The following is a 349,784-nucleotide window of genomic DNA, read 5'->3' on the forward strand; positions in this document are numbered from 1 at the left end:
CCACATTATTCCCCATTGCTTTTAGAACAGATTTTACATTTTCAAAATTTGCCGAATTTCCTCCGACCATAATAGCAAGTGTTCCATCAACTGCTCCTGTCTCTCCGCCACTTACCGGAGCATCTAAGAAGGCCACGCCTTGTTCTTTTGCATCAAGAGCTAATTGCTTGGACTCTGTTGGTAATACAGAGCTCATATCCACGATAACAGTATCTTCATTAGCACCTTCGATAACACCATTCAGACCAAAAATAGCTGCTCGGACATGATCTCCTTTTGGAAGCATGGTAATAACTACATCACTATTTTCAGCTACTTCTTTTCCAGTTGCTGCAGGTATTGCCCCTTCTGCCGCAACTGCTTTCACAGCCTCTGGATTCAAATCAAAAGCAGTCACTCTGAAGCCAGCTTTTAATAAATTCTTTGTCATTGGCATTCCCATAATTCCTAATCCAATAAATCCAACACTTTGTTTCATTTTTTCTCCACCTTTTCTTCGTATAGATTAAATATGTAAGGGGTATTGAACAACCCCTCTTATTTCTTATTATTAAAGACCTGGCAAGAAACCAGAAATAGCGTTCAATAGGTGTACCATTACCAGTGCTGTCACGCCAGCTGCAAATCCTCCTAAACTCCATATACGAATCGTTTCCGTTACAGATAATCGCCCGAATTTATTTACCACCCAGAACCCAGAATCATTTGGCAAGGATAGTCCAATACCACCTGCCGCTATTGCAAGTCCTAATAGAACTGGAGATGCACCTAAGTCTGCGGCTAGTGGCCCTAAAATCGTAGAAGTTGTAACTAGAGCTACTGTTGCACTTCCTAAAGAAGCCCTTAAAATTTGCGCAAAAACAAAGCCTAAAATCAACGCTGGCATATTAAACCCTGTCATCAAATTTACAAGTAAATCTCCTAGACCAGTTTGCTGAACAACTTGTCCAAAAGCTCCGCCAGCACCAGTAATTAACAATACCATCCCTGAAGATTCAAATGCTTCTTTCATGACCACTTCTGTTTTTTCTTTAATATATGGCTTTAATACGAACATTGCAACAATTACACTGATAAGCAATGCACTATTTTTATCTCCAACAACTGCAAAAATTTTACCAAGTATTGTTTCGGAAGAGTCTTGCAAAATAACATTATTAACGACTGTATTTGATAGAATTAATACAATTGGTAAAGCAAGCATAGCGTAGGCCAGCCATGTTGGCATTTCTTTGCGATTGGGACCTCTTTCCGCTTGCTCAACTGTTTGTAATTCCTCTTTCACATCTTCTAAACGGTTACCATTAGGAATACGTTTCCCAATTATTTTCCCATAAATCACTCCTCCAACTAATGTGGCAGGAATAGCTACGAGTAATCCATATATGAAGAAAACACCAATATCCACACCCATCTGGTCCGCTACTACTAACGGTCCTGGCGTAGGGATGATTAAGCTATGTGAAACAATCAATCCAATCGCAAGAATAGCTACAAATGTTGCTAAAGAAATTTTCGTACGCAACGACAAACTATAAATCAACTTATGTAAGATGATAAAAGCGGCATCAAAAAATACTGGAATAGCAACTGTTGTCGATGTAGCAGCTATAGCATATGGTGAATTTTTCACTCCAAACGTCTTCAACATTGAACTTGCAATCTTTTCTATTGCACCTGAAGCAGCTAAAAATTGTCCAAATATAATTCCTAAACCAATCAGAATTCCCACACCGGCCAGTGTATTACCAAAGCCTTCAGCAATCACCGCGGGTACTTCATTTGCCGGAATAGCAGAGACAATCCCAATACCAATTGCCACCACTAATAATGCAATAAAAGCATCCCATTTAAAACGTATAATAAGTACAAAAAGAATAATTAAAGCAACAACAAAACCAATAATTAATCCATTACCTGTTAACATAATTTATCTTCCCCTTTATGGTTTGCCCATGTACTTCTCCATCCTTGTCACAACTGAACAAAATTACTTTATTATAACTGCATTTGAAACGCTTTCATTAAAATATGTTCTTTCTTTTTGAAATCAATCTGCCCATTGTTTCAAAAACTAAATTTTTATCATTGTATTCCTGTTCCTCATTTTTACCCTGGTTCCTTTTGCTCCTTACCAGATAGCAAGAAATACTTCTCATCCAGCTTTCTAATGTTAAGGATTTTTTTAGTAAGCGATTTCTTTTTGTCAATTAAATATTTTTATCATCTGTACCCCCTCTCCAGTTTCATTACGGCAGTGATATGGTCACAACATAATGTCATATTTTTATTACTTTAAAGTCCTGCCCCATGAAAAATATTCTTTAAAGAACATGATCTTCGCAAATCACTTAAAAATTATTCTAGCATGATAATTAGCCATTGACAACAAATTGTATACAATTTATCATTTTTAGTATACATTATTGGAAAGCGATTACAAAATGGTTCTCTAAAATTTATAAATAAAAATATAGAAGGAGATTGATACAAATACACATTCATTCCAATATATACAGGAAAATAAGTTACTAATCAGAAAGTCTATTCACTTTACTTATGTCTTTTTTAAAAGGAGCATTTACATGAAAAATATTTCGAATTATAAAATTATTATGCCGGTGTTAGTTATACTCGTTGCCCTCATTGTGGTACTAATTACAAATAACCAAAATGACGAAACCATTGACAGTGATTCAGAAATTTCTACAGTGAATTTACAAGATGCCCCTGCATTTGATGAACAAAAGATTGATGATATTTCTTACCTTTTATCCCTTCCGGACACTGTTGATGAAGAACTCGTTCCACTAATAATTATTTCCAGCAATAACCAACAGCAAGTTTTAAATGCGTTAGCGGACTCTTCTATTCAGACGGAGAAAAAAGCTGTACTTATCAATATCAGTACCTCCATTAGCAAAGATGATCTTAAAACGGTTGTTGATGAAATAAGAAGCACTTATTCTATAGAAGACTCAAAAGTATTTGGTATCAACATGGGAGATTCTTCAGCAATAACAGATCTAGAAGCTGATTTTAAAAAACTTTTCACCAACGTCATTACCATCTCTCCAGATAATATAGAAACAGAAAAAATTATTGCAGAAGTAGATAACCTGTTAGAACAAAGCAGAGGTATTATTTATAACAGTACTGTAAAACATCAGCATGTCTCAACAAACAGTAATACACCTGTTGTAGATGCCCTGGACGAGTCTCCTGATACAGTATGGGTCCCGGAAGAAAATGGAGAAAAGGAAGTTATTATTGCATTTGATAATGAAATAGTAGTTAGCCGATGGCAAGTAGAAGCCAATCAGCCAATTACATCCATGACTCTGCAAACGAGTTTAGATGGAGAAAAGTGGACAGACATCGACGTAATTCAAAGCAATAATCACAACAGAGTTGATCGAATATTACCTGCAACAAACGCACAATATGTGCGATTTACAACAGATGAAGATGATATTGAAATAGCTGAATTGGAAATATACGCAGAATATGCTGTTGCTGCATCATTTTCCTTTGAAGAATATACGAATGCAGCAGGAAATACCATGCCTTACCGTCTCTTTGTTCCCGATAATATTGACCAGCTAACAGATATACCCGTTATTTTGTCTCTTCATGGAAGTGGACAACGAGGTACTGATAACAATCAGCATTTAGGTATTACAAAAGGGGAGGGCACTATTTTATGGACATTGCCAGAAATTCAAAAAGAACATCCGGCTCTCGTAGTTGCGCCTCAAATTAGTCCTGATCAATTATGGCGTGATGAAGAAGTGATGAACTCCATAGAACATATATTAGAAAGCCTCAAGAAAACATACCCTGATATAGACACAAATAGAATTTACGCTACAGGGGTGTCTATCGGGGCAGAAGGCATCTATAATCTAGCTATTAAAAATCCCGATTTATACGCTGCCTTGCTTCCTGTGGCAGGCGGACCGAATAATCCGGTAGGTGATGCTCCACCAGTAGAAGAAACTGTCATCCCTAATATTTCAAAGTATGCTGACATCCCTGCCTGGCTTATGCAATCTTATGATGATAGTGTAAGAGCTCACACACTTACTAACGAATTAGTAAACGCCTACAGAGAACTAGGCTATAACCCAAAATATACAGTTTATTTACCAGGTGAAACAGAAAAAGTAGCCACAAGCACGCATAGCTCCTGGATATACGCTTATCAAGATGAACGAATTATTGATTGGTTATTCTCTCAATATAAAACAGATCGTGTTGTTCCGGAAAATAAAGCTTATCAGCCTGTAGAAGAATATTCCGAAGAAGAAATCACCCAGTTGGAAACAGACAGAAGACACTATATTGATCTTGACGAATTTACCGAACTTGTGGAATGAAATGATATATTATTCTCTTAGAGAGTTATCTATATCTAAACGAAAGTTAATTAAAAAATAACTTTAATGCAATACACTTAAGTTTGTAAATAGGATGTAGAAAGTATGTGCTTTAAAACCTCTTTTGATATAATTATGAAAAGAGGTTTTTTTATTATAGATAAAGTTTCCTCTTTTTATAATTTACAAAGGATAAATGAACCTATACATAACAACACATTTTATTTGATTTAATAAGGAGAACGCGAAATGACAAACAAGAAAGCCAAAACTGCACAAATTTATGCTTATGAAACAGTTAGAGATCGTATCTTACAAGGTAAATACGAAGGACAGACAAAATTAATAGAAGATAAGTTGGCGAAAGAACTACAGATTAGTCGTACACCTGTCAGAGAGGCTATTCGTCGATTGGAGCAAGAAGGATTAATAAAAAATAAACGTATTATCAAACCTTCTCCAACAGATATTCGCCATATGTTTGAAATGCGTATCGTTATTGAGGGTTATGCTGCTTCAAAAGCTGCGAAATTCATGATACCTGATAATATTGCTATCATACGTTCAGCTATTGAAAAAGCAAAGCAATCCGAAGATCCTGAAGAAATTATTAACTTCAATAAACAATTTCATGACTATATCGTCAAAGAATCGCGTAATCCAATTATGATTGAGACAGTCGACCGGATGCAAGCCATTATCTATATGCTCAGCCATGCAGTCGTTTTTTATAACAGACCTTTTTTATTGGATGAACACAGCAACATTTGTGATGCTATTGAAAAACATGATCCAGTAGAAGCAAATAGGCTGATGCAGGAGCATTTACAGGCTGATTTGGAGTTTGTATTGAATATAACCGACTGACCAGCAATACAAACTTGATAATTTTTTGTAAGGACATTGTCTATATAAAAGAAATCTCTTCTTCCCGCTTGAATCCAGGTTGAAGAGTCTTCTTTTCTCGCTTATGATTCATCTACATCGGCTACAACAGTTTGCTGATAATCAATTAAGATTACAGAACGTACACCAGCTTCGTCACCGTCGCCTTTTTCAATAGGGCTGACATAATGCGAAACTGCCGAATCCGCTACACCATAGGATTCTAATGGCTTTGTGATTTCAAAAATCTCTTTCACATCTTCCTGATCAACCGTATCAAAATTCTCTCCTGCTGCTTTTGGAACACCAATGGCGTTGGTACCGCCTTTCACATTCTCTCTTTTAATTAAATGAGCAAAAGTAAACGGCTCTCCATCCTGATGAAAGCAGTTTGGTGAAGAAACAGCTTTATCTGTATCATTTTCCACATAGAGCTTTACAAAATGCACACCAACATGAATCGGCATAATGCGGTCTTCTTCCTTCCAAAATGTTTCATGATAATCAAACAGGATAATTTTTTCTAATAATTTATTTGCTTGTATTTCTTTATCAATACAAGCAAATTCACGATAAGATCCTGGATACTCTGGATTAAATTTACCTTGGAAGTACGCAGAGTACTCCTCTCCGTCTTTTGTCAGTGTTGGAAGCCATTCAATCTGACTAGAGGATGGCAGTACAAGTGCACGTGAATATCTTCTGTAGCGATTTAATCCTTTAGCATATTCGTCGGCAGGAAGGTCCTCAAAATAATTTAATAATGTCTGGTAGTCTGCTTCTATACCTTCATAGTTTAATTGCTGCATTAAATCATACCGCGCATAGCCATTGTTTTTTAAATTGCTCATCTATATTACTCCTTTATTGTGTAAACTTCTTGTTATTCAGGTAAGTTGGGTCTAAAAAATTATAGTCCCAACTTATAATTTTAGATGATTAGAACTGAAAAAACAAATGGGATAGTAGCTAAGTTAAGCAATATAATGATAGCAAATAAAAAGGTCTAAAAGCTATTCACGAATTAAAACACATGCTTACTAAAAAAGAGATAGTACTTTCATTTTTCAAGTAATAAACCGAATGAAATTAACTTACAAACTGATTTCATTCGGTCTATTTTTACCCACTCACATACGTTTTAAACCCTTCTAAAGCATTATCTAAATCCTGTTCAGTCAGAGGGTTCACGCTATTTAACGTGTAACTTCCATATGCCAGCAGCGCAACTTCCTCAATTACTTCTGCTCTACGATATGCATCCTTCAAATTACTTCCAACGGCTACTACACCATGATTAGCCAACAGGACTCCTTGATTATCTCCTAACGTCTCCACTGCATAGTTTGCCAGCTGCTCCGACCCATAAGTAGCATATGGAGCTACCGGAATTTCTCTTCCAATATCAGCAATCATATAATGAACTGGCGGTATCGGCTTATGCGCGCAGGCAAACATCGTAGCATATGTTGAATGTGTGTGGACAATTGCTTTAATCTCTGGACTTTTCGCATAAATATGGCTATGCATTGGTGTTTCTGATGATGGCTTTCGATGGCCATGTACGACTTCACCGCTTCGCAAATCCACCTCAAGTACATCCTCTTCTTTCATCTCATCATACGGTAATGCAGAAGGAGTGATATACATCATATCCCCATGTCTAATACTTACATTTCCCGATGTACCAACTGTCAGCCCGCTATTGGAACACATTTTTGCGTATTTAACTACTTCCTGTTTCATATTCAAGAGATATTCCTCCATTCTATTTTTAAATTACAATAACACCGCATTTTTTATAACTTTTCCTTCCTTATGGTTAATAATCGCCTGCTCCACTTCATCCAGTCCATATTCCCCATTCACAAAAATATCAGCTGTAATTGTTCCTTGTGTAATCAGATCAAAAGCTGCTTTTACATGCCGGGGTGTTGTATGGAATATCCCTTTTAAGGTCAACTGAGAGTAATGCAGTAAATTCGTTTGTGTTGTAATCGTTGTATTCGATTTTGGTCCGCCAAATAAATTAACCAGTCCCCCTTTTCGTGCCATAAGGATGGTATTTTCCCACACTTCAGGCATCCCTACTGCCTCAATGGCCACATCTACACCACGATTATTTTCTGTAAGACTTTTTACTGCTTCTACAATATCCTCTACCTTACTTATATTAATAGTTGCAGATGCCCCCAGCTCCTTTGCAACTTCTAATCTTTCGGAGTTCATATCCGTTGCTATGACATATGCTCCTTTTAAAGATGCTAATTTAATAAAAAACAATCCAATCGGTCCTGCTCCATTAACTACCACTCTATCTCCCAGTTTAATATTCGACTCTTCGATGCCATATACCGCGCATGATAAAGGTTCTGTTAATGCAGCACTTTTAAATGAAACTGAATCAGGTATTAAAAATGTGTTTTGATCTACGATTCGTTTAGGTATTCGTTGATATTCTGCATAAGCACCCCAGTTAATTAGTAAATCCTCACACATTGAATGCTGCCCTTGTTTACAGTAATAGCATTGATTACAAGGTGCAGAATTATGGGCTACTACTCTATCTCCTACTTTGAACTTAATTACATTTTCTCCAACAGCTTCTACCACTCCTGCTGCCTCATGCCCAAATAGTATAGGCGGCTCTAAAAGCGGATACCCTCTCACATACGTTTTTACATCTGTTCCACAGGTAAGAGCTACCTTATTTCTAACAATAATTTCTCCTTCATTTGGAGATGGTTTATCTACTTCTTCAATTCTTATATCCTCTGGTCCGTAAAAAGATGCTGCCTTCATTATATCTCTCCTCATTAATTTTAAGTTATTGGGTTGTTGGGTCAAGTTATGATGAACTTTCACCCTGTTTTCTTCTCTTGTGACTTATTATCCTCATTTTTTTCAAATTCTTTTTTTCGTAACTTCGGTATAAAGAAGTAAATATAAGAAAAGATGGATACTGCTACTAAGATGACGATTCCAATCACAATTCCTAAAGTCCACTCTGAGCCACTGATAAATGGAAGCATCAATAGCCATGGAAGTAAAAATGAGCCGCCTCCCAGACTCGATATTAGAGAAGCATTTTCAGGTATATTAAAGCTTGCCGCCTCTGCCAATTGTGTTTGCAACGGTGCAATAAATGTAGCAATTAATAAAATCCCTGCCATAAAGAATGAGCCGATGAGCACACCCCTAATTAAATTCCCTCTGCTCCAGACTACTGCCCAAACAGCAAAGAATGGCAGTACAGCTAAATCTGTAAAAGGCAAAAGCTGATTAATTCCGGAAAAGCTTAATACTACAGCAAGTATTAGAGTAATAGGGACTAATAATAATCCGGTTGCTACTACACTGGGATTCCCTACAACAGTAGCTACATCCAGGCCAATAAGAAGCTCTCTTCCTGGAAATTTCTTATTCAGAAACTTCTTTGCTCCATCAGATATAGGGAGCAGCCCCTCCATAAGTAACCGGACCATCCTTGGAAAAATCATCATTACTGCACCTAAAGTTATAGCAGTGGTCAGTAATTGACTAATGCCACTTTCTAATTCTCCCGCCATAATTTGTGGAAAAAAGGCAAGTGCTCCAATTAATGCCCCCAGAACCGTTCCAATAAACAAAGGCTCTCCTAAAATTCCGTATTTCTTTTGAATCTTATCTGGATCAGCATTTAATTTATTTAATCCCGGTATTTTATCTAAAACTTTATCTAGGACCATCCCTACAGGTGCCCAGGCCATTGTTTGCATATGTGGCAATGAAACTCCAGGCAGTCCGAAAAATTCCTGTACCTTTGGTGCTGTCATGTCTGCCAGCTTTAATGTAATGACTAAAGCTACCAATCCAATGACAATTGATAAAATAAAATTATTCGTAGCTGCGTAGATAAATGCAGCTCCAAAAATAAACTGCCAATAATTCCACATATCGATATTTAATGTTTTAGTGAACTTAGTAATAATCAGTAAAATATTTAACAGGATGCCTAAACCAAAAATCCACGGAAGTATCGTAGTGGCTGAAAATGCTGCCGCAGCAGCGGTCGGCCAGCCTGTATCAAGTATTGTTAAATTTATATTCAAATTACTTACCATTGCTTCAGCTGCCGGTCCCAGCGTTTCCACCATCAAACCAATCACCAGGTTAATCCCTATAAAACCTATACCTACCGTCAATCCCGCTCTTATTGCCTTCCCAATTGGTACTTGAAAAATCATTGCCATAATAAAAATAATAAACGGCATAATAATGCTTGGTCCAAGATTTAAAATAAAATCGATAACCTCGCGAACAGCTCCCATAATTGTTTACCCCCTTTGGAGATAGCTTTTTATTTCTTCATTTACTTCTTCTACACCAAGCCCTGTTAAAAAAGGTACCCCGCGGAGCACTGGAATATCGGTATCTAAATTTACTTCTGCTGTACTGACAATTACATCTGGATTCACCGATTGAATTTGTGAAGCTATTTCAGAAGTGCGGCACTGATAAAATTCAGCCTGATATCCATTAGACTCTAAATATTCTCTTATCTGTTCTATCACCGATGTAGACGTTGCAACTCCTGTACCACAAGCTACGATAATCTTATTCATGATTTTTCTCCCCTTTTCTATTAATTCCATGTGTCTATCAGTGAAACAATTTCTTTTGCCGACTGCGCCTTTAACACCAAATTTTTCTTTTGATTATCCCTGAAAAGCTCCATCACCCCTTTCAATACATTCAAATGTGCTGAACTATCTTTTAAAGCTAATACAAAAACGATATCAGGATATATTGACTTTTGTTTATTTTCCATTAGTTGAAACGTAATATCACTATTTAACTTAATCACGCTAATAATAGAATGATTGATATGTTCTGTTTCTGTATGCGGTATAGCGATAGAACAATCTTCCATCAATAATCCCGTTGGATGTTCCTGCTCTCTTTCTATTAAAGCTTGTTTAAAGGAATCTTTGACATATCCCCCTAGTATCAGTTCATTACTAATACATTCAAATAATTCCTGTTGACTTGAAGCCCCCTCAATATTGCTGGCTATAAATTTATAACTCAGGCCTAGGCTGCTCATTACAATACCACCCCTCAAAATGATTGCGCTTTCATTTCTTTTGTTAAGTATATAGTCAATGGGTTGTTGGGTCAAGTTATTTTTTTATTTAATTAATTCCGTATAAAATCTGCATCTGTCTCCTCGTACAATCGAACGCAGATAGCTTACCGGACGCTTGTCCAAGTCATAATCCACTCTATCCAGTAATAATCCTGGCATTCCTGGCTTAACATCCAAATGCTTACTTTCATAATCACGAATCAGGACTGGTTCAAATACCTCTTTCGATGAAACGACACTTATATTATACTTCTGCTCCATGAAAGTAAATAACGTATTCTTTTCTACATCCTCTTTTGTTAAATGAGGTACAATTTTTTTAGGCAGGAAAGTAGTTTCAAAAATTAAAGGCTCATTATTAGCACATCTGACACGAACTAGTTGAATCACTTTTTCCTCCGTATCAATCTGTAATTGCTTTGCCACACTTTTTTTAGGGGTGACTTCATCAATATCCAAAATAATATCATATGGATTCAGCCCTTTATCCTTCATCACCTTGCTGAAGATATAAAAACTGGTTAAAGACTGTTCCACTTTAGGCTGAGCCACAAAAGTACCCCGTCCCTGCTGACGATAAATCAAGCCTTCATGAACCAAATCGTCAACTGCCTTTTGTACAGTATTTCTGCTGACTTGATATTTTTCCATGAACTGATGCTCCGATGGGATTTTATCATTCGGTCTCCAATTCCCGGAATCTATTTCTTCGCGAATCGTTTCTTTCAGCTGATGATAAAGAGGTACAAATTCTTTATTTAAATCTGGATTATTTTTCATCACATTCACTCCCCAATAAATTATTTGTATAATTTATTATAGAATACTTATTCCAAATAGGAAAATATTACTCTTTTAAAGCAGGTTGTTTTCATCCTTATCTAATAAGTTTATATTATCTTTTTTTTAATAGTGGGCAGGGAATATTATTTAAGTGGTTAAAAAATCCCCGCAAGCCGCAGTCCTTCCTGCTCGCTTACGGGCATCTTATTTTAAAAATATCTCTTACTTCTCAATCCTAATTGTACTACCTGGCTTCACATCAGCCATCTCTTTCTCTTCTAAATAAAGGGAACCAGATTGTCCTGCCGTAGTACTTCCATCAAATTTCAATGTGATATGACCTAAGTCGTTTAAGTTCTTTCTTACTGCATCACCAACACTTGTGATCTGATAAGAAACATCATCTAATTTTAATGTGTCCCCTGCTGCAATGTCCTCATCCACAGATACTAAATCAATCACGTAGCAGAAATCCGCTAATTCACTTGGTGCATTATCTCCGAATAAAATCATCATTTTTTCTGCTTCAAATGCTTTTGCATCTTTTCCGATACTTTTAATTGTTGTTTGATACATGTTAAAACACTCCTAAATTTATTAATCTCTTTTCTTTTCCTCTATTATTTGTACAGCCCAAAGCTTGCCAGCCAGGCGACAAATACCCTTGGCACACCATTTAAGAATCTGGAATACAGAACAGATGGCACACCGACTTCAATTGTTTTTGTTTCTGCTTCTGCAAGACCTAAACCTACAGGGATAAAGTCCGCAGCATTTTGAGTATTAATTGCAAATAATGCTGGTAATGCCAGATTTGGCGGGATGTTCCCTTTACCAATCTCTACACCAATTAATGTTCCTAATACTTGTCCAATAACTCCGCCAGGTCCGAGTAACGGGCTTAAGAATGGTAAAGAACATACAAAACCGATAACCATTAGTCCCCAAATATTTCCTGCCAGCGGAGACATGATATTAGCAAATAAATCGCCGATTCCAGAACCTTGGATAATACCAATTAACAGGGCAACAAACCCCATAAAAGGGATCACAGTATGCAGCATGGTTTCTACAGCATCACGGGAAGCCTGATAGAAAGTGTTAATTACCTTCCCTGCTCCTAAACCAATTTTAGTAAGTAAGCTTTTATTTTCTTGCTCTGCTCTGGTTTCCATTATCTTCTTATCTTTAGAATAGGTTGCTTCGGACTCTGTCTTTTCTTTCTTTTCTGTTTCTTCAGAAGAAGCCTGCTGAACTGTCTCAGAAGCTTGTTCAGCTCCTTCATCTTCACCAGCAACACTTACTTGATCCACATCTACATTCGATACATAAATTTCTTCTGTAATATACTGTCTTAATGGACCACTTTTCCCTGTCGCCATAATATTAATTGTCGGGATACCTTTTTGAGGATAGATACCACAGCGTAATGTCCCTCCACAATCAATAACAGCAGCCATAATTTCATCTTCTGGAACGGATGTTTCAAAGCCGTTTACCGCGGAGGCGCCGGTAATTTCACAAATTTTATCTACAATGGCAGGCTTATGACCGCCTGTCACATACATTACTTTATCTTTTTTACCATTTATACCGATTACTAAAGGACCACCGAAACCGCCAGAGCCTTTAACTATTTTAACTTTTTTACTCATGGTCTCCACCTACCCTTCTATGTTAACTTTTTTACTTAATTTTACTTTTTGCTGTTTTTCTACATAGCTTGTTGTAAAGTCAGTTACCCAGCCGCCAACAAAGTTCATTACTAAACCAACTAGTAAATAACGAATTGCTAAATCTGTCATAGGTAATCCTAATTGTTGAATCCCGCTTGCAATACCTAAGAAAATAAATAATTCCGCCGGGTTAATATGAGGGAAGATACCATTACTTGTATGTGCGAACTGCCCTGCAGCTGCAAAATAACTTGGCTTGTACTTTTCCGGTAAGAATCTGCCTAATGAATGGAGCATTGGATTTGCCAGCATAAATGATCCTAAGAAAGGTAACACCATATATCTTAATAATGGGTTCCCTGCTGATTTTTGGGCAATTTTATTAATACGATTTTCCCCAATTAATTGAATTAAGGTATTCATTGCAATAAGTAACATAAGAACTAATGGTACAATGGATCCCATCCAGTCAATAAACGTATCTGCACCTGTTTGGAATAGGTTGATAAACCCTTCTGCTAATTTAACTATGAAGTCCATGTTTCTTGACCCCTTTCTTTGTGAACATTTTATTTACTTTATTTACAGCCTTCATCATTGGTGAAGGGATTCGTTCGATCTCTCCGCCTGCCTGCACCACATTAAATGTATGCTGTGCATCGATAATGGCCCGTGTTAAAAGCTTATTATAACCTGTGAAATCTTCTTCCTTGAGCTTATTCATCTTCTTGCCTTCTAAGCCCTTCAGCTGCTTAAATCTGGAAAACACGGTTACCCCTTGCATATAACGTGCTTCCTCGATTTCGTTTTTATTATTTAATTGAAATAAGACAAGTGTTCCTGATCTGATAATTGCCGGACGTCTTCCAATAGCTACACGGCCCTTTTCCCTGAGCTCTGTGTAATGCTTTGTGAAATGCTTGATTTGTACAAAGCCAAATAAATATTGGACAATAAAACCTACAGCTAAAATAATAATCAGCATGATAAAAAACATAAGCTATTTCCTCATTTCTTGATTCAAAGTATATGCAAACGAAGTATAATCCGTATCCTTTGTTAATTTATTCAGCAGATAACCATTGGTCGTCATTGCCAACACTTCTTCGTACACTCTGATTAAAATGGCTTCATTTCCAGCCTGATCAGGTGTAGCCAGCATAATAACGATATGAACATCCTGATAATCGCGTAACGGTTTATCTAATAAAGCAATCTTCATAAAGATTCCGTTCTGATGATGGCTCACATGAGGAAAGGCTAATTTCCCCGTAACGGTTGACTTCATTTGTTCCCGAGCAATAATACGTTCTGTGAAATCCTCGTCAACTTCTCCCTCCTCGATCAGCTCATCAGATAAAAAGCGAATAACATCTTCGTAGTAATCAAATGTATCGACATGATAAAAATCTTTCTCCTCAATAAAATCTACAAGGACACTTTGATTGAATAGCTTTTTATTCTTCACATCTTTATAAACCAAGAATTGCTCGATTTTTAATTTCAGCAATTGTGTATCCAGTATATTCTCGATATAGACTACCTTATTAAATAGACGGTTTGTCCAAACAGTAGAGACAATCAAATCAAATTGTTTAATATCCTCTGTTTCGAGCACCTCTTCATTAAATACCTCAATGTCAATTTGATTACTAAAGATCTTCTGTAAATTTGTTGTTAACAGCTTCGATGCACTTAAGCCCTGGTTAGTAATAATAGCAACTGATTTAATATCCCGGATTTTCTGTTCTAACTGCTCCAGGTACACGCTAAAATATAATGAAAGAAAACCAAGCTCATTAATTGGCACTTTCAAATTTATTTCTTTTTTTATATTTTCAGCTAAAACATTCGATAGCTCATAGGCGAACGGAAAACGCTGCTGCACATCCTCCATCAAGTTGTTATTTACCTTCACACCGAAAATCAAACGATTAATTAAATGTTTGATGTGAAGCTGAATATCTTTACTAAACATTGATTCATCAATTTTAATTGTGTAGTAATAATTGATATCTTTAATCGTATTCTTTATAATACGTTCAAGCATTGAATGCTCATTTTCATTAATTATTTCATCTATAATGGAAGCTCTGCGTCCAAGGAGCTGCAGAACAATAACGAAAATTTCCTCATTCGGCTTTTCTAAAGCATACTTATCGGTAATTGCTTTTTTTAATGCTGCAAAGCTTGTAAAATCTTCTGATTCAAATACCTGCTGATCCATATCTAAATCTGTCTCAATAAAGTATCCTTTTTCAAGCCTTCCCAGTGTCACTTGAACAGCTAATTTTAATCTGTCATAAGAAGACTCATCTAACCTGTATTTCTTTTTCAAATCTAATAAATGCTGTTCGATTTGGTCAGAAATCTGCTGCTCCTGATAACTATCAGGAAACTGTTCAATAATCACCTTGCGAATGGCAATTTCATTACCTTCCAGCTTTAACCCGACATTTTGCGTTCCTTTAATATCCACTGGATAAGATTGCAGTTTGTCTTTTAATTCTGTCACAATATTATTGACAACACTTTTGCTTAAGAATAGCTCTTCAGCAATCTCATCAATTGTGCTCTTCTCATGATCTAATAAATGATGAAAAACAGCGCCAAGTCTATCCTTCAATTCATTCTCATTGCTGCTTATTTCCTGTCGCAAAATTGCCAGCCGGTCAAAAAATTGATTTTCATCGCGGATAAGCATCGACAGAATATTATGCTCTTTCATAATTTGAGAAGTGCCTTCAAAATAATCATTAACTTGCGCTACATAATTGGACAACGTTCGTTGTGATATATTCATTAGATGGGAAAGTTTTTCAGCTGAAATATGATCCGATATAAGCACTTCTACGATTTTCAGATGCTTCTTATTAAGCTCCATAACCTCTCCCCTATTCTAATTTGGGGATTAACCTCTTGATTTACCCCCAGAGATATTGATTGTTGTTCCAGTAATATAGCTTGACTTCTCAGAACCTAAGTAGCATACCAAATCAGCAACCTCTGTTAATTGACCAACACGGCGGATTGGAATTGACTTAGAATAATCTCCATTTAGTTGATCTACTGTGGTATTTCTTGTATAAGCAAGCGCCTCTTCATATTGCTGCGTTCTTAATCCTGTTTCTTCCAAGATTCCTGGTGCAATCGCAACAACACGGATATTGTGTTTCCCTAATTCTTTTGCCCAGCTTCTTGTAAAGCCGATTAATGCTGCCTTCGTTGCTGAATAGATACTTTGTCCCTCAGATCCTTCTTGTCCAGCTTCACTGGCGATGTTGATAATAACACCTTTTTGTGCTTGGATAAAATAACGTGAAACCTCCTGACTAAAAAGGACAGGCCCTTTCAGGTTAACCCCAAGCATAAGATCGAGATCCTTCATATTAATTTCATACTCAGGCTTCTCTCCTTTTGCATCCACTAATAGTCTTGGTAAATTAATACCTGCATTATTCACCAATACATCAATTTGAGACCGCTCTTTCAAAATAGAATCGACCGTTCCGCGAACTGCTTTTTCATCTGCTACATTTGTTTCTTTAAAATGATAGTTCGGATGATCAATCGGATTGTCACGTAAATCCGTGTTGTATACAATAGCATCATTATCCAGGAATGACTGAACAATTTGTCTGCCGATGCCAGATGACCCGCCTGTTACAATGACTACTTTATTCTCTATATCTAACCAATTATTTGCCATTATTATGCCTCCTCTTGTTCTTCTCATTTCATTATATTGCTAACCGTTTTCAAAATTAATTTGTTGTTTTGTGCAGATTGGGGAAAAAGGGAAAATAATTATACGGGAAATGGAGAAACTACAAGCTGACGTTATATTTAAACACTGCAGGAATAAGAACAAGATGAGGTGACAACATGGATAAAGCAAAAATATCAGAAGAAATTCAAAAGATTTTAGATGTTTCAAAAGTCGGTGTCTTATCAACTTCACATAATAACGTGCCCAATAGCCGTTATATGGTTTTTTATCATGATGAAGCAATATTGTACACAAAAACAGACGAGGACTCCCCGAAAGTAGAGGAAGTGGAGAGTAATCCGCAAGCGCATATTTTACTAGGATATGAAGAAACAAAAAATAAAAGCTTCGTGGAAATCAGAGCAAAGGCAGAGATTATCGATGATCAGGAAATTATTAACTGGTTATGGGAAACACAGGATAAGACCTACTTTGACTCAAAAAAAGATCCGGATTTAACTGTCCTCAAACTGACTCCAGTCCAAATTAAAATTATGAATAGCGATAAACTTGATACACCTATGACGATTGAAATGAAGGATATTTTAGAATAAGACAACAAAAATCCGGGCAACCTCACTTTGGTCAAGAAAGGGTTGTCCGGATTTTCATCTACCAGCTTATCATGGTTGAAAGTTAACTCAACACACCTTTTGCTGTATCATTTTTTACAATCAGAAATACTTTTCCTTCATCCATATCTTCTTCATATTCATGCGCATCTGCATCAGCTATTCCCAGTTCCCGCAATTTTTCTCTTAATTCATCACCTGGTTTTTCAAAGTTCTGTCCAATATCTTTCTTATTATAATCAATACCAGAGGCTTCCGTATTCTTCACAATACGTGCAGTCCGGTCATCATCATGTGAAAGGATAAAAATATCATTTGAACTGATATTATTATCTTTCAACAGGTTAACATCTTTTTCTAACATTTCATCGTTTGTATAAGATTTTACAAAAGTCATCTCTTATTACCTCCTTAAAATGTTACATTAATTGTTTTCCCGGTTCACATAAAACAAAACTTCCTTTAACGAAAGATTAATATCATAAGGTCATGCGCCTAAAAATATGACTAAAAAACTGCCTCCCTCCGGGGCTCTCCTGGATAAATCAAAACAAAATTTAAAAGCTAAATAATATCCAATGGTTTCTTTTGTTTTGGTGCAGGAAATTCTTTTTCAATCAGCTGCAGTTCTTCTTCTGAAAGTTGGATCGTTTGAGCATCTATATTTTCCTGAATATGCTTTTTATCACTGGATTGCGGGATAGCCAGTACATCATGATGCCGAATTGTCCATGCTAGCATAACCTGAAATACCGTTACATTATGCAGCTCTGCAATTTTTTGAAGTACTTTGTTACCTTTGATGTTATCTCCTCTTGTATCCCCTTGGGCAATTGGAGAATAAGCAATAGTTGGAAGTGCGTTCTCTCTCTGCAATGGCAGTAAATCATATTCAATACCTCTGCTGGCTATATTATATAATACTTGATTCGCAGTACAATTCTCTCCACCTTGCAGCTTCCACATTCCTTTCACATCTGCAATATCAAAATTGGAAACACCCCAATTTCGAATCCTGCCACCCTTCACATACTTTTCTAATGATTCAATGGTTTCTTCCAGTGGTATACTGCTTTTCCAATGCAGCAAGTACAGGTCCAGATAATCTGTACCTAATCGTTCCAGAGAATTCTCAAGCGAACGTTCCAGCTCTGGCTCCTGTGCATGGAACGGATAGAATTTGGAGATCAAGTAAATATCTTCCCTTTTTATATCCTGGATAGCCTCACCGATGAGATTTTCTGAATTTCCTTCTCCGTACATTTCAGCAGTATCAATCACTTCAATCCCATTTTCCAGTCCGTACCTCAGAGCTTCTATTTCCTTATTTCGTTTTGAAGGGTCCTCCCCCATATGCCAGGTTCCCATACCAATCGGGAATAGATTTCTCCCGCCTAATTGAACCATTCTGCAGCACCTCTTTCAAATTTCGTTTATTTTTTACTATTCCCTTGAGAGAATGTAGATAAACGATTGGCTTGAGAGCTTCTAACTGTCTGTTTATTGGAACAGTCATCACAGACTTTAAGACATCAAAAAGTATTATTGACAGTTTACGAATCCATGGTGTTGACGTAATTACTGTTGAATAAATAATATTCCTTCTGCTTCCCTTATAATAGAATGGTAAATTCATCCTTCTGGTATCAAAATGGATTTGCCATTCTCTTTTTATTCACTTAAAAATCACCAATTATCTTCTTACGGATTTACAGTATATCCCTTAATTAATTCCTTCAAATGACATTTTTGCCTCCTGTCCTAAATTTCTATCGAGAACACTACCAAAATAAAAATATTTCAGATACTATAAGTTTAAACTCCTGTTAAATAGTTTGTAACTCTTAATATACAAACGCTCCCACAAAATGTAAGCCCTTCAGCGTGGGGCAATAACTCCTAAGATTGAAGCAGAAAGGCGGTCATCGTATATGCGCAGAATAGATAGAGTGGCTAGAGAGCTTAAAAGAATGTCAAAAAGTATATCCAAAAGTGAATTAATAGAAGGATCCTTTTCAGGATTCACAGCAAAAGAACTTAGTGAAAGCTTGCAAATTGCCAGAAACTCTGTCAGTGAAGATTTAAATGAACTGGTTAAAGAAGGACGGGCAATCAAAATAAAGAGCCGCCCTGTATACTTTTTTGACCTTCAAATATTAGAGTATCGATCCGGGCAGAAAATAGAGGTTCCATCTGATCAGTATTTAAAAATAAAAGACTACTTTAAGTCATCGGAAAATCAGGTAGATACAGTGAAATATTCTCTAGGTGATAATAGTAATCATATTTTCAATGAAATTATTGGCAGTAATGAAAGTATGGAGAAGGTTATTGCCAAGCTCAAAGCAGCGATGCTCTATCCGCCGTTTGGCTTAAATGTATTACTCACAGGTGAAGCCGGTGTGGGGAAAAATAAAGTTGCAGAAACTGTTCATAAATATATGGAAAGCTATCAGCAGCAATCGATCCCTTTTATCTATTTTAATTGCTCCGAATACCATAGCAATCCAGAGCTGCTTACTTCTCATTTATTTGGCCATGTAAAGGGAGCTTTTACTGGAGCTGACGCTGATAAAGCAGGATTGATTGAGAAGGCAAATAATGGATTCCTTTTTCTGGATGAAGTACATCGATTAACATCTGAAGGGCAGGAGAAATTGTTTACTGTTTTAGATCGCAGAAGCTACTCACGAATGGGCGAATCTCTCTATCATCCAGTAAATATACGCATTATCTGCGCAACAACGGAAGATGTCCAATCTGCTCTGCTGCAGACTTTTTTGCGCAGGATCCAAGTAGTTGCACAGATTCCTTCTCTTGCTGAACGGACAGAAAAAGAAAGGTTGGAATTAGCACTGTCCTTCTTCCAGCAAGAAAGTAATCAAATAAAGAAGTCATTAAAGGTTTCTGAAGAAATCTTAAAATTTATTGCCAATCAGAATTACCCGGGGAATGTCGGTCAGATGAAAAGTGATATTCAATTGATTTGTGCAGAAGGGTACCTGCACAGTATGACCAAAAATCTAAAAACCATCTCTATTGATTATAATTTAATAGAAGATAAAAAACTTCTCCCTGCATCAGCAGATGCTGACGAACAACGGGAAGAAATCTTTTTTATTCCCGGGGACCCTTCTATTCCGGCAGACTCATTATTACAGCTGCCGAAATCAAGCAAGCAATTAGACCCTTTCTACTCATTATTGCTCAAGGAATATAAAGAATTACAAAGCAGTAACCTGTCTCATCAGGATATTTCAGCATTTTTACGGGAGAAAATTCAATCTCATTTTGACTATACGTTTCAACAGAAAAACGTAGCCAGAATCCTAGAGTACGACAACCCGATGCATTATAAAATAGATAATGTTGTCTCACATATTGAAAAGTCATTGCAGCTGTCTTTTACAAAGCTAAAGAAAAATATCTTAATCAACCATATTTATTCTCTTATTTCTATTGTAAAGAATACACCGGCAGACAGCTTATTCTTGTTTGATAAAGGGCTCGTTATTAATAAGCTTGATTATTTTGAGGAGGTAAAAAATATATGTACACATATAGAGGAAACCTTTCAACTAAACTGTCCACCGGTGGAATTATCATTTATGTCTTTATTTTTACAAAGGTTATTACATGAAGACAATACGACTGAAAGGAAATATGATAATGACATTATTATTATCGCTCATGGCGAATCCACAGCCTCCAGTTTAGCTGGTTATACAAATAAACTGTTCCAGAAAAATGTTATCCAGGCAATTGATATTCCTTTTGAACAGCCTGTAAATGAAACACTGAATCTTCTTAAGCAATTAGTGGATAAACAAAACATAAAAAAACTGGTGCTTCTCGTTGACGTCGGTTCTCCGATGTATTTTGGCAATATTATATCCAAAGAATTTCAAATCGATGTTTTGATGATTAAAGACATTAATCTATTGTCTATCATTGAGCTGATGAATGTCATCATGTATGAATCTACTGATTTTAATTATCTGCTCTCAGCCATGCATGACAGGGATTTAAAGGTCGTTCTCTATCAAAAAGAGCTGTCCTACGATAGTCAGGTCATTATCATAACCTGTGCCACAGGCATTGGGGCAGCAATAAAAATTAGAAATTTATTACAGGGTACCTTTGGAGATTATTTGCCTTCAAATCTGCGATTACTGACCTTAAGCTATGAAGAAACAAAAAGCATTGATAAACTATCCAGTTATTTGGAAGAGCATGAATACCCATTGGCAATGATCGGTACCTTTGAAACAGATCTTCTCGATGTGCCTTTTATTCCATTGGATATCCTTTTTTCCGAAAAAGGAATTGAAAATTTAATGGTTGTACTTGGATATAATATGGATAGTAAGTCGAGCAAAGTTATTCAGGAAGAAATTTCATCTAATTATATCCAAAATGTATCCTTAGAGGCTATCGCTAATTACATCGATGTTCTAAATCCTCAAAAACTGTTAATAGAAATGAAATCAGTGTATGAACACATTTGCAGGCAATTGGATATACAGCCTTCCATGCTTATTATGCTGCGTTTCTTAATTCATTGCTGTTGTACAGTAGAAAGACTCGTATCAGATGATAGTACTATTCTTAAATCGAAAAACTTCGATCCAGGTTCTTTGGATAACCAAAAAGAAATAAGTGTCATCAAACTGTCACTGCGTCCAATTGAACTGTCATATGATATAAAATTTCCTGCTATTGAAATAAAATATATCTATGAGGTTTTATTTTATTAACTCTATAAAATCTATGCTGCCAGCTATTATCTGGCAGTTTTTTTATGGAATTTAAAAATACGACAGATTATTGGCATGATTTTTGCTAATAAATTGGCAAGGAGGTGAAATGAATGGTAGAAAGGCCAAAAACATACGAGATTTTACTATTAACACATGGCGGCTGGGGAATGACGCTGAAGGAAAAACTGACCATGATCATTGGAGAAATACACGGCGTCAGTGAGGTAGCTTTAGAACCATCTGATACTACAGAAACCTTTCTCCAAAAGGTAAAAGAAAAGGTAACGAAAATGCCTGCTGATTCGCTTATTCTTACTGATATTGCTGGAGGGACAACCTCTAATATCGCATTAACATTCAGTAAAGACTATCAAATAAATATTTTATCCGGATTGAACTCCATGATGTTAATGGAAGCTATTATGCGGCAAAAGCAGCCCTTTACAGCAGAAAGCGTGGCACAAATAAGAGAAGCTGCTTTATTAAGCTGCCAGCACTTGCGGCTGCCTGACCTTAAAAATTAAAAGAAACTTTTTTACCTTTAATTGTAATCGCTTACTTAAATGCAGAAAATAATATTTTTTAAATTACTTAGGATTGCCAATCAAAAATAAACTTTAGGGGGAAATAAAAATGGCAGAAATTCAATTAGTGCGTGTTGATTTCAGATTAATTCATGGGCAGGTAATTACGAAATGGCTCAGACAAACATCTGCAAACCGTATAGTAATCATCAATGATGTTTTAGCTGCAGACGACTTTATGAAAAATATTTATGTAATGGCAGCACCGCCAAGCATTGCAGTAGATGTCTTTTCTGTAGACACTGCTATCGATTTATGGAACAAGGACCAAATGGGCAGCGGTAACTTATTTGTCCTTTTCAAGGATATTGAAACAGTCTACCGTTCTATCCAGAAAGGCCTGCCTATTAAGGATATCCAAATTGGTGGATTGGGAGCAGGACCTGGAAGGGTTGCAGTTTTTGGTCCTATCACATTAAATGAAGAGGATTCCGTTATGTTAAAGGAATTAGACGAGGAAGGCTGTAACATTTACCTGCATCAAGTACCCGATGAACCGAAAATGGAAATTAAAAAGGCTTTAGAAAAATTTCAATCTATTAAAAAATAGACATCCTATAAGAAAGGAGCTGTCCAAATGAATTTATTGGTTTCTATATTATGCGGTTTTTTATACTTTATCGGTACAAGCCGAATCGGATATGGCTTATCAACTGCAACAGGATCTCCACTTTTTTATGGATTGATTCTGGGTCTGGTATATGGAAAGCTGACAGAAGGATTAATTATCGGGGCTACGATACAGTTGATTTATATCGGTATTATCAATACAGGCGGAAATATGCCTGCTGACCAGTCACTTGCAGGAATTATCGCTATTCCAATTGCATTACAGACCGACTTATCGACAGAACTTGCTGTTGGACTTGCAGTTCCCTTTGGTGTACTCGGCGTGTTTTTAGACCAGATAAGAAGGATTTCAAACTCTTACTGGATTTCTCAAGCCGAAAAACATGCTGAAAATTTAAATCAGAGAGGAATTTTCAACTGTGCGATTACTTATCCAACAATCTTGCTCTTTTTTATTACTTTTATACCTGTATTTATTATCACACTGGTCGGCGCAGATACGGTTACCTTTATCATGGACGCTATGCCACAGGGAATCATTGATGGATTTAGTGTAGCAGGCGGTATTCTTCCTGCACTCGGGTTTGCCATTATCCTCTTAATTATTGGAAAAAGAGAGCTTATGCCCTACTTTTTCATCGGCTTTTTTGCGGTAGCTTATCTGGGAATAAATACAATGGCAGCCGCTGTATTCGGTACCTGTGTAGCAGCTATCGTTCTCTTTAATTCTATCAATCAAAAAAAGGAGTTGAGCTAGAATGACTTCAAAGCCTGCAGATCCAATTAAGGAAGCTGAAAAAAGAGCTTTATCGAATAAAGATTTATTTAAAACATTTGCACGCTGGTATTCGGCGGTTGAAGTAAGTAACTCTTATGAACGATTACAAGCCTTATCCTTTTGCTTTGCTTTATCCGGCAGCCTCCGGAAATTATACAAAGGAGATGATGAAGGCTATCGGGAAGCTCTAAAAAGACATATACAGTTTTATAATTCAGAAGGAACATTCGGCTCTATGATTCATGGTGTTACTTTATCTATGGAAGAAGAAAAAGCAAAAGGAAACGAAATTACAGAAGAAGTTGTAACAGGCTTCAAAACGGGTTTAATGGGTCCTATTGCAGGTATTGGCGATACATTAATCTGGGGGACGCTGAAACCTATTATTCTGGCATTAGCCTGTTCCCTTGCGTTAAATGGCGTTTTTGTCGGGGGACTCATTCCTTTCCTCTTTCCGATGGCGATTGTTCTTATTGGATTTGGAATGTTGAAATCAGGATATCTATTAGGTAAAGAATCTGTTATGAAGCTGATGCAAACAGGTTTAATTAATAATATTATTACGAGTGCCAGTATTCTGGGACTGTTCATGATGGGAGCATTATCATCAACCTATATCAAAATTTCTACTCCTATCCAATTTTCCGTTATGGATTCCGATCCAATTGTCTTACAGGATATTTTAGATCAAATTCTAGCAGGGGTATTACCGCTCTGTGCAGTTTTCTCAATTTATTTCTACTTTAAATATAAAGGGCAAAATTATAATAAATTAATTATTATGCTGATTGTTATTTCATTGGTTACTGGGTTCTTCGGGATACTTTCAAGCTCATAAACTATCTATATAAAGGAGTTTTTACATGGTTATTGATAAAAAAAGCTACGATTCTTATTTAGATTCCAGATTAGAAGAGCTCTGGGATATGGCTCAATATATACATGCACGTCCAGAGCTTGCATTTGAAGAAAAAGAAGCTTGTCGTGTACAATGTGAATTTTTGGAGGAAAATGGTTTTGAAGTAGAAAGAAATCTGGGCGGCCTGGAAACTGCTTATAAAGCTACTTTTCAACATAAGCCTGGTGATTTAACTCTGGCTGTTGTGTCAGAATATGATGCCTTGCCAGAAATCGGCCATGCATGCGGCCACAACTTAATTTGCACCTCTGCTTTAGGTACTGCATTAGAAACAAAAAAATTTATGGAAGACAATGAAATTGCCGGTACATTTATCGTCATGGGTACGCCTGCAGAAGAATCCGGCGGTGGGAAAATAAAACTGCTGGAGCAAAATGCTTTTGATGGTATTGATGCAATCGTGTTTATGCACCCCACCAGCGATACAACCAGATTAGCGGGAGAATGCATGTCCTCCAATTCTATCCGGATTGAGTTTGAAGGGAAGTCAGCTCATGCTTCTTCCCATCCTGCTAAAGGGATTAATGCTTTGAACGCGGCCAACTTATATTTTGTAGCGACCGGACTGATGAGACAGCATTGTAATTCTGATCTCCGCTTATCAGGCATTATTGAAGATGGCGGAAAGAGCACTGGTCAAATTCCTGACTTTGTTTCTATTAAAGCATCATTGAGCTGTTTTAAAGCAAAGGATTTAGAGGATTATACAGAAAGAGTCCGTAATTGCGCAGAAGGAGCAGCACTTGCTACTGGGTGTAAAGTAAATATCAAGATTAAACCAGGCTACTTAGGCAGAGTTCCTAATGAAATATTGTCCGAAGTTTGCAGAAAAGAACTCATTGATATTGATGAACCTGTCATGGATGGAATGCCTTTTGATTATGGCGGTGAGGATCTTGGAAACGTATCAAGGGTTATCCCTATTTGTAATCCTTATGTGACCATTTTTCCTGACTATAAAATCTCAAACCATACAGAACAGTTTAGAGATTTAGCTGATTCTCCTGCCGGGAAACGCTGTATACAGGTAAGCAGTAAAGCAATGGCAAGAACGGCAATGGAGTTATTTATGAACCCTGAAATTGTGAACAAGGCAAAAAAAGAATTAAAAGAACGGATGAAGGATGAGTAATGGATTAACCCTATAATTATCTCTTCAGTTAAAATAGCCACCCTCATTCTTAAGGGTGGCTAAAAAAGTATTATTAAGTCAAAATAACTATCACCACAACTATAAGAACACCGGCTACAATGATAGAAAGCCAATCATCCATACAAAAACCTCCGTTTAAGGAATCTCTATCTGAATACGCTCCCGTCCTTCACCATCTGCATTAATCACCCAATAGCTGTAGTCCGGCTCAGAAGTAGCAAACGCCTTATCTACTGTGACAATCAGTTTATCCTGATGATTAAAAAAGACTGGTTTTGTAACATGCTCACCAAATGATGTAATCTGCTCTGCCTGCTTCGACTCTAAGTCCATTCGATATCCTTCGTAAATATAGGTGCCATTTTCACTTGTTCTGGCTACGTCAGAGAAAGCGATATAATTCCCGTCCGATGACAACACAGGGGAATATATCATGGGTACACCGGTAGCAAAATCCCCTATTGGTGTAACAGTTGTTTCGTATCCATCTTCAAGATTATAAAACACTAGCTGATCTCCCCCATCATAGCTTCGATACATTAATGCTTCTCCATCTGGCGTTGAATCTAAGTCAGACATATCATAAGCCGCTTCGTCTGTGATCTGCTCAATCTCTTCTGTATTCAAATCAATGCGGTGAATATCGAAATCATGAGGCTGCTCTGACGCAATTGGCGAGTAATTTGTGTACACACCTGCTTTTAAAAAATATAAAGACTGCCCATCTGGTGAAAAAGCTGCCTCTGTCACTAATCCTTCCTCATCTGTCAGTTCTTTTACCTCTCCATTTGCACGATTGAGGAGCATTAGTTTTCCAAGCGGGTGTTCCTCCTCTGTTTCCCATTGCTCTACATAGGCAATTTCCTCACCATCCGGGGAGAACGTTGGATTAAGAAGGTAGTTCCCTTCATCCGCTTTCGTTACCAGATCTGCATTTCCACCGCTGACAGGTGCTGTATAAATTGCGGATTCACCTTTATGTGCATAAACGAAGGTAATCTCTTCATCATCCGATGAAATATCTGCAGACTCACCGAAACCGGTGTAACCTTCCGGACCCCCTGCTAAATATCCCGTCCCCCATAAAATGAGAAATAACAGGATTATAACAGCGATGAAGCTTATATTTTTTATTGTTAGTGACATTATTTCACCCTCCGTTAGAAAATCTCAGAATGATAAAGGCCAATACAAGAGCCGCTACAGAAACCAATAAACCTGTCGCCAGAGATAAAGCCGGCTTTTTTGCGATAAAATTCATTTGGAATTTATAAAAAATCAACCAGATAAGAATTGGAATCAGCGTAATAAAGGCATCTATACCTATGCCGCCGAAGAAAAGAAATGACCATAGAAAGAACAAGCTCAAAATAATAACAATAACTCCATACAACAGATTCATAATATAACTAAACTTCACAAGCCCCTGTTTTTGGTGTTTACCATCTATCCGGCTGGTGGAATAATAAGAATTTCGAAAAACAAAGACGAAACCCATCCCAACCAGAATAAGCAAATAAGCACTGAAAAGTATAGCCTGCCACTGTGATAAACCTTGCATTGACACTATATTGATGCCATTCCAGATAATATTGATTAAAAGCAGAGCATTAAGTAAATAAAAATAGCGCCCGACAATTGAAATATTAATGGCTGCCAACGTAACGATAGTGCCTGACAGCAATTGAACAACCAGCCAGACTGGAGATGGTTCATGAATAACAAAGGAAAGATGCAAATAAAAAAGAACTCCGAATACAATAGTGCAGATACCTATTAAGTACAATAATCCCCGTTGAAATGGATACATCGATTCCTGCAGCTCTTGTCCTATCCGATTCGATTCCCCAAACGCTGCTATTACTTTTTTCTCTGCCTGCTTTTCAGAGAGGCCCTCGCTGATATAATCACTTTTCGCCTCGTGTAAATGACTGAGCAGCTCTTCCCTTATTTCCTCACGTTCGCATTCTGTGCTTTGCATTTGTATCAAGACCTCTTCTACGTACTTTTCAATCCGGTTCATGATAAATCTCCAGACGTTTTCGTGATTAATTTATGAATACTATTCCATTCCTCCAGTTTTTTTTCTAAAATAGCGCTGCCTTCATCTGTTATCTGGTAATACTTCCTTCTGCCCTGCTCCACTTCTGACCAATAAGAATGAAGCCACTGCTTTTTCTCCATTCGCTTTAAAGCAGGATAAAGTGTACCTTCTCCCATGTTGTACAGCTGATCACTTTTATCTTTCAGTACCTTTACCATTTCGTAACCGTACATATCCTTTTCGGATAGCAGGTTTAACAACAAAATATCAATACTGCCCTTCATTATTTCCCGGTCCATTTTGATATCACCTCTTTCCATCATTGTAATACGATGTACATCGTAATGCAATGTAAGAGAGTGAAATATTTGGAAGGAGGAGACTATTACAATTTCCATGAGATCCGTTAGATCGGCTACCTTCAGCATTTTCACTTAATTTCTTTGAACAAAAAAAACCGGACAGAGTTTGTCCGGTTTCTTTTCACGATACACCAATTACCTTCAATACAAATTCTATAAAGAACAGCATAGATACAGTAAGCAGCGGTATAGATATTTCTTTTCGTTTTCCCAAAGCTATTTTAACAATGGGATATGCAATAAATCCAAATGCCATACCGTCGCCGATGCTATATGTAAATGGAATCATTACAATAATCAACAGTGCAGGTATACATTCAGCAAATTGCTCCCAGGGCAAGTATTTAATATTTTGGGCCATTAGAAAACCAACGATGATTAATATCGGACTGATTGCAGTTGCCGGAACCATTGATATCCAAGGAATAATAAAAATAGTAGCTAAGAATAATATTCCTGCTGTTATGGCCGCTTTGCCCGTACGTCCGCCAGAAGCAATAACCGCAGCGTTTTCTGCTCCTGATACAGTAGGTGATGTCCCGAATATACCGGATAACAGAGCGGATGTTGCTGTGATACGATAAGACCTGCTATAAGCCTCTGTTTTCTTCAGCATATCTAACTGGCTCGATAAAATACCCATATTCTCAAATATCAGAATCAATGCCAGTGAAAACACAGAAACCCAAAAGGATATTTCAGCAGCGGCTGAAAATGATGGCATAAACAGCATTTCACTAAACTTGAAATGAACCGAAGCTGCTTCTTCTGTCGATACTCCGAACAACACGGCAATAACAGTCCCAATAATCATGGTAAGAAGGAAATTCGCGGGCACCCCTTTTACAAATAAGTAAATGGCAATAAATAAAGTGATTATCCCGGCGATAACGCTTGGTGAGGTAAAATCCCCTATAGCAATGACAGATTGCTCACCTGCAGTTATAATCCCGCTTTTTTCTACACCGATCAGGATGAGAAAAAAGCCTAGCCCGATTGTTATCCCATGTTTTAAGGATTCTGGAATAGCTTCTCTTAAAACGACTCCCATTTTTGTAAATGCTGTCAGCATAAATAAAATTCCTGCCATCCAAACTACAGCCAGACCCTCATTAAAGCTGAACCCATTATTTCCAATAATGGAATAGGCGAATAAAGCATTTATCCCCATACCAGGTATCAGGATAAGAGGAAGTTTCCCAAAAAACCCCATAAGCATTGTTCCTGCAAAGCTCGCCAATATCGTCGCAATCATACCAGCTTCCAAAGAAAGACCTGCCTCATTTAAAATAGAACCGTTCACGACAACAATATAAACCATTGTCAGATAGCCGATTATCCCTGCAACAATGTCTTTTTTTAATTCATTATTTTGCTGCATTACAAACCTCTATAATTTCTTATCCCTCTCCCACCCGACAAAGCATAACACTTTATCCACAAACTTCATTATTTAGTATACCCTGAAAAACCACCAATAATAAACTGTTTGAGCAGTTTATTATTGGTGGTTTACAGTTTGATATCAGGACTTTGCATCTGTTTCAGCCATGCTCTCCAACTCTTTTTTCGTAAGCTGACGATCATACGCTTTCACAAATGGGTAGTAGAGAAGTGCATCAACAATAATAAGTAAAATAACCAAGACAAAGGCTTTCCAATCTAATGTTGAAAAGAAAACACCTAAGAAGGGTGGCATATTCCACGATAACATTGAAAAAGTCTTCTCTATCAGCCCTATAGACATACAAATATAACTAATTGCAGCATTCAATGTAGAGGTTAATAAGAAAGGAATAAGAAACATTGGATTCAACATCAACGGTATTCCAAAAATCAATGGTTCAGAAATCCCAAAAAATGCTGGTACAATTCCAACCTTGCCTACATTTTTTAATTGTTTTGATTTAGCTAAAAATAGCAATAAAATTGCTAATCCGATAACAGAACCGCAACCTCCAATCACAGTAAAGTATGTCCAAAAGGAGGTCGTAAATATATTTGGCAGCTGTTCTCCCGCCATCTGTGCAGCAGCGTTGATAGATAAATTCCCGTCACGAATCGGCCCCATGACCCCAGCAAGTGCGGCATCATGAATACCAAAAAACCAAAATAAATGCGTTAATGCCGTTATAAAAATAACAAAACCTAGACTATCCGCCGACTTAAAAGTTGGTGATAATACATCAAACAAAGCTCTTCCTAAAGTAGTATCAAAAGAATGAAACACACTAAAAACAACCAGAAAACATGCAATAATAATCATTCCTGGAATCAAAGATGCAAATACATCGCTTAAACTGGCTGGGACACTTGGAGGCATTTTGATTTTACCGAATTCTTTTTGCTTCATAATCCGATATAACTCTGTCGTTCCAATTGCTATCAGGATGGCAGGTAACAGCCCTTTCCCATCGATAAAGCTGAACTCTAAAGTTTTTGTTTCCCAGCCCAATTCCTGGGGTTGTGTAACTAATAGGAAAAAGCCCATGGTCGAGAATAAAATAGGGATAAAAGAATTAATTTTATAGAAACGGCAAAGAAAATGAGTAATCCCTATACAAACGTATAAAGCCATCGCACCCAATGTGAATGAAAACACCCAATTCAGAACAGTTGCATTGTTTAATGCAAAGTTTTCCCATGCAAGCAGGAAGCCATTCGTTGTTTCCTCCGTCACTGGAGGAGAACTTACGATTGCTACAAGCCCTCCTGCCAGTGTAATAGGAAGAAGACTGATAAAAGCATCACGGATTGAGGACAAATGCCGTTGCTGTCCTAATCTATTAGCAACGGGCATTACTTTATTTTCCATCAACGCTGTCACAGAGTTAAATTTACTCATGATGATTTCTCTCCTTCATAAAATTGCAGCGCATCTCTTAATATTCCTTCCGCATCCATGATACCGTATTTTGCTAAATCAATTGTCATAGCAGGCAGTTCTGCATTTTCCTGAATTTCGTTTAATTGAAATCGAATTTGCGGTCCAACCAGAATAACATCCACATTTTCCAATTTATCCTGATATTCACTAACTCCGACAGCTTTTACAACCGCTTCTCCTTTAGAAGAGTCTTCCATTTTACGTGCCAATATTCCTGAAGACATCCCCGCATTACAAACGATTAATATATTTAACATTGTATTAACTCCTCTCGATAGCAGCCCCATTGGACTCACAAACTTTTTTATACCAGTAGTAGGATGATTTAGGCTTTCTTTCAAAGTTGTTTTCAAAATCTACTCCAACTAATCCGTAGCGTTTTTCATGGCCATTCTTCCAGGAATAAAGATCCATCGTTGACCAGATAAAATACCCCAATACCTCTGCTCCGTCATCAATAGCATTTAGAATAGCGTTAATATGTGCATTTAAGAAATGTATACGGCCTTGATCATCAACGGATTTCTCATTTGGCACATCTTCATAGAAAGCAACACCATTTTCCGTAATAAAGATTGGCACCTTGTATTTTTCATATGCCCGCATAATTCCATGATATAAGCCTTGCGGATAAATTTCTGTATCCCATTCGGTATAAGTGGAATCCGGGTTGTCAAACACCTGTTCAAACCAGCCTTTTACAACCACTTTGCTGGATCCTTTTGCTTCTGATCCTTTATTATTAATGCGTAAGATACTCTCTCCGCCGGTATATGGCTTGATAAGCGCTCTTGCATAATAGTTCAACCCGGCAAAATCAACGGTATTATGCTTTATAGCTTCAAAATCCGCTTCTTTCATAAAGCTTAAATCATACTTTTCATTCAGCATACCCAGCATATCAATCGGAATCTCACCTTTAATGGCCGTGTCTAAAATCCAATTATTAAAATAGTTATCTGCTTTCCGCATCGCAATTTTTGTTTCCAGACTGTCATCCACACCAAAAATAGGAGCATAGCTGTGAACGATTCCAATTTGACCTTTCATTTTCATCTCTCTAAATAATTTTACTGTTAAAGCATTGGCAAGCATCATATAGAAAGAAGCCTGAATCGTTTTTTGCGTATCGTCTATCCCAGGAGGATAATTCCCTATTTTATAGCCGCTGAAGACATAGTATCTCGGTTCATTAAAGGTAGACCAGTAGGTTACTTTGTCTCCATATTCCTCGAAGCAGACCTTCGCATATTCTACATAAGCATCACAGATTTCACGTTCAGCCCATCCGCCTTTGTCTTCCAGATATTGAGGCAGATCCCAGTGAAATAGTGTTACAAACGGCTCAATCCCATTTTTCAAACATTCATCAATAATATTATGATAAAACTGAACCCCTTCCGGATTCACTTCACCCTGATCATTTTTGATGATTCTGGGCCAGGCAATCGAAAAACGGTAAGCTTTATGCCCGCCTTCCTTCATTAAGCGAATATCTTCTTTGTATTTATGGTAATGATCAGACGCATCATTTCCATTCTCCAAATTATTTTCATGCAAGTATACGTCCCATAAGGAAGGTACTCGTCCTCCTTCATTCCATCCTCCTTCGCATTGATAGGATGCCGTCGCTGTTCCCCATAAAAAATCTTTATTAATCATTTTTTTACCTCACCTTCTAATTTTTTATAGATATCTATGACCTCATTAGCCAAATCAATTGTAAGTTGTCCCATCATAAAATGATCTTCACTGTGCATTAATAACAGGGACATTTCTGTTTTGTCCCCTCCTGCTTCCTTTTGAATCATGTCTGCATGTGTTTTTTGGGCAAGGAGTAACTCCTCTTTTCCCTTTTCAACGCATTCTTCTGCTTTATCCCATTCTCCAGATTTCGCAAACGAAATCGCTTCCATTCCATAACTGCGAGCATTGCCGCTGTGCAGGATCAATCCAAAAGAAACTGCTTCTGTTCCTTCTCTTAAACTCATCGTGATGACACCTCTCTATCTGTTCTCTACGTAGTCTATCATAGCTCCAATAGGTATTCGCAGTGAAATAATTATTTGCCTATCCAGTTAGGAAAAGCATGACACACCCGGATAGGAAACCGGATGCCGGTTAAGCCATAGATACGTTTTCCATGACAGTTTCCTCAGCTGAATGATAATTAATTAAATGGATGATTCTCTTTTAAAGAGGAATTATAAGACTAGATTGATTAATGTATTGATTTTCAAAATAAGAGTGATTATGATTAAATATAAGAAATGTAAATACAAAAGACTCCTCTCTCTATAGTCAATATTCTCTACAAATAATTGGTGTATAAATCATTTTTTAATGATAAGGGAGGACACTATGAACAAGCGGCAAACGAAACTGGTACAATATCTTATCAATCACAATGATTGGGTAAAAGGAAATCAATTAGCAGCTTACTTAAATGTAAGCTCACGTACTATACGTAATGATATTCAAACCCTGCAGTTGACTGGGTTTAAAATAAGTTCTTCTAAAACTTACGGGTACCGTGTAGAGGAATTATCCGAAGCAGTGCAGAATTTAGAAAAAAAGAATGAATTTCCTGAAAGCGCATATGATCGCATGGTATATATTTTAAAAAGACTCCTTCATGTCTCTGAACAGCAAAATATATTTGATTTAGCGGATGAATTATTTGTAAGCGAGTCCACAATTGAAAAAGACTTATATCGGCTAAAAGATTTTATTACAAATACAGAAAGTAAAGTAAAACTGGTAAGAGTAGAAAATGGCATTTTACTTGAAGGAAGCACACGGGCTAAAAGAACACTCTGGTCGAAACTGATATTCAATGAAATAAAAGAAGATTTATTTGATATTTATGAGCTTGAAAATCATTTTAACGAAATAAATCTAAAAGATATTAAGCATATCCTCTCTGAGGTGCTCTCTGAATACAAAATATATTTAAATGACTTATCCATGATTAACATGGTTATTCATGTTGCAATTATACTCGATACCATCATCCGGAATGAACAGACAATCCCTTCAACAGAAGTTGATTATATCAGTTCCAAAGAAGAGTTGGCCGCCTCTAAAAAAATTTGCAATAAACTGGGGGATTTATACGGCATAATCGTCCCTCTGCCGGAGGTTAAATATATTGCCATATTAATTGGCGGAAAGAAAAGCTATTATAACGATACTTTAAAAGAGCATAAAAGAAAGATAGACAGCCGCTTTACAGAGCTGGCAAAGGAATTAATTGAATCTCTCAGTAATAAATTCTTAATCGATTTAAGTGAGGACGAAAAATTACACATTGATCTTTCCATGCATTTGAAATCACTTTACAACCGTAATCAACGCGGAGTTGAAATCCATAATCCTGTTTTAATGGAAACGCAAAGAAAATTTCCGTTAATTTATGATATGGGTATATTTATGGGGCTGCAATATGAATTAAAAACAAAACAAAAATTAAATGAAGATGAAATTGGTTTGTTGACATTGCACCTGTGTATTGCCTTTGAACGTCTGGCAAAGGAAAGACAAACGAGTAACAGGATTGCCATTATTTGTCCAACAGGCTTTACAACCAGCCGATTATTGAAGGCAAAACTGGAAAATATTTATGGGGAAAAAATTGGCCAATTGGAATTATTCTCTCTTTCCGACAGCTGGGATGCGATTGCCCAATTCAACCCTGACCTTGTTCTTACAACAGCAAGGGTTCCTGAAGATTTTCCTTTTTCTACGTTGGAAGTGACACCATTTCTGTCTGAAAAAGAAATAGAAAAAATTGACGCGTATCTTCAGCCAAAAGAAGAAAATTTAAATAACCAGAATGTCGCATCATACTTTAGTGAAAATTTATTCTTTCCAGACATAACAAAACAAACATCGGATGAAGTGATTGCATTTCTCTCATCTGAACTAGAGGAACAAGGAATCGTGCCGCCAAAATATAACGAACTAATTTTAGCCCGGGAAGCAATCTCATCCACTGCTTATGGAAATTTAATTGCATTGCCGCATCCTATTGAGAAAGTGGCCAGTAAAACAATTATTGCGGTTTGTACACTAAGTCAGCCGATTCAGTGGAATAATCAAAAAGTGCAGCTGGTTCTGTTATTTGCTCTCGCAAATGATAAGAGAGAACTGATGGACAGTTTGTTTAGAGAGATTATTGATATGCTGGACAATCCTAAAAAGGTGAAAAAAATATTACAAGCCAGGGACTTTGAATCCTTTGCTGAGCTAATCAGGTAATATAATTACTGCTTATAAGTAAATGATTAATTAGCGAAGTAATTTCTTAAAGTATGAACAAACAGCTATTACTAAACGAAAAGGAGCTAGGACTAGCCCCTTTTTTGTTATAGCAGCTATACTGTACAAATATTTCCCCCAAAAAAATAAACAGACTCATTTAAGTATCCAAGCTATCTTTATACTCCTAATTTTTAATCTGTAATATATAATTTGAAAAAGGAAGTGTCACTTTGCTGCTTCATAAAATGAAATTTAAATTCATTAAATAGCTTCTTTTTAAGTAATGATGAAAATGATTACCAAAAACTCAAAAATCTATTCTCCATTAAAAGAGAATTTCAGAAATAACCGATTATAAAATTTTGTATAAGATGCTGTACGACAGTATCAGGAACGATACAGACAACCCCATTAAAGATGATGAAGTGCTAACCGTGATGGAAATTTTAAGTAATAGTATTGAAGAAGCTTCCAAAAGCAAGTAATTTAACGAGGAGGGTTACAAAATGAAAATAGGAACAATTGGTTCAGGGTTCATTGTAGACTGGTTTTTAACCGCATTAAATGATATAGAAGGGGCAAGCTGTGAGGCAGTCTATTCCCGCAAAGAGGAGACGGCAAAACCTTTAGCAGATAAATATCAAATAGAAAAAATTTACACCGATTTAAATCAAATGTTTGCCGATCCAAGCATTGAATTTATTTATATTGCTTCCCCAAATAGTCTGCATTTTGAACATGCTTTTCAAGCGTTAAATCATGGGAAACATGTTATTTGTGAGAAGCCTTTTACTTCCACTGCAAAAGAAGCAAAGACATTGATTGAATTAGCGAAACAAAACCAGTTAATGCTCTTTGAAGCTATTTCAAACATTCATTTACCTAATTATCAAGCCATAAAAGAAGAAGTGAAAAAGCTCGGAAAACTAAAATTCGTGCAGTGTAACTACAGTCAATATTCAAGCCGTTATAATAAACTGTTAGATGGGGAAAATCCAAATGTCTTTAATCCCGCTTTTTCCGGTGGAGCGCTGGCTGATATTAATATTTATAATTTACATTTTGTGATGAACTTATTTGGTGTTCCGGATGCTGTAAGCTATACAGCCAATATACATGAAAACGGCATCGACACATCCGGTGTATTAGTGATGAAATACCCTGATTTCATAGCAGAGTGTGTCGGAGCAAAGGATTCGAACAGTATGAATTTTGGGTTAATTCAAGGGGAAAATGGGTACGTTCATGTGCAGGACGGTGCAAATGTATGTAAAAAAGTGATTTCCCATATAGATGATGAAGTAACTGAAATAAACAGCCAGACCAAGAGTAACTGGTTAATCTACGAATTAGCAGTTTTTAAAGATATATTTAACAGCAGCAACCTCGCCCGGTGCTATGAATTATTAGATTATTCTTATGAGGTGATGAAGGTCTTCGAACAAGCTAGAAAAAATGGCGGAATTTATTATCCAGCAGATCAGAAATAGCTGATTTATATAATTCTACTCTCCTCGGCTCCTCTCTCATAGAGGAGCCTTTACCTTTAATAAAATATCATAATCAAAGTTTCTTCAGGGCGAGGAAAGTATCGCTAAATATTGACAATCTCCGAAAAACATTAGTAGACCCAGACAAAAAAGTGTTTAGTCTAGAAGCCGGCAATTCGTTAATAGAGCGTAGAAAATAAATGAGCTTATTTCGTTACTCCCAATGCTCCCCTGGCCATCTGTTCATATTCTTCCATACCGGAAATCATCGCAAATTCTGCAATAGCTACAGCATATGCGGCATCCAGTTCAATAATATGTTCCTTCATCTTCGGCCAATAAATTCCACCGGCTTGTTTATAATAATGAATAAGCTTATCAAGCGCCTCTTCACCAAAAGCTTTATATTGGAAGACAAAATCATTGGAAACATCCGTTACCTTTGCTTCTGTCCAATCAATTAACCCGATAACTTTTGTATCGTCATCAATCATCATATGACCGGCGTGCACGTCTCCATGCATCACCCCTGTTTCCTTTGGCCATAATGCTTCATTATTTAGCCAGTTTTGCCAGCGATTCCAAAGGTCATCCGCAACACCAAAACGTTTCTTTACCTTCTCCATCCGTTCTTTCATCGATACATGTGCTTCTTTTGCTGTATATGCAGGAATACCTGCTTTTTCAGCTTCTTTTTTCGGCACATTGTGCAAAGATGCCAAAACCTCTCCCTGGCTCTGGTGAAATTGTTCTGGTATGTTTTCTATATCCATTTCCCATACATAATTTTGAATTTCCGGATCAATTGTACCAGCAGGAACACCCTTCAGTTTTTTATATGCAATTAAATCGTTTTCGTAAATAGACCAGACAGGAACTTGAAAAGATGCATGCTGATGAACAACTTTTAATACCTTCTGTTCATCAATTGTCCTGTCCATTACATCATCACGTCTCGGTATTCTTAATACCCATTCCTCTCCGTCTGTATCCTTCGCAAAAGCAACCAGAAAATCCAATCCGGATTCATTAAAACGGATAGCGTCTCCCTCCAAATTCAGTCCATATTTACGAGCTAATTCTGACACAGTTTGTTTATCCAAATCTGCCACATCCTTCTTTATTTATTCTGCTTTTATACGCGCAGCCAGTAAAGGATACGTTTAGGATTAAAAAGCAGAGACAAATAAACTCCCCCTCCGCTTATACTTTTCAACCGTATAGGGATTCAAAAATGATAGACCAATCCTTTATCTGGGCACATATCGTGTCTGAAACGTCCGCATTAACGCAAAGATTGGTTATCGATCAACAGAATCCCTCCTCCCTTATAATTACACTCATCCTAGCATAATGGTATTTTATTCGCAACATCACCTTTGTTCCCGTATTTTTTACTTGAAGTGATCAACCGTGTATAATAATAATTAACAGAAATGGGGGTAGATAAAATGGTACAATCAATCAATACCAAAGTTGATTTAGTTATTGATGGAACCTCACATATAAGAATTTCGGATTATGGCAAGATTATGATTGGAGATAAAGGGTTTGAATTTTATAATAAACGAGATGTCCACAAATATATTCAAATTCCTTGGGAGGAAGTTGACTACGTGATTGCTTCTGTCTTGTTCAAGGGGAAATGGATTCCCCGTTATGCTATCCAGACCAAGAAGAATGGAACATATACGTTTTCTTCCAAAGATCCTAAAAAGGTTTTTCGGGCAATTCGTGAATATGTTGATCCGGATCGGATGGTAAAATCATTAACTGTCTTTGATGTAATGAAACGCAATTTGAAGAAGAAATCTAGAAAAGGATAGTTTTTATATACAAGCCAGGGTTAGGACCTTCCTTTTCCTCTTGTAAGGGAAAAATTGGTGTGCTATAATATCTTATGGAAGCTCATTAAAGTAAGCTGATTAATAACTGGTTTAGTAAGTAAAGCGGTTTCATACCAAATTTAAATAACTATTGCAATTATTTTTTACGTGTTACTGATTCGATCAGGCATGAGTGAAAAGTAGTGATTAAAACGAAGTATATGGGTTCATCTATACTCTGCCTTCATTTTACCTACTTTTTTCTCATGCCTTTTTTTATTGTTTTCACCAGGGGGAAAACGCTTTCCATAAACAAAAAACACTTTAGGAGCTTACCATGTTTATCTAAGCCTTACCAATAAAATAAGAGGAGGTAAAAAGATGGTAGGAATTATCATTGCCAGCCACGGTGAATTTGCTACCGGCATCTTGCAATCTGGAGCAATGATCTTCGGAGAACAGGAGAATGTTAAAGCTGTTACATTGATGCCGAGTGAAGGACCTGAGGATATCAGGGCAAAAATGGAAGAAGCCATTGCTTCTTTTGACAATCAAGATGAAGTATTATTCTTAGTCGATCTTTGGGGCGGAACTCCTTTCAATCAGGCGAGCGGCTTGATGGAAGGCCATGAAGATAAATGGGCTATCGTTGCCGGGTTAAACTTAGCAATGGTGATTGAATCTTATGCTTCACGCATGTCCATGAACACGGCGCATGAAATAGCTGCTCATATTATCGATACAGCGAAAGAAGCGGTTAAAGTAAAACCGGAAGAATTAGATCCGGCTGATGCTGATACTGCTGAAGTTTCTTCTGGAGCCAGCGCAGGCGCTCCTGGTTCATTTGAATACGTGTTAGCACGAATCGATTCTCGTTTACTGCACGGGCAAGTTGCAACTTCCTGGACAAGAAGTACATCACCTACACGCATCATCGTTGTATCTGACACAGTAGCAAAGGATGAACTTCGTAAAAGGTTGATTCAACAGGCTGCTCCTTCAGGTATCAAGGCACATACGGTCCCTGTTCAGAAAATGATTGAGCTTGCAAAAGATGATCAACACTTCGGCGGACAGCGGGCATTACTTCTTTTTGAGAACCCGCAAGATGCACTCAGAGCCGTTGAAGGCGGTGTTCCACTGGATACCATTAACGTTGGGTCCATGTCACATTCAACTGGTAAAGTTCAGCCAAATAAAGTATTGGCCTTTGACCAGAACGATATTGATACGTTCAAAAAATTAAAAGACTTTGGCGTCGATTTTGACGTACGTAAGGTTCCAGCTGATTCATATGGGAATATGGACGAGATTTTGAGAAGAGCTCAAATGGAATTAGACAGACAGAAAAAATCCTGATCATTAGATAAAAAAGGAGGTTTAATAATCATGGATTTGACGATTATTCAAATAATATTAGTTATTATTGTGGCATTTATAGCTGGTATGGAAGGCATCCTGGATCAATTCCAGTTTCACCAGCCAATTATTGCTTGTACGTTAATCGGCTTAGTTACCGGAGAATTAACGGCATGTCTTATCTTAGGCGGTACCTTGCAGCTGATTGCTTTAGGCTGGGCAAATATTGGTGCAGCTGTAGCGCCGGATGCAGCCTTGGCCTCTGTCGCATCAGCAATTATTCTCGTTTTAGGCGGACAGGGCGCCTCAGGTGTATCCTCAGCTATCGCAATTGCAATTCCATTGGCAGTTGCTGGTTTATTATTAACAATCATTGTACGAACCCTCGCTACAGGGATTGTCCATTTAATGGACGCTGCAGCGAAGGAAGGGAATATTAGAAAAATTGAAATATGGCATGTTATTGCTATCTGCATGCAGGGTTTACGTATTGCAATCCCGGCTGCATTAATTATCGCTATTGGTGCAACTCCAGTTAGGGAAATGCTTCAGGCTATGCCGGACTGGCTGACAGATGGTTTGGCAGTCGGCGGTGGAATGGTAGTAGCTGTCGGTTATGCAATGGTTATTAACATGATGGCTACCAAAGAAGTATGGCCATTCTTTGCAATTGGATTCGTACTAGCGACAATCCCGGACATTACACTTGTAGGCCTTGGTGGTATCGGTGTGGCTCTTGCGCTTATTTATTTAGCACTTACGAAACAAGGCGGCTCTGGTGGCGGCGGTGGAAACACTGGTGATCCGCTGGGCGATATTATAGAAGATTATTAGAAAGAAGGAGGCTATGAAGATGGCACAAGAAGTGAAATTATCAAAAAGAGATCGTATTTCTATTTGGTGGCGCTCTACTTTCATTCAAGGTTCCTGGAACTATGAACGGATGCAAAATGGCGGCTGGGCATTTTCCATGATTCCCGCAATCAAAAGATTATACCAGACTAAAGAAGATCGTGCTGCAGCACTTCAGCGTCACTTAGAATTCTTTAATACGCACCCTTATGTTGCTTCTCCAATTATTGGTGTAACACTAGCCCTTGAAGAAGAACGTGCAAATGGTGCTCCGGTTGACAATAAAGCAATCCAAGGGGTTAAGGTCGGAATGATGGGACCTTTAGCAGGGATTGGGGATCCTATTTTCTGGTTCACAGTCAGACCAATTCTCGGTGCACTAGCGGCTTCCCTTGCAATGACTGGTAACATACTCGGGCCAATTATTTTCTTTTTAGCATGGAATGCTATCAGGATGGGATTCTTATGGTACACACAGGAACTTGGTTACAAAGCTGGGGAAAAAATCACGGATGACTTGTCAGGCGGATTGCTTCAGGATATTACGAAGGGCGCATCCATACTCGGTATGTTCATCCTTGGAGCACTGGTGAACCGTTGGGTGAATGTGGCCTTTACCCCGACCGTTTCAGAAGTTGAGCTCGGCGAAGGTGCTTATATTGATTGGGATAACTTGCCTGAGGGGTCTGAAGGAATCCAGACCGCGTTGCAACAACAGGCGGAAGGCAGGGCATTAAGTCAAACGGATGTCACAACCTTACAAGACAACTTAGACAGTTTGATTCCTGGTCTGGCCGGATTACTCTTAACACTACTTTGTATGTGGCTGCTCAGGAAGAAGGTTTCACCAATTGTAATGATTCTTGGATTGTTCGTAGTTGGTGTTGTATTCCACGTAATTCATTTAATGTAATAAATACATTTATCAAAAGACCACCACTAATTGGTGGTCTTTCTTTCTAAGTATGCGATACAATCATCTCCGCATTGCCTTGCAAAGAAAAATCCTTCATCGTATTTGGAATAATAAAATGCACTCCTTTTTCGAGAGGGAACGTTTTATTATCTATCACAATTTCGGCTTTCCCCTTTATAACACTCACCTGCAGGAAATCTCCTTTTCTTTCCAAAATAGCGTTCCCTCGCAAGTCCCAATGATAGACCGTAAAATAAGCTTCTTCAACCAATTTGCGGATAGTCAAATCCTCTATTGTTTCTTGAACAATTTCCTCTTTCGGAGCTTCATGAGGTATATTGGTCACTTCAGCAGCTTGCCTCAGGTGCAAATCTCTTGGATTCCCATTTACATCGGTCCGGTTATAATCATATACACGATAGGTAATGTCTGAGCTCTGCTGTGTCTCTAAAATCACGATTCCTGCCCCAATAGCATGAATCGTTCCGCTTGGCACATAGACAAAATCTCCTGCTGTTACAGGTACACGCTTTAATAAGCTGTCCCATTCTCCGTTCTCCATTGCTTTTTGCAATTCTTTACGGTTCTTGGCATGATGACCTAAAATTAACTCAGCGCCTTCTTCTGCATCCAGCACATACCAGCACTCTGTCTTTCCATAAGGAACACCTTCTTTTTCTTGTGCATAGCTATCATCAGGATGAACCTGTACAGACAAATTTTCATTCGCATCCAAGATCTTTACAAGCAGCGGGTAACTCTCGCTGGCAGCTCCTGCCCGATTAAATAATTTGCCATGTTTTTCCCATGCGTCTTGGAGTGTATTACCTTCCAACGGTCCGTTTTTGATTTTACTTGGACCATTTGGATGAGCAGAAATAACCCATGCTTCTCCTGTGTGCTCATAAGGGGTCTGGTACCCAAATTCCGTAGACAGCTTATTTCCTCCCCAAATCCTTTCCTGCAATACCGGCTCTAAAAAAATAGGTTCATTATACATACAGATCCTCCTAAGAAAACATTCTCTTTCCCTCCATTAACTTTACTACAAATATATAAAGTAATAAAAGAAGAACCTCTATTATCAAAATTTATTTGTCAGAGTAACTTCTCTCCATGAAAAACTCCTCTCTCCCCCTGTCTTGCGCACTTTATTTCCACCATAAAAACAGACTGCCAAATTTGCATGACAGCCCGCTTTTATAGTTAAATGATTTTATCAATTAACCCATATTCTTTTGCCTCTTCTGCACTTAAAAAATAATCACGCTCCGTATCTTCCGCCACCTTTTCAACAGGCTGACCTGAATGCTCCGCAATAATATGATTAATTTTTTCCCGAAGCTTGATAATTCTCTTCGCTGAAATATCAATTTCTGTCGCCTGCCCGCGGGCTCCTCCCAGCGGCTGATGAAGCATAATCTCACTATTTGGAAGCGAAAAACGTTTCCCTTTCGTTCCAGAAAGCAATAGCATGGCTCCAAACGAAGCTGCCAAGCCAGTGCATATAGTACAAACATCAGGTTTAATAAATTGTATCGTATCAAAAATGGCGAAGCCTGCAGAAGTCGAGCCTCCAGGGCTGTTGATATAAATAGAGATATCCTTCTTCTCATCCTCCGCAGCCAAAAATAACAACTGGGCAACAATGCTATTCGCCATCTGATCATTAATTTCATCACTAACCATAATAATCCGGTCTTTTAACAATCTGGAAAAAATATCATAAGACCGCTCTCCGCGATCTGACTGCTCAATAACATAAGGAACTGTATTCATATGCATCCTCCTTGTAAACGCATGAATTTTGACAGTCTATGCTGCCATCGAGAGAGCGTAAGGAAAAGAACGATATATTTGCTGACATAACCTTTATCCCGTTTATTTTGTGACAAGAAAAGCAATAATGCAAAGCTGACTGTAAGTCGTTCGGAAGGTCGTATCTTCTTTATTTTTATTCGTGCCAGGCCCAGCACACATGTCATTCCTTCCTTTTACGCTTCTCTATCACATAAACGATTACTGATCCCAAAAAGATACGGGAGTTTGAAAATTTTAAATCACCTCTTAAATCCAGCGGTTCTATTTCTTATATTATTGTTTCATTATGACAATTCCCGCAAAAAAACCTTTGACATTCTTATAATATTGATGTAAGTTACTAATACACGAACATTTAAATTAAAAAACAATTTAATATTCGTATTTTGATTATCTATATAAATTTGGAAATATGGTCCAAAAGTTTCTACCAAACTACCGTAAATGGTTTGACTATAGAAAATCACAAATGATCAATAGAATAAGATAGAATAACATGTATCTATTTCATCTTTCGGGTGGATGTATCGCTGTTTTTTTGTGACTGAACAATAGATAGCTGTTCAGTTATTTTCACAGCGTATTTAATGGACGCTTCAGCTGAAGTGATATACAAGCGAATGTCGCCCCGTTTACATTGGTCTTTTTTGTGTTTTTCATATGCCAAGCTTGAAACTCTAGTAAAGGAAACTTACTGGAGTTTTTTTATTTGCATCTGACCATTGACTTGGCAATACATCTAAGGAGGAAAAACACAACATGGAAAAAGCACCACAAAAAACAACTATTATTGGACATTTAAAAGAGAATTACCGTCTGTATGCTATCGCATTTGGGATTGTTATTATTGCTGAGCTTATCGGGACAATCCAATTCAGCGTCGGCTCCGCACTAATTGTGCTTTACCCAATGTTATTCGCTATTATTATCAGTATTCTATTCGGAAAAGATGTACTTGGATTTCTAAAAAAGAAGGAAGCCAAAAAAGCATCACAGCTCGTTCTTGTTGCTATCTCCCCATTCATGGCAAAAATAGGCGTTATGGCAGGATCTAACCTTCCTGAGCTTGTCAATGTCGGTCCAGCACTGGTTTTTCAGGAATTTGGAACAATTGGTACGATGCTGTTTGCTCTTCCTATCGCTCTACTGCTCGGTCTTAAACGAGAAGCAATCGGTGCAACCAGCTCTACCAACCGCGATAAAGATTATGGACTAATCTGCAGCAAATACGGAGCAAACTCTCCTGAAGCCCGCGGCTCCCTTTCTATTTATATCATTGGATTTCTGATTGGGACAACTTATCTCGGTTTATTAGCAAGTATTGTTGCATCGTTTGATTTCTTTCATCCGCTGGCTCTGGCAATGGCAAGCGGCATCGGAAGCGGTGTTATGATGGCGGCCGCCTCAAGTACGCTGGCAACAATTTATCCGGCCTATGCAGATCAGATCGTTATGCTTGCCGGAATGAGTGATATGTTATCAGCGATTACCGGTATTTACTTTACACTATTTATTTCACTGCCGCTTGTAAATAAAATGTATACCTGGTTAGAGCCTAAAATCGGACGACGAGGAAAAAACATTTCTCATAATAAATCAACAGAAAGCAGGATTTCACAATGAATATGAGTATGAAAGACTGGACAATCTCTCTTTTATTTACCTCTGTCCTTACAGCGATTATTGCAAACTTTTTTCAAAATGATGTTTCAATTATAGAGTCTATCCCTGGTGTATTAATTTTATCCAGTATTGCATTTATCGGGATATTCATAGCGAAGCTCGTTCCTTTTAAAATACCTGCTGTTGTGTATGTTGCTTTAACTGGCTTACTTTTAGCCAGCCCGATTTCACCAATCTCTGATCCAATTATTTACTATACATCTTTGATTTCTTTTACAGCACCACTCACTGTCGTTGGTACTCTGGCAGGAATAGGATTGGATTTTAAAGCCTTTATGAGCCAAAGCTGGAAAATGATTATTATTGCTGTATTTGTATTTACAGGAACATTCCTGCTTCAGGCAGTCTTTGCACAAGTATTTTTAACAGTGACGAATGCTTTTTAAATAAGAATAAAACTATGTTGAAAAAGGCTGATAATACAGTCTTTTTCAACGTGTTCTAAAAGGAGAAATACGATGAATGCAGATTTAATAATTAAAAATTGTTCTATACTAACCCCTGACTTTGAAATTATTCATGATCAAAATATTGTCATCAAGGAACAAACAATCATAGCAATCGAGAAAGAACGCACAGAAACATATGATGTAAAAGAATCTCTGGATGGAAAAGGCAAGCTTGTGATGCCAGGCTTCATTGATGCGCATACACATACCAACCAGCAGCTTTTGCGCGGCAGGATTTCAGATGAATATCCGATGATTTGGACTCGTATAATGGTTCCATTTGAAAGCAATCTCAAGGAAGAAGATGTAGCAATCAGTGCAGAGCTGAGCTGTCTGGAAATGCTGAAGGCTGGAACCACCGGCTTTATTGATGCAGGCGGGAGCTATATGCACAAGGTCGCAGAAGCTGTAGAGACTTCTGGTTTACGCGGTGTGCTTACCTGTTCCACAATGGATACAGGAGCTGCTATACCAGAATCGATGAAAACAACGATTGAAAATAATATCGAGAGAAATAAAGACCTGTTTAATGCTTATCACGGAAAAGCAGATGGACGAATCAAGGTGTGGTATTCCTTACGATCACTGATTACATGTACACCTGAACTCATTCAAAAGGTCTATGAAACAGCAAATGCTGCTGGAACAGGTATGCAGACACATATGAATGAGTATACAAATGAAATCAGCTATTGTCTGGAAAACTTCCAAATGCGCCCATACGAATACCTGGAGTCCTTAGGCGTGCTGGACGAAAATTTCTTAGGTGCTCACAGTATCCTCTTATCCGAGAATGAGATGGATCTCATTCAGAAATACGATAGCAAGGTAGCTCACAGCCCTATCAGCAATGCGGGAAAAGGGGTTACCAAAACTCCCGGTCTGATGCAAAAAGGCATAAGTATCGGTTTAGGGACAGACGGCTCTGCCCACTCAGGCCTAAGCTTGTTTGATCAAATGAAGGTCTTCAAATCCTTAATGCGTGCCTTCTGGGGAGTACCGATTTTTGATCCTGTTGTAATGCCTTCGAAGAACATCTTAGAAATGGCGACACTTGGCGGGGCAAAAGCTATGCTGCAGGATGAACAGCTTGGAACGATCGAAGTTGGTAAGAAAGCGGATATGATTTTAATAAACACGGATCAGCCGCATATTGCACCGACTCATCAGCTGACAAATACCTTAATTGAATCTGCAAACAGCAATGACGTTTCGGATGTGATTGTTAATGGACGTATTTTGATGAAGGATAGAGAAGTACTTACCTTGGATGAAGAAAGAATTAAATATGAAAGTAAAAAAGCTATGGACGCCCTCATTATTCGTGCTAAAATTTAGATATTGAACAAAGTATACGAGCGATTTAACGCAATGTTGAAGCGCTCTTCTCTTTGTTCAGGACAAATTAACAAACATAGTATTCAGGAAAAAGCACTTAGAAAGTTGAGGTCACTTAGATGTTAACGTTTTTTATTGTATTTATCGCAAATTTAATTATCGGGATATTAGTAGGATTATCAGGCGTCTCAGGCTTTTTGCTACCAATTATTTATGTCGGCTTTCTTGGGCTGCCCATACACGATTCTCTGGCTCTCAGCTTCCTCGCTTTTTTGGTTGCCGGTATCATTGGTGCTTATTCTTATTGGAAGCTGAAATTTATGGATTTAAAATTAGCACTTTATTTAAGCATCGGCAGTCTTCCAGGAGCTTTTCTCGGTGTACAAATTAATGTGCTTATTTCCGAAACATTGGCGAAGCTGCTGCTTTATTTATTTGTTTTGTTCGCGGGACTTTCCATTATACTGAAGAAAAATAAAGCTCCAGCTGATAATGAAACAGAAACTGACCAGTCCATTATTTTAAAAAAGCCTATATGGATTATGGTTCTCGGGCTGTTTACCGCAGCTATCTGTGCTCTGACTGGTGCAGGAGGTCCAATTTTAATTGTGCCATTACTTGCAGCTCTTGGTGTAAATATCCGGACAGCAGTGGGTGTCGGGCTGTTAAACTCGATTATCATTGCTCTTCCATCTATATTCGGATATTTCACATATGCAAGCATCGACAATATGCATCTGTTTATTCTCTTTAGTTTAATTGGTACAACGATAGGAATCTTAACAGGTTCCCGAGTTGCCAATAAGGTTCCTGTGGAACAATTAAAGATTTTTATTGCAGTGATTACTATTATTTCTTCCATTTACATGCTTATCAGTCTAGCATTAGGAAATTAGAAAAGCGCAGCATGCGGCTGCGCTTTTTCTTTATCTATTAAAGGTTACTCTTTCTTCCGTATCATTTAACAAAATGGACGCCTCACTTGGTTTTGTGTGAGCAATCATTTTTCCATTTCTGAAGGAGTGTGTCACAACAGCCTGCTTACGGATTGCATCGTATTCATTATCAGCGGACAAAACGATGAAATTCGCAGGCTTGCCTGCTTCAATGCCGTAATTCTCTTCAATATGCAGTGTTTTGGCACTGTTTTTTGTAATTAAGTCGATGGAGTTAACAATCTGCTCATAGCCCATCAATTGGGAAGCATGAATACCCATATGCAGCACCTGCAGCATATTGCCCGTTCCCAGCGGATACCAAGGGTCAAAAATATCATCATGGCCAAAGCAGATATTCATCCCTGCTTCCTGAATCTCTTTCACACGGGTTAAGCCGCGGCGTTTTGGATACGTATCAAATCTGCCCTGAAGATGAATATTTACAAGCGGGTTCGATACAAAATTAATGTTAGACATCTTCAGCAACCGGAACAGCTTCGATGTATACGCATCATTATAAGATCCCATTGCTGTCGTATGGCTGGCTGTCGTACGCTCGCCCCAGCCGCGTTCATAGGCTTCTTTTGCAACTACTTCAACAAAGCGGGACTGTTCATCATCAATTTCATCACAATGAATATCCACTAATTTATCGTATTTCTCCGCAAGATCGAACGCGACTCTCATAGAATCTACGCCGTATTCTCTTGTGAATTCGAAATGCGGGATGCCTCCTACAACATCAGCACCCATTTTCAATGCTTCCTCCAAAAGCTCCTTGCCATTTGGATAAGAATGAATTCCCTCTTGCGGGAAAGCTACCAGCTGAATATCTACATAAGGAGCCATCTCTTCCTTAACTTCCAGCATTGCTTTTAAAGCCGTCAGCTCTGGATCAGTTACGTCTACATGTGTACGGACATTCTGGATTCCCTGAGCAATTTGCCATTTCAATGCTGTTTTGGATCTTTTTTTCACATCTTCCATCGTTAACGTTTCTTTTCTTTCCGACCAGCGCTGAATCCCTTCAAATAAAGTTCCGCTTTGATTCCAGGCAGGTTCTCCTGCTGTTAAAGTCGTATCTAAATGGATATGTGGTTCAATAAAAGGTGGGAGAACCAGCGCGCCATTTACATCCATAATCTCTTTATCTTCAGATGATGGCAACTCCTCTGTTACCGCACTAAACTTACCATTTTCTATAACAATATTCCAAAGGCCATTTTTTCCTCTTAGCTTTGCATTTTTAATAATCACTGACTATCTCATCCTTCTCTTTTAATGGTACGGTGACCGTTTCTTTTTGAGACATTATTTTCATTCCGGCAACATAAATGATAGATGTTCCTACTAATGCATTAATCGGCGGAATTCCCGGCGCAAAGTTTGCAGCTGCTACCCCTCCGGCCCAGGCAATAATTGCTACCCAGTTTACAGCCTTAAACTTCATTGTTTTAAAAGGCTCATACTTTCTGCGGCGGACCAGGAAGTAATCTGCCAGGATAATCGCTCCAATAGACGGCAATGCAGACCCCAGAATGTTTAAGAATCCAACAAAGTTATTGTACAGCCATATCGCGGCAAGTGTCCCGACAATTCCATTGAACACCACAATTTTTTTCTTCGGTAATTTTGTAATATTAGCAAACCCTAAACCGGATGCATATAGAGCACTATCATTCGTTGTCCAAATATTTAAGCCTAACACAATAATAGCAGGAATCATCAGTCCTTGTAAAAACATCACGTCCGAAATATCTGCGATTCCAAAAGCCATCGCACCGACTGCCCCGAATAAAAACATCAATGAATTCCCTAGGAAGAAAGCAATAATATTTGCCCACACTGCTGATTTCGCTGACTTTGCAAAGCGGGCAAAATCAGGAGTCAGTGTTCCCGCACTGATAAATGATCCCACACAAATAGTTAATGCCAATCCCACACTCATTATCTGTGTTGGTTCATAAGCGAATAACCCTTGCAGCCCTCCAATTTCCTGCGCCGAGTTAGACATGGAATAGCTTCCAAAAATAGCAATCGCCGGTACCGCAATAAATCCTAATATGGTTAAAGTTTTCATTCCAAAAATCGCTGAAACAGTCATCAGCAGGCCAAAAACTGCGATAAGCAAGTAGACGTTCCACCCTGTTGCTGTGGCAACTGGAATAGCAAACATCGCCAGCCCTACTCCAAACCAGCACACTTGTGTAGAAGCAAGTAAAAAGGAAGTCAGGTAAGATCCTTTTTCTCCAAATGCATAACGTGCTAATAAATGTGTAGATAATCCGGTTTTGGAAGCAATATAAGCCAGGGAACCTGTATAAAGTCCAAGGATAAGGTTACCGGCCAGTACAATCCAGATAAATTTAGAAAAGTTTAATCCTGTCCCCAATGTTCCTCCAGACATCATACTGGCTGAGAAAAAGCTGAGCGACAGCATTACCGCTAAAATCTTCCAAAACCCGTTTCGATGTGATTGCGGCACTGCCTGTAATGAAAACTCTTTATCTATTTGTGACATACCAATTCCTCCAGTGTTTTAATATAAGAAACTGGCACCGAAAAACTTATTCTTTCGAGATTATAGACAAGAAAAAAGCTCCCTGTCCAATCCCTGACAAGAAGCTTTTCCCTATATAATGCACACCTGAAGACACCTCACTCACATGGTATCCACAGGTATTCATTATGTTCGCGCTGTCCTTGTCAGCCTCTCTGGACTGATTTAAAGGTACCAGTATGTTTATCAAAATATATTATGGCACAAAATTCTTGATTTGTCATCCTGGAAATTTCAGGTTTGAAGTTATTATTTACAGACTTTAAAATAATTAAAGGCTACGGCTAACCAGATATATTTATCAACCCATTCTATTCCCTTCAAAAAAAGCTTAAAGTCTTCTATTTCTTCATAAAAGAATTGACCTACTCTCTTCCTTACTAATATGCTAAAATAACAAGGTAACAACGAATTATTGAAAAATTTGATTGGGGTAGAACAATGGAAAAGAAATTTGTTTCTGCAAAGGACGTAGCTAAATTAGCAAATGTGTCACAATCCACTGTTTCAAGAGTCTTTACTCCTGGAGCCAGTGTTTCTGAAAAAGTAAGAAGAAAAGTGTTAGAAGTAGCAGAAGAATTAAATTACCGGCCAAACGCCCTTGCAAGAGGATTAATTAACAAAAAAACCAATATTGTCGGTCTAGCAATGAAAGACATTCAAAATCCTTTTTACCATGAAGTGCTTGGGATGTTTTCAATGAAATTAAGAGAAAAAGGATATAATGTATTATTTGTATATACGAAAAATGAGGAAATCCAGCAGGAAGAAATCAATCATTTTCTGGAATACAATGTAGAAGGAATTATTATTACTGATGCGCTTCTTTCTTCTAATGTTGTAGCCAAAATTCATGACAACAATATCCCTATAACTCTATTTAACCGATACCATAAAGATATTCCGTGTAACTCTGTTTCCAGTGATAATATAAACGCCTCAAAAGAAATTGCATCCTATTTCTATGAACAGGGATATCGAGATATTGTCTACATCACAGGAAAAATAAATACATCTACGAATAAGGATAGGCAAAAAGGGTTTACAGAGTATCTAAAAGAAAAAAAAATTGAGGTTACTATTTTAGAAGGGAACTATACTTACGAAAAATCTTATTACCTCACTAAAAAAATGATTGAAAATGGACATCGTCCGGAAGCAATCTTCGGCGCAAATGATATTACTGCTATTGGGGCTTTAGATGCTTTACGTGAAAAAAATATTTCTGTACCAGAGGAAACATCTGTTATTGGGTTCGATAATATAAAAATGGCCTCCTGGCCTTCATATATGCTATCCACTTGGGTTCAGCCAATAGAAGAAATGGTGGATGAAGCTATTCACTTGCTCTTAAATAATGACAGGGTTAATTCTCCAAAAGCGGTGAAATTAAAAGGAAAATTCATTCATAGGAATACAACAAAATAATAAATATTAAATTCCTCTTGACATTTGAAACCGTTTTCGTTTATTATCTTTTTAAAGCTATTAGCCGTAGCTTTTTTATTTTAATATTACTGCATACGTATTCAATATGATGCATTTTGCATACGTATGCAAATAAAGGAGAGGAATTATATGTCAATATATTTAAAAGAAGGAAAAATTACTGCAGATATTCAGCAGGATGACGCTAAGGTTGCTGATATTGTTCGTTCTACTATTAAGGAAATTGAAGATAAAGGGGATAAAGCAATTCGTGAGCTTTCCGAAAAATTTGATAATTGGAGTCCAAAAAGCTTTCAATTAACTAAAAATGAGATCGAAGAAATTTGCGAATCAATTCCTGAACAAACTGTAAAAGATATTGAATTTGCACAAAATAATATCCGTAACTTTGCTGAACATCAAAGAAACTCCATGAAAGATATCGAAGTTGAAACAATGCCTGGTGTGATTCTTGGTCATAAAAATATTCCCGTAGATAGTGTAGGCTGTTATATTCCCGGAGGACGTTATCCAATGGTCGCTTCGGCACATATGAGTGTTTTAACCGCTAAAGTAGCCGGAGTGAAACGCGTGATTGCTTGTACTCCTCCGATAAATGGAGAAATCCCGACAACAACTGTTTATGCTATGCACAAGGCTGGAGCTGATGAAATTTATATTCTAGGCGGGATTCAGGCAATGGCTGGAATGGCAATTGGAACAGAAACAATAGAAGCTGTAGATATGATTGTAGGACCAGGAAATGCTTTTGTTGCAGAAGCTAAACGCCAATTATATGGACGAGTTGGAATAGATTTATTCGCCGGCCCAACTGAAACACTTGTGGTTGCAGATGAGACAAGTGACCCAGAAATGATTGCTACAGATATCCTGGGTCAGGGAGAACATGGCCCTACATCGCCGGGAGCTTTAATTACTACTTCTAAAGCGATTGCAGAGGAGACTGTCAAAGAAATTGAGAGACAACTGAAAATCTTGCCTACTGCTGATGTAGCACGTGTTTCCTGGGAGGATTACGGACAAATTATTCTGGTTGACGATGAACAAGAGGCTTTAGAAGAAGCGAATCGATTAGCTTTCGAGCATGTTGAAATCTTGACAAAAAATCCTGATTTCTTCTTAGAAAACATGACGAATTATGGCAGTTTATTCCTTGGACCAGAAACAAATGTTGCTTACGGAGATAAAGTAATTGGAACAAATCATACCCTGCCGACAAAAGGAGCAGCAAGATACACTGGAGGACTTTGGGTCGGCAAATTCCTAAAAACAGTAACTTATCAAAAGGTTACCTCTAAAGAACAAAGTGCTTACCTTGGAGAATATGCTGCACGGCTTTGTCAATTAGAAAACTTTGCCGGTCATGCAGAACAAGCCTTATTGCGTGTTCGGAAATACGGTAAAAAGTCATGATTTATTCATACCTCAATATAGGCGGGTGAAGATATGATAAGTATGATTGGATTAATTGGCGGGCTGGCACTATTAACCTTTTTAGTGATGAGAGGAATGAATCTGTTAGTTGTTGCTCCACTTTCAGCCCTTTTTGTTGCAGTACTAAATGGATTACCTTTGTTCCCTCAGCTTGCTGCTGAGGGACAAGCAGACTTTGTTACTGGCTATATGGATGGATTTGCCGGGTTTATTACGTCCTGGTATCTTATGTTCTTAGCAGGCGCAATTTTTGGTAAAGTCATGGAAGATAGCGGTGCAGCAGAAAGTGTTTCGAACTGGATTGTATCAAAAATAGGTATGAAGCATGCTGTTCTAGCAGTTGTTCTTGCCTGTGCAGTATTAACCTATGGCGGAGTCAGCCTGTTTGTTGTTGCTTTTGCAGTCTACCCAATGGCTATCAGCTTGTTTAAAGAAGCAAATTTGCCAAGAAGATTTATCCCGGCTGCATTAGCCTTTGGCTCAACTACATTTACGATGACATCAGCTGGTTCACCGGAAATTCAAAACTGGATTCCCATTCCTTATTTAGGGACGAGCCCTTACGCGGGCTGGCAGGTCAGCTTAATTGTAGCAATTTTCATATTAATCTTGGGCCAATGGCTGCTAATGAAAATGATTCGCAAAGCCGTTGCAAAAGGAGAACATTTTGTTGAAAGAGAGACGGATAATAAAGAAAAAAAAAACCGTTTACCGCATCCCTTGTTGAGTTTAATTCCTTTGCTGGCAGTTCTTGTTGTATCATTTATTTTCCATGATTCTTTAGAACAATCAGCACTTATTATCGCCTTGCTTAGTGGTATTATCACAACTTGGTTATTAAACCGAAAATATTTCAGAGATTTTTGGTCAGCGGTTGGGGACGGAACAATGGGAGCTTTAATTGCTATTGGAAATACTGCTGCAGTTGTTGGGTTTGGCGGCGTCGCAAAAGTCACACCAGCATTTGAAACAGCTGTTAATTTTATGACAGATATTCCAGGAAGCCCTTTAATTGGCGGTGCTATAGCAGTAATGGTTATCGCCGGCTTAACAGGATCTTCTTCCGGAGGTCAGACGATTGCATTACCTATCTTAGCCCCCCACTATTTAGATATGGGTGTAGATGCTGAAGCGCTTCACCGGACTGTCTCACTTTCATCAGGAACATTGGATTCTCTGCCTCACGGTGGATATGCAGTCACAACGATACGCTCTATTTGTGGTGAAACACATAAAAGCGCCTACCCATCTTTTGGTGTAGTAACTGTGCTCGTTCCACTCATTGGAGTAATTCTGGCAGTTATCCTATTTTCATTAGGGGTGGGTAATTAATGTATATCCATTATTAATTTTACTGAAAAGCCGGTCAATAAAAAACCATCCTTATTACTCCATTTCACATGAGCAACAGGATGGTTTTTTTATTTATTCATATTTCGGCGCTAACTCATATGCAGATCGAATTGCTGCAATCATACTTTTCTCATCAGCAATATTTTTACCTGCAATATCAAATGCTGTACCGTGATCGACAGAGGTACGAACGATACCCCCTTTTAAGCCTACTGTTATATTTACGCCTTCTTCAATTCCCATTACTTTAATCGGAGCATGTCCTTGATCATGGTAGCAGGCAACAACCATATCGAAATCTCCGCGGCCAGCTCTGAAAAATAGCGTATCTGCCGGAAGAGGACCAGTCACGTCGATTCCCTCTTTTTGCGCACGCTGAATACCTGGCTCCAGCTTTTCTTCCTCTTCTCCATTACCAAATAAGCCGTTCTCACCTGCATGCGGGTTAATGCCACATACGGCAATTCGTGGATTTTCCATTCCAGCATTACGCAATGTATCGTATGCCAGCTTGACTACCTTATAAGTTCTTTCAGGTGTAATACTTTCAATTGCTTTAATTAAGCCCATATGGGTTGTTAAATGAATCACCCGTAAATTAGGCGTAGTCAGCATCATAGAGAAATCTTCTGTATCTGTTAACTCAGCTAAAATTTCAGTGTGCCCTGGATACATATGACCTCCCTTGTGTAAGGCTTCCTTATTCAATGGAGCCGTGCAAATAGAATTAATGCGTTTTTCCTTTGCAAGCTCAACTGCTTTCGCTAAATATTGATAAGCAGCATTTCCAGCATCTGCTGATACTTTTCCGAAAGGCAGGTCAGCGGATAATAAGTTTAAATCAATTACATCGATTGTTCCATAGCTGAAAATGGCTTGCTCTGGTCCTTCTACGCTATGAATTTTCTGCTTAGATTCAACAATTGGTAAAACTCTTTCAAGAATTTCCTTATCTCCAATTACAATAGGACGACAATTCTTATAAATTTCTTCATGATTTAATGCTTTCACAATAATTTCCGGTCCGACGCCCGCAGCATCCCCCATTGTGATTCCAATAATCGGTTTTTGTTTCATTTTTTACTCTCCTCTCAATTTCTTACTAGCATCAATTAAAACATTATCTTGACCGAATCCACCAGCCTTCGTTATTGCAAATAAATTTTCTATTCCAATAAAGCTTGAAATTGGTACCCCAGCCTCCAACTCATCGTACAGAGTAAACCCTGTAATATCCCAATGCTCACAAATTTTCTTGGCAGTATCTCCGCCGGTCATAATAATTCCTTGAAAAATACCTTCTTTTAATAGTTGAGCAGCAACTGCACCAATCATCTTCACAATCTCCCGGCTTGTTTCAGTAAAATTGTAACCATTACTTTCGCCAATTTTTCGTGCATAATCGATGTCGTCACGTTCACCGGAAGAGTATAAAACAATATCATGTCCACTTGCCACTTGTTTTTTCACTTCATTATAAACACGTTGCTCTTCTTCTTTTCTCTCACCCAAAGAAGAAACAGCTTTATACGAATCAATTTCTATCGCATACGCACTCTTATCAGCAAGCAGCTTGTTTAACTGATTTCGAGAATTAACATTGACACTGCCTACGACTGTTAAGATTGGCTTATTTTGATTAACTATTTGATAGGTCTGTTCTTTCGCTTCTAACCCAAAATAAGCAGGTAAGTAATTAGCCAATCCTGCTGATCCTACTAACCCGGCAGCTGCAGATAATTTTTTTACTTCTGATAGAAATAATTGCAAATCTTCCTCTTTTTCGGAATCAACGATGATATACGTAATCCCCTGCTCTTTTAATACATTTAGCTTCTGAATAAACTTCTCAGAAGAGCGCAATTCTGCAAGACTGATTAAACCTGTCTCTTCACCAATTTGGCTCTCCAATAATGCAGGCAGGTAAGATTCTGCAACAGGAGTTACTGGATCAAGTGAGATTTCTGTTTCTCCCAAAAGCTTTCCATTCAAATAGTGATAGCCGTCGATTACTTTGCGGTTATTTGATGGATATCCTGGAGCAATAAAAATAAAATCGGCTTGGAGCTCCTGCTGCATCCCTGCTAATTCTGCACCAATACTGCCTCTCATTGTTGAATCAATCTTTTTATAAATATTATTAATTCCTTCATCTAATAAGAAACGAGTAACCTTAGCTACTAATTTCTTCGCCTCAGCTGGAGCCATTGCTCTGCTATCTGTGTCGAATACAATGGCCTCATTACTCTGTACATTACCTTTATCCATTTTAAAAAACACAGATGTCTGTAATCCATATTTCGCCAGCTGCACACCACTATCATTCGCACCTGTCAAATCATCTGCGATTATTGCTAAATTCATCATACCTCTCCTTCCATCATTAAAAAAGCCATAAGTATATGGCTTTTTTAATTGTTTACATCGTCGGATTTATCTCTTTAATCGGCTTACCCGTTTTCTTCTCTAAACGCTTTGCCAGTATCCCGATAAATATTGGTAATAATATCGCAGTTGTTACAACACTTGCCGCTACTTGTACTGTTGCTAATTCTGCAACTGGCATAAAGGAGGCATTCGCAGCTGCAATAGCCATTGGTGTTCCAACAGCATTTCCCGCCGTTGATCCTTCTGAGGCTCCAACAATTGGATTCCAGCCAATCCATTTAAAGAGAAGATACCCGACTCCTCCGGTGATTAATACCGTTATTACTCCTAATAATACACCGCTCAATCCACCTTTAATAATCGCAGTAAAATTAATACTCATTCCCAATGAAAATGCAAAGAATGGAACTAATTTGTCACTTCCTTTATAAAGAAAGTCCCCCATTTCCTTATCCAGGTTCCCAATAGCAATACCTACTGCCAACGGAAGTAATACTGCAATAAAATCTGTCGGCGAGAACATTCCTTCAGCATATCCCATCGTACCAAAAATAGCTAAGGCAACCATGGTTAAGAACGGCCCATCACTTAAAGCTAAAAACGGATAAGCTGCTTTATCATCCTCTTTCCCGTATTGACCTGCAAAGGCAATATAAAGACCTCCATTTGAGTTCGTCATAGCTGCCACAATAGCAATTGGAGCAAGCCCCAAAAATAAACCATTGGAATCAGCTAGCATAATAGCAATTAGACCAATTACTGCTCCAATGCCCCATTTAAACGCTAATAACGTCAAACCTTTTTTAACTGATGTTCCTGCCGTTTTAAACGTGATCTGAGTACCGGCAATTAAAAGAAATAAAGAAATAAGCGCACTGGAGCTATCAACAAATAGCGCCTCTGTAAAACCGCCAATTCTTAATATATTTGGAAAAAATGTATTAATAGTTGCAGCCAATAATAATGGCACAACCATCATTCCACCAGGAATACGATCTAAAGTTGCTTTAATTTTCATTACTATCTCCCCCACATTTTTATAAAGCGTTTTCAGCAACCGCCCTATCATTAGATTAGACCAAATCGATTTATAATGCAACACTTAAATTTAAATTAAATAAAATTGTTTAATATTGCAACAAAAATAATTTCTATTCCTCTTTTGATAAAAAAAGCCTATCAATACCTTATATGATGGCATTAATAGGCTTCTTGTATTCACTCTTTTAATTTTCTCCATAATGTAGCACGATTAATTCCTAATCGTTTCGCCGCTTTCGTTTGATTATTGTCCTCTTCTCGTAAAACTTGTGCAATAATTGCCGCTTCCATTTCTTTCAGAGTTCCGTTAATTGGAAAGATCTGAGGTAATTGATTTTGTTCTGATATGGCTTCGAGTGTTTTTTTATGAAGAATGTAGTCCTTTTCATTTAACGTAGCTTGTTTAATTAAATCTCTAAGGCTGTCTACATGATTTTGATAGGATAATCCTTTTAAATAGGTGAGAGCCTCCTCTGAAATTTTCATCGCAGTAGTCCCGTATTTTTGATGGTAGTCAGCTAAAAAGTAAATAACCAGCTCTTGTAAATCATCTATTCGTTCAACAAGCTTGGGAAGATGAATCTGATGGAGCTTTTCCTGTTCAACAGTCTCATGCGACCAGCTATGCTCCGAGGTAATAAACAGCTGTACATCATTCTGTTCACATAGATTTTTTATATCTCTTATCCACCCCAGCGTTTCCTGGTTAGGAATCACATTGTACAAAATCAAACATTCTGGTTTTAAGAAAAATAAATCATTCGCTTTTTTCATATTACATAAAGCAGCGTCAATTTCCATTACTAAATCATTTGGTGCGATATCTATATGAACCTGTGTCGCTAAAAACTTTTTTCCCGTGCCCTTTTCTCCCGTTATTAAAATTGGTTTATTCTTTTTATATAAAGCAATCATCGTTTTCATATGTTTTTTTATTTGTTCAGATTGACTGGCAACAGGTTCCTTCTGAAGTTCTGATTTCAGTCTAATCCCCTGCTCTTGAAGCCTGTTTAGAGAGTATTTTTCTAAGAAGTACAGCTTAAATTGCTCTTTTCCCTGATAGCCTGTAATCCGTATCTGCTCCTCACCAAATGGATAATACTTCGTTAACTGATAGTTTTCTGATTGAATCGAGCTATGCAACACATACCAATCCTGCTGAGATAAAGGATTATCAGTGAAATCTTCAAAATGCTTATATACCATTTCATTATACTGGTTAAATACAATGATATTGCGATGCTCTTTAACTAGTATATCTTCAAATAGGTTTTTAAAATGTGTTTGTTTTTGCAGCTGTTCTGCTAAAAAGGCAGCTTCTTCGATTGCCCGGATGATAGACTCTTTCCCTGATTGCAGCAGCATTCCTCTTAATCCAATCGCTTCAGAGGTCTTAACTGTAATGACATCTCCAAGAATATGGTAATACCCCTCTTCCTTTAAACGTAGTAATAAGGGAGCTACTTCTTCTGACCTGGTAACAGTAAAAACCTTTAATGGCAGGTTCAACAATTCAATAATAGAGCTGGCACCTGTTGTAATATTAGAAAAGCCGACCACAGCTGTTTTCTCATGAATTTGACTAGCTAATGTTAGAGAGCGTGTTAAGTCATAACCAGATAAGTGGATGTCTACAACCGGAAGCGTCATGTGCTCCTTTAATATTCTTGCCGTCCCTCCACGGCTGATAAATATATCGACATCTTCCTTTTCTTTTTGTGCTGCTACCTTTACACCCTCCTGTAAATCTCCAACAGAATAGGTAATTTTAATATTTGAAAACATTTGCTGACATTCTTCTATAATAGGAATCATTGCTTGATAAGGGGCAATAATATGAAAATGTAACATAATCTTCTCCCTTCATGAATCGATTCATGTCATTATTGAATCATATTCCGCAGAAAAAAGGTAGTCGTATAGATTGCTTTAATAACTATTTGAAGTAAGTATCTCTCAAAAAACTTTCACTCCTCTGTAATCTTAATCCTTTTAAACCGCTGCTTGATAATGGTATTTCTTCCGTATTTTAAAGCCCAATGGTTATACATTTTAGATACATTTTTATCCTAAAATATTTCTTATCCCGTCTACTTTATCTCTATCGATATTTTCTTCAAAAGACTGTTTCCTCCTGACTCCGCTGCCAAAATGATATTCATCTGCTTGGATTGTATTATGTAACGTTTGTATATTATCTACATTCAATCCACTTCCAGGCAAGATACCCGGCCCTTGTAATTTATGCTGTAATTGAACTAGCATACGCAGAGAATCCACTCCTGCCGCACAATTATCCTCACCGCCAGAGGTTAAGATTCTTTTAATATTTTTCCGATAAGCCGCTAAAGTCTGATAGGCCTCTGTCTGATCCCTAACCTCATCAAAAGCACGATGAAAAGTAACATTCAATTTAGGAAATTCCCTGAATAAATCATCCAGAAAAGCTGTATCTATCGTTTTATTTTCATTCAACGCTCCAATAACAATTCGATTATGTCTCATTTCGGATAGTAAAGAAATATCCTTCTTCATAACCTCTTTATCATCCTGATTATATATAAATCCATAATCATGAGGTCTGATCATTACCTGCACGGGGATTTGAACACTGTCAATGACACTTTTGAAGGTTCCATAAGTTGGCGTTAAGCCGCCTAATTCGATTGCTGAAACCAATTCTAATCTTGTAACTCCTAATTTTTCAGCATCCTTTGCATCTCTTGCATTTTGTACAATACATTCAATCATTCCAAAGTTCCTCCTGTTGAACAACGAATTCATAAAGCAGTTTCGTTTTGCTTTCACGTTAACCCTATAAGATAATTTTTGTTTCTCCTACTACCTCCCCAGCATCACTCAATATCTTTGTAGAACGCAGCTTATATAGATTATCAATTGTTTGCTTATTTTTATAATTTATTTTCTTTAAAATTTCAGCAACAACTAATGGCCATAGCAATTCGGTTCCACTTTGAACCTTTAAAGCAATACTGATTTTTTCTTCTTTCAGAGCAAGACAATATACTCCCTGCGCTCCGCCCTTTGCAATAATGTTCTCATCCTCCAGCAATACCGTACATATAAAATCATGAGAGGCAATAATCTCTGGATAAGCCTGCATTGTATCAGAAATTCTCTTCAGTACCTTCTCTTTTTTCTTATCATTAATCATTTCCGGCTTCACAAACTTAAGATAAGATAGAGCCATGTTTCTTAATGGAATGCCGTACACCGGCACTCCACAACCATCTTTTCCTGCATTCATTTTTTCTTTGGGGTATTCACTTAAAACCTCTATTTCCTCTCTAATTCGTTCTTGAATTGGGTGATTAAACTCTCCATAGTCTGCGATGCTATATCCCAGTTCTCTTGAATAAGCCAGGAATCCAAGATGTTTACCCGCACAATTATGCAGCAATTTCCGTTTTTCATGCCCTTTACAAATATAATCAATTTTTGGAGATTCATTTAAAGGATAACTCTCATTGCATATAAGTGATTCTTCACTTAAATCTAATTTTTCTATTAAAGATTTCAAACTTTTCTGATGATAGCTTTCTCCTCGCTGAGAGGCGCAAAACAATGCCATTTCATCAGTCGCAAGGTTATATTTTCTTTCAATACCTGTGTCAAATACAGGTATTGCCTGGATCGGCTTCATGGCAGATCGGTAAAAGACAGGTGTATGCTCCACATCTCCCTTTGAATAAATCACTTCTTTCTGTTCATTTAGCACGCATATTATTCCATTATGCTCATTTTCTAAACCTCCGCCACGGTATTCTTCTGCAATAATCGTACTTTTACTCATTAAAAAGACTCCTCCTTATTCTTCTCTCTATACTGACGCTCCCTTTCTGTCACTACCGTATAATGGTACTCCTCATGAATCCTTAAAAGTTTCACCACCTGTACAACATTCGGATATTTAGGTACAGGGTCCGGATACCTTATCCAGTAGCATTGTTCTTTCGTAAGAGGCTCTACACAGAATTTCATCTTTTCTGTCTCCTCCTCCAGTAAATCCCTTAGCTCCTCAAGCGTATATTCCCGCTTCATCTTCGGTTTTAAAATAAAGGGAGCCTTCATTGTCTTTCCACGATATATATTCTCCATATTATCTATATACCGTTTTATTTCGGGCCGGCGAAGCTGCATATAAAAACAAGCTATAGGCAAATAACAGGCTGACGTAATTCGGGTAAGCTTCAATAATAAATAACAGTGGTAGATTGACTCTGCAACACTCCATTTATCAGGTACTGATCTTGTATGAATCGCTGATTTGAAAATAGCTGTATTAAAATATTTATCTCTCATTATCTGGATTTCTTCAAAAAGAGGGGAAAGACCTTTGTACATTATGATCACCTGGCCAGAATTATTTTTGTTCAGAAAACTGTTTCTTCTACTCTATCACAGAGACGGAGCGGGAAGCTTCTTTTTCTGTTTAATGTTTACTAAATAAATCTATAAAAAAAGAAGGTTTTCTGCATCGTAACTCACCTGATACAGGAAACCTTCTGACATTTTTCGTTGTTTGATATAAGATTATTCAATATCTATTTAATCCAGAAACATAGCAGGGCTTATTTTAACATCTGGCCTCTACAATTAACGCTTTACATCCTCCCTAGCTCCTGAAACAGCAGCTAAAATCTCCGCCTCCGTTGACATTGGCGTATCCCCTGAAACCGTACACGCCAGCATACCTGCTGCAGCTGCAAATTCAACAGTTTTATCAGGTTCATAACCTGATAATTCACCATGCAGAATTCCACTTGTATACGCATCACCCGCACCAATACGATCATATACAGAAAAGGTAATCCTTTTGGAAAATACAAAGCTATCTTTTTTATACATATAGCCTTCTAAAGAATGCGCGTTACCCTCATTAATATTTCGATGTGTACCCGCAATCGTTTGAATGTTGTACTTCTCAGCAACCTGAGGGATTAACTCCTGAAGCTGTTCTTTTCTTTCCAGCTTCTCTGTTTCCATCCCCAATATATACATGGCATCTTTTTCATTCATCATTACGATATCAGCCAATGAAAACATACCCTCATAATGCGGCTTTGCTTTCTCGTAGTCTCCATCCCATAAAGAAGGGCGGTAATTACAATCAAAGCAGACTATTCCACCGTTCTCCTTTACCTTTTCAGCAACGGCTTTCATATTTGCACGAACTTTATCTGTCATTGCAAGGCTGATTCCGCAAAAATGACTAACATCCGTTGTTGCTGCAATCGATGCCAGATCATAATCGGAAATATCGGCCGTATTAAATGTACTTTCTAAGCGATTTGTATATGTGACCCGGCTTGAACGCTGCCCAAAACCATTTTCTAAAAAATACATCCCGATATATTTACCGTTCCTTACAATAAAATTGCGTTCTATCCCCAAGCGCTGCAGGAAGGACATTGCTGCATCCCCCAGCGGATTGTCCGGCAATTTTGTAATCAGATAACCGTTGTGCCCAAGTTTTGTCATGGCCGAAGCAACATTTACCCCTGTCCCCGAAAAGGAATACTGTAAATTGCTTGCCTGAGTGAGTAATTCATATCCAGGCACCTGCAATCGCATCATTACTTCTCCAAACGCAACAATATTCTTAGGCATATTTATCAACCAGATCTTTACTGATAGTGAGAAGCTTTTTAACATCTTCCTCATTGGTTTTTCCAGTCTGCTTGTTAATAATCGAAGAATACACATGAGGAATCACTTTTGGCACTTTTGCTTCTAATGCTATTTCTAAGATAGTCGCGAAATTGTCCAAATCAATACCGCCTGTTGGTTCTAATGCAAAGCCTTCCTCCCCACAGGCTTTGGCAACTGCACGAAATTCTTTTTCTGTTTGTAACCCTTTCATCGGAAAATATTTCAATGCGTTTCCTCCCATATCACGAACAAGTGCAATGGCAGCCTTAACGGGAACAATAGCCATCTCACCCGCTTCTGCGCTAATTGGACCAGTAGAAATATTAACATATCCCACTTTACCGGCAGGCGATACAAGTGCGTTAATCCAGCTATCTTTTTCTCTCAGATTAGCCCGTGTTGCTCCCACAGCAGGAAAAACCTGATTAATATGAGATCCAGGATAATACTTTGCGATTTCTGCAACAACTGCTGCCTGTCTGTTATCACCTGCACCTAACCCTATGGAAACAGCTTCTTCAATTGCCCCTCCATATTCCTTCATAGCTGTGACAGCTGTATCAACCGTCGGGTAGTCCTTGGAAAGTACACCTACCAGTACATGACCCTCCGCTGCATCAAAAACTTCCTTTGCATTTTCAATACTATTGGCTAACACATTTAACGCGATTCTATTTTTATAAAAACGCTGATCCATATTCATTATCTATTTCCTCCTAAAATGGATTTTAATTCTGATTCAATAATATGAATGTCGTCACCCTGTAATGGGCGAGGATCAATATCAAAGAAACCCTGGCGGATTCCGTAATCACGTGTATAAATTGCTATTTCACCATTGCGGAGTTTGTCATTTACCTCTTTGGCAGTTATCCCTGCTGCTTCAGAATCAATTTGAATCCGGGCTCTGAAAATAGCACGCCCTGCTTCATCCTGCACAACGGTTACAGTTACTCCTTGGAATACATTTAGTGATTCCAACACTTCTAAGCTTCTCTTTTCAGCTTCACTATGATCTGTTTTCACAAAATACTCATCCAATGCCTGCAGCAGGCCAAATGTATTTTCCTTTCCTACCTTCATGCTTCTTCCAATATAGTGCAGCTGTGTTTTTACCCACTCCACATAATCTTTCTTTCCAGCTACTATTCCAGATGTTGGCCCTTCAATGGCCTTCGCTCCACTATAGATGGCTAAATCGGAAACCCTTACATATTTTTTCAAATCCTCTTCCGCCGCTGCATCAACAATTAACGGAACATTTTTTGCCTGCGCGACTTCCCAGACCTCTTCCACAGAAATCATATTTTTTTGGACAGCGTGATGGGATTTTACAAATAAAATTGCTGCGGTATTTTCATTAATAGCATCTGCAATATGCTCTTTTCTTCCTTCATTGGCATAGCCTGTTTCCACAAGCTTTCCTCCGCCAAGAGCAACCATTGTTTCTACTGGAGCGCCATATTGCACATTATGGCCCTTCAGCATCACAATCTCATTTTTGGAGATGCCTTCCTGATGCAGTTTTTCACTTTTTCTCCGGTTTCCTCCTGTTACAACCGCTGCAACAGAAAGTGCGATACCACTCGAAGCAGAATTGACGACTACAGCAGCTTCTGATTGAAGCAGTCCGGCAATATGTTCTCCTGCTTTATCTACCAGATCTGATATTTCCACATAATTCTGTCCGCCGTATTTCATCGCTTCCATAACGGTATTTGTTGGAGCGGAAACCCCTAAAATACTCATTCTTCCACTGGCATTAATAACCCGCTTCAACCCATACTTAGCATTCATTGTATTCGCCATTAACAACCACTCCTTTTACTTCAATTCTCTGATCAGCCTTCCGCTTCTCGCCGTCTGAGTCAATTAAATCTATTGTCTCATCTTCCACAGAAAATAGGGTAAGATTTGCAATATCTCCTTTGGCAATTCGTCCAAGCTCTGGTTTATTTAACCACGCAGCAGCGTCAGCTGTTACAGCAGAAATAACTTCCTTCAGGGAATAACCTAAACATAAAAATTTATTTAAAACATTTGCCATATTATACACCGGTCCATGCAGCCGATTTTTCCGGTAAATATCTGTGCTGATGGTATTAAAATGGATACCATACTTCTTGGCTTGCTCAGCTGTTTTAAAAGAAAAGCTTGCATTACCATGACCAACATCTAAATGGATACCGCGCTCCATTACTTTTAAAAACTTAGGAAGCGGTTTTCCCTGATTATCAAATAAATTATTCGCCTTTCCGTTCAAAAAGTGTGTAATCACATCATTTTTCTCCAATAAATCCAATACATCATTAATATCTGGAGGCCCGGATCCAATATGAACCATTAACGGTAATCCCGTCTCTCTGGAAAACGCACGTGCCATTTTTAAAGGCTCTATATCGTTCGCTCCTACTACACTATTGCTGATTCTCGCTTTTAAACCAACGATAAAGTCTCTATTCTCCCTGACAGCACGCTTTACTTCCTCTTTATTCAACAAAGACAAGTCCGATAATTCATCCACTCTCTTTAATCCGATTCGTGAGATATTCAAGAAAGCGAATACATTTGTCTTAGAATTCCGGGAATTTTCAACCAGATCGTGAATCCGGTCAGCCCCCGTGCTTCCCGCATCAACAATTGTCGTTACCCCTGTTTTAAAACCAATCTCATCGATATCATCTCCATATGGATCGAACTCTGGAAAGGCATGTACATGCATATCAATCCAGCCGCTGGAAACATACACTTTATTTTGATAATCAATTATTCTCTCACCAATTGCTGTTCCTGGTGAAGCAATGTCCACAATTCTCCTATTCTTTATCACAATATCCGCAGAAGTACTCCCCAGCATTTTTATATTCTGCAAAACTACATTGTTTGCCATTCCCATCATCCTTTTTGGTCAGCTCTAGTCATTAAAGTAATAGCTTTAAATATAACAGTATAAAAGTTCCATCACGCTCATACTTTTTTTAATCCTATATGAAATAGATTAACATTAATTTTTCACGCAGTCAAAATAACGTTATAATGTTTAAAGTTGATAGAACAATAAACTATATAAATTGATACGGATGGATTCACAGAATCTTTTCTTCACAAAAAAACTGCATCTAATGATACAGTCCATTAACTTTCCTTAATTTCTTTAATCTGTTTATTTATTTTCTTAATTTCATCCTCTTTTTTCTTCTTCTTCATATCTTTAGATTCAATTTCTTCTTTTTTCAGCTCCAAACTGTTAATTTGCATATCCTTATTATTAAGCTCTTCTCCAAGCTTCAGAGCTTCTTTGTGATTATCAAGCTCCAGATAACTGCTTCCAGCGAGATATTTAGCTCGATCATTCTCAGAAAGATCACCATAAATATCTATAACACGCTCAAAATCTTCGTTAATCCATGCTTGTTCAATCGTGACCTCCGGGGCCTCGGATTCAATATCGAGAATAGCTTGTTGTGCTTCCTCTCCTTCTATTGATCTCAACTCATTAACCACCTTAACATTATAGGCAGGGTCCAATTTACTAGCCTTGATTAAGCTGTCGACAGTTCCTAATTTGATATATTGCTCTATTAAGGTATGCTGCGCCTCTTCATCTAACTTCTCTATACCTTCAAAGCTGGCAATGGCTTCTTCTACCCGACCTGTTACTGCTAAATGATAACTTTCGATTAATTTATCATTTTCCGCAATTTCCGCTTCTAATGCTTCTTTTACTTCCGTGAGCTCTTTTTGTTGATCCGCTTCTGCGGTAGAGGCTTCTGTCATCGGTACAACTTTAATCATATAAAGCAGAAGCATTCCTAAAACCATCCCAAGCACTAATCCAGCTGGCACAACTATTTTCGACTTATTATATTTTTGGAAACTTTTCTTTAGTAGGCCATCAGTTTTGATAGTATTAGTCACTGTTGCAAACTGACTAATCACATTTCTTAACTCTTTTATCGTAACAGCTTCCTGTATTTCTCTGATAAGCGGCTGTTCTTGTGCCAATTCATCAATGTTAATCTTGTTTATGTCTGCATAGTTCACTGCGCTAAAAAGTCCGATTATTATCGGCTTTACTTCATGTATTACTTGTCGTCTCGTAAACTCGTCAGCTGATAATACAAAACGAATACCACGTTGTGCAAATTTTATGTCCCCTTGTTCATTGACATAGATATTATCTGGATGAATAAGTGTCGTATATTGCGTACCAACTAATTTTTCTACAGCTAATATATTTAACGCTGCATTAACTTTCAAATCATTACTCTTAGCCTTAAAACTGGATAACGACCTATATCCTTGAGGCTTTTGATAATAAATACGGACAACATCACCTTCTAATGAATACCGCTTAAAATCGAAGAAAAGATCGTCTCTTCTATTCAGCTCTTCCAATTGTTCTGCGTCCATTAAATTGGTTTTGGATTTTGGAATTTCATAAATGACTTGATCAGCTACTTCTTTAATTGATCCGTATTTCTCCTCATTCAATCCTGCTCACCTCCATGACATATTATTTGTTTTGGGAATAGATAAACTCTTTCATTCTCTCCCGGTAGGGTCTGTTTACTTTGGCAAAAGCGGAAATCACTTTTTCAATATTAGTAAAGCGTTTATCTGGATTGGTAGCTGTCAGTTTCCTTATTACATTGGCAAAAGTCTTGGGAAGACGATTATAAAGAATCTTCTCATGGTCACTCGTATAAATATTCTTACCATTACTCGCTAGATAAAATAAGACTGCACCTAATGAAAATAAATCCGAGCGCAGATCCACTACACCATTCTCAAACTGCTCTGGAGCAGCGTAACCAATTGTGCCTAACGCATTCACCTGCCCTGCCTGTTCAACAGTGGCGGATATACCAAAATCAACCAAATATACCCTCTGATCCTCCGTGAGCATTATATTAGATGGTTTAATATCTCTAATCACGATTGCCGGTTTATTCTGATGAAAGGCCCGGATGGTATCAGCCAACTGTTTTGCAATATCCAATATTTCCTCCCAAGTAAATTCCTTTCCTTTCTCTATCATGCTAGAAAGGTCATTCGCCGTTAATTTCTCTATTACAATAGCATTATAATATTGATTTACCGTCAATTTATCATATAGTTTCGGGATTCGGTCATGATTTAATGAAGCAAGAATGGCTGCTTCATTATTTACTTGGTTGTTCAACAAAGTGTCTGGACTCTTTACCACCTTCAGCAAAGCATGTTCACCATGATTCAATTTCACCTCATATAATAAAGATGTCCCTCCTTCTGCTACATAGTCGATAATTTCATATTTATGCTGAACTATCTCATGCTTCTTCCACATAGCTATTCCTCAGTTCTTTGGTTAAAATTAACCGCTAAGACCGACGCATCATCCGTACGTTTCTTTGCTTTTGTTAATGCATAAAAGTGAGAAATAATCGCCTGCAGCGACTGCTTTTTCTCTATCTGTGCTGTCCACTCCTTATTTAACTCATTATTTGTAAATAAAGTATGAAATCCATCCGTACACAACAAAAATGAATCTGAAACGGTAAAAGTACCAGAGGCTGTATATGGTTCCACTTCACCTTTCACTCCCATACATTGTGTTAAATAGTGGGCCTTGTTATGAGATTCAGCTTCTTCCACCGTCATCAAGCCTTCCTCCACTTGCATGGAAGCAAATGAATGATCAACCGTTAACTGGAGAAACACCTTTTCTTTATTCAAATCAATCGTGTCACCATTTGACTCTTCCAGCTCGATAATATTCTCCCGATAACGATATATCCGGCTATCGCCGATGTGGCAAATAAAGTATTGATTCTCGATAAATAAGAGAACACTTAAGGTAGTACCTATTTCTGTCTGTTCTAATCTACTAATCTCAATCAAACGGTCATTAATCTCATGGAAAAGGGTAATTAATTGCTCTTTGCAAGTCGATAGAAAAGATGCTGGTTCTTCATTCATCCAAATGGTGCTACGCCACCATTTCAACACATAATCAACAGCAAAACGGCTGGCAACATCGCCTAAAGAGTGCCCCCCCATCCCATCTGCAATAACTGCCAGATGCACTTCCTGTTCAGACGACAGCCTATTACTGGAGTAACCAAATGCATCTTGATTCGATTTCTCCAGAGAAGGTGTTAAACTGAATTTCTCCATCTGTATGACGTTGCTAAGCTTTGCGTTATTCATTCAGACACCTTATAAGTGTAGACTGTTTTTCCAATTTGGATGGTATCCTCACTTGATAGCTCATAAATTTTATAAGGAATAATTTTTTCATTATTAATATAAGTTCCGTTTTTTGCTCCTAAATCTTTAATACCATAAGTATCCGATAATTTGACCAGCTCCACATGTAATCGGGAAATACCTACAGCCTTTTCGATAAGGTCGGTTCCCTTTTCTGCCCGTCCGATGATAAAGTTATCCTTCTCCAGTTGAATTTCTTCCTCTGCTCCATCACGATCAATCACTAAATAATTTCTAATCTTCTTCCTGCTTTTCTCTGGTATCATTTCGGTTTCATCTAATAACATCGTTTGGTCATTTGTTTCTTCCTGAATGTCATCATCTGTGGAAGTTATTGGCTCAACCTCCGCAGCATCCTGGCTCTGCACCTGCTGATTAGTAATGATTTCCGTAGCTGATATTTCTTCTACTGTTTGTTGCTCTTCTATATTTGTTTCTTTATTATTTTTATAGGAAATCATCTGTTTGGCTGGCTTACTTTTTACCTTGACCTCTTTTTCCGTAATAATCGGTTTGACACCCGGCCTCCAAACAAACCAATACACATACACTCCGCAAATAATGATTAGGGATAATATAATGGAAACAATCAGCATAGGAGTGTTGCCTGCATCCATATATAATCGCCATACTCCTGCTAATAATAATAGCCCAATCAAAATAGAGTATGTCTTTACCTTACTGGCAAGAGGCGGCATTTTGCGTACCTTTTTTATCTTTATGATTTCTTTAGGCTGGGAAGCTTCTTTTTGATAGTCTGATTCCTCGTCTTCCCCCTGACGGCTCTGTTTTTGCAATTGGCTCAACAACTGCTTAATACCATGCAAGCTAAAACCCGGGTCTTTGATATAGTTTAGAATCGTTTTAAATTGCACACCATTCAACCCTTTAACTTCACTCGCCATATTTAGTAATAATTTCTTCAGGCTCTCGTAAAGAGCTGAATTAGCCACTCCCTCTTTTAATGGGACATACATTAAATACACCTGATGATATCCGTCGCCAATATAGATATACTCCTCATCGAGAACAAAATGATCTTCACTTAGCATATTATTATTTGAATCTTGTAACGCTTGAATAATATTAATAAACAACGCATAATAGTTTTGCATCGAGAGAGGACGTTCCTTAGCAAAAGGACGTAATTTGCGCAATCCCTCCGTCTTATAAAATACAGTGATTTCTTCATTCATTTCTTCCAAGCTTATTGGTAATAATCTTGGGATATCATTAGATTGAATCATTTTTAATTGCAATTCTTGAAAATCATCCGCGGTGAAACCTTTTTCGCTTGTTTGCTTAAGTTTCATATAACCGCCATTTGATGTTATTTGGTCTATATGGTATAGCTCCAATGGATTAGACACGAGCTATTCCTCCTTTGTTTGATGCTGTTTCTATTCTTTAAGAGATATACATATAATAAAATGCAGTAATTACGCCAGGTACAACTGCATATATAAATGGAAAACGATTAGACACATTTTTTTTAAAAGCTTCTAGTGGCGTTAGTGACCGCTTCTGGATACTCTCTTTGATATGTATAAAAGCCAACAACATGTTAATAAAGATCGTTTTGGTAAACAATAAAATAATAATCCCAATAATACCGGCAAAAACAATGGAATACATCGTCGCATATAAGGTAAATAACACTCCTGTAATCGCACCAATCGCTGCAAACAATTTTACATCTCCCGCGCCGATTGCTTTAAATATATATAATACAAGCATAATTCCGCCGCCAGCTAATACTCCAAACACAGACTGCAATAAACCATCGATTTGATGTACAAACAAGTGATATAAAATGCCCGCCAGAACCCCTGTTACATTAAGCCAATTGGGAATCCGCTGTTTACTGATATCGAAATAAGCTACAACAGACAGAAAGATAATTAATAGAATAAAATTTCCCTGCAATGTTCAGATCACCTTCCTTCCTAATTTCCAACCCAGCCACGCTCCACTGCCACTTTTTTAATTTTAATCTCTTTCTCAAAGAAGGGGAGTACCATTTGCATCGTATTCTCTGCCTCAATCTTGACATCTGCGGCATCCCCGCTTGTACCATGCGGGAAGGAAGAATTGGTTACACGGATATTCTCAGGGCTGAAAAAGCTTGAAGAGGGCACATTTTCTTGGTACATTCCTTTTACAATATCTTGATATACACTATCAGAGAAATGGTTAAGTGCTTCTCCAGATGTAGGAATTACATCTTTTCCCACTTCACCTAATTTGTTTAAAATATATTCAGCTACTTCATCATTTCCAAGCTTACCAGCAGCATTATCTGTCAATGAATCAACAAATCCATCTGTCTGACTCTGAATCTGATTTTGTGCCAGCATCGCTAGATAAGAATAATGTGCTACCGACTGTGCTGTCTCATTTACAGCTTCTTGTAAGGCCATCTCAGCGATCGATATTTTCACTAATGAAGTCAGAAATAGTATAAAAGTTAGCAAAAGAGGGATGATTAATGCTGCTTCCACTGTAATGCTTCCATTATCCTTTTTTAGAAATCTCAACATAACTCCCTCCACTTCATCTTTTGGGGCTTGCCTTAGTTAATGTTCATACATTGATTGGGAATCCTCTCATAATTAACTATTTCTTCTATTTCATGTTAATCATTGATTAAAAAGTGCTCCTTGTGATTTCCATCACTTGTTTCAAAAAATGTAATAAATCCCCCTGTAAAACTATTGCTTTTCTAGTCTATATGTAATGCTTCACAGACCTCTATATTAACGATATAATTTGCTTGATACGTTCCTTTTGCGAAATTCATGTTCAGTGCTTCTTCTATAATTGCTTCCTTAACCTTTGCCTAATCTAAATCTTCTATAAACATTTGTGGTTCGCTGTGACCCTCTGATTTTGTCTCACTCTCTCCTATTCGGCAAGTAATAAAAAGCAAGCATCTAATATCATGAATGTTTTCTTGAATCCAAGCAAATCCTATTTTTGAAACAAAATGATTATGCAAACCTGAATATAATGGAGATTATTTGTGAGGAGAAGTAATTTCTCCTCACCTGATTTATCATTTATTTTTCTGGGTTTGGTAATTCAAAATGTGTTTCTGTATCTGATGTAAACTCATATTTCAATAAAAATGCATCAGCATAATCTGTTGTTGTTGTATAAACCAGATGTCCTTTCACTTCATCACCTGGAGCTAACTCTTCATCTCCTTCAGGGAAGAATTCATCATAGGATGTGTGCCCACCATCTTCATCAATACCTGAAAAATTGGCAGAAAACATTTGGTTAGGAACATAGCTCTCATCACTAATATTTTTAATTGTAATATCCACAACAGCAAATACATCTTCCTCACGAGCTCCCGAAAGATAATCATCAATCGTACTGCCATCAACCTCTTTCGTTAACTGAAAATCGTTTACCGTTACTTCATAATCAAATTCATATAAATCACTTGTAATTACTGCTGTTTCCCCGATTTGATAGACTTTTTTCTGCTCCGCTTCTTCAGAAGTATCTGCGTCAGTTTCATTTTCTGTTGTGTTATCTGTATTTTCTTCCCCAGTATTTTCCGTTGCTTCTCCCTCATCACTACAAGCCGCTAATAACAAGATGGCAAATAATAAAATAAATATTTTCTTCATTTGAAATTCCTCCTAGTTAATACGAATATACTTTTCGTCTATCAAAAATATAATAGCTCCCCTCTACATTGCCTGGCAAGACTTCTGCTAATTGAGGTATAAACCATAGCTTTACTCTGCCTTGTACATTCCCTTCAATATAAGATGGGCTATTATTTAAATGAACACCAGTTTCTTTCGTTATCACTGCCTGCAGCCTTCTCGCTTTTTCGTTATTATATGTTTCATTCGTTGACTTCATTGCCATTATAATACGCAGGAACATCGGCATATTGATTGGAACACCTTTTCCGCCAAACGTTTTAAATGGGTTCCATTGTAAAGTATATTTACCAGTAGTAAGAGTGTTCACGTCCTGCAAAGTGGTTATAAGCGCTCCTGACAGTGCTTTAAAGAAACCTAATGGTCCGGCAAATCCTCCCTGTAAACCTTGACCAATCAAATTTCCCACAAATAAAATCAACGCAATGTCCTTCATAAACATAAAATAATTCATTCCAGCTACATTATAGCCATAGGTGATATATTGTGCTTTTTTGGTAGAAAATGCATAAGATTCCGCACTGGCTAACTCATAAGGTGCTTTAGATCCATAGTTCGCCATAATATATTCATTAATATACAACTCGTTACGAACCGATGTCGGAAAACCTTGCATAAATTCAACAAATTCTTTAAACCGCTCGAATGCGTCTTTGATAAATTGCAGGCGGCTGGATTCTTCATCATCTCCACCTTGACCTGTCACTCCATCATACTCTGCAATAATACTATCCAGTTCGGCATACAATTGATTATCACCTGATATTTGATTTTTAATATCATTGTACTTGTTCAATTCCGCCCATAAACTGCCAAAGCTTTCATCAGCTTTTTCTTCTTCTGCCTGAATATCCACATTCTCTAATGCTTTTTTTACTTTATCATATTTTTGCATTTGATCTTCTATTTTTTTCACTTGCCCTTTTTTCAGATTACCTAATTTATTTTCTATCGACTGAACGATCGCATCAGCAAGCGCTTTGTCACCATCTTCTATCGCTACATAAAAAGCTAAAAATAATTGGCCTACACTGAAATTCCCCAAGTTCCCTTGTTCCGGACTGCCTTCCAAAGACTTGTCAAACCGGATATTTTCATAGATTTGATCCTCATTATCCAGAATATCAGTAAAAAATTCATCGTTTAATGTAAATTCCTCTAATTCTTCTAAGGATTCACTACCTCCCATTAATTCATTAATCTGGTCATTATAATCTTTGGCTGAACCACTTGCCGGATTATTCACATCTCGATTGGAACCAACCAGATGCTTCGGTATGTCCGTATGGTATATTTCCATATCGATAACACTTTTATATGGTTTTTCTTTTACTCCATCTTCATAGCTTGTAATTTCCTTTTCCTCATCAGAGGTCAATTCTTCTTCATTTTCTTTTTTTTCCTTTAATTCTTGATATCTATCAAGATAGAAAACAAGCTGTTGAAATGTTTCAATACCTTCAGGGATGGTTTCCTCATCTGAAGTTACTTTTTTACCAATAACTTCAGCACCTATGTCCTCTTTAATCAGTTTATTATAAGGGGTTAACTGTTCAATTGCCTTATCAATTTCTGCATTTCGTTTTTTCATTAAATCCAGAATCTCTTCATAGTTTTCTACTAGTTCTTCTGCTTTTTCTACATCTTCTACCGAAATATCATTATTTGTCAGTAAATCAAATAAATCTGTACCCATTTGTACCGGTGCCTGATACTTCATACTTTCTACAACCTGATGCCTAAAAACACTATAATCAACCAGGTTTCTTGACGTATCAAAGCTGGCTGTTGCACTTGTAATCATTGGTCTGGATAAGTTCTGCGTACCACTTAGTTCAGAGGAAGAATAAAACTGATTATTCATATATGTAGTAAAGTCAGTTCCTGCATCCTCACCACCGTATGCAAACAAGCCAACATCTGCCAAGTCAGAACTAAAATGCGACATAGTCGAACGTAATGCAGTCTCCATTGCACTATCTATTTGACGCTCAGCACTGAGGATACGCAGTGTATCGATTAGTAGTGCGTTTAGCACAAAGATGGGCAAGATAATTATAATGGCATAAATCGAAACGGATCCTTTATCCTTTAAAAACAACCGTTTTATTTTCTTTTTCAAATTATTCACCACCAAAGAACTTCTTAATGGAGTTCACTGCATCACCTACTGCCCCATCTTTGCCAAACTCACTCCATAAATACTTGGCAAAATTAGCTGTTCTGACTAATTCCGTTGTCTCGGTAACTACATGACTGGATGTTGCTTGTACCTTGCTGCCAATCATATTTTTTAGAAAAGAAGGGATAAATAAGCTCGATTCAGCGCTCACTTCTACCTCACTGTAAATCAGCGTATTATTGTAATCTACACTGAGTGTTATCGCACCATTGTATATGTCTGCTTTTCTTTTTTTGTCACCAACAATATCATCTTGAGTAAAACCGCTTAAATTAAAAAAGCCCAAAATATCATTATCGGTAATTCGCCAATATAATCCATCACCGTCCGGTAAACCGGTGTATTCTTGTACAGCTATATCACCTGTTTTAATATCTTTTTTTGTACTGTTCCATGTATAAGCAAGTTCATCAGATACTTTGTGTGCCATATAGCTTGCTGTACCCATTTGGAAGATAACAATACAAAAGAATACGCCGACTAAGGTAAACATTAGAAGAGCAGGAAAAACCAAGGTAGATTCAAGTGTAAAACTTCCACGATCCTCTTTTAGAAAGGTCTTCATATTAGTTGCTCCTTCTTCTTATGCTGTTGTTTATTGTATTTCATCTTCGCTAAATTCCCATTCCGCTCTCGTCTTAATTTGATCCCCGGCATGACCAAAAGCAAGGTTATATTGCTTTGCTTGTGCTACATCAAATACAAACGTACCCTCAACGGAATCTCCAGGGGCTAACTCACCCTCCACTAATGTTATTTCTGACGTGTTTCCCAAATAATCAGGGCTGATTGCCGGTGTATATTTATTAGAATCCAATTCACCAAGGGCAGGTGTAAAAATATCAGCAGCATTAAATGCCTTTTCATCCACATTTTTTACAGTCACATCAGCTAGGACAAAGGTATCTTCATATAAAGTAACATTTTCAAGTTCATCACGATAGCTCACTTCATTCACTGTCACTTCATACTTATAGTCCTCCTCTGAGCTAACAACGATTGCTGTGTCACCGATACTCAATCCCAATTGATGCTCGATATACTCATCATTACTTGATGATTCATCCTCTTCTTCTGTAGAAGCTTCATCAGCTGATTCTGATTCAGTACCTTCCTCCTGGATATCTGTTTCGGTTTGCTCTGTTTCAGCCGGCTCTGACTCTTCAGGTTGTTCATTGTCATTCGAACAAGCTGCCAGCAGCAAACCTGTGATTAACAATAATAGAATAGCTATTTGTTTATTTTTAATCATTATGGTCCGGTCCTCCTCAGAAATTCACACGTAGCTTATTAAAGTTTTTTCAGCTAACCCAATCTCTTTATTTTCCTTTTATTATGTTTTCAACTCATCATTTTGAATATTTATAATGAGATCTTTCTTCATTGACACTTTTAGAAAAGCTTATGGTATTGGTAAATTGATTTATCTTATGGAATGATGTTCCTCATGGAGAATACATAGCTTGATTGAAAAACTTGTTCAACCAAGCTATTTTCCATTTAAATTAGTTCATAATTTCGGTATCAATATCGTTAAATAATTTATTTGCCCATTCCATAATTTTATCTTTAAACATAATTGCAATAACAATAAGTACAGATAAAATCAATAGAATTTCAATGGTTTCCAATCCTTCTTCGTCATTCCAGAAATTTTTAAAAAATGTTGTTAACTGTTCCATTATAAATCTCTCCTTCTTTTTTCTTAAAATACTGCTATTGCAGGATATATAACAATCAGAAGAACTGCGGCAAATATAAAAATAATCGGAAATACCAACTTAGACGATGCTTCCTCACCTTTTATCCTTGTAACAGTTTTTCGTTTGTCCCATAGTGATACAGATAATTCATTTAATGATTGCACTAATAGTGCCCCGCCTTTGCGGTAATTCATCATTACTGTGGTCGTAAAAATCGATACTTCCTGAATACCGCAGCGGTAATTAAGATCCTTCATAACCTCTTGGAAAGAAGTATTCGCAGACATCTTATTTACAGCCTCATTCAGCTCAAAATATAATGGAGAATCATAAATCTGATTCTTCTTCTGATCGACACTTTTTTTCATAGCTCCCTGAACAGTTTCACCAGCATTTACCAATAAAATAATTTTATTGACAAATTCCGGAAGTTCAATAATAATCGAATCCTTCCTTTGCTTCACTTTTTTTTCCAAATCCTTCACTAGAAAGACGCTTACTACTATCATCAATAGAAATCCATAAATCAGATTACTATTTCCCTCGTCGCTGACCTCTACTAAGACAAAGGTAAAAAAGAGCATCAAGTTAATTAAGGTAATCATTTTTGCTAAATATATTTTCGTATAATCCCCAGATAGTTTACTTCCTCGCAGAATAATCATTTTCTGATGGATAGCATTGATTAATTTCGGCATCCGCTTATAAAGGTTCAATCGATCTATAATGCCAAAAGCAAACGGCGCTAAAGCTGGTAAGGTAATTTCATCTTTATATTGCTCAATAAAAGCAGCATAGACCCTTTTATTCCTTAAAACGCCTAATAATGTTACTATTACAATGCTGAGAATAATGATTTTCAATGTCATAATCGCTGCTCCTTTCTTATCTGCTTACTGCTATACCTTGATATCCATGATTTTCTGACTGATTAACAAACTACAGCCTACACAAATCAATACGACAGTCATAATAATAGGACCAGGTGTGCCAAATTCATATAATGGAGCTACAAAATCTGGCGATGACATTTTCAGAAATAAGGTAATGCCTAAAGGGGCTATCGCCATTATTTTCGACTCAAACTTTTTCTGAGAAACCAAAACTTTGATGTCCTGCTGTATCTCAATTTTATCGGTAATGATATCAGCCGTTCGTTTAATAATCTCTACTAAGTCTCCCCCTGTACGTTTACAGGTAATAAATACATCAGAGAAATTCTTAATATCATCAATATCTGAACGGTTGGCAAAATCTGCAATAGCTCGTTCGACAATCTCTCCATTTTCAATTCTCCGATTAATCAGCTGAAATTCCTTAATGATGTAGGTGTTTTCATCTGGGTAAAGAAGCTTCAAGTCTCTCAACACATCACGGAAGGCATTCTCAATTGACTGCCCCGCCGCTAAAGAAGAGGCAAGAGAGGAAATAGCCTCTTTAAACTGTAAACTTAGTTCATCTTTACGTTTATTTTTTAAATCATTCTTCTTAAATTTCGGATAGATTATCCCCAAACACGCAACTATGAACGAAAGAATGAGATGATCGTAGAATAGATAAGAAATACCGAAAATTACGATACCTGCGATAAGGGAATACTTCACCTTCTCTTGAAAGCTCATCTCATAAACAGCATAGTCAATCAGTGTCTCTCCGCCGATGTTTCTCTTTCGGATCGCTGCTATGCTCTTCTCTCTTATTTCTCCTTCTCTTTTCTCCAGTTCCCGTTCCAACTGTCTGGCCTTTCTTCCCTTGATTACACGACGCCCTACTAATACACCTATCAAGATAACAATTACAACAGAGCCAATTATTTGTTCAACATTCATCCTTTGACCCACTTTCCATTACGCTTTGGTAAACTGTTCTACCACATCATTCTTGCCTGCTAACTTCAATTTGTTAATAGACTGCAAAGAATGCTCTGTTTTTTTCAGTTTACCGATAATTTTACCGCGGTAATCCTCACCGTCCTCTTCAAACACGTAAAGGGGAGCGGTAATAATTTCACCATCCTCCATCCCTAATACTTCGGAGATCTGTACTACTCTTCTGGAATGATCGCGAAATCTTGTTAAATGGACCATGATATCAATCGCAGAACTGATTTGTTTACGAATCACATCAATCGGTAATTCGGCACCACTGAGCACCATTGTCTCTAAACGGCTTAACATATCATTAATTGAGTTCGCATGACCAGTAGATAAAGACCCATCATGACCAGTATTCATGGCCTGCAGCATATCTAACGCCTCTGCTCCACGAACCTCCCCGACAATAATACGTGATGGTCTCATCCGCAATGAGGCCTTGATTAAGTCACGAATTGTAACTTCTCCTTTTCCTTCCGTGTTTTTATTCCTTGTCTCTAAACTAACAAGATTGGGAATATTGACAATTTGTAATTCAGCGGAATCCTCAATAGAGATCAACCGCTCATCTTTCGGGATAAAATTCGATAGGACATTCAAAAATGTTGTTTTTCCTGAACCAGTCCCTCCGCCAATGAAAATATTATACTTGGCTTCTACTAACTGTTGCAGAAAACTGGCAACCTCTTCATCGAGTGCACCAAACCGGATTAAGTCCTCAATCATCAATGGTCGTTCTGGAAACTTTCGGATTGTCATAGCTGGCCCTTTCAATGCAATTGGGGGTAAGACGACATTTACACGAGATCCGTCCTCCAGCCTTGCGTCCACAATAGGGCTTGACTCATTTACCACCCGATTTACCTTTGATACAATGGTCTGAATGGTATCCTCAAGCTTTTGGCGGCTTTCAAATTTAACTTTTGCATTCAAAACTTGGCCATCGCGCTCAATAAAAATTTCTTCATGATTATTGATCATAATTTCTGTAATTGTAGGGTCATCCAAGATGGGTTGCAGTACGCCCAACCCTCGAAAGGCATGATACATTCTATCGACAATACGCTTAATCATTTGCGAAGTCATTTTATGCTCCTTCGCATACTCTATTACAGTATCCTCCACCATTTCCAAAAGCTCTTCATTCGTAGTGGAATGCATAAAATCTAAAACCTCACGCAATTTTTCAATTAATAAAGCCGTTATCTCATCCTCTGTCTGCGCAGTAACTTCTTCTATTTGTTGATTATTCTTCTGTTCTTTATCACTAACCTTCAACAAGGGACACCTCCATATTGATGTCTATCTCCTCTGCAACAGATTGAAATAACTTCTCACCGATAATGGTATCTTCTAACATCTTGGTCTGTTCATTTTCCAATAACCAGTGAGAATGAAATGGAATATGTATTTCAATACTGAAGTTATAGTTATTAAACCCTGCAAAAGGCCTCGCTCCGACTTTATTCAATACAAAATGAAGCTTATTGTTATCAATATGCTTGTCCAGGATACTTTGATTTAGTTTATATTGCGATCTGGCAAAGCTATTCTGATCAGAGCTTAATAGCCATACAACCTCATCACTAACCCGCATTGCCGCCTGGTTTCGCTCATGCAAGGAATCATCCAGATCGACAATTATATAGTCGTAACTTTGCGAATCTTTTAAAGCTTGAATCAACAATTCTACTTCCTCACCCGTGATATGTTCCATTTCCTCCGGTAAGACGGGCAAAGAGAAGTAATCAATATTTGTTAAGCTGTCGGTAGATTTTAAGGATTCAACTTTTGCAACTAATTTATTAATATTATTTTTTAAATAGTAGAATACTTCAACAGAAGACGCCTTTTCTTCTTGAAAAAATAAATAGGTGCTATGTAATTGTTCTAAATTAAGATAGAAGGTTCGTTTACCCTGTTGTGTCAAATATTTCGCCAGACAAAGAGAAGCTAGTGTCTTCCCTGATCCAGCACTACCGCTATAGAAGCTGACTACTTTTTCTTTCTGTTTCTTATTCATTAACGTACTAATCTTGTCATTTGCTTCGAAGTATATCGCCATCACTTGAGACAATGATTCCTTCAATGGTTGATATTTAAAAATGCCCGCCTCTTCCTGGGTCATCTCCTGCCCCTCTGATAGGCGAATAACCATATCGAAATTAGCACCATCCTCTTCCGTCACCTGCATATCTGTTAATAAAATGTGCTGCTTTTGATTACGGATATGCTTATGAAACGCCTCGGAATCTGTGTATATCTTCGCTGAAAATCTCATCCCATTCTCTGGGTTTCTAATATAGTTGGAAAAATAATCAGCATACGATTGATCAGAAGTATAAAGTACGAGATTAATTTTGTGCATCTTGCTCACCTTTTTTCTGCTAATCTTTATTTTTTATAAGAATACTAAATATATGATATATTGTTAACCTTTTAAGAGAAAAACAGTTAATTTCGCCTATTTTTAGGATATGCCTTCATTTTTAATACAAGTTATCCTACTTATGCCTCTCTTCTATACCTTTCATATGAACATTATTAAAAACATTTGGGAAAGACTGAGCTATTTTTTGAAGAAGCATAGATAGCAGGTTTTATTGATAAGACAATACATTCTCGCAGGAAATAAAGCATATAAAAATAAAAAGCAGCTTTTTAAAAAGGTCTGGTAAAATGGGCAGGCCTGAGGAAGTAGATTCTACTAAAATTGTCTTGTCTTTTGATAAATTTATTGAAAAACAGTCTATACAGATACAAATAATAAAAAAGCGATAAGGGTATTTAGCATAGTTGAATACTTCCTTATTACTGGTTTAATATTCCATAAATGGTTCATATTAGATTAAAAATCATACTAAAATTATTTCTTTCACTCTTTCTATAAAAATATCTAAGAGCCGAAGTTTACCCTTGACTTAAGTTCCTCTTTATACATATCTATCTTATATACCAACCTAAAAAGCCGATTTCTACCGCAAATGCAGTAAAAACCGACTATTTTCATCCTAACAATCTAACTTCCTATCATTAATCCTGATATACTTTCAAAATAGCTTTTGTTAAAATATCTACACCCGTTTGAAGCGCATCCTTATCAAAGGCCATATCTGGGTGATGTAATCCAGGCCCTAAATCACATCCTAATCCGAGCATCGTTGCCTTTAATTCTGGTTTTTTCACAGTATAGAAATGGAAATCATCTCCGCCCGGAGTGAGAAGCGGCTCTACAATATTTTCCTCGCCCAGCACATCCTTCACTGCTGCACGCATAAAGCTTGTTGCTTCCTCATTTGTTTCAGCTGCCGGCACACCATGAAAATAGGAGATATCAATATCAACATCATAAAGATTTCGGACAGAATCTAGAATACCATCTACTTTCTTCACCAGCAGGTCCATCACTTCATTCGTCTGCGCACGTAAATCTAAACTGAACGATGCGTTTCCCGGAATAATATTAGAGCTCTTAGCACCTGCCTGAAATTTCGTCATTTTCGCTGAATGCGGGACTCTTGGGTCCATATGGATCTGCCCCAGCATATTGACAATCTGCATGCCGACTTCAATCGCATTATCATTCAAATGCGGGCGTGCGCCATGTGCATCTTCCCCTTTAATGACCGCTTCATATGTTTTCGTTGCACCATGAACAATAACTGGAGCAGCCTGTCCTGCAGCGGCTTCCTGCTTAGGTCTGAGATGAACGCCAAACAGGTAATCCACGTCTTCTACAACCTTCTCCTCTACCATTTTCAGCGCACCGCCGCCAGCTTCTTCAGCAGGCTGATAAATAAACTTAATTGCAACTTTATCCTGGATCCCCGGGATTTGCTGTAATGTCCATAGCACACCTAATACAATTGACATATGTGCATCATGCCCACAGGAATGGTTTGGCTGAAATTTCCCGTTCACTTCCTGCCATAATGCATCCATATCTGCACGGACACCTATTACTGGCAAACCTTCATCAAAATTTCCAAGCTTTCCAATGACGCCGGTGTGGTCTGGAAAGGTAATTGTTTCACAGCCTGCTTCTTCTAATCTTTCTTTTATGTATTTGGTAGTCTCTACTTCTTCCCAGCTGATTTCTGCATGTGTATGCAGGTACTGAAAAGTTTCTAACACGCTTTTTTCTATGTTTTCTCCCATTTGTCTTCCCATCCTTCTTGGTATTGAAAGTAAATAAATTACATTTTTTAAGTATTCTTATTATTTCGTATTGATTTGAAGTATAAACGCTACTATCGGCAATTTCAAGTTATTGAAATTCCAAAGAGAGTGCTTTTATCGTACAAATCTTGATGGGGAATTACTTTTTGGTAAAGGGAAAGCAGTTATAAAAAGAAACTATCTTCCGTGAGGACTCATTATAATGGATAAAACATCCTTGTTGTTGCAGTCATAGATCAAAAAAAAAAGCAAAGTCAGGATGAAGAAAAATCCTGACTTTGCCTCTTTTTATATTACTCTGATAAACCTTCTTGTAACAGGCTCTGCGCCTGCTCAGGATCTGCTTTCAGCTCCAGCCCGGTATCTACTAATGAACTAAGAGTAGAAACAGCCGGTAATTTATTGCCTTCATAGAAGGAGATAAATTCTTCCTGATTAATAGAATATAGTACCGCTTGGCGTAATGCTACATTATCAGCAAGCTCGCTATCTTCCAAATTAAAGCTCAGATAGGAAACACCGTTACTCTCGTTTTGCTGTAAGGTTAAACTATCATCCTCTTCCACTGTGTCATAACGGTTTTCAGCCACACCATTCAGGATGTGAATCTCATTATTACGGAGCGCAGATAATGCACTTTCCGGGTCCTGAATGAATTTCACTACTACTTCGCTGATTTTAGGCTCATATTCTGATCCAGGCATATACCCGGGATTCTTCACGAAATCTGCTTCATAGTCATTTTTAGAAACCATAATGTACGGTCCACTTGCATAAAGCGTGTTTTCTTCATTACTATCTTCCAGCACAGTCCGCTGGTCACCATAAGCAACATCTTCATTGACATCATAGTCTTCTACATCAAACGTATTGATGCTTTCCACCTGATCCTTTGATACAATACCGGCTGACTGATGTGCAAGATAGTTTAGTACCTGCGGGAACGGATCTGCTGTTGTAATTTTTACAACCTGATAGGTTCCTGCATCATTATCCGCCTCTGTTTTATCCGTCGTTAATGAATCAATCTCTGTATCAAGTCCTTCTTCTAATGCCTGTTTAATTGTATTTCCGTCTATGGAAGCAGTATCCTCTAATTCAGAAAGATCATCTACAATTTCAATCGTTTCCATACTTTCATGCAGACTGTAAGTACGATGATCCGGAACAGAATTTGGATCTTTCGCCCGTTCTAAACTGAATTGAACATCCTCTGCACCTACACGGTCACCTGTATCAACTGCTGTATCGCCGTCTACCTCTGCAAAATTAATATCGTCACGAAGTAAGAAATAAAAATCCTGGCTGCCATCCGCAATCACGTGATTTAAAGAAAGCGAACCATCGGAAACGACTTCATCATCATCTGTTAAATTGACTAAACGAACATACATATTTGTATTTAACGTATTAATAGAACCGTCATTTCCTTTAATTGGATCTAATGAAGTTAAATCACTAATTGCCTGGTGAACAAGTAAAGGCTCACTATCACGTAAGGATGTATCATTATAGTCTACATTTTCCCATACTGCCGCACGTGATTTTGGCAGACGGACTGTTTCTTCATTAATAATATCTTGATTTACACCCTGCGCTTTTAAAGAAATATAAAGCGGTGCAATATACGCCTGATCAAAAACAATTTGTTCCTCTAATTCTTTATATGTTTCTTCATATTCGCCCGGCAATTCGGTACTTGCTTTATCTACAAGCTCATCTGCTTTTTCATCTGCGAATAACGAATTATCACCATCTGAGGTGAACAGAGAACGGACAGCATAATCCGGGTTTCCAGTAACTGTTGTCCAGCTGTTCAGGGCAATATCATAATTCCCTGCATCACGCTGTGTTGTAAAGCTGCCGTAATCCGGCTGAATATTTAATTCTACGTTAAAGCCTGTATTTGTTAATTGATCACGCAGAATATTTACGTCATTTTCCTGCGTACTTGTTGCTAATATCTCAATTGTCGGCTGGTCTGCATCTGCACCACCACCGCCTGAACCTTCTTCCTGAACATCAGATTCTGTACTCACACACCCTGCTAACAGCAGAGCAAGTACGAGTAAAAAAGAAAAACTCCATTTCTTCATTTTCTGTATTCCCCCTTATAAGTGTGTGTTCAAAAAGTCCGATAAATAGAATCAAGAAGTTCAAGGCGGCTAGCGTTTCCGAACGGACTTCCACAGGATGTGGTGACTTCTGTATTGTCCACAGGACGTGGACGGTCTTAACAGAAGTTCCTCCATGCTCTTATATACGTGAGTAACGCTTTTGGCGGGGCGAGTAATCGCAGTCCCAGTCCCATCGGAAAACGCTAGTCAACGCAGAAATTCGCCATGTCATCTTTATTGGACTTTTTGAATATCCTCTATAATATAAAATTAATTTATTTTTGGATCTAACGCATCACGCAGGCCATCCCCTAAAAAGTTAAAGGCTAAAACCAGCAAAATAATCGCTATCCCCGGAAAAATCGCTAAATATGGTTCGGTTTCTAAATAAGAACTCCCGATCCGGAGGACATTCCCCCACTCTGGAACATGAGGCTCTACACCGAGTCCCAAAAAGCTTAAACTGCTTGTTGCAATAACTGCTCCGCCAATTGTTAAGGTAGCTTTGACAATCATCGGAGCAAAAGCATTTGGAATAGCATGCTTGGTCAGGATCTTCCAATCCGATTCTCCCAATGCTTTGGCTGCTTCAATATATTCTAAATTCGATACCATTAAAATATTGGCCCGCATCGTTCTTGCATAAATCGGAATCGACCCGATACTTAAGGCAATAATCAAATTGATTGTACTGGATCCAAATGCTGCGATAATAGCAATAGCCAATAAAATCCCCGGAATGGCATACAAAGCATCCATCACACGCATAATCACCTGATCGGTAGCTTTATAATAATAGCCTGCCAGCGCCCCCAGTAACCCGCCGATAATCATTGGAATAATTGTTGTCAATAAACCAATGACCAGGGAAATCCTTGCTCCAAAAATAATTCTGGAAAATACGTCACGGCCGAAGTTATCCGTTCCGAAGGGGTGCACGAAGCTCGGCTCCTGCAGCAGGGAGCTGTAATCATTTGCCGTTGCAAAGCTGGTTACAAACGTACCAAAGCTGGTAATGGATATTGAAAAGGTAAAGATAACAAATAATAAACCAATCATTGCTGTAAAGCTTTTACCCAGCTTTATCCAGAAAAACTGCCATTTATCAATCACGGACTGGTCTTTCTTAGAGATTTTTAACAGGATACTGTAAGCAAGAATAAATCGGAATATATTTCCTGTTAAAGTGGCAATAAATAAAAACACTGCTAGCAATGGCAATGACTTTTTCCCGGCCAATGAGGTATCATATTGCCGATGAAAGAAAATTACCAAAGCTATATCAATAATTAATAATGCCAGTAAAATACCCATAGATAACATGAAATTATTAGATACATAGGCTTTAAATAAATTCAATGATGTAACCGCGATAATAAGAAAATCTGTAATGAGCATATAATATGCAAATGTATATTCAATAGATGTGTTCTTCTTTAAAAGCCGAAAGGCAAATGTTGCTGTAAAAACATTTCCGCAGGCTAACGACAGAACCTGTACTGCAGCCAGCATACGTGTACGATTCCCGATTTCTCCTGTTTTCAATAAATCTTTACGTAATAAAAGCACGATAAAAAGCTGATATAAGCTGTTTATCAAAAAGATAACAGTAAAAATGCTGAAAACGGTATGAAATGTATTCGTGCCAAAATCATAGCTATTGAATAAAAAAATCAACGTTAATACGAGCGATATAACAAATGCAAAGTGACCGTGCTTATACAGATCGGATCGCTTTAAAGACTGTAGATTAGCATGATTCATGTAAGCCTCTCACCCTCCTAACTATTCTTCATTTGCGAACGGATACGCGGATTCAGCATCGCATAAACAAGATCTACAATTAAATTAACAATTGAAATGGTAATAGCGATATAAACGACACCTGCCAAAATTGCCGGCGTGTCGGGAATAAATTGTTTATCTACAATATAGCTTCCTAAACCGCTGATATTAAAAACTTTTTCCGTTACGGCAGCTCCGCCGAGCATACCGCCAAACTGCAGCCCGATAACCGTTAAAATAGGAATCCAGGCATTTCTCAGCGCATGACCAATAAATGTCTCTCTTCCAGTCAGCCCTTTGGCTTTTGCAGTAATCATATAATCCTCATTCATGACCTCCAGCATAGATGAGCGTGTCATTCTGGCAATCGCTGCAGCCAGCCCTGTTCCTAGTACCACAATTGGCATAATCAGCGATAAAAAGTTTCCTGGTGAATAACTCGACGGCAGGAGATCTCCCTGAATCGAAAAGGTAAGAATGAAAATAAGACCTTGCCAAAAGCTCGGGATAGACAAGCCAATCAAGGCAATGAACATAAACGTATAATCCCAAAAAGAATTAACACGTGCTGCCGAAATCATCCCTACCGGCACAGCGATAATAACTGCCAGAATAAGAGAAGAAATCGCTAAAATCAGTGTCACAGGAAAACGATTTGAAATACTATTCATAATCACTTCATTGCCTGTATAAGAATGCCCTAAATCAAACGTCAGAATGCCGCTTAACGCATGCCATAACTGAACGAAATAAGACTGATCCAAGCCATACTGAATATTAAAAGCATCACGCTGCGCCTGTGTAGCAGACTCACCCAATATATTGGCAGCTGCATCAGACGGCGAAATATACAGAATGGTAAATACAATCACGATAACAGAAATAATTACAAAGAACGTCATAACGACCCGTTCAAATACAAAACGCCGAAAAGCACCTTGATAAATAAAGTACATACTGTAAGCTAAAATTCCAGGAATAAATGTAGGTATGAGGAAACGCTTATCCAGCAAAAGACCATGGAAAAATTCCATATAGTTCATCGGCTTTCTTGTCTCTAATCCCAGTTCTTCCTCCAAAATTGCTTCGGAGCGCTTCTTGAGCTGCTGCTGAACAAATTTTTCTTTTTCTGTCTCTTTTATCGGGCGCTGGAAGTATGCCTGCTTTTTATCATATTGCTTTTCATAATCACTTTTTAAAGCTGCATATGCTTCTGATTGTATAAAAGTATGCATTTTTTCCTTAAACAAAGCATCATATGTATTAGACTTTCTTTTACTGAAATAGATACAGAGAGCAATAATATGAATTGGAAACCCGATTAAAAATTGAATCCACCTCAGGAAAACCTGACGATAAACAATCAAAAACCCGCGGGATAACACATTCTCGGATGATGAATTTTGCAATAAGTTTCTTACTCCCTTCTTAAAATCTTGATAATTCCTACCTTTTTAGTATAGAATATGCTTATTAGGAATTATAGAAAGGAATGATGTAATTGTCAAATTAATTTTACTGACTTTGAGTTCCTTACCGTTTTAGATTTCACAGAGTAAGAGTTTACTATATTTTAAAGTCTTAAAATTAATTGTAATAACATTACACACTTCCTGTTATATATATGTATATATTCAGAGTCTTGTTTATTCACCCTGAAAAAATTTATTCTTATATATTTTATTGAAATGACAATTTGTCTTACATTTTTATCAGGTTAAATGTTCTGCTGCTCTGGTGTACAGGAATATATAATAAGTCAAATATATAATTAAATGGAGATATGATAATGAAAGACATATTAAGTGTTAAAAATTTATCTGTTCATTTTCAGACTACGGAGCAGAAGGTTCAGTCCGTTAACCAAATTTCTTTCTCCGTCAAAAAAGGAGAAACCTTAGGGATTGTTGGTGAGTCTGGGTCAGGAAAAAGCGTTACAGCAAAAGCAATTATGCAGCTGCTTCCCGGCCAGTCCGCACATATCCAAGCGGAAACAATAGAATATGAAGGAAATAATCTGGCAAATTATTCTGACCATGATATGCAGAAAATTCGCGGTCAGGAAATCAGTATGATATTTCAGGACCCAATGAGCTCTTTTAACCCGACAATGAAAATCGGTAAGCAAATTGATGAAGTAGTCAGCAAACACCGTAGGATTTCTGCACATAAAGCGAAAGAAGAAACGATTGAAATGCTGAAGCTGGTCGGGATAACCTCACCTGAAGAACGGTATCATCAATATCCACATGAATTCTCAGGTGGTATGCTGCAGCGTGCAATGATAGCAATGGCCTTAATCTGCCGGCCAAAGCTATTAATTGCTGATGAACCGACGACTGCATTAGATGTACGTATTCAGGCACAAATTCTGCAATTAATGAAAAACCTGCAGGAGAAATTTAATATGAGCATCATTTTGATTACTCATGATTTTGGGGTTGTTGCAGGTATGTGCGACCGGATTGTTGTCATGAAGGATGGAAAAATTGTTGAACAAAACGACACAGCATCCATTTTCACTCATCCTGAGCACCCTTATACACAACGGCTGCTTCATGCCTTGCCGCGAATTGATCAAAAGAAAGCAAACAGATACACGAAATCATTTCAAGATACTGAGGCCTTAATTAACGTGAAGGATTTGAAAAAGATTTTCCCGTTAAAATTAGGCGGCCTTGTGCATGCAGTTGATGATATTGACTTTCACATCAGACCTGGTGAAACATTAGGATTAGTAGGAGAATCCGGCTCTGGAAAATCAACGACTGGACGCCTTATTCTGCAATTACAGCAGGCAACAGAAGGAGAAATTCTTTTCGGTGGAATGGGAATCCATGACTTTAATCGCAAAGAACTCAAAAAGCTCCGCAGAGACGTTCAAATTATTTTCCAGGATCCTCAAGCCTCGTTAAATCCGAGAATGAAGGTGCTTGATATTATCGGTCAGCCGCTGGATATTCATAAGCTATGCAAAACAAAAGCTGAGAGGCGAGCCCGGGTCGAGGAGCTATTAGAGCTGGTAGGTCTGACAAAGGAACACGCCAACAGGTATCCGCATGAATTTTCAGGAGGACAGCAGCAGCGTATTGGTATCGCCCGGGCGCTGGCTGTAAAACCGAAATTTATTGTTTGCGACGAGCCGTTATCCGCTCTGGACGTTTCCATTCAATCACAGATTGTGGATTTATTAGAGGAATTACAGGAAAAGCTTGGTTTAACCTATCTATTTATTGCACATGACCTGGCAATGGTAAAGCATATATGTGACCGGATTGCAGTAATGTATTCCGGCAAAATTATTGAGGTGGCAGAAAGCGAGGAGCTTTATGAAAATCCACTTCACCCCTATACTAAATCACTGCTGGATGCGGTGCCTATTCCAGATCCGGGAATTGAAGCGAAAAAGATTCGGGAACATAATATCAAGACAGAAACCTATCATTTTGAAAAAAATTGGTTAGAAGAAGTAAGACCGGAGCATTGGATGCTTGTATAAAGACAGATAATCATAAAAAATCTCCAGCTATTCTGCACAGAATAGCTGGAGATTTTTTTGTTTTCATGGATTTATAAAGCTGATCATGATTTTTTGTGAAGTATTTTTTAATATCATTCAACTTTTTTAGAAAAACAGGCATAAAAAGCATTAACAAAAAATAAAAATTACTATCACGGTACAAAACACCTCATGTTCCTGCCATAAAAAATCATAAACAATCAAATGAAATCATACATTAAACAAGGAGTGGATGGAGATTTTACCAGCAGAAAGATTAGAGTCATTACTGGAGTTTATAGATGATAAAGGAACAGTAAATATCATCGATTTAACAAATAAATTTAATGTTTCCAAACCAACTATCTTACGCGATTTAAAAGAATTAGAGAAACAGAATCTTATTATCCGGATTCATGGAGGAGCTAAAAGTAAAAAATTGAAAGGAACCCGATTTGAGCCCCGTCATGTTATCAAAGAGCAGGAAGCCATCCAGGAGAAAGAAGAAATTGCGGAACTGGCTTTCAAACATATCCAGCCTGGGGAAACCGTTCTTCTGGATTCCGGTACAACAACCTTGCTGCTCGCTAAAAAACTAGCATCACACTGCACTGAAAATATAACAGCCATTACGAATGACATTAAAAACGCCATGGTTCTCAGTGAAAATGACCTCATAGACATCGTTGTTATCGGCGGACAAAAGAGAAAGGGGGTGTATAGCTTAAATGGACCATTTGCAGAAGATATGCTGCGTCAGCTCAATGTAGATAAAGTATTTTTAGGAACAGATGCTATTAACGCGGATAAAGGATTAACCAATTCCAACATTGATGAAACCAACATAAAAAAAACAATGATAGACATTGCCAATGAAATTATCTTACTGGCAGATGACAGAAAGTTCAACCAGGTAGCATTTTCATCCGTCGCCGGAATAGATGCACTAGATAGAATTATAACAAATAAACCTTTATCCGATACAGAAATGAAAGATTACAAAAAAGCGGGGATCTCAATAGATACCCCTAAAGCAAAAAACTGAAGAGAAAGGAAGTTATTGATGACTTGGTTAAAAGAAGTAATTGGAACAGAAAAAGCAATTATCGCAATGTGTCACCTGCAGCCCTTACCCGGAGATCCATCCTATGACTATAAAAAAGGAATGGATTATGTCATTGAAGAAGCACGCAAAGATTTAAAGGCATTACAGGATGGCGGTGTAGATGCTGTTATGTTTTCCAATGAATTCAGTCTTCCTTATTTAACAGAAGTAAAAACCGAAACAGTTTCTGCGATGGCCAGAGTAATCGGAGAACTGATGAATGATATAAGAATACCTTATGGCGTTAACGTATTATGGGATGCAAAACGTTCCCTTGATTTAGCCGCTGCCACCGGGGCTCAATTTGTCCGTGAAATATTTACCGGCGTATATGCCAGTGACTTTGGATTATGGGACACAAATGTCGGTGAAACCATCAGACATCAGTATCACCTGCATGCCCAGGATGTAAAACTGCTGTTTAATATTCTGCCTGAAGCAGCAAAATATGTTGCTGACCGAGATATCAAAGATATTGCCAAATCTACTGTATTTAACAACCGCCCCGATGCACTTTGTGTTTCCGGATTAACTGCTGGAGAACAGACAGATTCTCAAATCTTGAAAAAAGTAAAGGAAACTGTCCCTGATTGCGTGATACTGGCAAATACGGGAGTACGTATTGAGAACTTAGAGCAGCAGCTGGCAATTGCGGATGGTGCAGTAGTTGGAACAGCATTCAAATATGATGGGAAATTTGAAAACAGGGTTGATCAAAAGCGTGTAGAAGAATTTATGAATAGAGTAAAAGCCTTTCGGGAGACAGCTATTCAAGCTTAACAGTAGAGAATAAGAAATCAATCTTAATTAAAGGAGAGGTCAATATATGAAAAAAGTAATCGTAGCATGCGGCGGCGGAATTGCAACTTCAACATTAATAGCGGATAAAGTCCGCCAGACATTGGACGAAGCAGGAATTGATTATCAACTCACACAGACTACCTTATCTGAATTAGTTTATGAGAATAGCGATGCAGACCTAATCGTGACAAGCATGAGGGTAGAATCCGACTTTGGGGTTCCTGCCCTTTCTGGAGCCGGTTTCTTAACCGGGATTAACGAGGAGGCTATTAAAGAGCAAATTATAAGCGCTTTATCCGACTAAAGCATAAAGGAGAGCTTAACATGCAAAGTGTTGTCGATTATATATTATCCTTAGGAGCAACTATTTTTGTCCCTATTGTTCTTTTTATAGTTGGTTTAGCATTCCGTTTAAGCATACTGAGAGCGATGAAAGCTTCTGTAACTGTCGGTGTCGGATTTTTAGGTCTCAATTTAGTCGTCAGCTTAATAGGTGATTATCTTTCACCATCTGTACAAACCATGGTTGAGCGGTTCGGCTTAAATTTATCTGTTATTGATTTAGGATCAGGAACCTCTGCCGGGATTGCTTTTTCAACAACTGTAGGAGCTTTTATCATCCCGATTATTTTTGGCCTGAACGTACTTCTATTAATCAGCAAGCTGACCAAAACGATGAATATTGATATTTTCAACTACTCTCATTATGCACTGACGGGATCTGTAGTTGCTCTCATTACCTCAAACTTATTTTACGGTATTATGGCTGCAATTTCTCACGCTATCTTCTCACTTATCGTTGCTGATTTAACAGCAAAAAAAGTTCAAAAGGTTATTGGTATTGAAGGGATATCCATCAGTCAAGGGTTCGCTACTTCTACCGTCCCCTTCTATGCTTTGATGGATAAGATATTCGATAAAATACCAGCTCTAAACAACAGGAAAATGGATACGAACTTTATTCAAAAGAAGTTTGGAATGTTTGGAGATCCAGTGATTATCGGAGTTATCCTGGGCGTAATTATTGCTATATTGGCAGGCACAAGCTTCGTGGATGGCAGTCAGCTGGTCATTGTAATCACAGGTATTATGATCCTTTTCCCGCGTGTTATCCGGATTATTGTAGAAGGGCTGATGCCCATTTCAGATGCTGCGAAAAAATTCTTTCAAACAAAATTTAAAGGCAAAGAATTCTTTATAGGACTAGACTCAGCAGTTACATTAGGCCATCCGACAACCATTACAGTAGGAATCTTAATTATTCCTATTACACTCGTCTTAGCCGCCATCCTGCCGGGCAATAAAGTGCTTCCTCTCGCAGATTTAGCTTTTGCTCCTTTTTTTATCTGTATGGCAACGATCATGCATAAGGGGGATGTTATCAGAACGCTGATCAGCTCTACCTTCAATATGGTATTAGTGCTTTATATAGCTACCTTCTTTTCTTCTTATTATACAGACTTAGCCAGCGCTGGCGGATTTATCGAATCTGTGGGCGGAACAGAAGTATCTGCATTATATATTGGAAATGTGTTTAACTTTATTATTACCATTTTAATGAGAATGGAAGTATTAGGATTTATTATCCTGGCACTATTTATTATCGTGTTGTACTACTTCGTATTTAAAAAGATAAATAGAAAAGAAGAGCCCGAAGAGACATCATAAATATTATTATCTAAAAGCACTACTGGAGGTTCTGGAATGAATCACAATAAAAACGGAGATAAATTAAAATTTGATAAAGATATGATTATGCTGAATATCCGTGCCAGTTCATCGGATGAATTACTGAAGGAAATAAGTCAATTATTCTATGACAAAGATTACGTCCATGATTCTTTTAAACAAGCAATTATAAAACGTGAAGAACAATATCCGACCGGGCTGAAGACAACTTCCATAGGTGTTGCTATTCCACATGCAGATCCAGTCCATGTGAAGCAGGAAAGCTTAGCTGTAGGAATCTTAAAGGATGCAGTTACCTTTAATGAAATGACTTCAGGTGAACCTCTAAACGTGGAAATCGTTTTTATGTTAGGAATTACTGATTCGGGTCAACATTTAATCATGCTGAAGGCAATTTCTGAAATATTGAGAGATAAAGAAAAATTATCGAACATTCGATATGCAGCTACAAAAGAGGAAGTCTATCAATGTATCCTTCCTTATATAAGCGAATTATTAGAATAAACAAGCAGGAGGCTTGAATAAAGTTGAAAAAACAAATCCTGGCTCCGTCCATTTTAAACGCTGATTTTTTACATTTAAGCAGTGAAATTGATATTGCTGAAAAAGGCGGAGCGGAATTTTTACACTTGGATGTGATTGATGGTATATTTGCGCCCAGTATTTCATTTGGAGCTAATATAATCTACTCGATAAGAACCTATACTGATCTGTTTTTGGATGTTCATTTAATGATTAAAAATCCAAGTCAATATATAGCTGATTTTGTCCATGCTGGTGCTGACAGCATTACTGTTCATGCAGAGGGAGCCATTCATCTGCACCGGCTAATCTATCAAATAAAAGAGCACGGTATAAAAGCAGGCGTTGCTTTAAACCCGGCGACACCCATTTCTTTGATAGAACCCATCTTATCAGATATTGATATGGTACTTCTAATGACCGTAAATCCCGGTTTCGGAGGACAGCCCTTTATTAAAGAAGTTTTATCAAAAATAACAATGCTGAGCCATTTAAAATCCAGCAGAGCGTATTCCTTTGCTATCGAAGTTGATGGCGGGATTACACCGCAAGAAGCATTATGGTGCTCTCAACGAGGAGCAAATATCTTTGTTGTCGGATCATATATCTATTATAAAGCAACCGAAACAGAAAAATTACAGGCAATGAAAAATATAAAAAAGTCTTTAGAAACAGGTGATTCAAAATGAATATGAACGAACATCTGAAGGCATTATCCATGATAAATGCTGTCAGTTCACAAGAAGATGCAGTGATTGATTATATGTATCATTATTTTTCTAAACAAATGGAGTACGTTGAAGTGGATACAATAGGCAATGTGATCGGGTTCTTACCTTCTAACAAGCCAAACAGCAAAAGAATAATGATTTTTGCCCACATGGATGAAGTAGGGTTTATAGTAAGACATATTGATGAAAATGGTTTCTTATTTTTCGAACGAATCGGCGGTGCTAATGTGAATGTTCTTCCAGGTAATCAGCTTCAAGTACTGGGGGATAAAGGAACGGTCACCGGAGTTGTTGGAACAAAAGCATATCACTTCTTAAAACCCGAAGAAAAAGGGAAGTTTCCCGCACAAGATCAGCTATATATTGATATTGGAGCAGTCTCTAAAGAGGAAGCATATCAAAAAGGAATACGGGTTGGAAGCACTATCTGCTTTCAAGCAAGCTATCTGGAAAGAGAGAATGGCCGGGTGACAGGAAAAGCGATGGATAACCGGGTTGCCTGCACAGTCTTATTAGAATTAGCAGAACAATTAAGTTCAGCTCAAGCATCCTTAGAGTGGGATATATATCTGGTTGCATGTGTCCAGGAGGAATTTAATATCAGAGGTGTCCTGCCAGCAGTCAGGAAGATAAAACCCCATGTCTCTATCGGCTTAGATGTGACACCAGCATGTGATACACCCGAACTGACAAATTATTCTGATGTTGGCTTAGATAAAGGCCCTGCACTTACATTTCTTAACTATCATGGAAAAGGAACACTTGCTGGTGTTTTGCCAGATTCCAAATTAATACAATCTCTAATAAAAACATGCCAAGCAAATAAAATTAACTATCAGAGAGAGGTAGCAGTAGGCGTCATCACAGAAAATGCTTTTATTGTTTTTGAAGAAGCAGGCATCGCTACTGCCAATATTTCCATCCCGACACGCTATACACATACACCAGTAGAAACAGTCAGTCTTCGGGACGTCAAACAAACCATTCACTTATTATATGAATTTTTGACAAGCTTAACAGAAAAAAGTACTTTCGGAAAAGCAAGGTAGGTTATAAATATGCAGACAAAGAACCGTGATTATAAAGTTTGTTTTTTGGATATTGATGGCACACTGGTTGATAACAATAAGCAAATTTCTAACCAAACCAAGAAATCTCTGGATCAAATAAGAAATAGAGGCGTAGAAGTGATTATCGCTACCGGGCGTCCTCCCTACCACTTTTCCAGCATTGCAGAGGAACTAAAGATTAATTCATTTGTCAGTTTTAACGGTGCTTATTCTGTTTATAAAGGAGAAGTCGTTCATAAGCACGGAATGGATACATCCGCTCTGCAAGAACTTATTGAATATGCCGGCATGAAACAACATCCATTAGTTTTTTCAAGTGAAAAGAAGTCTGTCAGTAATACACTTAATCATCGTGAAATTATACAAACCTTTAAAGACTTACATTTGAATTATACACCAGAATTTCATCCTGATTTTTGGAAACAAGCAACCTTGTTTCAAGCAATGGTATATTGTAAAAACAGAGAAGAAATTGATTATATTCAAAAATTTCCGGAGTTATCTTTTGTCAGATGGCATGAATTCGCTATTGATGTCATGCCCCAATCTATTTCAAAAGCATCTGGCATTAAAGAAATGCTTTCGTTTTTAAATGTAGCTCCCGACGAGGCTATAGCTTTTGGAGACGGACTGAATGATAAAGAAATGCTAGATTTTGTAGGTGTAGGGATTGCTATGGAGAATGCACATGAAGAACTCTATCCTTATGCAGATATCATTACAAAATCAAATGAAAATGAAGGAATCACACATGGTTTAAAGCTGTTAAAATTAATATAGATAAATATAAAATAATCCCAAATACACATGGCAGATAGGGATTATTTTATATTTTTTCCATTTACGTTAGATACTAATTGCATCACTTTACCTAATTTATCTATGCTTAGCTTAAAGGCTTTATGTTAGCACAGGCCCTCCAAGACTCGCTATGAACGAATGACTAATTTTTTCTCTACGAGTACGTTGCGTTATTTGGCATGCTATCTTCCAAAATATTTTCGGGAAAATCTAATTTAAACGCTTGTGCTCTCTTTATGTAAGCTTTTAAATATCGGAGCTGATGGAATTCCGTCCAAGTTTACATCCTTCATATACAATGCTGACAAATAACCAACTATATGTCCTGATTTTTTCAGAGCTAAGCTCGTATACAACAAGCAGCAATTTTTAATGAAGTGAATAATCACAGTTTCATTAAAAAATTGCTGCTTGTAAATGTTTGTCCTTTATATCTGTTTTTAAAATTTGTTTGTCTTCCCTTAGTTACTAGTATACGTTTTAAAACCTTCTAACGCTTCATCCAACTCTTCTTCCGTTAATGGATTGACACTATTCAATACATGACTTCCATAGGAAAGTAATGCCAGCTCTTCAATTGCTTCCGCCCTTCTATAAGCATCCGCTAATGTATCTCCGACAGCTACAACTCCATGATTAGCTAACAATACACCGTTTGCATCTCCTAATGTCTCTACAGCATACCCGGCAAGCGATTCAGATCCATACCTGGCATATGGCGCAACAGAAACTTCTCTGCCAATATCTGCAATGACATAATGGACCGGAGGAATAGCTTTATGTGCACAAGCAAAAATAGTTGCATAAGTAGAATGCGTGTGGACAATCGCTTTTATTTCTTCTTTTTGTAAATAGATATTGGTATGCATTGGTGTTTCAGAGGATGGTTTACGATTGCCCTCTATGACTTTTCCTGTTGTAAGATCTACTTTCAATACATCCTCTTCTGTCATTTCATTATAAGGAAGTGCAGAAGGTGTAATGTACATCATATCTTCTTCTCTCACACTTACATTTCCAGCTGTCCCCACTACCAGTCCTGTTTCATAGCACTGCTTTGCTATTTTTACTATTTCATTTTGAATAGACATAATTTCTCTCACTTCCTTCGCTTTTGTTTTATTCATCCAAATTATAATGATAATCCTTCTGAAAATCGATATTCTCGCCAACTTTTGAAAGAAGATACATTTTGTAGGCAACATAAGCATTGTATTCTATTCTTTCAACCATATCGTATGCTTTTTCCAATGACTTATCTGCCACCACCAGACCATGTCTTTCTAATAATAGTCCGGCAGGTATTTTATCTGCATCCCGTTCTGCAATTGTTTCTCTGACTAAAGCTGCTAATTCCGGAGAAGTTGCCGGTCGATAGTCTAAACATGGGATATCACCGATTTTTTGAGTAGCTTCTGTAATATTTGGCATATCTTTCCCCATGCTCGCCCAAACCATAGATTCTTTTGCATGCGCATGAATAACACAGTTAATAGCAGGATTCTCTTCATAACAAGCCATGTGCATATTGATTTCTCTTGTTAGTCTCCCTTCACCCTCGATAATATTTAATTCCTTATCTACTACTAAAATTTGAAACGGACTTAAATCACAGCGGTAGTTTTGAGACATTAAAGTAGGTGTCATAATAAAATGTTCATCACTAACCTTTAAACTGAGATTTCCACCGGCTGCATTCGTTTGAAATCTATCAAACATGGTCTTTACAATCTCACACATTTTCTTTCTCTCTTCTGAATATAGCATTATATCACCTCATGTATTTTTAAATTATTTTCAATAAAATCAAAGTCTTCCTTATTAATTTGACAGCTGCTGTAATGCTGTACTTTGCTGGTAGAACAGAGAATTCCCCACTTAACCCTGTCTGAAATATCATATCCATTGGCAACACCATAAATATAACCGGTCACAAATGCGTCCCCTGCTCCTGTATCACTCTGAACCTCGACTTTAGGAGGGACAGCCTGATAGAATGTGTTCTCGACTTTATACAATGCACCTTCAGAGCCTAAACTGCATACCGCATTTGGCACTTTTTCGCAAATACGGTTAAACTTTTGATGGATCGGCTCATCTCCAGGAAATAAATCATTCATCTCGTGCTTATTTGGTTTAATAAAATCTATCTTTTCCTCGATAGCTACAGCCAAGTACTCACCTGCCACATCACATGCAACATAAGCATTTTGCTCTTTCAACAGGCGAATAAGATACCTGAAATCCTCAACAGAAAATCCTTGTGCCGGTTTTCCAACAACAGCAATATCCTCCGAATGAATGTTTTCTTTGATATATGAATACAGTTTTGCTTTATCGCTATCTGAAACCTTTAATCCTCTTTCTGTTATCATATAGCTGCCGCCGCTGTTATTAATCACAATAATACTTTCCCTGGTTCGTTGATCAGGTATGTTGATAAATTCATGATTCATGTGGTATTTATCAAAGATGGATACTAACTCTGCTTTGTTTAGCTCTCCTGAAAATCCGGTGGCCCTATTAGGTGTATCTCCAAGCTGTTCCAATATAGCTGATACATGCGTTGGCTTTCCGCCAAGATCAACATATCTTTCTTTGGTTATATTGTTTTTTTCAGGAGTCAGATCACCCTCAAGGTAAACAATTCTGTCTATTGCCGGATTTGGTGTAATTGTATAAATCAAATTATCCCTCCTTTCTTGCCAGCTTTTCTCTCATCTTCCCTAATCTATTTTTATATGCTGAGAATAAAATATCCTCTGCATATAACTTCACTAGAATGCTAATAATAAAAGCCGTAACCCACATACTTAAATCTTTTGTGAAGAAACCAATTACCATTAGCAGAAACGCTAAGACAACCATAAAGGACCAAAACAGTTTCGATTTTAAAATAAAATTCAATGGTCTCACTCTTTCATGTTTATATTATGGGTTCAAAAAGTCGGTAAATTAGAAGCAAGAAGATCAAGGCGACGTGGTTTTTACGAACGGAGCGTATGCTTCCAAATACGTGAGTATCGGAAAGAACACGTCAACGCAGAGATTCGCCGCTTATCATTTGGTGACTTTTTGAACATCCTCTTATATTATTTTTCTGCTTCATTAAAATATTTTTCATTATCTCTCTTTCTTCCAAAATAGAATATGATGAACAGTCCAAGCCAGACGATGGCCCCTAAGATTCCCCACCATTCTCCAGCCATTGCATTCGCAAACACTAATTTAAATTCACCATTTTCAATTGTGCTCCATGTCAACATACTTCCGGCTTCTACATTTACCGAACCCGTTTCATTTGCCAGCCTCGTTATATAAGGGGCAAAGTATGTGGAAATATATAAGAAAACAGGCGCTGTAATGACCCCGTATATAATGGATCTCACAAGGTTTCCTCTAGTCAGCAGGACTACTGCAACACATACTGAAAGGTTAACGATACCCCCAAACGGCAATACAGCATTTCCCGGTAATATGACGGAGAACAACAGCATTACAGGGATAATAACGATTGCAGATACCCAAATTTCGTTCCTGCCCGCTAGAATCGGCCAATCTAAACCAATAAATATCTCTCTATCACCAAAACGCCTCTTCATAAACTCTGAAATTGCGTCGGAAATAGGTGACAACGCTTGCATAAACAACTTAGAAACCATTGGAAATAAAGTTAAAGCTGTGGCAGCTTGAATACCTAAAACAAGTGAATCCTGTATTCCATAGTTTGCTGCCAGCCCCAATAAGAAGCCTATGAGACCACCCATAATGTGGTTTTCCGCAAATACGCCAAGCTTATCTCTTAATGCCTCTGCATCCATCTTTTTATTTAAGAAAGGTACTTTGTCCATTAATTTATCGATTGGATAAAGTAACGAAGCAATAATTGTCATATGGTGTGGTACAGTAACTCCTGGTATTCCAGTAAGATCTTCTATTTCCTTTCCCCAGATGTCGCCGATCTTCAGCTCGATAATAACCTGGATGCTGGCAACAACGAAACCTAAAACCACGCTGCCGGAAAGAAACATAACCAAAATGGCAGTGAATATTTTTCCCCATACATTCCACATATCTACATTAAGTGTTTTAGTCAGTTTGAAGGCCAGCATAACAATATTAATCCCTACCGTAATTGGGAACATAAGAAATGCTAAAGGCCACGACCAAGTAATGGCTGCAGCTGTCGTCCATCCACCGTCAACGGCATTTAAATTAATACCTGTATTTTCAGCAAATGATTGCGCAGCAGGACTGATGGAAGCCAGCATAAAATCAACAACTAATGACATACCTGAAAAGGCTACTCCAAAAATGATTGCTGCGCTTAATGCATCTTTAAACTTCATCCGTGCAATGAGTCCGATAACTAGCATAATTAAAGGGACAAACACGGGAGCACCCATGTCTAAAATATATTCAACAATATTTTGCAAAAAGTCCATCTGTCTTCTCCTTCCTTTACATTTTAATTTTTAAGGATTTGAATCAGCTTTTCTGTCTCTTCCTGAATCCCCATACCAGTCAGGAAAGCAATCCCGTTTAACATTGGAATATCATATTCTTTACCACCCTTTGTAATAGAAATATAGACATCCGCCGATTTAATATAGCTGTTTAGAGACTTAATATCGACTGCCTCAACATTTGCTTTGATTTTATTTTCATCTAAAATTCTTTTTACCTTTGAAGCTACTGTCTGACTTGTTGCTACACCACTTCCGCAAGCTACGATAACATTTTTCATTTTAATTTCCTCCTGTTAAAAAAGTATTTAGTTTTTTCTCAAGCTGTTTTGTATCTTTTTCCTCGAAAATTATTTTGGAGAACTCCTCTGTCTGGAAAAGCTCCATTAATGTTGAAAGCAATATCGTCTGGTTCTTTGGTTCTGTAATTCCAAGGAAGAAAATAAGCTTTACACTTAATTCCTCACTGGCATTTCCCATGTTTTGAAATTCAAGCTCATCCCGCAGTTGAACAAGGTAAATAAAAGGAGTTTTTACATGAACAGCATCCGTATGCGGGATAGCAATATTACAGTAATTTGTTCTTAAACCGGTAGGAAAACTACGCTCTCTTTGAATCAGGGCATCCTGATAAGAACCTTTTACATATCCCTGTGACACTAGGTCCTGAGCTACCTCTTCAAAAAGCTTTTCCCTGCTTGGATAAGGGTGATTCAATTTCATTAATCTGGAGCTAAATAAGCTCTTGAATTCCATCTTTGCATCTCCTTTCGATGAGCTTAAATGCGTCTTTATCGGTAGAATTATATAAAGTATCCATAAACTCAATATCCATAAAAAGACTATTTAACTGTAATAATTTTTTCACATGAGAGTTATCTTTATTAGGAGATAAACATAAAACACAAGTCTTTATCCTGGGATTGACCACAAGCTGAAAGTCTTCACAATATGCACCATCGTTATGATGTGCATGAGGCAAGTAGACTTCCGGACCAATCAGCATAGATTCATATTTCTGTTTGAAGATGTGCAAGGCTGCACCTGTATACGCAGGTGCAATGGATTCTCGTTCCTGCATTTTCTCCAAGCCAATTTGCGCCATTTCAAAAATATTATTCACGTGGACAATGCTGACCTGTTCCTGTCTTAAAATTGAATAGCTTGTATCTGTATTTTCTTTGTCATCCTGAAAGAAACGATGTGCTTTCTCCTTGATATCCTCAAACTTTTCTTCTGGTATGACGTCACGCAGAAAATTCATTAATTGTTTTGTTTTAATACTTGGATTGGCAACAATATGGTTCTCTACCTTATTGATAAATTCTTTTCGCTTTTTTTCATCGAAAAGATTGACCATAACAAAAATTTTCTTATCTGTCTGAAGCGGAGCGGTAGTAAAAACAATATCGATATCTGGATTCTCCTGATAAAATCGCCGCTCGCTATATGTTCCCAGGAAATTGATATTTGGGAACATATCCTTCAGCTGTACATTCATTAATTCAGATATGGAGTGACCACTCTGACATACGACAATTGCTGTGACTTCTTTATTATTCTGATAAGCATCATTGTTGACCTGATACATATGTCCAAGCACAATCATAGAAAGGTAAACAATTTCAGCTTCACTAAGAGTTATCTTTTTATACTCATCTACAATTTCCTTAATTACTTCATAGACGGGATAATATCGATTAATAAAGTCCTTTTGTATAGGATTTTCAAGGGTTAAACCCAATCGTTTCCTGATTAAAGCAGGGCTTAGATGCTGCATTAATTTTTTCTTAAATTGATTATCCTGGAAGTTGAATGCCAGCCTGTCCTCCAGCTTTTTAATAATAAAGAAAACAAATTCTTCTACTTCCGTTTCACTTGCCAGACTTGAATCCAGGTCAATTCGATTAGCTCCCAGGAAGATTAAAGATAAATAGGTCAAATCCTGCATTGATAAATTGGGATATTCCCAAAATAATTCTTGAATTTTTTTGAACTCACTCGTCTGATTCAATTCTTGATACTTAATAGACAGGCTCCATTCTTCTTTTATAACGCTTGCCCGTTTAATCATGATCAGAATAATATAGGGCAGCTTTGAAAGATATTCATCACTGAGCGTAATGTTTATCTTTCTTTCGAGCTTTCTGATTCTCTCCGTGAGCAGAAAATATTCACCTTTGGCATGAATTGCTTTATCTTCTAAAAGACTCCTTCCGTTTGGATATAAAAATAATCTGTCTATAATATTAATCAGCTCAGCTCGGATTCTGACTTCATCTCCCGCTAAATAAAAACCATCTTTTCTTGTGTATTGAATAGAAATTCCATCATCTTTTATATCACTGTTAATTGCTTTGATATCATTCGTTAGAGTATTTTTGCTGGCCAAGCAATGATCTGATAGCTCTAATAAAGATAAATATTCACTGTCATCCAGCGCAATCTTTAAAAATGCTATATCTCTCCTTACTTCTGGTTTGAATATTGGAGTCATTTCATCAATGGGAATATGATAATGACTGGCAATATTTTTACTGTGTTTGTGGGGAATATAGATAATTTCATCATTGCTTAAAATAATATCTTGATGGAACTGTGAATTGATTTTACTTTTCAGCTGCTTCAATTCTTCATAGGTTAAATTATAAGAAGTTAAAAGCTGTCGGATGCTGAGATGGTTCTCTTTTAACAAGTCACTTATAATTTGTTTCTCTGAGTACTTCATTCCGCCACCTCCCATTTGTGCACAACCTCATTATAAGACAGAATATTTCGCCATACGTGACTATTCATCACAACTTTGATTTTGGCTGTTTTATTTTTGTGATGAAGTCTGGACTTTTGTTTCTTCATAGAGAATAGCTTATTAGCTTCTGGTGCCCTGTAATTATGCCAACTGAACTAGCAGATTGATAGCAAAGATTTTTTTCAATCCATCAGGTTTCCATTCATGACTATAGCTCAGGTAAAGTAGTTCCCCACAAATATACAGGTTAGAAGAAAGCTCTACTTTCTTCTCTACACAAAAGAAAAACCGGGCAGCCCGCCCGGTTTATTTCTAGTAATAATTTAATTGATAGTCTCATAGAAACCATAATGACTTATTCGGTATTTACTTTAACCTAGTACTATATAAAAATGATAAAGTAACGGAGCAGCAAGCAATTGCTTTAGAAGGAATTAGACACTTTGAGAAGTTCTTAAGTGAAATTGGTATGCCGACAAATCTGTCACAATTAGATATTCCTGATGATAGATTTAACGAAATGGCAAAGAAATGTGTTGAATTTAGCCCAGTTGGCATCCTGTAATCTGCCTATTTTTTATCTTCCTTTCTAGTAGAAGAATTATTTTTTACAAATAAGCTGCATCTGAAGTTGTATATTGTAATTATACCAGTAAATAATGCGCTTACATAAAATTGTGCTTCTAGTAACATTGTGTAATACAGATACTTGCAAAAACATTCTACTTTTCATTGCCAATGTTTTTTCTGTTAAACAACTCTTATCATTATTAATGTATAAAGTTATTCTTCATATTAACTTAGCATTACCTTGGATTATGATTGACACTTTTCTCATTTTTAGTATAGACCAGCATCTCTAGCTTAAATAATACATTCCAAACTTAAAAATATATTAACTTCAACTTCTATATAGCAATAAAAGTGCTATAAAATACAATTTTTATTCGTTTTACATTATTAATTTTAATATTATGATTAATAGTATGAATAATCTTTCATTTAGTAATCAGCTGAGCAACTTAAAGAAAGCGTTATCATTTAAATGGATATCTTATCAACTATTTGTTTCAGACAGAAGGAGATGAAGAAATGACAGAGACTAAGAAAATAAATAATACTCTGGAAAAGAAAAGTATTTTCCATGAGGAAATCTATGGGATTAAATTTCCATTATTCTTGATTATATTATTACCAGCTTTTACAGCTCTTTATATGGACCTCATACCGATAAATATTGTTACATCCTTAATGATTATGATGGGGTTAGGCGGATTATTGATTTGGATAGGTAATGTCATCCCTATTTTTTCTGACTTTGGCGGCGGTACTATTCTCTGTATCCTGCTTCCTGCCGTCTTAGTATATGCAGGTATTCTGCCAGAAAATACGTCGGAGCTGGCAGAAAGCTTTTACAGCCAATTTGGTTTCTCAGATTTCATTGTAGCTGGCTTAATCGTAGGGAGTATATTAGGAATTAAGAAGGAAGTTCTGATTACTGTAGCGGTTAAAATGCTCATTCCTTTATTAGCAACTATATTACTGGGAGCATTAGTTGCAGGTATTTTAGGACAAGTATTCGGATTTGGATTTAAATACACTATTCTGATGATGGTTGCGCCGATTATGGCCAGTGGTATAACAACAGGTGCTATCCCATTATCAGAGATATATGCCAGTAACTTAGGCGGAACTCCAGCAGATTATTTTGATATTTTGGCTCCAGCTGTGATGGTCTCTAATATTATTTGTATCCTTCTTGCTGCAGTATTAAATTATTTAGGAAAAAGAAATAAAAATATGTTCGTAAAAGGTTTTTCCGGGGAAGGAAATCCACTACGAAAAAGCGCAAATAATTTCCAGCATAACAAAGAAAAAAATCTGATAGAATCTCTCCGTAATGTCGGCATAGGGATGATGATAGCTGGGGGATTATATGTATCAGGCTCTCTTTTAAGTGAATTAATCCCTACATTCCATACTTTTGTTTGGATTATTATCATAGCTGCCATCCTAAAAGTAACGAACATTCTTCCGGAATATATTAATATCGGGGCAGAAGTCTGGTTTAACTTCATCACTAAACTTTGGGTACCAGCTATACTTGTAGCAATAAGCGCAAGTTTAATAGATATTAATCGTGTTATTTCTTTGATACTGAATCCATCTCATATGTTCTTAGTTACTATCATTGTTATTGTTTTAGCTACTATTGCCGGATTTGCCGGCTGGCTAATTGGCTTTTACTTTATTGAATCCTCCATTATTTCCGGGCTTGCTCTAGCCGATATGGGAGGAACCGGAGATATAGCTGTATTAAAAGCAAGTGATCGAATTCAGCTATATCCATTTTTACAAGTAACGACTCGTATCGGGGGTGTACTAACGCTTATTGTGATGGGGATTGTAGCTTCTATTTAGTAGAAAAGAGATGCTGCAGGAACAGCATCTCCCTTTATTTCACATTTTGAAAATAGGTATGAAAATGATCGATAGCAGAACGTTTGGATGAGCTTGGATTTTTATGAGTAAGCTCATAGCAAGTATACGGTGGAGGAGATTCAGAAAAATGTTGAATAGATACATCATGATTGCGGCTGGATGTTTTGGCAATCCATTCAGGTACAATAGCCCAATAAACTGGATTCTTTAAAATATCTAACAGCAAATGAATATCGTCTATTCTGATTTTTTGAATACTTAAAGGGTCCCACCAATAATTATGCCATCCTTTAAATTCTTCGCCCCATGGCATAAATAATTCATATTGCGGATCTAACTCTAAAGGATGTACTGTTGCATTTTTAATAGAACCAGAACGAATAAGTACCAAATCAGATTCAAAGCATTTCTTTACATGTACATTTTCAAAGTTTCTATGAATCAAAGCATAACCGATATCCAATGTTTTATTATCAACACCAGCATAAATTTCACTGGAATGGAGGGTATGACAATTAAGATATATGGAAGGCGTATTATTAATCTCTTTATAGATATTATGCAAAAAGAATGTATTAAAGCTATCTATAGATCCTATATTGAGATCTAACTTTGGACCATCTTTTTTCAATATTTGCAGGTCATTATAAATGTTTTCCCATTGTTCAGCTAACCTTAAAAACTCTTCACCGGCAGGAGTCAAAACAATATTCTTCACTCCTTTGCCGCGTTCGATTAATTTAAAGCCCAGCTCTTTTTCGGCAACATTTAATCGTTGACTTACAGTTGTCTGAGCAACATACATATGCTCAGCTGCTGCACTGATAGACTTTTTTCGAACAATGGTCAAGAACGTCGGGATAAAATTCAAATTCATTTTTAATGCCTCCTTAATATCAAAAAAAATGCTATTTAATAATCTATATATCTATTTTACATTATAAATATAATATTTACACTAATCTTATGATTCGAATAATTAGATATAACAACTAACATGATGGAAGGGAAGTGTGTCTATTGGCAAAATATAAGGTCTTTCTTAATGAATATATTGATGAAGAAGCTATAGAACTTCTAGAAAAACACGCTGATATTACAAATAATTTAGAGAAAATAAGTGAGGTTGATGCAATTATTCTGCGTACCTTCCCTGTTTCTCGCAAGCTTATTGAAAACGCTCCAAAATTAAAGGTAATCGGAAAACACGGGGTCGGCTATGATTCCATAGATATAGAAGCCGCTAAAGAACACGGGGTCAAAGTAGTCTATACTCCGGAAGCGAATATTCAATCCGTATCTGAATTAATTATTGCATTGATGACAAATGCAGCACGCCGAATTAGTTTAAGTTTTGAAAAAGGAAAAAATAATCAATTAACATCGATTGGTCCCAAAAATCTTATAGGCTATCAATTAAACAAAAAAATATTAGGATTAGTTGGTGCTGGAAAAATTGGATTAAATACAGCGAGAATAGCTAAAAATGGTTTTAACATGAAAATTATTGCATTCGATCCACTCATCAGTAGAGAACAATGCGAGGAGCTAGGCATTGAGAAAATAGATAATCTGAATGATCTCTTAAAATTATCAGATTTTGTATCTATCAGTGTCCCATTAAACAAAGGTACAAAGCATTTAATAAATAAAGATAATCTCAGTTATATGAAATCAAATGCCATTTTAATAAATACTTCCAGAGGAGGAGTTGTTGACGAGACAGCTCTATACGATGCGCTGAAAGAGAATAAAATCTTTGCTGCTGCCAGCGATGTTTTTGTAAATGAACCCCCAACGGGTGTCAATCCTCTACTTCATTTAGAAAATTTTATTGGTACCCCCCATATTGGAGCAAACACTAAAGAAGCGGCAAAATTAGTAGGGTTAACTATTGTTCAAGAAGTACTGTTAGTTTTAGAAAATAAAGAACCGAAATATAGAGTAATTTAAGCCAAAGAAAGGAAGCATATTATGACAATTGGAAAACGTATCATAAATCATAAGCAAAGAAAGGAAGAAAGTTTAATAGAAGCATTCCGACATTGTAATAGCGCAAATGTATCTGATTGCATGGAGCGCTTATACAGTATGAACGCTTATATCAGACCAATAGGTACAGGGAGAAAAATAGTTGGACAGGCTGTAACTATCAAGGCAGCCCTTGCCGATAATCTATTATTCCACCAAGCCCTGTTAATGGCTGAGCCAGGTGATGTGATTGTGGTAGATTCCGGCAGAGATATGAATTATAGTGTCTGTGGAGAAATTATGTATTCCTATGCCAAAAGCAAAAAAATAGCCGGATTTATTGTGGATGGTTGTGTACGTGATGTGGATTATCTGTTAGCAGAAGATTTCCCTGTATTTGCAGCTGGAATTACAGGTAGAGGTCCCTACAAAAAAGGGCCTGGTGAGATCAATGTTGATATTTCATGCGGAGGCCAAGTCGTACATCCAGGCGATATTATATTAGGTGATGAGGACGGGATAGTTGTAATTCCTCCAAATGAAGCTGGTCAGATTCTTGAAAAGGTAGCCATTTTAAAAACTAATGAAGAGAATTCTTTAGCCCAAATAAAAAATGGTCAATGGGAGAGCAGTAAGCTGGCTACGCAAGTTGGTGAACAATTAAGAAAGGATGGATACTTGTTTTTATAATTTTGTAAGATTCTCTCTCCTTTTCTTTTAAAACTATACGGTATATTGTGTGATGATATCTGTATTTTCTTCAATAATAAGGAACGGGGCTATTTATATTATCTACAGCCTCATTCCTTATTTTTTGTTAGGAGTGAAGAGCATAAATAGGATTTTTCCTATACAGCTTATTAAACTTAAATCTCGATAGTTGTGATAAAAAAAGACAAGGGCTTTTTTTATAGAATATGCGTTTATAACACGCAATTACAGACGAAAACAATCTTCTACATCGTTGCTTTCCATCTCTCTATCAATATTTAAGATATTACATGGTAAATCCAAAAATTATTCATTTGCTTGAATGCACCCCGAAATCCTTGAAAACAATCCTTCATAATCAATATCCGCAAAATCAGTAACATCCATCTCATATAAATATCCAAGAGAGAAACAATCATATCCTCTCGTTTTACATCTTTCTACAAACTCGCTATACTCCAGCAAATTCTCTCTTCGCAGACCCTCAGAAAGCACATCTCCTTTATGGTATACCGTCAGTAAATGCCCCGGGTGCCTGTCATCCTCCAGATCTCTTTTTTTCTGTCTGTCGAATAAAACATTTAAATCCGCTGTCAGACGAATGGTCATTACTTGGTAATTATAATGTTGAACCAGATATTCCAAACGGTTCTTTTGCTTTTTACTGAACGGATAATCTGATAACACATAATCCCTCTGTTGAAAATGTTCCTCCATTTTTGTGTAATAGTCATCAACACTTTTTTTATTAAGTACTTCTTTTTCCTCCAGGTTATTAAACCCGAACAAATCCCAATTCTCCTCCTTCATTTCATCCAATGATAACATTTGAAAAATAGGAAACCTCTGTTGTATTTTTTTTGATAAATAGGTCTTCCCTGTTCCAGGATAACCGCCTATTAAAATAAGTTGACTCATTTTATCTATCCTTTACTCATATAGATAGCTCGATTTCTAGGTGATGCCTGTCTGCTCTGTAAAATGTGGAAACAAATTCTCTGGGCACATTATTAATATCATAGGAGACACGTTTTATTTGAATGATAGGGCTGCCTATATCTACCTGAAGAAGATCGGCCAGCTTCTCTTCAGCCAGAATAGAATAAATTTCCTGTTGAGCATAGGACCATTGTATATTATAAAAGTTTTTCAAGAATGCTCTCAATGACTCTTTTGAAAAGTCCCGATTATATACTTCTGGAACAAAGTTATACTCGTAATAATTTAATTCCAGATAGGACGGTTCTTTGTCTGCGCACCGTAACCTCTTCAAGCAAATTAAAGGAGTATTTACCTCAACCTTCAGTCTTAATGCAAGTTCATCATCTGCCGGCTGAATATTCACATCAATCGTATGCTTACTTACTATTGTTGAATCCGCCTGATTCTTCTTACTGTAGCTGATTACTCTGTTCAAATCATTTTTAGGTTTCAAAGCTGTAACAAATGTTCCTATTCCTCTTCTTTTTTTGACTAATCCGTCGTTTGCCAGCATCTCCATTGCTTTTCTGGCAGTTGCTCTGCTCACATGGTAGCTTTCCATCAGTTCACTTTCAGCAGGAATCATATCACCGACACGATATTTCCCATTCATGATATCCTGAAATAATAAACTGTATATTTGATAATATAATTGTTCTCTTCCACTGAAATCTAATTTATTCATATTCCAACCTCCCTGGCCATCTACTAATCCATCCATTCACCACCTGCCAGATTAATAGATTGACCAGTTAAATAACTTGAATTATCCGTTAAAAGAAATATGGCAGCGTTTATTACATCTTTTATTTCTACCAGTCGATGCATCGGAATATTTTTCTTAAAATAATCCATTACTTCATCTGGTTCAATATCCCTTTTTTTTGCATAATCATATTTTAATTTTTCCCACATCTCTGTATGAACAATACCTGGACAGAGGGAATTTATACGAATGCCTTTGTCGGCGAATTCTTTTGCAATAGACTGTGTTAATCCTATGACTCCAAATTTACTTGCGCAATATACCGTCTGCCAGGAGCTGGCTTTTTTCCCGGACAGGGAAGCCATATTCAGGATTTCCCCGCCCCCGTTTTCCAACATTTTTTCTACTGCAACCTGGCAGCATAAAAATGTCGCTTTCAGATTTACATTTAAGGTTAAGTCCCAAAATTCCTCTTCACTTTCAAGAAATGGTTTCATTTGAGAGACTCCAGCAGAGTTAATCCACGAAGTAATCAATCCCAGTTTCTCCTCCACTTCATTCGCCCGCTCATGAATCTGCTTTTTACTTGTCACATCGCACGGAAAAAACTCGGCACTTCCTCCTGAAGCTCTTATCTCTTCAACGACTTCTGTTCCTTTTGCTTCATCTAGATCAAAGATTGCTGCCTTTGCACCTCTATTACAAAAATCTTTAGCCAGTGCTGCTCCCATGCCACTGCTTCCACCAGTGATTACAAATACTTTTCCGTCTAATCTCTCTGTATTCATATGCTCACACTGCCTATCTCAAGTACTCGGAAATACTGACAGGATTATCCTGCGGCATCACCTGTATATATACATTTACCTTTTTGTCCAGGAGCTCATTAAATTGTTCCATTTCTTCACCGTTTGTTGAAATATTTTTATATAAAACGGTCCTATCCTTTCTTGCTCCCATTCCTCCTACGTCTATTTCATCAATATTAATACCGTTATCCACTAAATAATTTAATACTTTCGGGCCTTTTACCAGCAGGATAGTGGGTGCATCTAAACCCTGCTCAAAAAATCGGACGCCATCCTCTTTTGTAAAAATGCCGATTGCTATTTCTTCCGGCACAGCCATTTCAAGCACTTCAATCATGTATTCATCATTAGCCGTGTCATCGTCTACAATAACTACCTGATCTGCTCCTCTGTTTTTTATCCAGGCTGTCATAACCTGCCCATGGATAAGCCTATCATCGATTCTTGTCAACACTAAGTTTTTCACGTTTACTTTTCTCCCCTTCTTTAAATAATTTCGCCTGAACACCTAATGAGCTTTCACTTGTTACTTTATTAACCAATTCTTCTAAGCTTTTATCTCGTGATTTTTCAAAACACAGCGTCAGCAGCATCGGTAAATTCATCCCTGAAATTAAACCGATCTTATACTGCTTCGCCAAATATGCCGCACTTTGAAAAGGAGTGCCTCCTGGAATATCAGATAATATAATTGTTTCTTGTTCACTATCTGTATGATTCTCTTTGATGGCCTCCGCCAGCTTTATCCTAAACTCTTCCGGCGCTTCTCCTTCATTTAAAGAGACCGCTTTAACGCCAAAGTCCTCTCCTGCCACCATTTTTAAGCTTTGTAATAAACCTTGGCAAAAAGCTCCATGACTGATTAATATAACATTGACCATACATTCACCTCATTGTTATCCGTTATATCCTAAAATTCCTAAATAATAGCCGGCAATCCCCAGTACGAATATTGCCAGTATAATCCAGCCAGTATTGACTTTTCTTTTCAACATCCACCAGACAAATAGTGTAATTCCTAATGGGATCAATCCCGGTGCAAGGGAATCTAAAACACTTTGAAAGGTGGTCGTTCCTTCTCCAATATCTATTGATAAAGGTGTCATCACTTTGACCAGACTGGCTGCTAAAGCTCCGACTACCATTAATCCCACTATGCTGAAGGAATTAATGATACGATCAATCGTCCCGCTTTTCAGTATTTTAAGCAATGATGTCTTTCCTTGCTTATATCCAGTGAAGAACATCATGTAACCGCATCCATAAATGAGTAATTCAAAAATTAACACTGCCAGAATTGGACCTAGATAACTTCCTTCCAAGGCCAGCGAAACGCCAATCCCGAAGATAACAGGGAAAAGAATTCCTTGCATCACCGTGTCTCCAATACCAGCTACAGGTCCCATTAGTCCTGTCCGCACTGAATTAATATCATTTTCACCTATATCCTGCCCGTTGGCACGTGCTTCCTCCATCGAACAAGCTATACCGTTAATAATCGGGCCAATTGTATGAGGCTCCGTATTATAAAAGATCATATACTTTTTCAGCTCTTCTACTTGCTCATCCTTGGTATCATATAATTTTCGTATCGGTGTTAACATGAGATTGGCAGATCCCAAGGCTTGTAATCTCTCATAATTATAACAAGATTCTGCAGAGGTAGACCATAACCATGTTTTAACCAGGGTCGCTTTCGATAACCTCTTCGTATATTCCTCTGCCGGCTGTATCGCATTTGCATCGCCAGTAACGGTAACTGGATTGATTTTTTTATCTACAGTCAGCCGTTTTACTGTTTTTCCTTTCTTTTCTTCTGCAGGCTTGCTGCTATTATAATATAAGATAATAGCTATAACCGCTGCGAATATTGAGACTCCCGTTATTCCCAGGCCGGAGTATACAGTAAGGAAGAAACCGCCGATAAACCATGGAAGAAGCTTTTTCTTTCCTAAATAATTCAAAAGCATGGCAATACCAAGAGCTGGCATGATTCCCCCGACAACCTCTAAAGCACTGATAACACTTTCGGGAACAGTTTCTATTAAATTCTGTGCCCAGCCGCTTCCTGAAACAACCAATAAGTATGCCGGCACACCATATAATATAAAAGCTACAAAAAACGAAGGTACATAATTCATCAGCCGCACTCCACGCAGATTACCTTTTTCCAGCAATTTATCTGCCCGATGAATCCATGCAGCATTTACAGTCATATACACCTGGTTTAACAATAAGCCAAACATACTGAATGGTATAGCAAATGTAATAGCCAGTGTAGGTTCTGCTCCAGATAATAATGTCATAGCTGTACCGAATACACCAGCAACGATTGTATTGCTGGGCATTGTCCCGCCTGCGGAAATCCAGCCCAGATAAATCAATTGTATATTTGCTCCGGCTAACATTCCCATCATCGGATCGCCCATAAATACTCCGACAAGCGTCCCTGTTACTAATGGATATACCAGACATTTTGTGATAGGCCCGAAAAACCACCATTGTCCTAATGTTGCCAATAAAGCTATCAATATCCCCGATAAAACCATTTGATTCACCCCTCTAATGGATTAATTTAATATTCTCCGCTCAGATAAACCATTACTTTACCTTTTTTTGAATGTGTCAGGTTCTGTAATTCGGTTCCAATTTCATCTAAGTTAAGCTCGGCACTAATAATTTTCTTTGTATCAATTTTTCCTTCTTCCAATAAATTAATTGCTCTTTGCGAGGTATGAGGATTTAAATAGGAAGTATAAATACTTACCTCTTTTTTATAAGCTTCAAATTGATTAAAACTTACGAATTCATCTGGATTACCTAATCCAAATAGGAGTACCTTCCCTTTCTTACCTGCTATTCTTATCGCCTGCTCCATTGTCTTTTTTAAGCCGATACATTCAATGACATAATCAACATTTATCTCTTGACTGATATCTTCAATTTCCATATCACTTACTGCTTCTGAAGCTCCTAACTCGATTGCCAGCTTTCGCTTCTCTGCTTCTTTCTCCACTACAATAATTTTTGCTGCCCCAGAAAGGGAGAGCAACTGCAGCATTAAAGAGCCTATTGCGCCCATACCATACATGACAACTGTTTTCCCGCTTTCCATTTCTATTAGATCCAGTCCATGGACAGCGCATGATAGCGGCTCTGTAAAAGCAGCACTTTTCAAATCAAGCGAATCTGATATAAGGTAGACATTTTTCTCAGGAGGGTATACATACTCACAAAACCCCTTTGCTACCCCGTGCCGTTCATGGCAAAAGTTAGGGAATCCCTGCTTGCACCAATTACATTTTCCACATCCATAGCTAGGATCACAGGCTACACGATCTCCCGGTTTAAATAAAGTACAATCAGGTCCAACTGCTTCAACGACGCCTGAGCATTCGTGCCCCAGGATAATGGGAGGGATGACCACACTTGCACCGTTCATCCCCTGGAATTTATGAATATCCGTGCCACAGAGTCCGCACCAGGCGACTTTGATTTTCACCTCGGACTCTTTTGGTTCCCGATTTGGAATATCTCTTACTTCATATTTATAATCTCCAATATAAAATCCAGCCTTCACGATGTATTACCTCAACCTTCTATATTTTTGAATAGCTGTATCTTCCTCTCAACAATTTCTTCAATCACTTCTAATCCGGGAATAATATTATTTCTGCTCGATACATTTTCTTTGTTCTTATCGTACAATTCCTTTGATTTTTGATTCCATCCAACTAATAATTCGGTTCCTACATTAAATTTTCTAATACCTAAATCGATGACTTTTTTAACGTCTTCATCTTTAACTCCTGTTCCTCCATGAATAACTAATGGGATACTTACTGCATCTTTTATCATCTCAAGCTGCTCAAAATCGATAGATGTTTTTGATTTGTATTGCCCGTGATTGGTGCCGATAGCGACAGCAAGTGCATCAATCCCTGTCAGTTCGACAAAGTCAGCTGCGTCCTTAGGATTCGTTAATTGCACCTCATCCTGATTAACGATAATCCCCTCCTCTGCGCCACCAATCGTTCCTAATTCGGCTTCCACACTTACGCCAAATCTTTTAGCATACTCTACCACGCGCTTTGTCCCCAGAATATTTTCTTTTAAGGGAAAGGAAGAACCATCATACATTACAGAGCTGAATCCCGAATCAATTGCCTTACGAATATCATCAAATTCTTTAGCATGATCCAGATGCAATACTGCATCGACACCATATTCTTCTGTCATCGATTTACATACAGCCACCAAATTTTGATAGCCGATATAATTGGCAGTTCCGCTGCTGACTTGAACAATGACTGGTGATTTCTGTCTATATGCAGCCTTGATAATTGATGGAAACATTTCTAAATTATGCGTATTAAAAGCCCCTATTGCCATATTTAAGTCATCAGCTTCTTGTAAAACTTCTTTTAATGTGACATACATGATTTATAATCCTCCAACCTGCTTATTTACTTCTGATACTCTCTAAATCCCGGATAGACCTAAACGTCCGGATGTTATAATATTTAAATATACGTATATTTATTAATTTCATTATATAGTAATAAAAACGCTTTCAGTCGCTGATTAAGTGAAAATGTTTCCCGAAAAATCAGCTAAAACAGGTAATTTTGAAAACTTATTCATCATATAGCATCTTTGTTTTTCATAGATTGCTGATTACAGAATTAGGAGGATTTAAGATGATTATCCAGCTGGATAAAGAAATTTACGAAAGACTTTCTGAATCTGAAGCTCTTGTAATAGATTATATAAATCAAAATGAAGATAAAATTCCTGTAATGTCGATTACCAGTATTGCTGAAAAATCGTTCACCTCTTCAGCTACCGTTTCCAGGACCATACAAAAATGCGGCTTTTCAGGAATTTCAGAGTTAAAGTTCAAAATTTCAGAACAAAAACAAAAAAAAGGAGAAAACCATTCTCCTTATGAAGTCAATAAAATTTTGGCAAAGTCTTTTCGTGAATGTACTTATACGATAGACAATATAAGCACCACTGCCATACTCGATACGATTAAATTCATAGAAAACGCCAATCGTGTATATATTTTTTCAAGAGGATTTACAGCTCTGGTAGCAGAAGAGTTCCAAATGTATTTACAGCTGGTAGGATTTAATACGGTAATTGTCAAGGATGTTATGTGGATGCTTAATGCAGGGAAAATTGTCAAAGAAGGAGATTTAGCCATTTTTATTACGATTCAAAGTACCACTCCTGAATTAGCACGTGCTGCAAAGGCTATTAAGACTAATAATGCCAAAATAGTTACTATCTGTTGTAAACCGGGAACAAAATTAGAGGAACTATCAGATATAACCATTCTTGGACATACCGAAAATATTATGAAGATTAAAGGATTGGATGTTTATTCCAGAATCCCTTTAAACATCATTACCCGGACAATTATAGAATATATCAGTAAATGAATAGATTTTCATAATGCTTTCTTATTCCTTCTATTTATGGAACCATTTACATTGCAAAATTGAGTACAATTATATTAGTAATGAAATTCTCAATATGAATGGCAAGGAGGTAATCAAATGAGTATTCTTTCTATCGGCCAGGCAGTTTACGATATAACATTCCCTGCCGATACACCGATTGTTGAAAATCAAAAATACCGTATTCCGCAAAGAATAGAATGTATGGGAGGACCTGCTGCAAATGCAGCTTATCTGTGCGCACTGTGGGGAAGCAGGACTTCACTTATAGCACGTATTGGAGAGGATTTATTCGGCCAGAAAATAATGGGGCAATTAAGGACTGCCGGAGTTGATACTGGCTCATTAAAAATGGATAATCAGCTGGCTACCAGTATCAGCTGTATCATTGTTAATCAGCAAAATGGTCACCGGACCATTCTAAATAATCCTTTGCCTCAGGAAAATTTTGAGATAAAATGGCCGGATCACTCACCAGACGTCATTCTCATTGACGGGCATGAAAAAGAAAGTATTCTTAAAGCAGTCGAAAGATACCCGCAGGCAATTACGCTAATGGACGCCGGAACTTTTAAACCGGAACTTTTAGATATTATTAAAGCTGTTGATTATCTGGTCTGTTCCAAAGACTTCGCCTATCAATATTCCGGAGTAACTATCGATATGAATGATGATCAAACCTGGAAGGACACCTTTTCCAGACTGGAGGAAATAAACGCAAATACGATCGTAATTACCCTTGGGAGTTATGGGTCTATCTACAAAAAGGGAGAAAATATTTATCATATTCCCCCTTTTACCACAGAGGCTGTTGATACTACGGGGGCAGGAGATATATTCCATGGGGCTTTTGCCTATTGCTTAGATAATAATTATTCTTTAGAAGATACTATACTGATTTCTTCACTAACCTCTTCCATTTCTGTGGAATCGCTTGGGGGACAGCTCTCCATTCCAACTTTAGAGAACGTTCGGAATCGAAAAAGAGAAAGGGGAATAGAAATAAATATTTGATAAACTTCCATTTATCAAGGTAAAATGTTGAAAGGGTTATATTGACCAAGAATTACAATAAAAACTGCATGAGCAAGAAAGTGTTTATATTTAGTAGAAATGGCTATTTTTTATAATGAAAATTATTAGTATAGAAACTCAAAGTTCAAACGCCCTCATAAAAATCACAGAAAAACAATGAAAATACACTGTTTTCCTGTGATTTTCCATTTATCCATCTACTAATTCTTATCCAACACTGCTAAGGCCTCTATCAGCAAATCTACAAACTTATCTCTATCTACTTCGTCCAATACCAAAGTGTTTTTTGTTTTATCGGAAACGAATCTTTTATCAGCAAAGGTCAAACCTCTTGCGGTTCCATCTGTCACAACATCAACTGAATAGAAGCATCCAGAAAATATGTCCGGATTTAATATATATGCGATAGCACATAGATCATGTATCGGACTGTTAGTAAAGCCAAATTGTCTCCCAGATTGATTATAGAAATGGAGCAGTTCATAGGCCAGATGACTCACTCTGCCTTTATGCTGCAATGATTCAATTTCATCTACTGTTATTTCTGCTTTCTCGGTAACATCCAATCCAGACATGACAATGGGAAGATCTGATTGAAATATAATCTTCGCTGCTTCCGGATCTACATAGATATTAAATTCAGCAAGGGGGGTTATATTACCATGATCCAGCCCTCCCCCCATAATGCTGATATATTCTATTTTATTTTTTATCTGAGGAAACACTTTTAGCAGCAATGCTATATTTGTCAAAGGACCTAACCCGACTAAAATCACCTTGTGATCACATTCCATAATTTTATTGTACATAAATAGAACAGCATTGTCGGAAGCAATCGGGTATTTTTCACCATGAAAGTAAGGGCCATCCATTCCGCTGTCTCCATGTGCTTCCGGAGCAATACGTAAACTTTTCGTTAGAGGTTCTGCTTGCCCGGTCGCTAAAGGGATACTAGAATCAACATACTCCAATATATTTTTTGCATTAGCAGTGACTTTTTCTAATGTCTGATTTCCACCAATGGTTGTCACACCTAGAATATTTATTTTCTTTTTATTAGCAATCGCAGTTATGATGGCTAATGCGTCATCGTGTCCCGGGTCGCAATCAATTATAATATGTTTCATTTTTATCCCTTTCCAGCAGTTCTTCTATCGTGAGAATTCCTTTATATCCCAAGGTATCTGCTAATTGACATATAAACGGTTGTTTTAAATCACTTAATTTCAGAAGTTCTTTATCCCAGAAAATTTCTCTTGGCGAAGCATCTCTTCTTTTTTGCTTATTTGCCAAAACAATAACTCGCTTAAATTCACGAACAACAAATTCCATATCATGTGTAATTGTAATAACTGTCTTGTTTTGATTTGCTAAATGACTAATCAGCTTGCCTAAGCGTTCTATTGATTCTCTATCCTGCCCTGCCGTGGGTTCATCTAAAATAATTACATTTGGATCAGTAGCCAACACTGCTGCAATGGTAATAAATTTCCTTTTAGAATATGGCAGATTATATGGATGTTCATTTAAGGATTCTTTCAATCCGCAAATTTCGGCTGCAGCCTCCACTTTGTTCTTCATCACAGCTGATTCCAGCTTTTGATTTTTCAGGCCATACGCAATTTCTTTATAAATAGTATCTTGAAAAATTTGATCATCCGGGTTTTGGAATACATAACCGATCATTTTAGAAATCTCTGCTGTTGTCGCTTTTTTTGTAGAAAGGTTATTGACGAATACCTCGCCTTCTGTTGGTATCAGCAGCCTGTTCATTAATTTAACTGCTGTTGTTTTACCAGCACCATTCTGTCCGATAATAGCGGCTGATTCACCTAAATCAAAATCTAAATTCATATTTTGGACAGCTTCATACCCATTCGCATAAGAATACGATACATTTTTTAGAGAAAGGTAGGACATTTATGCTTCACCATCCTTATTTAAATGATCATAAACTTCTTGAACCGTTAATGGTACCTGACTTGCTGATGAACCATTCGCCTCTGCTTTTTTGATAAAATATAAAGCCACTTGAGGTAATTGTCCCCCATACTCTACTACTTTGGGATCCGATAGTATCTCTTTCACCGGCCCCTGCATAACAAGTTCTCCACAACTAATTAATAAAATTTCATCACAATATGCAGCCAGTAAATCTACCTTATGTTCTACCAGTAAGATTGTTTTACCTTGTTTTTTTAATAACTGAATGATTTCAAAAATATCTTCGGTACTTTTAGGATCCAATTGTGAAGTTGGTTCATCTAAAATAATTATTTCTGGATCAAGTGCAACAACTGATGCAATAGCTACCCTTTGTTTCTGTCCTCCGGATAGTTCAAAAGGGTTTTTATCTATTAAGTCTTCTAATTGGAACATTTTCAAAATCTCATTAACTTTCTGGATCATCTTGTCACGTGAGACACCTATATTCTCCATGCCATAGGCGATTTCTTCATAGACAGTATCTTTTACTCCGGATAATTGTGTGAAAGGGTTTTGGAATGAATAACCAATAATAGTTGCCAGATCACCAATGTTATAATCATTGATATTTTTCCCCTTTATCATAACCTCTCCAGTCAATTCCCCTTTATATAACTCAGGTATAAACCCTCTGATGATATTGCATATTGTTGTTTTTCCGGATTCATTTGCCCCTGTTAAACCGTAAACACATCCTTTTTCCAAGTCCAGAGAAAAGGAATGGATGGTCTGTTTTTCTTCTAAGGGATAAGTGTAGTTAATATTTTTTAATGATATAATACTCATAATTTTATCCTCCAAACAATATACACGATGAGAACAAGTATACAAAATATCATGATAATATAATCGAATTTTTGTTTTTTCAACTCATAAATCGATGTCTTTTTGGCTTTTGAAGAAAATGCACGTGACTCTAAAGCAAGTACTCTTTCTTCGATTTGCTGAATAGAAGACAGAACTAGAGGGCCAATCATAGGAATAAATGCCTTCGCTCTGACGAACAGGTTTCCTTCCGTTTCAATTCCCCGTGATTTCTGAGCATCTGCAATGGTTCTAGATAAGTTCAGCATCTGAGGAATAAGTTGAATCGTAGAAGCAATCACAAAGGTTACCTTTTGCGAAACACCTGATTGCTCTAAAGCATAAACGATATCTTTAACTCGTGTGACCTGGAAAAACCAAATGATGCTTGAACTGATGGCAACGATTTTGGATGTCATCGTTAAACTTGTCATTAAGCCTATTTGAGAGAAATGGATAAATGCCCATATTTGTTGAGAATCCTCATTCACAATAAGAAAAACCTGAAAGATAAAAATAAATATTATAAGAATTGGAATAGATTTCATAAACGTTGCTAAAAATTTTATCGCTGTCCCTGAAAAGAGACTTATTAGAAAGATGAATAGAAAAATCATATACTGAAATATAAATCCGGGTACAAACATGCTCAACAGAATAATCAGTATTATAAAAGTAAATTTGGAAGAAGGATACAAATTCCCTATGCGGCTATCCATTTACGTTCACCTCTTTCTTAATATAAGGTGCACCGTAATTTAATTTAATTAAAAATCTGTCTGGTACTTTTCTGATAATCAGCCAGCTGATTCCAAAATTAATAATGGTATTGACTGCTCCTGAAATGAGATTTGTAGATACAACGGAATTCCATAATTCCCTGCCTGTTGCAAGAAATGTTGCTGTAATTAAATCTGTTCCCGCACCGGTCACACCACCAAAAAGAAAAACAGTTACAATAGCTGCAGAAAATGCCTGTACAATGGTCAAAAGAACACAGGCTATAATGATTCCGAAAATATTTGTATAGAATCTCCATTTGGAAAAGTATCCTGATACAAGGCCAACACTTACTGACACAATGCTAAAGCCTATTGCAATTGGATTCAGCATTCCATTAACAACATTCCCTAAAAGTCCCGCTAAAAGTCCAATCCATGGACCTGCAATCATTGATACCATGATGGTTCCGATTTGATCAATAAACACAGGCAGCTTAAGAATGGTTGATAGTTGATACCCTACCACATTCAATGAAACACCTACTGGAATTAATAACAGTGCCAGTAACGAGAAATCATGCTTTATCCCTCTTTTCATCATCCTGCTCCTTTTTTATTAGATTTTATAATGTATATCCATCAATGGCATCCAGGATAATCTCCTTGCCAAAGATTTGTAATTGAATATACTTAAAGCGCTCTCATTTCCTGGAAGGTTCTCTATGTTTAACCCCAGTATATCCTCCTATAGAAAAAAACTGAAAGGTCAAATGTCCTTTCAGATGTAACTTTTATCTTCACTATTCAAGTAAAATGGCATTGGGATAAGCAGGAAATATGCCCTGCCAATTTGTGAATCGTCTGTATTTAATCCTGATATAAGTATTTGTTAATGTTATAACTTATCTTCGCTAACCCAAATATGCTGTTTCATCTTAATATACTGCTGTTTTGTCATCATTAATTTTCTATTTAAACCAGTTATCTCATCAAGTGCTTTTAATTTTTGTATACTTCTCCCCACAGTGCGAAGACTTATCCCTGTTTGGCTGGCAATATCTTTATAATAATCACCGATATAAATGCTATCCGTTGCTTGTTTCATCGCTTTATCTTCATAATATCGGGTTAAATAATACCGGACTCGATCAATCCCCTGATAATGATAAAACAGACCATCATTTCCAGATCTGCTATATAAATCTTCCGCCAGCAGGACAGAACACCTTCGCAATAGTGAAATATCAGACATTATTAATTGATAGACCATTGCAGAATCAACCTTGATTAATGTAACTTTGGTTAAACATGTAATGGTAGCAATATACTTTTCCCTCCTGGAAATGACTTCAAGCAATCCTATATTCCCGTTCGTCTGGTCCACCTGAAAATAATTATAGTCCTTTCCATCCTCATAATCTCTTAAACCGGTAGCTACTCCCTCTTTAATAAAGTAAACATGTGTCGGGAAATCACCCCTGGAGACAATGACAGTATCTGGTTTCAAAACCATCTCCTTGCCAAACTCATCAAGGAATTCCGAGATAATTGAAAAATTAAACTTGGTTTCGTCTGCGTACTTATCCCACACTCTCTTTAATTTCATTCGATATCTCTCCTGTACTCTATACTAAATGGTTTTATGTTTATATCAGTGGGTCAACACTAATAAATGAATAATTATATTACAAGAGTATACGCTTGATGGAACATTGGCCAATTTCGATCCAGAAAAAAATACACTAAGATGCGTATACCTATCTTAGGATATATATCGCATATTAATTTTAGTTTTTTATTTTATCATACTCTTTTTTGGTTGTACTGCAATTTTCCTGGTAAAGTGGGCTTTTATTCAATGGGATTTTTTCTCTTTATCCTCCTGTGAATGGGCCTGAAACTACGATTACCTGTCCTCTAAAATATACGTGTAATCCTTCTCAAAAAGGGTATCAAGATACTATAGCACTTTAGAAAATTTCCATATTCATTAACATCTTTATCTTTTTAGCAAAGCAAGTAAAGGAGGTATTCAACATGGAATTTTCTTCTCTGATATTTATTCTGCTTTCTTTAGCCGTTTTGGTTTTTGCTATTATTTTTGTTCCAATCGTCTTATTTATCTACATATACTGGAAGGATCGAAAGCAAAAACAACATGCCATTTTGCGCAATTTCCCGCTGCTTGGCAAGATACGATATGTACTGGAAAAAGCAGGTCCAGAGCTCAGACAGTATTTATTTGATGCGGACACCTCTGGTAAACCATTCTCCCGTGATGATTATCGCGATATTATTATGCCTGCCAAATATCATAAAAATATGATCGGCTTTGGTTCCCGGCGTGATTTTGAGAAGGCGGATTTTTATGTAAAAAATGCTGTGTTTCCTAAACAGCAGGAGGAATTAGATGTAGATAATACAAAACAGATTGATTCAAAAATTTACGCCGTACAAGAAGATAATTTATTAAGCCGCAAAGAAAAATTAGAGAATAAACAAATTCAGCCCTGGCTTTTAAACGACAAACATGCAGTAGTTATTGGCCCACACTGTAGAGAACCTTTTCGTGTAAAGGGACTGATTGGTATGTCTGCGATGAGCTATGGCGCATTAGGTGAAAATGCAATTTCTGCCTTGTCTAAAGGGATTGGAATGGCTGGGGGCTCCTGGATGAATACTGGTGAAGGGGGTTTGTCTGATTATCATTTAGCCGGTAATACAGATATCATTGCCCAAATTGGTCCCGGGCTTTTTGGTGTCCGTACAAGAGCAGGCGATTTCAGCTGGGATTTACTAAAGGAAAAGAGCGAAATCACGCAGGTCAAAGCTTTTGAGCTTAAGCTTGCGCAAGGAGCAAAAACCCGTGGAGGGCATGTCGATGCAGAAAAAGTAACAGAAAAAATTGCTGCTATACGTAATGTTGCGCCCTATCAGGAGATAAACAGTCCGAATCGCTTCCATGAATTTGATGATGTTCCGTCTATGTTCTCTTTTATCGAGCAGATTCGTAATCATACTGGGTTACCCGTTGGCATTAAATTAGTTATCGGCAGCCCGGACGCATTAGAAGACATTGCCAGTTATATGAGAGAATCCGGTACAGGTCCCGATTTTATTACGGTAGATGGTTCAGAAGGAGGAACAGGTGCAACCTTTCAGGAACTGGCAGACCGGGTTGGTCTTCCCATTAAATCAGCGGTTATCATTGCAGACCAGACATTGAAAAAGTACGGGATTCGCGACCGCGTTAAATTAATCGCTTCCGGAAAGCTTTTTACGGCAGATCGGATCGCCGTCATTCTTGGTATGGGCGCAGATCTCGTTCAGATTGCGCGTGCATTCATGATTACAGTCGGCTGTATTATGGCGCAAATCTGTCATACCAATCGCTGTCCTGTCGGTGTAGCCACCACAGACCCAAAGCTACAAAAAGCACTTGTTGTCGATGAAAAGGCTTACCGGGCATTGAACTATCTCGTTACTCTCCGTGAAAGCCTGTTTCGTATATCGGCAGCTGCGGGTGTCACTTCACCAATACTGATTCAATCATCACATATTCAATATAAAGATGACTATCAGCGCGTTTGTTCATTGGATGATTTGATTGCGAAGGATTTTCCCGTTTCGGTTTCTAGTTAGTCAGGCTTTTTTCATGTAGAGCTTTTAGCGCAGCCTTCTTTTATTATTATAAAACGAAAATTCCTTTTTGTAGGAATGATTGCTTTTCTCTCACAAAGTCTCGTGATTTTTTCACTCCATTAAGGTTTTTGTTAGTTGAAAGGCTCATAGGATTAGTGTTCAATATCTCCCGGCTTCATAAATTTATTATCAGTCACTCTTTTTAGCCGGGAGAGTTTCAAATAATTCTCTATGAAAAAAGAACTTCGAATACATTCAAATCCCCATAATATTTCTTTAAAACTGCGGTTCAAACTGCAAAGTATACAAACCATTCCAACCGGTAATCTTCACCTTCTGTCCTTCCTTCAATTCCACATCAATATCCGGCTCCAGCGGATCAATCAAAACTTCAAAAACCTGCGGCTGCTCTCCTTCTTCAAAAATCTCCAGGTAGCCCATTCCATACTCCGAGTCTGTTACAACAGAATAATTTCCAGGTTCAACATCTTTCCCGACTTCCGAAATACCCGCTGTTAATTCATTGGAACTATTTGTCTCTTCTGGAATCAGGATAAGCTCGTCAATTCCATCTGCATAGACAGTATGAGAACCATTTAAATCTACAGTTATGCTGCTCACTCCATAATAACCATCCACCAACGCCTCTATCAGAAGCATATCCTCCTCATCATATACAAGCACGCGGCCAGATTGATAATAATCTTCGGGGCTTATACCAATGCTGTATCTGCCTTCCGGTGGAGTAATTTCTTCTCCCTCTCTTGGGAGTGGACCGATGACAATTTCTTCTGCTTCTGCATTACTGCGGTCAATAGATTCATACATCGTATCACTGATTTCTCCAATAATCTCTTCCTTTTCTTCTCCAATAATTTCACTATTTTCCTGATAGCTTAATACCTTCTTTGATTTAGGGGAGTTTTGACTGCATCCAGCCAGCACAAACAAACAAATTAGAACAATAATGAGGAAATACATCTGTTTCACTACATCCACGCTCCTTCCTCATAGCATTACGGCTTACTATCTTCATGATAGTATTTTTCGTAGTATTCAGCTGTTCCGAGCGGTCCAATTGTTAATTCTTTATCTTCATAAGAAGACAGTCTGGTAATCCAGGCATTCTTTTCAGCTTCATCCAATTTTGCAAGAGGAATACAGCATAGATGGTTCGCAATATAAAGATGGTCCTCCGGCAAAGATTCCTTTAATGCTCCATACTCCTCAGAGGATAGATCTATTTTGATAAATTTCTCATCTGCACGGCTGAAATCCTGCTGATGAATAATATTACCATCTTTTAAATAAAGAACACGATCTGCATATAAATCTAGGTTGGAAAGCAAATGCGATGCTACAAATATCAGCTTTCCTTCTTTTTTCATCTCCATCAGATACTCTGAAATAAGGGCAACATTCGCTACATCCAGCCCATTCATTAATTCATCCATCAGCATAACAGGTGTATCTGCAGCAGCAACCATAGCAAAACATAATCGCTGACGCATCCCCAGGGAATATGTTTTTACCTTCTTTTTTACGTACCCTTCCATATGGAGCTGTTTACAAATCTTCTGAACATTCCCCGTGCTTCCCTTCCACATATTTGCATACAGCTTCATATGATCTATACCGCTCAGCTCTTCAAATAAATCTCTCTGTTCCGGAAAGGTCGTCAGCTGCTTATGAATCGCTATTTCATTTCTTTCCGTTTTATATTGCAGCTTGTCATGAAAGATAACTGTACCATTATTGGGCTTTAAGAAGTTAGAAATCACATGAAATAAGGTTGTCTTCCCAGTTCCATTTGGAGCTACTAAACCGATGATTTCTCCGCTTTCTGCCGTAAGTGAAAGGTTATCTAATACTACTTTATCTTTATAGCTTACAGAAATATTTTTCAGCTTCAGCATGATAAACCTCTTTTCTCTTTGTTTATTTTAGAATGTTTTTTCCAGCGGCATATCCTTAGGCACTCTCTGGTAATTAATTTTATTAATAGCATAAATTACACCGATTAAGAGTAGACTGAGACCACCTAATACAGCCATTGCATTCCAATAATCAATAAAGCTGTTCTCCAGTTCAACAGCAAGTTCACCGGACAGGACCTTGCTCATATCAATAAATTTAACTGGATGCAAGAAGTTCCAATTGAACCCGGCAGCCATTGCAATATCAGGTAATAGATAAATACCGAGGCCGACCAGTATATTTGCAAAAGCATTCTTGAAAAGCATGTTTAACAAAATAGATAGCAATAATAAGAGAATGATAACCAGAGCCATCCCTAAAAAGAGATAAAGAAGGTACTGGCTGGCTGAAATCGCTGTATATTCCTCATTTTGATAGATAAGTATGGGAAAGGAGAATTCATTTCCTTCCATTTTCGACGATAGATACAGACTGCCTATCGAAAATCCGAGGAGAAGAAGCAAGTAAATAAATATGCCATAAACCATAATCTTGCTTGTTACCTTCCGCATAAATGCTAAAGGTAAGCCGCGCATCACTGACTGGTGCTTCAGCTCATAAACAAGTAATTCATTCCCGCTTATTAACATAATAACCAAAAACACCAGACCGGACACCATTGCAAAGGCATCTGCAAAATAATTGTTGGTCATAAATGATTCTGAATCAATTGGTAAATCGTTCTGTTTAATATACTCCAGCAATGCATTTTCCTTTAATATTTCTTCCTCTGGAATGATTAAATAATCTGGGATACCTTCATTTCCTAACTCATGCACCTTCAGTCTTAATTGATTAATCTCAAGCCCGTCTTCAACGTATTGCTCTCCATCTTTTCCGCTGCCAATATTCCACACCTGCATACCGAGCAGACTTTGAATTTGTGTATGATAATCATATACCTCCGCTACCTCTGGCATATCATGACGCTTTTGATCGAGATGATAAAAAATGGCATAGGAGGCCTGTGTTTCTGCTCTTTTCTGCTCTGTTAAGGTTTCCGGCTCCTCCTGACTATAGTACATAAAAAACAAAGGGAAGAAGAGCAGCAGAAATAGAGCGATAAAGGCGCTTTTCCGATTTCTCAATAATAGCTTGATTTCAAAAAGGCTAAATTTCCAAAACATATGAATTATCCTCTCCGGCTAGTGTGATCTCATCATTGTCCAATGAACATATCTTCCAATTATGCCGCTTTGCGGTAAAATTTACGTTTGTTTATCGCTCGGGAAATTACAAACAGAATGATTTCCAGTACGACAATGCTGCTTAACAAGACAATAATCCCCTGCTGATAGGTAATGGACTCTAAATGTATCAAGTAATATTTTTCACCGGAAATGACCCGTCCAAAATCAAAATAGGTCTGCGGGAAATAACTCAGATCGATTCCAAAAAGCTCTGTTGTTGTCCTGGAATAGTAGATTCTCTCCACAAACAGAAGAACTGTACTAACCATGATAACAATCCAGGGGTTCTTAAATAATAGACTGAAAATAGCATTTAACCGGATGAACAGGTAAATAAGAACCGGGATAATGCCCAGTGACAAAAGTAGAAATTTTGCAATCGTCATGTTATCAAATTCACTGAACCGGTAGCCCATATAATCATCCGGCTGTGAGCTCGGCAATGTAATCGGCACCGGCAGCTTGAACGAACCAAAGCCATTCTGGATAGCAATCAGAAGCATTGCCAGCAGGAATAATCCAAGCAAAATGACAAGTGTATACAGGAAAGCAACGAATGACTTCACATTAATCAGACGATACCAGCCAACCGGTACTCCCTGCAAGACACTGCGATGTTCTTTATTCCTCGTTATCATGTCACTGCTGAAATAAATTGCACAAAATAGTAGGATAGCAGCGGTCGTATCAAGGATAAATTTCACAGACGTCTGCAAGGCTGTTTTTTGTTCAATCATTTCATATGTAATTGATACGTCTGCATCTAAATAACCTTGATAACGAAGCTTTGTTAATTCAATATTACGTTCCATATCCAGACTTGGATAAGGCGCATCGGCAATCAAATTCCAATCCAGACTTGCTATACGCGTGTCATAATCGTTTTCTTTCATTTTCAATTGAATAAAACGGTGGAAATTCTGGTCTTTGAAAGCATGCACCAGCCGGCTTTTCACTTGAAATTCATATGTATTTTGGGCATATGGGGTTCCGGTCATACGATTGAAGCCGGTTCCTCCTCTATCAATCATCCCCTGCCGCATAGCTTCCAAGTTCTCCATTTCAGCCTCCTTCTCTTCTATATCAAAGGAATCAGCTGTTTCCATATTAGGTAAAATTAAAAAACAATAAGCAACGATAAGACTAATCAATGCGATAATAAATAAAACATTCTTTTTGCTTCGGAGCATCATTTTAAATTCATGTATTATTATGGATATAGTCATTCATAATTCCCCTTTTGATACAAATTAATGAATGCATTTTAATATGCGTTTAAAAAGTACTGAATGATAAATGGTGAGGTAATAGCTTTCTGTTAAAACCGCTCACGTCGTGGAGTGCAGCAACCTGGCAGTCACCACAATTTATGGAGTCTGGGTGGCAGGCTTTTTCTGGTAAGACTGGAGCTTGAATCATAATTACCCGCTTTGCTAAAAATCATTATAACTTCAACTAGCTGCTTCTAATTCGATCCTTTCTGCATACTATTTTTATGTAAAAATTTCAAATTATAGAAATTTTAATTATCTTCTATAGTGTAGCTTAATGCCTATTAATTGTAAATAGGATTGAAAAAACTCTAAATTTTTACATAATTTCCACGAGAAACTAAAGCGTATTTAACATTCCTTAGAAATAACATGTTTCCTTCATTTCTTGAAGCGGGAGTCTTACAAAAGCTCTTCGATGGGGCGAGTAATCGCAGTCCCAGTCCCAGCCAGTTACACTGCGATAAATAAAAGCAAAAACGGGGGAAGCCTATGGGAGCAACAGTCACAGCTTATATCGCTATTATGTCAGCTTCAGGTGTTTTTAATTTATATCTGGCTATATTCTCCTACGTCCGAAGACATTATTACAAACGCATCGCTCCCATATTTATTCTTTATACCGGCACGGTGACAGTTTATTGCTTCGCAGCTGCATTTGGTCTGCTTGCAACAAGCCTTGAACAAATAAAAATATGGACCGTTATTCAATATATCGGGATTGCTTTTGCCCCATTACTCGGACTTCTATTTATTCTGCGCTATTTTGGAATGGAGAAGGCTTTTAAGCGGACAAGTCTTTTACTTACTATCCCGGCTGTTACAGTTGCGATGGTAGCTACCAACGATTTTCATCATCTTCATTACCGTTCAATAGATACCCACCCTGTCTTAGGCGCACCCTATATTGAGCTGGTTATTGGTCCATGGTATATCATACATGGCATGTTCATCTTTGCCTGTATGTTCACGGCGCTTTGTCTGACTCTATTACAGCTTCGGTCTGCAGCTCCGATTTACCGTAAACAAATTATTATTTTAGCATTTGGTCAATGTATACCGATTTTGCTTGCTTTTTTCTATTTAACTGGGCTGTCTCCTGCAGGAATTGACTCCGTTCCACTATATTTATGGCTGACATCCATACTATATTTCTGGGCAATCAACAGTTCTTCTATGTTTACCCTTGTCCCCGTTGCCAAAGATGTTATTTTCCAAAGAATAGCAGATGCTGTTATTGTTCTGGATGACTCCCAGCGGTTAATCGAATTTAATCAGGCTGCTAAACACTTGTTTACGGATATTCATAAAAACATGTATGGACAGGACTTTTATTCTTTTTGGAAAGGACTTACAGATACAGATTTTTCATATGATCTTTCCAGCGCTCCGCTTACTGTGGAAATGACGCAAACACTTCATCAAAAAAACTATGTTTTTCATTTACGCATATCTAACCTATCTATCTCTCAGAAAAATAGTGGAAGTTTGCTTATCTTCACAGATATTACAGAGATGAAAAAGCTGCAAAATCAATTGGAGTATTTCGCTTACTATGATGAATTAACAAATATATTTAACCGCAGAGCATTTTTCAAGTATACGAAATCCGCTTTCATGGAAGAGAAAAAGCAGTTTACGGTGATTCTCTTTGATATTGATTATTTTAAATATGTTAATGATACGTATGGTCACTATAGCGGCGATTTGGTTTTAAGTGAACTAAGCCGGCAGATTCAGGAAATAACACCTGCACAATGTATTTTTGCCCGTTATGGCGGAGAAGAATTTATACTCGCTCTGCCTGGAAGAAGTGTGGAAGAAGGACTGCAATTAGCTGAAATGATTCGAAAAAAAATAGAAGTACATCTATTTTCCATTGAAGACGGGTCTATCACTATTACCATCAGCATGGGAGTAGCGGGAACTGACCTGCCGGCTGGAGAATTCACGCTGGAAGAACTCCTGAATAGAGCTGATAAAGAGTTGTATATCGCTAAAGAGAGCGGCCGCAATCAAGTACAGGTTGATAAAGATGTGTTTTAAAAGGCTGATGCTTAAAACAAATAAATAGCTGTACCTGATACTTTGTAAAAAGTACAGCACAGCTATTTTCATCATAAAATACAAATACATTATTTTGCAAAAAAAGAATGTACTTATTTCTCAAGCCGCTGGTCAATTTCCTCAATAATTCCAGGCAGCTCCCCAAGAGTCCGGATCGTAAAATCAGCTCCATGCTCTATAAAAGTCCTCTCTATTCCACTAATCAATTCCTCCTGCTCTGGTTCTGATAACGCATGAAATTCTTCTTCACTTAATCCCATTTCCGAGCTGCCGATAACGACCGCTACAGACCAGACTTCTGCGTTTAGTGCTTCATCTATATCTGGAACAGTATCTCCAATCTTAACCACATAGCGGGCAGCTGTGAGTTTCAAAGCTTCCATATTCCGATAAATCATATATGGATATGGCCGTCCCAATCCACTTGTTCCGTCAGCGGTAATATAAAAGTCCGGCCGATATCCTTTTTTCTCCGCTTCTGGAACAACCACTTCCATCATCTTTTGCGTATAGCCTGAGCTGGAGCCAATTTTCAAGCCTTGCTTCCTTAACTGCTCTATCGTTTCCAATACCTCTGGCTTTGGATCTGTATATGCTGCCAATGTTTCCAGGAGAGCAGTTTCAAAATCAGCATTTAAGTTCTCTACATCCTGCTCCGTAAACTCTCGTCCATATTCCTTTTTCCATAAAGCTGAAATTCTCGGCATAGACAGCATTGTCCGGATATGATCAATCTTCGTCAGTCCCATCGGCTCTCTTGCTTCTTCAATAGTTACTTCTATTCCTGCCTTTTTAAATACTGTAACAAATGCATTTACCGGGGCGAAACAGCCAAAATCAACTGTTGTTCCTGCCCAATCAAAGATGACGCCTTCTACTTTACTCATTTAACCACCACTCCTATATATTCTTGGATTACATTGCATAATCTTTCTATATCTTCTTCATAGACTTCTCCAATATTGCCGATCCGGAACGTATCGATTTCTGTCAGCTTGCCTGGGTAAAGAACAAAGCCTCTTTCCTTCACATAATGATAAAAATCTTCAAATACAAACGTGTCTTCCGGGAACAGGAATGTCGTAATAATCGGCGACTGTCTCTTATTCGTTATATAAGCTCGGAATCCCAGCTTTTCCAAGCCCTCCCGCAGCAGCTGATTATTACGCTGATAACGCTGAAATCTTGCCGGAATCCCTCCTTCTGCAATTAATTCATCAATTGCTTTAGAAAATGCTGCTACCACATGAGTCGGCGAAGTATAACGCCATTTCCCATCCTTATTCATTGTCTTCCACTGATCATATAAATCTAAGGAAAGACTGCTTGCATTTCCCTCACAAGCCTGCAGTTTGTTCAGCCTTGCAATGACAAAACCGAAGCCCGGCACCCCCTGGATGCATTTATTCGCACTGCTGATTAAATAATCGATGCCCAGATCTGGAATATCCATTTCTACACCGCCGAAACTGCTCATTGCATCAACAATCAGTGTCTTCTGATAGGCCTTAGCAAGTCGGGAAATCATTTCAACCGGGTTCAATATACCTGTGGTTGTTTCACAATGCACCATTACCAGGTGGGTAATCGCAGAATCATTTTCTAAAATATACCTTAATTCCAATTCATCAGGATAAGCATTATATGCCACACTGTAATGCTTATAATTTAAACCGATATAATCAGCCATTTCTACAATTCGTTCCCCATAGGTACCATTCGTGATAATTAATGCTTTTTCCTTCTTACTTATTGCAGTTGTCATGACAGATTCAACAGTAAATGTACCGCTTCCCTGCATCAGTACAGCTGTATAATCCTCTGGGGAAGCTTTCGCCAAATCAAGCAGCTGCGCCCGGATTTTCTGGGTAATCTTCTTGTAATCCTGATCCCATGTACAGCGATCAAAGAGCATTTCCTCCTTCACTGCGGCCGTTGTTGTTAATGGACCTGGTGTTAATAGTTTATATTGTTCCAAAATATATCGCTCCTTTTTATAAAATAGGAAGGTTTAAAGATTCCGATAAAAACATTTTAATAGCCTCATCCTGCCACTTATTTTGCTGAATGAAAGAATTCCTGGTGCTGTTCCAATAACTCTACATCTAGCGGCTGTTCAAATGTTTTGGAATGTGCGGGTTTATGTGCCTCGTCAACTGTTTCTCCTTCATAAAGAGCGACAGGATAGTAGGTTAACAGCTCTTCTCTTGCGTCTGTCGAGATAACCTCTGCCATATCCATTGCCTTCTGCGTTTTTTCATCATTATCCTTTTTCACTACTGCTACTGCTTCCATTAGTGAGAAGTTCCCTTCTGTCGGATCAACAAAGGCAATTGGTGCTCCTGATTCTTTTGCTACAACTGCCTGATGCCTAAGCCCGAAACCGGCAGCCGCTTCTCCGGCCTGCACCTTGCTGATTGGACCGGAACCAGAGCTCTCCAGATGCGGTCCTACATTCGCGATTAGCTTTTGGAAAATTTCTTTCCCTTCTTCTTCTCCATACTCACTGATTACTGCCTGTACCATCAGCCATGCTGTCGAAGAATCATCAATATTTGGAATCGATACAAGTCCTTCGTATTCAGGCTTTGCTAAGTCAGCAATGCTTTCTGGAGTTGCTAATCCATGCTGCTTCAGTACCTCGGTATTTACAAAAATGGCACCTGTATTTCCCAAAATCGGGGTATAATATGGAGGATGTTCTTCGAGTGCACTTGTTTCATAAGTTAAATCTTCAAACATATCATTCTGTTCCTGGGCACTGTCCAGGAAATAAGAGCTCATGGTTACTACATCTGCTTCAATTTTGTCTCCTTCTGCCAGCAGTTTACCTCCTAATTCAGATGTCCCTTGAGACTGCAAAATATATTCCCCTTCATAACCTGCATCATCTAATGCAGCCTCCATTGCTGACGTTGCTTCTTCATCTGCATTGGTATAAATGACGACATCATCACTGCTTTGAGTACCGCATCCTGCTAAGACAAACGCTAAACCAATTCCTGCTCCTATGATTGACTTTTTCATTGATTTCAACATGTTTTTCCCTCACTTTTTATAGATTGCAGCTCTTTTCTGAAGAGCATCACACACAGCTCTGACCAATAAATTGGTTAAGAAAATCAGTACGGACAAAACAAATATTTCATTGAACTTTGCAAAATGCTGCAGTTCATTAATTTTGCTTGCTACAACAGTGGTCTGGGCAGATACCAGGAAGATAACGCCGCTGATTGTTACCATCGCATTGATGAAATAGTAGCTGAACATCTCTAAAACCGTAGATACAGAGTTCGGTAAAATAACACGATAGACCGTTTTAATCCAGTTATCCCCCAGTAATTCTCCTGAAGTTTCCCAGCCCGGATTCATCTTTGTTAAAGCATTTTTTGCCATTAAATATGGTGTTGTAAAGTAATGCATGATATTACATAAAACAATAATGATAAAGGTTCCCTTTAAACTGCTGTCATTAAAAAGCAGTAGATAGGATAATCCCAGCACCATACCAGGAACTGTATTGGTAATCATCGAAAAAATATCTACAGTTTGTTTCCCTTTTATGGGTGTACGTGCATTAAGAAGCGCTGATACGTACGTAATAATCGTTCCTAACACAGCAGTTAATACCGCCACAATAAGTGAATTTCTGTAAACCGATACCAGATCATTCGATTGGAAGATACCTGTAATATGCTGCCATGTAAAGCTTAAATCGTAAGGGAAAGCCGTCACAAATGGCGCAATGAACATTACCACAAACACAGAAAGCATTGCCAGCAGAACAACAGCAGAGGTAACTCCAAAAAAACTGTCTCTGAATTTACTTGGTGTCAGTTCTGTTTCACTGAACTTATCATAATGAAAATTAAATCTTTCGAGATAGTTCAATAGAATAACACCTGCGACTGCCGGAAATAACATCATTACAGCAATCACAGCACCCTGACTGAAGTCCGGAATCGAACCAAGCATTGCCTGATAAAGCTGCGTTGCAACAACGTCATATGTCCCGCCTACGGATGCTGGTATCCCAAAATCTGTGAAGCTGAGGATAAAGGATAAAACAAATGCTCCTCCCAAAGCTCCTAATAATGGACGGACAACGGTGTTCAGAAAACTCCTTAATGTCCTGTCCCCCATCAGCTTAGACACAATGATAAATTTCTTATCAATATATTTGAAAGAATTATGGATTAGCAGGAACGCTGCAGGCAACGTATAGATAACATATCCAATCAGCAGTCCGTTAAATCCATAGATTTCAAATAAATTTCTCTCAAAAAGCTTTGTCAATAATCCCTGATTTCCAAAGGTGTACATAATTGCAAACCCGTAAGTAATTGTGGGAATCAGCATCGGGATGAGAATTCCAACTTTCACAGCACTTTTTAAAGGCTGATAAATTCTTGTAAAATTGACGGCATATGCTAAAGTAAATGCCAGCATCGTAGTAATAATGGCTGTAGCCCCTGAAACCTTGATGCTATTGCCTATTGCACTGATTAATGTGTTATTTGACAAAGCTTCCATATAATTTGAAAACCCTGCTCCTCCATCGTCGGTGACAAATGAGCGGAAAAATAAGACAAGCAGCGGAGCTATCAGAAAGGCAAAAAACAGTATTAAGATAATGATAAAGATAACCCGCATTTCCGGTTTTGCATTACGCATATTTTTCACCAAATAAATTATAGATATTTTGCCGTTTAATCTGCAGCTGTCTTAAAATAAATTCCTTTACAAAATCATTTTTTGGCTGATTAATAATTTCAAATGGTGTGCCAAACTGCGAAATATTTCCCTGATTAATAATCAAGATTTTATCCGATATGGTTAAAGCTTCCTCCGGGTCATGTGTCACAATAATCGTTGTCAGGTTAAACTCCTTGGCAATCGACTTAATTCTTTCTTTTATCGATTCCTTAATCACACCGTCTAACGCACTTAAAGGTTCATCCAAAAGCAGCAGCTTTGGTTTCGTAACTAAAGTTCTAGCCAAGGCAACCCGCTGCTTCTGTCCGCCTGACAACTCTCCAATTCTCTTTTTCAAATGCGGCTTTAGCTCCAGAAATTCAATATATTCCCTGACTTCCTCTGCCGATGCAGTATCTTTTTTATTTCGCAGTCCATAAACAATATTTTCATATGCATTTAAATGGGGAAACAGCGCATAATCTTGAAATACTATATTAAATCCACGATTTTTCATATCTACATTACTCAAATCCTCGTTATTAAAGATAACTTTTCCCTGGTCAATCCTGGTCAGTCCCAAGATAATATTCAATAAGGTTGTCTTCCCGCTTCCGCTGGGTCCAAGCAGCGATACAATTTCACCGCTGTTAATCTTAAGATCAATATTTTCTAAAACAACTTTCTGGTCGAATTGTTTACTAATATTTTGTAGCTCCAACAAACTGACCACCTCCTCCTGAATTACCTCCATCATATAAAACGAATATTAAGATAAATCACTTATCGTGTTAAGAATATGTAAATTATGAATATATTAAGCATAACTTATGCATAAAATATAATTTTATATACTTGCATTTATGCATGATTCATTCTAAATTTTATGTAAATAGATTGATTATACTGCAAATTGCCCGTAAACTTGGTATAAAGAATAATCCAATCAAAACGTTATATGAGGAGGATAAAATGCTTCCAGTTGAGAGACAGAAGAAAATGATTGATTTATTAACGATTAAAAAAGTGATGAAGATGCCAGAGCTTCGGGAAGAATTAGGTATCTCAATAGACACACTGCGCAGAGATATAAATGCTCTTGCTGAACAAGGAAAACTTAAAAAGATATATGGAGGCGTTAAATTGGTCGAGCCTAAGTTTGGCGAAGCATCCATGGAAGAGCGGATGATCACCCATTTGGACGAGAAAACTGCCATTGCAAAAAAATGTGATGCATTTATTGAGGATGGGGACTGCATTTATTTAGACAGTGGCTCGACGACTTATCAAATTGCAAAATATATTAAGGAAAAAAGGAATCTGACAGTCATTACAAACTCTGTTCCTGTCATCCTGGAATTAATGAACAGTGCTATTGAACTCATTGTAATAGGCGGAAAGGTCAGAAAAAAGGAGCGATCTGTTGTAACCTATGATTACTTATTTAACTTTCATCAATTAAACATCCAGAAAGCCTTTATCTGTGCAAGCGGAATTACGATGGATAAGGGGATTTCGGATTATAACGTGGAGGAGGCCCTTGCCCGCAAAAAGATTGTTGCGCTTTCCCATGAGGTCTATGTTGCTGCGGACAGCTCCAAATTTGGAAAGAATGTTACGGTGAATATTGCCGGGCTGGATGAGATTGATTATGTTGTAACAGATCAAAAGGTGGATCAAGAGGTTATCAAGCAATTTGATGAGGTGGAGACGGAGCTGGTTGTTTCAGAGGAATAATTGAGATTACATATCAGAATGCATATACAGATCATTCTGATATGTAATCCTCGATAACTATTCCATTTCATCAGCTTCAGATAAACAAGACTTAAGAGCATCTTTATCCAGCATATCAAGCTCGGATTGTTCCGCAGGAAATCCTTCGAAGCTTTCCATTATGATAAAATCGTCCTCCCCTAAAGAAAACCTGGCTAATATATTTGATTCTGTAAATAGGCTACCTTTCTGATCTTCCAATTCTTCTAACAAAGAAACATCTATTATTTGGAAAGGGGATTCTTCAAAAAGCATATCTGTTCTTTCACTTTGCAGACACGCCTCTAACGAATCCGCTTTCATTTTATTGTTACCACTTGTCAGCTCCTGTATCTTTCCCCCATCTGCATCCAGTTGCTCCGTTTTAGACAAAACCATGTTCTCAATTGGAAAAACGCCATTTTTCTCTGTCAAAACCATATAAAAACTGCTCGCTACCAAAATAAAACTAATGAATAATAAACTTGCTGTACCAAATGTAATTGCTTCTTTTTTTATAAAAAATAACCTGTTGACCACTACGAATAAATAAACAAGAAATGCCACCAGACCTGCCACGAGCAAAAATATTGGCCAAATCTCCATTCTTCTCTCCTTTCTCCCTATAAAAGCATAGGATAATTATTTATATCAGTTCATAAACTGAAACTAATGACCTGATACAATTATACTACAAAGCATGTAATTTATTTCATCATTTTTATAAATCGAGCCATTATAACTATACCGTTATCTAATAAACAAGTTATTAAAAACCACAAACGTTTTTTGGTCTATATCTGAAAATAAAAAATAATGACTCCCGCCTTAAACTGCATGCGGAAAACCATTATTTTTCATCCTCATCTATTCATTTCTGCGGCATCAGCTTCAATTCCAAACCTTCCGCATTATCCATCCTCGTTTCATGATAATTCCCATCAACCCAATCACTCATCTGGTCATGATACCACTCACTTCTGAAATGTCCGTCCTGCCCAGGCCCGACAATATGATATCCTGCATTCATATCTCCGGCATCTATCACAAAGCGCCAGGAAGCGCCGTGATCTACTACACCTGTTTTGGAATTATAACTGGCAGCCATTGGTGTCACACTACTTCCTCCAACTGGTATAGCATCTTCATTATTAAAGAAAAATGCTAAAAATGGGCTGACTCCTGATAATGGATGATTGAATTCAACCTGATGGTAGTCGCCCCATGTCCAGGCCGCCATATCCTCTCCATAATCTCCTGCCAGCTTTTCTAAGGCTGCTTGCAAAGATCCATGCAATACATTTTCTACCCCGCCATTTTCACCCAGCCAGATCGACTGCTCTCCATCTCTAGCCAATCGCAGCATATTATCTATCGATTGGGACTCTGTTGAAAATAAGCTTCTCATCGTATCAGGGATTTTCCCTTCATAGATTTCATTTTGAATCTCCTGCATCCAATGCTCAAAAATCAGCGGCTGCGGCTTATCTTTATCTGCTGTAAAGTTCCAATCTGCCAGCAGCTTTAGAGCTTCTTGTTCCTGTTCTGTCAATTCCGCATCATTCAAAGTTTCCTGAAAGAAAGGAACAAATTCCCGTGCTCTTAAATCCGTCTGATCCATTTGCAGATTCTGCATATCTTCCACTGTAAAATTATCTCCGGATTCCAGCACTTCCTCAATCCGTTCATAGCGATATGGCTGCGCCCACACATTGCTGATATGATAAGAGTAGCTATCCGGCGCAATTTTGTTATTGGCAGTTGCAATGAAGCCTTTCTCCGGGTTCACAACAGCAGGAAGCTCATCAAATGGGATAAAATCCTGCCAATCATTCTCTGCTTCCCAGCCGTTTAACGGTAATAGAGCATCTTTTCCATCCTCATAAATCGGGATTTTACCATTTGCTTTATAGGCAATGGTTCCATCCTGAGATGCAAACACGAAATTTTGTGCCGGAACTAGAAACTTCTCCAGACCTTCTTCAAATTCCTCCCAATCAGCTGCACGATTCATCTCCATAATTGCCTCTAATTCCGTACTCGCATCCAGCGCTGTCCATCTTAAAGAAAGTACCGTCTCTTTCCCGGTATCTTCAGCAAACTCTGAAATAACAGGTCCATGGCGCGTTTCTGTCACTTCATAATGAATCGTTTCTCCATCCTTTACTTTAATCGGCTCCTCAATGATTGCAGCCTCTTCCCACTCATCCTCATATAAAAACTCATTAGCATTATCCGGATTCCGCTTCTCAATATATAATTGCTGTACATCTGGACCCGTATTGGTTACGCCCCATGCTATCTGATCATTATGACCAAGAATAATCCCAGGCACACCGGCGAAAATAACCCCGCTCACATTCAGCCCATCCTCTGATTCCAAATGCATTTGCAGCCAAATGGATGGAGTAGCCAGTCCAAGATGCGGATCATCTGCCAAAAGAGGCATCCCTGACGCTGTTTTATCACCACTGACAACCCAGTTATTACTGCCATTAAAAGGATGAGGAATAATTGCATCCTCAAAGCTTGCCGCAATATCCAGCTCCTCCTCTTTAATAATTGCCGGTCTGTTTTCTGGGTATGCCGGGAATAATTCATATGCTTTTTCCTCATCATATTCATTGAGCAGATAATAATTAAAGGCCTGCTGTTCCCAATGTCCGCCAAGATCAAATGCCATAAATTTTCCTATCGTCAATGAATCCACCGGCGTCCATTCCTCCGGCTCAAACCCCATTAATTTAAATTCAATTGGTAAGCTGTTATTTGCCTTCGCTTCCTCTATATAAGCATTTACACCTGTAGCAAAGTCCTCCAGAACTTCTATGGATTCTTCAGAATAAACCTCATAGGATTCCTCTGCAGCACGTCTTAAACCGAGTGTCCGGAAATATTTATCCTGATTGACAGCATCCTCGCCAATCACTTCACTCAACATTCCCGAAGCCTGTCTTCGCGAGAGCTCCATTTGAAACATCCGCCGGTCTGCCTGGATGTATCCCTGCGCAATATACAAATCCCGGGCATTATCCGCCTGAATATGCGGTACTCCGTCTTCATCCGTTATAACCGTAACTTCATTCTCAAGTACAGAAAGCTCTACTGTTCCTTCTGTTATCGGAAGGGATTTATTTATGTACCCGTTTACAAACAAAAACGCAGCAAGTCCAAGAATAACAATAAATCCAAATATGCTGAGCAGGATTTTCTTTTTACTGAATCTATTTTTCTTAGGCGATGTTTCATAGACTTTCTTTCCCAATTACAAAATCCCCCTTAGTAACTCTCTTTTTAATGTCTGTCTCTAATGAGAAGCATAGCATGTTGGATTGGGATGTCAAGATTGCTATATTATGGAATATATGCTGCCTGATTCATTTTTATATCCCGGAAACTGGTTAAAAAGGTAAGAGACGCACAGCTTCATTTAAAGGTATATCTGGAAATCAAACAAACAGTGCAATATGAGCAGTTTCACCCATATTGCACTGTTTAAAAAATCTATTTCAGCTCCGGCCAGAATGCTTTATTCACCTCGATTAAGTCATCTAAAATATCTTTTGCTACTTTTGCACTCGGCACAGTTTTAGATAAAGTGATAGCCTGCCATAATTTTTGATAAGAGCCTTCTTCAAACGCTTCTACTACTAATTTTTCCACGCCAACCTGCTGTTCCATCAGGCTTTTTTGGAATCTCGGTATTTCACCTACAACCAGCTTTTCCGGCCCTTTGCTGCCGACGATACAAGGAACCTCCACCATTGCTGTCGGGTCAAAGTTAATAATTGCCCCATTGTTCTCTACAATCATCAGCATACGTTCTTTTGTATTAAAGGCAATCGCTTTTGCCAAGTCAACAATGTAAGAAGCATGCTCATCGATGGTCAGCTTTGTTTCCTCCGCTGAACCTTTCTCGATAATATCCCGGCACTCACCAAAAATAAATTTCTCACGGCCTGCCATTACTTCATTAGCACGTGTATATTCTTTATTGGAATGAGCAACTTCATAGTCTGGATACAGATAGTATTTTAAATACGTGTTTGGTACTGTTGAAGGATCAAGCACTTGAACATCCTTTGCTTTTTTAAGTGTACTGTTCCAGCTCTCCTGCTGTTCCAATTCAGACGTTCCATCCGTTGCGTAACCATGCTGACTCACATGCTCTGTCACTTTGGACATCAGGCTGTTTCCTTGCTTGTCACGGATATCTGTCCACCAGCCAAAGTGATTCAATCCATAGTAATCTACTTCCATCTCTTTACGTGATGATAACCCTAAGTTTTTCGCAATCAATTCTTCAATACCAATTGGCATATCACAAATATTTAAGATCTTAGAGTTTGGTCTTAATTTACGTGTTGCCTCTGCAACAATAGCTGCCGGGTTAGAATAATTTAACATCCAGGCTTCTGGGGAATACTTTTCCATGTAGTCTACCAATTCCAGCACTCCCGGGATGGAACGCATACCATAAGCAATTCCGCCTGGACCGCATGTTTCCTGCCCTACAACCCCATGCTTCAATGGGATTTTCTCATCCTGTTCACGCATGGCATATTTGCCGACACGAATATGTGCCATGACAAAGTCTACGTTAGTAAATGCTTCTTCAGGATTTGTGCTGGCCAGTAAGCTTATTTCCGGTGCACGTTCTTTTAATAAAATCTCACAAGCATCTGCAATCGTTTTTTGTCTGTCCCCATCATTATCATAGAGTTTAATCGTATCAATCGGGAACTCATCCAGATAATCCAACAGCATCAAAATAATTCCCGGTGTAAATGTACTTCCGCCTCCAGCAATGGTAATGTTAAACTTTTTCATAATAAAACTCCTCCTCATATATGTTTAAAGTTTCGCTTCAAAATAATCTCTTACTTGCGGTACACTCAGGCCAACAATCACCTGTATACTTTGACCGCTTTGAGCTATTCCGTGCGCCATTTGATTATTTGTAAAGTAATCATTTCCTTTGACCAAATCAGGGTCATTGACTGTCACACGCAGTCGTGTTGCACAGTTTGTAACATCTTTAATATTTTCTTTGCCGCCAAGTCCTTCTAAGTAATAGACCGCCTTCTCTTCATACTCAGAATCATATTTAGGAGCTTCCTCTGCATGATTACCATCATGTTTCGCATTTTGATAATCCTGTTTTGTGTATAATTTAACCTCCTTCTCGTTTTTACGGCCTGGCAATGGAATATCGAATTTAACAATAAGCCATCTGAATATGACAAAGTACAATGCTACAAAAATAAACCCTATAATAGCTTGGACTATATAAATTCCTCCATGATTGGAAGAGAGCGGAATCCAGTTCAATGCAGCTATCTCAATAAAGCCGGAGCCCATCATGCCAACGACACCAAACATGTTCATAATCGTCACCATTGTCGCTCCAAGAAGCGCATGGATAACAAATAGGTATGGCGCAATAAATAAGAATGTAAATTCAAGCGGTTCGGTAATGCCTGCAAATACTGCTGTTAATGTAGCCGGCAATATTAACGCAAGTACTTTCTTTCTGTTTTCTTTAGGTGTTGAATAGTACATGGCGAGGGCAATACCTAAACAGCCAAACATTTTAATGTTTCCATGCATTAAGAATCCATATGGATAGAGATCCTTTAAGGCTGCTGTTGAGTTAGCAAATTCATTTAAATGGGTAATCCAGTATGGCTTTAACCCTTCATTGACAGCTGCCGGTCCATATTCAAACGGTGTATAGATAAAATGATGCAGACCCGTTGGAATTAAAACTCGTTCCAGGAAATGAAATAGCCAGACACCGAGATAACCAGCCTGTGTAATGAATCCTTGTAATGAGCCGATTCCCTGCTGCACATACGGCCATACAAATGCAATAAGAAAAGCAAAAGGGATCATTACAAAAAAGCCAATAATGGTAACGAATACAAGGCCTTGGAAAATTCCCAGCATTTCAGGCAATTTTTTATCATAAAAATGATTGTGAATCCAAATGACAATGCCTGATATTGCAATAGCACCAATAATATTTGTATCCAAAGTCGGGATACCTGCAATCTCTTTTACACCTGTTAAGTTTTCAACTCCCTGGGATAAATCTACTCCAAAGGTAGATGGCCAAAGGGTTAAAATAGCATTGATATAATTGTTAAAAACCAGATAAACCATCAACGCCGCAAGTGTTGCACGTGCTTGCGCTTTCTTAGCAAGTGAAATGGGCAGCCCAATAACAAAAGCCAGCTCCATATGATCAAAAATTGTCCATCCTCCACTTTCAATAAGCGACCAGATGTTATACCACATCGTACCCTCTTCAGCGATGCTCCCCATGATAGCCGGATTTTTAAATAAAGTTGCAAGTCCGACAACAATACCAAAGAACGCAAATAAAAGAACAGGAACAATCATCGCACTGCCAAACCGCTTAATTGCATTCATAAACAAAAACTCCTTCGTCTTAATCTGTAATTCCAATATATAGGCAGCGCTTACAAATTCCAATAGGTTTGACGTGTTTAGAAATAGCATAGTAACATTAGATTATATTTTCATAGAACGAAAATATTTTCAGCAGAAGGGGTGAACGAGATGATTTTAGATAAACTGGTAAACCAATACTTTGATGATTTAAATGAGAACGACTTACATATTATTAAAACGATTCATGAACATATTGATGAAATGAAGACGATGAAAATTCAGGATCTGGCTAACTATGCTCATACTTCCATCTCTTCCATCCATCGCCTTACCAGAAAGATAGGTTTAGATGGCTATAGTGATTTAAAATCTTATATTAAATTAAATAGTTTCACCGAAGAGACAACTCAGGATTTAATGGAGCTGCTCAACCAGGATATACAGCAGACAATGAAGTACATGGAGCAGCTGGACTTTTACCAGCTAAATCAGCTGATTGATCGCGCTCCTTATATCTATATTTACGGCACAGGAACGGCACAGCTGGATTTAGCCAATGATGTACAGAGGCAATTATGGTCGCTCCATAAGAAATCCCAGGTAATGCGAAGTGAGCGGGACTTTACAGATGGACTTGGGGAAATTGATAAGGACGATCTGTTATTTATTATTTCTTTATCTGGAGAATCGAAAAACCTGGATGAAATCATTCATATGATTAAAACAAGAAATATTAAATATATCAGCGTAACAACATTGCGTAATAATTTACTTGCTCAAAACGCAATGTTTAATATCTATGTAAACAGCACACCATTTTATCTGTATAATAAAGTGGACAACTCGAGCTTTCTGCCGTTCTATATTGTTTTTGATATTATTCTCAGAAAGTTTAGTGAGTGGAAGATGGAACAGCTGAAGAAATAAAAATTAATTAACAAGCAGCGCTTAGGAGGAGCCCTGTATCCTCCTTATTTAAACCAAAGAACCTCCTGCATAATAAATTTGCACTGCTGATGTGCTCCATTATTATGCAGGAGGTCAATTATTAGAAAGAAATAGAAGAACAGCATGACAGAAAAGCTGTTCTTCCTTTTTATGTTAGTTGGTAAATGATTCTTTCTCCTTATTCTCCTCCTCTTCCTTCTCCCTTTCCTTTTTCAACCGCTCCTGGCGCTGACGCTGCCGATAGCCATAAGTCGCATTCAGCACAACATCTTCATCCTCTAACGCTGTACCCAGCGCACCAATAACTGTAGCCACACTGGCAGCAATCCAGGCAATATAGAAATAATTACTTAGCCCTGGGGTCCCCGTAAGCTGATCCTCCAGCATCCCCATTGGAATAAAAACAAATACACCGACAAGGAATAAACCAAACAGCATGACATAGTAAATACACACCGTAATCAATAAAGTAAAAAATGTCGTCGCATTATACAGCCTTCGCACATAGCTGATATTCTGATCCCGCTTCCTCTCCCATAACCGATGAATCAAAATAATCCATACTGTCATCGCCAATATAGAAAAGACAGTAAGCAAACACATTCTGAAAATCGTATAATGCTCGCTTAATAGCCACAGGGTTGGAAAAACAAGTGCATAAGAACCCGTAGCAAAAGCAATGATCAGGATTTTCATAAACGACGGAAACAGAGACCAGGGCCGATTGGCTCGTACCATTCCAGCCAATAAACGGATAGAAATACTTCCTCTGCGTCCGACTGTAAAACGCACATCCAGGTATTCCTCTTCCCCATCATTTGGTGTTTCACGCTTAAGCGGAGACAGCCAGCCAAGAAATCTGCTCGTCATTAGATTTTTCGAATCATCCACATCAATCCCTTTATGCTTGCTTCTCTTTGACTCAATACGCAATGCAGAACGCTCCCGGCTCTCCTCTGAGCTCCCATAGTACATTTCATTAACGAGCTGCATGATAGATTCCCGCAAACGCCTGATCATAAAGGTAGAGCCAAAGCTGGGCATGCTAATCAGCGCTATATTTTCATCCTCATTTGCCTCAGCCACAATCATTCGATTTTCTATAAACAATGGAATGTCCGTCAGACAGACCGCATAATCCCATTCCTTCTCCTCTTTCTTTTCCTTTGTTGCCTCCAGTATTTCTTTAGAATTTGCTCCCCCGCCGAGCAAGGGATCTTCTATATAATCAATTTTCCATTCTACTTCTTCTTTTACATAATAATCCAGCAATGATGGCAATTCATTTTGCAGCCTTGCTCCTATTTCTTTTGGATAACCAGGTGCAGTTATTAGACCGATATATTCTGTTGTTTCACTCAAATTAGTTTCACCTCTATTTTTTTGTCTGCTATCTTCTGGTATAACTATGTTCCTTTAACCGAAAAACGGAAAGATTAAACACTTCACTCCTAGAATTAAAATGAATCTGACTTCTGTCTAACCTTACCCATCATGTAATAAATATTAATTAACCTTGAAAAAATACATCTTTATTAAAAATAAAACTTCTACTAACCTGAATTTGCCCTTTTCCTCATAATTCATCAGCATCTGGATACGCTGTCATAATAATAACTCTATATTATTTTTTCTGAAAATTACTTGTTATCCCTCTATATTTATGTTAAAGTTTTAAAAAGTTTAAACTTCTTTTTCTTAAAAATGAAGGAGGGACTTCTTTTTGGAAAATGACCAACCAATTAAAGAATTAATTGAAATGCATTTTAATACCTTATCAAAAAAACAGCAAAAGGTAGCGAATTTCGTATTAAATAATCCAACCTTTGTTGGTACACATTCCGCAGCTGAGGTTGGAAAGAAGGCCGACACAAGTGAAACAACAGTTATTCGCTTCTGTTATGCACTTGGGCTTGAGGGCTACGCGCAGCTGCAAAAGAAAATCACCTTATTTGTTTTTAACCAAAATAGTGTCAGTACACTGGGGAATTATTTTTCAGCTAAAAGGAAGCTGTTTAATGATCACCATCTGATTGAGAAAGCAATGGAAAAAGATATAGCGCAAATTGACAGAATTGCTAAACAAATAGATAAAGAATTATTCTATAAAGCCACTCATCAATTACATCAAGCAAAAAAAATATATATTATCGGAGCCGGTGCATCACAGTTCCCTGTCCAGTGGCTCCATTTTACATTAAATATCCTGAGGCCAAATGTATCAATTATTCAAACAGATACACCGGAGCTTATTCGGACAATGCAGGAAATAGATGAGGACTCTGTCGTCATCGTTATTTCCTTACACCGCTACTTTAAAGAACCGATTCATATCGCGGAAGCCCTTCATAATCAGGGAGTAACTTTGCTTGCCATAACTGATTCCAAGCTGGCGCCGATTCAAAAACACTGTACCCATGCTTTTATATTGGAGCAAACCGAAAAATCAACAATTGATTTAATGCCATCACTTATTTCCTTCCTTAATTTAATGGTAACAGGAATGATGACATTTGATCCGGATTATTATGATAAGCAGCGCGTGAACTTCGATGATTTTAACAATAGTTTTATTTCTGACAGATGGAGTTGAGAGTAATGACAAATCAACAATTAGCAGAACGATTACAGCCAATCTTTGAGCATTTTCATAAGAACCCGGAAATAAGCTGGAACGAAGTAGAAACAACAGCATATCTGGTGCGTTTTTTGCGCCAGCAGGGTTTAGAACCGCATACATTTGATAATATGACAGGATTATATGTAGACATCGGGAAAGGGACTCCCAAGGTTGGGTTCAGAACCGATATAGATGCTTTATGGCAAGAGGTCGATGGAGCATTCCAGGCAAACCATTCATGCGGTCATGATGGTCATATGACCGTAGCTCTCGGTGCTGTCCTTTTATTAAAAGAGCTCGAGCCTACCTTGCCAGGAGCTGTTCGCATCCTTTTCCAACCGGCCGAAGAAAAGGCACAGGGGGCAAAGGCTTTTGTTGATCAGGGTGTTATCGATCCGCTCCAGTTTTTATTCGGTACACATGTCCGCCCTCTCATAGAATTAGAAGATGGAACCTACGCACCAGCACTGCATCATGGCGCAGCTAAGCTTTTCACTGGAGAGATCCATGGTGCAGAAGCACACGGTGCAAGACCGGAGCAGGGAGCAAATGCTATTGAGGCTGCAGCAGCGCTGATTGACGGCCTTAAGCGTATTTGGATCAGCCCTGCTGAATCTGCTTCTATCAAAATGACACAAATACAGGCAGGCGGAACATCAACAAATATCATTCCGGGCAGTGCAGCATTCAGTATTGATGCACGGGCACAAACAAATGAAACAATGGATGCTTTGACCGCAGGCTTTGAAAAGGCTGTTAAAGCTGTCAGTACACTGTATGATGTTTCCATTGATTACAAAGTAGATGCACATATTGCTGCAGCTCAAGTGGACGACACAGCCAAATCCATTATGAAGCAGGCAATTATCGATGTGGCAGGAGAAGAAAATTGCGCGCCGGAAGTCATTACACCAGGTGGAGAAGATTTTCATTTTTATACGTATTCCAAGCCGCAGCTGCAAACAACGATGCTTGGTCTCGGATGCGGGGTTACACCAGGACTCCATCATCCAAAAATGACATTTAATCGAAAACGCCTGCCGACCGGAGCTGAAATTATTACACGGGCACTTGTTCTGGCATTACAACAGACAAAGAAAGAAGCGATCCAAAATGATTCAATATAAAGAACTGAAAACAATGGCAGAAATGGAACAAATGCAAGAGCTTGAAGGAAGAGTGTGGGGAATGGCAACTCTCCCCACCCACCAGACGCTTACCGCAGTCAAAAACGGAGGCATCATTGTCGGAGCTTATGCAGACAGCAAACTAGTCGGCTTCAGCTATGGATTTGCAGGCTTCGATAACGGCAAAAGCTATCTATGCTCTCATATGCTTGGTATTGACTCGGCATACCGTTCCCAGGGTATCGGAGAAACGCTGAAGCAAAGACAACGGGAAATCGCCATCCAGAAAGGTTATGACATGATGAAGTGGACATATGATCCGCTGGAAACACGTAATGCCTATCTTAATCTCACCAAGCTGAACGGTATTTGCAACACCTATATTGAAAATTGTTACGGCGAAATGCAGGATGGCTTTAATAAAGGGCTTCCTTCAGACCGCTTTGAAATCCATTGGCATCTGAAAAGCCCATACGTGGTTGAAAAACAATTGGTAAACCCAGAAAACCCGATAGCTTTAAATACACTAACCTATAATCAGGCAGGCTTACCCGCCTTTCACAAAGAAAAACAACCACCTGAATTAACTGAATATTCCTATTCCATCAATATACCTAGGGATTTTCAAGGTCTAAAAGCAGCAAGTCAAGATTTAGCGATGGATTGGAGACTGCAGACAAGGGAATTGTTTCAGAAACTTTTTAAGGCTGGCTACGCAGCTGTACGACTGAAAGCCCTTGAAAACTACGGAAAATATATTTTTGTAAGGAAAGAAAACTTAGACCTTGGAGGAGATCAATCATGAAAATAAAAGAAATTACTATTCGTCATTTGCAAATGAAATTAAAAGCACCTTTCACTACAAGCTTTGGCACATTTACGAACCGGGACTTTTTATTACTGGAAGCAAAAGATGAGGATGGCACCATCGGCTGGGGGGAATCTGTTGCATTTCACGCACCTTGGTATAATGAGGAAACATTGCAAACCAACTGGCACATGCTGGAGGATTTTCTAATCCCGCTTATTTTAAATAAAGAATTAAAACACCCTGATGAAGTAAATGAAATCTTTTCAGCCATCCGGAAAAATAACATGGCAAAATCAACACTCGAAGGAGCCGTCTGGGACATTTATGCACAGCAGACCAACCAGCCTCTCGCAAAAGTATTAGGCGGAGCAAAAGAAAAAATTGAGGTCGGTATCAGTATCGGCATTCAAAAATCCATTAATGATCTCGTCAAATTAGTAGATGGCTACATTCAAGAAGGCTATAAACGCATGAAAGTAAAAATTAAGCCCGGCTGGGATGTAGATGTGATGCGTACATTACGTGAAAAATTCCCGGACACAGCCATTATGGCAGATGCTAATTCTGCCTATCGTTTAGCGGATATTGACCTGTTAAAACAGTTAGATGACTTTGACCTGACTATGATTGAACAGCCATTAGCATCCGACGATATTATTGATCATGCAAAATTGCAAAAGGAACTCAAAACACCAATCTGCCTAGACGAAAGCATTCACTCATTAGAAGATGCACGTAAAGCAGTCGAGCTCGGAAGCACAAAAATTATTAATATTAAAATCGGCCGGGTCGGCGGATTAACTGAAGCGAAGAAAATCCACGATTACTGTGCAGAAAACGGTATTCCAGTGTGGTGCGGCGGTATGCTGGAATCAGGAATCGGCCGTTCACATAATGTTGCCTTAACAACTCTGCCAAACTTTATTTTACCTGGTGATACTGCCGGATCCAGCCGCTACTGGGAAAAAGATATTATTACACCGGAAGTTGTTGCAGAAAATGGTTATATTACCGTTCCAACAGAAGCTGGAATTGGTTATGAAGTAGACCGGGAAGCTGTAGAGGCTTACACCGTAGCAAAGAAAGATTACAGATAAGGGAGATAGTCAGATGAAAAAGAGTTTTCAAATAGGAAGCGCCTTTGTTGGTCTTATTGTCGGAGCTGGATTTGCATCAGGGCAGGAAGTTATGCAATACTTTACCAGTTTTGGTATTTGGGGAACAGTCGGCGGAATTATCGCCACCCTTCTCTTCGTCTTTTTAGGCTACACCTTTGCCCAGCTGGGAACCGACCTGCAGGCAGCCTCCCATAAAGGCGTTATTTATTATATAGGCGGACGTTATATCGGAGCAATATTGGATATCTTGATTACCTTTTTCTTATTCGGTGTAGCCGTCGTTATGTTTGCTGGCTCCGGATCCACCTTTGAGCAAATGTTTGGAATTAATACAATGGCAGGAAGCATCATTATGGTGGCATTGACTATTCTGACATTACTATTAAATACACAAAAGATTATCGGCATCATCGCAGCCATTACACCTTATTTAATTGCGATTATCTTTATCATTTTAATCTATTCTATTTTCACAATGGATTTATCCCTTACTGAAGCAGATGCCATAGCAAAAGAACAAACTTCTGCAGCATCGAACTGGCTGTTAAGTGCTTTTCTCTATGTATCTTACAACCTGGCAGCAGGTGCAGCATTGCTAATCGTTATGAGCGGCGGCGAGAAAGACCGTAAAATTGCCGGTCTTGGAGGTATTTTAGGAGGCGTTATGCTTGGCGGTTTAATTATCCTGATTCACATCGGTATGTTCGTAAAAATAGATGTAGTTGCGGGAATGGACATGCCAACCCTTGCATTAGCGGAACAAATTCACCCTATTGTTGGTATTCTGATGGCCATTGCCCTGCTTGGTATGATGTATAATACGGCAGTTGGTATGTTTTACTCCTTTACCGTACGATTTATCGCACCTGATAGAAAAGCCTATAAGCCTGCTGTGGTTATTATTGGGTTACTTGGATTTGTGGCAAGTTTTGCCGGATTTACAACACTTGTCGGAAAGGTATATTCTACGATGGGTTATCTGGGATTTGCTTTGATTATTGCAGCGATTATTGCCTGGTTCAGAAGAGGTAAGGCCAAGGTATAAATATTTGAAGCGGCATTCTCAAAACAAAGCTATTTAAAATATCTTCTTTTAAAGTAATTATCAATTCTTATTGTCTTTATCATTTTATTGTGATAAATTTTATTCGTAATCAAAAAATAAATAGCACCCCGTATATTCCTGGTAATATGGTCCGGGAGTCTCTACAGAGTAACCGATAATTACTCTACTATGGACGGTTAATTATAATAGAACACACTGACTGAGCAAGTACACACGGAGTGTACTGATTTTTTGTTGTTGATTCTAGTTATCTGGTCGTCTATCTAAAATAGGCGGCTTTTTCTATATACAACCTGATTACATCTAATTGGCGGCTGGGATCATTCTATTATAATTACTGATAAAACCAACCTCTATTTAATTAATGCAGATATGCGGGTGCAAATGGAGGAAATGCATGGATATTTTAAAGGATATTCTGGCAGCATTAAGCGGTGTGCTGAATGGACTGCCTCAGGGCCTGTTAGCATTAGCATTCGGCTTTGCTTCAGTCCCTACTGCTTTAGCATTTATTGTCGGAGCTGTGGGAAATGCCTTTACTGGAACAGTAGCAGTCATTTCATTTCAAGCAGAGTCTATTACTGTTGCCGGTACGTTAGGGAAAAATATGAAGGAAAGGCTGTCTATGCTTTTCTTTGGAGCCTGTTTCATGGTGATCATTGGTGCCTTCCGTTTACTGGAGCGCATCGTGGAATGGATTGGCCCCGTTGTTACAACAGGTATGATGGCAGGAGTTGGTCTGATGCTGACAAAGGTAGCCTGGGATATGGCTAAGAAAGACAGACTGGCTGGAATTATCTCCTTTGCCAGTGCACTGGTTACTTATATTGCGACGCAGGATCTCGTTTATACCATCGCCGTTTCAGTGATTCTTTCCAGCTTGATTTACTATTTTGTTCACAAAAATGATACTGCCGGCGCAGCTCAATCTCTTCCTAAAGAGAAGATAGCACTCCAGCCCTTTGTTTTTAATCCAGCTGTTATCCGTGGAGCTCTGGCATTGGCCTGTTTAAACATTGGTGCTAATATCGCCTTTGGTAATATTAATAGTGCGATTGCTGAAAAAAGCTTAAATCTTGATGTTCTTACTGTCATCAGCGGTGTTGCTTCTATGGTCTCTGCTCTATTCGGCGGCGGTCCTGTTGAAGTTGTTATTTCTGCCACAGCCAGCGCTCCTCATGCCGTCTGGTCAGGCGTCTTAATGATGGTTATCATGGCAATTATTCTTCTTTTTGGCATCCTGCCGAAAATAGGGAAATACATACCGACCGCATCGATTGCAGGCTTCTTGTTTGTTCTGGGAGCAATCGTTACATTACCGGGTAATGCAATCGAATCTTTAACAGCAGATGGTTCTGGCGGCATCGTCGGAGCAACTACGGTTGTGGTAACATCCATCACCGATCCTTTTGTCGGTATGGTCGCAGGTGTCGTCATGCAGTTCTTAATTAATTTATTCGGATTCTAATAAAACGAGGTGGACAGAATGAAAACATTTGAGATTGATATAAAAGGCTTGAAAAGAGTATTGCCAATAGTTGCTGTAGCAGAGGATTTAAAGATTGCCAGTTTTGATATTCTGGGAGATACGGAATTAGTCACTTATCTTGCTCCATTATTAGCAGAAAAGCTGCCGGAAATTGACTATATCGTAACAGCTGAAGCAAAAGGTATCCCGTTAATTCATGAAATTTCAAAAGTGTTAAAAATGGATAAATACATTGTTGCGAGAAAAAGCATTAAACCTTATATGCAGAACCCGCTGATTAAAAAGGTAACCTCCATTACAACACAAAAGGAACAGACCTTGTGTCTTGATGGAAAAGATGCTGATTTACTTCATGGAAAAAGAGTTGCCATTATCGATGATGTAATCAGTACAGGTGAATCTGTACGTGCTCTGGAGGAGCTTTTGGAAGGAGCAGGTGCAAATGTTACAGCAAAAGCTGCTCTTTTAGCAGAGGGCAGTGCTGCCGAAAGGAAAGATATTATCTTTTTAGAGGAATTGCCTTTATTTTAGGTAAGAATATAAAAACATCCGAATCCTAAAACGAAATTTTGTTTTAGATCCGGATGTTTTTGATTAGAATGATAAGCCTGAATTATTTGCCGGCTTGCCTTTAGATACCTTTCCCGCTCTTTAAAATATCCATTGGTAAAGTAGAAGGCGTCTCAAAATTCGATTTCATATTATAATATTTCTGATCCTTGCTGGAAGTATATAATCCCTGCATTGCTTCTAATACATGAAGGCCAAGTAAACCATCTGCCCGATGCTGCCTTTGCCTGAGGATAGCATCAGCCATGTCTAAAACTCCTATTCCCCTGCTATTTCCTCTGAAGCTATGTGTAAGCGGTACTTCTTCAAAATCTAATTGGCCCTGTTTTTTCACGTAAACTGAACCAGAAAAATTATTAGGATCCGGAACGATAAGACTGCCGGTGGTACCATGAATTTCAATATTAGAGCTTCTCGTTCCCCACACATCAAAACTCGTAATAAGTGTACCTATCGCTCCGTTTTGGAAATCCAATAAACCTGCTACATGTGTCGGTACATCGACATCGATTTCTTCACCGTAGTTAATTTCTCCAGTAATTACCCGCTTAGGAGAGGATATCTTTGCCATACCTGCCACACTCTTTATCGGCCCTAACAAAGCAGCTAGTGCAGTTAAATAATAAGGTCCCATATCAAATAGCGGTCCCGCCCCTTGCTGATATAAAAATCCCGGGCTTGGATGAAAGCTTTCCGGTCCACGGTACATCATAAATGCAGTAGCAGCAAGGGGAGCGCCTATCCATCCGTCATCAATTAATTTACGTGCTGTTTGAATTCCGGCACCTAAAAAAGTATCTGGAGCTACCCCAACTAACAGATTCTTTTCTTTTGCCAAACGCATAATCTCTTCGCCATCTTTTAATTCTGTTGCTAAAGGTTTTTCACTATAGCTATGCTTGCCAGCATCAAGTGTTTTAAGATGAATTTCCGCATGTGAATTCGGATTGGTCAAATTAACTACTAATTCAATATCCGGATTAGCTAAGAGCTCTTCAACCGTACAAGCTGCCGGTATACTAAATTCCTGTGCTTTCTCCTCAGCTCTGGAAATATCTAAATCAGCACAAGCTAATACCTCTATGTTATAAAACGCTTTCAAATTCTCAAAATAAATAGAACTAATATTTCCACAACCGATAATTCCCACATTTATTTTTTGCATATTTAAGATCCTTTCTTTCTACTTTTAAAAAGCCTATTTTAAACTCTTCATAATCTAATTATTTTAGTCCCTGTTCCTTAAATCAGCAACAATAGAAGCGTGAAATTTATCCAATTTGTAAAAAAAGAGAGCTATAATTTGAGCAATAGTCAGGACAATCAAACCAGCATACATAATAACTCTTATCATATCCTGAGCAGAAGCAGTAATAGCGTCAGGGTTATATCCTGCCCACGCCAGAGCATATGCCACTGCAGCCGATCCAATGGCAATACCAAATTTAGTGGCAAAACTATAAGCAGAGTACAGTAATCCATCTGTTCTTTGCCCATATTTCCACTCCTGATAGTCGATAGAATCTGCTAATAAAGCAAAGTTTGCAGCACCATTAACACCAATAAAAGTAAATGCGATGAAAAAGACTGTTGTAAAAACAGTAAATGATCCATTTTCCAATAAGAGCATGGCAATAAATAACGGAACACAAAGTGTCAGTAAAATAATACTCCCATTTCTATTGCCCAATCGTTTAAGAATAAAAGGGGCAATGGCTCCTCCTACAAAATTCGCGACATTTGCCAGAGTTAAATATAGCGGAACCATTTGCGGCTGTTCTAATACATAAGTTACATAGTATATTAACACCCCAAAGAATAGACCGATACGCAGAAAATAAATCAAAGAATTGACTGCCACCATCAACCAGGGTTGGTTTTTAAACATGTTGACCGCAGCTTTTCTAAACACTATCGGATTATTTTTATCAACAGGTTCCGTAAAACGTTCCTTGCAAAACTTAAAAGTAAACATAAATAAAACAACGCCAACTACTGAATAAAGAGCCATCGTAATAGGGAACCCCAGCTGCTGGTTACCATTTCCCAATAAATCAACCAGCGGAAGTGTAAGAGCAGAGACCGCAATTGATCCGGCAGCGAGTCCCATCATTCGAAAACTGCCTAATTTGGACTTCTCAATGGAATCCCTGGTCATAAGAGGCAATAATGCTCCATAAGGCAAATTGATCCCTGTATAAATCATACCTAATAGAAAATAAGTAACATACGCATAAATTATTTTTCCTGTATTTGAAAAATCAGGAGTTATAAATGTCAGAACACTCAAAATCGCGAACGGAACTGCTAAGTATAATATATAGGGCCTGGCTTTTCCATGTTTTGAATTTGTTTTATCTACAATAATACCCATAATAGGGTCATTCACAGCATCCCAAATTCTTGTAATTAGAAAAAGCGTCCCAACCACTGCAGCTGATATCCCAAAAACGTCTGTATAAAAGAAGAGCAGATAACTTGTTGTCATTCCCCAAACAAAATTTGAAGCTAAATCGCCAAAACCATAACTGACTTTTTCCAGCATTCCTAATTTTTCCGGTTTTCCTTTTTTTATTTCCGGCACTGCAGGACTAACATTTAATTCTGCCAATACGTCTCTCCACCTCTCCTAAAATTATTTTTCCATCTGAAATTTATCTGCTTAAGAACAAGTTTTTCATATAAAATGCGTGTTTAAAAAGTAGTCAAATTAGAAGCAAGAAGATCCAGGCGACGTGACTTTTCCGAACGGAGCGTATGCTTTTAAATACGTGAGTAACGGAAAAGTCACGTCAACGCAGAGATTCGCCGCTTATCATTTGGGAACTTTTTGAACATCCTCATAAAGATAGCCCGAGTAACGATTAAATGAACCTTTTCTCGGGCTGCCCTCTGCTTCGTTTCTTCTTTTTCTACGTACAGTTATCACAATACATTCTTGGGTACAATAAATAATGTTTAATTTAATTCAACAACTTGTCCAGTCTCTGCAGACTTATAAATTGCTTCTAAAATTTGTGTAACAACGAAAGCTTCTTCTGGTTTTACCAAAGGCTCCGTATCATTTAAAATACTATCAATCCATTGGGTTGCTTCTGCATCTCTCTGCTCAAGAGTCTCCCCTGAAAAACCGTATATTCCTCCAGCTCCCGACGGCGTTGTCTCCACTAATTGATTATGAGCAACATGATTAAATACAACGTAACCTTTATCTAAAAATGCTTCACCAAACATTTCTGCACCGCCTTTTGTACCACAAAGGGTTACTTGCGCTTCTTTTGTATTTACCATATTGAGAGCCCATGCAGATTCCAGAAAGATTGTTGCACCATTTTCCATTTTTATAAAACCAAAAGCCGAATCTTCAGTCTCAAATGACTCTGGGTCCCAATGACCAAACATGTTTCCTTCAGGTCTATCTTTCAGTTTCTGATAAGTCGAACCAAATACACTTTTAGGCTTATAATTGTTCATACACCATAGTGCTAGATCTAATGCATGTGTTCCAATATCGATCAGCGGCCCTCCTCCCTGTTTTTCCTTATCAGGGAAAACGCCCCATGTCGGTACACCTCTTCTTCTTACCGCATGTGCTTTTGTTAAATATATATCACCCAGTTCATCATTCTTACACGCCTCATGCAGCATAATGGAGTCCTGACGGAAACGATTTTGATAACCTATGGTTAGTTTTTTACCTGTCCGCCGTGCCGTTTCCAGCATTTGTTCCGCTTCTTTAGAATTAATAGCCATGGGTTTTTCGCACATAACATGCTTTCCGGCTTCCAATGAATAAATTGTAATTTCTGCATGAGATATATTAGGTGTACACACATGAACTACATCAATATCTATTTCTTCCAGCATGTTCTTGTAATCTGTGTATGCTTTTGCTTCACTACTTCCATATTCCTTTAATGCTTGTTCAGCTCTTTCTTTTATGACATCACAAAAACCAACCAGTTCTGTTTTATCCGTAAGCTTTACAAGAGCAGGAAGATGCTTCTGCAGAGCGATACCTCCACATCCAATAATGGCTATTTTCAACTTATTATCTATATTCAAATGTATCAGCCTCCAAAATAACTATTCATTTAGCATGTTTTTTAAATTTTTGTAACTGATTTCAATACTCTCCAGTTGATTTCTAGTTGTTAAATCCTGTTCTACTAAGATATATTCTGCACTTCCAATATCCTCCGCCGTTTTAATAATTTCTGGAATTTCCATCATTCCATCTCCAATTTCTGTGAAATACTCTGGCTGGGAGAATGGAATGAAAGCGTCAAAATCAATGACCGCATTCTCATCTATGCTTTCAAAAGCGTTCACCGGATTCGTTGATGACGGCATATCCTTCTGATGAATAATTTTACATCTCTCTTTTACTTTTTTAAGATAGTCTACAGGGTCTACGCCGCCCCTTAATGTCCAATAAGTATCAAATTCCAGTTTAACCAGCTCAGGATCGGTGTTTTTCAGTATAATATCAAGAACGTATTCTCCATCGAATTTTTGAAACTCTTGAAAATGGTTATGGTAATAAAAGTCAAGACCCTTCTCCTTACACTTTTGTCCATATTTGTTTAGTGTTTTACTGAACTCTAAAACCTCTTGTTTATTACTGAAAAATGCAATTGAACAGCCTATGCCTCCACTTCCCAGCTCTAAATTATAAGTTATTGCCTCTTCTATAATTTCATCAGTAAGAGGTGATACATGCATAGAAATCGCCTTAAGTCCCAGCTCTTCTAATCTATTTTTTAAATCTTTCGCTTCCAGGCCTTCTATCTTCATCTCTTTATCAGCATCATGGATAAAAAATTCTAAATTCCGATAGCCAATATCAGCAATCTTTTTTAATGTAGAGAAATAATCTTTTGCCAACTCATCACGTACTGAAAACAACTGCAATCCCATAGATAATGTCATATGCATCCCCTTTTCCTTTTTTGTAATCGATTACATTTTATTTTTAATTAATCGCAACCATCCAGGCTATACTACCTTTTTTCAAAGATTGATATTAGTATTCTTAAACATTAAAGATAGTTTACACTCAAATTTCAGCAAATGTAATCGATTACTTAAAAGTCTATAGCTCCTCAAAAATAATGTCAAGCGAAAATTCAAATTTGTCAGTTTTTTCATTATTTACCAATATTTATTATTAATAAGTCCCTTCAGGTGGTCTCACGAATTATTAAATGGTGGTCCAAAACTAGGCTTTCTACTTCTTCTCCTCTAATCTTACTCATAAGCATCTGAACTGAAATACTGCCCATATCATACATTGGTTGTGCTACCGTAGTTAAGGGAGGATATACTACATTCGAAAATTCAATATTATCAAAGCCAAACAAAGCCATCTCTTCCGGTACCCTCAACTGATTAATATGTAACTCTTTCAACGCTCCTACTGCTAATACGTCTGAAACAGCAAAAACAGCAGTTGGCCGATCGGCCTGGTTCAACAGGACTCTCATTGCCTGCTGTCCCGACTCAAAATTTAGATGCTTTGTATTATAAATCCAATTATCTTTAATTTCCAAGTCAAATTCCTTTAGCGCTTTTTCATATCCTCTGTATCGTTCTGATGCATAAAGAAATTTTTTATCAAAATTGATAAGCCCTATTTTTTTATGTCCCAGCTTGATTAAATGCTTAACAGCTTGATATGCTGCCCGCTCACTGTCAATCGTTACATAAGACAGGGTATTATCTTTAGCATATTCACTACACTGCACAATTGGATATTTAGTGGAAAGCTCAATTAATCTCTCCTTATTCACTGTAGGATCCATTGAAATTATGCCGTCAGCCAGTTTATTTTTAATCATATTAAAGAATATAACTTCTCTAGCAGGATCTGAGTCTGTTTCACACAAAAGAATATTATATCCAGATTCGATTGCTTTATTTTGAATACCATTTATTATTTGCGCGTAAAACGGGTTGGAAATACTGGGTAAAAGCACCAAGAAAAGCCTGGTTTGAGATGTTCTTAAGCTTCTTCCCAAAACACTGGGTTCATAATTTAACTCTCTGATTGCATTTTGAACTTTAAACTGCGTATGTTTTCTAACTTTATCCGGGGTATTAATCACACGTGAAACTGTAGCAACAGAAACACCTGCATATTTGGCAACCTCCTGTATAGTAGCCATTAGTATCTCCTCCATTCTTAAAAGTAATCGATTACATAATATTTTTCATCTGCCATTGAAATTTTTGAATATAGTTGATTTTTCTTATCTTTATTATCATACAATCAATTTTATATAATTGAAAGAGCATCTGTTCAATATAGCCTGAGACATTAAACATTTTTCATTTTAGTTTTTTTGTTGTACATATAAAGAACTTGGATAATCCCATCAAGTATGAAAAAAGTACCTCCTTCCATAGATAGATTTATCCTGTCGGCAGAGGTACTTCTTCATTTGTATATTGATTCGTTGAAAAATCTCAGAACATAATAGCTTTAAATGTATGAAAATAACAATATTTTTTTACTCTAAATAAAGGTAGTTAACAATGTCCCCCAAACCAGTGTAATCAGGGCTGCAAAAATCATGGCTAACGAAGAAAAAACGGATTCCTGTTTTCCATATTCCAACGCTTTACTCGTACCGACACCATGTGCCCCCATTCCTAAAGCCAGTCCCTTCGCAATCGGTGTCTTGATGGATAGCCACTTCAGCACTTTAGGGCCAACAATCCCTCCTGCTATCCCAGTTATAATAACAAAAACTGTTGTCAATGCCGGCAGCCCTCCAATTTCTTTAGATACCTCCATTGCAATAGGGGTTGTAATTGATCTCGGAAGAATAGATACAATAAAATCATCACTCAAATGAATTAACTTTGATAACAAAAAAGTCGAAATCATAGCCACAAGCGTACCAACCGTAATGCTGACAGCAATTGTTCCGATATATTTTTTTATTATAGCTAAATTCTTATAAATTGGAACGGCAAATGCAACTGTAGCTGGTGCCAGCATATGCGACAATAATTTCGAGCCCTGCAAATATTGATTGGCAGACACATGTGTGATAGTAATTAACACAATCAATAGGATTGGCGCCAGCAGCAATGGATGAAAGGCAGCTATGGTTATTTTTTTATAAATCTTTTTGGAAAGTAAATAAATCAAATACGTTACAATAGTAAATACCACAATGATCAATGCCCTTCCTCCTTTCTTTTAGCAGATACTTTTTCTGCAGTTAAGGCCGTGACACCCATGACAATCATCGTACTGATAAGAATCAAAAATACAATTCCTATCCCCTGCAAACTGAAAATCTGTTGGTAATTCACAATTCCTACTGCCGAAGGGATGAAGAAGAGCAGCAGCTCGGCCATTAGCCATTTAGCACCCTGCTCTACCCATTCCAGCTTGATTATATTGCAGCACAACGCCACAAACAATAGAAACAATCCAAGCATAGAAGACGGGATTGGCAAAGGAATAAAGTATTTTAATGCTATTCCTAAGAAGAGAAAAACATGTAAAAAGCCTATTTGTAAAATAACCCCTATTATTTTCATCCACTTCCCCTTCTTTTCCTTCTTTTCCTTCATTTCAAATTAACTAATAACCATATTACGCTGCTTTACTCTATTCGTAAAATACATATTAATCATACTTTTCATAACTTAAAGTTATAATGAATCGGTTAAAATAAAATCAATGAATTTCCTTCCTGCATTGGAAATGTATTTCCCTTTTTTTGTAATGACAGCCAGTTTCCACAGGATAGTCGGTTTAAGACTGATAATATTAATATCCTTCGTAAACAGACGGTTACAGATTGATTGCGGTAAAATGGCTATTCCCAAATTAGCTGCTACCATCTCAGACATTAGATCCCACTGCATACTCTTAAATAAAATTTTAGGTTCAAAACCTGCCGTAATAAAGAAATGATTTCGTACAATTTGGTTTAAGGCAAAGTCCTCATGGTAAAAAATAAATTCTTCATCCCTTAGATCCTTTACATCCACTTCTTTAAAAGAAGCCAGTGGATGATTTTTATGGACAATCAGCTTCATTTCTTCCTCCACGATGGGATAAACATCGAAAATCTGCTCATCTATAGGAAGTACTGCCACACCAAGCTCAAACTCTCCCTCTTCTACACTTTTTACAACCCTCGCTCCCCCATATTCGGTAATATCTAATTTGATGTTGGGATAACTGCGATGAAAATTCTTCATAACCTTCGGGAAAAACAGACTCCCGATAAACGGAGGCAGTCCAATATTGAGCTGACCCACCGAAAAATTAGTTAAATCGTTTAACGTCAATTTCATTTCATCTACTAATCCTGTTATTTCCTTTGTGTATTCTAACACCATATTTCCCGCATCTGTTAAGTCTATCGTCTTGTTAGTCCGGATAATCAGAATCGCCTCAAGCTCCTCCTCCAAAGCCTTGATAGACTTGCTTAGTGCCGGTTGAGAAATATGTATTTGCTGTGCAGCTTTTGTAATGCTTTTATGCTTCGCCACTTCCTTGAAATAAAGTAATTGTTTTAATTCCAAAATCATCACCTCCGTTTTTTTACTATAACCAATATATCATTTTTCAAAAAACCATTAATGCCATACTTATCCTGTCCTCAATTAAATGAAATATTTCATTAATCCTTCCAGCAAATATCCACTCACGTTATAATGATAACTAAAGCATTTTACGCATCTGTTGAAAGGAGACAACCATGGATATTTTAATGAAGATTCAAGAAGACTATCTGAACTTTTCCAAACAAGAAAAGAAAATTGCTGATTATATACTGCGCTGCAGCCATGAGATTAACAATATGAAAATTGGAGAACTGGCAAACAGAACAGGTACTTCTAATGCATCCATTACAAGATTTGTAAAAAGAATTGGCTGTAATAATTATTCGGATATGAAATTTCTTATCAATGCTAAAGCAGATCCTGAAGAGAATCAGGAAACACATGGAATCGCTGACGAAGTGCTTGTATACTACCAAAATGTCATAAAAAATACACAGCGGTTAATTGACATAAATAAGATTAAAGAGTTCCTGAGCTTAATAAAAAAGGCAGCCAATATTAATATCATCGGCATTAGCAGCTCTGGTGTTACCGCAGACCTTTTCAGCATCCGATTAATGCGGATGGGGTTAACGGCCAAAAGTTATTCAGACCCTTTATGGATGCTTATGCAGGCAAGTATAGCCAAGCCGGGAGACTTATATATAGCTATTTCAAACAGCGGTACTACCCATTCCATTGTAGAAACTCTTACGGAAGCCAAAAAAAATGGAGCAACCATTGTCTCTATCACCGGTTATTTCGAAAACCCCGTTTCTAAATTAAGTGATCTGGTATTTTATGTATATAACACCCGTTTTGTCCATGATGAAAAATTTTCTAACTCGCAATTTTCCATGGTTTATTTAATGGATGTTATTACCACCTTTCTTCTGGAGGATGAAGAATTTAAAGATAAAACACTCAAAACAAGAGAAATTGTTGGAGATTTATAAAAAAATATTAAAAAATTTTGCGCGGGAACTTGAGAAAAGGAAAATTATTTTCAAGTTCTTTTTTTATCGCAGTGTAACTGGCTGTAAGACTCCCACTTCATGAATAGAGTAAAATTAAATACTCTATATAGGAGGTCAACAGCCAGTAACGGCCCGATTGGTTCGAGCCTATAGGACGTAGGTCATAAAGGCGTTGCGACACGACGTCGCGAATTTAGCCTTTGTTCCTTATGTCAAGTGGAGGATGAAAAGAAAACCTCCACTGAATGAAGTTTCACTTTATATTTCTTAAATAAATAGGAGCCTCTTTTGCAAAAAGAATTGTAAAAACGCTAATTCCACGCACATTTTTGATAATTATTATCACAAATTACATATTGAAATAATAATTATCATCGTTTATGATATGTATAAATTCAAGAGCAGCACTAAAGGAGGTATTTTGTGGGGGAATACAAACAACCATACACAATTTCAAATATAGAAATACAGAGGAACGATAACCAGCTAACAATACGATTAGCAAACGCATCAAAATCAGAGTATCAATTATATGTCGGCAGAGAACCGGAAGCAGAAAAAATCAATAAATTACTCGTTACCAGCTCAACAGGCGAGTTTACAGTTTCGTTACCTGTAGCGGAAGGACCGTATTATTTTTTAATTAAATCCGGTGAGTTTAAGACTAATATCTTTTCAGAGCGTGTCATCCAATTACATGGAGCGATTAACATCCGGGATATGGGCGGCTATGAAACGAATGATGGCAAAGTTACAAAATGGGGACTGCTATTTCGGGGCGATCAATTATCAAAATTAGATACAGATGATGTAAAGCTGCTGGAACGAATGAATTTGAAAACCATTGTCGATTATCGTTCGGATCATGAACGCAACATAAATCCAAATGTAGAAATACCAAGTGTAGCAAACACTTATCATTGCGATCCACATTCAAGCTTCTCGGAAGCAGCAGCCAATGCGATCGATTTGCATAGCGAAAACGTTAAACTTGTAAGCGCTTTAGAAAAAGGGGAAATTGATCCTGAATATATTAATGGCAATGGTGAAAATGTCATTGAAGATTACCGTAAATTAATTGATTCCGACGAAGCCAAAAATGCTTACGGAAAATTTCTTCGTATCTGTGCAGACAGTGAAAATATCCCGCTGGTTCATCATTGCAGAGGAGGAAAAGACCGGACAGGCTTAGGCTCTATGTTCTTACTACTGCTGTTAAATGTGAAAGAAGAAGAAATCATACGAGATTATGTTCTTACAGGAATTATCAGAAGAGAAAGAAATCAGCTGAAATATCAGCACTACAGTGCACTAACATCGAATCAAAACTATTTAGATTATCTCATGGCGATGATTGAAACTAGAGAAGAATATGTGAAGGCCAGTATTGATAGATTGAAAGAGCTTTATGAATCAGTAGATGCCTATATGATTCAACATTTTGGACTGACAGAGGAACAAATAGAAAGAATGAGAGAGATATATCTGGAGGAGAGTGTTGCAAAATGAGTCAAGTAGCAGTACTTGTTGCGAGTCACGGAGAGTTTGCCAAGCATGCATTGAAAAGCGCAGAAATGATTGTTGGAGAGCAGGATAATTGTGGTGTTGTCATAGTAAGTATGGACTTAACATTGGCAGATGCTGAAAAGGAGCTTGCGGAAGAATTAAATAAATTAGACCGCAGCGCAGGAACCGTTATTTTAGTAGATATTTTTGGAGGGACTCCCTCTAATATGAGCGGGAGAATCGTGCTTTCTGAAGAGAATGTCTTAGCTGTCAGCGGTTTAAACCTGCCAATGCTGCTTGATTTATTTAGTAACAGGGACAGAAGCCTGGATGAAATTGCAGAATCCTTGAAAAGCACCTATCAGGATGGTTTTACAAATATAACAGAACAATTAAATAAAGGAGAAGATGAAGATGAGTGTGAAATTTTGTAGAATTGATGACCGGTTAATTCATGGCCAAGTCGTAACCACATGGGTGAATGTTCACAGTATTGAACAGGTAATTATTTTAAACGAAACCGTTGCACAGGATAAAATTCAATCAAATGTGTTGAAAATGAGTGCACCGAGCAATATTAAACTGCATATTTTTTCACCTGAAAAATTCCTGGAGGTTATTCAAAAAAACCCGCTTTCCCGGAACACCATGCTGCTGTTTTCTTCACCATTTGATGTAGAGAAGCTGGTTAATGCAGGCTATGAGATTCCAAGCCTGAATGTTGGCGGAATGCGTGGAAACGCAGAACGTACCCAATATACAAAAGCAGTATCACTGACTCCGGAAGAAAAAGCTTCCTTTGAAAGATTACTTGCGAAGGATATAGATATTACGATTCAAATGGTACCTAGTGAAGCACGTGTAAAAATGAATGAGGTGATTTAGTCATGACCATGACTATTATTGTAATTACCTTAATAGCTTTTATTCTCGGAATTGATGATGTAAGTACAAAAATGTTTCGAAGACCATTATTAATTGCACCAATTATCGGGTTTATTTTAGGAGATGTTCAAGCTGGGCTGGCAATCGGCGCGACTCTTGAAATAATGTGGATGGGTATTGGAAATGTAGGCGCATATATGGCACCTGACCTGATTACAGGGACAATTATCAGTACTTCATTAGCTATTATGAGTACAAATGGAAGTATCGAAACAGCGGTTGCAACTGCGATTACTCTAGCTATCCCGACTTCTATTTTAGCTCAGCAATTACTGGTATTAATACAGACAATCAACGTTTCATTAAATAGCTGGGCAAAACGGCTGGCCGATAACGCCGATGTGAAAGGGACCTTCTGGTTAATCTATCCACCAGCATTATTAACTGGTGCAGCTCGTGCTGTCCCTACATTTATAGCTCTTTATTTCGGCGCTGGGGCAATTCAGTCTGCTGTAGATGCTTTGCCAACCTTTGTCATTAACGGATTGGAAACCGCCGGCAGTATCATTCCGGCTGTAGGTATTGCCTTATTAATGCTTGCAATGCTTAAAAAGTTTGAGCTTTGGATGTTCTTAATTCTCGGATTTGTTTTTTCTTCCTACTTAGGATTAGATATTCTTCCAATGACTTTAATCGCAATTGTGTTTGCATATTTCTATGAAATGATTACACGCAAAACGGCAGCAGGCGCAAATGGAGCGAATGAATCATCCAAAAATACAGGAGAAGAGGAGTATGATCTGTAATGGAACAAAAACTGACTAAAAGAGATTTATGGAAGTTGTTCATGCGATTAAACACCATGCGAATCACATTGAACTATGAAACATTACAGGGTGTCGGATTTATGCGTGCCATTGCTCCTGTATTAGAAAAAACATATACCGATAAAGAAGAATTATCCGATGCAATGAGACGACACGCTCAATTTTATAATTCTCATGTAAACGGTGATGCAGTAATCTTAGCAGTTACGGCTGCTATGGAGGAATCAACAGGACCAGATGAAAAAGAAGGAATTAATTCATTGAAAACTGGTCTCATGGGTCCATTGGCGGGACTGGGTGACAGTCTAATTAAATTCACATGGGTACCAATCATCGGCAGTATCGGAGCATCCTTAGCTTTCAGCGGAAGTATTATCGGACCTATTCTGATGTTTATTCTTTATAATATCGTGAACATTGGCCTTAGATATTATGCTATTGTATATGGATACAAAAAGGGTATTGGCTTTTTGAATGACAACCAGGAAAGCAATTTAATTCAAAGAATTTCCACGATGGCTAATGTCGTTGGACTGATGGTCGTCGGCGCACTTATTTCAACGATAATCAAGGTGCAGACCCCCTTAGAAATATCAACGGGGTCCAGTGTTACCGGTGAAGTTGGAGAGAACGTCATTGCTATCCAGGAAATGCTTGATCAAATTATGCCATCTGTTTTAAGTCTGGCAGTTACGATTACTGTTTACCATGTTCTCAAGAAAACAAAAGGCTCTCACGCGGCCATGATTATTGTCATTATGATGCTTCTGACAATAGCCTTAACTTATTTTGGAATCTTATAGAGGATGGCTTACAGATAATTGGATAAAATATGGCGTCATTAACATTTTAAAAATATTAGTGAAGCTCAAAGTCTGAAACGTTGGAAAATCTTCGTTTCAGGCTTTTTTTACTGTCATCGCGGTTCCTTGCTAAGAATCGCACGGTTATATGTTTTACACATCCAAAAACCTGGATAAACAATTTAGTTTGTTCACCCAGGTTCTATCAGTCTGCATTACCCCATCATTCTTCTTTTTTACTTTAAATTTTTTACCCCGGTTTCTAACATTTCCATCTGCAGCAGCGTCTGCTCATCTGTAATATTTTTATCCTTCCCATTTATCACAGCTTCGTACACATCATCGTATACTCTTCCGTAATCTCCATTGACGGATGGCACCTTTTCTTCATGAATGGTCCCTTCTTCATCAATATAAGTCAGTACACCGTAATGATGAATGGTATCTATACCAAAATCCTTATTATCAGGCATATAAAATAGCTTTAAGTGCTCTTCCTGACGATCCTTTGTTTCTTTGATAAAGCACCCTTTGTTACCATGGACAACAAAGCTCGGTCTTTCCTTCAGCCTGAAATAACTGGATTTCACAGATACTTTCAACCTGCCGTAATATAGATCGAGATCGAAATAGTCATTCATTCTTCCCTGCCCCAGCAATTGTTTCACATCATAACGGATATCATCCGGCTTGCCGAAATAGCTGATAACCTGATCCAGCGTATGACAGCCATGTCCATATAGAAATGATGAATTGGGGTCAAAGGAATCGGCAGACTCCGGCACTTCAGGGCGGTAATAGTCATAGTGCATTTCCACCTCCAGCAAGTCCCCGATTTTCCCTTCTTCTATCACTTTTTGAACAGTTAAAAAATCACTATCAAAACGTCTGTTTTGATATGCCTGTACAATTAACCCTTTCTCTTTTGCCAACGCAAATATTTCTTTTGCCTGTCCGGAGGTTTCCATAAAAGGCTTTTCGACCAGACAGTGCTTATTATGTTCTAACACAAGTTTTGCGTATTCATAGTGGCTGTCGTGTTTTGTGCAAATCACAATGAGTTGAATTTCCTCATCCTGTAATAGTTCATTTAAATCAGAAGTATAATGAACCCCTTTAATCTTATCCCAGTTATCATGGTCAGGGTTTCTCCGATAAATTGTTTTCACCTTTATATTCTCTCTTTGCAGTACGAATGGCAAATGGTATCTGTTTGTGCTTTTTCCATTTCCTATATAACCGATTGTAAGCATAGTGGCCTCCTAAAATAGATTTATATGCATTTTCTTCTATTATTACTTATAACCGGGTTTGGGTCAAAGACTTCATACAGCATGACAAAAAGTACCTCCTTCAATTGATAGATTATCTTGAAAGCAGGCACTTCTTTTATTGCATATCAATTTGTTAAAAAAGCCTGGATAAATATCTTTTCTCAATCATGTTTATTAACTGTTCCGCTTCGATATACCATCAGCTCATGATTGATCTGCTTGGTATTTGCATAGATAGATTGGTAGAGTGTAAATAATTTGCTGTACATTGTTACATTATCTCTGATTGGCTTTACTATTTGTTTTTCTTCTAAAAATTCATTTGCACAGCTCGCCAATGAAGGAAACCATCCTAGCCCATAAGCTGCCAGCATTGCTGCTCCTAATCCAGGACCTTGTTCACTGTTTAACTTAATTACATCTACACCAAAAATATCTGCTTGAATTTGCAGCCATAGATTGCTTTTCGCTCCACCACCAACAGATACAACAGTATCTATTTTCTTACCTTCCTGTCTAAACAGCTCCAGAGATTCATTCAAAGAGAATGTAATTCCTTCTATGACTGCTCTGGTAAAATTACTGCGTTCATGTGACCGGTCTATGCCAATAAAACTGCCGCGTATCGTTGAATCTACATGCGGAGTGCGCTCCCCTACTATATATGGTGTAAAAAGTAGTCCATTTGCTCCTATCGGCACATCTTCCGCTTCTTGTAACAGTTTTTCAAAAGCCGTTTCTGCTGCAAATTCATTTCTAAACCAAGATAAGCTATCACCTGCTCCCAATGTCACGCCCATTGTGTAATATGCATTGTCTGCAGCATGATTAAAATAATGTACAGCTCCATTAAAATTTTTGTCTCCAGACCCTTCATACGATAAAACAACGCCAGATGTCCCGATACTCACCATTGTCCTGTTCCCGGATAGAATACCAGATCCTACTGCACCGCAGGCATTATCTGCTCCTCCTGCAAAAACCTTTGTTTCTACACGCAAGCCTGTTCGTTCCGAAACTGTTTCATGGATCATCCCCACCATCTCATGCGAGGATACAAGAGATGGACATAAATTTATATTTACATTCAATAGTTCACAGATTTCTCTGCTCCAAGATCTGTTCTCTACGTCTAATAAAAGGGTTCCCGCAGCATCTGAATAGTCTGTATGTAACTTCCCCGTTAACCGAAAGCGCAAATAATCCTTTGGAAGTAAAAACAAGCTGGAGTTCTGATAATTTTCAGGCTCATTCTTTTTTACCCATAACAATTTCGGCAAAGTAAATCCTTCCAGTGCTATGTTTTTCGTTGCCTTGAGAAGTCTGCTTTTACCTAGTTTCTCCGTTATTTCCTGACATTCTGCCGTTGTCCGCGTATCATTCCATAGAATAGCTGGGCGGACTACCTCATGATTTGAGTTAAGTAAGATAAGCCCGTGCATCTGTCCTGAGAAACTTATCCCTTCAATATCCTCTACGTCACCGGAGAAATCAGCAACAAGCTCTGATAAACCAGCTATTGTTTGTTCAACCCAATCTTCCGGATTCTGTTCACTATAGCCGGGTTTTTCCTGTAATAACGGATATTCTTTAGATACTACCTGTTCTATCTCCCCTTGCTGGTTCACTAAAAGAAGCTTTACAGCACTTGTTCCCAAATCCACTCCAATGGCATATTTCACTTTTTCCACGCTCCCTGCCGATCCTGATAATTATTTGATAACAGTAAAGAAGCTAAGATAGAACCGTATTGCACATATGCCGTTTGCATTGATTTCCATTCTATATGCATACACGTTTCCTAACCTTAGCATCTCTCTCTTGACCGAAATTGCTGCTCATGTCTAATCCTATCTTTCACAAAAAGGGGAATCTCCTTCTATCTTAGCTGCTATGACTACCGTTTTTAACTATACTCTTTGAACAGAAGGGTCAGAAAAGATATCACTGGCATCATCACTGGTTGTCGAAAACTCACTGATTACCGCTCCCTTTGCCCCTGCCTGAAACCAATGCAAAACATTAGGAGAAATCGTGAACTGATCGCCTGGATAGAGGATATGTTCTTCCCGCGCTGTATAAAAATCTTCTTTTCCTTCAGGTACAGTTGCCTGAATAGCAGAAGATTTATCTCCTTCTACATAGAGATAGACTTTTCCATAACGGCATCGAAATGTCTCCAATTTCCCTTTCCTACCTTTAACAGGTGGATGACGATGCTCAGGACATGTCTGATTTGGCAACAGGACCATTTCTTTTGCGCAATAATGTGCATTGTTTTCATATACAACAAGATTCAGCGCTTCTTCTCGCAAATTTCTCAACCCAAAATCCGCTATCTCTAAATTTTTTACTTCCAGCGGGGTCAGAACGATACCCGCTTTTTGAAAATATTCCAAGACCTGTCTTTGATAATCTTTCATTTCCATTATTACACCCACTCTTAAGAAATTCTCAAATCGGATATATCTATATCTGCTTCTTCATGTTCTTTCACTTTATTTTCCTGAGCATCTGTAACCGGCTTTTTCAGAATGATTAGTGCAATCGCAGTTGCCAATGATCCAATGAGTAATGCAGCAATAAAACCAATTGGATTTTCCATTGTCGGCAATGCAAACATTCCTCCTGCAGGAATGCGTGAATCTGCTGCCCAAAGCATACTCAGACCACCACCGATGCCGCCACCAATTCCTGTAGCGACCACACAGCGGATAATATCATTCATAACAATCGGGAAACATCCCTCTGTAATTTGACAAATCCCCATTGGAAAAGCCGTTTTAAGTGTTTCCACTTCCAGTTTTGTATATATTTTTTTCCGAAATAGCTTAGAAATAAAATATGCCATCGTCATTCCAAATGGTGTTACCATAGATGCCAGAATTAAAACGGTAATAGGTTCATAGATTCCTTCACTGAATAAGGTAAACACGAATGAAAAGACAATTTTATTAATAGGTCCACCATAATCAATCGATGACAAGACACCTATAATCACTCCATAAAGAAATAGAGAAGATGTGTTCAAGTTACCAAGATAAGCAGTTAAATACTCTGTAAAAACAGAAATAGGTGTACCTATGATATAAAACATTATCAGTCCCGCAAGCGCTGCTCCCAGAAACGGTATGATCAATGTAGGCATCAAGCCTTCCATCCATTTCGGTACTTTCACATATTTCTTGATAAATTGAACAAGATACCCTGCAATATAACCACCCAGCAATCCTCCTAAAAATCCAGCTCCAATACTGCTGGATACCATTCCTACAATAATCCCAGGAGCAATCCCCGGTTTATCCGCGATAGAGAAGGATATCGCCGTAGCTGCAACCATCGGCAGCAGACCTAAGCCCAAATTCCCCATAGTAGTTAATGTATCAGCAAAAGTAAATCCCGCACTAAAGTCTTCTATATTTTGTCCGCCTAATATATTTCCTATTGCCAACAGGAAACCTGCTCCCACAACGACAGGTAAGAAAAAAGAAATCGCTGTCATCATATGTTTTTTCAATTCCATTTTTTTTAACATCGACATAAAGCTAACCTCTCTTCTTTTTGAAGCTAGTGAAGTTGTGTGGCACCTTAAGCAGGAGCCACAACTTCTTCTACTTTTTTGATAAATTTATTTGGAGATTTAATAACTAAGTCTGTCGGTACTTCAATGGTTTTCTTTCCTTTAAAACGATTTTTACCGTTAATTTTGACATCTGCAGCGATAACCACTACGTCAGCCTCTTTAATTTGCTCTTCTGTCAAATTATCCTGTGTTCCAATCGTCCCCTGTGTTTCTACAAAAATAGAATGTCCGGCTTCTTGTGCTGCTTTCATTAACTTTTCTTTCGCAATATACGTATGAGCAATTCCAGCTGTACAAGCTGCTACACCTACAATATTCATACAAGTACCCCCTTTATGGCAGCTTCAGACTGATAAAACGGAACGGTATTTTCTGCCTTAAATAATTTAATTTTTTGTTCTGCCACTTTCTTTGTTTCTTCCATGCAAGGCGGGAATAATACATTAGGTTCACGAATCTCATTGTTACCACTATTCAAAATTTCCCGCAGCTTATTTGCAAATACAATTTTTATATCACTGGAGATATTTATCTTGCAAATCCCCATTTCAACTGAACGAACAAGCTCCTGGTCTGGATTACTGGAGCCACCATGCAACACGAGAGGAATATCTACACGTTTGGCTGTCTCTTCTAAAATATCTAAACGAAGCTTAGGGTCCACATTTTTCGGATAGATTCCATGGGCAGTACCTATTGCAATGGCCAAGGAATCCACCCCTGTACGTTCAACAAATTCTTTGGCAGTTTCAGGATCTGTATAAACAACTTCTGAGACTCCACCTTCTACTGTATTTCCAGTGTCACCAATCGTTCCTAATTCTGCCTCTACTGCCACACCAGCTGCATGCGCTGCCTCTACTACCTTTTGTGTGATTTCGATATTTTCTTCAAAAGGCAGGTGGGAAGCGTCAATCATGACAGAGGTAAAACCTAATCGAATCGCTTTCATGACTTGTTCAAAAGAAGCCCCATGATCCAGATGGATACAAACTGGAATAGTTGTCTTATTGGCAGCCGCTTTCACCTGACCAATAAAACTGTCTGTTAAAAAGGCTAATTCATCTGGATGTATTGCCATCATTAGTGGTGCATTCAGTTTTTCACAGCTTTCCAGAGTTGCATTAAAAAGTTGACCTGATCCTGCGTTAAAAGCTGGTACTGCGAAATGATGTTTTTGCGCTACCTCTAATAGTTCTTTTCCATTGATTAACATATTCAATACTCCCCATTTCTTTTTTTATTTTTTGTAAACAGTTCAATAACTTCTTCTTCAGACCTTGCATTTTTTAAGCGTTCTAAAAAGTCTTCATCTGCCAAGAAAATAGCTACTTGCTGCAACAGCAAAATATGTGTTGTGTTTGCATCGCTGTCTTGAACGGCGAATAAAATTATCGCGTTCACCGGTTTATCATCAAGTGATTCCCACGAGATATTATTTTTACTAATTCCAACTGCAATTCGTGTTTTGAGAACACTGCCAGATTTGCCATGCGGAATCGCAATGCCATTTCCCAGCCCAGTTGCTCCCTCTTTTTCTCTTAGAAATACATCCTTTATAAATGCCTCTTGATCCGTTAAACACCCCCCTTCATATAAAAGATCTGTTAGCTCATAAATTACACCTTCCTTTGTCGTTGCCTCTAAATCTACTGTAATAAGCTCTTTCTTTATTACTTTTTGCAAGTCGATGGTTTCTAATTGTTCCATTACGACATCTCTCCTAACATTTGTTTGACTCTTCCCTCATCCTGTTTGGTAAATACAGCATTAACTAAAATGGACGGCGTTGGCAACTCCTCATTTAAATGAATGGTCGTCAGAATCAGATCAATATTTTTATACTTATCGATATTTTTTACGAATTGCCGCTGTGATAGCACCGCTACAATTTCCAGGTCCGGGAAGGCTTTATTTACTTTGACCTTCAGTAATTCTGAGGTTCCGACCCCGCTGCTGCACATAATCAGTACTCTACGTTTCACTTCTAATAACTCTTTATATTTCACAAAGTAAACAGTTAGAAATCCTATTTCATCTTCCGAAATTTTGTTTAGGTGAAACTTTCTGCAAGCTTTTTGCGCAGCCTCCTTAACCTTCTGAAATGTATCTGTATACTCTACTTTGATATCCTCTAACAAATCATTCTGAATCATGATTTCATTCTTCAAACGATATAATAACGGTCCCATATGCTTGTATAAATCCTTCTTATTAATTTCTCCAAGCTGCTGAATACCTATATTTCTTCCGGCTTCCAGCGAAAAAAAACCTGTCACTTCTTTTATAAGATCTCCACTGATTGGTGTACGGATAGATTGTCCAGCTATACGGGATGAAATCAGATATTGAAATAAATAAAATATCTCTATATCTGGCAGACTCGTACACAGATAGTTTTCTATTTTTTGAATGAACTTTTTAGAAATATGATAGAACTCTTTATAATCCTCCGTTAATTTCTGCTCTTCCTCATCCAGGAATCCATCCTCACTTTCCCGCGGCCTCCCTCCATCTCGAAAGCGTTTCACAAGAATATAAATATGTGACAGTATGTTCATTTTATATGGATAAGGGATTCCTCCTTCAAAGCACGCCTCCAGCTTTTCTAACAGTGACGTAATAAAGTTGATATCTACTGGACTGATTTGGTGTTCGACAGTAGTAAATTGATCATCTATCAAATCATTACTGCTGATAAGCATATTCACTACTTTGCGTATTGTTTTTTCATGGCCTTCAATAGAAATATATTTACCGTTTCTAATCAGATTCAGATCGTTTTGCTTTAAAAAGCTTTCTATTCTGGATAAATCATTACTAATTACGGAATCGCTTACAAAATAAGCACCAAAAGCTTCATCTATCCTGATTCGCTTCGGTGATCTAAACAGTAAAGATACAATAATATTATTTCTTCGGCTCAAAGGTTCACTAGCAGCTGTTCTTATTCCATTATTCTCTACAACCTGCTCTAAATATCTATCATAAATTAAGTCGAAACCTTTTCCGGAGCTGGATATAATAATATCTCCTTCTAAAGATGCTTCATTAATCTTTCGAATCGTCCGGTAAACAGTCTTCGTTGAGATATCACAAAATCCAGCTATTTCTTGAGCTGTCAGCGTTGTTCCTTGCTTAATAAAAACTTCTATTAATTGGCGCTCTCTTTTGCTTAGCTGCATATTTGTTAACCTCCTTGATTAATACTATATCTTAAATTAAAGAGCATGCATTTCATTAGGTGTCCATTATGACAGACATTTTTAAAACGCTTGCAAAATATAGCTTTAAACCAATGAAGTACAGAAATCCTCTTTGAAATGTATTCTATCTTTCACTTATAAAAATAAAAAATGCCATTCAATTCTCAGCTCGAACCGAACAGCATTTTCATAGCCCTATATTACACATATAATTATCTTTAACTTAAACCTGGATCTCTTTCTCATTCTCCAATACATAATCTTCCGCTTCTTTCGACCAGAGACCATCATATTTTTTCACAATCTCATGAAGCGGCTTAATTGTATCCTCCATTATTCTATTCAATGACTTAATTGGCATCTCTTTATGCACACAGTTCAATTTCTTTCCTCTAGATTATATTGTTTTTACTTTCTTATTCCAAAAAATATCCCCCGGCTCCCATCAGCTCAATCAAACGGTCAATAAATACTTCTCGATTTTTAGCCCCGGCCAGGTAATTCACATGATAAGATTCGGCAACCAGCTCAATAATGCGCGGAAAGATTTGATTAAACATATGGGTGTCCTGTTTATTCACAGCCATCCCAATAATTAATTTTACTTCATTGCTGTCCCAATCAACTGGTGCATCTGGTATCAATATAATTAAACCTGTCTTATCCGCTTCATACTTCATTGTATGTGGAATAGCCACCCCACTTGGATAAGAAGTAGCAGAAATTTTTTCTCTCTGATTTAATTTCTCAAGATAATCTGCCGGCACATAGCTATTTTGCTGAAATACATCTGAGATTGTCTGCATGATTTGTTTCTTTGATAACTTTTCATGTAAATGGATTAAAAATTCCTCTTTAATAAGCTCCGGAATTTTCTTTTTTATAAAGCGGACATATTTGTAATGCTTGATTTCTTCGATTTTTCTTCGGATTAATGTGATATCATGCTTTGTGATAAATTCATGTATGCTTACAATTTCTGCATGAATCGTGGCAAAAGCGTTCTCTACTTGGTTAGCATCCAGTGTTGTAATAATGAATTCTGGCGAAAGGAGTGCATTTATCTCACTGACATCTTCATAGACTCCCGCCACTTCTAAATCCTCATCAAAATTTCTTTCAATAACCTGTTTAATATCTGACTGCTGCGACAGATAGGAAGGAGTAATAATAATCGTTTTAATTTTTTGTTCTTCCTCCGGCTGGCTATTCAGGTAAGAGCCGATATGCAGCGCGAGAAAAGCAATCTCATCATCATTGATTTCAACATCCAGATCATTGGACAAGACGGATGCCAGATAGACTGCAATATCAAAGATAATCGGATACTTGATACGTATATTCAGAACACTTAAGTTTCTCGTATATTTATTTTGTAATAAACGATTATAGAGATTTTGAATATGAATCAGCAGCCGATTTCTAAATGAATCATTATCAAAATCAACCATATAAACACCACTTATTTCCTGAATAGCATGATCTAAAGCTTTAGCGATATCATTACTGGTATAGTTATTTACCAGTGTCTTATCCGGGTTAGATTGTCCGTCAAATAAGATAGAGAGTTCGTCTTTATCTGCTTGAGAAAGGCGAATCTGATGATTTTTATACAACCGCTCCGCTATTTCTTCCACTACCTGAAAGCTGACAGCAGTTCGGTTTTCAACTTGATAAGAGCTCCTCTCTAATTGCTCATCGTCCGAAGCACGGTCTACAGCTATCGCTAAATGCAGAATAAAATTTTTGAAAAAATACGTATTTGGATGCACATCATATTTTTCAAAGCTTTCTTTACTCAATTTCATTAACATTTGCAGGGATATATCTCCTAAAAACATCTGGATTTCCTGTTCTAAAGAGGTACTGGTCGGCTTCGAATAATCAATTAAATCAATCATCAGCTTTCTCCGGCTCTTTTCATTTCCTTTCAACAAATACCGATGATGCTGTTGAGTAATCTGCAACCCATGCTTATTTACTAACTGATTAAGCTGAGCCATATCCGAACGTATCGTTGCATCAGAAACATATAACGTATCTGCTAAATCAAATAAATCCAAACCGCGTTCAGACCTTTTAATCAGGCGCCTCAATATATAAAAACGTCTGCTCTCCGCATGACTTGTAGTGTTTGTACCTTTATGAACCTGCTTGTTTTCTTCTCCGATGCGATAGCCTGCTCTGCTGGATTCAATCAGGTTGGGATGCTTTTCATTGATTGCTTTCACATAATTCCGAACCGTACGATCACTTACACTTAAAGCCTCTGCCAACGTTTTGGAAGATACATAATGTTCTCCTGCCTGTTTTCTTAAATAATCTAAGAGCATTTCTGTGTTGTTCATAATAATCATTCCTTATAGAGAAAAAAGGGGTGCCTGCCACCCCTTTTTTCTATTACTGCTTATATTTCAGAACCATTTGTTGCGATAACCTGTTTGTACCAATCAAAGCTGTCCTTTTTAATTCGTTTTCCAGTTCCATTTCCTTCATCATCCAAATCGACATAGATAAAACCGTAGCGCTTGGACATTTGCTGGGAAGAGCAGCTGACGATATCAATTGGTCCCCATGCACAATAGCCGATAACATTTGCCCCATTTTGAATGGCACGTCCAATCTGTTCAATATGATCTCCTAAATAGGCAATACGATAGTCATCATGAACTTTGCCATCTACTAACTCATCATACATGCCAAAACCATTTTCAGCGATAACAATAGGTTTTTCATAACGGTCCCAATATTGGGAAAGCGAATTGTATAAGCCTTGTGGATCGACATTCCAGCCCCATGGGTTCGCATCTAAATGTGGATTTGGCGTAATAGAATCTGCTTTGTTCACATTCTTTTCTGCATCCACCATTTGTGAAAAATAATAGGAAATACCAAGATAATCCATTGTGTTTTCTTTTAGTAATGCCCGCTCTTCATCTGTGATATCCAAATGAATATTATTTTCTGTAAAATACCTTTCTGCGTAAACTGGAATATCGCCTCGGAACTGTACATCCGTAAAGAAATACTGCATACGGTTATGCTCCATAGCAAGAATAATATCACTAGGCTTGCAAGAATATGGATAAACTGTACAATCAGCTACCATCGTGCCAATTTGCAAATCATACGGCAAGGTTTTTGCGTATTTCCGAATCTTCGCTGAAGCTACCAATTGATTGTAGACACCCTGGTATTCCGCTTCTTCCTTGCGTTTATATTGATCACTGCATACGCCAAGCGAAAGAAATGGCTCAATCTGCACCATATTGACCTGATTAATGACAATCCAATATTTCACCCGATCGCCGAAACGTTCTAATAACACTTTTCCATATCGTTCAAACATCTCAATAACAGCTTTATTCGTCCAGCCTCCATACTCCAATGTGATATGAATCGGCGTTTCATAATGAAGCATGGTGATAATTGGCTCGATACCTAAAGACTTCATCTTATCAATCATTTTTCCATAATGAGCTAGTGCTACTTCGTTTGGCTCCTTCTCATCTCCGTTTGGAAATACTCTTGCCCAATCTATTGACGTACGGAAGGTTTTAAAGCCCATCTCTGCTAAGAGTTCCAGATCTGATTCATACGTATGATAGAAATCAATTCCAAAACGTTTCGGAAAATACTGCCCGGTATCTGCTACATTTTTCTTTACTTCTTCCAACGTCATCCCAAGTTTTTCTAATTGTTGAATTTCATCATTTGATTTTCCTTTTAAATAAGGCTGCACATCTGAGCTGTTTAGCTTTTTGCCATCAGCTTGCCAGGCACCATCTGCCTGACTTGCAGCAATTGCACCTCCCCAAAGAAAATCTTCTGGAAAGCTTGCGTAGTTATTTTTTCTCAATTTAATCATTCCCCTTCCTCTAATAATTCTTTATCTTGCTCTATAGCTTGTTTATCGTAAATTTTGAAAAATGGATAGTAAATAACCCATGAAGCTGCAAAAATCACAAAGAAGTAAATCAACCCAGTAATCGATGCTGTCACAAGCCAGTTTAAAATCGGTCCAGGTAAATACCAGAGCTGGAACGGTTCATGCGGAATTGGAACCAGACCAACCTTCAAAACAATCCAGGTTAATATTGGACCTACCAGTCCATTAATCCACATAGGTATCATTAAAACCGGGTTAAATGCAATTGGTGCACCAAATACAATTGGTTCATTAATATTGAAAATAGATGGAATAAGCGATGCCTTCCCAATCATTTTTAACCGCTGTGACTTAGCCATAAAGGCAAGCATAATACATAGCGCTAAAGTAGCTCCGCCCCCGCCGATCAAAAATAATTGACCAGCCTCAGCTGTGAAAATATTCGTTACTTCTTGGCCAGCTGCAAAATTAGCCTGGTTCTCTGCAATAGCCGGTAAAGCAATAGCCGATTGAACAGGATAAATAACCCATGTTGAAATCCCAAAAGTGTACAAAAAGGCAAAACCGATAAAGAAAATAATCACAAATCCCCAAAAGCTTTGTCCCAGATTAACTAATGGTAAAAAGATGGAATTAACCACACTGTATAAGCTGATTTCTAATTGGAAAGTAAATAGCCATCCAATTAATAGAATCACGATAATCGGGATTAACGTATTGAACCAGACAGCAACAAAATCCGGAATAGCTGAATCCTCACCGATGAATTTCCATTTGGAAAACAGATTCATAATAAACCCTACGAATATCCCCGAAACCAGCGCTGCAATCATTCCACCAGTTCCCAACGTATTAAAATCAAATTGAATCATACCCTCCGCTGTAAACTGCGGAAATACGAGTAATAGGAAAAAAGCGATACCAGCGAGTCCAGCCTGCTTCGAAACCTCTGCATGACCTTTACGCTTCATGATAGCTTCCGGAATAAGATAAGCTAAAAATAGAGAAAACAATCCGAAAGAAAAAGAGCTGATCATCGAGAAATCTGGAAACCCTTCCCAAAAGTCTTTTACAATCGATAGAATCGTTGCAAAGGACCCGATAAATACCATTGGCATGGCAGCTAGAATAGAATCCTGAATTGCTGCGACCCACGGATTCTTTGCAATTTTATTAACCTTTGGTGAAAAACTGTCCGTCATCCAAGCTGTAAAACGTTCCATTTGTTTCACCCCTTCAGTTCTTTATAAAGCTTAATTATTTCCTGCATCATATTTATTTCTGTTTTCACCGTCATTAACGTATCCTGCGCATGTCCAAATAATGGGGAGTAAGGAATATCAATACCTTCCGCCTCTTTTTGCAGCATATTTGTCTGTGCCTGATGAGCAGTTCCTACTTCGTCATTTGCCTCTTTTATTAATCGATCTGCTTCTTCAAATTTAGCTTCTGAAGCTTTATTCACCGCCTGAAATACCAATTCGCGCGCATTTCCTGCATGCAGAATCACCTGCATAGAAATGGATACTAATTCATCTTTGCTTACTTCTTCCATAATTACTCGCCGCCTTCAAGATAATCTTTTGCTACTTTAACCAATCCCTTGCCATCCAGGGCACCGTAAACCCGCTGTGGAATAATTCCTGCTTTAACTCCTGCTTCCTCACAGGCTCCCTGCACTTCTTCAATCATATATTTTAAATGTGGTGCCACTAATAATAAGTCAATTTCATTTAAGTGGTTATGCACCTCAGATTCACTTTTTGCTTTAAATTCAATATCTGCTTTCTCTTTCTTCGCAGCTTTTCTTGCTGCCGCAGCCATAAATCCTGAAGATGCTCCTGCACCGCAGATTAATAATACTTTTTTAGTCATAATCAACTTCCCCTTTCTTTTATAATTCAAGTTTATCAACGAGAGGAAGCGATTACATTTAAATCTATTTCCTCGTATTAGGAAGAGTGGTTAAACCGAAAAGCAGGTACATATACAAACATGTTTGCACCACCTTCAAAAAACCAAATAAGGCACATTCTGCTTCGTTAATAAGCAGAATGTGCCTCATTGTATTTTTTTATAAATAATTATCTTTTCAATCTACCTTATTTTTTCGTCTCTTCATCCAACAAGGATGCTGCTTCCTCATCAATAATAACAATGACATTATCCTTATCCCTGAGCGCAGTTGCAGGGCAGTCTGCAGTAACTTCCCCTTCCAGAAGGTTTTTCACTGCTTCACTTTTACGTTTTCCAGAAACAAGCAGGATGACTTTCTCTGCTTCTAAAATTTCCGTGAATCCCAATGTTATCATTTCTGTCGGGGCTTCTTCTCTTTCAATATTATATTCTCTCATGGTGCTTTCAATGGTAGAGTCATCATGCTCTGCCAGGAAAATAGTCGAATCAAAAGGCGTCCCGGGTTCATTGGCTCCAATATGCCCATTGGTTCCTAATCCAAGCACCTGAACATCTCTCGGATAAGCATTTAACACTTCTTTATATCTGTTGATTTCTTCCTCTTTATTATCGGCTTCTCCATTGATTAAAAAGATTTCTTTCGGCTGCGTATTAATTTTGTTATAAAAATTTTCATACATAAAGGTGTTTACTGTATAAACGGCATTCTTCGGACCAATATATTCATCCAGATTCATCATCACCGTATTACTTATATCCAGCCCGTTATTTACTCCTTCTACAAGCAAAGTAAATAGCCCTCTTGGTGAACCGCCAGTTGTCATTGATATTACCGGCTGTTCCTTTGTTTCAATCACATCTTTAATAATTTCATACCCTTTTTCCGACATTTCCTCATAGTTTTTCACAAAAATAGTTTTCATCTTTTTTATCATTAAAACAATTCTGTTTTAATGAATGTCCCTCCTTTATTACAATCCTTTTTTACATCGATTATTTCTTTACTTCCTGCTTCAAGGCTCGAGCAGCCTGTTCAACTTTGCCGCCATAAACAACCTGAATATTTTTTTGATCAATTTTTACAATTCCCATAGATCCTGTTTCTTTTAATAAGGCTTCATTAACTACAGAGGTATCATTTAGTATCAATCGTAACCTGGAAATACAATTATCGATCTCAACAATATTTTCTTTTCCTCCAAGTGCAGTCATAATTTGTGCACCTAAATTATCTCCTTCCTTTGTTGAAGCCCCCAGCTTTGTATCTTCAATTGTTTCCTCAGAATCTGATGTTCTGCCTGGAGTCTTGACATCCATCTTTTCAATAACGAATTTGAATACAAAGTAATAAGCAACAGCGTAGAAAATACCGACAAGTACAATTAAATACCATCTCGTATAGGTACCTTGTAAAATACCGAAAATCGTTAAATCAATCAAGCCGCCGCCAGCATTCCCAACTGCTACACCCATTACTGTCATCAAGAAGAATGAGAGGCCGGCCATAAATGCATGAAACACCCATAAAATTGGTGAAATAAAGATAAAAGCAAACTCAATCGGCTCTGTAATACCTGTCAGAAAAGCTGTTAATGCTGCAGCAAGAAGCATTCCTTTTACTTTTGGACGATTTTTTAAATAAGCCGTTTTATACATCGCATAACATGCAGCTGGGAGACCAAATACCATAAAAGCATGTGTCCCTTGTGTTAAGAAGCGCGTTGCTGCTCTTAATGTTTCCATGTCCGGCTGTGCAGAAGCAAGCGATGCGTTAAATATAGATAATGCTCCGGATACAGTCTGGCCGTCTACAACCGCCGTACCACCTATTGGAGTGAAACGGATTAATTGGTTTAATACATGATGCAGCCCCGTAGGAATAAGCAATCTCTCGGAAAAGCCGTATAAAAATGTCCCAATTGCACCCGACCGCCCGATTAATCCGCCTAAACCATTGATAGCTGTATTAAAGTATGGCCAGATTAAATAAGCAGCAAATGAAACAAATGGGATCGTTACAATAATCATAATCGGAACAAAACGGTTCCCGCTAAAAAAGCTGAAAGCAGTAGGCAATTGTTTCGTATGGTATCGATTATGAATAAAGGCAGTCCATAATCCTACAAGAATACCTCCAAAAACACCCATCCGATAGGTAAATACACCAAGCATTAATTCATAGGCATTGGATATTTCCACTGCCCGGACCTGATTCATGCCTTCTTGTAACAGATACTCCACAGATGTTGTTTCTGCGGTTATACCATTCAGCTTCAGGAAATAACCGATAACTACATGAAAGATAACAAATGCAATGACTACAGAAAAACCGGCTATCTCTTTATCTTCTCTTGCCATTCCGGTAGCTACCGAAATAGCAAATAGAATTGGCAGCAGTGCAAACATCATGGAAACAATCGCCTGTACCCCGCCAATAATATTTTGAATGATGACAGCATTAGCAAACGTTTCACCAACAAGTGATGGATTTTGCAAAATGGAAACAATACCTAGTAATAATCCTGAAGCAATAATAATGGATAATGGACCCATTAATGTCTTACCAAACTTTTGAATTTTTGTTCTCACATTACACACCTCCGTTTATCTGGCTGGCACTTGCAAAATCATATTATCTATTTTAATTGATTTAACGTAATTAACCGCCTCCAAATAAGTAATTAATTTGTATAATATCTTCTCTAGAGAAACTGCGCTTACAGAAAGCCTTTTCATCGCGATTTAAGAGGATTGTATCACCGTCGAATGACCTGAACAATATCCTTTCCCTTTTTTAAATTCATAACCTGTTTCTGATTTTTCATTCAAATTCGGATTAAATATTCAGGCAGCCTTAAAAATTGGATTTATGATGTTAAAAAGTCCGGCTGAATACAGATTGAGAAGGATATAGTGAAAAATTTCATCCGATCAACAATATGTAACCCTGATAAATTTCTGTGAGATCAGAATTTGAAATAAATCTGTAAATCAGCTTTATCGAGCAGGAATTAATCTTAAAAAATACTGTTATATCAATGCTTAAGCTCTCCGTATTATTTTTCCAGACCTAAATGATTATTCAAAATGTGATTATTCCATCTTCTTCGCTTCCAAATATTGTACTGCCTATTTTCAAGTGATACGATTAGCGCGAATATAGCTCAATAATTTTAAGGGAGAAGATACAATGAAAGTAAACCTAGATAGAATCATTAGAGATATTGAGACATTAGCTGCTTTTACATCTACACCGGGTCAAGGGGTTACCCGCTCCTCCTATTCAAAGGAAGATAAGCTGGCAAAAGCGTATATAAAAAACGAAATGGAGAAGATTGGCTTAAACGTATGGGAGGATGGATTTTCCACACTTTTCGGACGCAGAGAAGGAAAAAATCCAGACGCTCCAGTCATTATGATCGGTTCCCACTACGATTCTGTTGTTAACGGAGGAGCATTCGATGGAACAGCAGGCACCATCGCTGCATTAGAGGTTTTACGTGTTTTCCATGAAAACAATATTGAAAATGAATTTCCGATTGAAATGATTGCCATGAATGCTGAAGAAGGAGAAACATTCGGACCGAGCACCGGTGTATCCAACTCAAGAGCACTTGTCGGCACGCTAACGGAAGAGGAACTGGATAAAGTAAAAAACAGGCATGGTCTAACGAAAAGAGAAGCCATGAAGGAATACGGCTTGATTCCAGATTTAAAAAGCGCAAAGAGGGACAAAGAATCCATCAGAAATTTTATTGAACTGCATATTGAACAAGGACCTATTCTCGACAGTACGGATACACCTGTCGGACTTATTGAATATATTCCAGGGATAGGAAGATACAAAGTCAATTTTCATGGAGAGCTGGCTGATTCCACTGCACCAATGGCCAATCGGAAGGATGCCCTGCTTGCAGCATCACAGTTTGTTTCAGCTGTAAATCAGATTATCGACGGACTGGGAGAAGGCATTACTGGAATGGTCGGGGAATTGGATATTTCACCTAATTCGCATCAATTTGTTCCGGATTTTGTACAGGCAAAGGTGGAGGTTAGAACCTTTGATGCGGAAATGCTTCAGGGGATTAACTTACATGATCAATTGACAGAAGTATTAAACGAAATTACTAAACGGACAAACGTAAAAACTGAATTAATTGAAATGGCCAGGATTGGCTATAGTAATCCTACACCGCCAAGTGTTATGTTAAAAGAAAATGTAGATATCATGAAGGAAATATGTGAAAAACTGAATTACAAATATGCGATTATTAATAACGGCACCGGGCATGATGCTATGATTACGGCCGATTTTATTCCAACAAATATGATTTATGTTCCAAGCAAGGATGGAGTCTCTCATCATCCAGATGAATGGACAGATTATGAGGATTTAGAAAAAGGCATTAATGTAATGCTCCATTTAGTAATGGAAATATGTAAATAGCCCTGTCAAAACAGGGTGAATGATGCTTATACAGGGGTGAATACTTTTCCTGCATAAGCATCTCTTTTTTATATGGAAGAAGATTGAAATTATGATACATGCGTTTTCTTATAATTTGTAAATCCTTCGTACAGCAGACTGAGAATTAGATTTAATGTACAGAAGGATGAATCATTCAATTGATTGACTTTATTGATATTCGAGACCTGATAATACAAATTATAGTCAGCAATATAGGCTAATTCATTCCGTGAAAATACGGTAACAGAAATCATCGGCACATTTTTTACTGCTATATTTTTAATCATGGAATCAATTGACTTCATATTTCCGGAAAGGGATACAACCAGGATTAAGTCATCTGAATTGATTGTATGAGAAAGTAATTCAAGCTCCGTTTTACTTGGAATTATATTAAGATAAATGTTGTGATTCCACAGACATCTCGAGAATTCTTTTAACATTAAATCCTGTCCATAACCTGTTCCATAAGCAAAAATGCGTTTTGCATTTAATAAACGATGATAAATCTCCTCTAAGCTCTTATCTTCCTCAAAAAGCTTAATTGTTTCTGTCACATCCTTCAGCAAATTAGAGCTGTTAAAATAGTGGCTGTTACTTTGCAGATTTGCCTTGCTCATTCGTTCAGCCTCTTCTTTTAAGAAGTAACGAAATTCGCTGTAGCCATGAAATCCAAGCTTTTTAGTTGTACGTATAACCGTCGAAGAGGAAACATTGCAGTACTTCGCGACTTCCGTGACAGTTTTATCCTTGCACACGTCAATATTCTGACTGATAAAGCTGACAACATGTAAATCATTATCATTTAATTCTTCATAATGCTTATTAATCAGTGCCTCCAGATTCATTTGCTGTCTCTCCTTAAAGTATGTTTTTATTAAAATCTCAGCACTATCTATCCTATGGAATTGCATCCTGTTTCTTTTGAATAGTATAACACAATCTTTTTGTGTAAAAAGCGGCTAATAAATACCATGTCTCCTACAGCTAAGGACGAGGATTTCCTAGTAAATTCTTAGTAATAAGAAAAGCACTTAGAAAGGTTATTCACCCGTCTAAGTGCTTTACTCATCTATTTATTCTCAGCCATATAATCTAACACCGCTGTACCCAATACCTTAGCTGCAATAAGCAATCCTCTTTCATCAATATCAAATTTCGGATGATGATGCGGATACGTCGGCTTGCCGGTAACCTCAGCACCTGTAAAGAAAAATGTACCCTTCACATGTTGGAGATAATAAGAAAAGTCCTCTCCACCCATGATTTTCGGTGATTCTGTTACCTCTTTAACTCCAGGCACTTCTTTTGCCAGTTCAGCAACAAAGGCTGTTTCCTCTGCATGATTGACAAGAGCCGGATAGCCTCTCTGATAATTTAAAACACCTTCTGCACCAGATAATGCACAGGTAGAAGCAACAATTGTCTCCATCTCGTTTTCAATCAAATCTTGTACTTTTTTATCAAAAGTACGGACAGTTCCTTTTAAGAGTGCTGTATCAGCAATCACATTATTCGCATTTTTTGCTTCAAAGGATCCTACAGAAACAACCGCCAGATCTAATGGGTCTACCTTTCTGCTGACTATTTGCTGTAAATTCGTTACAAGCTGGCTCCCTATTAAAATACTATCCTTTGTCTGATGAGGTGATGCTCCATGACCGCCTTTTCCCTGAATATGAATATCAAAGAAATCTGCTGCAGCCTGGAGAGGACCTACCCGGTAACGAATTTCACCAAGAGGAACCTGAGCTTGCAGATGTGTACCAAAAATCACGTCGACTCCATCTAAGCAGCCATCCTCAATCATTGGTTTTGCACCGCCTGGAATCATTTCTTCTGCATGCTGATGAATAAACACAACAGTTCCTGCTAAATCTTCTTTCATTCCATTTAATACTTTCGCTAAACCAAGCAGTGTTGCTGTATGCCCATCATGTCCACAAGCATGCATTACCCCTGGATTTTCAGATTGAAAAGGGAGATCCGTTTCTTCCTGAATAGGTAAGGCATCAAAATCAGCACGCAGCGCTATAGTAGGTCCTGGATTTGCTCCCTCTAAATAGGCTACAACTCCGTTTCCTCCTACATTGGTTCGTACGCGATGGCCCAGCTTTTCATGAAATGCTGCGATATATTCCGGTGTCTCCTTCTCTTGAAACGACAATTCTGGATGCCGATGCAGATGCCTTCTAATAGCTGCAATTTCTTCATAAGTATCATCTAAATTCCCATACAATAAGTCCTTTTCCTTCATGCTCCCTTACCTCCGCGTTTTAAATTTTATAACATAAATACTATTCTAACAAATTAATGAATTTAAGTCTCTTGGGTAGTAGGTGAGCATTTCTATGCCATTTTCCGTTATCAAAACAGTATCCGAATGTCTGAATCCGCCTAACCCCGGTACATAAACTCCCGGTTCAACTGTAACAACCATTCCCGGTTTCATTTCCCGATGATCTCCTAAATCAAAGAAAGGAGCTTCATGTCCAAGTATACCAATATTATGCCCTGTATGGTGTCTGGTCAGTTCCGTAATACCTTCCTGTTTAAAGAATTCCTGTACCTGCTCCTCTACAAAGGAGAAAGGTTTTCCTGGCTGAATAGCTTTAAAAGCAACCTCTTGTGCTCTATACATATAATCAAAATGCTTTTCCTGCTCTGGAGAAAATTCTTCCACAAACATAACTCTTTCCAGCTCACTGTTATAGCCAAAAACACTTGCTCCCGCTCCTGTTACTAAGGTATCCCTTTTTGATAGAATAATATTTTGTGTCACAGCATGCGGGAAAGCAGATTCAGGTCCAATCTGGCCTCTAAAAATGGCATGTGCTGTTCCGCCGTGCGGCTTATATTCTGGACCTAAGGTTTCAATCATAGCCAAAGTGGCTTCGTTAGACGCTTTTGTTGTAATTTCGATTTCACTTACTCCGGCTTTCGTGTACTTTTGCAATAAACGATGCGCTAAATTCCCCCAGCGGCAAGACTCTTTAATAAGCTCTATTTCATTTCGTGATTTTACAAATCGCAATTCTTCTATAACTCCTCGCAGAGATTGAAACGATTTTGCTGTAATAAGCTGATCAATACTCGGTCCTTCATATCCCATGGAAGACCCGTAGCCGATAGAATCATACCCAACTGTTTTCCCTTCAAATCCATTATCAATAAGGACTTCTTTAAAATATTCCATAGAATGCTTGATACCTGGGTATTCAGGATATGAATGAACATGGTCGACAACAGAATACTCTTCTGCATGCTCATGCTCCAATTGAGGTACAAACAAATGGAATTGATGGTTGGAATCAACGGCTAGCCCAATCGGTCTTTCCGTGGGATGAAAATGGAAACCTGTTAAATAAAAAATATCGGCAACTGCAAATATAACAGCCACATCACAGCTTCTCCCTTCCACCTTTTCAATGAATTTCTGCTGGCGTTCTTTAAATTCAGACTTAGGAATTTCTAATAACATCTTTTATTTCCTCCTTTGAATTTGTATATAGATGACAAGTCGCCTTATGTCCATCCGTAAAGAAAACTTCCTCAGGAGCTTTTTCACTGCAAATGTCCATAGCAAAAGGACACCTTGTATGGAACGGACAACCTTTGGGGGGATTGGCGGGACTTGGGACATCACCTTTTAAAATAATTCTTTTCCTCTCTTCTCGTGGATGAGCAACTGGAACTGCAGAAATTAACGCCTGGGTATAAGGGTGCTTGGGATTTTCAAATAGCTCCTCAGTCTCCGCTACCTCCACAATTTTCCCTAAATACATGACTGCTACTCTATCTGTCATGTGCTCAATAACACTTAAATCATGAGAAATAAATAGATACGTTAATCCGAATTCCTTCTGTAAATCAAGCATTAGATTGATGACCTGAGATTGTACAGAGACATCCAATGCAGAAACTGGCTCATCGGCAATAATAAAGTCCGGCTGTAAAATGACAGCTCTGGCTATGCCGATTCTCTGCCGCTGTCCTCCAGAAAATTCATGAGGATATCTATGCAAATGAGATTTAGATAGTCCCACAATTTCTAAAATCTCATGTATTTTCTTTTCACGCTCCTTTCCTTCAAACTTTTTGTGGATTCGCAGAGGCTCCATTAAGATTTCCCGCACAGTCTTCTTAGGATTCAAGGAAGCATACGGATCCTGAAAAATCATTTGAAAATCTTTTCTGAGCTTCCTCATATCGCTGTAGCTGATCTTTGTAATGTCTTTTCCCTGGAAATAAATTTCCCCGGCAGTTGCATCCGTTAAACCTAAAATTGTCTTCCCTGTTGTTGACTTTCCGCATCCCGATTCACCAACTAAAGCGTATGTTTCTCCACGCTTAATCGAAAAACTCACATCATCAACAGCTCGAATGATTGTTTTTTGTTTAAACATTCCCTTAGAAACCTCATAATATTTCTTCAGGTTTTGGACTTTTACTAGATAATCCTCTGCCATTTACCTCACCACACCTTCATCAGAGCTTTGTAACCAGCACTTACTAAGATGTCCATCTTCCTGAAATGCAGGCGGCGATTCTTGAAAACACTTTTCCATTGCTAACGGACAACGGTTAGCGAAAATGCATCCCTGTTTTACCTGCTCCGGCTTGGGAACCTGCCCTTGAATAGCGTATAGCTTACTTTTCCGCTCATTATTTGAAGGCAGTGATTGAATCAGTCCTCTAGTGTAAGGATGCAAAGGACGATCAAATAATTCATTGACTTCTGCCGATTCTACGATTTCTCCTGCATACATGACAACCACCCAGTCACACATTTCCGCAACAACACCTAAGTCATGCGTAATTAACATTAAGCTCCTATCCTTCTTACTCGTTATCTTTTTCAACAGCGATAAGATTTGTGCCTGTATCGTTACATCCAGTGCCGTTGTCGGCTCATCAGCAATCATAAGCTTCGGTTCGCATAATAATGCCATAGATATCATTACACGCTGTCTCATTCCTCCAGACAGCTGATGCGGATATTCATGAATAATTTGTTCCGGACGAGGAATGCCGACCTGTTTCAGTACTTTTATAATCGCTGCTTTTTGTTCTTTATTTGATAATTGGCGATGCCTTTTTAGCGGTTCACTTAATTGCTGTCCAATTGTAAATACAGGATTCAATGATGTCATCGGTTCTTGAAAAATCATTGAAATTTCATTCCCGCGTATTTTACGCCATTCTTTTTCCTTCAACTTTGTTAATTCTTTTCCATCAAATAATATTTCTCCTGAAGGAATACTGCTTATTCTGTCCGGAAGTAACCCCATCACCGCCAGGGAGGTAACACTTTTTCCACTTCCAGACTCACCTACAATCCCAACTGTTTGTCCTGCCTTGATTTGAAAGCTCACTTCTCGAATCGGCTGCACAATGTGCTTCCCATTTTGAAACTGAATCTTTAAGTCCTTAATTTCTAAAATGGATTCTGCCACTGGTAAAACACCTCCCTGCTATTTCCCTTTGATCTTCGGATCTAACGTATCTCTCAGCCAATCCCCAAACAAATTAATGCCAAGTGCAGTGATAATAATAGCTAACCCGGGAAATGTAATTAACCACCAGGCACTAAATATAAAATCTTTCCCTTCGCTTAACATATTCCCCCAAGCAGGCGTCGGAGGCTGCACGCCGAATCCTAGAAAGCTGACAGAAGCTTCCGCAATAATAAACGAACTTATCTGCAAAGAAGCAAGAATAATCATTGGTGTAAATAGATTCGGAACAATATGCTTTATCAGGATTTCAAATCGGGAAACGCCGGTTGCTACAGCAGCCTGGATAAAATCCTTCTCACGCAAAGCAAGAACTTCACTTCTAATTACCCGTGCAAAAATGACCCAGCCTCCAATAGCAAGCGAGATAATGATATTCTTTAGACCCGCTCCCAGAACAGCATTAATAATAAGCACCAGTAAAATAAACGGAAAGCTCAGCTGTACATCGACCAGACGCATCAACACAATATCAATCCAGCCCCGGAAAAAGCCGGATATAATTCCGATAACCGTACCAATCAATCCTGCAATTAAAACCGTAGATAAACCAATAATCACAGATATTCGTGCTCCTAAAATAATTCTGGAAAGCAAATCCCGGCCTAAATGATCTGTCCCTAACAAATGTCCATCTGTTAAAGGAGGTAGAAGCTTTGCAGTCAATTCCGTTTTGACAGGATCATATGGCGCAATCCAATGTCCAAAAATACTTAGAAAGAGTAAGATGAAAATAATCGCAACTCCCAGCAGTCCCGTCCAGCTGTGCAACAGGCTGGTAAAGCATTCTGCTGCCTTTGTCTTTTGGGAAAATGCCAGCGAATCGTCTTCTGGAATCAGTGGTTCATTTGGTATACTAGAAGCCATAGAAACGCTCACCTACTTTACTCGAATTTGCGGATTAACATACGCATAGATTACATCTGCCAGGAAATTAATCACTGTATAAATTAATGCAATAATAAATACACCAGCTAACACTACCGGAAAATCCCTTGTCATCAGCGCTTGTTCAATCAATCGGCCAACTCCCGGCCACGAAAAGACAATTTCTGTAATGACCGCTCCGCCAAGCAGCTCGCCAAGATCTAGAGCCACCAGTGTAATAATTGGAATCAATGAATTTTTTAAAGCATATTTCATTATCAGCGGAAACGTCGGCGTACCGGAAGCTTTTGCAGTACGAATAAAATCCTGCTGAAGAACATCGAGCATCGCTGACCTTGTAAACCTGGTGAATCTGGCCGTACTATAGAAAGCTAAGGTAAGCATGGGCAGAATCATATGTATTGATGTTCCTGCTCCGCCAGACGGTAATATTTTCAACTGCGCGGCAAATAAAAATATCAGAAGCAGTCCCATCCAGAATGTTGGAATAGCCTGACCGATAACCGTTAATCCAACTGCAACCCGGTCAAAAATAGAATTGCGGTAATAAGCAGACAAAACTCCTAATGGAATAGCTATAACTAAAGCAAGAATTAGTGCTGCCGCTGCTAATTGAAAGGTAGCCGGCAAACGATCCAGCACACTTTGCAATGCATCCTGTTGCGTTCTTAATGATTCACCAAAATCTCCCTGAACGGCATTACCCATAAATTCCCCATACTGCACATAGAGCGGCCTGTCTAACCCCATTTGGTGCTGAAATGCCTCAATCTGTTCTCTGGAAGCATCCTGAGGCAGGAAAAGTGTTGTTGGATCTCCAGACAAACGCATTAAAAAGAAAACTGCCGTAAGGACTAAAAATACAACTAGTATTCCTTGAAAAAAACGCTTCACAATGAAATCTAGCATGGTTGTCCCCCTTTACTGGTTTCTATGCAATATCTTTGTATTAAAAAGGCGGAAAGAAACCTGTATTTCCTTCCACCCTCGCATCATTCCTACTCCCAGGACATATCGTATATCACAATTCTTTCATCCACTCTTGGCTCAAAGTCCAAATCTGATCTGACTGCATATAAATCAGCCTGCTGCCATAATGGAACCCAAACCGCCTGCTCAACTAACTTACGCTGAAGCTCTGCATAGGCATCGAAGCGATCGTCCGGATCGAAAGTGCCGTTAGCATCATAGATTTCCTGATCAATCTCTTCATCATGAAAACTGCTATAAGGAGCATCTTCCGTAAATAAGTTTCCGATTGTTCCCTGCTGTTCAAAAGCAGGTCCCCATCCAAGAATAAACATATCTCCCATTTCTCTGTTTTGAATTCTCTCTAAATGATTTCCCCATTCATTTACAGAAACATCTACTTGAATACCAATCTCTCCAAGCTGTGCAGCAATCGCTTGTGCTACCTGATTATCCATAGGATAACGTCCGCTTGGTGTTTCTAAAGTCAAACTAATCTCTTCGGGTGTGTACCCTGCTTCTTCAATCAGTTCAACAGCTTTATCCGGGTCATAACCATAATCCTCTGTTTCTACATAGCCGGAGTTAACAGGTGATAATGGGCCGGTAATCTTTGTGCCGTACCCGTTTAAAACATTTTCCAGCAAAGAATCTACATCGACAGCATAGTTAATCGCCTGACGTACCTTTTGATCCTGAAGAGGTCCATCATGGAATGTATTCAAAGCAACATAATTGATTCTTGATGAAGAAGCCTCTCCTATTTTAGAGTTATCATCATTTTCAATTTCTGCTACGGAGTCTACCGGGATATTTTTAAATAAATCAACTTCTCCACTTAAGAAGGCTGATAATCGGGAGCTGAACTCCGGAATATAACGAAATTCAACATTCTTAATCTCCGGCTCTCCTTTCCAATAATCATCATAAGCTGCTAATTTCAGATGATTATCGCGTGACCATTCCACGAATTGATAAGGACCTGTCCCCACTGGCTCATTGGCAGCTGTATCGTTCCCAACGTCCTCAACATACCCCGGCTCCATAATCAGCAAATCCTCTGTGATTCTCTCCATTAAATCCGGGAAGGGTCTGGATGTTGTTATTTCTATTTCATAAGGAGATATAACAGTTACTTCCTCAATGTCCACCCAGCGTGAACGATAAAAAGATTGATTGGATTCATCTAAAATATAATCAATACTGAACTTCACAGCATCTGCATTAAATTCAGCGCCATTATGAAAGGTTACCCCTTCCTTCAGCTGAAAGCGCCATGTTAATTCATCGATATTTTCCCATGATTCTGCTAAATTAGGGACATAATCCTTTGTTTCTATATCACGCTCAATAAGAGGTTCATAGATATTCCTTATCTGTGCATCTGTGACGTAATTTACATCCGTGTTAGCCATCAGAGTTGCTGCATCGGATTCAAATCCAATGACAATTGAGTCCTTTGAGTCTCCTCCATCTCCGCTTCCCTCTCCTCCACTATCCTCTCCACCAGCAGTTTCTTCTGTACAAGCTGCTAAAACAAAAAACATCATTGAAAGTAATGCTAAGAAAAACATTTTTTTCATTTCAATCTCTCCTATTCTTTGTTTCTAGTAAAGCTTCTATCTTATTCATAGACTCAATCAACACCCCGACATCCTGTTCAGAAATATCTTTAATCATTTCTTCTACTTTTTCATTTGCTCTGTCCTGAAGCTTCTTTAATTCCTCCCTTCCCTTTGACGTCAAATAAATATATTGCACTCTTCGATCCTTGCTGGAAGTAACTCTTTCTATGAGCTCTCTCTTCTCAAATTTTCGAAGAATCTTACTAATATATCCCTTATCCAGCACGAAATAATTGGAAAGATATTTGGCTGTGCAATCTTTCTTGTTGCTGGTTTCATACAGAATCATTGCCTCTGTGGCAGAAAAAGAACTGCCATCCGCATATAGTGATAAAATCCCCATTATTTTTATATAAAACCTATTAAATCGTTTTATTTCTTGAATCTGTTCTTCCATACCTTTTCTGACACCGCCTATTGATAACTTAAGATTCTCTTAATAATAAATTTTCTAATAATTATTTTAATAATATGGATATTAGTTGCATTTGTCAACTATTATTTTATAGTAAATACCGAATGCTGATATTGATAATTACAATACTTCAATGAAAAAATCAGATATAGTAGTACTAATTTGTTTTGACTATGAGATGGAGGTTGCTTTTAACCTTGAGAAATATACACAGCCTATACTACATAATATAAAAAAAGAGCACCCAGCTAAAAAATTCACTGGGTGCCCTGCTTTTACATACTACGTAATGCTCTTTGCGGATTTGAAATTAAGAGAGCCTGTATTTCATCATCAGAAACTCCTTTACTTTTCAACCTCGGCACAAAGTTTTCAATGATATGTGAATAACCATACCCTCCATATTCTTTTAAAAACATTTTAAGAAAAATATCCTGAGAAACCAATAGCTGATCTAACAACCCTTTATCTAAGAGTCTTACAATTGCATTTGCATTATCTTCATCAGAAGGAGATTGTCCTTCTGGAAACATCACTTCAATACCTATCATGTCATATTCCAGATAGCACCCTCTCTCAGCTAAACTAAGCTGATAATCCAATTCATTCATACTGGGATTCATATGATCTAAAATAGTTTGTTCAAGGTTGCCGCCTTCTTCTTCCACTATGTCTAATATCTTATGACAATGTCTCTCCCAACCCGGTGTATGAATAGTCAGCGGCTTTCCTGTTTCCTTCTGAGCTCGGGCAGCCCCTCTTAAACTCTTTATTTCTAAATCTGTCATATTTGTTCCAACACCAATTTCACCGATAATTCCTGCTTTTATGTTTGTATGATCAACACCTACTATCAAATCTTTAACAATGGATTCTTTTATTTCCTCTATAGAGCAGTGTTCAACATATTCTGGAATCGTATCATGTAAGTAATAGCCAGACCCCATAATGATATGGACATTTGTCCTTCTTGAAACTTCTTTTAAAGCAATTGGATCTCGTCCAATACCAACTGGAGTTACATCTACTATCGCAGACCCTCCAGCATTATAAAAATACTGAACTTCTTGAACTGCCAAATCCTTATCAATCATAATACAATTATCATAATTACTATATGGTCTCATCCGTAATTCACCCAGGATGTCCATGCTTACTGGTTTATTTGCAAATTGCTTTTCTGGCCCAATAGGATCCTTCCATAAGCGTGAGCGATCTGTAAATAGGTGTTCATGCATTAAAGTGATGCCTAATTCATTTATGTTTTTTGAACCATTCACAGTTTCTACAAGTCCCAAATAAAGCCCTCCTGTACATGTTTTATTTCTTATTTCTGAATACTCTGACATTTAGTATTACAGCAAATAGTAGAACTAAGCCTTCTGTTATCTGAATAATGTATGGAGACACATGCATTAGAGTCAACCCGTTTTTGATTATGCCAATTAAAGCTACACCTATCACACTTCCGACGACTGTTCCAGCACCTCCAAATAGCGCTGTTCCTCCCAGTACCACAGCCGCTATAATATCGAGTTCAAACATGTTACCAATATTAGATGATCCTGAACCTAACCGGGTAGCAATAATTATACCAGCTAATGCTGCAGAAGCACCGCTCAGCATATAAGTCATTATCTTAACTTTAACTGTATTTACACCTGTTCTTCTTATCGCTTCTTCATTAATTCCAATACCTGTTACATAATTCCCGTATTTAGTACTTCTTAATAACAAGATCCCCAAAGCTACAAAAATGGCTGCAAATATGACGGCAATTGGTACACCTAACACTCGCCCCTGACCTAATTGGGAGATAGAATACTCACTTAAGATGGCAATGGAATAACCACCAGTTATCAATAAAGCTAATCCTCTAATATAAATCATGCTGGCTAATGTCACTATAAGTGGTGGTATTTTGAATTGGGCTATAGCAAACCCATTAATCAACCCAACTGCTATACCAGCAATTAATACGATTATTAATGTTGCCAGACTGCCGAATCCATTGGATAGTAAAACAGCCGTCAGTGCACTTGCTAAAGCTAGTACAGAGCCTACTGATAAATCAATACCTCCAGTAGTAATAACGAACGTCATGACTACTGCTACAATAATATTTGGTGCCACTTGAACAATAATGTTTAAACTATTATTAACCGTTAAAAATGAGTTAGTCATAATTGAGAAAAATATGCTGATTGCCAGTAAAATACCAAAAATACTTAATGTAGACATGTTCTGTCTAACAAAGGCCCTTGATTTACTTTCTTTTACAATTCTATCCTGTGAAATTTGTTCTAAATTCATAAGGCAGGAACTCCTTCTGGTACACCCATGATGGATTTGATTAGTGTTTCCAGTGTGAACTCATCTATCGGACGATCATCAATACATTTTCCTTCATAGAGGACGGTAATTCGATCACAGACTTCAAATAAATCCTGTAATCTGTGCGTGATAAGAATAACACTCACACCCTGTTTCTTAACTGTATTAATAAGCTCTAACACCATATTTACTTCTTTGACGCCTAACGCAGCCGTAGGTTCATCCATAATCAGTACTTTGGGGTTAAACAGCATTGCTCTTGCGATCGCAACAGCCTGCCTTTGACCACCCGACATATTTTGTACATTTAACTTTGTTGAAGTAATATTAATCCCCAATCGGTTCAATGCTTCTCTTGATTTTTCATGTAATTTTTGTTTATCGATTAGCGTGCCCATAGACTTTACTGGTTCCCTTCCAAGGAACATATTACTGGCAACATCTAACGTATCACAAAGAGATAAATCCTGAAAAACGGTCTCTATATTCAGTTCTTTTGCTGTTTTAGGACTGTCTATTTTAACTTTTTTACCTTCAAACAAAAACTCCCCGGAATCTGGGACAACAACCCCGCTCAGCGTCTTCATTAATGTAGACTTGCCGGCTCCGTTATCTCCAACCAGCCCCAGTACTTCTCCTTCTTTTAATTTAAGGTCAACACCTTGTAATGACTTTATTTCTCCAAATGATTTTTGTATATTTTTCATTTCAATTCTGTAATTCGATGACAATGAAACCCCCACCTTCTTATTCATTTACTCAAACAAATCACGAAATTCATCAATATTATCTTCTGTAACAATGGTAGCTGGCACATCCAGCGGTGAACTTACTTCATTTCCCTGAAAAATTTCATAGGCAGCATTCACAGCCTCTGACCCATATTCGTCCGGATGCTGTTGAATGACAGCTTCTACAAATCCTTCATCAATTCCCTGCACTACCTGCGGACTCAAATCCCATCCAAAAAGTTTAACACCATCCTGTACACCCTGTGATTTTATCGCAGAAACAGCTCCAATATAGCCAGGTTCTCCCGTAATGTATACAGCATCTAAATTTTCATTGGAGATAAATAAGTTTTCAGCTGCAGACAATGCTTTTTCCTGAACGTTTTCTCCGTCCAAAATATCAACAATCTCTGCATTTTCAATGGAATCTATAAAACTATCCTGACGGTTGACTTGAATAGGTGCATTTAGTGCAGTTATCACACCCAGATTAACTTCTTCATCTCCCCAATAATCATTAAAATACGCTGCTAAATTTACGCTCTCTTCCGCATTATCTACGCCGATTTGCACATCGACCGCATCGCTTTCAATAATCGTGTCAACGGAAATGATAATAATTCCTTCTTCTTTCGCTTTCTCAATAACCGGATTTAAAGAGCCTGGATCATATGCATTAATAACTATGGCGTTTACTCCCTCGGCTATATAGTTCTCTACCGTATTATTTTGTTCTACCTGGTCATTGTTTGCGTTATGGACATTTAGCGTAATGCCTAATTCTTCCGCTTTCTCTTTCGCACCTTTTACCATTTCAGTAAAGAATAGTGCTTCTTGGTTAATGACGGACATTCCGACTACAAAATCTCCATCACCTTCAACAGCTGTTTCTGCTGCCCCTTGTCCCTCTTCCGTACAAGCTGTCAAAATCAAAATAAGACTAACAAATATCATTAAGAACCACTTTTTGTGCACAATTAACCCTCCTCAGCTTTTTTATTGGTAAAAAAGGTATTTACCTCTTCTAAATACGGCATAGACTCGACTGCACCATGTTTGGTTACTGACAATGCTGATGCGTAGACAGCATATTCCACTGCCTCTGAAAAAGAATGATTCAGCCATCTTGCTGCGAAGCTCCCACAAAAACAATCACCAGCACCCGTTGTATTTATAACTTCTACTCGCGGTGCTGAAATATGTTCTATTTGCTCACCATCTGCAAAAACACATCCTTGCGAACCCAGCGTTACAATAACTTTTTGATCATATCTTCGTTTTAAAGCCTTAATATGCTTCGTTACGTCCTCTTTTGTTTTCATATTTTTCCCTAGCATCTGCCTAGCTTCTACTTCGTTTACAATCAGGACATCAATCATTGACAGACTCTGATTAGACATTTCAACTACAGGAGCTGCGTTCAGTATCGTTCTAACACGCGCATCGTATAATTTTTTAATAATCTCCTCTCGTGCTTTCACAGGCATTTCCAACTGTAATGATGCTATCTCTACATATTTCAAATCAGTTAAAACGCTTTCAATTTCATCCATTGATAAAGATTGATTTGCATTTAGATTTGTAATGATCGTATTGTCACCAGAACCATTAACAATAATAAATGACGTGCCCGTTTCCAACCGGGAATCTTCTATTAAATCACACAGGTTAATATTTTCTTTCATTAGAATTTCTTTTAAATTTGTTCCAAAAAAATCCTCACCTATTTTACCTATAAATCTGGTATTAGCATTTAATCTTGATGCAGCAATTGCCTGATTTAAGGCTTTTCCACCTGCAGTGCTCATTGTGAAACGAGAAGCAAGTGTCTCCCCTATGCTGGGCATTCTATCCACATATGCAAACAAATCCATGTTTATCGTGCCGCAAACTAGTAATTCTTGATTAGCAGAGGAAATATTCAATGTTAATTATCCTTTCCGTTCCTTACTTTATGAACCATATTCATAAACTTTTTTGTCCTTTCTTCACTTACATTTTTCCACCATTCTCCGTTTTCTTTAATGGAGCTTCCTATAATGCATCCATCTGCAATACGCAATATTTCTTCAGCATTTTCCTCACTCATCCCCGAACCTACAATTACAGGCAAAGTACTATTATTTTTAATGCCGGTAAGTTCATTAAGATCTGCAGCATTGCCCGTCCTTGTTCCAGTAGCAATCAATACGTCAGCATCAAAGAATATATTGTCATGCGTCTGATCCTGTATGGATCGATCAGCTACGATGGAATGACTCCCATGCTTTACATGGACATCCGTAAATATTTTAATGTTCTCTCCTTTTATTTGAGAGCGATATCTCATTGCTTCAGCTGAAGCCCCCTCAACAAAGCCTTCATTAGCTATATAAGCATTCACCCACTGGTTAACTCTGATAAAAGGTAGATCAACTGCTTGTGCTATAGACAGTGCCTGCAAAGCCCCATTCGCCAAGACATTCATACCAATAGCCAAATCAGTCTGTACTTTTATTCGTTGAGCAATAGCAGTCATACTGGCAACTGTTTCATAACCAATATTATCAGGCTTTCTAAACGGGATATCCCAAGCATTTTCAATGATAACTCCATCTACACCCGCTCTTTCCAGCGCTTCTAAATCCTTCATAGCAAAATCATAAATAGGATCTAAATTCCCGCCTGAGAATCTAGGTGATCCGGGTAATGGCTTTAAATGGATCATCCCTATTACGGCTGTGTTTGTATGAAAGATTTCACGGATATAGTCAGGCTTATTTTCAAATATAGTCTCACTCACGAACATCTCTCCTTATCTGCAAATATGGTTAAGAATTCTTTTCCAAACAGGTTTATAATATGACCAGTCCATAAACTCCTCCGATCCCCAATGTGGCGCACAATCACTTGCAAAACAAGCCGTCTTCCCTTTCCCATACTTTCCTGTTACTAGAAATGGATCCTCACCTGTCATCACAAGAACCTCAGCATCGGCTTTAGCTTTAAATCTGTTATATCCTAAGAATGCCGGCCAATCTGTGATGCCTGCTGTGATTTCATGCTCTTTAATTGTTTTTGGATGGATACCTTCCGGATATTCAGCTCGATCATCATAATCTTTCATTTCAACAGGAAATACTTCATTCAGTATCGTATTTTTGTAATTTGCTTTTCCTTCAATGCCCATAAACGAAAGATAGCCTCCTATCATTAAAAATCCTCCACCATTTTGTACATATTCTTTAATAAGAGATAACGCATTTGGGATTTTTTCCAGATTATAAAAAGTTGCGTTTTGTAACAGAAATGTATTACTGCCAATATCACTCAGAACAATCGCATCATATTTATTCAATTCCTCCAGTGTTTTAGGAAACCTTACTTGTACCTCATGTGAAGGCATATAGGTTATATCAAAACCTTCTTCTTTTAGACTGTCCAATAAATACGTTGCACCCTCAACATATTCCGTTGATTTAAAAGTGTCGAATCCTTTTGCATGAATCATGTGGATTGTCCATGATTCTCCGACAAATAATATTTTCATTTAAATTCTCCTTTCTGTAACCGGTTACATATAACTTAAAAAATAAAAAAACATTGCATTGACCCTTCATCTGCTTTAATAGCTAACCATTTATACTTTGACTCACCACCTATCTCATTAATTATTGAAAAACAGCTCCTCCTAAAATTATTAGAATTTACCGTTTTTTCTATTATCAATAATAATAACGCATATAAATATAATGTCAATATTTTTAATAGATATTTACGTTATTATTTTTTGTTTTTACTGATTTTATTCATTTTATACCCCTTATAATAGGGGTAATAGGAGGTGCAGCAGTATGGAGATTGGAAAGAGAATTCGAAATCTCAGATTAGCAAAAGATCTAAGCGTTAATGGCTTGGCAAAAAAAGCATATATTTCACAATCTTATTTAAGTGACATTGAAAATGGAAGAACTGCTCCTTCTTTGGATAAATTGACTTTGATTTGTGAAGCATTGGATATTTCATTGAGTGAATTTTTCGGGTCTGTGCCGGAATTACCGGCGGAGATTATAAAATTGATTGAGAGTGCAAGGAAGTTGACGGATGAGGAGATTAAGATTTTGACTAGTTTTTTGGAAGTGATTGGGGAGAGGAAGTCGGGGATTTAGACACTTAATTAAATTTTTATTGCTTTAAGGTGTAGCGCTTCACATCAAACTAAAAATAATAACCTATATAAAAAGGGAAGCTCTCTAATTATTGTGCAAATCAGAGAGCTTCCCTTTTTATTTTATATTAGGTTGGATCGTACTAAGAATAATTGAGGCTCCTTAAAGCTTTATTGTTTTCCTTGTTATCGAACGCAAACCATTGTCAATTATTGATCTTAGTTAAATCTCTGTACATTTTTTTATCTACATTATACTAAAGTCATCTAATAATTAATTCTGACAGTTCCTTAAAAACCTTCGACGGCACCTCCATTAATTCCTTTGAAGGGTGCGAATATAGTAATTCACCGTTTCTCTTCACAAATAGTGTTTGATTCCATATCGATAATTTTAAATCCTTCACATAAAAGCTATCCACACGGCTAGCTTTATCTAGAATCTTATTATCCAGCTCATAAGTCACCCTATCAGAAAAACGACTCAATATTCGCCAAAGAGTTTCTTCTTCACTTGACTTCATAAATAGTTCAACCAATTCATTTGCATTTAATAAGCTATTATAGCTGGTTAACACATAGCTAGCTATTTCATAACCAGATGATTGAATCATATTGGTAAGCTTCATCCATTTATCCAATATAAAATGAACCTCTTCTTCAACCACTTTTACTTCTTCAATTTTTGCGTATGAAAACACACCTTTTTCTCCTGACTCATCATTTGTGATATAAAGAGATAAGTACTTTGCTTCTTGCCAATTTTTGCTTAACCGATTAGTAGCAATTTTAACATAGTTGTCCTGCATGAGCTGGTGATATCGCTTCCTATTAGATCCGTTTATTACCATCACTTTTTCATCTATGGAAGACTTCCATTCACTAATAGTTCCCCTCGGCAGTATTCCTTCTTTCTGAATTTCTTCTGGAGTTTTATCAATTAGTTGCTCTATAAACCGTTCTACTAAAGACGTAGCATTTGGTAAAAATGGTAACCCACCAATATTTACTTCATCAATACTCTTATACAATTTATGATCCTGATAAAGGTCCTCGTTATCCCAGGGGAATAAAACATAGGCACCAAAGGCTTTTCTTTCAAAAGGTCCATCGTCATTCACAACTATTGAATCACGGTAGCGATGCATGGTATTAATATCTTCTTCCATCGGTCCTGGAATCCCACCATAATTGCGACCATATCTTGTGCCCTTCAAAGCAAAATCTATGCGATATTTTGCATCAAAAACATATTGATACTCATAATCTTTTCCTTTCTTCTCAATGCTCAGCATAGTATCAGGAATTTGTGTAATTGTCGGAAGTTTTTTCTCCCTCTTTTGATAAATGAGTGTAATTTTTTCTTGTGTTTTTGGATGACGGAATACTCTCTTAGCTGAAGTATCTGGTTTTAGATTGACAAATAATCCTCCCTGATTGACCTCAACCACAGATTGTTCAATCATTTCATATTTTCTTCCTAGTAATTGTCCTAGTTTTAGATAGGTCCAATATTCATAAAGAGTAGCCACGTCCTTGACTGACATATTATAAATATCTCCTTGGAGTGCTAAACCTCTAGACAACAGTAAATAAATTTGGAATGAATCTCTATAACCAGGGGCCATTTGTAAAACGAGGCTCATCACAGACCGATCTAATTCTCCAATTCCCCTCCAAAAATAGTTGCTAACCTTGTCCCGCAGCTTTTTCCTCATCTGAATTAAATCTGTATTTACCGTTTCATACTTTGTAGAGTGAGGTTTCTTATTTAAAAGCATAATTAAATGATCAAGCTTCTCTATCAAACGGACCATCATCCATTTTATAAATCTATTCTCATATGTATCATAGATTATTTCTTTCCTAATATTCAATCCATGAGTAGGCATGACACTTTGACCACCAATGTTAATTCCATTATCTACTTGAGTTAATAGATGAGGTCTTTTTCTTAAATATTTACGTGCTTTATGATCTTGTCTACCTAACTGATCCCCTCTTACTTTCTTATGCATCGTATTAAACCGATGATGTGGTTGTTTTTCAATCTGGTGAATTGATTGGACTAATTTATCAAAATGAGCCTGAATCAGGCGATAAAATTCACTTTTTGTAGGCTTTCCTTCCAGCTTAGCTTTAGCTCCAAGATACGTTTTCTTTATAAAATGATAAGCAAGGTTATAAATTTCATCATTTACTTCTTCCAGCAATTGCTTATAATCATTTCTGTAGTCTAATTTAGTAGGGAATATTTCCAGCGTTACAGTGATTAGCGTCCTATCCTCATCTCTAATTTCAAATGTAGAAAGACCAACCTCATTTTGGAATTGAAGATTTCCCATTAAAATATAGCTATCTCCAATTGAAACCTTATCTACCGCATTTCTTAGCCCCTGATGTTCATGATAAAAGCTCAGTCTATTTTGATCTTTAGGCGAAACAATTAATTGATAAATTCCATTTTCAAAGAAAATCGGTCGATGTGAGTATTTTGCCATCAATTTACTGGTATCTATATCAAATACTTGAATAGACTCTATATTCTCCCCATCTATTGTCAAGTTCATAGGATCATGGTAATCCATCTTACGGTATTGAGAGAGGCCTTCATATTTTTCATGATAGGGCTTTCCTTTTATCACAATCGTCATGTCTTTTGTATCAATATGAAGTAGTTCTACATCGTCTTTAGCTGATCCAGAATGAAGTGAAGCCATCCACTAACCTCTCTTTCATTTCTGTCAATTTAGCAGCACTTTTGTGATACTTTTCATAAGGTTGTTGAGTTGGAGTTTCATATGAACAAAATTGAATTAGTTGATCAAGCACGTCACGTACACGATTATCACTTCCAGCAATTCTCGGTAATATTTTTTGAAGTAGACAATGATCGAAAGCTTGCCTATCTTCCATCAATTCATTTTTTTGATTATAGCTCATATACATACAAATTTCGTCACGCACGCGGTAACCAATTTGTGCATGAATAGGTTCAAGTATTTGATTGATAGTAACTAAATCATCTGTAACCTGCTTAACCAATTCTCGATTATCACGAAAAACTTCTTTAAGATGTAAATAATTCGTCTCTAATGATTCTTGTTGCACACTGATAGGAGCCCTTTCCTCTAACTCTTCTAAAAAGTTTAAATTTCCAAGTTCCACACGATTAAATTCAATCGTATTAGCTCTATCCAAAACTTTTTTGCTAAATGGGTGAGTTGTTTCATCCATATTAACCGTTCCTACTATATATACATTTGGTGGAAGCGGGATATTTTCACCATAGTTTTCTTCTGTTAGTAAAGGATAAGTAGTTATTTTACCATCCTCCCACTTTCTACTTTCCATCACACTTAACAGATCGCTTAAGTAGTATTCTACCCGAGCTAGATTCATTTCATCTAATAACACAATATAAGGCTTCTTAGGATTGTTATAAGCATCCTTAACCACCTTTGTTAATGGACCTTCTTTAAAATCGCCTTTAATATCAATATAACCTATTAAATCTGAGCTATCATTCCAATCCGGCTGAACAGGGATAAGAGTAAACTGATTATTATCCTTTGTAGCACCGATTGCTTCTGCAAACCATTCTATAATTTTTGTTTTCCCTGTTCCTGATATACCAGAGAGAATAACAAACGGTTTTGTTTTCAGTGATAGAAATAGGTTGGTAACTTCTTCTTCTCTGTAATAGAAACCTTTGCTTCTAATATATTGATAGATATGATCGACTATTTCTTTAATAGTGTGCGAAGTAAGCTTTTCTTCACTTTTCGGTAATTCACTTCCTATTATATTTGTTGCCTCTTGTTTTATATGTACATACTCCTCATAGTAATCGATCATCCTCTTTAAATCTACTTGTAATGTTTGTTCTGATGGGAGTTCTTTTTCATATTCAATATAAGCAGCTGATGACAATTCATATTTTTTTGCTAACGTGCTTTCGCCAATTTTCATATTAGTATCTTTCAAAATATCGTTATCCATTTGTATTGATTGACGTATGTCTTCATTAACTCTTGCCATTTCTGATTTTGTTGAATCAGTAACGCCTTGAGCAAAAGTTAGATAAAGTCTTTCCATATCTTCACTAAATAAGTACACAACATAATATCCTCTTTTAGTAGAAGTAGTTACACTTTTATTCATAATAGCCAACCATGGCACTGTTGCCCAATTTCCTTGGCCTACAGAACCTTTAACTATATATTTGTCGTTATTTATGAATTCTAAGTCTTTAATAGCTTTCACTAGTTTTTTTCTTACGAGGTCCCCCATTGCATGGTTTGCAAATGGTTCTTGTTTTGCCGCTAAATACTCGTTGAGAACTTTTTGTAGTAATGGTTTTATTTCTGCCGCCATTGTATAGTTTCACCCCTTAATTATTAACTGTTCATTGTAAAATGATATGTAATATGTAGATAGAGAGGCACCGTGAAAATTCATATAATTAAATTCTATCAAAGTAAAACAATATAGAGAAATCACGATGATTCAAATTCATTTTACCATGGAAGAGTGAACGTTTACACATTTCCCAAATAGAAACATGATTTCATAAGAAGTATAGCCTCTTTGGGAAATAAAAGTAACCGAATATTAGAACTCCCTTATTATATTTAATAATATATTTCTCTCTGTAAAATAGAGAGAACTTCTTCTTAAGAATTAAGACTCTTTACCAAAAGTAATACCTAGTAAAAGAATGTCCCTCACTTGGGACATTTTTAGTTATTCTACTCCAAAAATGTAAGTGCTATCATATGACTAAGTTGGTGATAAAGATGAATTTTTCTGAAATTGAACAAAAAATACTAAAGCTTTTAAGTGAGAAGGGAGAGTATGTGAGAGCTCAAGAAATTTCTAACTATATTGGTATTTCCACAAAAACAGTTTATAGGAAGATTAAAAATTTAAGAGAAATATGTGATGAGGATATTATAGAAAGCCATAGAAGCAAAGGATACAGATTAAATTATGAAAAATATCTAACAGCATTTAATGATTATTATTTACCTAATAACCAATATATGTCGGTAGAGAACCGGAGAACATCCATATTTTTAAATTTATTAACCCATTCTCCTCGGGAGGTAAGTATTAATAACCTATCTCTGCAATACTTTGTAAGCCCGTCGTCAATAGTAAAGGATTTAGACTATATTGAAAAAGAACTCAAAGACACTAACTTATCATTGTCTAAATCGAATAGCGGAACCTCTATTGTAGGAGCAGAAAAATATATTAGAAAAGAGTTAATGCATATATTCAATAGATTTTTAGTGAATCTTAGTACGCCAACTATAAGTGCTTTAACTTCTAAAGATGGATCAACGGAATACCTGCAACAGCAATTTGATAAAGATGAAGTTAATAAAATAGAAACCATATTAGAGTCAGCAAATAAGCTATTAGGTTTTGTTATTGAAAATCCATATTATATAAATTTACTGACACACTTATTAATACTTTTAAAAAGAAATAAAAGTAATATTGAAGTCTCTGATACAAAGTATGATATCGAAAATATCGATAAACATAAATATAAAGTAGCCCAATATATCACCAATAAGATGGAGGACGAATTCAAAATTGAATTGGATTCTATAGAAACCAATTATGTATGCGCTTTCCTTATTTCTACCAGGAATGATGTGAGTGCAGCCAAGAATCGACAAATAGATGAAATGGAAATAAAAAGCAGCAATGAAGTGGAGTTACTTGTTAATCAGATAATTGATGAAATGGAAAAAGAATTAAATATCAGCTTTTCAAAGGATTCAAGATTAAAGAAATCACTTTTACAGCATGTACAGCCGATGTTAAACAGAATCAAATATAACGTCATCATTGTTAACCCAATCATTGAAGATATTAAAGATGAGTTTTTTAATACATTTCACACTTTGAAAAAAATTATATTAAGAATTACCCAAAAATACAATTTAAAAGAAATATCAGATGATGAGATTGGATATCTAACCGTTTATTTTCAAAATACCATTGAAAAAATAATTAAGCGGCTTAATGTTTTGATTGTATGTACCACTGGGATTGGGACTTCTCATTTATTGAAAACGAGAATAAAAAAGAATTTCCCAATACTAAACATCAAAGGGGTAATATCAACCAGTGAGATTGATAAATATGAGCAGCTTGATATTGATTTCATTCTCACTACAGTCAATTTACCTCCGACCAGACAAAAGCAGTTATTGATCAGTGCTTTACTGGATAAAGGAGATATCAATATCATCAAACAATTTATAAAAAATAATTATGGGAGATTAATTTAATGGAAATGAAAGAATTTTTATCTGAATATTTAGTGGACTTGAATTTAAATGCCAAGACAAAAGAAGAAGCTATTACGAAGCTTTGTCAAAGATTATATGACAATGGCTGTATTACAAGTGTTAAAGATTTTGTAGCTGATGTGTATGAACGAGAGGAAGAGGGAGAAACAGGAATCGGACAGGATGTCGCCATACCGCATGGCAAATCCGAAAATGTTATCAAAACAAGCCTGGCAATCGGGAGAACAGAAACAATTGATTGGGAAGGAGAAAAGCATCAGCCAGTCGAAATCATTATCCTATTTGCTGTCAGATTAGTTGATAATACTTCTGTTCATCTAAAATTGCTGTCGCAGGTGGCGTCAAAATTAGGAAATGATGATGTTTTAGAGCAGTTGAAATCTGCAAAATTACCAAGTGAGGTTATAGATTTATTTATTAATTAATTGAAAGCGAGAGTGATATTTAATGAAGTTAGTAGCGGTTGTAGCTTGTACATCGGGTATTGCCCACACATATATAGCAAGAGAAAAATTGATTAACGCTGCAGAAAAAAGAGGCCATTCCATTAAGGTAGAAACACAAGGAACGATTGGTGTAGAGGGAAAATTAACTAAAAAAGATATTGAAGAAGCAGATCTGGTTATCATGGCGACGGATATTCAAACAACTGGAAACGAAAGGTTTGACGGAAAAAGGAAGATCAAAGTTGCTACGAATATTGCGGTAAAGGCTGCGGGACAACTCATTGAAAAAATCGAAAAAGAGATCTAGAAAAATAGTAGCAAGAGGAGGAGACGAAGGAGATGAAAAAATCTCTGAATGAATTAAAACGACATGCCTTAACAGCTATTAGTTATATGCTGCCGCTTGTTGTTGCCTCAGGACTGTTAATTGCTATAGGTAACTTAATGGGAGGAGAGGTTATAGAGGACTATACTCAACCTTTCACAGTTGCCAGTGCATTAACAAGTTTAGGGGTAATGGGGATGGGTTTATTAGCTCCATTTATTTCTGGATATATTGCCTATTCTATTGCAGAACGGCCGGGAATTGCACCAGGCTTTTTAATGGGATTAATCGCTAATGCTTTAGGGGCAGGATTTCTAGGCGGGATGATAGGCGGCTATATTATAGGCTACTTTATCCGATGGATGAGGAGAACCTGGAAAGTACCAAAATGGGCCGATGGATTAATGCCAATGATGATTATTCCGACGGTTTCTTCTATCGTTGTTGGCTTGTTTATGTACTTCGTAGTAGGATTTCCGATTGCATGGTTAACAGAGCAGCTCATATCCTTCCTGGAAAATTTAGATGAATCGTCCAGAGTTGTTTATGGATTTATTTTCGGAGTACTGGGACATATCGATTATGGAGGACCGATTAGTAAAGTACCGAATTTATTTGCTGATGGGCTCTTATTAGAAGGTGTACTTGAACCAGAAGCAATTAAAGTAATCGGAGGAGTTGTTCCCCCTGTAGGAGTAACCCTCGGCTGGCTATTTTCCAAAATGGTTAATAAACGAATTTTTACTAAGGTCGAAGAAGACGCGATTAAAGTAGCTTTTCCTATGGGATTAACTATGATCACAGAAGGTGTTATCCCTATCGCAATGAACGATTTACTGCGGACGTTATTTGCTACTGGAATGGGGACTGGGGTTGCCGGAGCAATTAATTTCTTCTTCCAAAATGGATCGCCGGTGCCATCAGGAGGGATATTCGTTATTCCTGCCATGACCAAGCCGTTTGTAGCGTTAACCGCTTTATTAGCTGGATCAATAGTGACCGGTTTAATACTGGTGTTAATCAAGAAAAGAATTACCGAGGAAGAATATGAATCACTTCAAAATGTAGATGAAGAGGAAACGGATTTATCAGGATTTCGTATTGAAGGTTAAAAATATAAATTAATTAAAGGGTGACTAAAATGTTAATAACAATGTCTGAAATGCTAAAAATCGCAAAAGAAAATAACTTTGCTGTGGGTGCGTACAATATTTCTGATGCGAATATATTTAAAGCGGTTGTTGAAAAAGCAGAAGAATTAAAAGCGCCAGCTATTATAGCTATACACCCTGACGAGCTTAGTTTTATTTCAGAGGAGTTCATCGCATATATCAAGGAAAGAACCATCAAAAGCCGTATACCATTTGTTCTTCATTTAGATCATGGAGCAACGGTGAAGGATGTTGTAACTGCGATTAATAATGGATTTACATCTGTCATGATAGATGGTTCCCATTTACCGTTTGATGAGAATGCGAAATTGACGAAGGAAGTTGTAGACATAGCTCATACAGTAGGCGTTTCTGTTGAAGGTGAATTAGGAACGATTGGTGATACAGGCACCTCCATTGAAGGAGGAGTTACTGAAATAACCTACACCAAACCAGAGGAAGCGGATGAATTTATCAGGAGAACGGGGATTGACTCATTAGCTATTGCAATTGGAACAGCACATGGCATTTATCCCGAAAATTTTGTGCCAAAACTTAAATTAGACATATTAGATGAAGTAGCAAGTACCGTGGATATACCCTTAGTACTGCATGGCGGTTCCTCCAATTCAGATGAAGAGATTCACAAAGCGGTTGGAAAAGGGATTCAAAAAATAAATATATCCAGTGACACGAAAAAAGCGTTCTTTCATAAATTACAAGAACTAATAGATTCTGATGTCATGTGGGAGCCAAACGTCATATTCCCGCCTTGCATTGAAGCTGCTAAAGAAATCGTTGAATATAAAATGAATTTATTCAACTCAGTTGATAAAGAAAAACTTTATTACAGTCAGGAGTTTTAATTATGCCACTTGTATCTTTAGATGAACTGCTGCCAAAAGCACGTCAGAATAACTATGCTGTCCCGGCTTTTAATGTTATAAGCTTAGAAATGATTATATCTGCAGTTAAAGCCGCAGAAAAAGAAAACTCGCCTATTATCATTGAGTATACAGAAGGCGATGACACGAGAATTCCATTAGAATATATCGGGCGTTTTGCAAGCGATTTAGCCAGAAAATCTGATGTACCTATCTGTGTTCACTTAGACCACGGAAATACACTAAAAGCTATCCTGCGAGCTATTAAAAGCGGTTACTCCTCTGTTATGTATGATGGATCAGCCTTAAGTTATCAGGATAATGCAGCCAACACGAAAAAAATTGTTGAGATAGCCAAAAGTATAGGAGTAAGTGTTGAGGCTGAATTAGGAACAATTGGACCAGGCGAAGATAACTTCACAGACCCAGGTCTAGTCAATGATTTTACTAAAAGCACCGGTATCAGTGCTCTTGCAGTTGCTATAGGAACTGAACATGGAGTATATAAAGGGAAGCCTGAAGTAGATTTAAAAAGGCTTAAAGACATAAGCCAAGAGACCGATACACCTCTGGTTATGCATGGCGGCTCTGGTTTAGATGAAGAGATTTACGCTAAGGTTATCGATAATGGTGTTTCTAAAATAAATTATTACTCTGCGATGTCTAATAAAATCACTAACCGGATTATGAATGAATTACAAGATGCAAGTGAAAATGAACCAGTATATCTTCAGGATGCAATTGATTTAGAACTGAAATATTTTGAAGAAGGGATGAGGAAGGTTATAAGGTTGTTTCGGAAACAGGCGTAGTTAAGGAATATAAATTACAATAAAAAATGCTAACGGGAGATTAGACGATTTAACTTTCCGTTAGCAGCTTTTATTTTTTGGCTATCTCATAAGCTCGTAATAAGTAATGACTTCATTAGAACATACAAGAGGAATATTTTTGCTGAATCATTAGGTGATAAATAATATGTCAGACGTGATACACTTCAATAGCGGTAGCCAACCAATTACTGCAAAAGATTGATTATTCCTTCAATATTAACAATTTTCCAACTCCCACCATCAACTAGCCGATTTTGCAATTCCCCATTTACCTCATAAATTAGACGTAAAATTATTGTTTTTTGCTTTTTAAATTTGTTCAATTTGTAAGACAAATCTATTTTTACCTCACTTAAAGCAGATCCCTTGTCCTCTACCCAGATAACTACATAGTTTAATAACTCAATCTTTGAAAATTCTTTCTTAAACTCACCAGCTTTTTTATTGACTGAAACTTCTCCTAAAATACTGTTTGGATACAGTTGTACAGGACTTCCATAATTCCTTTTTGAGATGTACTCAAAAAAAGCAATTGCAGCATGTTCAGGTGTTCCAGATAGAGGCATTTCTACATTTATATTTTTTCTGGGAGACCATTTCTTGTGCAGCCTATCCATTTCCCTATTTCTTTCTTTAATTTCTTGATATCTATCAATTATATCCAGTATAGTTGTATTTTCAATTTCTTCTCTTTCTTTATTATACTGAGATTTTCTTTCTGTTTCACTCTGAATACTTTGAATCCAATCACTGATATAAACGAGCAGAACCATGGACTTAATTGCTACAAGCTTATTATTATAGTTTAAGTCTCTGCCATGCAAGATACCATTTCTATATGGTAATTTTATCTTCTCATTAGTAGTCTTCATTCTATTTTTTTTGATTATTAATATTAAATTAGACAAACCAGATGAATGTCCTGCAATACTGTCCCAGACATCAAGTTCTGTATTATCTGCAAATAACCCTGTAGCTTTAATATCATTAACAATTCCATCAACCTGCATTAAAAATATAGGTACACATGAATGATACCTACCATCAAAATAGTCTTCCATAGCGAGTTTAAGCAAATGGATTCTATCCCTAAACAATGGTCTGTAAGCTATTCTCTCTAAGAGTTGTGGAGCCACTTCTTCATAATACTCTGTAAGATACCGCTCAGCTGCTTCTAACGAATCTCGGTCAAAGATGTTTATAGCTCTCTTCATAATGTTAATTTTCATTTCCTCGTGCGCAATCCATCCATATTCAATGAAATAATTATTAAATCTATCTGGAAGATTTTTTAACGTTTCATATTCTTTTTTTATAGTTTCAATTTCATCTCTAATATCTGCTTCAAAGAATCTACTTATTTTACTTAAATCTTCAATTCCTTTTATTGCTTCACCCAAAGTTTTAATCGATTCATTATCCTCAATATTACTCATAATTCCCTCCTTTTCAGAGTTACATAATTTATTATTGGGTTGTTTTAGTCCTAGCATATAACAACATTGTCATTAATCTTCTCATCATTAAATTTAACGTTATATTACATTTTAACATTCATAAGATCGAGAAATTAACCTTTACAAAAGTCTCCTAGTTAAATCAATCATTCTTAAATTCAGCAAGATTTTATTTTCAAGCCTTATCACTAAGAATCTGCTTAGCTTCCTTCAGATCAATTTTAGCCCTATGCCCATGCTTTTGTAATAAATGCAGAAGATTATTCCCATTTAATAATGTCAACGGTTTTCCTTTTGAAAACTCATATGCATCTGGACCATAATCTGCTGTTGAGACTAAAATTCCTTTAGTTGCCCCTTCATTTAGCACTGTACCATACAAATCTCTTACAGCAGATACACCAACCACATTTGTATACCTTTTGGCTTGAATAACAATTTTCCCTCCCCGAATTGGATCGGGATCAAATGCTACTGCATCCACACCGCCATCTCTACTTGCTCTTGTTATTTTAACTTCGCCACCAGATTGATTGAATTCTTTCTCAAATAGTTCGCGGATAAGATGCTCAAAATCCTGCCAATCCATTGCTGCTAAATTTTCTGTATCATCTAGTGTATCTGCAATATCATATACGGAAACAAATCTTGGGTCATTGCGATCTAATTTAATTATAGGAGCTATAGGTGAAAGGCTAGATAATTTACTACTACCCACACCTTTCAAATTCTTAAAACACATTTTAGGATCAACTTTAGATAAATCAAATTCCATAAATTCTGACTTCATTGCTTGTACTGATAAAATACAAGCGCTAATATCTTTTCCAGTTGCTTTATCAATAGAGTTTACCCATCCATTAAATACGATTGATTCTATAGCATCAACCTCGTCTGCTTCATATAATTCATGGATGGAACGGAGTGTTATTTGGTAAAGTAGCTTGTCATACATCTTATTAAATACAGCTTGAGACAGATACATTTCTTTAAATTCATCTCTTGATTGAATATATTTAACTTCTTTTAAATTTGGAACATCATTAGGAGTAGGCAATACATAATCTACAATTAAAATTTTAGTTTCATTATTAAATTCAATATCAAACTCCTGCGGGAAAGTATCAGGATAAACTGAATTCGAAAGTACCATATCACAATAATCAACTATAGTTGCTGGAACCTTCTTAAAATACATCTCTTTTTCTAAATCAATAGCATCATTTTTCTCTTTTTGTTGGGTTAAAAATTCTTTTCTTTCTTTTTCCCACCCGTGCATAAGCTCTTCATATTTTTCCATTCTCTCTTTATTCTTTAATTCTATCTCTTTCTTCTCATCTTCCCATTTTTTATAGTCTGATTGAAATAGCTCTTTCATTTTTTCAATTTTTTTCTCTTTTAAAGAACTAAACATCTTGTCCAATATATTAAATTTGGGTTGATATAATAAATGACTCTCTCTTGGTTCCTTTGACACTTCTATTACATGTGGTTTTATAGGCTCCATTACATCATACTCCGAGATGTCCTTTAAATCTTCCCAGTTAATTTTATCATCAACTTTAAGCGTGTAAGTTAATGTGCTATCTATTACTTCCAATTGTTCCGCCGATTCCACGGTCAATTGTATAGCTAGACTCTTCTTCTCCTCTTTCTCTAGTGCAACTTTTTCACGTTCAGCTCTTTTGGCTTCTATCTCTTGCTTCTTTCTCCATTTTTCTTTCCAGTCCAACTCTTGCATAACTGCCTTTTGTTGGACTACATGAAAGTCCTTACCTTTTATCTCTCTATATTTGTTCAAACCTTCATGCTTTATTTCGATTCGATACATTAAAATAACCCTCCTTCTTCATCTTAAAAAGCTTTACATTTTTATTAAAATTATTTATTACCTATGTATATTTTATCAATTATAAGTGATATTATCTATATTTTTGCAATTTAAGGAAAATTAAACGTAAGTAGGAAATAATATTGCACCATAACAAATAGCCATAAAGAAGAGATAAAACTTTCCATAATCGTTAGATGCAGAGAATGCAAGAAACTTCCGCTACAGCATTTACAATGCAGAAGAAGATAGTCTTTCTTGGAGCTGTTAAAGAAACAATAGGGTTTTCTTTTGTGAAAAAACTACCTCTTGTTCTTGATAACATCAGTACAGAGGTAGTTTTTTCATAATAGAGTACAGTCTATTATTTTTCATTTTCGATTGAAGAATATATCTATTAATATAGCCATAAAATATCAAAAAATTAGCTGAACTGAGTCAAGTTAGATACTGTACTCAATCGAGTCGAATAGATGCGCAATATACCTCTCAACTCAGGAATATATATAGGGACTCGTACTCTTTAATTAACAAGCGCTTGAATTTCAATAACTATTTAATACCTGAGCTTTTAAATATATAAGTCTAGGATGTTTCATTCCTGAACCTTTCTTAAAGACCACTTATGTCGTTTCTCATCATACTCAATAATAGCTGTTCGTAACTCTTCACCCTCAGTCACGTGTTCATTTATATCATCTATATAACTATCTGTAATATTACTAATATGAATATAAGCAAGATATGACTTCCCATAGTAATCTATTAATCCATTGATGAATGATTTTGATATACTCTTAACTTCAAAATAAACTACATCCCCTGTTTGTGGAGTTTCAAAACGTTTCATACTATAGTCATGCTTCTTACCCACAGATAAAGCGCTCTGTAATGCTTGATGAACCATAATTCTCCATTCATCTGAAATAATAAGCGTAGCATCTCCCTTATGTTGCCATCTATACATTTGAGAAGCCGGAAAAAAGTTACCTATAAATCCAAGTCTATACAAATCATTTAAAACAGTATTAAAATTAGTATCCATAACACTGTTAACAAAGAATCTGTTTACTCTTAATTTTAATTGGTGGACAGAGAATATAGACTTGAATCCCGTAAAGATATTGATTATTTCTTCTATTTGTTCAGAAGTATATAAAGCTCTCATTTCTTCTCTAATTTCACTCAAACTATCTAAAGAATATTGTTTATGTAAACTAGAAAAAACCGTTTGGGAAAAAGACTGACTATCACTATTGATACTGTTCTGGGCAGAGATAATAAATCTTACAATATCTCGTGGTTTATGCCAACTATTATTGAGAACATAATTTGATGGTTCAATTTCATGAATTTTTTCTGGAAACCATTGTGAAATAATCTTTTTATCACTTCTATATCGTTCATCATCTTCACTCTCACTTATAGCTATTCTCCTTAATAGAATTTGCATTATTGGGTGACTGAATGAATTAGTATTATTATAATTCCACTTCAAAGGCACCTCAAATCCTGAGATAACTTTATTTAATTCTTTAGTTACAATAAATCTAGATATAGCATTTACGATTTCAGATCTAATAGAACATATTACTTTGATATTATTCATATTAGATGAAGAAAAAATCGCGTTAAACCGTTTAATAGTAAAAATTAAATCTCTAATTAAGTATAAATCTCTCTTGAACACTTCTTCATCCCCATAATATGCTTCTAATTCGTCCACGAAAATATGATAAGGAATATCAGTTTTAGTTACTTTAGACAAAGCAACTTCTGCATCATCAACTAATTGAATAAAGCTTGTATAATTATTCTCTGGAGAATTCCTACTAAGGTCTACTTCCATCTCTGGTGCAATTGACGTCCCTACTGAATCAGTGTAAGGAATTGATAATTTAAGTTTATTAGGAATTACACTTTTTTTAATATTTAATGGTCCTTTGATTTTAGAAACGATCTTAATAAAATTAGACCAATGTTCATTATCTACAAATAATCCATCATTAAACTCTTCATTATCTGCTACTATTCTCTTAAGAAACAACCATCTCCAAATGTATTCAAATTCGGAATTATTTAGTAATGTATCCTTATCAATTGTAATAGACGATAGTCCTCTTTTTGAAAATTTATCAAACTCTTCTTTTTTTAATTCAGCAAACTCTTCTTTAAAGAAAACAAATGATGCACAAGCACTGTTATCTCTTTCTCTAATTAAGTTATCTAAGTAGAATAACAAAGCTGTTTTTCCGGTTCCTTTATATCCTGAAATAAAACAATGGTTCCCTTTCAATAACGAATCTAAATCAATGTTCTGAGGTATTATAAATGTTTTGATGAATCCAGATAATCCATCAAAGTTTATCTCATCTTTTGCATCGGGTTTTCCTGAATAAATATCTTTTATTGTTATTTTCTTCATATTATTCCTCTTCTTTCTTTGTTTTCATTCTTTACTGTTTTATTTATTTCATTTGTTTATTTCATTTGTTTACAACAAAAAATTAAATAGGCATTAAATATCAGTAACAAGTTTTTCAATTATTTAAAGCACGGTCCCCCTCAATTAATCTCAAACCCATGATAAATTTGCCTCAACAAAACCAACCTCACTTCTCAAACCCTAAACCGCCTAACCAACCCATTCAACTCCTCAGCAAGCCTCGACAACTGCTCCGAACTCCCTGCAACCTCTTCCATAGAACTATTTGTCTGCTGAACTGATGCCGAAGTTTGTTCAACACCGGCAGCTGCTTCTTGAGAAATAGAAGCAATCTCTTCAATAGACCCCTTCATTTCCTCACTGCTTGTAGTGATATCCACTAAGTTTTCAACAACAATAGTAATATTTCCTGCCATATTAGAGATAGACTGATTGATCTCCTTAAAAGTTTTTCCAGTTGTAACAATCTGGTCTGTTCCCTGCTCTACTTCCGCATATCCATCTTTTAATGATTGAACAACAGTACTTGTTTCATTCTGGATATTCGTTACGATATCTGTAATATCTGTGACTGAGACAGCTACCTGCTCGGCAAGCTTTCTCACTTCATCAGCTACTACGGTAAATCCTTTTCCATGTTCGCCTGCTCTTGCCGCTTCTATCGCAGCATTTAATGCCAGCAGGTTAGTCTGGTCTGCAATATCCTTAATGACCGCAACAAGATGGGATATTTTTTGGGAATGTGTATCTAATGCTTCCACTTTGACAACTGCTCCCTGCACAATTTGGTCAATCCTGCCCATTTGTTCTGTGGAGGAGGTCATTAGCTCGCTTCCGTTCGTAGTCATTTCCAGTACTTTATCGGAATATTGCTGAACACGTTCGCCATTATCATTTACTTCCTGTACTTTTGTAGTAAAGTTGCCGGTAATATCCGCCAGATCGCTGGCACTGTTTGCCTGTTTTTCAGAGCCTGCAGCCAACTCCTGCATTGTAATAGCTACCTGTTCAGAGCCAGATTTGACCTCGTTTGCTGCCTGGGTTAATTCTTCACTTTGATTTGTAACAGTCTCGGATACCTCGTTGATCTGTCTGATCAGGTTACGTGTATTGTTCGCCATCTCATTGGTAGCATCGACTAATTGTCCGACTTCATCTCTGCTCTGATTCTGCAGGTCATCCTGGTTCAGGTCTCCGCTGGCAATCAGCTTCATCCGCTGCATTACTGCTTTAATTGGTTTTGAAATAACATTTCCGGTAACAAGTGCTGCGGTGACACTGAGAATAAGAATTAAAATCGAAACTGTAACAACAATGATTACAGTGTTTTTTCCGTGATCAATGATTTTTTTCCCGCCCTTATTAATGGCTGCTTCTGAATCTGCTGCCATCTCCTCATATTCTGCAGTAATACTATCAACCATAAATGACAGGCCGTTCAGATTCGATATCGCCTGCTCTTCATCGCCACGGTCATATACTTCAAAAACATCGCCGACGATAGCGGTCTGCCACACGTTAGTCGTACGAATTAAATTCTCCAATTCTTGTGAGACACCAACACTATTTGCTAATTCTTCAAATTCGGCTCCCTGTTCTGTATACGCTTCAAAATCTTCCCTGAAATTGGTATTTCCGGTTAATACATATCCGCGGGCTGCTGCTATCCGGTGGGCCATAGCGGTTTCCAATCCCGTGTTTGCGATTAACATCTGAAGATTGTCTTCAATCATTTTGGTTGTTTCATCATTCATTCTTTTAATCGTGATGGAATTGTAAGCGCCTAAAAAAAGAACTAATAAAATAACAATGGAAAATGCAAAGATAATCTTGCTTTTAATGCTTTTCAGATTAAAAATAGGTTTGATTTTCTTCCTCTTTCTATTTTTGAACATGCTGCTTCTTCCTTCCAATTTGATTTACAGTAGATTTTCACTGTTTCTATTCTTAAAAAGACTTTCCTTTTTGAAGACTGCTTCTCCTGAATGAATTTTATATCTCTAGTAAAAAAACAGGTAATTTGTCTTGCTATGTAGGTTAATAGATCCACCTTATATATCGGTATATTTAACTATTTATAAAGGGAATTTTAATAAAAAACGACAAAATTTATGAAATAGATGCATTATTTCCCATTAAATCAAGAATCTGATTCCAGACAAAACACTGCTTTTAAGGTAAGTTGGGTAATGCAAAAAAAGAATCCATTTGATATGAAATAATCAAAATGAATTCCTTTTCCGATGGAGACTCGTATTTGTTTAATGTTCTTTTACTACAGCACCAGATTGTAAAATAAATTTTAAAACCTATAAATTCTTATAAGCAATATATCTATTATCATAAAAGTCTTTATACTCTACACTTTCCACCTCACCCAACGATGCATAATGGAAAATAAGCTGCCGATACACTCGACAGCTTTTTGTTTGTTTATAGTGATCCTCTTATAATTATAAGGTTTTATCAAACATTATTTTTTTGATTTCTTCCATCGGCATGTCTTCCCCTGTAAATAATTTGTATGCCAAAGCGCCTTGCCATAAAACCATTCCTAAACCATTGATCGCTGTAGCGCCAGCTGCTTCAGCCTGTGCCAACAATTTTGTTTTTTCCGGGTTATAAACCACATCCGTTACCACCAAATCCTCGCGCAGTGCATCTGTAACACCATCCAGAATACTCATTTCATCCATTGGTTTCATCCCTAGGCTTGTAGCATTTGCCAGAACAGCACTTTCAGATATTTCTTTGCGGAAAGCTTCCTTATCCTCTAAAGGAAAGATATTTGCTTTGACTCCGAAATGATTCATCTCATTGTTGATATAGGCAACATTTTCTTCTGCTTTCGGGAAGAATTTGTCATCTCTGGCAAGGATACTAATTTCTTTGATACCGGATTGTACTAACTGAATAGCTATTGGAGTGGAAACACCGCCGGAACCAACCAAGGTGATTTTTTTGCCTTCGATCTGCACACCGTGTTCCTCCAGGTTTTTCACATATCCTAAGCCATCTGTGTTATAGCCAATCAGTTTACCGTCTCTGTTCACGACTGTATTGCTGGCATGTGCGTATTTTGCGCTATCGTCCAATTCATCTAGATACTGGATGACATCGATTTTATTCGGCATAGATATATTGAATCCTGCTGCTCCCATTGCTTTCATGCCTTCTACTGCTTCCTTAAGGTTTTCTGGACCTACATCAAAGCCTAAGTATGCATAATTCAACCCGTTGATTGTATATCCCAAATTATGCATTTCAGGCGAAACGCTATGACCAACTGGTGTGGCCAGCAGTCCTACAAGTGTTGTCTTCGCATCTATTTTGGCAAGGTTTTTATCAGTTATCATCATATTTATATCTCCTTTAGATTAAATTTAATTCCCTTAATTGAGTACTTTCTTCCCTCGGAAAAGTACAAATACAGCAAGCAAAATGCCGACTAACGCAATGACCATATCAAATACTAATGTCATGGAAATACCAATTCCTCCAACCAAAGAGCTTGTGATGATTGGAACGAGTATGAAAGCGGCGCTTCCTGCTATATTGACGTAAGATGTAGTAGTTCCTTTGTTCGCTACAAAGAATTGTGTCATCACACTGATTGCCAATTGGAAGATACCAGAAGTCGACAATCCTAGGATAAATGTACATACAACAACAACCGGATAAGATTGAACAAAGAAAAGCATCAGCATAGATATAAAAGCAACTGCCGGGTATATAATCATAATCGTTATTGGTTTAACAAACTTGTCCAATATGACAGCCAGCAGGAGAACAGATACCAATGCACCTATACTGAAATAACTTAATAGCTGTACAGCGACATTTGCATCTAAGCCTATGAAATGTGTCCCCAGTTCCGGCAGCCATGTCTGCCAAACAACAAACAATGCTGTAGACGTAAACCCGATAAGGATGATCGCCAGTCCTTCACCCCAAAACTTCGGTTTCTCTTTAAAGCGATTATTCAGGTCTTCGCTTGCTTCCTCATTCTTTTCATTTGTTTCAATCGCAGGGAATGGCATAAAGATTAAATAAATACCACTGATTAAGAACAAGATTCCCAAGGAGTAGAATGACCAGCCCCATGAAAGATCATGAGCCAGTAGAAACGCCAGGATAAATGGTAATAAGGTCGCTCCAATAGACATCATTGCTTTAATCAAGACAGTAGCTGAACTTGATTTCTTTGGAAATGATTCGATCAAAGCTGGATATGTTCCTGAATCTAATAAGGAATTCGCAATCCCTGCAGTTATTGCTAAGACAAATGCTACTGGGTAGCTTGACAGCAATGGAATTCCGATTAAAAACAGCAGGTATAAAAAGCTTCCAGTAATAATAATCGGCTTACGTCCCAGCTTATCTGAGAGCCGGCCGGCAAAGAATAAAGCAACCAGCTTCCCAATACCAATTGCAGATACCAGCAAACTAATACGTTCAACTGGCTGACTATAGTTTTCTGATAAGTTACTCATGTTGGAAGCTATGATAATATTGATCATTCCTAACATGAAGTAATTCAAGTACATCCCAAACGATGTTTTAATATATGGATTTTTCATTTTTTCTCACCTCTAAAATCTTTACATAGTTTTCAATTTATATTTTTTATCTCTTTGGTAAATTTTCGAGAACAGCTTGATTTTTCTGGATAGGTAGATTGCCAAAACTGTACTCACAATGGTTATAGCCAATTCTAGATAAAATACGGAGAATATCCCGATATGCTTTATCAGCAATCCTGTTATATAAGGTATAACCATAAAAGCCACGCTGGCAGCAGCACTAACATAGGAAACACTGACTCCCTTGTTATTCGGAAACATTTGCATCATAACCGCCATGGCCAGCTGATAAATTCCAGATGTAGATAACCCGAGAAAGAACGCAATAAACGGTACGAGCGACGCGTCACGGGCAAACAGCAGCGAAATAACAAATATGGCAGCAGCAATTGGTGTGATTACCATTGCTGTGATAGGTTTTATAATTCTTTTCAGTAACCAGGCAAGCAGTAAAACAGAAATAAGCCCGCCCACACTGTAAAAGCTGAGCAATTTGACTGCATTATTTTCATTTAGATGAATAATTTCTTGGCCAAACGTAGGTAACCAGGTCTGAATGACAACTGTCATGGAAACTGCAGAAAATCCAATGAATACGATAGCTGTACCTTCTTTCCAGCTATGCGGATTGGATTCTTGTTTCTCGACGTTCTCCTTATCTATTTCTTCATTACGTTCCTCACCATTAACAGCCGGAAACCTGACAGGAATAAAGTAAATCCCCAGGACAATAAATAATATCGCCGGCAGGAAGAATGCATAGCCGAAAAACATGTCTTGGGATATTAAAAATGCGATTAATACAGGAAGAATTGCAGCTCCTATTGACATAAATGCTTTTATCAAAACCGTTGCTGTACCTGCTGCCTCTTTAAATCCTTCATTAAGCGCTGGGTAGGAAGAAGCGTCCAATAATGAATTACTTACGCCTGCAAATAAAGCAAAAAACATAGCTAATGTGAAATGAGTAGTCGTTGGCATCCCTATAAGGAATACAGTATAAAGTATTGCAGCCGATATGAGTAATGGCTTCCTTCCGTAGCGATCCGATAACTTACCTGCAATATTGATTGTAAGTAAGTGGCCGATACCAACAATAGAAATCAGCAGGCTGATATCTGTTCGGATAACGCCCATACGTTCCGATAAAAAGCTCATATTTGATGCCAATATGATATTGACCATTCCCAAAAGCAAATAACTTAGATAAATCCCTACTCCCATATTTAAGTATGGATGTTTCATGACTTTTCCCCTTTGCAACGTGCCCTCTTATAGAAAGTTCCTCTCACCCTCCTATATGGTTGGTACTATAATTACCAAATTCATTATAATTATCATAGGTATATCGATATACTAAATAAAAATTAAAACAAACCTAATATAAAAATAAAATTCAAGTTGTTTTTGGTATAACGATATACTAAAAACAACGAAATCTACTATACTCCTGCAGTTTTTTTGTGTCAACATTGTGACATACTTCACTTACTTCCTCTTAAATTCTTTTTATTTCTCCTTATCACAAAATAAAGAGAGGACTATTTCCTATAGGGTCAGGAAGGTCCTCTCTTTATGTACCTCTTATTTAGATGTTTCTCTGACAACTAGCTGCGGCTTAAGTATAATACGATGCATTTCCTCATTCTCACGCTTTATTTTACTATGCAGCAGCTTTGCCGATTGATTACCAATAGATTTCGGATAGGAAGAAACAGTCGTTAATGGCGGATGATATATTTCTGCTTCGGGAATATTATCAAACCCTACAATATCTATGTCACGTCCAATCACGATACCTTGTTTAGTTAACATCTTCATCACGCCAAAAGCGATTAAGTCACTAAAACAAAAAATAGCAGTAGGGCTATCCGGTAAATCCAGCAGCTTTAAAGCTGCTTCTTCTCCCCCTTTACTGGTTGGTTCACTGTCAATGACGAGTGATTCATCAAGTGGAAGATTGGCGTTTTCATGCGCCAGCCGATAGCCATCCATTCTTTCTATCCAAGTGGAAGATTTTTTTACCCCGCCTAAAAAAGCTATTTTCTCGTGCCCTTTGCTGACTAAGTGACTCACTGCTTTATAAGCTCCTTCTTGATAATCAATTCCTACATAATCTGCATTCACATTGGTTAGTTCCCGATTAGCAAGCACTAAAGGAATCTTCAGATTATTTAACTGTTTAGCTGTTTTACCAACACTTCTCGATGCAGGATTAAGAATCAAGCCATCTACTCTATGCTCTACCATTGTGGATATTAATTTTTCTTGTTTTTCAACAGAATCAAAGGTTGTCCCAAGCAATACCGTATAACCGAAGCCCTCCAGCGTATTTTGTACACCTATCAAAAATTCTGAAATAAATTTATTTGCGATATCCGTAACGATGACACCAATTATATTGGAATTCTGAGATCTCATATTTGCAGCTACTCTGTCATAAATGTATCCCAATTCTTCCATAGATGCTAATACTTTATCCCGTGTAGCTTGCGATATTCTCGGGTTATTTCTAACGACTAAAGAAGCGGTAGTTGTTGATACGCCAGCATGATCTGCAACCTCTTGTAACGTAACACGCACATTTTTTTTGGATTTTTTCAACTTTAATCACCTCTTCCATATAAATCAAAGAATGAATGCTGCATGCAAGCCTGCTTCCTTATTATGTTTGTTTACTATATTAAAAAATTTTTCTGTAATAAACCAGCTTAAACATATATGTAAGGTTCTATTTACTATTCTATTTGGGAAGCATATGTATCTAATATAACACTTTTTTATTCAAATTGAGTTTCGTCATTTATAATTACCTGGTATCGAATCGGTTACCTAACTCAAGTTTTCCTTTTTGATAAGGCTATTCTAATCATTTAAGCGGGAAAAATCGATAACTATATGAGGAGAAAAATAGTCTGTGATTTTGTTCGCTTATGGTTTGCTTCACCTTCATTTTTGGGGAAATCCGTTTTTGGATTCGTTTTAATGCGTTACTATAATTAGATTATAACCCTGGTTATGCAGAAATATCATTGGTTTTTTACTCCTTTTAGAATTCGCAGCGATTTTAAAAACATAATACTCCCATTATCTTATTGACAATCCACAAACAAATCGTTAGAATTTACTTAACAATTAAAAGATTCGAGTGATCATTATGTTAAAGCATACATCCCGACAATTAAATCGTTTCTTTTTTAGCTATTTTTAGATAGCGTCTATAGGCCCTCACGGATATAGATGCCCTATATCTAAGATGGCTGATTGACATGTAAAAATGTTTAACCAGTCCCAGGAGAAATCGAAGCGGCTGGTTTTTTATATTTTCTAGACCATTTACGTTTCTCTCCTTTTTCAGGGCTGAAGCATAAATGGTCTTTTTTATCATCATCGGAGGAGTGAGTATATTGTTAATTGGTTATCAAGGTGTGGAAGGCAGTTACAGTACGATCGCATGCCAAAGGTTTAGCGGGGAAAATAATTATCAGACGAAAGGGTTTCTTACCTTTCGATCATTAGTGGATGCATTGCTCCATGATGAGGTCGACTATATTGCATTGCCAGTAGAAAATTCGACAAGCGGCCCTATTACAAGAACAATTGATTTAATGAAGTATTTAGATGTCACAGTGACGGATGAAATCTATGTGAAAATTGACCATGCACTCATTACAAAGCATCCAATCGAGCTGTCGGAAATCACAAAAGTGTATTCTCATCCAGAAGCACTGGAACAATGCTACACCTATTTAAGTCAGTATCCGCATATCGAGGTCCTTGAACATATGGATACAGCTGGTGCAGTGGAAATGGTTAAACATGCAGAGGATGATACTATCGCTGCCATAGCAGGAAGTCATGCTGCAGAATTATATGGCATGACAGTGCTTCAGGAAAATATCAGCGACAATCCATTTAATACGACACGTTTTTTATTTTTTAAAAAGGAAGAGGATCCAGTTAATCAGGTACAAGGTAAAACATCTATTTATATCGAAGTAAATCATAGCACTGGCTCACTCAGCGATATTTTAAACATTTTTAAAAAGCATGATACTAATTTGCTCTACTTAATGTCCCGCCCAATTCAAACGAAGCCGTTCGAATATGGATTCTTTATCGATATTGACAACGGCCTTGGTAACGAAGCACTTCATATGGCATTAAAAGAGTTAAAAGGTATTTGTACATATATAAATATTTTAGGCAGTTACCGTAAAGGTAAAATCCCGGCATACAAAGGAGTCTTACAAAATGAAACAACTTTTAACAGCTAAGAAACACTTATTCACCCGAATTGCAATTGGATTTGGACTCGGAATCCTATTTGGTATCCTTTTACCCGAATTATCTATTCAGGTAAAATTCATCGGTGATATCTACTTAAATTTAATCCAGATGATGATTATCCCAATTATTTTTGTAGCTGTCTCTACTGGTATTATTAATATTGGCAGTTCCAGTGATCTCGGCCGGATCGGCTTGAAGAGTATTGTCGTCTTTGTTGCTATGTTTATTACCACAGCAGCAATCAGTTTAGTCATTTCCTACCTGATTCGCCCTGGTCAGAGAATTAATATTGATGCTGTTGGATATGATGGGGAAGTCACCGATCCAAGTTTCGCAGATTTCTTTATGAATATCGTACCTAGTAATCTATTCCAGGCAATTTCGGAAGGGGATATTCTTGCAACCATTTTATTCACGCTTATTTTCTCCGTAGCTATTGTTGTTGTTGGGAAAGAGGCGGATCCAGTCAGAACGTTTATCAACAGCCTGTCCAAGGTCATCTTTAAAATTCTTGATTTCATCATGGAACTGACACCGATTGGGATTATTTCGCTGATGGCATTCGCTGTTGCTGAATATGGTGCCGGTATTTTCTCTGCACTTGGGTTATATATTTTCACAGCATATTTCGCATGTATTATCGTATTTATCCTTGTGATGCTAATTCCAGCTTGGTTGTATAGTAAACGCAGTCCGATTGATTTTATTAAAGGCATTTATAAAGTATGGCTTGTATCTCTATCGACCACAAGCTCTGCTGTTACGATGCCAACAACAATGAGAGTAACCAGAAATGATTTTAAAGTCTCCGAATCTATTACGAACTTTGTTGTACCATTGGGAACGACTATTAATATGGCAGGCGGAGCAGTGTCGTTTAGTCTGCTCGCTGTCTTTGTATCCGACTTTTATGATATTCCGCTCGGTGTCGGCCAAATTATTTACCTCGTCATTATTGCAACGATTTTAAACATGGCAGCACCCGGTATTCCAGGAGGCGGAATTGTGCTCGGAGCATCATTCCTTACACTTCTTAATCTGCCGATTGAATTGATGGGCCCTATCGCAGCCATCTATCGATTACTTGATATGGCTTATACGACTATGAACGTTACCGGTGATGCCGCCGCAGCAGTCCTGATTGATAAATCAGAAGAAAAACGGGCCTTGAAATTAAAAGCCAGGAAATCTTAAAATATGTAGAGGGCGGGGACTTAACAAGCCTAAAATAAAGAAAGAGGAATTTCACATCAAAACTCGATGTGAAATTCCTCTTTTTACTGGTTTTTGTCTTCGTCTCTTTACTGATTGCATCAAGCCTTATAATGTTTAACTACATATCATATTTTTGAAATTTCTCTCCAAGCAAAAAGGATCTGGAATCTTACTTTCAAATCCTTTCCATATTGATGCTTTGAATTCCTTTATTTTCACATCAAACCCTTATGAATTTTTCAGTGGTAACTAATTATTAATACGTTTGTTAACTTCAATCGTAATGAACTCCGGCAAATAATTAGGAGTACATCCTTTTGATACCGTTTCATCTTTGTAAAGACCTGTTTTCTCACCAAGTTTCATACAACGTGCACGATTTTTTTCATCATAAACGCCTATCCAGCCTGCGGTGAAATTCATAGCCCATTGAACTTCCGGTTCTTCCTGCGTAATATTAGCTTCTAATGCAGATAGTAAGTCTGCAGTGTTATCAGGCGGTGTTTTTCCAGTCCATCTCAATCGACCTTGATAATACCAGAAAGCTCGCCTTTGAAGAGCAGAAGGGCTATTTTCCCATGACTCCATCAGCGCAATTGTCTTCTTGGCTTTGGTGAGCTGATTAGCCATTATCCAATCCATTAAGTTATTTCGCTCATCAAACGGGTGAGTCTGCATATCCTTATCAAGCTTATTTAGTACATCTTGTGAAAGAAGTTTTTTGTCCATAATTAAGGTTGCCAATAGTCTGGGCAAAAAATCTCCGGTTGACCAAAGTTCCATAGCTAGTTCGTGATCTTTTTTAATGTCCTTCGCGATTTTTCTTAAGTCGCCCAGCTTCGTTTGACTATTGATCTGAGATAGAATGTTTTCTGCTTTTGCTGAGCGTTTTATTTCTGTGCTTTTATTTTTATGCATTTGAGACAACTCCTTATTCAAGCACTGTTTCATAATATATCATTGGCGGCATATATCTATAACTAAATTTTGTTAAAAGTCTTATTGCACACAATTGTACCATAACACTGTAAAAGGAGTGATTCATTTCGCCATTATTTATGATACGGTTATCCGTGGTATATCTAAATAAAAATTCTTTCACCGACTTTCAATCCTTGATTTTTATCTCATATTTTCTTCCATAATGTCAACAAACCTTTCTGCAGCTCTATTTAACGGAACATTTTTTAAATAACATATCCCAATACTTCTTTTCGGTATAGGCTCCGTTAAGGTCACTTCATGAAGCAGGCCTTCTCCCAAAAACTCTTCAGAGAATTCTTTTGTAACACAGGCAACACCAAGATTAATCTTTGCAAATTCTAACAAAAGTTCATGTGAGCCTAACTCAAATTCCGGCTGGATTGTAATTCCTTTTGTAAGAAAAAATTCTTCCACATATCTCCGGGAATTGGAATTGTCCAATAAAATAAGCGGAAACTTAACCAATTCTTCCAGATTGGTCGGATTAGATAATTCTTTTTGATATTTTTCGCCATATACAAACGTATCCTGAATTTCCAATAAAGGCTTAACTTCTAATGACTTGTCATCTACGGGGAGATTACAGACAGCGATATTGACTTCCCCTGCTTTTAAGGCAGCTATAATTTCCCACGTTGTTCCATTAACTATTTTGAATTTAAGATTTGGATATCGATTATGAAATGTTTCTAAATAAGGAAGCAGAAAAAATCGCGAAATAGTATCGCTGACCCCTATTTTAAACTCACCAATGATTAAATTTTTAAATTCTAAAAGCTTTTCTTCCCCAGCTTGTATAAATTGAAGTGCTGAACTGACATATTCAAACAATAAATTTCCTTCATCCGTCAGCGTTACACCTTTAGACAACCGATTAAAAAGCCTTGTATCTAATTCCTTCTCTAATTGTGCCATTGATTGACTTATTGCCGGCTGTGACATATATAGCTCTTTTGCCGCTTTGGAAAAGCTTTTGTTTTTGCCAACTATATAAAAAAGATAATATAAATCCAATTTACCTATCATATAACCCACCCTTATACCCCATATTAGATATATTGACTTTACTTATATCATTAAAAGCCGTATATTACAAGAGGAGACTATTTGGAATGTTAGTGTATTAGTACGATACTTTTTTAAAAAAGTGAACTTTTTATCAAATATAGCCAGATTGCAAAGAAGGAGCGAATTATTGTGGAAAGAGTTGTAGGAACGATTGCCAGAGGATTGCGTTGTCCCATCATTAATACAGGAGATCGTATCGAAGAAATCGTTGTGGATAGTGTATTAAAAGCATCAGAGATTGAGGGCTTTACCATTCAGGATAAAGATGTTGTAACTGTTACGGAGTCAGTTGTGGCTCGGGCACAAGGCAACTATGCCACCATTGACCACATTGCCAAAGATGTTGAAACCAAATTTGGGGATGATACAGTCGGTGTGATTTTCCCGATCCTTAGCCGTAACCGTTTTTCTGTTTGCCTCAGCGGTATCGCAAAAGGAGCCAAGAAAATAGTATTAATGCTAAGCTATCCTTCTGATGAAGTAGGGAATCATTTAGTAGATTTAGATACCCTTGATGAAAAAGGAATAAACCCTTGGACAGATGTTCTAACAGAAAAGCAATTTCGGGAGCATTTTGGCTACAACAAACATACCTTCACAGGCGTAGATTATATCGATTATTACAAGTCCCTGGTTGAAGAATATGGAATAGAATGCGAAGTAATCTTTTCAAATGATTCAAAGACAATTTTGGAATACACAAAGAGTGTACTTTGCTGTGATATTCATTCACGGGAAAGAACGAAGCGAATTTTAAAGGCGAATGGCGGCGAAAAAATTTATAGCCTCGATAATATCCTTTCTGAATCCATTGACGGAAGTGGCTTTAATGACGCTTATGGCTTACTGGGCTCGAATAAAGCGACAGAAATTAGTGTAAAGCTATTCCCGCACAATTGTCAGCCTGTCGTTGATAGCATTCAAGAAATCCTGAAGGAAAAGACAGGTAAAACAGTTGAGGTCATGATTTATGGGGATGGAGCCTTTAAAGATCCTGTAGGAAAGATATGGGAACTGGCAGATCCGGTTGTTTCCCCTGCTTACACAGCTGGATTAGAAGGAACGCCGAATGAAATTAAATTAAAATACTTGGCAGATAATCAATTTGCTGACTTAAAAGGTGAAGAACTCAAAAATGCCATCTCTAAGTACATTGATGAAAAAGAGGATGACTTAGTCGGAGCGATGGAAGCGCAAGGAACAACTCCACGGAGACTTACGGACCTTATCGGTTCACTGTCTGATTTAACTTCAGGCAGCGGTGATAAAGGGACGCCGATTGTTTTTATTCAAGGGTATTTTGATAATTATACGAAATAAGTGTTACTGGGAAAAATGTATAGGACGAGGGAGAGTATCTCCTTTGTCCTTTTTTATAGGTTGGGTAGAGGAACCCCCACAGCATTCGTAATAGTATATTTTAGAATTCAAAAGCTGTAATTAACTCTAACCCTTCATTTTCTTCTACATCAAATAACATATTTTTTTATGGTGAAAAGCCACATTATTCCATTAAAAAATGCGGCAGCCTTAAAATAAAGTTTAATTAAAAATACCAAAAAACCCAGGTTTTAAGATAAATAAAAAGAATCCATTTTGAAAAAGATTGATCAAAATGGATTCTTTCCCATATGTTTATTTTTTATAAAGTAAAGGTAAGCTTATTAAAAGCATAATAATCCCTAATGCTAAAAAATAAATTGGCATCGCAAGCACTGTCCCATTATGGAAAACACTCATACCATAGGTTGCAGCACTGACGAGTAAATAATAACCTAAGCTAAATATCGCACCCGCAGAACCAATGACATCTTGAAATTCAATGAGCGCTAAGCTTAAACAGTTTGGTAAAGCCGTTCCTGTGCCAAATAGAATAATAAATATACTAACAATCATGGTTGGCATTTGTAATGAAATCGGTAAAAAGTGTACTAATGTAGCAAGCACTGTACCAATGAACATAATGGCTAACCCGAAAACGATAATCTTCTCAGGTTTTGTGTGGCTGACGAGTCGTTTAGATAGCATCGCACCTGCGATAGAAGCGAGCGCAACGACAATACCTAAAAAACCATACATTGCACTTGTTAGTGTAAAGTATTGCGTGAAAATAAACGGTGCTTCAGTATAATAGCTAAATAATACACCGTTAATACCACCTATTATTACACCATAGCGCCATAGACGGGCATTTGTAACCATACGTTTTACTATTGGCAGCAGCGGCTTCATCTCGATATTAGCTAACGCTGTTTCAGGTAAGCGAAAAAACGTATAGCAAAATACAATAATACTCATAGTTACCAATACCAAAAATATCACTTTAAAGCCCAGATAATAATCGGTAAAGCCACCTATTAACGGGCCCACGGCAGGTGTGAAGGCCATAGCAGCTGAAATTTGAGCGAACAATTTGTGTCGTACAACACCTGAAAAGCTTTCGCGTAAAATTGTTTGTGTCACGATAGAACCAACACTTGCACCAAATGCTTGAATAAAGCGTGCAACTAATAAAACCACCATTTCACTTGCTATTAAACAAAGTACATTACCAACAAAATACAAAAACAGCCCATAAAGCATTGCCTTGCGCCGGCCGATTTTATCTGATAAACGCCCAAAGAAGAATACCCCGAAGGCAAAAGCAATAAAGTACACACTCATCGTAAGCTGTGCATCATTCATAGAAGTTTCAAATGCTTCTGCAATAGAAGGTAATGATGGGCTAAAAATAGTTTCACTAATTTGTGGAAAGCCTACTAATAAAATTAATAAGAATAAGCTGGGTGTTTTGTCCCCGATGTTTTTCTTCAATACAATCCTCTCCTAGATAATTATAGGTTTGAAAGAAAAACATCGCAGCTCGGGAATTGGCGGCTTCATGAGCTTAATTTTTTCTAATTCACTCATGAATTCACTTCCTTCTAATTTAAAATACAAAAAAATTGTACCATCAAAGACTAAAACAGTACAACTTTTTTTGAAACTGGTATAACTTTATTGTAAGGTGAGTCACCATGTTATTCTATGTCAATTTTACAGCCGTTATCAATCTGCATTTGTTTTTTCTTTTCCACAGAATAAGATATACTGGACTAAGCAATAACGCAGGTTTCTTGTCTTTTCATCATTGACAATTTCAGCAAGCCCATTGAAATATTAATATTACCTTTTTATCCTGTAATAGAAAAACCACATCCTCACTGTCTCCCTCATAGTAAAATAAAATATCCCTAATTCCAAATTAATAGAATTAAGGATTTACTGCTTGAATCAAGCAATTTTATATTTAACTACATATCACATTTCTGAAAAAACCTTATTTACTTATGATACGGTTCACCGTAACTCTTTAAAGGTAGCGAATGGCTCTTTATATGTAATTCTTTGTATGCCCACATGGATAATGCAATAAATTGCCACACTAAGCACATAGACAGATTCGACAATAAAAAAATAAATCACCCTGATATGCGACGGCTAGTAGGGTGATTTATTGTGGAAAATACTTTATTCTGTTCGGCCGCTCTTCATAAACCGGAAAACCAGCCTTAGGCGTTACCAGCACCTATAGTCAACTATTATGTTTTAAGCCGATAGATATATCAGCCGATAATTATTTAATACTTGAAGCCAAATAAAGCACCTGATCCGTCCTCAGTTTGTTCAAGCTCACATACAATATCTCGGCTATTTAATTTATCTTTAGAGACATCTGAATCTATTAAACTGATGATATATTGCACATTATTTTCATTACAATATTCTTCGATAAATTCAAGATAGGACTCTTTTCGGTTCTCATGCAATGCTTCAAAAGGTCCATCATGGTATAGGAATTTAAAGAAACTTTTATTAGAATAATAGCTTAAAATAGCTAAATCAAAACACATACACAGCATTTTTCGATATGAGAATCCTTCATCTTCATGTGTCAAGGCACCACTATCTGTTATGATACCAGCATTAAACTCAACATTTGATACGGTATTAGTTGAAATATTAATTATTCCATTCTTACTTGTTATAGCTTCAAAGTAGGTCTTAAATAGATACCTAATATCATTTAAAACTTGATTTCCACTTTCTATTTTCGAATCTATTATTTCGTTAATATTTTCAAGCTCCTTTTTCTTTTCATTTAACTCTTTTATATCTGTTCTTGTTTGTAAGATTATATCTTTTTGTGTCTCGAGACTTTGGATGCTCTTTTCTTTTTCAATTAAATTGCCTCTCAAATTTTTATACTTATTAATAACATCGGTATCTTGCAATACATTTAAAATATCTGATCGTTGTTTTCCTAAGTCTTTTAGCTTTTCATCAACTACTTTAAGCTCTGCTTTTCTATCAATAAGCAGCTTTGATAAGTGAACTCTTCTATCTTCAAGTAAAGACTTATTAAAATTAATTAACTCTTCATAAGATTTTTCAAGTTGATCATTAAAATAAATTTCGACTTCTTTAAAAAGATCTTTTATGTAATCAAAGTCAAGAAACTCTTTGGTTGCTAAAGAGTTTTCAATTAGCTCCATGTCAGACCTTAAATTATAGGCTTTATTTTGTAATAAAATCGACTTACTTTCAATCTCTTTAATTAATTCCTTACTTATTTGTTTTTCATTTAAATAAAAGTTGAATGAGTCGAGATCCTGTTCCAATATTTCCTTTTCCCTAGTCAGAATATCTATTTGTCCATTAATTCTATCTATATCTGAAGCACTATAATAATCTTCCATGTTTTTTATTTTTGTTTTTAAGGATTCAATTTCATTATTTAGTTGATATTTTTTAAAAAGCAAATCACTATCAAATCCTAGTAATTCATATACAAAGGGTTTCCATACTTGATCTGTAGAACTTGAGAACTTTTTTAATTGGAAAACATCGCTATAATCGTTTTGAGTCCTTATAAAATAACCTACTAGTTTACGATAATCATAATCACCTAATATATCGAAGTCTAATTTCTCATTTAGAATCGCTGTTGCTGGGATGACTTTTTCACTTGTAGTATTTAGAACTAAATTCGTGTAATCCCATTCTTCACATTCCAACAATTCTGTAGAGTAATCAAGTGTTTTCATGTCTACTCTTGTAACGTTGCTAAAAGATCTTCTTATTGTTAAATAATCACCATTATTTAATTTTAATTCCAAGAAAAACGTATGATCCTTAAAAACCTTTTTCTTGTTATAAAAATAGGTTCCCTTTTTTACTTCCTTAAGTAGCATAAAATCTATCAACTGAACAAGAGCACTTTTTCCAAGGTTGTGAGGATCGTTTACATTTTTATCATGGACATAACCAAAGATGATATTCAATCCATTTTTAAATTTAATATCTTTAAACCTTGAATCATCGCTATACAACCTTGATAATTTCATATATTCATCTCCAAGACGTCAGATTCGATATCATAGTCGACTCTGCCTAGTAAAAATAAAAAATCGATCGCCGGCAAAAACAAATATAAGGCATCGTCACCAATTTGCTTTTCTAATGCATTATAAAGCTGTTTGTAACTACACTTGTAATTATTTTCTTTGAACAGCTTTATTAACAGCGCTACTACATATATTAAGCTTCTGTTTAATTCTGTGAATTTATCCGGTCTCAGCATTACCATCACCGTTTTCCCCAATATGACATATGTAATACATAAAATGTATTACCACACTTACCATTTCCTCATTCTCTAAGATCTCAACATCATTAGAATTTAAAAATCTATCAATAACATTATTAATTACTTCGCTAAAATATTCCTTTTCTCTTTTTATTTCAGGTATCTTTCTATTAATGGTCTTCTTAATATTGTTGTATGATTTCTTTAAATTTTTATTGCGAGGATCAGATATTATATCTTTAATAGTTTTGAAATAAATACTACTTTCAATAATGACATTGTTGTAATCGTTACAACCTTCTTCTTCTAAATTATTTATAAAGTTTTTTTCTACAATGTTTATTCTCTTTAAACCATCATCATCTTCAATACCTTGATTAGGCTCTATGTCATCTTCAAGCTCTAATTCAAGAAAGTCTATTACCTTTTTTAAGTTATATGGATTGATTACGTCACTTCTCATATGTATAAAGTTGTGGTTATATACATTACCATGATTGCTATATACTGGGCTATGATCACCCTTTGTAGTATTTTTACTCCCCGTCATCTTCCATCACCGAAACGCCCTTTTACTTCACCATCATTATTAAAAATAGGACTATTTTTTCCTTTTGTTTTGTTAATGTTTCTTTGATTTATCCTTATAGATTTAAGAACATAGCCCCCTGTAGCTCCAAGTATAAGTGTCAGTATATGGGTTATAACTGTTGTCCAATCAATAGTCATTTCCGATCACCTTCTTCATAGTTTATTGGGATATATGGTGTAGTCTAAAACTATTATGTCAAAATATTACAATAGTTACAACCATGTTTTCAACAAATAAGAATCCAGAAACCTATATTTTTACTGTAAAGAGTCAATTTCATAATTGATCTTTTTAAAAATACAAAGACTTGCAGAATTTAAACATTGTAATTTTGAAAACAGAAATCATGCAGTTTTGTGTTGGTTTAATTGTGCATTAATACGGTCTGCAGCTAATTTTGAAGCATTGTAAATAAGCGTGATCATATCAAAATGAATCTTGGCACGTTTCCCAGTACGATAACGAACATTATTAAGTTGAAAGAATTCCTTAAGGTATGCGTTTACTCTCTCGACTGCTGTACGACGCCTAAAGATAGTCTTCCAGCTCTTAGATCCACGAGCTGGCGCTGTGTATCTTCTAAGGTCTTGCGTTATCTTTATTTTATATACCTTTTGGCAGATACCTTCGGTAGCTAAAGGACAGCTACTGCACTCCTTTGGCCTCGTGAATTTCAGCGTTTCATAGTTGGCATCAAAGCTATCGTAACGGTAGGAATGCTCACGAAAACAAGTTGGGGCAAAGTGTTTATCAAAGCCAATTGGTTCCCTTTCATTTTTCTTATTATAGGCAATGATAGACTGGTTTCCCATTCGATGTACTTATTCATAATTAGGTTCATAGTCGTAACCCGCATCCATTGTTTGGTAGCGCAAAGAAGAAAGAGGTAGTTCCTTCACACCTTTTAATAAGGGAATGGCGGCTTTTCCGTCATTCAAACTTCCTGACGAAAAGAGTGAATGTAAAATATATTGACTGGACGTTCCAACAGCTAAGTGGCCCTTGTAGCCGTACCAAAAAACATTTTTTCCTTCACTGTTCTTTTTTATGCCCCATTTTGGGGCTTGGGGGACTTCAGTCCGTAAGTCGGCTAAAGGCACGTCTAATTGCGCTTCTATTTTCTTTTCATAAAGAGGCAAGTTTGCTTCTATTTCAGCCTGTTCAAGTAACCATTGTTCCCGTTCTTCCTTGGGTTTGCGTCCACGTTTTTTAGGTTCTGTTTTGGGCTTATCTTCTTTGGGTGGTGCTTGATCACGTGCTTCGAAGTGAGTGGCATCAATGGCGACGGTGTTGTCACTAATAAAGCCTTCCGCAATGGCTTGTAGGACTACTTTTTTCTGTTCTTCTTCTAGAACGCTAGAGTCACTAAGTTTCGTCAGCAGGCGAGAATAGGCAGCTTCGGAAGGTGTCTCGTCAGACACAAGAAAGCCACAGTTTAACTTGAAAACAAAATCATCATTCAGGCGCTTAACCAAATCTTTAATCGTTGGAATCCGTTCTACAATGCGAATAAAACAGCTGATAATCATTGCTGCATAATTAAGCTCCACAGGAGCGCCAAGCCGTGATTTTTTTTTGACTTCATGGAAGATTCTATCCAAATCTATCGCGGATATAATCGCTTCATAACGTTGGGTAGGTTCCATTTCGTATAATTCTTGGATGCCAAATAAGCTTGTTTGTCGTATAATGGTCATAAGAAGTACTCCTTCAGTCTTTTTATGGTCGTTTAGTCAACTACCATTATACAAGATTTGGGGAGGTACTTCTTTTTTTTGTCTCTCAAAAGCGTTGGAATAGAAGGGTTAAGAATTATGAAATTCATTCTAAAGAATAAAAATTAAAAACAATCACCCTAATTGTTATTTGTGGATGATTGTTTCCCTCTTTATGTTACCTCGTCTTTAATTGTAATAACTTAAGCATTTTGTGGCCAATCTTTATACTGCTCTTTGGCTTCTTCCATAATTGCTTTTGTAATGAATATAAGTTGTTGTCCTTTAATTCCCTCGTTCATTAAAACTTTCTTAACCGCCATGTTAACCTTAGCATAGATATTCTTCCTGTGTTCACTAGTCCAGTCCTGACTCAAGTTCTTCTTCAATTCTTTCACTACCTTATGAATAAGGTCCGCTAGAAACTTATTATCAAAGGCTTCCATTTTTAGTGATGTAATGGCTTTATAAAATTCAACTTCTTCATCAGAAAGCCCTAGATCTTTACGAAAATCTGCTTCATCATCTACTTCATTTTTCATATCAGCCATCATTCGTACAACATCTGCTGCTTGTATAATGCGGTTATGATAGTCTTTTAAGGTCTTCTCAAGTAGTTCACGCATTTGCTTTTCTTTAGGGCTATTCCGTTTGAAATTGACTTGAATATGGTCTTCTAGTAGTTTTTTTAGTAATTTAAGGCGTAGATCTTCGTGGTCTTCTTTCTCCTGCATATCTTTTAGAAACTCTTCATCAAGAATACTGATATCAGGCTTCTCAATACCTGCAACCTTATAAATATCAACTGGTTCTTTCGATTCTAAGTGTTGGTCAATCAACGAATTTAGTCTTTCTTCAACCGTCTGGTTTGATTTGAAATCATTGTTTTGCGCTGAAAGGTATTTCCTCACTTGAATACGAACCATTTGATATAGAGTGACTTCATCTGAATTTGGAATTACCTTATCAATATGTTTGACCAACTTATATGCCTTCTCTAGTTTTACGCAATCCTCAACAAACGCTTCCGGATCTCCGTTTAATTGGTCATTAACAAGATCTGCAATTAAATCATCGCGACTTACTTTAGACAGAGAGCGCCAATCATCGCGATGTTCGATATCACCAAAATACTTACGCACTTCTTCTAACTTATTATTAAAGACACCGATTGCTTGGTCTACATCTATGTCCATATCATTAGTTGCATTATCACCTGTATATTGGTTAGTTGCTTCTTTAAGAGATGTTGCAATACCAATAAAGTCAACGATGAGTCCACCTTCTTTACCAGGGAAAACTCGGTTAACACGTGCAATCGCCTGTATTAAATTGTGACCCTTCATAGGTTTATCTACATATAGGAATGAAAGGTTCGGAACATCAAAACCAGTAAGCCACATTGAAACAACAATAACTAGTTTTAGAGGATCATCAGTTTTCTTTAAACGTCCTTTGACTTCCTCTTGCTCTTCTTTTGTTTTAATGTGAGCGTATTTGCTACCTGGATTTATCTCTCGCCACGAGTCGGGGTCTTTTGAAACATCACCTGTCATGATAATCTCTACTTCTGGACAGTTATCATGCTTCTTTAGTTCATCATACAAGCGAACGGCAACCTGACGACTCATACAGACAATCATACCCTTTTGAAATGGATCTGCAGCCTTGTTGAAATGGTCTAAAATACCTTTAGAAAGTCTTTGTAGACGTTTCGGTGTTCCAACAACTTTCTCTAAAGCCGCCCATTTCAATTTGTAAGATCGTGACTCCTCATCATCAAGTCCTACCTCGTTGACTAAATCAGTAAATTCTTCGTCTATATCAGCACCATCATAATCTAATGGAATCATCCGACTTTCATAATATAATGGTAATACTGCTTTATCTTGTACGGCTTGTGCCATATCATAACGGTGAATGACATGACCAAATATTTCTTCTGTATTATTACCAAGTAACTTAACTGGCGTTCCAGTAAAGCCAACAAATGAAGCATTCGGTAAAGCAAAACGTAGTTGTGCTGCATACCCTCCATCAAATCCACTTTGTGTTCGATGTGCCTCATCTGAAATCACGATAATGTTCCTTCGTTCCGATAAAACCGGGTGTTTAGCTTCGCCTTCTTTCAAACGGAATTTTTCAATCGTTGAAAAGACAATCTGCCCACCTTCACCTCTAAGGATATCCCGTAGTTGGTCAGCTTTCTTCGCATGATGAATATGTCCGATTAAACTCCGACCTTCTGAAAATGTGTCGTGGAGTTGCTCATCTAAATCATTACGATCCACCTGCACCACAACCGTAGGATTATCCAAATCCTTATGTGTAGACAAAATTGCTGAATAAAATAACATACTGATACTCTTACCAGATCCTGTTGTATGGTACATCACACCAATTTTGTTATCACCGTTTGGGCGAGTTGCACGAATGGTTTCTTCAACAGCAAAATTCACCCCAAAAAACTGGTGATACTTTGCACCAATTTTAACTTTAGAATCACCTTTATCCATATAAACTATAAAATTACGGATATAGGTTAATAATCTTTCCTTTTCAAACAAACCTTGAATTAACGTTCGCATGGTGTTGACAACATTATTGTCAACATTAATACCATCTATTGTTTTCCAAGAAGCAAAGAAATCATAAGGAGCAGATGGCATCCCATGTTTCGTTTCGATGCCATCTGATACAACCGTGAATGCATTGTACTCAAAAAGTTGGGAGATGTCATGGGTGTAATTACGGATTTGTGTATAGGCATCATAGACTGTCGCATTTTCTTTATTTGGGTTTTTAAGTTCAAATAAAATAATTGGAAGACCGTTTATGTAAACAATGATGTCTGGGCGGCGAGACATACGGCCTTCAATTGATAACTGATTAACAACTAAAAAATCATTATTTTCAGGAGTAGTCCAATCAATTGGGTAAACATGTTGGACTTTTTCTTCACCTTTATCCTCGTAAATATACTCAAGACCTTTTACGCACTTTTGGTGGAAAACAAAATTACGTTCTTCCCATCCAACCCCTTCGTTTAAAATAAACAAGTTTGCTAAGCTCCTAATTTCATTTTCGGGAATCATCGGATACGTATCACATAGGAAAGACTCAAGCCTCCCTTTTAGAGCAACTTCTTGTACCCTTTCACGTTCTCCTCTTTGAAAAAGTTCCTGACCATGCAGATATGTATAGTCAAGCCTTTTCAACCGCTCTATCGTCGTTTCTTCAAAATCCGATTCCATTAATCTACCCACGGTTATCCCCCCTTTATTGAATTATAAATCCAACACTTCTTTAACTTGCACTAAGTCAATTTCACCTGATAAAAGCTTAGGTAACAGATTGTCTCTTATCTTAGTTAATTGTTCTGTTTCTTTTAAATTTGAAAGAATAAGTTTATAATATTCATTTAAATCATCTTGTATTTCTTCAAATATCTCATGTGGTGGTAAAGCTACTTTTTCATTCACTATATGTTCTTTTGTAATATGTCCCATTGTTGTTGCTCTACTAGCAGCAATTTGAACAAATTTTTTTATGAGGCTCTTCAACATAAAATAAATGAAGGGCTTACCAATGTTCCCTTCTTTAGGTTGAACTTTAAATATATGTTGATTTAATAAAGCTTTATCTTTGCTCCATAGATAAACTCCAAGTGAAGCAGACCAAGCAAATAACACATCACCATTATTGATTTCATGTTTAACTTGATAACTTTCGCTATAATACTTTGTATTTGAAGAAAGTCCGGACTTTAGTTCAGCAATTTTTATAACTGGTAACTTACCTTGTTCATTTAAGTCTTTAGTTTTAAACGCCTTTCCGTTAATGTAATCTGCTAAATCATAAATAGAATGTATTTTCCAATCCTTTGGAATCAAGCCTAATTCTGTTTCCAAAAACTCACCTTCTTGGAATGGTCCAAAATCAATAAACCAGTGTTTATAAAGGATCATAGCCATTTCTTCAAGTTTTTGATTCATTAGAATATTGAGTTCTAGCTTTTCATCAATGGCTCCTAAAATTGATGAAATCTTTTTTTGTATCTGGATAGGAGGAAGGTTCACTTCATATTCACGAAATGCTTTAAGTATAACTCTAGGTATTGCTGATCCCGAAACTAATCTTTCTTTCATATCTTTGATAACTCTTTTATCAGAAAGATACAGACTCAAGTATTTTGGGTCAACCTTTGATGGATTAGGTCTTAGTATGGCTACAGAAGATAGTAAAACAACTTCCTGTTCCTCTCGTTGAACCATTACTGTTTCAAGACAACTATTCCCATCCTTTGCAATTAAAATATCATTAACTTCTGGTCGACATCCCTGCTGAACGAGTTTTGTATAGTCTTCAGAGGAAATTAAACGACAGGAATCAAGGTCTATACCAAAAGGAGTTAAGTCTTTAACAGATGCCATTGGGTAACCTTCATCTACACTCTTAGGACTTTGATGAGATCCGTCAGTGATTTTTTCGCATAAATCCTCTAACTTGTATGAATCAAATGTCAAAGTAACCCCTCCAAATCCTTTTGAATTTTCTCTTGGAGGCGATTCGATTCTTTAAAGTGCACAAGCAATTTCGTTGTTAAATCTTCCATTTTCTCTTGAAATGGTACACCATCATCTTCCACATCTTCTATTCCAACATAAATACCTGGTGTTAAAGTGTAATTATTATATTTAACTTCATTGACTGTAGCCACTTTACAAAAACCAGCAATATTTTCAACTTTTTCTTTACCGAATTTAAAGTTATGATACACTGTAGCAATTTCTTCAATCTCCTCTTCGGATAATGCTTTTTGTTTTCTACTAACTAAAGAACCTTTCATTCGAGCATCGATAAAGAGAATTTCATTTTTACGTTCACGATATTCCCCTTTTCCATCACGGTTCTTACTCAAGAAAAATAAGCAACAAGAAATACCAGTAGATAAAAATAACTTTTCAGGTAATGCAACGATACAATCAATGTAGCCATTTTCAACAAACCATTCACGAACAGGTTTTTCTCCTTTTTGATTTGTTGTCATCGCTCCATTAGCCATTACAAACCCTGCAGATCCATTATCATTTAAATGATGAAAGAAATGTTGCATCCACATGTAGTTCGCATTTGAATCAGTCACAGGCCCAACTAAACGTGGATCATCACTTGAGATTCGATCTGCCCCCCATCCATCTTGATTAAATGGAGGGTTAGCAATTACATAATCTGCTTTTAAATCAGGAAACTTATCATCTAATAAAGAATTACCGAGACGTATATCTGCATTTAAGCCATGTAATAAAACGTTCATCTTTCCTAATCGAGCTGTAGTTGTTACATTCTCTTGACCATAAAAAGAAAGTTCATGACGGCGTGGGGAGTATTCTTCTGACTGAATAAACATACCCCCAGAACCACTAGCCGGGTCAAAGACAGTACCCTTAATTGGTTCTAGCATACGAACAAGAAGGCTTACTACCGAATAAGGAGTGTAGAATTCTCCCCCTCTTTGCCCCTCTGTAGATGCAAATTCTGAGATAAAGTATTCATAAACACGTCCTAGTACATCAACGCTTCGCTCATCATTAGCGCTAAATACATCACGAGAAAAGATTTCAATTAACCCCGATACGTTTTCAGCAGGTAGGTTACTTCCTTGAAAGATTCGAGGTAACATTCCCTCTAAACCAGAGTTTTCTTCCTCAAGACGTTTCATTGCATTATCAAGTATTTCCTTTATATTTGGTTGTTTAGCATTCTTTAAAATATAAGACCAACGAGACTCTTCTGGTACAACATACACATTTTCAGACATATACATGTCTGGGTCTTCTTTAATTATTTGTTGGGTTTCTTCATCAGAAGCGTACCAGTCACTATTAGGATCCTTAACTAAATTGTCTATCTCTTCCTTACGCATATCGTAACGATTTGATAAATACCGTAAAAAGATTAGCGGTAAAACGTAATGTTTATAGTCAGACGGCGCCACACTTCCACGCATGTTAGTGGCTGCGTCGAACAAGTCTTTTTGAAAATTTATATCTGCTTTTGCTACCATTAGTAGACCTCCATAAAATTTCTGTTGTTTTAGGAACTATGTTGTATGTATTTGTATCCATTTTATCATATCTTATAGAAGATTAATTAAGTAACTCAACTTTCGCACCTATAAAAGTTCGATAAGTTCAGCCAGCAGTAGTTGCTGACGCCTTTAAAATACTAACATTGACACAAAAAATTGCATGAAAAAACACCCATCCGTTTGGTATAGTTGATTTGACTAGAATCACATAACCATACAGAAGAGGTGTCCTCTATATGATAGCGAATCATGACCAAACGAAGCAACTACCAAATGAATTAAAATCTACATTTAAAGAACTAAACGTCTTGAAACATCTTAGAAAAGCTGGGATTACCAAATCACTTGGCTTTACTTGTGCTTATTTATTTCAGCTTATTTTCTGTTTGATTTTCGAAAACAAAAACTGGTTTCGTACACTCGAAAGCAAGAAGTCGACGGATATTCCAGCTAAAGATGCGGTTTACCGTTTCTTAAATCGCTCCACTTATTCATGGAGAAGATTTCTCCTTCTCCTCAGCTCAGACTCCATTGAAAAAGTGAGTAACCTGACAAATCATGAGCGTATAAAAGTACTGATTATTGACGACTCTTCCTATGACAAAAATCGAAGTAAATCGGTTGAATTACTTGCGCGTTGCTTTGACCATGCGTCTCAAAAAATGCGTTTTTACAAGGGTTTTCGTATGCTTACAATGGGTTGGTCTGATGGTACAACGTTTATGCCTGTAGACTTTTCTTTATTGAGCTCAAAAAACAGTATCATAAATGGAATGTCAGACCAAATTGATAAACGCAGTTCTGGTTATAAGCGACGTCTAGAAGCTTTACAATCCGCACCTGAACAAATTCCAACGATGATTCAGCGTGCCATGAACACGGGGATTGAAGCCTCTTATGTGCTGATGGATACTTGGTTTACACATCAACCGCTTATGAAAGAGATCAAAGACCAAGGTCTAGATGTCATTGGCATGGTGAAAAACTTAAAGCAACGCTATCTTAACAATGATAAAAAGGTTAGTTTGAAAGAGCTTTATCAGTTAGCTTCACCTATTCAGGAAAAGAAAGGGATTCTTCGTTCTATCCAAACGACGCAAGCTAATGGAATTCCTGTCAAAATTGTCTTTGTACGTAATCGTAATAAAAAGAGCGAATGGTTAGCTATTTTAAGTACAGATTGCACATTAAGTGAACAAGATATCATTCGTATTTACGGAATTCGTTGGGACATTGAAGTCTTTTTCAAAACAACAAAGTCATTATTAAAGCTACAAAAGGAGTTTCAAGGTCGTTCTTATGACTCCTTGATTTGTCATACCACGATTGTCTTTACTAGATACATTGTACTCTCTTGGCAGAACCGTTGCAGCACAGATCAAAGAACATTAGGGGGTCTGTTCTATGAACTATGTGATGAAATCAGTGACCTCGATTGGGCTGTTGCACTTGGGCAGCTACTTGAGCTTCTTCAAGATGTCCTAAAAGAAAGCAACAAAAAAATTCAAAAGTTAATTCAAAGTCAACTACAACACTGGATTGCGGGCTTACCTAATTACATCAAGGTCTACCTGCCTATTTCAGTGTGCGAAAGTTGAGTAAGTAACTAATAGAAATTTCCATTACCTTTCTCACTCCCGTTTGCACCGACCGCAAACTGATTTCCATAAACTGCAAATGATGTCTAGAGGCTCCCATAGAGTTTGTTGACCCCATAAGATCGAGAGGCTCATAAAGGTTGGTCTTATCAGAAACGATTACTCCTTTGGCACCCTAAATAGAAAATTAAACCATCAAAAAATCCCCTATAGACAGTAGAAAATAATAAAAATTTCCTGCCCCTACTAGGTATTAGTTATTATTCTGTCTATAAATATTCGTGCCCAGGGTTTGTCAATCTTGATTAGTAAAAACATTATAAATCTGTCATCACGTTACACTAAACCCCTTCGGGTAATGAAAAACGTCCTTCTGACACAAATGCTGCAACCCTCTCCTCTATATCTGATTTGAAATAGCCTTTAAAAACCTCAAAACCTTCCCCTTCATACTTTCTTTTGAGATGAGTGGTATTTACTTATTACATTTTTCTTACTTTGTTCTACATTATTACGAAAGGAAAGATACGCATACTCATTTTAGATAACCAAAAAACACCCATATAACAATTGAAAGGATGAAGAATTGATGTATACTTGTCATTTTTGCCAAACTAGCATTACTGAAGCTTTTGTAGGTTCAAAAAATGAAGGAAAGATCTACTCTTGTTTTAAATGCTTCATTCAAACATTAAAACCTTTTAAGTTTGATGATGAGCTTGTTTACTACCCTTTGTTTGGCATGCGAAATATCCAGTTAGAGGATTCTATCGCTTTTTATAGTAAACATGGTGATGAACTTGCTAGAGTCTATTTGAATTCTTATGAGGAAGGGCTTTTAAGCTACTTAAGGGAAGAGATAGATAAAGAAACAAATTTAACAACTGAGGAGGTTAAGTTAGTGATTGAACCCTACGATTTACAGTTGAAAGAATAAAAAACGATAACGATTAGACGTACTCAACATTAGGGGAATATTATTCCCCTAATTCAAACAACCTTTGGAATATCGAAAGTTGGGATTATAGATAATTCCTTTGTTCAAAATTTATAGATTTGGATAAACACAGTTTTATAATTAGTTGACCACTCAATGGAAAGCGGGCAACGGATTGCCCACTTTCTTTGCACAAAATAAATATTAACCTTTATAAACCTTAATAGCTAGATGGCTATACATTCAGGTAACTTATATTCTAACCCTACTTTTATAACCTCATCATGGCTTAATATAATAAAGTTCCAACAATGAATTTCTAATAGTTCTTCTGTGGCATGACTAATAATATCTCTTAAATACTCACGTACAGTTACATTTAAATTATCGTCCTTTATTTCATCCTCTAAGACTTTCAAAAATCCTCCATCGGGACATCCCTCAATAGGATTATAATCAAAGTTCTCTCGGAACATTTCCTCTGTTGCCACATCAATAAAATGACACATCTCTTCGGAATTAACTGGCACTTCCAGACACTTATGTCCTTCATATGAGAGCTTTACAGCGTCATAACTTGATTTATTAGCATGTATACGCCCATATATTTCTTCTGCTTCTTTCCAAAGACAATTCTCGCATATAATACTCCCACCATAACATTCAGCAAAGTCACCCAGGACCTTTCTATCGCATTCAACACACTTTTTCATGTTATCAACTCCACCTTTTTAATAATTCAAATCAACTCGATTAATATGACAATCAGCAGTACACCTCTATTGGGCTAGGTTCTCAATTATGTACCTCTGATAAATCTAACGACCTTATAGGGTTAGGAATATAATAAATCCCCCAGTCTTTTGGGACGGTTACGGGATTAATTCCTATTTCCTCACAAGCCTTTACATATGCTCTAAAAGTATTCCTACTTCCTTTAACAACTGTTTCCGTACCAGCTAGCCGTTTCCCTTCATGGAATTGCATTTTTGCAATGGACATACTCTTGGTCTGTGCAATAAACTTCAAAAAGTTCTTGATTCTATTCTTTCTTTGCATAGCCCAATCAGTTGCTTCTATTCTTTTTAATGCCTGTGATAATGAATAATAATCCCCTTTTCCGATTACTTTCTCGTAATAAGACATAATGGCCCATAGAGCAATATCTGCACGTAAGTAGTCGAATAGATTACTTTTGTTAGGTAAGTTGAATTTTTTTCTAATACTTCTTAACTTAGCACTGCTCAAGCATTGTACTTCGATACGGAATATATTAGTTGCTTCTTCTAATAAAAACTTTTCAGAAGGATTCATAATAATTTTCTTAGAGATCTGATCCAACTTATCATAAAAGTTTAACGTCACACTCTTAGACTTCCTGTATGAGCTTCCAGGTTTATTTATAGTATCTCTATATCGATAAGGGTCATTTCCCTTCTTAGCAAGTTCTATACATTCTTTTACATAATCAGATGTTAGATTAATAGTAAAATCTATACGTGACACTTGCCATTTTGTTGAATTGGAAAGAACACTTGATATATTCAAAATGGCTTCATCTAAAGCTGTTCTCAATTCCCCTACCGAACGTTTAGAGCACTTAAATACGTCAATTGTTCTGCTACCTATAATAAGTGCTTGTAGATCCACTCTGAGATATATTCTGAAAAAGTCATTGTTCACAGGCTTAATAGAGCATATAATTATTCCTGGTATACTCACTTTAAGTTCAATTGATTCCCCCAACTTTTTCAACTTATCCATTACCTCTAGTATTTCACTTGCGTGGTAATGTTCTAGGAGAAGTTGAAAAACCTTCTTTTCATTTATTGTATTAACTAATTCCACTGTATGAATCATATACTCACTCCTATGGCTCAGAGAGACCCGGAGAAGAGTATTATTACTGTAACCCTTGATATCACAGTAATAATACCCACCTATCCAGTCATGAATTTGTGCAACTCTCTGTCATTCTTTTTTCTTTACCGCTTTTACATTGCTTATTTCAGTGTTTTTTAAAATTTTTTTCATTTTTATCGAAGCAAGTGGGAAATAACTCTTGTTCTACCTTTAATTTAGTTTCTTCATAATTTCCAATTATATTTGGTTGTTCCTGCAAAAACTCATACAACACTCGCATCTTTTCAGGAAGACATTCTACTTCAAACCTAATTGCTCGCAAACTATTACTGGTTTCAAAGAAGTAAATATACGGTTGATCAAAGAGCCTCATGAAGGTGATTAATTGTTCTGCTTTTACTTTTGTTTTACCTTTTTCCAATCGCCAATATGCTGCAAGATCCATGCCCATAACATTAGCCATCTCCTCTAATGTCCAATTCTTATTTAACCTTGCTTCCTTTAATTTTTTGTGATCAAAACGCATAAACTCAAATCCTTTCAAAAAGTTTCTAACACTCTATTACTCGGTATTTGAGCTATATAACATTTTTTCTTAAATAAGAATAAGCAACACATAAATGAATAATATTACCCTCTGATTTTGTCTATTTCCACATGTTCAGAAGTGTCATATTACTTACTTAGTAAGAATGTTGATTTATCAACACATGCTAATCCCCTGGTTTAACAGAATTTATCAATAAAGTACTCCTTTTAAAAAAAGGTTGATTTTATCACGTTACCTTCGTTTTTATAAATAGTTATGATTTTCTCTATTTGTACCTAGTAAGCATGTAATATGTGTTAATATGCCACAATAAATATGAAAGCACTAACCATCCTATAAGTGCATGATTAATACTTTCACACAACTTTCAAAAGATTCGTATTGGCCCTTCGGTTATGCTACTCTCCTAATCCAACATGTCTTATAAGATTCCCTAATACTTTTTTCATTTCTACTTTTTCAAGTGTTAGTTTGTACGCTTGCATAATGACCTGGGCATCTCTTACTGGCTCGCCCTCCTCTAATCGCTTCAACCTACTTTGGCCTACTTTTAACTCTCTCGCGACAAAGGCTCTAGATAAACCTATATTTTCCCTCCATCTAACCATTTCTTCCCCTTCCGTCTTCCACTTCTCTTTATGTTTTCTTTTTACTCCTTCCACACTTTTATAAATGGTTTTTGCTTGATTAATGCTCTGTAACCTTTGTAATACCAATACATTTTCCTCCTCAGATTTTTAATAATTACAAAAAAACACCCAGTTCGCCATGTATGATCGGTAGCATAATGTATCACTATTACTACGTATACTTGACGCCTGAGCGTTTTATCTGAAGTGTATTATTTTTATTTTTATCTATTTGTATAAATTTATCATACAAGGTGCTTCATTAAACGTCAATATATTTTCACTTATCAAATAAGCACTGAGATCCTTCGGTAATTTCCATTTTAAGTATTATTATAATTTCTTTCTGCTTTTATCAGCGCTTCATATGATGCTATAGCGACTTCCAAATGCTCTGTAGACGGTTTAGAAGTAAACAGTAAATACTGAAAAAGCCCTCCCAGCCAATAAAAAGGAGCTAAAATTCTTGATTGAATCAGAAATAATTCGAATCCTATAGAAACACTCCCTACAAATAGTACATTAAAATTTGAAATGAAAAAAGAAAGTATGAAATAAGTTACAAATAAAAATACCACAAAGTTAGTTCCACAACTTTTATGTATTCTCGATTGTTTAACAACATCTGATATAGCAAGACTAGACAATAAACTAAAAGAGGAATCTGTCATATGTTCAGCCCCGTGATACTTGCCCAGATTACTAAATTTGATTATAGCTGCATAAATAGCCAAGAAGAAAGCTATTAACAACCAAAAGTGAGCATCTATTATATTGGCCATTAGTGATAAGATTAAAATTGATGAGCTTTCTGAAACACCGTCTGAAGTACTTAATAAAAGTAAAATCAATAGTGGGAGGAAAACTATTAAATAGATCTTCCACACTATGATAATAGGCCTTACAAAGAGGATCAGTCCACGAATTAATGGAATTCGTTTAATCAACCTTTCAAACTTAGGAATAACCCTCCTCTTAGATAATTCTATGTTAATAGCTCCATCTTTTCTTCTGATCGCTTTAGAACTAAAATTCTCAGAATAAAAAACTACGCTATTAAAACCTGCTGAACCACCTATAATTGACATATTAACCTCCAATATTGTGATTAATATCAACTGGATTTTTTCAGAGAAGAGACCACTATTCTACTATAAAAGGCTCCATCACTTGCGGAAAGTATATGGCACATAAAGACTCTTTAATAACTGCATGGCCACGTTTCATCTGAAAAGTCAATATATCCTCGGCATTGTTGATTATCATCGGCAGGGTATAAATTTCGGTACATATGTTAAGAACTTTATTCACATCTACGCTCCGTGGCTCTCGTATCTCCTTTGGGGGCGTTTCATTAGTATAACCACTCCACTGACTCTGATACTTTAAAATAGCACTGCCATCCTTTTGGTCCTCATAGAAGATCCAATAATAATCTTCACCTCCTTCAACTTTTTCGTAAAACATCTCCTTATCCTCCCCGCCTGGATATACAACATTATTTGCTTCCGTAGGAATACACTCTTCTAACCCCAAAATATAATCAGTAGTTACTTTAAAATATCTAGCTAGTTGAATTAGGTTATCCGAGCTGGGTAAATGCTGGTCATTTTCATAACGACGAAGAGTTTTAGAATCGAACTTCAAATCACTAGCTACTTCATTTTGTGTTTTTTCAACGGCATTTCTCAACTCTTTTAATCTTCTTCCTATAGTTGCAACCATTAAATCCCCCCTACTTTTTTATTTCAGCATATTATACTACTGACTAATTTTAAAGGGACAAGTTTGTCCCTTTTTACATACTTATGTATTACATTTTGTTAGAATAGAACAGAACGCAAATAGCCTACATGCAATCACTGAACAATATTCTCTTTTTTCCATCTACTCGATTCTCGATTCATCTTTCTTTTAATATATTAACTATCAATAATAGTTAGATATATATTCATCTATTCATAACTTGACTACTAGAGTTCTATTAACCTATAGTATTACCCCCTCAATATACCTACAAGAGTTATCATGAAACTACAATCAAAAGTCCTACCTCAAGCACAACAGAGCAATAATTTTTCAGATGAAATTTTATTAATAGAATGAAATTCCGCATAACTCTCCTCTCTATAAATAAATTCAACGTGCCCCTCTGGAATCCACTTAGCATTGTTCATCAAACTGTGTGCATAACTTATTGACAACATTCTTCTACATTGTGTAAACTAACATTGATTATGTAGCTTGAGGCTATAAGTCATAGACTTGGCATAGTAGTCCTGTTGGTCCTACTCCCCTAGTTTGGAAAGAAAAACAACACTTTAGATAAAATGCATTTCGCACTAATATACATATCTTATAGAAACTAGTATTATTAACAATTGTTAGTTCGGCTATCATTGGCCTCCGGCACAACGAGAAAGAACCAATGAAATATACTATTTCTGAATAAAATACACTTACCAGATAAAACGTAACCATACGTATAAGACACTTTAGATTTAGATAAAACTGTCCTTTTATACGTGGTGGCGTTTTTTTTATTAGAGTATGCCAATCCTCATTCGTCTGGCTCCCTCATATGATAAAGCGCACCAGCCCGACAGTAAATTAATTTAATCAAATTGATTTCGGAGGGTTTAACATGAATAAAAACATCGATCATACTACTGAACATGAGGCTGCAAAAAATCTCAACATCATTTCAACACTCATTTACAAGGCTATTTCCAGTCAATTATCTCAAGACAAGAAGGGTGAAGAAGCATGAATGAAGGTAAAAAAACAGTTGGTTTATATATCAGAGTATCAACCAGCAAACAAGCAGAATTTGGTTTCTCTCTAGACGGACAAAAGGAAGAGGGCATTCAAGCCGCCTATAAACACTTCGGTAAAGATATCGAATTAAGATTTTACGTAGATGAAGGTATTAGTGGAAAATCTACTAACAATAGACATGAATTGAATCGAATGATGCAAGATGTAAGAAAAGGCAACTTGAATACTGTTATAACTTACAGAGTATCTCGTTTAAGTAGAAATTTAACTGACGCATTATCACTTGTTAAAGAAATAGACAATTCAAATACTGAATTCATTTCTATAGCAGAAGGGAAATATGGAACACCACAAGCAAACTTGCAATTTCACATTTTATCCTCAGTTGCAGAGTACCAAAGAGAAGAAATTGCTGATAATGTAAAAATGGGAATGACACAAAGAGCTAAAGAAGGAAAATTTAATGGAGGTAGAGTGCTGGGATATAGAAGTGTAAACAAAGAATTAAAAATAATTCCAGAAGAAGCAGAGACAATCAAGATTATCTTTGCCAAATATGTGAACGATAACTGGGGTACAAAGAAAATTGCCAATCACCTTAACCTAATTGGTAAAAAAACAAAAAATATTAAGGAATTTACTCAAGCCACAGTGAATGCAATATTAAAAAACCCTATCTACAAAGGTTATATTCGATTTAATCAGGTTGTAGACTGGGAGAAAAAGAGAAGAAAAGGTACAAACCCAAATCATATTGTTACCAAGGGAATCCACGAGCCAATTATTGATGAGGGTACTTGGGATTTAGCAAACACAAAGATGAAAAAACGATCAACAGGAACACCTAGACAATATACTGGAAACTTCCCACTAACATCTATAGCAAAATGCCCGGAATGCGGCTCATATATGACAAGTATGTATAGTTCGAAACGAAAGGATGGATCCAAAAGGCGCTACTATGTGTGTGGTAGATACCATAACGGAGGGAAAGCTGTTTGCAATCCAAACACAATAAATGCTGACAGACTAGAACAAGAAGTCTATGACAAACTTACCAAAGCATTACAATCCGAAGAAAGACTAACTACTATTACTCAAAACATTAATAACCAAATTGCACAGCAGAACAATACTAATGAAAATAGTAAAGAAACTAAAATCATTAAAAAACGAATAACCGAACTAGAGGCACAAAAGAAAATGATTCAAGATGATGTTATGAGAGGTTCAGGTTTTTATACGCATGAGGAAGCAAAAAAACGAATTGCGGAACTACGGGAGGAAGTATATGACTTAAAGAGTAAATTATCTAAACTAAAGAGCAACCAAAAATCTTCCAACAGTATGGTTAAAGAGGTAAGCAAAGACTTTATAAGTCAACAACTTAAAGAATTCCTTGATCTAAAGGAACGACTAGATATAATGGATTTCAGGCAACTTCTTGTTGTTTCTATCAAAAGGATCAACATAGAAAATAAAAAATTAAAGGATATTAAATTTTCCTTTATTGCTGACTTACCAGACGGTGGAGGACATAACCCTCCATTACATAATACGTTAACTAATCACTCTCCCCTCATACTGAGGGGATTATATTTTAAAGAAAACCGCTACCTATTTGTGGTAAGGTTCCCCCCTATTAATCCGAAAACTCCGATAAACCTGCTCCAACAGCACCAGCCGCATCAACTGATGAGGAAACGTCATCTTAGAAAACGACAAAGCCAAATCACTCCGCTTCCGCACACCCTCACTAATCCCCAGTGAACCGCCAATCACAAACACAACCTTGCTCTTCCCGTAAGTCGCCAGCTCATCCAGCTTTTTAGCCAGCTGCTCCGAGCTCAGCATTTTCCCTTCAATCTCCAGCGTAATCACAAAAGCATCCGGATGAACCTGCGCAAGAATACGCTCGCCTTCCTTACGCTTCACCTCTTCCATTTCCGCTTCACTCATCGTCTCCGGAGCTTTTTCATCTGCTACCTCGACTATATTCACTTTCGCATAAGCACCTAACCGCTTTTTATATTCATCGATACCCTGCTTCAAGTATTTTTCCTTTAGCTTTCCTACAGTGACAAGGGTTATATTCATTGAAATCTTCCTTTATAATTAAAATGGTATTTTTTCCGTTATATTGTCCTTCTATTTTACCATATACCCCAGAAAAAGTTGCCAATTCCCTGCATTTATCATTGATTCGTCCCTAAAAATGAATCTCTAACCTCTTTCTCGGGCCTCTCAGTCTTCACTATCCACACTATTGACTTCTCCCCGCTTCTCTGATAAATTAAAATTGTACAAAATGACAAACGCATACATAACATAAAGGAATGTTACCTTTATTGGGCATAACCTGACGAGATAGAGCACTTTTATCGTGCCTTATTTTGTCAGGTTTTTTTATTGGATATTTTCCTTTGCTGTTATTTTAAAATTTAAAACGAAAGGAAGTAGAAATGATGGCAAACTATACTTTTCCAGACGGTTTTTTATGGGGAGGCGCAACAGCTGCTAATCAGGTAGAAGGGGCTTATCTTGAGGGAGGCAAAGGATTAACAACCGTTGATTTAATGCCTACAGGCGAGAAACGTGGACCTGTGATGAAGGGATATGTACCTTCACTGGAGCCGTTAGAAGGGGAATTTTATCCTTCTCATGAAGCGATTGATTTCTATCATCATTATAAATCGGATATTGCTTTATTTGCGGAGATGGGTTTTAAAGCTTTGCGTATTTCCATTGCCTGGTCGCGTATTTTCCCTACAGGTGAAGAGGAAACCCCGAATGAAGAAGGACTGCGCTTCTATGACAGTTTGTTCGATGAGTTGAAAAAGCATGATATGGAGCCTGTTGTTACACTTGCGCATTTCGATGTTCCTGTTCATCTGGTTGAAAAATACGGCAGCTGGCGTTCCAGAGAGGTAGTCGGACTTTTTGAGCATTATGCGAAAACTGTTTTCCAGCGCTATCAGGGTAAGGTGAAATATTGGGTCACCTTCAATGAAATTAACATGCTGCTTCACCTTCCATTTATGGGTGCAGGCCTCACTTTCCAAGAAGGAGATAATGTCAAACAGATTCAGTATCAAGCTGCACATCATCAGCTTGTTGCCAGCGCATTGGCTGTAAAAGCATGCCATGAGATTATTCCAGATGCTCAAATCGGCTGTATGCTTGCTGCTGGAATGTTCTATCCTTATACCTGTGATCCTGCCGATGTAAAAAAAGCAATGGACCGGGATCGTGAATCCTTCTTCTTTATCGATGTGCAGGCGCGCGGATATTATCCAAGCTATGCGAAGCGTTTCTTTAAAGAAAATAATATTTCGCTTGTTACTGAACCACAGGATGAAGAAATTCTTGCTGCGCATACGGCAGATTATCTTGCCATGAGCTATTACTCCAGCAGAACAACAAGTACAGATCCGGAAATCACACGGAAATCTACCAGCGGAAATGTTTTTGGCTCTGTCCGCAATCCGTATGTTAAAAAATCAGAATGGGGCTGGACAATTGATCCGCTTGGTTTCCGTATTACGATAAATCAGCTGTATGACCGTTATCAAAAACCGATATTTGTTGTGGAAAACGGCTTAGGGGCGATTGATACACCGGATGAAAATGGGAATATTGAAGATGATTACCGCATCGAATACTTACGTGAACATATCTCCGCAATGGGAGAAGCCATTGAAGACGGTGTGCCAATCATCGGCTATACCAGCTGGGCTCCAATTGATATGGTCAGTGCATCCTCCGGTGAAATGAAAAAACGTTACGGTTATATTTATGTCGACCGTGATAATCAGGGGAATGGAACAAAGGCCCGCTCGAAAAAGAAAAGCTTTGACTGGTATAAAAAAGTGATCGCAACCAATGGGCAGGATTTAGATTAATGTAAGCGGGGCTTCATCCCCGCTTCCCTTCCTCCCCGTATGCCAAAAGGGCTCGGCCGGCTGCTGAAAATTATCTGATTTATACCATTTGAAAACGTTGACACAACGACAGATATAGGATTATAATACTAACTAGATTATAAATAAGACTGTTTAGGGATTGTTACTGGTAGGCAGGCAAAACCCAAGTCACAGCGAAGAACGATACATTACTGTCACCGTTCTTCCTTTGACTTGGGTTTTTCATTTTTCACCCTGTATACGTGTGGAGGAAGGATATTAACATGAAAATTCACAAGGTAATTAATAACAATGTTGTTAGTGCATTTGATGAAGCTGGTCAAGAGCTAGTTGTGATGGGAAGGGGTCTTGCCTTTCAAAAGAAGCCAGGTCAAGAAGTGGATGAGACTAAAATTGAAAAGATCTTCACTCTGAAGGATCCGCAGACTTTTGATAATTTCAAATTACTTTTACGGGAAATTCCTGCCGCACTGATGTCAGATGTGGAGGATATCATTCAGGATGCCAAAGAAACCCTCGACACAGAATTAAGTGAAAAAATTTACTTATCACTCCCTGATCATATTCATTTTGCGATTGAGCGTTACAATCAGGGTATTGAAATAAAGAATGGTATTCTGTGGGAAATCAAACAAATCTATAAAGATGAGTTTGCTGTTGGGCAGCGTGCTGTCGAACGGATTAATAAATCCTTTGATGTGCAGCTTCCAGAGGATGAAGCTGCATTTGTTGCCATTCATATTTTAGAAGCAAGTCTGAATGAAAATACGAATCAGACGGTTAATACAACGAAATTCATTCAGCATATTATTAACATCGTCAAATATCATTTTAATGTGGAGTTTGATGAGGACTCCTTGAACTATGGACGCTTTATTACGCACTTAAAGTATTTTGCACAGCGCGTTTTCCATGGGTCACACTATAAAAATGATGATGATTACCTGTACATTATGATCAAGCAGAAGCATAAGGAAGCATCAAAATGTACGGAAAAAATAAAAGATTTTATCAAGAAAGAATATGACCACGATTTAACAAATGAAGAAATGCTCTACCTGACCATTCATATCGAACGGGTCGTCAATCGTTAGTCTTGAAGAAATTTTTTCAACAAAATAGAGAATGGCATTTAGGATTGTTACTGATAATGCAGGCAAAACCTAAGTCATGGAAAGGACATACTGCGTATGTGCTTCTTTTCCAATGGCTTAGGTTTTTTCTATAGATAATTAACAAAAAATGAGGAGGTTCAAAGATGGATAATCAAAAATTAGCTAAAGAAATTATCAAACAGGTCGGCGGCGAAGAGAATGTTAACTCACTTATTCATTGCGCAACACGCCTGCGTTTTAAATTAAAAGATAATTCCAAAGCGAACAAAGATAAATTAGAAAACACAGAAGGTATTATTACCACAAAAGAAAGCGGCGGGCAATTCCAGGTTGTTATCGGAAATACGGTGCCTGAGGTTTACCAGGAGATTGGAAAGATTACCAATCTTTTAGATGATGATCGTAAACAGGACAGTCAGGAAAATGAGAAAAGCGGAAATTTACTAGGCAGGATTGTTGACGTCATTTCCAGTATTTTTGCTCCTTTGCTTGGAGTAATGGCGGGTGCCGGTATTTTAAAAGGACTGCTGCTAATCTCGGATAATTTTAACTGGCTCGATGCAGAGGGCACTACCTATACCATTCTTTATGCAGCTTCTGACAGTTTGTTTTACTTCCTGCCTCTCTTGCTGGCAGTAACAACAGCACGTAAATTTGGGGCAAACCTTTTTACTGCATTGACGGTTGCCGGCGCACTTGTTTATCCTTCCATTATTGATTTGGAAGCGGCGGGCGATCCGGTTGGATTTTTCGGTATTCCTGTAGTAATGATGCCATATTCATCTACTGTTATACCTATTATTCTGTCTGTTATTATGATGAGCTATGTTGAAAAATTTGCGAATCGGTTTATTCATCAAAGTGTTAAGAATTTCTTGACGCCATTAATTTCTTTAGTTGTGATGGTTCCTTTAACTTTAATTGTGTTTGGACCAATCGGTGTATCTATTGGTAACGGTATTGCCGATGCTTTACTTGCCGGATTCAACTTCAGTCCATTACTTGCCGGCGCAGTTCTTGGTGCAGGATGGCAAATATTCGTTATTTTCGGTGTTCACTGGGGACTTGTGCCTGTGTTCATTAACAACGTTGCTGTCTACGGACAAGATGGTATTAAACCCGCTGCAACAGCATCTGTATTCGCACAAACCGGTGCTGCATTCGGGGTATTCCTGAAAACAAAAAATAAGAAAATGAAAGCTTTGGCTGGTTCAGCTACGGTTACTGCTCTATTTGGAATTACGGAGCCAGCTGTATACGGGGTTACTTTACGCCTGAAAAAACCATTTATTGCCGGAATTATCGGTGGTGCTGTCGGTGGTGCAATCATTGGCTATGGCGGTACACAAGCATTTGCTTCCGGAGCACCGGGATTACTGACTTTACCTATTTTCTATGGACCAGGCGGCGAAGGGTTCCTGGCACTTATCATTGGTATCACTGCTTCCTTTATTATTTCAGCAGTCCTCACCTATATTTTAGGATTTGATGATCCTGTTGAAGATCCTGTACAGGAGCCTGGCGCAGTATCAAATGAAAAGGAAACAATCGAAACAGTAGACGAACAAATCATGAGTCCAATCGAAGGAACATCCAAACCTTTAACAGAAGTATCTGACCCAACCTTCTCTTCAGAAGCCATGGGACAAGGTATTGCTATTGAGCCAAGAGTCGGGCGCGTAGTTTCTCCGGTTGATGGAACAATTACCGTTGCTTTTAAAACGAAGCACGCTATTGGGATTGCTTCCGATAAAGGAGCAGAAATTTTAATTCACGTAGGCATGGATACTGTTCAACTGGACGGGGAACATTTCATCTCCCATATTAAAGAAGGAGATAAAATCAAAATCGGAGATGTACTTGTAGAATTTGATATGGATAAAATCAAAGAAGCAGGTTATGAAATAACAACGCCTGTTATAATTACGAATTCCAATCAATACAGTGTTATTGAACCTACTAATCGAAAAGATCTGAAAGAATCAGATACACTGCTCACGCTTGTTCCAAAAGAATAAATGAAAAAAGCTAGCTGCTATTATTGAAAAATAGCAGCTAGCTCTTATTTAATGAAGGATAATATTTATACGAGCGAGGAATAGAGATTGCTTCTCTCCAGCAAGAAGAGCCTATTTTTCACTCTCTTCTTGACCAATTAGCCCGCACATCTTCATCCCATCTGCAATTCCATCGTCATCATGCGATTTCGTAATATATGTCGCGGCTTCCTTAATTTCCTCTACCGAGTTTTCCATTGCCACCGATGTTTTTACAAACTGAAACATTTCTAAGTCATTCAATCCATCGCCGAAAGCATATGTATTCTCTTTAGGCAGGCCGGTAATTTCTAAGAATTCTTTTATCCCTGTTGCTTTGGAAATGCCTTTTGGAAAAACATCACAGTTGTAGGGTGAGTTACGGACAAATTGGAGCTCTGGGAATTTTTCCTGGTACTCTTCTTCACCTTCCTCAATGAATATTTCGACCTGGTAGACCGGTTTATTCATATAAATGTCATCATCGACAACCGGGATCTCTCTGTCGCAATACTCACAGTCCTTCTTTAACAGCTCAGATTGATCATTTGTTGTGTAAATCCGTTCAGCTGTGTGATAACAGATTGTTACACCTCTTTGCTCTGTATACTCCTCCAGCTTTTTTAATTGGACAGGATTAATCCTGTTCCGGTAGATAACCTCTCCTTCATGCACAATGAACTGCCCATTCATTAATACAGCTGACTGAATCCCTGTTTCTGCCTGCAGTTCCTTTGTTTCAAATACAGGTCTTCCAGTTGCGAGGACAGGTATGCCGTTATTTTCAATTAGTTTTTCGATTGCTTTTATGCTGCTCTCTGCTACTTTTTTTTCACTTGTTAGTAATGTTCCATCTAAATCAAAGAATACGATTGGTCTCTTTGTCATTTTTTTGACCTCCTCACATGTCCTGATGGAGTAATGTACCCTTATTCTAAAAGATAATGAGAGGAAAAGCTAGGCTTTCTATCTTTTTCTGAATTGTTTTCATTTCCAGTCTTTCCTATCCTTACAAGTTTCATGCTCTCCTAATTGTGGAATAGACAAACTAGGCAAAAAAGAAGCGTCCTATAAAGCCGCTTCATTAATATAAGAATTAAAATGCTCTTGATAAGGAGGCATATTTTATGTTTGATGATCGTGCAGGAAAAGTACTCGTTGAACAGCTCTCAGATTGGGGAGTGGACCATATTTATGGAATGCATGGTGACTCGATTAATAATCTGATGGAAGAGCTTCGAAAAGCCGAGGATAAAATAAAATTTATTCAGGTTCGTCATGAAGAAGCCGGGGCATTAGCTGCCTCTTCTTATGCAAAGTTGACTGGAAAGCTTGGCGTTTGCCTATCGATTGCAGGACCCGGGGCGATTCATTTATTAAATGGTTTGTATGATGCGAAGAAGGATCACGCACCTGTTCTTGTCCTTGCCGGGCAGGTTCCAACGGATCAGATTGGAACAGATGGCTTTCAGGAAGTAAATATGGAACGTATTTTTGATGATGTCGCTGTCTTCAATAAGCAGGTTGTCTCAAAAGAGCAGCTCCCTTCTATGGTTAATCAGGCCATTCGAACAGCTTATGCGAAAAAAGGGGTAGCTGTCTTAACTCTGCCAGATGATATTTCTGCAGAAAAAATCAAGAATAAGGTACAGAAAAATGCCGTGCTGTATGAAGCACCCGAGCTTACACCGGACACTGCTGCGATGCAGGAAGCTGTTTCTGTAATTGAAAAGGCGAAGAAGCCAATTATTTTAGCAGGAACGGGAGCGAAAAAAGCTAAGGAAGAGCTGGCGGCATTTTCTGACAGGATTGCAGCTCCTGTTGTTATTTCCCTTCCTGCTAAAGGAGTTATGGAGGATGAACATCCAAACTTTCTTGGCAACTTGGGAATGATAGGAACTAAACCGGCTTATGAAGCGATGGAGGGTGCCGATTTGCTGATTCTGCTTGGTACCTCTTATCCGTATACGGAATTTTTACCCGAGGATGTAACATGCATTCAGATCGACAGTAATCCGCTTCAAATTGGTAAAAGGTATCCAGTGGATATCGGCATCGCCGGAGATGCAAAAAAAACACTAGCTTGGCTAAATGAACAGCTGCCTCAGACCGACAAACGTGATTTCTTAGAAAAATATCAGGAGAAAATGGCAGCCTGGTGGGAAGAAATGAAAGCAGATGAAGAACAGGCCTCCACACCTATTAAACCGCAGCAGGTCATCCATGAAGTGCAGAAAATTACTGCGGACGATGCCATCCTGTCTGTTGATGTCGGTAATGTGACTGTATGGGCAGCACGCCATTTCCGGATGAAAACCACACAGGATTTCCTGACCTCCAGCTGGCTGGGCACCATGGGCTGTGGACTTCCTGGAGCCATTGCCAGTAAACTCGCTTTCCCTGATCGGCAGGTAATCGGTCTCTGCGGTGATGGCGGATTTACAATGAATATGCAGGATTTCCTGACTGCGGTGAAGTATAACCTGCCAATGATTATTGTCATTTTTAACAATGAACGGATTGGCATGATTAAATATGAGCAGGAGGCTGGTGGGAATCTGGATTATAAGACAGGTTTAGAGAGCTTTAACTTTGCCCGCTTTGCGGAAAATTGCGGCGGTAAAGGCTATCGCGTCGAAAAGCTTGAGGAGCTGAAGCCGTCTCTGGAGGCTGCTGCATCCTTTAATCAGCCGGCGATTATAGATGTCTGTATTGAAGACGAGCCGCCGATTCCGGGCAAGCTTTCTTATGATCAGGTAACCAGCTATTCGAAGCAGACAATTAAGAAGCTGTTTGAAAAGGGGAAACTGGAGCTTCCGCCGGTTCGTAAGGGATTGAAGCGGATGTAAGGATATATTCCTTTACCCCTAAAAAGAGGCATGATCAATTTATGTGTTTGATCATGCCTCTTTTTTCACTTCCCAAACATGCTGCACATACTTATAATCTTTCTAACGTTTCCATCATACTCATAAACGATGCTTTATCTGTCATTTGCATGAGCTTCTGCAGACTTTCCGGATGCTCGATCAGCTTGCTGATCATTTCATAAAGTGGCTGCAGGTCCTCAATGCTGTTCTTCTTCACACTGAGCAACAGCACAAATTGAACCGTCCTTTCAGTTGTCCATGGAATCGGCTCAGTTAAGGTAGCAATCGAAATAAATGTCTGCTGCGACTGCGGCGTTAATGGATGCGGAATTGCCACCAGGTTGCCAAAGGCAGTAGGGGCGATTTTTTCTCTTTCATAAATGGATTCGAGAAATCGGGCTCTTTTCAGATCATCTGATTCTATTTCGCTGACCATAAATGCTAGAACATCTTCTTTGGCTTGGAATGATTGATTTAAAAATAAATAGTCCTCTTGTAAAAAATCCCTGATGACGTTGGATGGGGTTCCGGCTATATAGGACGAAATATGCTGAAGATCATCCTTACTGATGATTGCATTCACCTTCACAACAGGAATACCTAAATCCTCATGAATCGGTATAGTCGTAATAATAAAATCTATATCATCTAATGGATAGGTGGATAACCGATAATATTCTGTCGTTCCTGCGATGTCCATTTTCCCATTAAATTTTGTCTTGAGCCGATAATAAATTAATTGAGACGTGCCCATTCCAGAAGCACAGACAATCAGGCAGCGTTTTGGTCCCTGCTTCAGCTTCTGCCTTTCCATTGCCGCACCAATGTGGAGTGCTAAATAGGCAATTTCGTTCTCATCAATGGTAACCTCTGTATATTTCTCAATCACGACTCCTGCATGTACGGCTGCCTGGAAAGCAAGCTGATAATTTTTCTTAATACTTTCCAGCATCGGATTTCTGATATTCATTCCATATTTATACCGGTTCATTGCCGGCTTCAAATGAAGTCCCAGGTTAATCATCAAATCCCTGTCGTGGCGAATATTTAAATGCATCTCCAGCTCAATACGATCTAATATCGCAATAACCAGTTCATAAATCGCCGGATCAAGGAGGCTTTCTATGTCCTGATTTTTCTCTATATCAGCAGTTGTCAATATCTTTGTACCTAATAAATGCAGCGCAACATAGGAGGTTTCCGTTGGAGGAAATATCACTCCTAACTCCTGCTCTGTATCCCCGACAATTTTTTCTGCAACCTTGTATTCTTTTGTATGGGTTATCTCCTGCTTGGGATTAGCGTCATTATCGACCGGATGTCCGTTCTGAATACGCAGTACCGCAATGGCAATATGAATAAACAAATTCTGTATGGCAATATCTGAAAGGGTCATATGCTGCTTTTCCAGATGCGCAATGATTGTCTGCTTAATAAAGTCTGTCTGTTCCTTTGGCAGCCTGATGAAGCCGTCATATATATTGCCGTTGGAGTCACTTCCCCTTTGAATCAGGTATTCTGCCATACAAAACCGTATTTTCATCTCTTCCCCGATTATTCTAATCCCATAATTCGGCTTCACACGAATATCCAGATAGAAATTAGATAAATGCTCTCTTACTAATTTCATATCGTTTTGAATGGTTGCTTTGCTGATGTACATCTCATCTGCCAAGTCTTCCAGCTTCAAATAGTCCATGGTTAAAAGTAATTTCTGAATAATATAACGTACACGCTGATCCGGTGTATTTGGGATTTGTTTCTGATCTTTATTTTCATATAATGCCGTGGTTAAGAAGTGGCGAAATAACTGCTCATCCTCGATATGCAAGTGATACCCGCGGCCTTTTATCGATTGAATCGATGCTCCGTGCGAAAGAAGCTGCTGATTCAATTTTTTTATATCTTCTTGCGTGGTACGCGGGGTTACTTGATTAATATTTGCTATAAATTTGCTTGTCAAAGCTTTCTTTGCCTGAATTAATTCCTTCAATATAGAACGAAGCCGCCTGTCCATCATGACACCCCTCGCGAAAGAGAAGACGTTTTAAAAACATCTTCTCCCTATCTTTGTAACGAATCTATCTATATTATACTTTTTTCTTCCATCTCGTAATTATTTTTCTTCGTCAAAGCCATTTTCTTCACTTATACGCTTAAACCAATGGGCACTTTTCTTTGGCGTACGCTCCTTCGTTTCCAGATTGACAGAGAAGAATCCATAACGATTTTTATAGGCATTCGCCCAGGACCAGTTGTCCATTGTCGTCCATAGATGATAGCCTCTTGCACGACAGCCTTCTTCCATCGCCTGGTGCAGCCATTTTAAATGATCTCTGATAAACGTAATCCGATAATCATCCTTAATTTGCCCATCTACTATAAAGCGCTCTTCGTTTTGCACACCCATCCCGTTTTCTGAAATAAATGAATCGATATTATGATAGTTATCTTTTAAATTTATCATAATATCATAGATTCCCTTCTCATAAATCTCCCAGCCGCGATATTCGTTCATCCGTCTTCCCGGCATTTCATAATTATCAAAGAACCAGTCCGGCATAAACGGCCCATGCGGATTCGGGAGATGTTCCTTTGCCTTCACTCTTCTTGGCTGGTAGTAGTTCACACCCAATAAATCAATCGTATTTTCTTTAATTAGGGCTGCGTCGCCATCCTTTGTGTGAGGGAGATGGCTGTATTCAGCCAGCAATTGAATCAGATCCTTGGGATAATGTCCTAACACAGCCGGGTCTAAAAAGCTTCGGTTAAAAAATAGATCGGCAATATGGGCTGCTTTTTTATCTGCGGGATGATCACTCCTTGGATAGGACGGTGTGAGATTAAGGATAATCCCGATTTTCCCGTCCTTTATATCAAGCTCTTTAAATGCCTTCACGGCCTTCGCATGAGCGATAATTGTGTGATAAGCCACCTGAAAGGCCCGTTTGGCATCGACAATATTCGGATAATGAAAATTATATAGATAACCGCCTTCCACAGGTACAATTGGTTCATTAAATGTAAACCACTTCTTGACACGATCACCGAAAAGCTCAAAGGCTGTTTTGGCATATTGCTGATACATATCGGTGACATCACGGTTTTCCCAACCGCCTATTTCCTGTAGTTCAAGCGGCATATCAAAGTGAAAAAGATTTACAAAGGGCTCAATCCCCTGCTTAATCAGTTCATCAATGACATGGTTATAAAAAGAAACAGCTTCCTGATTCACTTCACCTGTACCGCCTGGAATCAGCCTGGACCAGGAAATGGATAAGCGAAAAGAGTTGTGCCCATATTCCTTCATTAATGCAATATCCTCCTGATACCGATGATAAAAATCAGAAGTATACTCCGGACCCACTTGGTTATGAAACCGCTCCGGCTCTATCTTGTACCAGTAATCCCAGATGTTTTTTCCTCTTCCGCCTTCATCAGCCGCCCCTTCAATCTGTGTTGCAGAGGTAGCACTTCCCCACCAGAAATCTTTTGGAAATTGATATTGTTGCGTTGTCATATAGAAAACCCTCCATTATTTCATTCGATATAGCTCAATGATTTCAACAGCCAAATCGCGTGTCGTCATTGCATTCATTAAATGATCCTGCGAATGTACAAGCAACAGATTAATTTCCTGCTTATCCCCCTTCGCCTCATCTTGCAATAATGCAGTTTGATAGTGATGTGCATTCGTTAATTCGTTTCCTGCCGCTTGAATCAGCTTGTCTGCTTCCTCGAATTTTCCTTCTTTGGCAACCTGGATTGCTTCCATTGCATTTGATTTCCCATTACCGGCATAAAGGATAATTTGAAAGGCGGTTTCTGTCATTTTTGATTGATCCATATTTATCTCCCCTACCTGTACAAGATTGCTTCTTTGGTGTATCTTTTCGATCAGCTTGCTTTGGTTTCTTCTCCTGATTTTTCTGTTTCATAATAGTTTTTATCGAGAATTTTCAGGAACGGCCACCAAATAATCATCACAACGAAGAGATTAAATGCCTGCAGTACAGCGCCCTGCCATGCATTTCCTGTAGCCAGAAAACCGCTGAGTAATGGCGGTGTTGTCCATGGCACGATAATCCCCGCAGGTTTTGGAACGAGCCCCGTCGACATGCTTACATACGTAATGACAGTTACCACCACTGGTGCAATAAGCCATGGAATAAGCACTAAAGGATTCATAATAATTGGAAGCCCGAAAATAATTGGCTCATTCACATTAAAAACGCCTGGCGGACCGCCTAATTTCCCAATTTCTTTTAATTGTCTGCTTCGCCCGATAAGTATAATTAAAATAATGACAGCTAAAGTCATTCCCGAACCGCCCATTCCGACAAGAAAGGAATCAATAAATTGCTTGGTAATTATGTTAGGTAATTCTGCTCCAGCTTGAAAGGCAGATAAATTCTGTTCATTCAGGCTGTACCAGATAGGATCAAAAACAGAGTTTACGATAATTTGTCCATGCAATCCAAAGAACCAGAATACTTGGATAAGCAATACTGCAATAATTGTCGCCGGTAATCCGCTTCCCAATTGGGTCAACGGTTCCTGAACAACTGTGTAAATAAAGTTTTGGACCGTCTCAAACGGTGTAAAGCTCATCAGAATGCGCACGAGAAGAAAAACAGAAAGTGTGAACGCAATCGGCAGTAACGCACTAAATGACTTGGACACTGCTCCCGGTACACCGGCAGGCATTTTTATCATCCAATTCTTTTGGACAAAAAAACGATATAATTCCGCAGAAACAAAAGCAGTGAATATCCCTAAGAACATCCCTTGAGCTCCCAGTGCTGATGCAGGGATAACCCCGGCTACTCCCTCCAGCACCTGGGGAGTTAAAATAATAAATGCAGCAACTGCCACTACACCGCCATAAATCGCCTCTCCTTTGTAGTGCTCAATTAATTTATAACCGATACCAATAATGACAAACAGTCCCATAATACTTAACGTTGATGCTGAAGCAGGCCCCAGAGCCTCCTGATACCGAGTGAACGCATTCTCACTCATAACAGAATCCAGGAACGGGAAGTTGGCGATAACCACAAAGATCGAACCAAATATAATTAATGGCAGCGCAACCATAAAACCATCTCTTAACGCGGATAAATAGCGGTTATTATTTAATTTATCCGCAATTGGGAGCAGTATATTCTCTAGCATCTGCATAAATTTACTATTTTCCATCCGAATAAACCTCCTTTGTATTCAAAACATTTTTCCGCCCTATCAGGAAAATAAAGACAATGCTTTCTCTAATACAGCTGCTCCATCCACTCTCCCATATGCTACAGGATCAATCACGTCGACAGGGATGCCTTCCTCAGCAGCAGCTTTTTCAAATTTCTTTTTTAAGAATCGCATTTGTGGACCAATTAACAGAACGTCTGCCTTTCCCAATTCCGTAAAAGCTTTATCCTGTGCCACTGCCCAGATTTTTACATCTATTCCCTTTGCAGATGCCGCTTCTTCCATTTTTGATACTAGCAGGCTTGTTGACATTCCCGATGAACAAGCTAATAAAATGTGCTTCATTGTTATTCCCCTCCTTGAGTTTATCTTGTTTTTCTCTACATTCATTGTATTAAATAAGCGCTTACATTAAAATCGATTATTTTTCCGCTGCTTAACGGAAATGGTTATAAAATGAAATTTTTCCTTACTGACTCATCCCGCAAGCAATAAAATGCTTTCCCAATGTGAACGGGAAAGCATTTTCTACTTTTTCTCATGATACTGTAGGCTCGGATAAAGATCGATAATTTCAGATGTGTTCTTACGTTCTGCTTCTATATTTCTAATAAGATGCTTCACTAAACCTTCAGCAATTTGTTCGGCTGGTACACCGACGGAATAAATCGGCATCTCGATGGACTTAAATTGCTTGATATTATCGTAGGCAATAATGGTTTTCCGGGATTCCAGTCCATCGATATGATGTAAAGCTCCCATCGTAATATCATAACTCCCGCAAATAATACCGTCATGCAGTGTCTCCGTTTTTAAAAATTCTTTGACAGCCTGCTTTGTTGCCGTTTCGGTTAACCCGCCGGAATCAATGAGACGATAGTTTATCTGCTTCTCCCTGCAGTAATTTTCAATGGTTTCTTTCTTCACAATCTGCCGGATATCCTTTGTATGCAGCTCACCGATATAATCAATACTTTGATGCCCTTTTTCAATCAACAGGTCTACAGCCTGCTTCATGGCCCAATTATGATGGACGTTAATAATTGGATAAGGTAACTTCCGGGCAACCCCATAAGCAATGACAGGAATATTATTCGTGATTTTCTCTGGCAAGGTAGTAGCCTCTCCCTCATCAAAAACAATAACGCCATCAAAGCGTAATTCTAAAAACTTACTCGCTGCTGTAATTGGATTATCAATAGAGACAGCCATAAAGTATCCAGCCTGCTTTAATGCCTCATTTACCTGCGTTGCCAACGTTGTTATCGCTACTCTATCCACTGCCGGCCAAATCAAACCAATTGTATGACTCTTGTTTGATACGAGCGATCGGGCAGAGTTATTTGGAATATAATTCATCTCTTCTGCTTTTTCTTTAATTTTTCTTTTGGTTGCTTCTGTGACGAGCGGAGAATCCTTCAACGCCTTGCTCACTGTGGAATAACTCACCCCGCACTCGGTCGCAATATCCTTTAAAGTTACAGCCATTTGTTTACTCCTTAAAAATTATCTATTGATTTCTTCTTGATATAATTATATCATAAGGAATAGGAAGTTTGATTTTTTTTATACCCGAATAACAACGTTGTTATTTTAAGAGGAGGATAAATATGCGTATTTTTTTATTATGCATTGTAAGCGTTTTAACTTTATTGACAGGTTGCGCACAGGCGGATAGTTCAGGGGATACCAAGGAATTTGTTCTTGCTCATAACCAGCCTACCAACCATCCAATTCATGAATCACTGCTTGATTTCCAGAGGCTTTTAGATGAAAAATCAGATGGAAAGCTAAAGCTTAAAATTTATGCAAATGGACAGCTTGGCAGTGAACGGGAGGTTATTGAAATGACCCAGACCAACGCAGTACAGTTTACGAAAGTATCTGCAAGTGCATTAGAAAGTTTTTCAGAATCTTACTCTCTGTTTAGTATGCCATATCTATTTGATTCTCAGGAACAGTATCGTGATGTCATGAAAATGCCGGAAATTCAGGATGCTTTCTACAATAAAACAGAAGACAATGGATTTATCGGCATTACTTATTATGATGCAGGTGTACGGAATATGTATACCAAGGATCGAATGCTGGAAACCAATGAAGATATGCATGGCATAAAAACACGTGTTCAACCAAGTAAAACAAGTGTTCAAATGATTGAAGCGCTTGGTGGTACACCGACACCGATGGGATTTGGTGAAGTTTATACTGCTTTGCAGTCCGGGTTATTAGATGCAGCAGAAAATAATGAGTCTGCTCTGACTGATAATAAGCATGGTGAGGTTGCCAAGCATTATTTCTATACGGAGCACGCGATGGTTCCTGATATTTTAATTATGAATGTGGAAGCTTATAACCAGTTATCGGACGAGGAGCAGCAATGGGTTCGGGAAGCAGCAGAAGAATCCTCCGTTCTGCATGAGCCGCGTTGGGATGAGCGTATGCTGGAAGCTCGTGAAATTGCTGAGGATGAAATGGGAGTTACCTTCCACGAGATTGATAAAAGCAGCTTTATGGAAGCTGTAAAGCCATTACAGGATTCCTTCCAGGAAAATGAAGCTACGAAAGAACAATATGACTTAATTATGGGAGAGAAAGAGAATGAGTAATATTAAAAAGTATATTGATAAATGTCTTCTCGTCTTAACAGGAATTTTAATTGCTGTCATGTCCGTTCTATCTGTTTGGCAGGTTATCGCACGGTATATTCTTAACACACCCAGCACAGTCAGTGAAGAAGTCATCCGCATGCTTTTAATCTGGTTTGCTTTAACAAGCGCTGCGTATGTATTCGGCCAGCAAAAGCATATTGCAATTGTGTTTATCAAAGAAAAGCTGGCTCCGAAGGCACAGCTGGCGCTTCACCGTCTATCGAATGTTATTTTATTACTTGTTGCTGTTGTTCTTATGATTTGGGGAGGGATTCAGGTTATCAGTCTTACCTTGACCCAAACTGCTCCTTCTACAGGCATATCCATGGCATGGATGTATGGAGCCCTTCCAATTTCAGGACTCTTTATTATATTTTATGCTATCTATAACTTAGCAGTCGGGGATATGACATCATCTGAGGAAGGAAGTGAACAGCTATGACATTAATTGCAGGACTGGTATTATTTATTTCGTTTCTTGTAATGCTTATTTTGAGTATTCCGATTGCGATATCGATTATTTTAAGCTCCCTTTTGACAATGCTTTTGATTCTGCCCTTTGATGTAACTGTTGTTACTGCTGCACAAAGAATGGTTACAGGAATTGATAATTTTACAATGCTGTCCATTCCACTTTTTGTACTTGCGGGGATCTTGATGAATAATGGCGGGATTGCTTTCCGGCTGGTCAATTTCGCAAAGGTGTTAGTTGGAAAATTGCCTGGTTCCTTAGCTCATACAAACATTGTTGGGAACATGCTTTTCGGTTCTATTTCTGGATCAAGTGTAGCTGCCGCTGCCGCTATGGGTCGTATCATGACTCCTTTACAAGTAAAGCAAGGCTATCGGAAGGATTATTCTGCTGCTGCAAATATTGCTTCGGCACCGGCAGGGTTATTAATCCCGCCGAGTTCTTTATTAATCGTATACTCATTAGTTAGTGGCGGAACATCTATTGCAGCTTTATTTATGGCAGGATATATTCCAGGTATTTTATGGGGTATTACAGGAATGATTGTGGCTTATGTCTTAGCGAAAAAGCATAACTACCCTATATCTGAGAAAATCAGCTGGAAGGATCGTTTCTTTCTTATTCTTGATGCTATCCCAAGCTTGTTGCTGATTATTGTTGTTATTGGCGGTATTGTTGGAGGAATCTTCACTGCAACAGAAGGAGCTGCAGTTGCTGTTTTATACGCTTTTATTCTGTCTCTTATCTATAAGAGCTTTAAAATCGCTGATATCCCAACGATTATCAAAGAAACAGTTGAAATTACAGGTATGATTCTTTTATTGATTACCGCTTCCGCTCTATTCTCATTAGTAATGAGCTTTACAGGTCTGCCGGAAGCCATTTCAAATGGAATTCTATCACTGACAGAGAATCCGATTCTCTTATTACTTTTAATGAACCTTATTTTATTGCTTATCGGAACATTTATGGATATAACACCAGCAGTACTCATTTTCACACCAATTTTCCTGCCGATTGCAACATCTATTGGCTTAGATCCTGTTCATTTCGGTATCGTTATTGCATTCAACCTGTGTATCGGTAACATTACACCTCCTGTAGGAAGTGCATTATTTGTCGGAGCTAGTGTTGCCAATGTTAAAATTGAAAGTGTCATTAAGACACTTGTCCCTTATTTCATAGCGTTGATAGTGATGCTGCTCGCAATTACATTTATTCCGCAATTATCACTATTCTTACCGAATTTATTTGGACTATAAAGCAAGGAGAGTATATTTATGACACTCATTAATGAAAACTTTTTATTAACAACAACGAAAGCAAAAGAGCTCTATCAAGCTGTTAAAGATATTCCGATATATGATTTCCACTGCCACTTAAGCCCGCAGGAAATCTATGAGGATAAAAACTATGCCACAATTACGGATTTATGGCTCGGGCATGATCATTATAAATGGCGCCTGATGCGGGCTTACGGTATTGATGAAGCCCTGATTACCGGAGATGGCGACAGCTTTGAGAAATTTAAAGCGTTTATCGGTATGCTTCCAAAAGCCATCATGAATCCGATGTATCATTGGTGCTATTTGGAGCTTGCCCGTTACTTCAATCATTATGAAGGTGTACAGCATAGCGATGCCGGAGAGCTTTATAAGAAATTAAATGAAAAGCTCGGACAGCCAGATATGTCTCCGAGAAGTATCTTGCGGAAAAGCAATGTACAAGTAATATGCACCACAGATGATCCTTGCGATGACTTATACTATCATCAGCAGCTGGCAGCAGATAAATCCTTTGATATAGAGGTCCGTCCAACTTTTCGTCCGGACTTCTATGTTAGCCTGAAGCAGGAAACCATAGAGACAGCAATTCAGAAATTGCAGACAGCAACCGGTTCAGAAATTAATAGTTTATCTGATTATATCGGTGCTCTTGAAAACAGAGTAGATTACTTTAACAAACATGGTGCAAAAAGCGCTGATCAAAGCTTTGCTCAAGTAGTATTAACAGGATTATCTGAAGAAGCAGCTGCAGCATACTTTACTAATTTAAAAAATGGAAAAGCACTTGATAACCGGGAAACACGCGAACTGGCTGGCTGGCTGTTGTCCCGCCTGGCAAAATCATATAAAAAATATGGCTGGGTCATGCAGCTGCATCTCGGACCGCTTCGAAATAATAACACGCTTCAATATGAGAAAATTGGTGCGGATGCAGGCTTTGACAGTCTTGGAAATTCGCTGAATGCAGAAGAATTGAATCAATTATTAGATTATCTGCATCAAAAAGACTGCTTGACCAACACCATTATTTACCCGCATAATGCCAATGATCATTCCATGGTACAGGCTGCTGCCGGTAATTTCACTTCAAAAGATGTGAAGGTACAGCTTGGTGCTGCCTGGTGGTATAATGACACGAAAGACGGAATGCTTCAGCATTTAATAGACTATGCAAACATCAGCCTGCTGTCAGAATTTGCAGGGATGCTTACTGATTCTCGAAGCCTGTTATCCTATTCCCGGCATGAATACTTCCGGCGTATTCTCTGCCAGCTTATCGGGTCTCTTGTGGAAAAGGGAGAAATTGAAGATGATCCGGTATTGCTGGAAGGTATTTTAAAGGATATCTGCTTTAACAATGCAGCACGCTTATTTAAAGTTGAAAATATCAAGGAGGTTTACTGATGCAATTGTCGTTTAGATGGTATGGAGATACCGATCCTGTTACCTTAGACAAAATAAAACAGATTCCCGATATGAAGAACATCGTTTCTGCAATTTATGATGTTCCCGTCGGTGAGGTTTGGCCAAAAGAGCGGATTGAAGGCTTAAAGGCTTCGATAGAAAAGGAAGGACTCTCTCTGGCTGTGATTGAGAGTCTGCCTGTTCACGAATCTATCAAACTTGGTGAAGCTGATCGGGATAACTATATTGCCAATTACAAAGAATCTTTGAAGAATCTTGCTGAGGCAGGAATCAAAACTGTCTGCTATAATTTTATGCCGGTTTTTGACTGGACAAGAACAGATTTAGAGCATGAATTAGAGGATGGCTCTACTGCTTTATTATATGATCATGATTTTATTAAAGAAATTGATCCTGTTACGACAAACTTGAATTTGCCCGGCTGGGATGAAAGTTATACAAAAGAAGATATGGCAGCTCTGATTGAAAAGTACCGCCAGATGACGGATGAAGATTTATGGGATAACTTGACCTATTTCTTAAATGAAGTATTGCCGGTTGCTATTGAGCATGATGTTGACCTGACAATTCATCCAGATGACCCACCTTGGTCTATCTTTGGGATTCCTCGTATCATTAAAGGAAGAGAAAGCTATCAGCGGCTGATTTCCATTAATGATGCAAAAAATAACGGAATCTGCTTCTGTACCGGTTCTCTTGGCTGCTTAGAAGAAAATGATCTTCCTGGACTTATTCGTGAATTTGGGGAACACATTCATTTTGTTCATATGCGGAATATTAAGCGGCTAGAAAACCATTCTTTTGTAGAGACAGCACACCTGTCTAAACTGGGATCGGTTGATATGAAAGAAGTTACGCGTGCATTAAAGGATATTGATTACACAGGAACTATTCGCCCAGATCACGGCAGAATGATTTGGGGCGAAACAGGAAGAGCAGGCTACGGCCTCTTTGACCGTGCATTAGGTGCAGCCTATATTAATGGCCTGATTGAAGGAGTCGAATAAGCTATGAAGTTATCATTTGAAGGACGGAATATTGTTATTACCGGAGCAAGTGGTGTGATTGGCAGTACTTTTGTGAAAGCTCTTGTTCAAGAAGGAGCGCATGTCGGCTTGATCGGCCGCAGCCGAGAAAAGCTTGAGAAGTTGATGGGAGAGGTAGACACGAAGAGCACACACACGATTGCTTTAGAAGCCGATGTGTTAGATAAAGCTTCTCTTGAAAAAGCAAAGCAGGCCTTTAACGCAAAGTTCGGAACAGTGAACGCGTTGATTAACTGTGCCGGAGGAAATCATCCTGATGCGACAACTGATGATGAGCACTATGAGAAGGATATCAAGAAAAACTTGTTCGGATTAAGTGAGGAAGGTGTGGAAAGTGTCTTTCGTTTAAATTACACTGGAACCTTCCTCCCTATCCAGGTATTTGGAACAGATTTAACAGAGGGTGAAGGAAATTCAATTGTTAACATTTCCTCTATGAATGCTTTTCAGCCTTTAACAAAAATACCGGTATATAGTGGTGCCAAGGCAGCAATCAGTAATTTCACACAATGGCTCAGTACTTACTTTGAAGGGAAAGTTCGTGTTAATGCCATCGCACCAGGGTTCTTTGAAACAGCACAGAATAAAGGTCTTTTACGTAATGACGATGGCTCTTATTCCGAGCGTGCAGAGAAAATTTTAGGGCAAACACCGATGAAACGTTTTGGTGACCCGGAAGATTTAGTTGGAACATTGCTATGGCTACTTGATCCAAACGCAAGCCGATTTGTTACTGGAATTGTAGTACCTGTTGATGGCGGATTTTCTTCGTATTCAGGAGTGTAAAAATAAAGGGAGAGGACGTTAATTTAGCGTTCTCCCTTTTTAATTTAGTAATAAAGCTGATTCCCCAAAAAACCATCTGTATTCCAGTAAATAATACAGATGGTTTTTCCAGTTTATTAAAATGTCTTTGTTTCTACCTCTGTCAGCTCATCATTATACATCGGCAGGGAAGCTCCTTTTTTAACAAAGAAAGGAATATTAGCAAGCGAAACATCCAATGTAATCGTTCTTCCCCCTTCGTAAACATCGCCAGTATAATAATCGACCCAGCCTTCCGGATTTTTCGGCAGGTAGATTTGCCGTTCTGTTTGTCCTTCTTCTACAACAGGGCAGACAAGCAGTTTATCCCCCAGCATAAAATCATCACTATCTTTATACGTTTTCTCATCCTCTTCAAAAGCATAGAATGTCGGAAGAATAATTGGCTCATAATTATCGTGAGAATTTTCTACCAGACTTTGAATATAAGGATTCAGACGTTCATGAAGATGCATTGCTTCCTTCACTTCCTCCAACACCTCTTCATGCATCCACGCCTCGTTTACAGACCCATCATCATTCCATGAATGAATAGAGAATCTAGGATAAAATACACCGCATTGCACCCATCTCAAAAACAATTCAGGATCTGGCTTTGGTCCCGAAAAGCCGCCGATATCATGCCCAAAATTATAAATACCGGATAAGCTCAATCCAAGCGCTATTTTATTATTAAACTTCAGTGTATGCCAGCTTGTCCGATTATCTCCTGTCCAAGTCTGTACATACTTGGACATCCCCGCACAGCCTGAACGGCTGATAATATAAGGGTGCTCCTCTGTATTGTATGCAAGCTGCACCTCCCGGGATGCCTTCATCATCAAGAGTGGCATGATGGCACGATAATCCTGGAAGTTTCCGCCTTTTCCAAATCCATGCACCTGCGCTTTTTGATCCCAAATTTCAAACTCGTTATTATCATTCCATGTGCAATTAATATGATTATCTAACAGCTTGGTTTTAATCTGATGCTTCCACCAGTTGATTGTATCTGGATTGGTAAAGTCTAAATAATATCCTTCATCATCCCAGAACTGAACCAGCAAAGGCTTTCCGTGTTCATCTTTAATAAACCCGTCAAACGCTAAAACCTCATCAAGCAAAGGATGATTCAGCATAAGTGATGGTTTAATATTTGCTACAATTTCTACACCTTCATCAGTAAAATGCTTTCCAAATGCTTTGGGATCCGGGAACTTATCATAATTCCAGTTAAACACATAGCGTTTCCCGTCAATGGAAGTATAGCCGGAAGAAAGATGGAAAGAGCGCACTTTTATATCATGACGGTTACATTGCTCCAGAAACCCATTTAGTAACTCTTGTGAATCCGGCAAATCTGTATACTGCATCGTAGAGCCAGAATAGGAAATCGCCCATGCCGGCATTTTAGCCGGTCTTCCTGTCAGCCAGCTGAATCGCTTTGTTACATCCTTGATTTGCGGTCCGGCGATCACATAATAATCTAAGAAATTACTATTTGTCTCATAATAGCGGTAATAACCATGGTAATTATCCAACTCCTGGCCAAAATCAAACACCGAGTTCTGGTAATCATCATAGAAAATTCCGATAGATTGACGAATTTCCGGCTTATAAGTGATATAAAACGGAATATGCTTGTATAACGGATCTGTTGTTTCCGCATTATATCCCATTGCATCAATATTATTCATCCGAAATCTTCTTCCATGTCTATCAGCAGCACCGGATTTCTCTCCTAACCCGAAATACATCTCTTCTAAACCACGTTCAAGATAGTGGCATGTAGGCTGATTGGCACTAATATGATGCTGGTAGCTCTGCGTCTTGCGGTCTGTCATCACCTGTTCAAAGGATCCATCAGCATTTTTTTGAAACCAAGTTAAATAGAATCCTTCCTTTTGAATATCTAATTTTAATTCTTCTGTTGTAATGGTAATCGACTCATCCGACTCTGAAAAGCTGTATTCTGGCAAAGAGAACGGTTTCATATTTTGACGTGAAAGTCCTTCAAATGGCAATTCCGTATCTCCTGGCGTAATTGTCCAGGTTGGAAAGCTGATTTCTTCTTCCGTACTTACTCTTACATTAATAATCGACGGCTCCAGCACACGAATATGCGTATATATTGACTGCTCCTGATTATGCAAAGTAATCTGATTCTCTTTATGAGCGGTTACATCAAACCTTTTCATTCTATTCCTCCTAAAATAACAACGTTGTTATTTATAATATGACATAATTTTAGAGAAAAAGAAAGGGATAATACTTTCTTTCCAGAAAAAACATCTTCTTTTCATCCATAAAAATAAAGAGAGAGAAGAATCTTTTTTCTCCCCTCCCTTTTATTCGAAAGGAAACAATCAATCGTCTCCTTCCTCCCATTGCACACGCTGCATAAATTCTGCCGAAGCTTTATAGCCCTGCTGCTGCAGGTACCAGTTATTTGCAGCTGCTTCTACTAACCCAGCTACATCCCGCCCTGGCTGGAGCTGAATTTCGATTCTTGGAATTTTCACACCCATGTATTCCTCATGATCTGTTTTTAACTCCAAATCATTATTGAGTGCATCCTTCTCCCACTTTGTCAGTTCAATATCCAGAGAAATACGTGATTCGTCCTGGAATGCCTTTCTGCCGTACATACGGACAACATTTAAGAGACCGACACTGCGAAGAGCAAGAAATTCCCGGTTAATATCATTATGTGTCCCGAGAATTGTCTGATGGCTCACTTTTTTCAATATAACAATGTCGTCGGAAACAAGACGATGCCCCCGGCCAATTAAGGTATGCGCCAGCTCACTCTTCCCTACACCGGACTCCCCGCGGATTAAAACACCAATGCCGGAGACATTCAGACATACACCATGAACGGCAATTTCTGTTGCCAGCTGACGTGTTAAATAATTATCTACTTTGGCGATAAAATCAACTGCCGTATCCGCTGTGCGCAGAAGAGGAATGTTCTCCTCCTGACAGAATTTAGTTAAATAAGTAAGCCCCTCTTGATTCGAAGTAACAATAAAGCATGGAGGATGATAGCTCACCACATGGTCTATCCGTTCCTTCCGTTCTTCAATATTCTGCTGCTTCAAAAAGTTAATTTCTTTTTTCCCTAAAATCTGCACACGCTCCATCGGGAAAAAATCAAAATAACCAATAAACTCCAAACCTGGGCGATGTGTCCTGGCCTTTTTGATGGTACGATCTAATTTTTCTCCTCCAGCCAGCACTTCTAATTGAAATTCTTTTACTAAGTCATTTACACTGATAGATTTCAAAGCTCCGCACTCCTCTCTACCCTGCTAGTTTCCCTATATTATAACGAATTATAGGATAAAGAGACAGGCTCATGTAGGAAAAATCGCTATTTTACGCATTTTATACCGTCAAATTTTGGACACGATAAAAATATGCTTGAATTTTTTCACTTCATTAACAAAAAGGAGCAGGAAAGCTGTGCGAGATCATATCACCTTTCTACACACTCTATTTAATAATTTGAACACGTTTAATATAGCGTCCATCTACTTCTAAGATGCAAAAGGTTAAATTCTCGCGTTCAAGAACATCTCCTTCTTCCGGGAAGGTAGTGAAATTTCTCAATATATATGCTGCAAGTACATCATCTTCTTCCGGGAAGGTAGTGAAATTTCTCAATATATATGCTGCAAGTACATCATCTTCTTCTGGGATATCCGTATCAAATGTATTGTTTAACTGATGCAGCGTAATCTTCCCATCACAGATAATTTCCGTTTCTGTCTGTTTTTCAATCAAAGCATCCTCTTCTATGTCTGTCTCATCTTCAATTTCCTGTCCAATCATCACTTCAATAATATCCTCTTGTGTTACAATACCTTCTGTACCGCCATATTCATCCAAAACAATGGCCATATGCTTTTTTTCCTCCAGCATTTTATGAAATACCCATTCGGTATTATTAAATTCATACACACGAAGCGGATTCATATCACTATAATTTGCCAGCGTTTTTTCTTTGTCATCGCTCCAGGCAATTAAGTATTTGGAATGAAAAACCCCGACAATATCATCGACATCCTCTCCAAAAACCGGATATCGTGTAAACGGACTGGAAAGAACTAATTCTTTGACCTCCTGGTAGCTTGCTTCATGCTCCAGACCGACAATTTCGACACGGGGGGTTTTAAGAACATCCTTTACATTCAAATGATAAAAATCAAATACACCTCGAATCCGTGATGACTCCTCTTTTTGAAAAGCTCCTTCTGAGTCTGCAATATCAACAATTGCCCGCAGTTCTTCCTTGGAAACAGATTCAGCCTGTACTTCTCCTTTGGATAGTGCACTGGTAATCAAGCTTGTCAATCCATTTAATAAAAAGGTGACTGGTTTAAGGATAAATACAACCGCCTGGATAATTGGGTATACGATAAATGAAATACGGTTTGGAAAACTGGCTGCCACAGATTTTGGCAAAACCTCTGAGAATACAATAATGGTGACTGTAATAACAGCTGAAGCAATACCTATGTTCCAACCATAGTCTATTGCAATGATTGTAACCAGTGTAGGAAGGATAATATTTGCAATATTATTTCCAATTAAAATAGCTGTAATAAATTCACTGGGCTTAGAAATAAGATGAAGAATTTTTTCTGCTTTTTTATTTCCATCGTTTGCCTTTGCCTGCAACTTAACTTTGTTTGCCGCAGTTAAGGCTGTTTCACTTCCTGAAAAGAAAAAAGAGACAAATAATAAGAAAATGATCGCAATGATCACGAGTAAATTCCTCCTAAATAAGATAAAGTTTTTAGTGTGCTGATAATGCTTTCTAAGTAGAGATAAAAAGATAGCTTTCCTCGATTTGAAAACTATCTTTTCTATACTTGTCGGGTCTTAAAATTTATATTTATAATAAATTCTGAATGAACACCCGGATAACATCCGCTCCGCCGATAAGTGTTCCTAAGGAGCTTCCAATATTGGCAAATACGACAACAAGCAGAATGCGTGTTACTTTGTTATTCCAGAAGCCTTTTACAGAATGCACATCATCTGCTAATGAATCAAAATCTCCTACATTTGGCCGCTTAATATAAGCCTGAACGAATCCTGCAAACCACCCGGCTGCAAGTAATGGATTCAGCGAAGTAAATGGCGCTGCGACAAATGCTGTTAAAGCAGCTAATGGATGTGCCAACGCTACAAATGCTCCGATAGCTGAGAGCGAGCCATTCCATAGCACCCAGCTGATTGTTTGTTGCCAGCCTGCGGACGGGTTCATCATAAATGTATAAGCAATAACCCCAATAATTAGAATAGGGATTGTCCATCCGATTATTTTCGGCCACTTTGATTTTGGCGGGCGCTCCCGCAGCTTTTCTAAATCCTGGTCTTTTTCAATTTCTTTTGTAATACCTGGAACATGCGCAGCGCCAAGTATAGCTACAACCTTCTCACCCGGAGCTTCTTTAATTTTTTGTGATAAATACTGGTCCCGTTCATCAATTAATGGCTTCTTTAAGTCTGGAAAATGCTCGGTAAACTCCTGAAGCATCGCATTAATCGTATCCTGCTGCTTCATTTTTTCTAATTCTTCTTCAGAAATTTCCTCTCTGCTGAAAATACTTCCAAATACCTGCATTAGCAGCATTGCCTTTCCTTTAAAGCTGATGTTTCCCCAAATTCTTGAGAATGTAATTTGAATATCCCGATCAGCTAAAACAAGCTCTGCACCTGTTTCTTCTGCAGATTCTATACCTTGTATCATTTCTTCTCCCGGGCGAATGCCGAATTGCTTAGCCATCCGCTTCTGAAAGGAAGAAACCGCCAAGTTCATTAATAGCATCACTGCTTTTTTATCCCGGATGACTTGAAAGATATCTGTGTTTTTCCATTTATTATTATCCTTCACAGATTGAAAACGCTGGGCGTCCAGCTCAATACATACAGAATCTGGATGCTCTCTTTCAATGACTTCCTTAACCTGCTCCGCACTATTTTTCGAAACATGGGCTGTCCCAATTAAAATATATTCTTTCCCATTTAAATGGATTCTTGTGATATTCTCCTCACTCATGTACCATCCTTCTTCCTGCTATGATAAAATCCAAAGCATTGTTCCTTTTTAAAGTTTGTATAACCTATTGTAATACATTTTCAACAAATAATTAAACATCAGCTCACAAATAACGTATGATATAGGAAGTAAGATAATAAAATGATTAAAAGTGCATGTTCAAAAAGCTGCCAGAGGAAGTCTTACAGGTTCATGTGAAATGCCTTTTTGAACATCCTCTAAAAAAGACACAAATATGGAGGATTACTTATGTTTCACTATCAAATAAATGAAGATTTGGTGATACGGCAGCTGCAAATGTCCGATGCGAATGCCTTATTTAGAACGGTAGAAAAATCCAGAGGCGAACTTCGTGAATGGCTTCCCTGGATTGAGACGACAAAAAAACCGGCGGATTGCTTAGCCTTTATTGATTTATGTCTTCAGGGCGCCCAGCGCAGACAGTCGCTCAATCTTGGTATTTTTAATCAGGATAAGCTTATTGGCTGTGTGAATTATAATTTTATTGATTGGCAAAATGGCAGCACCTCCATCGGTTACTGGTTAGATCCCGACTATCAAGGAAAGGGTGTTATGACAGCAGCTGTTCAAGTGTTGATTGATTATGCTTTTTACACATTACAGCTAAATCGGGTTGAAATCCGGGCAGCAACACATAATAAAAAAAGCAGAGCCATTCCAGAACGGCTCCGTTTTCAAAAAGAGGGCATTATCCGGCAGGGAGAATGGTTATACGATCATTATGAAGATTTAGTTGTTTATGGGCTCTTGGCAAGGGAATGGACACATTAATACTTTAAAATACAACAATTTTTGACACTGCTTTATTTCTGCGTTTCTCTCATTTTCACTTCAATAATTTCTTTTGTACTGGTTTTAAAATAAATATCAATAATCACGCCAAATTCTTTTTCCTTACCGACCAGCCATAGCTTAAATGTTTCGACAGTTTGTTCTCCTTCTGTTTGTCTGCCTACATGCAAATAATCTACAATTTTATCTTGAGGATATTTCGCCTTGACTTCTTTCATGGCAAACTGTCCCCATTCTGCATATTCCGGTTCTTCTGCATTCACCCATGTCCCGATCAGCAAAGGAATGATAATAATACCGGCAAAAATAAGCGCTCGATACATTCGGTTCATCATGCCACCTCCTAATTAACATTAGCTTTTGTTATTTTTATGTTTTTATGCTAATCAGATGCTCGCATTTATTTCCCGGGAAATGGGCGCACTGCTTTTCTGTAAATAGTTATCCACAAGGCAATAACTCTATAATTTCTTGCAACGCTAAAAAAACAGGCTGTGCTTTACCACAGCCTGTTCGATTATTTCATCTGCACCCCATGCAGGTGAGCAAAGATACCTTTTTTCTGTAAGAGTTCCTCATGTGTTCCTTCTTCTTCAATGCCTTTTTTCGTCACAACCATAATGCGATCTGCCTCTTTAATTGTCGCAAGACGGTGGGCAATAACAAGTGTAGTACGGTCGGCTGCAAGCTCGTTCAATGCTTTTTGAATGATCATCTCTGTTTCTGTATCAAGTGCCGAGGTGGCTTCATCCAAAATTAGGATTGGTGGATTTTTCAAGAACATACGCGCAATCGCTATACGCTGTTTTTGACCTCCTGACAGCTTCAGTCCCCGCTCTCCGACCTGTGTTTCGTAACCGTCTGGAAGCTCATTGATAAAGTCTTCCATATGTGCACGTTTGGCCGCAAGCTCTATTTCCTCATTCGTTGCTTCTAAATTACCATAAGCAATATTCTCACGCAGCGTTCCAGTAAATAGAAATACATCCTGCTGAACAACACCTATATTGCTACGGAGGGATTCCTTTGTCATATCCCGGATATCCATTCCATCAATCGTAATCGATCCCTCATTCACATCATAAAATCTTGGGATTAACGCAGAGATAGTGGTTTTCCCTGCACCAGATGGTCCGACAAAAGCAACTGTTTCTCCTGGATTAATATGAAAGCTGATATCATTTAGAACAGGTTTTTTCGTTTTATCATAGCTGAAGCCGACTTGATTAAATCGGATATCTCCTTTTAAATCACTGACTACTGTGGCATCCGGCTTGTCCTCGACATCCGGATTCACTGCCATCATATCTGAAAAACGTTTGAAGCCTGCCATTCCTTTTGGATACAGCTCCAAGAGTGCTGTAATTTTATTAATCGGTGTTGTTAATACATTTACAAACAAGATAAAACTGACTAATTCTCCATAGCTGAGACGATCCGTATAAGTGAACCAGGCACCTACTACAAGTACAAGCAGTGTCATTAAACGCATAAGCAGGAAAATATTCGAATGAACAATTCCCATTATTTTATACGCTCCTACCTTCACAAGGCGGAACTTTTCATTATTCTCCTGGAAGCGTTCCTTCTCAAATTCTTCATTTGTAAAGGATTGTACAACGCGCACACCTGAAACAGCGTCTTCTATCCTCGCATTAACTCCCGCAATATTTGCATACATTTTCCTCCATGCCTTATTCATGCGAATGTTTCCAAACGTAATAAGGAAAATCAATAGAGGTACAGTAATAAGAACAATAAGTGCTAAAACTGGATTAATAGTGAACATAATAAAGAATGCACCCATAAATGTCATAATCGAGATAAAGAAATCCTCTGGACCATGATGAGCCAGCTCTCCTAAATCGAATAAATCATTGGTAATACGGCTCATAATATGACCTGTTTTCGTATTATCAAAGAAACGAAAAGATTGTCTCTGTACCTGATAGAATAAATCCCGGCGCATGTCTGTTTCTATATTAATACCGAGCTTATGCCCTAAATAGGAAACAACATATTGCAAGTAAGTACTGATAATATAAATAATCAACAGCAATACAGAGGTGACAACAATAGCATTCCAGTCCTGACCAGGCAACAGCTGATCGATAAACCACTGAACAGCTACCGGAAATGCCAATTCAAGCAGTGCTACAACTACTGCAGCTGAGAAATCTATAATAAATAACCGCTTATGTGGTTTATAATATGAAAAAAATTGACGCAGCATTCTTATCTCCCTTTCTTTTGTTTTTTTATAATGGTAAGCACATATTAATGAATTATATATTTAATCTCTTATGAAAACAATATACTTAACTTCATATTCGAATAAAAAACGCAGGCCACAGCCGATTTTAAAATGCAGAGACTTACTCGAAATCTTAATTTGCAGTCTAATTTAGCTGCCCTTGAATAAGAATAAATTTCCGCTAAAATGATACTTTTCCAATGTACTGAGAAAGTTTGTCCCAGTCCGTGCATACCATTAAAAAAGGGGGGCGTTTCACGTGAAACCAATGAAGCTTATTTGCTATCTGGTGGGGTTTGTTTTTCTCGTTTCCGGACTGATGAAATTTATAGACCTGTCGATGGTCAGCAGTTTTGAACAGATGGGGGTGCCTTTATCTAATTATGTTTATTTTTTTGTAGCTCTTTTCGAAGTGATGGCGGGGATGCTATTAATCGGCAGAATATTTATCCACATATCCATTATTCCGCTTATCTTTATTATGCTTGGTGCACTCTTTTTTACAAAGGTGCCTGTTCTGACTGGCGATGGAGTATTCGCATTTCTCTTTGCATCGCGATTAGATATTACGTTACTTATATTGCTCATCTTCCTTTGGACACAACGCAAGGAAAAAGAAGCCTTTACTTAACTTTCCCACAACCAGATTGTGGACAACATCTGTGTAATTCTAAAAACCTGTATATATCCTATGGATAAACCAACTTTACCCACAATTATATCCACATATGCACAAATGTTCGCCGTTATCTTGTATAGGAACATGTTTTCCACACTAAATATAGAAAAAAGAATAATATTTATCCACCGTTTGTGCATAATTCTTTATTTCTGTGGATAATTAACAAACACAAAAAGAATGGATGATTCTTCTTTTCATCCATTCTTCTCTCATTATTCTTGAACCTCCAGCACAATCTCCGTTTGATTAAGCTCCCCGTCCCGATAATAGTCTACTTTTATATGATCTCCAACGTCTTTCTGCTCGTAAAGGATTTTTCGCAAATCAATCGTGTTATACACAGGCTCGCCATCTAACGCTACAATGACATCATATTGTTCAATACCTGCTTTATCCGCTGGAGATGCGTTTTCCACACTCCATACATATACACCGCCATCTACTTCTAATGGCAGCTGCAAAGTATTTCTCCATTCATACTGAGGCAGCTCCTCAATTGAATAAATCTCTACACCTAAAAATGGACGGACGACTTCACCATGCTCCTCCAGCTCCTGCATAACAGGAAGAGCACTATCAATTGGAATCGCAAATCCTATCCCCTCTACTGCTTCTTCATTAATTTTCATGGAATTAATCCCAATTAATTGTCCATATAAGTTAATCAGTGCTCCGCCACTATTTCCCGGATTAATCGCTGCATCTGTCTGAACAACTTCTGCCTGCCAGTCAGGCTGCCCATCAAAATTAAAATCCATTGGAATTGTGCGCTCTGTTCCACTGATTACTCCTTGGGTAACTGTGCTCGATAAGTATGCTCCTAACGGGTTTCCAATAGCAATCGCGGGCTCTCCCACTTTTAAATTTGCTGAAGAGCCTACTTCCATTGCCTTATCTTTATTTCCACTCTCCATTTTAAGTACTGCTAAGTCTGTAAATAAATCACTTCCAATAATATCTGCTTCCATATGTGTATCATCATACATAATAACTTCCACTGCATCTGCATCTTCAATAACATGGTGGTTTGTTACAATATACGTTTCACCATTCTCTACTTTATAAATAACACCTGACCCAGTCCCTGCTTCAATACCATCTGCACCGGCTCCCCATGAAACATTCTGCTGAATATTGGTAATGCCGACTACAGCCGGGGTTACTTGTTCAATAATATCTGTCAGCTGCGTGGAGACATCTACCTGCATTGGCTGACCTGCTGAATCATCATTGCTGCCGGAAGTCTCATTGTTTTCTTCTTCAGCAAGATTTGCCTGCTCAGTATTCTCATTATTAAGAAAATCAGGGTTAATAAGCATCACAAGTATTCCACCAATGATAATACCTAATAATAGCGGGACAAGCCATTTATTTTTATTGCCTGGCGGCTGTGGTGGCTGTGGCTGATCCTGTTGATCATTATATTCCATATATCCTTCTCCTTATCAATTTATCTACCTAAGTATTCCCAAAATTCCTTTAGTACTAAACCCATAATTCCTACTTCTTTATTAAATAAAAAGGACTGCATTGGGCGGCTAATTTCAGTTTATGCATAAATGAAATTTTTATCCCAATACAGGCCTCTGTACCTTTTCCTTTGAGAAATTCTATCCCGTTCAGACACGCTCCGTTACAGTACTGACCTCGTAAAGCGGTGTTGGTGCTTCGGGGTCTGTATCATGCAGTTCTAATTCAATTCCCCGTTCAACTAGAATCTGATTGACAGACATGCGCGCCAGATCCTTCATATTATTGTCTAAGCTAAGGTGAGCTAAATAAATCCGCTTGGTGCGGTTAGAGATAATATCCGCCAGAGCGAGGCCGGAATCTTCATTTGAAACGTGCCCGGAGTCACCCAGAATACGTCGTTTTACATTCCATGGATAACGCCCCATCCGCAGCATCTCTACATCATGATTCGCCTCAAATATATAAGCATCTGCATCTTCGACAGTTTTCTTAATCCGTTCAGATACGTAGCCTAAATCTGTAACCAGTGCAACCTTTTGCCCGTTACTGCGGAAGGTATAAAACATTGGTTCTGCAGCATCATGAGATACACCAAAGGATTCGACTTCTATATCACCAAAGCTCCGGACCGATTCCATATCGAATTGAAACTTTTGGTCAATTGTCAGTTTGCCAAGGGAATTATCCATTGCCTGCCATGTTTTCTCATTTGCATAGATAGGCAGATTATACTTTCGGGCAAAGATACCCAGACCTTTAATATGGTCACTATGCTCATGTGTTACAAGAATTCCGTCAAGACGTGACGGATCAACATCAATCTCCCCAAAAAGTCCATCCATCTTTTTTCCGCTTAAGCCAGCGTCTACCAACAGGCGCTGCTGTTCTGATTCTATATAAAATGCGTTGCCTGTGCTCCCTGATGCAAGCACACTAAAACGTAAGGTCATTCTGACTCACTCCTAAAAGGCTCAATCTTATTCTCTATGACAGAAATAAGGTTATCAGCTAGAGAATCATCCTCATCCGCCATTAAATAGAGTTTTCTTAAATAATTATCCTCTAGCATTTTCACAAGATAATCTTTATAATTGCCAGAATACGTAGAGGATTCGGCTGCATTAACAAAATAATCACGCTCATCATCTACAGTTATTTTATAGGTCGGTGCGAATACTTGCGTTCCCTCTTCCGCTTCCGCAATTCTTGAGTAATAGCCATAGCTGACATCTGTTATATCATCTTCTGCATTTAAATAACGACTTTGAAGCAAGGAACTAATAGCAATCTTAGGAGTATTTAAGGTTGGGCTTCCCTGTGTATCTGTCTCCCCTAACATGGTTTGTGTATAATGTGTAATTTCATTATTATCATTAACATAAAAAGTAAGCATTGCATGTCGATTTAAGTAAATTGGATGCCCTTCCTTATTTTGAAAGAAAACAATAATATTTAAATCATCGTCCCATGCTCCAAAGGAAAAGTCGGATACATCTAGAATATAAGGGCTGACCAGACTGGAAAGCGTTTCTTCATCCGCATTGTCAGGAATCTTTAATGGAGAAGAAAACTCTACTATTAATAATTTACTGTCCAGGGTCTTCTCGGCCTTGATATCCTTGTTATCATTTAAATTACTGATTTCCGATCCTGTAAATTTCTTTTGTGCGGAGGAAATATAACTCAGTTCCGGGACCTCAAAATCAACATCAGCAGAAATAGTAATGTTTTCCTCTCTCAGCTCTTCGTCCAGGTCCATATTACTCGTATCCAGCTCTGGAATATTCATTTCATCCTGTTTGCTGATAAATTGATATAGTAAATACCCATTCAGGACAAGGAAGCTGAGGATAAACAGTGTTTTAATATGTGACCATCGCATCTCAGCTTCCTCCTTCAACGTTCTGTGTTCCTGTATTTTTTTCTGGTACTGCTGACCAGCTGTCATTCACACGCTGGTACCAATCCGGCTCTAATAATACATAGTCCTCACCATTAACATCCTTTTCAACCGTCAAACGATATCCAATCTGCACATCCTGAATATCTGCTATATTTTTACTCTGCTGAATGCTCGAAATGATTTCATCGCTGTCTCTTAATTTTTTGCTGGATGTATTAGCAACAGTATCCAATGTTATCAATGAACGGGTGTATTCACTCAATTGATCACTCTGCCATCTTTGATAAATTGTTGATAAATCCATATAAGAATTATTTATAACAGGATATTGAAACCGATACAAACGGTAAGTAACACTGTCATTCGTATAGCTGTCCAGACGATAATCATCTGTAAACCCTGCATGTTCATTAATATTTTCCAAGCTTTGCTGAAAGACACTTTTGTCTACCGGTTCTTTATTCCACTCAGCAACATTGATAAACTTCATCCCATGCCCTGTAATATTTAACTGTCTATCATCTGTCCGATACATAATTGATTCCGGAGCAGATTTCGATTCACTCACCAGATTGGGACGAGTGAACATGATATTTCTAACATCAGCAGAATTAGTCCTATCAAAGGTATACTTAAATGATTCCATTGATTTTTCTTCAACTGGAATATATATATTTCTGGCAGTCTCCGTCAATAAATAATTTTCTTCAAATTTTTTATCTGTCAGATTACTAAACATCGACAGCAATTGCTCATAGTTTGTCGTAGAATGGATAGTGCCTTCAACTGCTTCATCCCCATCCAAAGAAACAAAATAAACCTTTAATAACTGATCTTCTTCTTGTAATTGAATATAAAACCGATCTACATAAAAGTTCATATTTTTCGACAATGTACGGTCTATATTTAAAATATTTTCAAATAAAGATAATGGAACTCCTGTTGGAAATATAATTTCTACTTCTGCATCAGCAGTCTTTTCTTCTGCATCTGTACTTTGCAAATCGGTAATTTCCCATGTCTGGATATCTTCAAATAATTCGGCACTATCTTCTGGATCCACATAGCTGTAGAATTCTCCGTTTATTTTAAAAACAACGTCATTTGGTTTTATAACATCATTTTCTTGCTTTTGCTCGCCGCCCAGATCAGCTTTATCAACCGACTCATCGTCATTTAGCGGTTCATACTCTGCTCGATAATTCCACATTCCAAAAGTGAGAATTAAGCTCGTTCCTATTAATATAATCAGCAACAATGATTTTGCAGTCTCTAACTTCATTTGCCTTTCCCCCGCTTCGAACCCATGAGTGGCAAGGTAAATAGAATTGTCGTTCCACGCCCTTCTTTACTTTGCGCCCAGATTTTCCCGTGATGGGCTTCTACAAGCTCTTTCGTGATAGCCAGACCAAGACCGGTGCCTCCAAGCTTTCTTGTTCTGGCGCGATCGGCACGGTAGAAACGATCAAATATTTTATCAAGCTTATCATATGGAATACCCACACCTTCATCCAGAATACTAATAATAACAATATGACGTCTTACATCGAGATTTACACGAACCTTTCCGCCTTCCGGAGAGTATTTGAAAGCGTTGGTAATAATGTTGTCAAACACCTGGGTAATTTTATCTCTATCCATCCATACAAATGATTTTCCTTTTGGTATATTACGCTCTAACGTAATTGTTTCGGGCAGATTCATTTCGTACCGGTCCAAAACCTGATGCACATAGCTCATGAATTCGGTTCTTTCCTTGTGCATCGGCAATTCATCCGAATCCATTTTAGATAGCTGCAGCAGGTCGTTTACCATCCGGATCATACGGTCTGTTTCTTTCTGTGTGACCTCTAAAAATCGCGGCGCAATTTCTTTGTTTTCCCAAGCGCCATCAGATAACGCTTCTAGATAACTTTTCATTGTTGTCAGCGGCGTCCGGAGCTCATGTGACACATTCGACACAAAGTCTCTGCGTTCCTGATCAATTTTCTCCTGCTCAGTAACATCACTAATCACGGTGATAAAACCAGTCGTTTCTTCTTCCTCATCAACAACTGTAGAAAAATTAGCCCGTATAATAAACGGCGTTTCTTCATCACTGAAATCAATAATTATCGAACCGCTATCCGGCAGCTTACTGATATCGACAACTTTTTCTTCCAGCTTTAAAACATCAATTAAGTCCTCTCCAATGACATCATCCGGATTTAAACCAATCATTCTGGCTGCAGCATCATTCATCAATGTTACGGCCCCAGACTCGTCTGTAGCAATAACCCCGTCACTCATATAGGAAAGAACAGAGCTTAATTTCCTCCGCTCCTCTTCAATGGTGGCATAGGAGTGCTTCAGTCTGCTGTTTAAATCATTAAATGCCTCCGCCAGCTGTCCGATTTCATCCCGGCCATAGATCTCGAGCTGCTGTGTAAAGTCTCCATTCGACATAATCAATGCTTGTTCACGCATTTCCTGAATCGGTTTAGTAATTGTACGTGCTACCAGAATCCCAAGTATTGCCGAGATACTTATCGCTAAGATGGAGCCCTGGAGAAAGATATTATTAATTCCTTCAATCTGATCATAAACCTCCTCCATAGAGGCTTTAAATTGAATTGCGCCGACTGTATTTCCTTCATCTCCGACCAACGGTTCCACATGTACATAGACTCTGCTATCTGTCTCCCGGTCAAAATATGGTTTTTGCTGGGATTTATCGAAAAGTAAGGTATTCCTTACATCGATATCTGTGGTTTTTCTCCCGATTTCCGATCTCCCATCGATCCGGTTTGTCCCTAAAGTCCTTCTTTGATTATCATATACATGGATTGTCGTTGCCAGATTATCTGTGTTGACATCATCAATAATTGTCTGAATTTCCTGCTCTAAACTCGGATCTTCTTCAGAACGGTCTCTTATAAAGGCTTGTTCCAGATTATAGCTCAGCATTTCGACACGCTCATTAATTGATTGTTTAAAGGTCGTCGTCAAGTCATCTTCCAACCTGTTGGTAAAAAAAGACCCAATAACCTGTACAGCTAAGATTAGCAGCAGGATGTAAATAATAATAAACTTTAACTGGATCGATCTGAAAAAACCAACTTTATTCATCATGCCTTACTCCTGCTCAGGATTACGTAAATAATACCCGACACCTCTTCTTGTTACAATCCATAATGGGTTACTAGGGTTTTCTTCAATTTTTTCACGCAAACGGCGGACCGTAACATCTACAGTACGCACATCTCCAAAATAATCATAGCCCCACACAGTTTCTAACAGGTGCTCCCGTGTCATTACCTGTCCGATATGACGTGCCAAATAGTGTAAGAGTTCAAATTCACGATGGGTTAATTCAATTTCTACTCCTTTACGAGAAACAACATACGCATCCGGATGAACGGCTAAATCTCCGATGACAATATCCTTCGTTGTTTTTGCCGGCTCTTCTGTAACATTCTCACGACGCAGATTTGCTTTGACACGTGCAATTAATTCACGATTGCTGAATGGTTTGGTTACATAGTCATCTGCACCCAGTTCTAATCCAAGCACTTTATCAATTTCTGCATCCTTTGCAGTCAGCATAATAACCGGGATACTCTGTGTTTTACGCACTTCACGCAAGACCTCATTCCCGTCTTTTCCAGGCAGCATGATATCTAGTAAAATTAGATTAGGGCGCTCTGATTCTGCGAGTTCAATCGCTGTATCTCCATCATTTGCCACCACTACCTGATAGCCTTCTTTTTCTAAGTTAAATTGTAATATATCTGCAATTGGCTGTTCATCATCGACAACTAATATTTTTTGACTCATTGGTTGCACATCCTTTTTTAGTTAAATAATTTATAAAAATGTTATTAGATTGGAATTAAAATTTTGCCTTTATAGCCTTCGCTACTGAAAAACACTACGCTTTTCCACAGGATTTTCCGTGTTTTTCCTCCGCTAATTATAGTGCTTAACCGTGGAATAAATGATTTTTATACAAATATCAAAAGATTTATTAATTATACTTCTGGTATTTGTATAAAATAATTTAATTGGATTCACTAAAATATAAATCCATATTATGAACAATGCTATTTCTATAAAGTCTATAGAAATAGAGACTTACTCTCTCTATTTTAACGTAAAACAGCGCTTCTGTCTTGTTGGCTGAATATAAATATACATTAGAAAAAATTGGATACATTATTTTTCAAAACTTACTTCATTCTATTTTTACGGAGTGCCAGAAAAATAATCAGTCCAAAAGTAATATAGATTATAATTGCTGCTATCCCTAACCATGTATAGAGGCGGAAAAATTCAATTAGCTGATAGATAACACCAAAAACTATAAAGATATAAAAAATAAAATAACCAGGCTTCTGCTTGCCTCTTTTTAAGAAAGAATAGACAAGCGTCGCTGCCAAAAAGGTGAAAATGATTAACATAATAATCGATAATATTAGCATAAAAACATCGAACTCTGCCCCTGGCTGGACAAAATTCATCGCTATCTCTCCTTTATCACTTTCCCTCATTTTAACATAGATTAGAACGTTCATTTTTCTCCGCACAGGAAAAGGAGCTGATCGCAAAAATCAGCTCCTTTTCCTACATTCATTACTTTATTATGGACGATACACACTTCTTACTACGTTTGTCTGCGAACGATCTGGACCAACAGAGAAGATAGATAATGGAATTTCTGTCAGCTGAGAAATCCGCTCCAGGTAGTGACGCGCATTGGCTGGAAGTTCATCCAATGTCTTCACTCCAGTAATATCCTCTGTCCAGCCTGGCATTTCTTCATATACCGGCTCACATTCTGCTAATGCTTTTAAGCTTGCAGGAAATTCTTTAATAATTTCCCCTTTGTAGCGATACGCAACGCAGATTTTTAATGTTTCAATACCAGTCAGTACATCAATGGAATTTAGAGATAAATCCGTAATTCCGCTCACACGGCGTGCATGGCGGACAACGACACTGTCAAACCAGCCTACACGGCGCGCGCGTCCTGTTGTTGTACCATATTCACGCCCGACCTCACGAATTTGATTTCCCACTTCATCATGTAATTCTGTTGGGAAAGGACCATCACCAACACGTGTTGTATATGCTTTTGACACACCTACAACATGATTGATTTTTGTTGGGCCTACACCAGAACCAATCGTCACACCACCTGCAATCGGGTTAGAAGACGTTACAAACGGATACGTACCTTGGTCAATATCAAGCATAACACCTTGTGCACCTTCAAACAGGACACGTTTGCCCTCATCAATAGCGTCGTTTAAAACAACAGATGTATCTACCACATAAGGAGCCATTTGCTGCCCATATTCATAGTACTCGTCTAAAATATCCTCGACTTGAATGGAATCGGACTCATATACTTTTTCAAATAAACGATTCTTTTCTTTTAAATTCTGTTCTAATTTTTCACGGAAGGCTTCTTTATCCATTAAATCAGCAATGCGGATACCGACACGTGCTGCTTTATCCATATAAGCAGGGCCGATCCCTTTTTTCGTCGTACCGATTTTATTAGCACCTTTTTCTTCTTCTTGAAGAATATCCAGCTTCAAATGGTATGGAAGAATCACATGCGCGCGATTACTGATACGAAGATTATCTGTAGAAACATTACGCTCATGTAAATAAGCAATTTCTTCTACAAATGCTTTTGGATCGATAACCATTCCGTTTCCAAGAACACAGGTTTTTTCACTAAAGAAAATTCCTGATGGTATTAAATGTAACTTGTACGTTACATCATCAAATTTAATCGTATGGCCAGCGTTATTTCCGCCTTGATAACGAGCAACTACTTCTGCATTTTGAGATAGGAAATCGGTAATTTTACCTTTCCCTTCATCTCCCCATTGCGTACCTACAACTACTACTGAGGACATGGTGCACCTCCAAGATTGATTTTATATATGAAACTTTTTGTCCTGCCTATTTTTTGCCTTTTGATAATATACACAGCTGAACAATCATTTATCATTATTTGTATTTTACTCACTAGTTAATATTTTATCAGTTAAAAAAATAAACGTCAATGTAGAACACGAACGTTGTTTTTCATTTTAACTTTATCATACGCTTAATTCGTCTGTTTATATTTGTTGCAGCTTTAAAAACACGAACTAAATACAATAACAAAAATGGTAATGTTCGGATTTCATCTATAAATATAAAAAGGCAACCCCAATATAATTATTGGAGCCGCCTTTCAAAAGGACATCTCTATTTATTCAATACCTTCTGTCCATTCAGCTACTTTGTCCTGGTTAGCTTCTACCCAATCAGCAGCTGCGTCTTCTGGAGCAGCGCCTTCGTTAATAGCTAGCATAACCTCTTCCATATCATCTGTATCCCAATAGAAGTTATCTAATACTTGATATGCTTCCGGAGCGTCGTCTTCTAAGCCTTCACGAACCATTGTTTCAATAGATTCTGCTTCACCGAAAACACCTTCCGGGTCTTCAAGATATTTCAAATCATATTTTTGGAATTTCCAGTGTGGAGACCATCCAGTAACAACAATCTCATCTTCATTATTAATAGCACTGCCTAATTCTGTGGCCATTGCACCACTGGAAGAAGTTTGTACAGTCCAGCCATCCAGATTATCATATTCTTCCACTGCATTTTCAGCAGCATTTACAACACCAGCACCAGCTTCAATACCTGTAATGGTTTGACCTGCTTCATCGGTTAGATCTTCAATAGAATCTACATCCATATATTCCGGTACGACAAGACCAATTGCTGCTCCTTCTAAGTTAGGTCCAAGCTGTTCAACTTGGTCACCATAAGCTTCGAATTGCTCGGCATGTGTTCCTGGTAACCAGGCAGCTACCATTCCGTCTGCTTCACCGCTTGCAACTGCTTCCCACATAATGGCATTATCAAGTGGGGTTAATGTCACATCATAACCTAAATCCTCCAGTACTTTTCCGACAACATTTGTAGAGGCTACCTCTGTATCCCACTCTACATAGGCTAATTCGATTTTGCCATCTACTCCGCCTTCTGCAGAATCACTATCTCCGCCATCGCTGTCATTACTTCCACAACCAGCAACAACTAGTCCAAGTGCTAATGAACCAATAAGTCCTGCACGTTTCAGACTCCATTTAGACATAAATAAAACTCCCCTTTTCTTAAAATTATTTTTTCTATATTGACACTTTTCATATCAACAGAGGAATGAACCACTCTTAATTGAAAAGATTGTCATGCAGATTTATCTTTTTGCTTTATTCATATTTTGTGTAATACGGTCAATAATAATCGCCAGAATTACAATTCCGATACCAGCAACAAATCCGGTACCGACAGATGCACGTTGGAGAGAAGAAAGCACTTGACTTCCAAGTCCCGGCGCACCAATCATTGACGCAATTACAACCATTGAAAGTGCAAGCATTACCGTCTGGTTAATACCAGCCATAATCGTTCCTTTTGCCATAGGTAATTCTACTTTAAACAGCTTCTGTGACCCTGTAGCACCGAATGAATCAGATGCTTCAATTAAATCATTAGAAACCTGGCGGATACCTAAGTTTGTAAAACGAACAGTCGGCGGTGTCGCAAAAATAAGAGATGCGAATACACCCGGAACCATCCCGATTCCGAAGAATGCTACCGCCGGGATTAAATATACGAATGCCGGCATTGTCTGCATAAAGTCTAATACTGGTGTAAGAATCGAATTGGCAATTTTGCTTTTTGCCATTAATATTCCCACTGGTACACCAATAATGACAGACAATAAACTTGCTAAAATAACCAAAGTCACTGTAGACATTAACGCATCCCATAATCCCTGGTTATATACAAACCATAGACCAACGATAGAGAACACTGCTAATCCTAACTTCTTACCGGAAACAAAGAATGCAATCACGGCAACAATTAAGATAAACAGAATTGGCGGGATACCTGGTAGAAGATCTCCAGATACAAAGTCCATAAAATCGCCAAAATGGTCTTTAATTGGTTCGAAAAGAAATGCAAATGTATTTTGAATCCAGCTTGTCGCTGATTCAGTCCATTCTGCTAATGGTATTTTATCCATAAAATCAAGCATCTATATTCACCTCACCATCATTTGCAAGTGCGGCCAATACCGCTCCCCGGACAATAATTCCATTTAAACGATTATCATCGCCCACAACTGCAATCGGGATAGGAGTATCATAAATCATAGAGAAAATTTCTTGCATCGGTGTATCCGGTGCAACTTTTAATATATCTGTTTTTAAGATTTCTTTAATATCTGACACTTCCTTTTTACGAGCTTCGGAAGCATCGTCTGCTGTGACATAACCTTGTAATCGTCGTTTTTCATCAACAACAAGAATGCTTGAGATTCCTTCCTTGCGCATTCTTTCTAACGCTGCTCTAGGACCGTGCTTATCAATATTGATTGTCTCCGGACGCTTCATGATATGACTTGCAGTGAGGATTTTCGAGCGGTCTACATCTTCCACAAATTTCTCAACGTAGTCATTTGCCGGATTCATTAGAATTTCTTCCGGTGTTCCGATTTGTACAATAACTCCATCCTTCATTAACGCAATTCGATCTCCTAAACGAAGAGCTTCATCAAGGTCATGCGTAATAAAGATAATGGTTTTCTTCATCGTAGATTGTAAATCAATTAACTCATCCTGCATTTCTTTACGGATAAGCGGATCAAGTGCTGAGAAAGCTTCATCCATTAACAGTACTTTTGGATCGTTAGCCAAAGCACGGGCCAGTCCTACACGCTGCTGCATCCCGCCAGATAGCTGGCCAGGTTTCTGATGCATATAGTCACCTAATCCCACAAGCTTTAATGATTCTTCTGCACGTTTTTCCCGTTCAGCTTTATCAACGCCTTGTACTTCTAAACCGAATCCTGCATTTTGTAAGATGGTACGATGCGGAAAGAGCGCGAATTGCTGGAATACCATTCCTAATTTTTCACGACGTACTTGTCTTAATGCTTTTTTATCTAATGTCGCTAATTCTTTTCCATCAATAAGGATTGATCCTTCACTTGGATCAATTAAACGATTTACTAATCGGACTAAAGTAGACTTCCCACTACCTGACAGCCCCATTATGACGAATATTTCTCCTTCTTCTACAGAGAAACTGGCACGATTTACTCCGACAGTATTCCCTGTCTTTTTCAATATTTCTTCTTTGGTCATACCTTGATCTAACATTTTGATAGATTGGCCGATATTTTTACCAAAAATTTTAGACAGGTTTTTTGCTTCAACTACTGCCATATAATCACCTCTCTATTTTATTTTGATTGGTAGTACATCTGTTTGAAGGCAAATCAATCTATGGTGCTCCTGAACGGTTTATTCTGTAAACAAAAATAAATGAATCAACTATAGACTCATTTATTTTACGGCATCCATTTAGATGTGTTCACCTGTTTCTAGGCAACTCTATTTATTATAGGTATATTTATGGAAAATCTCAAACAGCCTATAACGCCGTTTCCCAAGAGTTTTAAGCAGTTTATCTCATCTGTTCCATACAATGTGATCTTTTCTGCCTTTTCCTGCGGTTTACTTTTAAATACTCTCTTATATTACAATTCGACATGTTTTATTACTCTAATATTTCCATCTTTTTTCATTGTTATTACGTGTTTTTCAAGTTATACCGTCTATACCTATTTAAAATATACAAAGCCAACACCAGGAGAAATGCAATTCCACCCATAATAATTCCTCCAAGCAAAATCATTTTTATCAGATCCCAGCCCACTTTTATATGTAAAATAAAGAAAATAATTAAAAAAATGCTTGAAAGAATTGTATATTTACCTAACAATCTTCCTTCCTGATTCAATTGCTCCAGCAGCTGTTCCTGGTTTCCTTCCATTGACAAGGCTTCCGGCGAGCCCTGAAAAACCGCCATATAATCGAGCGCATCGACCAGTTCCCAGCCCTCGTCTGTTTGAGGCATAGCTTCGTCTGTATTTTGAAAAGACTGAAAATCTATATGATACTGTACCTCCTTAGGTTCATCTTCTTTCAATTGAAAAAGCAGGCCGCCCAATCGTAACTTCTCTACACTCCAGCCTTCTTTTGCAAGAGTTTCTAATTTCTCTGTCCCCGTATTATGAAAGAAAATTCTAGCAGGATTCCAAACAAATTTCTTCTTCACGAAATTCCACCTCTTTATAATCACTTAATCATGATATATCTTAAATTATTATCATTATACTAGATTTTCGACAATCCTTCCTGCCTCTTATATAGGGAAGCATATAAATGCATTGTCGTCCTCTCATATTTTAGAGTGCTTTGAAATCAGGTCACATTCACAATGGCTGTCTTTTCTATTTTATAATTACATTATTATAGAAGAATTAAGTTCTTCAAGTCCGTTAGCATTCCTTAAATTAGATTTTAATAAATTAGAAAAGGGTGTCTTTTTTAATTAATACAAATTTTCGTATTTGAAATAGTATTACAAATTTAGTAGCATTCTCACATTATTCGTTTAAATAAACCCTTTTGTATCAAGGTTTTACGTTTTTCGACAATTTTAAAAAATATGTATCTTTTCATGATTTTAAAATCAAATATATTTCTACAAACTTTTTCATGATATAATCAAGACTGACCTATAACACGAGAGAAAGGATGAAAAAAACCGATGAGTCGTTCAAACGAACATATCGAAAAGCCGCAGACAGCTATCAAGCCGCCTAATCCCCGACTTAAAAGCTGGAAAAGCGTCTTTAATAAACTTAAGAAAAATAAGTCGGCTGTTGTCGGCGGTGTTTTAATCATTTTACTTATCATTATTGCTCTTGTCGGGCCTTACTTAACCCCCTACGATCCTCTATATGATCAAGATGTAACCAATAAACTGGCTACACCATCTTCTGATCATTGGTTTGGAACAGATAACTTTGGAAGAGATATATTCAGCAGGGTAATCCAAGGAACTGGATTAACTCTAATGATAGGCTTTTTCTCTATCTTACTCGGGGCAACTATCGGGATATTTCTCGGCATTATCGCAGGATATTATGGAAAACGGACAGACAGTATTATCATGCGTATTATGGATGTTTTATTAGCATTCCCTAGTATTCTATTAGCTTTAACTATTGTTACTGTTTTAGGTGGTAGTATGTTTAATGTAATTATTGCTGTTGCTATTTCATCTATACCTATTTTCGCCAGAATTGTCCGGGGCTCTACTTTATCTGTGAAAAAGCTGGAGTATATTGATGCTATGAGAGCGCTGGGAGCCAGCGATTCCAGAATTATTTTCAAACATATTTTACCTAATATCACCTCTCCAATTATCGTTCAAGCTACGTTAAGTATTGCTACAGCGATTCTATCAGCCAGTGGACTTTCCTTCTTAGGTTTGGGTGCACAGCCTCCTACACCGGAATGGGGAGCGATGCTGAGTGACGGAAGAAACTACTTATATAACGCACCCCATGTAGCATTATTCCCGGGGCTTGCTATTGTCGTAGCTGTTTTAGCATTTAACTTACTTGGAGATGGATTACGTGATGCATTTGATCCAAAAACGAGAGAATAGAAAGAGGTGAACCATTTTGTTTCAATTTATCATTCGACGTATTTTACAAACGATACCTGTATTAATCGGTGTATCTATTATCGTGTTTAGTATGATGCATTTGGTTCCCGGAGACCCTGCGCAAGTAATTGCCGGCGAAGGTGCTCCACAGGAACAAATTGATAATATCAGAGAGCGGCTGGGCTTAAATGACCCGCTGCCAAAACAGTACTTAGATTATGTAACCAATGCTGTTCAAGGTGATTTAGGAACCTCGATGCGAAGCGGACGGGATGTCTCGTCTGAAATCGGCGCCAGATTTTGGGTAACTGTCGAACTCGCCTTTTATAGTACAGTATTAGCTGTATTTGTAGGATTAATTGTCGGTATTATTTCTGCCACACGTAAATATTCTGCAATTGATACAACACTTATGCTGATAGCTTTATTCGGTTTATCTATGCCAAACTTCTGGCTTGGTTTAATGTTAATTCAATGGTTTGCGATTGGAATTGATTTACCATCCTGGGTACCTTTCTTTAGTAATACAGCTTGGTTCAGCCCTTCAGGCTGGGGCAGCTTCAGTCAAATTGTCTTGCCTGTTATCACATTAGGTACAAGCAGTGCAGCCATTATTGCACGTATGACCCGCTCCAGCATGCTGGATGTTATTGGCCAGGATTATATCCGGACTGCCCGTGCCAAAGGGGTAAAAGAACAAATCGTTATTTATCGTCATGCATTGAAAAATGCACTGATTCCTATTGTTACTGTAGTTGGCTTACAATTTGGCGGACTTCTTGGCGGAGCTGTGTTAACAGAGTCTGTATTCGCTGTTAATGGGATGGGTAAATTAATTATCGATTCTATTCAGGCTCGTGATTTCCCAGTTGTTCAAGGTACCATTTTAGTTGCGTCACTTCTTTTCGTTTTTGTAAACTTAGTTGTAGACGTTGCTTACCGTTTATTGAACAAGCGAATTGATTTAGACTAGTATTCTTTAATTACTAGATTTTAGAAAGGAGCTACTTACTATGACAGGTGCACCTGACACTTCATATGATAATATATTAGAAATTAAAAATTTACAGACTTCTTTCTTCACAAAAGATTTAGAAGTAAAGGCTGTAGATGGCGTTTCATTTAGTATTCCAAAAGGGAAAGTACTGGGTGTCGTTGGAGAATCTGGTTCCGGTAAAAGTATTACCTCATTATCTATTCTTCGCCTGATTGAAGAACCGGGAAAAGTCAAAGGGGGAGAAATTCTCTTCAAGGGAGAAAACCTCTTAGATAAAAGCGAAGCACAGATGCGTAAAATCCGTGGTAATGAAATATCAATGATTTTCCAGGAACCAATGACTTCTCTTAATCCAACCTTTACCGTTGGACAGCAAATTGGTGAATCATTCCGTATTCATCAGGGACTCAGTAAGAAAGAAGCAAAGAAAAAATCTGTTGATATGTTAAAGCTTGTAGGAATTCCTTCTCCAGAGAAGCGTGTCGATCAATATCCTTTTGAGCTATCGGGCGGAATGCGCCAACGTGTAATGATCGCAATTGCTCTTGCATGTAATCCTGATCTACTTATTGCCGACGAGCCGACAACAGCCCTGGACGTAACAATTCAGGCACAAATTTTGGATTTAATGAAAGAATTGCAGGAAAAATTAGATATGGGTATTTTATTAATTACGCATGACTTAGGCGTTGTTGCCGAGACCTGTGATTATGTTGCCGTTATGTATTGCGGTAAAGTGGTTGAATTTACCGATAAGAAAACATTATTCACGGAACCAAAACATCCATATACTGTCGGTTTAATGGAATCTATTCCTCAATACGATCAAGATATTGAAGGAGATTTAGCAGTTATTAAAGGGTCTGTTCCCAGTCCTGCTGATATGCCTAAGGGCTGCCGATTTGCACCAAGATGCCCATTCGCAACGGATTTATGCCGAAATAAATTACCTGATTTAGAAACAGATGAAGATGGTAACCAAATTCGTTGCTGGATTTATTCTGATGAATGGGATGGAGATCCGGAGGTGAACGTTTATGAGCGATCAGAAAGTACTTCTTAAAGTAAATGACTTAAAACAATATTTCCCGATTAAAGGCGGGATTTTTGGACGTACTATTAATCACGTAAAAGCAGTAGATGACGTATCCTTTGAAATTTTCGAGGGAGAAACACTTAGTATTGTAGGAGAATCCGGCTGCGGAAAATCAACAACTGGACGAGCCATTCTCCGCCTGGATGAGCCGACTGCCGGGGAAGTAGAATTCGATAATACTAACATTCTTGAGCTGAACAAAAAAGAAATGAATAAATTCCGTAAAGATATGCAAATTATCTTCCAGGATCCATATGCTTCGATTAATCCTCGTCACACTGTACGACAAATCTTAACAGAAGCAATGGAAATTCAAAATGCTGTACCGAAAAAAGAAAGAAATGATCGTGTCAAAGAATTAATGGATACAGTTGGTCTCGGACCGCATCAGGCAGACCGCTATCCGCATGAGTTCAGTGGCGGACAACGTCAACGTATTGGTATCGCCCGGGCCTTATCAGTAAACCCAAGGTTAATTATTGCAGATGAAGCTGTTTCTGCGCTTGATGTGTCCATTCAGGCTCAGGTAATCAACTTATTAAAAAAGCTGCAGCGCGAATTTAAATTAACGTACCTTTTCATTTCCCATGATTTAGGTGTTGTTCGTCATATTTCCGATCGAATCATTGTGATGTACTTAGGAAAAGTGGTCGAGATAGCAGATAAAAATTCATTATTCACCAATAATATGCACCCTTACACAAAGGCTCTGCTGTCAGCAATACCTAGTACAGACGTTGAGAAGGAAAAAGAACGCATTATGTTAAAAGGAGATGTGCCTTCTCCGATTGATCCTCCAGAGGGCTGCCGCTTCCATACCCGCTGTCCATTTGCAACGGATTTATGCCGTACAAAAGTACCTAAACTTCGGAACACAGAAGGTATGAAGGACGGCCATCGTGCAGCTTGTCACCATATGGAGGCAATACGCTCCGGTGAACATCAGCCACAGGTGAATGCTTAAGCAACTTACCTGGGCATACCGACTATAGAGAGATTTCATGTATGCTATGTAATATTATAAAACCAATTGTTCGTTCATAGAGCTGTCATGCTTTTTGTAAATAAAAGCATGATCCTCTACACATGATTAACAAGCAAACACCCCGTATCAAGCCAGGCTTTTACTGGTTTGATACGGGGTATTTTAGTGGGTTAAAATGACTTACTTATTATGATTATAGTTTGCTTTATATTGTTCAAACTCTTTTTCTGAACAGTTAACAAAATGCCCCGGAGAAATTTCACGCATACGGACGTCCTCTCCATCCTCATACTGATGAACATCTGGATGGTATGCTTGCCGTTTCCTTGTGCGTTCATATTCCGGATCTGGAAGAGGTATTGCTGAAAGCAGTGATTGCGTGTATGGATGAACCGGATTCCGATACAAATCATCTGCAGATGCCAGCTCAACCAATTTCCCGAAATACATAACGCCAATCCGATCACTGATATATTTGACCATGGATAAATCATGGGCAATAAACAAATAGGTTAATCCACGTTCTTTTTGCAATTTTTTCAACAGATTAACTACCTGTGCCTGAATAGATACATCCAGAGCAGATATTGGTTCGTCAGCGATAATAAATTCCGGTTCTACCGCAAGTGCACGGGCAATCCCGATTCTTTGCCGCTGCCCCCCGGAAAATTCATGCGGATAGCGATTAGCATGCTCCTTATTCAGCCCTACTGTTTCAAGAAGCTTGTGAACCTTTTCCAATCGTTCTTTTGGCGATTTAGCAAGCCCATGAATATCGATGCCCTCTGCAATAATGTCAGATATCTTCATTCTTGGATTCAGTGATGCATAAGGATCCTGAAAAATCATCTGCATTTTTTGGTTGAATTCTTTTAATTCCTTACCAGATTTTTTACCATGAACATTTACGCCATTATAGAGAACTTCTCCGCCTGTAGCGTTATACAAACGAATCAGTGTTCTTCCAGTTGTTGACTTCCCACAGCCTGATTCTCCAACCAGTCCAAGGGTCTCACCTTTATAAATATCAAAGCTTATATCATCAACAGCCCGTACTTCCTTTGGCTTGCCGATATTAAAATATTGCTTCAGATTTTTTACTTCTAACAGTTTCTCTGCCATTTTACTTGCCCCCCTTTATAGAAGCGCGGAACTTCGCCTGCCGCTCTTGAACTGCCAATGGGGGCTCTACTTTAGGTGCATCTGGATGCAGCAGCCAGGTTGCCGCATAATGCGTATCAGATACTTTAAACATTGGCGGCTCTTCTTCCTTGTCTATTTTCATAGCATAAGGATTTCTCGGTGCAAACGCATCGCCCTTAGGCGGATGGAGCAGGTCCGGCGGTGTACCGGGAATCACAAACAGCTCCTCATCCTGTGAATCCAGACTAGGCATTGAGCTGATTAATCCCCATGTATATGGGTGCTGCGGATTATAAAATATCTCATCTACTGTCCCTACTTCGACAATTTTACCGCCGTACATAACAGCCACACGGTCAGCAACATTGGCTACCACACCTAAATCATGTGTAATAAATATAATAGATGTTTCAATTTTCTTTTGCAGATCCTTCATCAAATCCAATATTTGCCCTTGAATTGTTACATCCAGAGCAGTTGTCGGTTCATCCGCGATTAATACCTTCGGAGCACAGGCCAGTGCAATTGCAATAACCACACGCTGTCTCATTCCACCTGAAAATTGATGCGGATATTGTTTCAAACGCGTCTCCGGTTTTGAAATACCAACCAGATCCAACAATTTTACCGCCCGCTTTGATGCTTCACTTTTACTCAAATCTCGATGTTTTATTAATGGTTCCATAATCTGCTTACCAATAGTCATGGTAGGATTCAGTGAAGTCATTGGATCCTGGAAAATCATTGAAATATCTTTTCCGCGGATTTTTTGCATCTTCTTTTCCGACGCCGTTGCGAGATTCTCTCCATTAAAAAGAATCTCTCCTGATTTAATTTCAGAATTACCCTGCGGAAGCAATCTCATAATTGACTTTGTTGTTACCGATTTACCTGAACCAGATTCTCCAACAATCGCAAGTGTCTCACCTTCGTATAAATCAAAGTCTACACCACGGATTGCCTGCACTTCCCCGGCAAATGTATGGAACGATATATGAAGATCTTTTACTTCTAATAATTTTTTCATATCATTTCACCTCAACTTTAATCGCGCATTTTTGGATCAAATGCATCACGTAGTCCATCTCCAATTAAATTACATACAATCAAAATCACACAGATAAGGATACACGGAATAATCATCAGATGAGGTAAAAATTGAAACGTTTTATAACCGTCCTCAATCAGTGTACCTAAGGATGCCGATGGAGCCTGTAATCCAATTCCGATAAAGCTTAAGAAAGCCTCAAAGAAAATAGCACTGGGAATCGTGAACATTGTGTTTATAATAATAACGCCTGATAAATTCGGCAGCAGATGCTTAAACAGTAATCGATTATTTTTTGCACCTAATGTCCGCGAGGCCAGTATATATTCCTGATCTTTTAATTTAAGAACTTGTCCACGTACGACCCTGGCCATACCGACCCATCCCGTAATAACCATCGCTATCGTGATAGACATGATACCTGGTTTCAGGATTAAAAGCATTAAAATTACTACAATCAGGTTTGGAATACCAGAAATAACTTCCAAAATACGCTGCATCACATTATCTGTTCTACCGCCTTTAAATCCGGAAACTAAACCATAAATAACACCGACCAGCATATCAATGGCAGCTGCTAATACAGCAATATATAGAGAAACTCTCGTTCCAAGCCAGACACGGGTAAATAAGTCTCTTCCAAGGCTGTCCGTACCAAACCAGTAGTATTCTTCTATATTCATTTGTTCGTATTTATTTACTTCTTCCCCGCCGACTTTCTGAGTGCCGTCAAAGATACCCATATTCTCTAAAACTGGTACACGCGGTGGAAGATTACTTTTCGCGACATCCTGCTCGTAACCATCATGACCCGAAAGATGTGGTCCAATAATAGCCATAATAACTATCAGTCCCAAAATAATTAAACTGACGATAGCAGCTTTATTCTTTCGAACCCGCAGCCAGGCATCCTTCATAAACGAAAGCTGCGGTTTCTCCAGCCTCTCGCCAGCTTCATGATCAATCGGAGCAGGCTCAAATTGTTCTTTCGGTATTTCTTTTATTTCTTCTCTATTCATTATTTATCGCCTCCATTCAGACGAATTCTCGGATCGATAATTCCATACAGGATATCAATAATTAAAATAATAACCGTCAGTAAGAAAGCAAAAAATAAAGTGGTTCCCATAATAATAGGGAAATCATTTGTCATAATTGATTTCACAAATTGCTCACCAATCCCCGGTACAGCAAATACTTTTTCCACAACCATCGAACCGGTCATTAGTCCGACAGCCATCGGTCCTAAAACCGTAATTAAAGGAATTAACGCATTACGAATAGCATGCTTCACAGCTACTTCGCCACGTGAATTTCCTTTTGCTTTTGCTAGTGTAATATAATCAGATCCAAATACTTCTATCAGTTCTGTCCTCATAAAACGCGCTGCTGTAGCTATTGGGAAACAAGCTAACGCAATGGTGGGTAAAATAGATGAAGAGAAACCATTCCATGAGGCGACTGGCAGCCATCCCAATTTTACTCCAATGTAATATTGTAATAATGCTGCTAAAACAAAGGAAGGAATTGATTTACCGAGTATAGCTAAAAAGGTGCTTCCATAATCAATCCATGTATTCTGGAACATAGCAGCAAGTACTCCAAGCGCAATACCGATGATTGTACCTATAATCATAGCCTGTACACCAAGCTGCATCGAAGGTCCAATCCGATTCATCAATAAATCCATAACAGGCTGGTTTTCGAACTGAAAGGATACACCTAGATCACCTTTTACGATATTTACCATGTAGTTCATATACTGAATAGGAATAGGCTGATCCAATCCATACTTCGCATTTAAAATTTCACGTTGCTCAATTGTTAACCGTTCCTCATTTGAGAATGGGGTACCCGGCAGAAACTTCATTAGAAAAAAGGTAACAGAAGCAATAATAAACAGCGTAATAATCAAATAAATTATCCGCTTGGTAATATATTTCGCCATATTGTGTCCTCCTTATATACGAATAAATGAAAATATTCTAAACTTCTGTAAAAATGAGGAAAAGAGAGCACTTTTCACTAAAAGTCTCTCTCTTTTCCATACAATATTAATTTCAGCGGACTTTTGAATGCGCGCTTTTAAGAAACATTATTTTTCGATTGTTACATTTTTTAGTGAATAATCAGGGCCAAACAAATGCTCTTCTAAACCTTTTACATACGGCTTAATAAGTGTTAATCTTCCGCGTTGGTAAATAGGTGCAATTGCTGTGTCTTCCTGAACGAGAATTCTTTCAGCTTCAAGCATTGCTTCCCAGCGTTTTTCGGGATCATTTGCATAAGTTACTTTTGCATCTTCAATAAGCTGATCGTATTCTTCATTGGAAATACTTGCTTGGTTATTCGCTCCATCTGTAACATATAAATCTAAGAAAGTAAGTGGATCCAGGTAATCTGGTCCCCAGCCGTGCATTACTACATCGTAATCTTGAGCTGTTGTTCTATCTAAACGGTTTTTAAATGGTACATTTTCTAAATTAAGTGTTAAACCATCAAGATTTGTCTCTAATTGATTTTTGAAATATTCAGCAGTTCTTTTTGCATTTTCAGTATCATCACTCAAGTAATCTAGAGAAAGTTCATCTACACCTAATTCTTCTAAACCTTTATTCCAGTATTCTTGTGCTTTTTCCACATCATAGCTGATCAGGTTTCCACTTTCTTCACGGAAATCTTCTCCTGTTTCAGGATTTACAGCTAAACCGCGTGGTACATAACCGTCACTAGGAATGGAACCATTTGAAAGAACTTGTTCTGCAAATGCTTCTTTATCAAAAGCCATTGCCATTGCTTTACGGATATTTTCATTTGCTAATGGTGTTTCTTCGCCATCACGTTCCTGGTTAAATTTAAGATACCAGGAGCTTCCTTCTTCAAATGTTGAAGCATCTTCATGGTTAGCATATTGTTTTGCATACTCTGAGCTTAATGCAGCTGTACGGTCAGCTTCTCCTGTTTCATACAGGTTTACAGCTGTACTTGGCTCTTTAGCAACTTGTACATTTACTTTATCAAGGCTTACATTATCTATATCATAGTATTCTTCATTTTTTTCATATGTCCAGGTTAATCCGGAACCATCCCAACCTGTCAATACAAATGGACCATTTGCAAGCATGTTATCACTGTTGGTTCCGAAGCTGTCGCCTTTTTCTTCTACAAAATCTTCATTTAATGGCAAATACGTACCAAAAGCCAATAATGAATTTAAGTATTCCACGGGTTGTTCCAAAGTTATTTCTAAAGTATAATCATCTACGGCTTCTGCACCTAACTCTTCTACAGCTGCATCACCATTCATAATATCTGTTGCGTTTTCAATAACTCCTGAGAACATATATGCATATTGTGAACCAGTGTCAGGATTTAAGGCTCTTTGCCATGCATAAACAAAATCATGCGCTGTCACAGGATCTCCATTGGACCATTTTGCATCTTCTTTTAATTTAAATGTATAAACAAGACCATCTTCACTTATTTCCGGATCACCATCAGCAATAGCTGGAACCGGTTGATCTTCCCCATCTAATACATAAAGGCCTTCCATTGTTTGTCCAAATACGATGAAACTGGCAGCATCTGTAGCCAAGGCAGGATCTCCTGTTGGAATTTCTGCTGTTTCTACCATATTTAATACTTGCTCATCTGAAGCAGATGAGTCGCTGTTATCTGAACTTCCTTCATTATCATTGTTTGATCCACATGCTGAGATGACAAACATTGTTAACGCCAAAACAATAATGAGATAATATTTAGACTTTTTCACTTTTTCTGTACACCCCTTTTTTAGATTACAAGTTACATATTACACCACATTTACTTTATATGTAAATTTTTTTAATAATTTCCCCAATACAGAAATAATAGATAATTCAACTTGTTTAATCGCTTACAAATTCATTGCAAAGCCTTTGTATTAACACTTTAACGTCCTAATCTTTGTCATTATTTACGAGTGAAATTTGATTGTTTTTGTATATTTTTCCAAAAAAATAGCTTTTTTAGTCCATTTGTTATGTAATAATTTTGTAAATTTATTGTTTTCGAATTTTCCTATAGAAGGAAAATTGTGTTTTTTCAGTATTCTTTTTGAGATTTTGAACATCCTTATTTAGTGATATACTAATACATATATTTTTTTGGAGGATATTACTGTTATGGTTAAAAAAATCTTGATTTGGATTGGTATTTCTCATTTATTTATATTTTTGTTTTGTTTTATTTTTTACCATCGAGTTGATCTTTTATCCTATATAAATGTTTCTTTTATCATTGGAGCTGCTCTTATTTTATACGCTATGGCCGGTTATGTAATAAAAGGAAGATTTTTTGATATTGTTTTTTACAGCTTTCAGCATTTTTTCAGCAGAATGTCTGATTCAGATCGACGTCCGCTTTCTGAGCTGGTTCCACAAAAGTACATGATTCCATTTATCACAGGAATCATAACTCTATTGCTAATGCTTGGCAGTTTATTTTTTTATCAGTTGTCATGATAAGTCGGGCCGGTTAGAAGTATGCATAACGGATTAATAGTAGCGTGAAACTTTATTTATATGGATGTTTTCTGCACATAAAAACAGCCGCTTCTCTTCAATAAAAGAGAAACGGCTGTTGATATTTATTTAATTATTGCTTTAAAGATACATCATGTAATTGCAAAATCTGAGTCGGTAATTGTGTTAATCCCTGTACATCATCACTTACACCCAGCAGATACTCTTGATGATGAAGGTAAAGCATTGGAGCAAGCTCTGTTAGTTCCGCCTGAATATCACTGTAAAGCTGCAGACGAGTATCTTCGTCTTCCTCACGGCGGGCATCTTCAAGCATAGCGTCTAAATCATCATTTTCGAGGAAAGTACGGTTACCAGGTTCACCTACATTATCAGAATGGAATAATGGATATAATCCATAATCAGCATCCCCAGTTACAGTTGACCAGCCAAGTACAAACATTTCATGATCTCCTTGAGCTGTTCTGTCTAAATACGTACCCCACTCCATCACTTCTACTTCTACATCAATATTCAATTCTTTTAACTGAGATTGAACGTTTGTTGCAGCATCAATACGTTCCTGTGTATCATTTGTCCAGATTGTTGTAGAGAAACCATCTTCATAGCCAGCATCTGCTAACAATTGCTTCGCTTCATCTAAATTATACTCCAGACCAGGTGCATTTTCGTCATAACCAAATACCGGCGGTGCTAATGGACCAACGGCTGGAATCCCAATTCCATTGTAAATACCATCAATAATTTGGCTTTTATCAATTGCCATATTGATTGCTTTACGTACATCTGGATTATCAAACGGCTCTTTTTGAACATTAAATCCAATATAAGATAAGCTTACACTTTCTTGTGGAGCTACATGAACACCATCCGTTCCTTCTACTTGCTCCACATCATTTACGTTTAGAGGGTCAACAATATGAGAGTCCCCAGTTTGAAGTTCCGCCACACGAGTAAGACCTTCACTTACAACCTTAAACACAACAGAATCAAGGTGTGCAGGCTCTCCCCAATAGTCTTCATTCTTCACTAAACGGATTTCTGTACCAGGGTTCCAGGAATCGAATTTAAAGTAACCTGTACCAACTGGGTTTTCACTAATATAAGTTCCTGGCTCTTCGCCATTTTCCATCGCTTCATAATCTGCGTCAATTGCATCCTTAGAAACCATTCCACCACCGTTATGTGCAATATGTGCCGGGAATGGTGCAAATGGATACTCTGTTACGAAACGTACAGTGTAATCATCTACTACCTCTACTTCCTCTACCATTTCATAAAGGAAGAAACGTGGTGAAGCTACGTCCGGATCTAGAATACGGTCGATGTTTGCTTTGACCACTTCTGCATTAAATTCACTGCCATCGTGGAAGGTGACATCATCACGTAATTTAAATTCCCATACATTATCTTCTACTGCTTCCCACTCTGTAGCAAGACCAGGCTGTAATTGCATATCTGCATCTAAATGTACAAGTGTTTCATAGATATTTGCTTGTACGTTACTGGATGGCGTATCGTTTGAACCTGCCGGATCAAGTGAAACTGCGTCAGACTGGTTAGCAATAACAAGCTCGCCGCCCTCAACTGCTTCTTCTTCTGAAGTTCCTTCTCCATCACCTTCAGATTCATTGTTTCCGCTTTCATCCGGTTCGCTTGCACACGCCACCAAAACAAAACTGAGTAAAAGACCAAAAATTAAAAATAATAAAGACTTTTTTGAAAATTGCATATTCGTACTCCCCTCTTAATTTATATAATAGTCTTACTTCTCTATTTTAATCTATCTACTTTTAAAATTCAATAATAGTATTAAATTACTAAAATTATGAAATATCTTAATATAATCACTAAAACTATTGGGAATAATAAATTAATTGATTTATTTCTTTTTCAAGGTAAAGTATTAAAGCGATAATGAACTAGAAAGATTTCAAAAGCCCGTTTTTACAGGCCTTAGCCCCGATCTCCCAACATATAATTACTTTTCGTTTAAAGTTACAATTATTTACTTTTCTCTAAAAAATTCTGGTTCAAATGTCCTGTTTTGTCGAATAATCTGAAATACCTAATAAATTTCTTGTTTTTCTCTTTAAATACATAGCAGAAATACTTTTTTCCATGCTGAAAAACTATCCTTTTCATGTTATCTTTTAGAAAACTGACACGCTTTCCATTTTTGGAAAACTGCTGCTGTATATTATTATGATTCCCTTTGCAAAAAAAGAGAGGCACATAGCCTCTTCTCTTTCTGTATCTATTATTGAATTGTGATATCCTTCAACTGATATAATCCAGATGCATCCGTCCAAAAACCTTGTACTTCATTACGATAACCCATAATTTCATTTGGATGATATAAGAAGGCCATAGGTGATTGTTCATTCAAATAATTTGCAGCTTCCACATACATATCCAGACGAGTTTCTTCATCTTGCTCGATTCGAGCCTCATAAAGCATTTCATCAAATGTATCATCACGCATCATCGTACGGTTTCCTGGAGGTCCAGTATTATCAGAATGAAATAGCATATGCATTGGATAATCTGCATCGTGTGTTCCAAGAGACAATCCGAAAATAAACATATCATGCTCTCCGTTACTTGTCCGCTCGATATAAGTTCCCCATTCAAATTCCTGAATCGTCACATCAATACCAATATCAGCCAGTAAAGATTGAACATATGTTGCTACATCAATCCTTTCCTGCGTATCATTGGTCCAAATTGTTGTTGAAAAACCATCCTCATAACCTGCCTCTGCTAATAATTCTTTTGCACCTTCAGGATCATATTCAATTGCTTCAATGTCATCACGATATCCAAAATTGGTATCGTTGACAGGCCCTTTAGCAACTTCCCCAGCTCCATTGAGAATTCCTTCTACTACAAAACTAAATATCCACTATATAGTTTGTTAAAAAACTAAAAAAGATATGACTCTCATTCATAAAATGAAAATCATATCTTTTTAGAATAGCACGCAGATTATCTACATCGCCGGCGGAATATCTCCTTCCCCGTAACGATGATCTAAATCCACAAATTTATTATATTCTTTTACAAAAGCAAGCTCTACGGTGCCAGTTGGTCCATTACGCTGTTTAGCAATAATAATCTCAATAATATTTTGCTTCTCAGTTTCTTTATCATAATAATCATCACGATATAGGAAACCTACAATATCCGCATCCTGCTCAATACTTCCTGATTCACGGATATCTGACATCATCGGCCGTTTATCCTGTCTTGACTCCACACCGCGGGAAAGCTGAGATAAAGCAATAAGCGGAACCTCGAGCTCACGGGCTAACGCCTTTAAGGAACGGGAAATCTCAGAGACCTCCTGCTGCCGGTTTTCCTTTGAGCTGCCGCTTCCTTGAATAAGCTGCAGATAATCAATTAGAATCATTCCCAGTCCATGCTCCTGTTTCAGGCGCCGGCACTTGGAACGAATTTCATTCACACGCACCCCTGGCGTATCATCAATATAAATTCCTGCATTTGATAACGAGCCCATCGCCATGGTGAGCTTACTCCAGTCATCTGCCTGCAGCTGGCCATTTCTTAGACGCTGTGCATCAATATTCCCCTCTGCACAAAGCATACGCTGAACCAGCTGATCTGCTCCCATCTCCAAGCTGAAAATAGCAACATTTTCATCCGTTTTTACTGCAACATTCTGAGCCACATTTAGTGCAAATGCTGTTTTCCCCACAGAAGGCCGTGCTGCAATAATTATTAAGTCATTCCGCTGAAATCCCGATGTAATCCGGTCCAAATCTAAGAATCCAGTTGGAACTCCGGTCACATCACCTTTTTGCTGATGAAGCTGCTCAATATTGTCATATACGCTAATCAAAACGTCTTTTATATTTTTAAAAGCCCCTGAATTTTTACGTCCGGAAACCTCTAAAATGCTTTTTTCTGCATCGTTTAAAACATCTTCAACCTCATCTTCTTTTTCAAAGGATGCTGTTACAATATCTGTTGCTTTCCGGATCAAACGGCGGAGTGTTGATTTCTCCTCTACCATTTTACTGTAATATTCAACGTTAGCTGCTGTCGGCACACTCTCAGCCAGCTCTGTTAAATAGGTTACCCCGCCTGCTTCCTCCAGCTGCTTCCTATCATTTAAAAACGTAGTCACCGTAACAACATCTATCGGTTCACCACGATCAGATAAAGTCATCATTGCAGTAAAAATAAGCTGGTGGCTTGCACGGTAGAAATCCTCTGGAATTAATATTTCAGAAGCCTGTACAAATGCTGTCGGTTCTAAAAAAACAGCACCTAAAACAGATTGCTCTGCTTCTATATTGTGGGGCGGTGTACGATCAAAAGCTGCACTCATTCTCTCTCCTCCGTATTCTTGTTATACGAGTGAGAAAAAAAGAAACCGGCGTACTTCTTTTATGCCAATTTCTTTTCATTTTCTCTGTTTGTATAGATTACTTATTATTTTTCTTTTACATGAACTTTTACAGAACCAGATACCTCCGGATGTAATTTAACCGGAACATTTGTATATCCTAATGCACGAATCGGCTCATCTAATTCAATTTTACGCTTATCAAGCTTGTGGCCATGCTGTTTGTTTAAAGCTTCTGCAATTTGCTTACTTGTAATGGAACCGAATAAACGTCCATTTTCACCAGATTTTGCTTCTAGTTCAACTGTTAAATCAGCTAATTTATCTTTTAAATTTATCGCACTCTCTTTTTCTTCTATTTCTAATTTATCCTGTTTTTTCTTTTTCGCATCAAGTGCTTTTAAGTTTCCGGAAGTAGCTTCTTCTGCCAAATTATTTTTTAACAGGTAATTACGAGCATAGCCGTCAGGAACATTTTTAACATCGCCTTTTTTTGCTTTCCCTTTTACATCTTTTAAGAAAATAACTTTCATTCTGAATCTCTCCCTTTTTTATACTCTAATTCATCAATAATCTCTACCAGCATTTCTTTTGCCTCGTCTATTGTTTTGCCTTCAATTTGCGTAGCAGCATTCGTTAAATGTCCGCCGCCATTCATTTTTTCCATAATGATCTGGACATTTACATCTCCCAATGATCTGGCACTGATTCCAACTCTGCCATCGGACCTTTCTGAGATAACAAATGATGCTGAGATACCTTCCATTGTAAGCAGGGTATCTGCAGCCTGGGCAATCAGCACCGGGCTATATGCTTTTCCGCTCGGCGCTTTGGCAATAGCAATATGATCATTGTATATTTGTGTTCTTTCGATAATATGACTGCGCTGGACAAAAACATCCAAATCCTCTTTAAGAAGACGCTGTACCAGTACTGTATCTGCTCCCTGCGATCTGAGATAAGATGCTGCATCAAAAGTTCTGGAGCCGGTACGCAATGTAAAGCTTTTGGTATCAACGATAATCCCGGCTAATAGTGCTGTTGCCTCCAGCATTTTCAGCTTCGTTCCTTTTGGTTGATACTCCAGTAGCTCTGTAACGAGCTCTGCAGTGGATGATGCATAAGGCTCCATATAAACAAGCGTTGGGTTATCAATAAATTCTTCTGCCCGGCGATGATGGTCGATAACAATTTTATAATCGGTATAGTTTAATAAACTTTCCACTGCAACCATATTCGGTTTATGAGTATCCACAACAATTAATAGACTTTGCTGATCTGCCATCAGGTCTTCTGCTTCTTCAGGACTGACAAATTGCTCCCAAAGCTCTTCGTCCCGTCGAATATGATCCATCAGCTTGGAAACACCTGTCTCTACATCGTTCTCATCAAACACAATATAGCCGGGGACATCATTTGTCTTAGCAATATTCAAAACACCAATCGCTGCACCAATTGCATCCATATCCGGTGATTTATGTCCCATAATGATAACATTATCACTTGCACGAACCAACTCTTTAAGCGCATGAGAGATAACTCTGGCTCTTACACGAGTACGCTTTTCCATTGGGTTGGTCTTTCCCCCGTAAAAACGTACCTTCCCATTCTCATCCTTAATAGCGACCTGATCGCCGCCGCGGCCTAAGGCTAAATCTAAGCTCGATTGCGCAACCTCTCCAATTTCAGGCAGCGACATATTTCCAGCACCAACCCCGATACTCAATGTAACCGGATTGCTCTCAGAGCCTCCCATTTCCCGTACTTCATCTAAAATGGCGAATTTTACTTTTTCCAGCTCTTCGAGAATTTCTATATTTCCAACAGCTAAGAATCTCTCCTGTGACGTCCGCTTCAAATAAAGCCCATAACGGCTGGACCAGTTATTGAGAACAGCTGTTACTTGAGAGTTCAATTGGCTCTTTGCCGTATCATCCATATTTTGTGTGATTTCTTCATAATTATCTAAGAAGATAATGGCAAGAACCGTCTGTTCATTATAATAACGTTCCTTCAGCTCCTGATGTTCTGTCCGATCAAGGAAATAGAGCAGCTTTTCTTCCTTTTTAATTACACAAAGAAACGTATAATCGCCAATTTCTACCCAAATCTCGTTCCTGTTATCTATAATCATCGGAATTAAATCCTCTGATAAATTATTAAGAGATTCACCGATAATTGTATCCTTGTTCGTCTTAAATTGATTCATAAATGGATTGGACCATTCTACCTGATAGTTATCATTGAACAGAATAATTCCAAAAGGCATCTCCAGCAATGCCTCAGAACCAACTTTCTTTACGCGATGAGAAATAGTTGATATATATTCCTCTGCTTCATCAAGAAGCATCTTTTCCGTTCGAATACTATAATAAAATGAAGCAGCAAAGACAACTGTCATTATTAAGCCAACTATCCATTGATAGTACCACACACATACAAGCAAAATAAAAGTAAGGATATAAATAATCCATACGTGCTTGCTTAATGCTGGTCTATTCTCTAAATCCGGCACGGCATTCAGCTCCTTCAAAATCCAACAATCTGTCTTGCTTTTTTATTTAGAATTAAAAATGTAGCTTTTATCGCAAATGTATTCTTAAGCAGAAAATCCAACTTACTGATTTTCTGCTTTAAAACCATGAGCTGTCATATAAACTCTCTGTTTTACCTACTTCAACCGGCCTCTTAACCGGAAACCTATATCAATTATACCTAAGATTCGCACGAAATAAAGAAGAAATGTTGGAAAAAGAATTGTTGCAATAACAATTAAAATAGGAAATACTTTTGGTATTTTTTTGATATATGCATAATAAAAAATGAATGAGAACCCCTGCAATGACAAGGCGATTCCAACAATCATCAATAAATTCTGCGCACCAAAATGCATCGTGCTTCCTTCTTGAAAGTCGATAACAGATAGAATTAATGCTAACAGATAAACCCAAATAATCGCACTAGGAAATTGCAGTTCACGAAATGGCGGAAAATAGAGCTTTTCTTTTTCCACCCGGTTAAACCACTTATAGCTGATCCATTGAGTAATAAATGCTGAAATAAAAGCAAAAAGAACCATAAAGGTTGGAATTAATTGCTGCAATAAATTGATTTGTGTATCTATCAGCACCTTTATGTCTTCTTCATTCAGCGAAGGATTAATACTTTCAATCATAGATGTACTGGTATTAACAGATTCCTCTACAACCTGACCAAATTCAGTCATAATATTAACACCCATCAATGTTTGAATAAAGATAAAAGAAATGAGCATTCCAATAATAAAACCAAATGTACCTTGAGCCAGTGTTTCATAGGCAGTATTCTTTTTATACATCGCATGGCCGATAAAAATTCCTCCTGCTGCAGCAACTATTATTAACGGAAGAATAATATACGACAGCAGTAATGTAGAAATAAAAGTAGCTGCCACTGTCACAACAAGACCTGCCTTCACTCCATGACGCTTCACATAGAAAATAAAAGGAACAGGCAATACAAAAGCTGTAATTAAACTAAGTATCGGAAACAAGGAAGCCACTAATATTGCAACTAAAATCGCAATTACCAATGCTCCTTCTGTAATTTTTTTCGATTGGTTCATATACTACTGCACCTCGTTCTAGCAAAAATAAATACTTATAAAAATGAATTTAGCTGCGCCATCCCTTTTCTTTTTCATATCCATAATATTTTAATAAAATTTCCTGGAAGACAACAACATGATAATTCAACACATATTCTACTATAATAACATGAATTTAGCAGAAAGGCTTGTATTGCACCTTATTCATTTATTATTATATTTGTCTTTTGGGCGGGTAATTTATCGGGTGCAGCATTTTATAATATAAATGATAAATAAGATATTTCCGAAATAAAGTTTCGTATTATTTCCCGGGAAATTTGTCGAATAACGTTATTTTCTTACCCATCTAAGAGCTGATTCCTTTATAATAGTAGTGTTGCCAACTAGAAATGGATTAAATCATTTCATTTTCTGTTGATTTCAGCTTGTACATATATTATTCACTGAACTTTTGCACCTGAGAATAAGCATCTATACCTTACCATTCTAGGATAAACATGTTCTTCATTACCCTGCTTGCATTTTGTTAAATCATCTTACTATTGAAATGGAGATTGTGTATAGTGCCGCCCTGACCAACCACTACGCTTTCCATGGGGACGGCTTCAACCAACTTGAAAAGAAAACCGCTTTTCAAGTGGATCTTCAGCTCGCCCTGTTCCCATAGGAGTCTTCGTGGTTGGCCTGCGCTTAGTTAGGCTTCTACAGCGAATGAAAGAAATCATATCCTAATGAAGTTGAGCGAAATAATCGCTTTTTGCTTGATGAAAAAATCATTTTAGTGTTTCATATGGTTGATTTGGCAATTTACATGATGACACAACATGGGATAGTAAAATAGCTTTCATGAACAGAAAATAATCATAACGGGACATTTTTATATACACCACGAAAAATAATTCTTTACTGGTCGAATTTCTATTTGCTCAGTTGTATTAAACAGTATAGAACATCCTGCTAGCGGTGGCCTTACGCGTTACCTTCTTTCTAGATAGAGTTTATGCTTTGTCAAGAGATAGATGGAAGGAGCGATCAAAATCTATCACTACAATAAGTAAATTATTTTTTAAGGTGCGAAAGTTGAGTTATTTATTAAAAGTTGGTAGAAATAATATTTCAAATGTTTAAAACTAGAGAAATGAAAGAAGCACAATTGAATTAAAGGATGAGAAAAATGCAGTTTACAAAAATATTAAAAGAAAGCCTCTTACTGCCACAAAAAAAAGCTATGTTTCAAATCAACCGAATTGGAATGGATAGTATTATGATCTATCTTTTCATTTTATTTATAGTGGCATCCTTACCTGAACTATTGTCACGGTTAACAGACTGGACTGGATCGGGTGGAGAAATGAATATTATTTTTCAGCTTATCTATTTCTTTATGTTCTATTATTTAATTTTATCTGTTTTATTACTGAGTGTTATTTCATTCATTGCTTATTTGGGCAGAGGGGTTGTCTATCTTGCAAACCGGAAACTCTACTACGGAACACTATGGAAATTAACTGCTTGCTCCATAACTATTCCCATCCTGGTATTTACTTTTATTTCGTTTATATGGCCGATTCCAGATTGGTTTTTATTTATCTTTTTTATTTACCCTTTTTTATTACTGATACGAATGGTTTTCTTGTATCCGCAAAAAAGAATTCGTAAAAGAAACTATTGAAATTCATCTGTAAACGTTTTATAGTGTTAATATGTATTTTTTAACAATCATGTAAAGCGTTTACAAATGAAAGGAGTTTAGTATGGAAGAAATTTCTGTTTGGCTGACAATTGTCGGTCTTTTAATTATTTTTTCAATTGTTGGTCTGCTTATCTCGAATAAGATTAGCCCTATTGTTGGGATGACAATCATTCCTATTATCGGGGCTTTTATAGCAGGATTTAATTTTAAGGAACTATCTGGATTTTTAGCAGCTGGTTCTGAGCAAGTTATGGGCGTAGTGATTATGTTCATCTTTGCCATTGTTTATTTTGGAATTATGCAGGACAGTGGCTTATTTAATCCATTTATACGTTTTATGATTTTAGTAACTAAAGGAAATGTTATTATCGTTGCTATGGCAACGGCGGTTATTGGAATGATTGCACAGCTGGATGGTGCCGGAGCGTCTACTTTCCTTCTTTGTATCCCTGCATTACTTCCCCTATATAAGGAACTACATATGAGTCGTTATTTATTGCTATTATTAGTTGCTTTAAGTGCCAGTGTAATTAATATGATTCCCTGGGGCGGACCCGCAGCCCGTGCAGCGACAGTTATTAATATGGATCTAATTGAATTCTATCTGCCGCTTATTCCTGTACAAGCGATTGGTGCTGTACTCATTTTAATATTAGCAGCCTTTCTGGGACTTCGTGAAAAAAGAAAAATCAGTAAAAAAGTTGCTGCTGGAGAAATCACAATAAGTGAAAGCGTTAATATTCTTGCAATCGCAGATAACTTTACCAAGAAACAAAATGAAGAAATGGCTGTAGCTAAAGAGCAGCCTCGAGATGTTGAATGGAGAAATATTGCAAACCTCGTTCTTACCATTCTAGTATTAGGAACTATGATGGCAGGTTTACTGGCACCTCAATATGCGTTTATGATTGGTGTTGCTATTGCCCTTCCATTGAACTACAAAGGTGTCGATCAGCAAATGAACCGTGTCAAAGAACACGCGCCAAACGCCTTAATGATGGCTGCTGTTATTTTAGCCGCTGGAGTATTCCTTGGTGTCCTGAATGAATCAGGGATGCTTGAACAAATAGCACTTACTGCCATTACTATTATGCCAGCTTTTGTTGTTCCAATTATACATATCATTGTTGGTATCTTCGGGGTTCCTTTAGATTTATTGACCAGCACAGATGCTTATTATTTCGCTTTACTGCCAATTGTTGATCAGATTGCAAGTACACAGGATATTGCGTCTGTATCCACTGCTTATTCCATGATGATTGGTAATATCATCGGAACATTTGTAAGTCCTTTCTCTCCTGCATTATGGTTGGGAATTGGACTTGCTTCAGCCAACATGGGTAAACATATCAAATACTCTTTCTTCTGGTTATGGGGATTCAGTATTGTACTATTAGGTTGTGCAATATTAATTGGTGTTGTAACAATCTAGCGTGAAAACAACACATTCTTTAGCTCTCTAAGTACAGGAAAATATTCTCCTGTACTTAGAGAGCTTTTTTATTATTAGAAAGATATTTATAATTTGTCAAAATTAATATCCTTATTCTTTGATAATCTTAGTATATGACTAAAAGATAGAAAAAAATGCTGAAGAGCAGATATGATAAAATCAATTAAAATGATTACTTATCTGAGTCATATTAATCATTCTAATTGTATTATATTTTGAATATTTTTATAATAAACCCTATATGGAGGTGAAAAATAATATGGACATGCTGAATATCCTTATCGTTATTGTTATTGTCGTTTGTATTGCAGCTTTAGCCGGCACCATTTATATAACAAAGCGATTAGATGATAATTACGAACGAAAGAAAAGCTTTTCAAGTCTTTCCTACATTTACTTCATCGGTCTTCCTGCAATTATTTTGGCCTCTGTACTGATATGGGCTTTCATTTAAAAGGATTTTGGGATGAGCTTTTTCTTCATAGTAAGTATACTGCTTTTTTATTGCTATTATTTTGATTTACATTTTTCATTATAAATATGATTCTCTTACCCTTAGGGATTAAAAAATATGTTTGTACTTAGTACATTAAAATTTAACATTAATATGCTTTTATCCTTTATCAATAATAAAACCCTTAAGTCCATCAGAACTTAAGGGTTTTATTATTACTCTGCTACGTAAGGCAATAAAGCCATTTGACGAGCACGTTTAATTGCAATTGTTAATTTACGTTGATATTTTGCAGAAGTTCCAGTTACACGACGAGGAAGAATTTTTCCACGTTCAGAAACGAAACGTCTTAGCAAGTCAACATCTTTATAATCGATGTGCGTAATTCCGTTTGCTGTGAAATAACACACCTTACGACGTTTTGCACGTCCGCGACGAGCTGCCATGTGAAACACTCCTTTTATATTATATTTGTTTAGATAACGACTTAAAACGGTAAATCATCATCTGATATATCAATCGGTTCTCCATTATTTTTAAATGGATCTTCCTGATTTTGGTTTTGGTTTTGATTAAAGCTTTGATTTTGATTTGATGAAAATGGATTTTGTTGATATTGGTTCTGATTATTTTGGTTACTCTGGTAGCCATCAGATTGATATTGCCCTCCGCCTTGAGAACCTTTTGTCTCCAGGAATTGAACACTATCTGCAACAATTTCTGTTACATAAACCCGTTTGCCATCTTGTCCATCGAAATTACGTGTTTGAACACGACCATCTACACCAATTAAGCTCCCTTTTTTCATATAGTTCGCCAGGTTTTCAGCTGGTCTACGCCAAACGACACAGTTTATAAAATCTGCTTCGCGATCTCCCTGTTGATTTGAAAAAGGTCTGTTAACAGCAATAGTAAAGTTGGCTACTGCCACACCATTTGGAGTATAGCGTAAATCAGGATCCCTCGTTAATCTGCCAACCAATACGACACGATTTAACATCAGAACCACTCCTTATTATTTTTCATCTCTAATTGTCATATGACGAATAATATCATCATTGAATTTCGCTAAACGATCAAACTCATTTACTGCAGCTTCATCACTTTGGAAATTGATAATAACATAATAGCCATCACGATAGTCATTGATTTCATATGCAAGACGCTTCTTGCCTTTTTCATCAACTTTTTCGATTTCCGCTCCGTTATCAGTAAGGATTTTGTTAAAACGCTCGATTAAAGCAGTTTGTGCTTCCTCTTCGATATCTGGGCGGATGATGTACATAGTTTCGTATTTTCTCATCCGTTACACCTCCTTTTGGTCTTAGCGGCCCTCATCTCTCATAATTCCACGTTGAATCATAGACATAAGAGCAAGGAATAATTATCTAATTACTCACAATGCAATATTATACCAAATAAATTATGTTATGACAAGTCTTCGAGAGAACCTGATTTACCTTTTTCAACTATTACGCTAACGTTCTTTTCATAGGGGTATTCTAAAATCGAGATTGCAGCTAGTCAGAATACGCCATTATACATTAAAACGGAAATGAATAACGTCACCGTCCTGAACGATATATTCTTTTCCTTCCAGTCTTACTTTGCCTCTTTCTCTTGCAGTTGCCATATTGCCGGCATCCACTAAATCTTCATAAGATACGGTCTCTGCACGGATAAATCCACGCTCAAAATCAGTATGGATAATTCCCGCAGCCTGTGGTGCTTTTATCCCTTGACGGAAGGTCCATGCACGTACCTCCTGTTCACCGGCTGTGAAGTAAGTAGCCAGTCCAAGTAAGTTATAAGAAGCCTTAATTAATTTGTCTAAGCCTGATTCTGAAATACCTAAGTCTTCCAGAAATTCTTCTTTTTCTTCCGGCTCTAATTCTGCTATTTCTTCCTCAATCCGCGCGCAGACAACAATTACTTCTGCATTTTCATTCGCTGCATATTCTTTTACCTTTTGAACATTTTCATTTGAATCTGGATCTGCTACCTCATCTTCACTTACATTAGCTACATATAATGTTGGCTTACTCGTTAACAGATGAAGGCCCTTAACCGTTTTTTCCTGCTCTTCTGTAAACTCTAAAGCACGGACCGGCTGGTCATTCTCTAAACCTTCTTTAATCTTGTTCAGTAACTCATACTCCACCAGCGCTTCTTTATCCTTTTGACGTGCCAGCTTCTCCACACGATGGAATCGTTTATTTACAGATTCCAAATCTGCCAAAATCAGCTCCAAATTAATGATTTCAATATCATCTATCGGGTCTACCTTTCCAGAAACATGTGTAATATTCTCGTCTTCAAAACAACGGACAACCTGGCAAATCGCATCTACCTGTCTGATATGGGATAAGAATTGGTTTCCTAATCCTTCACCTTTGCTCGCACCCTTTACAATTCCTGCAATATCCGTAAATTCAAATGCTGTCGGGACTGTTTTTTTCGGTTTTACAAGCTCTGTTAATTTATTTAAACGTTCGTCTGGAACCTCCACAATCCCTACATTCGGATCAATCGTAGCAAATGGATAGTTTGCTGCTTCAGCTCCAGCCTGTGTGATTGCATTAAATAGTGTAGATTTCCCTACATTTGGAAGACCGACAATTCCTGCTGTTAATGCCATATTACCTTCTTCAACTCCTTAAGGATTCAATTCGTTCATGAACATTTTCGTAACTCCAATTATAGATAGTCCCTGATAAAAAGACAAGCATGAGAAAACTCAAAACAAGTGCATTCTTTAACACTGTTTTGAGTTTTCTTCTAAGAAAATATTTATTTTTCTCTTATCTTTTCATAAGCAAAAATTTTTTTTACTATTCTTCATGTTTTTCTAGAACTTTTTTAAGCTTCTTTGTAAAATCTCTTCTTGGGATAAGAACACTATGCCCGCAACCGAGACATTTTATACGGATGTCCATCCCCATCCGAATAATTTTCCAGCGGTTTTCGCCACATGGATGGGGCTTTTTCATTTGGACAATGTCATTTAAACCAAAATCTTTATCCATACTCCCTGCTCCTTTTTGAAATAATGCTGTCTGGCTCTGAGCACCCGTTTAATCAGACGCTCAGAGATTTCTTACATCCATTATAGCAAATTTAAGAGAGGTTTATCCTCGATTTTGCTGACGTTCTTGTGTTAATTGATCCATTTCCTGCTCGGAATAAGTGACAATCCGGGGAGAAGGAATTTTAATACCTGACTTATACAGCTTATCCTGAATCTCTTTACGGATATTCCGTTCTCCTGCCCATTGGAAGACCGGTTCTGTTTCAGCAATAACACGGACAACAAAGTGGGAAACATCCAAATTCTGAACACCGATAATCTCCGGAACACCTAAAATAAACTCATATTTATCAGGAAGTGTTTCTGCTACCTCCTGAATAATTTGTTCCACTTGTGCAACATCACTTTCATAAGGCACATTTACATCAACAACAGAAAGACCATTTCGAGCTGAATAATTGATCACCTGATCAATATTTCCGTTGGGAACAATGTTCAGCTCCCCTGTCCAGGAAACAATTTTTGATGTACGTAATCCAATTTCTTCCACAGTTCCTTCTATTCCAGCAGCTAACACATAATCTCCTACTGAAAATTGATCCTCAAAAATAATAAAGAAGCCTGTAATGATATCACGTACAAGGTTTTGTGCCCCAAAACCAATTGCCAGACCTGCAACACCAGCACCAGCTAGTAACGGTCCAATTTCAAAGTTAAAGACTTCCAATATCATAACAAGTGCCATAAAGTAAACAACATATGCTACGACACTCTTAATTAATTTCTTCAATGTATCTTCCCTGCGTTTTGGAATCCTTATCGGTCCGTGCTGCCTTTGTACAAATAACTTATCTACTATTTTCCGCACAATACCGACAACCAGCCAGGAAATAAGGAGAATCAAAACAATCCGGATCGCTCCTCCTAAAATAGCTAACCACAATTCAGGATCACTTAAATAATCCCATACCTTGTCAATTTGGTGGCTTATAAAATTCAAGTTCATGCGCATATAACTCCTTTCACTTCCCTATAAACAGCTCTTCCAGTGGATGTTAAAAAATACTACCATAATGTTTTTCCCATCTACAAAAAAATAAACATATAAAGCTAATATTTTGCATTTTTGATGCGTTGGCAGTTTGACCTTAGAACATCGGGATTATACTATTCTCCGATACCTTCATTTTTTTAACAGTCCTTTACTTAGAAGTTATATACATAATACCCATAAATGAAATGATTATTTTGTTTTTTTCCAAAATGGATAGGTTAACAGCCTCGCTAAAATATATAAATTAAGTATACCGTAAAGCGGATAGAGGAAGCTCACCAAATTCGCAAAACCAAATCCTGTCAATGGCAGCATGAGCAATACTGAAATAAGTACAATAAGATACATTGGCTTTTCTTCTTTTAAAAAAGACTGTACTCTCGTAGCAATCCCCAGCATTCCCGCCGCCGCAGTCGTAAAAATTGCCAGCCAGAGAAGAATAGACATAAATAGAATCATACCTAATGGAAATTCCTTTAAAATAGCGAATAAAGGAATCTCATACAGGATGATTTCATCTGCAATTTGAATCAGGCTGCTATTATAGATATACGAGACAACTCCTAAGCACAGCCCTGTCCCAATACAGCAAATAATGATTTCGCCCCTTCCTTTCACCTTATTTCCAATGGCCCCTAAAATAGCTATTAGAGGAAGGATATTTAGTGCTGTAAAAGGTAACGAAGCAAACCAGTTGCGCTGCTCGTGCCAATATGCAAACAGCTGTAAATTTTCTTTAGAGACATACACCACTAATACGTACAAAAGTCCACCAATCAAAATGGGCAATATAAGCTCATTAAAAGTCAATAAACCTTTTATCCCTTTAATAAATAACAACACGAGGACGATTCCGGTAATCCCAATGCCCATAGAATATGGTAAATGAAACACCTGCCCTGTTGCCCCGCTCCCGGCAATCATAATCATCGTTGTCGTAAAAAGATATAGAAGAATAAATCCGTCAAATGCTTTCGTCAGCTTTGTTCCCGCAATAATTTCTAATACAGGTAAATAATTAGCACTTTTTAATTGGTAGCTGATTACCATAATCACATAACAGGAAAACGAAAAAAGAAAAGAAAATATGACGATAGCCAGTCCACTTTCATGTCCAAAAAACTGCCACAGTTCTCTTCCTGACACATATCCGGCACCAATCGTTGCACCAAGAATTAACGCCGTCCATTGCAGGCCTCTTCTCCACATAGTACTTCCCCCAATTCATACGTATAGTTCTTCGTAATTTACCGTATACTGTAACAATATGATTTTGGAGGAACTGCTATGAATCTAAAAAATCGCCTGCGCATACAATCAAACCATTTCAGAGCAAATTATAAAGAACCCGACGTAGTTAAAACATTATCTGATCAAATATTTCCATGGTTTCCTTTGAAAGCAAATAATTATATTGCCATCTTTATTGGCACAGATCGTTCTACAGGAGACGCGTTAGGTCCGCTCGCCGGGACATATTTTGAGGAAATGCGTCCCAGGAATTTACATGTATATGGGACAGTTCACGACCCAGTACATGCTGTTAATTTACAAGAATCACTCTGCAATATTTATAAAAAATACGATAAACCTTATCTGATTGCAATTGATGCCTGCCTGGGCAAGAGCAGCTCTATCGGAAGTATTATTGCTGAAAATAAGCCTTTGAAGCCCGGCTTAGCATTAAATAAACAACTCCCACAGGTAGGAAATATGAATATTACAGGGGTTGTCAACGTCAGCGGTTTTATGGAGCACACTGTTTTACAAAACACCCGCCTGTCGCTCGTCATGGATATGGCTTTAGAAATAGCAGGTATACTCAAACAAGTTGATAACCAGCTAACCCATTCCCTGATTACACATACAGCTAAAAAGACGATTTAACACAGTAAAAAATCGGGCAATAAAAGCCCGATTTTTTTCATTTCTAAAATAATGTAAATACATAATAAACAATCACTACCGTCAAAATACTGGGTAATAAATTTCCGATACGAATTTTGGTGATATTTAATAAATTTAGACCGATCGCCAAAATAAGAAGTCCGCCAACTGCTGTCAGCTCTACAATTAAACCATCTAAAAAAGCAGTCGGCACCCACTTGTCAATTTGTGTTGCCAAAAGTGTAATCGAACCCTGATAAAGTACAACTGGAATTGCTGATAAGATAACACCAATACCTAATGTTGTTGTTAATACAAGTGCAGTAAATCCATCAATAATTCCTTTTGTAATCAAGATACCATGATCTCCTCGGATACCACTGTCTAAAGCTCCGATAATCGCCATTGCTCCGACACAAAATATAAGAGAAGCTGTAACAAACCCTTGAGAGATGCTTGTGTCATTTTCATTAGTGGCAAAACGGTAACCTATCCATTTCCCAAAACGGTTTAACCCCTCTTCTACCTTTAAGCCCTCCCCAATGATTGCTCCCGATAGCAGGCTTAGTAAGACAACAATGATTTGCTCCGTCTGCAAAGCCATTTGCAATCCAATCAAAACAATGGCAAGCCCTATTCCATTCATAACCGTCTCTTTAAACCGTTCGGGTATTTTTGTAAAAAATAATCCAATAATACTTCCAATAATAATAAATGCTAAATTAACAATTGTTCCAAATAAAGCCACTTTCAGACCTCCCGTTTAAAGAGGTTTTACCACACCGCAAAAGGTTTGCCAGAATGAGCAATCACATTCTCAGTCCCCCACCCAAAAATCTCTGTAAAACAACAATATCAAGCTTATTTTACAAAGTCCTCTCAAGAAATGTTCCACGTGAAACATTTCTGTTTAAATATGTTTTATATAATGATAAATAAGTCTATAAACACAATTCAGCTTTTTTATTATGCAGTCCGTAAAACTCCCAATAATTAAAGTTTCTTTTTATATACGATTAAAATTTATATAGTAATTTTATCTATTTATACTCTTATATGTAGCAGTATTTTATCCTGTTTTCAAGCCTTCCTTTCGGATAAAGAGTTAAGGAGCATTATAATCAAATTTCAATTAATTTGCAATCCTTTTTCTTGATTATAAATCTATTAAAAATTACCCTGAGCTTATGATTTTTTAGAAACATTTGAGAATTGATTGAGCAAAATCTGAGAAACACCCTTTATGATATAAATTATAAAGAATGGGAGGCAAGCGAAATGGAGACTGTATTAGAAATTAAAAACTTAAATAAGAAATATAAAAACCAATATGCTCTTAAAGATATTTCTTTGTCCATACAAAAAGGAGAAATCTATGGTTTAATCGGCAGAAATGGAGCGGGGAAAACAACATTATTAAAATCCATTGTGAAGTTAATTGATCCCACTAATGGACGGATTGCTTTATTCGGGTCTTCATCAGAAAAAACCTGGGTAAAGGCTTTACGCAGAACCGGCAGTGTTATTGAGATCCCAGTTGCCTATGAATCACTTTCCGGTTGGGAAAACCTTGCCTATTACTGCAAATTACGGGGAATTACCGACGAAAAAGCTATTATCCGGAAGACGCTGGATATCGTAGGATTGGATCCAAAAGATAAAAAGAAATTCAAAAATTATTCTTTAGGAATGAAACAGAAGCTGGGGATTGCCATCGCCATTTTGTCCCGGCCTGATTTTCTTATACTGGATGAACCGATTAACGGGTTAGATCCCCTCTCCATCATAGAATTCCGCCAATTGTTAAAAAGGCTGCAGCAGGAACAAGGTATGACCATCATTATTTCAAGTCATATTTTATCTGAACTTTATCATGTGGCTACCCGTTTTGGAATTATCCATCATGGTGAATTAGTGAAAGAAATCTCAAAAAATGAATTTGAGACACTGAGTCAAGAGTATATTGTATTACAGACTTCACAGATGGATAATGCCAGTCGTGTATTGAAAGAAAAAAATCATTATCAAATTAAGATTATTGCCAAAGATACGATGCATATTTTCGATGACTCACATCAAATCAATCACATTGTTGTTTTGCTGGTGCAGCAGCAAATTCCTATCGATGCGATCTATTACCAAAAACAAGATTTAGAAAAATATTTCACAAGCTTAGTTCGTGACGAGATGGAGGAGATTACCTATGGTTAATGCGGTACGTGCAGATCTTTATCGTTTATTTCACACAAAAGGATTTTATATTACCCAGTTTTTATTAATCCTGTTTGTAGTCATTAGCGTTTCAGCAGAAGCTACAGGGAATGTTGGTGTAAATACTTTAGAGGAACCTACAGATATGCAAAGCCATTTGCAGGTTCATGATTGGGACAGCTATCAGACATTCATCGCTTTTTCCAGCATGGCTAGCTTCCTGATTTATTTCTGTCTGCCATTACTTGTTATGATTGCAGGCTATGATTTTGTCCATAAGAGTTATAAAAATCAACTGACTTCCGGTGTTTCCCGTCTTCAATACTTCGGGTCGAAGTATTTGATTTTCATCGTAGTCACAGCCCTGCAATTTCTTTTTTATTATACTTTTGCTTTTCTTACCGCTGCTGTTAAGAATGGAATTGGTACCGCTCCAAAGGATTTCTGGATGAATGCTTTACAAACAATAGGAATCCAATTTATAGCTTTCCAGGCCATTTTTATCATTGGCCTTTGCATTCTGGTTATCACATTTTCCAATGTAAGCAGTGTTATCATTATCATTGTAATCCCATTGATTATCAATGTTTTAAGCGCTTTTTTCAACATCGGCTGGCTCAAGTATTTCGACTTTCAATATGGGATTAATTTTGCTTGGATACGTGACTTACCGGATTTTTCCTGGCTGACTTTCCTGGGCTTCAGCTTAGGTGTTATTATTGTTATGAATTATATCGCTTATCAGGCTTTTCGCCATAAAAGCTTATAAGAACAATGTTTGTATTACAAAAGAAATAAGGTTCTATTACTTCTAACAAGCATAGAACCTTATTTCTTTTATTTAACCCGACACTCTCCCCTGCTTTTTATGCATGCGGCCAATCTAAGATCACCATAAATAAATCTTCTTTCTCTTGAATAAACAGGTAACCGCCTGTTAATTCGGCCAGTTCTCTTGCAATATATAAACCTAATCCAGAGGAATCCTCTGTTTTTGACATGTTTTCTGAATAAAAACGTGTCGTCAGCTTTTCTAAATTCTTAATGGGCTGCCTCTCCCGATTGACTACTTCTACCTGGATCCTCTCTTGTGTTTCACTTACACGAACCTGTAACCAATCTCTGCCATGTTTTAAAACGTTTCCAAAAATATTTTGCATAATCCGCTTTAACAAATCGATATCATTTGTAATCATATACGCCTGTTCTAAATCAATATCAACGTCAAAATCCTTTTCCTGAAGAGCATCATAGTATTGTAATAATTCCTGCTTCACAAGCTCTGTAAGATTCACTGTCTGAAAGATAGGTTTAATAGATTGCTCTAAAAGGTTTTGGTATTCTAATAAAATATCTACACGCCCAGAAACTGTGCGTATATTATCTTGAATTTTCTCTAGTATTTCCTGTTCGTTTGTTTTCTTTTTCAAAAGCTGCTGCGTATAACCGCTGGCAACTGTCAACGGCGTACGAATATCATGGGTAATATTGTGAAGAGCTAATTTTAATGTCTCCTGTTCTTGCCGGCTTGTCACTTTCGTCTCTCTCAGCTCTTCAAAAAGCAGGTTAAACGCATTTATTACTTTTTCTACTTCCGTATTCTGTGTCTTACTTGTTAACAGCAAATTAGTTTCAGAGACTTTCTTCGCTTCTATATCAACCAATAATCTTTTTAGAGCGTTTTTTTGCTGAAAATAGAGAAAAGCAAAAAAACAGCATATACCGATTGATAAAATAACCAGGATGATCATCTCTTATCACCTGCCAGACGTACACCGATGCCCCAGATTGTTTCAATATATTCTTCTTCTGAATCTAACACAGCAATCTTTTTCCGCAAATTACTCAGCTGTGCATTTAAGGAATTATCTCCCGGCAAGTAGTTCTCCTTCCAAATGATTTCGTACAACTGCTCTTTCGTAAAAATCTGATTAGGATGCTCTAACAAATATGTTAGAATTTCAAATTCCTTCTTACCAAGCCGCACGCTTTCCTCATTACGTGAAATTTCAAAATTAGACATATCTACCATAATATTTTTAATGTACCGCAGACTATCTGTCTTGAGATCCTGTCTAAAATGACGTAACTGGACCGTCACCCTGGCAAATAATTCATCATCATCAAAAGGCTTCGTAATATAATCATTAGCTCCATTCAGCAAATATTCACTGACAAGTCTTTTCTCCCCCAAAGCTGTCAGCATAATCACAGGTACTTGGCTGGCTTTGCGAATCTCTGATAATACCTGATCACCATTCTTTCCAGGCAGCATGATATCCAGCAATACTAAATCAGGAGATTCCTGTTGAAACAAAAGTAATCCTTCCGTTCCCGAATAGGCCCCTACTACATGATAGCTTTCTGATAATAGCTCTACTAACATTTGATTGATTTCGTTATTGTCTTCCACTACTAAGATTTTCGCCATAGGTTGATTACTCCCACTATTTTTCTTTTATTAGTAGTATAGCAAAAGAAAAAGGAATTCCATATCCTATCTCAGATACGAAACTCCTTTATTTCACAAAAATATTTTATGCTTCCTGTTCCTCTCTTAACTCCGCCGGACGCACCAATCTTGAAATCAGACCGTGCTTTGGCGAAAGCAGAAAGGTTACAAAAAAGATACATCCTGTCGCAAGTGCCATGGAGCCGGAAATAGATGTATCCAGCCATGTTGCAATCCAATAACCGATAATGGCTGATAATACACCGAATCCGCCGCTGAGAAACAGCATTACAATTAACTTATCTGTCCATAGATAAGCTGCCGCTGCAGGCGTAATTAGCATCGCAACCACGAGTATCGCACCGACTGCATCAAAGGAAGCAACTGTTGTTACTGATACAAGCGTCATAAATAAATAGTGAAAGAATATCACCGGAATTCCTAAGCTCGCTGCCAGCGCTGCATCAAACGAAGTAATTTTCCATTCTTTATAAAAAGCAACGATGAAGAATATCACTACCAACAATACGAGTAAAAGTAATGCTGTCGCTTTGGGAATAGACCCAATCAAAGGAATATCCATCGTTGTAAATGGAATAAATGTAATCTCTCCCATCAGAGCGTGCTTTACATCTAAATGGACATTACCGACCGAAGTAGAGATTAGAATAACACCAATAGCAAACAGTGACGTAAAAACAATACCTAAGGAGGCATCATGCCGAACCTTCAAGCTCGATAATGTTTGAACCAGAAACGCAGTAAGAATTCCTGCAAAAATACCACCTATCAGCATCGCCGGCCCACTGACCTCCTGTGTCACCATATAAGCTAATACAATACCTAATAATACGGTATGGCTGATTCCATCTGCCATCATTGCCTGTTTTCTAAGAATAAGGAAGACCCCAATCAATCCGCAGGATAAACCGACCAGAGATGCTGTTAAAATAATCCACATGGAGTAGCTCATTGTGATCTTCCTCCTTTCTCTGTCATAACTTGCTGATGATCCAGACGTGAGGATCGCTGTTGCATTTTAAACTGGATATAGCGAATAACAATCCCATGCTCTTTTCCGAAAAATAATGATATAGTAAACACTGCTGCGGAAGTAAGTACGATAAATGGTCCAGTTGGCAGACCACTGCCAGTTGAACTTACCCATGTACCAAATGCACCCGATGCTCCCCCAATAACTGAGGAGAGTAATATCATCATTTTAAAAGAATGGGTCCAATACCTCGCGCTTACAGCTGGAATAATTAACATTGCCGCCATTAAAATAACACCGACAGCCTGTATGCCAATAACAATCGTTGTAACCAGTACAATGGTATAAAGCACATTCATACCACGTATGGATAATCCGATGCCTTTCGCAAAATCAGGATCAAATAAAAATAATTTCCATTCCTTAAAAGCAATGAATATGATAAAAATAACAATTGCTGCCAATACAACCATAGTAATAACATCGGAACGTACCATTGCCGCAGCCTGCCCGTAAATAAAGTTATTTAACCCGCTCTGATTTCCCCCGGGAGAACGGTTGGCAATCGCCAAAAGCATCACTCCGACACCATAAAAGACAGATAATGTCATCCCCATGGCTGTGTCTTCAGTAATTCGGCTTGCACTTGTAAACCATTGAATAAAGAACGCTCCTAACAGAGCGCTAAGAGCAGCACCAATGACAAGCAATAACAGATTTTTTTCCTGAATAATCAAGAAAGCTACAACAACCCCGGGAAGAGCCGCATGGGACAAGGCGTCACTCATCAGATTTTGTCTCTTCCAATAAGCTAAACAGCCAATTCCGCCGGCAGCAATTCCCAGAATCATTGTACTCGCCATCACCCACAGCGTATTAATGTGAACTAGATTGGATAACATATTGATCTCCCTTTCCAACCCATTGCATATCTCCACCATACGTTGTTGCAATATTATCCTTTGTAAATACTTCTTCTGTTTCACCATATGCATATACTGTTTTATTTAAAAATAAAACATGGTCAAAATATTCAGGGACGGTTTGTAAGTCATGATGGACGACTAAAACAGTTTTTCCATTGCTTTTTAATTCTTTCAAAATTGTCATAATCGCTTTTTCTGTGGATGCATCTACTCCTGCCAATGGTTCATCCATAAAGTATAGCTCCGCATCTTGGGCCAGCGCCCGCGCTAAAAATACACGCTGCTGCTGCCCTCCTGATAACTGGCTGATTTGCCGATGTGCGTATGCTTCCATTCCCATTTTCTTTAAGGCATTCATCGCTTTCTCTTTATCTTTTTTTGAAGGAATCCGAAACCAGCCAATCTTTCCATATAGACCCATCGTTACCACATCAAGCGCATCCGTAGGAAAATCCCAGTCTACAGATCCGCGCTGAGGAACATAACCGATTTTCTTCTTTGCGGTTTTAAAAGAACTGCCCCAAAAACTGACTTTTCCGGTCAGCTTAGGGTGAAGTCCTAACATAGTCTTAATTAATGTTGATTTACCGGCTCCATTAGGACCGACAATTGCTGTAATTGTTCCTTCCTTCACTTCAAAACCTACATTATTTAATACTTTATTTTTTTGGTAGGAAGCAGATAAATCATCCACATTTATAACAGATGATACCACTTTACTCATCTCCTCCAGATAATGCATCATAAATTGTATTTATATTGTGTTCATACATTCCGATATAAGTACCTTCCGTTGTACCTTCTTCTCCCATTGCATCAGAGTATAATTCTCCTCCAATTTCAACATCAACACCTTGATTGGCAGCTCCTTCGATTACTGCATTTATCGTATCCTGATTAACGCTGCTTTCTACAAAAATAGCTGGAACACTATGTTCTACAATTGTAGCTATTGTATCATTGACGTCAGAAACTCCTGCTTCACTTTCTGTACTTATTCCTTGCAAGCCCACTACTTCAATGTCATTCATTCTTCCAAAATAACTAAATGCATCATGTGCAGTTACCAGGTAGCGCTGATCTTCAGGAATGTCTTGTAATTTTTCTGCTTCTGCCCCTAACTGGTCCAGCTTTTCGAAATATGCTTGTTTATTTTCTTCCAATTGATCAGCATATTCTGGTGCGTACTCTTTTAACTCTTCCACACCCGCATCCAATGCCTGCTGCCATAATTCGTAATCAAACCATACGTGAGGGTCAGTTGCACCTTCTTCATCCGTTAGCAGTTCATCTTCCGGTAACGTATCAGCAATTGCTAATACTGGCTTTTCTTGACCAATAGACTCTAATGGTTCAACCATATTAGCTTCTAAATTTAAACCGCTATACAATACTACATCTGCTTCTTGCAATTTTGATATATCACTCTCTGTAGGATCATATAAATGCGGATCAATAGAAGGTCCCATCAAGCTTTCTACATTAACAAGATCACCGCCGATTTCAGATATCGGCTCTCCGATTTGTGCAATAGTTGTAACAACTTCAATCGGTTCACCATCTGCAGCTCCTTCTTCGCCTTCATCATTATCTGAGCCGCAAGCCGCTAATAATAATACCCCCATTAATATAGCAAAGCCCAATATCCTCTTCCAAGCTTTCTTCATCTTTCTTCCTCCCTCGTTTTTTGCGCAAGGCAAACTTTATTATCTACCACCTACTTTATGCATTGTATTTCGTTTTGTCAAGTAAATTTTATCTTGTCTATTATTTTTCGTTAGGGAAACTTTATTTCCATTATATTGAAGTTAGCGGTTACACCTTTGTTTTGAAAGCCTTATTGTCAGAACAATCAAGCTATAAATGAGACATTTTTAGTTTTATAAAAAATGAGACAGCAGCATTAATACTATTCTGTCTTACTGACTGCTTATTTATTTATCATTTTATGCTTTATTCAAATTTATAGTCACATGTCAAAAGTTTACGGATTATTAATGTTTTAGTTCATATTTGATTGATTGCTGCCGTAACACCGTCGTAGTATTGATTGACATTTTTTGGCGGCTCATTCTCTTCCATATCCACCTACTATTATTCACATCTATAATCGTATAAAAATAGCCGATATATATTCTAATGAATGGTCACAGAATATATATCGGCTATTTTTTATTTTTCAAGATATTCCAGAATGCGATTTAAATCATCGTCATTATAAAATTCAATTTCAATTTTACCCTTCTGTTTTCCTTTATGAATATGAACCGCTGTTCCAAGAGCATCACGAAGTACAGTTTCTCTCTCCTGAATAAATATATCTTTTTTAGGCTTCTTCTGTTTTTTCACCTGTTTTTCGTTCATTTCTATTATAAGCTTTTCTACTTGCCTTACATTTAACTTCTCTTTGCGTATTTTATCTGCTAAAACAACGATAGCTTCCGGATTCTTTAACCCAAGAAGTGCCCGTCCATGTCCCATCGACAGCTCTCCATTATTTATATAAGCAATAACTTCTTCAGGTAATGATAATAAACGAATCATATTTGCAATATGTGAACGGCTTTTTCCTAATCTTTCAGAGAGTACATGCTGGGTAATATTCAGCTTCTCTACTAAATTGGCGTAGGCTTGTGCTTCTTCAATTGGAGTCAGGTTTTCACGTTGGAGATTTTCTAACAACGCGATTTCCATCATTCGCTCATCCGTTAATTCCCGGATGATAGCAGGAATTGTCTTGAATCCGGCTTCTTTCGCTGCCCGGTATCTTCTTTCTCCGACAACAATTTCATAGCCTTTAAGACTTTTCCTTACAATAATTGGTTGAATTACACCATATTCTTTGATAGAATCCTTTAACTCTTCAATGGAGTCTGCTTGAAAGCTCTTTCTCGGCTGATAAGGATTGGGACGGCATTTAGATAATTCAATCTCTTGAATATTATCTTTATTATCTTTTTCTACTTCTGGAAACAACGCATTAATCCCTTTACCTAACCCTCTCTGCATTTGTCATCACTTCCTTCGCTAAATCAAGATATACCTCTGCACCGCGGGATTTGGGGTCATAAGAGATAATTGGCTGACCATGGCTTGGTGCTTCACCTAAACGAACATTTCTTGGAATAATTGTTTCAAATACTTTATCCTGGAAATACTTTTTCACTTCTTCAATAACCTGAATTCCAAGATTAGTACGTGCATCCAGCATTGTTAAAAGAACACCTTCAATCATTAATTCTTTATTTAAATGCTTTTGCACTAGTCTTATCGTATTTAATAGCTGACTCAGTCCTTCTAATGCATAATACTCGCATTGTACCGGAATCATTACAGTATCTGATGCAGTTAATGCATTAATTGTCAGTAACCCTAATGATGGCGGACAATCAATAATAATGTAATCATACTGGTCTTTTATCTCACCTAATGCAGATTTTAAACGTATTTCTCTTGATATAATGGGAACAAGTTCAATTTCTGATCCTGCAAGCTGTATTGTAGCAGGAATAATATCCAAGTTCTCTAAATTTGAAGAAACAATGACATCTTCTGCTGGCGTATCCTCTACTAACACATTGTAGATACATTGATTAACATCTGCCTTATTAACGCCGACACCGCTCGTTGCATTTCCTTGAGGATCTGTATCAACGAGCAGTACCTTATTCCCCAATGAAGCTAAACAAGCGCTGACATTCACAGACGATGTTGTTTTTCCAACGCCACCTTTTTGATTTGCGATGGATATAATTTTCCCCATGTTGACACCTACCTTACTCGGAGGTTGTTCAAATCTTTCTTGATAAAATGAAAGTTCATTCAGCAGAGTTCATCAAACTTTTGCCGCTAAATGATAGTACTTCAAAGGCGCCTCATAAAGGCCCTGGAACAAATCAGGCAGTATGTGTCCAGTCCATTATCTATTATCTTTTCTTCATCTTAGTTAAGAAATCAGATTTTTCACGGACACTTTTACCATGATAAATTGAATAAATCCAGCATTTTTCATTCTTTTTATCAAAAAAACTTGAGCAATCACTTCTCTATTCACTATCATAGCATTTATTTATAAATTACGATGCTTTCTAGCAAATTTTAATTTAATTTTAATATAGAATTATCCAAAGTACCACCTGCGAATTCTAATATCTCCTATTATATATTAATTCTCTTCAAAATAAATACCCATCTCAACTAAAGATGGGCAATAAAAAACATAAATGCCGATAATTCCGCAACTATTTTTGTTTAGGTATTTTAATAGTTATTTGATAATAATCTTCCAGTTCCTGTTCATCTGATTCCACGTCAACACCAGTATCTGATACCATATTAAGCGACTGCCTGATTGTATTCATGGCAATTCGGACATCTTTATTGATACCTTTCAATTTAGGTCTTGGCTTCCGCTTCTCTTCTTTTGGCTCATTGATTTTAGCAATTCGCTCTTCTGTTTGTTTCACATTCCATTCCTTTTCAAGAACTTCTTTTAAAACAAGAAGCTGCTGCTCTTCGTCTTTTAATTTAATTAAAGCACGGGCATGTCTTTCTGTAATTAATTTCTTTAATAAAGCATCCTGTACCTCTTTTGGCAGCTTTAATAACCGCAGCTTATTCGCAATCGTAGACTGATTTTTACCAAGACGCTGTGCTAATGCTTCCTGCGTCAAATCATGCAGCTCAAGCAGCTTGTTATATGCGATAGCTTCTTCAATGACAGTCAGTTCTTCACGTTGTAAATTTTCAATCAGCGCAACAGAGGCCGTTTCTGTATCGCTCATTTCACGGATAATTGCGGACACTTTCTTCCAGCCTAAATGCTGAACTGCCCGCCATCTTCTTTCCCCTGCAATTAATTCGAAAGAATCATCATCTATTTTACGAACGACAATTGGCTGGATCATACCATGTGTGTGTATGGTTTGAGCTAACTCTTTAATCTTTTCTTCCTGAAAAATCGTTCGTGGCTGGTAGCGATTGGCCTGAATTTTATCGATATCGAGTTGAATCACTTCATCTGAAGAATAGGAAACCTTGTCCGTATCAATTGGATCCTTATCGCTTTTTCCAAATATCCGATTAAAAGGACTCACCACTTGCTGACACCACCTTCTAAAATTAACAAACTATTTCTTTATTCCATCTATATAAAATAAAAGCTCGAGGCTTTACGCAATAATTATTTTAACTGAGCCCATTCATGTTAATTTCATACCTGATCTTCACTTAAAAGATAATGTTTCACGTGAAACATTATCTTTATTGGTTCGTTATCCTGTCATTTTTTCTATATTAAAAATAAATAACGCCTATCATCAAGCCTTTACATTTTTAATAGAAGCACTATTCATTCCCAAATAAATATCTGATGAATTCATCTATTATAAGCACATGTTCAAATGGGTCTGAATTCATTCTTGAAGATAAAGACGATATAATCTGTTACCTCCTGCTTCCCCCACTTAACATGGACAGTTTTAGTAGAAGGTCATTACCTCGCCGCTTATTATTTAGAGACTTTTAAAGTATCTCTATATACATCATAAATCCACACCTATAATATTCCTATAATAGCATCTATGCTTCACAAAATACAACAACGAACAATCGATATGTATAGTTTTATTTTACCATACCTACCGCTGAAAAAATATAAAATGAGTTTAAATAATCTAAAGAGTATTTATTCAATTGGTTCTTTATTTGGCAATCCTGCTTTTCTTGGATATTTTTTTGGTGTCTTACGCTTTTTAGCCACTTTAATAATAGAGCGTTCACCTGCATCCTGAGGAAGTGTAAAAGTATCAATAGATTCTACTTCTCCGCCAAGCAATTCAATTGCTGCTTTTCCTGCCTCCAGTTCTTCTTTTGCCTGTGAACCTTTCATTGCAATAAAATAACCGCCTTTTTTTACAAACGGGAGACATAATTCACTTAATACGGACATTCTGGCTACTGCTCTTGCAGTTACCAAATCATACTTTTCACGAAAAGCCTCATTCTTTCCGGCAATTTCAGCACGGTCATGGTAAAATGCTACATCTGTCAATTCCAGCTTATTCGCTAAATGATTCAAGAAAGTAATCCGTTTTTTCAAGGAATCAATGATTGTTACTTTTAGATGCGGAAAGCATATTTTCAATGGAATACTGGGAAATCCTGCACCTGCACCAATATCACAAATAGATAATTCCTGCGTCATATCTGTGTAAAAAGCCGCAGTAATACAATCATAGAAATGCTTTTCATACACTTCCTCTTCTTCTGTAATTGCTGTCAAATTTATTTTTTCATTCCATTCGACCAGCTCTTTGAAATAAATGTCAAATGCTTTTTGCTGTGCTTCATTTAATATTATCCCTTTTTCTTCCAAATATTGCACAAATATTTCTGGTTTCATAACAGTCTCCTTTATCACGCCATTATTTTTTCAGAGGTTGTAAGCTTATTATATAATTTCTTTTATTCAGGAAGAAGATAATTCCCTCCCCTAAAGTATTATGTTCTTATATGTATATATCAAAATAGAGAGCACTATACAATTTAGAAAAATAGCGACGTATCTATAACGCCGCTATTTTCTTCATTTTAATTTGCAATTCGGGCAATATTTCCTTGTTCAATGTAAACAAGAAGGATGGAAATGTCTGCAGGGTTTACTCCTGAAATTCTGGATGCTTGACCAACAGACAGCGGACGGACTTTTTTCAGCTTCTCAATTGCTTCTGTTGCAATCCCGTTGATAGCAGTATAATCAATATCTGCAGGGATTTTCTTATCCTCCATTTTAAGCATTCTTGCTACTTGCTCTCTTGCTTTTTTAATGTAACCTTCATACTTAATTTGAATTGCTACCTGTTCTTTTACATCCTCACTAATATTCTCTCCATTTTCAATCATTTTTTCTACATGCTCATAGGTTAATTCCGGGCGTTTTAATAAATCATATGCTTTTACTGCTTCTTTCATTGGCGCAGCGCCGGCAGATTTCATTACGTTCTGTACTTCTTCTGTCGGTTTGACAACAATTTTATTTAAACGTTTTTTCTCAGCTTCCACCTGCTCTTTCTTCGCGGTGAAAGCTGCATATCTTTCCTCAGAAATTAACCCGTAGTCATATCCAATATCTGTAAGACGTAAATCTGCATTATCATGACGAAGTAATAAACGATATTCTGCACGGGATGTCAGTAAACGATAAGGCTCGTTTGTCCCTTTTGTTACTAGATCATCTATCATTACACCGATATAAGCTTGTGAACGGTCTAAGATAATCGGCTCTTTTCCTGTTACTTTTGCCGCTGCGTTCATCCCAGCCATCAATCCTTGACCAGCTGCTTCTTCATAACCAGATGTTCCGTTAATTTGACCAGCGGTAAATAAACCTGGTAAACGTTTAGTTTCCAATGTCGGCCAAAGCTGTGTCGGTACGACAGCATCATATTCAATGGCATAACCTGCCCGCATAATTTCGGCATTTTCCAGACCAGGAACAGATTTTACCATTTCATGCTGAACAGATTCCGGTAAAGATGTCGACAGCCCCTGTACATAGACCTCTTCTGTATTTCTTCCTTCCGGTTCTAAGAAAATCTGGTGTCGCGGTTTATCATTAAAACGGACAATTTTATCTTCAATAGATGGACAGTATCTTGGACCTGTTCCACGTTTCATACCGGAATACATCGCAGATAATGTCAGGTTTTCATTAATTACCTGATGTGTAAATTCATTTGTATACGTTAACCAGCAAGGGATTTGATCTTCAATAACTTCCGTTGTTTCATAAGAGAAGCTTTTCGGATTCTCGTCCCCCGGCTGAATTTCTGTTTTTGAATAATCAATTGTATGACTGTTTACCCGCGGCGGTGTTCCAGTTTTAAAACGTGTCAGGTTAAAACCAAGCTCTTCCAGGTTTTCAGATAATTTAATGGATACACGCTGGTTATTTGGACCACTTTCATACTCTAAATCGCCCATCAACACTTTCCCGCGCATAAATGTTCCAGTAGTGACAATGACAGATTTTGCATAGTAAGCAGCCTTTGTTTCTGTAATAACCCCTTTACAAATACCATCCTCTACAATAAGAGAATTAACCATTCCCTGGCGCACAGTTAAGTTTTTTTCATTTTCAACGAGATTCTTCACTTCCTGCATATATACCGGTTTATCTGCCTGGGCACGCAATGCTTGTACAGCTGGCCCTTTCCCGGTATTCAGCATACGCATTTGAATATAGCTTTTATCAATGATTTTCCCCATAATTCCGCCGAGTGCATCAATTTCACGTACAACAATACCCTTTGCAGGTCCACCGATGGATGGGTTACAGGGCATAAAGGCTATCATATCTAAGTTCAATGTCAGCATTAATGTTTTTGCTCCCATACGGGCAGAAGCATACGCAGCTTCTACTCCAGCATGGCCGGCTCCAACAACAATGACATCATAATTTCCTGCATTGTAAGTCATTTTATTCTTCCTTTCCTTTATTAAACATATCCCTTATTTTCCTAAGCAGAATTGAGAGAACAATTGATCAATTAAACTGTCGCTTGCTGTATCGCCAATAATTTCTCCCATAAACTCCCATGAGCGTGTCACGTCAATTTGGACAATATCCATAGGCATCCCCAGTTCGATTGCTTCACGGGCATCATCTAATGCCTGCTTTGCCTGCTTCAGCAGCTGGATATGGCGTACATTGGATACATAAGTTAAATCTCCTGCATCTACTTCACCAGAAAAGAAGGTATTGGCAATTGCCTGCTCCAGCTCATCAACACCCTGCTCTTCAATTAAGGAAGTTGTTACGACAGACTTCCCTTCAGCAAATGCCTTTACCTCTTCTAAATCTAATTTCTGTTCTAAATCTGTCTTATTAATAATAACAATATATTCTAATCCTTGAACGGCTTCAAATAATTTTTTATCTTCCTCGCTCAAAGCTTCATTATAATTTAATACAAATAAAATTAAATCTGATTCCTTCAATACCTGTCTGGAACGATCCACACCGATGCGCTCTACAATATCCTCTGTTTCCCGGATGCCGGCTGTATCGACTAAACGTAATGGAACGCCGCGGACATTCACATATTCTTCAATAATATCTCTTGTTGTTCCTGGAATTTCCGTTACAATTGCTTTATTTTCCTGGACTAATGTATTCATTAAGGAAGATTTCCCGACATTTGGCCGGCCAATAATGGCTGTTGCCAGTCCTTCACGCAGAATTTTCCCCTGCGCAGCAACCTCCAGCAGCTTCTCTATTTCGAGCCCTACCTCTTTGGTCTTTTCTTCCATTAAGGTATGCGTCATTTCCTCTACATCATCATACTCTGGATAATCGATATTTACCTCTACATGAGCAACTGTTTCCAGTAATTCCTGTCTTAACGTCTGAATAAGCTTCGATAAACGTCCATCCATTTGCTTTAATGCCACATTCATCGCCTTATCTGTCTTTGCACGAATTAAATCCATAACAGCTTCCGCCTGTGATAAATCAATACGCCCGTTTAAAAAGGCACGTTTTGTAAATTCACCCGGCTCAGCCAGTCGAGCTCCTTTTGCCAGCATAATCTCTAACACACGGTTCACAGATACTAAACCGCCATGACAATTAATCTCAACAATATCTTCACGCGTAAACGTTTTGGGAGCACGCATCACAGATACCATGACCTCTTCTGCTAATTCCCTCGTTACCGGATCAACAACTTTTCCATAATGAATCGTATGAGAATCTACCTCTTTCAGACTCTTTCCTTCAAACACATCAGAGGCAAACGAGACTGCTTCTGGCCCGCTTAGACGCACAATTGCAATAGCTCCCTCGCCAATTGGAGTAGATATTGCCGCTATTGTATCTGTATCCATTTTATTCACCTGCCTTACCTTCATTCTATATCTATAATTAAATCGTTAATTTTTATTATCACTAACAATCAAGAATAACATAGATTTTTAAAAAAAGAAACTTATCCACATGAATACTTTTAAATCCTTAACACTCTTGTTATCCACATGTGTATAACGTATTTCTTTGTTTTTTCTGTTAGTGGATAAGTGAAATGATAAATAGAAAACTATTTAATTTGCTTCTAGCTTATAGAACTGAGGCTAAGATTATTTTTTCGAGACGTGCTATTTATGATATATTACAATGGAATAATTCATTTTAAACCATAGAGGTGGATGCGATGAATAAACCTTATATAATTGTTGTTGGAGGAGTTTCAGGAAGTGGAAAAACAACGGTATCAAAAATCACTAATACAATTTTAAATACATTGTTAAAATCTTCTTTTTAATGGTGGATGAATATAAAAAACCAAAACCTGAGAGATCTGACGCATTCTCAGGCTTTGGTTTTAAGGTTTAATAACAATATGACGATGAGGCTCGACACCATCAGAATAAGTAGAAACCTGCTTATCCTGCAGAACACTATGGATAATTTTACGTTCAAATGCCGGCATCGGCTCCAGTACAACTCGTTTCTTTGTTTTCTGTGCTTTATCTCCCATTTTCAACGCAAGTGATTCCAAGGTTTCCTTTCTTCTCGCACGGTAACCTTCCGCATCCAATGTTACTGTATAATACGTATCATTATGCTTATTAATGACTAAATGCACTAAATATTGCAGCGCATTTAGGGTCTGACCCCTTTTTCCGATAAGCTTTGCAATATTTTCATGATGCATTGTATACGTTACATGATTTTCTTTCACTTCTGTATCTATTTTTACTGAGAGATTCATGTTGCTAGTAACTTCTTTGATAAATTGAGCTGTCTCTTCAATCGGATCCTTTGCTACTGTTACTTTTACAAAAGCTCGTTTAGATCCAAAAATTCCAAATACTCCTTTTTTACCTTCATCAATGACCTCAACATCTACTTGGTTCTTCTCTACTCCTAATTGCTCCAGAGCTGATTGAACCGCTTCTTCAACTGTTTGACCACTTGCAGTTACTTCTCTCAATCGTTTCCCCTCCATTTTTCAGCATAAGCGTCCGTAATTTCCTTTATTTAATAAGGACATATAACCATAAACTATGCGGAAAATAAACGCTATATTTAATTTCTGAAGAGCTTCATAATTGCTATGAGTATTTTCATAAAACTTAAAACTGTTTAACTATTTCACTTATTAATAATGAGGGAATTTCTTCCCTCATTATAACATTTTATTTTTTTGACATCATTGGCTTATTAATAAGAAGCGTTTGGAACACCATAAAGATGTTACCTGTTACCCAGTATAATGCTAATGCTGCCGGGAAGAAGAATGCCATTACACCAATCATAATCGGCATCACATAAAGCATAATCTGCAGTTGTAATCTCATTTGCGGATTACTGTTTGCAGCTGAATTCGTAGACATCATTAATTTCTGCTGTAAGAAAGTAAACAGTCCTGTCAGAATCGGCAAAATGTAATCCGGTGTTCCAAGCTGGAACCAAAGAAAATCATGTGTAGCAATTTCTGTCGTACGTCTAATCGCATGATACATCGCAATAAATATTGGCATTTGTACAAGAATTGGTAAACACCCAGCTAATGGATTAACTCCATTTTTTTGGAATAATTGCATAGTTTCCTGCTGCAATTTCTGCTGTGTATTTGCATCCTTAGAAGCATATTTTTTCTGAAGCTCCTGTAATTGCGGCTGAACTTCCTGCATTGCTTTCGTACTTTTAATTTGTTTGACGTTTAATGGCACTAATATTAAACGGATAACTACTGTTACTAAAATAATTGCCAAGCCATAGTTTTCATTTAAAAACACTGCAATCTTTGTTATAACCCAAGATAATGGATAAACGAAGACTGTATTCCAAAACCCTTCACTTTCAGGTGTAATCGGTTCATCAATTTGGGTACACCCAGCTAAAAAAACCGCTAACACGAGAAAAGTGATTAATATCCCGTATTTTTTGCGCAAAGCTTTTCCTCCTTAATATTCCCAATGCTTCTACTTGTTATTTTAGCTTATTTACATTGTGAATTCTATCTTAAACTTGTCCTTACTTCGAGTGCTTAAATAGTTTTTCTTTATATAATAAATGCGAGAGACTTTTTTTCATCATTTCGTAACTCATTGTTTTCGTTGGGTTTCTGGCAATGATTACAATATCATAACAAGGTTTAATATCCTTCTCTAACTCTTGAAAAGACACCCGCAGCAACCTTTTTATACGATTTCTGACAACGGCATTGCCTATTTTTTTCCCAACAGACAAACCGATCCGGATATGATCCTGATCTTCTTTCTTTCTATAATAAATAACCAGCTGTCTATTTGCGAATGAATTCCCATGCTTAAAAGCTGCCTGAAATTCTTCATTTTTTTTAATCCGAAATTGTTTTTTCACCGTCATCACCTTTTAATTTAACCCACATACATCTTCTTCTATTCATTATATTCCAGCAAAAGCCTGTCCATCCTTAAATGCATAAAGTATGTAATTCGATACAGGAATCACAATATCCTTTAAATAACAGAAAAAAAACCACTGATAGTTGTCAGTGGCTTATGCAGATAAAACTTTACGTCCTTTACGACGACGACGAGCCAATACATGACGACCATTTTTTGTGCTCATACGCGCGCGAAAACCGTGAACTTTTTTACGTTTGCGATTATTTGGTTGAAACGTTCTTTTCATGAGTGTGCACCTCCTTGGAAAATCCAAGTTTCATATTTAAACTATAAATAGCTTATAACTTATCCATTAGACAGTCCTTGATATTATACGAAAAATGTATTCATTTTGTCAACCGGCTATTTAATAAAATTCCGCTTCATTTCTTTCTCACACATTTTTCAATGCTTTCTTTTAAATTTTTCCCGGAAAATCTTTCTTACTAATTTTTATCAAATGAAGCTCCGCTTTATTTACCCTTTCTTAATTAAAGATATCTCTATTTCATCTACAATAGTTTTTGAAGATACTGCACTCTTCTTCTAAATAAACAGTATTTCCATCCATCCCCCTTTATATTCTAAAGTGACACAGCTATTAGTACAGATATTATTAAATTTCTATTTCAGCAATTCCCTTTATTATCCACAGTCCGCAGCGAATAATTTTCTTCTCCGTTTTTCTATCCACACAAAAAATAAACAATTTAACCACAAAATATAGCGTTGTTTACAAATGAAACACACAACAGATAGAATATGTGGATAACTATTTGAAAGCCATTGATTTATTCGGTTTTATTTGGTATTATATTTATGTTTTAGTTTGTGGAAATAATTAATGCTAATAAAACTTATACACAGAATGTGGATAATGTGTGGATAGTTTTTCCACTGATTTTTGATAAAGTTTTCTACAAGGCTGTGGATAGCGTTTATAATTTTAGATTTTCTTTAAAATTATCTTCATTGAGTGTAAAAACATTCCTTGGTAAATCTTGAATTGCGTATGTAAGTTATTATTTTTCTGTTTATCCACAGGCCTTTTTTCATTTTTTATACATTTGCCTTTCCATCTAACCCCTGAGATAGATTGAGAGAGGCTTTTTTCTTCTAAATAGAGCTTCATAAAAAGGGTATACAAGCAAACTGTATCGAGCTTTGCTTTAGCATAATGTGTATGAAATAGCTATCAATAATATCTATTTTTATTCTCTTTAGCCCTGAGCGGCGAATATCCCGCTCGGTTCTTTAGCATCCTTTTTTAACATGAACTTCTATTATCTATAGCAATGAGACAAATGATTTTTAAAAGTCACCCTTTACTATTGCTGTCCATCCTTACAACTATATTTCCTAACTTAGGTCGAAAGGAGTGAAAGTAACT

313 protein-coding genes, 3 pseudogenes and 2 riboswitches (1 of these 318 cut by a window edge) are annotated in these 349,784 nt (G+C 37.5%); of the genes and pseudogenes, 91 read left to right on the top strand and 225 right to left on the bottom strand.

From position 1 onward, the window contains the following. Positions 1–478 carry the 5' portion of a 2-hydroxy-3-oxopropionate reductase gene (gene garR, locus MHH51_RS21775; RefSeq protein ID WP_156986150.1) on the bottom strand. It extends 425 nt beyond the left edge of the window, so 478 of the gene's 903 nt are visible here — the first part of the coding sequence; it begins with the start codon at positions 476–478; its stop codon lies off the left edge, out of view. Positions 479–550: 72 nt separating this feature from the next. Next, positions 551–1,927, bottom strand: a complete 1,377-nt coding sequence (locus MHH51_RS21780; RefSeq protein ID WP_147211866.1) for a gluconate:H+ symporter — start codon at positions 1,925–1,927, stop codon at positions 551–553. A gap of 658 nt (positions 1,928–2,585) precedes the next feature. On the opposite strand from MHH51_RS21780, the gene MHH51_RS21785 reads away from it, so the two are divergent. Beyond that, on the top strand, positions 2,586–4,379 hold the full coding sequence (locus MHH51_RS21785) for a discoidin domain-containing protein (RefSeq protein WP_147211867.1): 1,794 nt from the start codon (positions 2,586–2,588) through the stop codon (positions 4,377–4,379). Between the two features lie 249 nt (positions 4,380–4,628). Continuing rightward, positions 4,629–5,246: a GntR family transcriptional regulator gene (locus tag MHH51_RS21790; RefSeq protein WP_339283566.1), complete on the top strand. Its 618-nt coding sequence runs from the start codon at positions 4,629–4,631 to the stop codon at positions 5,244–5,246. Positions 5,247–5,347: 101 nt separating this feature from the next. On the opposite strand, the gene MHH51_RS21795 is transcribed toward MHH51_RS21790, so the two are convergent. From MHH51_RS21795 to MHH51_RS21855, 13 genes are all read right to left on the bottom strand, one after another. Further along, the gene (locus MHH51_RS21795; RefSeq protein WP_339283568.1) at positions 5,348–6,115 is read right to left on the bottom strand and encodes a 2OG-Fe dioxygenase family protein; all 768 of its coding nucleotides are present in this window, start codon (positions 6,113–6,115) and stop codon (positions 5,348–5,350) included. 271 nt (positions 6,116–6,386) lie between these two features. Next, a complete protein-coding gene (locus MHH51_RS21800; RefSeq protein ID WP_339286345.1) occupies positions 6,387–7,010 on the bottom strand; it encodes a class II aldolase/adducin family protein in 624 nt (207 codons plus the stop codon). Positions 7,011–7,043: 33 nt separating this feature from the next. After that, on the bottom strand, positions 7,044–8,066 hold the full coding sequence (locus MHH51_RS21805) for a zinc-binding dehydrogenase (RefSeq protein WP_186813700.1): 1,023 nt from the start codon (positions 8,064–8,066) through the stop codon (positions 7,044–7,046). 59 nt (positions 8,067–8,125) lie between these two features. Continuing rightward, the gene (locus MHH51_RS21810) at positions 8,126–9,574 is read right to left on the bottom strand and encodes a PTS transporter subunit IIC (protein WP_147211871.1); all 1,449 of its coding nucleotides are present in this window, start codon (positions 9,572–9,574) and stop codon (positions 8,126–8,128) included. A 6-nt stretch (positions 9,575–9,580) separates the two neighbouring features. Beyond that, complete coding sequence (locus tag MHH51_RS21815) at positions 9,581–9,868, bottom strand: PTS sugar transporter subunit IIB (protein ID WP_186813701.1); 288 nt, start codon at positions 9,866–9,868, stop codon at positions 9,581–9,583. A 20-nt stretch (positions 9,869–9,888) separates the two neighbouring features. After that, positions 9,889–10,350: a PTS sugar transporter subunit IIA gene (locus MHH51_RS21820; RefSeq protein WP_339283570.1), complete on the bottom strand. Its 462-nt coding sequence runs from the start codon at positions 10,348–10,350 to the stop codon at positions 9,889–9,891. 84 nt (positions 10,351–10,434) lie between these two features. Beyond that, complete coding sequence (locus MHH51_RS21825; protein WP_147211874.1) at positions 10,435–11,172, bottom strand: GntR family transcriptional regulator; 738 nt, start codon at positions 11,170–11,172, stop codon at positions 10,435–10,437. Between the two features lie 225 nt (positions 11,173–11,397). Further along, positions 11,398–11,751 (bottom strand): PTS glucitol/sorbitol transporter subunit IIA, encoded by a 354-nt coding sequence (locus MHH51_RS21830; RefSeq protein WP_147211875.1) that lies wholly within the window; start codon positions 11,749–11,751, stop codon positions 11,398–11,400. A 44-nt stretch (positions 11,752–11,795) separates the two neighbouring features. Then, a complete protein-coding gene (locus MHH51_RS21835) occupies positions 11,796–12,830 on the bottom strand; it encodes a PTS glucitol/sorbitol transporter subunit IIB (RefSeq protein WP_147211876.1) in 1,035 nt (344 codons plus the stop codon). A 9-nt stretch (positions 12,831–12,839) separates the two neighbouring features. Next, positions 12,840–13,391 carry a PTS glucitol/sorbitol transporter subunit IIC gene (locus MHH51_RS21840; protein WP_147211877.1) on the bottom strand — a complete coding sequence of 184 codons (552 nt, stop codon included), beginning with the start codon at positions 13,389–13,391 and terminating at the stop codon, positions 12,840–12,842. After that, positions 13,375–13,848, bottom strand: a complete 474-nt coding sequence (locus tag MHH51_RS21845) for a transcriptional regulator GutM (RefSeq protein WP_147211878.1) — start codon at positions 13,846–13,848, stop codon at positions 13,375–13,377. Before MHH51_RS21845 ends, MHH51_RS21840 begins: the two co-directional genes overlap by 17 nt. A 3-nt stretch (positions 13,849–13,851) precedes the next feature. Further along, complete coding sequence (locus MHH51_RS21850; protein WP_339283572.1) at positions 13,852–15,735, bottom strand: PRD domain-containing protein; 1,884 nt, start codon at positions 15,733–15,735, stop codon at positions 13,852–13,854. 27 nt (positions 15,736–15,762) lie between these two features. Further along, the gene (locus tag MHH51_RS21855; protein ID WP_339283573.1) at positions 15,763–16,560 is read right to left on the bottom strand and encodes an SDR family oxidoreductase; all 798 of its coding nucleotides are present in this window, start codon (positions 16,558–16,560) and stop codon (positions 15,763–15,765) included. A 176-nt stretch (positions 16,561–16,736) separates the two neighbouring features. Between MHH51_RS21855 and MHH51_RS21860 the strand changes: the two genes are divergently transcribed. Further along, entirely contained in the window at positions 16,737–17,174 is a 438-nt protein-coding gene (locus MHH51_RS21860; RefSeq protein ID WP_156986153.1) for a pyridoxamine 5'-phosphate oxidase family protein, read from the top strand. An 82-nt stretch (positions 17,175–17,256) separates the two neighbouring features. On the opposite strand, the gene MHH51_RS21865 is transcribed toward MHH51_RS21860, so the two are convergent. Both MHH51_RS21865 and MHH51_RS21870 read right to left on the bottom strand, forming a co-directional pair. Further along, positions 17,257–17,589, bottom strand: a complete 333-nt coding sequence (locus MHH51_RS21865) for a general stress protein (RefSeq protein ID WP_147211882.1) — start codon at positions 17,587–17,589, stop codon at positions 17,257–17,259. A 167-nt stretch (positions 17,590–17,756) separates the two neighbouring features. Continuing rightward, positions 17,757–18,599: an aldo/keto reductase gene (locus MHH51_RS21870; protein ID WP_147211883.1), complete on the bottom strand. Its 843-nt coding sequence runs from the start codon at positions 18,597–18,599 to the stop codon at positions 17,757–17,759. 563 nt (positions 18,600–19,162) lie between these two features. Between MHH51_RS21870 and MHH51_RS21875 the strand changes: the two genes are divergently transcribed. From MHH51_RS21875 to MHH51_RS21900, 6 genes are all read left to right on the top strand, one after another. Then, positions 19,163–21,949, top strand: coding sequence for a sigma 54-interacting transcriptional regulator (locus MHH51_RS21875; RefSeq protein WP_339283576.1), 2,787 nt, complete (start codon positions 19,163–19,165; stop codon positions 21,947–21,949). A 113-nt stretch (positions 21,950–22,062) separates the two neighbouring features. Continuing rightward, positions 22,063–22,476 (top strand): PTS fructose transporter subunit IIA, encoded by a 414-nt coding sequence (locus MHH51_RS21880; RefSeq protein ID WP_147211885.1) that lies wholly within the window; start codon positions 22,063–22,065, stop codon positions 22,474–22,476. A gap of 109 nt (positions 22,477–22,585) precedes the next feature. Beyond that, the gene (locus MHH51_RS21885) at positions 22,586–23,086 is read left to right on the top strand and encodes a PTS sugar transporter subunit IIB (RefSeq protein ID WP_147211886.1); all 501 of its coding nucleotides are present in this window, start codon (positions 22,586–22,588) and stop codon (positions 23,084–23,086) included. Positions 23,087–23,113: 27 nt separating this feature from the next. Then, entirely contained in the window at positions 23,114–23,863 is a 750-nt protein-coding gene (locus tag MHH51_RS21890) for a PTS sugar transporter subunit IIC (RefSeq protein WP_147211887.1), read from the top strand. A gap of 1 nt (position 23,864) precedes the next feature. Next, positions 23,865–24,722, top strand: coding sequence for a PTS system mannose/fructose/sorbose family transporter subunit IID (locus tag MHH51_RS21895; protein WP_147211888.1), 858 nt, complete (start codon positions 23,865–23,867; stop codon positions 24,720–24,722). A gap of 25 nt (positions 24,723–24,747) precedes the next feature. Then, the gene (locus tag MHH51_RS21900) at positions 24,748–25,935 is read left to right on the top strand and encodes an amidohydrolase (RefSeq protein ID WP_339283578.1); all 1,188 of its coding nucleotides are present in this window, start codon (positions 24,748–24,750) and stop codon (positions 25,933–25,935) included. A gap of 156 nt (positions 25,936–26,091) precedes the next feature. On the opposite strand, the gene MHH51_RS21905 is transcribed toward MHH51_RS21900, so the two are convergent. The 8 genes from MHH51_RS21905 to MHH51_RS21940 all read right to left on the bottom strand — a co-directional run bounded on the left by MHH51_RS21905 (position 26,092) and on the right by MHH51_RS21940 (position 33,240). Further along, positions 26,092–27,102, bottom strand: a complete 1,011-nt coding sequence (locus MHH51_RS21905; RefSeq protein ID WP_339283580.1) for a hypothetical protein — start codon at positions 27,100–27,102, stop codon at positions 26,092–26,094. 4 nt (positions 27,103–27,106) lie between these two features. Next, positions 27,107–27,979, bottom strand: coding sequence for a permease prefix domain 1-containing protein (locus tag MHH51_RS21910; RefSeq protein WP_147211891.1), 873 nt, complete (start codon positions 27,977–27,979; stop codon positions 27,107–27,109). After that, complete coding sequence (locus MHH51_RS21915; RefSeq protein WP_077602564.1) at positions 27,976–28,299, bottom strand: PadR family transcriptional regulator; 324 nt, start codon at positions 28,297–28,299, stop codon at positions 27,976–27,978. Before MHH51_RS21915 ends, MHH51_RS21910 begins: the two co-directional genes overlap by 4 nt. 184 nt (positions 28,300–28,483) lie before the next feature. Further along, a complete protein-coding gene (locus tag MHH51_RS21920; protein WP_147211892.1) occupies positions 28,484–29,743 on the bottom strand; it encodes an NCS2 family permease in 1,260 nt (419 codons plus the stop codon). A gap of 144 nt (positions 29,744–29,887) precedes the next feature. Further along, positions 29,888–31,207 carry a PTS transporter subunit EIIC gene (locus MHH51_RS21925; protein WP_339283582.1) on the bottom strand — a complete coding sequence of 440 codons (1,320 nt, stop codon included), beginning with the start codon at positions 31,205–31,207 and terminating at the stop codon, positions 29,888–29,890. Then, on the bottom strand, positions 31,204–31,506 hold the full coding sequence (locus MHH51_RS21930; protein WP_339283583.1) for a PTS sugar transporter subunit IIB: 303 nt from the start codon (positions 31,504–31,506) through the stop codon (positions 31,204–31,206). Before MHH51_RS21930 ends, MHH51_RS21925 begins: the two co-directional genes overlap by 4 nt. Before the next feature lie 4 nt (positions 31,507–31,510). Then, positions 31,511–32,908, bottom strand: a complete 1,398-nt coding sequence (locus MHH51_RS21935; RefSeq protein ID WP_339286347.1) for a glycoside hydrolase family 1 protein — start codon at positions 32,906–32,908, stop codon at positions 31,511–31,513. After that, the gene (locus tag MHH51_RS21940; RefSeq protein WP_339283585.1) at positions 32,908–33,240 is read right to left on the bottom strand and encodes a PTS lactose/cellobiose transporter subunit IIA; all 333 of its coding nucleotides are present in this window, start codon (positions 33,238–33,240) and stop codon (positions 32,908–32,910) included. Before MHH51_RS21940 ends, MHH51_RS21935 begins: the two co-directional genes overlap by 1 nt. Positions 33,241–33,610: 370 nt before the next feature. Here MHH51_RS21940 and MHH51_RS21945 point away from each other — a divergent pair, with 370 nt between their 5' ends. Together MHH51_RS21945 and MHH51_RS21950 are read left to right on the top strand one after the other, a co-directional pair. Further along, positions 33,611–35,509: a BglG family transcription antiterminator gene (locus MHH51_RS21945; protein WP_339283587.1), complete on the top strand. Its 1,899-nt coding sequence runs from the start codon at positions 33,611–33,613 to the stop codon at positions 35,507–35,509. A gap of 509 nt (positions 35,510–36,018) precedes the next feature. Next, the gene (locus MHH51_RS21950) at positions 36,019–37,002 is read left to right on the top strand and encodes a Gfo/Idh/MocA family oxidoreductase (protein ID WP_339283589.1); all 984 of its coding nucleotides are present in this window, start codon (positions 36,019–36,021) and stop codon (positions 37,000–37,002) included. 206 nt (positions 37,003–37,208) lie between these two features. On the opposite strand, the gene MHH51_RS21955 is transcribed toward MHH51_RS21950, so the two are convergent. Next, positions 37,209–38,114, bottom strand: coding sequence for a macrolide 2'-phosphotransferase (locus MHH51_RS21955; RefSeq protein ID WP_339283591.1), 906 nt, complete (start codon positions 38,112–38,114; stop codon positions 37,209–37,211). A 339-nt stretch (positions 38,115–38,453) separates the two neighbouring features. Here MHH51_RS21955 and MHH51_RS21960 point away from each other — a divergent pair, with 339 nt between their 5' ends. From MHH51_RS21960 to MHH51_RS21975, 4 genes are all read left to right on the top strand, one after another. Further along, positions 38,454–38,828, top strand: a complete 375-nt coding sequence (locus tag MHH51_RS21960; protein WP_339283593.1) for a DUF956 family protein — start codon at positions 38,454–38,456, stop codon at positions 38,826–38,828. A 381-nt stretch (positions 38,829–39,209) separates the two neighbouring features. Then, positions 39,210–40,187, top strand: coding sequence for a mannose/fructose/sorbose PTS transporter subunit IIA (locus tag MHH51_RS21965; RefSeq protein ID WP_339283595.1), 978 nt, complete (start codon positions 39,210–39,212; stop codon positions 40,185–40,187). A gap of 36 nt (positions 40,188–40,223) precedes the next feature. Beyond that, positions 40,224–41,021 carry a PTS mannose/fructose/sorbose transporter subunit IIC gene (locus tag MHH51_RS21970; RefSeq protein ID WP_222595754.1) on the top strand — a complete coding sequence of 266 codons (798 nt, stop codon included), beginning with the start codon at positions 40,224–40,226 and terminating at the stop codon, positions 41,019–41,021. A 19-nt stretch (positions 41,022–41,040) separates the two neighbouring features. Continuing rightward, positions 41,041–41,952: a PTS system mannose/fructose/sorbose family transporter subunit IID gene (locus tag MHH51_RS21975; protein ID WP_156986168.1), complete on the top strand. Its 912-nt coding sequence runs from the start codon at positions 41,041–41,043 to the stop codon at positions 41,950–41,952. Positions 41,953–41,998: 46 nt separating this feature from the next. On the opposite strand, the gene manA is transcribed toward MHH51_RS21975, so the two are convergent. Together manA and clpP are read right to left on the bottom strand one after the other, a co-directional pair. Further along, positions 41,999–42,955, bottom strand: coding sequence for a mannose-6-phosphate isomerase, class I (gene manA / locus MHH51_RS21980; RefSeq protein WP_339283597.1), 957 nt, complete (start codon positions 42,953–42,955; stop codon positions 41,999–42,001). Positions 42,956–43,161: 206 nt separating this feature from the next. Further along, the gene (clpP, locus tag MHH51_RS21985) at positions 43,162–43,734 is read right to left on the bottom strand and encodes an ATP-dependent Clp endopeptidase proteolytic subunit ClpP (protein WP_147211290.1); all 573 of its coding nucleotides are present in this window, start codon (positions 43,732–43,734) and stop codon (positions 43,162–43,164) included. Between the two features lie 416 nt (positions 43,735–44,150). Next, positions 44,151–44,252: riboswitch (purine riboswitch) on the top strand. A 283-nt stretch (positions 44,253–44,535) separates the two neighbouring features. On the opposite strand from clpP, the gene MHH51_RS21990 reads away from it, so the two are divergent. The 4 genes from MHH51_RS21990 to MHH51_RS22005 all read left to right on the top strand — a co-directional run bounded on the left by MHH51_RS21990 (position 44,536) and on the right by MHH51_RS22005 (position 48,142). After that, entirely contained in the window at positions 44,536–45,399 is an 864-nt protein-coding gene (locus MHH51_RS21990; RefSeq protein WP_147211291.1) for a DUF3100 domain-containing protein, read from the top strand. Continuing rightward, positions 45,396–45,845, top strand: a complete 450-nt coding sequence (locus tag MHH51_RS21995; RefSeq protein WP_147211292.1) for a hypothetical protein — start codon at positions 45,396–45,398, stop codon at positions 45,843–45,845. The genes MHH51_RS21990 and MHH51_RS21995 overlap by 4 nt, the downstream gene beginning before the upstream one ends. Positions 45,846–45,917: 72 nt before the next feature. Continuing rightward, positions 45,918–47,246: an amidohydrolase gene (locus MHH51_RS22000; RefSeq protein WP_147211293.1), complete on the top strand. Its 1,329-nt coding sequence runs from the start codon at positions 45,918–45,920 to the stop codon at positions 47,244–47,246. Between the two features lie 119 nt (positions 47,247–47,365). Beyond that, positions 47,366–48,142: a sulfite exporter TauE/SafE family protein gene (locus MHH51_RS22005; RefSeq protein ID WP_339283600.1), complete on the top strand. Its 777-nt coding sequence runs from the start codon at positions 47,366–47,368 to the stop codon at positions 48,140–48,142. Between the two features lie 30 nt (positions 48,143–48,172). Here MHH51_RS22005 and MHH51_RS22010 read toward each other — a convergent pair whose 3' ends face one another. Further along, positions 48,173–49,441: a cytosine deaminase gene (locus tag MHH51_RS22010; RefSeq protein WP_147211295.1), complete on the bottom strand. Its 1,269-nt coding sequence runs from the start codon at positions 49,439–49,441 to the stop codon at positions 48,173–48,175. Then, on the bottom strand, positions 49,431–50,705 hold the full coding sequence (gene codB / locus MHH51_RS22015) for a cytosine permease (protein WP_339283602.1): 1,275 nt from the start codon (positions 50,703–50,705) through the stop codon (positions 49,431–49,433). The genes MHH51_RS22010 and codB overlap by 11 nt, the downstream gene beginning before the upstream one ends. 480 nt (positions 50,706–51,185) lie before the next feature. On the opposite strand from codB, the gene MHH51_RS22020 reads away from it, so the two are divergent. The 3 genes from MHH51_RS22020 (at position 51,186) to MHH51_RS22030 (ending at position 54,959) form a co-directional block, all read left to right on the top strand. Beyond that, positions 51,186–52,172: a LacI family DNA-binding transcriptional regulator gene (locus MHH51_RS22020; protein ID WP_339283603.1), complete on the top strand. Its 987-nt coding sequence runs from the start codon at positions 51,186–51,188 to the stop codon at positions 52,170–52,172. Between the two features lie 150 nt (positions 52,173–52,322). Continuing rightward, positions 52,323–53,606 (top strand): histidinol dehydrogenase, encoded by a 1,284-nt coding sequence (gene hisD, locus MHH51_RS22025; protein WP_339283604.1) that lies wholly within the window; start codon positions 52,323–52,325, stop codon positions 53,604–53,606. A gap of 33 nt (positions 53,607–53,639) precedes the next feature. After that, entirely contained in the window at positions 53,640–54,959 is a 1,320-nt protein-coding gene (locus tag MHH51_RS22030; RefSeq protein ID WP_339283605.1) for a GntP family permease, read from the top strand. A gap of 93 nt (positions 54,960–55,052) precedes the next feature. Here the strand turns inward: MHH51_RS22030 and pdxA are convergent, their stop codons facing one another. From pdxA to MHH51_RS22180, 30 genes are all read right to left on the bottom strand, one after another. Next, a complete protein-coding gene (pdxA, locus tag MHH51_RS22035) occupies positions 55,053–56,057 on the bottom strand; it encodes a 4-hydroxythreonine-4-phosphate dehydrogenase PdxA (protein WP_339283607.1) in 1,005 nt (334 codons plus the stop codon). A gap of 3 nt (positions 56,058–56,060) precedes the next feature. Continuing rightward, positions 56,061–57,344, bottom strand: coding sequence for a four-carbon acid sugar kinase family protein (locus MHH51_RS22040; RefSeq protein ID WP_339283609.1), 1,284 nt, complete (start codon positions 57,342–57,344; stop codon positions 56,061–56,063). Positions 57,345–57,399: 55 nt separating this feature from the next. Beyond that, entirely contained in the window at positions 57,400–58,386 is a 987-nt protein-coding gene (locus MHH51_RS22045) for a 2-keto-3-deoxygluconate permease (protein WP_147211301.1), read from the bottom strand. Positions 58,387–58,586: 200 nt separating this feature from the next. Continuing rightward, positions 58,587–60,260, bottom strand: a complete 1,674-nt coding sequence (locus tag MHH51_RS22050) for a PrpR N-terminal domain-containing protein (RefSeq protein WP_147211302.1) — start codon at positions 60,258–60,260, stop codon at positions 58,587–58,589. A 213-nt stretch (positions 60,261–60,473) separates the two neighbouring features. Next, complete coding sequence (locus MHH51_RS22055; RefSeq protein ID WP_339283610.1) at positions 60,474–61,160, bottom strand: copper homeostasis protein CutC; 687 nt, start codon at positions 61,158–61,160, stop codon at positions 60,474–60,476. Between the two features lie 64 nt (positions 61,161–61,224). Next, positions 61,225–62,223 carry an asparaginase gene (locus tag MHH51_RS22060; protein ID WP_339283611.1) on the bottom strand — a complete coding sequence of 333 codons (999 nt, stop codon included), beginning with the start codon at positions 62,221–62,223 and terminating at the stop codon, positions 61,225–61,227. Next, complete coding sequence (locus MHH51_RS22065; protein WP_339283612.1) at positions 62,223–62,732, bottom strand: DinB family protein; 510 nt, start codon at positions 62,730–62,732, stop codon at positions 62,223–62,225. Before MHH51_RS22065 ends, MHH51_RS22060 begins: the two co-directional genes overlap by 1 nt. Before the next feature lie 294 nt (positions 62,733–63,026). Further along, on the bottom strand, positions 63,027–64,040 hold the full coding sequence (locus tag MHH51_RS22070; RefSeq protein ID WP_339283614.1) for a sugar kinase: 1,014 nt from the start codon (positions 64,038–64,040) through the stop codon (positions 63,027–63,029). Then, positions 64,033–64,788, bottom strand: a complete 756-nt coding sequence (locus tag MHH51_RS22075) for a KDGP aldolase family protein (RefSeq protein ID WP_339286350.1) — start codon at positions 64,786–64,788, stop codon at positions 64,033–64,035. The genes MHH51_RS22070 and MHH51_RS22075 overlap by 8 nt, the downstream gene beginning before the upstream one ends. Then, positions 64,785–65,891 (bottom strand): DgaE family pyridoxal phosphate-dependent ammonia lyase, encoded by a 1,107-nt coding sequence (locus MHH51_RS22080; protein WP_339283615.1) that lies wholly within the window; start codon positions 65,889–65,891, stop codon positions 64,785–64,787. The genes MHH51_RS22075 and MHH51_RS22080 overlap by 4 nt, the downstream gene beginning before the upstream one ends. Then, positions 65,869–66,972: an amidohydrolase/deacetylase family metallohydrolase gene (locus MHH51_RS22085; protein WP_339283617.1), complete on the bottom strand. Its 1,104-nt coding sequence runs from the start codon at positions 66,970–66,972 to the stop codon at positions 65,869–65,871. Before MHH51_RS22085 ends, MHH51_RS22080 begins: the two co-directional genes overlap by 23 nt. A 245-nt stretch (positions 66,973–67,217) precedes the next feature. After that, positions 67,218–68,576, bottom strand: coding sequence for a type VII secretion protein EssB/YukC (locus MHH51_RS22090; RefSeq protein WP_339283619.1), 1,359 nt, complete (start codon positions 68,574–68,576; stop codon positions 67,218–67,220). 22 nt (positions 68,577–68,598) lie between these two features. Continuing rightward, a complete protein-coding gene (locus MHH51_RS22095; protein WP_147211311.1) occupies positions 68,599–69,411 on the bottom strand; it encodes a serine/threonine-protein kinase in 813 nt (270 codons plus the stop codon). A 2-nt stretch (positions 69,412–69,413) separates the two neighbouring features. Beyond that, complete coding sequence (locus MHH51_RS22100; RefSeq protein ID WP_147211312.1) at positions 69,414–70,274, bottom strand: PP2C family serine/threonine-protein phosphatase; 861 nt, start codon at positions 70,272–70,274, stop codon at positions 69,414–69,416. Further along, positions 70,271–71,704, bottom strand: coding sequence for a DUF6382 domain-containing protein (locus MHH51_RS22105; protein ID WP_339283622.1), 1,434 nt, complete (start codon positions 71,702–71,704; stop codon positions 70,271–70,273). Before MHH51_RS22105 ends, MHH51_RS22100 begins: the two co-directional genes overlap by 4 nt. Before the next feature lie 37 nt (positions 71,705–71,741). Beyond that, positions 71,742–72,260, bottom strand: coding sequence for an A24 family peptidase (locus MHH51_RS22110; protein ID WP_339283623.1), 519 nt, complete (start codon positions 72,258–72,260; stop codon positions 71,742–71,744). 20 nt (positions 72,261–72,280) lie between these two features. Continuing rightward, positions 72,281–72,874, bottom strand: coding sequence for a TadE/TadG family type IV pilus assembly protein (locus tag MHH51_RS22115; protein ID WP_147211315.1), 594 nt, complete (start codon positions 72,872–72,874; stop codon positions 72,281–72,283). A gap of 519 nt (positions 72,875–73,393) precedes the next feature. Further along, complete coding sequence (locus tag MHH51_RS22120; protein WP_339283624.1) at positions 73,394–73,975, bottom strand: DUF4352 domain-containing protein; 582 nt, start codon at positions 73,973–73,975, stop codon at positions 73,394–73,396. 16 nt (positions 73,976–73,991) lie between these two features. Continuing rightward, a complete protein-coding gene (locus MHH51_RS22125) occupies positions 73,992–76,139 on the bottom strand; it encodes a hypothetical protein (protein ID WP_339283625.1) in 2,148 nt (715 codons plus the stop codon). A 1-nt stretch (position 76,140) separates the two neighbouring features. Continuing rightward, positions 76,141–76,764: a TadE family protein gene (locus MHH51_RS22130; protein WP_147211318.1), complete on the bottom strand. Its 624-nt coding sequence runs from the start codon at positions 76,762–76,764 to the stop codon at positions 76,141–76,143. Positions 76,765–76,794: 30 nt separating this feature from the next. Beyond that, a complete protein-coding gene (locus MHH51_RS22135) occupies positions 76,795–77,451 on the bottom strand; it encodes a DUF4352 domain-containing protein (RefSeq protein ID WP_339283626.1) in 657 nt (218 codons plus the stop codon). Positions 77,452–77,704: 253 nt separating this feature from the next. Continuing rightward, positions 77,705–77,881 carry a Flp1 family type IVb pilin gene (locus MHH51_RS22140; protein ID WP_147211320.1) on the bottom strand — a complete coding sequence of 59 codons (177 nt, stop codon included), beginning with the start codon at positions 77,879–77,881 and terminating at the stop codon, positions 77,705–77,707. Positions 77,882–77,904: 23 nt separating this feature from the next. Next, positions 77,905–78,771, bottom strand: a complete 867-nt coding sequence (locus MHH51_RS22145) for a type II secretion system F family protein (protein WP_147211321.1) — start codon at positions 78,769–78,771, stop codon at positions 77,905–77,907. Between the two features lie 30 nt (positions 78,772–78,801). Then, positions 78,802–79,731: a type II secretion system F family protein gene (locus tag MHH51_RS22150; protein WP_147211322.1), complete on the bottom strand. Its 930-nt coding sequence runs from the start codon at positions 79,729–79,731 to the stop codon at positions 78,802–78,804. A gap of 18 nt (positions 79,732–79,749) precedes the next feature. Then, a complete protein-coding gene (locus MHH51_RS22155; RefSeq protein WP_147211430.1) occupies positions 79,750–80,937 on the bottom strand; it encodes a CpaF family protein in 1,188 nt (395 codons plus the stop codon). A 106-nt stretch (positions 80,938–81,043) separates the two neighbouring features. Beyond that, positions 81,044–82,144: an AAA family ATPase gene (locus tag MHH51_RS22160; protein WP_147211323.1), complete on the bottom strand. Its 1,101-nt coding sequence runs from the start codon at positions 82,142–82,144 to the stop codon at positions 81,044–81,046. 665 nt (positions 82,145–82,809) lie between these two features. Further along, on the bottom strand, positions 82,810–83,934 hold the full coding sequence (locus tag MHH51_RS22165) for a M20 peptidase aminoacylase family protein (protein ID WP_339283627.1): 1,125 nt from the start codon (positions 83,932–83,934) through the stop codon (positions 82,810–82,812). 314 nt (positions 83,935–84,248) lie between these two features. Then, complete coding sequence (locus MHH51_RS22170; protein ID WP_339283628.1) at positions 84,249–86,051, bottom strand: ABC transporter substrate-binding protein; 1,803 nt, start codon at positions 86,049–86,051, stop codon at positions 84,249–84,251. Between the two features lie 291 nt (positions 86,052–86,342). Further along, positions 86,343–87,836, bottom strand: coding sequence for an ABC transporter permease (locus tag MHH51_RS22175; protein ID WP_339283629.1), 1,494 nt, complete (start codon positions 87,834–87,836; stop codon positions 86,343–86,345). A gap of 17 nt (positions 87,837–87,853) precedes the next feature. Next, positions 87,854–89,266 (bottom strand): ABC transporter permease, encoded by a 1,413-nt coding sequence (locus MHH51_RS22180; RefSeq protein WP_339283631.1) that lies wholly within the window; start codon positions 89,264–89,266, stop codon positions 87,854–87,856. A 380-nt stretch (positions 89,267–89,646) separates the two neighbouring features. Between MHH51_RS22180 and MHH51_RS22185 the strand changes: the two genes are divergently transcribed. From MHH51_RS22185 to MHH51_RS22225, 9 genes are all read left to right on the top strand, one after another. Further along, positions 89,647–91,356, top strand: a complete 1,710-nt coding sequence (locus tag MHH51_RS22185) for an ABC transporter ATP-binding protein (RefSeq protein WP_339283632.1) — start codon at positions 89,647–89,649, stop codon at positions 91,354–91,356. 253 nt (positions 91,357–91,609) lie between these two features. Further along, positions 91,610–92,401 carry a DeoR/GlpR family DNA-binding transcription regulator gene (locus MHH51_RS22190; RefSeq protein WP_147211328.1) on the top strand — a complete coding sequence of 264 codons (792 nt, stop codon included), beginning with the start codon at positions 91,610–91,612 and terminating at the stop codon, positions 92,399–92,401. Positions 92,402–92,419: 18 nt separating this feature from the next. Next, the gene (locus tag MHH51_RS22195; protein WP_339283633.1) at positions 92,420–93,241 is read left to right on the top strand and encodes a BtpA/SgcQ family protein; all 822 of its coding nucleotides are present in this window, start codon (positions 92,420–92,422) and stop codon (positions 93,239–93,241) included. A gap of 46 nt (positions 93,242–93,287) precedes the next feature. Further along, entirely contained in the window at positions 93,288–93,566 is a 279-nt protein-coding gene (locus tag MHH51_RS22200) for a PTS sugar transporter subunit IIB (protein WP_339283635.1), read from the top strand. A 20-nt stretch (positions 93,567–93,586) separates the two neighbouring features. Continuing rightward, entirely contained in the window at positions 93,587–94,930 is a 1,344-nt protein-coding gene (locus tag MHH51_RS22205; protein WP_339283637.1) for a PTS transporter subunit IIC, read from the top strand. 36 nt (positions 94,931–94,966) lie between these two features. Continuing rightward, positions 94,967–95,455: a PTS sugar transporter subunit IIA gene (locus tag MHH51_RS22210; protein WP_147211332.1), complete on the top strand. Its 489-nt coding sequence runs from the start codon at positions 94,967–94,969 to the stop codon at positions 95,453–95,455. 23 nt (positions 95,456–95,478) lie between these two features. Continuing rightward, positions 95,479–96,162 (top strand): ribulose-phosphate 3-epimerase, encoded by a 684-nt coding sequence (gene rpe / locus MHH51_RS22215; RefSeq protein WP_147211333.1) that lies wholly within the window; start codon positions 95,479–95,481, stop codon positions 96,160–96,162. Next, positions 96,159–97,253 (top strand): M42 family metallopeptidase, encoded by a 1,095-nt coding sequence (locus tag MHH51_RS22220; RefSeq protein WP_156986181.1) that lies wholly within the window; start codon positions 96,159–96,161, stop codon positions 97,251–97,253. Before rpe ends, MHH51_RS22220 begins: the two co-directional genes overlap by 4 nt. A gap of 9 nt (positions 97,254–97,262) precedes the next feature. Then, positions 97,263–98,054 carry a Cof-type HAD-IIB family hydrolase gene (locus tag MHH51_RS22225; RefSeq protein ID WP_156986182.1) on the top strand — a complete coding sequence of 264 codons (792 nt, stop codon included), beginning with the start codon at positions 97,263–97,265 and terminating at the stop codon, positions 98,052–98,054. A 482-nt stretch (positions 98,055–98,536) separates the two neighbouring features. Here MHH51_RS22225 and MHH51_RS22230 read toward each other — a convergent pair whose 3' ends face one another. From MHH51_RS22230 to MHH51_RS22265, 8 genes are all read right to left on the bottom strand, one after another. Then, positions 98,537–99,166 carry a class II aldolase/adducin family protein gene (locus MHH51_RS22230; protein WP_198048629.1) on the bottom strand — a complete coding sequence of 210 codons (630 nt, stop codon included), beginning with the start codon at positions 99,164–99,166 and terminating at the stop codon, positions 98,537–98,539. Between the two features lie 28 nt (positions 99,167–99,194). Continuing rightward, the gene (locus MHH51_RS22235) at positions 99,195–99,842 is read right to left on the bottom strand and encodes a class II aldolase/adducin family protein (protein WP_156986184.1); all 648 of its coding nucleotides are present in this window, start codon (positions 99,840–99,842) and stop codon (positions 99,195–99,197) included. Beyond that, positions 99,842–100,762: a PfkB family carbohydrate kinase gene (locus MHH51_RS22240; RefSeq protein ID WP_339283640.1), complete on the bottom strand. Its 921-nt coding sequence runs from the start codon at positions 100,760–100,762 to the stop codon at positions 99,842–99,844. Before MHH51_RS22240 ends, MHH51_RS22235 begins: the two co-directional genes overlap by 1 nt. Position 100,763: 1 nt before the next feature. Further along, the gene (locus MHH51_RS22245; protein WP_147211339.1) at positions 100,764–100,982 is read right to left on the bottom strand and encodes a hypothetical protein; all 219 of its coding nucleotides are present in this window, start codon (positions 100,980–100,982) and stop codon (positions 100,764–100,766) included. Positions 100,983–101,167: 185 nt separating this feature from the next. Further along, positions 101,168–102,520, bottom strand: a complete 1,353-nt coding sequence (locus MHH51_RS22250; RefSeq protein WP_339283642.1) for a PTS transporter subunit IIC — start codon at positions 102,518–102,520, stop codon at positions 101,168–101,170. Between the two features lie 23 nt (positions 102,521–102,543). Beyond that, a complete protein-coding gene (locus tag MHH51_RS22255) occupies positions 102,544–102,822 on the bottom strand; it encodes a PTS sugar transporter subunit IIB (protein WP_077602637.1) in 279 nt (92 codons plus the stop codon). A 1-nt stretch (position 102,823) separates the two neighbouring features. Further along, positions 102,824–103,297, bottom strand: coding sequence for a PTS sugar transporter subunit IIA (locus tag MHH51_RS22260; protein WP_147211341.1), 474 nt, complete (start codon positions 103,295–103,297; stop codon positions 102,824–102,826). Continuing rightward, positions 103,275–105,269 (bottom strand): PRD domain-containing protein, encoded by a 1,995-nt coding sequence (locus MHH51_RS22265; RefSeq protein WP_186813675.1) that lies wholly within the window; start codon positions 105,267–105,269, stop codon positions 103,275–103,277. The genes MHH51_RS22260 and MHH51_RS22265 overlap by 23 nt, the downstream gene beginning before the upstream one ends. Before the next feature lie 1,113 nt (positions 105,270–106,382). On the opposite strand from MHH51_RS22265, the gene MHH51_RS22270 reads away from it, so the two are divergent. Beyond that, entirely contained in the window at positions 106,383–107,711 is a 1,329-nt protein-coding gene (locus tag MHH51_RS22270; protein WP_147211344.1) for a 2-hydroxycarboxylate transporter family protein, read from the top strand. A gap of 34 nt (positions 107,712–107,745) precedes the next feature. Here MHH51_RS22270 and MHH51_RS22275 read toward each other — a convergent pair whose 3' ends face one another. After that, complete coding sequence (locus MHH51_RS22275; RefSeq protein ID WP_147211345.1) at positions 107,746–108,609, bottom strand: LysR family transcriptional regulator; 864 nt, start codon at positions 108,607–108,609, stop codon at positions 107,746–107,748. A 143-nt stretch (positions 108,610–108,752) separates the two neighbouring features. On the opposite strand from MHH51_RS22275, the gene MHH51_RS22280 reads away from it, so the two are divergent. Beyond that, on the top strand, positions 108,753–109,685 hold the full coding sequence (locus MHH51_RS22280; RefSeq protein ID WP_339283647.1) for a hydroxyacid dehydrogenase: 933 nt from the start codon (positions 108,753–108,755) through the stop codon (positions 109,683–109,685). 21 nt (positions 109,686–109,706) lie between these two features. After that, positions 109,707–110,393, top strand: coding sequence for an RraA family protein (locus MHH51_RS22285; protein ID WP_339283649.1), 687 nt, complete (start codon positions 109,707–109,709; stop codon positions 110,391–110,393). A gap of 327 nt (positions 110,394–110,720) precedes the next feature. Here MHH51_RS22285 and MHH51_RS22290 read toward each other — a convergent pair whose 3' ends face one another. The 8 genes from MHH51_RS22290 to MHH51_RS22325 are packed head-to-tail and all read right to left on the bottom strand — an operon-like array spanning position 110,721 to position 117,350. Then, the gene (locus MHH51_RS22290) at positions 110,721–111,332 is read right to left on the bottom strand and encodes an AAA family ATPase (RefSeq protein WP_339283651.1); all 612 of its coding nucleotides are present in this window, start codon (positions 111,330–111,332) and stop codon (positions 110,721–110,723) included. A 16-nt stretch (positions 111,333–111,348) separates the two neighbouring features. Continuing rightward, positions 111,349–112,080, bottom strand: a complete 732-nt coding sequence (locus tag MHH51_RS22295) for a GntR family transcriptional regulator (RefSeq protein WP_339283653.1) — start codon at positions 112,078–112,080, stop codon at positions 111,349–111,351. Positions 112,081–112,103: 23 nt separating this feature from the next. Next, positions 112,104–112,889, bottom strand: a complete 786-nt coding sequence (locus MHH51_RS22300) for an SDR family NAD(P)-dependent oxidoreductase (protein WP_339283655.1) — start codon at positions 112,887–112,889, stop codon at positions 112,104–112,106. A 13-nt stretch (positions 112,890–112,902) separates the two neighbouring features. Next, positions 112,903–113,376, bottom strand: coding sequence for a PTS sugar transporter subunit IIB (locus MHH51_RS22305; protein WP_339283657.1), 474 nt, complete (start codon positions 113,374–113,376; stop codon positions 112,903–112,905). Further along, complete coding sequence (locus tag MHH51_RS22310) at positions 113,345–113,791, bottom strand: PTS sugar transporter subunit IIA (RefSeq protein WP_339283659.1); 447 nt, start codon at positions 113,789–113,791, stop codon at positions 113,345–113,347. The genes MHH51_RS22305 and MHH51_RS22310 overlap by 32 nt, the downstream gene beginning before the upstream one ends. A gap of 15 nt (positions 113,792–113,806) precedes the next feature. Then, on the bottom strand, positions 113,807–115,459 hold the full coding sequence (locus MHH51_RS22315) for a PTS system mannose/fructose/sorbose family transporter subunit IID (RefSeq protein WP_339283661.1): 1,653 nt from the start codon (positions 115,457–115,459) through the stop codon (positions 113,807–113,809). Positions 115,460–115,485: 26 nt separating this feature from the next. Next, on the bottom strand, positions 115,486–116,490 hold the full coding sequence (locus tag MHH51_RS22320; RefSeq protein WP_339283663.1) for a zinc-dependent alcohol dehydrogenase family protein: 1,005 nt from the start codon (positions 116,488–116,490) through the stop codon (positions 115,486–115,488). An 11-nt stretch (positions 116,491–116,501) separates the two neighbouring features. Next, positions 116,502–117,350, bottom strand: a complete 849-nt coding sequence (locus tag MHH51_RS22325; protein WP_339283665.1) for a class II fructose-bisphosphate aldolase — start codon at positions 117,348–117,350, stop codon at positions 116,502–116,504. A gap of 260 nt (positions 117,351–117,610) precedes the next feature. Between MHH51_RS22325 and MHH51_RS22330 the strand changes: the two genes are divergently transcribed. After that, the gene (locus MHH51_RS22330; protein WP_147211356.1) at positions 117,611–118,357 is read left to right on the top strand and encodes a MurR/RpiR family transcriptional regulator; all 747 of its coding nucleotides are present in this window, start codon (positions 117,611–117,613) and stop codon (positions 118,355–118,357) included. Between the two features lie 117 nt (positions 118,358–118,474). Then, positions 118,475–119,389 carry a PfkB family carbohydrate kinase gene (locus tag MHH51_RS22335; RefSeq protein ID WP_147211357.1) on the top strand — a complete coding sequence of 305 codons (915 nt, stop codon included), beginning with the start codon at positions 118,475–118,477 and terminating at the stop codon, positions 119,387–119,389. A 221-nt stretch (positions 119,390–119,610) separates the two neighbouring features. Here the strand turns inward: MHH51_RS22335 and MHH51_RS22340 are convergent, their stop codons facing one another. From MHH51_RS22340 to MHH51_RS22365, 6 genes are all read right to left on the bottom strand, one after another. Beyond that, the gene (locus MHH51_RS22340; RefSeq protein WP_339283668.1) at positions 119,611–120,537 is read right to left on the bottom strand and encodes a nucleoside hydrolase; all 927 of its coding nucleotides are present in this window, start codon (positions 120,535–120,537) and stop codon (positions 119,611–119,613) included. Next, complete coding sequence (locus MHH51_RS22345) at positions 120,518–121,330, bottom strand: ABC transporter ATP-binding protein (protein ID WP_147211359.1); 813 nt, start codon at positions 121,328–121,330, stop codon at positions 120,518–120,520. The genes MHH51_RS22340 and MHH51_RS22345 overlap by 20 nt, the downstream gene beginning before the upstream one ends. Beyond that, on the bottom strand, positions 121,331–122,182 hold the full coding sequence (locus tag MHH51_RS22350; protein ID WP_147211360.1) for an ABC transporter ATP-binding protein: 852 nt from the start codon (positions 122,180–122,182) through the stop codon (positions 121,331–121,333). It lies immediately after the preceding gene. Next, complete coding sequence (locus MHH51_RS22355) at positions 122,179–122,919, bottom strand: energy-coupling factor transporter transmembrane component T (protein ID WP_147211361.1); 741 nt, start codon at positions 122,917–122,919, stop codon at positions 122,179–122,181. Before MHH51_RS22355 ends, MHH51_RS22350 begins: the two co-directional genes overlap by 4 nt. Continuing rightward, positions 122,912–123,520: an ECF transporter S component gene (locus MHH51_RS22360; protein WP_147211362.1), complete on the bottom strand. Its 609-nt coding sequence runs from the start codon at positions 123,518–123,520 to the stop codon at positions 122,912–122,914. The genes MHH51_RS22355 and MHH51_RS22360 overlap by 8 nt, the downstream gene beginning before the upstream one ends. A 297-nt stretch (positions 123,521–123,817) precedes the next feature. Further along, positions 123,818–124,528, bottom strand: a complete 711-nt coding sequence (locus MHH51_RS22365; protein WP_147211363.1) for a Crp/Fnr family transcriptional regulator — start codon at positions 124,526–124,528, stop codon at positions 123,818–123,820. Between the two features lie 431 nt (positions 124,529–124,959). Between MHH51_RS22365 and MHH51_RS22370 the strand changes: the two genes are divergently transcribed. Beyond that, positions 124,960–126,564 (top strand): FMN-binding glutamate synthase family protein, encoded by a 1,605-nt coding sequence (locus tag MHH51_RS22370; protein WP_147211364.1) that lies wholly within the window; start codon positions 124,960–124,962, stop codon positions 126,562–126,564. 276 nt (positions 126,565–126,840) lie between these two features. Here the strand turns inward: MHH51_RS22370 and MHH51_RS22375 are convergent, their stop codons facing one another. Genes MHH51_RS22375 through MHH51_RS22390 form a run of 4 tightly spaced genes read right to left on the bottom strand, consistent with a single transcriptional unit; the run spans position 126,841 to position 130,957 of the window. Continuing rightward, positions 126,841–127,563 (bottom strand): hypothetical protein, encoded by a 723-nt coding sequence (locus tag MHH51_RS22375; protein ID WP_339283673.1) that lies wholly within the window; start codon positions 127,561–127,563, stop codon positions 126,841–126,843. A 17-nt stretch (positions 127,564–127,580) separates the two neighbouring features. After that, positions 127,581–128,480: an ABC transporter ATP-binding protein gene (locus tag MHH51_RS22380; RefSeq protein ID WP_339283674.1), complete on the bottom strand. Its 900-nt coding sequence runs from the start codon at positions 128,478–128,480 to the stop codon at positions 127,581–127,583. 27 nt (positions 128,481–128,507) lie between these two features. Beyond that, entirely contained in the window at positions 128,508–129,668 is a 1,161-nt protein-coding gene (locus MHH51_RS22385) for a hypothetical protein (RefSeq protein WP_339283676.1), read from the bottom strand. Positions 129,669–129,727: 59 nt separating this feature from the next. Continuing rightward, entirely contained in the window at positions 129,728–130,957 is a 1,230-nt protein-coding gene (locus tag MHH51_RS22390) for a hypothetical protein (RefSeq protein WP_339283678.1), read from the bottom strand. A gap of 537 nt (positions 130,958–131,494) precedes the next feature. Here MHH51_RS22390 and MHH51_RS22395 point away from each other — a divergent pair. Next, complete coding sequence (locus tag MHH51_RS22395) at positions 131,495–133,048, top strand: histidine kinase N-terminal 7TM domain-containing protein (protein ID WP_339283680.1); 1,554 nt, start codon at positions 131,495–131,497, stop codon at positions 133,046–133,048. A gap of 113 nt (positions 133,049–133,161) precedes the next feature. On the opposite strand, the gene phnX is transcribed toward MHH51_RS22395, so the two are convergent. From phnX to MHH51_RS22420, 5 genes are all read right to left on the bottom strand, one after another. Then, the gene (phnX, locus tag MHH51_RS22400) at positions 133,162–133,956 is read right to left on the bottom strand and encodes a phosphonoacetaldehyde hydrolase (RefSeq protein ID WP_156986196.1); all 795 of its coding nucleotides are present in this window, start codon (positions 133,954–133,956) and stop codon (positions 133,162–133,164) included. Continuing rightward, positions 133,953–135,047: a 2-aminoethylphosphonate--pyruvate transaminase gene (gene phnW / locus MHH51_RS22405; RefSeq protein WP_147211371.1), complete on the bottom strand. Its 1,095-nt coding sequence runs from the start codon at positions 135,045–135,047 to the stop codon at positions 133,953–133,955. Before phnW ends, phnX begins: the two co-directional genes overlap by 4 nt. A 77-nt stretch (positions 135,048–135,124) precedes the next feature. After that, positions 135,125–136,108, bottom strand: a complete 984-nt coding sequence (locus tag MHH51_RS22410) for an extracellular solute-binding protein (protein WP_222595738.1) — start codon at positions 136,106–136,108, stop codon at positions 135,125–135,127. A gap of 9 nt (positions 136,109–136,117) precedes the next feature. Beyond that, positions 136,118–137,743, bottom strand: coding sequence for an ABC transporter permease subunit (locus MHH51_RS22415; RefSeq protein ID WP_339283683.1), 1,626 nt, complete (start codon positions 137,741–137,743; stop codon positions 136,118–136,120). Continuing rightward, entirely contained in the window at positions 137,736–138,488 is a 753-nt protein-coding gene (locus tag MHH51_RS22420) for an ABC transporter ATP-binding protein (protein ID WP_147211372.1), read from the bottom strand. Before MHH51_RS22420 ends, MHH51_RS22415 begins: the two co-directional genes overlap by 8 nt. Positions 138,489–138,736: 248 nt before the next feature. On the opposite strand from MHH51_RS22420, the gene MHH51_RS22425 reads away from it, so the two are divergent. Further along, positions 138,737–139,501, top strand: a complete 765-nt coding sequence (locus MHH51_RS22425) for a DeoR/GlpR family DNA-binding transcription regulator (RefSeq protein ID WP_156986199.1) — start codon at positions 138,737–138,739, stop codon at positions 139,499–139,501. Between the two features lie 57 nt (positions 139,502–139,558). Here MHH51_RS22425 and MHH51_RS22430 read toward each other — a convergent pair whose 3' ends face one another. The 4 genes from MHH51_RS22430 to MHH51_RS22445 form a co-directional block, all read right to left on the bottom strand. After that, a complete protein-coding gene (locus MHH51_RS22430) occupies positions 139,559–140,125 on the bottom strand; it encodes a hypothetical protein (protein ID WP_147211373.1) in 567 nt (188 codons plus the stop codon). A 265-nt stretch (positions 140,126–140,390) separates the two neighbouring features. Then, on the bottom strand, positions 140,391–142,784 hold the full coding sequence (locus MHH51_RS22435) for a penicillin acylase family protein (RefSeq protein WP_339283686.1): 2,394 nt from the start codon (positions 142,782–142,784) through the stop codon (positions 140,391–140,393). 239 nt (positions 142,785–143,023) lie between these two features. After that, a complete protein-coding gene (locus MHH51_RS22440; RefSeq protein WP_147211375.1) occupies positions 143,024–144,349 on the bottom strand; it encodes a 6-phospho-alpha-glucosidase in 1,326 nt (441 codons plus the stop codon). 24 nt (positions 144,350–144,373) lie between these two features. Next, positions 144,374–145,954 carry an alpha-glucoside-specific PTS transporter subunit IIBC gene (locus MHH51_RS22445; RefSeq protein WP_339283688.1) on the bottom strand — a complete coding sequence of 527 codons (1,581 nt, stop codon included), beginning with the start codon at positions 145,952–145,954 and terminating at the stop codon, positions 144,374–144,376. A gap of 150 nt (positions 145,955–146,104) precedes the next feature. Between MHH51_RS22445 and MHH51_RS22450 the strand changes: the two genes are divergently transcribed. Continuing rightward, positions 146,105–146,863 (top strand): MurR/RpiR family transcriptional regulator, encoded by a 759-nt coding sequence (locus tag MHH51_RS22450; RefSeq protein WP_147211377.1) that lies wholly within the window; start codon positions 146,105–146,107, stop codon positions 146,861–146,863. A 174-nt stretch (positions 146,864–147,037) separates the two neighbouring features. On the opposite strand, the gene MHH51_RS22455 is transcribed toward MHH51_RS22450, so the two are convergent. Further along, on the bottom strand, positions 147,038–148,246 hold the full coding sequence (locus MHH51_RS22455; protein ID WP_147211378.1) for a CDP-diacylglycerol diphosphatase: 1,209 nt from the start codon (positions 148,244–148,246) through the stop codon (positions 147,038–147,040). A gap of 361 nt (positions 148,247–148,607) precedes the next feature. Here MHH51_RS22455 and MHH51_RS22460 point away from each other — a divergent pair, with 361 nt between their 5' ends. The 7 genes from MHH51_RS22460 (at position 148,608) to MHH51_RS22490 (ending at position 155,646) form a co-directional block, all read left to right on the top strand. Further along, entirely contained in the window at positions 148,608–149,477 is an 870-nt protein-coding gene (locus tag MHH51_RS22460; RefSeq protein WP_339283691.1) for a MurR/RpiR family transcriptional regulator, read from the top strand. A gap of 5 nt (positions 149,478–149,482) precedes the next feature. Then, positions 149,483–150,631 (top strand): amidohydrolase, encoded by a 1,149-nt coding sequence (locus MHH51_RS22465; protein ID WP_156986203.1) that lies wholly within the window; start codon positions 149,483–149,485, stop codon positions 150,629–150,631. Continuing rightward, entirely contained in the window at positions 150,618–151,436 is an 819-nt protein-coding gene (locus MHH51_RS22470) for a GNAT family N-acetyltransferase (RefSeq protein WP_339283694.1), read from the top strand. Before MHH51_RS22465 ends, MHH51_RS22470 begins: the two co-directional genes overlap by 14 nt. After that, positions 151,433–152,539: an o-succinylbenzoate synthase gene (gene menC, locus MHH51_RS22475; protein ID WP_147211381.1), complete on the top strand. Its 1,107-nt coding sequence runs from the start codon at positions 151,433–151,435 to the stop codon at positions 152,537–152,539. Before MHH51_RS22470 ends, menC begins: the two co-directional genes overlap by 4 nt. Before the next feature lie 13 nt (positions 152,540–152,552). Then, positions 152,553–153,605 carry a hypothetical protein gene (locus MHH51_RS22480; RefSeq protein WP_147211382.1) on the top strand — a complete coding sequence of 351 codons (1,053 nt, stop codon included), beginning with the start codon at positions 152,553–152,555 and terminating at the stop codon, positions 153,603–153,605. 108 nt (positions 153,606–153,713) lie between these two features. Continuing rightward, positions 153,714–153,815: riboswitch (purine riboswitch) on the top strand. A 208-nt stretch (positions 153,816–154,023) separates the two neighbouring features. Next, positions 154,024–155,094 (top strand): NCS2 family permease, encoded by a 1,071-nt coding sequence (locus tag MHH51_RS22485; protein WP_339283697.1) that lies wholly within the window; start codon positions 154,024–154,026, stop codon positions 155,092–155,094. A gap of 18 nt (positions 155,095–155,112) precedes the next feature. Beyond that, positions 155,113–155,646: a phosphoribosyltransferase family protein gene (locus MHH51_RS22490; protein WP_147211384.1), complete on the top strand. Its 534-nt coding sequence runs from the start codon at positions 155,113–155,115 to the stop codon at positions 155,644–155,646. 100 nt (positions 155,647–155,746) lie between these two features. On the opposite strand, the gene MHH51_RS22495 is transcribed toward MHH51_RS22490, so the two are convergent. The 8 genes from MHH51_RS22495 to MHH51_RS22530 all read right to left on the bottom strand — a co-directional run bounded on the left by MHH51_RS22495 (position 155,747) and on the right by MHH51_RS22530 (position 164,244). Next, entirely contained in the window at positions 155,747–156,850 is a 1,104-nt protein-coding gene (locus MHH51_RS22495; RefSeq protein WP_147211385.1) for a Gfo/Idh/MocA family oxidoreductase, read from the bottom strand. A gap of 63 nt (positions 156,851–156,913) precedes the next feature. Beyond that, on the bottom strand, positions 156,914–158,296 hold the full coding sequence (locus tag MHH51_RS22500; protein WP_147211386.1) for an MFS transporter: 1,383 nt from the start codon (positions 158,294–158,296) through the stop codon (positions 156,914–156,916). 347 nt (positions 158,297–158,643) lie between these two features. Then, positions 158,644–159,744 (bottom strand): Gfo/Idh/MocA family oxidoreductase, encoded by a 1,101-nt coding sequence (locus MHH51_RS22505; protein ID WP_339286352.1) that lies wholly within the window; start codon positions 159,742–159,744, stop codon positions 158,644–158,646. A gap of 27 nt (positions 159,745–159,771) precedes the next feature. Then, a complete protein-coding gene (locus MHH51_RS22510) occupies positions 159,772–160,617 on the bottom strand; it encodes a sugar phosphate isomerase/epimerase (protein WP_198048631.1) in 846 nt (281 codons plus the stop codon). A 251-nt stretch (positions 160,618–160,868) separates the two neighbouring features. Then, positions 160,869–161,852, bottom strand: a complete 984-nt coding sequence (locus MHH51_RS22515) for a LacI family DNA-binding transcriptional regulator (protein ID WP_339283701.1) — start codon at positions 161,850–161,852, stop codon at positions 160,869–160,871. Between the two features lie 350 nt (positions 161,853–162,202). After that, positions 162,203–162,868 carry an LrgB family protein gene (locus MHH51_RS22520; protein ID WP_339286353.1) on the bottom strand — a complete coding sequence of 222 codons (666 nt, stop codon included), beginning with the start codon at positions 162,866–162,868 and terminating at the stop codon, positions 162,203–162,205. A gap of 5 nt (positions 162,869–162,873) precedes the next feature. Next, on the bottom strand, positions 162,874–163,242 hold the full coding sequence (locus tag MHH51_RS22525) for a CidA/LrgA family protein (protein ID WP_147211390.1): 369 nt from the start codon (positions 163,240–163,242) through the stop codon (positions 162,874–162,876). Positions 163,243–163,356: 114 nt separating this feature from the next. Beyond that, entirely contained in the window at positions 163,357–164,244 is an 888-nt protein-coding gene (locus MHH51_RS22530) for a LysR substrate-binding domain-containing protein (RefSeq protein WP_339283703.1), read from the bottom strand. A gap of 170 nt (positions 164,245–164,414) precedes the next feature. Here MHH51_RS22530 and MHH51_RS22535 point away from each other — a divergent pair, with 170 nt between their 5' ends. From MHH51_RS22535 to MHH51_RS22560, 6 genes are all read left to right on the top strand, one after another. Further along, positions 164,415–165,215: a MurR/RpiR family transcriptional regulator gene (locus MHH51_RS22535; protein WP_339283705.1), complete on the top strand. Its 801-nt coding sequence runs from the start codon at positions 164,415–164,417 to the stop codon at positions 165,213–165,215. Between the two features lie 444 nt (positions 165,216–165,659). Then, positions 165,660–166,745, top strand: coding sequence for a tyrosine-protein phosphatase (locus MHH51_RS22540; RefSeq protein WP_339283707.1), 1,086 nt, complete (start codon positions 165,660–165,662; stop codon positions 166,743–166,745). Then, complete coding sequence (locus MHH51_RS22545) at positions 166,742–167,176, top strand: PTS sugar transporter subunit IIA (RefSeq protein ID WP_147211394.1); 435 nt, start codon at positions 166,742–166,744, stop codon at positions 167,174–167,176. Before MHH51_RS22540 ends, MHH51_RS22545 begins: the two co-directional genes overlap by 4 nt. Further along, positions 167,157–167,627: a PTS sugar transporter subunit IIB gene (locus tag MHH51_RS22550; protein ID WP_339283709.1), complete on the top strand. Its 471-nt coding sequence runs from the start codon at positions 167,157–167,159 to the stop codon at positions 167,625–167,627. The genes MHH51_RS22545 and MHH51_RS22550 overlap by 20 nt, the downstream gene beginning before the upstream one ends. Positions 167,628–167,629: 2 nt before the next feature. After that, positions 167,630–168,433 carry a PTS sugar transporter subunit IIC gene (locus MHH51_RS22555; RefSeq protein ID WP_222595740.1) on the top strand — a complete coding sequence of 268 codons (804 nt, stop codon included), beginning with the start codon at positions 167,630–167,632 and terminating at the stop codon, positions 168,431–168,433. Next, positions 168,433–169,257, top strand: a complete 825-nt coding sequence (locus MHH51_RS22560; protein ID WP_156986207.1) for a PTS system mannose/fructose/sorbose family transporter subunit IID — start codon at positions 168,433–168,435, stop codon at positions 169,255–169,257. The genes MHH51_RS22555 and MHH51_RS22560 overlap by 1 nt, the downstream gene beginning before the upstream one ends. A 236-nt stretch (positions 169,258–169,493) precedes the next feature. Here the strand turns inward: MHH51_RS22560 and MHH51_RS22565 are convergent, their stop codons facing one another. From MHH51_RS22565 to MHH51_RS22640, 16 genes are all read right to left on the bottom strand, one after another. Then, positions 169,494–170,510, bottom strand: coding sequence for an oxidoreductase (locus MHH51_RS22565; RefSeq protein WP_156986208.1), 1,017 nt, complete (start codon positions 170,508–170,510; stop codon positions 169,494–169,496). A gap of 182 nt (positions 170,511–170,692) precedes the next feature. Beyond that, positions 170,693–172,213 carry a xylulokinase gene (gene xylB, locus MHH51_RS22570; protein WP_147211436.1) on the bottom strand — a complete coding sequence of 507 codons (1,521 nt, stop codon included), beginning with the start codon at positions 172,211–172,213 and terminating at the stop codon, positions 170,693–170,695. A gap of 228 nt (positions 172,214–172,441) precedes the next feature. Beyond that, the gene (locus MHH51_RS22575; RefSeq protein ID WP_339286354.1) at positions 172,442–172,954 is read right to left on the bottom strand and encodes a D-lyxose/D-mannose family sugar isomerase; all 513 of its coding nucleotides are present in this window, start codon (positions 172,952–172,954) and stop codon (positions 172,442–172,444) included. A 20-nt stretch (positions 172,955–172,974) separates the two neighbouring features. Further along, entirely contained in the window at positions 172,975–174,072 is a 1,098-nt protein-coding gene (locus MHH51_RS22580) for a PTS fructose transporter subunit IIC (RefSeq protein WP_147211399.1), read from the bottom strand. Between the two features lie 47 nt (positions 174,073–174,119). Continuing rightward, a complete protein-coding gene (locus MHH51_RS22585; protein WP_147211400.1) occupies positions 174,120–174,434 on the bottom strand; it encodes a PTS fructose transporter subunit IIB in 315 nt (104 codons plus the stop codon). Then, positions 174,431–175,330: a ketose-bisphosphate aldolase gene (locus MHH51_RS22590; RefSeq protein ID WP_147211401.1), complete on the bottom strand. Its 900-nt coding sequence runs from the start codon at positions 175,328–175,330 to the stop codon at positions 174,431–174,433. The genes MHH51_RS22585 and MHH51_RS22590 overlap by 4 nt, the downstream gene beginning before the upstream one ends. 2 nt (positions 175,331–175,332) lie before the next feature. Next, entirely contained in the window at positions 175,333–175,824 is a 492-nt protein-coding gene (locus MHH51_RS22595) for a PTS sugar transporter subunit IIA (RefSeq protein WP_147211402.1), read from the bottom strand. Continuing rightward, the gene (locus MHH51_RS22600; protein WP_147211403.1) at positions 175,824–177,299 is read right to left on the bottom strand and encodes a PRD domain-containing protein; all 1,476 of its coding nucleotides are present in this window, start codon (positions 177,297–177,299) and stop codon (positions 175,824–175,826) included. The genes MHH51_RS22595 and MHH51_RS22600 overlap by 1 nt, the downstream gene beginning before the upstream one ends. A 244-nt stretch (positions 177,300–177,543) precedes the next feature. Further along, positions 177,544–177,702 (bottom strand): hypothetical protein, encoded by a 159-nt coding sequence (locus MHH51_RS22605; protein ID WP_186813680.1) that lies wholly within the window; start codon positions 177,700–177,702, stop codon positions 177,544–177,546. Between the two features lie 34 nt (positions 177,703–177,736). Next, positions 177,737–179,668: a PRD domain-containing protein gene (locus tag MHH51_RS22610; RefSeq protein WP_339283716.1), complete on the bottom strand. Its 1,932-nt coding sequence runs from the start codon at positions 179,666–179,668 to the stop codon at positions 177,737–177,739. Positions 179,669–179,727: 59 nt separating this feature from the next. Next, positions 179,728–181,188, bottom strand: a complete 1,461-nt coding sequence (locus tag MHH51_RS22615; protein WP_147211405.1) for a glycoside hydrolase family 1 protein — start codon at positions 181,186–181,188, stop codon at positions 179,728–179,730. Continuing rightward, a complete protein-coding gene (locus tag MHH51_RS22620; RefSeq protein ID WP_147211406.1) occupies positions 181,185–182,432 on the bottom strand; it encodes a PTS transporter subunit EIIC in 1,248 nt (415 codons plus the stop codon). Before MHH51_RS22620 ends, MHH51_RS22615 begins: the two co-directional genes overlap by 4 nt. Before the next feature lie 5 nt (positions 182,433–182,437). Continuing rightward, entirely contained in the window at positions 182,438–182,764 is a 327-nt protein-coding gene (locus tag MHH51_RS22625; protein WP_147211407.1) for a PTS lactose/cellobiose transporter subunit IIA, read from the bottom strand. A gap of 2 nt (positions 182,765–182,766) precedes the next feature. Continuing rightward, positions 182,767–183,084 carry a PTS sugar transporter subunit IIB gene (locus MHH51_RS22630; protein WP_147211408.1) on the bottom strand — a complete coding sequence of 106 codons (318 nt, stop codon included), beginning with the start codon at positions 183,082–183,084 and terminating at the stop codon, positions 182,767–182,769. Positions 183,085–183,311: 227 nt separating this feature from the next. Next, on the bottom strand, positions 183,312–184,049 hold the full coding sequence (locus MHH51_RS22635) for a glucosamine-6-phosphate deaminase (protein ID WP_339283721.1): 738 nt from the start codon (positions 184,047–184,049) through the stop codon (positions 183,312–183,314). Between the two features lie 70 nt (positions 184,050–184,119). Then, entirely contained in the window at positions 184,120–185,715 is a 1,596-nt protein-coding gene (locus tag MHH51_RS22640; protein WP_147211410.1) for a PTS transporter subunit EIIC, read from the bottom strand. 601 nt (positions 185,716–186,316) lie between these two features. Between MHH51_RS22640 and MHH51_RS22645 the strand changes: the two genes are divergently transcribed. Continuing rightward, positions 186,317–187,573 carry a Zn-dependent hydrolase gene (locus tag MHH51_RS22645; protein WP_339283724.1) on the top strand — a complete coding sequence of 419 codons (1,257 nt, stop codon included), beginning with the start codon at positions 186,317–186,319 and terminating at the stop codon, positions 187,571–187,573. Positions 187,574–187,662: 89 nt separating this feature from the next. Here the strand turns inward: MHH51_RS22645 and MHH51_RS22650 are convergent, their stop codons facing one another. From MHH51_RS22650 to MHH51_RS22725, 16 genes are all read right to left on the bottom strand, one after another. After that, positions 187,663–188,442: a MurR/RpiR family transcriptional regulator gene (locus MHH51_RS22650; protein ID WP_147211412.1), complete on the bottom strand. Its 780-nt coding sequence runs from the start codon at positions 188,440–188,442 to the stop codon at positions 187,663–187,665. A gap of 224 nt (positions 188,443–188,666) precedes the next feature. Further along, complete coding sequence (locus MHH51_RS22655; RefSeq protein WP_339283726.1) at positions 188,667–189,851, bottom strand: M20 family metallopeptidase; 1,185 nt, start codon at positions 189,849–189,851, stop codon at positions 188,667–188,669. A gap of 45 nt (positions 189,852–189,896) precedes the next feature. Beyond that, complete coding sequence (locus tag MHH51_RS22660) at positions 189,897–191,075, bottom strand: Xaa-Pro peptidase family protein (protein ID WP_339283728.1); 1,179 nt, start codon at positions 191,073–191,075, stop codon at positions 189,897–189,899. Continuing rightward, positions 191,056–192,063, bottom strand: a complete 1,008-nt coding sequence (locus tag MHH51_RS22665; protein WP_077602696.1) for a dipeptide ABC transporter ATP-binding protein — start codon at positions 192,061–192,063, stop codon at positions 191,056–191,058. Before MHH51_RS22665 ends, MHH51_RS22660 begins: the two co-directional genes overlap by 20 nt. After that, on the bottom strand, positions 192,064–193,050 hold the full coding sequence (locus tag MHH51_RS22670; RefSeq protein WP_077602697.1) for an ABC transporter ATP-binding protein: 987 nt from the start codon (positions 193,048–193,050) through the stop codon (positions 192,064–192,066). Positions 193,051–193,068: 18 nt separating this feature from the next. Further along, positions 193,069–193,977, bottom strand: a complete 909-nt coding sequence (locus tag MHH51_RS22675) for an ABC transporter permease (protein ID WP_339283731.1) — start codon at positions 193,975–193,977, stop codon at positions 193,069–193,071. A gap of 12 nt (positions 193,978–193,989) precedes the next feature. Continuing rightward, positions 193,990–194,907 (bottom strand): ABC transporter permease, encoded by a 918-nt coding sequence (locus tag MHH51_RS22680; protein ID WP_339283733.1) that lies wholly within the window; start codon positions 194,905–194,907, stop codon positions 193,990–193,992. Positions 194,908–194,996: 89 nt separating this feature from the next. Continuing rightward, the gene (locus MHH51_RS22685) at positions 194,997–196,550 is read right to left on the bottom strand and encodes an ABC transporter substrate-binding protein (protein WP_339283735.1); all 1,554 of its coding nucleotides are present in this window, start codon (positions 196,548–196,550) and stop codon (positions 194,997–194,999) included. 1 nt (position 196,551) lies between these two features. Then, positions 196,552–196,989, bottom strand: coding sequence for a MarR family winged helix-turn-helix transcriptional regulator (locus MHH51_RS22690; RefSeq protein ID WP_077602701.1), 438 nt, complete (start codon positions 196,987–196,989; stop codon positions 196,552–196,554). Positions 196,990–197,282: 293 nt separating this feature from the next. After that, the gene (locus tag MHH51_RS22695; RefSeq protein ID WP_339283738.1) at positions 197,283–198,305 is read right to left on the bottom strand and encodes a phosphotriesterase-related protein; all 1,023 of its coding nucleotides are present in this window, start codon (positions 198,303–198,305) and stop codon (positions 197,283–197,285) included. Positions 198,306–198,327: 22 nt separating this feature from the next. Continuing rightward, entirely contained in the window at positions 198,328–199,320 is a 993-nt protein-coding gene (locus MHH51_RS22700; protein ID WP_339283740.1) for an ABC transporter permease, read from the bottom strand. After that, entirely contained in the window at positions 199,317–200,072 is a 756-nt protein-coding gene (locus MHH51_RS22705) for an ATP-binding cassette domain-containing protein (RefSeq protein ID WP_339283742.1), read from the bottom strand. The genes MHH51_RS22700 and MHH51_RS22705 overlap by 4 nt, the downstream gene beginning before the upstream one ends. Before the next feature lie 24 nt (positions 200,073–200,096). Next, positions 200,097–201,047 carry a substrate-binding domain-containing protein gene (locus MHH51_RS22710; RefSeq protein WP_339283744.1) on the bottom strand — a complete coding sequence of 317 codons (951 nt, stop codon included), beginning with the start codon at positions 201,045–201,047 and terminating at the stop codon, positions 200,097–200,099. 2 nt (positions 201,048–201,049) lie between these two features. Continuing rightward, entirely contained in the window at positions 201,050–201,997 is a 948-nt protein-coding gene (locus MHH51_RS22715) for a ribokinase (RefSeq protein WP_339283746.1), read from the bottom strand. A 2-nt stretch (positions 201,998–201,999) separates the two neighbouring features. Further along, complete coding sequence (locus MHH51_RS22720) at positions 202,000–202,854, bottom strand: BtpA/SgcQ family protein (protein WP_339283748.1); 855 nt, start codon at positions 202,852–202,854, stop codon at positions 202,000–202,002. 12 nt (positions 202,855–202,866) lie between these two features. After that, positions 202,867–203,601, bottom strand: a complete 735-nt coding sequence (locus tag MHH51_RS22725; protein WP_339283749.1) for a glutamine amidotransferase — start codon at positions 203,599–203,601, stop codon at positions 202,867–202,869. Between the two features lie 304 nt (positions 203,602–203,905). Between MHH51_RS22725 and MHH51_RS22730 the strand changes: the two genes are divergently transcribed. Next, the gene (locus MHH51_RS22730) at positions 203,906–204,220 is read left to right on the top strand and encodes a helix-turn-helix transcriptional regulator (protein ID WP_339283750.1); all 315 of its coding nucleotides are present in this window, start codon (positions 203,906–203,908) and stop codon (positions 204,218–204,220) included. A 262-nt stretch (positions 204,221–204,482) separates the two neighbouring features. Here MHH51_RS22730 and MHH51_RS22735 read toward each other — a convergent pair whose 3' ends face one another. Together MHH51_RS22735 and MHH51_RS22740 are read right to left on the bottom strand one after the other, a co-directional pair. After that, a complete protein-coding gene (locus MHH51_RS22735; protein WP_339283752.1) occupies positions 204,483–206,939 on the bottom strand; it encodes a restriction endonuclease-like protein in 2,457 nt (818 codons plus the stop codon). After that, positions 206,911–208,596, bottom strand: a complete 1,686-nt coding sequence (locus MHH51_RS22740; protein ID WP_339283754.1) for a DUF3578 domain-containing protein — start codon at positions 208,594–208,596, stop codon at positions 206,911–206,913. Before MHH51_RS22740 ends, MHH51_RS22735 begins: the two co-directional genes overlap by 29 nt. 422 nt (positions 208,597–209,018) lie before the next feature. Between MHH51_RS22740 and MHH51_RS22745 the strand changes: the two genes are divergently transcribed. From MHH51_RS22745 to MHH51_RS22770, 6 genes and pseudogenes are all read left to right on the top strand, one after another. Then, complete coding sequence (locus tag MHH51_RS22745) at positions 209,019–210,530, top strand: PRD domain-containing protein (protein WP_339283756.1); 1,512 nt, start codon at positions 209,019–209,021, stop codon at positions 210,528–210,530. Then, positions 210,530–210,976, top strand: a complete 447-nt coding sequence (locus MHH51_RS22750) for a PTS sugar transporter subunit IIA (protein WP_339283757.1) — start codon at positions 210,530–210,532, stop codon at positions 210,974–210,976. The genes MHH51_RS22745 and MHH51_RS22750 overlap by 1 nt, the downstream gene beginning before the upstream one ends. Before the next feature lie 22 nt (positions 210,977–210,998). Next, on the top strand, positions 210,999–211,304 hold the full coding sequence (locus MHH51_RS22755; protein WP_339283759.1) for a fructose PTS transporter subunit IIB: 306 nt from the start codon (positions 210,999–211,001) through the stop codon (positions 211,302–211,304). A gap of 26 nt (positions 211,305–211,330) precedes the next feature. After that, positions 211,331–212,434, top strand: a pseudogene (locus tag MHH51_RS22760) (PTS fructose transporter subunit IIC); the annotation flags it as partial. A 29-nt stretch (positions 212,435–212,463) separates the two neighbouring features. Continuing rightward, positions 212,464–213,339 (top strand): ketose-bisphosphate aldolase, encoded by an 876-nt coding sequence (locus tag MHH51_RS22765; RefSeq protein ID WP_339283761.1) that lies wholly within the window; start codon positions 212,464–212,466, stop codon positions 213,337–213,339. A 2-nt stretch (positions 213,340–213,341) separates the two neighbouring features. Beyond that, on the top strand, positions 213,342–214,169 hold the full coding sequence (locus MHH51_RS22770; RefSeq protein ID WP_339283763.1) for a class II fructose-bisphosphate aldolase: 828 nt from the start codon (positions 213,342–213,344) through the stop codon (positions 214,167–214,169). A 206-nt stretch (positions 214,170–214,375) separates the two neighbouring features. On the opposite strand, the gene MHH51_RS22775 is transcribed toward MHH51_RS22770, so the two are convergent. The 8 genes from MHH51_RS22775 to MHH51_RS22810 all read right to left on the bottom strand — a co-directional run bounded on the left by MHH51_RS22775 (position 214,376) and on the right by MHH51_RS22810 (position 227,111). After that, positions 214,376–215,626: a hypothetical protein gene (locus MHH51_RS22775; RefSeq protein ID WP_339283765.1), complete on the bottom strand. Its 1,251-nt coding sequence runs from the start codon at positions 215,624–215,626 to the stop codon at positions 214,376–214,378. A 196-nt stretch (positions 215,627–215,822) separates the two neighbouring features. Continuing rightward, positions 215,823–217,478: a restriction endonuclease gene (locus MHH51_RS22780; protein WP_339283766.1), complete on the bottom strand. Its 1,656-nt coding sequence runs from the start codon at positions 217,476–217,478 to the stop codon at positions 215,823–215,825. 595 nt (positions 217,479–218,073) lie between these two features. After that, the gene (locus MHH51_RS22785; RefSeq protein WP_339283768.1) at positions 218,074–219,903 is read right to left on the bottom strand and encodes a hypothetical protein; all 1,830 of its coding nucleotides are present in this window, start codon (positions 219,901–219,903) and stop codon (positions 218,074–218,076) included. A gap of 194 nt (positions 219,904–220,097) precedes the next feature. Continuing rightward, positions 220,098–221,819, bottom strand: a complete 1,722-nt coding sequence (locus MHH51_RS22790) for a methyl-accepting chemotaxis protein (protein ID WP_339283770.1) — start codon at positions 221,817–221,819, stop codon at positions 220,098–220,100. A 558-nt stretch (positions 221,820–222,377) separates the two neighbouring features. After that, complete coding sequence (locus MHH51_RS22795) at positions 222,378–223,280, bottom strand: quinate/shikimate dehydrogenase (RefSeq protein WP_339286355.1); 903 nt, start codon at positions 223,278–223,280, stop codon at positions 222,378–222,380. Between the two features lie 36 nt (positions 223,281–223,316). Beyond that, positions 223,317–224,504 (bottom strand): MFS transporter, encoded by a 1,188-nt coding sequence (locus MHH51_RS22800; protein WP_339283772.1) that lies wholly within the window; start codon positions 224,502–224,504, stop codon positions 223,317–223,319. A 21-nt stretch (positions 224,505–224,525) separates the two neighbouring features. Then, on the bottom strand, positions 224,526–225,752 hold the full coding sequence (locus MHH51_RS22805) for an MFS transporter (protein WP_339283774.1): 1,227 nt from the start codon (positions 225,750–225,752) through the stop codon (positions 224,526–224,528). Between the two features lie 339 nt (positions 225,753–226,091). Further along, complete coding sequence (locus MHH51_RS22810; RefSeq protein WP_339283776.1) at positions 226,092–227,111, bottom strand: LacI family DNA-binding transcriptional regulator; 1,020 nt, start codon at positions 227,109–227,111, stop codon at positions 226,092–226,094. 803 nt (positions 227,112–227,914) lie between these two features. On the opposite strand from MHH51_RS22810, the gene MHH51_RS22815 reads away from it, so the two are divergent. After that, complete coding sequence (locus MHH51_RS22815; RefSeq protein ID WP_339283778.1) at positions 227,915–228,784, top strand: prephenate dehydratase domain-containing protein; 870 nt, start codon at positions 227,915–227,917, stop codon at positions 228,782–228,784. Continuing rightward, positions 228,762–229,991 (top strand): dicarboxylate/amino acid:cation symporter, encoded by a 1,230-nt coding sequence (locus MHH51_RS22820; RefSeq protein ID WP_156986252.1) that lies wholly within the window; start codon positions 228,762–228,764, stop codon positions 229,989–229,991. Before MHH51_RS22815 ends, MHH51_RS22820 begins: the two co-directional genes overlap by 23 nt. 270 nt (positions 229,992–230,261) lie before the next feature. On the opposite strand, the gene MHH51_RS22825 is transcribed toward MHH51_RS22820, so the two are convergent. Further along, positions 230,262–230,930, bottom strand: a complete 669-nt coding sequence (locus MHH51_RS22825; protein WP_339283781.1) for a DNA alkylation repair protein — start codon at positions 230,928–230,930, stop codon at positions 230,262–230,264. Positions 230,931–231,134: 204 nt separating this feature from the next. Continuing rightward, positions 231,135–232,022 (bottom strand): LysR family transcriptional regulator, encoded by an 888-nt coding sequence (locus MHH51_RS22830; RefSeq protein WP_339283782.1) that lies wholly within the window; start codon positions 232,020–232,022, stop codon positions 231,135–231,137. 171 nt (positions 232,023–232,193) lie between these two features. On the opposite strand from MHH51_RS22830, the gene MHH51_RS22835 reads away from it, so the two are divergent. Beyond that, entirely contained in the window at positions 232,194–233,384 is a 1,191-nt protein-coding gene (locus MHH51_RS22835; protein WP_339283783.1) for a coenzyme F420-0:L-glutamate ligase, read from the top strand. Between the two features lie 315 nt (positions 233,385–233,699). Here the strand turns inward: MHH51_RS22835 and MHH51_RS22840 are convergent, their stop codons facing one another. The 9 genes and pseudogenes from MHH51_RS22840 to MHH51_RS22880 form a co-directional block, all read right to left on the bottom strand. Next, positions 233,700–234,878: a multidrug effflux MFS transporter gene (locus MHH51_RS22840; protein ID WP_339283784.1), complete on the bottom strand. Its 1,179-nt coding sequence runs from the start codon at positions 234,876–234,878 to the stop codon at positions 233,700–233,702. An 806-nt stretch (positions 234,879–235,684) separates the two neighbouring features. After that, on the bottom strand, positions 235,685–237,451 hold the full coding sequence (locus MHH51_RS22845; protein ID WP_339283785.1) for a DUF2326 domain-containing protein: 1,767 nt from the start codon (positions 237,449–237,451) through the stop codon (positions 235,685–235,687). Next, entirely contained in the window at positions 237,448–237,693 is a 246-nt protein-coding gene (locus MHH51_RS22850) for an ABC-three component system middle component 8 (RefSeq protein ID WP_339283787.1), read from the bottom strand. Before MHH51_RS22850 ends, MHH51_RS22845 begins: the two co-directional genes overlap by 4 nt. Continuing rightward, positions 237,671–238,243, bottom strand: coding sequence for an ABC-three component system protein (locus tag MHH51_RS22855; protein ID WP_339283788.1), 573 nt, complete (start codon positions 238,241–238,243; stop codon positions 237,671–237,673). Before MHH51_RS22855 ends, MHH51_RS22850 begins: the two co-directional genes overlap by 23 nt. After that, positions 238,240–238,422, bottom strand: coding sequence for a hypothetical protein (locus MHH51_RS22860; protein ID WP_339283789.1), 183 nt, complete (start codon positions 238,420–238,422; stop codon positions 238,240–238,242). The genes MHH51_RS22855 and MHH51_RS22860 overlap by 4 nt, the downstream gene beginning before the upstream one ends. Before the next feature lie 207 nt (positions 238,423–238,629). Next, positions 238,630–239,982, bottom strand: a pseudogene (locus MHH51_RS22865) (IS1182 family transposase). A gap of 221 nt (positions 239,983–240,203) precedes the next feature. Continuing rightward, positions 240,204–243,254, bottom strand: coding sequence for a type I restriction endonuclease subunit R (locus MHH51_RS22870; RefSeq protein WP_339286356.1), 3,051 nt, complete (start codon positions 243,252–243,254; stop codon positions 240,204–240,206). A gap of 33 nt (positions 243,255–243,287) precedes the next feature. After that, a complete protein-coding gene (locus MHH51_RS22875) occupies positions 243,288–244,526 on the bottom strand; it encodes a restriction endonuclease subunit S (RefSeq protein WP_339283791.1) in 1,239 nt (412 codons plus the stop codon). Continuing rightward, positions 244,523–246,067: a class I SAM-dependent DNA methyltransferase gene (locus MHH51_RS22880; protein WP_339283793.1), complete on the bottom strand. Its 1,545-nt coding sequence runs from the start codon at positions 246,065–246,067 to the stop codon at positions 244,523–244,525. Before MHH51_RS22880 ends, MHH51_RS22875 begins: the two co-directional genes overlap by 4 nt. Before the next feature lie 260 nt (positions 246,068–246,327). On the opposite strand from MHH51_RS22880, the gene MHH51_RS22885 reads away from it, so the two are divergent. Continuing rightward, positions 246,328–247,689, top strand: a complete 1,362-nt coding sequence (locus MHH51_RS22885) for a transposase (RefSeq protein ID WP_339283795.1) — start codon at positions 246,328–246,330, stop codon at positions 247,687–247,689. Between the two features lie 589 nt (positions 247,690–248,278). Next, positions 248,279–248,626, top strand: coding sequence for a hypothetical protein (locus MHH51_RS22890; RefSeq protein ID WP_339283797.1), 348 nt, complete (start codon positions 248,279–248,281; stop codon positions 248,624–248,626). Positions 248,627–248,853: 227 nt separating this feature from the next. On the opposite strand, the gene MHH51_RS22895 is transcribed toward MHH51_RS22890, so the two are convergent. The 6 genes from MHH51_RS22895 to MHH51_RS22920 form a co-directional block, all read right to left on the bottom strand. Continuing rightward, the gene (locus MHH51_RS22895; protein ID WP_339283799.1) at positions 248,854–249,339 is read right to left on the bottom strand and encodes a hypothetical protein; all 486 of its coding nucleotides are present in this window, start codon (positions 249,337–249,339) and stop codon (positions 248,854–248,856) included. 82 nt (positions 249,340–249,421) lie between these two features. Beyond that, entirely contained in the window at positions 249,422–250,486 is a 1,065-nt protein-coding gene (locus MHH51_RS22900) for a hypothetical protein (RefSeq protein ID WP_339283801.1), read from the bottom strand. 148 nt (positions 250,487–250,634) lie between these two features. After that, on the bottom strand, positions 250,635–251,015 hold the full coding sequence (locus tag MHH51_RS22905; RefSeq protein ID WP_339283803.1) for a helix-turn-helix transcriptional regulator: 381 nt from the start codon (positions 251,013–251,015) through the stop codon (positions 250,635–250,637). A 422-nt stretch (positions 251,016–251,437) separates the two neighbouring features. Then, positions 251,438–251,755, bottom strand: a complete 318-nt coding sequence (locus MHH51_RS22910; RefSeq protein WP_339283805.1) for a hypothetical protein — start codon at positions 251,753–251,755, stop codon at positions 251,438–251,440. Positions 251,756–251,991: 236 nt separating this feature from the next. Beyond that, complete coding sequence (locus MHH51_RS22915) at positions 251,992–252,756, bottom strand: DUF1385 domain-containing protein (protein WP_339283807.1); 765 nt, start codon at positions 252,754–252,756, stop codon at positions 251,992–251,994. Between the two features lie 55 nt (positions 252,757–252,811). Further along, complete coding sequence (locus MHH51_RS22920) at positions 252,812–253,393, bottom strand: helix-turn-helix transcriptional regulator (protein WP_339283809.1); 582 nt, start codon at positions 253,391–253,393, stop codon at positions 252,812–252,814. 919 nt (positions 253,394–254,312) lie between these two features. Between MHH51_RS22920 and MHH51_RS22925 the strand changes: the two genes are divergently transcribed. Continuing rightward, positions 254,313–254,438 (top strand): hypothetical protein, encoded by a 126-nt coding sequence (locus tag MHH51_RS22925; RefSeq protein ID WP_339283811.1) that lies wholly within the window; start codon positions 254,313–254,315, stop codon positions 254,436–254,438. Further along, a pseudogene (locus MHH51_RS22930) lies at positions 254,435–255,490 on the top strand (recombinase family protein); the annotation flags it as partial. The gene MHH51_RS22925 and the pseudogene MHH51_RS22930, both read left to right, overlap by 4 nt. A gap of 573 nt (positions 255,491–256,063) precedes the next feature. Here the strand turns inward: MHH51_RS22930 and rlmH are convergent. Next, positions 256,064–256,543, bottom strand: a complete 480-nt coding sequence (rlmH, locus tag MHH51_RS22935; protein WP_339283813.1) for a 23S rRNA (pseudouridine(1915)-N(3))-methyltransferase RlmH — start codon at positions 256,541–256,543, stop codon at positions 256,064–256,066. Positions 256,544–256,911: 368 nt separating this feature from the next. Here rlmH and MHH51_RS22940 point away from each other — a divergent pair, with 368 nt between their 5' ends. The 3 genes from MHH51_RS22940 (at position 256,912) to MHH51_RS22950 (ending at position 261,502) form a co-directional block, all read left to right on the top strand. Continuing rightward, entirely contained in the window at positions 256,912–258,348 is a 1,437-nt protein-coding gene (locus MHH51_RS22940) for a 6-phospho-beta-glucosidase (protein ID WP_339283815.1), read from the top strand. Between the two features lie 284 nt (positions 258,349–258,632). After that, positions 258,633–259,463: a PRD domain-containing protein gene (locus MHH51_RS22945; RefSeq protein WP_156986270.1), complete on the top strand. Its 831-nt coding sequence runs from the start codon at positions 258,633–258,635 to the stop codon at positions 259,461–259,463. A gap of 164 nt (positions 259,464–259,627) precedes the next feature. Continuing rightward, positions 259,628–261,502: a beta-glucoside-specific PTS transporter subunit IIABC gene (locus tag MHH51_RS22950; protein ID WP_339283817.1), complete on the top strand. Its 1,875-nt coding sequence runs from the start codon at positions 259,628–259,630 to the stop codon at positions 261,500–261,502. A gap of 111 nt (positions 261,503–261,613) precedes the next feature. Here the strand turns inward: MHH51_RS22950 and MHH51_RS22955 are convergent, their stop codons facing one another. Further along, a complete protein-coding gene (locus MHH51_RS22955) occupies positions 261,614–262,408 on the bottom strand; it encodes a Cof-type HAD-IIB family hydrolase (RefSeq protein ID WP_156986272.1) in 795 nt (264 codons plus the stop codon). A gap of 239 nt (positions 262,409–262,647) precedes the next feature. On the opposite strand from MHH51_RS22955, the gene MHH51_RS22960 reads away from it, so the two are divergent. Next, positions 262,648–264,369 (top strand): pyruvate oxidase, encoded by a 1,722-nt coding sequence (locus tag MHH51_RS22960; RefSeq protein ID WP_339283818.1) that lies wholly within the window; start codon positions 262,648–262,650, stop codon positions 264,367–264,369. Positions 264,370–264,460: 91 nt separating this feature from the next. Here the strand turns inward: MHH51_RS22960 and MHH51_RS22965 are convergent, their stop codons facing one another. The 6 genes from MHH51_RS22965 to MHH51_RS22990 all read right to left on the bottom strand — a co-directional run bounded on the left by MHH51_RS22965 (position 264,461) and on the right by MHH51_RS22990 (position 271,080). Next, positions 264,461–266,407: a BglG family transcription antiterminator gene (locus tag MHH51_RS22965; RefSeq protein WP_339283820.1), complete on the bottom strand. Its 1,947-nt coding sequence runs from the start codon at positions 266,405–266,407 to the stop codon at positions 264,461–264,463. A gap of 99 nt (positions 266,408–266,506) precedes the next feature. Then, positions 266,507–267,910, bottom strand: a complete 1,404-nt coding sequence (locus MHH51_RS22970; protein WP_339283822.1) for a glycoside hydrolase family 1 protein — start codon at positions 267,908–267,910, stop codon at positions 266,507–266,509. A gap of 15 nt (positions 267,911–267,925) precedes the next feature. Further along, the gene (locus tag MHH51_RS22975; RefSeq protein ID WP_147212475.1) at positions 267,926–268,237 is read right to left on the bottom strand and encodes a PTS lactose/cellobiose transporter subunit IIA; all 312 of its coding nucleotides are present in this window, start codon (positions 268,235–268,237) and stop codon (positions 267,926–267,928) included. Between the two features lie 50 nt (positions 268,238–268,287). Then, positions 268,288–269,589: a PTS cellobiose transporter subunit IIC gene (gene celB / locus MHH51_RS22980; RefSeq protein ID WP_339283824.1), complete on the bottom strand. Its 1,302-nt coding sequence runs from the start codon at positions 269,587–269,589 to the stop codon at positions 268,288–268,290. A gap of 42 nt (positions 269,590–269,631) precedes the next feature. Further along, complete coding sequence (locus MHH51_RS22985; RefSeq protein ID WP_147212477.1) at positions 269,632–269,937, bottom strand: PTS sugar transporter subunit IIB; 306 nt, start codon at positions 269,935–269,937, stop codon at positions 269,632–269,634. Between the two features lie 183 nt (positions 269,938–270,120). Then, on the bottom strand, positions 270,121–271,080 hold the full coding sequence (locus MHH51_RS22990) for a LacI family DNA-binding transcriptional regulator (RefSeq protein ID WP_147212478.1): 960 nt from the start codon (positions 271,078–271,080) through the stop codon (positions 270,121–270,123). Between the two features lie 122 nt (positions 271,081–271,202). On the opposite strand from MHH51_RS22990, the gene MHH51_RS22995 reads away from it, so the two are divergent. From MHH51_RS22995 to MHH51_RS23020, 6 genes are read left to right on the top strand one after another with little or no spacing between them, the layout of a single operon-like run. Then, positions 271,203–272,201, top strand: a complete 999-nt coding sequence (locus MHH51_RS22995) for a TRAP transporter substrate-binding protein (RefSeq protein ID WP_147212479.1) — start codon at positions 271,203–271,205, stop codon at positions 272,199–272,201. Then, entirely contained in the window at positions 272,194–272,685 is a 492-nt protein-coding gene (locus MHH51_RS23000; RefSeq protein WP_147212480.1) for a TRAP transporter small permease, read from the top strand. Before MHH51_RS22995 ends, MHH51_RS23000 begins: the two co-directional genes overlap by 8 nt. Continuing rightward, on the top strand, positions 272,682–273,977 hold the full coding sequence (locus MHH51_RS23005) for a TRAP transporter large permease (protein ID WP_147212481.1): 1,296 nt from the start codon (positions 272,682–272,684) through the stop codon (positions 273,975–273,977). Before MHH51_RS23000 ends, MHH51_RS23005 begins: the two co-directional genes overlap by 4 nt. 18 nt (positions 273,978–273,995) lie before the next feature. Then, positions 273,996–275,405 carry a glucuronate isomerase gene (gene uxaC / locus MHH51_RS23010; protein ID WP_339283827.1) on the top strand — a complete coding sequence of 470 codons (1,410 nt, stop codon included), beginning with the start codon at positions 273,996–273,998 and terminating at the stop codon, positions 275,403–275,405. Further along, positions 275,405–276,433 (top strand): mannonate dehydratase, encoded by a 1,029-nt coding sequence (locus MHH51_RS23015; protein WP_339283828.1) that lies wholly within the window; start codon positions 275,405–275,407, stop codon positions 276,431–276,433. Before uxaC ends, MHH51_RS23015 begins: the two co-directional genes overlap by 1 nt. Positions 276,434–276,436: 3 nt before the next feature. Next, positions 276,437–277,258, top strand: a complete 822-nt coding sequence (locus tag MHH51_RS23020) for an SDR family oxidoreductase (RefSeq protein WP_339283830.1) — start codon at positions 276,437–276,439, stop codon at positions 277,256–277,258. Between the two features lie 116 nt (positions 277,259–277,374). On the opposite strand, the gene MHH51_RS23025 is transcribed toward MHH51_RS23020, so the two are convergent. The 4 genes from MHH51_RS23025 to MHH51_RS23040 all read right to left on the bottom strand — a co-directional run bounded on the left by MHH51_RS23025 (position 277,375) and on the right by MHH51_RS23040 (position 283,346). Further along, positions 277,375–279,474: a TIM-barrel domain-containing protein gene (locus MHH51_RS23025; RefSeq protein ID WP_339283832.1), complete on the bottom strand. Its 2,100-nt coding sequence runs from the start codon at positions 279,472–279,474 to the stop codon at positions 277,375–277,377. 168 nt (positions 279,475–279,642) lie between these two features. Further along, entirely contained in the window at positions 279,643–280,563 is a 921-nt protein-coding gene (hprK, locus tag MHH51_RS23030) for an HPr(Ser) kinase/phosphatase (protein ID WP_147212486.1), read from the bottom strand. 208 nt (positions 280,564–280,771) lie between these two features. Beyond that, the gene (locus tag MHH51_RS23035) at positions 280,772–282,046 is read right to left on the bottom strand and encodes a CNNM domain-containing protein (RefSeq protein WP_339283834.1); all 1,275 of its coding nucleotides are present in this window, start codon (positions 282,044–282,046) and stop codon (positions 280,772–280,774) included. Positions 282,047–282,176: 130 nt separating this feature from the next. Next, entirely contained in the window at positions 282,177–283,346 is a 1,170-nt protein-coding gene (locus MHH51_RS23040) for a TraB/GumN family protein (protein ID WP_339283835.1), read from the bottom strand. A gap of 249 nt (positions 283,347–283,595) precedes the next feature. Here MHH51_RS23040 and MHH51_RS23045 point away from each other — a divergent pair, with 249 nt between their 5' ends. Then, positions 283,596–284,138: a GNAT family protein gene (locus MHH51_RS23045; RefSeq protein ID WP_147212489.1), complete on the top strand. Its 543-nt coding sequence runs from the start codon at positions 283,596–283,598 to the stop codon at positions 284,136–284,138. A 32-nt stretch (positions 284,139–284,170) separates the two neighbouring features. Here the strand turns inward: MHH51_RS23045 and MHH51_RS23050 are convergent, their stop codons facing one another. After that, a complete protein-coding gene (locus MHH51_RS23050) occupies positions 284,171–284,491 on the bottom strand; it encodes a DUF3889 domain-containing protein (RefSeq protein WP_339283837.1) in 321 nt (106 codons plus the stop codon). Between the two features lie 185 nt (positions 284,492–284,676). Next, the gene (locus tag MHH51_RS23055) at positions 284,677–286,392 is read right to left on the bottom strand and encodes an ABC transporter ATP-binding protein (RefSeq protein ID WP_147212491.1); all 1,716 of its coding nucleotides are present in this window, start codon (positions 286,390–286,392) and stop codon (positions 284,677–284,679) included. Positions 286,393–286,681: 289 nt separating this feature from the next. Between MHH51_RS23055 and MHH51_RS23060 the strand changes: the two genes are divergently transcribed. Beyond that, positions 286,682–287,044: a DoxX family protein gene (locus tag MHH51_RS23060; protein ID WP_339286358.1), complete on the top strand. Its 363-nt coding sequence runs from the start codon at positions 286,682–286,684 to the stop codon at positions 287,042–287,044. Positions 287,045–287,307: 263 nt separating this feature from the next. Here the strand turns inward: MHH51_RS23060 and MHH51_RS23065 are convergent, their stop codons facing one another. The 12 genes from MHH51_RS23065 to MHH51_RS23120 all read right to left on the bottom strand — a co-directional run bounded on the left by MHH51_RS23065 (position 287,308) and on the right by MHH51_RS23120 (position 300,653). Further along, on the bottom strand, positions 287,308–288,525 hold the full coding sequence (locus MHH51_RS23065; RefSeq protein ID WP_339283839.1) for a trypsin-like peptidase domain-containing protein: 1,218 nt from the start codon (positions 288,523–288,525) through the stop codon (positions 287,308–287,310). Positions 288,526–288,714: 189 nt separating this feature from the next. Further along, the gene (locus MHH51_RS23070) at positions 288,715–289,518 is read right to left on the bottom strand and encodes an MBL fold metallo-hydrolase (RefSeq protein ID WP_339283841.1); all 804 of its coding nucleotides are present in this window, start codon (positions 289,516–289,518) and stop codon (positions 288,715–288,717) included. Beyond that, on the bottom strand, positions 289,515–290,450 hold the full coding sequence (locus MHH51_RS23075) for a two-component system regulatory protein YycI (RefSeq protein ID WP_339283842.1): 936 nt from the start codon (positions 290,448–290,450) through the stop codon (positions 289,515–289,517). The genes MHH51_RS23070 and MHH51_RS23075 overlap by 4 nt, the downstream gene beginning before the upstream one ends. Position 290,451: 1 nt before the next feature. Then, positions 290,452–291,753: a two-component system activity regulator YycH gene (gene yycH, locus MHH51_RS23080; RefSeq protein WP_339283844.1), complete on the bottom strand. Its 1,302-nt coding sequence runs from the start codon at positions 291,751–291,753 to the stop codon at positions 290,452–290,454. Beyond that, on the bottom strand, positions 291,750–293,579 hold the full coding sequence (walK, locus tag MHH51_RS23085; RefSeq protein ID WP_147212522.1) for a cell wall metabolism sensor histidine kinase WalK: 1,830 nt from the start codon (positions 293,577–293,579) through the stop codon (positions 291,750–291,752). The genes yycH and walK overlap by 4 nt, the downstream gene beginning before the upstream one ends. 6 nt (positions 293,580–293,585) lie before the next feature. Continuing rightward, positions 293,586–294,287 carry a response regulator YycF gene (yycF, locus tag MHH51_RS23090; RefSeq protein ID WP_147212497.1) on the bottom strand — a complete coding sequence of 234 codons (702 nt, stop codon included), beginning with the start codon at positions 294,285–294,287 and terminating at the stop codon, positions 293,586–293,588. Between the two features lie 392 nt (positions 294,288–294,679). Next, complete coding sequence (locus MHH51_RS23095) at positions 294,680–294,970, bottom strand: hypothetical protein (protein ID WP_339283845.1); 291 nt, start codon at positions 294,968–294,970, stop codon at positions 294,680–294,682. Between the two features lie 120 nt (positions 294,971–295,090). Beyond that, the gene (locus MHH51_RS23100) at positions 295,091–296,380 is read right to left on the bottom strand and encodes an adenylosuccinate synthase (protein WP_147212499.1); all 1,290 of its coding nucleotides are present in this window, start codon (positions 296,378–296,380) and stop codon (positions 295,091–295,093) included. A 341-nt stretch (positions 296,381–296,721) separates the two neighbouring features. Beyond that, the gene (locus tag MHH51_RS23105) at positions 296,722–297,618 is read right to left on the bottom strand and encodes a glycine betaine ABC transporter substrate-binding protein (protein ID WP_339283846.1); all 897 of its coding nucleotides are present in this window, start codon (positions 297,616–297,618) and stop codon (positions 296,722–296,724) included. Between the two features lie 102 nt (positions 297,619–297,720). Further along, a complete protein-coding gene (locus MHH51_RS23110) occupies positions 297,721–298,566 on the bottom strand; it encodes a proline/glycine betaine ABC transporter permease (RefSeq protein WP_198048641.1) in 846 nt (281 codons plus the stop codon). Next, on the bottom strand, positions 298,559–299,758 hold the full coding sequence (locus MHH51_RS23115) for a glycine betaine/L-proline ABC transporter ATP-binding protein (protein WP_156986288.1): 1,200 nt from the start codon (positions 299,756–299,758) through the stop codon (positions 298,559–298,561). Before MHH51_RS23115 ends, MHH51_RS23110 begins: the two co-directional genes overlap by 8 nt. Before the next feature lie 367 nt (positions 299,759–300,125). Then, positions 300,126–300,653, bottom strand: a complete 528-nt coding sequence (locus MHH51_RS23120) for a DUF2812 domain-containing protein (protein WP_339283847.1) — start codon at positions 300,651–300,653, stop codon at positions 300,126–300,128. A 495-nt stretch (positions 300,654–301,148) separates the two neighbouring features. Between MHH51_RS23120 and nikC the strand changes: the two genes are divergently transcribed. From nikC to MHH51_RS23140, 4 genes are read left to right on the top strand one after another with little or no spacing between them, the layout of a single operon-like run. Continuing rightward, positions 301,149–302,054 carry a nickel transporter permease gene (gene nikC, locus MHH51_RS23125; protein ID WP_147212504.1) on the top strand — a complete coding sequence of 302 codons (906 nt, stop codon included), beginning with the start codon at positions 301,149–301,151 and terminating at the stop codon, positions 302,052–302,054. A gap of 16 nt (positions 302,055–302,070) precedes the next feature. After that, entirely contained in the window at positions 302,071–303,027 is a 957-nt protein-coding gene (locus tag MHH51_RS23130; protein WP_147212505.1) for an ABC transporter permease, read from the top strand. Between the two features lie 40 nt (positions 303,028–303,067). Then, complete coding sequence (locus MHH51_RS23135) at positions 303,068–304,114, top strand: ABC transporter ATP-binding protein (RefSeq protein ID WP_147212506.1); 1,047 nt, start codon at positions 303,068–303,070, stop codon at positions 304,112–304,114. After that, positions 304,089–305,111 carry a dipeptide ABC transporter ATP-binding protein gene (locus tag MHH51_RS23140; RefSeq protein ID WP_339283850.1) on the top strand — a complete coding sequence of 341 codons (1,023 nt, stop codon included), beginning with the start codon at positions 304,089–304,091 and terminating at the stop codon, positions 305,109–305,111. The genes MHH51_RS23135 and MHH51_RS23140 overlap by 26 nt, the downstream gene beginning before the upstream one ends. 201 nt (positions 305,112–305,312) lie before the next feature. On the opposite strand, the gene MHH51_RS23145 is transcribed toward MHH51_RS23140, so the two are convergent. From MHH51_RS23145 to MHH51_RS23165, 5 genes are all read right to left on the bottom strand, one after another. Further along, a complete protein-coding gene (locus MHH51_RS23145; protein WP_147212508.1) occupies positions 305,313–306,254 on the bottom strand; it encodes an ATP-binding cassette domain-containing protein in 942 nt (313 codons plus the stop codon). Position 306,255: 1 nt separating this feature from the next. Further along, the gene (locus MHH51_RS23150) at positions 306,256–307,302 is read right to left on the bottom strand and encodes an ABC transporter ATP-binding protein (protein WP_339283852.1); all 1,047 of its coding nucleotides are present in this window, start codon (positions 307,300–307,302) and stop codon (positions 306,256–306,258) included. 17 nt (positions 307,303–307,319) lie between these two features. Beyond that, the gene (opp3C, locus tag MHH51_RS23155; protein ID WP_339283854.1) at positions 307,320–308,342 is read right to left on the bottom strand and encodes an oligopeptide ABC transporter permease; all 1,023 of its coding nucleotides are present in this window, start codon (positions 308,340–308,342) and stop codon (positions 307,320–307,322) included. After that, a complete protein-coding gene (opp3b, locus tag MHH51_RS23160; RefSeq protein ID WP_147212511.1) occupies positions 308,342–309,271 on the bottom strand; it encodes an oligopeptide ABC transporter permease in 930 nt (309 codons plus the stop codon). Before opp3b ends, opp3C begins: the two co-directional genes overlap by 1 nt. A gap of 147 nt (positions 309,272–309,418) precedes the next feature. After that, positions 309,419–311,095, bottom strand: a complete 1,677-nt coding sequence (locus MHH51_RS23165) for a peptide ABC transporter substrate-binding protein (protein ID WP_339283855.1) — start codon at positions 311,093–311,095, stop codon at positions 309,419–309,421. Between the two features lie 391 nt (positions 311,096–311,486). On the opposite strand from MHH51_RS23165, the gene MHH51_RS23170 reads away from it, so the two are divergent. Next, the gene (locus MHH51_RS23170; RefSeq protein WP_147212513.1) at positions 311,487–311,825 is read left to right on the top strand and encodes a DUF3899 domain-containing protein; all 339 of its coding nucleotides are present in this window, start codon (positions 311,487–311,489) and stop codon (positions 311,823–311,825) included. 133 nt (positions 311,826–311,958) lie between these two features. Here MHH51_RS23170 and MHH51_RS23175 read toward each other — a convergent pair whose 3' ends face one another. The 6 genes from MHH51_RS23175 to MHH51_RS23200 form a co-directional block, all read right to left on the bottom strand. Continuing rightward, positions 311,959–313,578: a glutathione ABC transporter substrate-binding protein gene (locus tag MHH51_RS23175; protein WP_147212514.1), complete on the bottom strand. Its 1,620-nt coding sequence runs from the start codon at positions 313,576–313,578 to the stop codon at positions 311,959–311,961. Between the two features lie 528 nt (positions 313,579–314,106). Continuing rightward, positions 314,107–314,748 (bottom strand): ABC transporter substrate-binding protein, encoded by a 642-nt coding sequence (locus tag MHH51_RS23180; protein ID WP_339286359.1) that lies wholly within the window; start codon positions 314,746–314,748, stop codon positions 314,107–314,109. A gap of 90 nt (positions 314,749–314,838) precedes the next feature. After that, entirely contained in the window at positions 314,839–316,200 is a 1,362-nt protein-coding gene (dnaB, locus tag MHH51_RS23185) for a replicative DNA helicase (RefSeq protein WP_147212516.1), read from the bottom strand. Between the two features lie 104 nt (positions 316,201–316,304). Further along, complete coding sequence (rplI, locus tag MHH51_RS23190) at positions 316,305–316,751, bottom strand: 50S ribosomal protein L9 (RefSeq protein WP_147212517.1); 447 nt, start codon at positions 316,749–316,751, stop codon at positions 316,305–316,307. Next, positions 316,748–318,733 (bottom strand): DHH family phosphoesterase, encoded by a 1,986-nt coding sequence (locus MHH51_RS23195; protein WP_339283858.1) that lies wholly within the window; start codon positions 318,731–318,733, stop codon positions 316,748–316,750. Before MHH51_RS23195 ends, rplI begins: the two co-directional genes overlap by 4 nt. A 156-nt stretch (positions 318,734–318,889) precedes the next feature. Beyond that, positions 318,890–319,822 carry a YybS family protein gene (locus MHH51_RS23200; protein ID WP_156986299.1) on the bottom strand — a complete coding sequence of 311 codons (933 nt, stop codon included), beginning with the start codon at positions 319,820–319,822 and terminating at the stop codon, positions 318,890–318,892. Positions 319,823–320,981: 1,159 nt separating this feature from the next. Here MHH51_RS23200 and MHH51_RS23205 point away from each other — a divergent pair. The 3 genes from MHH51_RS23205 (at position 320,982) to MHH51_RS23215 (ending at position 323,407) form a co-directional block, all read left to right on the top strand. After that, on the top strand, positions 320,982–321,479 hold the full coding sequence (locus tag MHH51_RS23205) for a hypothetical protein (protein ID WP_339283860.1): 498 nt from the start codon (positions 320,982–320,984) through the stop codon (positions 321,477–321,479). Positions 321,480–321,561: 82 nt separating this feature from the next. Further along, complete coding sequence (locus MHH51_RS23210) at positions 321,562–322,932, top strand: citrate:proton symporter (RefSeq protein WP_339283862.1); 1,371 nt, start codon at positions 321,562–321,564, stop codon at positions 322,930–322,932. Between the two features lie 280 nt (positions 322,933–323,212). Continuing rightward, positions 323,213–323,407 (top strand): BshB3 potential contributor to bacillithiol synthesis, encoded by a 195-nt coding sequence (locus MHH51_RS23215; protein ID WP_339283864.1) that lies wholly within the window; start codon positions 323,213–323,215, stop codon positions 323,405–323,407. A 215-nt stretch (positions 323,408–323,622) separates the two neighbouring features. Here MHH51_RS23215 and rpsR read toward each other — a convergent pair whose 3' ends face one another. The 7 genes from rpsR to MHH51_RS23250 all read right to left on the bottom strand — a co-directional run bounded on the left by rpsR (position 323,623) and on the right by MHH51_RS23250 (position 328,698). Next, on the bottom strand, positions 323,623–323,853 hold the full coding sequence (gene rpsR / locus MHH51_RS23220; RefSeq protein ID WP_077602766.1) for a 30S ribosomal protein S18: 231 nt from the start codon (positions 323,851–323,853) through the stop codon (positions 323,623–323,625). Between the two features lie 41 nt (positions 323,854–323,894). Beyond that, positions 323,895–324,407, bottom strand: a complete 513-nt coding sequence (gene ssb, locus MHH51_RS23225) for a single-stranded DNA-binding protein (RefSeq protein ID WP_147212603.1) — start codon at positions 324,405–324,407, stop codon at positions 323,895–323,897. 15 nt (positions 324,408–324,422) lie between these two features. Continuing rightward, positions 324,423–324,710, bottom strand: a complete 288-nt coding sequence (gene rpsF, locus MHH51_RS23230; protein ID WP_077602768.1) for a 30S ribosomal protein S6 — start codon at positions 324,708–324,710, stop codon at positions 324,423–324,425. A gap of 234 nt (positions 324,711–324,944) precedes the next feature. Beyond that, complete coding sequence (gene ychF / locus MHH51_RS23235; protein WP_147212602.1) at positions 324,945–326,045, bottom strand: redox-regulated ATPase YchF; 1,101 nt, start codon at positions 326,043–326,045, stop codon at positions 324,945–324,947. Positions 326,046–326,238: 193 nt separating this feature from the next. Continuing rightward, on the bottom strand, positions 326,239–326,433 hold the full coding sequence (locus tag MHH51_RS23240) for a DUF951 domain-containing protein (RefSeq protein ID WP_147212601.1): 195 nt from the start codon (positions 326,431–326,433) through the stop codon (positions 326,239–326,241). Between the two features lie 102 nt (positions 326,434–326,535). After that, complete coding sequence (locus MHH51_RS23245) at positions 326,536–327,441, bottom strand: mechanosensitive ion channel family protein (protein ID WP_186813739.1); 906 nt, start codon at positions 327,439–327,441, stop codon at positions 326,536–326,538. A gap of 237 nt (positions 327,442–327,678) precedes the next feature. Further along, positions 327,679–328,698 carry a hypothetical protein gene (locus tag MHH51_RS23250; RefSeq protein ID WP_147212600.1) on the bottom strand — a complete coding sequence of 340 codons (1,020 nt, stop codon included), beginning with the start codon at positions 328,696–328,698 and terminating at the stop codon, positions 327,679–327,681. A gap of 78 nt (positions 328,699–328,776) precedes the next feature. Between MHH51_RS23250 and yyaC the strand changes: the two genes are divergently transcribed. Continuing rightward, positions 328,777–329,376, top strand: coding sequence for a spore protease YyaC (gene yyaC / locus MHH51_RS23255; protein ID WP_147212599.1), 600 nt, complete (start codon positions 328,777–328,779; stop codon positions 329,374–329,376). A gap of 43 nt (positions 329,377–329,419) precedes the next feature. On the opposite strand, the gene MHH51_RS23260 is transcribed toward yyaC, so the two are convergent. Beyond that, positions 329,420–330,124, bottom strand: a complete 705-nt coding sequence (locus MHH51_RS23260) for a DUF554 domain-containing protein (RefSeq protein ID WP_339283867.1) — start codon at positions 330,122–330,124, stop codon at positions 329,420–329,422. Positions 330,125–330,654: 530 nt separating this feature from the next. On the opposite strand from MHH51_RS23260, the gene MHH51_RS23265 reads away from it, so the two are divergent. Continuing rightward, the gene (locus MHH51_RS23265; RefSeq protein ID WP_339283869.1) at positions 330,655–331,587 is read left to right on the top strand and encodes an ABC transporter ATP-binding protein; all 933 of its coding nucleotides are present in this window, start codon (positions 330,655–330,657) and stop codon (positions 331,585–331,587) included. Beyond that, on the top strand, positions 331,580–332,356 hold the full coding sequence (locus MHH51_RS23270; RefSeq protein WP_147212596.1) for an ABC-2 transporter permease: 777 nt from the start codon (positions 331,580–331,582) through the stop codon (positions 332,354–332,356). Before MHH51_RS23265 ends, MHH51_RS23270 begins: the two co-directional genes overlap by 8 nt. 97 nt (positions 332,357–332,453) lie before the next feature. On the opposite strand, the gene MHH51_RS23275 is transcribed toward MHH51_RS23270, so the two are convergent. The 16 genes from MHH51_RS23275 to rpmH all read right to left on the bottom strand — a co-directional run bounded on the left by MHH51_RS23275 (position 332,454) and on the right by rpmH (position 348,641). After that, entirely contained in the window at positions 332,454–333,338 is an 885-nt protein-coding gene (locus MHH51_RS23275; protein ID WP_339283871.1) for a HAMP domain-containing sensor histidine kinase, read from the bottom strand. Beyond that, complete coding sequence (locus MHH51_RS23280) at positions 333,335–334,018, bottom strand: response regulator transcription factor (protein ID WP_339283873.1); 684 nt, start codon at positions 334,016–334,018, stop codon at positions 333,335–333,337. The genes MHH51_RS23275 and MHH51_RS23280 overlap by 4 nt, the downstream gene beginning before the upstream one ends. A gap of 106 nt (positions 334,019–334,124) precedes the next feature. Beyond that, a complete protein-coding gene (locus tag MHH51_RS23285) occupies positions 334,125–335,012 on the bottom strand; it encodes a metal ABC transporter permease (protein ID WP_147212593.1) in 888 nt (295 codons plus the stop codon). Continuing rightward, positions 335,009–335,935 (bottom strand): metal ABC transporter permease, encoded by a 927-nt coding sequence (locus MHH51_RS23290; RefSeq protein WP_339283876.1) that lies wholly within the window; start codon positions 335,933–335,935, stop codon positions 335,009–335,011. The genes MHH51_RS23285 and MHH51_RS23290 overlap by 4 nt, the downstream gene beginning before the upstream one ends. Continuing rightward, positions 335,910–336,683, bottom strand: a complete 774-nt coding sequence (locus tag MHH51_RS23295) for a metal ABC transporter ATP-binding protein (protein WP_339283878.1) — start codon at positions 336,681–336,683, stop codon at positions 335,910–335,912. The genes MHH51_RS23290 and MHH51_RS23295 overlap by 26 nt, the downstream gene beginning before the upstream one ends. After that, the gene (locus tag MHH51_RS23300; RefSeq protein WP_339283880.1) at positions 336,676–337,626 is read right to left on the bottom strand and encodes a zinc ABC transporter substrate-binding protein; all 951 of its coding nucleotides are present in this window, start codon (positions 337,624–337,626) and stop codon (positions 336,676–336,678) included. The genes MHH51_RS23295 and MHH51_RS23300 overlap by 8 nt, the downstream gene beginning before the upstream one ends. Positions 337,627–338,131: 505 nt before the next feature. Continuing rightward, positions 338,132–338,968 carry a ParB/RepB/Spo0J family partition protein gene (locus MHH51_RS23305; RefSeq protein WP_339283882.1) on the bottom strand — a complete coding sequence of 279 codons (837 nt, stop codon included), beginning with the start codon at positions 338,966–338,968 and terminating at the stop codon, positions 338,132–338,134. Further along, positions 338,949–339,722, bottom strand: coding sequence for an AAA family ATPase (locus MHH51_RS23310; protein ID WP_077602784.1), 774 nt, complete (start codon positions 339,720–339,722; stop codon positions 338,949–338,951). Before MHH51_RS23310 ends, MHH51_RS23305 begins: the two co-directional genes overlap by 20 nt. A 478-nt stretch (positions 339,723–340,200) precedes the next feature. Then, positions 340,201–341,058 carry a nucleoid occlusion protein gene (gene noc, locus MHH51_RS23315; protein WP_147212588.1) on the bottom strand — a complete coding sequence of 286 codons (858 nt, stop codon included), beginning with the start codon at positions 341,056–341,058 and terminating at the stop codon, positions 340,201–340,203. 587 nt (positions 341,059–341,645) lie between these two features. After that, positions 341,646–342,362, bottom strand: coding sequence for a 16S rRNA (guanine(527)-N(7))-methyltransferase RsmG (gene rsmG, locus MHH51_RS23320; protein WP_339283885.1), 717 nt, complete (start codon positions 342,360–342,362; stop codon positions 341,646–341,648). A gap of 188 nt (positions 342,363–342,550) precedes the next feature. Further along, positions 342,551–344,437: a tRNA uridine-5-carboxymethylaminomethyl(34) synthesis enzyme MnmG gene (gene mnmG / locus MHH51_RS23325; RefSeq protein ID WP_339283887.1), complete on the bottom strand. Its 1,887-nt coding sequence runs from the start codon at positions 344,435–344,437 to the stop codon at positions 342,551–342,553. Positions 344,438–344,470: 33 nt separating this feature from the next. Beyond that, a complete protein-coding gene (gene mnmE / locus MHH51_RS23330) occupies positions 344,471–345,847 on the bottom strand; it encodes a tRNA uridine-5-carboxymethylaminomethyl(34) synthesis GTPase MnmE (RefSeq protein WP_156986309.1) in 1,377 nt (458 codons plus the stop codon). Positions 345,848–346,341: 494 nt separating this feature from the next. After that, positions 346,342–346,953, bottom strand: coding sequence for an RNA-binding cell elongation regulator Jag/EloR (jag, locus tag MHH51_RS23335; protein WP_339283890.1), 612 nt, complete (start codon positions 346,951–346,953; stop codon positions 346,342–346,344). 205 nt (positions 346,954–347,158) lie between these two features. Next, positions 347,159–347,917 carry a membrane protein insertase YidC gene (yidC, locus tag MHH51_RS23340; RefSeq protein WP_147212583.1) on the bottom strand — a complete coding sequence of 253 codons (759 nt, stop codon included), beginning with the start codon at positions 347,915–347,917 and terminating at the stop codon, positions 347,159–347,161. 82 nt (positions 347,918–347,999) lie between these two features. Further along, a complete protein-coding gene (gene rnpA, locus MHH51_RS23345) occupies positions 348,000–348,347 on the bottom strand; it encodes a ribonuclease P protein component (RefSeq protein WP_156986310.1) in 348 nt (115 codons plus the stop codon). 159 nt (positions 348,348–348,506) lie between these two features. Next, positions 348,507–348,641: a 50S ribosomal protein L34 gene (rpmH, locus tag MHH51_RS23350; RefSeq protein WP_080871878.1), complete on the bottom strand. Its 135-nt coding sequence runs from the start codon at positions 348,639–348,641 to the stop codon at positions 348,507–348,509. Positions 348,642–349,784: the final 1,143 nt, after the last annotated feature.

This window comes from Oceanobacillus sp. FSL K6-3682 (genome assembly GCF_037976165.1).
GTDB lineage: Bacteria > Bacillota > Bacilli > Bacillales > Amphibacillaceae > Oceanobacillus > Oceanobacillus sojae.

Excerpts from the sequence above, each read along its gene's own strand:
- MHH51_RS21780 (WP_147211866.1), bottom strand. The coding sequence starts at position 1,927 with ATGTTAACAGGTAATGGATTAATTATTGGTTTTGTTGTTGCTTTAATT.
- MHH51_RS21785 (WP_147211867.1), top strand. The coding sequence starts at position 2,586 with ATGAAAAATATTTCGAATTATAAAATTATTATGCCGGTGTTAGTTATA.
- MHH51_RS21790 (WP_339283566.1), top strand. The coding sequence starts at position 4,629 with ATGACAAACAAGAAAGCCAAAACTGCACAAATTTATGCTTATGAAACA.
- MHH51_RS21795 (WP_339283568.1), bottom strand. The coding sequence starts at position 6,115 with ATGAGCAATTTAAAAAACAATGGCTATGCGCGGTATGATTTAATGCAG.
- MHH51_RS21800 (WP_339286345.1), bottom strand. The coding sequence starts at position 7,010 with ATGAAACAGGAAGTAGTTAAATACGCAAAAATGTGTTCCAATAGCGGG.
- MHH51_RS21805 (WP_186813700.1), bottom strand. The coding sequence starts at position 8,066 with ATGAAGGCAGCATCTTTTTACGGACCAGAGGATATAAGAATTGAAGAA.
- MHH51_RS21810 (WP_147211871.1), bottom strand. The coding sequence starts at position 9,574 with ATGGGAGCTGTTCGCGAGGTTATCGATTTTATTTTAAATCTTGGACCA.
- MHH51_RS21815 (WP_186813701.1), bottom strand. The coding sequence starts at position 9,868 with ATGAATAAGATTATCGTAGCTTGTGGTACAGGAGTTGCAACGTCTACA.
- MHH51_RS21820 (WP_339283570.1), bottom strand. The coding sequence starts at position 10,350 with ATGAGCAGCCTAGGCCTGAGTTATAAATTTATAGCCAGCAATATTGAG.
- MHH51_RS21825 (WP_147211874.1), bottom strand. The coding sequence starts at position 11,172 with ATGAAAAATAATCCAGATTTAAATAAAGAATTTGTACCTCTTTATCAT.
- MHH51_RS21830 (WP_147211875.1), bottom strand. The coding sequence starts at position 11,751 with ATGTATCAAACAACAATTAAAAGTATCGGAAAAGATGCAAAAGCATTT.
- MHH51_RS21835 (WP_147211876.1), bottom strand. The coding sequence starts at position 12,830 with ATGAGTAAAAAAGTTAAAATAGTTAAAGGCTCTGGCGGTTTCGGTGGT.
- MHH51_RS21840 (WP_147211877.1), bottom strand. The coding sequence starts at position 13,391 with ATGGACTTCATAGTTAAATTAGCAGAAGGGTTTATCAACCTATTCCAA.
- MHH51_RS21845 (WP_147211878.1), bottom strand. The coding sequence starts at position 13,848 with ATGTTTTTTATCATGCTGATTATTATTTTAGCTGTAGGTTTTATTGTC.
- MHH51_RS21850 (WP_339283572.1), bottom strand. The coding sequence starts at position 15,735 with ATGGAGCTTAATAAGAAGCATCTGAAAATCGTAGAAGTGCTTATATCG.
- MHH51_RS21855 (WP_339283573.1), bottom strand. The coding sequence starts at position 16,560 with ATGGCAAATAATTGGTTAGATATAGAGAATAAAGTAGTCATTGTAACA.
- MHH51_RS21860 (WP_156986153.1), top strand. The coding sequence starts at position 16,737 with ATGGATAAAGCAAAAATATCAGAAGAAATTCAAAAGATTTTAGATGTT.
- MHH51_RS21865 (WP_147211882.1), bottom strand. The coding sequence starts at position 17,589 with ATGACTTTTGTAAAATCTTATACAAACGATGAAATGTTAGAAAAAGAT.
- MHH51_RS21870 (WP_147211883.1), bottom strand. The coding sequence starts at position 18,599 with ATGGTTCAATTAGGCGGGAGAAATCTATTCCCGATTGGTATGGGAACC.
- MHH51_RS21875 (WP_339283576.1), top strand. The coding sequence starts at position 19,163 with ATGTCAAAAAGTATATCCAAAAGTGAATTAATAGAAGGATCCTTTTCA.
- MHH51_RS21880 (WP_147211885.1), top strand. The coding sequence starts at position 22,063 with ATGGTAGAAAGGCCAAAAACATACGAGATTTTACTATTAACACATGGC.
- MHH51_RS21885 (WP_147211886.1), top strand. The coding sequence starts at position 22,586 with ATGGCAGAAATTCAATTAGTGCGTGTTGATTTCAGATTAATTCATGGG.
- MHH51_RS21890 (WP_147211887.1), top strand. The coding sequence starts at position 23,114 with ATGAATTTATTGGTTTCTATATTATGCGGTTTTTTATACTTTATCGGT.
- MHH51_RS21895 (WP_147211888.1), top strand. The coding sequence starts at position 23,865 with ATGACTTCAAAGCCTGCAGATCCAATTAAGGAAGCTGAAAAAAGAGCT.
- MHH51_RS21900 (WP_339283578.1), top strand. The coding sequence starts at position 24,748 with ATGGTTATTGATAAAAAAAGCTACGATTCTTATTTAGATTCCAGATTA.
- MHH51_RS21905 (WP_339283580.1), bottom strand. The coding sequence starts at position 27,102 with ATGTCACTAACAATAAAAAATATAAGCTTCATCGCTGTTATAATCCTG.
- MHH51_RS21910 (WP_147211891.1), bottom strand. The coding sequence starts at position 27,979 with ATGAACCGGATTGAAAAGTACGTAGAAGAGGTCTTGATACAAATGCAA.
- MHH51_RS21915 (WP_077602564.1), bottom strand. The coding sequence starts at position 28,299 with ATGGACCGGGAAATAATGAAGGGCAGTATTGATATTTTGTTGTTAAAC.
- MHH51_RS21920 (WP_147211892.1), bottom strand. The coding sequence starts at position 29,743 with ATGCAGCAAAATAATGAATTAAAAAAAGACATTGTTGCAGGGATAATC.
- MHH51_RS21925 (WP_339283582.1), bottom strand. The coding sequence starts at position 31,207 with ATGAGTAAATTTAACTCTGTGACAGCGTTGATGGAAAATAAAGTAATG.
- MHH51_RS21930 (WP_339283583.1), bottom strand. The coding sequence starts at position 31,506 with ATGTTAAATATATTAATCGTTTGTAATGCGGGGATGTCTTCAGGAATA.
- MHH51_RS21940 (WP_339283585.1), bottom strand. The coding sequence starts at position 33,240 with ATGAGTTTAAGAGAAGGAACAGAAGCAGTTTCTTTTGGATTGATCCTG.
- MHH51_RS21945 (WP_339283587.1), top strand. The coding sequence starts at position 33,611 with ATGAACAAGCGGCAAACGAAACTGGTACAATATCTTATCAATCACAAT.
- MHH51_RS21950 (WP_339283589.1), top strand. The coding sequence starts at position 36,019 with ATGAAAATAGGAACAATTGGTTCAGGGTTCATTGTAGACTGGTTTTTA.
- MHH51_RS21960 (WP_339283593.1), top strand. The coding sequence starts at position 38,454 with ATGGTACAATCAATCAATACCAAAGTTGATTTAGTTATTGATGGAACC.
- MHH51_RS21965 (WP_339283595.1), top strand. The coding sequence starts at position 39,210 with ATGGTAGGAATTATCATTGCCAGCCACGGTGAATTTGCTACCGGCATC.
- MHH51_RS21975 (WP_156986168.1), top strand. The coding sequence starts at position 41,041 with ATGGCACAAGAAGTGAAATTATCAAAAAGAGATCGTATTTCTATTTGG.
- manA (WP_339283597.1), bottom strand. The coding sequence starts at position 42,955 with ATGTATAATGAACCTATTTTTTTAGAGCCGGTATTGCAGGAAAGGATT.
- clpP (WP_147211290.1), bottom strand. The coding sequence starts at position 43,734 with ATGAATACAGTTCCTTATGTTATTGAGCAGTCAGATCGCGGAGAGCGG.
- MHH51_RS21990 (WP_147211291.1), top strand. The coding sequence starts at position 44,536 with ATGGAAAAAGCACCACAAAAAACAACTATTATTGGACATTTAAAAGAG.
- MHH51_RS21995 (WP_147211292.1), top strand. The coding sequence starts at position 45,396 with ATGAATATGAGTATGAAAGACTGGACAATCTCTCTTTTATTTACCTCT.
- MHH51_RS22000 (WP_147211293.1), top strand. The coding sequence starts at position 45,918 with ATGAATGCAGATTTAATAATTAAAAATTGTTCTATACTAACCCCTGAC.
- MHH51_RS22005 (WP_339283600.1), top strand. The coding sequence starts at position 47,366 with ATGTTAACGTTTTTTATTGTATTTATCGCAAATTTAATTATCGGGATA.
- codB (WP_339283602.1), bottom strand. The coding sequence starts at position 50,705 with ATGTCACAAATAGATAAAGAGTTTTCATTACAGGCAGTGCCGCAATCA.
- MHH51_RS22020 (WP_339283603.1), top strand. The coding sequence starts at position 51,186 with ATGGAAAAGAAATTTGTTTCTGCAAAGGACGTAGCTAAATTAGCAAAT.
- hisD (WP_339283604.1), top strand. The coding sequence starts at position 52,323 with ATGTCAATATATTTAAAAGAAGGAAAAATTACTGCAGATATTCAGCAG.
- MHH51_RS22030 (WP_339283605.1), top strand. The coding sequence starts at position 53,640 with ATGATAAGTATGATTGGATTAATTGGCGGGCTGGCACTATTAACCTTT.
- pdxA (WP_339283607.1), bottom strand. The coding sequence starts at position 56,057 with ATGAAACAAAAACCGATTATTGGAATCACAATGGGGGATGCTGCGGGC.
- MHH51_RS22040 (WP_339283609.1), bottom strand. The coding sequence starts at position 57,344 with ATGAATTTAGCAATAATCGCAGATGATTTGACAGGTGCGAATGATAGT.
- MHH51_RS22045 (WP_147211301.1), bottom strand. The coding sequence starts at position 58,386 with ATGAAAATTAAAGCAACTTTAGATCGTATTCCTGGTGGAATGATGGTT.
- MHH51_RS22050 (WP_147211302.1), bottom strand. The coding sequence starts at position 60,260 with ATGTTACATTTTCATATTATTGCCCCTTATCAAGCAATGATTCCTATT.
- MHH51_RS22055 (WP_339283610.1), bottom strand. The coding sequence starts at position 61,160 with ATGATTGAATGTATTGTACAAAATGCAAGAGATGCAAAGGATGCTGAA.
- MHH51_RS22060 (WP_339283611.1), bottom strand. The coding sequence starts at position 62,223 with ATGAGTAAAAGTACGATTATTGCAGAAGAATACCGTGGCGGAGGTTTA.
- MHH51_RS22065 (WP_339283612.1), bottom strand. The coding sequence starts at position 62,732 with ATGAGAGATAAATATTTTAATACAGCTATTTTCAAATCAGCGATTCAT.
- MHH51_RS22070 (WP_339283614.1), bottom strand. The coding sequence starts at position 64,040 with ATGCCTAAGAATATTGTTGCGTTTGGAGAAGTAATGATGCGATTGCAG.
- MHH51_RS22080 (WP_339283615.1), bottom strand. The coding sequence starts at position 65,891 with ATGGCGAATACAATGAATGCTAAGTATGGGTTGAAGCGGGTTATTAAT.
- MHH51_RS22085 (WP_339283617.1), bottom strand. The coding sequence starts at position 66,972 with ATGGCAAACAATGTAGTTTTGCAGAATATAAAAATGCTGGGGAGTACT.
- MHH51_RS22095 (WP_147211311.1), bottom strand. The coding sequence starts at position 69,411 with ATGTGGAAGAAGCATGAGATAGTTCAGCATAAATATGAAATTATCGAC.
- MHH51_RS22100 (WP_147211312.1), bottom strand. The coding sequence starts at position 70,274 with ATGAATAACGCAAAGCTTAGCAACGTCATACAGATGGAGAAATTCAGT.
- MHH51_RS22115 (WP_147211315.1), bottom strand. The coding sequence starts at position 72,874 with ATGTTGAGATTTCTAAAAAAGGATAATGGAAGCATTACAGTGGAAGCA.
- MHH51_RS22120 (WP_339283624.1), bottom strand. The coding sequence starts at position 73,975 with ATGAAGAAAATATTTATTTTATTATTTGCCATCTTGTTATTAGCGGCT.
- MHH51_RS22130 (WP_147211318.1), bottom strand. The coding sequence starts at position 76,764 with ATGAAGACCTTTCTAAAAGAGGATCGTGGAAGTTTTACACTTGAATCT.
- MHH51_RS22135 (WP_339283626.1), bottom strand. The coding sequence starts at position 77,451 with ATGATTAAAAATAAACAAATAGCTATTCTATTATTGTTAATCACAGGT.
- MHH51_RS22140 (WP_147211320.1), bottom strand. The coding sequence starts at position 77,881 with ATGGAACAGTTAACAACATTTTTTAAAAATTTCTGGAATGACGAAGAA.
- MHH51_RS22145 (WP_147211321.1), bottom strand. The coding sequence starts at position 78,771 with ATGACATTGAAAATCATTATTCTCAGCATTGTAATAGTAACATTATTA.
- MHH51_RS22150 (WP_147211322.1), bottom strand. The coding sequence starts at position 79,731 with ATGAATGTTGAACAAATAATTGGCTCTGTTGTAATTGTTATCTTGATA.
- MHH51_RS22155 (WP_147211430.1), bottom strand. The coding sequence starts at position 80,937 with ATGCATTCCACTACGAATGAAGAGCTTTTGGAAATGGTGGAGGATACT.
- MHH51_RS22160 (WP_147211323.1), bottom strand. The coding sequence starts at position 82,144 with ATGCACAAAATTAATCTCGTACTTTATACTTCTGATCAATCGTATGCT.
- MHH51_RS22165 (WP_339283627.1), bottom strand. The coding sequence starts at position 83,934 with ATGGGAGAAAACATAGAAAAAAGCGTGTTAGAAACTTTTCAGTACCTG.
- MHH51_RS22170 (WP_339283628.1), bottom strand. The coding sequence starts at position 86,051 with ATGAAGAAATGGAGTTTTTCTTTTTTACTCGTACTTGCTCTGCTGTTA.
- MHH51_RS22175 (WP_339283629.1), bottom strand. The coding sequence starts at position 87,836 with ATGAATCATGCTAATCTACAGTCTTTAAAGCGATCCGATCTGTATAAG.
- MHH51_RS22185 (WP_339283632.1), top strand. The coding sequence starts at position 89,647 with ATGAAAGACATATTAAGTGTTAAAAATTTATCTGTTCATTTTCAGACT.
- MHH51_RS22190 (WP_147211328.1), top strand. The coding sequence starts at position 91,610 with ATGGAGATTTTACCAGCAGAAAGATTAGAGTCATTACTGGAGTTTATA.
- MHH51_RS22195 (WP_339283633.1), top strand. The coding sequence starts at position 92,420 with ATGACTTGGTTAAAAGAAGTAATTGGAACAGAAAAAGCAATTATCGCA.
- MHH51_RS22200 (WP_339283635.1), top strand. The coding sequence starts at position 93,288 with ATGAAAAAAGTAATCGTAGCATGCGGCGGCGGAATTGCAACTTCAACA.
- MHH51_RS22205 (WP_339283637.1), top strand. The coding sequence starts at position 93,587 with ATGCAAAGTGTTGTCGATTATATATTATCCTTAGGAGCAACTATTTTT.
- MHH51_RS22210 (WP_147211332.1), top strand. The coding sequence starts at position 94,967 with ATGAATCACAATAAAAACGGAGATAAATTAAAATTTGATAAAGATATG.
- MHH51_RS22220 (WP_156986181.1), top strand. The coding sequence starts at position 96,159 with ATGAATATGAACGAACATCTGAAGGCATTATCCATGATAAATGCTGTC.
- MHH51_RS22225 (WP_156986182.1), top strand. The coding sequence starts at position 97,263 with ATGCAGACAAAGAACCGTGATTATAAAGTTTGTTTTTTGGATATTGAT.
- MHH51_RS22230 (WP_198048629.1), bottom strand. The coding sequence starts at position 99,166 with ATGTCTATTCAAAATGAAATAGTAAAAATAGCAAAGCAGTGCTATGAA.
- MHH51_RS22235 (WP_156986184.1), bottom strand. The coding sequence starts at position 99,842 with ATGCTATATTCAGAAGAGAGAAAGAAAATGTGTGAGATTGTAAAGACC.
- MHH51_RS22250 (WP_339283642.1), bottom strand. The coding sequence starts at position 102,520 with ATGGACTTTTTGCAAAATATTGTTGAATATATTTTAGACATGGGTGCT.
- MHH51_RS22255 (WP_077602637.1), bottom strand. The coding sequence starts at position 102,822 with ATGAAAAATGTTATCGTAGCTTGCGGAAGTGGTGTAGCAACAAGTCAG.
- MHH51_RS22260 (WP_147211341.1), bottom strand. The coding sequence starts at position 103,297 with ATGGAATTCAAGAGCTTATTTAGCTCCAGATTAATGAAATTGAATCAC.
- MHH51_RS22265 (WP_186813675.1), bottom strand. The coding sequence starts at position 105,269 with ATGAAGTACTCAGAGAAACAAATTATAAGTGACTTGTTAAAAGAGAAC.
- MHH51_RS22270 (WP_147211344.1), top strand. The coding sequence starts at position 106,383 with ATGACAGAGACTAAGAAAATAAATAATACTCTGGAAAAGAAAAGTATT.
- MHH51_RS22275 (WP_147211345.1), bottom strand. The coding sequence starts at position 108,609 with ATGAATTTGAATTTTATCCCGACGTTCTTGACCATTGTTCGAAAAAAG.
- MHH51_RS22285 (WP_339283649.1), top strand. The coding sequence starts at position 109,707 with ATGACAATTGGAAAACGTATCATAAATCATAAGCAAAGAAAGGAAGAA.
- MHH51_RS22290 (WP_339283651.1), bottom strand. The coding sequence starts at position 111,332 with ATGAGTCAACTTATTTTAATAGGCGGTTATCCTGGAACAGGGAAGACC.
- MHH51_RS22295 (WP_339283653.1), bottom strand. The coding sequence starts at position 112,080 with ATGAATAAATTAGATTTCAGTGGAAGAGAACAATTATATTATCAAATA.
- MHH51_RS22300 (WP_339283655.1), bottom strand. The coding sequence starts at position 112,889 with ATGAATACAGAGAGATTAGACGGAAAAGTATTTGTAATCACTGGTGGA.
- MHH51_RS22310 (WP_339283659.1), bottom strand. The coding sequence starts at position 113,791 with ATGGTCAATGTTATATTAATCAGTCATGGAGCTTTTTGCCAAGGTTTA.
- MHH51_RS22315 (WP_339283661.1), bottom strand. The coding sequence starts at position 115,459 with ATGGTTTTATCGGGGATATTGATAGCTTTATTGGCAACATTAGGACAA.
- MHH51_RS22325 (WP_339283665.1), bottom strand. The coding sequence starts at position 117,350 with ATGTATGTCACATTAAAAGAAGTTTTACAAGAAGCTGATGACTTAAAT.
- MHH51_RS22330 (WP_147211356.1), top strand. The coding sequence starts at position 117,611 with ATGATTATCCAGCTGGATAAAGAAATTTACGAAAGACTTTCTGAATCT.
- MHH51_RS22335 (WP_147211357.1), top strand. The coding sequence starts at position 118,475 with ATGAGTATTCTTTCTATCGGCCAGGCAGTTTACGATATAACATTCCCT.
- MHH51_RS22340 (WP_339283668.1), bottom strand. The coding sequence starts at position 120,537 with ATGAAACATATTATAATTGATTGCGACCCGGGACACGATGACGCATTA.
- MHH51_RS22345 (WP_147211359.1), bottom strand. The coding sequence starts at position 121,330 with ATGTCCTACCTTTCTCTAAAAAATGTATCGTATTCTTATGCGAATGGG.
- MHH51_RS22350 (WP_147211360.1), bottom strand. The coding sequence starts at position 122,182 with ATGAGTATTATATCATTAAAAAATATTAACTACACTTATCCCTTAGAA.
- MHH51_RS22355 (WP_147211361.1), bottom strand. The coding sequence starts at position 122,919 with ATGGATAGCCGCATAGGGAATTTGTATCCTTCTTCCAAATTTACTTTT.
- MHH51_RS22360 (WP_147211362.1), bottom strand. The coding sequence starts at position 123,520 with ATGAAAAGAGGGATAAAGCATGATTTCTCGTTACTGGCACTGTTATTA.
- MHH51_RS22365 (WP_147211363.1), bottom strand. The coding sequence starts at position 124,528 with ATGAAATTAAAGAGAGTGTGGGATAAGTACGCAGACGAAACCAAGTTT.
- MHH51_RS22370 (WP_147211364.1), top strand. The coding sequence starts at position 124,960 with ATGGAATTTTCTTCTCTGATATTTATTCTGCTTTCTTTAGCCGTTTTG.
- MHH51_RS22380 (WP_339283674.1), bottom strand. The coding sequence starts at position 128,480 with ATGCTGAAGCTGAAAAATATTTCTGTAAGCTATAAAGATAAAGTAGTA.
- MHH51_RS22385 (WP_339283676.1), bottom strand. The coding sequence starts at position 129,668 with ATGTTTTGGAAATTTAGCCTTTTTGAAATCAAGCTATTATTGAGAAAT.
- MHH51_RS22390 (WP_339283678.1), bottom strand. The coding sequence starts at position 130,957 with ATGACTATATCCATAATAATACATGAATTTAAAATGATGCTCCGAAGC.
- MHH51_RS22395 (WP_339283680.1), top strand. The coding sequence starts at position 131,495 with ATGGGAGCAACAGTCACAGCTTATATCGCTATTATGTCAGCTTCAGGT.
- phnX (WP_156986196.1), bottom strand. The coding sequence starts at position 133,956 with ATGAGTAAAGTAGAAGGCGTCATCTTTGATTGGGCAGGAACAACAGTT.
- MHH51_RS22410 (WP_222595738.1), bottom strand. The coding sequence starts at position 136,108 with ATGTTGAAATCAATGAAAAAGTCAATCATAGGAGCAGGAATTGGTTTA.
- MHH51_RS22415 (WP_339283683.1), bottom strand. The coding sequence starts at position 137,743 with ATGCGTAATGCAAAACCGGAAATGCGGGTTATCTTTATCATTATCTTA.
- MHH51_RS22425 (WP_156986199.1), top strand. The coding sequence starts at position 138,737 with ATGCTTCCAGTTGAGAGACAGAAGAAAATGATTGATTTATTAACGATT.
- MHH51_RS22430 (WP_147211373.1), bottom strand. The coding sequence starts at position 140,125 with ATGGAGATTTGGCCAATATTTTTGCTCGTGGCAGGTCTGGTGGCATTT.
- MHH51_RS22440 (WP_147211375.1), bottom strand. The coding sequence starts at position 144,349 with ATGAAAAAGTTTAACATTACCATTGCTGGAGGCGGAAGTACATTTACA.
- MHH51_RS22445 (WP_339283688.1), bottom strand. The coding sequence starts at position 145,954 with ATGAATGCAATTAAGCGGTTTGGCAGTGCGATGATTGTTCCTGTTCTT.
- MHH51_RS22450 (WP_147211377.1), top strand. The coding sequence starts at position 146,105 with ATGATTTTAGATAAACTGGTAAACCAATACTTTGATGATTTAAATGAG.
- MHH51_RS22465 (WP_156986203.1), top strand. The coding sequence starts at position 149,483 with ATGACAAATCAACAATTAGCAGAACGATTACAGCCAATCTTTGAGCAT.
- MHH51_RS22470 (WP_339283694.1), top strand. The coding sequence starts at position 150,618 with ATGATTCAATATAAAGAACTGAAAACAATGGCAGAAATGGAACAAATG.
- menC (WP_147211381.1), top strand. The coding sequence starts at position 151,433 with ATGAAAATAAAAGAAATTACTATTCGTCATTTGCAAATGAAATTAAAA.
- MHH51_RS22480 (WP_147211382.1), top strand. The coding sequence starts at position 152,553 with ATGAAAAAGAGTTTTCAAATAGGAAGCGCCTTTGTTGGTCTTATTGTC.
- MHH51_RS22485 (WP_339283697.1), top strand. The coding sequence starts at position 154,024 with ATGGATATTTTAAAGGATATTCTGGCAGCATTAAGCGGTGTGCTGAAT.
- MHH51_RS22490 (WP_147211384.1), top strand. The coding sequence starts at position 155,113 with ATGAAAACATTTGAGATTGATATAAAAGGCTTGAAAAGAGTATTGCCA.
- MHH51_RS22495 (WP_147211385.1), bottom strand. The coding sequence starts at position 156,850 with ATGCAAAAAATAAATGTGGGAATTATCGGTTGTGGAAATATTAGTTCT.
- MHH51_RS22510 (WP_198048631.1), bottom strand. The coding sequence starts at position 160,617 with ATGACATTATCTATGGGATTGCAGTTGTTTTCAGTACGTGATGAGTTG.
- MHH51_RS22515 (WP_339283701.1), bottom strand. The coding sequence starts at position 161,852 with ATGGCTACTATACAGGAGGTTGCCAAATATGCAGGTGTTTCTGTTGCT.
- MHH51_RS22525 (WP_147211390.1), bottom strand. The coding sequence starts at position 163,242 with ATGAAAATAATAGGGGTTATTTTACAAATAGGCTTTTTACATGTTTTT.
- MHH51_RS22530 (WP_339283703.1), bottom strand. The coding sequence starts at position 164,244 with ATGATTTTGGAATTAAAACAATTACTTTATTTCAAGGAAGTGGCGAAG.
- MHH51_RS22535 (WP_339283705.1), top strand. The coding sequence starts at position 164,415 with ATGGATATTTTAATGAAGATTCAAGAAGACTATCTGAACTTTTCCAAA.
- MHH51_RS22545 (WP_147211394.1), top strand. The coding sequence starts at position 166,742 with ATGAGTCAAGTAGCAGTACTTGTTGCGAGTCACGGAGAGTTTGCCAAG.
- MHH51_RS22550 (WP_339283709.1), top strand. The coding sequence starts at position 167,157 with ATGAGTGTGAAATTTTGTAGAATTGATGACCGGTTAATTCATGGCCAA.
- MHH51_RS22555 (WP_222595740.1), top strand. The coding sequence starts at position 167,630 with ATGACCATGACTATTATTGTAATTACCTTAATAGCTTTTATTCTCGGA.
- MHH51_RS22560 (WP_156986207.1), top strand. The coding sequence starts at position 168,433 with ATGGAACAAAAACTGACTAAAAGAGATTTATGGAAGTTGTTCATGCGA.
- MHH51_RS22565 (WP_156986208.1), bottom strand. The coding sequence starts at position 170,510 with ATGCTTACAATCGGTTATATAGGAAATGGAAAAAGCACAAACAGATAC.
- MHH51_RS22575 (WP_339286354.1), bottom strand. The coding sequence starts at position 172,954 with ATGAAAGATTATCAAAGACAGGTCTTGGAATATTTTCAAAAAGCGGGT.
- MHH51_RS22580 (WP_147211399.1), bottom strand. The coding sequence starts at position 174,072 with ATGTCGATGTTAAAAAAAATGGAATTGAAAAAACATATGATGACAGCG.
- MHH51_RS22585 (WP_147211400.1), bottom strand. The coding sequence starts at position 174,434 with ATGAATATTGTAGGTGTAGCAGCTTGTACAGCTGGAATTGCTCATACG.
- MHH51_RS22590 (WP_147211401.1), bottom strand. The coding sequence starts at position 175,330 with ATGTTAATCAATGGAAAAGAACTATTAGAGGTAGCGCAAAAACATCAT.
- MHH51_RS22595 (WP_147211402.1), bottom strand. The coding sequence starts at position 175,824 with ATGGAACAATTAGAAACCATCGACTTGCAAAAAGTAATAAAGAAAGAG.
- MHH51_RS22600 (WP_147211403.1), bottom strand. The coding sequence starts at position 177,299 with ATGCAGCTAAGCAAAAGAGAGCGCCAATTAATAGAAGTTTTTATTAAG.
- MHH51_RS22610 (WP_339283716.1), bottom strand. The coding sequence starts at position 179,668 with ATGAACAACACAGAAATGCTCTTAGATTATTTAAGAAAACAGGCAGGA.
- MHH51_RS22615 (WP_147211405.1), bottom strand. The coding sequence starts at position 181,188 with ATGATTAAATTGAGAAAAAATAACTACGCAAGCTTTCCAGAAGATTTT.
- MHH51_RS22620 (WP_147211406.1), bottom strand. The coding sequence starts at position 182,432 with ATGGAACGTTTTACAGCTTGGATGACGGACAGTTTTTCACCAAAGGTT.
- MHH51_RS22625 (WP_147211407.1), bottom strand. The coding sequence starts at position 182,764 with ATGGAAGAAGTAAGCAAAGATGAATTAGTATCCATTTCTATGCAGGTG.
- MHH51_RS22630 (WP_147211408.1), bottom strand. The coding sequence starts at position 183,084 with ATGACTAAAAAAGTATTATTAATCTGCGGTGCAGGAGCATCTTCAGGA.
- MHH51_RS22635 (WP_339283721.1), bottom strand. The coding sequence starts at position 184,049 with ATGAAAACTATTTTTGTGAAAAACTATGAGGAAATGTCGGAAAAAGGG.
- MHH51_RS22645 (WP_339283724.1), top strand. The coding sequence starts at position 186,317 with ATGAAAGTAAACCTAGATAGAATCATTAGAGATATTGAGACATTAGCT.
- MHH51_RS22650 (WP_147211412.1), bottom strand. The coding sequence starts at position 188,442 with ATGAATCTGGAGGCACTGATTAATAAGCATTATGAAGAATTAAATGAT.
- MHH51_RS22655 (WP_339283726.1), bottom strand. The coding sequence starts at position 189,851 with ATGAAGGAAAAGGACTTATTGTATGGGAATTTAGATGATACTTATGAA.
- MHH51_RS22660 (WP_339283728.1), bottom strand. The coding sequence starts at position 191,075 with ATGTTATTAGAAATTCCTAAGTCTGAATTTAAAGAACGCCAGCAGAAA.
- MHH51_RS22665 (WP_077602696.1), bottom strand. The coding sequence starts at position 192,063 with ATGGCAGAGGATTATCTAGTAAAAGTCCAAAACCTGAAGAAATATTAT.
- MHH51_RS22675 (WP_339283731.1), bottom strand. The coding sequence starts at position 193,977 with ATGGCTTCTAGTATACCAAATGAACCACTGATTCCAGAAGACGATTCG.
- MHH51_RS22680 (WP_339283733.1), bottom strand. The coding sequence starts at position 194,907 with ATGCTAGATTTCATTGTGAAGCGTTTTTTTCAAGGAATACTAGTTGTA.
- MHH51_RS22685 (WP_339283735.1), bottom strand. The coding sequence starts at position 196,550 with ATGAAAAAAATGTTTTTCTTAGCATTACTTTCAATGATGTTTTTTGTT.
- MHH51_RS22690 (WP_077602701.1), bottom strand. The coding sequence starts at position 196,989 with ATGGAAGAACAGATTCAAGAAATAAAACGATTTAATAGGTTTTATATA.
- MHH51_RS22700 (WP_339283740.1), bottom strand. The coding sequence starts at position 199,320 with ATGAATTTAGAACAAATTTCACAGGATAGAATTGTAAAAGAAAGTAAA.
- MHH51_RS22725 (WP_339283749.1), bottom strand. The coding sequence starts at position 203,601 with ATGAAAATATTATTTGTCGGAGAATCATGGACAATCCACATGATTCAT.
- MHH51_RS22730 (WP_339283750.1), top strand. The coding sequence starts at position 203,906 with ATGGAGATTGGAAAGAGAATTCGAAATCTCAGATTAGCAAAAGATCTA.
- MHH51_RS22735 (WP_339283752.1), bottom strand. The coding sequence starts at position 206,939 with ATGGCTTCACTTCATTCTGGATCAGCTAAAGACGATGTAGAACTACTT.
- MHH51_RS22740 (WP_339283754.1), bottom strand. The coding sequence starts at position 208,596 with ATGGCGGCAGAAATAAAACCATTACTACAAAAAGTTCTCAACGAGTAT.
- MHH51_RS22745 (WP_339283756.1), top strand. The coding sequence starts at position 209,019 with ATGAATTTTTCTGAAATTGAACAAAAAATACTAAAGCTTTTAAGTGAG.
- MHH51_RS22750 (WP_339283757.1), top strand. The coding sequence starts at position 210,530 with ATGGAAATGAAAGAATTTTTATCTGAATATTTAGTGGACTTGAATTTA.
- MHH51_RS22755 (WP_339283759.1), top strand. The coding sequence starts at position 210,999 with ATGAAGTTAGTAGCGGTTGTAGCTTGTACATCGGGTATTGCCCACACA.
- MHH51_RS22765 (WP_339283761.1), top strand. The coding sequence starts at position 212,464 with ATGTTAATAACAATGTCTGAAATGCTAAAAATCGCAAAAGAAAATAAC.
- MHH51_RS22770 (WP_339283763.1), top strand. The coding sequence starts at position 213,342 with ATGCCACTTGTATCTTTAGATGAACTGCTGCCAAAAGCACGTCAGAAT.
- MHH51_RS22775 (WP_339283765.1), bottom strand. The coding sequence starts at position 215,626 with ATGAGTAATATTGAGGATAATGAATCGATTAAAACTTTGGGTGAAGCA.
- MHH51_RS22780 (WP_339283766.1), bottom strand. The coding sequence starts at position 217,478 with ATGTATCGAATCGAAATAAAGCATGAAGGTTTGAACAAATATAGAGAG.
- MHH51_RS22785 (WP_339283768.1), bottom strand. The coding sequence starts at position 219,903 with ATGAAGAAAATAACAATAAAAGATATTTATTCAGGAAAACCCGATGCA.
- MHH51_RS22790 (WP_339283770.1), bottom strand. The coding sequence starts at position 221,819 with ATGTTCAAAAATAGAAAGAGGAAGAAAATCAAACCTATTTTTAATCTG.
- MHH51_RS22795 (WP_339286355.1), bottom strand. The coding sequence starts at position 223,280 with ATGATAACTGATAAAAACCTTGCCAAAATAGATGCGAAGACAACACTT.
- MHH51_RS22800 (WP_339283772.1), bottom strand. The coding sequence starts at position 224,504 with ATGAAAAATCCATATATTAAAACATCGTTTGGGATGTACTTGAATTAC.
- MHH51_RS22805 (WP_339283774.1), bottom strand. The coding sequence starts at position 225,752 with ATGAAACATCCATACTTAAATATGGGAGTAGGGATTTATCTAAGTTAT.
- MHH51_RS22820 (WP_156986252.1), top strand. The coding sequence starts at position 228,762 with ATGAAACAACTTTTAACAGCTAAGAAACACTTATTCACCCGAATTGCA.
- MHH51_RS22825 (WP_339283781.1), bottom strand. The coding sequence starts at position 230,930 with ATGCATAAAAATAAAAGCACAGAAATAAAACGCTCAGCAAAAGCAGAA.
- MHH51_RS22830 (WP_339283782.1), bottom strand. The coding sequence starts at position 232,022 with ATGATAGGTAAATTGGATTTATATTATCTTTTTTATATAGTTGGCAAA.
- MHH51_RS22845 (WP_339283785.1), bottom strand. The coding sequence starts at position 237,451 with ATGAAATTATCAAGGTTGTATAGCGATGATTCAAGGTTTAAAGATATT.
- MHH51_RS22850 (WP_339283787.1), bottom strand. The coding sequence starts at position 237,693 with ATGGTAATGCTGAGACCGGATAAATTCACAGAATTAAACAGAAGCTTA.
- MHH51_RS22855 (WP_339283788.1), bottom strand. The coding sequence starts at position 238,243 with ATGACGGGGAGTAAAAATACTACAAAGGGTGATCATAGCCCAGTATAT.
- MHH51_RS22860 (WP_339283789.1), bottom strand. The coding sequence starts at position 238,422 with ATGACTATTGATTGGACAACAGTTATAACCCATATACTGACACTTATA.
- MHH51_RS22870 (WP_339286356.1), bottom strand. The coding sequence starts at position 243,254 with ATGGAATCGGATTTTGAAGAAACGACGATAGAGCGGTTGAAAAGGCTT.
- MHH51_RS22880 (WP_339283793.1), bottom strand. The coding sequence starts at position 246,067 with ATGGTAGCAAAAGCAGATATAAATTTTCAAAAAGACTTGTTCGACGCA.
- MHH51_RS22885 (WP_339283795.1), top strand. The coding sequence starts at position 246,328 with ATGATAGCGAATCATGACCAAACGAAGCAACTACCAAATGAATTAAAA.
- MHH51_RS22890 (WP_339283797.1), top strand. The coding sequence starts at position 248,279 with ATGTATACTTGTCATTTTTGCCAAACTAGCATTACTGAAGCTTTTGTA.
- MHH51_RS22895 (WP_339283799.1), bottom strand. The coding sequence starts at position 249,339 with ATGAAAAAGTGTGTTGAATGCGATAGAAAGGTCCTGGGTGACTTTGCT.
- MHH51_RS22900 (WP_339283801.1), bottom strand. The coding sequence starts at position 250,486 with ATGATTCATACAGTGGAATTAGTTAATACAATAAATGAAAAGAAGGTT.
- MHH51_RS22905 (WP_339283803.1), bottom strand. The coding sequence starts at position 251,015 with ATGCGTTTTGATCACAAAAAATTAAAGGAAGCAAGGTTAAATAAGAAT.
- MHH51_RS22915 (WP_339283807.1), bottom strand. The coding sequence starts at position 252,756 with ATGTCAATTATAGGTGGTTCAGCAGGTTTTAATAGCGTAGTTTTTTAT.
- MHH51_RS22920 (WP_339283809.1), bottom strand. The coding sequence starts at position 253,393 with ATGGTTGCAACTATAGGAAGAAGATTAAAAGAGTTGAGAAATGCCGTT.
- MHH51_RS22925 (WP_339283811.1), top strand. The coding sequence starts at position 254,313 with ATGAATAAAAACATCGATCATACTACTGAACATGAGGCTGCAAAAAAT.
- rlmH (WP_339283813.1), bottom strand. The coding sequence starts at position 256,543 with ATGAATATAACCCTTGTCACTGTAGGAAAGCTAAAGGAAAAATACTTG.
- MHH51_RS22940 (WP_339283815.1), top strand. The coding sequence starts at position 256,912 with ATGGCAAACTATACTTTTCCAGACGGTTTTTTATGGGGAGGCGCAACA.
- MHH51_RS22945 (WP_156986270.1), top strand. The coding sequence starts at position 258,633 with ATGAAAATTCACAAGGTAATTAATAACAATGTTGTTAGTGCATTTGAT.
- MHH51_RS22950 (WP_339283817.1), top strand. The coding sequence starts at position 259,628 with ATGGATAATCAAAAATTAGCTAAAGAAATTATCAAACAGGTCGGCGGC.
- MHH51_RS22955 (WP_156986272.1), bottom strand. The coding sequence starts at position 262,408 with ATGACAAAGAGACCAATCGTATTCTTTGATTTAGATGGAACATTACTA.
- MHH51_RS22960 (WP_339283818.1), top strand. The coding sequence starts at position 262,648 with ATGTTTGATGATCGTGCAGGAAAAGTACTCGTTGAACAGCTCTCAGAT.
- MHH51_RS22965 (WP_339283820.1), bottom strand. The coding sequence starts at position 266,407 with ATGGACAGGCGGCTTCGTTCTATATTGAAGGAATTAATTCAGGCAAAG.
- MHH51_RS22970 (WP_339283822.1), bottom strand. The coding sequence starts at position 267,910 with ATGACAACGCAACAATATCAATTTCCAAAAGATTTCTGGTGGGGAAGT.
- MHH51_RS22975 (WP_147212475.1), bottom strand. The coding sequence starts at position 268,237 with ATGGATCAATCAAAAATGACAGAAACCGCCTTTCAAATTATCCTTTAT.
- celB (WP_339283824.1), bottom strand. The coding sequence starts at position 269,589 with ATGGAAAATAGTAAATTTATGCAGATGCTAGAGAATATACTGCTCCCA.
- MHH51_RS22985 (WP_147212477.1), bottom strand. The coding sequence starts at position 269,937 with ATGAAGCACATTTTATTAGCTTGTTCATCGGGAATGTCAACAAGCCTG.
- MHH51_RS22990 (WP_147212478.1), bottom strand. The coding sequence starts at position 271,080 with ATGGCTGTAACTTTAAAGGATATTGCGACCGAGTGCGGGGTGAGTTAT.
- MHH51_RS22995 (WP_147212479.1), top strand. The coding sequence starts at position 271,203 with ATGCGTATTTTTTTATTATGCATTGTAAGCGTTTTAACTTTATTGACA.
- MHH51_RS23000 (WP_147212480.1), top strand. The coding sequence starts at position 272,194 with ATGAGTAATATTAAAAAGTATATTGATAAATGTCTTCTCGTCTTAACA.
- MHH51_RS23005 (WP_147212481.1), top strand. The coding sequence starts at position 272,682 with ATGACATTAATTGCAGGACTGGTATTATTTATTTCGTTTCTTGTAATG.
- uxaC (WP_339283827.1), top strand. The coding sequence starts at position 273,996 with ATGACACTCATTAATGAAAACTTTTTATTAACAACAACGAAAGCAAAA.
- MHH51_RS23015 (WP_339283828.1), top strand. The coding sequence starts at position 275,405 with ATGCAATTGTCGTTTAGATGGTATGGAGATACCGATCCTGTTACCTTA.
- MHH51_RS23020 (WP_339283830.1), top strand. The coding sequence starts at position 276,437 with ATGAAGTTATCATTTGAAGGACGGAATATTGTTATTACCGGAGCAAGT.
- MHH51_RS23025 (WP_339283832.1), bottom strand. The coding sequence starts at position 279,474 with ATGAAAAGGTTTGATGTAACCGCTCATAAAGAGAATCAGATTACTTTG.
- MHH51_RS23040 (WP_339283835.1), bottom strand. The coding sequence starts at position 283,346 with ATGAGTGAGGAGAATATCACAAGAATCCATTTAAATGGGAAAGAATAT.
- MHH51_RS23045 (WP_147212489.1), top strand. The coding sequence starts at position 283,596 with ATGTTTCACTATCAAATAAATGAAGATTTGGTGATACGGCAGCTGCAA.
- MHH51_RS23050 (WP_339283837.1), bottom strand. The coding sequence starts at position 284,491 with ATGAACCGAATGTATCGAGCGCTTATTTTTGCCGGTATTATTATCATT.
- MHH51_RS23055 (WP_147212491.1), bottom strand. The coding sequence starts at position 286,392 with ATGCTGCGTCAATTTTTTTCATATTATAAACCACATAAGCGGTTATTT.
- MHH51_RS23060 (WP_339286358.1), top strand. The coding sequence starts at position 286,682 with ATGAAGCTTATTTGCTATCTGGTGGGGTTTGTTTTTCTCGTTTCCGGA.
- MHH51_RS23065 (WP_339283839.1), bottom strand. The coding sequence starts at position 288,525 with ATGGAATATAATGATCAACAGGATCAGCCACAGCCACCACAGCCGCCA.
- MHH51_RS23070 (WP_339283841.1), bottom strand. The coding sequence starts at position 289,518 with ATGACCTTACGTTTTAGTGTGCTTGCATCAGGGAGCACAGGCAACGCA.
- MHH51_RS23075 (WP_339283842.1), bottom strand. The coding sequence starts at position 290,450 with ATGCGATGGTCACATATTAAAACACTGTTTATCCTCAGCTTCCTTGTC.
- yycH (WP_339283844.1), bottom strand. The coding sequence starts at position 291,753 with ATGAAGTTAGAGACTGCAAAATCATTGTTGCTGATTATATTAATAGGA.
- walK (WP_147212522.1), bottom strand. The coding sequence starts at position 293,579 with ATGAATAAAGTTGGTTTTTTCAGATCGATCCAGTTAAAGTTTATTATT.
- yycF (WP_147212497.1), bottom strand. The coding sequence starts at position 294,287 with ATGAGTCAAAAAATATTAGTTGTCGATGATGAACAGCCAATTGCAGAT.
- MHH51_RS23095 (WP_339283845.1), bottom strand. The coding sequence starts at position 294,970 with ATGAATTTTGTCCAGCCAGGGGCAGAGTTCGATGTTTTTATGCTAATA.
- MHH51_RS23100 (WP_147212499.1), bottom strand. The coding sequence starts at position 296,380 with ATGTCCTCAGTAGTAGTTGTAGGTACGCAATGGGGAGATGAAGGGAAA.
- MHH51_RS23105 (WP_339283846.1), bottom strand. The coding sequence starts at position 297,618 with ATGTCTAAATGGAGTCTGAAACGTGCAGGACTTATTGGTTCATTAGCA.
- MHH51_RS23110 (WP_198048641.1), bottom strand. The coding sequence starts at position 298,566 with ATGCTTGATTTTATGGATAAAATACCATTAGCAGAATGGACTGAATCA.
- MHH51_RS23115 (WP_156986288.1), bottom strand. The coding sequence starts at position 299,758 with ATGGCAGTAGTTGAAGCAAAAAACCTGTCTAAAATTTTTGGTAAAAAT.
- nikC (WP_147212504.1), top strand. The coding sequence starts at position 301,149 with ATGAGTCGTTCAAACGAACATATCGAAAAGCCGCAGACAGCTATCAAG.
- MHH51_RS23135 (WP_147212506.1), top strand. The coding sequence starts at position 303,068 with ATGACAGGTGCACCTGACACTTCATATGATAATATATTAGAAATTAAA.
- MHH51_RS23140 (WP_339283850.1), top strand. The coding sequence starts at position 304,089 with ATGAGCGATCAGAAAGTACTTCTTAAAGTAAATGACTTAAAACAATAT.
- MHH51_RS23145 (WP_147212508.1), bottom strand. The coding sequence starts at position 306,254 with ATGGCAGAGAAACTGTTAGAAGTAAAAAATCTGAAGCAATATTTTAAT.
- MHH51_RS23150 (WP_339283852.1), bottom strand. The coding sequence starts at position 307,302 with ATGAAAAAATTATTAGAAGTAAAAGATCTTCATATATCGTTCCATACA.
- opp3C (WP_339283854.1), bottom strand. The coding sequence starts at position 308,342 with ATGAATAGAGAAGAAATAAAAGAAATACCGAAAGAACAATTTGAGCCT.
- opp3b (WP_147212511.1), bottom strand. The coding sequence starts at position 309,271 with ATGGCGAAATATATTACCAAGCGGATAATTTATTTGATTATTACGCTG.
- MHH51_RS23170 (WP_147212513.1), top strand. The coding sequence starts at position 311,487 with ATGGTTAAAAAAATCTTGATTTGGATTGGTATTTCTCATTTATTTATA.
- MHH51_RS23175 (WP_147212514.1), bottom strand. The coding sequence starts at position 313,578 with ATGCAATTTTCAAAAAAGTCTTTATTATTTTTAATTTTTGGTCTTTTA.
- dnaB (WP_147212516.1), bottom strand. The coding sequence starts at position 316,200 with ATGAGTGCAGCTTTTGATCGTACACCGCCCCACAATATAGAAGCAGAG.
- rplI (WP_147212517.1), bottom strand. The coding sequence starts at position 316,751 with ATGAAAGTTATTTTCTTAAAAGATGTAAAAGGGAAAGCAAAAAAAGGC.
- MHH51_RS23200 (WP_156986299.1), bottom strand. The coding sequence starts at position 319,822 with ATGAACCAATCGAAAAAAATTACAGAAGGAGCATTGGTAATTGCGATT.
- MHH51_RS23205 (WP_339283860.1), top strand. The coding sequence starts at position 320,982 with ATGCAGTTTACAAAAATATTAAAAGAAAGCCTCTTACTGCCACAAAAA.
- MHH51_RS23210 (WP_339283862.1), top strand. The coding sequence starts at position 321,562 with ATGGAAGAAATTTCTGTTTGGCTGACAATTGTCGGTCTTTTAATTATT.
- MHH51_RS23215 (WP_339283864.1), top strand. The coding sequence starts at position 323,213 with ATGGACATGCTGAATATCCTTATCGTTATTGTTATTGTCGTTTGTATT.
- rpsR (WP_077602766.1), bottom strand. The coding sequence starts at position 323,853 with ATGGCAGCTCGTCGCGGACGTGCAAAACGTCGTAAGGTGTGTTATTTC.
- ssb (WP_147212603.1), bottom strand. The coding sequence starts at position 324,407 with ATGTTAAATCGTGTCGTATTGGTTGGCAGATTAACGAGGGATCCTGAT.
- rpsF (WP_077602768.1), bottom strand. The coding sequence starts at position 324,710 with ATGAGAAAATACGAAACTATGTACATCATCCGCCCAGATATCGAAGAG.
- ychF (WP_147212602.1), bottom strand. The coding sequence starts at position 326,045 with ATGGCATTAACAGCAGGAATTGTCGGTCTTCCAAATGTAGGGAAATCT.
- MHH51_RS23240 (WP_147212601.1), bottom strand. The coding sequence starts at position 326,433 with ATGGATAAAGATTTTGGTTTAAATGACATTGTCCAAATGAAAAAGCCC.
- MHH51_RS23245 (WP_186813739.1), bottom strand. The coding sequence starts at position 327,441 with ATGAACTTGAATTTTATAAGCCACCAAATTGACAAGGTATGGGATTAT.
- MHH51_RS23250 (WP_147212600.1), bottom strand. The coding sequence starts at position 328,698 with ATGTGGAGAAGAGGCCTGCAATGGACGGCGTTAATTCTTGGTGCAACG.
- yyaC (WP_147212599.1), top strand. The coding sequence starts at position 328,777 with ATGAATCTAAAAAATCGCCTGCGCATACAATCAAACCATTTCAGAGCA.
- MHH51_RS23265 (WP_339283869.1), top strand. The coding sequence starts at position 330,655 with ATGGAGACTGTATTAGAAATTAAAAACTTAAATAAGAAATATAAAAAC.
- MHH51_RS23270 (WP_147212596.1), top strand. The coding sequence starts at position 331,580 with ATGGTTAATGCGGTACGTGCAGATCTTTATCGTTTATTTCACACAAAA.
- MHH51_RS23275 (WP_339283871.1), bottom strand. The coding sequence starts at position 333,338 with ATGATCATCCTGGTTATTTTATCAATCGGTATATGCTGTTTTTTTGCT.
- MHH51_RS23280 (WP_339283873.1), bottom strand. The coding sequence starts at position 334,018 with ATGGCGAAAATCTTAGTAGTGGAAGACAATAACGAAATCAATCAAATG.
- MHH51_RS23285 (WP_147212593.1), bottom strand. The coding sequence starts at position 335,012 with ATGAGCTACTCCATGTGGATTATTTTAACAGCATCTCTGGTCGGTTTA.
- MHH51_RS23290 (WP_339283876.1), bottom strand. The coding sequence starts at position 335,935 with ATGTTATCCAATCTAGTTCACATTAATACGCTGTGGGTGATGGCGAGT.
- MHH51_RS23295 (WP_339283878.1), bottom strand. The coding sequence starts at position 336,683 with ATGAGTAAAGTGGTATCATCTGTTATAAATGTGGATGATTTATCTGCT.
- MHH51_RS23300 (WP_339283880.1), bottom strand. The coding sequence starts at position 337,626 with ATGAAGAAAGCTTGGAAGAGGATATTGGGCTTTGCTATATTAATGGGG.
- MHH51_RS23305 (WP_339283882.1), bottom strand. The coding sequence starts at position 338,968 with ATGCAGAGAGGGTTAGGTAAAGGGATTAATGCGTTGTTTCCAGAAGTA.
- MHH51_RS23310 (WP_077602784.1), bottom strand. The coding sequence starts at position 339,722 with ATGGGGAAAATTATATCCATCGCAAATCAAAAAGGTGGCGTTGGAAAA.
- rsmG (WP_339283885.1), bottom strand. The coding sequence starts at position 342,362 with ATGAAACCAGAAATATTTGTGCAATATTTGGAAGAAAAAGGGATAATA.
- mnmG (WP_339283887.1), bottom strand. The coding sequence starts at position 344,437 with ATGACTTACAATGCAGGAAATTATGATGTCATTGTTGTTGGAGCCGGC.
- mnmE (WP_156986309.1), bottom strand. The coding sequence starts at position 345,847 with ATGGATACAGATACAATAGCGGCAATATCTACTCCAATTGGCGAGGGA.
- rpmH (WP_080871878.1), bottom strand. The coding sequence starts at position 348,641 with ATGAAAAGAACGTTTCAACCAAATAATCGCAAACGTAAAAAAGTTCAC.